General features: G+C 68.9%; 393 protein-coding genes, 2 pseudogenes and 1 riboswitch (2 of these 396 only partly in view). Of the genes and pseudogenes, 192 read left to right on the forward strand and 203 right to left on the reverse strand.

What is annotated here, in order from left to right; genetic code table 11:
• The 6 genes from Sp245p_RS28615 to lldP all read right to left on the reverse strand — a co-directional run.
• On the reverse strand, positions 1-442 hold the 5' portion of the coding sequence (locus tag Sp245p_RS28615; protein ID WP_014242358.1) for a hypothetical protein. The gene continues 995 nt to the left of window position 1, outside the view; the window shows 442 of its 1,437 coding nt (coding positions 1-442); its start codon is at positions 440-442; its stop codon lies beyond the left edge, outside the window.
• Between the two features lie 540 nt (positions 443-982).
• Positions 983-1,654, reverse strand: a complete 672-nt coding sequence (locus Sp245p_RS28620; RefSeq protein ID WP_014242360.1) for a LutC/YkgG family protein — start codon at positions 1,652-1,654, stop codon at positions 983-985.
• Positions 1,647-3,071, reverse strand: a complete 1,425-nt coding sequence (locus Sp245p_RS28625; RefSeq protein ID WP_014242361.1) for a LutB/LldF family L-lactate oxidation iron-sulfur protein — start codon at positions 3,069-3,071, stop codon at positions 1,647-1,649. The genes Sp245p_RS28620 and Sp245p_RS28625 overlap by 8 nt, the downstream gene beginning before the upstream one ends.
• Positions 3,064-3,834, reverse strand: a complete 771-nt coding sequence (locus Sp245p_RS28630) for a (Fe-S)-binding protein (RefSeq protein WP_014242362.1) — start codon at positions 3,832-3,834, stop codon at positions 3,064-3,066. The genes Sp245p_RS28625 and Sp245p_RS28630 overlap by 8 nt, the downstream gene beginning before the upstream one ends.
• Before the next feature lie 19 nt (positions 3,835-3,853).
• Positions 3,854-6,742, reverse strand: a complete 2,889-nt coding sequence (locus Sp245p_RS28635; RefSeq protein WP_014242363.1) for an FAD-binding and (Fe-S)-binding domain-containing protein — start codon at positions 6,740-6,742, stop codon at positions 3,854-3,856.
• A gap of 346 nt (positions 6,743-7,088) precedes the next feature.
• The gene (gene lldP, locus Sp245p_RS28640; protein ID WP_014242364.1) at positions 7,089-8,777 is read right to left on the reverse strand and encodes an L-lactate permease; all 1,689 of its coding nucleotides are present in this window, start codon (positions 8,775-8,777) and stop codon (positions 7,089-7,091) included.
• Positions 8,778-9,191: 414 nt separating this feature from the next.
• On the opposite strand from lldP, the gene Sp245p_RS28645 reads away from it, so the two are divergent.
• Both Sp245p_RS28645 and Sp245p_RS28650 read left to right on the forward strand, forming a co-directional pair.
• Positions 9,192-9,959 (forward strand): FCD domain-containing protein, encoded by a 768-nt coding sequence (locus Sp245p_RS28645; RefSeq protein ID WP_041813596.1) that lies wholly within the window; start codon positions 9,192-9,194, stop codon positions 9,957-9,959.
• A 96-nt stretch (positions 9,960-10,055) separates the two neighbouring features.
• Entirely contained in the window at positions 10,056-10,874 is an 819-nt protein-coding gene (locus Sp245p_RS28650) for a cytochrome c oxidase assembly protein (RefSeq protein ID WP_014242366.1), read from the forward strand.
• Between the two features lie 28 nt (positions 10,875-10,902).
• Here Sp245p_RS28650 and Sp245p_RS28655 read toward each other — a convergent pair whose 3' ends face one another.
• From Sp245p_RS28655 to Sp245p_RS28725, 15 genes are all read right to left on the reverse strand, one after another.
• A complete protein-coding gene (locus tag Sp245p_RS28655; protein WP_014242367.1) occupies positions 10,903-11,718 on the reverse strand; it encodes an SGNH/GDSL hydrolase family protein in 816 nt (271 codons plus the stop codon).
• The gene (locus tag Sp245p_RS28660) at positions 11,715-12,476 is read right to left on the reverse strand and encodes an SGNH/GDSL hydrolase family protein (protein WP_014242368.1); all 762 of its coding nucleotides are present in this window, start codon (positions 12,474-12,476) and stop codon (positions 11,715-11,717) included. Before Sp245p_RS28660 ends, Sp245p_RS28655 begins: the two co-directional genes overlap by 4 nt.
• A complete protein-coding gene (locus Sp245p_RS28665) occupies positions 12,473-13,639 on the reverse strand; it encodes an OpgC family protein (protein WP_246119827.1) in 1,167 nt (388 codons plus the stop codon). The genes Sp245p_RS28660 and Sp245p_RS28665 overlap by 4 nt, the downstream gene beginning before the upstream one ends.
• Positions 13,640-13,819: 180 nt before the next feature.
• Positions 13,820-15,922, reverse strand: a complete 2,103-nt coding sequence (locus tag Sp245p_RS28670; protein WP_014242370.1) for a molybdopterin-containing oxidoreductase family protein — start codon at positions 15,920-15,922, stop codon at positions 13,820-13,822.
• 27 nt (positions 15,923-15,949) lie between these two features.
• On the reverse strand, positions 15,950-17,092 hold the full coding sequence (locus Sp245p_RS28675) for a THUMP domain-containing class I SAM-dependent RNA methyltransferase (protein WP_109139126.1): 1,143 nt from the start codon (positions 17,090-17,092) through the stop codon (positions 15,950-15,952).
• 343 nt (positions 17,093-17,435) lie between these two features.
• Positions 17,436-18,209 carry an ABC transporter ATP-binding protein gene (locus Sp245p_RS28680; RefSeq protein ID WP_109139127.1) on the reverse strand — a complete coding sequence of 258 codons (774 nt, stop codon included), beginning with the start codon at positions 18,207-18,209 and terminating at the stop codon, positions 17,436-17,438.
• 4 nt (positions 18,210-18,213) lie between these two features.
• Positions 18,214-19,062, reverse strand: coding sequence for an ABC transporter permease (locus Sp245p_RS28685; RefSeq protein ID WP_014242374.1), 849 nt, complete (start codon positions 19,060-19,062; stop codon positions 18,214-18,216).
• A 12-nt stretch (positions 19,063-19,074) separates the two neighbouring features.
• Positions 19,075-20,061: an aliphatic sulfonate ABC transporter substrate-binding protein gene (locus tag Sp245p_RS28690; RefSeq protein ID WP_014242375.1), complete on the reverse strand. Its 987-nt coding sequence runs from the start codon at positions 20,059-20,061 to the stop codon at positions 19,075-19,077.
• Positions 20,062-20,107: 46 nt separating this feature from the next.
• Positions 20,108-20,965 (reverse strand): taurine dioxygenase, encoded by an 858-nt coding sequence (tauD, locus tag Sp245p_RS28695; RefSeq protein WP_014242376.1) that lies wholly within the window; start codon positions 20,963-20,965, stop codon positions 20,108-20,110.
• 37 nt (positions 20,966-21,002) lie between these two features.
• Positions 21,003-22,547 (reverse strand): choline-sulfatase, encoded by a 1,545-nt coding sequence (gene betC, locus Sp245p_RS28700; protein ID WP_014242377.1) that lies wholly within the window; start codon positions 22,545-22,547, stop codon positions 21,003-21,005.
• Positions 22,548-22,575: 28 nt separating this feature from the next.
• On the reverse strand, positions 22,576-23,430 hold the full coding sequence (locus Sp245p_RS28705; protein WP_014242378.1) for an ABC transporter permease subunit: 855 nt from the start codon (positions 23,428-23,430) through the stop codon (positions 22,576-22,578).
• A complete protein-coding gene (locus tag Sp245p_RS28710; RefSeq protein ID WP_041813226.1) occupies positions 23,427-24,230 on the reverse strand; it encodes a taurine ABC transporter ATP-binding protein in 804 nt (267 codons plus the stop codon). Before Sp245p_RS28710 ends, Sp245p_RS28705 begins: the two co-directional genes overlap by 4 nt.
• A gap of 25 nt (positions 24,231-24,255) precedes the next feature.
• The gene (tauA, locus tag Sp245p_RS28715) at positions 24,256-25,257 is read right to left on the reverse strand and encodes a taurine ABC transporter substrate-binding protein (protein ID WP_014242379.1); all 1,002 of its coding nucleotides are present in this window, start codon (positions 25,255-25,257) and stop codon (positions 24,256-24,258) included.
• Between the two features lie 193 nt (positions 25,258-25,450).
• Positions 25,451-26,035 carry a nitroreductase family protein gene (locus Sp245p_RS28720; protein WP_014242380.1) on the reverse strand — a complete coding sequence of 195 codons (585 nt, stop codon included), beginning with the start codon at positions 26,033-26,035 and terminating at the stop codon, positions 25,451-25,453.
• A 128-nt stretch (positions 26,036-26,163) separates the two neighbouring features.
• Positions 26,164-27,033, reverse strand: a complete 870-nt coding sequence (locus Sp245p_RS28725; protein ID WP_014242381.1) for a TauD/TfdA dioxygenase family protein — start codon at positions 27,031-27,033, stop codon at positions 26,164-26,166.
• Positions 27,034-27,353: 320 nt separating this feature from the next.
• On the opposite strand from Sp245p_RS28725, the gene Sp245p_RS28730 reads away from it, so the two are divergent.
• From Sp245p_RS28730 to Sp245p_RS28745, 4 genes are read left to right on the forward strand one after another with little or no spacing between them, the layout of a single operon-like run.
• Positions 27,354-28,334, forward strand: a complete 981-nt coding sequence (locus tag Sp245p_RS28730; RefSeq protein WP_014242382.1) for an aliphatic sulfonate ABC transporter substrate-binding protein — start codon at positions 27,354-27,356, stop codon at positions 28,332-28,334.
• Entirely contained in the window at positions 28,331-29,209 is an 879-nt protein-coding gene (locus Sp245p_RS28735) for an ABC transporter permease (protein ID WP_014242383.1), read from the forward strand. The genes Sp245p_RS28730 and Sp245p_RS28735 overlap by 4 nt, the downstream gene beginning before the upstream one ends.
• A 26-nt stretch (positions 29,210-29,235) precedes the next feature.
• Positions 29,236-30,060, forward strand: coding sequence for an ABC transporter ATP-binding protein (locus Sp245p_RS28740; protein ID WP_088123945.1), 825 nt, complete (start codon positions 29,236-29,238; stop codon positions 30,058-30,060).
• Between the two features lie 23 nt (positions 30,061-30,083).
• Positions 30,084-30,992, forward strand: a complete 909-nt coding sequence (locus Sp245p_RS28745) for a TauD/TfdA dioxygenase family protein (RefSeq protein WP_014242384.1) — start codon at positions 30,084-30,086, stop codon at positions 30,990-30,992.
• 39 nt (positions 30,993-31,031) lie between these two features.
• On the opposite strand, the gene Sp245p_RS28750 is transcribed toward Sp245p_RS28745, so the two are convergent.
• Genes Sp245p_RS28750 through Sp245p_RS28785 form a run of 8 tightly spaced genes read right to left on the reverse strand, consistent with a single transcriptional unit; the run spans position 31,032 to position 38,299 of the window.
• Positions 31,032-32,513: a tripartite tricarboxylate transporter permease gene (locus Sp245p_RS28750; protein WP_165360022.1), complete on the reverse strand. Its 1,482-nt coding sequence runs from the start codon at positions 32,511-32,513 to the stop codon at positions 31,032-31,034.
• A gap of 39 nt (positions 32,514-32,552) precedes the next feature.
• Positions 32,553-33,020 (reverse strand): tripartite tricarboxylate transporter TctB family protein, encoded by a 468-nt coding sequence (locus Sp245p_RS28755; protein ID WP_014242386.1) that lies wholly within the window; start codon positions 33,018-33,020, stop codon positions 32,553-32,555.
• Positions 32,995-33,957 carry an NAD(P)-dependent oxidoreductase gene (locus Sp245p_RS28760; protein WP_158310430.1) on the reverse strand — a complete coding sequence of 321 codons (963 nt, stop codon included), beginning with the start codon at positions 33,955-33,957 and terminating at the stop codon, positions 32,995-32,997. Before Sp245p_RS28760 ends, Sp245p_RS28755 begins: the two co-directional genes overlap by 26 nt.
• A 5-nt stretch (positions 33,958-33,962) precedes the next feature.
• Positions 33,963-34,745 (reverse strand): RraA family protein, encoded by a 783-nt coding sequence (locus Sp245p_RS28765; RefSeq protein ID WP_014242388.1) that lies wholly within the window; start codon positions 34,743-34,745, stop codon positions 33,963-33,965.
• A gap of 8 nt (positions 34,746-34,753) precedes the next feature.
• Positions 34,754-35,770 carry a Bug family tripartite tricarboxylate transporter substrate binding protein gene (locus Sp245p_RS28770; RefSeq protein ID WP_014242389.1) on the reverse strand — a complete coding sequence of 339 codons (1,017 nt, stop codon included), beginning with the start codon at positions 35,768-35,770 and terminating at the stop codon, positions 34,754-34,756.
• Between the two features lie 19 nt (positions 35,771-35,789).
• Complete coding sequence (locus tag Sp245p_RS28775) at positions 35,790-36,389, reverse strand: peroxidase-related enzyme (RefSeq protein WP_014242390.1); 600 nt, start codon at positions 36,387-36,389, stop codon at positions 35,790-35,792.
• A gap of 17 nt (positions 36,390-36,406) precedes the next feature.
• Positions 36,407-37,081, reverse strand: a complete 675-nt coding sequence (locus Sp245p_RS28780; RefSeq protein WP_014242391.1) for a 4-carboxy-4-hydroxy-2-oxoadipate aldolase/oxaloacetate decarboxylase — start codon at positions 37,079-37,081, stop codon at positions 36,407-36,409.
• Between the two features lie 24 nt (positions 37,082-37,105).
• On the reverse strand, positions 37,106-38,299 hold the full coding sequence (locus Sp245p_RS28785) for a mandelate racemase/muconate lactonizing enzyme family protein (protein WP_014242392.1): 1,194 nt from the start codon (positions 38,297-38,299) through the stop codon (positions 37,106-37,108).
• A 274-nt stretch (positions 38,300-38,573) separates the two neighbouring features.
• On the opposite strand from Sp245p_RS28785, the gene Sp245p_RS28790 reads away from it, so the two are divergent.
• Genes Sp245p_RS28790 through Sp245p_RS35220 form a run of 8 tightly spaced genes read left to right on the forward strand, consistent with a single transcriptional unit; the run spans position 38,574 to position 45,844 of the window.
• A complete protein-coding gene (locus Sp245p_RS28790) occupies positions 38,574-39,548 on the forward strand; it encodes an ABC transporter permease (RefSeq protein WP_014242394.1) in 975 nt (324 codons plus the stop codon).
• Complete coding sequence (locus Sp245p_RS28795) at positions 39,545-40,375, forward strand: ABC transporter permease (RefSeq protein ID WP_246119818.1); 831 nt, start codon at positions 39,545-39,547, stop codon at positions 40,373-40,375. The genes Sp245p_RS28790 and Sp245p_RS28795 overlap by 4 nt, the downstream gene beginning before the upstream one ends.
• The gene (locus tag Sp245p_RS28800; protein ID WP_082188275.1) at positions 40,372-41,238 is read left to right on the forward strand and encodes an ABC transporter ATP-binding protein; all 867 of its coding nucleotides are present in this window, start codon (positions 40,372-40,374) and stop codon (positions 41,236-41,238) included. Before Sp245p_RS28795 ends, Sp245p_RS28800 begins: the two co-directional genes overlap by 4 nt.
• 2 nt (positions 41,239-41,240) lie before the next feature.
• Positions 41,241-42,242 carry an ABC transporter ATP-binding protein gene (locus Sp245p_RS28805; RefSeq protein WP_063958416.1) on the forward strand — a complete coding sequence of 334 codons (1,002 nt, stop codon included), beginning with the start codon at positions 41,241-41,243 and terminating at the stop codon, positions 42,240-42,242.
• Positions 42,239-43,843: an ABC transporter substrate-binding protein gene (locus tag Sp245p_RS28810; protein ID WP_014242396.1), complete on the forward strand. Its 1,605-nt coding sequence runs from the start codon at positions 42,239-42,241 to the stop codon at positions 43,841-43,843. The genes Sp245p_RS28805 and Sp245p_RS28810 overlap by 4 nt, the downstream gene beginning before the upstream one ends.
• Positions 43,840-44,937, forward strand: coding sequence for a ketopantoate reductase family protein (locus tag Sp245p_RS28815; RefSeq protein ID WP_014242397.1), 1,098 nt, complete (start codon positions 43,840-43,842; stop codon positions 44,935-44,937). Before Sp245p_RS28810 ends, Sp245p_RS28815 begins: the two co-directional genes overlap by 4 nt.
• Before the next feature lie 16 nt (positions 44,938-44,953).
• Positions 44,954-45,679 carry an RraA family protein gene (locus Sp245p_RS28820; RefSeq protein ID WP_109139130.1) on the forward strand — a complete coding sequence of 242 codons (726 nt, stop codon included), beginning with the start codon at positions 44,954-44,956 and terminating at the stop codon, positions 45,677-45,679.
• An 18-nt stretch (positions 45,680-45,697) separates the two neighbouring features.
• Positions 45,698-45,844: a hypothetical protein gene (locus tag Sp245p_RS35220; RefSeq protein ID WP_186466847.1), complete on the forward strand. Its 147-nt coding sequence runs from the start codon at positions 45,698-45,700 to the stop codon at positions 45,842-45,844.
• Between the two features lie 8 nt (positions 45,845-45,852).
• On the opposite strand, the gene Sp245p_RS28825 is transcribed toward Sp245p_RS35220, so the two are convergent.
• Complete coding sequence (locus Sp245p_RS28825; protein WP_014242399.1) at positions 45,853-46,089, reverse strand: helix-turn-helix domain-containing protein; 237 nt, start codon at positions 46,087-46,089, stop codon at positions 45,853-45,855.
• An 89-nt stretch (positions 46,090-46,178) separates the two neighbouring features.
• On the reverse strand, positions 46,179-47,192 hold the full coding sequence (locus tag Sp245p_RS28830) for an ABC transporter substrate-binding protein (protein ID WP_014242400.1): 1,014 nt from the start codon (positions 47,190-47,192) through the stop codon (positions 46,179-46,181).
• Between the two features lie 115 nt (positions 47,193-47,307).
• Between Sp245p_RS28830 and Sp245p_RS28835 the strand changes: the two genes are divergently transcribed.
• Complete coding sequence (locus Sp245p_RS28835) at positions 47,308-48,192, forward strand: IclR family transcriptional regulator (protein WP_014242401.1); 885 nt, start codon at positions 47,308-47,310, stop codon at positions 48,190-48,192.
• A gap of 14 nt (positions 48,193-48,206) precedes the next feature.
• Here Sp245p_RS28835 and Sp245p_RS28840 read toward each other — a convergent pair whose 3' ends face one another.
• From Sp245p_RS28840 to Sp245p_RS28865, 6 genes are read right to left on the reverse strand one after another with little or no spacing between them, the layout of a single operon-like run.
• Positions 48,207-49,013, reverse strand: coding sequence for an ABC transporter permease (locus Sp245p_RS28840; protein ID WP_041813625.1), 807 nt, complete (start codon positions 49,011-49,013; stop codon positions 48,207-48,209).
• An 8-nt stretch (positions 49,014-49,021) separates the two neighbouring features.
• On the reverse strand, positions 49,022-49,873 hold the full coding sequence (locus Sp245p_RS28845; RefSeq protein ID WP_014242403.1) for an ABC transporter permease: 852 nt from the start codon (positions 49,871-49,873) through the stop codon (positions 49,022-49,024).
• A complete protein-coding gene (locus Sp245p_RS28850) occupies positions 49,870-50,967 on the reverse strand; it encodes an ABC transporter ATP-binding protein (RefSeq protein WP_014242404.1) in 1,098 nt (365 codons plus the stop codon). Before Sp245p_RS28850 ends, Sp245p_RS28845 begins: the two co-directional genes overlap by 4 nt.
• Positions 50,964-52,022 (reverse strand): ABC transporter substrate-binding protein, encoded by a 1,059-nt coding sequence (locus Sp245p_RS28855; protein ID WP_109139132.1) that lies wholly within the window; start codon positions 52,020-52,022, stop codon positions 50,964-50,966. Before Sp245p_RS28855 ends, Sp245p_RS28850 begins: the two co-directional genes overlap by 4 nt.
• Positions 52,019-53,761, reverse strand: a complete 1,743-nt coding sequence (locus Sp245p_RS28860; RefSeq protein WP_109139133.1) for a hydantoinase B/oxoprolinase family protein — start codon at positions 53,759-53,761, stop codon at positions 52,019-52,021. The genes Sp245p_RS28855 and Sp245p_RS28860 overlap by 4 nt, the downstream gene beginning before the upstream one ends.
• 12 nt (positions 53,762-53,773) lie before the next feature.
• A complete protein-coding gene (locus tag Sp245p_RS28865; RefSeq protein WP_014242408.1) occupies positions 53,774-55,879 on the reverse strand; it encodes a hydantoinase/oxoprolinase family protein in 2,106 nt (701 codons plus the stop codon).
• A 170-nt stretch (positions 55,880-56,049) separates the two neighbouring features.
• On the opposite strand from Sp245p_RS28865, the gene Sp245p_RS28870 reads away from it, so the two are divergent.
• The 4 genes from Sp245p_RS28870 to groL all read left to right on the forward strand — a co-directional run bounded on the left by Sp245p_RS28870 (position 56,050) and on the right by groL (position 59,730).
• The gene (locus Sp245p_RS28870) at positions 56,050-56,892 is read left to right on the forward strand and encodes a creatininase family protein (protein ID WP_014242409.1); all 843 of its coding nucleotides are present in this window, start codon (positions 56,050-56,052) and stop codon (positions 56,890-56,892) included.
• A gap of 193 nt (positions 56,893-57,085) precedes the next feature.
• On the forward strand, positions 57,086-57,628 hold the full coding sequence (locus tag Sp245p_RS28875; RefSeq protein WP_014242410.1) for an aminotransferase class I/II-fold pyridoxal phosphate-dependent enzyme: 543 nt from the start codon (positions 57,086-57,088) through the stop codon (positions 57,626-57,628).
• A 109-nt stretch (positions 57,629-57,737) separates the two neighbouring features.
• A complete protein-coding gene (locus tag Sp245p_RS28880) occupies positions 57,738-58,031 on the forward strand; it encodes a co-chaperone GroES (RefSeq protein WP_014242411.1) in 294 nt (97 codons plus the stop codon).
• 67 nt (positions 58,032-58,098) lie between these two features.
• Positions 58,099-59,730 carry a chaperonin GroEL gene (gene groL / locus Sp245p_RS28885; RefSeq protein ID WP_014242412.1) on the forward strand — a complete coding sequence of 544 codons (1,632 nt, stop codon included), beginning with the start codon at positions 58,099-58,101 and terminating at the stop codon, positions 59,728-59,730.
• A gap of 281 nt (positions 59,731-60,011) precedes the next feature.
• Here the strand turns inward: groL and cysE are convergent, their stop codons facing one another.
• From cysE to Sp245p_RS28900, 3 genes are read right to left on the reverse strand one after another with little or no spacing between them, the layout of a single operon-like run.
• Positions 60,012-60,884 carry a serine O-acetyltransferase gene (cysE, locus tag Sp245p_RS28890; protein WP_109139134.1) on the reverse strand — a complete coding sequence of 291 codons (873 nt, stop codon included), beginning with the start codon at positions 60,882-60,884 and terminating at the stop codon, positions 60,012-60,014.
• A gap of 17 nt (positions 60,885-60,901) precedes the next feature.
• Entirely contained in the window at positions 60,902-62,752 is a 1,851-nt protein-coding gene (locus tag Sp245p_RS28895) for a family 2A encapsulin nanocompartment cargo protein cysteine desulfurase (RefSeq protein WP_165360013.1), read from the reverse strand.
• Positions 62,739-63,668 carry a family 2A encapsulin nanocompartment shell protein gene (locus tag Sp245p_RS28900; RefSeq protein WP_014242416.1) on the reverse strand — a complete coding sequence of 310 codons (930 nt, stop codon included), beginning with the start codon at positions 63,666-63,668 and terminating at the stop codon, positions 62,739-62,741. The genes Sp245p_RS28895 and Sp245p_RS28900 overlap by 14 nt, the downstream gene beginning before the upstream one ends.
• A gap of 627 nt (positions 63,669-64,295) precedes the next feature.
• Here Sp245p_RS28900 and Sp245p_RS28905 point away from each other — a divergent pair.
• From Sp245p_RS28905 to Sp245p_RS28935, 7 genes are all read left to right on the forward strand, one after another.
• Positions 64,296-64,895: a helix-turn-helix domain-containing protein gene (locus tag Sp245p_RS28905; protein WP_014242418.1), complete on the forward strand. Its 600-nt coding sequence runs from the start codon at positions 64,296-64,298 to the stop codon at positions 64,893-64,895.
• Positions 64,896-65,053: 158 nt separating this feature from the next.
• Positions 65,054-66,058, forward strand: a complete 1,005-nt coding sequence (locus Sp245p_RS28910; protein WP_014242419.1) for a thiamine pyrophosphate-dependent dehydrogenase E1 component subunit alpha — start codon at positions 65,054-65,056, stop codon at positions 66,056-66,058.
• On the forward strand, positions 66,055-67,038 hold the full coding sequence (locus Sp245p_RS28915; RefSeq protein ID WP_109139135.1) for an alpha-ketoacid dehydrogenase subunit beta: 984 nt from the start codon (positions 66,055-66,057) through the stop codon (positions 67,036-67,038). Before Sp245p_RS28910 ends, Sp245p_RS28915 begins: the two co-directional genes overlap by 4 nt.
• 29 nt (positions 67,039-67,067) lie before the next feature.
• The gene (locus tag Sp245p_RS28920) at positions 67,068-68,105 is read left to right on the forward strand and encodes a DctP family TRAP transporter solute-binding subunit (RefSeq protein WP_014242422.1); all 1,038 of its coding nucleotides are present in this window, start codon (positions 67,068-67,070) and stop codon (positions 68,103-68,105) included.
• Between the two features lie 8 nt (positions 68,106-68,113).
• The gene (locus Sp245p_RS28925; protein WP_014242423.1) at positions 68,114-68,644 is read left to right on the forward strand and encodes a TRAP transporter small permease; all 531 of its coding nucleotides are present in this window, start codon (positions 68,114-68,116) and stop codon (positions 68,642-68,644) included.
• Positions 68,641-69,930, forward strand: coding sequence for a TRAP transporter large permease (locus tag Sp245p_RS28930; protein ID WP_014242424.1), 1,290 nt, complete (start codon positions 68,641-68,643; stop codon positions 69,928-69,930). Before Sp245p_RS28925 ends, Sp245p_RS28930 begins: the two co-directional genes overlap by 4 nt.
• A gap of 10 nt (positions 69,931-69,940) precedes the next feature.
• Positions 69,941-70,744, forward strand: coding sequence for an SDR family NAD(P)-dependent oxidoreductase (locus Sp245p_RS28935; RefSeq protein WP_014242425.1), 804 nt, complete (start codon positions 69,941-69,943; stop codon positions 70,742-70,744).
• Between the two features lie 14 nt (positions 70,745-70,758).
• Here the strand turns inward: Sp245p_RS28935 and Sp245p_RS28940 are convergent, their stop codons facing one another.
• The 9 genes from Sp245p_RS28940 to Sp245p_RS28980 are packed head-to-tail and all read right to left on the reverse strand — an operon-like array spanning position 70,759 to position 80,506.
• Positions 70,759-71,538 carry a MetQ/NlpA family ABC transporter substrate-binding protein gene (locus Sp245p_RS28940; RefSeq protein ID WP_014242426.1) on the reverse strand — a complete coding sequence of 260 codons (780 nt, stop codon included), beginning with the start codon at positions 71,536-71,538 and terminating at the stop codon, positions 70,759-70,761.
• A 35-nt stretch (positions 71,539-71,573) separates the two neighbouring features.
• On the reverse strand, positions 71,574-72,425 hold the full coding sequence (locus tag Sp245p_RS28945) for an HpcH/HpaI aldolase/citrate lyase family protein (protein WP_014242427.1): 852 nt from the start codon (positions 72,423-72,425) through the stop codon (positions 71,574-71,576).
• Positions 72,422-73,906 (reverse strand): FAD/NAD(P)-binding protein, encoded by a 1,485-nt coding sequence (locus Sp245p_RS28950; protein WP_014242428.1) that lies wholly within the window; start codon positions 73,904-73,906, stop codon positions 72,422-72,424. Before Sp245p_RS28950 ends, Sp245p_RS28945 begins: the two co-directional genes overlap by 4 nt.
• Positions 73,903-74,358: a hypothetical protein gene (locus Sp245p_RS28955; protein ID WP_014242429.1), complete on the reverse strand. Its 456-nt coding sequence runs from the start codon at positions 74,356-74,358 to the stop codon at positions 73,903-73,905. Before Sp245p_RS28955 ends, Sp245p_RS28950 begins: the two co-directional genes overlap by 4 nt.
• 23 nt (positions 74,359-74,381) lie before the next feature.
• Positions 74,382-75,365, reverse strand: coding sequence for a dipeptidase (locus tag Sp245p_RS28960; RefSeq protein ID WP_014242430.1), 984 nt, complete (start codon positions 75,363-75,365; stop codon positions 74,382-74,384).
• The gene (locus Sp245p_RS28965; RefSeq protein ID WP_014242431.1) at positions 75,362-75,976 is read right to left on the reverse strand and encodes a sarcosine oxidase subunit gamma; all 615 of its coding nucleotides are present in this window, start codon (positions 75,974-75,976) and stop codon (positions 75,362-75,364) included. Before Sp245p_RS28965 ends, Sp245p_RS28960 begins: the two co-directional genes overlap by 4 nt.
• Complete coding sequence (locus tag Sp245p_RS28970) at positions 75,969-78,959, reverse strand: sarcosine oxidase subunit alpha family protein (protein ID WP_109139136.1); 2,991 nt, start codon at positions 78,957-78,959, stop codon at positions 75,969-75,971. Before Sp245p_RS28970 ends, Sp245p_RS28965 begins: the two co-directional genes overlap by 8 nt.
• Positions 78,956-79,237, reverse strand: coding sequence for a sarcosine oxidase subunit delta (locus Sp245p_RS28975; protein ID WP_014242432.1), 282 nt, complete (start codon positions 79,235-79,237; stop codon positions 78,956-78,958). The genes Sp245p_RS28970 and Sp245p_RS28975 overlap by 4 nt, the downstream gene beginning before the upstream one ends.
• A gap of 18 nt (positions 79,238-79,255) precedes the next feature.
• Positions 79,256-80,506 carry a sarcosine oxidase subunit beta family protein gene (locus Sp245p_RS28980; protein ID WP_014242433.1) on the reverse strand — a complete coding sequence of 417 codons (1,251 nt, stop codon included), beginning with the start codon at positions 80,504-80,506 and terminating at the stop codon, positions 79,256-79,258.
• A 151-nt stretch (positions 80,507-80,657) separates the two neighbouring features.
• Between Sp245p_RS28980 and Sp245p_RS28985 the strand changes: the two genes are divergently transcribed.
• Genes Sp245p_RS28985 through Sp245p_RS29020 form a run of 8 tightly spaced genes read left to right on the forward strand, consistent with a single transcriptional unit; the run spans position 80,658 to position 88,022 of the window.
• Positions 80,658-81,557, forward strand: a complete 900-nt coding sequence (locus Sp245p_RS28985) for a branched-chain amino acid ABC transporter permease (protein WP_014242434.1) — start codon at positions 80,658-80,660, stop codon at positions 81,555-81,557.
• Positions 81,554-82,429 carry a branched-chain amino acid ABC transporter permease gene (locus tag Sp245p_RS28990; RefSeq protein ID WP_014242435.1) on the forward strand — a complete coding sequence of 292 codons (876 nt, stop codon included), beginning with the start codon at positions 81,554-81,556 and terminating at the stop codon, positions 82,427-82,429. The genes Sp245p_RS28985 and Sp245p_RS28990 overlap by 4 nt, the downstream gene beginning before the upstream one ends.
• Positions 82,426-83,196, forward strand: coding sequence for an ABC transporter ATP-binding protein (locus Sp245p_RS28995; protein ID WP_014242436.1), 771 nt, complete (start codon positions 82,426-82,428; stop codon positions 83,194-83,196). The genes Sp245p_RS28990 and Sp245p_RS28995 overlap by 4 nt, the downstream gene beginning before the upstream one ends.
• A 6-nt stretch (positions 83,197-83,202) precedes the next feature.
• Complete coding sequence (locus Sp245p_RS29000; protein WP_014242437.1) at positions 83,203-83,919, forward strand: ABC transporter ATP-binding protein; 717 nt, start codon at positions 83,203-83,205, stop codon at positions 83,917-83,919.
• Between the two features lie 13 nt (positions 83,920-83,932).
• Positions 83,933-85,051, forward strand: a complete 1,119-nt coding sequence (locus Sp245p_RS29005; RefSeq protein ID WP_014242438.1) for an ABC transporter substrate-binding protein — start codon at positions 83,933-83,935, stop codon at positions 85,049-85,051.
• A 21-nt stretch (positions 85,052-85,072) separates the two neighbouring features.
• Entirely contained in the window at positions 85,073-85,462 is a 390-nt protein-coding gene (locus Sp245p_RS29010) for a (2Fe-2S)-binding protein (protein ID WP_014242439.1), read from the forward strand.
• The gene (locus Sp245p_RS29015; RefSeq protein WP_165360014.1) at positions 85,459-86,871 is read left to right on the forward strand and encodes an FAD/NAD(P)-dependent oxidoreductase; all 1,413 of its coding nucleotides are present in this window, start codon (positions 85,459-85,461) and stop codon (positions 86,869-86,871) included. The genes Sp245p_RS29010 and Sp245p_RS29015 overlap by 4 nt, the downstream gene beginning before the upstream one ends.
• Positions 86,868-88,022, forward strand: a complete 1,155-nt coding sequence (locus Sp245p_RS29020) for an NAD(P)/FAD-dependent oxidoreductase (protein WP_014242442.1) — start codon at positions 86,868-86,870, stop codon at positions 88,020-88,022. The genes Sp245p_RS29015 and Sp245p_RS29020 overlap by 4 nt, the downstream gene beginning before the upstream one ends.
• Before the next feature lie 247 nt (positions 88,023-88,269).
• Here Sp245p_RS29020 and Sp245p_RS29025 read toward each other — a convergent pair whose 3' ends face one another.
• From Sp245p_RS29025 to Sp245p_RS29075, 11 genes are all read right to left on the reverse strand, one after another.
• Entirely contained in the window at positions 88,270-88,947 is a 678-nt protein-coding gene (locus Sp245p_RS29025; protein WP_014242443.1) for an SGNH/GDSL hydrolase family protein, read from the reverse strand.
• On the reverse strand, positions 88,944-90,155 hold the full coding sequence (locus Sp245p_RS29030; protein WP_014242444.1) for a hypothetical protein: 1,212 nt from the start codon (positions 90,153-90,155) through the stop codon (positions 88,944-88,946). Before Sp245p_RS29030 ends, Sp245p_RS29025 begins: the two co-directional genes overlap by 4 nt.
• 156 nt (positions 90,156-90,311) lie before the next feature.
• Positions 90,312-91,352: an SIS domain-containing protein gene (locus Sp245p_RS29035; protein WP_014242445.1), complete on the reverse strand. Its 1,041-nt coding sequence runs from the start codon at positions 91,350-91,352 to the stop codon at positions 90,312-90,314.
• A 49-nt stretch (positions 91,353-91,401) separates the two neighbouring features.
• A complete protein-coding gene (locus Sp245p_RS29040) occupies positions 91,402-92,601 on the reverse strand; it encodes a lipid II:glycine glycyltransferase FemX (RefSeq protein ID WP_014242446.1) in 1,200 nt (399 codons plus the stop codon).
• A gap of 70 nt (positions 92,602-92,671) precedes the next feature.
• Positions 92,672-93,847, reverse strand: a complete 1,176-nt coding sequence (locus tag Sp245p_RS29045; RefSeq protein ID WP_014242447.1) for an acyltransferase family protein — start codon at positions 93,845-93,847, stop codon at positions 92,672-92,674.
• Positions 93,848-94,227: 380 nt separating this feature from the next.
• A complete protein-coding gene (gene phbB / locus Sp245p_RS29050) occupies positions 94,228-94,968 on the reverse strand; it encodes a beta-ketoacyl-ACP reductase (protein WP_014242450.1) in 741 nt (246 codons plus the stop codon).
• 290 nt (positions 94,969-95,258) lie between these two features.
• Positions 95,259-95,789, reverse strand: a complete 531-nt coding sequence (locus tag Sp245p_RS29055) for a hypothetical protein (RefSeq protein ID WP_129557253.1) — start codon at positions 95,787-95,789, stop codon at positions 95,259-95,261.
• A gap of 106 nt (positions 95,790-95,895) precedes the next feature.
• On the reverse strand, positions 95,896-96,747 hold the full coding sequence (locus Sp245p_RS29060; RefSeq protein WP_014242452.1) for a hypothetical protein: 852 nt from the start codon (positions 96,745-96,747) through the stop codon (positions 95,896-95,898).
• A 97-nt stretch (positions 96,748-96,844) separates the two neighbouring features.
• A complete protein-coding gene (locus Sp245p_RS29065) occupies positions 96,845-97,327 on the reverse strand; it encodes a hypothetical protein (RefSeq protein WP_014242453.1) in 483 nt (160 codons plus the stop codon).
• Positions 97,328-97,461: 134 nt separating this feature from the next.
• The gene (locus tag Sp245p_RS29070) at positions 97,462-98,310 is read right to left on the reverse strand and encodes a ParB/RepB/Spo0J family partition protein (protein ID WP_014242455.1); all 849 of its coding nucleotides are present in this window, start codon (positions 98,308-98,310) and stop codon (positions 97,462-97,464) included.
• Positions 98,300-99,328: an AAA family ATPase gene (locus Sp245p_RS29075; protein WP_014242456.1), complete on the reverse strand. Its 1,029-nt coding sequence runs from the start codon at positions 99,326-99,328 to the stop codon at positions 98,300-98,302. Before Sp245p_RS29075 ends, Sp245p_RS29070 begins: the two co-directional genes overlap by 11 nt.
• A gap of 216 nt (positions 99,329-99,544) precedes the next feature.
• Here Sp245p_RS29075 and Sp245p_RS29080 point away from each other — a divergent pair, with 216 nt between their 5' ends.
• The 6 genes from Sp245p_RS29080 (at position 99,545) to Sp245p_RS29105 (ending at position 105,240) form a co-directional block, all read left to right on the forward strand.
• The gene (locus Sp245p_RS29080; protein WP_014242457.1) at positions 99,545-100,180 is read left to right on the forward strand and encodes a class I SAM-dependent methyltransferase; all 636 of its coding nucleotides are present in this window, start codon (positions 99,545-99,547) and stop codon (positions 100,178-100,180) included.
• Positions 100,181-100,265: 85 nt separating this feature from the next.
• On the forward strand, positions 100,266-101,549 hold the full coding sequence (locus Sp245p_RS29085; protein ID WP_014242458.1) for an ABC transporter substrate-binding protein: 1,284 nt from the start codon (positions 100,266-100,268) through the stop codon (positions 101,547-101,549).
• Between the two features lie 23 nt (positions 101,550-101,572).
• Positions 101,573-102,448, forward strand: a complete 876-nt coding sequence (locus Sp245p_RS29090; RefSeq protein ID WP_014242459.1) for a carbohydrate ABC transporter permease — start codon at positions 101,573-101,575, stop codon at positions 102,446-102,448.
• Positions 102,449-102,452: 4 nt separating this feature from the next.
• Complete coding sequence (locus Sp245p_RS29095) at positions 102,453-103,286, forward strand: carbohydrate ABC transporter permease (protein ID WP_014242460.1); 834 nt, start codon at positions 102,453-102,455, stop codon at positions 103,284-103,286.
• Between the two features lie 4 nt (positions 103,287-103,290).
• Positions 103,291-104,367: an ABC transporter ATP-binding protein gene (locus Sp245p_RS29100; RefSeq protein ID WP_014242461.1), complete on the forward strand. Its 1,077-nt coding sequence runs from the start codon at positions 103,291-103,293 to the stop codon at positions 104,365-104,367.
• Between the two features lie 75 nt (positions 104,368-104,442).
• The gene (locus tag Sp245p_RS29105) at positions 104,443-105,240 is read left to right on the forward strand and encodes a DeoR/GlpR family DNA-binding transcription regulator (protein ID WP_014242462.1); all 798 of its coding nucleotides are present in this window, start codon (positions 104,443-104,445) and stop codon (positions 105,238-105,240) included.
• 3 nt (positions 105,241-105,243) lie between these two features.
• Here the strand turns inward: Sp245p_RS29105 and Sp245p_RS29110 are convergent, their stop codons facing one another.
• Both Sp245p_RS29110 and Sp245p_RS29115 read right to left on the reverse strand, forming a co-directional pair.
• Positions 105,244-106,743, reverse strand: a complete 1,500-nt coding sequence (locus tag Sp245p_RS29110) for an L-lactate permease (RefSeq protein WP_109139207.1) — start codon at positions 106,741-106,743, stop codon at positions 105,244-105,246.
• Between the two features lie 116 nt (positions 106,744-106,859).
• Positions 106,860-107,450, reverse strand: coding sequence for an NADPH-dependent FMN reductase (locus Sp245p_RS29115; RefSeq protein ID WP_014242464.1), 591 nt, complete (start codon positions 107,448-107,450; stop codon positions 106,860-106,862).
• A 413-nt stretch (positions 107,451-107,863) separates the two neighbouring features.
• Here Sp245p_RS29115 and Sp245p_RS29120 point away from each other — a divergent pair, with 413 nt between their 5' ends.
• Positions 107,864-109,819: a methyl-accepting chemotaxis protein gene (locus tag Sp245p_RS29120; protein ID WP_244439521.1), complete on the forward strand. Its 1,956-nt coding sequence runs from the start codon at positions 107,864-107,866 to the stop codon at positions 109,817-109,819.
• A 78-nt stretch (positions 109,820-109,897) separates the two neighbouring features.
• Here the strand turns inward: Sp245p_RS29120 and Sp245p_RS29125 are convergent, their stop codons facing one another.
• The 9 genes from Sp245p_RS29125 to Sp245p_RS29165 all read right to left on the reverse strand — a co-directional run bounded on the left by Sp245p_RS29125 (position 109,898) and on the right by Sp245p_RS29165 (position 118,427).
• A complete protein-coding gene (locus tag Sp245p_RS29125; RefSeq protein ID WP_014242467.1) occupies positions 109,898-110,401 on the reverse strand; it encodes an L-2-amino-thiazoline-4-carboxylic acid hydrolase in 504 nt (167 codons plus the stop codon).
• A 24-nt stretch (positions 110,402-110,425) separates the two neighbouring features.
• Positions 110,426-111,151, reverse strand: coding sequence for an ABC transporter ATP-binding protein (locus Sp245p_RS29130; RefSeq protein WP_014242468.1), 726 nt, complete (start codon positions 111,149-111,151; stop codon positions 110,426-110,428).
• The gene (locus Sp245p_RS29135; RefSeq protein WP_014242469.1) at positions 111,148-111,915 is read right to left on the reverse strand and encodes an ABC transporter ATP-binding protein; all 768 of its coding nucleotides are present in this window, start codon (positions 111,913-111,915) and stop codon (positions 111,148-111,150) included. Before Sp245p_RS29135 ends, Sp245p_RS29130 begins: the two co-directional genes overlap by 4 nt.
• The gene (locus Sp245p_RS29140; RefSeq protein WP_211101740.1) at positions 111,912-112,940 is read right to left on the reverse strand and encodes a branched-chain amino acid ABC transporter permease; all 1,029 of its coding nucleotides are present in this window, start codon (positions 112,938-112,940) and stop codon (positions 111,912-111,914) included. The genes Sp245p_RS29135 and Sp245p_RS29140 overlap by 4 nt, the downstream gene beginning before the upstream one ends.
• Positions 112,927-113,841, reverse strand: coding sequence for a branched-chain amino acid ABC transporter permease (locus Sp245p_RS29145; RefSeq protein ID WP_040136279.1), 915 nt, complete (start codon positions 113,839-113,841; stop codon positions 112,927-112,929). The genes Sp245p_RS29140 and Sp245p_RS29145 overlap by 14 nt, the downstream gene beginning before the upstream one ends.
• A gap of 53 nt (positions 113,842-113,894) precedes the next feature.
• On the reverse strand, positions 113,895-115,007 hold the full coding sequence (locus tag Sp245p_RS29150; protein ID WP_014242471.1) for an ABC transporter substrate-binding protein: 1,113 nt from the start codon (positions 115,005-115,007) through the stop codon (positions 113,895-113,897).
• Between the two features lie 82 nt (positions 115,008-115,089).
• Complete coding sequence (locus Sp245p_RS29155) at positions 115,090-115,623, reverse strand: L-2-amino-thiazoline-4-carboxylic acid hydrolase (RefSeq protein ID WP_014242472.1); 534 nt, start codon at positions 115,621-115,623, stop codon at positions 115,090-115,092.
• Positions 115,624-115,625: 2 nt separating this feature from the next.
• Positions 115,626-116,951 (reverse strand): NAD(P)/FAD-dependent oxidoreductase, encoded by a 1,326-nt coding sequence (locus tag Sp245p_RS29160; RefSeq protein ID WP_014242473.1) that lies wholly within the window; start codon positions 116,949-116,951, stop codon positions 115,626-115,628.
• A gap of 303 nt (positions 116,952-117,254) precedes the next feature.
• Entirely contained in the window at positions 117,255-118,427 is a 1,173-nt protein-coding gene (locus tag Sp245p_RS29165; RefSeq protein ID WP_014242474.1) for a M20 aminoacylase family protein, read from the reverse strand.
• 175 nt (positions 118,428-118,602) lie between these two features.
• Here Sp245p_RS29165 and Sp245p_RS29170 point away from each other — a divergent pair, with 175 nt between their 5' ends.
• On the forward strand, positions 118,603-119,196 hold the full coding sequence (locus tag Sp245p_RS29170) for a TetR/AcrR family transcriptional regulator (RefSeq protein WP_014242475.1): 594 nt from the start codon (positions 118,603-118,605) through the stop codon (positions 119,194-119,196).
• A gap of 3 nt (positions 119,197-119,199) precedes the next feature.
• Positions 119,200-122,610, forward strand: coding sequence for an acyl-[ACP]--phospholipid O-acyltransferase (locus Sp245p_RS29175; protein WP_109139141.1), 3,411 nt, complete (start codon positions 119,200-119,202; stop codon positions 122,608-122,610).
• 12 nt (positions 122,611-122,622) lie between these two features.
• On the opposite strand, the gene Sp245p_RS29180 is transcribed toward Sp245p_RS29175, so the two are convergent.
• Positions 122,623-123,216: an O-methyltransferase gene (locus tag Sp245p_RS29180; protein ID WP_014242477.1), complete on the reverse strand. Its 594-nt coding sequence runs from the start codon at positions 123,214-123,216 to the stop codon at positions 122,623-122,625.
• A gap of 129 nt (positions 123,217-123,345) precedes the next feature.
• Positions 123,346-124,167, reverse strand: a complete 822-nt coding sequence (locus tag Sp245p_RS29185; RefSeq protein WP_014242478.1) for a tellurite resistance TerB family protein — start codon at positions 124,165-124,167, stop codon at positions 123,346-123,348.
• Positions 124,168-124,435: 268 nt separating this feature from the next.
• Here Sp245p_RS29185 and Sp245p_RS29190 point away from each other — a divergent pair, with 268 nt between their 5' ends.
• Entirely contained in the window at positions 124,436-124,630 is a 195-nt protein-coding gene (locus Sp245p_RS29190; RefSeq protein WP_129557254.1) for a hypothetical protein, read from the forward strand.
• A 51-nt stretch (positions 124,631-124,681) separates the two neighbouring features.
• Here Sp245p_RS29190 and Sp245p_RS29195 read toward each other — a convergent pair whose 3' ends face one another.
• Entirely contained in the window at positions 124,682-125,371 is a 690-nt protein-coding gene (locus Sp245p_RS29195) for an alpha/beta fold hydrolase (RefSeq protein WP_014242481.1), read from the reverse strand.
• Positions 125,372-125,650: 279 nt separating this feature from the next.
• Between Sp245p_RS29195 and Sp245p_RS29200 the strand changes: the two genes are divergently transcribed.
• Complete coding sequence (locus Sp245p_RS29200) at positions 125,651-126,004, forward strand: hypothetical protein (RefSeq protein WP_014242482.1); 354 nt, start codon at positions 125,651-125,653, stop codon at positions 126,002-126,004.
• 44 nt (positions 126,005-126,048) lie between these two features.
• Positions 126,049-126,489 carry a hypothetical protein gene (locus Sp245p_RS29205; protein WP_129557255.1) on the forward strand — a complete coding sequence of 147 codons (441 nt, stop codon included), beginning with the start codon at positions 126,049-126,051 and terminating at the stop codon, positions 126,487-126,489.
• Positions 126,490-126,516: 27 nt separating this feature from the next.
• Here Sp245p_RS29205 and Sp245p_RS29210 read toward each other — a convergent pair whose 3' ends face one another.
• Entirely contained in the window at positions 126,517-127,080 is a 564-nt protein-coding gene (locus Sp245p_RS29210; protein ID WP_109139209.1) for a manganese efflux pump MntP, read from the reverse strand.
• Positions 127,081-127,163: 83 nt separating this feature from the next.
• A riboswitch (yybP-ykoY riboswitch) is annotated at positions 127,164-127,285 on the reverse strand.
• Between the two features lie 218 nt (positions 127,286-127,503).
• On the opposite strand from Sp245p_RS29210, the gene Sp245p_RS29215 reads away from it, so the two are divergent.
• From Sp245p_RS29215 to Sp245p_RS29225, 3 genes are all read left to right on the forward strand, one after another.
• On the forward strand, positions 127,504-129,192 hold the full coding sequence (locus Sp245p_RS29215; RefSeq protein ID WP_246119819.1) for a methyl-accepting chemotaxis protein: 1,689 nt from the start codon (positions 127,504-127,506) through the stop codon (positions 129,190-129,192).
• A gap of 16 nt (positions 129,193-129,208) precedes the next feature.
• The gene (locus Sp245p_RS29220; protein ID WP_014242486.1) at positions 129,209-129,553 is read left to right on the forward strand and encodes a hypothetical protein; all 345 of its coding nucleotides are present in this window, start codon (positions 129,209-129,211) and stop codon (positions 129,551-129,553) included.
• Positions 129,554-129,643: 90 nt separating this feature from the next.
• Positions 129,644-129,940 carry a DUF1289 domain-containing protein gene (locus tag Sp245p_RS29225; RefSeq protein ID WP_014242487.1) on the forward strand — a complete coding sequence of 99 codons (297 nt, stop codon included), beginning with the start codon at positions 129,644-129,646 and terminating at the stop codon, positions 129,938-129,940.
• Positions 129,941-129,948: 8 nt separating this feature from the next.
• Here the strand turns inward: Sp245p_RS29225 and Sp245p_RS29230 are convergent, their stop codons facing one another.
• Positions 129,949-130,131 (reverse strand): hypothetical protein, encoded by a 183-nt coding sequence (locus Sp245p_RS29230; protein ID WP_014242488.1) that lies wholly within the window; start codon positions 130,129-130,131, stop codon positions 129,949-129,951.
• Between the two features lie 317 nt (positions 130,132-130,448).
• Between Sp245p_RS29230 and Sp245p_RS29235 the strand changes: the two genes are divergently transcribed.
• The 5 genes from Sp245p_RS29235 (at position 130,449) to Sp245p_RS29255 (ending at position 134,950) form a co-directional block, all read left to right on the forward strand.
• Positions 130,449-131,354, forward strand: coding sequence for a DMT family transporter (locus tag Sp245p_RS29235; protein WP_041813662.1), 906 nt, complete (start codon positions 130,449-130,451; stop codon positions 131,352-131,354).
• A 73-nt stretch (positions 131,355-131,427) separates the two neighbouring features.
• Positions 131,428-132,213 carry an SDR family oxidoreductase gene (locus tag Sp245p_RS29240; RefSeq protein WP_014242490.1) on the forward strand — a complete coding sequence of 262 codons (786 nt, stop codon included), beginning with the start codon at positions 131,428-131,430 and terminating at the stop codon, positions 132,211-132,213.
• A gap of 25 nt (positions 132,214-132,238) precedes the next feature.
• Positions 132,239-133,852 (forward strand): alpha-amylase family glycosyl hydrolase, encoded by a 1,614-nt coding sequence (locus tag Sp245p_RS29245; RefSeq protein WP_014242491.1) that lies wholly within the window; start codon positions 132,239-132,241, stop codon positions 133,850-133,852.
• Positions 133,849-134,145 (forward strand): GNAT family N-acetyltransferase, encoded by a 297-nt coding sequence (locus Sp245p_RS29250; protein WP_014242492.1) that lies wholly within the window; start codon positions 133,849-133,851, stop codon positions 134,143-134,145. Before Sp245p_RS29245 ends, Sp245p_RS29250 begins: the two co-directional genes overlap by 4 nt.
• 10 nt (positions 134,146-134,155) lie before the next feature.
• Entirely contained in the window at positions 134,156-134,950 is a 795-nt protein-coding gene (locus Sp245p_RS29255; protein ID WP_014242493.1) for a DUF3108 domain-containing protein, read from the forward strand.
• Between the two features lie 6 nt (positions 134,951-134,956).
• Here the strand turns inward: Sp245p_RS29255 and Sp245p_RS29260 are convergent, their stop codons facing one another.
• From Sp245p_RS29260 to Sp245p_RS29275, 4 genes are all read right to left on the reverse strand, one after another.
• Positions 134,957-135,556 carry an RT0821/Lpp0805 family surface protein gene (locus Sp245p_RS29260; protein WP_014242494.1) on the reverse strand — a complete coding sequence of 200 codons (600 nt, stop codon included), beginning with the start codon at positions 135,554-135,556 and terminating at the stop codon, positions 134,957-134,959.
• A gap of 104 nt (positions 135,557-135,660) precedes the next feature.
• Entirely contained in the window at positions 135,661-137,748 is a 2,088-nt protein-coding gene (locus tag Sp245p_RS29265) for a response regulator (protein WP_244439506.1), read from the reverse strand.
• Between the two features lie 10 nt (positions 137,749-137,758).
• Positions 137,759-142,699, reverse strand: coding sequence for a HAMP domain-containing protein (locus Sp245p_RS29270; protein ID WP_109139211.1), 4,941 nt, complete (start codon positions 142,697-142,699; stop codon positions 137,759-137,761).
• A gap of 147 nt (positions 142,700-142,846) precedes the next feature.
• A complete protein-coding gene (locus Sp245p_RS29275; RefSeq protein ID WP_014242497.1) occupies positions 142,847-143,281 on the reverse strand; it encodes a response regulator in 435 nt (144 codons plus the stop codon).
• 427 nt (positions 143,282-143,708) lie between these two features.
• Between Sp245p_RS29275 and Sp245p_RS29280 the strand changes: the two genes are divergently transcribed.
• From Sp245p_RS29280 to Sp245p_RS29290, 3 genes are all read left to right on the forward strand, one after another.
• A complete protein-coding gene (locus Sp245p_RS29280) occupies positions 143,709-144,995 on the forward strand; it encodes a pentapeptide repeat-containing protein (RefSeq protein WP_014242498.1) in 1,287 nt (428 codons plus the stop codon).
• 294 nt (positions 144,996-145,289) lie between these two features.
• Positions 145,290-145,661 (forward strand): c-type cytochrome, encoded by a 372-nt coding sequence (locus tag Sp245p_RS29285; RefSeq protein WP_014242500.1) that lies wholly within the window; start codon positions 145,290-145,292, stop codon positions 145,659-145,661.
• Between the two features lie 255 nt (positions 145,662-145,916).
• A complete protein-coding gene (locus tag Sp245p_RS29290) occupies positions 145,917-146,510 on the forward strand; it encodes a DUF4142 domain-containing protein (RefSeq protein WP_014242502.1) in 594 nt (197 codons plus the stop codon).
• Between the two features lie 26 nt (positions 146,511-146,536).
• Here Sp245p_RS29290 and Sp245p_RS29295 read toward each other — a convergent pair whose 3' ends face one another.
• Positions 146,537-148,531 (reverse strand): methyl-accepting chemotaxis protein, encoded by a 1,995-nt coding sequence (locus tag Sp245p_RS29295; RefSeq protein WP_014242503.1) that lies wholly within the window; start codon positions 148,529-148,531, stop codon positions 146,537-146,539.
• 349 nt (positions 148,532-148,880) lie between these two features.
• Here Sp245p_RS29295 and Sp245p_RS29300 point away from each other — a divergent pair, with 349 nt between their 5' ends.
• Entirely contained in the window at positions 148,881-150,875 is a 1,995-nt protein-coding gene (locus Sp245p_RS29300; protein WP_014242504.1) for a methyl-accepting chemotaxis protein, read from the forward strand.
• Between the two features lie 33 nt (positions 150,876-150,908).
• On the opposite strand, the gene Sp245p_RS29305 is transcribed toward Sp245p_RS29300, so the two are convergent.
• From Sp245p_RS29305 to Sp245p_RS29340, 8 genes are all read right to left on the reverse strand, one after another.
• On the reverse strand, positions 150,909-152,012 hold the full coding sequence (locus Sp245p_RS29305) for a prohibitin family protein (RefSeq protein WP_014242505.1): 1,104 nt from the start codon (positions 152,010-152,012) through the stop codon (positions 150,909-150,911).
• Positions 152,009-152,206 carry a hypothetical protein gene (locus Sp245p_RS29310; RefSeq protein ID WP_014242506.1) on the reverse strand — a complete coding sequence of 66 codons (198 nt, stop codon included), beginning with the start codon at positions 152,204-152,206 and terminating at the stop codon, positions 152,009-152,011. The genes Sp245p_RS29305 and Sp245p_RS29310 overlap by 4 nt, the downstream gene beginning before the upstream one ends.
• A gap of 119 nt (positions 152,207-152,325) precedes the next feature.
• Positions 152,326-152,976 (reverse strand): YcjF family protein, encoded by a 651-nt coding sequence (locus Sp245p_RS29315; protein WP_014242507.1) that lies wholly within the window; start codon positions 152,974-152,976, stop codon positions 152,326-152,328.
• A gap of 184 nt (positions 152,977-153,160) precedes the next feature.
• Entirely contained in the window at positions 153,161-153,931 is a 771-nt protein-coding gene (locus tag Sp245p_RS29320; RefSeq protein WP_052584471.1) for a thioesterase II family protein, read from the reverse strand.
• Complete coding sequence (locus Sp245p_RS29325; RefSeq protein ID WP_014242510.1) at positions 153,931-155,583, reverse strand: cyclic peptide export ABC transporter; 1,653 nt, start codon at positions 155,581-155,583, stop codon at positions 153,931-153,933. The genes Sp245p_RS29320 and Sp245p_RS29325 overlap by 1 nt, the downstream gene beginning before the upstream one ends.
• Positions 155,580-157,229: an ATP-binding cassette domain-containing protein gene (locus Sp245p_RS36365; protein WP_109139148.1), complete on the reverse strand. Its 1,650-nt coding sequence runs from the start codon at positions 157,227-157,229 to the stop codon at positions 155,580-155,582. Before Sp245p_RS36365 ends, Sp245p_RS29325 begins: the two co-directional genes overlap by 4 nt.
• Positions 157,226-158,242 carry a TauD/TfdA family dioxygenase gene (locus Sp245p_RS29335; RefSeq protein WP_014242513.1) on the reverse strand — a complete coding sequence of 339 codons (1,017 nt, stop codon included), beginning with the start codon at positions 158,240-158,242 and terminating at the stop codon, positions 157,226-157,228. The genes Sp245p_RS36365 and Sp245p_RS29335 overlap by 4 nt, the downstream gene beginning before the upstream one ends.
• On the reverse strand, positions 158,239-170,835 hold the full coding sequence (locus Sp245p_RS29340; protein WP_109139149.1) for a non-ribosomal peptide synthetase: 12,597 nt from the start codon (positions 170,833-170,835) through the stop codon (positions 158,239-158,241). Before Sp245p_RS29340 ends, Sp245p_RS29335 begins: the two co-directional genes overlap by 4 nt.
• 367 nt (positions 170,836-171,202) lie before the next feature.
• Between Sp245p_RS29340 and Sp245p_RS29345 the strand changes: the two genes are divergently transcribed.
• Positions 171,203-171,406: a DUF3008 family protein gene (locus Sp245p_RS29345; protein WP_014242521.1), complete on the forward strand. Its 204-nt coding sequence runs from the start codon at positions 171,203-171,205 to the stop codon at positions 171,404-171,406.
• A 40-nt stretch (positions 171,407-171,446) separates the two neighbouring features.
• On the opposite strand, the gene Sp245p_RS29350 is transcribed toward Sp245p_RS29345, so the two are convergent.
• Positions 171,447-172,052, reverse strand: coding sequence for a DedA family protein (locus tag Sp245p_RS29350; RefSeq protein WP_014242522.1), 606 nt, complete (start codon positions 172,050-172,052; stop codon positions 171,447-171,449).
• Between the two features lie 210 nt (positions 172,053-172,262).
• Between Sp245p_RS29350 and glpD the strand changes: the two genes are divergently transcribed.
• From glpD to Sp245p_RS29395, 9 genes are all read left to right on the forward strand, one after another.
• Positions 172,263-173,804 (forward strand): glycerol-3-phosphate dehydrogenase, encoded by a 1,542-nt coding sequence (gene glpD, locus Sp245p_RS29355; protein ID WP_109139150.1) that lies wholly within the window; start codon positions 172,263-172,265, stop codon positions 173,802-173,804.
• An 80-nt stretch (positions 173,805-173,884) separates the two neighbouring features.
• On the forward strand, positions 173,885-174,988 hold the full coding sequence (locus Sp245p_RS29360; RefSeq protein WP_014242524.1) for an ABC transporter ATP-binding protein: 1,104 nt from the start codon (positions 173,885-173,887) through the stop codon (positions 174,986-174,988).
• A 17-nt stretch (positions 174,989-175,005) separates the two neighbouring features.
• Positions 175,006-176,094, forward strand: a complete 1,089-nt coding sequence (locus Sp245p_RS29365) for an ABC transporter ATP-binding protein (protein WP_109139151.1) — start codon at positions 175,006-175,008, stop codon at positions 176,092-176,094.
• Positions 176,094-176,978 carry a carbohydrate ABC transporter permease gene (locus tag Sp245p_RS29370; protein WP_014242526.1) on the forward strand — a complete coding sequence of 295 codons (885 nt, stop codon included), beginning with the start codon at positions 176,094-176,096 and terminating at the stop codon, positions 176,976-176,978. The genes Sp245p_RS29365 and Sp245p_RS29370 overlap by 1 nt, the downstream gene beginning before the upstream one ends.
• A gap of 15 nt (positions 176,979-176,993) precedes the next feature.
• Entirely contained in the window at positions 176,994-177,791 is a 798-nt protein-coding gene (locus Sp245p_RS29375) for a carbohydrate ABC transporter permease (RefSeq protein ID WP_014242527.1), read from the forward strand.
• 19 nt (positions 177,792-177,810) lie between these two features.
• Positions 177,811-178,104, forward strand: coding sequence for a DUF2160 domain-containing protein (locus Sp245p_RS29380; protein ID WP_014242528.1), 294 nt, complete (start codon positions 177,811-177,813; stop codon positions 178,102-178,104).
• A 58-nt stretch (positions 178,105-178,162) separates the two neighbouring features.
• On the forward strand, positions 178,163-179,917 hold the full coding sequence (locus tag Sp245p_RS29385; protein ID WP_014242529.1) for an ABC transporter substrate-binding protein: 1,755 nt from the start codon (positions 178,163-178,165) through the stop codon (positions 179,915-179,917).
• Positions 179,918-180,071: 154 nt separating this feature from the next.
• The gene (gene glpK / locus Sp245p_RS29390) at positions 180,072-181,577 is read left to right on the forward strand and encodes a glycerol kinase GlpK (protein ID WP_014242531.1); all 1,506 of its coding nucleotides are present in this window, start codon (positions 180,072-180,074) and stop codon (positions 181,575-181,577) included.
• Positions 181,578-181,589: 12 nt separating this feature from the next.
• Positions 181,590-182,363 carry an SDR family NAD(P)-dependent oxidoreductase gene (locus tag Sp245p_RS29395; protein WP_014242532.1) on the forward strand — a complete coding sequence of 258 codons (774 nt, stop codon included), beginning with the start codon at positions 181,590-181,592 and terminating at the stop codon, positions 182,361-182,363.
• Here the strand turns inward: Sp245p_RS29395 and Sp245p_RS29400 are convergent.
• Positions 182,353-182,919, reverse strand: a complete 567-nt coding sequence (locus Sp245p_RS29400; protein WP_041813254.1) for an AAA family ATPase — start codon at positions 182,917-182,919, stop codon at positions 182,353-182,355. The two genes, Sp245p_RS29395 and Sp245p_RS29400, sit on opposite strands and share 11 nt — an antisense overlap.
• A gap of 49 nt (positions 182,920-182,968) precedes the next feature.
• Between Sp245p_RS29400 and Sp245p_RS29405 the strand changes: the two genes are divergently transcribed.
• Together Sp245p_RS29405 and gltA are read left to right on the forward strand one after the other, a co-directional pair.
• Positions 182,969-183,436 (forward strand): flavodoxin family protein, encoded by a 468-nt coding sequence (locus Sp245p_RS29405; protein WP_041813256.1) that lies wholly within the window; start codon positions 182,969-182,971, stop codon positions 183,434-183,436.
• A 123-nt stretch (positions 183,437-183,559) separates the two neighbouring features.
• Positions 183,560-184,900: a citrate synthase gene (gltA, locus tag Sp245p_RS29410; protein ID WP_014242535.1), complete on the forward strand. Its 1,341-nt coding sequence runs from the start codon at positions 183,560-183,562 to the stop codon at positions 184,898-184,900.
• A 15-nt stretch (positions 184,901-184,915) separates the two neighbouring features.
• Here the strand turns inward: gltA and Sp245p_RS29415 are convergent, their stop codons facing one another.
• Together Sp245p_RS29415 and Sp245p_RS29420 are read right to left on the reverse strand one after the other, a co-directional pair.
• Positions 184,916-185,779: an aldose 1-epimerase family protein gene (locus Sp245p_RS29415; protein ID WP_014242536.1), complete on the reverse strand. Its 864-nt coding sequence runs from the start codon at positions 185,777-185,779 to the stop codon at positions 184,916-184,918.
• 22 nt (positions 185,780-185,801) lie between these two features.
• On the reverse strand, positions 185,802-186,428 hold the full coding sequence (locus Sp245p_RS29420) for a MarC family protein (RefSeq protein WP_237907691.1): 627 nt from the start codon (positions 186,426-186,428) through the stop codon (positions 185,802-185,804).
• Positions 186,429-186,612: 184 nt separating this feature from the next.
• Between Sp245p_RS29420 and Sp245p_RS29425 the strand changes: the two genes are divergently transcribed.
• From Sp245p_RS29425 to Sp245p_RS29470, 10 genes are all read left to right on the forward strand, one after another.
• Positions 186,613-187,020, forward strand: a complete 408-nt coding sequence (locus Sp245p_RS29425) for a response regulator transcription factor (RefSeq protein ID WP_014242539.1) — start codon at positions 186,613-186,615, stop codon at positions 187,018-187,020.
• A gap of 42 nt (positions 187,021-187,062) precedes the next feature.
• Positions 187,063-187,734 (forward strand): chemotaxis protein CheC, encoded by a 672-nt coding sequence (locus tag Sp245p_RS29430; RefSeq protein WP_052584472.1) that lies wholly within the window; start codon positions 187,063-187,065, stop codon positions 187,732-187,734.
• An 89-nt stretch (positions 187,735-187,823) separates the two neighbouring features.
• Positions 187,824-189,797, forward strand: a complete 1,974-nt coding sequence (locus tag Sp245p_RS29435; protein ID WP_109139152.1) for a methyl-accepting chemotaxis protein — start codon at positions 187,824-187,826, stop codon at positions 189,795-189,797.
• A 22-nt stretch (positions 189,798-189,819) separates the two neighbouring features.
• On the forward strand, positions 189,820-191,385 hold the full coding sequence (locus Sp245p_RS29440) for a chemotaxis protein CheW (RefSeq protein ID WP_014242543.1): 1,566 nt from the start codon (positions 189,820-189,822) through the stop codon (positions 191,383-191,385).
• A gap of 18 nt (positions 191,386-191,403) precedes the next feature.
• Positions 191,404-192,489 (forward strand): chemotaxis-specific protein-glutamate methyltransferase CheB, encoded by a 1,086-nt coding sequence (cheB, locus tag Sp245p_RS29445; protein ID WP_014242544.1) that lies wholly within the window; start codon positions 191,404-191,406, stop codon positions 192,487-192,489.
• A gap of 28 nt (positions 192,490-192,517) precedes the next feature.
• On the forward strand, positions 192,518-193,135 hold the full coding sequence (locus tag Sp245p_RS29450) for a HEAT repeat domain-containing protein (protein ID WP_014242545.1): 618 nt from the start codon (positions 192,518-192,520) through the stop codon (positions 193,133-193,135).
• Positions 193,136-194,011 carry a CheR family methyltransferase gene (locus Sp245p_RS29455; RefSeq protein ID WP_014242546.1) on the forward strand — a complete coding sequence of 292 codons (876 nt, stop codon included), beginning with the start codon at positions 193,136-193,138 and terminating at the stop codon, positions 194,009-194,011.
• Between the two features lie 63 nt (positions 194,012-194,074).
• On the forward strand, positions 194,075-194,437 hold the full coding sequence (locus tag Sp245p_RS29460; RefSeq protein ID WP_244439507.1) for a response regulator: 363 nt from the start codon (positions 194,075-194,077) through the stop codon (positions 194,435-194,437).
• Positions 194,434-196,632, forward strand: a complete 2,199-nt coding sequence (locus tag Sp245p_RS29465; RefSeq protein ID WP_041813261.1) for a chemotaxis protein CheW — start codon at positions 194,434-194,436, stop codon at positions 196,630-196,632. Before Sp245p_RS29460 ends, Sp245p_RS29465 begins: the two co-directional genes overlap by 4 nt.
• Entirely contained in the window at positions 196,632-196,871 is a 240-nt protein-coding gene (locus Sp245p_RS29470) for a hypothetical protein (RefSeq protein ID WP_014242547.1), read from the forward strand. The genes Sp245p_RS29465 and Sp245p_RS29470 overlap by 1 nt, the downstream gene beginning before the upstream one ends.
• 261 nt (positions 196,872-197,132) lie before the next feature.
• Here the strand turns inward: Sp245p_RS29470 and Sp245p_RS29475 are convergent, their stop codons facing one another.
• The 5 genes from Sp245p_RS29475 to Sp245p_RS29495 all read right to left on the reverse strand — a co-directional run bounded on the left by Sp245p_RS29475 (position 197,133) and on the right by Sp245p_RS29495 (position 201,992).
• A complete protein-coding gene (locus Sp245p_RS29475; protein ID WP_014242548.1) occupies positions 197,133-197,531 on the reverse strand; it encodes a response regulator in 399 nt (132 codons plus the stop codon).
• On the reverse strand, positions 197,528-199,381 hold the full coding sequence (locus Sp245p_RS29480) for a sensor histidine kinase (RefSeq protein ID WP_014242549.1): 1,854 nt from the start codon (positions 199,379-199,381) through the stop codon (positions 197,528-197,530). Before Sp245p_RS29480 ends, Sp245p_RS29475 begins: the two co-directional genes overlap by 4 nt.
• Positions 199,362-200,003 carry a chemotaxis protein CheC gene (locus Sp245p_RS29485; protein ID WP_014242550.1) on the reverse strand — a complete coding sequence of 214 codons (642 nt, stop codon included), beginning with the start codon at positions 200,001-200,003 and terminating at the stop codon, positions 199,362-199,364. Before Sp245p_RS29485 ends, Sp245p_RS29480 begins: the two co-directional genes overlap by 20 nt.
• 240 nt (positions 200,004-200,243) lie before the next feature.
• Positions 200,244-201,395, reverse strand: a complete 1,152-nt coding sequence (argE, locus tag Sp245p_RS29490; protein WP_211101741.1) for an acetylornithine deacetylase — start codon at positions 201,393-201,395, stop codon at positions 200,244-200,246.
• Positions 201,396-201,644: 249 nt separating this feature from the next.
• A complete protein-coding gene (locus tag Sp245p_RS29495) occupies positions 201,645-201,992 on the reverse strand; it encodes a hypothetical protein (RefSeq protein WP_014242552.1) in 348 nt (115 codons plus the stop codon).
• A 380-nt stretch (positions 201,993-202,372) separates the two neighbouring features.
• On the opposite strand from Sp245p_RS29495, the gene Sp245p_RS36030 reads away from it, so the two are divergent.
• Entirely contained in the window at positions 202,373-202,870 is a 498-nt protein-coding gene (locus Sp245p_RS36030) for a DUF2934 domain-containing protein (RefSeq protein WP_014242554.1), read from the forward strand.
• A 22-nt stretch (positions 202,871-202,892) separates the two neighbouring features.
• On the opposite strand, the gene Sp245p_RS29505 is transcribed toward Sp245p_RS36030, so the two are convergent.
• Positions 202,893-204,188, reverse strand: coding sequence for a family 4 glycosyl hydrolase (locus Sp245p_RS29505; RefSeq protein ID WP_014242555.1), 1,296 nt, complete (start codon positions 204,186-204,188; stop codon positions 202,893-202,895).
• 198 nt (positions 204,189-204,386) lie between these two features.
• Here Sp245p_RS29505 and Sp245p_RS29510 point away from each other — a divergent pair, with 198 nt between their 5' ends.
• The 5 genes from Sp245p_RS29510 (at position 204,387) to Sp245p_RS29530 (ending at position 212,423) form a co-directional block, all read left to right on the forward strand.
• Positions 204,387-205,721, forward strand: coding sequence for a GH1 family beta-glucosidase (locus tag Sp245p_RS29510; protein WP_014242556.1), 1,335 nt, complete (start codon positions 204,387-204,389; stop codon positions 205,719-205,721).
• A gap of 197 nt (positions 205,722-205,918) precedes the next feature.
• Positions 205,919-206,665: a hypothetical protein gene (locus Sp245p_RS29515; protein ID WP_014242558.1), complete on the forward strand. Its 747-nt coding sequence runs from the start codon at positions 205,919-205,921 to the stop codon at positions 206,663-206,665.
• 226 nt (positions 206,666-206,891) lie between these two features.
• Entirely contained in the window at positions 206,892-208,949 is a 2,058-nt protein-coding gene (locus Sp245p_RS29520) for a glycosyltransferase (protein ID WP_165360015.1), read from the forward strand.
• 16 nt (positions 208,950-208,965) lie between these two features.
• Positions 208,966-210,504: a DUF6212 domain-containing protein gene (locus tag Sp245p_RS29525; protein WP_014242562.1), complete on the forward strand. Its 1,539-nt coding sequence runs from the start codon at positions 208,966-208,968 to the stop codon at positions 210,502-210,504.
• A gap of 119 nt (positions 210,505-210,623) precedes the next feature.
• Positions 210,624-212,423 carry an ABC transporter ATP-binding protein/permease gene (locus Sp245p_RS29530; protein ID WP_014242563.1) on the forward strand — a complete coding sequence of 600 codons (1,800 nt, stop codon included), beginning with the start codon at positions 210,624-210,626 and terminating at the stop codon, positions 212,421-212,423.
• A gap of 23 nt (positions 212,424-212,446) precedes the next feature.
• On the opposite strand, the gene Sp245p_RS29535 is transcribed toward Sp245p_RS29530, so the two are convergent.
• A complete protein-coding gene (locus tag Sp245p_RS29535; protein ID WP_014242564.1) occupies positions 212,447-214,582 on the reverse strand; it encodes a tetratricopeptide repeat protein in 2,136 nt (711 codons plus the stop codon).
• A gap of 172 nt (positions 214,583-214,754) precedes the next feature.
• On the opposite strand from Sp245p_RS29535, the gene Sp245p_RS29540 reads away from it, so the two are divergent.
• Positions 214,755-216,527, forward strand: a complete 1,773-nt coding sequence (locus Sp245p_RS29540) for a radical SAM protein (protein ID WP_014242565.1) — start codon at positions 214,755-214,757, stop codon at positions 216,525-216,527.
• Here the strand turns inward: Sp245p_RS29540 and Sp245p_RS29545 are convergent.
• Complete coding sequence (locus tag Sp245p_RS29545) at positions 216,479-217,861, reverse strand: GH1 family beta-glucosidase (RefSeq protein ID WP_109139156.1); 1,383 nt, start codon at positions 217,859-217,861, stop codon at positions 216,479-216,481. The genes Sp245p_RS29540 and Sp245p_RS29545 overlap by 49 nt on opposite strands.
• A 103-nt stretch (positions 217,862-217,964) precedes the next feature.
• On the opposite strand from Sp245p_RS29545, the gene Sp245p_RS29550 reads away from it, so the two are divergent.
• Both Sp245p_RS29550 and Sp245p_RS29555 read left to right on the forward strand, forming a co-directional pair.
• On the forward strand, positions 217,965-219,290 hold the full coding sequence (locus Sp245p_RS29550; RefSeq protein ID WP_109139213.1) for a GH1 family beta-glucosidase: 1,326 nt from the start codon (positions 217,965-217,967) through the stop codon (positions 219,288-219,290).
• Between the two features lie 178 nt (positions 219,291-219,468).
• On the forward strand, positions 219,469-219,936 hold the full coding sequence (locus Sp245p_RS29555) for a Ros/MucR family transcriptional regulator (protein ID WP_014242569.1): 468 nt from the start codon (positions 219,469-219,471) through the stop codon (positions 219,934-219,936).
• 84 nt (positions 219,937-220,020) lie between these two features.
• Here the strand turns inward: Sp245p_RS29555 and Sp245p_RS29560 are convergent, their stop codons facing one another.
• The 3 genes from Sp245p_RS29560 to Sp245p_RS29570 all read right to left on the reverse strand — a co-directional run bounded on the left by Sp245p_RS29560 (position 220,021) and on the right by Sp245p_RS29570 (position 223,208).
• Positions 220,021-221,157, reverse strand: coding sequence for a polysaccharide deacetylase family protein (locus Sp245p_RS29560; RefSeq protein WP_052584475.1), 1,137 nt, complete (start codon positions 221,155-221,157; stop codon positions 220,021-220,023).
• 345 nt (positions 221,158-221,502) lie between these two features.
• Positions 221,503-222,165 carry a class I SAM-dependent methyltransferase gene (locus Sp245p_RS29565; RefSeq protein ID WP_014242572.1) on the reverse strand — a complete coding sequence of 221 codons (663 nt, stop codon included), beginning with the start codon at positions 222,163-222,165 and terminating at the stop codon, positions 221,503-221,505.
• 119 nt (positions 222,166-222,284) lie between these two features.
• Entirely contained in the window at positions 222,285-223,208 is a 924-nt protein-coding gene (locus Sp245p_RS29570; protein ID WP_014242573.1) for an alpha/beta hydrolase, read from the reverse strand.
• Positions 223,209-223,309: 101 nt separating this feature from the next.
• Between Sp245p_RS29570 and Sp245p_RS35225 the strand changes: the two genes are divergently transcribed.
• Positions 223,310-223,705, forward strand: coding sequence for a PRC-barrel domain-containing protein (locus Sp245p_RS35225; RefSeq protein ID WP_014242574.1), 396 nt, complete (start codon positions 223,310-223,312; stop codon positions 223,703-223,705).
• 105 nt (positions 223,706-223,810) lie between these two features.
• Entirely contained in the window at positions 223,811-225,037 is a 1,227-nt protein-coding gene (locus Sp245p_RS29580; protein WP_014242575.1) for a serine hydrolase, read from the forward strand.
• A gap of 21 nt (positions 225,038-225,058) precedes the next feature.
• Here the strand turns inward: Sp245p_RS29580 and Sp245p_RS29585 are convergent, their stop codons facing one another.
• The 18 genes from Sp245p_RS29585 to Sp245p_RS29670 all read right to left on the reverse strand — a co-directional run bounded on the left by Sp245p_RS29585 (position 225,059) and on the right by Sp245p_RS29670 (position 247,941).
• Positions 225,059-225,820 carry an SDR family NAD(P)-dependent oxidoreductase gene (locus Sp245p_RS29585; RefSeq protein WP_014242576.1) on the reverse strand — a complete coding sequence of 254 codons (762 nt, stop codon included), beginning with the start codon at positions 225,818-225,820 and terminating at the stop codon, positions 225,059-225,061.
• Positions 225,821-225,977: 157 nt separating this feature from the next.
• Positions 225,978-227,627: an electron transfer flavoprotein-ubiquinone oxidoreductase gene (locus Sp245p_RS29590; protein WP_041813272.1), complete on the reverse strand. Its 1,650-nt coding sequence runs from the start codon at positions 227,625-227,627 to the stop codon at positions 225,978-225,980.
• A gap of 49 nt (positions 227,628-227,676) precedes the next feature.
• Positions 227,677-228,504 (reverse strand): universal stress protein, encoded by an 828-nt coding sequence (locus tag Sp245p_RS29595; protein WP_109139159.1) that lies wholly within the window; start codon positions 228,502-228,504, stop codon positions 227,677-227,679.
• Positions 228,505-228,534: 30 nt separating this feature from the next.
• Positions 228,535-229,434, reverse strand: coding sequence for a hydroxymethylglutaryl-CoA lyase (locus tag Sp245p_RS29600; RefSeq protein ID WP_041813098.1), 900 nt, complete (start codon positions 229,432-229,434; stop codon positions 228,535-228,537).
• Between the two features lie 2 nt (positions 229,435-229,436).
• Positions 229,437-231,440: an acetyl-CoA carboxylase biotin carboxylase subunit gene (locus Sp245p_RS29605; protein ID WP_014241699.1), complete on the reverse strand. Its 2,004-nt coding sequence runs from the start codon at positions 231,438-231,440 to the stop codon at positions 229,437-229,439.
• Positions 231,441-231,460: 20 nt separating this feature from the next.
• On the reverse strand, positions 231,461-232,255 hold the full coding sequence (locus tag Sp245p_RS29610; RefSeq protein ID WP_014241700.1) for an enoyl-CoA hydratase/isomerase family protein: 795 nt from the start codon (positions 232,253-232,255) through the stop codon (positions 231,461-231,463).
• A 16-nt stretch (positions 232,256-232,271) separates the two neighbouring features.
• The gene (locus Sp245p_RS29615; protein ID WP_014241701.1) at positions 232,272-233,879 is read right to left on the reverse strand and encodes a carboxyl transferase domain-containing protein; all 1,608 of its coding nucleotides are present in this window, start codon (positions 233,877-233,879) and stop codon (positions 232,272-232,274) included.
• 28 nt (positions 233,880-233,907) lie between these two features.
• Positions 233,908-235,041, reverse strand: a complete 1,134-nt coding sequence (locus Sp245p_RS29620) for an acyl-CoA dehydrogenase (protein ID WP_014241702.1) — start codon at positions 235,039-235,041, stop codon at positions 233,908-233,910.
• Between the two features lie 121 nt (positions 235,042-235,162).
• A complete protein-coding gene (locus tag Sp245p_RS29625) occupies positions 235,163-236,344 on the reverse strand; it encodes an acetyl-CoA C-acyltransferase (protein ID WP_109139160.1) in 1,182 nt (393 codons plus the stop codon).
• A 36-nt stretch (positions 236,345-236,380) separates the two neighbouring features.
• Positions 236,381-237,553 carry an isovaleryl-CoA dehydrogenase gene (locus Sp245p_RS29630; protein WP_014241705.1) on the reverse strand — a complete coding sequence of 391 codons (1,173 nt, stop codon included), beginning with the start codon at positions 237,551-237,553 and terminating at the stop codon, positions 236,381-236,383.
• A 234-nt stretch (positions 237,554-237,787) separates the two neighbouring features.
• A complete protein-coding gene (locus tag Sp245p_RS29635; RefSeq protein ID WP_014241706.1) occupies positions 237,788-239,281 on the reverse strand; it encodes an aldehyde dehydrogenase family protein in 1,494 nt (497 codons plus the stop codon).
• A gap of 60 nt (positions 239,282-239,341) precedes the next feature.
• Positions 239,342-240,571, reverse strand: a complete 1,230-nt coding sequence (locus Sp245p_RS29640; protein ID WP_109139161.1) for a phenylacetate--CoA ligase family protein — start codon at positions 240,569-240,571, stop codon at positions 239,342-239,344.
• 145 nt (positions 240,572-240,716) lie between these two features.
• Positions 240,717-241,577, reverse strand: coding sequence for an ABC transporter ATP-binding protein (locus Sp245p_RS29645; protein ID WP_014241708.1), 861 nt, complete (start codon positions 241,575-241,577; stop codon positions 240,717-240,719).
• Between the two features lie 73 nt (positions 241,578-241,650).
• On the reverse strand, positions 241,651-242,934 hold the full coding sequence (locus Sp245p_RS29650; protein ID WP_014241709.1) for an ABC transporter substrate-binding protein: 1,284 nt from the start codon (positions 242,932-242,934) through the stop codon (positions 241,651-241,653).
• A gap of 55 nt (positions 242,935-242,989) precedes the next feature.
• Positions 242,990-244,063: a branched-chain amino acid ABC transporter permease gene (locus Sp245p_RS29655; RefSeq protein WP_014241710.1), complete on the reverse strand. Its 1,074-nt coding sequence runs from the start codon at positions 244,061-244,063 to the stop codon at positions 242,990-242,992.
• A 15-nt stretch (positions 244,064-244,078) separates the two neighbouring features.
• Entirely contained in the window at positions 244,079-244,966 is an 888-nt protein-coding gene (locus Sp245p_RS29660) for a branched-chain amino acid ABC transporter permease (RefSeq protein ID WP_014241711.1), read from the reverse strand.
• A gap of 156 nt (positions 244,967-245,122) precedes the next feature.
• Positions 245,123-247,054, reverse strand: a complete 1,932-nt coding sequence (locus Sp245p_RS29665) for a long-chain fatty acid--CoA ligase (protein ID WP_041813100.1) — start codon at positions 247,052-247,054, stop codon at positions 245,123-245,125.
• Positions 247,054-247,941: an ABC transporter ATP-binding protein gene (locus Sp245p_RS29670; protein WP_014241713.1), complete on the reverse strand. Its 888-nt coding sequence runs from the start codon at positions 247,939-247,941 to the stop codon at positions 247,054-247,056. The genes Sp245p_RS29665 and Sp245p_RS29670 overlap by 1 nt, the downstream gene beginning before the upstream one ends.
• A gap of 202 nt (positions 247,942-248,143) precedes the next feature.
• On the opposite strand from Sp245p_RS29670, the gene Sp245p_RS29675 reads away from it, so the two are divergent.
• Positions 248,144-249,802, forward strand: a complete 1,659-nt coding sequence (locus tag Sp245p_RS29675) for an AMP-binding protein (RefSeq protein WP_014241714.1) — start codon at positions 248,144-248,146, stop codon at positions 249,800-249,802.
• A gap of 86 nt (positions 249,803-249,888) precedes the next feature.
• Here the strand turns inward: Sp245p_RS29675 and mmsB are convergent, their stop codons facing one another.
• Together mmsB and Sp245p_RS29685 are read right to left on the reverse strand one after the other, a co-directional pair.
• Positions 249,889-250,779: a 3-hydroxyisobutyrate dehydrogenase gene (gene mmsB, locus Sp245p_RS29680; protein ID WP_014241715.1), complete on the reverse strand. Its 891-nt coding sequence runs from the start codon at positions 250,777-250,779 to the stop codon at positions 249,889-249,891.
• Between the two features lie 31 nt (positions 250,780-250,810).
• Positions 250,811-251,950: an isobutyryl-CoA dehydrogenase gene (locus Sp245p_RS29685; protein ID WP_014241716.1), complete on the reverse strand. Its 1,140-nt coding sequence runs from the start codon at positions 251,948-251,950 to the stop codon at positions 250,811-250,813.
• 161 nt (positions 251,951-252,111) lie between these two features.
• Between Sp245p_RS29685 and Sp245p_RS29690 the strand changes: the two genes are divergently transcribed.
• The 3 genes from Sp245p_RS29690 to Sp245p_RS29700 all read left to right on the forward strand — a co-directional run bounded on the left by Sp245p_RS29690 (position 252,112) and on the right by Sp245p_RS29700 (position 255,155).
• Positions 252,112-252,807: a GntR family transcriptional regulator gene (locus Sp245p_RS29690; protein ID WP_014241717.1), complete on the forward strand. Its 696-nt coding sequence runs from the start codon at positions 252,112-252,114 to the stop codon at positions 252,805-252,807.
• Between the two features lie 91 nt (positions 252,808-252,898).
• The gene (locus tag Sp245p_RS29695; protein ID WP_014241718.1) at positions 252,899-254,467 is read left to right on the forward strand and encodes a malonate--CoA ligase; all 1,569 of its coding nucleotides are present in this window, start codon (positions 252,899-252,901) and stop codon (positions 254,465-254,467) included.
• A gap of 124 nt (positions 254,468-254,591) precedes the next feature.
• Positions 254,592-255,155 carry a TetR/AcrR family transcriptional regulator gene (locus Sp245p_RS29700; protein ID WP_014241719.1) on the forward strand — a complete coding sequence of 188 codons (564 nt, stop codon included), beginning with the start codon at positions 254,592-254,594 and terminating at the stop codon, positions 255,153-255,155.
• Positions 255,156-255,292: 137 nt separating this feature from the next.
• On the opposite strand, the gene Sp245p_RS29705 is transcribed toward Sp245p_RS29700, so the two are convergent.
• The 3 genes from Sp245p_RS29705 to galE all read right to left on the reverse strand — a co-directional run bounded on the left by Sp245p_RS29705 (position 255,293) and on the right by galE (position 258,105).
• On the reverse strand, positions 255,293-256,471 hold the full coding sequence (locus tag Sp245p_RS29705; RefSeq protein WP_109139163.1) for a DUF2336 domain-containing protein: 1,179 nt from the start codon (positions 256,469-256,471) through the stop codon (positions 255,293-255,295).
• A 63-nt stretch (positions 256,472-256,534) separates the two neighbouring features.
• Complete coding sequence (locus Sp245p_RS29710; RefSeq protein WP_109139164.1) at positions 256,535-257,071, reverse strand: MarR family winged helix-turn-helix transcriptional regulator; 537 nt, start codon at positions 257,069-257,071, stop codon at positions 256,535-256,537.
• Positions 257,072-257,085: 14 nt separating this feature from the next.
• Entirely contained in the window at positions 257,086-258,105 is a 1,020-nt protein-coding gene (galE, locus tag Sp245p_RS29715) for a UDP-glucose 4-epimerase GalE (RefSeq protein WP_014241721.1), read from the reverse strand.
• Between the two features lie 501 nt (positions 258,106-258,606).
• Here galE and Sp245p_RS29720 point away from each other — a divergent pair.
• The 13 genes from Sp245p_RS29720 to Sp245p_RS29780 all read left to right on the forward strand — a co-directional run bounded on the left by Sp245p_RS29720 (position 258,607) and on the right by Sp245p_RS29780 (position 275,792).
• Complete coding sequence (locus Sp245p_RS29720; protein ID WP_014241725.1) at positions 258,607-260,328, forward strand: type I secretion system permease/ATPase; 1,722 nt, start codon at positions 258,607-258,609, stop codon at positions 260,326-260,328.
• Positions 260,325-261,698 carry an HlyD family type I secretion periplasmic adaptor subunit gene (locus Sp245p_RS29725; RefSeq protein WP_014241726.1) on the forward strand — a complete coding sequence of 458 codons (1,374 nt, stop codon included), beginning with the start codon at positions 260,325-260,327 and terminating at the stop codon, positions 261,696-261,698. The genes Sp245p_RS29720 and Sp245p_RS29725 overlap by 4 nt, the downstream gene beginning before the upstream one ends.
• Before the next feature lie 93 nt (positions 261,699-261,791).
• A complete protein-coding gene (locus Sp245p_RS29730; protein ID WP_014241727.1) occupies positions 261,792-262,007 on the forward strand; it encodes a hypothetical protein in 216 nt (71 codons plus the stop codon).
• Between the two features lie 733 nt (positions 262,008-262,740).
• Positions 262,741-263,562 (forward strand): calcium-binding protein, encoded by an 822-nt coding sequence (locus tag Sp245p_RS29735; RefSeq protein ID WP_014241728.1) that lies wholly within the window; start codon positions 262,741-262,743, stop codon positions 263,560-263,562.
• Between the two features lie 74 nt (positions 263,563-263,636).
• Positions 263,637-265,988, forward strand: a complete 2,352-nt coding sequence (locus tag Sp245p_RS29740; RefSeq protein ID WP_109139165.1) for a glycosyltransferase family 2 protein — start codon at positions 263,637-263,639, stop codon at positions 265,986-265,988.
• Between the two features lie 4 nt (positions 265,989-265,992).
• Positions 265,993-266,820: a class I SAM-dependent methyltransferase gene (locus Sp245p_RS29745; protein ID WP_094304555.1), complete on the forward strand. Its 828-nt coding sequence runs from the start codon at positions 265,993-265,995 to the stop codon at positions 266,818-266,820.
• Complete coding sequence (locus Sp245p_RS29750; RefSeq protein ID WP_014241731.1) at positions 266,817-268,118, forward strand: glycosyltransferase family 4 protein; 1,302 nt, start codon at positions 266,817-266,819, stop codon at positions 268,116-268,118. The genes Sp245p_RS29745 and Sp245p_RS29750 overlap by 4 nt, the downstream gene beginning before the upstream one ends.
• Positions 268,115-270,289, forward strand: a complete 2,175-nt coding sequence (locus Sp245p_RS29755) for a hypothetical protein (protein WP_014241732.1) — start codon at positions 268,115-268,117, stop codon at positions 270,287-270,289. Before Sp245p_RS29750 ends, Sp245p_RS29755 begins: the two co-directional genes overlap by 4 nt.
• A gap of 47 nt (positions 270,290-270,336) precedes the next feature.
• Positions 270,337-271,650 carry a glycosyltransferase family 4 protein gene (locus Sp245p_RS29760; protein WP_014241733.1) on the forward strand — a complete coding sequence of 438 codons (1,314 nt, stop codon included), beginning with the start codon at positions 270,337-270,339 and terminating at the stop codon, positions 271,648-271,650.
• Positions 271,650-272,942: a hypothetical protein gene (locus Sp245p_RS29765; RefSeq protein WP_014241734.1), complete on the forward strand. Its 1,293-nt coding sequence runs from the start codon at positions 271,650-271,652 to the stop codon at positions 272,940-272,942. The genes Sp245p_RS29760 and Sp245p_RS29765 overlap by 1 nt, the downstream gene beginning before the upstream one ends.
• 63 nt (positions 272,943-273,005) lie before the next feature.
• Positions 273,006-274,193 (forward strand): polysaccharide pyruvyl transferase family protein, encoded by a 1,188-nt coding sequence (locus Sp245p_RS29770; RefSeq protein ID WP_041813102.1) that lies wholly within the window; start codon positions 273,006-273,008, stop codon positions 274,191-274,193.
• 88 nt (positions 274,194-274,281) lie between these two features.
• Positions 274,282-275,052, forward strand: coding sequence for a hypothetical protein (locus Sp245p_RS29775; protein WP_014241736.1), 771 nt, complete (start codon positions 274,282-274,284; stop codon positions 275,050-275,052).
• Between the two features lie 269 nt (positions 275,053-275,321).
• Positions 275,322-275,792, forward strand: a complete 471-nt coding sequence (locus tag Sp245p_RS29780; protein WP_014241737.1) for a hypothetical protein — start codon at positions 275,322-275,324, stop codon at positions 275,790-275,792.
• A gap of 86 nt (positions 275,793-275,878) precedes the next feature.
• On the opposite strand, the gene Sp245p_RS29785 is transcribed toward Sp245p_RS29780, so the two are convergent.
• Positions 275,879-277,591, reverse strand: a complete 1,713-nt coding sequence (locus tag Sp245p_RS29785) for a right-handed parallel beta-helix repeat-containing protein (RefSeq protein ID WP_014241738.1) — start codon at positions 277,589-277,591, stop codon at positions 275,879-275,881.
• Positions 277,592-278,091: 500 nt separating this feature from the next.
• On the opposite strand from Sp245p_RS29785, the gene Sp245p_RS29790 reads away from it, so the two are divergent.
• From Sp245p_RS29790 to Sp245p_RS29805, 4 genes are all read left to right on the forward strand, one after another.
• Positions 278,092-279,165 carry a Bug family tripartite tricarboxylate transporter substrate binding protein gene (locus Sp245p_RS29790; RefSeq protein ID WP_081863301.1) on the forward strand — a complete coding sequence of 358 codons (1,074 nt, stop codon included), beginning with the start codon at positions 278,092-278,094 and terminating at the stop codon, positions 279,163-279,165.
• 83 nt (positions 279,166-279,248) lie between these two features.
• Positions 279,249-279,755, forward strand: coding sequence for a tripartite tricarboxylate transporter TctB family protein (locus tag Sp245p_RS29795; RefSeq protein ID WP_014241741.1), 507 nt, complete (start codon positions 279,249-279,251; stop codon positions 279,753-279,755).
• Positions 279,756-279,943: 188 nt separating this feature from the next.
• On the forward strand, positions 279,944-281,470 hold the full coding sequence (locus Sp245p_RS29800) for a tripartite tricarboxylate transporter permease (RefSeq protein ID WP_014241743.1): 1,527 nt from the start codon (positions 279,944-279,946) through the stop codon (positions 281,468-281,470).
• A gap of 79 nt (positions 281,471-281,549) precedes the next feature.
• Positions 281,550-282,254, forward strand: a complete 705-nt coding sequence (locus tag Sp245p_RS29805; RefSeq protein WP_014241744.1) for a TerC family protein — start codon at positions 281,550-281,552, stop codon at positions 282,252-282,254.
• A 7-nt stretch (positions 282,255-282,261) separates the two neighbouring features.
• On the opposite strand, the gene Sp245p_RS29810 is transcribed toward Sp245p_RS29805, so the two are convergent.
• Positions 282,262-282,450, reverse strand: a complete 189-nt coding sequence (locus tag Sp245p_RS29810; RefSeq protein ID WP_014241745.1) for a hypothetical protein — start codon at positions 282,448-282,450, stop codon at positions 282,262-282,264.
• 179 nt (positions 282,451-282,629) lie between these two features.
• Between Sp245p_RS29810 and Sp245p_RS29815 the strand changes: the two genes are divergently transcribed.
• Together Sp245p_RS29815 and Sp245p_RS29820 are read left to right on the forward strand one after the other, a co-directional pair.
• Complete coding sequence (locus Sp245p_RS29815; RefSeq protein WP_158310423.1) at positions 282,630-283,298, forward strand: CBS domain-containing protein; 669 nt, start codon at positions 282,630-282,632, stop codon at positions 283,296-283,298.
• A gap of 35 nt (positions 283,299-283,333) precedes the next feature.
• Positions 283,334-284,092, forward strand: a complete 759-nt coding sequence (locus tag Sp245p_RS29820; RefSeq protein WP_014241747.1) for a GntR family transcriptional regulator — start codon at positions 283,334-283,336, stop codon at positions 284,090-284,092.
• 221 nt (positions 284,093-284,313) lie between these two features.
• Here the strand turns inward: Sp245p_RS29820 and Sp245p_RS29825 are convergent, their stop codons facing one another.
• Complete coding sequence (locus Sp245p_RS29825; RefSeq protein ID WP_014241748.1) at positions 284,314-285,813, reverse strand: CoA-acylating methylmalonate-semialdehyde dehydrogenase; 1,500 nt, start codon at positions 285,811-285,813, stop codon at positions 284,314-284,316.
• Positions 285,814-285,827: 14 nt separating this feature from the next.
• Positions 285,828-287,189, reverse strand: coding sequence for an omega-aminotransferase AptA (gene aptA / locus Sp245p_RS29830; protein WP_014241749.1), 1,362 nt, complete (start codon positions 287,187-287,189; stop codon positions 285,828-285,830).
• A 125-nt stretch (positions 287,190-287,314) separates the two neighbouring features.
• On the opposite strand from aptA, the gene Sp245p_RS29835 reads away from it, so the two are divergent.
• The 3 genes from Sp245p_RS29835 (at position 287,315) to Sp245p_RS29845 (ending at position 289,581) form a co-directional block, all read left to right on the forward strand.
• Complete coding sequence (locus tag Sp245p_RS29835) at positions 287,315-288,277, forward strand: LysR family transcriptional regulator (RefSeq protein WP_014241750.1); 963 nt, start codon at positions 287,315-287,317, stop codon at positions 288,275-288,277.
• A 79-nt stretch (positions 288,278-288,356) separates the two neighbouring features.
• Positions 288,357-288,917 carry a hypothetical protein gene (locus tag Sp245p_RS29840; RefSeq protein ID WP_014241751.1) on the forward strand — a complete coding sequence of 187 codons (561 nt, stop codon included), beginning with the start codon at positions 288,357-288,359 and terminating at the stop codon, positions 288,915-288,917.
• Between the two features lie 196 nt (positions 288,918-289,113).
• Positions 289,114-289,581, forward strand: coding sequence for a DUF4112 domain-containing protein (locus Sp245p_RS29845; protein ID WP_014241752.1), 468 nt, complete (start codon positions 289,114-289,116; stop codon positions 289,579-289,581).
• A 24-nt stretch (positions 289,582-289,605) separates the two neighbouring features.
• Here the strand turns inward: Sp245p_RS29845 and Sp245p_RS29850 are convergent, their stop codons facing one another.
• A complete protein-coding gene (locus Sp245p_RS29850) occupies positions 289,606-290,331 on the reverse strand; it encodes a pyridoxamine 5'-phosphate oxidase family protein (protein WP_014241753.1) in 726 nt (241 codons plus the stop codon).
• A gap of 100 nt (positions 290,332-290,431) precedes the next feature.
• On the opposite strand from Sp245p_RS29850, the gene pdxR reads away from it, so the two are divergent.
• The 4 genes from pdxR to Sp245p_RS29870 all read left to right on the forward strand — a co-directional run bounded on the left by pdxR (position 290,432) and on the right by Sp245p_RS29870 (position 296,929).
• Positions 290,432-291,874: a MocR-like pyridoxine biosynthesis transcription factor PdxR gene (pdxR, locus tag Sp245p_RS29855; protein ID WP_014241754.1), complete on the forward strand. Its 1,443-nt coding sequence runs from the start codon at positions 290,432-290,434 to the stop codon at positions 291,872-291,874.
• A gap of 313 nt (positions 291,875-292,187) precedes the next feature.
• Positions 292,188-293,963 (forward strand): N-acetylglutaminylglutamine amidotransferase, encoded by a 1,776-nt coding sequence (locus tag Sp245p_RS29860; RefSeq protein WP_014241755.1) that lies wholly within the window; start codon positions 292,188-292,190, stop codon positions 293,961-293,963.
• Between the two features lie 7 nt (positions 293,964-293,970).
• Positions 293,971-295,752: an N-acetylglutaminylglutamine synthetase gene (ngg, locus tag Sp245p_RS29865; RefSeq protein WP_014241756.1), complete on the forward strand. Its 1,782-nt coding sequence runs from the start codon at positions 293,971-293,973 to the stop codon at positions 295,750-295,752.
• Positions 295,753-295,768: 16 nt separating this feature from the next.
• Positions 295,769-296,929 (forward strand): osmoprotectant NAGGN system M42 family peptidase, encoded by a 1,161-nt coding sequence (locus tag Sp245p_RS29870; RefSeq protein WP_014241757.1) that lies wholly within the window; start codon positions 295,769-295,771, stop codon positions 296,927-296,929.
• A gap of 7 nt (positions 296,930-296,936) precedes the next feature.
• Here Sp245p_RS29870 and Sp245p_RS29875 read toward each other — a convergent pair whose 3' ends face one another.
• The 6 genes from Sp245p_RS29875 to Sp245p_RS36465 all read right to left on the reverse strand — a co-directional run bounded on the left by Sp245p_RS29875 (position 296,937) and on the right by Sp245p_RS36465 (position 304,096).
• Positions 296,937-298,190, reverse strand: a complete 1,254-nt coding sequence (locus tag Sp245p_RS29875) for an MFS transporter (protein WP_109139166.1) — start codon at positions 298,188-298,190, stop codon at positions 296,937-296,939.
• Between the two features lie 228 nt (positions 298,191-298,418).
• Positions 298,419-300,230, reverse strand: coding sequence for a carbon starvation CstA family protein (locus Sp245p_RS29880; protein WP_014241758.1), 1,812 nt, complete (start codon positions 300,228-300,230; stop codon positions 298,419-298,421).
• A gap of 267 nt (positions 300,231-300,497) precedes the next feature.
• Positions 300,498-301,217: a two-component system response regulator BtsR gene (gene btsR / locus Sp245p_RS29885; protein WP_014241759.1), complete on the reverse strand. Its 720-nt coding sequence runs from the start codon at positions 301,215-301,217 to the stop codon at positions 300,498-300,500.
• Positions 301,214-302,923, reverse strand: coding sequence for a sensor histidine kinase (locus Sp245p_RS29890; RefSeq protein WP_014241760.1), 1,710 nt, complete (start codon positions 302,921-302,923; stop codon positions 301,214-301,216). The genes btsR and Sp245p_RS29890 overlap by 4 nt, the downstream gene beginning before the upstream one ends.
• Positions 302,924-303,044: 121 nt before the next feature.
• Positions 303,045-303,455: a hypothetical protein gene (locus Sp245p_RS29895; RefSeq protein WP_014241761.1), complete on the reverse strand. Its 411-nt coding sequence runs from the start codon at positions 303,453-303,455 to the stop codon at positions 303,045-303,047.
• Between the two features lie 137 nt (positions 303,456-303,592).
• Positions 303,593-304,096 (reverse strand): septal ring lytic transglycosylase RlpA family protein, encoded by a 504-nt coding sequence (locus tag Sp245p_RS36465; RefSeq protein ID WP_014241762.1) that lies wholly within the window; start codon positions 304,094-304,096, stop codon positions 303,593-303,595.
• A gap of 684 nt (positions 304,097-304,780) precedes the next feature.
• Between Sp245p_RS36465 and Sp245p_RS36370 the strand changes: the two genes are divergently transcribed.
• From Sp245p_RS36370 to Sp245p_RS29915, 3 genes are all read left to right on the forward strand, one after another.
• Positions 304,781-306,439, forward strand: coding sequence for a reprolysin-like metallopeptidase (locus Sp245p_RS36370; protein ID WP_041813106.1), 1,659 nt, complete (start codon positions 304,781-304,783; stop codon positions 306,437-306,439).
• A 109-nt stretch (positions 306,440-306,548) separates the two neighbouring features.
• The gene (locus tag Sp245p_RS29910) at positions 306,549-306,905 is read left to right on the forward strand and encodes a Lin0512 family protein (RefSeq protein WP_014241764.1); all 357 of its coding nucleotides are present in this window, start codon (positions 306,549-306,551) and stop codon (positions 306,903-306,905) included.
• Positions 306,906-306,987: 82 nt separating this feature from the next.
• A complete protein-coding gene (locus Sp245p_RS29915; protein WP_014241765.1) occupies positions 306,988-307,809 on the forward strand; it encodes a hypothetical protein in 822 nt (273 codons plus the stop codon).
• Between the two features lie 36 nt (positions 307,810-307,845).
• Here Sp245p_RS29915 and Sp245p_RS29920 read toward each other — a convergent pair whose 3' ends face one another.
• A complete protein-coding gene (locus Sp245p_RS29920) occupies positions 307,846-308,106 on the reverse strand; it encodes a hypothetical protein (RefSeq protein WP_014241766.1) in 261 nt (86 codons plus the stop codon).
• A 154-nt stretch (positions 308,107-308,260) separates the two neighbouring features.
• On the opposite strand from Sp245p_RS29920, the gene exbB reads away from it, so the two are divergent.
• Genes exbB through Sp245p_RS29935 form a run of 3 tightly spaced genes read left to right on the forward strand, consistent with a single transcriptional unit; the run spans position 308,261 to position 310,471 of the window.
• A complete protein-coding gene (gene exbB, locus Sp245p_RS29925; protein ID WP_246119820.1) occupies positions 308,261-309,202 on the forward strand; it encodes a tonB-system energizer ExbB in 942 nt (313 codons plus the stop codon).
• A gap of 4 nt (positions 309,203-309,206) precedes the next feature.
• Positions 309,207-309,629 carry a TonB system transport protein ExbD gene (exbD, locus tag Sp245p_RS29930; RefSeq protein ID WP_014241770.1) on the forward strand — a complete coding sequence of 141 codons (423 nt, stop codon included), beginning with the start codon at positions 309,207-309,209 and terminating at the stop codon, positions 309,627-309,629.
• Entirely contained in the window at positions 309,626-310,471 is an 846-nt protein-coding gene (locus Sp245p_RS29935; protein WP_014241771.1) for an energy transducer TonB, read from the forward strand. Before exbD ends, Sp245p_RS29935 begins: the two co-directional genes overlap by 4 nt.
• A 47-nt stretch (positions 310,472-310,518) precedes the next feature.
• On the opposite strand, the gene Sp245p_RS29940 is transcribed toward Sp245p_RS29935, so the two are convergent.
• From Sp245p_RS29940 to Sp245p_RS29950, 3 genes are all read right to left on the reverse strand, one after another.
• Complete coding sequence (locus Sp245p_RS29940) at positions 310,519-311,145, reverse strand: response regulator transcription factor (protein ID WP_014241772.1); 627 nt, start codon at positions 311,143-311,145, stop codon at positions 310,519-310,521.
• Positions 311,129-312,787, reverse strand: coding sequence for an ATP-binding protein (locus Sp245p_RS29945; RefSeq protein ID WP_052584442.1), 1,659 nt, complete (start codon positions 312,785-312,787; stop codon positions 311,129-311,131). The genes Sp245p_RS29940 and Sp245p_RS29945 overlap by 17 nt, the downstream gene beginning before the upstream one ends.
• 133 nt (positions 312,788-312,920) lie before the next feature.
• A complete protein-coding gene (locus Sp245p_RS29950) occupies positions 312,921-314,180 on the reverse strand; it encodes a Glu/Leu/Phe/Val family dehydrogenase (RefSeq protein ID WP_014241774.1) in 1,260 nt (419 codons plus the stop codon).
• A gap of 296 nt (positions 314,181-314,476) precedes the next feature.
• On the opposite strand from Sp245p_RS29950, the gene Sp245p_RS29955 reads away from it, so the two are divergent.
• Positions 314,477-314,869, forward strand: a complete 393-nt coding sequence (locus Sp245p_RS29955) for a GreA/GreB family elongation factor (RefSeq protein WP_014241776.1) — start codon at positions 314,477-314,479, stop codon at positions 314,867-314,869.
• A gap of 150 nt (positions 314,870-315,019) precedes the next feature.
• Complete coding sequence (locus tag Sp245p_RS29960; protein ID WP_165360016.1) at positions 315,020-316,195, forward strand: DUF2325 domain-containing protein; 1,176 nt, start codon at positions 315,020-315,022, stop codon at positions 316,193-316,195.
• A gap of 102 nt (positions 316,196-316,297) precedes the next feature.
• Here the strand turns inward: Sp245p_RS29960 and Sp245p_RS29965 are convergent, their stop codons facing one another.
• Positions 316,298-316,924, reverse strand: a complete 627-nt coding sequence (locus tag Sp245p_RS29965) for a hypothetical protein (RefSeq protein ID WP_014241779.1) — start codon at positions 316,922-316,924, stop codon at positions 316,298-316,300.
• Positions 316,925-317,315: 391 nt separating this feature from the next.
• Here Sp245p_RS29965 and Sp245p_RS29970 point away from each other — a divergent pair, with 391 nt between their 5' ends.
• Positions 317,316-318,401, forward strand: a complete 1,086-nt coding sequence (locus Sp245p_RS29970) for a hypothetical protein (RefSeq protein WP_129557260.1) — start codon at positions 317,316-317,318, stop codon at positions 318,399-318,401.
• Between the two features lie 13 nt (positions 318,402-318,414).
• Here the strand turns inward: Sp245p_RS29970 and Sp245p_RS29975 are convergent, their stop codons facing one another.
• Both Sp245p_RS29975 and Sp245p_RS29980 read right to left on the reverse strand, forming a co-directional pair.
• Entirely contained in the window at positions 318,415-318,816 is a 402-nt protein-coding gene (locus Sp245p_RS29975; RefSeq protein ID WP_014241781.1) for a DUF1398 family protein, read from the reverse strand.
• Between the two features lie 32 nt (positions 318,817-318,848).
• Complete coding sequence (locus tag Sp245p_RS29980; protein ID WP_014241782.1) at positions 318,849-319,307, reverse strand: MarR family winged helix-turn-helix transcriptional regulator; 459 nt, start codon at positions 319,305-319,307, stop codon at positions 318,849-318,851.
• A 410-nt stretch (positions 319,308-319,717) separates the two neighbouring features.
• On the opposite strand from Sp245p_RS29980, the gene Sp245p_RS29985 reads away from it, so the two are divergent.
• The 5 genes and pseudogenes from Sp245p_RS29985 to Sp245p_RS30005 all read left to right on the forward strand — a co-directional run.
• Positions 319,718-321,208 carry a methyl-accepting chemotaxis protein gene (locus tag Sp245p_RS29985; RefSeq protein ID WP_014241784.1) on the forward strand — a complete coding sequence of 497 codons (1,491 nt, stop codon included), beginning with the start codon at positions 319,718-319,720 and terminating at the stop codon, positions 321,206-321,208.
• Between the two features lie 331 nt (positions 321,209-321,539).
• Positions 321,540-322,313, forward strand: coding sequence for a substrate-binding periplasmic protein (locus Sp245p_RS29990; protein WP_014241786.1), 774 nt, complete (start codon positions 321,540-321,542; stop codon positions 322,311-322,313).
• 7 nt (positions 322,314-322,320) lie between these two features.
• The gene (locus Sp245p_RS29995) at positions 322,321-323,142 is read left to right on the forward strand and encodes a substrate-binding periplasmic protein (protein WP_158310424.1); all 822 of its coding nucleotides are present in this window, start codon (positions 322,321-322,323) and stop codon (positions 323,140-323,142) included.
• 13 nt (positions 323,143-323,155) lie between these two features.
• Positions 323,156-326,191, forward strand: coding sequence for a response regulator (locus tag Sp245p_RS30000; protein ID WP_014241788.1), 3,036 nt, complete (start codon positions 323,156-323,158; stop codon positions 326,189-326,191).
• A gap of 43 nt (positions 326,192-326,234) precedes the next feature.
• Positions 326,235-326,618 (forward strand): annotated as a pseudogene (locus Sp245p_RS30005) (response regulator); the annotation flags it as partial.
• A 64-nt stretch (positions 326,619-326,682) separates the two neighbouring features.
• Here the strand turns inward: Sp245p_RS30005 and Sp245p_RS30010 are convergent.
• Positions 326,683-327,912 carry a sensor histidine kinase gene (locus Sp245p_RS30010; RefSeq protein WP_014241790.1) on the reverse strand — a complete coding sequence of 410 codons (1,230 nt, stop codon included), beginning with the start codon at positions 327,910-327,912 and terminating at the stop codon, positions 326,683-326,685.
• 403 nt (positions 327,913-328,315) lie between these two features.
• On the opposite strand from Sp245p_RS30010, the gene Sp245p_RS30015 reads away from it, so the two are divergent.
• Both Sp245p_RS30015 and Sp245p_RS30020 read left to right on the forward strand, forming a co-directional pair.
• Complete coding sequence (locus tag Sp245p_RS30015) at positions 328,316-328,558, forward strand: hypothetical protein (RefSeq protein WP_129557261.1); 243 nt, start codon at positions 328,316-328,318, stop codon at positions 328,556-328,558.
• Positions 328,555-329,007 carry a hypothetical protein gene (locus Sp245p_RS30020; protein ID WP_014241793.1) on the forward strand — a complete coding sequence of 151 codons (453 nt, stop codon included), beginning with the start codon at positions 328,555-328,557 and terminating at the stop codon, positions 329,005-329,007. The genes Sp245p_RS30015 and Sp245p_RS30020 overlap by 4 nt, the downstream gene beginning before the upstream one ends.
• A 46-nt stretch (positions 329,008-329,053) precedes the next feature.
• Here Sp245p_RS30020 and Sp245p_RS30025 read toward each other — a convergent pair whose 3' ends face one another.
• From Sp245p_RS30025 to Sp245p_RS30060, 8 genes are all read right to left on the reverse strand, one after another.
• Positions 329,054-329,830 (reverse strand): SDR family NAD(P)-dependent oxidoreductase, encoded by a 777-nt coding sequence (locus tag Sp245p_RS30025; RefSeq protein ID WP_014241794.1) that lies wholly within the window; start codon positions 329,828-329,830, stop codon positions 329,054-329,056.
• Positions 329,831-329,868: 38 nt separating this feature from the next.
• Positions 329,869-330,795 (reverse strand): SMP-30/gluconolactonase/LRE family protein, encoded by a 927-nt coding sequence (locus Sp245p_RS30030; RefSeq protein WP_014241795.1) that lies wholly within the window; start codon positions 330,793-330,795, stop codon positions 329,869-329,871.
• Positions 330,792-332,327 (reverse strand): tripartite tricarboxylate transporter permease, encoded by a 1,536-nt coding sequence (locus tag Sp245p_RS30035; protein ID WP_014241796.1) that lies wholly within the window; start codon positions 332,325-332,327, stop codon positions 330,792-330,794. The genes Sp245p_RS30030 and Sp245p_RS30035 overlap by 4 nt, the downstream gene beginning before the upstream one ends.
• Positions 332,328-332,345: 18 nt before the next feature.
• Positions 332,346-332,873 (reverse strand): tripartite tricarboxylate transporter TctB family protein, encoded by a 528-nt coding sequence (locus tag Sp245p_RS30040; RefSeq protein WP_014241797.1) that lies wholly within the window; start codon positions 332,871-332,873, stop codon positions 332,346-332,348.
• 58 nt (positions 332,874-332,931) lie between these two features.
• A complete protein-coding gene (locus Sp245p_RS30045) occupies positions 332,932-333,897 on the reverse strand; it encodes a Bug family tripartite tricarboxylate transporter substrate binding protein (RefSeq protein WP_109139173.1) in 966 nt (321 codons plus the stop codon).
• A gap of 104 nt (positions 333,898-334,001) precedes the next feature.
• On the reverse strand, positions 334,002-334,652 hold the full coding sequence (locus tag Sp245p_RS30050) for a 2-dehydro-3-deoxy-6-phosphogalactonate aldolase (RefSeq protein ID WP_040136536.1): 651 nt from the start codon (positions 334,650-334,652) through the stop codon (positions 334,002-334,004).
• A gap of 5 nt (positions 334,653-334,657) precedes the next feature.
• Positions 334,658-335,650, reverse strand: a complete 993-nt coding sequence (locus tag Sp245p_RS30055) for a 2-dehydro-3-deoxygalactonokinase (protein WP_109139174.1) — start codon at positions 335,648-335,650, stop codon at positions 334,658-334,660.
• Positions 335,614-336,453, reverse strand: coding sequence for an IclR family transcriptional regulator (locus tag Sp245p_RS30060; RefSeq protein WP_014241801.1), 840 nt, complete (start codon positions 336,451-336,453; stop codon positions 335,614-335,616). The genes Sp245p_RS30055 and Sp245p_RS30060 overlap by 37 nt, the downstream gene beginning before the upstream one ends.
• A gap of 280 nt (positions 336,454-336,733) precedes the next feature.
• On the opposite strand from Sp245p_RS30060, the gene clpB reads away from it, so the two are divergent.
• The gene (gene clpB, locus Sp245p_RS30065) at positions 336,734-339,400 is read left to right on the forward strand and encodes an ATP-dependent chaperone ClpB (protein ID WP_014241803.1); all 2,667 of its coding nucleotides are present in this window, start codon (positions 336,734-336,736) and stop codon (positions 339,398-339,400) included.
• A 51-nt stretch (positions 339,401-339,451) separates the two neighbouring features.
• Here clpB and Sp245p_RS30070 read toward each other — a convergent pair whose 3' ends face one another.
• The 7 genes from Sp245p_RS30070 to Sp245p_RS30100 all read right to left on the reverse strand — a co-directional run bounded on the left by Sp245p_RS30070 (position 339,452) and on the right by Sp245p_RS30100 (position 347,277).
• Positions 339,452-340,864, reverse strand: coding sequence for an amidase (locus Sp245p_RS30070; protein WP_014241804.1), 1,413 nt, complete (start codon positions 340,862-340,864; stop codon positions 339,452-339,454).
• A gap of 46 nt (positions 340,865-340,910) precedes the next feature.
• Positions 340,911-342,347 carry a dihydropyrimidinase gene (hydA, locus tag Sp245p_RS30075; protein WP_014241805.1) on the reverse strand — a complete coding sequence of 479 codons (1,437 nt, stop codon included), beginning with the start codon at positions 342,345-342,347 and terminating at the stop codon, positions 340,911-340,913.
• Positions 342,348-342,434: 87 nt separating this feature from the next.
• On the reverse strand, positions 342,435-343,166 hold the full coding sequence (locus Sp245p_RS30080; RefSeq protein WP_014241806.1) for a maleate cis-trans isomerase family protein: 732 nt from the start codon (positions 343,164-343,166) through the stop codon (positions 342,435-342,437).
• Positions 343,167-343,183: 17 nt separating this feature from the next.
• The gene (locus Sp245p_RS30085; protein ID WP_014241807.1) at positions 343,184-344,515 is read right to left on the reverse strand and encodes an amidohydrolase family protein; all 1,332 of its coding nucleotides are present in this window, start codon (positions 344,513-344,515) and stop codon (positions 343,184-343,186) included.
• Positions 344,512-345,294, reverse strand: coding sequence for an ABC transporter ATP-binding protein (locus tag Sp245p_RS30090; protein ID WP_014241808.1), 783 nt, complete (start codon positions 345,292-345,294; stop codon positions 344,512-344,514). The genes Sp245p_RS30085 and Sp245p_RS30090 overlap by 4 nt, the downstream gene beginning before the upstream one ends.
• Positions 345,295-345,297: 3 nt before the next feature.
• Complete coding sequence (locus tag Sp245p_RS30095; protein WP_014241809.1) at positions 345,298-346,104, reverse strand: ABC transporter permease; 807 nt, start codon at positions 346,102-346,104, stop codon at positions 345,298-345,300.
• Positions 346,105-346,263: 159 nt separating this feature from the next.
• Positions 346,264-347,277 carry an ABC transporter substrate-binding protein gene (locus Sp245p_RS30100; RefSeq protein ID WP_014241810.1) on the reverse strand — a complete coding sequence of 338 codons (1,014 nt, stop codon included), beginning with the start codon at positions 347,275-347,277 and terminating at the stop codon, positions 346,264-346,266.
• A 224-nt stretch (positions 347,278-347,501) separates the two neighbouring features.
• Between Sp245p_RS30100 and Sp245p_RS30105 the strand changes: the two genes are divergently transcribed.
• From Sp245p_RS30105 to Sp245p_RS30135, 7 genes are all read left to right on the forward strand, one after another.
• On the forward strand, positions 347,502-348,236 hold the full coding sequence (locus Sp245p_RS30105; RefSeq protein ID WP_244439511.1) for a GntR family transcriptional regulator: 735 nt from the start codon (positions 347,502-347,504) through the stop codon (positions 348,234-348,236).
• A 580-nt stretch (positions 348,237-348,816) separates the two neighbouring features.
• Positions 348,817-348,984, forward strand: coding sequence for a hypothetical protein (locus Sp245p_RS35230; RefSeq protein WP_014241814.1), 168 nt, complete (start codon positions 348,817-348,819; stop codon positions 348,982-348,984).
• Between the two features lie 151 nt (positions 348,985-349,135).
• Positions 349,136-349,870, forward strand: coding sequence for a proteasome-type protease (locus tag Sp245p_RS30110; protein ID WP_014241815.1), 735 nt, complete (start codon positions 349,136-349,138; stop codon positions 349,868-349,870).
• A 286-nt stretch (positions 349,871-350,156) separates the two neighbouring features.
• Complete coding sequence (locus Sp245p_RS30115) at positions 350,157-351,320, forward strand: ABC transporter ATP-binding protein (protein ID WP_014241816.1); 1,164 nt, start codon at positions 350,157-350,159, stop codon at positions 351,318-351,320.
• 46 nt (positions 351,321-351,366) lie between these two features.
• Positions 351,367-352,413, forward strand: coding sequence for an ABC transporter substrate-binding protein (locus Sp245p_RS30120; protein WP_014241817.1), 1,047 nt, complete (start codon positions 351,367-351,369; stop codon positions 352,411-352,413).
• 415 nt (positions 352,414-352,828) lie between these two features.
• A complete protein-coding gene (locus Sp245p_RS30130) occupies positions 352,829-353,728 on the forward strand; it encodes an ABC transporter permease (RefSeq protein WP_014241819.1) in 900 nt (299 codons plus the stop codon).
• Positions 353,721-354,536: an ABC transporter permease gene (locus tag Sp245p_RS30135; protein WP_040136197.1), complete on the forward strand. Its 816-nt coding sequence runs from the start codon at positions 353,721-353,723 to the stop codon at positions 354,534-354,536. Before Sp245p_RS30130 ends, Sp245p_RS30135 begins: the two co-directional genes overlap by 8 nt.
• Before the next feature lies 1 nt (position 354,537).
• Here Sp245p_RS30135 and Sp245p_RS30140 read toward each other — a convergent pair whose 3' ends face one another.
• The gene (locus Sp245p_RS30140) at positions 354,538-354,894 is read right to left on the reverse strand and encodes a hydroxyisourate hydrolase (protein ID WP_014241821.1); all 357 of its coding nucleotides are present in this window, start codon (positions 354,892-354,894) and stop codon (positions 354,538-354,540) included.
• Positions 354,895-354,923: 29 nt separating this feature from the next.
• Between Sp245p_RS30140 and Sp245p_RS30145 the strand changes: the two genes are divergently transcribed.
• Positions 354,924-356,153, forward strand: coding sequence for an MFS transporter (locus Sp245p_RS30145; RefSeq protein ID WP_014241822.1), 1,230 nt, complete (start codon positions 354,924-354,926; stop codon positions 356,151-356,153).
• A complete protein-coding gene (locus Sp245p_RS30150) occupies positions 356,144-357,544 on the forward strand; it encodes an amidase (protein ID WP_014241823.1) in 1,401 nt (466 codons plus the stop codon). Before Sp245p_RS30145 ends, Sp245p_RS30150 begins: the two co-directional genes overlap by 10 nt.
• 189 nt (positions 357,545-357,733) lie before the next feature.
• Here the strand turns inward: Sp245p_RS30150 and Sp245p_RS35235 are convergent, their stop codons facing one another.
• Entirely contained in the window at positions 357,734-357,871 is a 138-nt protein-coding gene (locus Sp245p_RS35235) for a hypothetical protein (RefSeq protein WP_165360017.1), read from the reverse strand.
• A 102-nt stretch (positions 357,872-357,973) separates the two neighbouring features.
• Here Sp245p_RS35235 and Sp245p_RS30155 point away from each other — a divergent pair, with 102 nt between their 5' ends.
• The 3 genes from Sp245p_RS30155 (at position 357,974) to Sp245p_RS30165 (ending at position 362,293) form a co-directional block, all read left to right on the forward strand.
• Positions 357,974-360,874 (forward strand): hybrid sensor histidine kinase/response regulator, encoded by a 2,901-nt coding sequence (locus tag Sp245p_RS30155; RefSeq protein ID WP_165360018.1) that lies wholly within the window; start codon positions 357,974-357,976, stop codon positions 360,872-360,874.
• 146 nt (positions 360,875-361,020) lie between these two features.
• Positions 361,021-361,209 carry a hypothetical protein gene (locus Sp245p_RS30160; protein ID WP_041813113.1) on the forward strand — a complete coding sequence of 63 codons (189 nt, stop codon included), beginning with the start codon at positions 361,021-361,023 and terminating at the stop codon, positions 361,207-361,209.
• 106 nt (positions 361,210-361,315) lie between these two features.
• On the forward strand, positions 361,316-362,293 hold the full coding sequence (locus Sp245p_RS30165; RefSeq protein WP_014241825.1) for a hypothetical protein: 978 nt from the start codon (positions 361,316-361,318) through the stop codon (positions 362,291-362,293).
• A gap of 56 nt (positions 362,294-362,349) precedes the next feature.
• Here Sp245p_RS30165 and Sp245p_RS30170 read toward each other — a convergent pair whose 3' ends face one another.
• Positions 362,350-362,982, reverse strand: coding sequence for a class I SAM-dependent methyltransferase (locus Sp245p_RS30170; RefSeq protein WP_014241826.1), 633 nt, complete (start codon positions 362,980-362,982; stop codon positions 362,350-362,352).
• A gap of 160 nt (positions 362,983-363,142) precedes the next feature.
• On the opposite strand from Sp245p_RS30170, the gene Sp245p_RS30175 reads away from it, so the two are divergent.
• Positions 363,143-363,472: a hypothetical protein gene (locus Sp245p_RS30175; RefSeq protein WP_014241827.1), complete on the forward strand. Its 330-nt coding sequence runs from the start codon at positions 363,143-363,145 to the stop codon at positions 363,470-363,472.
• A 29-nt stretch (positions 363,473-363,501) separates the two neighbouring features.
• Here the strand turns inward: Sp245p_RS30175 and Sp245p_RS30180 are convergent, their stop codons facing one another.
• Positions 363,502-363,831, reverse strand: coding sequence for a hypothetical protein (locus Sp245p_RS30180; protein ID WP_014241828.1), 330 nt, complete (start codon positions 363,829-363,831; stop codon positions 363,502-363,504).
• A gap of 125 nt (positions 363,832-363,956) precedes the next feature.
• Positions 363,957-365,567 carry a ribonuclease J gene (locus Sp245p_RS30185; RefSeq protein WP_082188261.1) on the reverse strand — a complete coding sequence of 537 codons (1,611 nt, stop codon included), beginning with the start codon at positions 365,565-365,567 and terminating at the stop codon, positions 363,957-363,959.
• A gap of 545 nt (positions 365,568-366,112) precedes the next feature.
• On the opposite strand from Sp245p_RS30185, the gene Sp245p_RS30190 reads away from it, so the two are divergent.
• A complete protein-coding gene (locus Sp245p_RS30190) occupies positions 366,113-367,435 on the forward strand; it encodes a BON domain-containing protein (RefSeq protein ID WP_014241830.1) in 1,323 nt (440 codons plus the stop codon).
• A gap of 57 nt (positions 367,436-367,492) precedes the next feature.
• On the opposite strand, the gene Sp245p_RS30195 is transcribed toward Sp245p_RS30190, so the two are convergent.
• Entirely contained in the window at positions 367,493-369,289 is a 1,797-nt protein-coding gene (locus Sp245p_RS30195; protein ID WP_014241831.1) for a glycoside hydrolase family 15 protein, read from the reverse strand.
• A 176-nt stretch (positions 369,290-369,465) separates the two neighbouring features.
• On the opposite strand from Sp245p_RS30195, the gene Sp245p_RS30200 reads away from it, so the two are divergent.
• Positions 369,466-370,968 carry a right-handed parallel beta-helix repeat-containing protein gene (locus Sp245p_RS30200; protein WP_052584444.1) on the forward strand — a complete coding sequence of 501 codons (1,503 nt, stop codon included), beginning with the start codon at positions 369,466-369,468 and terminating at the stop codon, positions 370,966-370,968.
• Between the two features lie 354 nt (positions 370,969-371,322).
• Positions 371,323-372,195 (forward strand): response regulator transcription factor, encoded by an 873-nt coding sequence (locus Sp245p_RS30205; protein WP_014241834.1) that lies wholly within the window; start codon positions 371,323-371,325, stop codon positions 372,193-372,195.
• A gap of 60 nt (positions 372,196-372,255) precedes the next feature.
• On the opposite strand, the gene Sp245p_RS30210 is transcribed toward Sp245p_RS30205, so the two are convergent.
• A complete protein-coding gene (locus Sp245p_RS30210) occupies positions 372,256-373,014 on the reverse strand; it encodes a response regulator transcription factor (RefSeq protein ID WP_014241835.1) in 759 nt (252 codons plus the stop codon).
• Positions 373,015-373,780: 766 nt separating this feature from the next.
• Between Sp245p_RS30210 and Sp245p_RS30215 the strand changes: the two genes are divergently transcribed.
• On the forward strand, positions 373,781-374,506 hold the full coding sequence (locus tag Sp245p_RS30215) for a response regulator transcription factor (protein ID WP_052584445.1): 726 nt from the start codon (positions 373,781-373,783) through the stop codon (positions 374,504-374,506).
• Here Sp245p_RS30215 and Sp245p_RS30220 read toward each other — a convergent pair.
• The 9 genes from Sp245p_RS30220 to Sp245p_RS30260 all read right to left on the reverse strand — a co-directional run bounded on the left by Sp245p_RS30220 (position 374,463) and on the right by Sp245p_RS30260 (position 384,845).
• On the reverse strand, positions 374,463-375,005 hold the full coding sequence (locus Sp245p_RS30220) for a response regulator transcription factor (RefSeq protein ID WP_014241839.1): 543 nt from the start codon (positions 375,003-375,005) through the stop codon (positions 374,463-374,465). The two genes, Sp245p_RS30215 and Sp245p_RS30220, sit on opposite strands and share 44 nt — an antisense overlap.
• 123 nt (positions 375,006-375,128) lie before the next feature.
• Positions 375,129-376,565 (reverse strand): UDP-glucose dehydrogenase family protein, encoded by a 1,437-nt coding sequence (locus tag Sp245p_RS30225; RefSeq protein WP_109139218.1) that lies wholly within the window; start codon positions 376,563-376,565, stop codon positions 375,129-375,131.
• Positions 376,566-376,645: 80 nt separating this feature from the next.
• Positions 376,646-377,653, reverse strand: coding sequence for an SDR family NAD(P)-dependent oxidoreductase (locus tag Sp245p_RS30230; RefSeq protein ID WP_014241841.1), 1,008 nt, complete (start codon positions 377,651-377,653; stop codon positions 376,646-376,648).
• Between the two features lie 27 nt (positions 377,654-377,680).
• Positions 377,681-378,760, reverse strand: coding sequence for a GDP-mannose 4,6-dehydratase (locus Sp245p_RS30235; RefSeq protein ID WP_014241842.1), 1,080 nt, complete (start codon positions 378,758-378,760; stop codon positions 377,681-377,683).
• Between the two features lie 86 nt (positions 378,761-378,846).
• Complete coding sequence (locus Sp245p_RS30240; protein ID WP_014241843.1) at positions 378,847-380,091, reverse strand: glycosyltransferase family 4 protein; 1,245 nt, start codon at positions 380,089-380,091, stop codon at positions 378,847-378,849.
• A gap of 199 nt (positions 380,092-380,290) precedes the next feature.
• Positions 380,291-381,097, reverse strand: coding sequence for a WecB/TagA/CpsF family glycosyltransferase (locus Sp245p_RS30245; RefSeq protein WP_014241844.1), 807 nt, complete (start codon positions 381,095-381,097; stop codon positions 380,291-380,293).
• The gene (locus tag Sp245p_RS30250; protein WP_014241845.1) at positions 381,094-382,173 is read right to left on the reverse strand and encodes an NAD-dependent epimerase/dehydratase family protein; all 1,080 of its coding nucleotides are present in this window, start codon (positions 382,171-382,173) and stop codon (positions 381,094-381,096) included. Before Sp245p_RS30250 ends, Sp245p_RS30245 begins: the two co-directional genes overlap by 4 nt.
• 49 nt (positions 382,174-382,222) lie before the next feature.
• Positions 382,223-383,761: an undecaprenyl-phosphate glucose phosphotransferase gene (locus Sp245p_RS30255; protein ID WP_165360019.1), complete on the reverse strand. Its 1,539-nt coding sequence runs from the start codon at positions 383,759-383,761 to the stop codon at positions 382,223-382,225.
• Between the two features lie 136 nt (positions 383,762-383,897).
• A complete protein-coding gene (locus Sp245p_RS30260; protein WP_014241848.1) occupies positions 383,898-384,845 on the reverse strand; it encodes a UDP-glucuronic acid decarboxylase family protein in 948 nt (315 codons plus the stop codon).
• 550 nt (positions 384,846-385,395) lie between these two features.
• Between Sp245p_RS30260 and Sp245p_RS30265 the strand changes: the two genes are divergently transcribed.
• The 6 genes from Sp245p_RS30265 to Sp245p_RS30290 are packed head-to-tail and all read left to right on the forward strand — an operon-like array spanning position 385,396 to position 395,147.
• Positions 385,396-387,744, forward strand: a complete 2,349-nt coding sequence (locus Sp245p_RS30265) for a GumC family protein (protein ID WP_129557265.1) — start codon at positions 385,396-385,398, stop codon at positions 387,742-387,744.
• Between the two features lie 52 nt (positions 387,745-387,796).
• Positions 387,797-390,058, forward strand: coding sequence for an NAD-dependent epimerase/dehydratase family protein (locus Sp245p_RS30270; RefSeq protein WP_109139180.1), 2,262 nt, complete (start codon positions 387,797-387,799; stop codon positions 390,056-390,058).
• Complete coding sequence (locus Sp245p_RS30275; RefSeq protein WP_014241853.1) at positions 390,055-391,320, forward strand: lipopolysaccharide biosynthesis protein; 1,266 nt, start codon at positions 390,055-390,057, stop codon at positions 391,318-391,320. Before Sp245p_RS30270 ends, Sp245p_RS30275 begins: the two co-directional genes overlap by 4 nt.
• A complete protein-coding gene (locus Sp245p_RS30280; RefSeq protein ID WP_109139181.1) occupies positions 391,307-392,533 on the forward strand; it encodes a glycosyltransferase family 4 protein in 1,227 nt (408 codons plus the stop codon). The genes Sp245p_RS30275 and Sp245p_RS30280 overlap by 14 nt, the downstream gene beginning before the upstream one ends.
• Positions 392,530-393,864, forward strand: a complete 1,335-nt coding sequence (locus Sp245p_RS30285; RefSeq protein WP_014241856.1) for an O-antigen ligase family protein — start codon at positions 392,530-392,532, stop codon at positions 393,862-393,864. The genes Sp245p_RS30280 and Sp245p_RS30285 overlap by 4 nt, the downstream gene beginning before the upstream one ends.
• A gap of 17 nt (positions 393,865-393,881) precedes the next feature.
• Positions 393,882-395,147, forward strand: coding sequence for a glycosyltransferase family 4 protein (locus Sp245p_RS30290; protein ID WP_014241857.1), 1,266 nt, complete (start codon positions 393,882-393,884; stop codon positions 395,145-395,147).
• Between the two features lie 136 nt (positions 395,148-395,283).
• On the opposite strand, the gene rffA is transcribed toward Sp245p_RS30290, so the two are convergent.
• The 3 genes from rffA to Sp245p_RS30305 form a co-directional block, all read right to left on the reverse strand.
• Positions 395,284-396,804 carry a dTDP-4-amino-4,6-dideoxygalactose transaminase gene (gene rffA / locus Sp245p_RS30295; RefSeq protein ID WP_338084170.1) on the reverse strand — a complete coding sequence of 507 codons (1,521 nt, stop codon included), beginning with the start codon at positions 396,802-396,804 and terminating at the stop codon, positions 395,284-395,286.
• Positions 396,805-397,156: 352 nt separating this feature from the next.
• Entirely contained in the window at positions 397,157-399,970 is a 2,814-nt protein-coding gene (locus Sp245p_RS30300) for a carbohydrate-binding domain-containing protein (RefSeq protein WP_014241859.1), read from the reverse strand.
• Positions 399,971-400,276: 306 nt separating this feature from the next.
• Positions 400,277-401,275, reverse strand: coding sequence for a LysR family transcriptional regulator (locus Sp245p_RS30305; protein ID WP_014241861.1), 999 nt, complete (start codon positions 401,273-401,275; stop codon positions 400,277-400,279).
• 275 nt (positions 401,276-401,550) lie between these two features.
• Between Sp245p_RS30305 and Sp245p_RS30310 the strand changes: the two genes are divergently transcribed.
• The 11 genes and pseudogenes from Sp245p_RS30310 to Sp245p_RS30365 all read left to right on the forward strand — a co-directional run bounded on the left by Sp245p_RS30310 (position 401,551) and on the right by Sp245p_RS30365 (position 415,367).
• Positions 401,551-402,825, forward strand: coding sequence for a M20 family metallopeptidase (locus Sp245p_RS30310; protein WP_014241862.1), 1,275 nt, complete (start codon positions 401,551-401,553; stop codon positions 402,823-402,825).
• 40 nt (positions 402,826-402,865) lie between these two features.
• Entirely contained in the window at positions 402,866-404,476 is a 1,611-nt protein-coding gene (locus tag Sp245p_RS30315; RefSeq protein WP_014241863.1) for an ABC transporter substrate-binding protein, read from the forward strand.
• Between the two features lie 145 nt (positions 404,477-404,621).
• Positions 404,622-405,602 (forward strand): ABC transporter permease, encoded by a 981-nt coding sequence (locus tag Sp245p_RS30325; protein ID WP_014241864.1) that lies wholly within the window; start codon positions 404,622-404,624, stop codon positions 405,600-405,602.
• Positions 405,599-406,471: an ABC transporter permease gene (locus Sp245p_RS30330; protein WP_014241865.1), complete on the forward strand. Its 873-nt coding sequence runs from the start codon at positions 405,599-405,601 to the stop codon at positions 406,469-406,471. Before Sp245p_RS30325 ends, Sp245p_RS30330 begins: the two co-directional genes overlap by 4 nt.
• A complete protein-coding gene (locus Sp245p_RS30335) occupies positions 406,471-408,135 on the forward strand; it encodes an ABC transporter ATP-binding protein (protein ID WP_109139183.1) in 1,665 nt (554 codons plus the stop codon). Before Sp245p_RS30330 ends, Sp245p_RS30335 begins: the two co-directional genes overlap by 1 nt.
• A gap of 10 nt (positions 408,136-408,145) precedes the next feature.
• Entirely contained in the window at positions 408,146-409,096 is a 951-nt protein-coding gene (locus Sp245p_RS30340; protein WP_014241867.1) for a ketopantoate reductase family protein, read from the forward strand.
• A 27-nt stretch (positions 409,097-409,123) separates the two neighbouring features.
• On the forward strand, positions 409,124-410,353 hold the full coding sequence (locus Sp245p_RS30345) for a Zn-dependent hydrolase (RefSeq protein WP_014241868.1): 1,230 nt from the start codon (positions 409,124-409,126) through the stop codon (positions 410,351-410,353).
• Positions 410,354-410,500: 147 nt separating this feature from the next.
• Positions 410,501-411,562 carry a histone deacetylase family protein gene (locus Sp245p_RS30350; protein WP_014241869.1) on the forward strand — a complete coding sequence of 354 codons (1,062 nt, stop codon included), beginning with the start codon at positions 410,501-410,503 and terminating at the stop codon, positions 411,560-411,562.
• A 26-nt stretch (positions 411,563-411,588) separates the two neighbouring features.
• Positions 411,589-413,135 (forward strand): annotated as a pseudogene (locus Sp245p_RS30355) (acetolactate synthase large subunit).
• Between the two features lie 181 nt (positions 413,136-413,316).
• Positions 413,317-414,261, forward strand: a complete 945-nt coding sequence (gene kce / locus Sp245p_RS30360) for a 3,5-dioxohexanoate:acetyl-CoA acetone transferase (RefSeq protein ID WP_014241871.1) — start codon at positions 413,317-413,319, stop codon at positions 414,259-414,261.
• A 167-nt stretch (positions 414,262-414,428) separates the two neighbouring features.
• Positions 414,429-415,367, forward strand: a complete 939-nt coding sequence (locus Sp245p_RS30365; protein ID WP_014241872.1) for a DMT family transporter — start codon at positions 414,429-414,431, stop codon at positions 415,365-415,367.
• Here Sp245p_RS30365 and Sp245p_RS30370 read toward each other — a convergent pair.
• Entirely contained in the window at positions 415,333-416,418 is a 1,086-nt protein-coding gene (locus Sp245p_RS30370) for a LacI family DNA-binding transcriptional regulator (RefSeq protein WP_014241873.1), read from the reverse strand. The two genes, Sp245p_RS30365 and Sp245p_RS30370, sit on opposite strands and share 35 nt — an antisense overlap.
• Positions 416,419-416,552: 134 nt before the next feature.
• Here Sp245p_RS30370 and Sp245p_RS30375 point away from each other — a divergent pair, with 134 nt between their 5' ends.
• The 7 genes from Sp245p_RS30375 (at position 416,553) to Sp245p_RS30405 (ending at position 424,129) form a co-directional block, all read left to right on the forward strand.
• On the forward strand, positions 416,553-417,608 hold the full coding sequence (locus Sp245p_RS30375) for a TRAP transporter substrate-binding protein (protein WP_014241875.1): 1,056 nt from the start codon (positions 416,553-416,555) through the stop codon (positions 417,606-417,608).
• A gap of 90 nt (positions 417,609-417,698) precedes the next feature.
• Positions 417,699-419,549 (forward strand): TRAP transporter large permease, encoded by a 1,851-nt coding sequence (locus tag Sp245p_RS30380; RefSeq protein WP_109139184.1) that lies wholly within the window; start codon positions 417,699-417,701, stop codon positions 419,547-419,549.
• Positions 419,550-419,593: 44 nt separating this feature from the next.
• Positions 419,594-420,133 (forward strand): VOC family protein, encoded by a 540-nt coding sequence (locus Sp245p_RS30385; protein ID WP_109139185.1) that lies wholly within the window; start codon positions 419,594-419,596, stop codon positions 420,131-420,133.
• Between the two features lie 8 nt (positions 420,134-420,141).
• On the forward strand, positions 420,142-421,413 hold the full coding sequence (locus Sp245p_RS30390; protein ID WP_041813379.1) for a ribulose-bisphosphate carboxylase large subunit family protein: 1,272 nt from the start codon (positions 420,142-420,144) through the stop codon (positions 421,411-421,413).
• Positions 421,410-422,717: a four-carbon acid sugar kinase family protein gene (locus Sp245p_RS30395; protein WP_014241877.1), complete on the forward strand. Its 1,308-nt coding sequence runs from the start codon at positions 421,410-421,412 to the stop codon at positions 422,715-422,717. Before Sp245p_RS30390 ends, Sp245p_RS30395 begins: the two co-directional genes overlap by 4 nt.
• 192 nt (positions 422,718-422,909) lie before the next feature.
• Positions 422,910-423,641, forward strand: a complete 732-nt coding sequence (locus Sp245p_RS30400; RefSeq protein WP_014241879.1) for a helix-turn-helix domain-containing protein — start codon at positions 422,910-422,912, stop codon at positions 423,639-423,641.
• Between the two features lie 113 nt (positions 423,642-423,754).
• Complete coding sequence (locus Sp245p_RS30405; RefSeq protein ID WP_014241880.1) at positions 423,755-424,129, forward strand: response regulator; 375 nt, start codon at positions 423,755-423,757, stop codon at positions 424,127-424,129.
• Positions 424,130-424,138: 9 nt separating this feature from the next.
• Here the strand turns inward: Sp245p_RS30405 and Sp245p_RS30410 are convergent, their stop codons facing one another.
• Both Sp245p_RS30410 and Sp245p_RS30415 read right to left on the reverse strand, forming a co-directional pair.
• Positions 424,139-424,321 carry a hypothetical protein gene (locus Sp245p_RS30410; RefSeq protein WP_109071566.1) on the reverse strand — a complete coding sequence of 61 codons (183 nt, stop codon included), beginning with the start codon at positions 424,319-424,321 and terminating at the stop codon, positions 424,139-424,141.
• An 86-nt stretch (positions 424,322-424,407) separates the two neighbouring features.
• Entirely contained in the window at positions 424,408-424,692 is a 285-nt protein-coding gene (locus Sp245p_RS30415; protein ID WP_014241890.1) for an HU family DNA-binding protein, read from the reverse strand.
• A 177-nt stretch (positions 424,693-424,869) separates the two neighbouring features.
• Between Sp245p_RS30415 and Sp245p_RS30420 the strand changes: the two genes are divergently transcribed.
• Genes Sp245p_RS30420 through Sp245p_RS30430 form a run of 3 tightly spaced genes read left to right on the forward strand, consistent with a single transcriptional unit; the run spans position 424,870 to position 427,091 of the window.
• Positions 424,870-425,418 (forward strand): sigma-70 family RNA polymerase sigma factor, encoded by a 549-nt coding sequence (locus Sp245p_RS30420; RefSeq protein WP_040137136.1) that lies wholly within the window; start codon positions 424,870-424,872, stop codon positions 425,416-425,418.
• A gap of 2 nt (positions 425,419-425,420) precedes the next feature.
• Positions 425,421-426,308 (forward strand): anti-sigma factor family protein, encoded by an 888-nt coding sequence (locus Sp245p_RS30425; RefSeq protein WP_103039431.1) that lies wholly within the window; start codon positions 425,421-425,423, stop codon positions 426,306-426,308.
• A 60-nt stretch (positions 426,309-426,368) separates the two neighbouring features.
• Positions 426,369-427,091: a Bax inhibitor-1/YccA family protein gene (locus tag Sp245p_RS30430; protein WP_109139186.1), complete on the forward strand. Its 723-nt coding sequence runs from the start codon at positions 426,369-426,371 to the stop codon at positions 427,089-427,091.
• 70 nt (positions 427,092-427,161) lie between these two features.
• On the opposite strand, the gene Sp245p_RS30435 is transcribed toward Sp245p_RS30430, so the two are convergent.
• Together Sp245p_RS30435 and oxlT are read right to left on the reverse strand one after the other, a co-directional pair.
• A complete protein-coding gene (locus tag Sp245p_RS30435) occupies positions 427,162-427,644 on the reverse strand; it encodes a hypothetical protein (RefSeq protein ID WP_014241881.1) in 483 nt (160 codons plus the stop codon).
• Between the two features lie 139 nt (positions 427,645-427,783).
• On the reverse strand, positions 427,784-429,112 hold the full coding sequence (gene oxlT, locus Sp245p_RS30440) for an oxalate/formate MFS antiporter (RefSeq protein WP_014241882.1): 1,329 nt from the start codon (positions 429,110-429,112) through the stop codon (positions 427,784-427,786).
• A gap of 774 nt (positions 429,113-429,886) precedes the next feature.
• On the opposite strand from oxlT, the gene napE reads away from it, so the two are divergent.
• The 6 genes from napE to Sp245p_RS30470 are packed head-to-tail and all read left to right on the forward strand — an operon-like array spanning position 429,887 to position 434,669.
• Positions 429,887-430,120: a periplasmic nitrate reductase, NapE protein gene (gene napE / locus Sp245p_RS30445; RefSeq protein ID WP_082188264.1), complete on the forward strand. Its 234-nt coding sequence runs from the start codon at positions 429,887-429,889 to the stop codon at positions 430,118-430,120.
• Between the two features lie 13 nt (positions 430,121-430,133).
• The gene (napF, locus tag Sp245p_RS30450) at positions 430,134-430,646 is read left to right on the forward strand and encodes a ferredoxin-type protein NapF (RefSeq protein WP_041813118.1); all 513 of its coding nucleotides are present in this window, start codon (positions 430,134-430,136) and stop codon (positions 430,644-430,646) included.
• Positions 430,636-430,950, forward strand: a complete 315-nt coding sequence (locus tag Sp245p_RS30455) for a chaperone NapD (RefSeq protein ID WP_014241886.1) — start codon at positions 430,636-430,638, stop codon at positions 430,948-430,950. Before napF ends, Sp245p_RS30455 begins: the two co-directional genes overlap by 11 nt.
• A gap of 45 nt (positions 430,951-430,995) precedes the next feature.
• On the forward strand, positions 430,996-433,488 hold the full coding sequence (napA, locus tag Sp245p_RS30460; RefSeq protein ID WP_109139187.1) for a periplasmic nitrate reductase subunit alpha: 2,493 nt from the start codon (positions 430,996-430,998) through the stop codon (positions 433,486-433,488).
• A 15-nt stretch (positions 433,489-433,503) separates the two neighbouring features.
• Positions 433,504-433,986, forward strand: a complete 483-nt coding sequence (locus tag Sp245p_RS30465) for a nitrate reductase cytochrome c-type subunit (RefSeq protein WP_014241888.1) — start codon at positions 433,504-433,506, stop codon at positions 433,984-433,986.
• Positions 433,983-434,669 (forward strand): cytochrome c3 family protein, encoded by a 687-nt coding sequence (locus Sp245p_RS30470; protein ID WP_014241889.1) that lies wholly within the window; start codon positions 433,983-433,985, stop codon positions 434,667-434,669. The genes Sp245p_RS30465 and Sp245p_RS30470 overlap by 4 nt, the downstream gene beginning before the upstream one ends.
• Positions 434,670-434,763: 94 nt before the next feature.
• Here Sp245p_RS30470 and Sp245p_RS30475 read toward each other — a convergent pair whose 3' ends face one another.
• The 9 genes from Sp245p_RS30475 to cyoA all read right to left on the reverse strand — a co-directional run bounded on the left by Sp245p_RS30475 (position 434,764) and on the right by cyoA (position 442,691).
• Entirely contained in the window at positions 434,764-435,048 is a 285-nt protein-coding gene (locus Sp245p_RS30475; protein ID WP_014241890.1) for an HU family DNA-binding protein, read from the reverse strand.
• A 205-nt stretch (positions 435,049-435,253) separates the two neighbouring features.
• The gene (locus Sp245p_RS30480) at positions 435,254-435,607 is read right to left on the reverse strand and encodes a hypothetical protein (RefSeq protein ID WP_014241891.1); all 354 of its coding nucleotides are present in this window, start codon (positions 435,605-435,607) and stop codon (positions 435,254-435,256) included.
• Between the two features lie 126 nt (positions 435,608-435,733).
• On the reverse strand, positions 435,734-436,267 hold the full coding sequence (locus Sp245p_RS30485) for a response regulator transcription factor (protein WP_014241892.1): 534 nt from the start codon (positions 436,265-436,267) through the stop codon (positions 435,734-435,736).
• Positions 436,257-437,531, reverse strand: coding sequence for an ATP-binding protein (locus Sp245p_RS30490; protein ID WP_014241893.1), 1,275 nt, complete (start codon positions 437,529-437,531; stop codon positions 436,257-436,259). Before Sp245p_RS30490 ends, Sp245p_RS30485 begins: the two co-directional genes overlap by 11 nt.
• A 184-nt stretch (positions 437,532-437,715) precedes the next feature.
• A complete protein-coding gene (locus Sp245p_RS30495; protein WP_014241894.1) occupies positions 437,716-438,450 on the reverse strand; it encodes an SURF1 family protein in 735 nt (244 codons plus the stop codon).
• Positions 438,447-438,857 carry a cytochrome o ubiquinol oxidase subunit IV gene (gene cyoD / locus Sp245p_RS30500; RefSeq protein ID WP_014241895.1) on the reverse strand — a complete coding sequence of 137 codons (411 nt, stop codon included), beginning with the start codon at positions 438,855-438,857 and terminating at the stop codon, positions 438,447-438,449. The genes Sp245p_RS30495 and cyoD overlap by 4 nt, the downstream gene beginning before the upstream one ends.
• A complete protein-coding gene (cyoC, locus tag Sp245p_RS30505) occupies positions 438,854-439,492 on the reverse strand; it encodes a cytochrome o ubiquinol oxidase subunit III (protein ID WP_014241896.1) in 639 nt (212 codons plus the stop codon). Before cyoC ends, cyoD begins: the two co-directional genes overlap by 4 nt.
• Before the next feature lie 3 nt (positions 439,493-439,495).
• Positions 439,496-441,502 (reverse strand): cytochrome o ubiquinol oxidase subunit I, encoded by a 2,007-nt coding sequence (gene cyoB / locus Sp245p_RS30510; RefSeq protein ID WP_014241897.1) that lies wholly within the window; start codon positions 441,500-441,502, stop codon positions 439,496-439,498.
• Positions 441,503-441,515: 13 nt separating this feature from the next.
• Positions 441,516-442,691, reverse strand: a complete 1,176-nt coding sequence (gene cyoA, locus Sp245p_RS30515; RefSeq protein ID WP_014241898.1) for a ubiquinol oxidase subunit II — start codon at positions 442,689-442,691, stop codon at positions 441,516-441,518.
• A 210-nt stretch (positions 442,692-442,901) separates the two neighbouring features.
• Between cyoA and Sp245p_RS30520 the strand changes: the two genes are divergently transcribed.
• Positions 442,902-444,209, forward strand: coding sequence for an MFS transporter (locus Sp245p_RS30520; RefSeq protein ID WP_014241899.1), 1,308 nt, complete (start codon positions 442,902-442,904; stop codon positions 444,207-444,209).
• A 30-nt stretch (positions 444,210-444,239) separates the two neighbouring features.
• On the opposite strand, the gene Sp245p_RS30525 is transcribed toward Sp245p_RS30520, so the two are convergent.
• Positions 444,240-444,587 carry a type II toxin-antitoxin system RelE/ParE family toxin gene (locus Sp245p_RS30525; RefSeq protein ID WP_014241900.1) on the reverse strand — a complete coding sequence of 116 codons (348 nt, stop codon included), beginning with the start codon at positions 444,585-444,587 and terminating at the stop codon, positions 444,240-444,242.
• Between the two features lie 3 nt (positions 444,588-444,590).
• Entirely contained in the window at positions 444,591-444,842 is a 252-nt protein-coding gene (locus Sp245p_RS30530) for a type II toxin-antitoxin system ParD family antitoxin (RefSeq protein WP_014241901.1), read from the reverse strand.
• Positions 444,843-445,083: 241 nt separating this feature from the next.
• Between Sp245p_RS30530 and Sp245p_RS35245 the strand changes: the two genes are divergently transcribed.
• Complete coding sequence (locus Sp245p_RS35245) at positions 445,084-445,257, forward strand: hypothetical protein (protein ID WP_014241902.1); 174 nt, start codon at positions 445,084-445,086, stop codon at positions 445,255-445,257.
• A gap of 25 nt (positions 445,258-445,282) precedes the next feature.
• Here the strand turns inward: Sp245p_RS35245 and Sp245p_RS30535 are convergent, their stop codons facing one another.
• The 6 genes from Sp245p_RS30535 to Sp245p_RS30560 form a co-directional block, all read right to left on the reverse strand.
• Positions 445,283-446,191: an NAD(P)H-hydrate dehydratase gene (locus tag Sp245p_RS30535; protein WP_014241903.1), complete on the reverse strand. Its 909-nt coding sequence runs from the start codon at positions 446,189-446,191 to the stop codon at positions 445,283-445,285.
• Positions 446,192-446,201: 10 nt separating this feature from the next.
• On the reverse strand, positions 446,202-446,966 hold the full coding sequence (locus tag Sp245p_RS30540) for a histidine phosphatase family protein (protein ID WP_014241904.1): 765 nt from the start codon (positions 446,964-446,966) through the stop codon (positions 446,202-446,204).
• An 83-nt stretch (positions 446,967-447,049) separates the two neighbouring features.
• Entirely contained in the window at positions 447,050-447,439 is a 390-nt protein-coding gene (locus Sp245p_RS30545; protein WP_014241905.1) for a hypothetical protein, read from the reverse strand.
• Positions 447,440-447,523: 84 nt separating this feature from the next.
• Positions 447,524-449,170 (reverse strand): sensor domain-containing diguanylate cyclase, encoded by a 1,647-nt coding sequence (locus Sp245p_RS30550; protein ID WP_052584448.1) that lies wholly within the window; start codon positions 449,168-449,170, stop codon positions 447,524-447,526.
• 187 nt (positions 449,171-449,357) lie between these two features.
• Positions 449,358-451,346 (reverse strand): BCCT family transporter, encoded by a 1,989-nt coding sequence (locus Sp245p_RS30555; RefSeq protein WP_014241908.1) that lies wholly within the window; start codon positions 451,344-451,346, stop codon positions 449,358-449,360.
• Positions 451,347-451,477: 131 nt separating this feature from the next.
• Positions 451,478-451,717, reverse strand: coding sequence for a hypothetical protein (locus Sp245p_RS30560; RefSeq protein ID WP_014241909.1), 240 nt, complete (start codon positions 451,715-451,717; stop codon positions 451,478-451,480).
• Between the two features lie 107 nt (positions 451,718-451,824).
• Between Sp245p_RS30560 and Sp245p_RS30565 the strand changes: the two genes are divergently transcribed.
• On the forward strand, positions 451,825-453,456 hold the full coding sequence (locus Sp245p_RS30565) for a lysylphosphatidylglycerol synthase domain-containing protein (RefSeq protein ID WP_014241910.1): 1,632 nt from the start codon (positions 451,825-451,827) through the stop codon (positions 453,454-453,456).
• On the opposite strand, the gene Sp245p_RS30570 is transcribed toward Sp245p_RS30565, so the two are convergent.
• Positions 453,431-454,885, reverse strand: coding sequence for a TrkH family potassium uptake protein (locus Sp245p_RS30570; RefSeq protein WP_014241911.1), 1,455 nt, complete (start codon positions 454,883-454,885; stop codon positions 453,431-453,433). The genes Sp245p_RS30565 and Sp245p_RS30570 overlap by 26 nt on opposite strands.
• Positions 454,886-455,217: 332 nt before the next feature.
• Between Sp245p_RS30570 and Sp245p_RS30575 the strand changes: the two genes are divergently transcribed.
• Positions 455,218-455,340: the beginning of a hypothetical protein gene (locus tag Sp245p_RS30575; protein ID WP_014241912.1), read on the forward strand. It continues 249 nt past the right edge of the window; only the first 123 of its 372 coding nucleotides appear in the window; its start codon is at positions 455,218-455,220; its stop codon lies beyond the right edge, outside the window.

Genomic DNA, 455,340 nt, shown 5'->3' on the forward strand with positions numbered 1-455,340 from the left:
TCACGAAGCGGTTGAGGAATACGCGGTGGTGCTTGTGGCGGTCCTGGGAGATACGGCCATTCAGGAGGTCCCGGTTCAGGCTGATCATGAACCGCTCGGCGGCGACCTGCACCGTCGGGATCTTCACCGTGTTGAGGGCCTTGCCCCGGCCGACCTGCTCCCGCAGGCGGAAGTAAAGCCGCTCGGCGAAGCTCATGACCTCGGGGCCGGGATGGCCCCTCGTGGCGATCCGGTCGCGGAGTTCGGCGAACTCCCACTCCTTCGTCAGAGCTTCGAAGTGCCGGTCCGAGTAGCTGAACTGGTCGGCCAGCCGGCCTTCAACACGTGGCTGATCCGGGAGAGAAATTCTGTAATAGGTCTTGGCCCGTCCTCGTGCCGAGTCAGGCCAGAACAAGTAAATCTGGTAAACCGGGTGCTTCCAGGACACGGCGTGCTTCGGCATTCCGCTAACCCCTTGATCCGACAGGGAGGGGCGGCAGGGTGGGCTTTCCCCCTTTCCCCACGTTTTCCCCAAGCTTCGGCCTGAGGGTAGGGGGAAGGGCCGATGGCCGTCAACGCCTTGATATCTCTACTGGTTCTCTTCTGGGGTCGCCGGGGGATGGGGAAAGTGAAGCCAAGTAAATCCTTGATCTGCTTAACTTTCCCCAGAGACTAACGTTCCTCGATCATCGCCTCGTCGATGCCGGTCTTGGCGACCCGCTCGGCGATGGTGGCGGACTGGGGGGTGGGAACGGCGGTCTGGTCCAAAGCGGTCGGGTCCTGAAAAACATGAGGCGAACAAGACCCGGCACTATACCCGTCCCGGCGGCACACCGCCACCCGTGCGGGGCTGTAAATTCCCTCTCCCCTCTGGGGAGAGGGCTAGGGTGAGGGGGTTGCGCTTGTGCCGGACGTGGCGCCACGCGCATCCCCCTCACCGGCCCTTCGGGCCACCCTCTCCCCGGAGGGGAGAGGGTTATGAACGTCAGCGCTTTCTTCACCCCTACCGGACGATGACCACCACCAACCGCTTCGGCCCGTGGACGCCGTAGGCCAGTGTCTGCTCGATGTCCGCCGTCTTCGACGGGCCGGAGATCAGCAAGGCGTTGGTCGGCATGCCGTCGGCCCAGCGGTTCTCGGTCATCGCCTGCCAGAAGGTGTCGTACAGCGCGTCGGCGCGCAGCAGCGCCAAGTGCATGTGCGGCACCAGCGACATCAGCCGCGGCTCCTCAGGCGTCGGCCAGACGATCAGGCTGCCGGTGTCGGCGATGGCCCCCAGCGTCGTGGTGATGCCGGCGTCGATGCCGTCGAACAGCCGCTCCTTGAAGGTCTCGACCCGGTCGGCGTAGGGGATCAGCTCCGGACCGCCCGCCATCCCGGACGCCGCCCATTCGGATGAGAGGCGCCCCCCGGCCTCGGTCGCCGGGCCGAACAGCAGGTTGCGGGTGCCCTGCGCCGTGAGGAAGGCCTGGACGTCGGCGGGCCAGTCGGCCTCGGTCGTCTCCAGGAATTCCGTGTGGACGGCCTCCATCATGCGCTTGATGCGCTCCAGCCGTTCCGCGCCGTCCCAGCGCTTGTTGCGCAGGACGGCGAAATCGGACTCCGGCGGGGTCAGCGGGTGGGCGTCGCGCCCGGCGCGCAGCTTGCCCAGGATCGCGTTTCTGGACTCAGACATCGGGAATCCCCTTTTCGCGGGCGAGGGCGTGGAGCGTGCGGTTGGCGAAGCGCGGCTTGGCCCGCACGTTCGTCCACTCCTTCAGCAGCGGCAGGCTGGCGGGCGCGGCGTTGCCCAGCTTCGCCAGCAGCGCCGTCGCGAACTGGTAGGCGAGCGGCGAGGCGTAGGTCATCGACCAGCCCTTCCACACCATCGCCTCCGCCTTGCTGGCGTGCGATCCGGCGCCCCGCACCGCGTCGCCGGGATGAACGGCCTCCGACCGCAGGCGGCCCATGATCTCGACGATGGGGATCTTGACCGGACAGATCTCGACGCAGGCGTTGCACATGGTGCAGGCGTGCGGCAGCTCGCCCCGCTTCTCCAGCCCTTCCACCTGCGGCATCAGGATCGAGCCGATCGGGCCGGGGTAGGGCGCCTGATAGGCATGGCCGCCGACCTTGGTGTAGACGGGGCAATGGTTCATGCAGGCGCCGCAGCGGATGCAGCGCAGCGTGTTGCGCAGCTCCTCGTCGGCATAGATGCCCGACCGCCCGTTGTCGAGGATCACCAGATGGATCTCGTTCGGGCCGTCCTTTTCGCCCTCCTTGCGGGGGCTGGAGATCATGTTGACGTAGGTGGTGATCGGTTGGGCGGTGGCGGAGCGGGTCAGCAGGCTGATGACCGGCGGCACGTCCTCCAGCTTCTCGACGACCTTTTCCAGGCCCATGACGGCGATATGGACGGGCGGCACCGTGGTGCTCATGCGCCCGTTGCCCTCGTTCTCCACCAGACAGAGCGTGCCCGTCTCCGCCACCGCCATGTTGACGCCGGAGATGCCGACGTCGGCGGTCGCGAACTTCTTGCGCAGGACGCGGCGGGCGAGGTCCGTCAGCTGGGCCACGTCCTCGGTGTATTCCGCTTCCTTGATCTTCTGCTTGAAAAGATGGGCGATCTGCTTGGTGTTCATGTGGATCGCCGGCATGATGATATGCGAGGGCATCGCTTCATCAAGCTGGACGATGTATTCGCCAAGGTCGCTTTCCAGGCTCTCGATGCCGTGCTTTTCCAGGAAGGCGTTGAGGTGCATCTCCTCCGACACCATCGACTTGCCCTTGACCACCAGCTTCGCGTTCACGCGCTGCATGATGGAGAGGACGATGGCGTTGGCCTCGTCGGTGGTGGACGCCCAATGGACCTGGATGCCGTTCTTCGTGCAGTTGGCTTCCAGCTTTTCCAGCAGTTCCGGCAGCTTGGACAGGGCGCGCAGGCGGACCGAGGCGCCGAGCGTCCGCACCCCGTTCCATTCCGCGGTGTCGGCGAACTGCACGGCGCGCTTGGACATCAGCCCGTCCATGGCCCGGCGGAAGTTGCCGCGGAGCTGCTGGTCCTGGAGCGCGGCGCTGGAGGCCTTCGCGAAGTTGATGCTCGTCTCACCCATGGGTGCGCTCCTTCAGGAACTGGGCGATGTGGACTCCGCGGACCGGCTTCTTGCCGCCCTCCAGCGCGCCGGAGATGTTCATCAGGCAGCCGCAGTCGCCGGACACCACGGCCTTCGCCCCGGTGTTCTCGATGTCCGCCACCTTGTCGCCGACCATGGCAGCCGAAATCTCCGGATGGCGCACGGCGAAGGTGCCGCCGAAGCCGCAGCATTCCTTCTCCCGCTGCAACTCGACCAGCTCGACATTGGCGAGCTGGCGCAGCAGGGCCTTCGGCTCGTCGGTCACGCCCATTTCGCGCTGGGCGTGGCAGGAGGCGTGCCACGTGATCTTCACCGGTGGCCCCTGGTCCTCGAATTTAACCTTGAGGACCTGGACGAGGAACTGGGTCAGCTCCCACACGCGCGACGCCACCTGACGGGCGCGGGCCTCGTCCGGCTCGCCCTTGAACAGGTCGGGCCAGTGCTTGCTCATCATGCCGGCGCAGGAGCCCGACGGCACGACGATGGGCCAGTCACCGGGGAAATAGTCCAACTGCGCGCGGGCGACCTTCAGCGCCTCCTCCCGGTAGCCGGAGTTGTAGGCGGGCTGGCCGCAGCAGCTCTGCCCCTGCGGGAAGACGACGCGGACGCCCTGCGCCTTCAGCAGCTCCATGCCGGCCATGCCGGCTTCCGGGTAGAACAGGTCGACCAGACAGGTGCCGAAGAAATAGACGCTTTCGGGCCGCTCGATGTCGGGGCGGTTTGTGGTGCCGTCGTGGCTCATGATTTTCCTCCCTCCCGCCTCAGAACGCGGGTTCCGACGCGCGCGCGGAAGCCGTGGCGGGAGCCTTTGGCGTCGAGCAGGCATCGACCAGATAGACGATGGAACGGTACGGCAAGCCGGAGTGGTCGGACAGGCCGATTTCGCAGGTCCGGCTGTTCGAATAGCCGGCCTTGGCCCCGGCGGGGATGTCCTTGGACAGGTGGCGCAGGGCGTGGGCGTTCAGCTCCGGCGTGGTGAAACCCTTGTCGCCGGCGAAGCCGCAGCAGCCGACATCCTCCGGCACCACCACCTGGGTGGCGCAGGCGGCGGCCACCGCCTTCATCTTGGCATCCAGCCCCATGCGGCGGGTGGAGCAGGTCAGGTGCAGCACCACCGGCTCCGTCTGCTTGGTGAAATTCAAGCGATCCAGCAGATGATCGTGGATGAACTCCACCAGATCCAGGACCTGGAGCCCGGCGTCCTTCAGGTGCTTCTTCAGCCGGAAGGAGCAAGGGCTGGTGTCGAGAACCACCGGGGCCGTGCCGTCGGCGCTGGCTGCCCAGATGGCGCGGACCATCTCCTCCGCCTTGGCGTCGGCCTGGGCGGCGAGGCCCTTGCTCTCCAGCGGCATACCGCAGCACAGCGAGGCCAGCTGCTCCGGATAGGCGACGCGGTAGCCGGCCTTCTGGAACAGCGCCTCCACCTTCACCGGCAGCGGGGTCTTCTCCGGATCGTTGGCGGCGGGACCCATGCTGCGGCTGGTGCAACTCGGCACATAGACGACGGTCGGTGTGTTGGCGGTCGGCGCGTCGGCGGACGCCTTGGCCTGGGGCAGCGGCGTGAAGTTGGTCGGGGTGGGCAGGGCGCGCGGCAGATGCGGCAGGCGCTGGCCGGTGACGTTGCGCAGCTTCTCGAACAGCCCGTTCGCCGTGTCGTCGCCCAGCGTCCGCTTCGCCAGATCGGCCAGCTTCAGGCCGGTGCGGGCAACCGACAGCGCGCCGGCGGTGTGTTCGGCGACGTAGGTGCCGAACCCCTGGGCCATCGTCCCGCGGCGGTCGCCGCGGATCGCCTTGATGAGCAGCCCGGTCTCGATCCCCACCGGGCAGGCGGTGGAACAGAGGCCGCAGGCCGCGCAGGTGTCGATGCCCTGGTAGTCGTAGGCCTCGTGCAGCGCGCCGAGCCGCGCCGCGTCCGCGCCCGTGGCCTCAAGACGCGAAATCTCGCGCCAGCCGACGATGCGTTGACGGGGGGAGAGCGTCATCTTGTGCGACGGGCAGGTCGGCTCGCAGAAACCGCACTCGATGCAGGTGTCCACCAGCGGGTGGGCGGCGGGCATCGCCTTCAGGTTCTTGAGATGCGCCTCCGGGTCGTCGTTCAGGATGACGCCGGGGTTCAGCAGGCCCTGCGGGTCGAGCAGCGCCTTGATCTCCTTCATCAGGCCATAGGCCTGCGGACCCCACTCCATCTCCACGAAAGGCGCCATGTTGCGGCCCGTGCCGTGCTCCGCCTTCAGCGAGCCATCGTACTTGCGCACCACCTGATCGCACACCGCGTCCATGAAGCGGCGGTAGCGGTCCACCTCCTCGTCGGTGTCGAAGGCTTGGGTGAAGACGAAGTGCAGATTCCCTTCCAGCGCGTGGCCGAAGATGATCGCCTCGGTGTAGCCGAATTTCAGGAACATTGCCTGAAGTTCGACCGTCGCCTCGGCCAGCCGGTCGAGCGGGTAGGCCACGTCCTCGATGATGACCGTGGTGCCGACCTTGCGCATGGCGCCGACCGCCGGGAACAGGCCCTTGCGGATCTTCCAGTAGCTTTCGCCGAGCTTGGCGTCGGTGGTGAAGGTGGGCGGGAACAGGGTCTGGGTCTGGGCGATCACCGCGCTGACCGCGGCGATGTTGGCGTCCAGCGCCGCCGCATCCTCGCCGCGGATCTCCACGAGCAGGGCGGAGGCGTCCGGCCCCAGCCCGCCGATGAAGTCCGGCATGCCCGGCTTGCCCTCGACCGAGCGCAGCGAGGCGCGATCCATCAGCTCCACCGCCGAGACGGGCGTCGGCTTCATCAGCGCGACGGCGCGGCAGGCCTCCCCGATGTCCGGGTACATCAGCAGCGCGTTCGCCTTGTGGGCGTGTTCCGGCACCGTGTTGTAGGTGATCTCGGACAGGAAGCCGAGCGTGCCCTCCGACCCGATCATCAGGTGCTGGAGGATCTCGACGGGCTCCTCGAAGTCCACCAGGGCGTTCAGGCTGTAGCCGGTGGTGTTCTTGATGCGGAACTTGTTGCGGATGCGCTCCGCCAGCTTGTCGTCGGCGCGGGTGCGGGCGGCCAGATCGGACAGGCCGGACAGCAGGGCGCCGTGGCTGACGGCGAATGCGGCGCGGCTGGCGGCGTCGCCGGTGTCCAGCAATGTGCCGTCGGCCAGCACCAGCCGCATGGAGGCCAGCGTGCGGTAGCTGTTCTGGGCGGTGCCGCAGCACATGCCGCTGGCGTTGTTGGCCGCGATGCCGCCGATCTTGGCGGTGGCGATGGAGGCCGGGTCCGGACCGATCTTGCGTCCGAAGGGAGCCAGCTTGCGGTTCGCCTCCGCCCCGATGACGCCGGGCTGGAGGGTCACCGTCGCCGCACCCGGCGGGATGGTGCAGCCGCGCCAGCTGTCGCCCAGCAGGACCAGGACGGAATCGGTGACCGCTTGGCCCGACAGGCTGGTGCCGGCGGCGCGGAAGGTCACCGGGGTCTTCAGCTCCCGGCAGAGGTTGAGCAGCCGCACCACCTCGCCCTCGGCCTCGACGATGGCGACGATCTTCGGGATCAGGCGGTAGAAGCTGCCGTCGGTTCCGTAGGCCAGCGTGCGCAGCGGGTCGGTGACGAGGCGTTCGTCCGGCATGAACTCCCGGAGGGCCGCGTGCAGGCGGTCATAGGGCGCGGGCAGCATCGGTTCTCGGGGCCTCCGGATCTGGGACCGCGCGACGACTCCTCCGTGATCGCCGGTCCGGGTTGCGCGTGCTGGGGCGACGTTTGTTTCCGCCCGTCGGACGGACGGCTTGTTGTGTGCCACAGTCAGTACGTCGGATAATCGATTTGCTGAGTGGCCGCAATGGTAAAATGAATTGACCAAACGCAGCGCTGTGATGCTGCAATGCATAAAAAAATAAGGCGGACAAAGAAAGCGGCGCCTCCCGACCGGATGGAAGGCCGAGCGGCGCCGTAGGGAATAAAGCTCGGCAGTGGATGACGCCCCTTCTCCCTGGGGGAGGAGAAGGGGGTTCGGACCTCGACGCTTACGGGATCATCCAGGGCAGGATGTAGGCCTGGATCATGGTGATGACGCCGATGATCGCGACGAAGAACAGGCTGTGCTTCACGGTGAAGCGGAACAGCTCGGACTCGCGGCCGACCAGACCCACCGCGGCGCAGGCCACGGCGATCGACTGCGGGGAGATCATCTTGCCGGTGACGCCGCCGGTCGTGTTGGCCGCGACCATCAGCACGTCGGACACGCCCACCTGCTGCGCCGTGGTGGCCTGCAGGCCGCAGAACAGCGCGTTGCTCGACGTGTCGGACCCGGTCAGGAACACACCCAGCCAGCCCAGGATCGGCGAGAAGAACGGGAACAGGAAGCCCGTGCCGGCCAGCAGCAGCGCCAGGGTCGAGGACAGGCCCGAGTAGTTGGCGATGAAGGCGAAGGCCAGGACCATGCCGATCGAGTAGATCGGGCGCTTCAGCTCGCTGACCGTCTCGACGAAGGTCTTCACGCCGTCGGCCGGGCGCATCTTCAGCATGACCATCGTGATGATCGCGGAGATCAGGATGGCCGTGCCGGTGGCCGCCAGCAGGTCGAGCTTGTAGACGGCGTCGATGGGCTTCGGCGAGGCGACGATCGGGGCGGCCTTTAGGACCAGCTTGTCCAGGCCGGCGATCGGGAAGTACAGCACCGTGTCGGCCAGCGCGCCGCCCTTGACGAACAGGGCCTTGAAGGGCTTCAGGCTCCAGATCGTGACGATCACGGTCAGGATCAGGAAGGGCGACCAGGCCTTGGCGATCTCACCGGCGCTGTAGCTGCGCTGGGCGTTGAACTCGCTCGAGGCCATGGCGCCGACCGACTGCGGCACCGGACCCGACGCCAGCGGGGAGTTGGCGAAGCGGAAGATCGCCTTCGGCTTCCAGAACTTCAGGAAGACGGTGATGCTGACGAGGCTGACCAGGGCGGAGGTGATGTCCGGCAGCTCCGGCCCGATGAAGTTGGCGGTGAAGTACTGGGTGACGGCGAAGGTGCCGCCGGCGACCAGGATGGCGGGCCAGGTCTCGCGCACGCCCTTCCAGCCGTCCATGATCATGATGATCCAGAAGGGCACGAAGACGGACAGCAGCGGAAGCTGGCGGCCGGCCATGGCGCCGATCCGGAACGGGTCGAGCGAGGTGACCTGACCAGCGACGATGATCGGAATGCCCATGGCGCCGAAGGCCACCGGGGCGGTGTTGGCGATCAGGCAGAGACCGGCGGCGTAGAGCGGGTTGAAGCCCAGCCCGACCAGCAGCGCCGCGGTGATGGCAACCGGCGCGCCGAAGCCCGCAGCCCCTTCCAGGAAGGCGCCGAAGGAGAAGCCGACCATCAGCATCTGAAGCCGCTGGTCCTCGGTGATCGACACCACCGACGAGCGGATGATCTCGAACTGACCGGTCTTGACCGTGATCTTGTAGAGGAACACGGCGGCCACGATGATCCAGGCGATGGGCCACAGACCGTACAGGAAGCCGTATCCGGCGGACGCCAGCGCCATGCCGACCGGCATCTTGTAGAAAAGGATGGCGACGGCCAGCGAAATGGCGACGGTGATGGTGCCCGCGACGTGGCCCTTCATGCGCAGCATCGTCAGCGCGATGAAGAAGAAGATGATCGGCAACGCGGCCACAAGTGCCGAAAGCCAAAGGTTACCCGCGGGATCGTAGACTTGTGTCCAGGGCTGCATGTTTCCTACCTATGCCGCAGATTCTCGGTTCTGCGCTTTGGCCAGCGACCATGAGTGGAGCCCGGATCCGCGCGTCTTATCCGGACGCGCGCCGCCTGTCATTCCACGGCCGATCGGTCGTGGAGATCAGTTTTTTTCTTGGGTTGGGCTCCGGTCAAAACTTATGACCAAAGGCTCAGAACGGATACATTGGGTCGCAATGGTTGGCAATAGGGAAAATTCAATTTACCGTCAGCGTCGCGAGAGACTTTTTCTTGCCCGTGGTATTACCACCTGACCCCTCCGATGGTGGCGCGGTCGGGAAACGGTGCCACGGGGCTCGCTGGGGCTGGACGTGCGAAAGCCGTGACGATATCTAACCTTCTGGATCGGGCGGGATTTCTGCGGATGCAGGGCAAGGGGCAAGGCAAGGGAATGATAAAGCCGGCCAAGTTGGCGGACGCCATCGCGGACCATCTGGAGACGCTGATCCGGGAGGGCGTGCTGCGTCCGGGGGAGAAGCTGCTGCCGGAACGGGATCTGGCGCTCAAGCTGGACGTCTCGCGCCCCTCCCTGCGCGACGCGCTGGAAAAGCTGGAGGAGCGTGGGCTGCTCGTCTCCGGGCGCAACGGCACGCACATCGCTCAGTTCCTGGCGCCCATCGCCGCCCCGCTGGCGGCGCTGCTGCAATCCGATCCGGACGCACCGTTCCATTACCTGGAGTTCCGCACCTCCATCGAGGCCGCCGCCGCCAAGCTGGCCGCGCAGCGGGCGACCGACCTCGACCGCAAGGCGATCCGCGCCCTGGCCCAGCGCATGCGCGACGCCCATGGGAAGGATGATCCGTCGGAAGAGGCCGACGTGGACGCCCAGCTTCACCTCGCCTTCTACGAGGCGGCGCACAACACGGTGATGCTGCACATCATGGGCGCGCTGTCGGAAATGCTGCGCAACGACGTGTTCTACAACCGCGACCGGCTCTACACCCGGCCCGGTGTGCGCGACCTGCTGCTGGACCAGCATCTGGCCATCGTCGACGCGGTGCTGGCCGGCGACGCCGAGGCCGCCCATGCGGCGGCGGAGGCGCACGTGATGTTCACGCTGCACACCCTGCGGGAAATCCGCGAGGACGACACGCGGTTGGAGGCCTCCCTGCGCCGCATCGGGCGCACCGACCTGATCGAAACCACCGAACGGGCCTGAGCCCGGTCCGCCTGAGCCCCGTCTGATCGTCCGTCATTCGGGAACCCGAGGGCCATTCTCGGTTTTACACGGCTGTAGGCCAAGGGAGGTCCAGCCGTGCCCACCGCAACGCCATTCGTCGAAACGCTGCCGTCCATCATTCCCTATTGCGGTGCTCCGCCGGTGCCGGACGGGTTCTGGAGCGCATGGAACGGCGATCCGGTCCTGCTGTCCGTCTTCGCCCTGGCCGCCGTGGGATACGCGGCGCTGGCAAAGCGGCATGGGGCGGCCATGGAGCGGCACCAGCCTTGGTGCTTCGCCGCCGGGTGGCTGGTGCTGTTCGCCGCCTTCGTGTCGCCGCTGTGCAACCTGACCTCCGCCCTGTTCTCGGCGCGGGTGGTTCAGCATCTCCTGACCATCCAGGTGGCGGCGCCCCTGCTGGTCCTGTCCTGGCCGATAGGCGCGGTGCGCTGGCCCAACTGGGCGCGGACCCTGGCATCACCCCTGGCCGTTCCGGAAATCGCCTGGGGGCTGTTCGGGCTGTTCCTCTGGGTGTGGCACCTGCCGGGACCCTACATGGCGGCGCTGCGCTTCGACGCGGTGCTGTGGGGCATGCACGCCAGCCTGCTCGTCGGCGCGGTCGCTGCGTGGCGGACGGTGCTGGCCCCGGACGGCCCGGCGATGCGGGGGAGGGGCTTGCTGTCGGCCTTCGGCACCTCGGTCCATCTCGCCATCCTGGCGGCGCTGCTGATCTTCGCCCCGCAGCCGCTGTTCGTCTACCATCTGGACACGACGGCGCCCTGGGGCCTGTCCGCCCTGGCCGACCAGCAGCTCGGCGGCCTCATCATGGGGGTGGTCGGGGCGGCGGTCTATGTGGCGGTCAACCTCTATGCCCTGGCGCGCTGGCTGATGGTGCCCGAGCGGCAGCGCACCTGACGTGACGCTGCGGTTGCCGCCGCAACCCTCACGGACGCGCGGACACCGACCCCGCGGTTCGCAGGCTGAGGGCGTCGTGCAGCGAGGCGGCCAGCGTGCGGGCCACACAGTCGTAGCCGAAGTCGTTCTGATGGATGCCGTCCGGTCCCACCAGATCGTGCATGGCGGCCTGCCGGGTTTCCACCCACTGGCGCATCACCGCGTAGCGGTGGAACAGGCCGACCCCTTCCTCCGCCGCGACGCGGGCGATGCGGGCCTCCATCTCCTCGTGCCGGGGCTTTGCCAGCATGGCCGGGGCGTATTGCAGGTCCATCAGCACGACGTCCAGACCGGCGCCCTTCAGCATCCGCACGCCGCTGCGGATCACCTGTTCCGCCGCGTCGGGATCGTCGCCGCGCAGGACGGTGTTGGCCGCCACCTGCCAGATCACCAGATCGGGGGCCTCGTCCAGTACGTCGCGCTGGAATCGTTTCAGCATGTCGGGTCCGGTCTCCCCGTTGGCGCCCTTGTTGAGGACGGTCAGGGCGAGCCCGGGGTAACGCGCGCCCAGATGCTCGGCGAGGCGCGCCGGGTAGCTGTGCTCCGCTTTGCTGGCTCCGGCCCCGGCGGTGGAGGAGGAGCCGATGGCGACGATGCGCAGCGGCCCGCCGGCGGCCAGAGCCCGCGCGCCGTGCGGCAGCGGAACGGCAAGGTCGGCGGTCTGAACGGACACGGCGCAGGCCGCAGCCCCTGCCGGCTCGGGCTTGGCCGTCAAGCCGGCGAGGAAAGGGGCGAGGGACAGCAGGGCGGCTGAGAGGACGGCGGCCCTCCGGCCACGGGTCCGGGGGGCGGGCGTGCCTGTCACGGAGCGGGTCTCCCGGCGCGGTCGATCATGGTGGACACGGTGTCGGCCAGGATGCGGCCGAGGCAGCGGTGGACGAACTGGTAGGCCTGCAGCTTTTCCTCCTTGGAGTCGGGGGCGAAGCCGACGCGGCCCTCCTCGAACCAATGCCGCATCATCTCGAAACGGGGGAAATGGACCACGTCGCTGTTCTGCGACACCCACTCCACATAGTCCAGGTAGGGCTGGAAGGTGATGAGCTGGGTCGTCTGGGGGCTGTACTGCATGTCCATCAGGATCACATCGGCGCCGCGCCCCTGGGCTGCCGCGATTCCGTGGCTCAGAGCCTCCCCGAAGCGGTCCGGCCCGATGTTCCGCATGGCGTCCGCCGTCCCCACCTGCCAGACCAGCAGGGAGGCGGCGGAGGAGGCCAGTTCCCGGTTCAGGATGGGCAGCATCTCCTGCGCGGTCGCCCCCGGCGCGTTGCGGACGGTCACGCTGACCTTGCGGTCGGGCAGCCGGGCCGCCAGTTCCTTTTCCAGCAGGGCCGGATAGGCGGTGTCGGGTCGCGAGCCCGCCGAGTTCAGCACCAGGATGGGCAGCGCGCCGCCGCGCTTCAGCCGTTCCCAGGCGCGCGGCAGGGCGCCGTCGATGGTGTAGACGGTTTCCGGAACGGCGCAGGGATCGCTGGGCGTCTCCGACGCCGCCTGCGCGACGCCCATGCCGATGGTGGCGGTCAGTCCCGCGAGGACGGCCAGGGTCAAGACGGTCGCGCGCTTCATGCGCTCGGGTCCTTGGCTGGGGCCATTGGGGCGTCAGGGACCAATGGGGCGGCGGGTGCCGCGGGCGGGGCGGATGCCGATTGGCGTGGCGGCCGTCCCACGGACTGATACCAGGTCAGCACCCGCGCGGCGGCCACCATCACGGCGATTCCGGCGAGTGTGACCGAAAACTGGGCCAAAAGCGAGGCGGACCAGTGGTTCAGCACCGTCTGGCCGGCGAAGGACAGGAAGATGCCCAGGCAGAAGACCTGAAGCGACTGCCGCCCGCACAGGATCACCGGCGCCAGCGCCGGCCAACGCAGCCACGCGCTGTCGAACCGCGCGATCTGAAGAACGACGTAGGCCAGCGCGCAGAAATGCGCGAGCCGCAACAGGTCGAGGTCGGTCTTGCTGATCGGGTAGAGGATATCCGCCAGCCACACCGGCATCAGCGCGGCCATCGGCGCGACCTGCCAGGAGATCACCAGCAGCAACGAGGCGAACAGATACCCTCCCGCCAGCCACAGCAGCGCCATCCGCCGCGTCGTCAGCGCGGCCGCCACCTTGGGCAACCGCTGCATGGTGGCCCCCAGCACGAACAGGAGCTGCCAGGCGAAGGGGTTGAAGAACCAGACGCCGCCGTCCGGATAGGTCGGCAGGTTCCAGTCCAGGACGCGCGCCACCGTGTAGAGCGTGACCGACCCGGCCAGCAGGGCCAGCGGCCAGCGCCGCAGCACCGGCAGCACCACCGGAAGGGACAGCAGCAGGACGATGTAGAGCGGCAGGATGTCCAGGTTGGCCGGCCGGAACTTGAGCGCCAGCGCCTGGACCAGCGACACCGCGGGATCGGCGAAGAAACCGGCGATGCCCATTTCCTCGGTGAACAGGGGGTTGTCGAAGACCCGCGCGGTGTAGGCGACCTGCGCCGTGAAGGCGATGAAGAGGAAAAGATAGGCGATGTAGAGCGTCCAGCAGCGGTCCAGCACCTTGGCCGCCGCGAACCGCCAGCCGTGCTTGTCCAGTATCCGTGAATAGACCAGCGACGATGTGTAGCCGGAAATGAAGACGAACACCTCGGTCGCATCGCTGAGGCCGAAGTTGCGCATCGTCACCCAGGCGATCTGATTGCCCGGGATATGGTCCACGAAGATGAACCACAGGGCCAGCCCACGGAAAAAGTCCAATCGAAGATCGCGCATCCCGCCCGACGCCACCGCCTTGTCCCGCTCTGGTTTCGTGTGCGGTGCACCGTGGCACGGCGCCCCGGTCTTGGCAATCGGCGTCCCGCACAGGGCCACAGCGGCCGCATTTGGGCTTTACCGGACCCGGCGAGAAGAGGGGGGAGTCAAATTCAAGCGTCGGCTTCAAGCGTCGGCGTCGGCCTTGCGCACCCGCACATGGCTGTCGTGGAAGGCTGCGCCGCCGAAGGGCGCCACCGGGTCGGCGCCGGTCAGGCTGTTGATGCCGCGCCCGCCCTCGTGCGCCGCGTTGGGCCAGATCGATTCGGCGATCACCACGCCCCGCCGCACCCCGTCGAACAGCCGGGCGTGCAGGAGCACCGCGCCGCGACCGTTGGCGGCCTCCACCCGGTCCCCCTCCGCGATGCCCAGCGCCGCCGCGTCCTCGGGGTGCAGCATCAGGCTCGGCCGGCGTTCCCGCCCCGCGGAGGTCGGGGTTTCGGTGAAGCTGCTGTTCAGGAAGTTGCGGGCCGGGGCGGTGACCAGCCGGAAGGGATGCTCGTCGTCCGCCTCCTCCGTCACCGCCCAATGGTCGGGGAAGGTCGGCATGGCTTCGACCGGGCCGAAGGTGGACGGCGCGGCGTAGGGCACCTTGGGCCAGTCCGGTTTCAGGCGGAACTTGCCGTCGGGCCAGTGGAAGCCATTCACGAAATGCGCCGTCTCGAAACCCGGCTGCACGTCGAGGAAGCGCTGGGTTTCCAGCGCCTCCAGCGTGCCGTGGCCGGACGCCCGCAGCGTGGCGTCGATCAGTTCCCGCTCGGTCATGGCGAAACCGGGGTGTGAGTCGCTGCCCAGCCGCCGCGCCAGCTCGCCGATGACGGCGTGGTTGGGCCGGCAGTCGCCGGGCGGATCGACCAGCTTGGGTCCGAGCAGGATGTGCTGGTTGCCGCCCGCCTGATAGAGGTCGTCGTGCTCCAGGAACATGGTGGCGGGCAGCACGATGTCGGCCATGCGGGCCGTCTCGGTCATGAACTGCTCGTGCACGCAGACGAACAGGTCGTCGCGGGCGAAGCCGCGGCGCACCCGCGCCTGATCGGGGGCAATGGTCACCGGGTTGGTGTTCTGGATCAGCAGCGCCGTCACCGGCGGGCCGCCGGCCAGTGCCTCCGCATCGCCCTCCAGGATGGGGCCGATCCGCGACTGGTCGAGCATGCGCACGGACGGGTCGCGCAGGTCCAGCCCTTCGATCAGCGTCTTGTTCCAGCCGTAGATGCCGCTGTTGGAATGGAAGGCGCCCCCGCCCTCGACCCTCCAGGCGCCGCTGACCACCGGGATGCAGGAGGCGGCGTGCATGTTCACCGCACCGTTGCGCGAACGGGTGAAGCCATAGCCCAACCGGAAATAGCTGCGCGGAGTCCGTCCGACCAGCCGGGCGAAGGCCTCGATCTCCGCCGCCGGCAGGCCGGTGATCGCCGCCGCCCATTCCGGCGTCCGGCTGGCGAGATGCGCCTCCAGACCGGCCGGGTCGTCGGCGTGGCTGGCGAGATAGGCGCGATCGGCCAGCCCGTCGCGGAACAGCACATGCATCACCGCGCAGGCCAGCGCCCCGTCGCTGCCCGGACGGATCAGCAGCGGGATGTCCGCCTGCTCCATGGTCGGCGTGCGGTAGACGTCGACCACGGCGATCTTGGCGCCGCGCTCTTTGCGGGCGCGGACGGCGTGGGTCATCACGTTGACCTGGGTGGAGACGGCGTTGGTGCCCCAGATCACCACGAGGTCGGACTTGGCCATCTCGCGCGGATCGGCCCCGGCCAGCTTTCCGGCGCCGGCCAGCCAGCCGGCCCAGGCCGGGTTGGTGCAGATGGTGGCGAAGAAGCCCGACCAGCGGCGGGCGTGGCGCAGCCGGTTGATGCCGTCGCGCTGCACCAGCCCCATGGTGCCCGCGTAATAGTAGGGCCACACCGTCTCCGGCCCGTGCCGGCGCTCCGCCTCCAGGAACTGGTCGGCGACGATATCCAGCGCCTCGTCCCAGGAGATCGGCGCGAACTGGCCGGAGCCCTTGGGGCCGATGCGGCGCAGCGGCTGGGTCAGCCGGTCGGGGTGGTGCACCCGCTCGGCATAGCGGGCGACCTTCGCGCAGATCACCCCGGCGGTGTAGCTGTTGTCGGCGGCGCCGCGGATGCGCCCGATGCGACGCTCGTCCAGCACCTCGACCTCCAGCGCGCAGGTGGAGGGGCAATCGTGCGGGCAGGCCGATGCTTGCAGGCGGGGAGTGGTGCGGTCGGACATGGTTCTACAGATGGGTGCGGAAGGGTGTCAGGGAAGGGCGGCGGTGCTGTGCAGCGTCACACGCAGGCCGCCGTGCGACACCGACGGGCCGGACGGCTGGAAGGGCAGCCCGGTCGCCTGGGCCAGCGACGCCTCGTTGGTGACGAGGCCGACCCGCCAGCCGGAAAAGCGCGACAGCAACGTCTGCCCCAGCGCGCCGTAGAGGGCGAACAGCGGCTTCTTCTCGCCGATCCGCGCGCCGTAGGGCGGGTTGACGATGACGAGGCCCGGCGGACCCTCCGGCGGCATAAGGTCGCTGACCGCGTGCTTCTGGAAGTCCGTCAGGGCGGCGACGCCCGCCCGCTCGGCGTTGGCGCGGCTCATGGCGATGGCCCCGCCGTCGCGGTCGCTGCCGTAGAAGCGGACGGCGGGCGCGGTGCCCGGGCTCCCTGCGGAGCGCATCGCTTGCCACGCCGCGCCGTCGAAGGAGGCGAGCTGTTCAAAGGCGAAGCGGCGGCTGCGGCCGGGGTGCAAGCCGGCGGCGATCTCCGCCGCCTCGATGACGAAGGTGCCGGAGCCGCACATCGGATCGACCACCGGCTCGGTGCCGTCGAAGCCGCAATGGTGCAGGAACAGGGCGGCCAGCGTCTCGCGCAGCGGGGCCTTGTGGATCTCCTCTTTATGGCCGCGCTTGTGCAGGGACTCGCCCGACGTGTCGACGCTGATGGTGCAGAGATCGTCGTCGATGCGGGCCTTGATGGAGACTTCGGCTTCGGCGGAGATGGGGACGCCCAGCTCCTCGGTGATGGCGCGCTCGATGCGCTGGGCGGTCGCCCCGGCGTGGTAGATGCGCGAGCCCTTGCAGGACGCCTCGACGCGGACCGGTACGTCGGGGCGCAGGACCTCGGCCCAGGGCACCCGGCGCGACCGCTTGTCGAGCTGGGCGAGGTGGAAGGCGCGGAAGGAGGCGACGCGGGCCAGCACGCGGGTCGCCCCGCGCAGTTCCAGGTTCGCCCGCCAGACCTCCGGCCAGCCGCCGCGGACGGTGACGCCGCCCTTGATGGCGGTGGCGTCGCGGAAGCCCTTGGCCTTCACCTCCGCGCAGAGCACGGATTCCAGGCCCGGCGCGGTGACGATGAAGATTTCGAAATCGGTGCCGGTACGGTCGGCGGCGGCGGTGTCGCTGGTCATGGCCCCTAGATATCCCGAAGCCCCGCCGCCTTCGACATCTTTCTAACAGACGGCTCCCTAACAACCGGCCTTGCCGATGGCGGCGGTCAGCCGCTCCTAGCCGGCGCGGGTCAGATGCACCGGGTCCTTGTGGAGCGGGCAGGCGTCGCGCAACGGAGCGATTTGGCAAATCATTCGTCCCGACCAGAATCAGCGGGGGCCTCAACCCCATGCCTGGCCCGGAGGACTGCCGCACCCGACACAGCAGGTTTCTTATGGTGTTGCCCCCGGCCCCGAAATTCATCGGCTCCGCGCCGAGGCGCTTCCCACGGTGTCGGACATAATCCCCGCCTGAGGACAGCGGTCAGATGGCGGCGGCGGGAAACGCCTCCTCGCCGCTGATGCGGTGGCGGAACGCCCGGCTGAGGTCGGCGAGCAGGCGGTGCTTCCACACCTCGAACAACGGGTCGGCGCGATCGCGCGGGCGCGGCAGCGGCGGTGTCGCGATGGTCAGCACGCGGCCCGGACGGGGCAGCATCACCACGACGCGGTCGGCCAGGACAAGCGCCTCCTCGATGTCGTGGGTGACCAGGATCAGCGTCGGGCGGTCGTAGGCCCACAAGCTGAGCAGATGATCCTGCAGGTCGTAGCGGGTCAGCGCGTCCAGCGCCGAGAAGGGCTCGTCGAGCAGCAGGACCGAGGGCCGCCCGACCAGCGCGCGGGCCAGCGCCGCGCGCTGGGCCATGCCGCCGGACAGTTCGCGCGGCCACGCCCCGGCGAAGTCGGCGAGGCCGACGCGCGCCAGCGCCTGCACCGTGCGGGCCTCCCGCTCCGCCTTCGGCAGGTGGCGGATGCCGAAGGCGACGTTGTCGCGGATGCGCAGCCAGGGCATCAGCCGCGGCTCCTGAAAGACGAAACCGATCTCGTCGCGCGGGCCGCGGACCGGCCGGCCGTTCAGCAGGACCTCCCCGGCGGTCGGCGCCTCCAGCCCGGCGATCAGCCGCAGCAGCGTGCTCTTGCCGCAGCCGGAGCCGCCGACGACGCCGAGGATTTCCCCCGGCGCCACCTCCAGCCCGATTCCCTCCAGCGCCAGATGGCCGTTGGGGTAGCGCTTGCTCACTCCGTCGATGCGCAGCATCGGCTCAACCCTCCGGCTTGAAGGAATCCTGCCAGCGCAGGAGCGGGCGGGACAGGGCGGCCAGCAGCCCGTCGGTCAGCTTGCCAAACACCGCGAAGGCGACGATGGAGGCGAGGATGGTCGCCGGCTGGCCGGTCATCTGCCCGTCGGTCAGCAGGAAACCCAGCCCCTCGCTGGCCCCCATGAACTCCGCCGCCACCACGAACATCCAGCCGAGCCCCAGCCCGGCGCGCAGCGCCAGCGCATAGGCGGGCAGGGTCGCCGGCAGCAGGATGCACCACACCAGCGCCGGCCCCGACAGGCGGAAGATGCGCCCGACCTCCACCAGCTTGCGGTCCACGTCCAGGATGGCGCCGGACAGCGCCAGATAGATGGGAAAGAAGACCCCGACCGCGATCAGGATGACCTTCGACGTCTCGAAGATGCCGAACCACAGGATGAACAGCGGCACCCAGGCGATCGACGGGATGGAGCGCAGCGCCTGCAGGGTGGGGTCAAGCAGGCGGCGCGCCCAGCTCAGATAGCCGGTGAGCGCCCCCAGCACCGTCCCCGCCAGCACCCCGAACAGGAAGCCCAGCCCCACCCGGCCCAGCGTCGCCAGCACATGGGTGATCAGGTCGCCGGACCGCCACAGGCCCCACAGGGTGGACAGGATGCGGCTGGGCGGCGGCAGCAGGCGCCCATTGGCCCAGCCCTGCGCCACCGCGACCTCCCAGCCGAGCGCCAGGGCCAGCGGGACGATCAGGCCGGCCAGCCAGTCCAGCCAGCGGCGGCGCGGCGCTGGACCGGATGCCTCCGGAAGGGAAACGGCGCCCGATTCTTGCCGGTCCAGCGCCGGTTCGATGACGGCCACGGAACCGCCCCCTTACTGCGTCAGCGCCTTGGAGAAGGACGGGTCGATCAGCGCCGCGACCGCCCCCTTCACGTCCACGTCGGCGCCCAGCACGCCGCTCTCCTGAAGGGCGAGGCCGGCCTGGAGGATGGTGTCGGCCTGCTCCGCGCCGATGGCGCTGTGGCTGAGGTCGGTGCGTTCCAACTGGCGGGCGGCCACCGGCTCCGACAGTTTCGCCGCGGTGGCGATGGTCGTCTTCAGCTCCGCCGGGTTGGCGAGCGCGTGGGCGCGGGCCTTCTCATAGGCGCGCAGGACGCGGGCGACCAACTCCGGCTGCTGTGTGGCGAACTCCTCCCGCACGTTCAGCACGCCCCAGCTGTTGGCGGCGGCGTTGCGGTAGAACAGCGTGGCGCCGTTGTCGATCTCCGCCTGGGCCATCAGCGGGTCGAGCCCCGCCCAGGCGTCCACATCGCCCTTCTCCAGCGCCAAGCGGCCGTCCTGGTGCTGCAGCAGGACCAGCTTGATGTCCTTGTCGATCAGCTTGTGCCGGGCGAGCGTGCGGACCAGGAAGATGTGCGGGTCGGTGCCGCGGGTGACGGCGACGCGCTTGCCCTTCAGGTCCTCGACCTTCGTGATGGCGCTGTTCGGGCCGGTGACCAGGGCGGTCCATTCCGGCTTTGAATAGACGTAGACCGATTTGATGGGATTGCCGTTGATCCGCGCGATCAGCGCCGCCGCCCCGGCGGTCGAGCCGAAATCCAGGCTCCCGGCGTTCAGGAATTCCAACGCCTTGTTGGAACCGAGGCTGAGCACCCAGCGCACGGCGATCCCGTCCTTCTTCAGATCCTCCTCCAGCCAGCCCTTTTCCTTCAGCACGAGGCTGACCGGGTTGTAGTAGGCGTAGTCGAGGCGGATCTCCGTCACCCTGTCGGCGGCGCGGGCGGCGCCCGGCAGAAGGCTGGACAGGGCGGCGGCGAACAGGGCGCCGAGCACGGCGCGACGCGGGAACAGGCTCGTCACGGTCGAAATTCTCCCCAGGGATTTGATGTTGTTGTGAGAGGTTTGCTCAGGGTCCGACGGGCCGGTCGCCCAGCACGGTGGCGCGGTGCATCAGGCGGCTGTGCGGCAGATAGTCGTTCACCGCGTAATGCTGGGTGGAGCGGTTGTCCCACAGCACGAGGTCGTCGGCCTTCCACCGCCAGCGCACGGTGAATTCCGGGCGGCTGATGTGGTCGAACAGCAGGTCGAGGATGGCCGCGCTCTCGCGGTCGCTCAGCCCGACGATGCGCGCGGTGAAGTTTTCGTTCACGAACAGCGCCTTGGCGCCGCTCACCGGATGGACGCGGACCACCGGGTGGGTCACCGGCGGGTGGCGGTCGCGGGCCGCGCGCCAGCGGGCGTGCGTCTCCGGATCGCCGCTGTGCCGCCATTCGGGAAAGGATTTGGTGAAGTCGTGCAGCGCGGTCAGCGGGTCGAGCAGGCGGCGCAGCGGTTCCGACAGGCCGTTGTAGGCGGCGATGTTGCTGGCCCACACGGTGTCGCCGCCGTTGGGCGGGATTCGCTTGCCCGACAGCGCCACGATGGCCGGCGGCGTCTCGATGCAGGTCACGTCGGTGTGCCAGACGTCGTTGTCCGTCACGTTGTGCGGCCCGGTGTCGAGCACCATGATCTCCGGCTGCTCGGGCACGTTGGGATAGACGGGGTGGACGTGCAGGCTGCCGAAGCGGGCGGCGAAGGCGCGCTGCGCCGCGGGCGTCAGGGGCTGGTTCTCGAAGAACAGCACCTGATGGGTGACCAGAGCGCGCTCCAGCGCGGCTGCCTCCGCGTCGCTCAGCGGATGGGTGAGGTCCAGCCCCTCCACCCGCGCGCCGATGGCCGGGCTGACGGGTGTGATGGACAGGCTGGGCAGAGACATGTCGGGCATGGCGGTTCCCCGGATGGCAAAGATGGGAGAGGAGGAATCAGGCGTCGGGCGGCACCGGCTCCACCGCCGGCAGGCGGGCCAGCGCCTTCAGCGTGTCCTCAGCGACCCCGAAATTGCGGACGTAGGAGGTGGCGGCGTTGCGGTGGGGCTGGAAATCCCAGGGCGTGTGGTGCCCGGTCAGCAGCACCTTGTGGACGAACAGCCGCCGGTTCTGGCTCTCGATCACCGCCCGGCGCAGAGCCGGCGCGTTCCAGCGCCGGGCGACGGATGCGGACAGATCGGCCTCGATGGCGGCGAGATCGCGCGCGCCGGCGCGGTTGACCAGCTCCTTCGGGTCGGCCTCCAGATCGTAGAGCTGCGGCGGGTCGCCGTCGCAGGCGATGTATTTGTAGCGGCCGCGCCGCACCATGAAGGCGGGGTTCAGCGTCCCTTCCCCCAGATACTCCGCGAAGATGGTGCGGCCGGCGCCGCGCGCCGAACCGGCCAGCAGGGGCAGCAGGCTTTCGCCGTCGAACGGGTCGACCGGCAGCGGCGCCCGGCCGTCGAGCAGGTCGAGGATGGTGGGGAACAGATCGACGTGCGACACCGGGGCCGACACCCGGCGCGCCGCCCAGCGTCCCGGAGCGTGCACCAGCAGCGGCACGCGGGACGACCATTCGAAGAAGGTCATCTTGTACCACATGCCCCGCTCGCCCAGCATCTCGCCATGGTCGCCGGTGAAGACGATGATGGTGTCTTCGGCCAGCCCGGCCCGCTCCAGCGCGGTCAGCAGGCGCCCAACCAGCTCGTCCACATAGCTGATGGAGCCGTAATAGGCGTGGCGGGCGGTGCGCACCCGCTCCTCCGTCAGGTCGTAGCGGTGCAGCCCGTCCATGTAGTGGAGCCGCCGGCTGTGCGGATCGAGCCGCTCCGGGGGGATGGGCGGCACCGAGGGCAGGTCGATCGCCGCGTGATCGTAGAGGTCCCAGTGCTCCGGCAGGCAGTTGAAGGGGTCGTGCGGGTGGGTGAAGGACACCGCCAGGAGGAAGGGCGCCTCGTCCGCCGTGCGGCCGTAATCGTAGATCTTCTGCACCGCCTGATGCGCAGTCTCCTCGTCGAAGTCGATCTGCAGGCTGCGGTGGCAGGGGCCGGCCTCGACCACGCTCGCCATGTGATGAGACCAGTCGTAGGCCAGCGCCCCGTTCCCCCAATCGGGCGTCCAGCCGAAATCGGCGGGATAGACGTCGGTGGTCAGCCGCTCCTCGAAGCCGTGGAGTTGGTCGGCGCCGACAAAATGCATCTTGCCCGACAGGCAGGTGCGGTAGCCGGCGGCGCGGGCGTAATGCACGAAGGTCGGCACGGAGGAGGCGAACTCCGCCGCGTTGTCGAAGGCGCCGATGGCCGAGGGCAGCCGCCCCGACAGCAGCGCGAAGCGCGACGGCGCGCAGAGCGGGTAGTTGCAGTAGGCGTTGTCGAACACGACGCCTTCCGCGGCCAACCGCGACAGGTTCGGCGTCTTGACCACCGGATGACCGTGGAAGGGCAGGGCGGGGGCCGCCATCTGGTCGGCCATGATGAACAGGATGTTGGGGGGCCGCGACACGGCGAAAGCACTCCGGTTCGGGAAAGCGTCAGGTCTTGCCCTTCCAGGGCACCAGCCAGGATTCCAGCAGGCGCATCCCGTAGGAGAAGGCGAAGGCCCAGGCGGCGATGATGCCGATGCCGACGAACACCACGTCGGTGGCCAGGAAATGCGAGGCGGACATGATCATGAAGCCGATGCCGCGCGTCGCCGCGATCAGCTCCGCGGCGACCAGCGTGCTCCAGCCGACGCCGATGGCGATGCGCAGGCCGGTCAGGATCTCCGGCAGGGCGCTGGGCAGCACGATGGCGCGGAAGAGCTGCCAGCGCGTGGCCCCCAGCGACAGCGCAGCGTTCACCCGCTCGATGGGCAGCGACCGCACGCCGGCCTGCGCCGACAGGCAGATCGGTGCGAACATCGCCAGCGTCAGCAGGGCGATCTTTGACACTTCCCCGATGCCCAGCCAGATGATCATCAGCGGCAGATAGGCCAGCGGCGGCAGCGGCCAGTAGAACTCGATGGGCGTGTCGAGGATGCCCTTGGCCCAGCGGTTCAGCCCCATCGCCAGCCCCAGCGGAATGCCCAGCGACGCCGCGATCAGTGCCGCGGCGAGAATGCGCAGCAGGCTGGCCGACACATGCTCCCCAAGCGTGGCGCCGGCGTAGCCGTCCTCCAGGATGGCGAGGAACTGGGCGACCACCTCCCCCGGTGCCGGCAGGAACAGCGGCGTCACCAGCCGGTAATGCGACACCAGAAACCATGCGGCGATCAACAGGAGGCCGGTGACCGCGCTGATCGGACCGGTCCGCGCGCCGTCCAGCCCGAAAGGCCGCAGGGCGACGGTCCGGGGCCGGGCGGCGGGGACCGCGAGGGGTTCGGTGGTCGTGCGGGCGGCGTCGGTCATTGCAGCGTCTCCCCGCGGTGGACCGTCGCGTGATGCGGACGGTGAACGAGATCGCGGATGCGGTTGTGCAGGTCCCCGAACTCCGGGTCGGACAGGATGGCGCGCACGTCCCGCTCGGCGGCGAAGCGCCGGACGAAATCCAGATCGAAGCGGGCGACGATCCGGCCGGGGCGCGGCGACATCACCACCACCGTCGTGCCGAGGAACAGCGCCTCCTCGATGGAGTGGGTGATGAAGAAGATGCGCTTGCCGGTGCGCGCCCAGACGTCGACCAGCAGCTCCTGCATCTGCTCCCGGGTCAGGCTGTCGAGCGCGCCAAACGGCTCGTCCATCAGCAGGATCTTCGGGTCGGTGGCCAGCGCGCGGGCGATGCCGACGCGCTGGCGCATGCCGCCGGACAGCTCGTGTGGGGCGGCCTTGGCGAAGCCCTCCAGCCCGACGAGGCGCAGCAGCTCAGCGGCACGGTCCCGCCGCTCCCGCACTGGAAGACCGGCGAAATCCAGGCCGAGCGCCACATTGTCCAGCACGCTCTTCCAGGGCAGCAGCGTGTCCTTCTGGAACACCACGCCGCGGTCGGCGCCGGGGCGCTCCACCGGCTGCCCGTCCAGCGTGATGCTGCCGTCCGACAGGGGAAGGAAGCCGGCGATGGCGTTCAGCAGCGTGGACTTGCCGCAGCCCGACGCGCCGAGCGCGACGACGATGCTGTTGGCGTCGATGTCCAGCGATGCGCGGTCCAGCGCGTGGATCGCCCCGCCGTCACGGCCTGGAAAGAACACGCTGGCGTTCTGCACCCGGAGCATGGCGCACCTCCCGTCCGGTTGCGGTTCAGGGCAGAGCCTTGACGTAATCCGCCGTGACGAAGCCGCCGTAGCTGGGCAGCACGGTGCTGACCTTCTTCTGCTCCTTCAGGAATTCAGCGGTTTCCTTCAGGATGCGGGCGGTGCCGCTGCTCTCGCCGCCGTCCAGCCAGTCCTTGCTGGCCTGCTGCTTGGCCGGGATCAGCGACAGGTTGTTCAGCGCCGCCGCCTGATCGGGCGGCGTGCCGCCGAGAAGCCCGGCCAGCGTCTTGGCGTTCGGTGATTCCGGCCCCCAGGCGGCCTTGTCGTCGCGGAAGGAGACGCTGTAGCGCTCCACCACCCCGGCGAAGCTCTTCAGGAAGGCCGGGTTCTCCTTGGCGAAGGCGGCGGTGGCGACCCAGGCGGTGAAGGTCGGGGCGCCGCGGTCGGCGACCTGCCGGGAGGTTAGCAGAACCTTGCCGGTCTTCTTCAACTCGGTCAGCGCCGGGTCCCAGACGAAGGCACCGTCCAGGTCGCCGCGGTTCCAGGCCGCGACGATGTCGGGCTGCGGAATGGCGAAGACCTGGGCGTCGCGCTCGCTCAGCTTTTCCTGCTTCAGCACGGCGAGGAGCTGGTAATGGTCGGTCGAGACCGGGGCGGCGGCCAGCTTCTTGCCCTTCAGGTCGGCGGGCGTCTCGATTCCGGAGCCGTTGCGGACCACCAGCGCCTCGTCGGTGCCGGAAGCGCTGGCGAGGTAGAAGGCCTTCACGTCCAGGCCGCGGCTGACCGCGGCGGCGAAGGGGCTTGAGCCGACATAGCCGACCTGGACGTCGCCCGACGCGATGGCGGCGAAGATGTCGGCGCCCGAATTGAACTTGCGGAAATCGATCTCGGCGCCGGTCGCCTTGGCGAAGTCCCCGTTGGCGATGGCCACCGACGACGGCAGCGCGTCGGTCTGGTAGGCGACGACGACCTTGCCGGCGGCTTCGGCGGAGACCGGCGCCAGGGTGGCCAGCGCGAGCAGGGCGATGGAAGGCAGGAACTGCTTCATGGTGGCTTATCTCCCCCGTCTTCACCCGGCGGCGCGGTCGTCCGCCGGTGAGGAAACTCTACATATCAAGAAGGGAAATAATCAACATCCAAGCTCATAGATGTGTATTATTTTTCAATAAGCAACAAATATAACTTGTCAAATTTAATCGGGATGACGCGACGCCGATTTCCCTTCAGGACGGAAGGCGGCGTCAACCCGCGCGGTACACGCCTTCGGACACGAAGGCGGTCAGCGGACGGCGACCGTTCGGGGTTTCCTGCAGTTGGAATTCCTCAGCCAGCGCATCGACCGGCCCCTGACGCCCAACGGCGATGAGGATGTCCACGGCGATCCCCTCCGGCACGCCGAGCACGTTGCCTGCCGCGGCACGGTCGAATCCACCGATGGCGCGGGTGTGCCAACCGGCCAGGAACAGTTGGTGCGCGAGGTTGGCCCATGCCGCTCCGGTGTCGAAGGAATGGGTGTGGTTCGGCGATCCGTCGTCGTAGGTCGTCTTGGAGAGAACCGCGATCAGGGCCGACGCCTTGTCCGCCCACAGCCGGTTTCGTTCGTTCAGCAGGCCGAAGACGGCCGCCCACGACGAGGACTGGCGTTTGCTGTGGATGAAGCGCCAGGGCTGGGCGTTGCGGGCGGATGGCGCCCAGCGCGCCGCCTCGAAACCCTGCTCCAGAATGGTGTCGGGGATTTCCTCCCCGGTGTAGGCCCGTGGCGACCAGCGGTTCACGAACAACGGATCGATGTCGTGGTCGGGACGGCGGTGTTCACGGACGGGCATGGGTCTCTTCTCCGGCGGAACGGCGACGGTGCACGGATGGGAAAATCGGATTTCCCGGTTTCCCAAACCGTGACCGACAGCCACACAAATTTTTCGTTCTTCCCAAGTCGGGCAAACCGGGGCTCCTCTCAGAACGCCCTGTCCTCGCCGAAGGTGACCCGGTGGAGCAGGCGGTACTCGGTGTAGTCGGTCACCGCGTAATGAACGGTGGCGCGGTTGTCCCAGATCGCCACGTCGCCGTTCCGCCAGCGCCAGCGCGCCTGGGCTTCGGGCTTCTCGAACAGCCCGAACAGGAAGGTCAGCAGCGCGTCGCTCTGCTGGCGCGACAGACCGCGGATGCGCAGGGTGAAGTTCGGGCTGACATAGACCAGCTTGCGGCCCGTGACCGGATGGGTCTGGACGACCTTGTGCACCACCGGCAGATGCTCGGCGCGGGCCTGACGGTACAGGTCTTCCCCGTTGGGCTGGGTGCGGAACCACTCGGGCCAGCCGCTGTGCTCGATGCTGTGCACCGCCTCCAGCGTTTCCAGATAGGCCCGCAAGGCCGGGTCGAGGCGGTCGTAGACGTAGGTTCCGCTGGCCCAGGCGGTGTCGCCGCCGACGGACGGCACGTCGCGCGCGTGCAGGACCGTGCCGGTGGGCGGGTTGGCGGAAAATGTAATATCGGCATGCCATTGATCGGTGCCGTACCCCGGCTGCCCCGGCGTGAACTCGATCAGTTCGACGAGCCGGTTCGAGTCGTGGCGCTTGAAATAGGCTTTGGCCTTGTCGGGATCGCCGAAAATCCGGGCGACATCGACCTGCTGCTCCGGGGTCAGCGTCTGGCCGCGGAAGAACAGCACGCCATACTCGGCCAGCGCCCGGCGCAGGTCGGCACGGACCTCCTCGCCGGTGGTCTCCCCGAGGTCGATTCCGTCAACCACGGCACCGATGAAGGGGTTGTAGGGCGTCAGCGTGAAGCGGCGGAAGCCGTCGGCATGAGGGGTCTTCGTCGTCATCGGATCGTCCTTCGGCCAAGGCAGCGGAGCGGAGCGCCCGCTCGGATAAGGCTACTTATCAGCTAGGCAAATCAGGCCATGATCGTTGATATGGATCAATCGACAAAACTGATTTCGCGTTTTTGTAAAAAATTACACTTTGCAATCGCCCATAACGCGAGGGCGTATTGACATTCGAACGTGTTAAATGAAATACGGACATCCACATTCCTAATAGGGAAATGGGCCGATCCGGGAACCGGCAACGCACAGCCAAGCCAGTGCCCCTGAATCCCATACCTCCGATCCCAAAAACCCCAGCATGAAGCGAGGTATCGACCATGGCCGTTTCCAGATTTGTCGCCTTGGCCGTCGCGGCCGCCATCGGCCTCGGGCTGGCCGGAACCGCCACCACCTCAGCCGCCGCCGACGATTTGCGCATCGCCGCGCAGCCCTTTCCCCTCTATGCGCCCCTGTTCGTCGCCAAGCAGAAGAAGTGGCTGGACGAGGAGCTGGCCAAGGTGGCGCCGAACGCCGCCGTCAAATGGTCGCTCTTCCCCGCTGGTCCGCCGATCAACGAATCCTTCGCCGCCGGCCAGCAGGATGTTGGCTTCGTCGGCGACACCCCGGCGTTGGTCGGCAAGGCGGCGGGGCTGGACACCAGCGCCATCGCCCTGACCTCGGATGGCCCGAAGAGCCTGGCGGTCGTCGTCGGCGGCGACTCCCCCATCGCCTCGCCCAAGGAGCTGAAGGGCAGGAAGGTGGCGGTGACCAAGGGGTCCTATGCCCACCATCTGCTGGCGCTTGTGCTTGAGCAGGGCGGCCTGACGCTCAACGACGTCGAGCTGATCAACCTGCCGGTGGCGGAGATCCCGCCGGCCATCGTCGCCGGCACCATCGACGCCGGAGCGGTGTGGGAGCCGATCCTGACCCGCTTCGAATCGCAGAAGGCGGTCCGCGTGCTGGCCGACGGCACCGGCATCAAGAAGGGCCTGCTGCTGATCGTCGCCGACAACGGCTTCCTCAAGAACCGGCCCGAGCAGGCGAAGGCGCTGCTGACGGCGTACAAGCGCGCCTCTGAGTTCATCACCGCCAATCCCAAGGAGGCCGCCGAACTCATCAGCAGCGACGTCAATCTGGCGCCCGACCTGCTGGTTCAGGTTCTGCAGCGGATGAACTACGACCCGGCCATCCACGACGACGACGTGGCCGAGGTCAAGAAGACCGAACAATTCATGCGTGCCCACGGCCTGATCAAGACGGCGGTGGACGTGGACGCCTTCTTCAACCGCAAGCCGGCGGACGAGGCGGGGCTGAAATGAGCGCCGGACTGGCTTCCGATGCGCGCTCCGCGCAGCGGGCCGGGCTGACGGCGGGGGCGAAAACGGGAGCTCTGCGCTCCCGCCTGGGCGCGCTGGCCGGCGTCCTGCCGGGCGTCCTGGGGCGGGCGGCGCTGTATGTGGCGCTTCCCGTGGCGCTGCTGGCGGCGTGGCAGGCGGCGTTCGCGCTGGGCTACATCCGCCCCATCCTGCTGCCGCCGCCGACCAGGGTGGGCAAGGCCTTCGTCGATCTGGCGGCCAGCGGCGACCTGTTCCGCCACCTGGGCGTCAGCCTGCTGCGCGTTCTGGAGGGGTTCGCCATCGCCGCGCTGGTCGGCCTGCCGCTGGGCATCGGAATCGGCCTGTCGCGGACGCTGGACCGGCTGACCGACCTGATCATCCAATTGACCAAGCCCATCCCGCCCATCGCCTGGATTCCGCTGGCCATCCTGTGGTTCGGCATCGGCGAGGCGGGGAAGGTCTACATCATCTTCCTCGGCGCCATCTTCCCCATCCTCGTCAACACCATCGACGGCAACCGCCAGACCGACCACCGCCATGTCGAGCTGGCGCGCGTGCTGGAGGTGACGCGCCGCCGCTTCATTCTCCAGGTCGTCCTGCCGGGGGCGCTGCCGAACATCATGACCGGCCTGCGCGTCGGGCTGATGGTGGCCTGGATCTGCGTGGTCGCCGCCGAGCTGATCGCCGCCTCGTCGGGCCTCGGCTACCTCATCATGGACGCCCGGCAGATGAGCCAGACCGATCAGGTTCTGGTGGGCATGATCACCATCGGTGCCATGGGCAAGCTGCTCGACGTCGTGCTGCGCGCCGCCGAACGCCGCCTGATCACCTGGAAAACCACCTTCTCGGGGAGCTGACCGCCATGGTTGCTACCGCTGCCCGCATGGCGGGCACCGACCGGGCCGCTGAACGGGCCGCCGACCGCGCCGCCAGCCTGCGCATCGGCCCGCTGTCCAAGACCTTCACGCTGAAGACCGGCCCGCTCAGGACCGAAGCGGTCCAGGCGCTCAGCGACATCCGGCTCGACGTTCCGGGCGGGAGCTTCGTCAGCATCGTCGGCAGTTCCGGCTGCGGCAAGAGCACGCTTCTGCGCATCATCGCCGGGCTGGAGACCAGCTATGACGGGTCCGTCACGCTCGACGGGCGGCCCATCGGCGGTCCCGGCCTCGACCGCGGGGTGATCTTCCAGGAGCACCGCTTGCTGCCCTGGCTGACGGTCGAGCAGAACATCGCCTTCGGACTGAAGAACCTGCCCAAGGCGGCGGTCGCCCGGCGGGTGCGGGAGCATCTGGAACTGGTCGGGCTGGAGGGCTTCGCCAAGGCCCACCCGCACCAGCTCTCGGGCGGCATGGCCCAGCGCGTGGCCATTGCCCGCGCGCTCGTCAACCAGCCGCGGGTGCTGCTGCTGGACGAGCCGTTCGGCGCGCTGGACGCCCTGACCCGGATCCAGATGCAGCAGGAGATCCTGCGCATCTGGGAGGCGCAGCGCACCACCATGATCCTGGTCACCCACGACATCGACGAGGCCGTCTACCTCGGCGACGAGGTGGTGGTCATGTCGTCGCGCCCCGGCACCATCCGCAAGAGGCTCCCGGTCCGGCTGCCGCGCCCGCGCGACCGGTCGAGCCCCGACTTCATCGCTTTGCGCAAGGAAATCCACCGCGAGTTCTTTACCGCGGCGGAGCTTCCGTTCGCCTACGAAATCTAATGGCGAAATTTGAGGGGACCATCATGAGCTTCTACCGCGACTTCCACGACAAGACGGCCATCGCCGACTGGAGCCGCCGCGAGCGCCCAAGCTACGACAGCATCGCGGTGCGCCCGCTGTCGCCCATCCTGGGGGCCGAGGTCGAGGGCGTGGACCTGTCCAGGCCGCTGAGCGACGCGCAGTTGGCCGACATCCGCAAGGCCATCGCCGACCATCTGGTGCTGGTGTTCCGCGACCAGGAGATCACCGCGGAGGACCACAAGCGCTTCGCCCGCCATTTCGGCACGCTGCACCGCCATGTGCTGGGGGGCGCGCGGCAATTGTCGTCGAACGACCACGATCCGGAGATTCTGGCTTGGCGCACCGGACCCGAAGCCCGCTACACCGCCGGCGACGCGTGGCATTCCGACGTGACCTGCGATCCCGAACCCATCTGGGGCTCCTTCCTGCGAGTCACCAAACAGCCGGAGATTGGTGGCGACACCGCCTTCGCCAACATGTATCTCGCCTATGATTCGCTGTCGGAGAAGGTCAAGGCGCTGCTCGACGGCCTGACCGCCGTCCATGACGGGGGCAAGGCCTGGACGGCGGGCTATGGCGCAACGCCGCAGCCGGGCCAGACCTTTCCGTCCACCGAGCATCCGGTGGTGGCGCGCCATCATCTGACCGGGCGCAAGTACCTGTTCGTCAACGAGGCCTTCACCAGCCACATCGTCCAACTCACCCGCAGCGAGAGCGACGCCATCCTGGGCCTGCTGTTCCGCCACATCGAAAAGAACCTGGCCTTCCAGACGCGCATCCACTGGCGCCCCAACTCCCTGGTCTTCTGGGACAACTGGGCCACCCAGCACCACGCCGTCTGGGACTACTACCCGCATGAACGGTGGGGCGAGCGCGCCTCGGCCTTCATCGGCTCGGCACCGCAGCCCTGACTTCCCTGACTCCAGGGGCGCGCCCGTACCGCCCGCCGGTCATTCCGCGAACACGCGCTCGCGGCTCCGGCGGACGGTGGGGAGGATGATGGCGGCCAGCAGCACGCCGGTGAGAACCAGCAGCGCGAGGCTGATCGGCTCGCGCAGGAAGACGGTCGGATCGCCGCGCGACAGGATCATGGCGCGCCGCAGATTCTCCTCCATCATCGGCCCCAGCACGAAACCCAGGAGCAGCGGCGCCGGCTCGAAGCGCAGGGCCTGCAGGACCCAGCCGAGAAGCCCGAAGACGGCCGTCGTCACGAGGTCGAACGCGCTGTTCGACACGCCGTAGACGCCGACGCAGCTGACCAGCACGATGGTCGGGTAGAGGAAGCGGTAGGGCACGCGCAGCAGCCGCACCCACAGCCCGACCAGCGGCAGGTTCAGCACGATCAGCATGGCGTTGCCGATCCACATGCTGGCGACCACGCCCCAGAACAGGTCCGGCTCGGCCTGCATGATGCGGGGGCCGGGGGTGATGCCGTGCAGCATCAGCGCGCCGATCATCAGCGCCATGACCGCGTTGGACGGCAGCCCGAGGGTGAGCAGCGGAATGAAGGAGGTCTGCGCCGCCGCGTTGTTGGCCGATTCCGGCCCCGCCACCCCCTCGATGGCGCCGCGCCCGAAGCGCGAGGGGTCGCGCGCCAGCTTCTTTTCCACGGTGTAGGAGGCGAAGGCGGCCAGCGCCGCGCCGCCGCCGGGCAGCAGCCCCAGCGCCGATCCGATCACCGATCCCCGCGCGATGGCGCCGGAGGAATCGCGCAGATCCTGCCGGCTCGGCATCAGCGAGCCGTGCGGGATGACCTGCCCGCCGTCGCGCTCCTGCCCGATCAGGATGCGGATGATCTCGCCGATGCCGAAGACGCCCAGAGCCACCGGGACGAAGCCGATGCCGTCGGCCAGGGCCTGGATGCCGAAGGTCAGGCGCTGCTCCCCGCTGTTGACGTCGGTTCCGACGAGGCCGAAGAGCAGCCCGAGGACGATCATCGCCAGCGCCTTGACGAAGGACCCCTGCGCCAGAACGATGGCCCCGACCAGCCCGAGGACCATCAGCGAGAAATAGTCGGCCGGACCGAAGCGGATGGCGACGCCGGCCAGGACCGGCGCGAAGAAGGCGACGATCCCGGTCGACAGCGTGCCCGCGATGAAGGAGCCGATGGCGGCGACCGCCAGGGCCGGACCGCCGCGCCCCTGGCGCGCCATGGCATGCCCGTCGATGCAGGTCACCACCGACGAGGTCTCTCCCGGCATGTTGAGCAGGATCGACGTGGTCGATCCGCCATACTGGGCGCCGTAATAGATGCCGGCCAGCATGATCAGCGCGCCGGTCGGCTCGAGCGAGAAGGTGAAGGGCAGCAGGAGCGCGATGGTCAGCAGCGGCCCCACCCCGGGCAGGACGCCCACGAAGGTGCCGAGCAGCGCCCCGGCGAAGCAATACAGCAGGTTGGCGGGAGAGGCCGCGATCGACAGCCCGTGCGCGATCCCCCGAGCGAATCCATCATGACGCCGGTCGATCCTCTCTCATTGCAGCGTCGGCCAGATCTTCAGCGGCATGCCGAGAATCCCGACGAACAGGGCCGGCACCGCGACGGCGAGAACCGCCGCCAGCGCGGCGATCTCCCGCTTGCGCGTTCGGCGGCTGGCCAGCCCTGAGCCGATCACCGCGACGGCGCTGGCCGGAACCACGCCCAGCGTGTCCACCAGCCCGCCGAACAGCAGGATGGCCCCCAGGATCAGCCCGGCGGGCCGCAGCGCGGAGCGCAGGTCGATCCCCCCGCCGTGGCCCTGTTCCCACAGGCCCCGGACGGCGATGACGCCGCCCAGCAGGACGAGGATCAGCGCCACCAGGGCGGGCATCGCCCCCGGGCCGAGCTGGCGCGCCGTTCCCAGAGGGTAGCTGGCGACGATGAAGGCGCCGGCCGCCGCGCCCAGGGCGGCCAGCGCGAGGCCGGAGGCCAGCTCCTCAGTTCTGCGGATGTTCGATGCCATGTCGCTGCTCCGTGGAATGCCGGCGCCCGAGCGCCTCGTCGAAAAGCGTCACCGCGTCGGACAGGGATGCGGGCGGCACCCCGCCCAGGCGTTCCTTGAGGCCGAGGCCGGCGAGCTGCGACAGGCGGGCCGCCACCGCGCGGCTCATCGCCGGCTCCAGCCCGACCGCGGCGACGGTGTCCGCCGACTGCGCGGCCTCCAGCGCGCGGCGCCCGGAATGGACCGTGTCGGAGCGCACCAGGAATTCGACGAAGTCGAGCGCGGGGCGCCGCTCGAACAGCTCCAGGAAGCCGCCCAGAACCTCCGCCTCCACATCGTGGCGCCGCGCGGCGGTCAGCGCCTCGACCAGCAGGGTTTCCAGCCCTTTGGTGAGGATGCTGCGCAGGATCTTCACCGCCGCCGCCCGGCCCGGCTCCGGCCCGACGACGCGGATGCCGGTCCCGAAGGGGGCCAGCCTCGCGGCAAGCTCCTCCGCCCTCCGGCCCGCCGCCAGAAGCGGCACGCGGTGCAGGTCGGAGGCCGGTGCTCCCATGATCGCGACGTCGACGAAGCGTCCGGGAACGGCGTTCAGCCGACCGCCGACCGTGGCCTTCACCTCCGGCGACAGTGAATTCACGTCGGCGTAGATCGCGTCCGCCGCGACGTGCGGAGCCACCGTAGTGGCGGCGTTGTCCGCCGCATCCTGCGTCACGCTGGAGATGAGGATGTCCCGATCGGCGAGCGCCGCCGGATCGAAGGCGAGGGCGAGCCCCAATTCGTCCGCCCGGCGCAGGGCGAGGCGGCGCTCGGTCGGGCCGGGCGGCGCGTCGTAGGCGACGATGTCGCCCGCCCCGGCGGCGATCAGGCCCCGTGCGAAGCTCGATCCCACCTCGCCGAAGCCGATGATTCCGATGCGGGGGATGCCGGTGTGGGAGATGGGAGTGCTGGGATTGACCATGCCGCTCACCATTTGCTGGGGTGCAGGATCGCCGCGGCCTCGCGCGCCGATCCGCCGGAGGAGAGGGCGCCGAGAAGCGCGCTTTCCTGGCTGGCCGCCGCCTCCGCCCGTTCGATGACCTCCAGGATCAGCGCGGCGGGCACGAAGAGCAGCCCGTCGTCGTCGCCCAGCACCAGATCGCCGGGATGAACCTGGATGCCGGCGATGGTGACCGGCCCGTTGAACTCCGCCAGCTCCAGCCGGTGCTTGCCGGTGCGCGGCGTGACGCCCGCCGACCAGACGGCGAGGCCGCCCGCCTTGATGTTGGCGCTGTCGCGCACCGCGCCGTCGACGACGATGCCGGCCAGACCGGCGGCGATCGACGCCGTGGCCAGGATGCCGCCGAAGCTCGACGCCTCGGCCACCCCGCCGGCGTCGATGACGAAGACGTCGCCGCGCCGGGTCAGGGTGATCTGGTCGATGCCGCCGCCCTTCGGCCGGTGGCCTGAGGCGATGGAGAATCCCGGCGCGCGCGCCGCCGGAATCTGCCGCGCCGTGATGGCGGGGCCCGCCACGCGCCGTCCCCCCTCCAGCGGCGGCAGGCGCCGCCGGGGAACCGCGCTGTCGTAGCCCAGCCCGTCGAGGATGTCGGCGACCTGGGAGGTCAGGTCGGGCAAGGCGAGATAGCGCTCGATGATCGCGGCGTCGGGCCGGTCGATGGCGACGCGGCGGACGATGGCGGGGTCGAGCAGGCCGAGCAGCCGGTCGGAATAGACGGCCAGCTCCTCGGCGATTTTCGGATCGGTCATCGCTCCCCTCAGCTCGGCTTGATACCGGCGGTCTGGATCACCTGCTTCCACTGCGCGTAGCCGGCGGCGATCTCCGCGTCGAAGGCCGCGGGCCCTTCGTTGACCAGGGCCATCCCCGCCTTTTCGGTGATGGCGACGTAGTCCTTGTCCTTGGCGAAGCCCACGATGTCGGCGTGCAGCCGGTCCACGACCGCCGTCGGCGTCGCCGACGGTGCCAGCAGGCCGAGCCAGGAGCGGGCGGCGAAGTCCTTCAATCCGGCTTCGCCGAAGGTCGGGATCTCCGGCGCGAAGGGGCTGCGCTCCGGCAGCGCCACGGCCAGGGGCCGGATCTGGCCGGAACGGAAGTAGGGCAGGGCCGTGGACAGCACCAGGAATCCGGCCTGGATGCGCTTGCCCAGCAGTTCCGAGATGATTTCCCCTTGGCCCTTCAGCGGCACATGGACGATGTCGATCCCGGTGAGCTGCTGGAGGAAGGCGGTGCTGAGATGCTGGCCCGACCCGATGCCCGCCGTGCCGTAATTGTATTTGCCAGGGTTGGCCTTGATGTGGGCGAGAACCTCGGCGGCGTCCTTGCCGGGCAGCTCCGGATCGACGGCGAGCACGCTGGCCTGATCGGCGACCAGCACCACCGATTTGAAGTCCTTGAAGATGTCGTAGCGCACCGCCGTGGACAGAGCCGGCACCGTCACATGGTTCGACGAGGCGAACAGGAAGGTGTGGCCATCGGTGGACTTGGCGACGTAGTCGGTGCCGACCGCCGCCCCGGCGCCGGGCCGGTTCTCGACCACGAAGGGCTGCGGATGAAGCTTCGACAGCCGGTCGGCCAGCGCGCGGGCCAGCAGATCGGTGCCACCGCCGGGCGGGAAGGGAACGACCAGCCGCACCGGCTGCGTCGGCCAGGACGCGGGTGCCGCGGCCCGCGCCGCCGGGGCGGCGACCCCGGCCAGGGTGGTCGCGGCGGCGCCGGCCAGGGCAGCGGTCAGGAAGGAGCGCCGGTCAAGCGCGGGAAACCGATCTCGGGACATGGCGGTCCTTCGTCTTTCGTCAGCGGTTGGCGTCGAACGGTTCGGGATTGGGATGGACGCCCAGCGCGCTGTTCACCCGGTTGGAGAAGTTGAAGTAGGCGGCAATGGCCGCGGCCTCCAAAATCTCCCGCTCCGACAGGCCCACCGCGCGCAGCCCGTCGAGGTCCGCCGGTTCGATGGTCCAGGGACGCTCGGTGATCAGCACCGCGTAATCGACGATGGCCCGTTCGCGCGGCGTCAGGTCGGCGCGGCGGTAGTTCACCTCCACCAGCCCGACGAAGCGGGGATCGCCGGTGATCTCGCGCAGCTTGCCGGCGTGCCCCCAGACGCAGGGCTCGCACCGGTTCTGCACGCTGACGGCGAGCGCGATCAGCTCGCGCTCGCGGCCCGTCAGCCCGTCCGTGAAATCGACGGTCACCGACCGGCTGAGCGCTTCCTGCGCCAGGACCAGCGCCGGGATGTGCGCCAGCACCGATTGGGTGTTGCGGATGTAGCCGCGGACGGACACCGAATGCTCGAACAGGGCGTCGGTGCGGTCGTCCTGGGGCGGCGCGGGCAGGCGCAGCCAGGACACGCTCTCGGCGGCGGGGGCGGCAGCCGTCGTCTTCTTCACAGGCATCGTTCTGCTCCTCCTGTTCACGCTTGCAGGCTCTGGCCGGTCTGGGCCAGGAGCGCGTCGTAATTGCCGATGTCCCAGGTGGTCTTGCCGCTCTGGAGGTCGGCGCGCAGCCGCTCCTCCTTCTCCAGCCGGGCGCGGGAGGCCGTCAGGACGGCCTCGACCTCGTCCAGCGGAACGACGACGAGGCCGTCGTCGTCGCCGACGATCAGGTCGCCCGGATGCACCGTGACGCCGCCCACGACGATGGGCTGAGCGATCGGCCCCAGCGTCGCCTTCACCGTCCCCTTGATGGAGATGGCGCGGGAGAAGATCGGGAAGCCGATGTCGCGGATCGCCGCGGCGTCGCGGACGCCGCCGTTGGTCACCAGACCGGCGAGCCCCAGCGACTGGGCGGAGGTCGCCATCACGTCGCCGAACGAACCCTGCTCGGTGTAGTCGCCGGCGTCCACCACGAGGACGTCGCCCGGACGGGCCAGCTTCATCGCGGCGTGGATGGTCAGGTTGTCGCCCGGCTGGGTCTTCAGCGGGAAGGCGGCCCCGACGATGCGCAGGCCCGGCCAGATCGGCTTGATCGCCGAATCGACGGCGCCGCGGCGGCCCAGCGCCTCATGGACGGTGGCGGCGCCGATCGTCGCGAAGGCCGCGACCTGCTCGGGGGTGGGGCGGGGGAAATCGGTGCGGATGCTGGTCATGTCGGAATGGCTCCCAAGCCCGCGTCACGCGGTCGCGGCGATTTTGAAGGTAGAGGGGGGACCGCGGCGGGGGAACTCGTCGCGGTGGTCGCGCAACCCCTTGCCCGACAGCGGTTGATAGGGGTGACGGCGCAGCACCTCGACATCGAGATCGACGCCCAGGCCCGGCGTGTCGGGGATGTCGACGTAGCCGTCGGCGATGGTCAGCCCCTGAAGGGCCAGCTCCCGCGTCGGCTCGACGAGGTTCACGAACAGCTCGGCAATGGTGAAGTTGGTGACCAGCGCCGACAGGTGGACCGTCGCGGCCAGACCGACGATGGGGCTGTTGAAGTTGTGCGGGCTGACCGCGATGGAATGCGGCTGCGCCAATGCTGCGATGTCGAGCATGGCGAGGATGCCGCCGACGGCGCTGATGTCCGGGTTGATGATGTCGGCGGCGCGCTTCTCGAACAGCGGCAGATATTGCTCCTTGGTGTAGAGCGCTTCGCCCGACACGATGGGGACGTTGGTCGTGCGCCGCACCTCCGCCGTCAGGTCGAGGTTTTCCGGCGGGCAGGGCTCCTCGTACCAGGCGATGCCGAATTCGCGCAGGCGCTCGATCAGGCGGATCGCGTGGTTCGGCGACAGGCGGCGGTGGCCGTCGATGAGCAGTTCCACGTTCGGGCCGACCGCCTCGCGCACCGCGCGGACGTTCTCCACGGCGTGGTCGAGGTCCTTCGGATCGACGTAGTTGCGCCACGGGCCGGGGATCGGGTCCCATTTCAGCGCGTCGTAGCCCTGCGCCACCACCGCGGCGGCGCGGTTCGCGGTGTCGTCGATGGAGGACGCGCCGAACCACCAGCCGTTGGCGTAGACCCGGATCTTCTCGCGGACGGCGCCGCCCAGCAGCTTGTGCACCGGCAGGCCGGCGCGCTTGCCGACGATGTCCCAGGACGCGATCTCGACCGCGCTCAGCGCGCACAGGAAGTCGACGGAGGTCCGGCGGATCGAGAAATCGTCGAGCAGTGTCTGGGCGAGCTGGCGGATGTTCCAGATCTCGCGCCCGATCAGAAGCGGTGCGATGGCGTCCACATAGGCGGCGACGACCTTTTCCTTGCCCGCGGTGACGTAGCCCTCGCCCCAGCCGTAAATCCCGCTCTCCGTTTCGATGCGAACGAAAAGAAGATTCTTGGCGCGGCCAGGATTGAAGAAAAAGCTCTCAACCCTCGCGATCTTCATGAGAACTCCCAGGGTATGAAGCGCCGCCGTCGAAGGAACGGCCACGCGCAGTCAATGAGATGACTTCGACCGGAAGCGAGTGCCGCCGGATTTTTTCTGAAAAGACGGTAGTTTTTCTCCGGGCGTGGAAACAACAGTCCCGCCCTGTATCGAGAGCAGACTATTGCCTATAGACAGAGTAGGAATCAAGAGGTAAATTACAAATCAAGAGACGATCGGTTCATCCGATTTTCCAATCATGAAAATGTGCAAAAGCACCCCCAGAGCTGCAACCATGACGTTATTCGCTTTCACCGTGCGGCGGACGCTCGCGGCCGCGCCGATGGTCATCGTCATGATCGTCGTGAACTTCCTGCTGCTGAAGGCGGTCCCCGGCGATCTGGTCGATGTGATGGCCGGCGAGAGCGGGATCGCCACGGCGGAGCAGATGGCCGATCTGCGCGCGCGGTTCGGGCTGGACCGCTCGGCGCTCGACCAGTTCCAGGCCTATCTGTCCCAGCTCCTGCGGTTCGATCTGGGCTTCTCCTTCCGCTACAACCGGCCCATCGCCGACCTTGTGCTGGAGCGGTTGCCGGCGACGGCGCTGCTCGTCACCGTGGCGGTTCTGGCGGCGGTGGCCGTCGGCGTGGCGGCGGGGGTCCTGGCCGGGCGCCGTCCGGGGGGCCGCTTCGACCGGGCGGTGTCCGTCCTGTCCTCCCTGATCTTCGCCGTGCCGTCCTTCTGGATCGGGCTTGTCGGGATCGTGCTGTTCGCCGTCCAGCTGCGCTGGCTCCCCATTGGTGGCTACGCCACGGTGGGCGCGCCGGGCGCCGGCTGGCCGCACGCGGTGGACGTCGCCGCCCATCTCGTGCTTCCCGCCGCCACGCTGGGGCTGGGCTACGCCGCCCTCTACGCGCGGGTCACGCGGGCCGCGGTGATCGAGACGAGCCGGCTGGATTTCGTGCGCACCGCGCGGGCCAAGGGCATTTCCGAGACGCGGGTGACGCTGCGGCACATCCTGCGCAACGCGCTGCTCCCCGTGGTGACTCTGAGCGGCCTGAAGCTCGGCTCGATGCTGGGCGGGGCGGTGGTGGAGACGGTGTTCTCCTGGCCCGGCCTGGGGCGTCTCGCCTTCGAGGCGGTGGCCGACCGCGACGTGAACCTGCTGCTCAGCCTCTTTCTCTGCAATTCGCTTCTGGTGATCGTCATGGGCATCCTCGTCGACGTCTCCTACGCCGCGCTCGACCCGCGGATCGAGGTGACGGCGTGAGCGCACGGTTCTCCTTTTCCACGCCTTCCACGTTGCGGCTGGGGGTGCTCTGCGTGGCGCTCCTCGCCCTGCTGGCGGCGGCGGCCGGCCTGCTGCGGCCGGGCGATCCCATGGCGATGGTCGGGCCGCGTGGTCTGTGGCCGCTGACCGACGGCGCCTTCCCGCTCGGCACCGACCAGCTCGGGCGGGACGTGGCGGCGCAGCTCCTGTTCGGGGCGCGGGTGTCGCTGGCGGTCGGCGTCGGGGCTGCCGCGGTGGCGACGCTGATCGGCGTCGGGCTGGGCGCCGTGGCGGGCTATTTCGGCGGGGTGGCGGACCATCTGCTGTCGCGGCTGTGCGACTATGTCCAGACGCTGCCGTCTTTCCTGTTGTCCATGGTCCTGGTCGCCGTGCTGGCGCCGTCCATCGGCAGCGTGATGCTCGCCATCGGCCTGACCTCCTGGCCGGAGATCGCCCGGTTGACGCGGGCGGAGGTGCTGCGGATACGCAACGCCGACTGGGTGCTGGCGGCGCGGACGATGGGGCTGGGCCACGGCCACATCCTGCTGAACCATGTGCTGCCCAACGGCATCGCCCCGGTGGTGGCGATGATCACCGCGGTGGTCGCCCACGCTGTTCTGGTGGAGGCGGCGTTGGCCTTCCTCGGCCTCGGCGACCCGAACCTCGTGTCCTGGGGGGCGATGATCGGCAACGCGCGGCCTCTGCTGCGCACGCTGTGGTACCTGATGGCGCTGCCCGGCCTCGCCATCTTCGCCACGGTGATGGTCTTCACCCTGCTGGGCAACGGCCTGTCGGAGCGGCTCGACCCGCGGGAGGCCGCGCGATGACCCCTGGTAAACCGTTGGCGGCCGAACCGCTGATCGCGGTGCGCGACCTGTCGATCGCCTTTGCGGGCACCAGGGCGGTGGACGGCCTCTCCTTCACCGTGAGGGCGGGCGAGGTGACGGCGCTGGTCGGGGAAAGCGGCAGCGGCAAGACGGTCACCGGCCTGTCCATCGCCGGGCTGGCTCCGCCGGAGGCGCGGATCACCGGCCGCGTGACCCTGGCCGGTGCGGACATCCTCGGCCGGACGCCCCGTCAGAGGCGCTTGGCCGGGCATCCCGCGGTGTCGATGGTTTTCCAGGACCCGCAGGCGGCGCTCAACCCCGTCCTGACCATCGGCGACCAGATCGTCGAGGCCGTGCGCGCCGACGGGCGGACCGGCGCCCGCGCCGCCGCCGCCCGTGCGCTGGAGCTGCTCGATCTGGTGCGCATCCCCGAGCCGGGGCGCCGCTTCTCCGAGTACCCGCACCGCCTGTCGGGCGGGATGCGCCAGCGCGTGGTGATCGCCCTGGCGCTGGCCACGTCGCCGGTCGCGCTGGTCGCCGACGAGCCGACGACGGCGCTCGACGTCACCATCCAGGCGCAGATCCTCCAGCTTCTGATCCGGTTAAAGGACGAGCTTGGCATGGCGCTGTTGCTCATCACCCACGACCTGGGCGTGGTGGCCGAGGCGGCGGACCGCGTCCTGCTGATGCGCGACGGGCGGCTGCTGGAGGACCGTAGCGTCCGCGATTTCTTCGACGGTCCCCGCCACCCCTACGGCCGCGCTCTGCTGGCCGCGCGGCCGGGACGCCGGACGCGCGGGGGACCCAGGCCGCGCCTCGCCGACACCTCGGTGCCTTTTGTGATCTCCGGGGAAGGGGGCTGAGCATGCTGACCATCAAAAAGCTCCGCGTCACCCACCGGACGCGCAACGGCACCGTCCACGCGGTGGACGGAGTGGACCTCACCCTGCGGCGCGGCGAGACGCTGGGGCTGGTCGGGGAGTCCGGCTGCGGGAAATCCACGCTGGCGCGGGCGGTGATGCGCCTGACCGCCCCGGCGTCGGGCCGCATCCTCCTCGACGGGACCGACGTGACGCGGCTGACGGGGAGGGCGGCGGCGCCCTTCACCGCCAGGGTCCAGATGGTCTTCCAGGACCCTGCCGCCTCGCTCGATCCGCGCTACACGGTGGCGCGGGCCATCGCCGAACCGCTGCTGCCCACCGTCCGCGACGCGGCGGAGCGGGCGCGGCGGGTGGTGGCGCTGATGGACGACGTCGGGTTGGCCCGCGCGCTGGCCGACCGCTTCCCGCACCAGCTCTCCGGTGGGCAGAGGCAACGCGTGGCCATCGCCCGCGCCATCGCGCCCCGGCCCGATTTCGTCGTCCTCGACGAGCCGGTCTCGGCGCTCGACGTGTCCCTGCAGGCCCAGGTGCTGAACCTGCTGGTCGATCTCCAGGAGCGGCATGGGCTGGCCTACCTGTTCATCGGCCACGACATCGGCGTCGTCCGCCACATGGCCGACCGGGTGGCCGTGATGTATCTCGGGCGGGTGGTCGAGATCGGCGACTGGTCCGACGTGGTGGACGAGCCCGCCCATCCCTACACCCGCGCGTTGATGGCCGCGGCCCCCGCCGCCCACCCGGACGCGGGACGCGCCGCGACCAGGACCGTCCTGGCGGGCGAGTTGCCCAGCCCCTTTGCCCCGCCGCCGGGCTGCGCCTTCCACACCCGCTGTCCGCTCGCCGTCGAGCGCTGCCGGCGCGAGGCGCCCGCCCTGCGTGACGCCGCCGACGGCCGCCGCGTCGCCTGCCATCTGGCCCCGACGCCATCGGCCGAAACAATTCCGACCGAAACCAACACCTTTCGTCCCCTGAGGAGACTTCCGTGATCCCCATCGAACGCCGTTCCTTCCTCGCCCTGACCCTTGGGGCCTCCGTCCTCGCCGCCGGGGCGGGGCGCGCCTTAGCCGCGGCGGGGCCGGTGAAGGGGGGGACGCTGATCGCGGTCATCAACCCGGAACCCCCGATCCTCACCAACACCGTCAACAACCACTTCAGCGTCAACGTGGTGTCGCCGAACATCTACGACGGGCTGCTGAGCTACGATCAGCAGATGAACCCGATCCCCGCCCTGGCGGAGCGGTTCGAGCTGTCGCCCGACAAGCTCTCGATCACCTTCCACCTGCGCAAGGGCGTCACCTGGCACGACGGCACGCCCTTCACCTCCCGGGACGTGGCCTACAGCGTGCTGGAGCTGTGGAAGAAGCACCACCCGCGCGGCCGCACCACCTTCGGCGACGTGACGGCGGTGGAGACGCCGGACGCATTGACGGCGGTCCTGCGCCTGTCCCGCCCCTCGGCGATCATCCTGAACGCGCTGTCCGCCGCGGAATCGCAGGTGCTTCCCGCCCACCTCTACGAGAACACCGACCCCCGGACCAACCCGCGCAACATCAACCCGGTCGGCACCGGCCCCTTCCGCTTCGTGGAGTGGAAGCGCGGCGAGTACATCGCCTTCGAGCGCAATCCCACCTACTGGGACGTCGGCAAGCCTTATGTGGACCGTCTGATCTTCCGCATCATCCCCGACGCCGCGTCGCGCGCCGCGGCCTTCGAAACCGGGGAGGTGGTCTACGGCCCCTTCGACCCGATCCCGCTGGCCGACGCGGCCCGCCTGCGCGCCAACCCCGAACTGGCGCTGACCACCGCCGGCTATCAATGGCTGTCGCCCTTCTTCACCTTCGAATTCAACGTCAAATCCAAGATCACCGGCGATGTGCGGGTCCGCCGGGCCATCGCCCACGCCATCGACCGCAAGGGGCTGATCGAGGCCGCGTGGTACGGCTTCGGCACCCCGGCGACCGGCCCGATCCCGCATTACCAGAAAGCCTACACCAAGGACGTGGCCGGCTATCCCTTCGACCCCGCGGCGGCGGAACGGCTGTTGGACGAGGCGGGGTACCGGCGCGGTGCCGACGGAGTCCGCTTCGCGCTGTGGCACGACTATTCCAACGACACCGAGTCCCAGCAGAACACCGCGGAGTTCCTGCGCCAGAACCTGAAGGCGGTGGGCATCGACCTGAAGCTGCGCGCCGCCGACCTGCCGACCTATTACAAGCGGGTCTACACCAATTACGATTACGACACCCGCTCCGGCCAGTTCTCGGCGATGATCGACCCGTCGCTGGGGCTGTACCGGCTCTACGCCACCAGCTCCATCGCGCCGGGCGTGCCGAATACCAACGGCGCCCAGTATTCCAACCCCGAGCTGGACGCGGTGATCGAGACGGCGCTGCGCGAATCCGATCCGGCCAAGCGGACGGAGGCGTTCCACGCCTGGCAGCGCATCGCCATGACCGACCTGCCGAACATCCCGCTGTTCGAGCTGGAGCGCGTCACGCTGCACAGCCGCCGGGTCAAGGGGCTGGAGGACCGGCCCGACGCCGCCTTCTCCTCGCTGAAGAACCTGTGGCTGGAGGGCGGGGCGTGACGGCGACCGTCCCGCCACGTCCCCGCATCGCCGTGATGGGAGCCGGCGCGGTCGGCGGCTACATCGGCGCCCGCCTGTTCGCCGAGGGCGAGGACGTGACGCTGGTCGATGGCTGGGCGGAGCATGTCGCGGCGGTCGCCCGCTCCGGCCTTGCCATCACCGGCGCGCGGCCGGAGGAGGACGAGACCGTGCGCGTCCCGATCCTGTCGGAGGATCGGCTGGCCGACCTCGGCCCCATCGACGTCGCCATCGTCGCCGTCAAGTCCTGGGACACCCGGCGGGTGGCGGAGCTGCTCCGCCCCCGGCTGGCCCCCGGCGGATTTGTCGTCTCGGCCCAGAACGGCCTGAACGAGCCGGTGATCACGGAGGTTGTCGGCGGGGACCGCGTCGTCGGGCTGATCGCGGCGCGCATCGGGGTCGAACTCGACGGCGCCGGGCGCATCCTGCGGCGGGTGTCCCGCGGCAGTCCGGGGATTCCGGTCTTCCGCATCGGCGAGCCCGACGGGCGGACGACGCCGCGCCTCGAAGCGCTGCGCGCTCTCGTCGCCAAGGTCGATTCCGTGACGGTGACCGGCAACCTGACCGGCGAGCGCTGGTCGAAGCTGGCGGCCAACGCCATGCGCAACGGCCTTTCCGCGGCGACCGGCCTGTCGATCGACGCGATGGACCGCGACCCGCTGCTGCGCCGCTTCGGCATCCGGCTGGCCGGGGAGGCGGTGCTGATCGGCGAGCGGCTTGGCCTGCGGCTGGAAGGGATCGGCGGCACGCCCGCCGCCCTGTTCGCCCGCGCGGCCGAGGGCGACCGCGCGGTGCTGGCCCGGGTGGAGGAAGCGCTCTTGGCCTCCGCCGTCTCCGGCAAGGCCGCCGGGCAGCGTCCCTCCATGGGTCAGGACATCCTCAAGGGCCGGCGGACCGAGGTCGAGGAGATCTACGGGCCGGTCCTCGCCCGCGCTGAGGACACCGGCATCGACGCCTGGGCAAACCGGCGGGTGCGCGACGCCGTGCGCCGCATCGAGAGCGGGGCGGCGCGTCCGGATCCCGCCTTTTTCCAACTGGACCCCTTCGGCGACACCACGACCGAAGGCCATGATTGAGAAGGACCGACAGAGCATGAGCAACCGACCCGATACCAAGCGACCCGACTTCGATTTTCCCCGCCCCACCCCGGCCCAGATCGCGGCCTTCAAGGGGGTGACCGCCGCCACCGCGCACGAGGCGCAGGGTCGGCGCGGCGCGCTCGATTCGATCATCAAGCCGTTGCGGCCCGGCTTCCGCATCCTGGGGCCGGCTTTTCCCGCCCAGGGGCAGCCGGGCGACAACCTGACCGCCCATGCGGCCATCTCCTTCGCCCGTCCCGGCGACGTGATCGTCTATTCGGCCGGCGGTTTTGTCGACGGCGCGTCCTTCGGCGACACCATGGCCACGGCGGCGCTCGCCCGCGGCCTGGGCGGCGTGGTGATCGACGGAGCCGTCCGCGACGCCGCGGAACTGCGCAAGCTGGACCTTCCGGTCTTCGCGCGGGGAGTCAGCCTGCGGTCGCGCGGCGACAAAGCACGGCTCGGCCCGCTCGCCCAGGCCGTCGAGGTGGGGGGAATCCGGGTTGAACCCGGCGACCTGATCATCGGCGACGACGACGGCGTGGTGGTGATCCCGCTGGCCGATCTCGACGAGGTGGCCCGCGTCTCGCGCGAGAAGGAGGCGAAGGAGGAGGAGTTCCGCAGCCGGTTCCGCGCCGGCGGCGCCACGACCTGGGACCTGTTCGGCGCCGGGATTCTGGCGAAGAGCGGCTACCGGCTGGCCTTCACCGAAACCGGGGCCGACATCGTTCCGGTGTGAGGACAGGCAGGGGGCGGGGTGGCGCTGCACCCGGACCTGCACGACGCGCCACGGGTGTGGGCGGTGATCGAGCATCGGGTCGCGCTGTTCCCGGCGGATTTCGCCGCAGAATTCGCCGCAGAATTTGCTGCGGAGTTCGCCACCGGCCCCGCATCGGCCGACTGAGGGAACGGTTACTTCCGCGGCACGCCGGTCCTGGGTGGCGCGTCGGGGCGCGGCACGAAGAAGTCGGACAGTTCAACGGGGAAGCTGTCGAGGATCTTCTTCAGCGACGCGATGAACGGACAAGTCTTTCCCTTCTCGATCAACGAAACCAAGGTGTTGCTGATGCCCGCCCGGCGCGCCAGGGCGCGCTGCGACATTCCGTGCGCTTCGCGCAGATTCTGCAGCTTTCTTCCGATGTCGAGCATGCTGGATACACCCGGCTGGCGATGGGAGAGGAAGGCTGAGTGGCAAAGGTGGACGGCCCGACCTCCCTCTTCCCAAAATGGCGCGATGGTCAGGCGATGTAGCCGAAATCGGCGTCCACGATGTTGCGGACCGGGAAGCGTTCGGACACCAATCCGGCGGCAGCCATCCAGTCGATCTGGTCCTGCACGCTGTCGAGGATCAGCTTGCCGTCGGCGCGGATGAAGGGCAGCGTCTCGGCGATCCGCTCCACCGGCTGGCGCGAGTGGCGGGCCAGCACGTCCAACAGCGGGCGGGTGGCGGCGTCGATGGGGGCGGTGCCGTTCACCCGCGCGGCCAGCAGGGTTTCCGCATATGTCTCGCAGCCGCGCCGATAGACCTGCAGGATGCGCGCCGCCAGGGCGCGGTCGGCGGCCACCCGCTGGGACACGAAGACTCCGCACATCTGCCAGGGCGTCTCGTCCCCCACCCAGCCGAGCAGACGGGCGGCTCCTGACCGCACCAGATCGGGCAGGATGGTGGTCGGCAGCAGCGCCGCGTCCACCCGCCCGCCGGTCAGGGCGGAGGTCATGTTGGACAGGCTCTGCAAGGGCTGGAGCCGGACCGTGCCGAGGTCGAAGCCGTATTTGCGCGCCAGCAGATGCAGGGAGTAGTGGTAGCTGGACCCGACCTGGGTGATCGCCACCGACCGGCCCGGAAAGTCGCGCAGGCTGGTCAGCCCGGACTCGAAGGCAGATCGTCCGGCCAGATAGCCGACCAGCGGGTAGCCCGGCGCCTCCGGGCTGCCGCCGGCGACCACAGTCAGCACCCGTTTGCCCGCCAGATTGAACAGCCCGCCGGTAAAGGCGCAGCAGCCGATGTCGATGTCACCCCCCGCCGCGGCGACCGCGATGGGCTGGGCAGCGTCGAAGAAGACCAGCTCCGGTTCGAACCCGGCCTCCGCGAAATAGCCGAGGTCGTGCGCCAGGAACAGCGGGGCGGAGGAGATAGGGCGCAGCGTCCCGATGCGCAGCCGTCGCGGCGCTTCGCCCGTGGCGGCGGCGAGGGGAGTGGCGAGGGTGGTGATGGCGGCTGCCGCGCCGAGGAAAAGACGACGAGAAACCATGGCCGGAACTCCGTTGGATAAGCCGTCGGACGGACACTCGATGTTTGCATTGCAAATAGTGAATTCGGGTATTAGTCATCGGCCACACCGAAGCCACCGCCGCCGGGGAGAGAGCATGCCGAAGGCCGCCGCCAGGGAGCCGAAAGAGGGCGAGGCGCAGGAGGAGGGCGCCAAGGACCGGCAGTTCGTCACGGCGCTCGCCCGCGGGCTGGAGATCCTGCGCTGCTTCTCGCTGAACCGGCGGGAGCTGACGACGGTGGAGATCGCCGCCATGACCGGCCTGCCGCAGCCCAGCGTCTGGCGGCTCAGCCACACGCTGATCGAATGCGGCTATCTGCTGTCCGATCCCGCCAGCCGGAAGCTGTCCGTCGGTCCGGCGGTCCTGTCGCTCGGCTTCGCGGCGCTCGGCAATCTGGGCTTCGCCGATGCGGTGAACCCCTATCTGCGCCGCATCGCCGAGCGGTTCGGCGGGGCGGCCTCCCTCGGCCAGCGCGAGCGGGACGGCGTGCTGCTGCTGCTGCGCTGGCAGGCGGAAACCATGCTGACGCTGAACCTGTCGGCGGGCTCCACGGTGTCGCTGTCGCGCTCCGCCATCGGCTGGGCGCACCTCGCCGCCCTGACGGAGAAGGAGCGGGCGAAGCTGCTGGCCGAGCTGAAGGTGGCGGAGCAGGAGGGCGGCCCCCGGCTGCTGGAGGACATCGCCCGCGCCATGGCCGATTACGCCCGCGACGGCTTCGTGGTGAATTGCGGGAAATCGCAGGCGCTCATCAACGGCGTGTCGGTGCCGCTGCGCGTGCCGGGCCGCCGGACGGTGTATCTGCTCGGCTGCGCGGGGGCGGCGACCGACTTCACCGAGGCGAGGATACGGGCGGAGGTCGGGCCGACGCTGCGCGACATGGCCGCCGAGCTGTCGGTGCTGATCGGCGACATCACCGCCGCGTCCGGTCCCACGTCCGGAGACCTGGCCGGCGCCCGGCGTCCGGCGGAGCGTCGCAAATAGGCGGTTCGGTCCCCTCACGGCCGATCCTCCTCCGCCTTGCCGCCCAGCGCGCGACGCAGCCCGACCAGCCGCTCCAGGGCGATCACCAGAGCCAGCGTGCCCAGCACCAGCAGGGCCGCCACCGCCGCCACCAGCGGATCGCTGCTGCTCTCCACATGGCGGTACAGCGCGACCGGCAGGGTGGTCAGCCGCGGCCCGGCGATGAACAGCGAGACGACCACCTCGTCGAAGGACACCAGGAAGACCAGGATGGCGGCGGCGGCGAGGCCGGGCGCCGCCAGCGGCAGGGTGATGCGCAGCGCCACCGACGCCGGGCGGGCGCCCAGGCTGGCCGCGGCCTCCTCCACGCCGGGGGGAAGCCCGCGCAGCGCCGTCTCCAGCACCCGCAGCGCGTAGGGCAGGGTGATCAGCAGATGGGGCACGGCCATGCCCGGCCAGCTTCCCACCAGCCCCAACCGGACGAACAGGACCAGCAGCGCCAGCCCGAGCACGATGGAGGGCAGCAGAAGCGGCAGGGTCAGCAGGACGGCCAGCGCCGTCAGCCGCCCGCGCGCCAGGGCCAGCGCCGCGGGAAAGGCGATCAGCAGGGCCAGCGCGGTCACCGCCGCCGCCAGCAGCAGGCTGTTGATGAGCGCCGCGGCCATGGCGCCGTCCGCCAGCAGGGCTACGTACCAGCGCAGGCTCCATCCCGATGGCGGCCAGGACAAGTCGGCGTCCGCCGACAGCGACATGGGAAAGACCAGCAGGACCGGCGCCAGCAGGAAGGCCGCCAGCGCCGCCACCAGCAGCCCGTGCAGGGCCCGCAGGACCGCGCCGGTCATCGTGCCCGTCATCGCGCCGCCTCCTCGATCCGCTGGGCGACGGCGCCATAAGCCGCGACCAGCGCGCCGAACAGCAGCAGGGTCAGCAGCGACAGCACCGCCGCCACCGGCCAGTCGAGGGTCACCGCCGCCTGGTCCTGGATTTCGGTGGCGACCAGCGGCACCCGCCCGCCGCCCAGCAGCTTCGGCGTCACGAAGCTGCCGACCGTCAGCACGAAGGTCAGCAGCGCGCCGAGCAGCGCCCCCGGCGCGCTCAGCGGCAGCACGACGTGCCGGAACACCGCGAGGGGTGGCGCGCCCAGGCTGGCGGCGGCCTCCTCGTACTCCGGCAGGACGCGCCCGAAACCGGCGAGAAGCGACAGGATCATGTAGGGCATGAGAATCTCGACCAGCCCGATCACCACCCCGGTCGTGTTGAAGACCAGCGGCGGCGGCTCGATCCCAAGCGGGCGCAGCAGGCCGGGCAGGAATCCCCGGTCGCCCAGGATCAGGATCCAGCCGTAGGTGCGCACCACCGCGGACAGCAGCAGCGGCGCCACGCAGACCACCACCAGCCGGTTGCGCCAGGGCGGCGGGCTTCGATGGATGAACAGGGCCAGCGGGTAGGAGGCGAGCAGGCACAGCGCCGCCACCCCGGCCGCCAACCCCGCCGTGCGCAGCGCCACCGCGGCGTACCAGCCGTCGCCCAGCACCTTGCCCCAGCTCGCCAGGGTCCAGCCGTCGCCGACCATGCCCCCGGCGGCTCCCTCGCGGAAGGCGTAGCCGGCGAGAGTCAGCATCGGCCACAGGAAGGCCAGCAGGTTGACGGTCAGCGCCGGCAGGACCAGCCCGGCCAGGGACAGGGGGCGGGGGGCGGTCATGGTGGAGCGTCCGCCGGGCGGGTCGCGGCAAAGACCGCCATGTCGGCGGGGTCCCAGGACAGAGCCACGGTTTCCCCCGGCGTCAGGGCCGGCCCCGGCGCCGGAGGTGCGGCCTCCACCGGCCAATCCACCGTGACGGGCGCGCCGCCGGCCTCCAGCGACAGGGCGATGCGGTCGCCGAGGAAGGCCGTGCCGCGCAGCACCGCCGGAAGGCCGCCCGCGCCTCCGGCCGCTCCGACACGGATGCGGTGCGGGCGGACGAACAGATCGACCGGTCCGGCGGGGCCGTCCGCCAGCGCCGGCAGCAGGGTTCCGCCGACGCGCAGCGCGCCGCCGGCCAGCCGCTCCGCCGGGATGCGGTTGGTCCGCCCGACGAAGCCGGCGACGAAGCCGCTGGCCGGACGGTCATGGACCTCCCGCGGGGTGCCGACCTGCTCCAGCCGGCCGTCGCGCAGCACGGCGATGCGGTCGCAGACGGCCAGCGCCTCCCCCTGGTCGTGGGTGACGAACAGGGCGGTGATGCCGAGCCGCCGCTGGAGCGTCCGGATCTCGGCCAGAAGCTCCGCCCGCAGCCCGGCGTCCAGGTTGGACAGCGGCTCGTCCAGCAGGAGCAGGTTCGGCCGGATCGCCAGGGCGCGGGCCAGCGCCACGCGCTGCTGCTGGCCGCCGGACAGCGCGCGCGGCTTGCGCCCGCCGAGATGGGACAGCCGCACCATCGCCAGCGCCTCCGCCGTGCGGGCGTGCCGCTCCGCCGCCGGCAGGCCGCGCATGCGCAGGCCGAAGGCCACGTTGTCGGCCGCCGTCATGTGCGGGAACAGCGCGTAGTTCTGGAAGACCAGCCCGATGCCCCGGGCGTGGGCGGGCAGGGCCGTGATGTCCCGTCCGCCGACCAGCACCCGCCCACCGCTGGCCGGTGTCAGCCCGGCGATCAGGCGCAGCGCCGTCGTCTTGCCGCAGCCGGACGGGCCGACGAGGCCGAGCAGCTCGCCTCCCGCCACCTCCAGCGACAGCGCCGCCAGCGCGGGCGGGGCGGTGCCGTAGCGCTTCGCCAGCCGGTCCAGGGCCAAGGGAACGAGGGTTTGGGGCGCGCTCATCCGCGGGCGATCACGCCGCGGCGCCACGCCTCGTGGATGCGCTCGCGCAGGGGTGCCACTTCAAGCCAGTCGACGGGCAGCCAATCAGCGGTCTGCCCGGGGCGCACGACGCGGTCGCGCGTCGCCTCGGCCACCTCCGCCCGGCGGTTCATCGGCGACAGGAACAGCCGGTCGGCGACCGCCCCCTGCGCCTGCGCCCCCAGCGCGTAGTCGATGAACAGCCGCGCCGCCTCGCGCTGCGGCGCGCCCTGGACGAGGTTGATGCTGTGCTTGATCGTCACCGAGCCCTCCGCCGGCACCAGCGAGGCGATGCGGCCCGGCGACTGGCGGGCGTAGAGCTGGGCGCGCCCGTTCCAGCCGAGCCCCAGCGCCGCGGTGCCGTTGACGATGAAGGCGTAGGCATCGGGCTTCGGGTCGAAGGACAGCACGTTGGGGGCGAGGTCGCCGACCAGCGCGATCCCCTTGTCGACGCCCAGCCGGTAGTCGTCCTGCCCGGCCAGCCGGTTGGCGATCAGCACCAGCGCCACGCCGGTCAGGTCCGGCACGCCGGCGAAGGCGACGCGGCGCCGGTTTTCCTCCCGCCACAGGTCGCGCCAGGAGGTCGGGGCGGGGCTCACCCGATCCGGCGCGTAGAGCAGCACCAGATGGTCGGCGCTGGCCGCCGGGCCGGCGACTCCCGGCAGGAAGGCGCCGGGGTCGAGGTCGGCCAACGACGGCAGGGAATCGCGGGGGATCGGTTCGAACAACCCCTCCGCGGTCGCCGCCTTCGCCGAGATCATGTCGAGCAGCACCACGTCGGTCTGCGGCGCGTTGCGCTGGGCGCGCAGGGTGCCCAGCGTCTCCGCCGAGTTGCGCAGCCCGACATACTCCACGGCGATTCCGGGATGGGCGGCCTTGAAGGGCTCGACCACCGCGGCGCGGTAGTTCTCCTGGAACACGCCGCTGAAGGAGGCCAGCGTGACGGTCCGCTCCTGCGCGGTGGCGGAGCGGACGAAGGGGGCGGCCAGCGCCAGCCCGGCGAGCCCGCGCGTCACCGCGCGGCGCGTGATGGTCATGATCGGAACCCTCCGGTGGACGTGGATTCGGAAAAGCCGTAGTCGGCCAGGGCGGCGCTGGGGGTGATCCGGCCGTCGGCGAGGTCGCGGGCGATGCGCTCCGGCCGGCGCCGTTCCGGCGGGCCGTAGCCGCCGGCGCCCGGAGTCTCGATGCGCAGCGAGCGCCCGGCGGCCAGCGGGTGGTTGACGATCTTCGGCGGGGCCGCCGTCTCCTCCGGCCGGCCATGGTCCAGCACGACCCGGCTCAGCCCGCCGGGTTGGCCGCCCGCCAGCCCCGCCGGGCCGCGGCGGGCGCCGTCGAGCCGGGCGTGGCAGACCACCCGGTCGTCCAGCGAGCGGATCTGCCGGGCGATGCCCATGCCGCCGCGGAACTCCCCGGCGCCGCCGCTGTCGGGGACCAGAGCGTATTCCTCGACCAGCAGGGGATATTCGCGCTCCAGCGCCTCCGCCGGCAGGTTGGAGGTGTTGGTGACATGGACGTGGGTGCCGTCGGTGCCGTCGGCGTCGGGCTGTGCGCCTGCCCCGCCGCCCACCGTCTCGATGTAGACGAAGCGGCGGCCGCCGCGCCGGGCCGGGCCGGAGAAGACGATGGTGGACATCACGTCGTTGCCCGAGGCCACCCGCCGCTCCGGCGGCAGGAAACGGCAGAAGGCGCCGACGACGGCCCCGGCCACCCGCTGCGCCGTGTTGGCCCGCGACCCGACGGCGGCGGGGAAGCGCGGGTTGGTGATGGTCCCCTCGGGCGCGGTGATTTCAATCGCCTCGACCATGCCCTGGTTGGGCATCAGCTCGGGGTCGAGCATCGCCTTGACGGCGTAGTAGACGCTGGCCTCCAGCGCGTTGCGCGGCATGTTGAAGCTGCCGCGCGCCTCGGGTCCTGAGCCGGTGAAATCCACCGTCAGCCGCTCCCCCCGGATGGTCACGGTGGCCCGCACCGGCACCGGATCGCCGCCGTAACCGTCGTCGTCCAGCCAAGTGGTGAAGCTGCCCTGGTTGTCGCCGGTCTCGGCGATGCGGCGGCGCAGCCGGCGTGCGGTGTAGGCCAGCAGATCGTCGATCGCCCGCTCCACCGCCGTCACCCCCATCCGCTCGGCAAGCTCGGCCATCAGCGCCGCCCCGCGGTCGTTGGTGGCGATCTGGACCTTGAGGTCGAGCAGCCGCTCCTCGAAGTCGCGGGTGTTGTGGGCGATCATCTCCAGCAGGTCGGTGTCGATCTCGCCGGCGCGGCGGATGCGCAGGATCGGCAGGCGGATGCCCTCCTCGAACACGCTGCGCGCGGTGTGGGAGGTCGATCCCGGCACGCTGCCGCCGACGTCGGAATGGTGGCCGCAGTTGGCGGCGAGGAAGCGCACCCGGCCCTCGACGAAGACCGGCGTCACGATGCCGATGTCCGGCGCGTGGGTGCCGCCGGCCAGATAGGCGTCGTTGCCGATGAAGGCGTCGCCCGGCCGCATCGCCTCCAGCGGGTAGCGCGCCAGCACCGCCCGCACGCCGCCGGCCAGCGAGCCGAGATGCAGCGGGACGTGCGACGCCTGGGCGATCAGCCGCCCGGCGGCGTCGAACATGGCCACCGAGCAGTCCTTGCGCTCCTTGATGTTGGTGGAGAAGGAGGAGCGGATCAGCGTGTGCCCCATCTCCTCGACGATGGACAGCAGCCGGTTGGAGAAGACCTCCATGGCTATGGGGTCGGGGGCTATGGGGTCCGGGGAGATGTGGGCGGGGGAGGCTGAATCGGGCATGGCGGTCCGGTGTCAGGCGGCGGCGGGAACGGCGATGACGAGGATGCCCAGCGGATCGACCCGCAGGCTCTGGCCCGGCAGGACCAGGGTGGTGGCGCTCATCTCCTCCACGACGCAGGGGCCGGCCAGGGAGAGGCCGGCGGGCAGACTGGCGCGGTCGTAGACCGGCGTGTCGACCCAGCCCGCCGACGGGCCGGCGTAGACCGGGCGCCGGGCGCGCGGGGTGGGAACGGCGGTGCCGGAGGGAGGTGGCGACAGGGCGCTCTTCTCCACCCGCCCGACCGCCTGGAGGCGCAGGTTCACCGCCTCCACCGCCCGCCCGGCCACGTCGTAGCCGTGGGTGCGCCGGTGGACGGCGCGGAAGCGCTCCGCGAAGCCTTCCGGCCCGAGCGAGTCCAGATCGTCGGCGGGCACCGGGATCTCGAAGTTCTGCCCCTCGTAGCGGGCCTCGATGCTGCGATGGAAGGCGCGGTCGGCGGGCGCGATCCCCTCGCGGGCGAGCCAGCCGGACGCCTCCTCCCGCAGCTCCGCGAACAGCGCGCCAAGGGTGGGCCAGGAGTCGGCGTCGATCCGCTCCATGGCGCTGCGCACAAAATCCATGCCGATGTTCGACAGCAGGATGCCGCGGGCGCACAGCGTGCCCGGCTCCGGCGGGACCAGCACGGTGCGGATGCCGCAGTCGGCGGCCAGCTCCGCCGCGTGCAGCGGACCGGCGCCGCCATAGGCGAACAGGGCGAAGCGGCGGGCGTCGTGCCCGCGCTCGGTGGAGATGGAGCGGATGGCCCGCCCCATGGCGGCGTTGGCGATGCGCAGGATGCCGTGCGCCGCCGCCTCCAGCGTCAGGCCCAGCGGCTCGGCGACGCGGCGGATGGCGGCGCGGGCGGCCTCGGCGTCCACCGCCAGCCGTCCGCCGAGCAGAGCGGCGGGGTCGAGCCGCCCCAGGCAGATGTTGGCGTCGGTGATGGTCGGCTCCGTCCCGCCGCGGCCGTAGGCGGCGGGACCGGGAGCGGCCCCGGCGCTGTCCGGGCCGACCTTCAGCGCGCCGGCCGCGTCGATGCGCGCGATGCTGCCGCCGCCGGCTCCGATGACGTGGATGTCCACCATCGGCGTCTTCACCGGATAGCCGGCGACCAGCCGTTCGGAGGTGAACAGGGGCCGCCCGCCGTCGATCAGAGAGACGTCGGTGGAGGTGCCGCCGACGTCGAAGGTGACGAGATCGGGGAAGCCGGCCAGCCGTCCGATCTCCGCGCTGCCGATCACTCCGGCGGCGGGGCCGGACAGGCAGGTGCGCACCGGACGCTCGCGCACCGCGGCGGGAGACATCAGCCCGCCGTTGGAATGGACGGTCTGCGGCTCCGCCGCGATGCCGAGCCGCCGCGCCGATGCGAGGAAGCGGTCGAGATAGCCGCCCATGCGCGGCCCCACCGCGGCGTTCAGCACGGTGGTGGACAGCCGCTCGTACTCGCGGAATTCCGGAAGCACGTCGGACGACAGGCTGACATAGACGCCGGGCAGCGCCCGCTCCAGGATCGCCCGCGCCCGCCGCTCGTGGCTGGGGAAGCGGTAGCTGTGCAGGAAGCAGACGGCCACCGCCTCCACCCCCGCCGCGGCGAAACGGCGGGCGGCCTTCTCCACCCCCGCCTCGTCCAGCGGGACGATCACTGTACCGTCGGCGCCGACCCGCTCCGCCACCTCGATGCGGTCGGCGCGCGGCACCAGCGGCGGCGGGCGGGTGACCCGGTGGTCGTAGAGGTGCGGGCGGGTCTGCCGCCCGATCTCCAGCGCGTCGCGGAAGCCGCGGGTGGTCAGCAGACCGGTGCGGGCGCCCTTGCGCTCGATGATCAGGTTGGTGGCGACCGTCGTGCCGTGGCCGAGCCGGACGACCCCCGCCGCATCGGCCCCGTGCAGGGCGAGCAGCCGTGACAGCCCCTCCTCGATGGCGAGCGAGGGATCGTGGGGGGTCGAGGGCAGCTTGAAGCTGTGGACGCGGCGCGTCGCCCGGTTCTGGAGCACGAAGTCGGTGAAGGTTCCGCCAACGTCGAAACCGATGTCGAAGCTGATGTCGAAACCGGTCCGGCTGTGGGTTGGGGCGGTCTCGTCAGGTCGGGAGGAGCGCATTTTCGAATTTGCACAGCGAATTTGATATCTGCGTTATAGCGTGGGCGCCAAAAAAATATCTGTCAAGTAGGGAATTGCGTTCGAAATCACAAAATCCGTTGACACGATCAAGGCGCAGATTCAAGAATTCGAAATCATTATTCACTCAGCGAATAGAAAGGTGGCCCGGCATGCCTCAGGAGCGCGGGACCGGTCAGGCGGTCGGGGTGGAGACGGACAAGAGGCGGCTCGCCGAACTGACGGCGGAGGAGGCGCGGGCGGTCTTCGCGCGCCGGCCGGTCGTGCTGCTGCCGCTGGGCAGCCACGAGGATCAGGGACCGCACGCCCCCATGGGCGACCATCTGGCCGCCGGCGCCATTGCCGACCGCGTGGCGGCGCGGGCGACGGCGCGCGGGGTGGAGACCTATGTGGCGCCGACGCTGCCGTTCGGCGGCGGCAACTTCTTCGCCACCACGGTGGGCGGCATCGCCCTGTCCCAGACGACGATGCGGGCCGTGCTGGAGGACATCTTCGCCAGCCTCGTGGACCAGGGGATCGACCGGCTGATCGTCCTGAACGGCCATGGCGGCAACGTGGAGCCGGTCAACGACGTGACCCGGACCCTCTACCGCCGCCGCAAGGTGCTCGTGCCCAGCCTGTATCTCTGGCGCATCGGCTACGCCCTGCTGCCGGAGATCCTGGGTCCGGAGACGGCCAAGCGCGCCAGCGGCCACGGGGCGGACCCGCTGACCAGCGTCTACTGGCATCTCTTCCCGGATCTCGTCCGGCCGGACCTCGTGCCCGAGCCGATCGCTCCCGGCCGGGTTCTCGATCTGCCGATGGCCGGTTTCGGCACCGTGTCCTTCGAGGGGGCGGAGGTGTCGGTTCCCGTCGCGGTGGACGAGATCTCGCCCAACGCCGTGCTGCACGGCGACGCCCGGCTGAGTTCGCCGGAGACCGGGGCCGCTCTGGTGGACCGGCTGGTGGAGCGGGTGACCCGCTTCACGGTGCATTTCGCCGGGCGGGCGCCCTGAAAGCCGGACGGCGGATCGATATCGCAGGCGGGGCGATCCGCACCGTTGCCGCGTCGGTGCGGCGGGTCTATTCCCGCGGGTGCGGGGGAACCTCTGCCCGGTAAACTGCTGACTTCGTTCACATTTTCAAAGAACCAGTCGTCAGCTTGGCCGCAACGGGCGTCGGACGAGGAGGAACGCATCATGCGTGACGATGTCCCCAGCCCTGCGCCGGGCGGTGGCCGAGGCGAACCGCCGCTTCTGGAACATCGACGCCGATTGGGCCACCGAGGTGCTGGTCACCGCCGGCGCGACCGAAGCGCTAGCCGACTGCTTCTTCGGTCTGCTGGAGCCGCCCCATCTCCAGGCCGCGGTCGCTTTCGGGCTTGGAATGGAGGACTCCTACTTCCATGGCCTGCAGGCGACCTTCCAGCACAATCGCGACCAACTCGCCGACGGGCTGCGTAAGTTCGGCTTCAGCGCGCTCGATTGCGGCGCCACCTATTTCCTGTGCGTGGAGATCGGCGGACTCGACCGCGATGGCGACGGCTTCGCCTTCTGCCGCCGTCTGGTTGCCGAATCCGGTGTTGCCGCCGCGCCGGTCAGCAGCGTCTACGCGGAGCGCGACATGACCTCGCTGATCCGCCTGTGCTCCGCCAAGCGGCTGCCGTTGCTGCATGAAGCGCTGGAGCGGCTCGCCGATTGGCGGAACCGCGAAAGAAGGACCGGACGGCTTTTAAACAAATTATATAAGTGATATAAAAATACAAAACACTATCTTTACAGTAGGAAAGAAGGATGATTATGCTCTGTTCGTGAGGTGATTACGGATCACCGCGAACGATCCGAATGAGGAGACATCAGGCATGCCGTTCCGTCCGTTGCACGACCGCGTCGTCGTCCGCCGTGTGGCGCAGGAGGAGAAGTCGAAGGGGGGGATTATCATTCCCGACACCGCCAAGGAGAAACCGCAGGAGGCCGAGGTGATCGCCGTCGGTCCTGGCGCGCGCGACGACCAGGGCCGTGTCCATCCGCTCGACGTGAAGGTTGGCGACCGCGTGGTCTTCGGCAAATGGTCGGGCACCGAGATCAAGGTGCAGGGCGAGGATCTGCTGGTCATCAAGGAAGCCGACATCGTCGGCGTGCTCGAGCCCGCCTGACGACGGGCCGTCCGACCGATTCCGCCCGAACCCATCCCAAAAAGACTTCGACAATAGGGACATCACCATGGCCGCCAAGGACGTCAAGTTTTCCGCCGAGGCCCGCGACCGCATCCTGCGCGGCGTCGACACCCTCGCCAACGCCGTGAAGGTGACGCTGGGTCCCAAGGGCCGCAACGTCGTCATCGAGAAGTCGTTCGGCGCGCCCCGCATCACCAAGGACGGCGTCTCGGTCGCCAAGGAGATCGAACTGGCCGACCGGTTCGAGAATCTCGGCGCCCAACTGGTGCGCGAGGTCGCGTCGAAGACCGCCGATCTGGCCGGTGACGGCACCACCACCGCCACCGTGCTCGCCCAGGCCATCGTCCGCGAAGGCGCCAAGGCCGTCGCCGCCGGGCTGAACCCGCTGGACCTCAAGCGCGGCATCGACCGGGCGGTGGCCGCGGTGATCGCCGACATCAAGGCGCGGGCCAAGACCATCTCCACCAACGACGAGGTGGCGCAGGTCGGCACCATCTCCGCCAACGGCGAGCGCGCCATCGGCGCGATCATCGCCGAGGCGGTGGCCAAGGTCGGCAACGACGGCGTCATCACCGTGGAGGAGGCCAAGAGCCTCGAAACCGAACTGAACGTGGTCGAAGGGCTGCAGTTCGACCGCGGCTATCTCTCGCCCTACTTCGTCACCAACGCCGAAAAGCTGGTGGCCGATCTCGACAACCCCTTCATCCTGATCCACGACAAGAAGCTGTCCAGCCTGCAGCCCCTGCTGCCGGTTCTGGAGGCCGTCGTCCAGTCGTCGCGCCCGCTGCTGATCATCGCGGAGGATGTCGAGGGCGAGGCGCTGGCGACCCTGGTGGTCAACAAACTGCGCGGCGGCCTGAAGATCGCGGCGGTCAAGGCGCCGGGCTTCGGCGACCGCCGCAAGGCGATCCTGGAGGACATTGCCATCCTCACCAATGGCCAGGTGATCAGCGAGGATCTCGGCATCAAGCTGGAGAGCGTCTCGCTGGCCGATCTCGGCACCGCCAAGCGGGTGGTGATCGCCAAGGACGAGACGACGGTCATCGACGGCGCCGGCGGCCGCGAGGCGATCGACGCCCGCATCGTGCAGATTCGCGCCCAGATCGACGAGACCACGTCCGACTACGACCGCGAGAAGCTGCAGGAACGTCTTGCCAAGCTGTCGGGCGGCGTCGCGGTGATCCGTGTCGGCGGCTCGACCGAGGTCGAGGTGAAGGAGCGCAAGGACCGCGTCGACGATGCCGTCCACGCCACCCGCGCCGCCATCGCCGAGGGCATCGTTCCCGGCGGCGGCGTGACCCTGCTCTACGCCGGCCGGGCCATCGACGCGCTGGTGCCGGTCAACGACGACGAGCGTGTCGGCATCGACATCGTCCGCCGCGCCTTGCAGGCCCCGGTGCGCCAGATCGCCGAGAACGCCGGCGCCGACGGGTCGGTCATCGTCGGCAAGCTGCTGGAGGGCAACGACACCGCCTTCGGCTACGACGCGCAGACCGGCGCCTTCACCGACCTCCTGAAGGCCGGCATCATCGACCCGGCCAAGGTCGTTCGCATCGCCTTGCAGGACGCGGCATCGGTCGCCGGCCTGCTGATCACCACCGAGGCGCTGATCGTCGAGCGTCCGGAACCGAAGTCTCCGGCGGCACCCGCCGGGGCCGGCGGCGGTTACGATTTCTGATCGGAACCGTCAGGGGGCCGGTGGGCGCGGCGGCCGATGTCCCGGGGACCGATGTCCTTTCGGCGCCCGCCCCGCCGGTGCCCGTACTCCCGTGCCTGAAACCGCCGCCCGCCCGCGGGTCCACGCCCCGCCGGCGGGCGGCGGTTCTTTTTCCGGCGCGCCCCGTCATACGGTTGGAAAACGATCACTTCCATCATTTTTCAACCGTGAAACCCGTCAGATCAACGCGCTAGCGTTGATTGAGAGGGTGATGCCAACGGCGCCTTCAAGCGCCGTTGGCATCAGATCGTGTATTCGGGTTCGGGCAGGCTCATATCCATCTCCACCGCCGGGGCCTGACCGGAGGTCAACCAGCCGACGACGCGGGCGGGAACGCCGGCCACTGTCGCACCGGGCGGCACCGGCTTCAGAACGACGCTGCCGGCGCCGACCTTGGCGTGGCGACCCACCTCGATGTTGCCCAGCACCTTGGCCCCGGCGGCCAGGAGCACGCCGTCGCGCACCTTGGGATGGCGGTCGCCATGCTCCTTGCCGGTGCCGCCCAGCGTGACGCCCTGGAGGATCGACACGTCGTCGCCGACCACGGCGGTCTCGCCGATCACCACCCCCGTCCCGTGGTCGATCAGCACGCCGCGCCCGATGGAAACGGCCGGATGGATGTCCACCGCGAACACCTCCGACACCCGGCTTTGCAGGAAATGGGCGAGGTCGCGGCGCCCCTGCGCCCACAGCCAGTGGGCGACGCGGTGCCATTGCAGGGCATGGAAGCCCTTGAAGTAGAGGAAGGGCGTCAGCAGGCCGTCCGCGGCCGGATCGCGGGTCACGATGGCCGTCAGGTCGGCGACCGCCGCCGCGACGATGCCGGGATCGCCGGCATGGGCCTGCTCGGTGATGTCGGCCAGACGCTCGGCGGGGATGTACCAGTCGCCCAGCTTGCGCGCCAGATGCCCGCCGAGCGCGGAGGCGAAGCCATCGTGCGACAGCACCACGATGTGGATGAAGCCGCGCAGCAGCGGATCGCCGTCCGCCACGGCTTCCGCCTCGGTGCGCAGGCGCGCCCACAGGGCCGCCCGCTCCCGGTCGGAGTCCGTCTCGAATCCAGCGTGGTTGGCGGGGGCCTGGGCGAAGCGGGCGGGGGTGACGATGCGGCCCATGGGGCGTTTCCTTCCGGTCAGTGGCCGCGCCGGACCAGCGTGTGGCGGATGCGGTGCAGGGCGGCGGTCAGCGCGTCGAGGTCCTCGCAGGTGTTGTAGAAGGCCAGCGACGGACGCACCGTGCTCTCCACCCCGAAGCGCCGCAGGATTGGCTGCGCGCAATGATGGCCGGAGCGCACCGCGATGCCCTCCCGGTCCAACGCCCGGCCCACCTCCTCCGTCCGGCAGCCGTCGAGAACGAAGGAGAGGACGCCGGCCTTCTCGCGCGCCGTGCCGATCAGCCGCAGGCCGGGAACGGTCGACAGGCCGGCGGTGGCGTACTCCAGAAGGGAATGCTCGTAGGCGGCGATGACCGGCATGCCGATGCGGTCGAGATAGTCGATGGCGGCACCCAGCCCCACCGCGTCGGCGATGTTGCCGGTTCCGGCCTCGAACCGCATGGGGGCGGGCTGGTAGACGGTCTTCTCGAAGGTCACGTCGGCGATCATGTTGCCGCCGCCCTGCCAGGGCTGCATGCCCTCCAGCACCTCCCGCCGACCGTAGAGCAGGCCGATGCCGGTCGGGCCAAACATCTTGTGGCCGGACAGCACGAAGAAGTCGCAGCCCAGGGCCTGCATGTTCACCGGCATGTGCGACACCGCCTGCGCGCCGTCCACCAGCGTGACCGCCCCGGCGGAGCGCGCCATCGCCACCATCTCCGCCGCCGGGGTCACCGTGCCGAGCGCGTTGGACACCAGCGTCAGCGACACCAGACGGGTGCGCGGGTTCAGCAGCCGGGCGTATTCGTCCAGCCGGATCTGACCGTCCTCGTCCACAGGAACCACCCGCAGCCGCGCCCCGGTCTCGGCGCAGAGCTGCTGCCACGGCACGATGTTGGCGTGATGCTCCAGCCAGGTGACGACGATCTCGTCGCCCTCGCGGATGTGCTGGCGGCCCCACGCCTTGGCGACGAGGTTGATCGCCTCGGTCGCGCCGCGGACGAAGACGATCTCGTCCGTGTCGGCGGCCCCGACGAAGCGGCGGGCCTTCTCGCGCGCCTCCTCATAGGCGTCGGTGGCGCGGGCGGCCAGCGCGTGGGCGGCGCGGTGGATGTTGGAGTTCTCCTCCGCGTAGAAGCGGGCGAGCCGGTCGATCACCGCCTGCGGCTTCTGCGTGGTGGCGGCGTTGTCCAGCCAGATCAGCGGCTTGCCGTGCACCGTCTGGTTCAGGATCGGGAAGTCGCGGCGCGCGGCGCGCGGGTCGAAGGCCGGGCTGGCGGGCTGCGGCAGATCCGGCACCTGCTCGGCGCGCAACTGCACCGACAGAGCGCCGACATCCACCAGAAGGCCGGGGGCCGGGGGAACGGCGGAAGGCGCGGTGGCAGTGGGGGCGGCGGCAGTGGGCGCTGCGGCGGAAGGCGCTGCGGCGCCGTGACCGGTCGCCGCGTTGCGCCCGTTGTCGAGGAAATAGGGCGCGCCGGAAGGCAGGGGCGGAGCGCCTGCGACCGGGGCGGAGGGAACCGTGGCCGCACCCGGCAGCGGCGGGACCAGCGACAGGGCGCCGCCCAGCGAATGCAGGATCGACCCCAGCCCGCCGTCACCGATCGCCGATGGCACGGCGGGCGCCGCGGGCCGCAGCGAAGGGGCGGGGGAGGCGGACGGGTTGGGCGCCGGACCCGGCTGCGGCGCCGCGGGCAGCGGTCCCGGCGCCTGCGCCGCCGACAGCCCGGACGGCGGGGCCACTGCGGGCGCCGGGCCGGAGGGAAGCGCCTGGAAGAACTGGTTGGCGAGACGCCCGATCAGAGCAATGTCCGGCAATCCCGCTTCCGGCCCGCCGAACCCCGCCGCCGGTGGCGGCAGGGTCAGGGTGGCGGCGTCAGGCGTAGTCATAGTAGTTGCCGACATGGACATCCTCCAGCACGCCGATGGCATCCTCGGTCAGGATCGCGGCCGAGCAGTAGAGCGAGATCAGGTACGAGGCGATGGCCTTGCGGTTGATCCCCATGAAGCGGACCGACAGGCTGGGTGCCACCTCGCCGGGGACACCGGGCTGGAACAGGCCGATCACGCCCTGCTTCGCCTCGCCGGTGCGCAGCAGAAGAATGCTGGTGCGGCCTTCGGGCGTGACGTGCAGCTTGTCGCTGGGGATCAGCGGCAGGCCGCGCCAGGTCAGGAAGGGCGAGCCGTGCAGGGTGACCGTGGGCGGCGGAACGCCGCGGCGGGTGCATTCGCGCCCGAAGGCGGCGATGGCGCGCGGGTGGGCCAGGAAGAAGGCCGGCTCCTTCCACACCTTGGCGATCAGCTCGTCCAGGTCGTCGGGTGTGGGCTGGCCCTTGCGCGTCTTGATGCGCTGGCCCGGGGCGGCGTTGGTCAGCAGGCCGTATTCGGCGTTGTTGATCAGCTCGCTCTCCTGGCGCTCCTTCACCTTCTCGATCAGCAGGCGGAGCTGCTCCTGGATCTGGTCGATGGGATGGCTGTAGAGGTCGGAGACGCGGGTCTGCACGTCGAGAACGGTGGTGACCGCGTTCAGCGAATATTCCCGCGGGTTCTCGTCGTAGGGGACAAAGGTTTCCGGCAGGTCGGCGTCGTTGCGCGGGCTGCACTCCACCTCGGTCCGCACCTGACCCTGGGGATCGACGACCCGGTTCAGGCGGTAGATGCCGGCCTCCACCGGGGTCCAGGGCAGGAAGGACACCAGCCAGCGCGGCGTTATGCCCGACCACTGCGCCCGTGTCTTCGTGGCGTTGGCGAGCTGGCGGGCCGCCTGCTCGTTCAATGTTCGGCGCAGCTCGGTGTCTTCGGACATGAAATCGGCTCCTTTGGAAAGGCGGCGTGAGAAAGGCGATGGGACGAAAACGGCAGCCGGCGCCATGCGCCGACTCCGGGGAATCGGCGGCTTGCGGACGCGGGGATGAAAGATCGATGGGCGGGAGTGGAAACCCCGGCTCGGCGAAACGGCCTATGGGATGGCACCGCCTCGCCGAAGGTGGATATGACCATGAATGGCTTTCGCCGCAGCCTCAAGCATTGGTAGCGGCGCGGCTGTCGATTGGTCCGCTATAACAGACAAGCCTCCGTTCGATTGGGCGAAGACGCGACGAAAGGAGTTTCGACGGGTTGCGGAGCGGTCTGGATGGTAATTTCCTATTTTTTAAATAGATAATGCGAAGCGCCATCATCGTTTCCGACTGCAGGTCGTCCTATCATCTCCATGAGTCTTTCGGGCAATTGGTTGGAATCCTCATGCCATCTGCAGGATTTCCACGAGCGTCAACTCACTGACGGGGGCATTCGCCCCACGGTAAGCACGGATGGATCTTGTTGTACACACGGGCGAAACGGTTAGGCTGTGTTAAATCTATTTAATTGGTAGGCAATTCGCGTTATTCTCCCTTTCCCGCAGGGGCTATCCTGCGCAATGAGGGAACGAGCCGTGAGCGCCGCGAACGACGACTGCGTCTCCAGCACGCCGGAATCGGCGATCCCCGCCGCCCTTGGCCGCAATCTAAGACGGTTGCGCACGCGCCAGGGGCTGTCCTTGGAGCGGTTGGCCCGGCTGTCCGGCGTCAGCCGGGCGATGCTGGGACAAATCGAACTGGGACGGAGCGCCCCCACCATCACCGTACTGTGGAAGATCGCCCGCGCCCTGGACGTGACGCTGACGGCGCTGACTCGGCTGGACGGACGGGGCGATGTGCTTCTGATGCGGGAGGATCAGGCGCGCAGCTTCGTCTCGCCCGACGGGCTGGTGCTGTCGCGGTCCCTCGCGCCGCCGGGGGAGGGGCGGGGAACCGACTTCCTTGAAATCCGCCTGCGGCCGGGGGGATGCGAAACCGGCGGCGGCGTCTCCTCCGGCTCCAGCATCAACTTGGTGGTGGCGGAGGGGGCCGTGGAACTGTGCGTCGGCAAGGGATTGCACCGCCTCGCGGCCGGCGACGCCGTCCTGTTCGAGGCGGAACGGACCTACCGGTGTCGCAACGCCGACGATGTGGACGCCCGGCTGTTTCTGGTCCTTACGCACGGAGAAGGCTGAAGGCAGCGGTCCGGACCGTGCGTCCCTTGTCGATATTTCACATAGATATCAAGCCATAACTGACAGGTTTGCCAAGAATCTTCTGGAAATGCATATGCGGGTGTGAATAAACTCAATTAGCCTAGTATGAAAATAGATAATCAAGGCACGGAAATCCCATGGCACTACCGAGTTTGCCCTCGGACGCCGCTGCACCCGATGCAGAACGGCTCCTGGGGCTGTACGCCACGATGCAGCGGATTCGCGTTTTCGAGACGCTGGCCGACGAGGCCCACAAGGCCGGGCAGGTGGCGGGCTACATCCATCTGTCCATCGGGCAGGAGGCCATCGCCGCCGCCGTCGGGGCGAATCTGCGCGCCGACGACGTGCTGACCAGCACGCACCGCGGCCACGGCCACACCATCGCTAAGGGTGCCGACCCGCTGGCCATGTTCCGCGAGCTGTGCGGGCGCGCCGGGGGCACCTGCGGCGGCAAGGGCGGGTCGATGCACATCGCCGACTTTTCGGTCGGTATGCTGGGCGCCAATGGCGTCGTGGCCGCCGGCTTGCCCATTGCGGTCGGCGCCGCCCACGCCATCGCGCTGAAGGGCGAGGACCGGATCGCCGTCTGCTTCTTCGGCGACGGCGCCACCAATCGCGGCCCCTTCCTGGAGGCGTTGAACTGGGCCGCCGCCTTCCGGCTGCCGGTGCTGTTCGTCTGCGAGGACAATGGCTATGGCGCCACCACCCGCACCGGCAGCGTGTCGGCGGGCGGTGGTCCCGGCGTTCGGGCGGAAAGCCTGGGCATCCCGGTCACCGTGGTGGACGGTAACGACCTGGCGGCGGTGGACGCGGCGGCGGCGGCCCTCGTCCGCGCCGTGCGCGATGGCGGCGGGCCGCAATTCCTGCACGCCCGCACCTACCGTTTCCGCGGCCACACCTCCAGCGACCCGGCCACCTACCGCGACGCGGCGGAGGTGCGGGCGCAGCTCGCCGGCAACGACCCGCTCCAGCGCGCCGCCGCCACGCTGGCCGAACTCGGCGTGACTCCGGACGCGCTGGAGCGTGTCGAGCGCCACGAGCGCGAGACGCTGGCCGCCGCCCTCGCCACGGCTCTGGACAGTCCTTGGCCGGACCTCCGCACCGCCTTCACCGACGTACAGGACATCGGAGCGCCGCAATGAGCCGCCTGACCTACCGCGAGGCGGCGCGCCTCGCCCTTGCCCACGAGCTGGCCGCCGATCCCGCCGTCTGGACGCTCGGCGAGGACATCGGCCGGGGCGGCGTGTTCGGCCAATATCAAGGACTCCAGGCCGAATTCGGGCCGAACCGCGTCGTTGACACGCCGATCTCCGAGGCCGCCATCATGGGCGGTGCGGTCGGTGCTGCCCTGCTCGGCACCCGTCCGGTGGTGGAGATGCGCTTCTCCGACTTCGCGCTCTGCGCGGTGGACGAACTGGTCAACCAAGCGGCCAAGGCGCGCTACATGTTCGGCGGGCAGGCCCGCGTGCCGCTGGTGGTGCGCCAGCCGGTCGGGCTGTGGAGCAACTCCGCCGCCCAGCATTCACAGTCGCTGGAATCCTGGTACGTCCACATCCCCGGCCTTGTCGTTCTGGCCCCGGCGACCCCTGCCGACAATTACGGGCTGCTGCGCGCCGCCATCCGATCCGACGACCCGGTGGTCTATCTGGAGCACAAGGACCTGTGGCCCGCGGAGGGCGAAGTGCCGCTGGACGGCGATTGGGAGGTGCCGATCGGCGTCGCCCGCCGCGTGCGCGAGGGCCGCGACGTGACGGTCGTCACCTGGTCCGGCGGCGTCCGCATCGCCGAGGCCGCCGCCGCCCTGGCCAAGACGCAGGGCGTGTCGCTCGACGTCCTGGACCTGCGCAGCCTGTGGCCATGGGACCGCGGCGCTGTGCTGGACTCCGTCGCCCGCACCGGGCGTCTGCTGGTGGTGCACGAGGCGGTCGAAGTGGCCGGCTTCGGCGCGGAGATCGCCGCGACGGTGGCCGACGCGCTGTTCGGCGCGCTGAAGGCGCCGGTGCGCCGGCTGGGCGCCCCGCGCATCCCCGTCCCCTATTCGCCGGCGCTGGAGCCGGCGAGCCGCATCACCGCCCCGGCGGTCGCCGCCGCGGCGGCCGGTCTGGTCTCCTGGCGCTCCTGACCCCATTCCCCTCTTCGGAGTTCCTGTTCATGCTGACGAGAACGCGCCCCCTGCTGGCCGCCGCGCTGACCCTGTTCGGTGCGCTGGCCGTCCTCTCGGCGCCCGCTGAAGCCGCCGAGTACAAGAGCGAATACAAGCTGTCGGTGGTCGGCAGCCGCCCCATCCCCATCGCGGAGGGGGCCTACCGCTGGGCCGAGCTGGTCACCGAGAAGACCAGGGGCCGCATCACCGTGAAGGTTTATCCCGGCTCCAGCCTCGTCGGTGGCGACAACACGCGGGAGTTCACCGGGCTGCGCCAGGGCTCCATCGACCTGCTGGTGAACTCCACCATCAACCTGTCGCCGACGGTGAAGGAGGCCAACCTCTTCTCGCTGCCCTTCCTGTTCCCGGACAGCAAGGCGTTCGACGCGGTCGCCCAGGGCGAGCCGGGCAAGGCCCTGTTCGGCATCCTCGAATCCAAGCAGGTCGTGCCGCTGGCCGTGGGTGAGAATGGGTTCCGCGCCCTGTCCAACTCGAAAAAGCCGGTGCGCACGCCGGACGACCTGAAGGGGCTGAAGGTCCGCGTCGTGGGCTCGCCCATCTTCAACGACATCTTCACCGCGCTGGGCGCCAACCCGACCCAGATGACCTTCGCCGATCTGCAACCCGCCCTGTCCACCGGCGCCGTGGACGGGCAGGAGAATCCGGTCAGCCTGTTCCTCGCCGCCAAGCTCTACGGCCTGAACCAGAAGCATCTGACGCTGTGGAACTACATCGCCGACGCCGGGCTGTTCATCGCCAACAAGGAGGTGTGGGAGAGCTGGACGCCGGAGGACCGGGCGCTCGTCCGCGAGGCGGCGGTGCAGGCCGCCGCCGAATTCACCGCCCTGTCGCGCCAGGGGCTGACCGCCGAGGACCGCTCCGCCCTGACCGCCCTGGCGTCCCACGGGGTGCAGGTGGTGACGACGGAGCAGACCGACGTGGAAGCCTTCCGCAAGGCGACCCGCCCGGTCTACGAGAAATGGACGCAGACGGTTGGCGCCGACCTTGTGCGCAAGGCCGAGGAGGCCGTGGCGAAGAGCCGCTGAGAACCGCCATGGCCGAACCCACGCCCCCCTCTGCTCCCGCTCCCGACAAGCCCCGCGTTCCCCTGGCGATCGAGGAGGCGCTGGCCGCCGCCGCCATCGCGGTGATGGGGCTGATCACCTTCGCCAACGTGGTGACGCGCTACACCACCAACGTCTCCCTGGCCTTCACGGAGGAATATGCCATCGTCCTGATGGTGGCGATGACCCTGCTGGGCGCCTCGGTGGCGGTGGCGCGCGACCATCACATCCGCATCGGCTTCCTGATCGACCGGTTCGGGCCGCGCGGGCGGTTGCGGGCGGAGCTGCTGGCGCTGGGCGTCACGGCGCTGGTGTTCGGGGCGCTGGTCGTGCTGGGCACGCTGATGACCATCGACGAGTACCGGTTCGAGATCTCCTCGCCCGGTCTCGGCGTGCCGCAATGGCTCTACACGCTGTGGCTTCCGCTGCTGTCGGCGGTGGTCACGCTGCGGGCGCTCGGGCGGGCGGTGCGGGTGGTGCGGCGGCCGGACATCCTGCAGGCGGGGGCCGGCGAGCCATGATCCCACTGCTGCTGTTCGCCGGCTTCTTCCTTCTGCTGTTCCTCGGCGTGCCCATCGGGGCAGGGCTGGCGCTCGCCGGGGCAGTGGCCATCGCGCTGGAGGGATCGGGCTTCCTGTCGCTCTCCACGACGGTCTACACCGGGGTGGCGAAGTACCCGCTGCTCGCCATTCCGATGTTCGTCCTGACCGGGCTGATCTTCGAACGGTCGGGGGTGGCGGCGCGGCTGGTCGCCTTCGCGCTGGCGGTGGTCGGCAAGCGGCAGGGGGCGCTGCCGGCGGTCGCCATCGTCGTCGCGATGTTCATGGGCGGCATCTCCGGGTCCGGTCCGGCGACCTCCGCCGCGGTCGGTGCGGTGATGACCGCGGCCATGCTGAAGGAGGGCTATCCCCGCGCCTTCACCGCCAGCGTCATCGGCGCCGCGGCGGCGACCGACATCCTGATCCCGCCCTCCATCGCCTTCATCGTCTACAGCATCCTGGTGCCGCAGGCGTCGGTCCCGGCCCTGTTCGCCGCCGGGATCGTACCGGGCATCCTGGCCGGTCTGGCGCTGATCGTTCCGGCGGTCTGGCTGTCGCGCCGCCACGGCTTCGGCGAGGTCGCGCGGGACGGCGAGACGCGCCCGCCCCTGTGGCCCGCTTTCCGCGAGGCGGTGTGGGGGCTGATGGCGCCGGTGGTCATCCTCGGCGGGCTGCGCGGCGGGCTGTTCACCCCGACCGAGGCGGCGGTGGTCGCCGCGGCCTACGGCCTGTTCGTCGGATTCTTCGTCTACCGCACCCTGACCCTGCGCGACCTCTACGGGCTGCTGGTGGAGGCGGCGGAGGTGTCGGGGGTGATCCTGACGGTGGTGGCGCTGGCCGGCGTCTTCGCCTGGGCGACCGCGACGCTCGGCATCATTGACCCGGTGGCGCGGGGCATTCTGGCGCTGGGGATCGGCGAGTACGGCGTGCTGGCGCTGCTGATCGCGGTGCTGGTGGTGATCGGGATGTTCCTGGACGGGGTGTCCACCTTCCTGATCCTGCTGCCGATCCTGGTGCCCATCGCCAACCACTTCCAGTGGGACCTGGTGTGGTTCGGCGTGATCCTGACCATGAAGCTGGCCATCGGCCAGTTCACCCCGCCGATGGCCGTCAATCTGATGGTCACCTGCAAGATCGCCGGAACCACGATGGAGGCGACGGTGCGCTGGGTCGGCTGGCTGATCGTCGCGATGTTCGTGGCGCTCGCGCTGGTCGCCGCTCTGCCGCAGCTCGCCCTGTGGATTCCCCACACGCTGGGTTACGAGTGAGTCGCGCATCATGAGCGAAGCAAAGGCCGGGCGTCTGGCCGGTAAAGTCGCCCTGGTGTTCGGTGCCGGTTCTTCCGCCCCCGGCTGGGGCAATGGCAAGGCGACGGCGGTCGCCTACGCCCGCGAGGGCGCCCGCGTGGTCGCCGTGGACAAGGTCACCGAAGCCGCGGAGGAAACCGCCGCCCTGATCGCGGCGGAGGGCTTCGCGGCGCTGGCCGTCACCGCCGACGTGACGAGAGGGCCGGAGGTCGCGGCGGCGGTCGAGCGCACGCTCGCCGCCCACGGCCGCATCGACATCCTGCACAACAACGTCGGCATCACCGAGCCCGGCGGGCCGGTGGAAACCAGCGAGGAGAGCTGGCGCCGGGTGCTCGACACCGACCTGACCGGCGTTTTCCTGACTTGCAAGCAGGTGCTGCCGGTGATGGTGGCGCAGCGGTCGGGGGCGATCGTCAACATCTCCTCCATCGCCGCGATCCGCTGGGCCTACCCCTACATCGGCTACGCGGCGGCGAAGGCTGGGGTCAACCAGTTCACCGTCGCGGTGGCCCGACAGCACGCCCGCGACGGAATCCGCGCCAACGCCGTCATGCCCGGCCTGATCGACACGCCGATGGCTCGCAGCCAGATCGCCGCCCATTACAAGGACGCCGGGGAGATGCGCCGGGCGCGCGACGCGCTGTGTCCGCTGGGCTTCCAGGGCACGGCCTGGGACATCGCCGCGGCGTCGGTCTTCCTGGCCTCGGACGAGGCGCGCTACATCACCGGCGTGTGCCTGCCGGTGGACGGCGGGCTCAGCCTCGGCATCGGCTGAGCCCGCTTCCACACTTACCAGCCGGGAACGGCGGCGCCGTTGAACCTGGTCTGGATGAACTCCTTCACCACCGGCGACTGGTAGGCGGCGACGAATTTCTTCACCCAGGGCTGGTCGGCGTCCTTCCTGCGCACGACGATCTCGCAGGTGTACTGCGACTGCGGGCTCTCCAGGATCAGCGAATCCTTGACCGGGTTCAGCTTCGCCTCTAGCGCGTAGTTGGTGTTGACGGCCGACGCGTCCACGTCGTCCAGCGAATGGACGAGCTGCGGCGATTCCAGCTCCACGATCTTCAGCTTCTTCGGGTTCTCGACGATGTCGAGCGGGGTGGCCTTGATGCCGGCCCCCGGCTTCAGCTTGATCAGCCCGGCGCTCTCCAGCAGCAGGAGCGAGCGGGCGCCGTTGCTGGGGTCGTTGGGGATGGAGATGGACGCACCCGCCGGCAGGTCGGCCACCGTCTTGTGGCGCTTGGAATAGACGGCGATGGGGAACAGCGTGGTCTTGCCGACCGGCACGATGTCGTAGCCGCGGGCGTCGATCTGCGCCTTCAGGAAGGGCAGATGCTGGTAGGAGTTGGCTTCCAGGTCGCCGGCGGCCAGCGCGGCGTTCGGCTGGATGTATTCGGTGAACTCGACGATCTGGATGTCCAACCCGTCCTTGGCGGCGTTGGCCTTGACGACCTCCAGAATCTGGGCGTGCGGGCCGGAGGTGGCACCGACCTTGATGGTCTGGGCCTGTGCCGGGGCGGCCAGGGCAAGCAAGAGACCGGTCGTGGCGAGAATGAGGCGCTTCATGATGGATGCGGTCTTTCCGATGGGACGAACGGGGATCAGGCAGCAGTGCCGGCAGTGAAGAGGATGCGTTCCATCTCGCGGATCACCGGCTTTTCGATCAGCTTGCCGTCCACGACGACGAGGCCGGTCGTGCTCTCCTGGAAGGCGGCGATGATGCGGCGGGCGTGGGCCACCTCCTCCTCCGTGGGTGTGAAGGCGGCATGGATGGCCGGCAGGTGGCCGGGATGGATCAGCGCTTTGCCGGTGAAGCCCAGCGCTGCGGCGCGGCGGGCTTCCGTTTCCAGCCCGGCGGCGTCCTCCAGGTCGAGGAAAGGCACGTCCAGCACGGCGACGCCGGCCCGCGCCGCCGCGTGCACGATGCGCGAGCGGGCGTAGAGCAATGCGTCCCAGGTCGGGCGGACACGCAATTCCGCCGACAGGTCGACGGCGCCGATGAACAGGGCGACGATGGAGGGATCGGCCTCGGCGATCTCGGCCACCCGTTCCAGCCCCTCCGCCGTCTCGATGATGACGTAGAGGGCGACCGGCTCGGGACGCGAGCGCAGCAGGTCGGCGACGATCCGCACCTCGTCGGCGGAGCGCACCTTGGGCAGGACCAGCGCGTCGGGCAGAGTCTCCAGCTTCAGGATGGCGTCGACGTCGGCGATCCCTTCCGGGGAGCGGATGCTGTTGATGCGCAGGGCCTTTTCCGCCCGCGCGGCGCGCTGCTCGTGATAGGTGGGAAGGGAGAGGGCGCGCGCTTCGTCCTTGCGGTCGGGAGCGACCGCGTCTTCCAGGTCGATGCACACCACGTCCGCGCCCGTCTCCAGCGCCTTGGCGAAGCGGTCGGGGCGGAGGCCGGGCACGAACAGGAAGCTGCGGCGGCGGACGGATCGAAGGTCGGTCATGTCGGTGTTTCCGTGTCTCGGAACGAGGATGAATCGACCGGCGGGCTCCACAGCGCGTGGGCGTATTCCTCGCCGGTCAGGTCGGGGGTGTCGAAGGAGCGCAGGCGCTCCAGATGCACCGCGCGGTCGGCGAGCCACAGGTCGCGCCCGATGGCGGAAACGAGGCGGGGAACGCCGTGCTTCAGGCTGGCGATCTCCCCGACCGCTCGCCCGTGGCTGACGACGCCGCCGTAAGTGAAATTGTGGATGTCCTTCAGGAAGGGCGCGGTGCCGGGGACCTTCCCGACGAATTCGAAGCCCGGCCCCAGATAGGGGTTGGCGGCCAACGCCGCGTCCTCCTCGCCGGGCGGCGGGCTGTAGCGGTCGCGCCAGAGGGCGATGGCGTCCGCAAAGCCGGCCAGTTCCGGACGGCGGGCGAGGTCAGCGCGGTAGCCGGTGCCGGCGATCACACAGTCGAAGCGGTGGCGCCCGTCGGCGGCCTCCACCTCGACGGCCCTCCCGGCGTCGCGCGCCGCGGTCCAGCCGGCGGCCAGATGCAGGTGGAAGTTGGGAAAGCGCGTGGCGCGGCGCACCGTGTCCGGCATCGGGCCGGGCGCGTTCGCGAAGAAGCGCCGCATCAGGCTCCAGCGGTCGGCGTCCGGCAGCTCGTGGAAATGGTCGAGCGCCCCGGCGTAGGACAGGCCCTTGACCGTGGTGACCCGCGTCAGGTCGGCGTTGCGGCAGAACAGGTGGACGGCGGCGGCGCCCCGCTCCAGAGCGGTGGCGGCGGTGTCGAAGGCGGAGGAGGCCGCCCCGAGAACGCCGATCACCTTTCCGCCAAGCGCCGCGAAGTCGATGGGATCATCGGTGTGGGCGTAGAGGCTCCGCGGCAGGCTGTCCGCGATGACCGGCGGGACGAAGGGGCCGCCGCTGCCGTCCATCCCGGTCGCCAGCACCAGCTTGCGCGCTGTCTCGGTCCGGGCCTCGCCGTCCCGCTCCAAATACAAACGGAAGCCGCGCGGCGCCGTCGCGTCCAGCGGCTCGATGCGGGTCAGGCGGGTGCGGTTGCGCACGGCAATCCCGGTCGCACGCCGATACCAGCGCACATAATCCGCCCACACCGTGCGCGGGATGCGCCCGACGGCGGCGTAGGCGTCCGCCCCGAACGCCGCCTCGTACCAGGATCGGAAGGTCAGGCCCGGCAGGCCGAGTTCCGGGCCGGGCAGGGTCTTGACCGACCGCAGGGTCTGCATGCGGGCGGTGGTTTCCCACACGCCCTCGCGGCCCTCCTCCGCGGCGTCGATGACGGTGATGTTGGCGATGCCCGCGCGGCGCAGCGCGAAGGCGACGGCCAGCCCGCTCTGCCCGGCGCCGACGACAGCCACGTCGTGGTCGATGCCGGGGCTGGGCGGCACCCAGTTGCCGCCGTCGTCGCCCAGCCGATCCAGAGCGCGCGTCACATCCGCGGCCAGCGCGTCCACGGCGGCGATCTCGATGGTCATGACTGTTCTCCAGCAGGAGCCGTGACCGGGACCGGCTCGATCCACATGCGCACCTTCACCGCACCGAAGCCGCCGACCGCCGGGCCGGGGTCGGTGCAGTGGGCGCCCGGCAGGGACAGGGACACCGCACCCTCCCGACCAAAACGGTCGAAGGCGATGCCGACACGCTGCGCCAGCATTCCCATCAGGAAGACGCAGACCGGCCCGGTCGTCTGGGCCGGGTCCAGATGGGCGCCCTGCATGACGTAGCGCTGGCCGACGCGGACCCCGGCCATGCAGCGTTCGGCCTCCACGACCTCCGCCACCACCTGATAGCGGGCGCAGCCCTCGAAGAAGCCTTTGGAGCTTTCCAGCATCGCGGCGACCTCGGGGCGCTCGGCCTCCGGCGTGTCGGCGATGAAGGCGTCGGGCACCGCGCGCCCGAAGAAGTCGGCGGCTGTCTTGCGGTCCATGATCGGATGCCTCCTCCGTCGCCTCAGCGGCCCGCCGGGTCGCGCCAGACCTCGCCGAACAGGCGCAGCCAGTTGCCGCCCAGCAGCTTGGCGATGCGCGGCTCCGGCCAGCGGCGGCGCTCCATGGCGGCGGTCAGGTTGGGGAAGCCGTCCAGCCGCTCGAAGCCCGGCGGGTTGCGCACCTCTCCCACCTCCAGCAGGCGGCGCCCGGTGCCTTTGTCGAGCGTGAAGTAGCGGATGCCGTCGGCGTCCACGTCCTGGGTGAAGTCGGTGCCGATGGCGACGTGGTCCTCGCCGCACAGATTTACGGTGTGCTCGATGGCGTCCAGATAGTCGTCGATGGTGCTGTCGTTGCCGCGCGGCATGAAGGGCGGGAACATGGTCACGCCGACCACGCCGCCGCGCTCCGCGATGAAGCGCAGCTCCGCGTCGGTCTTATTGCGCGGGTGGTCCTTCAGCGCCCTGGGTGCGCAGTGGGTGTAGGCGACCGGCTGGCGGGAGGCGAGGATCGCCTCCTCCGCGGTGCGCGACCCGACGTGGCTGAGGTCGATCAGGATGCCGACGCGGTTCAGCTCCGCCACCAGATCGCGCCCGAAGTCGGTCAGCCCGCCGTCGCGGCTCTCCAGGCAACCCGATCCCACCGAATTGGCCGTGTGGTAGGTGAGCTGCACGACCCTCAAGCCCAGCTCGTGGAACAGCGCCACATAGGGCAGGTGGTCGCCGAAGCCGGTGGAGTTCTGCCAGCCCAGGATCACCCCGACCCGGCCCGTGTCCTTGGCGCGGGCGATGTCCTCCACCTTATGCACCGGGGCCAGCAGGTCGGCGTGCTCGCGCAGCCGGACCTTCCATTGGGCGACGGCGTGCAGCGACGGCTCCAGCCCTTCCCAGACGGAGCAGGTGCAATTGGCGGCGGCGATGCCGCCCTGCCGCATGCTCTCGAACACCGAACGGCTCCAGCGGGAAACGATCAGGCCGTCGATGACGGTCAGGGACTCGTGCAGGCTCATCGGGGGAAGCTCTCGTTGTTCGAAGGGTGGTCGAGGGCCGCGTCGGCCAGCCAGGACCACAGGTATCCGGCCCAGGGCCGTTCGACGTGGAGGTGGAAGACCGGGCCATCCCCGCCGTCCTCCACCCGTTGCAGAAGGACGCCGATGCGCCCGAGCCGGGTGCGCGTCGCCCGGCCCGCCGGGAAGGCGGACGGATGCAGGTCGAGCGCGGTGCCGCCGGCCAGCACGTCGCGGGAGCGCGGGCCGGACAATTCGAGATCCGGCAGGCCGTCGCCCACCTCCGCCGCGGCCAGCCCGGCGCGCAGCAGGATAGGGGCAAGGCTGCCCGGCCCGGTGCCCAGCACCAGCCATTCGTCAGGACCGAGCCACAGGATGTCCGCGACGGGGGAGTGCGCGGGGACACCCGGCTGTTCCGGCGGGACGACGCCCAGCACGCCAGCGGCGGCGGCGCTCCACGCGGACGTGATGCGCCCGCGCAGCAGGGTCTTGGGACGGTGGCCAGGATCGCACAGGCGGACGACACCGGGGCGCTCGAAGAGGCCTCGCGGCGCCACCTCCGCGAAGGCGCTGCGCGGCGTTGGACGCTCGGCTTTCGTCAGGTCGTCAGGCATGGAGGCGGTGTCCTTCCGGATCGTAGAACCGCGGCTCGGTCACGGTGGCGCGGACGAATTCCCCGTCGCCGTTCACCGTCACCGTCCGGCCGATCCGTTCCCGCCCATCGCGCAGCAGCGCCAGCGCGATGGAGCGGCCGAGCGCGGGGCTGGCGTAGGAGGAGGTGACGGTCCCCAGCTTCGGCACCGGCGGGCGCCGGTCGGTGGTCTCCACGATGCAGGCGCCTTCCGGCAGCACCGCCGCCGGGTCCTCCGTCAGCAGCCCGACGAGTTGGAGCCGGCCCGGCCCGGCGAGATGGCTGCGCCGCATCCCGCGCTTGCCCACGAAGTCCGGCTTGCCGTCGGCGACCAGGGCGGACAGGCCGAGGTCGTGCGGGGTCTGCGACCCGTCCGTGTCCTGGCCCAGGATGACGTAGCCCTTCTCGGCGCGCAGGATGTGCACGGCCTCCAGCCCGAAGGGCGCGATGCCGAAGCCCCGCCCGGCCTCCAGCAGCGCGTCCCACAGGGCGGGGCCATGGCCGGCGGGCACGTTGACCTCGTAGGACAGCTCTCCGGTGAAGCTGACGCGGAAGACCCGCGCCGGCAGGCCGGCGACCCGCCCCTCGCGCACCGTCATGTGGGGAAAGGCGGCGGCGGACAGGTCGATGTCCGTGCCTGCGCCTCCCAAAACGGCGCGGGCGTTGGGTCCGGCGACGGTGACGCTGGCCCATTGGGCGGTGATGGGGATCACCGCCACGTCGAGATCCGGCCAGTCGCACTGGAGCCATTCCTCCAGCCAGTCGTGGACGGTGCGGGCGCCGCCGCTGGTCGTGCTGACCAGATAGTGGTTCTCCCCCAGCCGCGCCGTCACCCCGTCGTCGAGGATCGTCCCGTCGTCGCGCAGCATCAGGCCGTAGCGCGCCGCTCCCACCGGCAGCGGGCGCCAGCGGTTGGCGTAGACGCGCTCCAGCAGTTCCACAGCGTCCGGCCCGTGCAGCTCGATCTTGCCCAGCGTGGAGCTGTCGAACAGCCCGGCCGCCCGGCGGACGGTCAGCGCCTCGCGGGCGATGGCGGCGGTGCGCTCCTCGCCGGGGCGGGGGAACAGGGCGGGGCGGCGCCAGGACCCGGCGTTCTGGAACTCCGCTCCGGCGGCGGCGTGCCGGGAATCGATGGGGGCGACGGCCACCGGCTCGTACAGCGCGCCCACGTCCCGCCCGGCCAGCGCGCCGAAGGGCACCGGCACGTAGGGCGGGCGGTAGGTGGTGGTGCCGACCGCGTCGATGGGTTCGCCGCGCTCCTCGGCCAGGATGCCCAGGGCGAGCAGGTTGCCGGTGCGACCCTGGTCCGGCCCCATGCCGGCGGTGGTGTAGCGCTTCAGATGCTCGACCGAGCGGTAGCCCTCGCGGACGGCCAGCTCCACGTCCTCCACCGTCACGTCATTGTGCAGATCGACGAAGCGCCGCGCGCGCCGCGATTTGGCCGGGATGCGCCACAGGGCGCGCGGCGCCAGGGGCGGCGTCGGGCTGGCCGACAGGGCGGGCGACGGGGCGCCCGGCGCGTGTCCGGCGCGCTCCGCGGCGTCCCGCCCGGCTTCCGTCCCCTCGGCCAGGGCGGCGGCGAGATCGAAGGTGCCGTTGGCCGCCCCGGCGACCCGCCACGGCCCCTCGGACGGGATGGGACGCAGGGCGGCGGTCTCCGCGTCGTAGCGCAGCCGTCCGCCGACATGGGCGTGCAGGTGGACGGTGGGCGACCAGCCGCCGGATTGGGCCAGCAGATCGCAGGCGACATCCCGCTCCGTGCCGGGCAGCAGGGCGCCGCCATCGTCGGTCAGGCGGGCCAGGGTCACGCCGCGCACCGTGCCGCGTCCCCGCACGGCGGCGACCGCGTGGCCGGTCAGCAGGGGAATGCCGCGCTCGCGCACCGCCTCCGCCCAGGGGCCGGAGACCTCGGCTCTCAGGTCGGCCACCGCCGCCACGGCGACGCCGGCCTCGTCCAGTTCCAGAGCGGTGCGGTGGGCGCTGTCGTTGTTGGTGAAGACCACCGCCCGCCGTCCCGGCGCCACGGCGTAGCGGTTCAGGTAGGTGCGCACGGCGCCGGCCAGCATCACCCCCGGGCGGTCGTTGTCCGCGAAGGCCAGCGGCCGTTCCAGCGCGCCGGTCGCCAGAACGATCCGCTTGGCACGGACCTTCCACAGCCGGGCGCGCGGACCCTCGGCGTCGGGTGCCGTGCGCTCCAGCACGCTGAGGAATCCGTGATCGTGCTGCCCCAGCGCCGTGGCGCGGGTCAGCACCAGGACATCGGGCAGGGCGGCGAGCCGCGCCCGCACCGCCTCCACCCACTCCAGGGCCGGTCGCCCGTCGATCTCCTCCCGCCCGCCGAGCAGGCTGCCGCCCAGCCGGAGGTCGGAGTCCACCAGCAGCACGCGCGCCCCCGCCTCCGCGGCGGCCAGCGCGGCGGCCAGACCGGCGGGGCCGCCGCCGACCACCGCCACGTCTGCGTGGTGCCAGCGCTTGGCGTAGCGGCTGGGGTCCGGCTCCTCCGGCGCGTGGGCGACGCCGGCCAGACGGCGGATGACCCGCTCGTAGAGCGGCCACAGCGCGGCCGGCGCCTTGAAGGTCTTGTAATAGAACCCGGCGGGCAGCAGCGGTGCCGCGAAATCCAGCAGCCCACCGATGTCGAAACGCACCGACGGCCAGCCGCCGAGCCCGCGCGACACCAGGCCGGGCCGCAGCTCCACCGCCGTGGCGGCGGCCAGCGGCTCGACCAGGGCGCCGGCCCCGGTTTCCACGAAGCCGTTGGGTTCCTCCACGCCGCTGCCCAGGATGCCGCGCGGGCGGTGCAGTTTGAAGCTGCGCCCGACCACACGCACGCCGTTGGCCAGCAGGGCGGCGGCGAGGCTGTCGCCCGCGAACCCTTCGTAAGAGCGCCCGTCGTGGACGAAGCGCACCCGCTGCCCGCGGTCGATCAGGCCGCCGCGCGGCAGGCGGTGGGGCTGGCCGCTCATGGCGCGGGCTCCGGACGGGGTGCGCCCATCGGATAGACGGCGGTGATCTCGTGGGTCACCGTGTTGCGCAGCAGGTTGAACCAGCGCCGGCAGCCGTACAAATGATGCCAGCGCTCCGCCTGCACGCCGCGCGGGTTGGTGCGGACGTAGAGGTATTCCGCGAAAGCTTCATCGTTGGGCGCCTCGGCAAAGGACGGGCGGGCGACGTGGGATTCGCCGCCGCAGCGGAATTCGCGCTCCTCGCGCGGGCCGCAGTGGGGGCAGGGGATCAGCAGCATGGGTGACTCTCCCGGGCGTCAGTGCGAGACGCCGGCGGCGGCGGCTTCGTCGATCAGCCGTCCGGTGGCGAAGCGGTCCAGGCCGAAGGGGACGGCCAGCGGGTGCGGCTCCCCCCGCGCGATGGTGGCGGCGAACACGTCGCCGGAGCCGGGGGTGGCCTTGAAGCCGCCGGTGCCCCAGCCGCAGTTGATGAAGAGCCCCTCCACCGGCAGCGGGCCGATGATCGGGCTGAGGTCCGGCGACACGTCCACCGTGCCGCCCCAGCCGCGCAGCACCCCGACACGGCTGAAGGTGGGGAACAGTTGCAGCAGGTTGGCGACGCAGTCCTCAAGGATCGGCAGGCTGCCGCGCTGGCTGTAGGAGCTGTAATTGTCGCGCGCCGCCCCGAAGACCAGCTCGCCCTTGTCGGACTGGCTGACGTAGCAGGACACCTGATTGGACACGATCACGGTGTCGAGCACCGGCTTCAGCGGCTCCGACACGAAGGCCTGGAGCGTGTAGCTGCGGATCGGCAGGCGCAGCCCGGCCATCGCCGCCAGCACGCCGGAATGGCCGGCGACGGCGATTCCCACCTTGCCGGCGCGGATCGGGCCGCGCGTCGTCTCCACCCCGGTCACGCGCCCGTTCTCGATGCGCAGGCCGGTCACCGCGCAGTTCTGCACGATGTCCACGCCGCGCCGGTCGGCGGCGCGGGCGAAGCCCCAGGCCACCGCGTCGTGCCGGGCAATGCCGCCGCGCCGCTGGATGGATGCGCCGAACACCGGGAAGCGCGCCGTGGGCGACAGGTCCAGCGCCGGGGCCAGCCGGTGCAGCGCCGCCCGGTCCAGCATCTCCGAATCGATTCCGTTCAACCGCATGACGCGGTCGCGCTGGCGTAGCGCCGTCAGTTCATGAGCGCTGTGGGCGAGGCTGACCACCCCGCGCTGGCTGAACATGACGTTGAAATCCAGCTCCGCCGTCAGCCCCTCCCACAGCTTCAGGGAGTGCTCGTAGAGGAAGGCGCTGTCGTCCAGCAGATAGTTGGAGCGGACGATGGTGGTGTTGCGCGCGGTGTTGCCGCCGCCGATCCACCCCTTCTCCAGCACCGCCACGTTGGTCACCCCATAGCGGGAGGCGAGGTAATGGGCGGTCGCCAGCCCATGCCCGCCGCCGCCCACGATCACCACGTCGTAGGCCGGTTTCGGGGCCGCGTCGCGCCAGGCCGGCGCCCAGCGGCGGTGCCCGGTCAGCGCGTTCCGGGCCAGCGAGAGGAGGGAGTAGCGGGTCATTTCCTATTTTCATACCGGAGTAATAGATAATAGGTAGACGACCTGCATTCGAATGTGTAGAAAAATCTGCATGGCCGGTGCGCGGTATCGTTTCCGTTCCACACGGAGACCCGTCACGCCAGAGAAGAATTCACATCGATAAGGGGGCAGCGTGGCTCTGGTCGCGCAGCAGATCGTCAACGGCATCGTCGTGGGCAGCACCTACGCGCTGTTCGCGCTGGGCTTCACGCTGATCTTCGGCGTGCTGCACGTGCTGAACCTCGCCCACGGGGCGGTGTTCATGTGGGGGGCCTTCACCGGCCTGTTCGCGGTCACCGCACTCGGCCTGCCACTGCCGGCGGCCTTCGCCGTCGCCATGCTGGCCGCGGGGCTGCTCAGCGTGCTGGTGGACGCGGTGGCCTTCCGGCCGCTCCGCCGCCGCGGCTCCCCGGAATTCGCGGCGATCATCTCCAGCCTCGGGGTGGCGCAAATCCTGATGAGCGCGGCGCAGATCGCCTCGAACACCCAGGTGCAGCGCTTCCCCTTCGGCACCTTCCCGATCGTCTTCTATCAGGTGTTCGGGCTGCGGGTGTCGCTGCAGCAGATCGTCATCGTCGGCAGCGTCGCCGTGCTGGTGGCGGCGCTGCTGGCCTTCCTGTTCGCGACCAGTTTCGGCCGACAAATCCGCGCCGTCGCCATCTCCGAACGGACGGCCAGCCTGCTCGGCGTCAACCCCGGTGCCGTGCACGCGCTGACCTTCTTCCTGTGCGGCGCGCTGGCCGGGGCGGCGGGAGTGATCATCGGGATCGCCTTCAACTCCGTCCATTTCCTGATGGGCGAGCCCTATCTGCTGCGCGGCTTCGTGGTGATCGTGCTGGGCGGCCTGGGCAGCGTGGCGGGGGCGGTCGTCGGCGGGCTGCTGTTCGGGATGATCCAGACGCTGAGCGTCGCCTTCCTGTCCTCCGCCCTCAGCGACGCGATCCTGTTCGGGCTTCTCTTCGTCATCCTGCTGCTGCGGCCCAGCGGCTTCTTCGGAACCCTGCGCCGGGAGATCCGGGTGGTGCGGCAATGATCGATCTTCTTCTCGCCCAGCGGCCGTTGGCGGAGCTGATCCTGGTGAACGCCATCCTGGCCTACAGCCAGTACATCGCGCTGCGCGCCGGGGTCTTCTCGCTGGCGACGGCGGGGCTGGCCTCCCTCGGCGCCTACACCGCCGCCGTGCTGACGGTGCGCTGGGGCGTGCCGATGCCGCTGGGGCTGGCCGCCGCCGCGCTGGCCGGGGCCGCCGCGGGCGGGCTGCTCGCCCTGCCGCTGGCCCGGCTGCGCGGGGTGTTCCAGGCCATCGCGACGCTCGCCTTCGTGCAGATCGTCCTGTCGCTGGCCCTCTACGCGGAGCCGCTGACCGGCGGGGCGATGGGCATGAACGGCCTGCCGCGCACCGTCCAGGGCTGGCACCTGCTGGGCGTCTTCGCGCTGGTCCTCTACCTCGTCTTCGCCCTGTCGCGCGGCGGGGTCGGGAGGGCCTTCGACACCATCCGCCAGGAGGAGACGGTGGCCGTCTCGCTCGGCATCCGGGTCGTCCGGTATCACCGGCTGGCCTTCGCGCTCAGCGGCGCCATCGCCGGGCTGGGCGGCGGGGTGATGGCCCACCGCAACTACAGCCTCGTGCCGGAGGATTTCGGCTTCCCCCTGCTCGTGTCGGTGCTGACCTTCGTGGTGCTGGGCGGGCGCGCGGCGGTGCTGGGGCCGCTGGCCGGGGCGGCCGTGCTGACCGCACTGCCGGAGCTGGCGCGCCCGCTGGCCGACTACCGCCTCGCCGTCAACGGTCTGCTGATGGTGCTGTTCATCGTTTATCTGCCGCATGGGGTGGTGGACACGGTCATCCTCCAGGCGCGCCGCCTGCGTCTTGCCGCAAGGCGGCGCGCGGCGGAGGCGCAGGCATGACCTCCCAAAGTCAAGAGGGGCTGGTTCTCGACGGGGTGACCCGCGCCTTCGGCGGCGTGGTGGCGGTGGACAACCTCTCGCTGACCGTCGCGCCGGGCCGCATCACCGGTCTGATCGGTCCCAACGGGGCGGGCAAGAGCACGGTGGTCAACCTCATCACCGGCCTCTTGCGCCTGACCGCCGGGCGCATCCGCCTGGGCGGTCGCGACATCACCGAGGCCGAGGCATCGGAGGTGGCCCGCGCCGGCATCGCCCGCACCTTTCAGACCGTCCGCCTGCTGAAGGAGGCGAGCGTCCTGGACAACGTGGTCGCCGGCTTCCACCGGCACGAGCGCGCGGGTCTCGCCGCCGGGCTGCTCGGCCTGCCTTCGGCGCTCGCCGAGGGACGGGAGTTGCGCCGCCGCGCCGCGGCCATCCTGGACCGCTTCGGCATGGCCGGCTTCGCCGACCTTCCGGCGGGCAGCCTCTCCTACGGCCACCAGCGCCGCGTCGAGATGATGCGGGCGCTGGCCACGGAGCCGCGCCTCCTCCTGCTGGACGAGCCGGTGGCCGGCATGAACGACGTGGAGGCCGACGCGCTGGGCCGCATCTTCGCGGAACTGGCGGGCAGCGGGCTCGGTGTCCTGCTGATCGAGCACAACATGCGCTTCGTCCTGTCGCTCTGCGCCGAGATCCACGTCATCGACAGCGGGCGGCTGATCGCCAGCGGCACCCCGGCGGCGGTGCGCCGCGACCCGGCGGTGATCGCCGCCTATCTGGGGACGTGACCGGCCATGCTGGAGATTCAGGACCTCGTCACCGCCTATGACGGCATCCGCGCCCTGCGCGGGGTCACCCTGACGGTGCCCGCGGGCGCCATGGTGGCGCTGATCGGCCCGAACGGTGCCGGCAAGAGCACGCTCCTCAACAGCGTCAGCGGCGTGGTGACACCGGCGTCCGGACGCATCCGCTTCGACGGGGCGGAGATCGCCGGGCTGCCCGCCCACCGGGTGGCGCGGCGCGGCCTGCTCCAGGTGCCGGAGGGGCGCCAGATCCTCGGCCCGCTGTCGGTGGAGGAGAATCTTCGGCTCGGGCGGCTGGCCGCCGGGACGCGGGGGACCGCGGACATCGACGAGGTCTACGCCCTTTTCCCGATCCTGGCGGAGCGGCGCCGGCAGGAGGGCGGGTCGCTGTCCGGCGGGCAGCAGCAGATGCTCGCGATCGGGCGGGCGCTGATGGGCCGTCCGCGCCTGCTGATGCTGGACGAGCCGAGCCTCGGCCTGTCGCCGCTGATGGCCGCGCAGGTCTTCGCGGCGCTGGAGACGCTGCGCCGGTCCGGCCTGACCATTCTGCTGGTGGAGCAGAACGCGCGCCGCGCGCTCGACGCCACCGGCCACGCCTATGTGCTGGAGCAGGGGCGCATCGTCCACCAGGGGCCGAGCGGAGCGCTCGCCCGCGACCCCGCGGTGGTCCGCCACTACCTGCCCGGCGACGATCTTCCCGATGTTTAAAAGGATTCCCCGCATGAAGACCCTGTTCGGCGCCGCCACCCTGTCGCTGGCCCTCGCCGCCGTTCTCCAGCCCGCCCAGGCGCAGGAGGTGGTGATCGGCGTTCCCGTCGCCTCGACCGGCATCTTCTCCTTCGCCGCCGTTCCCGGCCGCAACGGCATCGAGACCGCGCTGGAGGAGTTGAACGCCTCGGGCGAGCTGGGCAACGTGACGCTGAAGCTGCTGATCGAGGACACGGCCAGCGACAAGAACCAGGCGACCACGCTGGTCTCGCGCTTCGCCCAGTACGACAAGGCGGCGGTGATCCTCGGCCCGACCTCCAGCGTCGAGGCCTTCGCCGCCCTGCCGGTGGCGCAGGAGCAGGGCGTGCCGGTCGTCTCCACCGCGTCCGCCGACGTGACGCGGGTCGGCGACTGGATCTTCAAGTCGAACGCCACACCGGCCACCATCATGCAGGCGCTGGGCGAGCAGGCCGCCGCCCGTCTGGCGCCCAAGACCGTCGCCTACGTCTTCAACCGCGACAACGACGCCTACATCGCCCAGAAGAACGGGGTGAAGGACCTGTTCGAGGCCAAGGGCATCAAGACCGTGGCGGAGGAAACCATCGTCGGCAGCGACACCGACTTCACGGCGCTGGCCACCAAGCTGGCCGCCCTGGACATCGACACGCTGCTGATCTCCACCACCGCCGAGACCAGCGCCAACATCATCATCCAGGCCAAGCAGGCCGGTCTGTCCGACAAGGTGCGCATCCTCGGCACGCCCAGCATGGCGTCGCAGCAGTTCCTCAAGGTCGGCGGTTCGGCGGTGGAGGGCACCATCTTCGTCGCCGACTATTTCCTGGAGAGCGCGAGCCCGCTGAACAAGACCTTCGTCGAGGCCTACCAGCGCAAGTTCAAGATCGCCCCGGACGTCTTCGCCGCCATCGGCTACAACCAGCTCAAGGTCGCCGCCGCCGCCATCAAGGCCGCCGGCCCGGCCTACGACCGCGCCGCCATCCGCGCCGCGCTGCTGACGGTGAAGGACCTGCCGACCGTGCTGGGCGGTGGCAAGCTGACCATCAACGACAACCGCACCCCCACCTACGGCGGCTTCGTGCTGACCGTGAAGGGCGGCGCCTTCACCCTGCTCTGAGCCGGACGCCGGAGCTTCATCATGGATCGGGCCGCATCGTCTGCCGCCTCCCCTTCCTCCCGGCGCCACGGCGTCCGGGAGGGGGAAAGCTTCACCATCCTCTTCGAAGACCGGTTCGGGGAGCGCGCGATTCCGGCCTGGGTGGGGGAGAGCGTCGCCGCCGCGCTGCTTGCCGCCGGGGAGCGGGCGTGGCGCACCGCGGAGGACGGTTCCCCGCGCGGCCTGTTCTGCGGCATCGGCGTGTGCTGGGAATGCCGCTGCATCATCGACGGACGGCCCAACACCCGCGCCTGCCAGACGGAGGCGCGGCCCGGCCTGTCCGTCCGCTGGCAGGTCGGGCCGGGTCTGCTGCCCGACGGCAGCGTTCCGCGCCCCGTTTCGGGCAGCGTTTCGGATGGAGAGGCGTCATGAGCCGCGCGCGGGTGGTGGTGGTCGGCGCCGGACCGGCGGGCATGATGGCGGCGGCGCAGGCCGCCCGGCTGGGCTGTGCGGTCACGCTGGTGGACGAGGCGTCCCGCCCCGGCGGGCAGATACACCGCCAGCCGCCGCCGTCCCTGGCGGGCGGCGCCGTCTCCGTCGCGGCCCGGCCGGAGGCGGAGCGCAAGAGGCGCCTGTTCGACCGCTTCGCCCGCCACGCCGGGACCATCGACCATCGTCCGGGAACCTCGGTGACCGCCGTCTACGGCCTGGACCGAATTCTCATCGCCGACGAGACGAGCAGCCAGCTGATCCGCGCCGACGCGCTGGTGGTGGCGACCGGCCTGCACGAGCGTGTGGTGCCGGTCCCCGGCTGGACCTTGCCGGGCGTGGTGACGGCGGGGGCGCTCCAGGCCCTGCTGAAGGGCGGGCGGGTGCGCGCCGGGGACCGGATCGCCTTTGCCGGGGCCGGGCCGCTGCCGCTGGTCGCGGCGGCGCAGATGGTCGAGGCCGGGGCGACGGTGCCGGTGGTGGCCCTTCTGCGCCCGCTGTGGCCGGGGCTGCTGCGCGATCCGGCGGCGCTGTGGGCCGGGCGTGGCGTGCTGTCGGAGGGATGGCGCTGGCTGTCCATCCTGCGCCGCGCCGGGGTGCCGGTGCTGACCCGCCATGTCGCGCTGTCGGTCAGCGGGGACGGAGCCGCCGAACGGCTGGTGATCGCCCGCCACGACGGCCGTGGGCGGCCCGTCCCGGGAACCGAGCAGCGCTTCGCCGCCGACACCGTCGCCTTCAACCACGGCTTCACCGCAAACAGCGATCTGGCGCGCATGGCCGGGGCGGAAACCCGGTTCGATCCCGGGCGCGGCGGCTGGCTGCCGGTGCGCGACGGGGACGGGGCGACCTCCGTGCCCGGCCTGTTCGTCGCCGGGGATGCGGGCGGTCTTGCCGGCGGTCTTGCGGCGGCCTGCGACGGCGCCGTGGTCGGGGCGGCGGCGGCGGGATGGGCGCTGCACCGGGATGCCGGGCGCTTCGCCGCGCAGGCCGCGGCGGACCGCGCCGGGCGGGCGCGCCACTGGACCTTCCAGGCGGCGCTGGCCGCCTCCTGGGAGTTGCCGCCGGACATCCACGCGCTGGTGACGCCGGCCACGGTGGTCTGCCGCTGCGAGGGCGTCACCCGTGCCCGGATCGACCGTGCCATCGCCGACGGGCATGACGGCCTGAACGGGCTGAAGCGCAACACGCGGGCCGGCATGGGTTCCTGCGGCGGGCGGTCCTGCCTGCGCACCCTGGCGGCGCTCGCCGGACCGCGAGGCGAGGGGGAGGCGGTCAACGCGCGCCCCGGCATCCGCCCCGTCACGCTTGCCGCGCTGGCCAACCGGGTTTTGGACGAAAGCGTGGGATCATGAGCACTCTTTGCATGACCGCGGACATCGCGGTGATCGGCGGCGGTGCCTATGGCCTGTCGGCGGCGCTGTGGCTGCGCCGCCTGCGTCCGGATCTATCGGTCCTGCTGCTCGACCGGTCGGACTTCGCGGGCAACGAGACGGGGCGCTGCGGCGCCGGGTTCCGTGCGCAGTGGGGGGCGGCGGGCAACATCCGGCTCTGCCAGGAAAGCCTGCCGTCCTACGAAAATTTCGCCGAGGAGTTCGGTTATCCCGAGGGCATCGAGTTCAAGCAGGACGGCTACCTGATCCTGGCCCATGGCGAGGAGCAGCTCGACCAGCTCCGCCGCAACATCGCGCTCCAGGCCCGGTTCGGCGTGGACAGCGCGCTGCTGACCGCGGAGGAGGTGGCACGGCTGGCGCCCGGCCTCAATCCGGCGGGGGTGGTCGGCGGTTCCTTCTGCGCCCGCGACGGCTCCCTGTCGCCGTTCCGGGTGCTGGACGGCTTCCACCGCGCTGCCCTCCGGTCCGGGGTGGTCATCCGCCACGGCGTGACAATCGAATCCATCGAGCCGCGGAACGGCGCCTTCCGCCTGCGCGCGGGTGGGGAGTCGATCGAGGCCGGGCGGGTCGTCGTCGCCACCGACACGCGGATTCCGCAGCTTCTCGGGCCGCTCGGCATCGACATTCCGGTGCAGCCCTATCCCAACCAGGCCTTCGTCACCGAACCGCTGCCGCCGCGGCTCGGCCCCTGCGTGGTGTCCTTCGCGCACGAGATGTTCCTGAACCAGACGGTGCGGGGCAGCGTGGTGGTGGTGGCGTCGGACCGACGCCGGGCGCTCGGCGCCGATGCCCGGCCCACCGCGGATTTGTTCCCGCGCGCCGCCGCCCACGCCATCGACCTGCTGCCGGCGTTGGGAACGGCGCGGCTGCTGCGCTCCTGGGCCGGACTCTACTCCATCACGCCCGATATGCTGGCGGTGCTCGGCGAAACGGCATTGCCCGGCCTGTTCGTCGCGCTGTCGGGGGCCAAGGGCTTCATGACCGCTCCCGCGGCGGGGCGCCTGCTTGCCCACCTCGTCGACGGGCAGGCCGTTCCGGACTGGTTCGCCCGCCTGTCCCCGGCCCGCTTCGCCAGTGGCGAGGAACTGGAGAAGGAGCCGGCGATCGTATGAGGCGCCGCCGCGGAAGCCCTTGGCCTTCACCTCCGCGCAGAGCACGGATTCCAGGCCCGGCGGCGGTGTCGCTGGTCCGGCCCCTGGATATCCCGAAGCCCCGCCGCCTTCGACATCCTTCCAGCAGCAGGCCCCCTAAAGCGAACTTCCGTTCGCTTTAGACTCATATCGCCTCATTCGCCGGCGGGCTCCGGTCGCATGTGCGACCGGGACCGCAGGCGCGGTCCAAAGCGGATTGCAATCCGCTTTAACAACTGGCCTTGCCGATGGCGGCGGTCAGGCGCTCGTAGCCGGCGCTGCTCAGATGCACCGGGTCCTTATAGAGCGGGCAGGCGCCCTCCGCCGGGCAGGCGTCACGCAACGGGGTGTTGGTGTCCACCACGCGCAGGCCGGGACCGGCGAGGGCGGCTAGCCGCTGATTCACCTCGGCGATGCGTTCGGCGAAGGCGGCGTTGCCGTCGCGCCGCGGTAGCAGGGTGAGCAGCGTGACGCAGGCGCCGGGCGCGGAACGCTTCACCTCCGCCGTGATCGTCCCGATGGTGCCGGCAATCTCCGCGGCGGAGCGGTTCGGCAGGTCGTTCGTCCCGACCAGGATCAGCGCGGACCTCAGCCCCATGCCCGGCCCGAAGGATTGCCGCACCCGCCACAGCAGGTTTCCCGCGGTGTCGCCCCCGGCCCCGAAATTCATCGGCTCCGCGTCGAACGGCCGGCGGGCAAGGTCGGGCGGCCAGCCGGCGATCAGGGAATCCCCCAGCAGCATCGCCTTCGGGTCTTGATGCCGCAGCGTCTCCATGCGCTTGGTCAGCCAGTCCGGATAGGGCGGCTGCGTGCGCGGCCCGACGGGCGTTTCGCCGTGCGCCGGGACGACCAGAAACGCCAGCAGTGCGGCGACCCCGGCCCATCCCGCTTTGATGATCCGACTCACGCCGCCTTTGCCGGAAGGGCGATGGCCGGGACCTGCTCCGGATGCAGTGCGGGCGGCGAGAGGTCCAGCACGGCGCGCTCCCCCTCGGCCAGCGGGCGCGCGGCGTTCACGATCAATTCGACGGTCAGCTGATCCTTCGTGGCGGGAGCGTCGAGCACGAGGTCTGTCGCCCGGCCGGGATGCACCTCGAACCGCTCCTCGGCCAGCGTCGCGCCGTCCTCCGCGGCGATGGAAACCGCGACGCGGAGCGGTACGGAGTCCCGCAGGGGGCAGCGCAGCGTGGCGCCGAGATGGAAGGGACCGGGCGCGTGCACCCCGGTCCAGCGCAGCGTGGTGCCGGGCTTGTCCGGATCGGGGCCGTGCAGGCGGAACAGACCCTCGTAAGGGCGGCACCAGCTGTTTCCGTTCAGCAGGCGGGCGGTTCCGGCGCGCAGGTCGCCCGTGATGGGCTTGTTCATGTCCTGATCGGGGCCGAAGGGGAAGCGGAGCTGCACCAGGGCGTCGGGGGTGCCGATGCGCAGGGCGGCGTGGCGCTGCGTCCAGTCGTGGCAGGGGAACAGGCGCAGTGCGCCCTGGACGATGGAGAACCACGCCGCGGCGTCGATGTCGTCCGCCTGATGATAGGGGGCGAAGCGGGTGACGTAGCCGCGCATCAGGCCGGGCCGCTGCCAATCCACGCGGCCGATGCGGGCGGGATCGTCCGATTCCTGCACCTCCAGCAGGGCGAAGTTCTCGTGGCCGGCCAAGGCGGCCAGCGCCTCGTACAGCCCGTCGACGGTGGCGGGGGCGATGCCGGGATTCGACTTCACGACGAAGATCACCCCGCCCATCGCGGCCCGCGCGGTGAACTTGGCCTGGAGATACTGGATCTTGCGCGTTTCCCGGCGGTGCAGGGCGCGCCGCGTCGCCTCGTCGTCGCGGAAGGCCAGCCGCCCGCCGGTCACGTCGGACTTCATGTCGCTGTGCCAGCCGATGCCATAGGCGGAATCCAGCACCATGCCGGTGCGCAGCGGCGACAGGTTCTCGAACCGGTACATGCCTTCGAAATTGGCGCGCAGCTTGGCCAGAAGCTGGTCGGGCTTCATGGAGACCCAGCGGAACAGGCTCCCCGCCTCGCAGGACAACCGGCGCAGGACGAAGCCGAATTCGCAGTTGTCGCCCAGACTCTCAAACCGCAGAAGGTCGTCCGCGCCGATGCCGATGGTCATGCTGCTGTCCCGTTTCGCTGCCAAGCCGTGGTTTCGGCAAGCCTAGCGCGAACCGGTCGGGCCGCGTCAACGGACGGTGGCGGCGGCGCCGAAATGATCACCGCGAATTCGAGGCAATTCAATCGGACTGTCCGGCCGTTCGGACTCTCCGGCCGTTCAGATCGTCCGGGTGACCTTGCGCAAATGGCGGGGCCGGTCGGGATCGAAGCCGCGCGCCACCGCCAACCGCGCCATGAAGGGGTAGAAGGCCTGGATCGCCGCGATGGGGTCCAGCACCGGGTGCAGCGGCGGCGGAAGAAGCAAAGGCGTGTCGGCCAGGGCAAGCGCCCGCTCCTCGGCGGAGGCGACCAGCAGATGGGCGCCGGCCTCTTTCAGTGCGCGGGCGGTGTCCAGCACGCCGTCCAGCGTCTCGTCCCGCACCGCCACCACCAGCACGGGGAAGCCCGGCTCCACCAGAGCCATCGGGCCGTGCATCACCTCCGCCGCGCTGAAGGGTTCGGCGTGGGCGGCGGCGGTCTCCTTGAACTTCAGCGCCATTTCCTGGGCGATGGGGTAGCTGCGGCCCCGCGCGACGATCAGCAGGCTGGACACGGCCTCCAAGACCGGCAGCGCCGCCGACCAGTCCGCAGCGCCGGCGCGTTCCAGCCAAAAGGGCAGCCGGGGAAGGGCGTCGAGAAGCGTTCGGTCATCCATCCAGACGGCGGTCAGCCGGGCGATGGCGGCGAGGCTGGCAACGAAGCTCTTGGTCGCGGCGACGCTCAACTCCGGCCCGGCGTGCAGCGGCAGGGGATGGGCGACACGCTCCGCCAGTGGCGCGTCCTCCGCGTTGACCAACGCCGCCGTCACGGCGCCGCCGGCCCGCGCCGCTTCCGCGACGCACAGCAGGTCGGGGCTCTGGCCCGATTGGGAGATGGCCAGGACAAAGGCGTCCTTGACCCGCAGATCGGCGCCGTAGGCGGTGACCACCGAGGGTGCCGCCGAGGCGGTGACCAACCCCAGCGCCGTCTCGAACAGGTAGCGAGCGTAGCCGGCGGCGTGGTCACTGCTGCCCCGCGCGATGGTCATCGCGAAGGGCGGCGGCACGGCCCGCAGCCGGTCGGCAAGGGCCGCCACCGCCGCGGTGTCGGAGTCGAGCAGGCGCCGTACCGCCGCCGGGGCGGTGACGGCCTCCTGCATCATCAGGGGAGCGCTGGTCATGGTTCGGCCTCCGTTCCAGGTCGATCATAACACGCTCTCCCCCGCGACCTCACGCCGGGCCGGTCGGCGCCTTCGCCAGGACGGCGGCGTCGCCGGGGTCCATTTCCTCCGCCGGAGCGGGCTCGGCCTGGGGCGGTTTCCAGTTGCGCAGCCGGTTCACCATCGCGCCGGCCTGGGTCTTCCAGCGGTCGGCGTGGATGCGCATCGATTCGCCGCTCTGGACCAACAGGCGGCTGGGCAGCGGGCCCGGCGTCTCGAAGGTGCCGATGTGAAGCGTCTCGACCGGATGCTTGCCGGCGAGACCGCGCTTGAACTGGTAGACGCCGGGGTTGGTCTGGGCGTTCACCCCGTGCAGGTCGTAGCGCAGCCCGCCGTTCGCCTTGATCCACAGCAGCGCCCGCCATTGCAGCAGATAGGCGGCGTTGACCCGCAGCCCGGCCTCCAGCGTCGCGGAATTCTGCATCTGCCCGGTGGTGCCGAACAGCGACACGACGACCCCGGCCACCGGCCGCCCCTCGTGCATGGCGAGGAAGGCGCGCATCTTCCGCCGCGGCGGCAGCGCCTCGTTGATGCGGGTGAAGGTGCGGCTGTCGTAGGCCTTGAAGCCCTTGCGGCGCTGCGTCTCGACGAAGATGTCGTCGATGGTCTCCAGCAGTTCGGCGTGGGAGCCTTCGACGACCTCGATCCCCATCCGCTCGGCCTTGTTCAACCCGCGCCGCCAGTGGTGCGACAGGTTGGAGCGCAGGCCCGCCTCGTCGGCGTTCAGGTCGGTGATGAAGGTGCGGTAGGGAGCCTTCTCCTCCCGGAACCGCATGCCCAGCGAGGCGAGGGCCGCCGTCACCGCCTCCCCGTCCGCCTGGGAGACATGGGGCAGCAGGCGCAGCAGCAGGCCGCGCCGATCCGTGTATTCCGCCTTCAGCGCGTGCAGCGCGGTCATCAGGGCGGCGTGGTCGGGCTCCTGGCCGCGCGGGTGCCACATCGGCCCCCACATGACCAGCGCCAGGCCGCCGATTCCCGGCACGCGGCGCAGCAGCACCTGCACCGCGGCCACCGGGCGCCCGTCGCGCCGCACGACGAGGTGGCTCAACTCCCGCCCGGCGTGGGCGATGCGGCCATAATCCCAGGTCTGGAAGATGTTGGCGTCGTCGAAGCCATCGAGAATGGCGTACCAGCCGCTGCGGTCGACCCGGTCGATCTCGATGGAGGACGCGGGGCACAGGACATCGCCACCAAGCGCGTCGGTGTACATTCAGGTTTCTCCCCTGGAATTCACGGCGATCATTTTTTGTGGAAGCGTTTGGTAACGGTCAGATGATTGGTCACACGGTTCCGCCGGAGCGGTAGAAGGTGCTGAAGGCGGGGCGGGCCGAGAAGGCGGCCTGCGGGATGTCGAGCAGACGGCGCAGCCGGTCGCGCACCGCCGGTTCCAGAACCGCGGCGACCAGCAGGGCCACGGCGATGGACAGGGCGCCGCCCGTCACCGCCCCGGCCATGGAGGAGGCACCGGCCTGCATCGCCAGCGTCTTGGCCGAGCCGCCGATCACCTCGTGCAGCAGATAAAGCGGGTAGGTGGCGAGCCCGACCACGCGCAGCAGGGCCAGCAGGGACGGCGGCAGGGTGGCGATCTCCGCCCGCCAGCGCGCCGAGGCGACGATGGCGAGAAGCGACGCGCCCCAGATCAGCAGCGGGTTCATCCACAGATCGGCGAGGTTCAGCGGGACGGGCGAGCGCTCCACGAACTCCACCGACCGGGCGGTGATCTCCAGCGGGGCGGCGATCAGGGCCAGCAGGGCGCCGGCCATGCCTGTCCGGGTCAGCTTGCCGCGCGACCACAGCCACAGGAAGATGCCCAGCGCGAAGAACACGCCGTGGCGCAGCAGCGTCATGTTCAGCATGCCGTACTCGAACTCCAGGAACGGCAGGTTGACGACGCCGAAGACGTGCAGGCTGTAGACGCCGAGATAGGCCAAGCTGGCGGCGGTCAGCGCCAGGGCGAACTGCGGCAGCCGGTGGAAATGCCCGCTGAACAGCAGCAGGAACACCGCGCCGTAGAAGGCGATCTCGACCGGCAGCGTCCAATAGGCCGACGCGATGTAGGGGCCGGCCGGTGCCAGCGCGAAGGAGGCGATGAAGCGCCGCGCCAGATCCGGGTCGGGACCGGGCATGAGCACAAGGGCGACGAGGCACAGGATGGAACAGACCCAGGCCGCCGGATAGAGGCGCAGCAGGCGCGACCGGATGAAGGCGATCGGGGTGGCGTTGTTGGCCGAATTGGCGATGACGAAGCCCGACACCACGAAGAAGACCTGCACCCCGGCCCAGCCGGACCACATGACGTCGGCAACCGCCGGGTCGCGCCAGGTCAGGTGAAAGCCGGTGACCAGCAAAGCCGCGGCGAACCGCACCATGTCGATCCCGTAGACGTAATCGGCCCCGGACCTGTGGCGGGCAGGATCGCCCCCCGGCAGAGTGTGCTTTATCGGCGTTTCAGGCACGATTCCTCCCTTCCTGCATGGGATGTACCCACGTGCAGGTTCTCGACGTCTGTTGATTCCGGAAGACGAGCGCGGTGCGGCCTCAGGACGCAACTTGCGTGCTGCCGGGGAGCATACTCGCTGGTGGCCGCGGATACAGGGGCCCGAACGGATTCAACAGGAAATCTGCGGGAGTATACTGTTCAGATGACCGGCCGTTACCGAAGCCATGGCACAAAGGGGAGGTGTATGGCGCGAACGGTCCACCCGATCCCGGGTGTTTTACTTTGAAGGGATGCTCCGAAGAGCGAAAGGCACACGGCCCGTCCCCGGTCAGGCCGGGAACGGGCCGTGTGCTTGCCGGCTGGGCGGGTTGCCGCCGGTGCCTTGCTGCCAGCGCCTTACTGGTAGTTCAGGCCGCCGTTGATGTTCAGGGTCGAGCCGGTGACGTAGCCGGCGATCTCCGACGCGAGGTAGGACACCGCGCCGCCGATCTCGTCCGGACGGCCCAGGCGCTTCATCGGAACGCTGTCGGTGATCGCCTGGCGGATGTCCTCACGGATGGCCATGACCATGTCGGTGCCGATGTAGCCCGGCGCGATGGCGTTGACGGTGACGCCCTTGGTCGCCAGTTCGGCGGCCAGCGCCTTGGTGAAGCCGATCACGCCGGCCTTGGCGGCCGAGTAGTTGGTCTGGCCGGCCTGGCCCTTCACGCCATTCACCGAGGAGATGTTGATGATGCGGCCCCAGCCGCGCTCGGCCATCTTCGCCGACACCTGCTGGGTAACGTTGAACAGGCTGCTCAGGTTGGTGGCGATCACCGCATCCCACTGGGCCTTTTCCATCTTCGCGAAGAACTTGTCGCGGGTGATGCCGGCGTTGTTCACCAGAATGTCCACCGGACCCAGGTCGGCTTCGATCTTGGCGACCATCGCCTTGCAGCTTTCGAAGTCGGAAACGTCGCCTTCCGCCACGTAGAACTTGAAGCCGAGGGCTTCCTGCTGGCCCAGCCAGGCGGCGGCCGGCTCGAAGTTCGGCAGGCAGTTCGCCGCCACGATGTAGCCGTCCTTGGCCAGGGCCTGGCAGATGGCGGTGCCGAGACCGCCCATGGCACCGGTGACGAGCGCGATCTTCTGAGACATTACAATCGCTCCAGTAATAGAAACGGCCAGCTCCTGGTGAGGCAAGCCCGCTGGTGAACGGCAGAAGCAAAGGGGTTGCTTCTTGTTACGGATGCTGTCGCGTCGATGGTCCTTATGGAGGAGCCATCAACCGCGGCGGCAGGCATAACATAGAACAAGTCTGGCTCCGGGCCAATGCGCTGCAACATCGCAGATGTATGCGAGTGCGATTTTTCACAGGAATGTCAACAAGAAGTGAATTTTCAGGGCCTTACTGCACCGCACCAAGCGGATGGTTCATCGCATTCGGCTCAAATCCGTACAATTCGTTCGCCGGCCTTGAGCGCCAGCGGGAACAGCTTGGGCGCCACCGCCCCCAGAAACCAGGGTCGCAGCTTTGCCAGAGCGGCCGGTGCGGCCAGCAGGACGAGCGTCGCGCCGCTGTGCGCCCATTGGCCGGCGCTCATCCGTTCGAACCCGTTCCACAGCAGGACGGCGCCGCTGCACAGTCCGGCCACGGCGGTGACGGCCTCCCCCAGCGCTTGGAGCGCGTCGATTCCCCACAGCGGGTTTGCCGAGGTGACCCGCCCCACCAGACGGCGCAGTTGAGCGGTCAGGCGCGCTGCGGACGCGGCGTCGAACCCTCCGTTCTCGACCGCGGCCCGGGGCAGCGCGACCAGGACGTCGCCGTCGGGCTGGATCGACACTCGGACCGGAATGGTGCGCAAGCCGGCACCGTTGTCGGGTGACGGAGTGGCCGCCGGCACGCGGAGGCTGATCGTCCGCCCGCCCTGGGCAAAGAACTGGAGAGCCAGGGCAATGCCATGCCCGCGTCGCGGCATCAGGCCAGACTTGCCGTGCCGCAGCCGCCCGACCATCTCGGCCAGGGCGTCGCGTCGCCAGACGAAGCCGTGCGGGAGGTCGCTGAGGAAGCGCCGACGCAGCGGGCTACCCCGTGTCTCCCACCAGGGTGTTCACGGCTTTCCCGGCGAACCGTCCCAACGCATCGATCAGGAAGCTCCAATAACGGAAGGAGACGTCCACCGCGTCCTTGTGGACACCGATCACGACGTTGTTCCCGGCGTTGTCCCGGCCCTTCAGAAGGCGGGTGACCACGTCGCCGTCGATCTGGATCGTCGACTGCATGACCACCAGTTCGGTTCCCACGTCCCACGCCTTGCGGATGGTCACCACATCCGCCGTCTTCAGAGCCGGCATGCGGCGGATCTCCTCGTCCATGCCGCGCAGATAACTGACGGTGTCCAGCCCGCGCCGCCGCAGCACGTCGTTGATCTGATCGGAGTTGCGCTGGATGCGCATCAGGATCGGCGGGGCGTCCCGGTCGATCATCGCGGCCGCGGACACCACGTCGGCGCCGGCGCCGGGCTGCCGGGCGGCGTCCAGGGTGCGGTCGGTCATCTCGCGCAGCCAGCTCGCCACCTCGCGCAGGTCGTCGAAAACCTTCAGCGTGGTGCCGCGCGCGGGGTCGTTGCCCGGCAGGTCGCGGCTGAAGAAGAACGGGTCGTAGCGGTCGGGCTGGGCGGTGTCGGACGGCGGGGCGAAGGGCGCCAGTCCCCAATGGAACGTTTCCGACACCCGGCCGGCCCAGGGGGCAAGGGTCGCCGTCTCGCGGCTGCCGAAGCTGTCCAGTTGCTCGCACAGGAAGACATAATATTCCTGCGCCAGATCGATCAGCGCGTCCCCCGCCAGCGGCATCTTCTCCGCCGAGATGCCGGTTTTCAGCACGGTGTTGATTTCGAGCGCGAGAAGGTTGCGCGCCAGATCGACGAACTGGGACATCGGCCACCTTGGTGAGTTGGGGGGCTGAGTTGGGGGGCGCTGAGTTTGGGGGGAGCGGCGGAGAGAGGAAAAGGTTCCCCGCCGCTCCGGAGCCGGGTCAGCTCGGGCGGCCGGAGATCTGGACGGCCAGATCGCGGATCGCCTTCAGGTTGGTGCTGACGATGTCGCTGCTCTTGGTCACCTGGGCGAGATGGAACTCGGTCAGGCTGTGGTAGGCGGTGTTGGTCGCGAAATCCCGGCTGATCAGGTTCTCGATGTCGCCGGTGACCAGATTGACCTGGGTCTGGAACGCCTCGATGGTCGTGCCGGATTTGGGACGGCAGGTGAAGCCGACCTGGTTGGGGTCGTCCTGGACCACGTCGATGTCGGCGATCGCGGTCACCACCGTCAGCGTGACCAGCCGTTCCAGCTTGTCCGCGATGGTGTTCAGCAGGGAGTTCGCCTTACCCTGTTCGTTCTGAATGACGGCGGCGCCGCTCGGCGGGGGGGCGGACGGCGCCACCGGCGCCTGGGCGGGCACCAACTGGGCCGGCAATTGGATGGTGGGGGCGGCGGGTTCGGCGACGGCGGTATCGGACATGGCATCACCTTTTGGAGACGGATGGCGTAACATTGACCAAGCGTCACGCCAGAGTCGAGTTCCGTCTAATGACTGCCAGTGAAACGAAAGTGTGACGGAAAAATTCTATTTTCCTCCCCGCCGCCCCGCGCGCATCACTCGCGCAGAAGCGCGTCGATGGCGTCGCGCAACTCGCGCAGCTCCTGCCGCTGGTCCTCGGCCAGCGCATGGCCCGACGCGCGCAGGCTGTGGATCCTGTCCACATTGCTGCGCAGCGCCCGCAAAGCGGGCGCCGCGGACGGGGTGGCCGCCTTGCGCTCCTGCTTGGCGTTGCGGACGTCCTTGACGGTCAGGCCGTCGCCGGCCCGTGCCCAGAGCGCGAGCTGGATCGCCTCGTCGGGCAGTTCCGCCAGTTCCATGAGAAGGGAGACGGAGACGGCGGGACGGTCGGGAGCCTCCTCCAGAATGCGGGCGGGCAGGCGCAGGATGCCCAGCAGGCGGGCCACATACTCCTGCGACTTGCCGATCAGGACGGCGGCCTGCTCCTGCGTCAGCCCCTTGTCGCCGATCAGCTTGGCGAGCGTGAGGGCGAGGTCGATGGGGTGCAGGTCGACGCGCTGGGCGTTCTCGATCAGGGCCAGCGCCTGCACGTCGTCGGTGTCGATGACCAGCGCCGGAATGGTCTCCCGCTCCAGGGTGCGGAAGGCCCAGTAACGCCGTTCCCCGGCCACGATCTGGAAGCGGTCGGGGGCGATCTCCCGCACGTTGATCGGCTGCAGCAGCCCCCGCTCGCCGATGGAGGCGGCCAGCGCGGCGATGTCGGCCCCGCGGGCGTTGCGCCGCGGCTGGTCGGGGTTGGGCTCCACCTGCTCCAGCGGGATTTCGCGGTGGCGCATCTTGCCGGACAGGCCGAACAGGGCGGCGTTGCTGCCCCCGCCGCTGCCGGTGCGGCTGAGCGCCCGCTTGAACAAGCCGGCATTGGAGGTGTCGAGCTTACGCGCCATGGCGCATCTCCTCCCCGGCGAGAGCCAGCAGGGCGTCGGCGATCTCGCGGTAGCTCTCCGCGCCCGCGGAGTTCGGGTTGTAGGCAAGGCCGGGGCGCCCGGCCATCACGCTCTTGGAATAGTCGGCGGCCCGCTTGACCGGAGAGAAGAGGTGGAGTTGCTCCGCCGCGGCAAGCTCGCGCAATTCCTTCATCACCGTCTCGTCCTGAAGGCGGCGCGGGCTGTACATGGTCGGCAGAATGCCGAGGATCTGCAGGCGCGGGTTCACCAGCTCGCGCACACCGGCGATGGTCTCGAACAGCTGCGGGATGCCCATCATGGACAGCATCTCCGTCTGGGTCGGAATCAGCAGCTGGTCGGCGGCGTTCAGCACCGAGACGGTCAGCTCGCCCAGATGCGGCGGGCAGTCCAGCACCACGAAGTCGTACTGGCCGGCAAGCTGCGCGATCTTGGCGCGCAGGATCAGCGTGCCGTTGGGCTGGCGCAGCAGCTCCCGGTCGGTTGCCGCCAGCGAGATGGAGGAGGGCAGCAGGTCGAAGGCGCCGTCGCAGACCGGGGTCATGAACTCCCGCATCGGGCGGCTGGCCTTCAGCGCGTGGGTCAGGGTCCCCTTGGCCAGCTCCCGCTCGTGCGGGTCGACGCCCAGATGCACGGTGGCGTTGGCCTGCGGGTCGCAATCGATCAGCAGCACGCGCCGCCCCGACTGGGCAAGCAGCCACGCGACGTTGACACAGGTGGTCGTCTTGGCGACCCCGCCCTTCTGGTTGGCGGCGCAGAACACCACCGGGGCCGCCCGCACCGCGGCGGCGGCGGGGATGCCCACCGGCTCCGTCGCGGTCTTCAGGGCGCCCGCGACGATCTGCGGAATCCGCTCCGCCCCGGTTTCCCAGCGGGAGATCTTGGCGCGGTCGTAGCGCCGGTTCAGCCGTTCGTTCAGCCAGCCGACCAGAGCCTGCTGGTTCATGCCGCGCTGTTCGCGGTAGCGGCGCAGCTCCTCGCCGCTCATCTCGTGGGCCACGGGGGCATCCCTTATTTGGGGTGATCGCGCGGGCACCATGAGTCATGTTGATGGTGGTGTCAACATCCGTGCCGCACATGTGATGACAATCCGAAGCGGAGACGGAAGTGTGGTCCGGTGTGGAACAAGGAGGGCGCGCTGCGGCTTTCCTGTGGTGCGAAAGGCCGCTATGGTCGCGGCCGAAAATCCTGCGCCAGGAATCGTGAGGGAGACCCAATGGACGCCGACTCCATCCGCGCCGCCTACCGGCGCTACGCGCGCTTCTACGACCCCGTGTTCGGGAACCTGCTGGCGTCGGGCCGGCACGCCGCCGTGAAGTGGATCAACCGGCGGGGCGGCCTGCGCGTTCTGGAGGTGGGCGTGGGCACGGGCATCTCCCTGTCAGACTACCGCAAGGACAACCGGGTGGTCGGCATCGACCTGTCCTCCGAGATGCTGCGCGTCGCCCAGGACCGGGTGGACCGCGAGCGGCTGGAGAATGTGGAAGGGCTGCTGGAGATGGACGCCGGCAAGCTCGCCTTCGCCGACGGCAGCTTCGACCTCGTGGTCGCCATGTATGTGATGACGGTGGTTCCCGACCCGCAGGGCACGATGAACGAGCTGGAGCGCGTCTGCCGTCCCGGCGGCGACATCCTGATCGTCAACCACTTCGCCGCCGACAAGCCGGGCATCCGCCGCTCGGTCGAGAACTGGATGGCGCCCTTCTCCAAGAAGCTGGGCTGGCGGCCCGACTTCACGCTGGACACGCTGATGTCAGGCTCCCGCCTGAAGGTCGAGGAGTTGCAGACCGTTCCGCCCTTCGGCCTGTTCAGCCTGCTGCACTGCCGCCGCGAGGCCGCCACCCCCGCCTGATGCGGGACACCCGCGCAGGGAACTCGACCGCGGCCATTGGAGTTTCCCTTCCGGACCTGGATCGACCGGGAATGGAAGGAGCCCCATGGCGCGGCGATGGGCGCGGCAGTGCGCGTTGCTCTTGGCGGGGATGCTGACGGCCGTCTCGGCGCTGCCCGCCGCCGGGGCGACGGTGACGCTGGCCTGCAGCGGGCTCGGCATCAGCTTCGATCTGTGCCGCGACGGCGCGCAGGAATGGGCGCGGCGCAGCGGCAACGAGGTCCGCTTCGTCTCCCCGCCCAAGGGGGCGAGCGAGCAGTTGGCGCTCTACCAGCAACTCCTTGCCGCCGGATCGCCGGACATCGACGTGTTTCAGATCGACGTGGTCTGGCCGGGCATCCTCGGCAACTACTTCATCGACCTGAAGGACCGCGCCGGGCCGGACACCGTCGGCCGACATCTTCCAGCGATGATCGAGGCCGCGACGGTGAAGGGCCGGCTGGTCGCGATGCCCTGGTTCGCCGACGCCGGAGTCCTCTATGCCCGCAAGGATCTGCTGGAGGCCCACGGGCGCCCGGTGCCGCAGACCTGGGAGGAGCTTCAGGACACCGCCGCCCTGATCCAGCGGGCGGAGCGCGCCGCTGGGCGTGACCGGATGTGGGGTTATGTCTGGCAGGGCCGCGCCTATGAGGGGCTGACTGTCAACGCGCTGGAGTGGATCGCCAGCCGCAACGGCGGCACCATCGTCGCCCCCGACGGCGCCATCACCATCGACAACCCGCAGGCCGCCGAGGCGCTGGCCATGGCCCGTGGCTGGGTCGGCTCGATCAGTCCGCCCGGAGTCCTCAATTACATGGAGGAGGAGGCGCGTGGCGTCTTCCAGTCCGGCAACGCCGTTTTCATGCGCAACTGGCCCTACGCCTGGACGCTGGTCAACGCGGCGGACAGTGCGGTCGGCGGCAAGGTCGCCGTGGTGCCGCTGCCCAAGGGCGGACCGGAGGGGCGCCACACGTCCACGCTGGGCGGGCAGTTGCTGGCGGTCAGCAAATTCTCCGCCCATGCGGACGAGGCCGCGGACTTGGCGCTGTATCTGACCGGCCTGGCCGAGCAGAAGCGCCGGGCCATCCACGGCGCCTCCAACCCGACCATCCCGGCGCTCTACGAGGACGCGGAGGTGGTGGCCGCCAACCCCTTCTTCGCGGCGCTGGCCGAGTCCATCGCCAACGCGGTCAACCGCCCGGCCCAGGCGACGGGCATGCGCTACAACCAAGTGTCGGCGGAGTTCTACGCCAACGTCCACGAGGTGCTGTCCGGACGGCAGGACGCCAAGGCGATGCTGTCCGACCTCAAGGAGGCTCTGGTCCGTATCAGCCGGGGAGGGCGCTGGTGAGTGACCCCCGGGCCCCCAGTCTGATGCGCCAAAGGCGCCGGGCGGCGTGGCTGTTCCTGCTGCCGATGCTGATTGTGCTGGCGGGGGTGGCCGGCTGGCCGCTGTTCCGCACCGTCTTCTTCTCCTTCACCGACGCGACGCTCGCCACGCTGGAAGGCTTCCAGGGGGTGGGGTTGGACAATTACCTGTGGCTGATGCGCGACCCTGTCTGGTGGCGGGCGGTGTGGAACACGCTGGTCTTCACCGTCGTCTCGGTGGGGATCGAGACGGCCTTGGGGCTGGGAATCGCGCTGATCCTGAACGCGCATCTGCCGGGGCGCGGTCTGCTGCGCGCCGCCGTCCTGATCCCCTGGGCGATCCCAACCGTGGTGTCGGCCCAGATGTGGGGCTGGATGTTCCATGATCTCTACGGCGTGGTGAACGCAATCCTGATGGGACTGGGGCTGATCGCCGAACCGAGGGCCTGGACCGCCGACCCCGATCTGGCGCTGCCAGTGGTGATCGCGGTCGATGTCTGGAAGTCCACGCCTTTCATGGCGCTGCTGATCCTGGCCGCCCTGCAGATGCTGCCCCGCGACCTTTACGAGGCGGCGCGGGTGGACGGGGTGCATCCGGTGAAGGTGTTCGTCCGCATCACCCTGCCGTTGATCCGCCCGGCGCTGATGGTGGCGGTGCTGTTCCGCACGCTGGACGCGCTGCGCGTGTTCGACCTGATGTATGTGCTGACCGGCAACAGCCGCTCCACCATGTCGATGTCGGTCTATGCCCGGCAATATCTGATCGACTTCCAGGACGTGGGCTACGGCTCCGCCGCGGCGACCCTGCTCGTCCTGGTGCTGGCGGTGGCGACGGTATTGGCGGTGACGCTCGGTCGCGTCCGCGTCGATGCGGGGAGGTGAGGGGATGGACCCGAAACGCATGATCGGCCGCATAGCCTTCGGCCTGCTGGTCCTGGGAATCGTCGCCTGGGCGGTGTTTCCCTTCGCCTGGGCCATCGTCACCTCGCTGAAGGCGGGCAGCGCGCTGTTTACGGTGGAGGCATGGCCGTCGCAGCCCTCGTTGGCGAACTACGCAGCGATCTTCAAGGAGCAGCCCTTCGGGCGGAACATCCTGAACTCCCTGCTGGCCGCCTCGGCGGTGGTGGCGCTGTCGCTGGGGCTGGCGGTGCTGGCCGCCTACGCGCTGGGGCGGGTGCGCTTCCGCGGGCGGGGTCTGCTGCTGTTCGTGGTGCTGGGCGTGTCGATGTTCCCGCAGGTCGCCGTTCTGTCGGGCCTGTTCGAGCTGGTGCGCTGGCTCGGCCTCTACAACCGGATCGGGTCGCTGGTGCTGTCCTACCTGATCTTCACGCTGCCCTTCACCGTCTGGGTGCTGACCACCTTCATGCGCGAGCTGCCGAAGGAGCTGGAGGAGGCCGCCATGGTGGACGGCGCCGGCCCCTTCGTGATCGTGACGCGGGTGTTCCTGCCGCTGATGGGGCCGGCGCTGGCGGCGACCGGGCTGCTCGCCTTCATCGCCGCCTGGAACGAGTTCCTGTTCGCCCTGACCTTCACCCTGACCGACGACGCGCGCACCGTGCCGGTGGCGATCGCGCTGATGTCGGGAGCCAGCCAGTACGAGCTGCCCTGGGGTCAGATCATGGCGGCGTCGGTGGTGGTGACGGTGCCGTTGATCGGGCTGGTGCTGCTGTTCCAGCGGCGGATCGTCTCCGGCCTGACCGCCGGCGCTGTGAAGGGGTAGAACGATGGCGGGTGTCACGCTGCGCGGGGTGCGCAAGAGCTTCGGGCGGATCGAGGTCATCCACGGCGTCGATCTGGAGGTCGCGGACGGCGAGTTCGTCGCCTTCGTCGGGCCGTCCGGCTGTGGCAAGTCCACCCTGCTGCGCCTGATCGCCGGGCTGGAGGAGCCGAGCGGCGGGGACCTGTCCATCGGCGGGCAGCGGGTGAATGACCGGCCGCCGGCGGCGCGCGGCATCGCCATGGTCTTCCAGTCCTACGCGCTCTACCCCCACATGACGGCCTACGACAACATGGCCTTCGGCCTGACGCTGTCGCGGACCGACAAGGGGACCATCGCGGAGCGGGTGCGCGCCGCCGCGCGTCTGCTGCAGATCGAGGATCTGCTCGACCGCAAGCCGCGCGACCTGTCCGGTGGGCAGCGTCAGCGCGTCGCCATCGGGCGGGCCATCGTGCGCGAGCCGCAGGTCTTCCTGTTCGACGAGCCGCTGTCCAACCTCGACGCCGGCCTGCGCGTGCAGATGCGCCTGGAGATCGCCAAGCTGAAGGCGGACCTGCGCGCCACCATGATCTACGTGACCCACGATCAGGTGGAGGCGATGACCCTGGCCGACCGCATCGTCGTGCTGAACGCCGGGCGGGTGGAGCAGGCCGGCACGCCGCTGGAACTGTACCACCGCCCGCGCAACCGCTTCGTCGCCGGCTTCATCGGCTCGCCGGCCATGAACTTCCTGGATGTGGTCTCGGAGGGGCTGACGGACGGGTCGGTGCGGGTGTGGCTGCCCGGCGGGGTGCCTCTGGACATTGCTGTGGATGGCGCCGCGCCGGCGGCGGGCACGCCGCTGACCCTGGGTGTGCGCCCGGAGCATGTCGGTTTGGCCGATGGCGGGGCCGGGCTGCTCGCCACCATCCTGGCGGTGGAGCGGCTGGGCGGCGAGACCCATTGCCATGCCGCTCTGGAGGACGGGCAGCGGCTCCTGGTCCGCCTCGACGGCGACCGGCCGGTGGCGGCGGGCGAGCGCTTGCGCTTGAACCTGCGGGGCGAAACCGCGCATCTCTTCGGTCCTGACGGGCAGAGGCTCTGAGCGCAGGGGGTGGAGTGCGCTGCTTCGCTTTCAAATGAACTTGCCGGCGAAGCGGCGGTCCGCTTGAATGCCGCCATGGACATCATGACTCCCCGGCAGACCGACATCCTGGCGCTCGCCCGCACGCAGGGGCGCGTGCTGGTCGACGATCTTGCCGCCCGCTTCAACGTCACGCCCCAGACCATCCGCAAGGACCTGAACGAGCTGTGCGACCGCCGCCTGCTCCAGCGGGTGCATGGGGGGGCCGTCGCCGGATCGGGGGTCGAGAATCTCGGCTACGAGGCGCGGCGGCTGATCGCCCAGGACGAGAAGCGCGCCATCGGCCGCCGCGCCGCGGAGCTGGTGCCCGACAGCTCCTCCCTCTTCATCAACATCGGCACGACGACGGAGGAGGTGGCCCGCGCCCTCCAAGGGCGCAGCGGGCTGGTGGTCATCACCAACAACATCAACGTCGCCAACCTGCTGCGCCCCGAGCCGCACATCGAGGTGATCGTGGCCGGCGGCGTGGTGCGGCGGTCGGACGGCGGCATCGTCGGCGAGGCCGCCATCGACTTCTTCAACCAGTTCATGGCCGATTTCGCGGTGATCGGCGCCTCGGCGATCGACGAGAGCGGAGCGCTGCTCGACTTCGACTACCGTGAGGTGCGGGTGTCGCAGGCGATCATGGCGAACGCCCGCCACGTCATCCTGGTCGCCGACCGCGGCAAGCTGGAGCGCACCGCCCCGGTGCGCATCGGCCACATCTCGCAGGTCCACACCTTCGTCACCGACGTCCTGCCCTCCGACCGGCTGGCCCGCATCTGCCGGGAGTCCGGCGTGCGGGTCGAGGAGCTGTTCCCCGACCGCGCGACGGAGCCGGAACCCCAGGACTGACCCCTACACCAGCCAGACCCAGGCGGTGACGACGAGGAGCAGCGACGCCGTAGAGGCGACGCCGATGGGCAGCGCCAGCCGGTAGATCGCGGATTCCGCCTTGGTCAGCCCCAGGAGGCTGGAGGCCAGAACGATTCGGCCCGGCGTCAGCAGGGTGCAGACGCTGCCGGCCACCACCTGGATGGCGGCGGCGGCGATCAGCGGCAGGCCGCTGCCCGACGCCAGATTGACCTGGATGTGCATCATCAGGGCGTTCGACGCGGTGTTGGAGCCGGTCAGCATCCCCGTCGCCGCCCCCAGCACCGGCACGGCCAGCACGGCGGCGGAACCCGCCACCGCCTGCCACGCCTGCCCGAAGGCCGTGGCCCCGCCGGAGGCGGCCATGAAGGCGGCCAGTTCCACGAAGACCAGGGTCGCCGCCATCGGCACCAGCGCGGCGCGCAGGGCGGGGACCGCCACGTGCAGGGCACGCCCGCGCGGCAGGCTCGCGAGCATGACCAGGGCAATGGCGACCAGCCATGTCGAGGGGTGGCGCAGCAGGGGCATCGGCGCCAGCCCGCCGAACGGGTCGAGCACCAGCGAGTCCGCCGTCCAGCCCGACAGCGGCGGCACCAGCCGGGTCGCCATCAGCCCGCCGACCAGAACCACGTAGGGCCACAGCAGGGCCAGCAGCCGCGACAGGCCGGCGGCGTCGCGCGGCAGCCGCCGCGCCTCCACCGCCAGCAGAAGCACCGCGGTCGCCAGCCCGCCGCCCAACTCCGGCGCCACGAAGCAGTTGGTCAGCCAGAGCAGCCCGGCCAGCGCCAGCATCAGGGCTACGTCCCTAGCCCGGTCGATCGGGCTGGAGGTCAGCCCGGCGCCGTGGATCAGTCGCCAGAACACCAGCAGCAAGCTGGGCAGCACGACCACCATCAGCGCCGCGCTGGCCGTCCCCAGCTCGGTGAAGGAGACGCCGATCAGCTCCGCCCCGACCCGCGTGCCGACGCCCAGCGCACCCCAGGGGGCGAGCATCTGGCTGAACAGGCCCAGCGCCGCGGCGTGGGCCGGCGGCAGGTTCAGCGGGCGCAGCATGGCGAGCGCCACCACTAGCCCGACGCCGAACCCGGTCACCGATTCGGCGAAGGGACCGGCGAGCAGGCAGGCGACGAAGACGGCGCGGCGGCGCTCGGCCGGTGTCTTGGCCTCGACCTGCGCCTCGGCCTTGACGGCGCGGGCCTCGAAGGCGCGGTGGAACAGCAGGCCCGCCGCGATGATCGACATGGCGTGCCACGCCAGCCACGCCCCCTCGCCGGCCTTCAGCGCCACGGCGGGGAGCAGGCCGGGCAGTTGGGCCAGCCAATCCGAAGCGGTGGCGCCGCTCGGCTGCGCCACCATCAGGGCCGCCATGAGCACCCCGGCGGCCAGCGCCATGCCCGCGGTCCCGGCGGTCAGCATGCTGACACGCCGCGACACGAGCAGGGCGACGGTGGCGGCGAGCGGCAGGAGATGGAGAGTCAGGGGCATGATCGACACAGGGGACCGTGGAAGAAGCGTGCTGATATACTAATATCGACACGCTTCGGCCAGCCTCATCGGTCTTTGCGCGGCTGCCCCGCGCGCCGGCCCCGCCCCCTGACGGTTCAGGCGCCCTTGGCGCCGCGCAGCAGGGCGATTTCCGACAGAAGGTCGTCGATGGCGGCCAGCGCGAAGTCCAGCGCGGCCTGGTCGGTCAGCCGGCCGTCCTTGATCTTCTCGTGCACCATGCCGATGACCACCTGCGGGCGGGCGATCACCCGGCCCATCATGCCGGACAGCGTCTCGCGCATCTCGTGCTGGGCGCGCACACCGCCGGTGAAGGCGGGGGAGGCGGTCATGATGAGGATCGGCTTGCCCCGCACCGGCGACTTCATGGCCGGGCGCGACGCCCAGTCCAGCGCGTTCTTCAGCACGCCCGACATGCCGTAATTGTATTCCGGGGAGATGATGACCAGCCCGTCGGCCGCGGCGATGGCGTCGCGCAGGGCGGTAGCCGGGGCGGGGGTGTTCTCCGCGTCCAGGTCGGGATCGTAGGGCGGAATGTCGTTCAGGGGAAACAGCGCCATCTCCGCCTTGTTGCCCGCCTTGTTGCCCAGTGAGCCGGCGAGCGTGTTCAGCACCGCGGTGCAGTGGGAGTGGCGGCGGATGCTGCCGGAAAGACCGAGAAGGCGGACGGGCTTGGCGGTGTCGGTCATCGTGGCTGTCCTGTTGCGGTTTGAGAGGGATGTCCGTTCCAACGGTGCGCGTGGAGGATGGTGCCGCCCCCGCCATCGCTCCGCAACCCGGAGGAACCGATGGCCGGCGCCGATCTTGAATCGGGGCGGACTCCGTAGAATCCACAATAGGGGCGAAGCGCCTCGAAAACGTTTAAAATACAAGGCAAATCGCCGATTTTCTCAACGCCAGCAGTGACCTAGCGGATGGACGGCTCCCTGAACGCCTCTGACTTAGGTCGGGTAGGGTGCGACAATATGGGGGTGATTTTCTGGCCTTAATACAGTAGAAATAAAACTTAAGTAGTGTTTTATGCGTGTTCTCCGCGACGGGGTGCTGGCTTATGCGCGATAATGGACCGGTTACGAACCGCGAAATCGAAATGACCGACGATATGCTGCTTGTGTCGCGAACCGACACCCGCGGCAAAATTACGTTCGTCAATAAAGCATTCGTTGATATTAGCGGTTTCTCAGAAACGGAATTAATCGGCGCCCCCCACAACGTTGTCCGTCATCCGGACATGCCCCCGGCGGCCTTCGCCAACCTGTGGGAAACCATCAAGGATGGCCGGCCGTGGGAAGGTCTGGTCAAGAACCGCTCAAAAAACGGTGACCATTACTGGGTGAAGGCAAACGTCACCCCGATCACCGAGAAGGGCGTGGTGACGGAGTACATCTCGATCCGCACCAAGCCGACCCGCGAGGCGGTGGCGGAGGCCGAGCGCATCTACGCCGAGATCCGCGCCGGGCGCGGCCAGCAGTACGGGTTGCTGGACGGCCAGATCGTCCGCCGCGGCTTCGGGGTCTGGCTGGGCAATCTGGCGTCCAGCATTGCCGGACGGATCGTGGCGACCACCGGCCTGCTGCTGCTGACCGTCATGGTCCTCGGCTGGCTGAGCCTGACCGGCAGCGACAGCGTTGAGGTCTTCGCCGGGCTGATGCTGTTCGGCCTGTTGGTGGCCGGCGTCGGCACGCTCAGCGTTCTGGGCACGGTCCGGCGCCCGCTCGGGCTGGTCGAAACCCATCTCGACGCCATCGCCCGCGGCGACCTGATGACCAACGTCCCCAGCTCCGGCGTGGCGGAGTTCGCCCGCATCCGGTCGCAGATCCGCGCCGTCAAGGCGAAGCTGAGCTACTCCATCCAGGAGCGCGCGGAACGTCAGCGCCAAGCGGAGGAGGAGCGCATCACCGCCCTCCAGGCCATGGCCGAGACGGTGGAGCGCGAGGCCAGCCACGCGGTGGAGCAGGTCGCCCTGCGCACTGGCGGCATGGCCCAAGACGCCGATGCCATGGCGACCTCCGCCGAGCGGGTCAGCATCAACGCCCAGAACGTCGCCGCGGCGGCGGAGGAGGCGCTGGCCAATGCCCAGACCGTGGCGGCGGCGACGGAGGAGCTGGCGGCCTCGATCCGCGAAATCTCCGCCCAGATCGCCCATTCCAGCGCGGTTACCCGCCGCGCCGTAGAGAACGGCCAGCGCACCCAGGGCACCATCCAGTCGCTGTCCGAGGCGGTCGGCCGCATCGACGAGGTGGTCAAGCTGATCACCGACATCGCCAGCCAGACCAACCTTTTGGCGCTGAACGCGACCATCGAGGCGGCGCGTGCGGGCGAGGCCGGCAAGGGCTTCGCGGTGGTGGCGCAGGAGGTGAAGAACCTCGCCAACCAGACCGCCCGCTCCACCGAGGAGATCACCCGCCTGATCGCGGAAATCCAGGGGGTGACCAGCACCGCCGTGGGTGCGGTGGCGGAGATTGGCGACACCATCGGCGAGATCGACCAGATATCCAGCGCCATCGCCGCGGCGATGGAGGAGCAGGCCGCCGCCACCCAGGAAATCAGCCGCAACGTGGTGGAGACCTCCAACGCCGCGCAGGAGGTGTCGGTGCGCATCGCCGCCGTCTCCAGCGACGCCGACCAGACCGGTTCCCAGGCCTCGGGCGTGCGGGCCGGCTCGGACGAGGTGGCGACGAGCATCGACGAGCTGCGCCGCGTGCTGGTGCGCGTCGTCCGCACCTCCACCAGCGACGCCGACCGCCGCCGCAGCCCGCGCTACCGGGTCAACGAGGCCTGCGGCGTCGTGGTCCATGGGCGCGACCAGTCCGGCACGCTGACCGACCTGTCGAACGGCGGCGCCATGCTGAGTGGGATCGCCGGTCTCGGCGTGGGCGACCGTGGCACCCTGCGGCTCGACCGCTTCGGCCTGACCGTCGCCTTCGAGGTGCGGGCCATCGACAAGACGGCGATCCATGTCCGCTTCGCCGAAAGCGACGTGGCCCTACCGCGCTTCCGCGATGCGTTCGGCCAGTTGACGCGCGGCCTTCAGCCGGTGGCGACGGCGGCGGCCTGACGAAGGGCGGCCCATCCTGAAAAAGCAACGGCCCGGCGTTCTGCACGCCGGGCCGTCGTCGTTTCGGGCTTTCCCCCGTCAGCCCTGTGGCTTGTCCACGCGGTAGCGGAAGTCGCAATGGCTGGCGCCCTGCATGATGGTCTGCGTCCGCTCCATCTTGATCGACGGGTCGTAGCCCGTGCAGAAGGCGGCGTCGCGGTTGCAGGACAGCAGGTGTCCGATGTGACCCAGCCCCATCTCCCGGTACATCTCGGCGTAGCGGCAGCGGGTGACGTTGTAGTCGAACCGCGTCTCGTCCTGGTGCAGCACCTCCAGCCGCAGCGCGTCGTCCTTGGTCCACAGCGGCTGCAGGTCGGCGAAGCTTTTCAGGCTGGTGCCGTTCGGCTCGGTCGCGGCGAAGGCCGCGGCGGATTCCACGGCGGCGCGGGTGATGGCGGCGCCCAGGATGTCCTGCGCCACCGCCTCGCCCAGCCGGGCGGCCATCTCCTCATAGACCGGCTTCAGGATCGCCGCCTCGATCCCGCGGCGCTCCAGCATGCCCATCGCGGGCTTGGCCGCGGGCGTGTCGGTCGGTTCGGTCATCGGTGTCTCCGTCTCAAGAAGCCGTCAATGCGCATGCCCGCCGAGATAGGCTTCGGCGATGCGGGGATCGTCGCGGAGCTGGGCGGCCGGTCCGGCCAGCACGATGCGCCCGTCCTCCATCACCGCCGCGTGGTCGGCGACCCGCAGGGCGGCGCGGGCGTTCTGCTCGACCAGCAGGATCGACACGCCCTCCGCCCGGATGCGCTGCACCAGATCGAAGATTTGGGCGACCACCATCGGGGCCAGCCCCAGCGACGGTTCGTCGAGCAGAAGCAGGGCGGGGCGGCGCATCAGGGCGCGGGCGATGCACAGCATCTGCTGCTCGCCGCCCGACAGCGACCCGGCGTTCTGGCGCAGGCGTTCGCGCAGGACCGGAAACATGTCGAGCATCCGGTCGAGTTCGCCCAGCCCGATGTCGCCACCGCCGAGCACCAGATTCTCCCGCACGCTCATGTTGGAGAAGATCTGGCGGCCTTCCGGCGCCTGCGACAGGCCGAGCTTGACGATGCGGTGGGCGGGCAGGTTGGCGATGGGCTCGCCGCGGAAGGCGATGCCGCCCCGGCTCGCCCGGTAGACACCCGAGATGGCCCGCATCAGCGTCGTCTTGCCGACGCCGTTGGAGCCCAGCACGGCGACGATGGCGCCCTGCGCCACGGTCAGGTCGATGCCGTGCAGGATCTCCTGCGGCCCCATGGTGACGTGCAGGTTCTCGATCGTGAGGATCGGGCCGTTGGATTGCGGCTGGCTCATGCGTCCACCCCCAGATAGGCTTCCAAGACCGCCGGATCGCGGCGGATGGCGTCGGGCGGGCCGTCGGCGATCTTGCGGCCGGAGGCGAGCACCAGGATGCGCTGGCAGATGCTCATGACCAGGGTCATGTCGTGTTCCACCAGCATGATGGTCAGGCCGGTGCCGTGCAGCCGCTTGATGAAGTCGGCCAACGCTCGGGTCTCGGTGTCGTTCAGGCCGGCGGCGGGCTCGTCGAGGATCAGGAAGCGCGGCTGCATCGCCAGCGCGCGGGCGATCTCCAGATATTTGCGCTGGCCGTAGGGCAGGTTGGCCGCCAGTTCGCCCGCCACATGGGTCAGGCCGACGGCCTCCAGCGCCTCCCAGGTGCGGCGGCTGATCTCGGCGGAGCGGGCGCCGCCCCCGGCGAGGGAGCCGAACAGCGCGCCCAGCGCCCCCTGCGGCAGCGCGCCCACCGCGCCCACCGACACGTTGTCGAAGACCGACATGTTCGGGAAGACGCGCAGGTTCTGGAAGGTGCGACTGATGCCCAGCCGGGCCACCTGGTTGGTCTTCAGCCCGCTGATGGTCCTGCCGTCGAAGGCGACGGTGCCCGACGACAGCGGCGTGAAGCCGGAGATCAGGTTAAACAGGGTGGTCTTGCCGGCGCCGTTGGGACCGATCAGCCCGACCAGCTCGCCCTCGTCCACATGGCCGGTCACGTCGTTCACCGCCAGCACGCCGCCGAAGCGGCGGCTGACGTTGCGGATGTCGAGAAGATGGGTCATCGCCAGCCGATCCCTTCGCCCTTCACGGTGTTGCGCCACGCCGCCCCCAGCTGGCGCCGCGCGAGCTGGAGCGCGGAGACCTCGCCCAGCAGGCCCTTGGGCAGCAGCAGGATCGACAGGAACATCACCAGACCGACCATGATGTTGCGGAAGTCGCCGAAGGCGCGCAGCCCCTCCGGCAGCAGGATCAGCAGAAGCGCGCCGATCACCGCGCCGGGCAGGCTGCCCAGGCCGCCCACCACCACCATCGCCAGGATCAGGATGGATTCGGAGAACTTGAAGTCGCCCGGCGAGATGTAGCCGGTCATGTGCGCCCACAGGCTGCCCGCCACCCCGGCGAAGAAGGCCGACAGGGTGAAGGCCTCCATCTTCAGGCGCGCCGTGCTGACGCCCATGGCGTCGGCGCACTGGTCGTCCTCGCGGATCGAGCGCAGGGCGTTGCCGTAATAGGAGTGGCTGAGCCGGCCGATCGCCAGGACGCACAGCGCCACCACCGTCGCCACCGTGTAGTAGGTGGCGAGCCGGCCCGACAGGCTGAAGCCGAACAGCTCCAGGCCCTTGGTGACGATGATGCCGTTGGGGCCCTTGGTGAACTCCACCCAGTTCAGCATGACCAGATAGAGCATCTGCCCGATGGCCAGCGTCGCCACGGCGAAATAGATGCTGACCAGCCGCATGGTCGGCAGCGCCACCAGGAAGGCGATCAGCGCCGCCACCAGACCGGACAGCGGCAGCGTCACCGTGAAGCCCAGCCCGAATTTGGTGGACAGCAGAGCGGCGGTGTAGGCGCCGACCCCGTAGAAGGCGGCGTGCCCGAGATGCAGCAGCCCGGCCACCCCGGTGACCAGATGCATGGAGGCGGACAGCAGGATGAAGATCAGCGCCAGATTGGCGATTTGGTAGAAATAGCCGCGGTCGAAGCCGGCCAGCACGGCCGGCAGCCCGACGAAGACCAGGAGGGCGAGCAGGAGCGGTATCAGCAACCCCCGCCCGCGCGGCGGCGCCGACAGGTCAGACACGTTCACGGCGCGCTCCGAACAGTCCGTTGGGGAAGAAGATCAGGGTCAGGATCAGGAAGCCGTAGGCCACCATGTCCGACCAGCCCGACGACACGAAGGTCGTCGCCATGCTCTCCGAGATGCCCAGGATCAGGGCGCAGATCACCGCGCCGGGGATCGAGGACAGCCCGCCCATCACCATGGCGACGAAGGCCTTGATGCCGGGCACGAAGCCCATGGCGGGGAAGATCGCCCCGTAATAGAGCCCGGTCAGGATGCCCGCCGCCGCCCCCATCATCGAGCCGACGACGAAGGTCATGATGATGGTGCGGTCGGTGTCGATGCCGACATACTTGGCGCCCAGCGGGTTGTTCGACACCGCCCGGATCGACAGGCCGATGCGGGTGCGGGTCAGCAGATACTGGAGACCGATCAGCATCGCGGCGGCCACGCCGAAGATGATGAAGTCGCCGGTCACCAGGATCACCGGCCCGATGCGCACCGGCGTGTTGATGAGATACTCGAACGGGACGGAGCGCATCTGCGACCCGAACACGATCTCCAGCGCCTCGCGCACCACGATGGACACGGCGAGCGAGGAGAGCAGGGTGGATTCGCGCATCGCCCGCGACTTCAGCGACGCCTCGTCGGTGAAGCGGCGGAAGGGTTTGAAGGCGATCCGCTCCAGCGAGAATCCGGCCATGGCGCCGATCGCCAGGGCGATGAAGATCACCGCGAAGATCGGCGGGGCCGTCGCGGAAATCAGCACCAGCCCGGCGAAGGCGCCCAGCGTGTAGACCTCGCCATGGGCGAAGTTGACGACGTTCAGCACGCCGAAGATCAGCGTGAAGCCGATCGCCATCAGCGCGTAGGTCATCCCCAGCGACAGCCCGATGGCGAGCTGCTGGAGGTAGTAAGGGTCGATCATGCGGGCCGTTCGCTGGAGATCGTTAGGCTATCGGGTCGGAGGGCGTGCGCCGGTCAGTCGGCGACCGGCACGAAGGCGCCGCCCTTGACCTCGACCTTCACCAGTTCCTTCTCGGCTTCGCGGTCGGCGCTGAAGCTGGTCTTGCCGGTCACGCCGGGAAAGTCCTTGGTCTCGGCCAGGGCGTCGCGCACCTTCTCGCGGGTCGGGTTCGGGTAGGCCTTCTCGACCGCGGCCAGCATGATGCGCACCGCGTCATAGGCCTGCGCCGGGAACTGGCCCGGAACCGCGCCGTTGGAGGCGGCCTTCCACTCCGTCACGAAATGCTGGATGTGCGGGGCCGGGTCGGTCGGCAGGAAGTTCGAGGTCAGGTGCACGCCCTCCGCGGCTTCGCCGGCCAGCTCGATCAGTTTCGGGCTGTAGGCGGCCGAGGTGGAGTAGACCGGGGTCTTGATGCCGAGCTGCTGCACCTGACGCAGGAACTGCGCGCCGTCCTCGTAGAAGAAGCCGGTGTAGATGGCGTCCGGCTTCGCGCGCTCCAGCTTGCTGATCAGCGAGCGGTAGTCCTTCAGGCCGCGGTTGAAGAACTCGGAAAAGACCACCGTGCCGCCGTTGGCCTTCACGCCGTCGGTGAAGCCGGAGACGACGGACTGGCCCCAGTCGGTCTGCTCGGCGATGACGGCGATGTTCTTGTAGCCCTTGGACAGCATCCACTTGGCGTTGTAGGGGCCTTCCTGCGCCTGGGTGGCGATGTTGCGGAACTGGTACTTGGAGATCTTCGTGTAGTCGGGATGCGAGGCCGTCTGCGAGAGCTGCGGCATCCCGGCGTCCTTGTAGACCTGCGCCGAGGCCATCGACACGCCCGAGGTGAAGTCGCCCAGGACGCCGACGATCGCTTTGTCGTCCACGAACTTGCGGGCGATGTTGGTGCCCTCCTTGGCGTCGGAGCGGCTGTCCTCGAAGACGATCTCCGCCTTGAAGGGCTTGCCGGACGCGTTGAACTCGGTCAGCGCGATCTCGGCGGCCTTGCGGAAGTCCTGGCCATACTGGGCGGTCTCGCCGGTCAGCGGGAGCTGGTAGCCGATCTTCACGGTGTCGGCGGCCAGGGCGGTGCCGGCGAGAGCGCCGGTCATCAGGGCGGCGAGGGAGGCGGTCTTCAGGGCGGTCATCGCGGGTGAACCTTTCTTGCGAAGGCCGGCTTCGAGGCCGGTGTTGGGCAGCGTCGTACGGTTGAGAGGCATACTCGACGGATCAGGCGGCCTTGGGGCCGGGCAGGACCTTCAGGCGGCAACAGCCTTCGTCGCCGGGCTTCCAGGTCTCGCCGCGGAAGACGAAGCCCGCCGCCTCGAACAGGCCGCCGTCGATGGCGCCGGCCATGTTGCAGAGCAGCTCCAGATCCTCGTCGGACTTGCCCTGGGCCTGCCACGCCTCCTTCAGGGGACAGCGGTGGAAATGGATTTCCAGCGCGTCGCCGTCGCAGCGCTTGATCTCCGGCGCGAACATGGAATCGCGGTTCGGGATGCCGTCGAGGAAGGCGTGGCACAGGCCGGCGAGGTCGTCGGGGCCGTGCGCGGCGTACTTCACGCCCATCGCCTCGCCCAGGCGGCGGGTCGCCTCGCGCCCGATGTCCAGCGCCGTCTCGGTGCCGTAGCGCTCGCGCAGCACATCGAACATGTGGGCGTAGGACGCGGCCCGCATGGCGTAGGCGTTGCGCAGCTGCGTGGCGTGGTCCGGGGCGGCGCCAGCGGCGGGTGCAAAGGCCGGCGGCTTGGTGTCTTCAGTCATCGTCAGATTTCCCGGATGTCGTTCCAGCGGTATTGCAGGAGTTTGAACGGCCCGATGCGTTGCAGCAGGTCGTTGAAGGGCAGGGGGCGCGGCTCGGTCAGCGGCAGCGCCAGCTCCGCCGGATCGCGGCCCAGCGCGGCGTAGGCCAGCTCCCGCCCCAGCGAGACGGACAGGGCGACGCCGCGCCCGTTGCAGCCCGCCCAGGTGAAGGCGTTGGGGCCGAGCTGGTGGACCCGCGGGGTGTAGTCGGTGGTCATGGCGATCCGCCCGTTCCACACATAGTCGAAGCGCAGGCCGCGCAGGGTGGGGAACATGGAGGCCAGCCGGAGCCCGACGATGCGCCGCAGCCGGTCGGCCCCGTCGACGGGGACCAGCAGCGCGCCGCCGCTGACCAGCCGGTGGTCGGCGGTGTAGCGCATGAAGCGCAGGTCGCCGTGGGTGTCCGACATGGCCTGACGGCCCGGCAGGATGCTGCGCCGCTGCGCCTCGTCCAGCGGCTGGGTGGCCATCTGCCAGGACAGGACCGGCACAACCTCCGTGCGGATTTCGGGGAAGACCGCGGCGGCATAGCCGTTGGTGCCCAGCACCAGGGCATGGGTGGTCACCGTGCCGTCCGGCGTGCGGGCGACCCAGCGGTCTCCGCGCCGCTCCACCGACAGGACCGGAGAGTTGATGAAGACCGACGCGCCGGCCTCCACCGCCTTGCCGGCCAGCCCGCGGGCCAGGGCCAGCGGGTTGATGTGGCCGCCGCTGCGGTTCATCCAGCCGCCGTAATAGGCGTCGGTGCCCAGCAGCGCCGAAATGCCGGCGCGGTCGAGCAACTCCACCGGAGCGCCCCGGCTGCCCCACTGCTTCGCCCGCCGTTCGGCGATGGCGATGCGGCCCGGCGAATGGACCGGCTGCACCCAGCCGGTCTGCTCGGCCGCACAGTCGATGTTCAGGCGGCGAATCAGGGCGAACAGGGTCTCGGCGCTGTCGCGGATCAGCGCGACGAAGCGCTCGCCCCGCTCCTGCCCGAATTTGGCGATCAGGTCCTCGGGGTCCGGGCGCGTCAGCGTCGGGATGACCTGCCCGTTGTTGCGCCCGGACGCGCCGCGCCCGATCTCCGACGCCTCCAGGACGACGGCGCGCTTGCCCGATTCGGCGGCGTGCAGGGCCGCCGAAAGGCCGGTGAAGCCGCCGCCGATCACCAGCAGGTCGGCTTCCACCGAGTCCTTGAGCACCGGAAGGGCGGGCGGCGGCGGGGCCGTGGCCTCCCACAGGGAGTCGGGCCGCTGCCAGATGCCGCCGGTTCCAGGAACACCGGTCTTGTTCTCTATCGCCTTCACCGTGCCTTGTCCCACGTCTGTCGGGTGAAATCGGCCCGATCATGGGACAAATTGCATACTCGGGCAATTACCATGGACGGGGCGCGGTAATTTTCCTGTTTCATACACAAACCATAGGGAGATAGGAATGGTTTGTACAAGGCTGCCGGAATGACGGCGGTGGCCTTTGTAAACCCTCTCCCCTCCGGGGAGAGGGGGCCCAGAGGGCCGGTGAGGGGGTTGCGCTTGTGCCGGACATACCCAGACGCGCAACCCCCTCACCCTAACCCTCTCCCCAGAGGGGAGAGGGGATATCGCTTGCCATCACGCCGCGCGCGGCAGCACCGTTTCGGCCAGCCGCACCCAATAGCTGAGGCCGATGGGCAGGACCGCGTCGTTGAAGTCGTAATGCGGGCTGTGCAGGTTGCGCCCGCCGTCCGACGGGCCGGCGCCGACCCAGACGTAGCAGCCGGGCCGCTGCTGCAGCATGAAGGCAAAATCCTCCGCCCCCATGCTGGGCATCGGGTCCAGGTCCAGCCCCGATTCGCCGACGACTCCGGCGGCGGCGCGGCGGGCCAGCTCGGTTGCCCCGGCCTCGTTCACCGTGGAGGGGTAGCGGCGCTCGTAGCGCATCTCCGCCTCGACCCCGAAGCCGCTAGCGATGGCCTTGGCCAGCTCGCCCATGCGCCGCTCCACCATGTCCTGCACCTCCTTGCGGAAGGTGCGGGTGGTTCCACGCAGGACGGCGGTGGCCGGAAGGACATTCCACGTATCGCCCGCGTGGAACTGCGTGACGCTGACCACGGCGGAATCGACCGGATGCACGCTGCGGCTGGCGATGGTCTGCCAGGCGTTGACGATCTGGGTGCCGGCCAGGATCGTGTCGGTGCCCAGATGCGGCATGGCGGCGTGGGTGCCCTTGCCGGTCAGGGTCAGTTCGAAGATGTCGTAGGCGGCCATGATCGGGCCGGGGCGCAGCGCGATCTTGCCAACCTCCAGCCCCGGCCAGTTGTGCATGCCGTAGACTTGCTCGACGGGGAATTTCTCGAACAGCCCGTCCTCGACCATCACGCGCCCGCCGCCTTCGTTCTCCTCCGCGGGCTGGAAGACGAAGGCGATGGTGCCCTGGAAGTTCGGATGCGCCGACAGGTGGCGCGCCGCGCCCAGCAGCATCGCGGTATGCCCGTCATGCCCGCAGGCGTGCATGCGTCCCGGATTGCGGGAGGCGTGGGGCAGGTTGGTTTGCTCGTGGATGTGCAGGGCATCCATGTCGGCGCGGAAGGCGACCGCCGGTCCCTCGCCGTTGCGCAGCACGCCGACCACGCCGGTCTTGGCGAGGCCGCGGTGAACCTCCAGCCCGAAGGAGGCCAGCTTTTCCGCCACGAATTCGCTGGTCCGCTCCTCCTCGAAGGCCGTTTCCGGGTGGGCGTGCAGGTCGCGCCGCCACGCGGTCATGTCGGCCGTCAGCGCCTCCGTCCCGTCGATCGTCCTCACCATGTCCCTGGTTCCCTGTGTTTCATGAGTGTGTGCGAATGATCTTGCCCAAAAAAGCACCCGTCGTGCAAAGCGCACGGCGATGCGGTGCCGTCACATCACCCTTGCAGCGCGGACCGGTTCCGTGCAGGATGTGAGTGAACGTTCACTCATAACGAACGCCACGAACGGAAGCGCCATGTCCAAAGATGCCCGCAGCGACGCACGCAACAAGGTCCGGGACGCCGCCATCGCGCTGTTCGCCCAGAAGGGGGTGAAGGCGACCACCATCAAGGACATCGCCCGCGCCGCCGGGGTGTCGGAGGGGGCGCTGTACCGCCATTGGGCGAGCAAGGAGGAGCTTGCCGCCGCCCTGTTCGCCGACGAATACACCGCCCTGTCGCACAGCCTGCGCGAGGCGGCGGGGAGCGGTCCGGCGCCGCAGCGGCTGCGCCGGGTCATCGCCTGGGCCTTCGGGCTGGTCGAGGCGGCGCCGGACCGCGCGCGCTTCCTCCTGCTGTCGCAGCACGACGCGCTGCCGCTGGTGCCCGCCCTGATGAATGACGGGTTGGAGACGCCGGTGGACGCGGTCTGCGCCATCGTCGGCGACGGCATCGCGGAAGGGAGCATCGTCGACGCCGACCGCGAGGCGCTGGCCCACACGGTGATCGGCGCCATTGTCCTCAACATCCAGTCGCACGTTTACGGACGGCAGACGGCCCCGCTCGGCACGCTGGCCGACACGGTCGCCGACGCGCTGCTGCGCGGCCTGTCCACCGGAAAGGAGACCTGAGCCATGGGCGAACTCGGCCTTCTCGCGACGCGGCGCTTCCTGCCGCTGTTCGTGACGCAGTTCCTCGGCGCCTTCGGCGACAACGTGCTGCGCGGCGCCATCGCGGTGCTGGCCGTCTATGGCATGGCCGGAACGGCGGGCGACGGCGCGCTGATCTCGACGCTCGCCGCGGCGGCCTTCACCGTGCCCTTCCTGCTGTTCTCGGCGACCGCCGGGCAACTGGCCGACCGCTTCGACCGCACGCTGATCGCCCGCGCCGTGAAGGTGGCGGAGATCGGCCTGATGGCGATTGCCGCCTGGGGCATCATGCGCGCCGACCTCGGCGTGCTGATCGTCGCGCTGGTCGGCATGGGCGCCCATTCCACCGTCTTCGGGCCGGTCAAGTATGGCCTGCTCCCTGATTTGCTGAAGCCGGAAGAGCTGACCGCCGGCAACGGTCTGGTGGAGGCCGGGACCTTCGTGGCGATCCTGCTCGGCACCATCGCGGGAGGTTCGCTCGCTCTGGCCCACCCGCTGGCGCTTCCGGGACTGCTCGGGGCGACGGCGCTGGGCGGGCTGGCGGCGTCGCTGCTGATCCCGCGGGCCGGCAACGCCGACCGGACGGTGCGCGTCGGGCTGAACCCGGTGTCGGTCACCCTGCGCGTTCTGCGCGCCACCGCGCAGGACCGGGTGTCGATGCTGGCGATCTACGGCATCTCCGTTTTCTGGGGCGTCGGCGCGGTCGTCATGGCGCAGTTCCCGGCCATCGCGCGGGAAACGCTGGGTACCGACAGCGAGGGGGCGACCCTGCTGCTGGCGGTCTTCGCCGTGGGCGTGGCGGTCGGCTCCGTCTATGCCGGGCTGGGGCACCGGGTGCCGTCGCGCTCCGACGCGCGCCGTGCCGCCCTGGCCGGTCTCGTCGCGGCGGTGGCCGGGGCGGCGCTGCCCTTCCTGACGCCCGACGCGCCGTCGGCGGAGCCGCTGTCGGCGCTGGCGCTGCTGGCCCAGCCCTGGGCGATGCCGCTGCTGGCCGACCTGTTCCTGATCGCCGCGGCGGGCGGCGCCTTCGCCGTGCCGCTCTACGCGCTGATCCAGCACCGCGCGGCGGCCTCGGCCCGTGCCCGGGTGATCGCGGCGGCCAACGTGGTCAACGCGCTGTTCATGGTGGTGGGCTCGGGCATCGCGGCGGCCATGCTGGCGCTGGGCGTGACGCCGCTGACCGTCGCCGCCTGGGGCGGGGCAAGCATGCTGGCCGCCGTCGTGCTGGCGCTCGCCATTGACGCGGTGGGCCTGGGACGGGCGCTGGCCCGCGCCTTCTTCCGGCTGGCTTTCCGGGTCGAGCTGCGCGGCGCCGAGCATCTGGAGCGGCTGGAGGGGGCGACCGTCGTCACGCCGAACCACCAGTCCTTCCTGGACGGTGCTCTGCTCGCCGCCTTCCTGCCGGGGATGCGCTTCGCCGTGGACAGCTTCATCGCGCAGCAGGCCTGGGCCAAGCCCTTCCTGGCGCTGGCCGACCATGTGACCATCGACCCGACCAAGCCGATGGGCACGCGCCTGCTCGCCCGCACCTTGGCCGAGGGACACAAGATCTGCATCTTCCCGGAGGGGCGGATCACCGTCACCGGCTCGCTGATGAAGATCAACGGCGGTCCCGGCATGCTGGCCGACAAAGCGGGCTGCCCCATCGTTCCGGTCTGCATCGAGGGCGCGCAGCGCTCCATGCTGTCGCGGATGCACGGGCGGCTGCGGCTGGGCCTGTTCCCGCGGATCACCATCACGGTCATGCCGCCGGTCGCCACCCCGGACGTGACGGGTCTGGCCGGCAAGAAGCGGCGGGCGGCGCTGAAGTCCTGGCTGTCGCGCGTCATGACGGAAACCGTCTTCGCCGCCGGGCAGCGGCCCGACACGCTGGCGCTCGCCCTGCTGGAGGCCGGGCGGAAGACCGGCCGGGGCAAGGCGGCGGTGCAGGACGGCGACTTCACCACGCTGTCCTACCGCGCCCTGACCGCGCGCTCCCTGGTGCTCGGCCGCATCCTGACCCGCGGCACCGAGCCGGGTGAGGCGGTGGGCGTGCTGCTGCCGACCGCCTCGCCGACCGCGGCGGTGTTCTTCGGGCTGGCGGCCCATGGGCGGCCCGCAGCGATGCTGAACTTCACCGCCGGGGCGGAGGCCATCAAGGCCGCCTGCCGCGCCGCCGGGCTGCGCCGCATCGTCACCTCGGCCCGTTTCGTGGAGATGGGACGGCTCGGCCCGCTGGTCGAGGCGCTGGCCGCCGAGCACAGCATCGTCTATCTGGAGGACGTGAAGCGCGGGCTGGGCATCGGCGACAAGCTGCGGGCGCTGGCCGCCTCGGTGGCGCCGGAGCGCTTCCTGCCACAGCAAGGACAGCCGGACGACGTGGCGGCGATCCTCTTCACCTCGGGGTCGGAGGGGCCACCCAAGGGCGTGGCGCTGACTCACGACAACCTGCTCGCCAACATGGCGCAGGTGGCCTCCGTCGTCGACTTCACGCGGCAGGACGTGGTGTTCAACTGCCTGCCGGTCTTCCATTCCTTCGGGCTGCTCGGCGGGATGCTGCTGCCGATCCTGAACGGGGTGAAGACGGTGCTCTACCCCAACCCGCGCCACGTCCGGCTGATTCCGGAGCTGGTCTACCAGACCAACGCCACGGTGCTGTTCGGCACGGACTTCTTCCTGAACGCCTGGGCGCGGGCGGCGGATCCCTACGACTTCCGCTCGCTGCGGCTGGTCTTCGCCGGGGCCGAGCGGTTGCAGGAGGAGACGCGCCGCACCTACACGGAACGGCTGCGCGTGCATCTGCTGGAGGGCTACGGCACCACCGAGACCTCCCCGGTGATCGCGGTCAACACGCCGGCCCGCTTCCGCCCCGGCACGGTCGGACAGGCCCTGCCGGGCATCGAGACGGAGCTGCTTCCGGTCCCTGGCGTGCCGGTGGGTGGGCGGCTGCGGGTGCGCGGGCCGAACGTGATGAAGGGCTACATGCGCGCCGACAACCCCGGCGTGGTGGAGCCGCCGGAGGACGGCTGGCACGACACCGGCGACATCGTGGACATCGACGCCGACGGCTTCATCCGCATCGTCGGGCGGGTCAAGCGCTTCGCCAAGGTGGCCGGCGAGATGGTCCCGCTGGGGCTGGTCGAGGAACTGGCGCTCCAGGCCGCGCCCGACGCCGCCCACGCCGCGGTCGCCCTGCCGGACGCCCGGCGCGGCGAGCGGATCGTCCTGGTCACCTCGGGCACTGGTCCGACCCGCGATGCGCTGGCGGCGGCGGCCAAGGCCAAGGGCGCGCCGGAGATCGCCATTCCCCGCGACGTGCTGCGGGTGGAGACGATTCCCCTGCTCGGCACCGGCAAGACCGACTATCCGGCCGTCAGCCGGCTGGCCGCCGAGATTCTGGCGAGCGAGACGGCCTGACGACCGGCGGGGTCAGGGGTGGCAGGCGACGTGCAGCCCCTTGCCCACCGGGAAGATGGTGGAGCCGAAGCCGGGCAGGGCGTCCACCGCCGCGATGTAGCCGGCGATCTCCTGCGGATGGGACAGGGCGTTGTCGGCCAGCAGCAGGCAATCCGGCTCCAGCTTCGGCAGCAGAAGGCGAAGCTGCTCCGGGGCGCTCCAGCGGTCGGCGTCGAAGAACACGCAGTCGAAGGGGCCGTCCAGCCCGGCCACCGTCTCCGTCGCGTCGCCGACCAGCAGGTTGACGCGGCTGGCCAGCCCGGCGCGCTCCAGGTTGGTGGCGGCCTGCGCGCTCTTGCCCGGATCGCGCTCGATGCTGGTCAGCGGTTCCGAGGCGCCGATGGCCTGCAACGCCGCGGCGAGCCACAGGGTGCTGACGCCGTTGGAGGTGCCGATCTCCAGCACCCGGCGGCGGCGCCCGCTGCGCACCAGGATGTGAAGAAGCTCAGCCGTCTCGCGCTCAAGATTCAGCATTTTGCGGGCACGGTCGCCCTCGCGCGCGTCGTTGTCGCGCCCATAGTTCTCAAGATCGCGGAGCACGCGGTCGACGGCGTCATCCAGCAGCATGATGTTGGTCCCGGTGGCGGAGAGTGGGACAAGACCCTGCGCCGATTGTGGCCGTGCGGTCAAGAGAGCGCGGTCAATGGAAAGCCCCCTCCCGCCGGGAGGCAGGAGGGGGCTTCACGGTTGGAGCGGTCACGCCGCTTGGTTGAGCTGCTCGGCGCGTTGCGGGGCGATCTTCAAGCGGGTGGCGAGGTAGGTGAGATAGGCGCGTTCCGCCTCATGCTCGCGGTCCACCGCCATCAGCGAGGCCAGATAGACCTGCTCCGCCATGTCCGGATCGGTGACGGAGCGGACCAGCGAGTCGAGCGACTGCGGCTGGGACAGTTCCTGCTCCACGATTCGCCGCTCCTCCGGGCCGCCGCCGGCCTCGTCCAGGGCGGACATGATGCGCTGGCGCTCAGCCGCCGAAATCTCGCCGTCGGCGTTGGCGGCGGCGATCATGGCGCGGATCAGCAGCAGGGCGTGCTGGTCCTCCATGGCGAGTTCCGGGAAGGCACCCTCGCCCGATCCCGACGGGGCGGCGTCGGGCAGGGGAGCGGTGCGCTGCTGGAAGACCTGGGACAGCCGTTCGCCCAGCGATCCGCCGCCGGAAGCGCCGGCCCCGCCGAGGATGCCGCCGAGGATGCCCCCCGGCGTGTTGCCCGAACCGGACGGCGGCGCCCCCCACGGGCTGGTCCCCGGCTGCCCGGAGCGGGCGGGGGCTTGTCCGGAGGAGGGCTGCCCCGACGGAGGCATATTCTGCTGCCGCTCCTGATAGGCGCGGTAGGCGAGGTAGGCCAGCGCGCCCAGCCCGGCCATGGGGCCGACGCCCATGCCGCTGCGGGCGTGCATCGCCGATCCTGAGCCCATCCCTGACCGGTTCAGGATCGACCCCAGATCCTGCGGGCTCCTGCGGCTGTGCCCTCCCATGCCGGTCGCCAGAAGGGTGCCGAGGATGTTCTGAAGATTCGCCATGACGCGCCTCTCTCCTAATCGGTGTCTGTGTCGATGCAGCTTCGCGCCTCATCAACAGACGAAAGGGATTGGCGTCACGGCACAGCTATCGGTGCCAATGATGGGCCTGACCAGCCGATCCCTCTTCTATGACGGCTTCTATGCCGGAGGTGGAGTGGCTTTCGAACAGGCTGTGCAGGACACTGACTTCCGCTATCGTGGCGCGCATCAGAGCGCAGCAAGCGCCAACGCCCGCCGGTCGGCGGGTGGCATTTTGGAGGAGACGCCCATGACCTTCGACCGGCACGCGGAACCGCCTCCGCCGGATGTGTCGCCGACACCGTTCGTTCCGCCGCCGGCCCCGGCCTGCGGGTCGCTGTGGAACGACTATCTTCACCGGCTGCTGGGCACGGCACACGGCTGCGTCGCCGCGAACGACGACGAGTCCGATCCGGAGCCCGCCTGCTGCTGCGCCGCCGGATGATGCCGTGAAATCGTGCCCCTGAAATCGTGATTGGGAGCGGCCGGGCGCCCGTCAGCGGGCTCCCGCCGCCTCGATGATCACCGCCGCCACCGCGTCGGGCCGGGAGGCGTGCGGGATGTGGCTGGCCCCGACCTCCACCGTCCGCGCGCCGATGCGCTCGGCGGTCGCCCGCAGGAAGGCCGGGGGAAGCATCCGGTCCTCGCTGGCGACGATGTACCAGGACGGCTTGTGCTCCCACGCCGCGGCGGTCACCCGCGTGCGGAAGCAGCCGGCATGGACCGGCCCCTGCGTCGCGGCCAGCAGCGCCGCCTCCGCCGCCGGCACATCCTGGGCGAAGTTCGCCGCCAGACTTTCCGCCGACAAATGCAGATAGCCCGCACGGTCCATCGACACGCTGGACAGGCCGGGCGAGGGCGGGAAGGGCTTCAGCGTGTCGTTCGGCGACTGGCCGACTCCCGGCGCGAAGGCCGCCACATAGACCAGCGCCTTCACCTTGTCCTGATTCCCGATCTGGGTGATCACCGCCCCGCCCCAGGAATGGCCGACTAGCACCACCGGTCCCTTGGCGCGGTCGATGGCGCGCTGGACATGGGCAACGTCCTCGTCCAGCGAGGTCAGCGGATTCTGCACGGCGATCGCCTCCAGCCCCTGGGCCTGGAGCAGGGGGATCACGCGGCTCCAGGCGGAGCCGTCCGCGAAGGCGCCGTGGACGAGGATGACGGAAGTGGCGACCGGGTCCATGGACCGATTCCCGTGACAGTGACCGACCCTATCCTCTGAGCACGCCCGCGCCCGCCTGTCCAGCGCGGAGGCTGCCCTTTTCCTCCCTGCGGAAAAGCCGCCCGGACTCCGGGGTCAAAGGATGTCTTGCTGCGGAGCGGGATGAAAATTTCGCAAAATCGCCCTTGAAGCTAAGATTGTTCTGGGATACGGTATACCAACAGGGAGGCGGGGCGATTGTCCGCCCCGTCCGCCAAGCCAGTCCGTCCGTATCGCCAGCCCGAGCCCTTGAGGTGAGCCATGGTCAAGACCCTTTCCGCCGTCCGTCCCGGAAGCCGCCCGAACGCCGTCCGCGGTGTCGAGGATGCCGCTCCCGCCGGCGTCGTGGTCGCCCTGCGCCCCGATCACCGCAATTCCGATCATCGGCAGCGGGCGACGGTGCTGGCGGCGACCACCGGCGGGCGCGGCCCGCGCATGGACATGCTGACGATCACCCACAGCCGCGGCGCGGCGGAGGATCGCGGGGCGGAACTCATCCACATCGACGGTCCCTACGCGGACGTTTTGGCCTACATCGCCGACTCGCCGGAGTGCGTGGTCTGCTTCGACACGCTGCATGGCGGCATGGCCCGCGCGCAATTGTCCGTGCCCTGACCGGGCTCCGGGTCCTGCTGGAGAGCGAACCGATGAACGCTTCTATGATGAGTGATTGTGTGACGACGCCCTTCTCCGGGCAGGAACTGGCCTCCGCGATCATCGCGGCGGCGCTGTCGCTCCCATCGGCCAACGGTCGGCTGCATCTGCCCAACGGTGCCGTGCTGTGCGACCCGGCGGCGCTGGAGCGGGAATTCGCGCTGGCCGCGCAGGGGCTGTCCCACTGGCTGGCGCAGAACGAGCCGCGCATCGCCGAGGCCGCGCGGGCCAGCCGGTTGAAGATCGGGGCCGGGGTCATCCGGGCCGCCGTGGCGACCCTGGAGCACGCCGGGCGCCGTTGCGGCGCATTGAGCGACCGTGGAGAGCGGGCGCTGTCCATCGACTTCAGCGCGGTCTGCGACCGGGTTCAGGAGCGTCCGGGCCTGCTCGCCCAGACGGTGGCCGCCGTCGCCGCCGGCCACACCATCCACGCGGTCGCCGCCTGAAGACGGAGACCGTTGACGGGTCGGACGTTACAGAAGGGTGTGCTCGATCAGGATCTTGGTGCCGATGGCGAGCAGGCCGAGGCCGCCAATCAGCTCCGCCCGGCGGCCGAGTAGCGGGCCGGCGGCGCGGCCCAGCAGGACGCCGCCGAAACCCATCAGGAAGGTGACGACGCCGATCAGGCTGGCGGTCACCGCGATGTTGACGTCCGCCATGGCGAGGCCGACCCCCACCGCGCTGGCGTCGATGCTGGTCGCCACCGCCACCGTCAGCAGGGCCAGCCAGCCCGAGCGGGTGGCCGCCGCCTCGTCGTCCTCTTCCCCGGCGAGCGCGTTGCGGATCATCGATCCGCCGATCATCAGCAGCAGGCCGAAGGCGATCCAGTGGTCGATCGCCTGGACGAAGCCGGCGAAGGCCGAACCCACCGCCCAGCCGATGGAGGCCATCGAGAGCTGGCAGAGGCCAAAGGCGAAACCGACCCGCAACGCCTCGGACAGGCCGGGACGCTTCTGAACGGCGCCACGGCCCAACGCCGCGGCGAAGCTGTCCATGGAAAGGCTGACGGCGAGGACGAGGGAGGTCACACCGAGCATGGCAACGAACTCCGGCCAAACGGACACGACAGCACGGCTACCCCCGGTTGGCCTTCGGGAGCGTCCGCACCATCGGTCTTGCCGAACCGGCCGGACTCTGTCCGGCTGCCGCGTGCGCCACGGGACCGCCTGAGGCAGGATGGTCCCGAGTCTGTTGGCGCACGCCCCTCTCGCAGGAGGGTGGCTACTCCCCAATGACGGGGCGGACCCTAACGCCGGAGAGTGTAGGTGTCAATCTATATGAATAGCTGTTCATATATATTTGAATCGCTCTAAAAAGGATGCGCCGCGCCCCGCCGTGGGGCAGGCGTGGTGCGCCCCGGAACGATTTGTTAAGAGCCTCTGACGCTTTTATGCCGCTGCGGTTCGTTGGGGTACGAAACGCTCGGATTCAATGGGCATCATTGGGCGCGGGGGTTCGCCATGGGGTTGCTGACGGGGGTCGGCTCGCTGTCGCTTTCGGGCAAGACGGTGTCGCTGTGTGTCGGTGGATTGGTCGTGTTGACGAGCGCCACCTTTGCGGTCAACGAAACGTTGCTGAGCCGCTATGCGGAGCGCATGGCGGTCGAGCGGCAGGAAACCAACATGCGCGTCGCCTGGGACGTGCTGAACCAGTACGGGCGCGACATCAGCGTCCGCGACGGCGCGCTGTACGCCGGCGACCGCGCGCTGAACGGTTTCTTCGAACCGGTGGACCGGGTGAAAGCGCTGGTCGGCGGCACCGCCACCCTGTTCATGGGCGACACGCGGGTGACCACCAACGTCCAGAAGCCGGACGGCGGGCGCGCCGTCGGCACCCAACTGGCCAAGGGGCCGGTCTACGACGCCGTGCTGGTCCGGGGCGAGCCGTACCGTGGGCAGGCCGACATCCTGGGCGTTCCCTTCTACACCGCCTACGACCCGATCAAGGACCGCTCGGGCAAGGTGGTCGGCGTGCTCTATGTCGGTGTGCCGCGGGCGGAGTTCTTCGCGCCGATCCGCGACACCCAGACGATGATCGGTGGGCTGGGCGCCGCGGTGACGCTGCTGGTGGCCGGCGGCAGCCTGCTGTTGTCACGACGCATCTTCCGCCCGCTGTCCGCCATGCGCGGCGCCATGGAGCGGTTGGCGACGGGGACCCTGTCGGTCGAGGTTCCGGCGCTGGACCGCAAGGATGAGATCGGCGGCATGGCCCGGGCGCTGAGCGTCTTCAAGGAGAACGCGCAGCAGGTCGCCCGGCTCGATGCCGCCCAGGCGGAGGAGCGCGCCCGCGCCGAGCGGGACCGCCGCGACGCGCTGGAGGCGGTTGCCCGCAACTTCGAAGGCACGATGCTGAGCGTCGTCGAGACGCTGAGCGCCACCACGGCCCAGCTCGAATCCAACGCCCAGCGCCTGCATGGCATCGCCGAGAGCAGCAGCGGGCAGGCCGCCGCGGTCAGCGGTGCGGCGGGCGAGGCCAGCGACGACGTGCGGACCGTGGCCGGCGCCACCGAAGAGCTGACGGCGTCCATTGTCGAGGTGTCCCGCCAGATCGACGAGTCCTCCCGCATGGTCCGCAACGCGGTGGAGGAGGTGGAGCGCACCAACCACACGGTCGAGGGCCTTGCCGCCGCCGCCGGCAAGATCGGGGAGGTGGTGACGCTGATCCAGAGCATCGCCGCGCAGACCAACCTGCTGGCGCTGAACGCCACCATCGAGGCGGCGCGGGCGGGCGAGGCCGGCAAGGGCTTCGCCGTCGTCGCCAACGAGGTGAAGGGCCTCGCCAACCAGACCGCCAGGGCGACCGACGAGATCGCGCAGCAGGTCGCGGAGATCCAGGCGGTGACCGGCAGCGCGGTGACGGCCATCGGCGGCATCGGGCGCACGGTGGTCGCGGTGAACGATCTGGTCGGCCGCATCGCCGGGTCCGCCGATCGCCAGAACGCCACCACCGGTGAGATCGCCCGCAGCGTCCAGCGCGCCGCCGACCGCACGTCGGAGGTGACCCACAGCGTCCGCGACGTGTCGGCCTCCGCCCACGAGACCGGCACCATGGCGTCGGAAGTGCGCTCCGCCGCCGCCGATCTCGGCCGGCAGGCGCTGGCCCTGCGCGAGCAGGCCGGTGCGTTCCTGCGGCAGATCCGCTCGGCCTGAAGAAAGGGTTCCGCCCGTGTTCCGCAACCCGCGTTCGCTGCTGTTCGTGTTCTTCTTCGCGTCGCTGGCGGCCCTGCTGGTCTTCAGCGGCGACCCGCCGGACGGTGGGCGGACCGACGCGAACCGGGAGTTCCTGGCGGCCTGCGAGGCCAGCCCCTTCGCGACGCAGAACACCGGCTCCACCGAGGCGGCGGTGCGGGTGTGCTCCTGCATCCTGTCCTGGCACCGCAAGGAGGGCGAGGCCACCGGCCGGCCGCTTCCCGCCGCGCTCTATGGCGGGGAGGGGGGAGCCGGCGCCGCGGCGGTGGCGGTGGATGAGCGGGCGCGGGCCTCCTGCCTGTCCGGGCGCGTGACGCCCTGATCATCGCAGACCCGCTTTTTTGAGAATCGTCCGCAGGACGGGGCGGCCGGGGCTTTTCCTTCGGCCCTGCCGCACCCATCCTATGGCGCTATGAGCACGCACGACACCCGCAACCCCTGCACGAAGCTCTGCCGCTACGATGCGGCGGACCGCTGCATGGGCTGTTTCCGCACCCGCGCTGAGGTGAGGCACTGGAAACGCCTGCCGGACGAGACGAAGGCGGCGATCAACGCCCGCATCGCCGCGCGCGGCGGCACGGTCTCCAAGAAGGACGGCAAGCGGGCGAAGAAGCTCGACAAGAAAATCCGCAAGCTGGAAGCGAAGCTCGCCACCCTGCGCGCCCGCCGGTCGGAGCTGGAGGGGTCGGTCGTCAGAGCGGCGGAGTGAACACCGCCTCACCCGATCCCGGCGTGCCGTTCCACATACAGCAGCAGGGCGGGATAGTAGTGCTTCTGTGACGCCGTCAGTTCCTGGCAGTAACGGCGGGCCATGCCGTTGGAAAGCCAAGCATCAAGCTCGCCGCTCTCGCGTTTCTGGGCGATGACGCGGTCGATCTTGTCCATGATCTTGTGGATCACGTCCGTTCCTTTTCGGGTGTTGATTTGCCGTGGGAGGGGCGGGCGCCGCAAAGGCGGCGCCGTCGATTGCCTGTTCAATATGAACCTCGGAGCGGCGGTGAGCTGCGCATTATGGGCATGCCTGCATACCGCATTGCACAAAAGTCCGTCCGGGCCATCGAGCCCACGCGCGGGTCTGCCCTTCGCAGGCGTTCGTTGACCGGCTTCCCGGCGCCGTCCCATTCTGCACGTCGAAGGAAGAAAAACCGGGAGGACGTGCGGTGGGGATGGCGGTGGACCGCCGCGCCGCCGCAGCCATCATCATGACCGCCATCGCCATGACCGAACGCCGCGCGGAGCTGGACGGCGCCGCCTCCGCCACGCTGGTTCTGCTCTGCCTGCTCTGGGGCCTGCAGCAGGTCGCCATCAAGGTCGCCATGACCGGATTCTCGCCGGTGCTCCAGGGCGGGTTGCGCTCGCTGGGCGCGCTGGCGCTGCTGTGGGGCTGGGCGGCGCTGCGCGGCATGCGCCTGTTCGAGCGGGACGGCACGCTGGGGCTGGGTCTGCTGGCCGGGCTGCTGTTCGCCGGGGAGTTCCTGCTGGTCTATACCGGGCTGTCCTACACCACGGTGTCGCGCAGCATCCTGTTCCTCTACACAGCCCCCTTCCTGGTATCGGTCGGCGCGCATCTGCTGCTGCCGGGGGAGCGGATGCGCGGCGTCCAGGCGGCCGGGCTGGTCTGCGCCTTCGTCGGGGTGGCGGTCGCCTTCGCCGACGGGCTGCGCCTGCCGACGAACCGCGAGATGATCGGCGACCTGATGGTGCTGGCCGCGGCGGTGCTGTGGGCGGCCACCACCCTGGTCATCAAGGGCAGCAAGCTGGTCCGCGCCAGTTCGACCAAGGTGCTGTTCTACCAGCTCGCCGTGTCCGGGGCGGTGATGCCGCTGGCCTCGCTTCTCATGGGCGAGGCGGGGGTGACGGCGCCCGGCCCGCTGGCGCTCGCCTGCCTCGCCTTCCAGATCGTGGTGGTTGCCTTCGCCTCCTACCTCGCCTGGTTCTGGCTGGTGGCCCGCTACCCGGCGGCCCGCCTGTCGGCCTTCACCTTCCTGACGCCGCTGTTCGGCGTGCTGTCCGGCGCCCTGCTGCTGGGCGAGCGGGTCAGCGCGAGCCTCGCCGCGGCGATGCTGCTGGTCTGCGCCGGCATCTGGCTGGTGAACCGCCGCGCGCCCGCCGCGGGCGCCTAGAAAGACGGGAACCGGCCCGGCCGCCATCGGTTGGCTCTGCTGTCCCAGCACAAGCAGCGGAGCCGGTTACATCATGGATTTGAACGGAAAAGTCGCCCTCATCACCGGGGCCGGGTCGGGCATCGGCAAGGCGTCCGCCACCCTGTTCGCCAGCGCCGGGGCGAGCGTCGGCGTGCTCAGCCGCACCGAGGACGAGATCCGCAAGACGGCGGAGGAGATCACCGCAGCGGGCGGCAAGGCCATCCCCCTCGTCGCCGACGTCGCCGACAGCGAGGCGGTGAAGCGGGCGGTGGACCGGCTGGTCCAGGAGTATGGACGGCTGGACATCGTCTTCGCCAACGCCGGCATCAACGGCGTCTGGGCGCCGATCGACGAGCTGACTCCGGAGGAGTGGGACCGCACCATCAACATCAACCTGCGCGGCACCTACCTGACGCTGCACCACGCGGTGCCGTATCTGAAGAAGGCGGGCGGCGGGTCGGTGCTGGTGACCGCCTCGATCAACGGCACGCGGGTGTTCAGCAACGCCGGGGCCACCGCCTATTCCTGCACCAAGGCGGCGCAGGTCGCCATGGTCCAGATGCTGGCGCTGGAGCTGGCCAAGCACCGCATCCGCGTCAACGCCATCTGTCCGGGGATGATCGACACCAAGATTCAGGACAACACCCAGGCGCGCAACACCGCAGAGGCCGAGGAGGCCGCCGAATATCCCGACGGCGAGATACCGCTGACCCGCGGCAAGCCGGGCAGCAGCGCCGACGTGGCGGAGCTGGCGCTGTTCCTGGCATCGGACCGCTCGAAGCACATCACCGGCACACCCGTCTGGATCGACGGCGCCGAGTCCCTGCTGATCGGCTGAGGGCCCGCTCATGGCGGACGGCTTTATGGCGGACGGCTTCGCGTGGTGGCAGAGCGGGGTGATCTATCAGGTCTACCCGCGCTCCTTCCAGGATTCGAACGGCGACGGGGTGGGGGACCTGCCGGGCATCCTGGCCCGGCTCGACCATCTCCAGACGCTCGGGGTGGACGCGCTGTGGGTGTCGCCGATCTACCCGTCGCCGATGGCCGATTTCGGCTACGACGTGTCGGACTACACGGGCGTCCACCCGCTGTTCGGGACGATGGAGGATTTCGAGCGGCTGTTGGCGGAGCTGCACCGCCGGGGCATGAAGCTGATCCTGGATTTCGTGCCCAACCACAGCTCCGACCGGCACCCGTGGTTCCAGGCCAGCCGCTCGTCGCGCGACGACCCGAAGCGCGATTGGTACATCTGGCGCGACGCGGCCCCGGACGGCGGCCCTCCCAACAACTGGCTGTCGGAGTTCGGCGGCGGTGCCTGGGAATGGGACGCGGCGACCGGCCAATACTATTACCACGCCTACCTGAAGGAGCAGCCGGACCTCAACTGGCGGAATCCGGCGCTGCGCGAGGCCATGCTCGACGCGCTGCGCGTCTGGCTCGACCGCGGGGTGGACGGCTTCCGGGTGGACGCCATCCATCACCTGATCAAGGACGCGCAATTCCGCGACAACCCGCCGAACCCCGGCTGGCGGGAGGGCATGTCGCCGGTCCGCCGGCTGATCCGCCTCCACACGGTGGACCAGCCCGAGGTTCACGACGCCATCGCCGCCATGCGCCGCGTGGCGGATGGGTACGGCCCCGACCGGCTGCTGATCGGGGAGGCCTATCTGCCCATCGATCAGCTGATGGCCTATTACGGCGCCGACCTGACCGGCTTCCAGCTTCCCTTCAACTTCCATCTGCTGTCCACCCCGTGGGAGGCGAAGGCGCTGGCCGCGCTGATCCGCACCTACGAGGCCGCCCTGCCGCCCGGCGGCTGGCCGAACTGGGTGCTCGGCAACCACGACCGTTCCCGCGTGGCGAGCCGGCTGGGGCGGGGCCAGGCGCGGGTGGCGGCCATGCTGCTGCTGACGCTGCGCGGCACGCCGACGCTCTACCAGGGCGACGAGATCGGGATGACCGACGTGGCGATCCCGCCCGACCGCGTGCAGGACCCCTGGGAGAAGAACATCCCCGGCCTGGGGCTGGGCCGTGATCCGGTGCGCACGCCGATCCCCTGGGACGGCGGTCCGCGAGGCGGTTTCACGACGGGCGAGCCCTGGCTGCCGCTGGGTCCCGACCACGAGCGGGTGAACGTCGCGGCGCAGGCGGCCGACCCGTCCTCCATGCTGGCGCTCCACCGCGCCCTGCTGTCGCTGCGGCGGGCGGAGCCGGCCTTGTCGGTCGGGCGCTACGAGCCGGTGTCGGCGGAAAACGACGTCCTGGTCTATGAGCGCCGTCATGGACGCGACCGCTTCCGTGTCCTGCTGAACCTGTCGGCGGCGGAGCGGACGGTGGACGCGGTGCCGGACGCTGCCCATATCCGGCTGTCCACCCATCTCGACCGCGGTGGGGAGCCGGTGTCCGGCGCCCTGCGCCTGCGGCCCGACGAGGGGGTGGTGATCGGTTTCGACGACAAGGGAAAGGGTGGGGAATGAGCGGAGACGTGAAGAACAACGCGGCCAAGAACCGTTACGAGCTGACCGTGGGCGACGCCACCGCGGTGGTGGAGTACGAAAAGCGCGACGGGGCCATCGTCTTCACCCACACGGAGGTTCCGGAGAGCATGGCCGGGCAGGGCATCGGCTCCGCGCTGGCGCGCGGTGCGCTGGAGGACGCGCGCTCCAGCGGGCAGAAGGTTGTGCCGGTCTGCCCCTTCGTGGCCAAATACATCCAGCGCCACCCGGAGTACCAGGATCTGGTCGTCGCGGAGGGCGGACCATCGACGTGAGGCGATCGCCGTGAAGCGGATTTTCCTGGCCGCCGGGCTGCTGATTCTTCCGCCGGCGGCGGGCCGGGCCGCCACGCTGGAGCTGGACTTCGCCGCCTATGGCGGCGGCGTTTCCCTGGCGCGCGGCAGCGTCATGCTGACGGAGGAGGGAGAGGGCGGCGCCAGCCGCTACCGGGCGGCCCTGGAGGCGGAGGCGGTGCCCTGGCTCGGCCTCTTCACCAATTTCCGCTACCACGCCGAGTCCGCGGGACGGCTGGAGGCCGGCGCCGCCCAGCCGGACCGTTTCCGCGGCGAGCGCCGGCTGCGCCGCAAGCAGGACATCATGACGCTGACCTTCGGCCCCGACGGGGTGGATGTGACGGCCGATCCGCCGCTCAGCCCCGACAAGGCGGCGCGGGTGCCGCCGGACAGCCGCCGGGGCAGCATCGATCCGTTGAGCGCCGGGGCGGCGGTGATCCTGACCGCCAGCCGGGCGGGCGGCTGCGGCGGACGCTATCCCGTCTATGACGGGCGCCGCCGCTACGACATCATCATGACGCCGCAGGGCAAGGGCGACCTGCCGTCGTCGCGCTACCGCATCGCCACGGGTACGGCGGAGGTCTGCGCGGTCACCGTCCGCCCGGTGGCCGGCTTCCAGGGCGACCGCGACCGGGACCGCTTCTTCGCCGAAGGGGTCGAGCGCAAGGCGACCGTGTGGTTCGCCCGCGCGCCGGAGAGCGGGCGCGTCGTCCCGGTGACGGTGGAGGTGCCGACCGACACCATGACGGTGCTGGTTCACACCGTCGGCGTGAAGGCCGGCTTGTAACCGGAGTTACGGATTCGCGGCGAGGCGCCACTGGCCGTCGTCGCCGCGGCAGGCGGTGCCGGTGGCGGACTCCTGACGGCCGTCGATGGTCACCTTGTGCTGGAACTCCTTGCACTCCCGTCCGGCGGAATCGCGCCCGGCGCGGATCGGGGTGATGGTGCCGCTGGTGTTCGTGCTGTCCGGGCTGTTCCAGCGGATGGTCTGCCCGACCGGCGCGTCGAGCGCGCGGGTCTCCGCGCTCTGCGCCGCATTGCGACTGCCCGGGCTTAACTGCTCCATCAGGTAACCGCCGGCGAAGTAGCCGAGCAGGCCACCGGCGCCGATGGCCAGCAGGTTGCCGCTGCCCTTGCCGATCTGCGATCCGGCGAGCGCCCCGACGGCGGCCCCGCCCAGCTTGCCCAGCAGGTCGTTGTCGATGCCGAAGGTGGTGTTGCCGCCGCCGTTGCCGAGCGGGCCGCCCTGCGGGTTGGTCTGGGTCGGCGCGCCGTAACCGCCCTGGGTGAACACCTGCGCCGAGGCGGGGGCGGAGGTCAGGGGCAGGGCGACGGACAGGCCAAGGCAAAGGACCGAGGCGAAGCGAATCCCGGACAGGCGGACAGCGGACACGTCGGCTACTCCTTTATTGCAACGCGATGGTCATCTGAACACCACGGCCCCGCTCAAGGTTGAGGCAAAAGGGCGACAATGACCTTCGACGAAGATGGCAATCGTCAGGCGCTCTTCAACTCCGGGAAAGCATCCGCCGCGCTGACACCCAACGCCTTGCGGACGGCGCGGGCGAGGTCGCGGTCGCGGTAGGGCTTGATCAGGAACTCCGCGCCCGGCCCCTCGCCGCTCAGGCCCCCGGCCACGCCATGGGCGTAGCCGGAGGCGTAGAGCGCCTTCAAGGCGGGATGGCGGCGCTGCGCCTCCTGGGCCAGTTCCAGCCCGTTCATGCCGCCGGGCATCACCACGTCGGTGAACAGCAGGTCCACCCGCGGCTCCCCGGCCAGCACGGCCAGCGCCTCCGGCCCGTTCTCCGCCTCGACCACGGTGTAGCCGAGATCCTGGAGGGTCAGCACGGCGACCTGACGCACGTCGCGGTCGTCGTCCACCACCAGGATGACCTCGCCCTGGCCGGGCAGCGGACCGCTGTCCTCGGTGTCCTCCGGCGCCTTCGCCTGACGGACGGCTGCGGGGGCGCAGGGCAGGTGGAGGTGGAAGGAGGTGCCGCGGCCCGGCTCGCTCTCCACCCGGATCAGCCCGCCCGACTGCTTCACGAAACCGTGGATCATGCTCAGCCCCAAACCGGTGCCCTTGCCGATCTCCTTGGTGGTGAAGAAGGGTTCGAAGGCACGGGCCAGAACCTCCGGCGGCATGCCGCAGCCGGTGTCGCTCACGGTCATCCGCACATAGCGTCCGGGGCTCAGCTCCGCGTCCCCCTCCTCGGCCTCCACCATCGCGGTGGCGATGGTCAGCGTGCCGCCCGCCGGCATGGCGTCGCGTGCGTTGATGACGAGGTTCAGCAGGGCCGACTCCGCCTGCGTGCGGTCCACCAGCGCCGGGCAGAGGGACGGCGCGCTGTCGATCTCGACGGTGATCGCCGAGCCGAGCGTGCGCTCCATCAGCTCGCCCATGTTGCGGACCAGCGCCTCCATGTCCACGCTCTCGGGATGGAGCTGCTGGCGCCGCGCGAAGGCGAGCAGCCGCCGCGTCAGGTCGGAGCAGCGCAGCGACGCCTGCAGGGCCATCTCCACCCGCCGCGCCGCCTTGGGGTCGTCGAAGGCCATGCGGCCCAGCCTCTCCAGGCTGCCGATGACCACGGTCAGCATGTTGTTGAAGTCGTGGGCGATGCCCCCGGTCAACTGGCCGATGGTCTCCATCTTCTGGACATGGGCGAGCTGGAGCTGAAGCTCCCGCGTGTCGGTGACGTCCAGCACCGTGCCGCAGAGTTCCGGCGGCCGGCCGCCCTCGCCCGGCAACAGCATGGCCTTTTCCAGGAGCGTGCGGTACTGCCCGTCGGCGGCACGCCAGCGGTATTCCACCGTGGACACGCCGCCCTGCCGCATCGCGTCGAACTGGATGGCGGCGCGCTCGCGGTCGTCCGGATGCAGTCGCGATTCCCAGAAACCGCCGTCCGTCAGGAAGCGCTCGGCGGGGAAGCCGAACAGCGCCTCGACGTTCTCGGTGACGTAGCGGAAGGGCGTGCCGCGCTCCGGCCCGGCGGTGTAGAGCACGATCGGCAGGGAACGGGCGATCATCGCCTGCCGCTCCTCCGACCGGCGCAGCGCCTGCTCGGCCTCCAGCTTCTCGGCGCGCACGCGGTAGTTCTCGGCCATCAGCCGCTCGCGCAACGCTGCCTGGCGCTTGACCTCCTCGGTCTTGCGGTACAGCTCGACGAAGACGGTGACCTTGCTGCGCAGGATGACCGGGTCCACGGGCTTGAACATGTAGTCGACCGCCCCCGCGGAATAGCCGCGGAAGATGTGCATCTCGTCCTTGTTGATGGCGGTCAGGAACAGGATGGGGATGTGCCGCGACTTGCGGCGGTTGCGGATCAGCTCCGCCGTCTCGTAGCCGTCCATGCCGGGCATGTGGACGTCCATCAGGATCGCCGCGAAGTCCTGGTCGAGCACGCGCTTCAGCGCCTCCTCGCCGGAGCGGGCGAGGATCACCGTGGCGTCGAGGTCGGCCAGCGTCTCCCGCATCGCCAGCAGGTTCCGGGGATCGTCGTCGACGACGAGCACGCGGACCTCCGGCGGCGGCAGTGTGGCGTCCTCGATCTCGGCGAAGCTGGCGGGCATCTGGGGGTGGGGCATGGGCTTCTCCTCACTCCCGTCCGGCATGGGTGTGCCCCGCGTCGTCGTCCTGCCGGCGTCCGGCCCAGACCCGCAGCAGCGACAGCAGGTGATCGATGTCCACCGGCTTGGCGAGATAGTCGGTCGCCCCCGCCTCGATGCACTTCTCGCGGTCGCCCTTCATCGCCTTGGCGGTGACGGCGATCACCGGCAGGCCGCGCCCGGACGCGGTCGCGCGGATTTCCCGGATGGTCTGGTAGCCGTCCATCAGCGGCATCATGATGTCGACCAGAGCCACATCGAGGTCGGGGTGCGCCTTCAGCAGCTCCAGCCCCTCCGGCCCGCTCTCGGCGTGCAGCACCGTCATGTCGTGGGCCTCCAGGACGCTGGCGAGCGAGAAGATGTTGCGGAAATCGTCGTCCACGATCAGCGCCTTGCGCCCCGCCAGCACCGGGTCGCGCTGGCGGATCTGGTCGAGCGCGTTGCGCTTGTCGTCGGGCAGCCGGTCCACCGCCCGGTGCAGGAACAGCGCCGTCTCGTCGAGCAGCGAGTCCGCGGAATGGACGCTGCGCAGCACCACCGTCTCGGCCAGCCGGCGCAGCCGCGCCTCGTCCTCCGGCGCGATGGCGTCGCTGACATAGGCGACGACCGGCATCCAGGCGGTGGAATCGCGGGTGCGCAGGCTGTCGATCAGCTCGAAATCGCTGGGCTGGGGGATCGTCAGGTCGAGCACCATGCAGTCGAACCGCTCCTTCGCCAGCAACGCGCGGGCGGCCTCGGCGGAGGTGACGGTGCTGATGTCGATGTCGTCACCGCCCCCGCCCCCGACGCCCTTGTCGTGGTCGATCAGGCCGGCGATGCCGCCGGTCTCCGGGTTGGGGACCTTCTCGACGATCAGCAGCCGGCGCTGGTGGCGCTCCACGAAGCCCTTGACCTTGGCGAGTGCCGCGAAGATCGCCTCGCGGTCGGCCGGCTTCTCGGTGTAGTCGAAGGCGCCCATGGCGAGGCCGCGGCGCCGCTCCTCCTTGGCGGAGATGACGTGGACCGGGATGTGGCGGGTGTGCGGGTCGCGCTTCAGCAGGTCGAGCAGCGCCCAGCCGTCGATGTCCGGCAGTCCGATGTCCAGCATCACCGCGTCCGGGCGGTATTTGCGGGCCATCGGCATGGCCGGGCTTCCGGCGTGGGAGAGGATCGCCTTGAAGCCCTTCTCCCGCGCCAGATCGACCAGGATCGAGGCGAACTTCACGTCGTCCTCGACGATCAGGACCACCGGGTCGCCGGGGCGGATGCGCTCGCGGTCGTCGGCGACGGGGTGGTGCTGCGGCAACGCCAGCCGCTCCTCCGGCCCCGGCACCACGATGGGCCGTGTCGGCGTCGGGAAGGGAGCCAGCTTCGTCGCCGGGTCGCCGTAACGGGCGATGTCGAACTCCATCGGCACGTAGAGCGTGAAGGCGCTGCCGGCCCCGGACTCGCTCTGCACGCGGATCTCGCCGCCGAGCAGGCGGGCGATCTCGCGGCTGATCGACAGGCCGAGGCCGGTGCCGCCGTACTTGCGGCTGGTCGTGCCGTCGGCCTGCTGGAACGCCTCGAAGATGATCCGCTGCTTGTTCTCGGGGATGCCGATGCCGGTGTCGACGACGGTGAAGGCCAGCACCCCCTCCGCCGCGTTCAGCACGGGGTGGGCAGCGCTCCAGCCCTCGCCGGCCAGCCCGACGCGGAAGGTGACGCCGCCGGTCTCGGTGAATTTGAAGGCGTTGGACAGCAGGTTGTTCAGCACCTGCTCCAGCCGCTTCTGGTCGGTCTGGATGGCCGCGGGCAGGGGCTGGGTCATGTCGATGTCGAAGCGCAGCCCCTTCTCCTCGGCGAGCTGGGCGAAGGTGCGCTCGACATGGCCGCGCAGATCGTCCAGCACCACCGCGCCGATTTCCAGAGTGACCGTGCCGGATTCGATCTTCGACAGGTCGAGGATGTCGTTGATGAGGTTCAGCAGGTCTGAGCCGGCGGCGTTGATGGTGCGGGCGAACTCCACCTGCCGCGGGGTCAGGTTGTGGTCGCCGTTGTCGGACAGCAGCTTGGACAGGATCAGCAGGCTGTTCAGCGGGGTGCGCAGCTCGTGGCTCATGTTCGCCAGGAACTGCGACTTGTATTTGGAGGTGAGGGAAAGCTGCTCGGCCTTCTCCTCCAGCGCCTCGTTGGTCTGGCGCAGCTTCTCCTGCTGGGCCATCAGCAGCTCCTCCGACTGGCGGAGCGAGGCGGCCTGATGCTCCAGCCGCTCGTTGGTGGTCTTCAGCTCCTCCTGCTGGCTCTGCAGCTCGGCGGTCAGGCGCTGCGACTGCTTGAGCAGCCCTTCGGTCCGCATGTTGGTGGCGATGGTGTTGAGGACGATCCCGATGCTTTCCGTCAGCTGCTCCAGGAAGGAGCGGTGCGTCTCGCTGAAATGGCCGAAGGAGGCCAGTTCCAGCACGGCGTTCACCTCGTTCTCGAACAGCACGGGCAGGACGATGATGTTCAGCGGCGCCGCCTCGCCGAGGCCGGAGCTGATGCGCACATAGTCCTTCGGCACGTTGGTCAGCAGGATCGGCTTCTTCTCGTGGGCGCACTGGCCGACCAGCCCCTGCTTCAGCGTGAAGCGGGTGCCCAACCCGTCGCGCTCCTTCAGGGCGTAGCTGGCGACCAGATCGAGGACCGGCTCGTCGCCGTCGCGGCTGGTGACGTAGAGGACGCCGTGCTGGGCGTTCACCAGCGGCGCGATCTCCGACAGGATCATGTTGGTGACGGTGACCAGATCGCGCTCGCCCTGGAGCATGCGGGTGAATTTGGCGATGTTGGTCTTCAGCCAGTCCTGTTCCGCGTTCTTCTGCGTCGTGTCGCGCAGGTTGCGGATCATCTCGTTGATGTTGTCCTTCAGCGCCGCCACCTCGCCCGACGCCTCGACGGCGATGGAGCGGGTGAGGTCGCCCTTGGTCACCGCGGTCGCCACCTCGGCGATGGCGCGCACCTGGGTGGTCAGGTTGGCGGCGAGCTGGTTCACGTTGTCGGTCAGGTCGCCCCACACGCCGGTGGCGCCGGGCACCTTGGCCTGACCGCCCAGCTTGCCTTCGATGCCGACCTCGCGCGCCACGTTGGTGACCTGATCGGCGAAGATGGCCAGTGTCTCGATCACGCCGTTGATGGTGTCGGCCAGCGCCGCGATCTCGCCGCGCGCCGCCACGGTCAGCTTGCGCTTCAGGTTGCCCTCGGCGACCGCCGTCACGACCTCGGCGATGCCGCGCACCTGACCGGTCAGGTTGGCGGCCATCATGTTCACGTTGTCGGTGAGGTCCTTCCAGGTGCCGGCCACACCCTTCACCTGGGCCTGTCCGCCCAGCTTGCCTTCGGTGCCGACCTCGCGCGCCACGCGAGTGACCTCGCTGGCGAAGCTGTTGAGCTGGTCGACCATCGTGTTGATGGTGTCCTTCAGCTCCAGGATTTCGCCCTTCACGTCGACGGTGATCTTGCGCGACAGGTCGCCGTTGGCCACCGCCGTGGTGACGTCGGCGATGTTGCGGACCTGATTGGTCAGGTTGCCGGTCAGCAGGTTGACGTTGTCGGTGAGGTCCTTCCAGGTGCCGGCGACGCCCTTCACCTGGGCCTGCCCGCCGAGCTTGCCCTCGCTGCCGACCTCGCGGGCGACGCGGGTGACCTCGCTGGCGAAGCTGTTGAGCTGGTCGACCATCGTGTTGATGGTGTCCTTCAACTCGCGGATTTCGCCCTTCACGTCGACGGTGATCTTGCGCGACAGGTCGCCCTTCGCCACCGCCGTGGTGACCTCCGCGATGTTGCGGACCTGACTGGTCAGGTTGGTCGCCATCGCGTTGACGTTGTCGGTGAGGTCCTTCCAGGTGCCGGCGACGCCCTTCACCTGGGCCTGCCCGCCGAGCTTGCCTTCGGTGCCGACCTCGCGGGCGACGCGGGTGACTTCCGAGGCGAAGCTGTTGAGCTGGTCGACCATCGTGTTGATGGTGTCCTTCAGCTCGCGGATTTCGCCCTTCACGTCGACGGTGATCTTGCGCGACAGGTCGCCGTTGGCGACGGCGGTGGTCACGTCGGCGATGTTGCGGACCTGATTGGTCAGGTTGCCGGTCAGCAGGTTGACGTTGTCGGTGAGGTCCTTCCAGGTGCCGGCGACACCCTTCACCTGGGCCTGTCCGCCGAGCTTGCCCTCGCTGCCGACCTCACGGGCGACGCGGGTGACTTCCGAGGCGAAGCTGTTGAGCTGGTCGACCATCGTGTTGATGGTGTCCTTCAGCTCGCGGATTTCACCCTTCACGTCGACGGTGATCTTGCGCGACAGGTCGCCCTTCGCCACCGCCGTGGTGACGTCGGCGATGTTGCGGACCTGGGCCGTCAGGTTGGCGGCCATCAGGTTGACGTTGTCGGTGAGGTCCTTCCAGGTGCCGGCGACGTCCTTCACCTGGGCCTGCTCGCCCAGCTTGCCCTCGATGCCGACCTCGCGCGCCACCCGCGTCAACTCCGCCGTCACGGTGACGAGCTGCTCGACCATCCGGTTGACCGTGCGGGCGGTGTGCAGGAAGTCGCCCTGGAGCGGACGCCCGTCGACCTCCAGCGGCATCGACTGCGACAGGTCGCCCTTGGCGACCGCGCCGATGACGCGGGCCATCTCCTGGGTCGGCTGGGTCAGGTCGGCGACCATGGCGTTGACGCTGTCCACGCAGTCGCCCCAGCCGCCCGAGGCGGTGGGCAGGCGGACGCGCTGGCCGATGCGACCCTCCTTGCCGATGGCGACGCTGACCCGGCCGACGTCCTCCACCAGGGCTTCGTTCATCTCCACCACGTCGTTGAAGGCGGCGGCGATCTCGCCGTCCAGCCCATCCAGGTCGAGCGGCAGGCGCACGGAGAAGTCGCCCTTGCGGAACTGGCGCAGCGCGCGCAAGAGAAGCTGGGGGGAGAGCCGGTCGTGAGCGTCGGTCATCGTCATGACGCGATGGTCCCTAAGAAGTCCAGGCCTGTGTCTCGGGTGTCCCCTTGCGCGTGGTGGACGGCGCATCCGGCGGAACGCCGGATTGGCCGCGCGCCGGAGCGGCGCAGCCATGGGACGGCAAGCGGAAGGCGGCGGGGGCTAATGCTGGGGGGCGGCGTTGTGCAGCAGGGTCTTCAGCTGGCGCTCGTCGTAGGGCTTCTGGATGAAGCCGTGCGGGCCGGCGGCGCGGGCGCGCTCCAGCAGGACGGGATCGCTGGCCCCGGACATGAAGATGCTGCCCACGGCGAAGCGCTCGCGCAGAGCCTGCGCGGTCTCGATGCCGTCCTGTGGACCGGCGAGGCCGATGTCCACCAGGGCCAGGGCGGGGCGCTCCCGCTCGGCGATCTTCAGCGCGTCGGCGGCGTTGGCGGCGACGCCGCACACCTCGTAGGACAACTCCTCCAACATATCGGTCAGATACATGGCGACGATCGTCTCATCCTCGACGACCAGGACCCGGACGGGGGGTGTGGTTGCGGCGGGCGCGGTCCCGTCCGCCCCGGCCCGTGGTGACCTGTTGATCGGGTTGGTCATCCCTTATCCCTCTTGTCGTTCTGCCGGCTGCGGTGCCGGAACGGCGTCGATGAGGCGCCTGTCCCGCCCGCCGCCGGAACCCGAGCGGAGACGTCGGATACCGGCGAAGCTGACCGGGACGAGTAGCACGGAGGGGTGAGGCAATTAAGGGAGAAAAGGTCAAATACCCCCAACAGGTTATACCCAGTAGGGTGACTGCACTCCAAAAGAGGGCAAGCATATTCCTTAAATTCAATATGGAATAGTTCGAATCCGGCGCGTTTGGGCCGTCTTTGCTTGGGTTCGATTGAAATGTGCGGTGCAAACGCGCGGCAGCCATGTAGAGATGTGCGGCCTTTTTAACAATTTTGCAAGTAATTTTGCGCGTAAACTTGCTACTGTCCACGGAGCGGGCGTGGAGTCGATTGCAGGGGTGCTGGGAAGCGGGATGAGCGGTGCCCCGACAAGCGGGCCGGGCGAAGGGGCGGACCTGAGCCTGGAGGATCTCGCGCAGGCCATCAGAGCCCACCGGCTCTATCTGGCGGCGCGCCCGAACGGACTGCGCCTTCAATTGAAGGCGGCGGACCTGACCGGTTTCGACCTGTCGGGTTTGCTCCTGTCGGACGCGATTCTGACCGGAGCGAATTTCCGGCGCAGCGTCCTCCAGCGCTGCAACTTTGACGGAGCGGATCTGTTCGGCGCCAGCTTCGTCTCCGCCGATCTGCGGGAGGCCTCGCTGGTCGGGGCGGACATGCGCGGGGCGAACTTCACCAAGGCCTGCCTGCGCAACACCCTGTTCGAGCGGGCGGACCTCCGCCCCGGCCAGCTCGTGCTGTGGAAGGACCGGCGCAAGGCCCGGCAGGAGGCGGCGCTGCGGGAAGCCGTCCTGGTCAACGCGAATTTCACCGACGCCGATCTGACCGGCGCCAACCTGACCCGCGCCAGCCTGGAAGGGGCGGACTTCAGCAACGCCGCCCTGTTCGGTGCCAACCTCAGCGGTGCCGATCTGCGGGGCGCCGATTTCAGCATGGCGAAGCTGAAGGGCGCCATCCTGAACAACGCCGTCGTTGCCGGCGCCACCTTCCAGGGCGCCGACCTGCGCGACGCCGAACTGCGCAACGTCCCCATGGCCACCGCCGATTGGGCGGAGGCGCGGATGATGGGCGCCATCTACCACCGCAACCAATCGGACTTCCCGCCGGAAATCCGGGAGGGGCTGGACGGCCATGTCCGCTGGATCAACAGCAACGGCAAGCAGGGCAGGCGGTTCGACGTGTCGGACGGGGCCTTCGTCGGGACCGATTTCGACGGCTGCGACCTGAGCGGGGCGATCTTCCGCAATTGCGACTTCACGCGGGCGAGCTTCCGCGACAGCAAGCTGCAGATCGCCCAGTTTCCCGGCTGCCGCATGCGTGAAACCTGTTTCGAGAATTCGGAACTGTCCGGGGCCAGCTTCGAGGGCTGCGACCTGACCCGCGCCATGATGCGCAACGCGGTGATGCGGGCCATCGAGCTTCTGGCGGCGGACGGCCAGCCCACCGGGCGCCTGTGGCCGACCAACCTGCGCAACGCCCAACTGGCCGACAGCGACATCCGCGGCGCCGACCTGCGGGGTGCGCGGCTGGCCGGGGCGGACCTGACCAACTGCAACCTGTCGGGAGCCGACCTGCGCGACACCGACATCGAGAAGGCCAACACCACCGGAACGACGCTGGTCCATTGCCGGTTGAAGTGACCGTAAATTTTAATCCCGAAAAATTTTCGAAAAGAGTCGGTCATTTTGTCGCAGGGGCTGCTCTCCACCCATGCCCGGCATTGTGCATACCAGCATGCGGGGATTAAAACGCCGGCCGAGGTGGCGGCTGGTTTCCCAAGCCGCTTGTCATGATCGAGGCCAAGTAACGGAGCGGCGGACGCCGCGCGCCGATGCGACGAATATTGATCGTGGCGAAGCGAACAACGCAGGACGTCCTGCGGGCCTTGGGTGGCCGTGCCTGTCTTTTGGGCATTGGAAATCGAGGATAGTGCAATGAAGCGTAGTGTTGCCGTTCTGGCCTTCGGCCTGTTCGCCGCCCTTCCCAGCATCGCCTCGGCGCAGGACGCCGATGCGGGTGAGAAGGTGTTCAACCAGTGCAAGGCCTGCCACACCATCGAGGCCGGCGGCCCCAACCGCGTCGGCCCGAACCTGCACGGCGTCGTCGGCCGCCCGTCGGGCTCCATCGAGAGCTTCAAGTATTCCGACGCCATGAAGGGCGCCGGGCTGGCTTGGGACGAGGCCAATCTCGACAAGTACCTGACCGATCCGAAGGGGACTGTCCCCGGCAACAAGATGGCCTTCGCCGGCGTGAAGAACGAGCAGGCGCGCAAGGACCTGATCGCCTTCCTGAAGAAGAACAGCTGACGCGTCCGCAAGGACACGCGCTGGGTGACCGGGAGGGGCGGCGCCCCCTCCCGCGACCGGCGCCCGGCCGCAAGGTCACGCCCGTCCGGGCAGGACCGCCCGCCTCCCTGCGGTCCATCCTATGAGGATGGCAGCGGTCGCCCTGCCCTTGTGGGCAGGGGACCCGTAAAAACGCTTCTCGCCAGGCACAAGGAGAACAGGAGGCTGTTGGGGACCGGTGTGTCCCAACGCAAGATTGTAGATCGGGAGGTCGGAATGCCCATGTTGCGAACCGCAGCCCTTGCCGCCGTGTCCATCCTCGCGCTCGCCGCCTGTTCGAGCGAGCCGGGCCTCGTGCCACCGATGGGCAGTTCCGGCGCTTCCGCGTCCCAGATGGGAAGCACCGGGTCGGGCGCCTCCTCGACGCTGACGGTGGCGGACCAGTCCTTTCTGACCCAGGCGGCCTACGGCGGCTTCGGCGAGGTGGCGATGGGCACGCTGGCCCAGCGGCAGGCGTCCAGCGCCACCGTGCGCGACCTCGGCCGGCGCATCGCCGCCGACCATACCCAAGCCAACCAGGAACTCGCCCGACTGGCCCAGGCCAAGGGCGTCACGCCGCCCACCGCGCCGGACCCCGGCCGGCAGGCGGTCGCCGACGCGTTGGCCTCGCTTCAGGGCACCGCGTTCGACCGGCAGTATCTGCAGCAGCAGATCGCCGAGCACGAGGTGTCGGTCGCCCTGTTCAACGCGCAGGCCCAGGGCGGCACCGACCCGGACGTCCGGGCCTTCGCCGCCAAATGGTTGCCCGGCTTGCAAATGCACGCGCGCGAACTGCGCGCGCTCGGCAACCCGCTGGCGCAACTGCCGTAGCGGCGGGCTTGGCCCGATGATCCGCGTCAGGCGACCGCCGGAAGCGGGTGCAGACCCGCGGTGAGGCGTTGAACGTCCGCGGCGAAGCGGTCGGCGGCGTCCGGCGTCAGCTCGAACCGGACATGCAGATCCTGCTCCTTGCCCCCCAGCACGGCGAAGGGAATGGGGATGGTGCAGCCGGGAATGGTCAGCACGCCGCGGCTGCCCAGCTGAGTCCGGTCCAGGCCGCGAATGGTGGCGCCGCCTTCCGACAGATTGGTGAGCTGTCCCGACAGCGACCCAACCGCTCCGGCGATGGTGCAGGGCAGGTTGACCTCGAACCGCGGGGCGCGGCGGCGGTCCACCTCGGGCGTGGCGGTGCGCACGGCGCGGACCAGCATCTCGCGCAGATGGTCGATGCTCCCCGCCACGTCGGACGCCACCCGGCGCACCTCGTCGGCGCGGCTGCCGGTCACCGCCGCCTCCTCCGACACGTGGGCGATGCGGGACGACACTTCCTGCGCGGCGGCGGCGGTCTGGCCGACGTTGCGGGAAATCTCGCTGGTCGCGGCACCCTGCTCGTCCATGGCGCTGGCGATGCTGCTGGCGACGCCGTCGATCTCGGTGATGGTCCGCCCAATGTCCTGCACCGCGTCGACGGCACCCGCGGTCATGCTCTGCAGGTCGGTGATCTGGCGGGAAATCTCCTCCGCCGACTTGGAGGTCTGGGTGGCGAGGTTCTTCACCTCCTGGGCGACCACGGCGAAGCCCTTGCCGGCCTCGCCCGCGCGCGCCGCCTCGATCGTCGCGTTCAACGCCAGCAGGTTGGTCTGGCTGGCGATGTCCTGGATGAAGGTGGCGACCTCCCCGATGTGGCCGATGGCCTCGGACAGGGAGAGCACCACGTCCTCGGTCTTGCGGCCGCTTTCCACGGCGCGGCGGGAAATCTGGCTGGCGAAGGTGACCTGACCGGTGATTTCGGCGATGGAGGCGGTGAGTTGGTCGGTGGCCGCCGCCACGGCCTGGGCGTTGCCCAGCGCCTGTTCCGCTGCGGCCGCCACGCTCTGCGAGTTGGCGGAGACGGTCTCGGCCGAACTGGCCATCGCCTGGGCGTTGCTGTCCATCGAGACCGACCGCTCGGCGACGCGGTCAACGGCGGTGCGGGTTTCCTGCTCCACCGTGCGGGCCATGGATTCGAGGGCGGCGATCTTGGCGGCCTCGGCCTCGCGGCGCTCGCGCTCCTGCGCCTCGCGCAGGCGCTGGTTGTCGATGCCCTTCTGGCGGAAGATCTCGACGGTCTTGGCCATGGCGCCGATCTCGTCCTGGCGGTCCAGTCCGGGGACCGTCACCTCGTAGCGCTCGTCGGCCAGTTGGAACATGGTGCCGCGGATCTGGTCCAGCGTGCGGAACTGGCGCCGGACCACCAGCAGCATCACCAGGGCCATGCCGATGGTGATGACCGCCGCCACCTGGATGATGTTGGGGACGACCTCCTCCAGAACGCGCAACGCGACGCTCTTCTTCAGGCCGACGAACAGCACGCCGATGACCTCGCCGTTCTGGTCGATGATCGGGTCGTAGGCGGTGAAATAGGCCTCGCCCAGGATGTCGGCCTCACCGCGGAAGGGCTCCTTTCCGTCGATGACGGCGCTGTAGACGGGACCGCGGGCCAGCTTCGTCCCGACGGCCCGGTTGCCGTCCGGGTTGTGGATGTTGGTCGCCACACGGGTGTCGCCGCGGAAGATGGTGGCCACGCCGCCGGTGACGCTGCGGACGGTGTCGACGATGTCGTTCGCACCGTCCAGCTTGACGTCGTCGATGTACAGCGCGCCGTCCTTGAGCCGGTACTCGGACCCTTTCTGGTCGAGCAGCATCCGGAAGTTCGTAATGGCCTGCTCCCTCCGCTCCGCCGCGTCCTTGCTGATGCTGGCGGTGACCTTGACGATCGTTGCGTAGGTCAGGGCGCCGGACAAGGCAATCAGGCCGAGCGTGCACAGAATGGTCAGCTTTGTCGCAAGGCTGAGCGTGCGGAGGGGATTCATCGGCCGAAAACTCCTTGAAAAATCGTCGGGTCGCCCCGGAAACACCGGGAAGGCGGCGCATTGGTAACCTTTGTCGCGCATTTGTAACAAATAGTTTTGTCAACGTCGGGACGCACCGGATTCATGCAATGTGAAGGTGCTGTTGCGGTTTTTGTCAGCCGCCTTGAGGAAAGTGTTTGTATTTCAAGGCTTATTCATTGCGCCCATGCTGCGTCTTGAGCAAAGTAAACCATCTGTTAATCATGAAGTGGGACAGCATGTCGCACGCGAATTCCTTTTATAGATACCTTTGGTGTAGGGGAAATGTTATCGGTTGGCGCTCGTTCATTACAGAATACAAACATTCGCCATGCCGGACACCCTGCGTGCCCTTGACGTCACCAAGACCGCCTATTTCGGTTTGGGACCGGAATCGGTCGCCAGTCTGCGACAGGCCTTGCCGATCATCTCCAAGGCCCTGCCGGGGGTTCTGGACCGCTTCTACGCCCGCACGATGGCCCAGCCCGAACTGGCCGCCCTGTTCGCCAATCCGGCGCAGGTCGAAGGAGCCAAGCGCGCCCAGATCGCGCACTGGACCCGGCTGTTCGAAGGCCGCTTCGACGACGGCTACAAGGAATCGGTGCGCGCGGTCGGCATCGCCCATCACCGCATCGGGCTGAGCCCGAGCTGGTATGTCGGCGGCTACGCCTTCATCCTGGGCGAGATCATGGCGGCCCTGGCTCAGAGCATGGGCGGGACGCTGCTGACCGGCAGCCGGCTCGGCTCGATCGTGACCATGCAGCGCGCCGTGGTGTCGGCGGTTCTGATGGATCTCGACGCCGCCCTGTCCGTCTATTGGGACCGGCTGATCGACGAGCGGCTCCAGGCGGTGGATGCGATGGTCGATTCCATCGACCACGAGGCCAACGACGTGGTGGACAGCGTCGCCAGCTACACCGCGGACCTGCGCCGCACGGTCGGCGATCTGGACAGCGTCTGCGCAACGGTGAAGGACAGCATCACCAGCACGTCCGCCGACACGGCGGAGGCGTTGGACGCCGCCCAGACCGTTGCCTCCGGGGCGGAGCAGCTTCAGGCGGCAGTCGGCGAAATCTCGGTGCAGGTCGGCGGCGCATCCCGGATCGCCGGCGAGGCGGAGGAGAAGAGCGGCGAGGCCCGCCAGATCATGGCGCAGCTCAGCACCGCGGCGCAGGAGATCGGCGGCATCCTGAACATCATCCGCGCCATCGCCGGGCAGACCAACCTGCTGGCGTTGAACGCCACCATCGAGGCGGCGCGGGCCGGGGAAGCCGGCAAGGGCTTCGCCGTGGTGGCGACGGAGGTGAAGAACCTCGCCGGGCAGTCGGCCAAGGCGGCGGACGAGATCGCCGCCAAGGTCGGCGCCATCCAGGCGGTGGCGGAGCAGGCCATCACCGGCATGGACGGGGTGGCCACCACCATCACCACCATGCAGGAGATCAATTCCTCGATCGCCGCGGCGGTGGAGGAGCAGTCCTCCGCCTCGCGCGAGATCGCCCGCAACATCGGCGAGGTCGCCGGAATCTTCCGCGGCATCGCCAGCCGGATGACCGAGGTCAGCGGCGAGACCGAGCGCGCCACCACCGTGGCCTACACGGTCGGCGAAAGTGCCAACCGCATGCAGGAGGCGCTGGACACCCTGCCGTCGCTGCTGGCGCGGGCCATCCGCACCTCCTCCGATCTGGCGAACCGGCGCCACACGCGCCGCCGCCCGGTTCTGCTCGACGGCAGCGTGGACCAGACGCCGGCGCTGGTCCGCGACATCTCCGAATGCGGCTGCTACGCCGAGACGAAGGGGGCGGCGCCCAGCGGCGGGCAGGTCACCGTGTCGCTTCCCGGCTACAAGCTGTCGCTGCGCGGCTCGGTGGTGGCCCGGCACGACAACCGGCTGCACATCCGCTTCGACGAGCGCAAGATCGGCCGCGAGGAGGTGGACCGCATGAGCCGCGACGGGGTGGGAGAACTGGTCCGTCTCGCCAAGCAGGACCATCTCGCCTTCGTTGAGAAGATCATGGAGGCGGTGGGCGGCCAGCGCACGCTTCTGCCGGCGGACCTGTCCACCCATCACTCCTGCCGTCTCGGCCGCTGGTACGACAGCGTGAACGATCCCCGGACGATGCGCCTGCCCACCTACAGGGGCATGGCCACCCCGCATCGGACCGTCCATGAGTCGGGCCGCGAGGCGCTGCTCGCCCTCCAGGCCGGCAACCGCATGGAGGCCGAACGCCACGCCGCCGAGATGACGCGGGCGTCGGCGGAGGTGGTCCGGCTGCTCGACGAGATGGAGCGCGATTTCGCCCGGACCCTCGCCGAGGCCGCCGAGTAGCCGGTTCCTTTGGACGGACGGTCCCGCCGGGTCTCAGCGCCCGGCGGTGTCCGGCGGTGCTTCCGGCGCGCTGTTCTCCGGCGGCGGCTCGTCCAGGGTGGACAGCCGGCCGGCGAGCCCCTCCGCTTCCTTGGCCGCGGTCCTGGTCGGCGCGCCCGACGTTGCCGTTCCTGTTCCCGACTTGGCGTCGTCGCCGGTGTTCAGGATGACCGGCAGACCGTCCCGCCCGCCGATGATGATGGTCTTGGCGTTCGAGGAGGTGGCGAAGGCCCGCGTCGCTTCGATGCCGCGCAGGCGCAGATACTCCGGCGTGATGTTGCGGGCGACGATGTCCTGGAAGTCGCGCACGCCCTCCGCCTCGATCCGCTTGCGGTCGCGCTCCTTGGCCTCGCGGGCGATGCGGAAGTCGTATTCCTCCATGATCTGCTGCTGCTCGATCTTGCGGTCGATGGCCTGACGGACCAACGGCGGGAAGCTGACTCCGGCCACCAGCACGTCCTCCACCCGGATCATCACGGAGCTGTAATCGTCGGCGATCGCGCCCGGAGGGAGCTTCAGCGCCTGCAGATCGGTCGGCGGCGCCGGGAATTGGCGGCGTGCCTCGGTCAGCAGGAAGCCCTGGATGTCCGCCCGGTTGATCGAATAGAAGTTTTCCGGATTGTGCTTCGACACGAATTCGTAGACGAGGCTGGCGATCTCCGGATGCACCAGCTTTTCCGCGTAATCGTCACCGGCCAGCTTGTGGAGCAGACCGGCGGCCGGCGGGTTGACGCGGTAGCGCAACGCCACGGTCACCGTCATCGACATGCCGTTGGCCGCCACCGCCTCGTAGGTGCGGGTGTCGGTGCGCAGGCGCACGTCGTACATCGTCACCCGGTCCCACGGGAAGATCAGGTGGGTGCCCTCGCTGTAGACCCGGTCGGTGACCGTGCCGCCGAAGAAGCGCAGCCACAGCACGCCGACATGGCCGGAGGGCACCTCGACGAAGACGGCGGGGGCGATGGCGAGGAAACCGAGGATGAGGGTGAGCGTCAGGGCGTAGATCGACACGCTGCGCCGTTTCAGCCAGAGGCCGGCGCGCTGCCCCAGGGGGGCGCGGGCGAGGCCGTCCCCGGCGGACTGGTCGAGCGTGGTCATCGCGGTCTCGTCGTCAGCATCTTCTCACGTTCCCGCGTGCTGGGGCGGCCCACCGCCTGGATCACGAAGTTCACCGGCGGAGTCAGGAAGACGGCCAGCAGGAAATGGCCGATGAAGCCGATCGTGGTGTTGCGGCCCATGACGGCGCACACCAGACAGGCGAGGAGATAGAGCATGACGAGAACGAGGGGCATGCGCGTCCGGCCTTGGAATGGGAGCAGGGCGGAGGGGTGACGGCGGCCGGAGGGGGCGGGGATGCGCGGAAGCGTCCCCGCCCGTCCTCCCGGTCCGTGGCGGCGTCCGGGTGCTGCGGTCAGGCCGCGGCCGGGGCGGCCTCCGGCGTCGCACCCTTGCGGCGGCGGGCCTCCTCGAACTTCTCGCGGAAATAGGTTTTCACCTTTTCCGGCTGGAAGGTCAGGAAGGTGCCGCCCGACGCGAAGTGCTGCTGGAAGACCTTGCCCAGCGCGTAGGTGAAGGCGCTGTTGAAGGCCGGTTGGGTGGCCAGCCGCGTCACCGTGCCGATCACCGGCACCGAGCGCAGAGCCATGTTGAACGCCATGGAGCCGAGCAGGCTGCCGCCCAGGGCGGTCGGGGCGACCGTGGCGAACAGCGTGCCGACCGCGGAGCGGCCGATGTCGCCGCGGAAGTCGACGCCGTGCAGTTCCGACAGCTCCTTCAGCAGGCGAAGCTGGACGACGGCGAGTGCTGCGGTGTCCACGAAGTTCAGCGGGATGACGCCCGCCGCGGCGGACAGCAGCACATGCTTGCGGATGATTTCCGCCGCCTGCGCCTCGGTGGCGGCCGGAGCGGCCGGGGTGCTCGCGGGGGCGGCTTCGGACGTGTTGGCGGTTGTGCTTGCGATCTCCGGGGCGGCCGTCACGGCCTCCGGAGCCGGGGTGGTGGCCAGGGTGGCGGCCGTTTCCGGCTTCGCCTTGCCGCCCGGTGTTTCCTTCTCACTGACCATGCTGTGGTGCTCCAAAAAGGGACGTTGTCGAGGGAAAATCAGCAATGAACGTCGCGCGTCGGAATGGTCCGCGGCGACAGTCGGCCCCGAAGGGACGGCCCGCTCCGAAAACGCCGCCGGTGGTGGCCGGCGGCACCGTCTTATGGGCTAACGAAATTGGTTGTCTTCGTCAAAGTTTTTGCCATTAAAAAGTATAATTTTGAACTTTGCTCCACAAAAAATGCGCCATTCGAACTTGAGAGACAATCAAAGAGCGTTTTTCGTGTAGGAAGAAATGACCGCCGGGAAGTGTGCACAGAGCGAACGCCGCACCGGCCACCTGTTCCCAGGCGGAAACTTCCTCGACCGTAGCCTCATTGTCCTCCACCCCGGCGAAAGCCAGGATCGGCACGGGAAGCGGTGAGGGGCCGTCTTCGTGGAAGCCGTCGGACATGACGAAGTCGGCGCGCAGCATCGGCAGCATCAGTTCCATCAACTCGTCGCAGGCGAGAACCTCGGGCGGGGTGCCGCCCAGCGCGACGAGACGGGTGCGGAAGGCCCCATCATCCAAGGCGTGGGATGGGGCGCGCCGTGACGGCAGGTGCGGCGCCCGGCGTCCCGAGACGGCCAGCAGAGCGGGTGGGCATCCCCGCGCCACCAGAGCGCGGGCGGTGGCGTAGGCCAACGCCGCGCCCAGCGAATGGCCGAACAGGATCAGAGGGCGGTCTCCCAGCGGTTGCAGCGCGGTCAGGATGGCCGACACGACGTCCTCGGCCCGGCGCAGCGGTGGTTCGCCGATGCGGCTCTCCCGTCCCGGCAGGCACACGGCCAACAGTTCCGTGTCCGGCCCGACGTCCGATGCCCACTCGCGAAAGACGGCGGCGCCGGCCCCGGCGTAGGGGAAGCAGACCAGGGTGTGGCGCGGCGCCGAAACCGGTCGGAAACCTTGCAGCCAAGGGGAGGGAGACGGAGCCATCACGCCGGCTCCAGGGCGAACAGGTGATGGTGGCCGTGGCCTTCCTCGATGCGGCCCTCGTTCATGTGATAGACGCGGTCGGCGAGGCCGAACCAGCGCTCGTCGTGGGTCACGCAGATGACGATCTTGCCCAACGCCTTCAGCTCCGGCAGCAGTTCCTCGTAGAAGACACGGCGGAAATGCGGATCCTGGTCGGCGGCCCATTCGTCCAGCACGATGACCGGCTTGTCCTCCATCTGCGCGACCACGAGGGCGAGGCGCTTGCGTTGGCCGGTGGACAGAGCCACCGTGCTGAAACCGCCGTCCGCGATCGTCACCTTGTCCTGCATCTCCAGCCGTTCCAGCAGGAGGCGGACGCGCGCCGGGTCGGGGTCGGCCACGCCGTAGAGGCGGCGCGACAGGTGATAGTCGGAGAAGATGGCCGAGATCATGTCGCGGTAGCTCTGCATCCGTTCCGCCGGCACCGGCTCCCCGTCGGCGAGGAGTTGGCCGCCGTCCAGCGGCATCAGCCCGGTCAGCAGGCGCAGCATCGTGGATTTGCCGGAGCCGTTGCCGCCGGTGACGAAGGTGATCTCGCCCGCCCGGAACTCCGCCGACAGCGGCCCGACCGCGAAGACCGGCGCGCCCTCGCCGTCGTGATAGGCGAAGGTGGCATCCTTGAGCGCAATGCTGGTCGGCGGGCCGGGCAGCCGCTCCGCCCCCTCGTCCGGGGCGCTGCCGGCGGCGGCGCGCAGCCGCTCCTCCATCGCCTCGATGTTGGACAGGGCCAGTTCGGTCTGGGCGACCAGCGGAGTAACGAAGGAGACGGTGCTGACCGGCCCGACGATGAACAGCGCCGCCGTGGTCGCCGCCACCACCACCTCGTGATAGCCGGTGGTGAACAGCGGCACGACGAAGACCATCATGCCGATCAGCGTGTAGAACATCGCCTCGACCAGCGCGAAGTTGCGGCCCCACTGCTCCTTCATGTCCACGTTCACCGCCCGCGCCCGGGACGAGGCGTCGGCGAGGTCGTGGATCAGCCCGTCGCCGCGGCGGCGGTTCATCCGCACCTCCTTGAAGCCGCGCAGCAGATCGGTCAGCCCGTCGAAGACGCGCGCCTCGGCCGCCGCCGCCTCCACCATGCTGCGGCGCAGGCGCTGCACGCGCGCGACCTTCACGGCCACGGCGATCCCGGCGAAGGCGAAGGCCATCACGCAGGCCAACGGCGACAGCCAGGCCAGATAGACTGCCAGGAAGACCAGCATCACCGCCTGCTGCCCGCCGATCGCCAGAAGCGGCAGGGTCTGGGCCAGCGTCTGGGTGTCCTGGGTCAGCACGCCGTGCAGGGACGCCCGCCCGATGCGATCCACGGTCACGAGGTCGGCGCGGCGCACCAGATCGAACAGGCGCAGGCGGATCCTGTGGATCAGCCGCTCGGCGTCCTGGGACGCGGTGACCAGCGCGTAATTGTGGGTCACCCCGAACAGCGTCACCGTGACGGCGTACATCACCAGAAGGCGCGGGCTGACGATGCCCTTGGCGGCGTCCTTGGCGGCGGCGTCGACCAGCCAAAGCAGCGCCGCGGTCGCGATCGCCGACAGGACGTTCATCAGGGCGAGCGTGCGCAGATTCTCCGGAAGCTCGCGCAGGACGATGGCCGCCAGCCTCATGCCACGCCCTCCGTCCAATGGGCGAGTTCGGTCAGTTGGCCCTCCTCCATGTGCAGGCGGCGGTCGGCGACGTCGAAGTAATGGTCGTCGTGGGTCACCGCCACGATGGTAAGGCCGCGCCGCTTTAGTTCCGGCACGACCTCCCGGTAGAACTTGAAGCGGAAATGCGGGTCCTGGTCGGCGGCCCATTCGTCGAGGATCAGGATCGGGGCCTTCTCCAGGATCGCCGCGACGAGGCCCAGCCGCTTGCGCTGGCCGGCGGACAGGTCGCGCCGCCCGAAGCGGTCGCCCTCCAGAGCGGTGACCCGCTCCATCTCCATCCAGCGCATCAGCTCGGCGGCCTCCACAGGGTTGATGGCGTCCTGGCCGTAAAGGCGGGCGAACAGGTGGAAGTCGGCGAAGACGGTCGCCATCAGCTCGCGGTAGGCGGCGATGCGCTGAGGTCCGACCGGCACCCCGTCCACCGTGATCCGCCCGCGCAGCGGGTGGTAGAGGCCGGTCAGCAGCTTGATGAAGGTCGATTTGCCTGACCCGTTGCCGCCGGTGATGAAGATCACCTCGCCGCGCCGGATGGTCAGGTCGAAGGGGCCGACCGCGAACGGCGGCTCGCCCGGCGGGGCGGGAAAAGCGAACTCCACCCCCTCCATCCGCAACTCGGCGAAGTTGACCGGCACCGGCAGGGCGGGGCCGTCGCTCCCGGCCTCCGCCAACGCGGCGAGCTGGCCTTCCAGAGCCATCATGCGCCCGGCGGCGGCCTCCGCGGCGCTCATCACCGCCAGAGACTGCATCAGCCCGAACACCGGGGCGGACATGAAGAAGATGGCGGCGGTGATCTTCACCAGTTCCGCCGAGATGGCGCTGGAGTAGGACGGCACGACGAAAACGACCACGCCCAGCATCAGGTTGAAGGCGCACTCGCCGAACACGAATTGCTGCCAGGTGTGCAGATGCACCGCGCCGCGGGCCGTGGTGGTGCGGCCGGACACGGTGCCGAAGGCGGCGTTGAGGTCGCGGCTGCGGGCGCTGTTCAGACGCTGCTCCTTGAAGCCGTCGAACAGGTCCGACACGCCTTCGAACAGGGAGGCCTCCTCGGCCATCATGGCGCGCTGCCGCTCCTCCAGCGCGCGGCCCAGCCGGACGTAGAACCATGTCCCGGCGCCGAGCAGCCCGCCGATCAGCAGGAAGGCGACCGGCGAGATGGTGGCGATGTAGAGCAGGATCGTCCCGGTCAGCAAGACCGAGCGCACCGTCAGCGCCAGGAATTGCGAGTTCTGCGAGATGAGCTGGCTGCTCTGCGTCACGCTTTCGAACAGCGGGGTCTGGCCGAAGCGTTCCAGTTTCCACAGGTCGGCGCGGCGGATCTGGTCGAGCAGCCGCATGCGCAGCGTGTCCACCACTTCCTCCGCGTCCGCCGACAGGTGGGCGACCATGCGGCCTTCGAGGAGCATGTAGAGGAGGACGCTGACGACGAAGGCGGCGGCCAGAGGCACGTTGACGAAGTCGGCCTTCTCCGCGGCGATCTCCTCCGCCCCGCGGTTGACCAATGCCAGCACCAGCGTGGAGAAGAGGGCCGACCCCAGGGCGTAGAGAACCAGCCGGCGCAGCGGCGCCGGTCCCAGCCGTCCCAGCAGGCGGAGGAGGTTCATCGCGCGTGATCCTGCGGGGCGCCATCCTGCGGAGCGCCGTCGTCGATGCGGATGCGCAGCGCGTGGCGGTCCGGGTCGGCGAAGGCGCCTCGGCCGTGGAGCGCCTCGTGGTTGTTCATCGCCAACAGGCTGTCGGACTCCATGAAGGTCTCCAGCCGGCGTGCCGGGTTGTCCAGCTCCGCCTGGAGGATGGCGAGCGCGCGGCGGACCTCCGGCGTGTCGTGCTCCGGTCGGGCGGCCAGCCCGCGGCGCAGCGTGTCGGTGCGGAAGCGGATGAGCGGACGGTCGCCGAAGACGGTGGCGAAGGTAACCTCCACCGCGTCCCGCGATCCGGTTCGGGTGAAGGTGGCGGGGATGCGGAAGGGCAGCGCCGTTTGCGACAGCAGGTCCAGCGCCCAGCGCCCCTCGTCGCTGCCGGCCAGGGCCGCGCGGACGCAGCGGGCGTCGCGCAGGCTGGACCGCCCGCCGCCGCAGGCCGCCGCTTGGGCGAAATAGAGCAGCATGTAGCGTTCGGGGGTTGGAAAATATTGCGTGTCGGTGTGGAAGTCGGCCTCGTCGGCGTGCTCGGAGAAGGTGGAGGCGCCGCCGCTGCGGACCAGTTCGGGGCGGACCTTGATGTCCCACACCACCTTGCGGTCGATCCGGTCGGTCGCGGTCGGCGCGCCAATGCACACCGCCAGCGCGTAGAGCAGGCGGCGCCGGGTGTCGAGATCGTGACTGCCGAGATGGGCGCGGCGGATCAGCACGCCGCTGTGGCTGGTCTCGAGCCGGTCGCGGATCGCCGTGGCCAGGGCGGACAGGCCGGGCGCGGCCTCCGCCAGTTCGCCGCGCAGCTCGGTTTCCCGCCCGTCCGGGACGAGGGCGGCGGCGTCGGTTTCCGTCCCGTGGCGGGCGGCCAGGATGGCGAGGACCCGCCCGGACTCCGCGTCGGGCAACGGCTCGACGGTGAATTCTCCGGAGCGGAAGCCAAGGTCTTGGATGTGGGTTAGCATGGTGGCTCCGGAGGCGTTCATCGGGAGAAGAGGTCCGCGGCGGCGCGCAGCATGTCGGCCTGCCCAGCGCGGGGAACCGGCGGCCAGCCGAAGCCCATGCGGCCGAGCAGTGCTTGCGTGCGTTCGGAGGTCAACTCCTGCCGCCGGCCGCGCGCCTGGGGGGAGCGCCCGCTGTAGAGCCCGAAGCCCTCCAGCGTCTGGGCCAGCGCGCCGTCCATCTCCGGTTCCGCGATGGCGCGCTCCAGCCGGTCAAGCAGCGCGTCGAAGCCAACTGCCCGGACGGCACCCGCCATGCCCGCCGCCGAGGTGACGAAGTCGGCCAGCGTGTCGCGGCGGTGGTTCTCCACATGGTGCGTCTCGTTGGCGAGGCCGGCGGCACCGGCCAGCAACGCCACCGCGCGGGCCACCCGATCGACGTGGCACAGCCAGACGTGCGAATCGTCGGGCACCACCCCCAGCCGCACGAAGGCGGCCAGTTGCCGGAAGAAGGCGTTGTCCCGCAGGTTCAACTGCAACGGCCCGCCCTCCGCCGCGAAGACGACGTTGCCGACGCGGTGGATGCTGGCGTTGCGCAGATCGCCGCGCGCCGCCGTGACCAGCCGCTCCGCCTCCTGCTTGCTGCGGACATAGTAGTTCTCGTCGAGGGTGTCCGGCACCGCGTCGTACTCGGTGACCAGTTTGAAGCTGTCCTCCGGCGCCTTGCCGGTGACCGACAGGGTGGAGATCAGGTGGAAGTCCGCCGGGTCGCCGCGCCGCGCGGCGGCGAGGTCGAGGAGCCGGCGCGTCGCTTCCACATTGTCGGCGTGGAACTCCGCGTAATGGCCGAAATGGTTGACGTTGGCGGCGCAGTGGAAGACCGCCCGCACCCCCTCCGCTAGCGCGCCGTGCACCGTGGGTGTGAGGCCCAGCCCGTCGCGACGCAGGTCGCCGGCCCGCACGGTCAGGCGCGGATCGCCGATCAGCGTCGCCCCGCCCGCCGCCCCGAAATAGCCGGCCAGCACGCGGCCCAGCCGGGCTTGGGCGGCCTCGTCGTCGCCCCCGCGCACCAGTGCGGTCACCCGCCCTGCCGGATCGGACAGAAGCTCCCGCAGCAGGTAGGCGCCGAGATAGCCGGTGGCGCCGGTCAGCAGCGCCTCGCCATAGTCGCGCCGCTCCGTCCCGTCGAAGGCGGCGTAGGCGGCGTTCCGTGCCTCGTAGGCTTGCTGCTGCTCGGCCAGCGCCCGGTCGCGGGCGGCGTCGAAGGCTGGCAGGGTCGCCTGATAATCCCACCAATGGGAGCGGACGGTGGCGATGACGCGGTGCAGATGGTCCGGCTGGGGCCGCAGGCGCAGCGCGAAATCAGCGAGCACCGGCGCTTCGTAGAGGTCGTTGATCCTGCAAGCGAATTCGCGGCGCAGGCGGTTGACCACGGCGATCGCCCGCAAGCTGTCGCCGCCCAGCTCGAAGAAGCCGGCCTCGCGCCCCGGAACGGGCCGCTGAAGCTGCTCCGCCCACAGCTCCGCCACCCGCTGCTCCACCGCGTTGCGCGGCGGGGTGTAGGCGCCGGAGGCTGTGCCTTCGGAGGGCGCGTGGTCGGCCAGCGCTTGCAGCAGCGCCTTGCGGTCGACCTTGCCGGCCACCGTCACTGGTATCGCCGGCACCCGGATCACCGCCGCCGGCACCATGTAGGCGGGCAGCGCCGCCGCCGCATGGGCGGCCCAGGTGGCCTGCGTCGGCTCCGCGGCGTCGGGCGCGAGGCTGACGAAGGCCCACAGCGTTTGGGTACCGCCCGGCGGCGCGTCCACCAGAGCCACCGCCTGCTGCACGCCGGGGTAGGATTCCAGCCGGTGCTCGATCTCGCCCAGCTCGACGCGCTGGCCGCGCAGCTTCACCTGGCTGTCCGACCGGCCGAGGACCAGAAGCTCCCCGTTGGGCAGCCAGCGACCGAGGTCGCCGGTGCGGTAGCGGCGGCCCTTCGCCGTCTCCACGAAGGCGGCGGCGGTCAGGTCGGGCCGGTTCAGATAGCCGATGGCCAGCCCCAGGCCGCTCAGCCAGACATGGCCGATGGCGCCAGGGGGCACCGGTTCCCCGTCCTCGTCCAGGATGTGGATGGCGGTGTTGGGCAGCGGGCGCCCGGCGCTCATCCAGGGCGAGTCCGGGCGCAGGATGCCGATGCTGGCCGCGGCGGTGTTCTCGGTCGGGCCGTAGCCGTTGATGTAGCGCAGCCGGGCCGCGTAGTGCAGGGCGTCGGCGGCGTTGGGCGGCTCACCCACCGTCATCAGGATGCGCAGGGTCGGCAGGTCCGCCTGCTCGAACAGCCGCAGGTAGGAGGGTGGCAGGGTGGCGGAGGTGACGACCAGCCGTTCCATCTTGGCGCGCAGCCCGGCGGTGTCGTCCATCTCGGCGCGGCGGATCGGAACCAGCGCGCCGCCGGTCGCCCAGGTCATCACGGAATCGGAGATCCAGGCGTCGAAGGAGGGGGAGGAGCTGAGAAGCGTCCGTTCGTCCGGCTGGACGCCCATCATCCGCGCCATCGACAGGGCAAGGTTCAGCATACCGCCATGATGCAGCACGACCCCCTTCGGCAGCCCGGTGGACCCCGAGGTGTGGATGATGTAGGCGGGATCGCCGGGCGTGCTGCGCGTGCCGGCCTGCGGCTCATGGGCGTGGGCGGTGCGGAAGTCCCCGGTCAGAGCTTCCGGGCGGATGACGGCGTATCCGGCCTGCGCCAGCGCGTCGGGCAGAGGGTGACCGTCCAGCGCCATGACGGTGCGGATGGCGGCGTCGCGGGCGATGAAGGCCAGCCGGTCCGCCGGCAGATCGCGGGTCAGCGGCAGATAGGAGGCCCCGGCCTTCCAGATCGCCAGCACCGCTTCGGGCAGGGCGGGCGAGCGCTCCGTCAGGACGCCGACCGCGTCGCCGGTCCGCAGGCCCCGCGCCAGCAGCGCGTGGGCCAGCGCGTTGGCGCGGGCGTTCATCGCGGCGTAGCTGACCGCGCCGTCGTCGGTGATGAGGGCTGGGCGGTCCGGCTGCGAGCGCGCCAGCGCGGCGAACCGGTGGTGGAAGCAGGGAACCGGATGCGGCATCGCCGGGCCGCGCTCCCACGCGGCGAGCAGCGTTTCCTCGTCCGGCAGCAGCGCGGGCAGTGGTTCGCCCAGCGTCCGCTGCGGATCGGCCAGCCGCCGTGCCCAGCCGGCCAGCGCCGCGGTCCAGGCCTGGGCGGTCTTCCGCTCGTAAAGGGCGGCGTTGGCGTAGAGCTGGAGGACCAGCCCGCCATCCGCCTGCCCCTCATGCACCAGGACGAGGTCCTGGGCGGGGGCGCTCTGGCGCAACTCGTACTGGATGCCGTCGCCGTCGAAGGTGTCGATGGCTGCGAAGCGGAGCGCGTCACCCCGCGGAACGGCCGTCGCCGGATTTTCCGTCACCGCCAGATCGAACAGCGGGTAGCGGGCCGGGTGATGCCCCTGCGGCTGGTTGCGGCGGAACTCCTGGTGGATGCGGGCAAAGGGCTGGCGGCCATGGCGCAAGGCTTCCGCCAGACGGCTTTGCGTGGCCTTGACCGCCTGTTCCAGCGGTTCGCTCCGCTCTATCCGGAAAGGCACCGGCAGCATGTTGACGTAATAGCCGACGACGCCCGCCTCCTCCGCCGTTTCGCGGGTGGAGGCGGCGGTGCCCATCAGGAACGCCGCCCGGCCGGTGCGGCGCCGCACCTCGCACGCCATCAGCGTCATCATCAGGGCATGCAGGCTGGCGCCGTTGCGACGGGCGAGGACGCGCAACGCCTCCGCCACGTCCGGAGCGAGGCGGACGCGGTGGCAATGGCTTCCCTTGGCCGTTTCAGTGCTGCGCACCGTCGGACGCGGGGTGTCGAGCGGCCATTCCTCGAAGGCGGCGGGGTCGACCCCAGAGAGCAGGCTCTGCCAATGCTCCGCGTCCGACCGGGCAGCCTCGCCGGCCAGATAGGCCTCCTCCCGCGCGGCGGAGCGGCCGAAGCCGGGGGCGCGGCCGGGCAGGGACACCCCGCGCAGCAGTGCTGCGAGGCCGTCCGCCAGCAGGCCGAGCGACAGCCCGTCGCCGATGGAATGGTGCAGGGCGAGCCAGAACAGGGCGCCGCTGCCGTCGGCCACCCGGACCAGCCCAGCACGCCACAGCGGCGGAGCGGCCATGGCGAAGGGCGCCGTCTGGCGCTTCCGGATGAGGTCCAGAGCGGCGGCGCGGCCGGGGGCCGTCCCAATCTCCAGGGCGTCGGTCACGGGATGGACGACACGGCGGAGCGTGCCGCCTTCGTCCTCCTGGAAGCCGGTGCGCAACGCCTCGTGCCGCTCGGCGAGGGTGGTCCAGGCGGCTTGCCAGCGGTCATCGGCCGGGGGGGCGCCTTCCACCGCCAATGTCATGGGGATGTTGAAGCCGCGGGTGTCCAGCCCGGCCTGCTCGGCCACCCAGAACTCCCGCTGGCCTTCGGTCGCGCGGTCGGATTCGGCATCGGAGGAGAATTCCGCGGGAGCGGCGGCGGCGGCGAGGCGGGCGGCGAAGCCGCGCAGGGTTGGCTCGGTGAACAGGTCGCGGGCGGAGACGGGATGCCCCAGTTCCTTTTCCAGAGCGTGGGCGACGGCGATGGCGAGCAGGCTGTGGCCGCCGAGCGCGAAGAAATTGTCGTCGCGCCAGACCGGGCCGCGGCCCAGCAGCTCCGCCCAGATGCGGGCGACGGTTTCCTCAAGCCGGCCCTGCGGCGCCATCTGAGCACCCTGCGGAGCGTGGCCGGCGATCAACTCTTGCAGAGCCGCGCGGTCCACCTTGCCGGACGCTGTGACCGGCACCGTCTCCACCGCGATCAGCCCGGCCGGGATCATCACCACGGGTAGCCGTTCGGCCAGCCAGCCGCGCCAGGACTCCTCGGCCGGGACCGGCTTGCCGGGGATGGGGCGGACGAAGGCCCACAGGCTCTGCGCAGCGCCGGCCTTGCCCTGCACCAGGGCCACGGCCTGCGCGATGTCCGGGTGGGCGCCCAGCGCCTGTTCGATCTCGCCGAGTTCGATGCGGATGCCGTTCAGCTTCACCTGATCGTCGATGCGGCCCAGCACCTCCAACTCGCCGTCGGCGCGCCAGCGCCCGAGGTCGCCGGAGCGGTAGAGCCGTCCGGCGCCCGTTCCGACGAAGGCCGCCGCCTCCTGCTCCGGCCGGTTCAGGTAGCCGCGGGCGAGGTTGGCGCCGCCCAGCCAGATCTCCCCCACCGCCCCCGGCGGCACCGGGCGGCCCGCCGCGTCGCGAATGTGGACCGACGTGTTGGGCAGCGGTCGGCCGACGGGCAGGAAGCCCCGATCCTCCGCGCCCAGCAGCCCCATGGCGCTGGTGATGGTGTTCTCGGTGGGGCCGTAGGCGTTGTAGTAGCGCAGCCGCCCGGCGTAGGCGCGCACGTCCGCCGCAAGGGGCGCCTCGCCGCCGGTCACCAGGATGCGCAGCGACGGCAACTTTGCCCCGTCGAACAGGCGCAGATAGGTCGGCGTGAGGTCGGCGACGGTCACCCGCTGCTCCGCCAGGAAGGCGATCAGTTGGGCCGGCGCGCTCAGCACCTCGTAGGGAACGGCGCAGAGCGCCGCCCCGGCGGCCAGCGGCACGCCGATGTCCGACAGCGACACGTCGAAGGAGGGCGAGGCGAACATCAGCGTCCGGTCCTCGGCGGTCAGGCCGAAGGTTTCCACGGCGCCCAAGACCATGTTCACATAGGCGCCGTGGCTGACCGGCGTGCCCTTGGGGCGACCGGTGGAACCGGAGGTGTAGAGGATGTAGGCAGTGTCTTCCGGTCCGGTCGCGGCTTGCGGACGGTGGGCGTGTGCCGTTCGGAAATCGGCGGAGAGGTCCTCCGGACGCAGAAGCGGCAAGGCCGACAGTGTGTCGGGCACCGTGACACCGTCCAGCGCCAGGAGCAGGGCCGCCCCGGCGTCTCCGGCGACGAAGGCCAGCCGCTCGGCCGGCAGGTCGGCGGCCAGCGGCAGATAGACCGCTCCAGCCTTCCACACGCCCAGCAGCGCGGCGGGCAGGTTGGGCGAACGGCCAGTCAGCACGCCGACCACGGTGCCGCGCTCCGCCCCGCGCTCCCGCAGGGCGTGGGCGATGGCGTTGGCCTCTGCCTCCACCGCGCGGTAGGTCAGAACGCGGTCGGCGCCGATGACCGCCGGGCGTCCACCCTGGCCGGTGCCGGGCCGGTCGATCAGCCGCTCGAACAGCGCGTGGAAGGGCAGCGCCGGGCGCTCCACCGCCGGGCCGTGCTCCCACGCCGCGAGCGTCGCCTCCTCCTCCGGCAGAAGGGCGGGCGGTGACACGTCGGCGTGGGCGGCGTCGCGCCCCAGCCAGCGCGCCCAGGCGGCCAGCGCCTCGAACCAGTGCTCCGCCGTGTCCTTGGCGTAGAGCGCGGCGTTGACGTGCCATTGCAGCAGCAGCCCGCCGTCGGCCAGCCCTTCATGGATCAGCACCATGTCCTGGCCCGGCGAATGGCCGGTGCGTTCGTAGGCCAGCCCATCGCCATCGGGGCGGACGAGGCGCAGCGGGCCGGGGGCGGGGCTGGTTTGCGGGTTTTCCGTCACCGCGATGTCGAACAGCGGGTAGCGGGCTGGGTCGCGCTGCTGCGGACGATCCGCCCAGAAGCCGTGGCAGATCCGCGCGAAGGGCAGCCGGGCGTGCTGAAGCGCTCCGGCCAGAGCCGCCTGGGTGGCACGCAACTCTGCTGCGAAGGGGAGACCGGCAGCGGGCCGGAGGGCCAGTGGCAGCATGTTCACGCCGTAACCGACGACCCGCGCATCCTCGGCGGTTTCCCGGATGTCGCCGGTGGTGCCGATGGTGACGGCGCCGCGCCCGGTGCGCCGCCGCACCTCGCGCGCCAGCAGGGTCAGCAGCACGGCGTGCAGGCTGGCCTCGTGCCGGCGGGCGACGGCTTTCAGCCCGCCGGCGGCGGCTGGGTCCAACCGCAACTCGAAGCGGTGGCTGCCCGGCGCGGCCCCGGCGGCGCGCGGCGTGTCGAGCGGCCAGTCGTCGAAAGCGTCGGCGGGGAGGGCGGACAGCAGGTCCCGCCAATGGGCCTCGTCCGCTGCGCAGTCCGGGCCGTCCAGATAACGCCGCTCGCGGGCGGCCATGGCGGCGTAGCGGGCGGGCCGAGGAGGCAGGGTCTCGCCCGCCAGCAACGCGGTCAGTTCCTCCAGCAGGATGCCGACCGAGCGCCCGTCGCCGATGGAGTGATGCATCGCCATCCAGAACAGCGGCGCACCGCCGTCCGCCAGCGTCACCAGCCCGGCGCGCCACAGCGGCGCGGACGCCATGGCGAATGGTTGGCCCTGGCGGGCGCGGATGTGAGCCAGAGCTGTGTTGCGGTCGGCCAGCGAGGACGTCTCCAGCGCTCCATCGACGGAGGGGGCGACGTGGCGGCGCAAGCGCCCTTCGCCGTCCTCCGCGAAGGTCGTGCGCAACGCCTCGTGCCGCTCGGCGAGCGCCGTCCAGGCGTCCGACCAGCGGGCCGCGTCCGGCAACTCCCCCTCCACGGCGCGGATCACCGGGATGATGAAGGGCCGCGTGTCCAGCCCCGCCGCCTCGGCCACCCAGAATTCGCGCTCCCCTTCGGTGGCGAGGTCGGACTCGTCCGCGTCGGCCTGCGGCGTTTCCGCGTCACGCAGCTCCGCCACCTTGCGGGCGAAGCCGGCCAGGGTCGGGGCGGCGAACAGGGCGCGCGCCGGGACGGTCACGCCCAGGTCCTGCGACAGCCGGTGCGCAATGGTCACCGCCAGCAGGCTGTTGCCGCCGAGTGCGAAGAAATTGTCGGTGCGCGCGACCTCCTCGCCCAGCAGACCGCTCCACAGGGCGGCGATGCGGCTTTCGAGACCGCCCCGCGGCGCCTGCCGCTCCGCCGTGGCGGCGTGGCCATCGGAATGGGAGTGGGCGAGGCGGAGCAGGGCGTCGCGGTCGATCTTGCCGGCCGGTGTCAGGGGGACGCTGTCCAGCGCCGTCACGCTGGCCGGCACCATGAAGGCGGGAAGGCGGTCTGCCAGGAAGGCGCGCCACGCCTCCTCGTCGGGCAGGCTGGCGCCGTCCTTGGCACGGACGAAGGCGCGCAACGCCTTGGTGCCCTCCGCCGCGGCGTCCACCAGGACGACGGCCTGCGTGGTGGCGGGGTGGGCCAGCAGATCCTGCTCGATCTCGGCAAGCTCGACGCGCTGGCCGTGCAGCTTCACCTGATGGTCGATGCGGCCGCACAGGACCAGTTGACCGTCCGCCGTCCAGCGGCCCAGATCGCCGGTGCGGTAGAAGCGGCCCTCCGCCGTCTCGGCGAAGGCTCGCGCTGTCAGCTCAGGGTTGTTGAGGTAGCCGCGGGCGAGGCCCACCCCTCCCAGCCACACTTCTCCCGGCAGGCCCGGCGGAACCGGCGTTCCATCCGGACGGCGCAGAGTGACCCGGCTGTTGGGCAGCGGGCGCCCGGCGGGCACCGGGCCGCCGCGTCCGCTGTCCGGCAGGACGCGGCCCATGGACGCGAGGATGCTCGCCTCCGTGGGACCGTAGGCGTTCCAGAAGGCCAGATCGGCGGCGTGGTGGCGGGCGTCGTCGGCGTTCGGCGCCTCTCCGCCGGTCAGCAGGACGCGCAGGCCCCGGAACGGCTTCTCCTGGCTGACCCGCAGATAGGAGGGGGCGTGGAAGGCCACGGTGACGCCCAGCGCCGCGTAGGCGTCCTTCAGCGCCCACGGATCGTCGCGCAGGTCCGGCGGCACGGGAACCAGCGCCATCCCGTGGAGCAGCGCCAGCCCAAGTTCCCACAGCGAGGCGTCGAATCCCGGCGTCGCCGCCAGCGCCATCCGGTCGTCGGCCCGCAGGCCGACCGTCTCCCCGGTTGCCAGCGCGGCGTTGATGAAGCCGTCGTGACGGACCGCGACGCCCTTCGGGTGCCCGGTGGTGCCGGAGGTGTAGATGACGTAGGCGAGGTCGTCCGGCGCTCCAATCACAGCGGTCGGTGCGGCGGAGCCTTCGAGGATGTCCGGGCGGATCAGCGTCGGCACGGCCTCGGCCAAGGCGGGCGGAATGGGTTGGCCGTCCAGCGCGATCAGCAGCCGGACGCCGGCGTCGCGGACCATATAGGCCATGCGCTCCGGCGGCAGGTCCTGGGCCAGCGGCAGATAGGCCGCTCCGGCCTTCCAGACGCCGAGCACCGCCGCGGGCAGGCCCGGCGAGCAGCCGGTCAGCACCGCCACGGCCTCCTGCCGCGCCACACCGCAGCCCAGCAGGGCAGCGGCGATGCGGTCGGCGTCCCGGTTCAGGTCGCCATAGGTCCGCACGCCACTGCGGGTGACCACGGCGGGGCGATCCGGCTGGCGGGCGGCGATTTCCTCGAACAGTTCATGGGTGCGGCGGGCTGGGCGGGGGCGCTCCTCGCCGCGCTCCCAGCGGTCGAGAAGGGCCGCCTCCTCCGGGAGCAGGGCGGGCAGCGGGGAGTCCAGCCGTGTCGGGTCGGCGGCCAGCCAGCGCGCCCAGGCGGCGAAGCCGGCCAGCCAGGAGCGCGCCGTGGTCTCCGTGTAAACGTCAGGGTTCCACAGCAGCGCCAGTTCCAGTTCTTCGCCTCCCTCCGCCGTCACCGGCTCGTGGCTGAAGGCGAAGTCGAGGCCGGCGGCGGGGTGGGCGAGCGCGCCGGGCAAGCGGCGTGGGGACAGCGACAGGCCGCTGGCCGGATCGGCGCTGGTCCGCGGCGGATTGGCGGTCAGCGCCACCGAGAAGAGGTTGGGGCGGGCTGGCGGCAGCGCGTCCGGCCGGCGCTGGCGGAACTCACGCTGGATCAGGTTGGCGGGCAGGCCGGCGTGTCCGACCGCTTCGGTCAGCGCGTCCTGGGCGGCCCGGACCTGTCCGGCCAGTGCCGCCGTGGTGCCGGGCAGAAGGACCGGCACGAGATTGACGAAATGCCCGACCGCGTCTTCCGCTCCCGCCGGGCGCAGCGAAACGCCGGTGCCCAGGATCAGGGCCGTCCGCCCGCCGCGCCGCCGCGTCTCCGCCGCCAGGATCGCCAGCAGCAGGCCGTGCAGGCCGATGCCCTGCGCCTTCGCAATCGCGGTGAGGGCTGCGGTGGTCGCGGCGTCCAGCCGCTCCGCCAGGGGAGGAGCGGAGCGCCCGCCGGGCGTGACGGGGCGGGGCTGGTCGAGCGGGAACTCCTCGAACGCCTCCGGCGGCAGGGTGTCCAGCTTGGCGTTCCAGAAGGCGCGGTCCTGCGCCGCCCCGTTGGAACGGAGGTGGTGCGCCTCGTCCCGCGTGGCCAGCGCGATGCCGTGCGGCGCCGGCGGCAGGGGGTGGCCCAGCAGCAGGGCGAGGACATCCTCCTGCACGGTGCGGGCGGACTGGCCGTCCACCACGGCATGATGCAGCACGAACCAGAACAGCGTCTCGTTGCCGGATTCGATGAGCATCAGTCCGGCGCGGGCCAGCGGCGCCTGGGTCAGGGCGAAGGGCGTCTCGGCGTAGCCGGCGATCAGTTCCCGCGCCTCCTCCGGAACGTGGCAGCGATCAATGGAAAAACCGGCCGAGGGCGGCAGGGCGGTGACGGGAACCGTGCGCCAGCGCACCCGCCCTTCGGCGTCGGCGTGGAAGGCGGTGCGCAGGGCTGGGTGACGCTCCAGCAGGGCGGCCCAGGCGGCGCGCCAGCGCTCCGCTTCCGGCACCGGGCCGCGCACCGACAGGACGCGCACGACGTGCGATCCGGCGGCGGCGAAGCCGAGCTTGGCGGCGACCCAGAAATCCTCCTGCCCGGCGGTGGCGGGGCCTTCGCTCAGGTCCGGCGGGGCCGTGTCCTTGCCCTTCTGTTCCGCGATGCGGCGGGCCAACGCCTTCACCGTCTGGGAGGCCAGGATCACCGGCACCGTCACCGGATGGCCGAGCGCATGGAGGCGCTGCCCGACCGCGATGGCGAGCAGGCTGGTGCCGCCAATGGCGAAGAACGGGTCGTCCCGCATCACCGGGCGGGTGTCCAACACCTCCTCCCAAACCCCGGCAATGGCCCGCTCCAGATCGCCTTGCGGCAGCGTTCCGCCCGTGCCGCGCGCGGCGGTCAATGCCTCTTCGGCGAGCGCCAGAAGGGCGCGGCGGTCGGTCTTGCCGGCGGAGCTGATCGGCATCCGGGCCACGGCCTTCACCTGCGCCGGCACCATATAGGCGGGCAGGCTGCGGCCGAGGAAGGCGCGCCAGTCTTCCGATTGCGCCGCTTCCGGATCGGCGCTCTCGACGATGGCGGTCAGGCGGCCCTGATGCTGAAGGGCGGCGGCGCGGCTGACCAGCGGGTGGCGCAGCAGCGTCCGCTCGATCTCGCCCAGCGACACCGACTGCCCGGACACCTTCACCATGTCGTCGGCGCGGCCCAGCGTCTCCAGGTCGCCGTCTTCGTTCCAGCGCCCCAGATCGTGCGTGCGGTAGGCGCGCCCGAATCGCGTCTCGACGAAATTCTCCGCCGACAGTTCGGGCTGGTTAAGGTAGCCGCGTGAGACGCCCCGCCCGATGACATGGATCTCCCCGACCGCGCCGTCGGGCACCTCGTTGCCGTGGCGGTCGAGCAGATGGACGGCGTTGTTGGTGAAGGGCCGCCCGCTGGGCAGCGGGCCGTCGCCGTCCGGATTCACCTTGTGCATGCAGATGGTGCCGCAGACCTCGGTGGCGCCGTGCATGTTCCAGTAGTCGAGGTGGTGGGCGTAATGCCGTGCGTCGTCGGGGTTGGGCCGCTCCCCAGCGGTCAGGATCATGCGCAGCCCCGCCGGAACCGCCCCGCGCAGAAGCCGCAGGTAGGACGGCGTGAACAACGCGATGGTCACGCCCAGCCGGGCCATATGGTCGAGCAGCCGCGCCGGATCGTCGATCAGCGCGCGCGAGGCCGGGACGTAAGCGGCCCCGGAGAGCAGCGGCAGGCACAGCTCCCGGAAACCCAGGATGAAGCCGGGCGAGGTGGACAGCAGCACCCGGTCACCCGGCCCGACGCCCTGCGCCTCCGTGTGGCCGAGCGCCAGATTCACGCAGGCGTCGTGCTGGATCAGCACGCCCTTCGGCTGGCCGGTGGACCCGGAGGTGAAGAGGATGACCGCCAGCCCGTTCACCGGGCCGGGCCGATCCGGACGTTCCGTCGCCTTGGCGAGGCTGTCGCCGTCCAGGAATTCGGGGCGCAGGACGGCCTGCGGTCGTTCGGCGTTGCCATTGGCGGACAGTGCATCGGCCAGCGCGTCCTGTATGGGCAGCCCGTCGAGGGCGATCAGCAGCCGCATCCCCGCTTGCCGCGCCATGTTTGCCAGCCGCTCCGGCGGCAGGTCGGCGACCATCGGCACATAGACACCGCCTGCCTTGAGAATCCCGAGGAACGCCTGCGGCAGATCGCCCGATCGCTCCGCCAGAACGCCGACCGGCTCCTCCCTGTCCAGCCCCAGCGCCAGCAGCGCGTGGGCCAGCGCGTTGGCCGCCGCGTCCAGCCCGGCATAGTCGAGGATGCCGGCCTCCGTCACCACCGCCGGAGCGGTGGGATGCCGTTCGGCAAGCCGTTCGAATCCTTCGTGCAGACGAAGATCAGGCCAGATTTTGACCGGTCCGAAACTGTTGGACAGATGAAGGCGGTCGTTGGGGAGGTGCGGCGTGGTGTCGGGCATCGAAGTCCCCACAAATCCTTCGGCGTTGCAATGATCCGACGGGAAAATTCGTGACGAATTTTTACAAAAACGTCATATGCATCCCAAAAAGGGATTAGGTCGCCGAGAATACGTCCTAAAGGAGGATTGTCAACTGAAGATACAACTCAGAGAGATTCTGACAACAAAGAAAGCCGCATTACAGATGTGGAATGAATTCGCGCACACCCGTGTGTGGTTATTGAGTTCCGATGGACATCGCCTCCATCACGGCGCAGCGGATGGTATGCGGCGGGTTGATCAAAGGTTGCAGCGCCAGCCAGCCAGTGCGGAATCCGCTCCAATCCTGTTGATGGAAGGAGCGTTCACGTCACGGGGGAGGGATCGGATGAGTAAGGCGGAGTCCAAGAAGCAGCAGATGGCTGCGGGTGCGGCGCTGGCCGCCAAGCGTGGGGAGCAGCCGGAATCCAGCCTGCGCGGGGCGTCGAAGGAAATGGCCAAGTCAATGAGCGAGAAAGAACTGCGGGAGATGGCCTCCGCCAAGCGCAAGGATCTGCCCGCCCGCAGTTCAAAGGATGACGCAAAGGGCTGATGTCAGGCTGTTTCTGCGAAACTGACGGGGACGCCCCCCGTCAGTTCTGCTCCTGCGGGCGGAAGGTGGCGACGCGGTAGGCGTACCAGCCGGCGATGGCGGCGATGACCAGCTTGGCCACCGGGTCCATCCACCCCGACACCTTGTCGTACTGGCCCTCCAGCAGATAGCCCGCCCCGGCGAGGACCAGCGACCAAAGCGCCGTTCCGATGGTCGAGTAGACCAGGAAGCGCACCAGACTCATCCCGGCGATCCCGGCGGGAACGGAGATCAGCGTGCGCACCGCCGGGATCAGGCGCCCTATCAGCACCGACGCCCCGCTGTGCCGACGGAACCAGCCCGTCGCCTCGTCAACCTGCGCGGGCGCCACTGTCAGCCAGCGGCCATGCCGGGCGGCCAGCCGCTTCAGCCGTTCGCTGCCCAGCCACAGCCCGGCGTAGTACCAGACCAGCGCTCCGGCCACCGACCCCACCGTGCCCGCCAGCACCACCAGCGGCAGGCTGAGGTCGCCGCGGGCGGCGACGAAGCCGGCCAGGGGCATGATGAGTTCCGACGGGATGGGCGGAAAGACGTTCTCCAGCAGCATCAGAAGCGCGATGCCGGCGTAGCCGCCGCCTTCGACCATGTCTGCGATCCACTCGAACACGCGATCCTCCGCTTCCGGTTGCCTGGATAACCCGCCGGCGCCGTGGGAGTTCACCGGCTCTCCCAACGAGGGAGGGTTGATGGCGCCATGACCTTTCGTATCGCTTTCACTTTTTTCGTATTGCGGCCCGTCGAACCCTCGGCTACCGTTTGAAACGAAAACAAAAGCGCAGACCGCAAGGGGCGGGCGCACAGCGGAGAGGAGGGATGGATGGCCGGGGTCTACGACCTTGCCATCGTCGGCGGCGGCATCAACGGCTGTGGCATCGCGCGCGATGCCGCGGGACGCGGCTGCTCCGTCTATCTGTGCGAACAGAAGGATCTGGCGTCGGGCACGTCCTCGGCCTCGACCAAGCTGATCCACGGCGGCCTGCGCTACCTGGAATATTACGAGTTCCGGCTGGTCCGCGAGGCGCTGCGCGAGCGCGAGGTGCTGTGGCGCATGGCGCCGCACATCATCTGGCCGCTGCGCTTCGTCCTGCCGCACCTGCCCGGCCTGCGGCCCTCCTGGTTCCTGCGGCTCGGCCTGTTCCTCTACGACCATCTCGGCGGGCGGGAGAAGCTGCCGGGCACGCGTGGGCTCGATCTGCGCAACGATCCGGCGGGGAAGCCGCTGAAGCCCGGTTTCGGTCGCGCTTTCGAATATTCGGATTGCTGGGTCGACGACGCGCGTCTGGTGGTGCTGAACGCGCAGGACGCCGCCCGCATGGGCGCGACGATCCGCACCCGCACCCGTTTCCTGAACGCCGTCCGCGAGGACGGGCTGTGGACCGTGACGGTGGAGGACACGCGCAGCGGCCAGCGCAGCAGCATCCGCGCCCGCGCGCTGGTCAACGCCGCCGGCCCCTGGGTGTCGGAGGTGATGCGGCAGGGGGCGCGGTCCACGGTGGACGCGCGCATCCGTCTGGTCCAGGGCTCGCACATCGTGGTGCCGAAGCTGTTCGACCACGACCGCTGCTACATCTTCCAGAACGCCGACAAGCGCATCGTCTTCGCCATCCCTTACGAGCGCGACTTCACCCTGATCGGCACCACCGACAACGACTACCAGGGCGATCCGGCGGACGTCCGCGCGTCGGAGGCGGAGATCGCCTATCTCTGCGCCGCCGCCGGGGACTATTTCGCCAAACCGGTGACCCCGGCCGACGTGGTGTGGACCTATTCCGGCGTCCGCCCGCTCTACGACGACGGCGCCTCGACGGCTCAGGCGGCGACCCGCGACTATGTGCTGGCGCTCGACGCGCCGGGCGACGGCAAGGCGGCGCTGCTCAACATTTTCGGCGGCAAGATCACCACCTACCGCCGTCTGGCCGACGCGGCCATCGCCAAGCTGGCGCCCTTCCTGCCGAAGCTCGCTCCGGGCGCCTCGGACTGGAGCAGCGCCGGCACCCTGCCGGGCGGCGATTTCCCGGCGGACGGCGTCGCGACGCTGATTTCCGAACTGCGCGGGCGGGCGCCCTTCCTGACCCAGCCGCATCTGGAGCGGCTGGCGCGCACCTACGGCACCCGCGCCCGCAGGATTCTCGACAGCGCCGCACGGCCGGAGGATCTGGGCCGCGACTTCGGCGGGACTCTGACCGAGGCCGAGGTCCGCTATCTGATGACGGAGGAGTGGGCGGAGACCGCCGAGGACGTGCTGTGGCGCCGGACCAAGCTGGGGCTGCGGCTGGACGCCGCCCAGGCCCAGGCGCTCGACGCCTTCATGACCGAGGAGCGCAGCCGGAGGGAGAGGGCATCCGACGCTGCCGAATAGCGGGCGTGGAAAACAGGCTGGAAACAGGGCGACAAGAACCATCTCAATAAAGAAAAAATGAATATTGGGGAGGAAGGCCGGTGGGCTTGGTTCTGGACAAGGTCAGCAGGCATGTCGGCGGCCACGTTCACCTGGAGAACGTGTCGCTGAGCCTGGAGCGCGGGTCGCTGAACGTTCTGCTGGGGCCGACCCTGTCGGGCAAGACGTCGCTGATGCGGCTGATGGCCGGGCTGGACGTGCCCAGCGCCGGGCGCGTGCTGGTGGACGGGGCGGACGTGACGGGGCGGCACGTCCGCGAACGCTCCGTCGCCATGGTCTACCAACAGTTCATCAACTACCCGTCCCTGACCGTCTACGAGAACATCGCCTCCCCCCTGCGGGTCGCCCGCCGGCCCAAGGACGAGATCGACCGCAAGGTGCGGGAGGCGGCACGCCTGCTGAAGCTGGAGGCCTACCTGCAGCGCACGCCGCAGCAGCTCTCCGGCGGCCAGCAGCAGCGCACCGCCATCGCCCGCGCCCTGGTCAAGGAGGCGCAGCTCGTCCTGCTCGACGAGCCGCTGGCCAATCTGGACTACAAGCTGCGCGAGGAACTGCGGGAGGAGCTGCCGAAAATCTTCGCCGCGACCGGCGCCGTCTTCGTCTACGCGACGACGGAGCCGGCGGAGGCGCTCCTGCTCCGCGGCAACACGGCGACGCTGTGGGAAGGGCGGCTGGCGCAGTTCGGGCGCACCCCGGACGTCTACCGCCGCCCGGCCAACCTGACCAGCGCGCGGGTCTTCTCCGACCCGCCGCTCAACACCATGCGGGTGCACAAGCGTGGCCTGCAGATCGTGCTGGCGACGGGGGAACATGGGCCGGCGCGCGGCGTGCTGGCCGAGCTGCCGGACGACGACTACACCATCGGCTTCCGCGCCGACCACCTGCATCTGACGCGGCCCCACGCCGACGCCATCGCCTTGAGCGGAGCCGTGGCGGTCAGCGAAATCACCGGGTCGGAGAGCTTCGTCCACATCGATCTGCCGCGCACCGATGGCGGGGCGGACCGTTGGGTGGCCGTTACGCGCGGCGTGCTGGAGGTCGAACCGGGCGAGCGGATCGAGTGCTTCATCGACCCGCGGCGGCTGTTCGTGTTCGGCCATGACGGGCGGCTGGCCGCGGCGCCGCCGCTGGTCATGGCGGCGTGACGGGGAGGGCGGACGGCATGGCGCGCATCGACCTTCAATCCCTCGGCCACAGCTACACGTCCAATCCCAAAGGCGACGACGACTACGCGCTGAAGCCGATGACCCATGTGTGGGAGCAGGGCGGGGCCTACGCGCTGCTCGGGCCGTCGGGCTGCGGCAAGACCACGCTGCTGAACATCATTTCCGGCCTGCTGACCCCCAGCGAGGGGCGGGTGCTGTTCGACGGCAAAGACGTGACGGCGCTGCCGACCGAGGCGCGCAACATCGCCCAGGTCTTCCAGTTCCCCGTCGTCTACGACACCATGACGGTCTACGAGAACCTCGCCTTTCCGCTGCGCAACCGCGGCCTGCGCGGGGCGCCGCTCGACGCGCGGGTGCGGGAGATCGCCGGGCTGCTCGACCTGACGGCGGATCTGAACAGGCGCGGGCGGAACCTGACCGCCGACGCCAAGCAGAAGATCTCGCTGGGGCGCGGGCTGGTCCGTCCGGACGTGGCGGCGATCCTGTTCGACGAACCGCTGACCGTCATCGACCCCCATCTGAAATGGGAGCTGCGGTCGAAGCTGAAGGCGCTGCACCGCGCGCTCGACCTGACGATGATCTACGTGACCCACGACCAGACGGAGGCGCTGACCTTCGCCGACAAGGTGGTGGTGATGCACGACGGGCGCGTCGTCCAGGTGGGGCGCCCGCAGGAGCTGTTCGAGCGCCCGGCCCACGTCTTCGTCGGTCATTTCATCGGGTCGCCGGGCATGAACGTCCTGCCGGCCGAGGTGTCGGGACGCGCCGCGCGGGTCGGCGGGCACGTCATCGCGCTGCGCCGCGGTTATCCGACGCTCAATGGTGGGGCGAAGATCGAGATCGGCGTGCGGCCGGAATTCGCCACGCTGGCGCCCGCGGGGGCCGGCGGACTGCCGGTGCGGGTGCGCCGGCTGGACGATCTGGGGCGCACGCGCATCGCGCGGGTGGAGCTGTCGGGCCTGCCGATGGCCGCAACGGTGCCGGAGGATCTGACGCTGGCGGGGGACGAGGCGTCGCTGCTGCTCGACCCCGCCATGGTGCATGTCTACGCGGACGGAACGCTCGTGGAAGGGGAGGCGGCGTGATGGACAAGCCCGTCAACCAGGGGGCATGGCTGCTGGTCCTGCCGGTTCTGCTGATCGTCGCCTTCTCGGCCATCCTGCCGCTGATGACGGTGGTCAACTACTCGGTGCAGGACACCTTCGGGAACAACCAGTTCTTCTGGAACGGCATCGGCTGGTACCAGGAGCTTCTCGACCCCTCCACCGACCTCGGCGGGCGGTTCTTCGACGCGCTGTGGCGCAACCTGCTGTTCTCGCTGCTGATCCTGCTGATCGAGGTGCCGCTGGGCATCGCCGTGGCGCTGAGCATGCCGCGCCACGGCTGGCGGGTGGCGGCGACGCTGGTGGTGCTGGCGCTGCCGCTGCTGATCCCGTGGAACGTCGTCGGCACCATCTGGCAGATCTTTGCCCGCGAGGACATCGGCCTGCTGGGCTGGGCGGTGAACCGGCTGGGCATTCCCTACAACTACACGGCGGACCCGCTGTCGGCCTGGGTGACCATCGTGGTGATGGACGTCTGGCATTGGACCTCGCTGGTGGCTCTGCTCTGCTACGCCGGCCTGCGCTCCATCCCCGACGCCTTCTATCAGGCGGCAAGGATCGACGGGGCGTCGCGCTGGGCGGTGTTCCGCAACATCCAATTGCCGAAGATGCATCGGGTGCTGCTGATTGCCGTTCTGCTGCGCTTCATGGACAGCTTCATGATCTACACGGAGCCCTTCGTGGTGACCGGCGGCGGTCCCGGCAACTCGACGACCTTCGTATCGATCGACCTCGTGAAGCTGGCGCTGGGGCAGTTCGACCTCGGCAAGGCGGCGGCGCTGTCCATCGTCTACAACCTGATCATCCTGGCGGTCTGCTGGGTCTTCTACACCGTCATGACCCGCATGGACGCGCAACGGAACTAGCAAAGGAAACGGGCCATGCTGCGCGCACGGATCGTCCTCACGCTCTACATCTTGTTCCTGATGCTGCCGATCTACTGGCTCGTGAACATGAGCCTGAAGACGAACACCGAGATCGTCAGCGGCCTGACGCTGTGGCCCCACACCCTGACCTTCGAGAATTACCGACGCATCTTCACCGATTCGTCCTGGTATTCGGGCTATCTGAACTCGCTGCAGTATGTGGCGCTGAACACGGTGCTGTCGATCGCGCTGGCCCTGCCGGCGGCCTACGCCTTCTCCCGATACCGCTTCGTGGGGGACAAGCATCTGTTCTTCTGGCTGCTGTCCAACCGCATGGCCCCGGCGGCGGTCTTCGCGCTGCCCTTCTTCAACCTCTATTCGGCCATCGGGCTGTTCGACACGCCGCTGGCCGTGGCGCTGGCCCACTGCCTGTTCAACGTGCCGCTGGCGGTGTGGATTCTGGAGGGCTTCATGTCGGGGGTACCGCGGGAGATCGACGAAACCGCCTATCTCGACGGCTACAGCTTTCCGCGTTTCTTCGTGAAGATCTTCATGCCGCTGGTGGCCAGCGGGATCGGCGTCACCGCCTTCTTCTGCTTCATGTTCAGCTGGGTCGAACTGCTGCTGGCGCGCACGCTGACCTCGGTGGACGCCAAGCCCATCGCGGCGACGATGACGCGCACCGTCTCGGCCTCCGGCATGGATTGGGGGCTGCTGGCGGCGGCGGGGGTGCTGACCATCCTGCCCGGCGCGCTGGTGATCTGGTTCGTGCGCAACTACATCGCCAAGGGCTTCGCCCTGGGCCGCGTCTGACGGGAGGGAGGACGCCGCCATGGACACCGTCACCGAACATCTCGCCTGGATGGCCTGGACCTGGCAGACCGGCGCCTTCTTCGCCGTCATCGCCGGGCTGCTGACCCTGCTCACCGTCCTGGCGCTCAACCGGCCGGAGGTCGCGCGCCCCGGCGTGCTGGGCATCACCACGACGCGCGGCGACCGTTTGTTCATCACGCTGCTCGGCAGCGCCTTCATCCACCTCGCCTGGCTGGGGCTGGTGGGCGGGGAGGTGCACTACGCGACCGCGCTTTCGCTTCTCTACGCCGCGGCGGTCTTCCGCTGGGTGTGACGGCCGGCCGTTGCCGGCCGGAACGGGCCTATAACAATGGAAACGGGAGGAATAAACGATGCGTGCCCTGTATCTCGCCTCCGCATCCGCGGCGGCGCTTCTTCTGTCATCGGCCCCGGCCTTCGCCGACATCGAGGCGGCCAAGCGCTGGATCGACAGCGAGTTCCAGCCTTCGACCCTGTCGAAGGAGGATCAGCTGAAGGAAATGCAGTGGTTCATCGACGCCGCCAAGCCCTTCGCCGGCATGGAGATCAACGTCGTCTCCGAAACCATCACCACCCATGAGTACGAAGCCCGGACGCTCGCCAGGGCCTTCAGCGAGATCACGGGGATCAAGCTGCGCCACGACCTGATCCAGGAAGGCGACGTGGTGGAGAAAATCCAGACGCAGATGCAGTCCGGCAAGAACATCTACGACGCCTGGATCAACGACAGCGACCTGATCGGCACCCATTTCCGCTACAAGCAGGTGGTTCCCCTCACCGACTGGATGGACGGGGAGGGCAAGGACGTGACCCTGCCGACGCTGGACGTGAAAGACTTCATCGGCACGTCCTTCACCACCGCGCCGGACGGCAAGCTCTACCAGCTTCCCGACCAGCAGTTCGCCAACCTCTACTGGTTCCGCTACGACTGGTTCACCAACCCGGACATCAAGGCGAAGTTCAAGGCCAAGTACGGCTATGATCTCGGCGTTCCGGTCAACTGGTCGGCCTATGAGGACATCGCCGAGTTCTTCACCAACGACGTGAAGGAGATCGACGGCGTCAAGGTCTACGGCCACATGGACTACGGCAAGAAGGACCCGTCGCTCGGCTGGCGCTTCACCGACGCGTGGCTGTCGATGGCCGGAAACGGGGACAAGGGCCTGCCCAACGGCAAGCCGGTGGACGAGTGGGGCATCCGCATGGAGGGCTGCAGCCCGGTCGGTTCCTCCATCGAGCGGGGCGGCGACACCAACGGCCCGGCCGCCGTCTACTCCGTCACCAAATACGTGGAGTGGCTGAAGAAATACGCGCCGCCGCAGGCCGCGGGCATGACCTTCTCCGAATCCGGCCCGGTGCCGGCCCAGGGCAACGTCGCTCAGCAGATGTTCTGGTACACCGCCTTCACCGCCGACATGGTGAAGGACGGCCTGCCGGTGGTGAACGCCGACGGCACGCCGAAATGGCGCATGGCCCCGTCGCCCAAGGGCGCCTATTGGAAGGACGGCATGAAGCTGGGCTACCAGGACGCCGGGTCGTGGACGCTGTTGAAATCCACCCCGGTGGACCGCCGCAAGGCGGCGTGGCTCTACGCCCAGTTCACCATGTCCAAGTCGGTCAGCCTGAAGAAGAGCCATGTCGGCCTGACCTTCATCCGGGAAAGCGACATCTGGGACAAGAGCTTCACCGAGCGCGCGCCGAAGCTGGGCGGGCTGGTCGAGTTCTACCGTTCCCCGGCGCGCGTGCAGTGGACGCCGACCGGCGTGAACGTGCCGGATTACCCGAAGCTGGCGCAGCTCTGGTGGCAGAACATCGGCGACGCCTCCTCCGGCGCCAAGACGCCGCAGGCGGCGATGGACGCGCTGGCCGCGGCCCAGGACTCGGTGATGGAGCGTCTGGAGCGGTCGGGCGTGCAGGGCGAATGCGGACCGAAGCTGAACAAGAAGGAGTCGGCGGAGTTCTGGTTCGCCAAGGCCGAGAAGGACGGCACCACCGCGCCGCAGCGCAAGCTGTCCAACGAGAAGCCGAAGGGCGAGACGGTGGACTACGACCAGCTCATCAAGTCCTGGCCGGCCTCGCCGCCGAAGAAGGCCGCGATGGTGCAGTGATGTTGTAAACAACTTGAAATAACCCTCTCCCCTCCGGGGAGAGGGGAGGGTGAGGGGGATGCGCTTTTGCCGGACGCACCGCCACGCACATCCCCCTCACCCTAAACCCTCTCCCCAGAGGGGAGAGGGAACGAACGAGACCATAGGAAAGACCATGTCTGAAGCCGGCCACGTCCTCGCCATCGATCAGGGCACCACCTCCACCCGCGCCATTGTCTTCGACCGGCGGGGCGTTCCCGCCGGGGTGGCCCGGCGCGAGTTCGCGCAGCATTATCCCGCCGACGGCTGGGTGGAACACGATCCGGAGGACATCTGGCGCGACACCGTGGCGGTGATGCGGGGCGCCGTGGACGAGGCCGGGCTGAGCGCCGCGGACATCGCCGCCATCGGCATCACCAACCAGCGCGAAACCACCGTCGTCTGGGACCGCCGCACCGGCGAGCCGGTGCACCGCGCCATCGTCTGGCAGGACCGCCGCACCTCCGACCTCTGCCGCAAGCTGGTCGAGGAGGGCTGCGGGCCGCTGGTGCGGCGCAAGACCGGGCTGCTGATCGATTCCTACTTCTCCGCCACCAAGATCGCCTGGATTCTCGACCATGTTCCCGGCGCGCGGGAGCGGGCGGAGCGGGGCGAACTGTGCTTCGGCACCATCGACAGCTTCCTGCTGCACCGGCTGACCGGCGGGCGGGTGCACGCCACCGACGCGACCAACGCCTCGCGCAGCATGGTCTTCGACATCCACCGCCAGGACTGGGACGACGAGTTGCTCGCCCTGTTCCGCATCCCCCGCGCCATGATGCCGGAGGTGCTGGACAGCAGCGCCGAGTTCGGCGCGACGGAGCCGGACCTGCTGGGCCGCGCCATCCCCATCACCGGCATCGCCGGCGACCAGCAGGCGGCGACCTTCGGGCAGGCCTGCTTCCAGCCGGGCATGGTGAAATCGACCTACGGCACCGGCTGCTTCGCCCTGCTGAACACCGGCGACGAACCGGTGGAATCGCGCTCCAACATGCTGACCACGGTGGCCTACCGGCTCGACGGGCGGACGACCTACGCGCTGGAGGGCTCCATCTTCATCGCCGGGGCGGCCATCAAGTGGCTGCGCGACGGGCTGGGGATCATCACCCACGCCTCCCAGACCGACGACATGGCGACCCGCGTACCGGACAGCCACGGCGTCTATCTGGTGCCGGCCTTCGTGGGCCTGGGCGCCCCCCATTGGGACCCGCAGGCCCGCGCCGCCATCTTCGGCCTGACGCTGGACGCCGGCCCGGCCCACATCGCCCGCGCCGCGCTGGAGGCGGTGGCCTTCCAGACCCGCGACCTGCGCGACGCCATGGTCTCCGACTGGTCGGCCGCGCACACGGCGACCTCCGACGCGCTGCGGGTGGACGGCGGCATGGCGGCGAACGACTGGCTGTGCCAGTTCCTGGCCGACGTGCTGGACCTGCCGGTGGAACGCCCGGCGGTGATCGAGACGACCGCGCTGGGCGCCGCCGGGCTGGCCGGGCTGAAGGTCGGGGTCTACCGCGATCAGGCTGCACTCGCCGGTGCGTGGCGTTGCGACCGCCGGTTCGAGCCGCGGATGGACGCGGCCAAGCGGGTCCGCCTTTACGACGGCTGGCTGGACGCCGTGCGCCGCGTGCGGCGCGAACGCTGAGGGACAGGAGCCATGACTCTGCTGGGCGAGGATCTGCGCGGCAAGCGCGTGCTGGTGACCGGCAGCAGCCGGGGGATCGGGGCGGCGGTGGGCACCGCCTTCGCCAGTCTAGGCGCGCGGGTGGCGCTCCACGGTTCTGGTGGCAATGATGCCGCGGCCCGGCTGGCGCTCGCCCTCACGGCGGGCGGGACGGAGGTCTACGCCGTCACCGGCGACTTCCGCGACCCGCGCGCCGTGGAGTCGGCGGTGGACGCGGCGGTGCAGGCGCTGGGCGGGCTGGACATCCTCGTCAACAACGCCGGCACCATGGTCGGGCGGGTGCCGCTGGAGCGGATCGGCGACGACTTCCTGGACGAGGTGATCGACCTCAACCTGCGCTCCGTCGTCGTGGCCTGCCGGCGCGCCCTGCCGGCCCTGCGCGCCTCCGGGGGCGGGGCCATCGTCAACACCGTCTCCATCTCCGCCCGCACCGGGGGCAGCCCCGGCTCCTCGATCTACAGCGCGTCGAAGGCCTTCGTCTCGACCTTCACCCGCTCGCTGGCGGCGGAGCTGGCGCCGGACCGCATCCGCGTCAACGCCGTCTCGCCCGGCACCATCGACACCGATTTCCACCAGCGCTACTCCTCGCCGGAGAAGCTGGCGGCGACGGCGGCGCGCATCCCGCTGGGCCGGCTGGGCACGGCGGAGGACTGCGTCGGCGCCTATCTGTTTCTGGCCTCGGAGGCGCTCAGCGGCTACATCACCGGTCAGGTGATCGAGGTGAACGGCGGCCAACTCATGGCGTGAGCGGCTCCGGTTGGCCAAGCCGGTCCAGCACGAAGCACAGCCGCTCCGCCACCGGCGCCTTGGGCAGTTCGACCAGATCGTAACCCAGCCCGCCGTAGGTCTCGACCATGGCGTCGTGGGTCGCCACGGCTTCGGCCAGTGTCTGCCGGCGCTCGGTGTCCGGCCCGAAAATCTCCGGCCAGGGCGGCGCCATGAAGACGGTCCGGTGATAGCGGAAGCGGCGGGCCGCCGTTTCCAGATGCGCGGGCACCGGGCGCTTCATCAGGCGCAGGTAGCCGATGACGTCCGGAATGCCGCGGTCGAAGAAGACCGTCCCCTCCTGCTCCCGCGCGAGGCGGAGGGAGCGCAGTTCCCAGCACAGCATCAGCTCCGCGAAGGCCGACGGGTCGATCCAGGGCAGCGCCGGCCCGCCGATGGCCGTCTGGTCCTGGATGATGGCGCGGCCCGCCTCCACGCTGTGGGCGTGGCCTTGGCTGGCCAGCGCGTCGATCAGGGTGCTCTTTCCGGAGCCGGGGCCACCGGTGACGACGACGAAGCGGCGCGCGTCTTCGCTCATGGGACGTCTTCCTGTGTTGTTGGTACAGTCGCCGTGGAAAGGACGAATCATGCCGCCCAAACGCCTCCTCGTCGTCGCCCACTGCCCGTCGCCCAACACGCGGGCGTTGCTGGACGCCGTGCTGCGCGGAGCGCGGTCGCCGGAGGTGCAGGGGGTGGAGGTGGTGGCGAAACCGCCGCTGGAGGCCGGGCCGGAGGACGTGCTGGAGTCGCAGGGCGTGATCCTCGGGACGACCGAGAATCTGGGCTATATGAGCGGGGCGCTCAAGGATTTCTTCGACCGCAGCTATTATCCCTGCCTGGAGCGGACGCAGGGGCTGCCCTACGTGCTGTTCGTGCGGGCGGGCCATGACGGGACGGGGACCTGCCGCGCTGTCGCCTCCATCGCGACGGGGCTGCGCTGGCGCCCGGTGCAGGAACCGCTGGTCTGCCGCGGCCCGTACCGCGACGATTTCGCCGCCTCCTGCGAAGAGCTGGGGCTGCTGATGGCCGCCGGCTTGGAGGCAGGGATCTTCTGACGGCCTATGCCCGGCGGGGTGGCATCTATCGGGAGTGCTATTGACGGCACCCCCCATTCATACAGTCTCCTACGTGCAACGAAACAGCGTCACGCCCGATGACGCGTGCATAAGGAGGGGCCGATGGAGAGCAGCAAGGGCCGGCCGGTCTGGCGCGGCGAGGTCAAGCAGGTCGGGACGATCACGGTCACCGACGACACGACCGGAAAAACCGTCAAGCTGCCGCTGCTGGAAGGCGAAACCGGCCCGCGCGCCATCGACGTGCGCAAGCTCTACGCCGAAACCGGCTATTTCACCTTCGACCCCGGCTTTACCTCCACGGCGAGCTGCGAGTCGGCGATCACCTACATCGACGGCGACGAAGGCATCCTCCTGCACCGCGGCTACGCCATCCAGGATCTGGCGGAGAACTGCGATTACCTGGAGGTCTGCCACCTGCTGCTGCGCGGCGAGCTGCCGAATCCGCAGCAGAAGGAGGAGTTCGAGCGCACCATCACCTACCACACCATGGTGCACGAGCAGTTGAGCCGCTTCTACAGCGGGTTCCGCCGCGACGCGCACCCCATGGCGGTGATGTGCGGGGTGACCGGCGCCCTGTCGGCCTTCTACCACGACTCGACGGACATCCTCGACCCGCGCCAGCGGATGATCGCCGCGCACCGGCTGATCGCCAAGATGCCGACGATGGCCGCCATGGCCTACAAATATTCGGTCGGCCAGCCCTTCATGTATCCGCGCAACGACCTCAGCTACGCGGAAAACTTCCTCTACATGACCTTTGGGACGCCGTGCGAGACCTGGAAGGTCGATCCGGTCCTGGCCCGCGCCATGGACAAGATCTTCATCCTGCACGCCGACCACGAGCAGAACGCCTCGACCTCCACGGTGCGGCTGGCCGGCTCGTCGCACGCCAACCCCTTCGCCTGCATCGCCTCGGGCATCGCGGCGCTGTGGGGGCCGGCCCACGGCGGCGCCAACGAGGCCGTGCTGCTGATGCTGGAGGAGATCGGTTCGGTTGAGCGCATCCCCAAATTCATCAAGCGCGCCAAGGACAAGAACGATCCCTTCCGCCTGATGGGCTTCGGCCACCGGGTCTACAAGAACTACGACCCGCGCGCCAAGATCATGCGCCAGACCTGCTACGAGGTGCTGGACGTGCTGGGCATCAAGGACGAGCCGCACCTCGCCATCGCCATGGAGCTGGAGAAGATCGCGCTGGAGGACCCCTACTTCGTCGAGAAGAAGCTCTATCCGAACGTCGACTTCTACTCGGGCATCATCCTGAAGGCGATGGGCTTCCCGACCAGCATGTTCACCGTGCTGTTCGCGCTGGCCCGCACCGTCGGCTGGATTTCCCAGTGGCAGGAGATGATCGAGGACCCGCAGCAGAAGATCGGGCGTCCCCGCCAGCTTTACACCGGCAATCCGGGCCGCGCCTTCGTTCCGCTGAACAAGCGCGGCTGACGGAACGCCGGCCCCTTACCTCACGGCGATGCGGTAGCTAAGCTCCCGCATCGCGCCGGGGGTGAGATGCAGCAGCCCTGGCTTGTCCGCAAACTCCCCGTCGAAGTCCGCCGGGGAGGCGTGGCCGTGCCAGGGCTCGATGCACAGGAAGGGCGCCCCGGTCGGCTTCGACCAGATGCCCAGCTCTTGGAAGCCCTCCCAGGAAACGGTGAGGCTCGGCGTGCCGGGCGCGCCGTAGCGGACGGAACGGCTGGCCGGCCGGTCGAGGATCACCGCGTCCCGCGTGAACAGCCCCTCGGTCAACGGCAGGCGGCGGCCCTCGACGGGCGTCGGCTCCGGATGGCGCGACAGCAGACCGCCGTCGACGCGGCGGATCGGCGCGGGCTCGTCGGTTTCAAACAGAAGCTCGTGCGCCTCCTTCGGAACACCGCCCTGCAACGGCCAGAGGAAGGCCGGATGCACGCCGAGCGAGGCGGGCAGCGCCTCGTCACCCGGATTGGTGATGCGGTGGCGGATGGTCAGCCCTTCCGCGTCCAGCTCGAAGATCAGCTCCAAACGGAAGGCGAAGGGATAGAGCGCGCGGGTCTGCGCGTCGTCGGACAGCGACAGGCGGCAGAGGGTAGGCGTGTGCTCCTCCCAGGCGAAGCGGCGGTCGCGGGCGAAGCCGTGCTGCGTCATGCGGTAGGTCCGGCCGCGGTGGCGCAGCGTGTTGTCCTTCAGCCGCCCGACGATGGGGAACAGCACCGGCGCGTGGCGCGGCCACTCCGGACCGGCCTGCCAAAGCAGTTCCCGCCCGTCGAGGGTCAGGGAGCACAACTCCGCCCCGTCGGCCTTGATCGCGGCGCCGAGGCGCCCGTTGCTGAGCGTGTGCCGGTCCATGAAACGAGGTCCTTCCTGGAGATCAGTGGGGCGGATAGACCGCGGTGATGCCTTCGATGATCGTCTGGGCGGCCAGCGCCGCCAGGACGATGCCCAGAACGCGGCTGACCGTGTGGATCACCGTGCGGCCGAGCAGCTTGTTCACCAGATCGGCGACGACCAGCAGCGCCATGACGCTGCCCACGGCGACCGCGGCGGCGCCCAGCACCATGCCCTGGCCGCCCAGGGTCGCACCGTAGCGATCCATCAGCAACAGCGTGGAGGTGATGGCGCCCGGCCCGGCGATCAACGGAATCGCCAGCGGGAAGACAGCGAGGTCGTGGGCCTCCTCCTCCGTCCGGGCATCGTCGGCGGTGCGCTCCTTGCGCTCGGCCCGGCGCTGGAACAGCATCTCGAAGGCGATCCAGAACAGCAGCGCGCCGCCGGCGATGCGGAAGGCCGGCATGCCGATGGACAGGGCGCTCAGCACCAACTCGCCCAGATAGGCGAAGAAGACGATGATGGCGAAGCTGATCAGCGGGCCGCGCAGGGCGATGGTGCGCTTGCGCCGGCTGTCGAAGCCGCGGGTGAGGCCGAGATAGATCGGAACCAGCCCGATCGGATCGACCACGACGAGAAACACGACGAGCGCGCTGATGAAATCTTCCACGGACGGAACCCCGGACGGCATGACCCTGTTGGCCCACCTTCTGTTAGCAAAGCCACCGCGGGCGGCCAAGGGGAGGCGCGCCGAAAAACGCTGATTGCGGACTTCAATCCATGCTGGCGCGCAGCGTGGCGACGGTTATAATCGCTTCACAATTCAAATTTTCTCTCCTCCCGGAGCACAGGCGTTGAGCAAGACCGTAATCGTCGTGGACGACAGCAAGCTGTCCCGCATGCATGTCCGCGGCATAATACTTCGGAACAAGCCGGATTGGACGGTCATCGAGGCGGCGAACAGCGCTGAGCTTTATGGAAAACTCGACGAAAGTGATATCCATATCGCCATAATCGACTTCAACATGCCGGGCGACAACGGCCTGGAGGCCGCCGCCCGCCTGCTGCAGGCGAAGCCGGACATCCGCGTCGCCATCATCACGGCCAACGCCCAGGATTCGGTGGTGTCCGGCATCCGTGCGCTGGGGGCCGCCTTCATGCCCAAGCCGCTGGAGGAGGAGCAGATGGTCCGCTTCCTGGCCGCCGCCAGCCTGCCGCGCCGTCCTTCGTCCAACGATGCCGCCGGCGGGGGCGCCGGTTGACCGGCACGGTCCGGCCGGCGCCCGCCGATGGACCCGACCCCCATGGGCATTGACCCGGCGGACGGCTTTGATCCGGGCGCCATCGACCCGAACGGCTTTGATCTGGACGAGCTGGAACGCGACGCGCTGACGGAGCTGGGCAACATCGGCGTCGGCCGGGCGTCAACGGCGCTCAGCCGGATGATCGGCGGGCCGGTGGAGATTTCCGTGCCGATGGTCAGCCTCGTTCCCGGTGACCGGGTGTCCGGCCTGCTTCGGTCGGCGATGCCGGGGGAACTGATCGCGGTGACCGAGGGGCTCTCCGGCGCCTTCCTCGGTTCGGCCATCCTGCTGATGCCGGAACGCAGCGGACTGCCTCTGGCCGCCGCCGCGCTGCCGCCCGGTGTCCCCAAGGAGGACGCGGCGGAACTGGTGGAGGAGGCGCTGGCCGAAGTCGGCAACATCGTGCTGAACAGCTGCCTGTCCTCCATGGGGAATCTGCTGGGCGTCGCGGTCGGCACCACCCTGCCGCAAGTCTTGCGCGGCGCGGGGGACGGTCTGCTGGAACGCTGCGGCGTCACCCTGACGGCGGAGGCGCAGGCCATCCTGTTCCACGTGACCTTCCGCACACCGCCCCACGATGTCGAGGGGACCGTCGTCCTGGCGCTCGACGCCGGGTCCGCGGTGGAGCTGAAGGCGGCCATCGGGCGCTACATCGGCCGGGTGCTGGCCTGAGGGCGGGCAACAAACGGCAATCATCACACGCCAATCAACACGAGTCCCCGACAGAGAAACACGGGCTCACGGGGTAGGGGGTTTGGATTATGGCCTTGGTCAAGAAGAAGCGGATCGACACGGCGAGCGCCTCCCGCAACGCGGACACCGGCGAGGACGCGGTGACGCTTCCCAATGACGCCACTCTTCCCGGTCCGCCCGATAACGCCCTCTCGACCCGCCGCGCGGCGGAGGTGCGACGGCGCACCCGCGCCGGAAACCGGCGACGCAAGGCGGCGGAGGGCATCGCCGCCGCGTCGAACGAGCTTGCCAGCGGGGTGACCCAGGCCGCCGCCGCCGCCGAGGAACTGCGCAAGGCGATGGAGCAGGTGGCCGCCGGCGCGGAGGAGGCGGCGAGCGCCACCCAGCAGTCGCAGCGGATGATCGACCGCAGCGCCAGCCTGATCGGGCGGGCGCGCGGCAACGCCGAATCCTCGCTGTCGCGGATCGAGGCGTTGCAGGTGCTGATGAAGGATGTCAGCGCCCAGATCCTCAACTCCGTCGATGGGCTGGTCCGCGCCGCCACGCGCCAGGAGGCCGCCGTTGCGCTGGTTCGCGACCTGGAGCGGCAGGCGGCGGAGATCGGCACCATCGTCGAGGGGGTGGCGGTCATGGCCGACCAGACCAACCTCCTGGCGCTGAACGCCGCCATCGAAGCCGCCCGTGCGGGTGACGCCGGGCGTGGCTTCGCCGTGGTGGCCGACGAGGTGCAGGCCCTGGCGGAGCGTTCCGAACGCTCCGCCAACGAGATCAACCGCATGGTCGCGGAGATCCAGAAGGCGGTGGGCGCCATCGCGGAGAGCATTGTGGCCGGCGCCGACGCGTCCAAGGCCGAGGTGGAGCGGGGCCGCCAGATTGCCACCCAGCTCGACCGGGTGCGCGACGGCATGGGGGACATCGCCCGCGGCGCCCAGGAGACCATCAAGGCCGCGCTGGAGGCCGATTCCGCCGGGCGTGAGGCGCAGCGCGGCGCCGAGAGCGTCGCCTCCGCCGCGGAGGAGCAGGCGGCGGCGAGCGAGGAGGCGCTGAAGACGGTCGGCGAGCAGGCCAAGGCGCTGGCCCAGAGCGAGCAGGCCGCCGGCCAGCTGTCCGACCTCGCCGACGAGCTGACCGGCAGCACCGACGTCCACCGCGCCGCCGGTGATCTCGCCTCCGCCGCCGAGCAGCTCTCCGCCGCCATCGAGGAGATCAACCGCGCCGCCGCCCAGATCATGGCGGCGATCACCCAGATCTCCCGCGGAGCCCAGGCCCAGGGCGCGGCGACCCACCAGTCGAGCAGCGCCATCGCGGAAATCGAGGCCAGCGCCCGCCTGAGCCACAACCGCGCCGAGGACGCGCTTCAGCGCTGCGTCGGGCTGGAGGCGCTGCTGTCGGAGACGCAGGACATGGTGGGCGCCCTGACCGCCGGGGTGGGCGAGGCGGTGGCCGCCAGCCGCCGCACCGTGGAGCGGATCGGCACCATGGAGCAGATCGGGCGGCGCATCGACAAGGTGGTCGACGCGATCTCGATCATCGCCATCCAGACCGGCATGCTGGCGGTCAGCGGTTCCATCGAGGCGGCGCGGGCCGGGGAGTTCGGGCGCGGCTTCACCGTCGTCAGCAACGACATCCGCAACCTCGCCCGCGACAGCTCCGAGAATGTGGAGCGGGTGAAGGACATCGTCCACGCCATCCAGGACCAGATCGGGCGCGTCCGCCGCGACATCGAGGACATCGGAACCGAGACGGCCCGCCAGTCCCTGCGCCACCAGGAGTTCGCCGGCAGCCTCGCCGCAGCCATCGCCGACCTGCGCACCGTGACCTCCGGCAGCCGCGAGATCGTCGAGAACGCCGGCGAGGTGCAGCGCGCCGTGGCGGAGGCGCAGAAGGGCGTGGAGCAGGTCGCCGCCGCGGCCAACCAGGCCAACCGCTCCGCCAACGAGGCCGCCAAGGCCGCGCGGGAGCAGGCCAAGGGCGCCGAGGAACTGGCCGCCGCCATCGAGGAGATCGCCGCCATGGCCGAAGAACTGCAAGGGGCCGGCTGACCGGCCGGCGGGGAGACGACCCATGGCCGCGATCATCCGCCGCGACGGCGCGCGTTCCTTCGTTCTCTTCACGGTCGGCGGCATGGGGTTGGCCCTGCCGCTCGACAGCGTGCTGGAGATCCTGCGCCCGCCCGCGCTGGTGCCCATCCCGTTGGGACCGCCCAGCCTGGAAGGGCTGGCCCGGCGGCACGGCGCCGTGTTGCCGGTCATCGGACTGCGCCGGGTCCTGGGCCTTGCTGGAGCCGGGGCCGGGGAGGGCGAAACCGATGATGGGGAGACGAAGGCGGCGCGCCTGCTGATTCTCCGTCACAATGGACAGCCGGTCGGCCTGCTGGTGGACCGTGTGTCGGGCTTGTCCGCCGTGGACGAGGGCCGCATCGCCGACTCCGGGGCGACGCCCGATCCGTCCATCGACGCCGATCTTCTGGCTGGCGCCATCCTGGCCGGGGACGGACGGGACGGCGCCTTGATCCTTGATCCCGGTCCGCTGATCGAACGGCAGTTCGCCGATCTCGGGCGGATCGCCAGCCCTGCGGGGGCCGCGGATTTCAGCGCCCCAGCCCAACTGAAAAGCGCCGCTGCGGCTCCTCAGGACGAGGAACAACTCGTCGTCCTCACCGTTGCGGAGCAGGAGTTCGCGTTGCCGGTGGCGGCGGTGCGGGAAGTCGTTCCGGTCCCGGAGGCGGTGACCCGCGTTCCCCGCGCCCGTCCCCATCTTCTGGGCATGATGACGTTGCGCGACGCGTTGCTTCCCCTGGTCGGGCTGAGGGAACTGTTCGGGCTCGACGCGGAGAAGGATCGGGGAGGCCGTGGAAAAGTAGCGGTCCTTCGCACGGCGGATGGGCTGGTCGGTGTGGTGGTGGAGGATGTGCGGGAAATCCTGCGCGTGCCCCGCGAACGGATCGACCCGGTGCCCCCGCTGATGGCGCGGGAGGCGGAGTTCGAGGACATGGACGGCATCGCGCGGCTGGACGGCGGCGTGCGGCTGATCCCGGTCCTGTCGGCGGAACGGCTGTTCCGTCATGGCGCGGGAAATGGCGCCGGGTCGGCCGTCGGATTCGGCGGTGGCGCCCAGGGACGCGAGGGAGAGGCGGCTGTGGCAATGGAGGCGGAGCGGGCGGAGGCCTTCGTGGTGTTCCGGCTGGCCAGTGCGGAATACGGCCTGCCGGTCGGGGCGGTGCAGGAGGTGCTGCGCGTGCCCGACGCCGTGACTCCGCTGCCCAACGCGCCGGACTTCGTCAGCGGCGTGACCACGCTGCGCGGCGCCGTCCTGCCGCTGGTCGCGTTGCGCCGCCTGCTGCGCCTGCCGGAAGGGCAAGGGCAGGGGGGGGCTGGCGACCGGAGCCGCGTGGTGGTGATCGCCGCGGGGACGTCCCGTGCTGGGCTGTTGGTGGACGGAATGGCCGGGATCGTCCGCATCCCGGACGGCGCCATCGGGCCGGCTCCCGTCGTGTCGCAGGCCCAGCACCGGCTGATCCGTCGCATCGGCGCGCTGGAGAACGCCGGGGAGCGGCGGATGATCCTGCTGATGGACCCGGCGGAATTGCTGGACATGGACCAGCTCGCCGACTTGCTGGTCACCGTCTGATCGGAAGGTGGCCCTGTCATGCTGAAGGTCCTGGTCGTCGATGACTCGGCGCTGATGCGGCGGCGCATCGGCGACATTCTCTCAGCCGCCGGTTTCGAGGTGGAGACCGCTGCCGATGGGGCGGTGGCGCTGGAGCGGCTGCCCACCTTCGATCCGGATGTGGTGACCCTGGACGTTACGATGCCCGGCATGGACGGCCTCGCCTGCCTGAAGCGCATCATGGTCGAGCATCCGAAGCCGGTGGTGATGGTGTCCGCCCTGACCGCCGACGGGGCCGAGGTGACGCTGGAGGCCCTGCGGCTGGGGGCGGTGGAGGCGGTGCGCAAGCCCACGGGGGTCGGGGCCATCGCCGGCATTGCCGAGGAGCTGGTCGACACCGTGCGCGCCGCCGCCGGGTCCCGGCCGCGCCGGGTCCAAGGTTTGCGGGAACGGCTGCGCCGTGCGCGGGAGCGCATCGTCGGGGAGGACTTCCTGGCCGATGCTCCCCTGTCCAGGCCGCAGACCGTGGCCGACAGCGACGGCGATCCGGGCGAAGGGCTGGTGCTGATCGGTGTATCCACCGGCGGGCCGCGCACGCTGGAGGACATCCTGCCGCTTCTGCCGGCGGATTTCCCTTGGCCGGTGGTCGTGGTCCAGCACATGCCCGCCAGTTTCACCGGGCCGCTGGCCCGCCGCCTCGACAGCATTTCCTCCGTGACCGTGGTGGAGGCCGCGGTGGCCACCACGCTCCAGCCGGGGATGGCGTGCATCGCGCGCGGCGGCGCCGACCTTCAGATCGTCCGGCGCGGCGGCCGGCTCTGTGCCCAGCCCGTTCCGGCGGACGAGCGGCGAAACTGGCATCCCAACGTGGACCGGCTGGTCGAGAGCGCTCTGCGCGCCGTGGCACCGTCACGGCTGATCGGAGTTCTCCTGACGGGCATGGGGTCGGATGGGGCGGCTTCGATGACGGAACTGCGCCGTCAGGGTGGGCGCACCATCGCGGAGGCGGAGGCCAGCGCCGTCGTGTTCGGCATGCCGCAAGAGCTGATCCGCCGCGGCGGTGCCGACATGGTGCTGCCGTCCGACCGGGTGGCCCAGCAGGTGACGCGGTGGGTGAGGGGATGAGTGTGATGGGAGCGGTGGAGGCGGCGGCATGGCCCTGGTGAAGGCACGGAAGATCGGCGGAGCGACGCCCGCGACCGCAACGGAGGGCGGCGATCCGCTGGCTTGGCTGGAGGACGCCGATCCGGCCCAACGCCGACGGGCCGCCCACGTGCTCGGCGAGCGCCCCGACGCCGTTCCCGCCCTGTCCGCAAGGCTGGCGCGCGAGGAGGACCCGAGCGTCCGCGAAACCCTTCTCACCGCCCTGGTCCGCACCGGCACCGCTGCGGCCGCGGCGGCGCTGCTTCCCCATCTGGCGAGCGAGGATGTCGGGCTGCGCAACGGCGTGATCGAAAGCCTTCAGCAGATGCCCGCCGCCGTGGTGATGCCTGAGGTGGCCCCGCTGCTGACGGCCGGGGATTCGGACCTGCGCATCTTCGCGGCCCAACTCGTCGGGAAGCTGCCCCATCCGGACCGGTTGGACCTGCTGGCCGGGGTGATCGACCGCGACCCGCACGTCAATGTCTGCCTCTCCGCGGTGGAGGCGCTGATGGAAAGCGGCGATCCCGCGGCCCTGCCGGTCGTGGAGCGGCTCGGCGCGCGTTTTCCGGACGACCCCTTCGTCGCCTTTTCCGTCGATGCGGCGCGCCGCTTGTTTTCCGGAGCCTGAATGAGCCTGCCTTCGGACAAGGGGCCTTCGGACAAGGGGGACACCGCCGGCCTGAGCGCTGCGGATTACGACGCCTTCTGCCGGTTCTTGCGGGAACGCACCGGCCTGTCCTTCACCGAGGCCAAACGCTACTTCGTCGACCGCCGCGTGTCGGAGCGGATGGCGGCGGTCGGCGTGGAGCATTTCCGCCAATACCTGAATCTGCTGCGGTACCAGGCGTCGGGGGAGGAGTTGCAGCTTCTCGTCAACCGCATGACGGTGAACGAGACCTATTTCTTCCGCGAGATGTACCAGCTCGACTGCCTGGTGAACGCGGCGCTGGACGAGGTGGTGAGCGGGCGTGAGCCGGGCAGCCGGGTGCGCATCTGGTCGGCCGGCTGCGCCACCGGAGAGGAGCCCTATTCCATCGCGATCACGCTGCTGGAGCGGTGGAGCCGGGTGGATGAATTCGAGATCGAACTCTACGCCTCCGACATCGACAGCCATGTGCTTGAACGTGCGCAGGAAGGCATTTACGAGGAACGGTCGCTCCAGGCGATGCCGCGGGATCTCGTCGCCAAATATTTCACCCGTCTGGACGACCAGCGTTGGCAGATCATGGAGGAGTTGCGGGACTCCATCGATTTCTCGCTCGTGAACATCGCCGACCCGCGCCAGATGGCGAATTTCCGTGGCATGGACGTCATCTTCTGCCGCAATCTGCTGATCTATTTCGATGACCTGGGGCGGCGCGAGGCGGCGTCGATGTTCTACGACGCGCTGTCGCCCTGTGGCTTCATCTGCCTCGGCCATTCGGAGAGCATGAGCCGGATGTCCTCCCTCTTCGTGCCGCGCCGGTTCCCCGACGCCATTCTCTATCAGAAGCCCCAGAGTTAAGGAGGCCGCCCGGTGACCGATCGACCAAATCCGCAACCCCGCGTCCCCCAACCCAGAGTCCTCGTGGTCGATGACGCCGTGACTGTCCGGGCCTACACCCGGCAGGTTCTGGAGGCCGACGGCTTTCGGGTCGACGAGGCGGTGAACGGGATCGACGGGTTGGAGCATGCGCTGGCGTCCACGCCGGACCTGCTGATCGTCGACATCAACATGCAGAAGATGGACGGCTACACCATGCTGCGCCGCCTGCGCCAGGAGCAGACCCTGCGCGACGTGCCGGCCATCATGATCAGCACCGAATCCAAGGACAGCGACCGCGAAAAAGCGCTGCTGGCCGGAGCCAACTGGTATTTCGTGAAGCCGGTGCGCCCCGCCGACCTGACGGCCGCCGCCCGCCTGCTCACCGGTCGAGAGGCACGGTCATGAGCGCGCTGTTCGAGCAATTCGTCCTGGAATCGCGGGAGTTGCTGGAGGCGGCGGGCGCCGCGCTGCTGCGGCTGGAGCGCGACCCGGCCGACAAGACCGCGGTCAATGACCTGTTCCGCGCGTTGCACACGCTGAAGGGCGCCACCGCCCTGTTCGACATGGCGCCCTTCACCCGCATGGTCCATGCCGGCGAGGACGCCCTGATGGCGGTGCGGGACGGACGCGCCGCCATGAGCGGCGAATTGGCCGACCGGCTGCTGGCGTTGCTGGACATCGGCTCAGCCTGGGTCGACGGGCTGGAGCACAGCCAAACCCTTCCCGATGATGCCGATGCCCGCGCGCAAGCGCAGGAAGTGGGGTTGCGTGCCGCCCTCGGCGGGCCGGCGGAGACTGTGCGCAGCGGCACGCCGGCCGGATTCGCCTGGGTGGACGAATTGCCGGAGGCCGACCGGGCCAAGGCCGCCGGGCGCACGGTCACCGCCATCGCCTACGCCCCTGCGGAGGATTGCTTCTTCGCCGGGGACGATCCGCTGGACCTGTGCCGCCGCATCCCGGACCTTCTGCTGCTGCGCATCGAGGCCGCCGGGGCGTGGCCGGCGTTGACGGACCTCGACCCCTACCGCTGCGCCCTGCGCTTCCGCGCGCTGAGCGGCGCACCGAAGGACGAGCTGACGCGCCTGTTCCGCGGCGTTCCCGATCAGGTGTCCCTCGCCACGGTCGCGATGCCCGCCCTGGCCGAGCCGGCATCCACCGCGGCGCCCCTTGCCACGCCGCCCAGCCTCGCCACGGCCATGCTGTGGGAGCAGGCGCGCATCCTCCGCCTGCCGGGCAGCGACGAGGAAATAGTGGCCCGCCGGGCCGCGGTGCTGCGGGCGGTGCGCAACATCCTCGCCGCCGAGGGGCGGGTTGCGGAGAGGCCGGCGCTGGACCGCGCCGTGGAAGGCCCGGCGGACGCGCTCATGCGCTGCATCGAATCCCTGGCCGACGGCCCGGCTGCGGCGGCGCCCACCGCTCCGGCCGCCCCGGCGCGGCGGGCATTGCGGGTCGATGCCGAACGCATGGACCGGCTGATGGCGCTGGTCGGTGAACTGGTCGTGGCCAAGGGAAGCCTGCCCCACCTCGCGCGTGAGGCACAGGAAGGGCGGAGCGCCGACGCTCTGGCCCAGAGCATCAAGGAGGCCCACGGCCGCATCGACTCCATCGTGGGCGACCTGCAGGACGCGGTGCTGCGGTTGCGGCTGCTTCCCCTGTCGCGCGTCTTCGACCCGCTGCCCCGGCTGGTCCGCGACACCGCGCGGCGGCTCGGCAAGTCGGTCGAACTGCACATCTCCGGCGGTGAGACGGAGGCGGACAAGGACATTCTCGACATCCTGGGCGAGCCGCTGTTGCACCTCGTCCGCAACGGGCTGGACCACGGCATCGAGCCGCCGGAGCGCCGCCGCGCCGCCGGCAAGCCGGAGGTTGCGGCGATCCGCGTGCAGGCATTCCAGGACAGCGGCGGCGTGGTGGTCGAGGTCTCCGACGACGGGGCGGGCATCGACGCGGCGGCCGTGCGCCGCAAGGCGGTGACCCAGGGCGCCCTGACCGCCGAGCAGGCGGCGGCCCTGTCCGATGCCGAGGCGTTGCGCCTGATCTTCCTGCCGGGGGTCAGCACCTCGGAGACCGTGTCGGACCTGTCGGGCCGCGGGGTGGGTATGGACGCCGTGCGCGGCGCGGTGGAGCAGGCGGGGGGACGGGTGGAGGTCGCGTCGACTCCCGGCGCCGGAACCCGCTTCCGCCTCGTCCTGCCGCTCACGATGATGGTGACGCGGCTGGTGACGGTGGAGACGGCGGGTGCGCTCTACGGCTTTCCGATGACCCTGGTGACCGGAATGCAGCGCGTTCCCCACGGCGCGATCCGCCGGATGAAGCATGCGGAGAGCGTGGTCGTTCAGGACGCGGTGGTGCCGCTTCTGCGGCTGCGCCGCCTGCTCAATCTGCCGGAGGACGAACGGGTGCGGAGCGGGGAGGCGGTGCTGCTGGTGGATCTCGGCGGACAGCCGGTGGCGCTGGTCGTGGACGCCTTCCAAGAGCGCGCCGAGGTGGTTCTGAAGCCGATGACCGGACTGCTCGCCCGGTTGCGCGGCTACGCCGGCACGGCGGTGCTCGGCGACGGGCGCCTTCTGCTCGCCCTCAACCTGCGGGAGTTGGTGTGATGCCCATCCGTTTCGAGGACCGCACCGCCCGTTTCGAGGGCGCCTGCACCGTGGAAGAGGCGATCCCGTTGGCCGAATGGCTGGGAGCTGTGGACGATGCCCGGCTGGACCTCGGTGCCTGCACCGGGCTGCACACCGCGCTGCTTCAGGTGCTGCTGACGGCGGGGAGGCCGATCGCGGTCCCGCCGGAGGACGCCTTCCTGAAGGGCTGGGTGATGCCCGTGCTGGGCAAGCGATAGCGCGTGGGTTGCCTTAGAGTGCCGATCAAAACCTGTATCAGTCCGAGCAAGATCAACGGCTTAAGTCCGTAGAGACAGGGTTTTGATCTGCGCTCTTAAAGCGGATTGCAATCCGCTTTGGACCGCGCCGGCGGTCCCGGTCGCACATGCGACCGGAGCCCGCCGGCGAATGAGGCGATCTGAGTCTAAAGCGAACGGAAGTTCGCTTTAGCCTTCAAGGGGGCCGCCGCAAGCCGCGGTCGGCTCCCGGGCCGGCGGCGCTTAGGAGAATAGCTCCATCGTATCGGGAACCTTGGTGGGGGTCCGCCCGGCCAGGATGGCGCTCACCACCTCGACCGCGGAGACCAGCGAGGTTTGCGAGAATGGCTTGGGCAGGCAGCCCACCCCATACTCGCGCGTCGGCTCCACCTCCTCGCGGTAGGAGGTGACGAACAGGCAGGGGATCCCCAGCGCGGTCATCCGGCGGGCCGCGTCGATGCCGCTGGACCCCTGGGCAAGATGGATGTCCACCAAGGCCAGATCCGGCTTGACCTCCTGCGCCAGGACCAGCGCCTTCTCGCTGGTGGAGGCCGGCCCGTGCACCTCGTGCCCGGCGGATTCCAGGTAGAAGCTCTGCTCCATGGCGATGAGGACCTCGTCCTCGACGAGAAGGATCTTCATCCGTTCCACTCCGCCGCGCTGTCTTCCAGGATGGGGCCGCGCGTTTCCGGCATGGTCAGCGCGATGCGGAAGGATGTCCCCCGTTCCACCGGCATCAGCGTGACCGTCGCCCCGACCTGACCGGTTAGGCTCGTGATCAAGCGCATGCCGAGGCTGCGCGACCGACGCATGTCGAACGCGGCGGGAAGGCCGGGTCCTTGATCGGTCACGGTCAGAGCGAGCAAGTCGCCGGCCCGGTCGAGCGACACCAGGACGTTGGCGGGCGTGGACCCGCGGTGCTTGATGGCGTTGGTGATCAGTTCGTTGGCGATCAATCCCAGCGGTGCCGCCTGATCGATGGGCAAGTCGACGCGCTCGGCCCGCACTTCGATGGAGCCAAGCGTGTCGCCGCCCGACGCGCGGGACAGATCGGTGCACAGCTCGTTCAGGTAGCTGCCGAACTCGATGGTTTGGAACTGTTCGGTCTGGTAGAGCCGGCTGTGCACCCGCGCGATGGCGTCGATGCGGCTGCGGGCGTCCTGGAAATGAACCCGCTCGGCGGCGCCCGGAAGACTCATGGTCTGGAGCGTCAGCAGGCTGGACACGAGCTGAAGGCTGTTCTTCACCCGGTGGTTCACTTCGCGCAGAAGCGTGGATTTCTGCCCGACCAGCTTGCGCAGAGCCGCTTCCATCGACTTGATCTCGGTGACGTCGATGTGCATCAGCACCGCCCCGCCGAAGGGACCGGCGGCCATCGGCGCGGCGAGGCAGCGGTACCAGCGCGGCCCGGCGTCGGACAGGCCCGGATATTCGATGGAGACCGGCGCCCCGCCGCGCAGCAGGCCGCGCAGCCCCTCGATCAGCGCATCGGCATGCTCCGCCCCGCTGCGGGTGGCGGCGCAGGCTTCCAGATAGTCGTCGCCGATGGCCGACCCGTCGCCGAGAAAGCCGGCCTGCGGCCCGCTTCCCGCCCAGGCCTTGTTGACCGAGATGATGTGCCCGCCATGGTCGAGAACGGCGATGTGCGCCGGCAGCGCGTCGAGCGTGGCCTTGGTCTGCTCGGCGAGCTGGCGCATGGCGAGCGCGTTGGCCTTCAGCTCCTCGCGGGTGCGGCGGCGCTCGGTGATGTCGCGCAGGACGCCAGTGATGAAACTCCGCCCCTCCGATTCCCAGCGGGCCAGCGAGACCTCCAGGTCGATGCGGGTCCCGTCGCGCTTGCGCCCGATCAGTTCCACGGGGGCCGGTCGTCCGGCCGGGTCGCGCTCCAGCAGACCCGACCAGTCGGGGGAGCCTTCGGCGAGGAACAGGCTGACATGCTGGCCGATCAGTTCGTTGGGCGGAAAGCCGAACTGCAGGGCCGCGGCCCCGTTGGCCCATTGCACGACGCCGCGCGTGTCGGTGGTGACGATGGCGTCGGGGGCGGTGTCCACGATGGCGCGGTAACGCGCGTCGCGCTGCTCGCGCAGAACCCGCTCCCGGTTGACCACGGCGGTGACGTCGGTCACCTGGATCAGGCAGTAGGAGGCGTTGGCGACGGTGAAGGGACGGATCAGAACGTTGTGGACCATCCGCCGCCCGTCGGGGCAGCGCAGCGGGAACAGCACCGGGTTCAGCGTGTGGGACAGGACGCTGGGCGCCCCGGTTTCCAGCACGTCGCGCACCGCGTTGTGCAGCCGCGTGTCGCGCAGGGACGGCAGGGCCTCCACCAGCTCCCGCCCGTGGATGTCGGGCTCGGTGGTGCCCGACGCCCTTTCCATCCAGCGGTTCCAGAACTGCACGCGGCCATGGCGGTCCAGCACGACGATGCCGGCGTCCATCGCGTCGAGAAGGCCGTCCAGCCAGGGCATGCGCTTAAACTCGGTCGGTTCCATCGGGCGTTCCGGAGGCGATGCGGTCGATGAAGCCATGGATCAGTCCCTTCAGCGACTCCAGAGACGACAGTCCCATGAGCAACGCGATGTAGCCGCGAATGCTCCGGCTGCGAATCAGGAAGTCGATGTAGAGGAACATCACCAGCTCGTCGGGGTTGGGCCCGTTGCTTTGGAAAATGCGGTCGCTGTCGCCGCGCAACACGCTGGGCAGCGAGATGTCCAGATTGTCCTTCAACGTGTTGGCCATCACGACCAGGCAGCCATTGAGGATGATGTTGCCGATCTCCGCAAGCGCGTCCTGCTCCAGATCGACGATCTCCTCCAGGCTCAGTTCGCTGCCAAGGACGGCGCGGGCCAGTTCCAGACTGTTGGTCTCGGGGAAGATCAACAGGGCGCGGCCGGAAAAGGACCCGTCGAAACGCTGCTCGACCGCGACGAGGCTCATTTTCTCGCGCGCGGCCAGGAGGCCGGCGGCGTCGTTGCGGCTGACAATCTCGATGGAGGGAACCGACAGCAGAACCTGATCGGCGACCATGCGGCTGAGGTTGGTCGCGGCACGGCCGACGCCCATGTTCACCAGCTCGGTCAGCGCGTCGCGCTCGAGGTCGCTCAGATCAACCATGCACCGACGCTCCCGTTTCCATGGACACGCCGGTGCACCGGCGCCCCCGGGCACAGTGCGACAGGAATGCCGTCAAAGTCTCCCCCGTCGACGGCATAGGCCAAATTGGGAGTGCTCTAGGCAATTCAGCAACAAGGCGCCGTCGATCCAACAATTGGTACCTTCCATTGATCGCGGTCCGAATAAAACGGTCGTCTGTACTGTGATGCAGCGCGACGCTCCGCCGCACCCCGCTGCGGGTCAGGCCGCCAGCCGGCGGACGAGATCCCGGAGGAAGCCTTCGCAGGCCGTCACCTGGGCAACGTCGATGTACTCGTTGGGCTGATGCGCCTGATCGATGGAGCCTGGGCCGCAGAGCACGGTGGACAGGCCGGCCTCCTGAAACTGCCCGGCCTCAGCCGCGAAGGAGACCATGCCGGTGTCGTTGCGTCCGGTCAGGGCGTGGCAAAGCTGGGCCGCCGGCCCGCCCGGCTCCGGCGCCAGCCCCGGCACGCCGGCGAGCTGCTCGGTGCGGATGTCGCAGTCCGGGCTGATTTGCCTCATGGCGGCGCGCAGCCGCTCGCATTCCACCTCGAACCGGTCGCGGTAGCGCGTCCAGTCGTCGCCGGGCAGCGGACGGATGTCCCAGACGAAGGAACAGTGGCGTGCGGTGATGTTGGCCGCCGTGCCGCCTTCGATGGTGCCGACCTGCAGCGTGGTGAAGGGCGGGTCGAAACCGCAGGCGGGGTCCGCGGCGGCGGCGTTCTCCGCCGCCATGTCGCCCACGAGATTGACAAGCCGCGCCGCGGTCATCACGGCGCTGACCCCGCGGTCGATCTGGGACGAATGGACCTCGTGCCCGGTGACCGTGGTGCGCAGCACGTAGCAGCCCTTGTGGGCCAGAACGACCCCCATCGAGGTCGGCTCGCCGACGATGACGGCGCTGGGGCGCGGCAACTCATCGGCGATGCGGGCGATCATGGCCGGCGCGCCGATGCAGCCGACCTCCTCGTCGTAGGACAGCGCCAGATGCAGCGGCCGCTTCAGCCCGGCCTCCAGGATGTCCGGCAGCATGGCCAGCGCCACCGCGGGGAAGCTCTTCATGTCGGCGGTGCCGCGCCCATAGAGGCGCCCGTCCCGCTCGACCAGGGTGAAGGGATCGGTGTCCCAGGGTTGCCCGTCCACCGGGACGACGTCGGTGTGGGCCGACAGCACCACGCCGCCTTCGGTCATCGGACCGATGGTCGCGAACAGGTTGGCCTTGGCGCCGTCCGGGCTGGGCACCAGCCGGCTCTCGACGCCGTGCCCGGCGAGATAGTCCCGAACCCAGTCGATCAACGCCATGTTGGAACGGCGCGAAACCGTGTCGAAACCGACCAGGCGGGCGATCATCGCCTTGGAGCCGTCTTGCACCCTTACGATCCATTCTGCGGGACGGCGGCGCCGATCCCACGCTTGTGATAATCTTTAGCAGTCAGACACTGGCCCCTGCATCCTGCGATGTCAAATGAGTCGTCCGGATTATGTGGGCATAGCGGCCAATGGCCAACACCGGTTGAACGGTCCTCCCGCATTCGGGGTGCCGTCCAACCGGTCTCAAAGCAGAATCGCTCGGCCGGAGCGCCGCAGGGCGAAACGGGAGGGCGAAAAGGGACGGGGGCGTCAGGCCGCCGACCAGACCTTCTCGGTCAGGATCGTGCGCACCAGCGTCAGCGCGCTCTCGGCGCTCTCGCGTCCGTCGAGCTTCGCCGCCACCGCCTCGATCTGGGCCGGCGGCAAGGTGGACCGCAGGCGGCGCACCGTGTCGGTCAGGTGCTTCTTGGCGAAGCGCGCCTGGTTCCCGCGCTCCGACAATTCCTGGAAGGCCAGCCGCCGGGTGGTCGCGTCGCGTCCGGCGCTGGCCGCCGTCGCCCGCTCCGCCGCCGCGGCAAGCTCGTTCGAGGATTGGAGGTAGTTGCTGATGGCTTCGGTCAGGATACGGTTGGCTTGAAGCAAGGGATCAAGGGACATGCGCTAACTCTTTGCCTTCCGTGACGGCTCTGGGCCGCAAACGGCCCCCTGCCAAGACGTTTCACCCAAAGTTAGTTGGGCCGGCCGGCCCGCTTCAACCCGGCGAAGGGTTCTATGCGGACCGCAAGCCGGACCGGCGCCGGCGCGGGTGGGGCGCAACCAACGCATGGTCTATCACCGTCCGCTGTGTGTCGAGGTTGGACAAGCAATGGGCCTATGAATTTCCTATGAACTAAGGCACGCTTTCTTTGTGTACGTTTATCGTCACATAAACCGGGCACTAAAACGGGAACCCACGGGCGCAGGACGCCGTTTTCCTCGAGCGTCGATGTTTCTGCGGCCAAGCCCACTTGGACCAAAGCCCACTTGGAGACGGAAGAATGCAAGGCGATCGTGAGGACCGCATCCGCCACCGCGCCTATGAGATCTGGGAGCGCGCCGGGCGACCGGAGGGACGGGGGGAAGAGCATTGGGCGCAGGCCTGCGCCGAGATCGAAGCCGAGGACCGAACGGCCGCTGCGGCGGAACCCGTCGCCATGGTCGCGGCCGTCAAGGACGCCGCCGCGGGCGTCGTGAAGAAGGCGGTCCGCCGGACCAAGACGGCGGCGACCGAACTGCTGGGCGTCGGCCTGAACGCCGTGGTCGATGTGGTCGAGGAGGCCGTCGCGCCCAAGAAGCCGCGCGCCCGCAAGACCAAGGCCGAGCCGGCCGCGGCAAACGAGTCCTCAGCCGAAACCCCGGTCGCGGTTCCGGTTCCGGCGGCCCCGAAGGTGGCGAAGCCGCCCCGCGGCAAGGCCGTGAAGGCGGAAGCGGTAAAGCCGGTCGCTCCGCGCGGCCGCCGCAAGCCGGCCGCGTCGGACACCGAACCGGCCCATTGACCCGCACCGGCCCTGCGCGTTCCTACACACAGGGACGGATGTAGGGCCGGTTCGCCTCCCACAGCTCGTCCAGGATCTTCACGGCGGCGTCGGTGGAATTCACCACCGGGTCGATCAGCAGAGCCTGGAGCGCCAAGTCCTTCGAGGCGTGGACCGCCGCCTCGACGGACAGTTGCTGCACGCTCGCCTGAACGTGCAGCAGTTTGGCGACCGGGTCGGGCAGGGGGCCGAGCGAGACCGGGTGAACGCCCGCCGCGTCGGCCAGCAGCGGCACCTCCACCGCCAGATCGGGCGGCAGGTTGGGGATGGCGCCCTGGTTGTAGACGATCCCCGATTCAATGAAGCGCTTCTGGTTGTGCAGAACCCCGGCGATGACCTGCACCGCCCGCTCGCCCCAGGATGGCTGCGTCCAGTCGTCGGGCACCGGCGTCGTTCCGGCGATTGTTCCGTCCATCAGCGCGTTGAGGATGCCGCGCCCGCGCTCGTCCTCCGCGAAGTCGAATCCATGCTCCCCGCCCTCCCAGCCGTAGGGGAGGTATTCGCCCATATGATCGTCGCTGCAGGTCGGCCACAGGCCGAAGCTGTTGAACAGGCGGCGGGTCAGCGGCGTGAAGGCCGGGTCGTGGGTCTTCTCCCGCTCGCGCAGCAGCGGGTAGAGGTCGCGTCCGCTCTCCTTGTCACGGATGTGCATCAGCCACTGGAAGTGGTTCAGTCCGGCGCCCCAGACCTCCACATCCTTTTCGGCCATGCCGAGGATCTGGCAGATGAACCAGCGCGCCAGGAAGATGCCGTGGCACAGCCCCAGCGTCTTGACCTTGGTGTATTTGCCGAGGCCGAGGACGACGCGGCTTTCCGGATTCGACAGGTTGATGAACTGGGCCTCCGGGCACAGTTCCTCGATGTCGCGGGCGAAGTCGAAGATCAGGGGCAGGGTGCGCAGCGTGAAGAACAGTCCGCCGGGTCCGCCGTTTTCGCCGAGCGTGTGGCGGATGCCGTGCTTCTTCGGCACCTCGAAATCGAGCTTCCACAAGCGGTTGCGGTCGATGGCGACGGAGTTGACGACGAATTCCGCGCCTTGCAGGGCGGCGCGGCGGTCGGTGGTCTGTTCGATGATCAGGCCGGCGTCGCCCTTGGCGTTCAGCAGGCGGGCGAGCGCGGTCATGCGGTCGAGGGCTGCCGGATTCGTGTCCACCAGCGTCAGGGTGCTGCCCGCCAGTTCCGTCGTGGTGAAGAGGTCGCGGTACATGCTCAGCCCGAAGGCCGCGCTGCCGGCGCCCAGAAAGACGATCTTGGTGGTTTTGCGAGTGGTAACGGCCATGGGATGCCTCCCGCCGGCGGGAATGCTGCCGTGCTGATTTGTCAGGGCAGCCGCCTTTGGTGAAGCATACACTTGTTAAGACGAAGAGACTATACCTGATGGTCGTAATAAGTGCAGCAATCTCTTCGCTTGCGCAACATGCCCTTCGCGCTCGCAACAGTGCGCCTGCAGCATAATCACTTCAAGGGAGTCCCCGTCATGGCACTCTTCACTTTTCCCAAGGACTTCCTGTGGGGGGCGTCCACCGCGGCCTATCAGATCGAGGGGGCGATTCACGAGGACGGGCGCGGCCCCTGCGTGTGGGACACCTTCACCGAGGCCGGGCGCATCCAGGACGGCAGCAGCGCCGCCGTCGCCTGCGACCATTACCACCGCTGGGCGGAGGACACCGCGCTGATGAAGGACGCGGGATTCAACGCCTACCGCTTCTCCATCGCCTGGCCGCGCATCCTGCCGAGCGGGACGGGAGCGGTGAACGCGGCGGGGCTCGACTTCTACGACCGGCTGGTGGATGGACTGCTGGCCGACGGCATCCGGCCGATGGCCTGCCTGTACCATTGGGACCTGCCGCAGCCGCTGGAAGACCGCGGTGGCTGGCAGGGCCGGGAGGTCGTCGGCCCCTTCGCCGACTACGCCCGCATCGTCGCCGCCCGGCTTGCCGACCGGGTGAAGGACTGGATGATGCTGAACGAGCCGAACGTGGTCGCCACCCACGGCTACGGCACGGGCGAGCACGCGCCCGGCCATAAACTGGGCGAGACGGGCATCCTGCGCGCGCTGCACCACCAAAATCTGGCGCAAGGGGCGGCGCTCCGCGCCCTATCGGCGGAGCATTCCGGCCTGACGCTCGGCACCGTCATCAACCTCCAGCCCTGCCGGGCCGAGAGCGATCGGCCGCAGGACGTCGCAGCGGCGGCCCGTTGGGACGCGGTGTGGAACCGGGTGGCCCTGGACGGCGTGATGCGCGGCAAGATCCCGGAACTAATGGCCGAGCGGATGAAGGATTTCGTGCTGCCCGGCGACGAGGAAGCGATTCGCTTCCCCATCGATCTGCTGGGCATCAACTACTACTCGCGCATGACCATGAAGCACGAGACGGGCCATCCGTTCGACGTGTGGTGGGGCGATGCCCATTGCGACCGCTGGACCGCCATGGCTTGGCCGGTCCAGCCCGACGGGCTCTACGACCTGCTGATGGAGTTCAGGCGCGACTACGGCAATCCCGCCGTCTTCGTCGCGGAGAATGGTGCGGCCTATGACGACGTGGTGACGCCGGACGGGCAGGTGCACGATGCGGAGCGCGTGGCCTTCCTGCGTGACCATGTGGCATCGGTCGGCCGCGCCCTGGCCGATGGCTGCAACGTGAAGGGCTATCTGTGCTGGAGCCTGCTGGACAATTTCGAATGGGCCTTCGGCCTGTCGAAGCGGTTCGGCATCGTCCGCGTCGATTATGACACGCTGGTCCGCACGCCCAAGGACAGCTACCGCTTCCTGAGCGAGGTGGCAAAGAGCGGGCAGTTTGATCTCGCGTGACGAACAGGAGAGCAGGCTGTGCGGAGCGATGCTCCGTCAGCCTGTGCTTCTTGCGGAGAACGAAGATTTGGAACCATTGATGGTTTGAAATCTAATCATTAGAAATATAAGTATTTCATATTAATTTATCCTTCATAATATTGACTTCAGATGATCCGGTGTCACTCGCCATGCGTTCAGGGTCACCGGAGGAAGCCATGGGAATTTCCGACGTTTCGGCATCCTTGTTCCAGGCCACCGCCACGGCCTCCGTGCAGGCGAAACCCACCGCTGCAAAGACCGGCGCCACGGACGGGACCGGGCCGGCCTCCGCCTCCAAGACCGACAAGGTCGATCTCAGCGATCTGGCGTCGGCGCTCAAGGGCGACGCGCTCGACCTGTTCACGAATCTGTCGGCGGATGATCGGACGTCGCTGGGCAAGCTCGTTTCCAGCGGGGCGCTGTCGGCGGACGAACTCAACGATGCGCTGTCGTCCGCCCTGAAGTCGGAGCGCAAGAAGGCATTCTGGCAATCCGCGAGGGAGGATGCCGAGGCCGGGCGCACCCCTGAAGGCGAGGCGCGGCAGAAAAGCATGAAGGCCATCTCGGATCGTATGGAGTCGGAGTTGGAGAGCCGGCGCGCCGCCATGCATGCACCAGGGGTGAGTCCCCAAGACCGCTTGGCCGCGCTGAGCAAGTTGAGCGAAGACCTGAAGGACATGCAGAATTCGTGGGATCAACTGGCTGGTATCGGCATGCCCATGAAAGCCTACACCCTCAAAGGGGGCGATGAACGTTTCTTCGCAACGTCGAAAGAGCAGGCGGCTGGGCAGAAATTAAAGGATCTGGGATTCAACTCCGCGACTTTTGACAAGGTGCTTTCGAGCCAATCCAAGGGTTTTGCGCAGAAGTATTTGTCCGAGGAAGGGACGTCCCAGATGACTTTAGGGGATGCGAACAAGTAGCCTGCGATGTACTCAGCGTTGGCTTTTTCATGTCATCCGAGTTCAAGCATAGGGTGGCTGCAGGCCCGAACATTCCTGTCCCCGAATTGTCACATCGGAGTCAAGCGGAAGCGGTGCTATCGACGGTGTCGTGTCACCACTGCGTTCGCCCATGCATTCCGTTGGAACTCACACCGCTTCAGCTTCAGGGTCCGGTGACGCCGAAGACGTCCGCGCGGCGATCGTCGTGCCGACCTACAAGCATTCGGGCCTGCTGGTCGAGGCGCTGTCCACCGCGCTCGCCCAGGACACGGACTTCGCCTACGCCGTGGTCGTGGTCAACGACGGCTGCCCCTTCCCGGAGACCGGGCGGGTGTGCCGGGAGTTCGCGGTGGCCCATCCGGGGCGGCTCCATTACCTGCACAAGCGCAACGCCGGGCTGAGCGCGGCGCGCAACAGCGGGATCGCCTTCGCGTTGGACGCCTTTCCGGCGCTGGAGGCGGTCTACTTCCTCGATTCCGACAACCGCATCCGGCCCCATCTGCTGCAACGCATGCTGCACGCGCTGCGGGCCGCGGGCCCGGAGGTCGGCTGGGCCTATCCGGACGTCGACAAGTTCGGCTTCTTCGAGTTCTGCGACATGTCCGGCGCCTATTCGCCGCTGGAGCATCTGTTCCGCAACGTCAGCGAGGCGGGCAGCATGGCGTCGCGCCGCCTGCTGGACAGCGGCGCCCGCTTCGACGAGGCGATGCGCCAAGGCAGCGAGGACTGGGAGTTCTGGCTGCAAGGGCTGGAGCGCGGCTTCCACGGCGTCCATGTGCCGGGCACCGGCTTCGGCTACCGCCGCCGCGGCGAGAGCATGCTGACCGAATCCGAGCGCGATTACCGCCCCATCCTGACCCACATCCAGAAGCGCCACCCCGCGCTGTTCGCGGTCCGGGCCGTGCTGCGGGCGGAGGCCGCCGTCGGCCGGCGCTACGCCGTTTATCTGCCCGACCGCGCCATTGTCCGCTGCGTCACCGACCCCGCGCTGGGCGAAGAGGACGTGCCGCTCGCCGACTTCGTGCGCCGCGTCCTGCGCGCGCCGGAGCGGCCCGGCTATGGGGAGTGCCCCGGCCTGCTGGCGGTGATGGACTCGGGCCTTTACGAATTGCTGAAGCGCCACCGCCTGCTGCGCGGCGCCCTGTGGGTTCTGGAACGAGCGGCGGCCCAGGCGACCCTGGTGCGCGCCGCGGTGACGGCGCGGGCGACGGAGAGTGGTTGCACGCTGTCCTGGTCCGGCGCGCCCGTGGGACTGCAGGCGGACGCGCCGTTTCCCTTGCCGGACAGCGGGGCGGCGATGGCGATGCTGCCCACCGCGGCCCTGCTCGACCTCGTTCGGCGCCAGCCGGCGGGCACCCCTTTGCTGGAGCGGGACCCCCGGAAGCCCTGCGCCGAGGCCCGGCTGAGCCTCACCCTGGCGCTGCCCGGTGCTGTGCAACCGCCGGCCGGTGCCGATGCCGCCCTGTCCACGCTGCGTGAGGCGATGGCCGCGGCGTGGTCGCGGCCGTCCAACGGCGGCTGGGCGGCGGCACCCATCGACCGCTACCGCGCCGGGGTCGCCACGCCGGAGGATGTCTACCAGACGGTGCATCGGCTGCCCTCGGTGCTGCCCCTGCTTCCCCCTGTGGGAGGCCGGCGTTTGGCCGCGCTGGTGGCCGATCCCGCCGACGCGGAGGCGCTGGAGACCGCCGCGCGCATGGCCCGTTGGCTGGCCGGGAAGGGCTATGACGCGCATCTGGTGGCATTGGGAGGCGGGGACCTGACCCTGGCCACAGCGTTGGTCGAGGCGTTCGCGTCGGTCATCCCTCACCCGTCGCCGCTGGTGCTGCCGGAACGCCCGCTGACCGGCCGGGACGCCTATCTGGGCACGCCGCTGCGTCCCTGGGATGCGGTGGAGGAGGATATGGCGGTCGGCACGCTGGCCGTCTTCGATCTGGTCGTGACCGTGCGGCACGGCGCGGCGCACCCGCTGATGGGCCGGCTGCGCGCGCTCGGCGTGACGGGCTGGGCGTTGCTGGGGGCGTCCACCGTCCCGGACGCGCCGTCCCCGGCCGACGCGGTCAACGGCTGCGCCGCCTTCGAGCATGCTTACCAGACCGTCGTGCCCCTCGACGCCCGGACCTTCCGCCTCTGCCAAGCGCTGGGATTCCCAACGGACAAGCTGCGGCGCTGGGAGGATGCGGCGGAGCCGGACACCGATCCCGATTGGACCGCCTGCGCGCCTCTGTCCTCGTGTCTTCCCGAAACCTCCGCGGCCGCCTGAGAAGGGTGTCATCGTCATGAAGCTCTCCGCCCCTGCGGCCCAGTTCGCCTCTCTCTACGACGGCACGCCGAAGATCATCGCCGTCGGTACTGGCCTGGAAGTGGGCACCGTTCCCCTTCGCCTGCTGCGGCTGGTCCGTCACGACGGCGGCTATCTGCTGCTGTCCGGGGACACCCAACCGGAGGAGGGGGAGGCGTTGCGCGCGCTGGCGATCCCGCCCGCCGCCGTCCGGGCGCTGTGGTCGGGCGACGAGGCGGCACGGCGGGACGCCGAGCGGCTGCTCGGCTGGTGGGAGGAGGCCGGCGGGCCGGACAGCCCGCCACCGCAGATAACGGGCGATGCGTCCGCGCTGCTTCACGGCCTGTTGGCGCAGGCTTTCGGGGAAATCGACGGGCTGCACCGCCGCAACGCCGGGCTTCAGCAGACCCTCTCCACCTTGCGGGAGGAGTGGGGCCGCTCCGCCCGCCTGCCGCCCGAGGCGGTGGAGCTTCTGGACGCCCTGCGCCTGAGCCCGTCGCGGCTGGTCTTCGCCTCGCCGCGCCCGGTGGGAGCGCTGCCGGTGCCGCTGCGCCATGGCCGGAACACCTTGGGAGCGGCTGAAATCGTGCAGCGCCTGCCGGCGGGTGCGCGGGGGCTGGCGGGACTCGACCTGCATCTCGACCGGGCGCCAAAGGGAAGCGGGGTGCTCGCCGTCGCCCTGACCGGGGTGGAAACCGGCGAGACCCTTGCGGAATGGAGGCTGTCCTTCGGTGATCTGCGGTCCGGCTGGCTGTCGCTGCGCCTGCCCGCCGCCTCCACCCGGATGGATCGGCTTCTCGACCTGCGGATCGGCGCCATCGGGGTGGTGACGGAGGCGCCGCGCCTGTCTCTGGCCCAGGCCGGTCTGCTCGACGAATACGCCGTCGCGCCGCCGGCCCGCGCCGTCGGACAGCCGGCCATGCTGGCGCTGCGGCTGTGGGGCGGGCTGCCGGGGCTGGAGTATGGTCCGGCGGCGCATCTGGCGCCGCATCCCGTGCCGGAGCATATGGTCTGGCCGCTGACCCAGCCGGTGCTGGCGCAACTGCGCAAGGGCCGCGAGTTCGAGGCGACCTTCCCCTGGTTCGGCCTGCTGCGCGGCGGGCGCATCCTGCTCCACCCGCTCCATGGCGTCGTCACGGCGGCCCACATCCCGCTGGACGAGGTTCCGGGCGCCGTGGCGGTGCGGGCACGGGCGGTGATCGACGACCCGCGCTGCCGCACCGCCATCGCCTGCAAACTGGTGGTGGCACCGCCGTCGCTGACGGTGGACGAGGCGGAACGGGAGGAGGGCATCCTCGCCTCCAGCGGCTGGATGGTGCTGGAGGAGCCGCGCCGTCCGCTCGACCTGTCGGCGGCCCTGGCGGCGCCATGGTCGGGGCCGATGGCGCTCCATCTTTTCACCGACATCCCGGACCGCGGCCACGGTCTGTACGGACGCACCATCTTTTCCGATTTCGAAGTGGAGATCGATTCCCGCACCGCCTGGGCCATCCCGCCCGTGCTGCCGGTGATGGACGGGGTCGCCGCCACGCCGTGACCGGCTATGACCTTGTGGCGGTGCACCATCCTTTGGTGCGCTGCGGGGCAAGCTGTTGGTAATAAACTGTTCGTTAGGGTAAAGGAGGTCTTGCTTCAAGCCCAGGGGGTGGAAGGGCCATGTCGATCGCGTCCAGGACGCCGGACCGGTCCGGCTTCACCCGCCGTTTCCTTCATCTTGCCGGTGGCTTCTGGTCGGGTGGTGCCCGCTCGGACGGGCGGAACTGGATGGTGTGGCTTCTCGCCGGGGCGCTGGGGCTTCTGACGGTCGGGCAGGTGGTGGTTCCCATCCTGCTGAATCTGTGGAGCCAGCATCTGTTCGACGCGCTGGAGCAGCGCTCCATGGACCGCTTCGTGCTGATGATCGCGGCGGCGGGCGGGATCATCCTGTTCAACATCGTCAACACCATCCTGCATCTGCGGGTGAAGCGCCGCCTGCAACTGGGTTGGCGGACATGGCTGACGCAGAAGCTGCTGGGCGACTGGCTGACGCGCGGCCGGCAGCATCAGGTGACCTACCTGCCCGGCGACCACGACAACCCGGACGGGCGCATCGCCGAGGACATCCGCATCGCCACGGAGGCGGCGATCGATCTCGCCCTGTCATTGTCCTACTGCGCGCTTTTGCTGATCAGCTTCACCAATATCCTGTGGCGGTTGTCCGGTTCGCCGGAGGTGACGCTGGCCGGAAGCACTGTCCACGTACCGGGTTATCTGCTCTACATCGCGCTGGTCTACGCGGCCGTCGGGACGAGCATCGCCCTGTTGATGGGAAAGCCGCTGGTGAGGGCGGTGAACCGGCGGCAAGGGCACGAGGCCTCCTTCCGCTTCGGCCTTGCCCGCGTGCGCGAGAACGCGCAGGACGTGGCGCTCCTGCATGGGGAGTCGGGCGAACGCGACCGCTTGGGCGTGCTGTTCGGCGGGGTGCAGCGGGGCTGGAACGGCCAGACGCACGCCCTGTCCAACATGATGGTCTTCAGCGCCGCCTATTCGGTGCTGTCCGCCGTCTTCCCGATCCTGGTCGCTTCGCCCAGCTACATCGCCGGTGCCATCTCGCTCGGCGTGCTGATGCAGACGGCGCAGGCTTTCCAGCAGACGGTGGGCGCCCTGTCCTGGCCCATCGACAACCTTGCCCGCGCGGCGGAGTGGAAGGCGTCGGTGGAGCGCGTGCTGGGCCTGCACGAGGCGCTCCAGCGCCTGGACCGCGAGATCGACGGGCAGGGAACGGAGCGCATCACCGTGGAGCGCAGCGACGGCGAGCATTGCCTGAGCTTCCGCGGGCTGTCCATCGCCGAGCCGGACGGGCGGCGTGTGGTGGAACCCTTCGACCTGGAGATCCGCCCCGGCGAGCGCGTGCTGATCGTCGGCGATCCCGCGGCGGCGGTGCGGCTGTTCCGTGCGGTGGCGCGGGTCTGGCCCTGGGGCGGGGGAGGCATCGTCCTGCCCGCGCTCACCCGCGTGTTCTTCATGGCCGAGCGCCCCTATCTGCCGCACGACACGCTGCGCGCCGCCCTCAGCTACCCCCTGGGGGCGGAAACGGTTGGCGATGCCGCGGCGGCGGCGGCGCTGGATCGGGTCGGCCTCGGCCATCTCCGGGCCAGGCTGGACGAGTCCGACAGCTGGGACGAGGTTCTGGCGGTGTCGGAGCAGCAATTGCTGGGCTTCGCCCGCCTGCTGATCCGCCGCCCGGACTGGATCTTCCTGGAGGACGCCACCGACAGCCTCGATCCGCGGACCGAGGAGGCGATGCTGCGCCTGATCGACAGTGAGTTCCCCGCCGCCACCCTGATCACCATCGGCAGCCATCCCGGCCTGGAAGCGCACCACCGCCGCAAGCTGGTGCTGGAGCGATGCGATGACACGGTGCGCATGCGCGAGGAGCCCCGCGGGGACCGGAGGATCGCGGCGGTCGCGGAGTAGGGGGCGCCTCGCTACCGGGCCCGCTACCGGGAGAGCACAGCGGCTTGCAGCCGGCGCACCAGACCGGTCAAGGCCGCGCGGCGCTCCTCCTCGGAGCGGTTGTCGGTCAAGGTTTCCTCATGGATGCGCGTCGTCAGCGCGGACAGCTGATCCGTGAAGCCGGCGCGATGCTTCTCGTCGAAAAAGGGCAGGAAGACGTCGGAGACGCCGAGGCGGCGGCTCAACTCCTCGATGGGTAGAATTTTGACCGGGCCGCGCCGACGCTCCACATCCGCGAATCCCTGGATCAGCGCGATCTGGTCGAGGAAATACGCCATGTTGCGCTGTCGCATCCAGTGCAGAAGGGCGGTGGCCGTGCGCTCCAGAACCTCCCGTGTGGAAGCGGTCGGGCGCAGCACGATCAGCCCGTTGCTGATGGTGTTGTAGAGACAATCCAGGCTGTCCGGCCGATGGATGAGCATCGCCTCCTCATCCGGCGCCATGGCCTCGACGAGGCGCCGCGGGTCGATCGGCAGCAGGGCGTCGATGTCGATCATCACCAGCGGTGGGCGCCCATGGAGATCCAGCACGTCCGGTGCCCTCATCAGCCGCAGGCAGGTGTAGAGGGTGCGCCGGCTGGCCGGATCGAGATCCGGCGGCGTGCGTTCCGTGCTGACGGTAAGGCGGCAGCGCCGCAGCAACGCCCGCAGGCCGGCGACCACCTCCGCGATGTCGGGGCCGGGGTCCGCGACGTGGATGTGCATCCGTTGCCCCACGCCGCAAAAGGCATCCACCGTCAGCAGAAGGGGGGCCGCGAACAGCTTCAGGTAACGGTTGTCGCAGGCGGCGAACAGAAGAGGCCCCACGCCATCGACGGCCGGTTCCGATTGGAAGCCGGTCCGGTAGTCCGCCAGTTCCGCCAGCGGCACCGACCGGCAGAGGGCATCGAATTCGTCGCCGAAGGTGACATGGCGCAGGAAGGGCAGGGCGGGGACCAGCGCCTTCAGCACCGCCCGGCCCGCCTCCTCGCTCCCCGGCTTCCGCAGGAGCAGCGAACCGCGCAGGAAGTCGATCCAGGGCAGCAACTCCCGGTTTTCGATCGCCGCCGCCTGGCAGAAGTGATCCAGCGCCTGCTTCGCGGCGTCCGGTCGCCCCGCCCCGATCCGGTCGTTCGCCACATGCATGGCGATGTAGACGGGGGCCTTCCAGAACAGATGCTCCGCCCGCGCCGCAGCCATCATCCCGCGGGCATGGGCGGCGAGAGCGGAGCCGTTGTCTTCGCGTGCATCGAGAAGGGCTGCGTTTTCCCAAGCCGTATAGTTTGTGGGCTGCAGGGCCGCGGTGTCCCTGTAGGCCGTCGCGGCCCGGCCGGCTTCGCCCGCCGCCTGCGCCGCCTCGGCCAGGTGAAATCGGTCCTGCGCGTCGTCGGGGCGCAACCGGATCACCCGCGCGAGCAGGGTGCTGGCCCGGTCCGCCTGTCGCGCCGACAGCAGGGACAGCCCCAGTCCGGACAGCACCGCCGGTGCCGAGGGATCAAGCGCCGCCGCCGCTTGGAACGTGGGAATGGCAGCCCCGGAATCACCGGCTTTCTGGAGGGTCAAGGCCAGATTGAAGGCCGTGAAGGAGGCCGCCGGGCAGAGCCGGAAGGCCCGGCGGTAGGCCGTCAGGGTGGTGTCGGACGGCTTGGGGTCGCCCGTCGCGCACCCGGCCGCGTCCAACTCGGCGGTCGTGTGGGCGATCCCCTCTTGGGCGGCGCCGTCAGCCGGATCGATGATTTGGGCGGTGCGGTAGGCGGCCAAGGCCTCGGCGTGGCGTCCGCTGGCCCGCCGCAAGCCTCCGAGCGCGACCAGCGGTCCAGCCCCCGGAGCCAGGGCGAAGCCGCTCCGCAGGGCTGCCTCCGCCTCAGCGAAGCGTCCGAGAGCCTTCAGGGCGAGCGCGAGGTTGGAGTGATAGGTGGCGACGTTGCCGCGGCGGGCGATGGCATCGGTGATCAGGGACGCCCCTTCCGCAGGGTCGCCGGCTTGGCTTCGCAGCACCCCGAGAAGATGCAGCGCGTCGGGATGACCGGGCTGCCGCTCCAGGAGCGTCCGGTAAAGCGGCTCGGCCTCGACGAGCCTGCCGGTCCGGTGCAGGGCCACGGCGTTCGCCAGAAGCGTCTCGGGGGGGATTGGCGCGTTCATGGGGAACGTCCCGGATTTGAAGGGGATGACCGGCTTTTCTACTCCGGGGCGGCCTTCGCGCTCAACAATCATGCCGAAAGGTGATTTCGCAGGATTGCCTTTCCCGTTGCGACAGGGTTTCCTTGAACCTCGGTGGTCCAAGGTCAAGGCGCGGGAGCGAGAGGCAGCGGTCATGCAGGATCTTTCCCTGAGCTTCCGGCAGGCGGTGGCGCTGCATCAGCAAGGGCGCCTGCCGGAAGCGAATGCGGCGTACCGTGCCGTTCTCGACGCCATGCCGGACCATGCGGACACGTTGCGGCTGTGGGGGCTGGTCGCCTTGCAGTCCGGTGCCGCCGGGGCGGCCTGTGCGCGCCTGTCCTGCGCGGTTGCGGCCAATCCCGGCTCGGCAGAGGCGCTGCACGTGCTCGGCGGTGCGTTCCGGCAAACCGGCGATCTCGGGAAGGCGCTCGACTCCTACCGCCGCGCGACGGTGCTTCGGCCGGTCTTTCCCGAATGCCACTTCAATCATGGCAATGCCTTGATCCAGGCGGAGCGGCCGCTGGAGGCAGCGGTGGCCTACCGCATGGCGGTCGTTCAGCAGCCGCTGGCGGCGAACAGCCGTCTCAATCTGGCAGGGGTGCTCAACCGCATCGGAGATCCCGCGGGGGCAGCGCTCCAGGCTCGGGCTGCGGTGGCTCTGGAGCCCCATCAACCCGCGATGCTGACGGCGCTTGGCCGTGCCGAGACGGGCCTGGGGAACGCCGTCGCCGCTGAACGGACGCATGGTCGCGCCCACCGGCTGGACCCTCGGCAGGAGCCTCTTGCCTATGAGCACGGCTTGGCCTTGTCGGCGATCGGCCGAATCGAGGAGGCCGGCGTTCTCCTGCACGCCCTGGCCCGCTCCACCGACGCCTCCGTGAGGCTGGGGGCCAAGCTCGCTCTGCACCGGCTGGTGCTCCGCTGCATCGATGTCGATGACTACCGGAGAGCCGCTGCCGTCACCATGAACGGCTGGAGCGGGCAGGGGAGCCATGGAGCGGCGATGCTGCCGATGAGGGTCCGCCTCGAGTCCTCCAGCGCATGCAACCTGCGGTGCCGTCACTGCACCACCGGCGTGGCGTACCACAGCACCGAACGTCGCTTGCTGAAGCCGGAGTTGTTCGAGCGAATCCTGCAGGATCTCAAGGGTATCGAGGCGCTGGTCAGTTGCGTCATGTATCTGGGCGGGGAACCGTTGATGAATCCCCAGCTGGAAAGGATGATCCGGCGTTTGAGGGACGAGACGTCGATCGATCAGATCCATTTCGTCACCAACGCCATGCTGGTGACCGAAGAGCGTTGCCGTGAACTGGCGGACAGCGGCGTGGCGCGGATCATCGTCTCGATCGACGGCCGCTCGCCGGAGGAGAACGATGCCATCCGCCGGGGATCCCACTATCCCACGGTGCGCCAAAACCTGAACCTGATGCGCCGGTACCTGGAACCCGCCGGCGTGCAGTTGGACATCTCCAACAACATCCTGCGCCGCCCGGGGGATCCTCCGACCGCTGCGACACCGGCCTTTCTGATCCGGGATTTTCCCGGCCTGTCGATCGCCACGAACTACGCCTACAAATGGCCGGGCTGGACGCAGACGGAAGAGGAAGCGGCGCTGGCGGTCGAGGTCAATCCGGGTCGGCGCCGTGGCTTTTGCGGTGCACCGTTCACGGAAACGGTGATCCGGCCCAACGGCGACGTGACGCTGTGCTGCTACGACATTTCCGGCATCGAGGTGATGGGCAACCTGAGGCAGGGCAGCCTGGAAGAGATATGGAACGGCGAGCGCTACCGTGCGGTGAGGCTGGCCATGATGGCCGGTGACGAGGCGGCTTTGCCCGGCGTGTGCCGGAATTGTCCGGTCTACACGGGCGAGGAGATTCAGGAGCGGCCGGCGAACCTGCCCGTCCCCGGCGTGGCGGCGGTTTGACCGCCAAGCGCCCCGCCGATCAGCGCGGAGTACCATTTGGCGGATTCCTTCGGCGTCCGCGCCTGCGTCTCGAAGTCCACATGGACGATGCCGAACCGCGTGCCGTAGCCACCCCCCCATTCGAAGTTGTCGAGCAGAGACCACACGAAGTAGCCGCGCACGTCGGCCCCGTCCCTCACCGCCCTCGCCATCTCGCCGATGCAGGCCTGCAGATAGTCCAGCCGCTCCCGGTCCATCACGATCCCCTGCGCGTCCGGGGACTCCGGCGCCTTGGTGCCGTAGCCGTTCTCCGTCACGTAGATCGGCAGGCGGTAGCGCGCTGCGGCGTGCATCAAGGCCTCGTGGAAGGCGCTGGGCTGGAGCGGCCAGCCGATGTCGGTGCGCGGCATGCCCTTGGGTGGGGCACCGAACCCGCATCCCCAGACGGCACCCGGCTCGGCCTGGGCGAAGAGGGGGGCGTAATGGTTCATGCCGAACCAGTCCACCGGCCGGCAGATCCGCGCCATGTCGCCCGCCTGGACATAGGGCTCGATGGCGCGGGCGATGCGCGGCGGGTAGCGGCCCAGAATCTGCGCGTCGGGGAAACACAGGTTCCACAGCTCGTCGAACAGGGCCGCCGCCTCGACGTTCTCGGGCGCCGGGTCGGCGGGACGGCAGGGCTGGAAACTGTGCACCGCCCCGATGGAGGCGCCCGGCACCAGAGCGCGCAGCACGTCCACACCGGCCCCATGGGCGAGGTTGGTGTGGTGGATGACCTTCAGATGCTCCCCGCGGTCGGACACGCTGGGGGCGCCCCAGCCGAGCGCGTAGCCGAACAGGGTGAAGACGGAGAACTCGTTGAAGGTCGCCCAGCGCGTCACCCGGTCGCCGAAGCGGCGGGCGCAGAGGACGGCGTAGTCGGCGTACCAGCCGGCGCTGTCGCGGTTCGCCCAGCCGCCGAGGTCCTGCAAAGCCTGTGGCAGGTCCCAATGGTAGAGGCAGGCCCAGGGCTCGATGCCCGCCTCCAGAAGCCGGTCGATCAGACGGTCGTAGAAGTCCAGCCCGGCCTCGTTCACCGCCCCGCGCCCGCGCGGCAGGACGCGTGGCCAGGAGATCGAGAAGCGGTAGGCGCCGACCCCGATGTCGCGCAGCAGAGCCACATCCTCGGCGTAGCGGTGGTAGTGGTCGCAGGCGACGTCGCCGGTGTCGCCGTTGTCCACCCGGCCCTTCAGGCGGCAGAAGCTGTCCCAGATGCTGGGTGCCCGACCGTCCTCCGTCGCGGCACCTTCGACCTGAAAGGCCGAGGTCGAGGTTCCCCAGAGGAATCCTTCAGGAAAAACAGCCTTATGTTCCAAGGGAGACCGCTCCGTCGAACCGTTCGCTCGTCATTATGCCTGTTTCTTGACCATTCTGCCAAAGGTAGTATGGGTGTTGTGATTGAGGCGTATGGAGACCACGATGGCAGTCCTGCCGAAGGATTTTGTTTGGGGCGTCTCCACCTCCGCCTATCAGATCGAGGGGGCCGCGGCGGAGGACGGGCGCGGACCCAGCATCTGGGACACGCGCTGCCGCACGGCGGGCGGGGTGGTGAACGGCGACACCGGCGACGTCGCCTGCGACCACTACCACCGCTACGCCGAGGATGTGGCGCTGATGCGCGGGCTGGGGGTGGATGCCTACCGGTTCTCCGTGGCGTGGCCCAGGGTGCTGCCGCGGGGACGCGGGATGGCCAACGAGGCCGGGCTGGACTTCTACGACCGCCTGATCGACACGGTGCTGGAGGCTGGCATCGAGCCCTGGCTGTGCGTCTATCACTGGGATTTGCCACAGGCGCTGCAGGATCTCGGCGGCTGGGCCAACCGGGACAGCGCCGGCTGGTACGCCGATTACACGACTCTGCTGGCGCGGCGTTACGGCGACCGGGTGAAGCGCTGGATCACCTTCAACGAATTCTCCGTCTTCACCCTGTTCGGCTATGCCATTCCCTGGGCGGCTCCCGGCATCACCGACCGGGGCCAGCATCTGCGAGCCATCCATCACGTGAACCTTGCCCACGGGGCCGGGGTCGACGCGGTCCGGGCCCTGGTGCCCGGTGCGTCCATCGGCGCGGTGCACAACCGCCAGCGGGTGTTGCCGGAAGGCGGCAAGCCGGAGAACGCGGAAGCCGCCGCCCTGCTGGACGAGCATTGGAACCTGGCCTTCTGCGACCCGCAGCTTCTCGGCCACTACCCGCCGCGCGTCGCCCGCGCCATCGAGCCTTGCGTGAAGGCCGGTGACATGGCGCGGATCTGCCGGCCCATGGACTGGTTCGGCCTGAACCATTACGGGCCGATTTTCGCCCGGGTGAACCCGGAGACCACCTGGGGCTATGGCTGGGGTGACGCCCCGCCCGATTCGCCGACGCACGGTGTCGGATGGGCGGTTTTTCCCGACGCCTTCCGCGATGAGTTGCTGGAGATCACCCGCCGCTACCGCATGCCCATCGTCATTACGGAAAACGGTTGCGGCGGCAGCGATTCGCCGGACGAATCGGGGGACATCGTCGATCAGCACCGAATCAATTATCTGCAGCTCTATAACGCCTCAATGCACGAAGCGATTCGCGGCGGAGCGGATGTGCGCGGTTACTTCGTCTGGTCGCTTCTGGATAATTTCGAGTGGGGAAGCGGTTATGGCAACCGTTTCGGCATCGTCCACGTCGACTTCGAATCGCAGAAACGCACTCCGAAAGCCTCTGCCCGTTGGTACGCCGACCTGATAAAGCGCGCGCGTTCCGCCACCTGAGCGGGCGGCGATTTTATCATCGAAGCCTACTATTTCCATTCGACTGGCACGCCCGCCCGCGTGTCCTGCATGAAACACATTACACATTTGCATGTTAAACCTGATGCACAGGCTTGCGCTTTGCGCATCACTTTGCCCATCCTCCGTCTTGGATCATTCGTTCTCGAAGGAAACTGACATGCAAAGCAGCGACACCGACGGTTCTGAGAATTCGGCCACCGATCTGGTTGCCATGACGGGTAAGATCGTTGCGTCTTATGTCCGCTCGAACCAGATCGCGGTGAATGATCTTCCGAACCTCATCCGGATCGTCCATCAAAGTCTGTCGGGCACCGGCCGTCCGGCCGAACCGGAAGCGGTTGAGCTGCGTCCTGCCGTGCCGGTGAAGAAGTCGGTGATGCCGGACTACATCGTTTGCCTTGAGGACGGCAAGAAACTGAAGATGCTGAAGCGCTATTTGCGCACGGCTTATGGAATGACGCCCGACGAATACCGCCGGAAGTGGGGCCTGCCCGCGGATTATCCGATGACCGCGCCGAACTATGCGGAGCAGCGTTCCGCCTTCGCGAAGTCGATCGGTCTCGGCAAGAAGGCCGCCGCGCCGGTCAAACCGGCCCGCCGTGGCCGCGCCAAGAACGTCGCCTGATCGCATCCATGCCCCGAATCGCCCCTTTCCCGCGCTTGGGAAGGGGGCGGCGGGCATGACCGCCGGTTTTTGCCCGCAGCGGCTTCAGCGTTGCGCGATCCGCGGCGTAGCCAGGCTGTTCAGGCTGGTGATCCATTCCGACAGGGTGACGAAACGGCAACCGCGGGTGCGCAGAAGGCCGATGGCACGGGGAAGCGCCTCCGCCGTCGCGTTGTAGGTGGTGTGCATCAGGACGACGCTGCCAATGGTGCCGGTGGCTTCAAGCTGGGCCATGATCTTGCCGGCGTCGCGGGTGAACCAGTCGCGCGTGTCGACGTTCCACAGCGCCGGGCTCATTTTCTCCTGATCGACGGCCGTCAGCGTGTCGTTGTTCCAGCGTCCGGCGGGCGGGCGGAACAGCACCGGGTCGGCGCCAGCGGCGGCCAGGATGCGGTTCGTTTCCGCAATTTGCGCGCGCTGGGCCTCGGTGGTCAGGGTGCGCATGTTCGGGTGGGTCAGGCTGTGATTGCCGACCTCGTGGCCTTCCTGGACGATTCTCTGGATGATCCGCGGGTGGCGGACCGCGACGTTGCCGATGGGGAAGAAGGTTGCCCGTATCCCCTCGACGCGCAGGATGTCGAGGATGCGAGGGGTCACCGCCGGGTGCGGTCCGTCGTCGAAGGTCAAGGAGCAGAGGTTCCAACGGCTGGCCTTCAGGGCTCCGATGTCCACCCGCGCGTCGTTGCCGGGCACGATGGCGGCGATTCGTGACAGGCGGGCGGCTTGCCGCTCGATCTCCTGCATTTCCCGGCTCTGGTCCGGGCTGTAGGTCACGACACCGTTGTGGTCGTTGTCCTCAACGGCGGCAGGTGCCGCCGCCGGTTGCTCGACGGCGGCATCCACCACGAGACAACTGCCGCCACCGCCGACGATTCGGCGGCAGACGAAGTTTGGGTCGAGATCGGGCAGGGGAGCGGCCCGCAGGACGAAACCGGAGTCGGGAACCTCAGGCTTCTGCAGGAAGACTCGGGGAACGAGGTCGGCGACCATGTCGGGTTGGCGCCGGACAACCGCCTTCCAGGCGACCCAGGCGTCGGCCTCTGTTCGGTAGACGCCGAATTGCAGCATCTTGGCCGGCGGCTTCCCATCTGCGTCCTTCCGCACCGTGGTGACGGTTGCCAGATGTGACGGATCGGCCGCCTGGGCCGGCATCGCGACCGCGCCGCAGAGCGTGGACGCCATCAAGCCCGCGGCCAAAAGCCGATAACGGGACAGCCTCCGCGCCATGGCGGGGCCGAACATGTGGGAGGTGGAGAGGCCCGAACCTGAAATCATGTGCGATCGACCATCAACATCGCCGCAGTGAGATCAGGTGTGGGCGATACCTCTTATGAGATAGAGCAAAATTTATCGCGCCTCCATAAGGATCGGCGTCAAGACGTCGTTGTCACGGATTTCCCCGGTCTAATTTCCATAATGCACCTTATGGGGTTTTGGTGCTCACCCGACTGGAAGCAAAGGAAAATCCAAACACCGGCTTCGTACCTATGCTCTCCGCTCCTGGGGGTTCGATCTGCGTATCTCTTTTCAGCGACGCCGAAGGAGGGTCACACCGTCGCCCACGGGCAGCATGCACAGGGCCACCCTCTCGTCCTCCAGACGGGCCGCATTGAAGACACGGATGGCCTGGGTCTTATGCTTGCGATCGCTGGGGTCGGCGACCCGCCCGCGCCACAAGGTGTTGTCCACCACGATCAGGCCGCCGCGCCTCACGAGGGACAGACAGCGCTCGTAGTAAGCGTCGTAGTTTTCCTTGTCCGCATCGATGAAAGCGAAATCGAACGACTCGCCCTCTCTGTCATCGAGAAGCTTGTCCAGGCTGTCGAGCGCCGGCCCGATGCGCAGGTCGATCTTGTCCGCAACTCCGGCCTCGGACCAGATCGCGCGGGCCTGCGAGGTCCACTGCTCGTTGACGTCGAAACTGATGACGCGTCCATCATCCGGCAGGGACTGCGCCACCGTCAGCGCGCTGTATCCGGTGAAAGTGCCGATGTCCAAGGTTCGGCGTGCGCCGATCATCTCGACGAGGAATGCCAGGAGTTGGCCTTCCTCCGGCGCGATCTGATAATGGGCCTCGGTCAGTTTGGCCGTCTCGGCGCGCAGTTTCGCCTGGATGGCGGTCTCGCGCAGGGAAGCGTCGAGCATGTACCGGTAGATGGCCTCGGGCATGAAGATCGACTGCACGGTCAAGGAATCCGCTCCCCACTCTGGCCACCCGCTCCTTGCGGGCGTCCGTTCACATGTGGGGAGCCTCGGCAATTCCGAAAGCTCTTCCCTCGTGCCTCTCCGATGGTCGCACCCGCAGCCTGTCAGTCGGGAGTCCGTCCGAAAGCGAAGCGCAGGGCGTCGGCCACGGCCAACGGAAGCATCGAGCCGTGGCTTTCCTCGACGAAGTCATGGAAGGCGAGCCGCAAACCCGGAACCGTCGCGAGGGTGGCCGCAACCTCCCTCCCCGTCTGCCCGGCGCGCAAGCGCTTCAGCCGCTCGGCCTCCGTCGGCGGCAATGGGCGTTCCACCAGTTTGCCGGACGTCTCGATCAGCAGCGCCGTGCCGGGCGCCACGCCTGCGCGCGCTGTTCGATCGAGGAACGCCGCCTGCTCCTTCAGGATGCCCTGCCCGTTCCACCAGATCGCCGGGTCGGCCGCGACGTAGGTCTGGAACAGGTCACCCCTGGTGTAGAGAACGTAGAGGGAGAACAGCCCACCCAGCGAATGGCCGAACAGGGTCCGGCGTTGCCGGTCGATGGGCAGGCGCGTTTCGACCGCCGGGATCACCTGGGTCTCAACGAAGGCCAGGAAATCGTCGCGCCCGCCGGTTTCGATGACGGAGGCTCCGTCCCGCGATGGCGGAATGAACTCCGGCGGAGTCGGCGGTGTCAGGTCCCGGTAACGGCGGAGGACGTCGAACGGCCCGTCGATTGGATAGCCGATTCCGACGATCACCGCAGAACCGTAGGGGTCCGGCGGATTCGGACCGATGACCGTCTCCATCATCGGCACGGTCGCGTTGCCGTCCAGGAGGTAGATGACCGGATAGCCGCCCGGTGGCGGCGGTTCAACGGGGCGGACGAGAAAGACCCGGTAATCCAGGCCCGTCCGGTCGGCGCGCAGATCGAATGATTCCACCTTGCGGGCTTCCTTCACGGCTTCGGCCGTCACGATTTCCACCGGCGCGGCCTGGACGCCGAAGCCGGAGAAGGCCACCAACAGCACGGTCGTGGCAAAGCGGAGCATTGGCGGTTCCTGCGCAATCGGACGGTGTGCACCGGCGCATCGGTTGGAACCGTGCCGGTGGATTCATGTTGTTGCACGGTCAGCAGCAGGAGAGCAACACGATGAGAAAGCTCCTTTCCGCAACGGCGGTCACCCTCGTCATGGTCGCGGCCGGGCCCTCGCTCGCCCAGCAGAGCGCCGCCATCGCCAACCCGGCCAACGCCTACCGGGAGGTGAAGGACGACAACGTCATGGTGCCGTCCCTCAAGCGGACGGTCGGGCAGTTGGACGACATGGACGTCCTCGGGCCGGACGGCACGAAGATCGGCGAGGTGGAGGAGGTGCTGATGGACGCCTCCGGACAACCGGTCGCCGTGGTGGTGGACGTGGAGCATGGCGTGGGGATCGGCGACAAGGAGGTGATCGTCGGGCTGGACCAGCTTCGCGACGATGGGCGGACCCTGACGACCGCGCTGACGAACGCGCAGCTCGGCACCCTGCCGATCTGGGACGATTGAGGCGGAACCGGGCCGGACAGACCGCGGCGCTGATCGCCCATTGGTTGTCCTTTCCCCCTTTTCGCTGTATCTGCAGACGCGGTGCGAAAAAGGGGGAAAAAGGCGATGGTCGTTTCGCTATCCCGGTGTCGATTTCCGTGGCGCGCCCTCCCCGTCTGTCTGGCGATCCTGATCGGTGCCGGCCTCCTCGTTCTGCCCGCCCAGGCACAGACGATTGCGCCGAAGGACGCGGTGGGGCGGCTGTTCGTCGGGCCATTGCTCGAATCGGGCTGGTTCGCGCCCTCCTTCCTGTCGGTGGTCGGCGTCGATCAGGTCACGGCGCTGGTGTCCGGTCTGAAAGGTGATTTCGGCGGGCGGGTCGCCGTCCATGACCACGCGCAAGGCGGGCGGGTCGAGTTGGAGCGGGCGGAGGTGCCCTTCACGGTGACGCTCGATGGAACGGGGCGGATCGCCGGGCTTTTCTTCGGGCCGCCCCAGCCCACGCGCGGCGATCCGGCGGCGCTCGCCGAGCGGATCGTGACAAGCGCGGTGGGCGAGAGCGCGGTCCTGTTGCTGGTGGATGGCAAGGAACTGGCGTCCCGCAACGCCGACGCGCCGATGGCCGTGGGGTCAGCCGTCAAGCTGGTCGTTCTGAAAGCCTATGAGGAGGCGATCCGCGACGGCATCCTGACCCGCAACCGCGTGGTTCCTCTCGACGGGGTGGATCGCTCCCTGCCCACGGGCGTCCTGCAACGGCTCGCCCCCGGAACGCCAGTCACCGTCGAAACCCTTGCGGCCTTGATGATCCAGCAGAGCGACAACACGGCGACCGACGCGCTGATCCGCCTTCTCGGGCCGGCGGCGATGGAACGTCTCAGCCCGCGCAACACCCCCTTCCTGACCACCGGCGCCCTATTCCGGCTGGCCGCGAAGGGGGCGGAGACCAAGCGCACCGCCTATCGCGCCGGCACGCCGGAGGAGCGGCGCGCCATCCTCGACGAATTGGCGGGAGTTCCCCTGCCCTCCCCGTCCGACCTGCTGCCCAGGGCGACGTGGCGGGACGCCGAATGGTATCTGACCGCGCGGGAGTTGTGCGACCTGCTGCTGGAACTGCGGGACGCTCCGGCGCTGAACGGCGCTCCCGAGCCGCTGGTGGCGGTCGAGGGCTGGCGGTGGACAGGATACAAGGGCGGTTCGGAGTTCGGCGTGCTCACCCTGTCGGCCGCCGGCATCACCGTCGATGGCCGGCCGGTCTGCGCCGTCCTCACCGCCAACAGCGGCCGGCCGCAGCCGGAGGACCGCCTCGCCCGGCTCTTCTCCACGCTGTTCCGCAGCGCGGAGAAGAGCCGATAAGGCTTTCGGTCTTTGGTTTGATTACTGCGGCGCCATGCGGATGGCGCCGTCCAACCGGATCACCTCGCCGTTCAACATTTCGTTCTCGAGGATGTGCTGCACGAGGCGGGCGTACTCGGAGGGCTGGCCGAAACGCTTCGGGAAGGGGACCGTGGCGGCGAGGCTGTCCTGCACCTCCTGCGGCATGTTCAGCAGCATCGGCGTGCCGATCAGGCCCGGAGCGATGGTCATGACGCGCACGCCGCTGCGCGCCAGATCACGGGCGGCGCAGATGGTCAGGGCGACGATGCCGCCCTTCGACGAGGCGTAGGCGGCCTGCCCGATCTGTCCCTCATAGGCGGCGACGGAGGCGGTGTTGACGATCACCCCGCGCTCCCCCGATTCCAACGGGTCGAGCGTGCCCATGTCCGCGGCGGCGAGGCGCAGCATGTTGAAGGTGCCGATCAGGTTGACCTCGATCACCTTGCGGAAGTCGTCCAGCGCCATCGGACCGTCGCGCCCGACGATCCGCTTGGCCGGGGCGACACCCGCGCAGTTTACCGCGATGCGGGCCGGGCCATGGGCCGCGCGGGCCTCGGCCACGGCCTTTTCCGCCGACTCCGCGCTCGACACGTCGCAGAGCAGGCCCAGGCCGCCGATCTCCTCGGCCACCTGTTTGACCGCCGCTTCGTTCATGTCGAGCACGGTGACCTTGGCGCCCAGCTTCGCCAAATGGCGCGCGGTTTCCGCCCCCATGCCGGAGGCGCCACCGGTGACGATGGCGGCCTGACCGTTGATCTGCATCGCGCTCTCTCCCTGATAACGTTATTGAAGTCCCCTCTCCCCTCTGGGGAGAGGGTTAGGGTGAGGGGGTTGCGCTTATGCCGGACGCTTCAAATCGCTCATCCCCCTCACCGGCCCTCCGGGCCACCCTCTCCCCAGAGGGGAGAGGGTTGAGGCGTCACATCCCGCCCGGATAGTTCGGCCCGCCGCCGCCCTCCGGGACGACCCAGTTGATGTTCTGGGTGGGGTCCTTGATGTCGCAGGTCTTGCAGTGCACGCAGTTCTGCGCGTTGATCTGCAGCCGCGGGTCGCTGCCGTCCTCCGCCCGCACGATCTCGTACACCCCGGCCGGACAATAGCGCGTCTCCGGCGCGTCGTAGAGCGCCAGATTGACCGCGATCGGCACCGACGCGTCCTTCAGCGTCAGGTGCGCCGGCTGGTCCTCCTCGTGGTTGGTGTTCGACAGGTACACCGAGGACAGACGGTCGAACGACACCACCCCGTCCGGCTTGGGATAGGCGATCTTCGGCATCTCCGACGCCTTCTTCAGCGTCTCGTGGTCGCCGTGCCGATGGTGCAGCGTCCACGGCGACTTGCCCTTGGTCGCCGTCTCGTAGGCCGCGTTGGCCAGACCCGCCCACAGCCCCTTCTGGAAGCCGGGGCGGATGTTGCGCACAGCAAACAGCTCCGACCACACCCAGGACGCCTTCAGCTTCTCCGGGTAGGCCACCGCCTCGCGCGCCGGCGCCTCGGCCGACAGCAGCTCAAACACCGCCTCGGCCGCCAGCATGCCCGACTTCATCGCGGTGTGGTTGCCCTTGATCTTGGGCACGTTGAGGAAGCCCGCCGCGTCGCCGACGATCACACCGCCGGGGAAGGTCAGCTTGGGGATCGACTGGAACCCGCCTTCGCTGAGCGCCCGCGCGCCGTAGGCGATGCGCCGCCCGCCCTCGAAGGTCGGACGGATCGCCGGGTGGGTCTTGTAGCGCTGGAACTCCTCGAAGGGCGACAGGTGCGGGTTCTCGTAGTCGAGCCCGACCACGAAGCCGACCGACACCAGGTTGCCCTCCATGTGGTAGAGCCAGGAGCCGCCGTAGGTCTTGGGGTCCATCGGCCAGCCGATGGTGTGGACGATCAGGCCGGGCTGGGATTTCTCCGGCGCAACCTCCCACAGCTCCTTGATGCCGATGCCGTAGGTCTGGGGGTCGGCGTCGCGGCGCAGGTCGAAGCGCTCGAACAGCGTCTTGGTCAGCGAGCCGCGGCAGCCCTCGGCGAAGATGGTCTGCTTGGCGTGCAGCTCCATGCCCGGGGTGTAGTTGGCGGTCTTCTCGCCGTCCTTGCCGATGCCCATGTCGCCGGTGGCCACACCCTTGACGGCGCCCGCGTCGTCGTAGAGCACCTCCGCCGCGGCGAAGCCGGGGTAGATCTCCACACCCAGCTCCTCAGCCTGCTCGGCCATCCAGCGGGCGAGGTTGCCGAGGCTGATGATGTAGTTGCCGTGATTGTGCATCTGCGGCGGGGCGAAGGGCGACTTCAGCGCCTTGGTCTCGGTGAGGAAGAGGAAGCGGTCCTCGCGGGCCGGGGTGGTGAGCGGCGCGCCCTTCTCCTTCCAGTCGGGGATCAGCTCGTCGAGCGCGTGCGGCTCGAACACCGCGCCGGAGAGCAGGTGGGCGCCGACCTCCGAGCCCTTCTCGACGACGCAGACCGACAATTCCTGTCCGGCCTCATTGGCGAGCTGTTTCAGGCGGATGGCCGCGCTCAGGCCCGACGGGCCGGCTCCGACGACAAGGACGTCGTACTCCATCACCTCGCGCGGATCGCGAGCCATCTCGTCAGCCATTTCTTCTTCTTTCCTTGTTTCGTGCGAACAACGTCGGTCAGTGCGACAACAGAACGGGAAGGGTCATCTGGCGCAGGATCTGGCGGGTGTTGCTGCCCCGCCCGAACAACGGGAACAGCGAGCCGCCATAGCCGCCGAAACCACCCATCACCAGAAGATCGGCGCCATGGTCCGAGGCGCGCGACAGCACGGCGTCCATGGGGGTCATGCTGGCGATGGTCATGCGTTCCTGCGTGGCCGTCACGCCGTGGCTCGCCAGATGCTCCAGGATATCGACCTGCGGGACGTTGCCGCCCCCCTCCGCCCGCGGCTGGGTGTGGAAGGCGAGCAGGAGCACGGAACTGGCCTGCTTCAGCAGCGGCAGCGCGTCGTTGACGGCGCGGGTGGCCTCGCGGCTGCCGTTCCAGGCGATGACCGGACGGTCGGCGAGCTGCGGGTAGGTGCCGCTGTGCGGCACGACCAGGATCGGACGCCCGGCGTTCAGCACCACCTCCTCGAGCAGGTCCGCCGGGACGCGGCTGTCCTCGGGGTCGTGCTGGCCGAAGACGGCGAGGTCGACGTAGCGCGAGCAGATCACCGTCTCGGCGATCACATGGCCGTACTCACCGTGGCTGAGCTGCCACCAGCGGGTGGTCACCCCGGCCTCGCGGGCCTTCTCCTCGAACAGCTCCCGCGCCCGCTGCGCCGCCTGGGTCAGCGCCGGGCCGGCCTTGCGCGTGACGATTCCGGCGCCGGAGCTGTCGCTCTGCGCGAACAGGCCGGTCAGCGCGGCGCCATGCTTCTGCGCCAGGGTCAGGGCGACGGTCAGCCGCTCCCCGCAGCGGTCGCTGTCGTCCACATGCACCAGCAGGTTCGTGAAGCTCATGGCGCCCTTCCCTTCCCTCTTCCCCGTGTTTTACGCACATCCCCGCGCGCGGGCGACCTTCGAGGCGGTCGGTCGGCCGATGGCATCGCTGATATAAGCGCCAGCCGCCACCAGCCGGTCGAGATCCACCCCCGTCGCGACGCCCAGCCCGTTCAGCATGTAGAGCACGTCCTCGCTCGCCACGTTGCCAGACGCCCCCTTGGCGTAGGGGCAGCCGCCCAGCCCGGCGACGGAACTGTCCACCACCGCCACGCCCATCTCCAGCGTCGCCAGGATGTTGGCGAGGGCCTGGCCGTAGGTGTCGTGGAAATGCACCGCCAAGCGCTCCATCGGCACGCGCTTCGCCACCGCCGCGATCATCGCCTGGGCCTTGGACGGCGTACCGGTGCCGATGGTGTCGCCAAGCGAGACCTCGTAGCAGCCCATGGCGAGCAGCCGGCCGGCCACCTCGGCCACCGCCGCCGGGGCGATCTCCCCCTCGTAGGGGCAGCCGAGCACGCAGGAGACATAACCGCGCACCGGCACGCCTTGGGCCTTCGCCTGCTCCAGCACCGGGACGAAGCGGTCCAGGCTCTCGGCGATGGAGCAGTTGATGTTCTTTTGGCTGAAGCTTTCCGACGCGGCGGCGAAGACCGCCACCTCGTCGGCGCGGGCGGCGAGCGCGCCCTCCAGCCCCTTGGCGTTCGGAGTGAGGGCGACGTAGCGCACCCCCTCCTTGCGCCGGATGCCGGCAAAGACGTCCGGCGTGTCGGCCATCTGCGGGACCCATTTGGGCGACACGAAGCTGCCGGCCTCGATGGCGGTCAGCCCGGCGTCGGTCAGCCGGTCGACCAGACCGATCTTCACCGCCGTCGGGACGATCTGCTTCTCGTTCTGGAGGCCGTCGCGCGGGCCGACCTCCACCATGCGGACGCTTTTCGGCAGGCGCATGCTCATCCCTCCGCCACGTCGAGGACCAGCAGGTCCACGCCTTCGGACACCTGATCGCCCGCCGCGAAGTTGACGGCGCTGACCGTGCCGGCCGCGGGGGCCTTGATGGTGTGCTCCATCTTCATCGCTTCCAGCAGCATCAGCGGTGCGCCCGCCTCCACCGTCTGGCCGGGCTCGACCAGCACGCGGACGACGGTGCCCGGCATCGGAGCGGTCAGGCGGCCGGACCCGCCCTCCTGCTCCGCGGCGCGGGCGGTCGGGTCGTCCAGATGCAGGCGCCACACCGCCCCGTCCGACAGGATGGTCAGGTCCAGACCCTGGCAGACCACCGTGGCGCGGGTGCGCACCGCGTCGATGGTGGCGGTCAGCGTCTCGCCGTCGAGCGTCACCCGCTCCGCCCGGATGGCCGGGCGGCCCTCCACCTCGATCTCGTAGCCGTCGGGGCGGAAATGCAGGGTCAGAGCGCGCGGCGTGTCGCCATCCATCAGGCGCAGGTCGTGGTGGTTGTCGTCGTTGAGGCGCCAGCCGCTGGCCGACAGCCAGGGCGACCAGGGGTCCGACGCGGCGCGGCGGGCCTTGCGCGTGTCCGCGTTGCGGCGCAGAAGCACGCTGAGCGCCGCGATGGCCAGCCCGCGATCCGGCACCGGGGCCGGCGGGGGCAGCAGGTCGGCGCGGTGCCGCTCGATGAAGCCGGTGTCGATCTCCACCGCCCGGAAGGCCGGATGCCCGGCGATGGCGCCGAGGAAGGCCACGTTGGTGGTCACCCCGACCACTTCGTAGGCGGCGAGCGCCACGCGCAGGCGGCGGAGTGCGGCGTCGCGGTCCTCGTCCCAGACGATCAGCTTGGCGATCATCGGGTCGTAGAACATGGTGACCTCGTCGCCCTCGCGGACGCCGGTGTCCACCCGGACATGCTCGTTCTCGGCGGGCGGACGCAGGCGGACCAGCTTGCCGATAGCCGGCAGGAACTCGCGCTGCGGGTCTTCCGCGTAGAGGCGCGCCTCGAAGGCGTGCCCGCGCCGGGTGAGCTGGTCCTGCATCAGCGGCAGCACGCCCCCGGCGGCGACGCGCAATTGCCACTCGACGAGGTCCTGGCCGGTGATCTTCTCGGTCACCGGATGCTCGACCTGGAGGCGGGTGTTCATCTCGATGAAGTAGAAGCCGCCGTCCTCGTAGAGGAACTCCACCGTGCCGGCGCCGACGTAGTTCACCGCCTTGGCGGCGGCCACCGCGGCCTCGCCCATGCGGCGGCGAAGGTCGTCGGGAAGCGCCGGGGCCGGGGCCTCCTCGATCACCTTCTGGTGGCGGCGCTGGATGGAGCAGTCGCGCTCGAACAGATAGACGCCGTTGCCGTGGGTGTCGCAGAAAACCTGGATCTCCACATGGCGCGGGCGGCCCAGATACTTCTCCAGAAGCACGCTGTCGTCGCCGAAGGCGGCCTTGGCCTCGCGCTTGGCGCCGGCCACCGCGTCGGCGAACTCGCCGGCGGCGCGGACCACGCGCATGCCCTTGCCGCCGCCCCCCGCCGAGGCCTTGACCAGCACGGGATAACCGATGCGCTCGGCCTCGGCGCTCAGCGTCTCCAGGTCCTGAGCCTCGCCGTGGAAGCCGGGGACCAGCGGCACGTCGGCCTGGGACATCACGCGCTTGGATTCCGCCTTGGAGCCCATGACGCGGATGGCTTCGATCGGAGGTCCGATGAAGACCACCCCAGCCTCGGCGCAGGCCGCCGCGAAGCCGGCGTTCTCCGACAGGAAGCCGTAGCCGGGATGGATGGCCTGGGCGCCGGTGCGCTTCGCGACCTCAAGGATCGCGTCGCCGCGCAGGTAGCTCTCGCCGACCGGCGCCGGACCGATGCAGACGGCCTCGTCGGCCATCTCCACATGCATGGCGCGGGCGTCGGCCTCCGAGTAGACGGCGACGGTGCGGATGCCCATGCGGCGGGCGGTGCGGATGACGCGGCAGGCGATCTCGCCGCGGTTTGCGATCAGAATCTTGTCGAACATGCCTGTCTCAACCATGGGACTCAGCTCCGCCACGCCGGTTCGCGTTTCTCCAGGAAGGCGCCGACGCCCTCCCTCCCCTCGTCGCTCGCGCGCTGGCGGGCGATGCGCTCCGCCGTGTCGCGGACCAGCGCGTCGTTCAGCGGACGGCGCGCCACGGCGCGGATCAGCTCCTTCGCCGCGGTCTGCGAGGCCGGGCCGCATTGCAGCAGGTTGCGCACCATCACCTCCACCGCGGCGTCCAGCTCCGCCGCCGGGACGGTCTGGTGCAGCAGGCCGAGCCGCAGCGCCTCGGCGGCGGAGAAGCGTTCCGCCGTCAGGAAGTAGCGGCGGCAGGCGCGTTCGCCCATCGCGGCCACCACATAGGGGCTGATGACCGCGGGGATCAGGCCCAGCCGCACCTCGGTCAGGGCGAAGCTGGCGGCTTCGGCGGCGATGGCGATGTCGCAGGCGGCGACCAGCCCCACCCCGCCGCCGAAGGCCGGCCCCTGCACCACGGCGATGGTCGGCTTCGGGCATTCGTCCAGCGTGCGCAGCATGGTGGCGAGGCCCATGGCGTCCTCGACGTTCTCGCCGTGGCTGTAGCCCGCCATTTTCTTCATCCAGCCAAGGTCGGCCCCGGCGGAGAAGCTCTTCCCCGCGCCGCGCAGCAGGATGGCGCGGACGTCCGGGTTCGACCCCAGGCTGAGGACGGCGTCGGTCAGATCGGCGATGACCCGCTCGTTGAAGGCGTTGTGCACCTCCGCCCGGTTCATCGTGACGGTCGCCACGCCGCCCATGGAGCCGTTGGCGGCGATGTCGATCAGAATGTCGCTCATGCTCGTCGTCCCCCGCTCACATCCGGAACACGCCGAAGGTGGTCTTCTCGACCGGGGCGTTCAGCGACGCCGACAGGCCGAGGCCAAGCACCATGCGGGTGTCCGCCGGGTCGATGATGCCGTCGTCCCACAGCCGGGCGGAGGCGTAGTAGGGATGGCCCTGGTCTTCGTACTGCTGGCGGATGGGAGCCTTGAAGGCCTCCTCCTCCTCCGGCGCCCAGCTCCTGCCCTGGGATTCCATGGCATCGCGCCGGACCTGGGCGAGCACGCCCGCCGCCTGCTCTCCGCCCATCACCGAAATGCGCGAGTTCGGCCACATCCACAGGAAGCGCGGGCTGTAGGCGCGCCCGCACATGCCGTAGTTGCCGGCCCCGTAGCTGCCGCCGATGATGACGGTGAATTTCGGCACCTTGGCGCAGGCGACGGCGGTGACCAGCTTCGCGCCGTCCTTGGCGATGCCGCCCGCCTCGTACTTCCGCCCGACCATGAAGCCGGTGATGTTCTGCAGGAAGACCAGCGGAATGCCGCGCTGGCAGCACAGCTCCACGAAATGCGCGCCCTTCAGCGCGGATTCGCTGAACAGGATGCCGTTGTTGGCGATGATGCCGACCGGATAGCCGAAGATGTGGGCGAAGCCGCAGACCAGCGTCGTGCCGTAGAGCGGCTTGAACTCGTCCAGCACCGAGCCGTCGACCACGCGGGCGATGACCTCGCGCACGTCGAAGGGCTTGCGCGGGTCGCTGGGGATCACGCCGTAGAGTTCACGCGGGTCGTAGGCCGGCTCCTGCGGCTCGCGCAGGTCCATGTCGATGCGCTTGCTGCGGTTCAGGTTCGACACGACCTTGCGCGCCATGGCGAGCGCGTGGGCGTCGTTCATCGCGTAATGGTCGGTCACGCCGGAGGTGCGGGAGTGAACGTCGGCACCTCCCAAATCCTCCGCCGACACCACCTCGCCGGTCGCCGCCTTCACCAGCGGCGGGCCGCCGAGGAAGATGGTGCCCTGGTTGCGCACGATGATCGCCTCGTCCGACATCGCCGGGACATAGGCGCCGCCGGCCGTGCAGCTTCCCATCACCACGGCGATCTGCGGGATGCCCTGGGCCGACATGTTGGCCTGGTTGAAGAAGATGCGGCCGAAATGGTCGCGGTCGGGGAACACCTCGTCCTGGTTCGGCAGGTTGGCGCCGCCCGAATCGACGAGATAGATGCAGGGCAGGTTGTTCTGCTGCGCCACTTCCTGGGCGCGCAAGTGCTTCTTGACGGTCAGGGGGAAGTAGGTGCCGCCCTTCACCGTGGCGTCGTTGACGACCACCATGCATTCCTGCCCGGCCACGCTGCCGATGCCGGTGATGATGCCCGCCGCCGGGATGTCGTCGTCATAGACCTTGTAGGCGGCCATCTGCGACAGCTCCAGGAAGGGCGAACCCACGTCGAGGAGCTGGCGGATGCGCTCGCGCGGCAGCAGCTTGCCGCGGGACAGGTGCTTGTCGCGGGCCTTCGCACCGCCGCCCTGCTTGATCGCGCCCACCTTTTCGCGCAGGTCGGCGACCAGGGTGGACATGGCGTCGGCGTTCGTCTGGAACTCGGCGGAGCGCGGGTTCAGGGCGCTCTTCAGGACGGTCATGGCCGTCGTCCTCCCGTCTCTTCTTGTTCTACTGCATCAGGGCACGGCTGATGACCAGCCGCTGGATGTCGCTCGTGCCCTCGTAAATCTGGCAGACGCGCACGTCTCTATAAATGCGCTCCACCGGGAAATCGTTCAGGTAGCCGTAGCCGCCATGGATCTGGATGGCGTCGGAGCAGACGCGCTCGGCGATCTCCGAGGCGAACAGCTTCGCCATGGCGGCCTCCTTCAGGCAGGGCTCGCCGGCGTCGCGGAGGCTCGCGGCGTGCAGGACGAGCTGGCGCGCGGCCTCCACCTTCGTCGCCATGTCGGCCAGCCGGAAGGCCACCGCCTGATGCTGGATGATCGGCAGGCCCATGCTCTGCCGCTCCTGGGCGTAGCGGGTGGCATGGTCCAGCGCCGCGCGGGCCATGCCCACCGACTGAGAGGCGATGCCGATGCGTCCGCCCTCCAGGTTGGCAAGCGCCACCCGGTAGCCGCCGCCCTCAGCGCCCAGCATCAGGTCGGCCGGGATACGGCAGTCCTCCAGCACGATCTGGCAGGTGTCGGAACAGCTCTGGCCGAGCTTCTCCTCGACCCGCGCGACCTGGAAGCCGGGGGTGTCGGTCGGCACGACGAAGGCGGTGATGCCCTTCTTGCCGGCCTCGGGGTCGCTGACCGCGAAGACGATGGCGACGTCGGCGTTTTTCCCTGAGGTGATGAATTGCTTGGTGCCGTTCAGGACCCAGTGGTTGCCGTCGCGGCGGGCGCGGGTCTTGATGGCGGCGGCGTCGGACCCCGCCTGCGGCTCGGTCAGGCAGAAGCAGCCGAGCTGCTCGCCGCGGGCCATCGGCTTCAGAAAGCGCTCCTTCTGCTCGGCGCTGCCGAACTTCAGGATCGGCATGCAGCCGACGGAGTTGTGCACGCTCATGATGGTGGAAATGGCGCCGTCGCCCGCCGCGATCTCCTCGATGGCGAGCGCGTAGGCGATGTGGTCGGTGCCGGCGCCGTCAAACTCCTCCGGCACCAGCATGCCCATCAGGCCGAGCCGGCCCATCTCGGCCAGCTCCTCCTTGGGGAAGGCGCCGGTGCGGTCGCGCTCGGCGGCGGTGGGCGCCAGCCGCTCCGCCGCGAAGTCCCGCGCCATGTCGCGCACCATCCGCTGCTCTTCCGTCAGCCGCATTGCTTTCCCTCCCGAATGCGTACTGCCCCCACCCCGGCCCTCCCCCGCTGGGCAGGGGAGGGAGTTAGTCCCCTCCCCTGCGTTAGCGGGGGAGGGTTAGGGTGGGGGCAACACTCCGCCCTTACACCAACTCCACCGCCACCGCCGTGGCCTCGCCGCCGCCGATGCACAGCGAGGCGACGCCGCGCTTCAGCCCGTTCTTCTCCAGCGCCGCCAGCAGCGTCACCAGAATGCGGGCACCCGACGCGCCGATGGGATGGCCGAGCGCGCAGGCGCCGCCATGCACGTTGATCCGGTCATGCGGGATGTCGAGTTCGCGCATCGCCGCCATGGCGACCACGGCGAAGGCCTCGTTCAGCTCGTAGAGGTCCACGTCCTTGGCCGCCCAGCCGGCGCGCTCCAGCACCTTGTTGATCGCACCGACCGGGGCGGTGGTGAACCAGGCCGGGGCCTGGGCGTGGTTGGCGTGGGCCTTGATCTCCGCCAGGATCGGCAGGCCCAGCTTCTCCGCGTTCGACCGCGTGGTCAGCACCAGCGCCGCCGCGCCATCCGAAATGGAGGAGGCGTTGGCCGCCGTCACCGTGCCGTCCTTGGCGAAGGCCGGCTTCAGCGTCGGGATCTTGGCCGGGTCGGCCTTCAGCGGCTGCTCGTCCTTCTCCACCACCGTGTCGCCCTTGCGGCCCTTCACCATGACCGCGGTGATCTCCTTGACGAAGCTGCCGTCCTCGGTGGCGCGGCGGGCGCGGTTCAGGCTCTCGATGGCGTAGTTGTCCTGCGCCTCGCGGGTGAACTGGTAGTGGGTGGCGCATTCCTCCGCGAAGGTGCCCATCAGGCGCCCGCGGTCGTAGGCGTCCTCCAGCCCGTCGAGGAACATGTGGTCGAGCACGCGGCCGTGGCCCATGCGGTAGCCGCCCCGCGCGCGGTCGAGCAGGTAGGGGGCGTTGGACATGCTTTCCATGCCGCCGGCCACCATGATCTCCGCCGAGCCGGCCTTGATGAGGTCGGTGGCGAGCATCACCGCCTTCATGCCCGACCCGCAGACCTTGGAAATGGTCGTGCAGCCCGCGGCCTCCGGAATGCCGGCGCCGAGCGACGCCTGACGGGCCGGCGCCTGCCCAAGGCCGGCGGGCAGGACGTTGCCCATGAACACCTCGTCCACCGCCTCCGGCTTGACCCCGGCGCGCTCCAGCGCCGCCTTGATGGCGGCGGAGCCGAGCTGCGGCGCGGTCAGGCCCTGCAAGTCGCCCTGAAAGCCGCCCATCGGGGTGCGGGCGGCGCCCGCGATCACAACGGTATCGGTCATGCTCTTTCCCTTCCCTCCGGCCTTGCGCCGTTTTCCTTAGGCCGTTTCCTTGAACAGCTCGCGCCCGATCAGCATGCGGCGGATCTCGCTGGTGCCGGCGCCGATCTCGTAGAGCTTGGCGTCGCGCAGCAGGCGGCCCGTCGGGTACTCGTTGATGTAGCCATTGCCGCCCAGAGTCTGAATGGCCTCCAGCGCCATCCAGGTCGCCTTTTCGGCGGCGAAGAGGATCGCCCCGGCGGCGTCCTTGCGGGCCGTCTCGCCGCGGTCGCAGGCCTTGGCGACGGCGTACACGTAGGCCTTGGCGGCGTTCATGATCGTGTACATGTCGGCCAGCTTGCCCTGCATGAGCTGGAATTCGCCGATCGGCTGGCCGAACTGCTTGCGGTCGTGCAGGTAGGGAACCACCACGTCCATGCAGGCCTGCATGATGCCGAGCGGCCCGCCGGCCAGCACCGCGCGCTCGTAGTCGAGGCCGGACATCAGCACGTTCACGCCGCGGCCGACGCCACCCAGGATGTTCTCCTCCGGCACCTCGCAGTCCTCGAACACCAGTTCGCCGGTGTTGGAGCCGCGCATGCCCAGCTTGTCGAGCTTCTGCGCGACGGAGAAGCCCTTGAAGGATTTCTCGATGAGGAAGGCGGTGATGCCGCGCGGGCCGGCGTTGACGTCGGTCTTGGCGTAGACCACCAGCGTGTCGGCGTCCGGCCCGTTGGTGATCCACATCTTCGTGCCGTTCAGCACGTAGCGGTCGCCCTGCTTCTCGGCGCGCAGCTTCATCGACACGACGTCGGACCCGGCGTTCGGCTCCGACATGGCGAGCGCGCCGATGTGTTCGCCGGAGATCAGCTTCGGGAGGTAGCGGGTCTTCTGCTCCGCCGTGCCGTTCTTGCGGATCTGGTTGACGCAGAGGTTGGAATGCGCGCCGTAGCTGAGGCCGACCGAGGCCGAGGCGCGGGAGATCTCCTCCATCGCCACGACATGCTCCAGGTAGCCCATGCCGGCGCCGCCGTACTCCTCCTCCGCTGTGATGCCGAGCACGCCGAGATCGCCGAACTTCCGCCACAGCTCGTTCGGGAACTCGTTGGTGCGGTCGATCTCGGCGGCACGGGGCGCGATCTCGTCGGCGGCAAAGCTGCGCACCGTGTCGCGCAGCATGTCCGCGGATTCGCCGAGGTCGAAGTTCAGGGTCGGATACTGGTTCGACAGCATAGTGTTGGCGCTCCCCCCGGAGGTCTGTTCTTCGTTTCCGCCATACGGCGACGTATGGGGCCGTACGGTAGCGTATGGAAATGGGCGTGGCAAGGCCTCTTAACCCTCTCCCCTCCGGGGAGAGGGTGGCCCGAAGGGCCGGTGAGGGGAATGTGCGTGGCGGTGCGTCCGGCAAAAGCGCAACCCCCTCACCCTAACCCTCTCCCCAGAGGGGAGAGGGGACAGAAAATCCGCTCACTTCATGTTGATGATGATCGTCTTCTTGTGGGTGAAGTGCTCCAGCATCGCTTCCAACGAGGCTTCCTTGCCGAGACCGGACGACTTCACGCCGCCGTAGGACAGGTTCGGCTGCACCACCAGATTCTGGTTCACCTGAACGAATCCCGCCTCCAGCCGGTGCACCGCGTCCATCGCCACCTTCAGGTCACGCGTCCAGATCGTCGCGGCGAGGCCGTATTCGGTGTCGTTGGCCTGGGCGATGACCTCTTCGTAGTCGGTCCAGCGGATGACGCAGCAGACCGGGCCGAAGATTTCCTCCTGCGCGATGCGGTCGCTGTTCTTCACGCCGGTGAAGATGTGCGGCTGCACGTACAGGCCCTTGGTCAGCTTTGGATCGGACGGCATGGCGGAGCAGACATGCGGGGTCGCCCCGCCCTCCTTGCCGATCGCGATGTAGCTCTGCACCCGGTCCAGCTGCTGCGGCGAGACGATGGTGCCGATGTCGGTCGACTCGTCCAGCGGGTCGCCCATCTTCATCGCGTTCACCTTCTCCTTCAGCTTTTCCACGAAGGCGTCGTGGATGCTGTCATGGACGAAGATGCGCGACGACGCCGTGCAGCTCTGGCCCTGGCGGGTGAAGCGCATGCCCGCGATGGCGCCCGCGATGGCCTGGTCGAGGTCGGCGTCGCCGCAGACGATCATCGGGCTCTTGCCGCCCAGTTCCAGAGTCACCGGGATCAGCTTCTCGGCGGCGGTCTTGTAGACGATCTTGCCGGTCTCGACGGAGCCGGTGAAGGTCACCTTCTTGACGTCCTTGTGCGCCACCAGCGGGGCGCCGCATTCCGGGCCGTAGCCCGACAGGATGTTCACAACCCCGGCCGGAATCACCGTGTTGATGAGTTGCACGACGCGCAGCACGGCGAGCGGCGCCTCCTCCGCCGACTTCACCACCACGGCGTTGCCCGCCACCATCGCCGGGGCGATCTTCAGCGCCATCAGCAGCAGCGGCACGTTCCACGGGATGATCGCGCCGACCACACCCACCGGCTCGCGCACCGTCATGGTCAGCATGGACGGGTTGAAGGGGATGGTTTCGCCCTTCAGCTCCGGCGCCAGACCGCCGAAGAAGACGAAGGCGTCGGACAGAACGCCCGCCTCGACGCGCGACTCGGTGCGCAGCGCCTTGCCGGTCTCCAGCGCGATCAGCTTGGCGATTTCCTCCTTATGGGCGTCGAGCACGCGCCCGCATTCGGCGACGAGCTTGCCGCGCTCCCGCACCGGGCGCTTGGCCCATTCCTTCTGGGCGGCCACCGCGGCGGCCACCGCGGCGTCGACGTCCGCCGCCTCGCCGAAGGCGGCCTCGGCCACGGTCTCGCCGGTCGCCGGGTTCACGACGGGGAAGCCCTTGCCGGAGGAGGCCGGGCGGAACTCGCCGCCGAAGAAATGCTTGCTCGACAGCTCCCTGGCGAGCGCGAAGGGGTCGAGCTGGAGGTCGGTGCTGACGCTCATGGCAAAAAGGTCCTCGTGTGTATCGGGTCGGTTATCGTTGTTTTCGGGTATCAACGGGTCTCAGGCGCGGGCGTCCTCGATGACCTTGCCATCGTTGGGCAGGCTGCCGGGGGCCGCGAACTCCACGACACCCTTCAATTTGGTGACGGCGGCCAGAGTTTCACGCACCGACGCCGCCAAAGCCTCGCCGGACTCGGGCGACTCGCAGCGCAGGGTCATGGTGTCGTTGGCGTCCTCCCGCCCGACGACGAGGCGGGCCTTGCCGATCTGCGGGTGGCGGCGCAGCACCTCGGCGATCTGCTGCGGGTGGACGAACATGCCCTTGACCTTGGTGGTCTGGTCGGCGCGGCCCATCCAGCCCTTCAGCCGCATGTTGGTGCGCCCGCAGGGGCTTTCGCCGGGCAGCACGGCCGACAGGTCGCCGGTGGCGAAGCGGAGCAGCGGGTAGGCCTGGTTGAAGGTGGTGACGACGACCTCCCCCACCTCGCCCTCCGGAACGGGGTCGCCGGTGCCGGGGCGGACGATCTCCACGATCACCCCCTCCTCCACCACCAGCCCGGCGCGGGCCGTTGTCTCGTAGGCAACGAGGCCGAGATCGGCGGTGCCGTAGCTCTGGTAGGCGGCGATGCCGCGCCCCTCGTAATAGGCGCGCGCGTCCGGCAGGAAGGGGCCGCCGGTCAGATGGCCGATCGCGATGGAGGACAGGTCCAGCCCCAGCTCGTCGCCCTTCTCCAGGATGATCTTCAGGAAGTCGGGCGTGCCGATGTAGGCCCGCGGCTTCAGATGGGCGGCGACCTGGGCCTGCATCTCGGTGTTGCCGACGCCGGCGGGGATGACCGCGCAGCCCAGCGCGTGCGCCCCCGTCTCGAACATCGAGCCGGCGGGGGTCAGGTGGTAGGCAAAGCAGTTCTGCACGAGGTCGCCGCCGCGGATGCCAGAGGCGTAGAGCGCCCGCGCGGTGCGCCAGGGGTCCGTGCCGTGCGCCTCCGGATCGTGGATCGGGCCGGGCGAGGCGAAGACGCGGGCCAGCCGCCCGATGGCGACGGTGGTCATCCCGCCGAAGGGCGGCGCCTCCTTCTGCAGCGCGATCAGGTCCGACTTGCGCGTCACCGGCAGCGCTGCGAGCGTCGCGCGGTCACCGATGGCGGCGGGGTCCACATCGGCCAGCAGGCGGGTGAAATAGGGCGCGTTCGCCTTGGCGTGGGCGATCTGCGCCGGCAGCGCCGCGAACAGCTCCGCCTCGCGCCGGTCGGGGGAGCGGGTTTCGAGTTGATCGTAAGTGTCGGACACCGATGCCTCCCGGCTGTTTTTCTTGGGGTGTCGTGTGGGGCCCCCACCCAAACCCTCCCCCGCTTCGCAGGGGAGGGCTTAACTCCTCCCCCTGCAAAGCGGGGGGAGGTTGGGAGGGGGGCCCGTGACGACCACTCCTCTCACATCAAATCCAGCGCTTCCGGCGCTTGAAGCTCTTGAGATTCTTGAAGCTCTTGCGCTCTTCGTTGCCGCCGCCGAGGTAGAATTCCTTCACGTCCTCGTTGTTGCGCAGCTCTTCGGCGGTGCCGTCCAGAACGACCTTGCCGTTCTCCATGATGTAGCCGCGCGTCGCGGCCTGGAGCGCCATGCGGGCGTTCTGCTCGACCAGCAGGATGGTGACACCCAGGTCCTTGTTGATCTGCCGGATGATGCTGAAGACCTCCTTCACCATCAGCGGCGATAGGCCCATGGACGGCTCGTCCATCAGGATCAGCTTCGGCCGCGCCATCATCGCGCGCCCGATGGCCAGCATCTGCTGCTCGCCGCCCGAGAGGTAGCCGGCAAGGCCGGTGCGCTCCTTCAGGCGGGGGAAATAGTGATAGACCATCTCGATGTCGTCCTTCACGCCGCCGTCGCGGCGGGTGAAGGCGCCGAGGCGCAGATTCTCCTGGCAGGTCATGTCGCCGATGATGCGGCGGCCCTCCATCACCTGGAAGATGCCGCGCCGGACGATCTTATCGGGGTCGATGCCGTTGATGCGCTCGCCCGCGAAGGAGATGTCGCCGCGCGTGACCTCGCCGTCCTCGGTCTTCAGCAGCCCGGAGATGGCCTTCAGCGTCGTCGATTTGCCCGCGCCGTTGGCGCCCAGCAGGGCGACGATCTCCCCCTCCGGCACCTCCAGGCTGAGGCCGCGGAGCACCAGGATGACGTCGTTGTAGACGACCTCGATGTTGTTGACGGACAGCAGCGGCGCCTTGGCCGTGCCGGGAACCGGCGCCGGAGCGCTGGCGGGATTGACCGCGGCGGTCGCGGTGGCGGCGTTCATGATGCGGCACCTGATGCAGTGAGACGGGACGGAAGCCCCCGCCGCTTGTTCACGGCGGCGGGGGCGGTCCGGCTTACCAGCCCAGCCACTCAGGCTTGCGCGGGACGTCGACGGTGGCGATCTTCTCCAGCTTGATCGTGCCGGCCTTCACCAACTCGTCCACCGAGCCGCCGGTGTCGCCGGTCACGTTGGCGCGGTACAGGTTGACCTTGTCCATGCCGCGGTGATCGGTCTCGGTCCAGGTCGACGGCACGCAGACGCCCTCCAGCCCCGCCGGCACCCAATCCTTCTTCTGGTACATGCCCTTGCGGATGTTCGGACCGGTCACGCCGCCGTTCTGCTTCGCCCAGTCCATCGCTTCCTTCATGTAGAAGGCGGAGCAGATACCCGACACATAGTGCACCGGACGGTAGGCGGTGCCGGCGGCGTCGGAGACCTTGGAGATCTCCTTGACGATCTTCATGCCCGGCGCGTCGCCGCCCCAGATCGCCGCGGTGCGCACCGGGAAGATCACGCCGTTGGCGGCCGAGCCGGCGGCCTTGGCGGCGTTCTCGTCCATGCCCCAGACGTTGCCCATGAACTGAACCTGGGCGCCGACCGTCTGGCAGGCCTTCAGCACGGAGATGTTGGAGCCCGCCGTGTTGCCGAGATAGGCGTAGTTGGCGCCGGCCTGCTTCAGGGTCAGGCACTGGGCGGTGTAGTCGCCCGGCGTCAGCGCGAACTGGACCGCCGGCAGAACGTCGAAGCCCAGCTCCTTGGCGAGCTGCTCACCCGCTTCCTTCGGGGCGTTCGGGTAGGGGTGGTTGGCGCCCATGTGGACGTACTTGGGCTTGCCCGAGCCGCCCTTCGTCTTCCAGTCCTCGGCCGCCCACATCAGCATGGCGCGCAGGCCGTCGGAGTAGGACGGACCGTAGAAGAAGTTGTAGGGGGCCGGCTTGGAGCCGTGCGGGCCGTTGCCGGTCGGGTCGGTCAGGTGGCCCGAGTAGGAACCGGAATAATAGGGGATCTCGTCCTTGCCGACGAAGCCGGTCAGCGCCTCGGTGTCGGCGGTGCCCCAGCCCTGGATCGCCGCGACCTTGCCGCTGCCCGACGACCACTTCTTGTACTGGCTGATGGCGCGCGGCGCCTGATAGCCGTAGTCCACCGTCTCGACGTCCATCGTCGTGCCCGCGACGCCGCCGTTCTTGTTGATGTAGGCGAGCGCGTCGGCGACGCCCTGGCCGAAGGGCACGCCCACGTCCGACGTGGCGCCGGACTGGTCGGCGAGGTGGCCGACCGGGATCTTCTGGGCGTTGGCGGCCCCGGTGCCGAGCAGGACGACGGCGGCGGACGCCAGCAGGACGGTCTTCATGGTCATGGTGCGTTTTCTCCCAGTCGTTATGTTTTTCAGAAGCCTTGGTGCGAGAAAGGCTCTAGTGCGAGAACGGGTAGAGCTTCCAGTAGGCTTTGATCTGCTTCCAGCGGTGGGCCAGCCCGTCCGGTTCGAAGACCAGGAACAGGATGATGACCAGACCGATGGCCATTTCACGCAGGAAGGCGATGGCCTCCCTCAGGTTCAGCGCGGCGTCGATGGCGGTGCCGGAGAGCGCCGTGGTGATGGCCTGCATCACCTCCGGCAGCAGCACCATGAAGGCGGTGCCCATCAGCGACCCCATGATCGAGCCCAGGCCCCCGATGATGATCATGCCGAGGAACTGGATCGAGAAGAGGATCGTGAAGCCCTCCACCGACACGAACTGCAGGTAGTGGGCGTAGAGCGCGCCGCCGATGCCGGCGTAGAAGGACGAGATGCCGAAGGACATCGTGCGGTACTTGGTCAGGTTGATGCCCATGATCTCCGCGGAGAGATAATGGTCACGCACCGCCACCAGCGCCCGCCCGTCGCGCGACCGCATCAGGTTGGTCGCCAGGATGTACATGACGACCACATAGACCAGCACGACGTAGAAGAAGCTCTCGTCGGTGTCGAAGGCGTAGCCGAACAGGCTGAACGGCTCCGCGATGGTGCCGGCGGTGCCGCCGGTGAACCAGTCGGCGCGCGAGAAGAAGTCCTGGAGGATGTACTGCGCCGCCAGCGTGGCGATGGCGAGGTACAGGCCCTTCAGCCGCGCCGCCGGGATGCCGAACAGCATGCCGACCGCGGTGGTCATCACGCCGGCCAGCGGGATGGCGAGCGCCACCGGGATGCCGAAGCTGTTCGACAGCCACGCCGAGGAGAAGGCCCCGAAGCCGAAGAAGGCGGCGTGCCCGATGGAGATCTGGCCGGTGAAGCCGACCAGGATGTTCAGCCCCAGCGCCGCGATGCCGAGATAGCCGATCTGGATGCACAGGTTCAGCCAGTAGCGGTCCATGAAGGCCGGGCAGAGCAGAAGCAGCGCCACGCCCAGGATCGCGAAATTGCGGCTGGTCTTGGTCGGGAAGATGGTCGTGTCGGCGGCGTACCGGGTTTTGAAGTCGCCGCAGGGGATGAGACTGATGTTCGCCATGGTTGCGGCCGCTCCTTACACGCGCTCGATGTCCTTGGTGCCGAAGAGGCCGTAGGGCTTGATCATCAGGATGACGATCAGGACGTAGAAGGGGGCGATCTCGTACATGTTGCCCCAGTTCAGCCACTGGCTGTCCAGGTAGTGCGCGAGATTCTCCAGCACGCCGACGATCAGCCCGCCCAGCACCGCCCCGGCCACGCTGTCCAGCCCGCCGAGGATGACCGCCGGGAAGACCTTGATGCCGAAGAAGGAGAGCGCGGAGGACACGCCGTTGACGACGCCGACCGTGACGCCGGCCACCGCCGACACCATGGCGGAGATGGCCCAGCTCATCGCGAACATGTGGCGGACGGAGATGCCCAGCGACTGCGCCACCTGCTGGTCGAAGGCGGTCGCCCGCATCGCCAGACCCATCCGCGAGTATTTGAAGAACCAGCCGAAGCCCGCCATGATCAGGATCGAGATGACGAGGCTCATCACATAGACGGTCTGCACGTCGAGCCCGAGGATGTTCACGGTCGGGCTGGCGAAGATGGTCGGGAACGGCTTGGCGAAGACGCCGAACATCCACTTCATCATGGCCTGGAAGAAGATCGACAGGCCGATGGTGACCATGATGACGGAGATGATCGGCTCCCCGATCATCGGCCGCAGCACGACGACCTGAAGCACGATGCCGAAGACCAGCATGAAGGCCAGCGTGATCGGAAACCCGATCCAGAAGGGCAATTGCCAGGAGGTCAGCAGCCACCAGCAGGTCCAGGCGCCGATCAGCAGGAACTCACCCTGGGCGAAGTTCACGATGCGGCTGGCCTTGTAGATCAGCACGAAGGACATCGCCACGACGCCGTACAGCGCGCCGACGATCAGTCCGTTGACGAGAAGCTGGAAGAGCAAGGTCATGGCGTGGCCTCGTCTTTGTTCCCTCTCCCCTCTGGGGAGAGGGGTAGGGTGAGGGGGTTCAGGAGGGACCGGAAAGTTCGGCAAATGCCGAACCCCCTCACCCCAACCCTCTCCCCGGAGGGGAGAGGGAGTTTAACGCGCGTCATCACCGCCCCCTCACGCCGCGGCCTGCGCCGGCTTCTTGGCCGGCGTGGGCAGCAGGTCGACCACCTTCAGCACGGTGCGGATGCGCTGCTTGGTGCCGTCCTGGAAGGTGATGGTGGTGTCCACGTCGATGGCCGGCTGGCCCGCGTAGATGGAGTCGATGATCTCGCCGTACTTCTCGGCGATCACGCCGCGCCGCACCTTGCGGGTGCGGGTCAGCTCGCCATCGTCGGCGTCCAGCTCCTTGTAGAGCAGCAGGAACTTGGTGATGCGCTGAAACTCCGGCAGCGTCTCGTTCACCCGCTCCACCTCCTGGCGCAGCAGTTCGTAGACCTCCGGCTTCGACGCCAGATCGGAGTAGGTGGTGAAGGCGATGCGGTTCTTCTCCGCCCACTTCGACACGATGGGGAAGCGGATGCAGATGATCGCCGACAGGTAAGGCCGCTTGTTGCCCAGGATCACCGCCTCGGCCACGTAGGGGCTGAACTTCAGCTTGTTCTCGATGTATTGCGGGCTGAAGCGGTCGTTGTTGCTGGTGGTGGCGATGTCCTTGATGCGGTCGATGATGACCAGATGGCCCTTCTTGTCGAAGAAGCCGGCATCGCCCGTGTGCATCCAGCCGTCGCGCAGGTCCGCCGTGGTCGAGGCCTCGTTGCGGTAGTAGCCGGCGAACATGTTGGGATGGCTGACCACGATCTCGCCGATGCCGTTCTGGTCGGGCTCGATCACCTTGACCTTGACGCCGTCGTCGAAGGGCACGCCCACCGTGTCGAAGTCCACGTCGTTCGAGCGGTGCACCGTGTAGGCGCCCATCGTCTCCGTCTGGCCGTAGATCTGGCGCAGCGGCACGCCCAGCGCCTGGAAGAACTTGAAGGTGTCGGGGCCGAGCGCGGCGCCGCCGGTCGCCGCCGACTTCAGGTTGGTGAAGCCAAGGCGGTCTCGCAGCGCTGCGAAGAGAATGCGGTCGGCGACGGCGGAGCGGGTGCCGTTGGCGAGCGCCTCCAGCCCCAGCTTCATGCCGTAATCGTACATCTTCTGCTTGAAGGGGGAGGCGTCCATCATGCGGGCGCGCACGTCGGCGGCGATCTGCTCCCACAGGCGGGGGGCGAACAGCACGAAGCTCGGCCCGATCTCGCGGAAGTCGTTCATCATCGTCTCGGCTTCCTCGACGAAGTTCACGCGCATCCGCGACACCATGCCCATGCCGACGGCGTAGATCTGCTCCATGATCCAGGACAGCGGCAGCACCGACACATACTCGTCGGTCGGCCCCTTGGGGTCCACCGACAGGTAGCTGGCGACGTGGCGGATCAGCCGCCCGGCCGGCAGCATCGCCAGCTTCGGGTTCGAGGTGGTGCCCGAGGTGGTGCAGAGCACCGCCACGTCGTCGCCGCGCGTCGCGCCGACCAGCTCCTCGTAGAGGTTCGGCTTCTCGGCGTGCAGCGCGTTGCCCAGCTTGACCAGCTCCGACGCCTCCATCAGGCGCGGATCGCTGTATTTGCGCATGCCGCGGGGATCGGAATAGATGATGTGCTTCAGCGTCGGCAGGCGCTCGCCGAGGTTCAGCAGCTTGTCGACCTGCTCCTCGTCCTCCGCGAAGATGACGTGCACGTCGGCGTAGGTGATGAGGTAGGCGACCTCCTCGTCCATGGCGTCGCGGTAGATGCCAAGGCTCATGGCGCCCATGGCGTGGGCGGAGATTTCCCCCATCACCCAGTCGGGCCGGTTGTCGCCCAGCAGCGCCACCACATGGCCGCGCTCCACGCCGAGCTTGATGAGGCCGAGCGTGAAGGCGCGCACGCGGGCGTGCATGTCCGCCCAGGTGAACTCGCGCCAGATGCCGAAATCCTTCTCGCGCATGGCGACGTCGCCGCCATGCTCGCGGGCGTGCAGGGTCAGCAGCTTCGGCAGCGTGTCGTGGGTCTTGATATCGGGAAGGGACATCACGCGACCTCCTGCTTGGGCGGCGGGGCCACGGCCTCGTCCTCCTCGTCGTCCTCGCCGAGATAGGCGCGCTTGACGCGGGGGTCGGCCAGAACCTCCTCGGGCGTGCCCTCGGCGATCTTCTTGCCGAACTCCAGGACGATCACGCGGTGGGAGATGTCCATCACGACGCCCATGTCGTGCTCGATCATCACCACCGTCATGCCGAACTCCTCGTTCAGGTCGACGATGTAGCGGGCCATGTCCTCCTTCTCCTCCAGGTTCATGCCCGCCATGGGCTCGTCCAGGAGGATCAGGTCGGGTTTCAGCGCGATGGCGCGGGCCAGTTCCACCCGCTTGCGCAGGCCGTAGGACAGCGTGCCGGCGGTGGCCTTGCGGACATGCTGGATTTCCAGGAAGTCGATGATCTCCTCGACCTCGCGGCGGTGGGCCAGCTCCTCCTTGCGCGCGCCGGTCAGCCAGTAGAGCGAGCCGGTGAAGAAGTTGTTCTTCAGCAGGTGGTGGCGCCCGACCATGATGTTGTCGAGCACCGTCATGTGCCCGAACAGCGCCAGATTCTGGAAGGTGCGCCCGATGCCGAGCGAGGCGCGGTGGTTGGGCGTCATGCCCGTGATGTCCTGGCCCTTGAAATAGACCTTTCCGTCGGTGGGCCGGTAGCGGCCGGAGATGCAGTTGACCATGGAGGTCTTGCCCGCACCGTTCGGGCCGATGATGGAGAACAGCTCCCCCTTGCGGATGCTGAAACCGACGTCGGTCAGCGCCTGCACGCCGCCAAAGCGCAAGGACACGCCCCGGGCTTCGAAGATGGTGTCCGATGGGGAGGCCGCGCGGGTGGCGTCGGCCGGATGGGCGTAACCGCGTGGCGATGCGACGGGCGCGCCTGACATTTCCTCCTCCGTTGCTGTGGAACTGCCTTTTTTATCGTTCGCCTGACTGTTTGAGTGGCGAACTGGTCCATATTGTGGACCGTCCTTTGTGCAACGTCCGAACTATAGCCTGTGATGCGCACCGTTTTCAACACGGACATTCCGTGTATGCATGTTTTTTGGAGCGACATCCGGCCCAAAGGTCCATAATATGGACCCCATCATGGCACGGCCCGATTCCGACACCGAAACCGCCCCCGCCGGTGCGTCCGGCGGCACGCAAAGCCTGGAGCGCGCGCTGGCCCTGCTGCGCGCCGTCGCCTCCCACGGGGCCGACGGCGCACGGCTGGCTGACCTGATGGGCGACACCGCCCTGTCCAAGGCGACGGCGCACCGGCTGCTGACCGCGCTGGCGCGGGAGCGCTTCATCGACCAGGACCCGCGCAGCCGCCGCTACCATCTGGGGCCTGAGCTTGATGCGCTGGGCCGCATCGCCGCCGCCCGCCACCGCCCCGAAGGTGCAAGCGACGTTCCGGCGCCCGGTCCGGCCACCGTTCAGCCGACCGCCTTCCTGCGCCCCGACTACCAGGGCGAGGCGATTCCACTGGCCGACCTGCTGTGCGACCGCCACGCCCGCGCCGACGGCGCCCGCGCCGCCCTGCTGCACGAGAGCGTCGCTGGCCAGACGACGGAGCTGAGCTTCGCCCGGCTGGCCCGCGATTCGGCGCGCTTCGCCGCGGTGCTGCGCGGCCTCGGCGTCGGGCGCGGCGACCGGGTGGCGGTGCTGCTGCCCAAGGGGGCGGAGCTGCTGATCGCCGCGCTGGCGATCTGGCGGCTCGGCGGGGTCTACATGCCGCTCTTCACCACCTACTCCGCCGCCGCGGTGGCCTACCGGCTGGCCGACAGCGAGGCGCGGGCGATCGTCACCACCGGTTTCCTGCGCCGCAAGATTCCGCGCGACAACAGCCGCCCGGTGGTGATGGTGGAGGGCGACGAGGCCTTCGGTCCCGGCGCCGACGCGGTGCCCTTCTGGTCGGCCCTTCACGAATCGGCCCCCTTGCCCGACATCGCCCGCTACGCCGACCGCGACGCCTTCGCGCTGATCTACACCTCGGAGGCGGAGCCGAAACCGCTCGGCGTCTCGCTGCCGGTCATGGCGCTGGCCGGGATCGAGCAGTACATGCGAATCGGCCTCGACCTGCGCGACGACGACATCTATTGGAACATGGCCGATCCCGGCTGGGCCTACGGCGCCTATTACGGGCTGGTCGGGCCGCTGCTGCTGGGGCGCACCACGATCTTCTGCGACGGTCCCTACGACGTGCGGCAAGGTTACCGCATGCTGACGAAGTTCGGCGTCACCAACCTGACCTGCGCGCCGTCCCAGATCCGCGCCTGGCACAGCGCCGACCCGGAGGGCGGCCCGCACAAGCTGGCGCTGCGCATCCTGTCGGTTGTCGGCGAACCGCTGCCACCGGAGCTGATCGGCTGGGCCAACCGGGTGGTCAGCGTTCCCCTGCTCGACCAGTACGGGCAGCGCGAGACCGGCATCTTCATGATGAACCGCTACGACCCCGGCCACGCCGACCGCACCGCCGATTCCTCACTGGGGCGGCCCCTGCCGGGCTTCCGCGTGGTCATCCTCGACCCGCAGGGCCGCGAGGCGCCGGTCGGCGGCGCGGGCGAGATCGCCATCGACGTGGAGTCCTCGCCGCTCTTCTGGTTCGACGCCTACGCCAACGATCCGGGACGCACCGCCGCCCGCTTCCGCCACGGCCGCCGCTATTACCTGACCGGCGACTGGGCGTTCCTGGACGGCGACGGCAACATCCATTTCCGCGGTCGGGCGTCCGACGCCATCGTCATGCAGCAGGCGGATTGAGGCTCATCCACATGCGAACCTTGCCCCCACCCCGGCCCTCCCCCGCTTTGCAGGGGAGGGCCGGGGTGGGGGCAAAACGCCTGCCCTTACGGCTTCCCGCGCAGCAGGTTGACGATGCCGGAGAAGTCCTTGCCCCCGAAGCCGGCGTTGCAGAACAGCGCGTACATCTGCGCCGCCTCGCCGCCGAGCGGGAGCGGGCTGCCGGTGCTCTGCCCGGCCTCGACCGCCAGCTTCAGGTCCTTCAGCATCAGCGCCGCGGCGAAGCCCGGCTGGTAGTCGCGGTTGGCCGGCGAGGTCGGGACCGGACCCGGAACCGGGCAATAGCTGGTCAGCGACCAGCACTGGCCCGACGACTTGGACGCCACGTCGAACAGCTTCTGCGACCCCAGCCCCAGCTTCTCGGCCAGCGCGAAGGCCTCCGACACGCCGAGCATCGAGATGCCGAGGATCATGTTGTTGCAGATCTTCGCCGCCTGGCCGTTGCCCGGCCCGCCGGTGTGCACGATGGCCTTGCCCATCGCCGACAGGATCGGCTCGGCGCGGCGGAAGGCGGTGTCGCTGCCGCCGACCATGAAGGTCAGAGTCGCCGCCTCGGCCCCGCCGACGCCGCCGGACACCGGCGCGTCGACCATGGCGTGGCCCGCCGCCTCCGCCGCCGCGGCGACGAAGCGGGCGCTGTCCACGTCCACGGTGGAGCTGTCGATGAACAGGCTGCCCGGCTTGGCCTTGGCGATGATGCCGTCGGGTGCCGTGTAGACCTCGCGCACATGCTTGCCGGCGGGCAGCATGGTCACGACCACCTCGGCTTCCCCCGCCGCGGCGCCGGGGCCTGTGGCGATGGTGGCGCCGGCGTCGCGCGCCGCGGTGCATGCGGCTTCCGACAGGTCGAAGGCCAGGACGGTGTGGCCGGCCTTCAGCAGGTTGCGCATCATCGGCGCACCCATGTTGCCCAGACCGATAAAGGCGATCGTCGCCATAGCGTTTCCCCCTCGCTTTATAATGACGCTATCAGCCGCCGGTCAGATGGCGGGCGATGATGACGCGCATGATTTCGTTGGTGCCTTCGAGAATTTGGTGAACCCGCAGGTCACGGAAAATCCGCTCGATCGGGTACTCCTTGATGTAGCCATACCCGCCATGAAGCTGCAGCGCCTCGTTCACCACCTGGAACCCGGCGTCGGTGGCGAAGCGCTTGGCCATGGCGCAATGGGCGGTCGCCTCCGGCGAGCCGGCGTCGAGGCTGGCGGCGGCGCGGTGCAGCATCAGCCGGGCGGCGTCCAGCTCCGTCGCCATGTCGGCCAGTTTGAACTGAAGCGCCTGAAAGGCGTTCAGCGGCTTGCCGAACTGCTTGCGCTCCGTGGTGTAGGCGACGGCCTGCTCCAGGCAGAAGCGCGCCCCGCCGACCGAGCAGGCGGCGATGTTGAGGCGTCCGCCGTCCAGCCCCTTCATGGCGATGCGGAAGCCCTCCCCTTCTTCGCCGATGCGGTTGGCGACGGGGACGCGGCAGTTCTCGAAGATGACCGCCGAGGTCGGCTGGCTCTTCCAGCCCAGCTTGTGCTCCTGCTTGCCGAAGGACAGGCCGGGCGTCCCCTTTTCCACGGCGATGCAGGAGATGCCCTTGGGACCGGGCTCGCCGGTGCGGACCATGCAGACATAGACGTCCGACGTGCCGCCGCCGGAGATGAAGGCCTTCGAGCCGTTCAGCACGTAATGGTCGCCGACCCGCTCCGCCCGCGTGCGCAGCGAGGCCGCGTCGGACCCCGCACCCGGCTCGGTCAGGCAGTAGCTGGCGAAATGCTCCATGGTCGTCAGCTTGGGCAGGAAGCGCTCACGCTGCTCCGCGTTGCCGAAGCGGTCGATCATCCAGGAGGCCATGTTGTGGATGGAGATGTAGGCCGCCGTGGATGGGCAGGCTGCCGACAGCTCCTCGAAGATCAGCGCCGCGTCCAGCCGCCCAAGGCCGGAGCCGCCGAACTCCTCCCCCACATAGATGCCGGCGAAGCCGAGTGCCGCGGCCTGTCGCAGGGTGTCGACGGGAAAGACGCTGTTCTCATCCCAGTGCGCGGCGTTCGGCGCCATTTCCTGCTGCGCGAAGTCGCGCGCCGTGTCGCGGAACGCCTGCTGCTCCTCCGAAAGCGCAAAATCCATGCGCATCCTCCCCAGAACCGCAGTGGCCCGGAGTCCATGGCGGATCTCCGGTTCTCATTGTTGGGTGGAAGGACTATCATGCTGGATACGCGCTGTCCATCTCTTGTATACACAGACAGGAGCGGCGGAAGGCCGCGGACGAGGAAGGGGACACGCTCGGGATGAGCGACCGGATTGCCGCCAGCAAGACCACCGATAAGGGTGCCACCCGCGCCGACGAGGTGCGGCTCGCCATTGAGGAAGACATCTTCCTGGGCCGGCTGCGCCCCGGAACGCGGCTGGACGAGGAAAGCCTCGCCCAGCGCTTCAACATCTCCCGCACCCCGATCCGCGAGGCGATCCTCCAACTTGTCCATGCCGGGCTGGTGGAGAAGCAGCCGCGACAGGGGGCGGTGGTCGCCCCGCTGAAGCTGCACCGCATGGTGCAGATGTTCGAGGTGATGTCGGAAATCGAGGGGCTGTGCGCCCGATTCGCCGCCCGCCGCATGTCGGAGGAGGAGAAGCAGGCCCTGAAACGCCTGCACGACACCTCGAAAGCGTATATGGAGGCGCGGGAGCTGGACGCTTACTACGCGGTCAACCGCTCCTTCCACGAGGCGGTCCAGGCGGGCAGTCACAACGAGCCGCTGCAGGAGATCGCGCGGGGCCTGTTCGCCCGGCTGGCCCCCTACCGCCGCTACCAGCTCAACCACCCTTACCGCGTCAAGGACAGCTTCACGGAGCATGACGACGTGGTGGAGGCGATCCTCGCCGGCGACCCGGAGGCCGCCTACGCCGCCATGCGACGCCACGTGACCATCCAGATCGACATCTTCACCGAGTTCGTGTCCATCATGGGCGGAAACGAAATACAATAGGCGGCTATTACGTATACAAAGATGTGGTCCACGGCATGCGCCTGTGCTAAACCCTGGGCACCGGATCACCGGGTGCATGGAGGGAATCACGATGTCCGACGTGAGTGGCAATGTGGGTGGCAATCTGTTCGAGCTGTTCCGTTCCCGCTTTCCGGCGGACCGCAGCCGCCCCTTCGCTGAAACCGAGCCCGGCACGGACAACGCCCGCACCGTCACCTACGGCGATCTCGAAGCCCTGACCGGCCGCTACGCCAACCTGCTCGCCGACCTCGGCCTGAAGAAGGGCGACCGGGTTGCCGTGCAGGTGGAGAAGTCGGTCGAGAACATCATCCTCTACCTCGCCACCGTGCGGGCGGGCGGCGTCTTCCTGCCGCTGAACCCGGCCTACACGAAGGCCGAGGTCGAGTATTTCCTCACCGACGCCGAGCCGCACGTCTTCGTCGCCCGCCCCGAATCAGCGGACGCGCTGCGCGAAGTTGCCGACAAGGCCAAGGTCGCCCATCTGCTGACGCTTGGCACCCATGGCGAGGGCACCCTGCCGGAGCAGGCCGCCGGCAAGGGCACGGACTTCACGACCGTCCCGGCCGAGGCCGACGATCTCGCCGCGATCCTCTACACCTCCGGCACCACCGGGCGGTCGAAGGGTGCGATGATGAGCCACCGCAACCTCGGCTCCAACGCGCTGACGCTGCACAAATACTGGGGCTTCCAGCCGGACGACGTGCTGCTGCACGCCCTGCCGATCTTCCACACGCACGGCCTGTTCGTGGCGACCAACTGCGTGCTGCTGAACGGCTCCTCCATGCTGTTCCTGCCGAAGTTCGACGCCGAGCAGGTGATGGGGCTGCTGCCGCGCGCCACGGTGATGATGGGTGTGCCGACCTTCTACACCCGCCTGCTCGCCCATCCCGGCCTGACGCGCGAGGCGACGGCGCATATGCGCCTGTTCGTCTCCGGCTCGGCGCCGCTGCTCGCCGACACACACAAGGAGTTCTCCGCCCGCACCGGCCACGCGATCCTGGAGCGCTACGGCATGACGGAGACCGGCATGCTGACCTCCAACCCGCTGGACGGCGACCGCATCCCCGGCACGGTCGGCTTCCCGCTGCCCGAGGTGTCCGTGCGCGTCGTCAACCCGGAGACTGGTGCCAGCCTCGGCACCGACGAGATCGGCATCATCGAGGTGGCCGGGCCGAACGTCTTCTCCGGCTACTGGCGGATGCCCGAGAAGACGACGCAGGAGATCAAACCGGACGGCTTCTTCATCACCGGCGACGTCGGCAAGGTGGACGGGCGCGGTTATGTCCACATCGTCGGGCGGGCCAAGGACCTCATCATCTCCGGCGGCTTCAACGTCTATCCGAAGGAGGTCGAGACGGTCATCGACGGCATCGACGGCGTCGTCGAATCGGCGGTGGTCGGCGTGCCGCATCCCGACTTCGGCGAGGCGGTGACCGCCGTCGTGCTGCGCAAGCCCGGCAGCGCCACCCCGGACGAGGCCGCGGTGATCGCCGTCTGCAAGGAGCAGCTCGCCAACTTCAAGGTGCCCAAGCGCGTCTTCTTCATGGACGAGCTGCCGCGCAACGCCATGGGCAAGGTGCAGAAGAACCTGCTGCGCGACGCCCACAAGGACCTGTTCACCGCGGCAAAGGCGCGCTGAGGCGCGCCGGGCTTTCCTTCTCCGGCCAAATCCGGATAAGGTTCGGCGCTGTTTCCACCCGCCGGATTCTGGACAGGCCAACGGCGAATCGATACGCTGCCGTATGGTCTCCGGAGTGTTGCCGATGGAAGCGAAGACGCTGAACCGCGAATCCTGGCTGTCCGCCGCCTTTTCCGCCCTGGCGGAGGGCGGCGTCGAGCAGGTGCGGGTCGAGCTTCTGGCCAAGCGGCTGAAGGTGACCAAGGGCAGCTTCTACTGGCACTTCCGCGACCGGATGGAGCTGGTGGAGGCGATGCTGGAAGGCTGGAAGACCGGCCGCATCGAGGCGATCAAGGCGCAGACCCGCCTGGACGGCCGCACGCCCGCCGAAGGGCTGCGCTACGTGCTGTCGCTGTATGGCGGCAGCAGCAACCCGCGCGGCATCGCCATCGAACTGGCGATGCGCGACTGGGCGCGCCGGGACCCCCGCGCGTCCGAGATCGTGGCGGAGGTCGACCGCGAACGTCTGCGCTGCGTGTCGGACCTGTTCGCCGGCCTGGGACTGGACCCCGACGACGCCTTCGCGCGGGCGTATCTGTTCTACTCGTTCATCTTCGGGGAAGGGCTGCTGGCCCGCTCCGCGGCACCGGACCGGTTCGAGAGGGCGCGGGACATCTGCGGGAAGGTGCTGGTGCCGGAGGGAGTGTAGGCGCGTTGCCCCCACCCTTCCCACGGCTTCGCCGCGGGCCCCTTCCCTCCCCCGCTTCGCAATGGAGGGAGTTCATCCCCTCCCCTGCGACAGCGGGGGAGGGTCAGGGAGGGGGCAAGCGTCGCCCCATCCGCAAGTTACGTCCCCGTCCCGCGCACCGGCGCGAAGGGCAGGCCCGCGTGATCCAGCGCACGGTCGATCACCTCGTCCGACGCGCCGTCGAACAGTTGCAGCAGCAGGTCGTCCACCACCCACTCGTTCGTCGGGGTCAGGGCGGCGAACAGGTCGGCCATGACCTCCGCCTGGAAATCGTCGCGGCGGTTGTCGCTGCCCTCGTAGCCCATGCGCTTGGCGGTGGCGATCGCCACTTGGAAGGGTGGCACCAGGACCGGCGCGACCGACGCCCTTTTCAGCACCGCCCGCAGCCCCAGCGCCCCGTCATCCCAGGCCAGCTTGCGGGCGTTCTCCGCCGGAATGCCGGCCTTGGCTCCCAGCCCCGCCGCGAACAGCGCGACGTCGCCCGCGCACAGCACGCGGAACAGCAGCGCCGCGGTGAAGCGCCCGTTGGCGTGCAGCCAGCGGGCCACCGCCTCCACATCCTCGTCGCCGCGCAGCGCCGGGCGCAGCAGCCGCAGCGTTGCCGACTCGCGTCCGCGGTTGGCCAGCCGGTCCACCAGATCCTTGGACAGGCCATGGCTGTGGGCCAGCGTGGCGCGCATCGCGTCGGACACGAAGGCGATCAGCCGCTCCACCACGGCCAGCGGCAGGCCGGGGCGGGTCGCCGCGGCCTCACTGACCATGCGCACGCGGCCGAAGCGGTCCAAGGCCCGGTGCAGCGCCGGCTCCGCCAGCTCCGCGCCGGGGTTGCGCAGCAGAGCGGTCACCACCGCGACGTTGCCGGTCTCGACGACGGCCCCGGCCACCCGCGCCGACACGGTGTGACGGTTGGCGACGGCCATATGCTTGCCGGCGTCGGGGTCGGACAGCACATCGAGCAGCAATTCGTCGCTGAGGCTTCCGGCGTCGCGCAGGATCGGGAAGGCCACGCGGGCCACGTCCTTCACCAGCCGTTCGGCCAGCTCCGCGGTCAGCATGGCGTTGTTGCGGATCTGCCAGGCCACCGCCTCGCGCACCGCGACCTGGGCGTCGGCGGCGAAGCAGTGCATGACCTCCAGCGCCAGCGACCGTTCGGCGTCGGTCAGCCCGCCTTTCTCCAGATCGCCGGCCAGCTTCTGCATCGTGTCGATGCGGGCCTCCGCCGACGAGGATTCGAGCAGGCGCTCGACGTCGCGGATGGACAGGGATGAGTCGGTCATGTGCGGATGCCTGCGGGTGGGAGATGCATAAGGCTGTTCAGTCGAGTCCCTTAGTCGGGCCACTCAATCGAGTCCCTGCCCGGCGTACCGGACCATGTCGCCCCAGATGCGGTCGAGCCGGCGCAGCGTGCGGTAGGCGGCCTTCAGGTCGGCCGCCTCCGCCTCGTTGCGCACCAGCGCCGTGGCCTGCACCTGCTCCAGCTTGAACAGATCGTCGCGCAGCGTCCGACCCTTGTCGGTCAGACGCAGGCGGGCCGTGCGGCGGTCGCGCTGGCTGGCGCCGCGGTCGATGTAGCCGGCCTCAACCAGAATTTTCAGACTGTAGGAGGCGTTGGACCCCAGGTAATAGCCACGCTCCATCAGGTCGCGGACCGACGGCTCGTCGTCGCCGATCAGCATGACCATCAGCGCCTGAACCGGCCCGATGTCGTCGACGCCCTGCCGCAGAAGGCCGGCCCGCACGACGTCCAGGAACCGGCGGTGCATCCGCTCGATCAGCCGGGCCAGCCCGTGATACTCGGCCAGTTCCGCCGCATCGATGGCATCCGGCTTGTCTTGGGCCGGCTTGGATTCGGCGCCCGCCCGGCGCTGCGTACTCATCCCTCGTCTCTCCGTCACTCGGCGGCTTGCGCCAGGGCCGGGCCGCGGTAGCCGCCCGGATGACGGCGGCGCCATTCCCACGCGCTGCCGATGATGCTGTCCAGATCGGGGAAGCGCGGGCTCCAGCCCAACTCGCCCCGGATGCGCTCCGACGAGGCGATCAGCATCGCCGGATCGCCGGCGCGGCGCGGCCCGACCTTCACCGGGACCGTCAGCCCGGTGACCCGCTCCGTCGCATCGATCACCTCGCGGACGCTGTAGCCCGTGCCGTTGCCCAGGTTGAAGCGGACGCTGCGTGTCTCCAGCGCCGGCAGCACCCGCAGGTGCGCATCGGCGAGGTCGCAGACATGGACGTAGTCGCGCACGCAGGTGCCGTCCGGCGTCGGGTAGTCGTCGCCGAAGATCTCGATGTGTGAGCGCCGGCCGCTGGCGGCGTCGAGCACCAGCGGGATCAGGTGGGTTTCCGGGTCATGATCCTCGCCGATGATCCCGTTCGGATGCGCGCCGGCGGCGTTGAAGTAGCGCAGGCAGGCGGAGCGCAGGCCGTGGCAGCGGTCCGCCCAATGCAAGGCGCGCTCGATGAAGAACTTGGATTCGCCGTAAGGGCTGCCGGGGTCGATGGTGGTCTCCTCGTCGATCGGCTGGCGCTCCGGCGTGCCGAACAGGTTGGCGGTCGAGGAGAAGACCATCTTGCGCACGCCGGCCGTGGTCGCCGCGCGAATCAGGTTCAGCGAGTTGACGGTATTGCCGTGCAGATAGAGATGCGGGTCGCGCATCGATTCGCCGACCAGCGACAGGGCGGCGAAATGGAACACCGCGTCGAAACGCCATTCTGCGAAGACGCGGGTTAGCGCGTCCATGTCGGCAAGGTCGGCCTCCACGAAGGCAGCGTCGGACGGCACGGCAGCGCGGTGGCCCTGGCGCAGGTTGTCGAGCACGACGACCCGGAAGCCGCGGTCGAGCAGTTCGGCCACGCAGTGACTGCCGACATAGCCGGCACCGCCGGTCACGAGTACGGTCTGGGGCGTGTTCATCGTAAATATTCCTTGGATTTGAGAAATATTCGTCAGTCCAGGCACCCGCCGGCATCAAAGGATCGTACATCCCCCGGTGGCAAGTGCAAGAGTTCCGCGATGCACCATGCCGCCAATTCAGACGGAAGGCCAGTTGACGAAAAAGAGACATGGGCGTCGGGAAATGCTCGGCGCGTGATCGGAAAAATGTTTTGGAACAACATTTTACAGCGCTGCAAATACCCCTTTCGATCAGTGTCGGACGGGGTAAGGGCTCAAAGTTGTCACACGCCGCAGCGCAGCGTCGGACGTAAGCGGAAATGGTGCGGGAGCAGTCTTCCCGCAATGGGCGGCCTTTGTCCGGACTTCGTCTCAAAAGGAGTTCATGCGACGCGGCCGCATCTCAACATTTCGTTAACCATGAAACCCTTTGCATGACCGGCTTCATGGCCCGCCCCAAAACCTGAGAACGCGGGACTCCGGAACGCGGCTGGAACGCAGGACGCAAGAAAAGGAATCGGCATGAGCGGTACGGATCGGACCCTGCTGACCCAAGCCTACCGGAAGATCGGACGCGGGCTGCTGCTGGCCGGCGCCCTCACCTTCTTCGTCAACATCCTGATGCTGGTGGTGCCGCTCTACACGATGCAGGTCTACGACCGCGTGATGAGCAGCCGCAGCCTGGAGACGTTGACCATGCTCGCGGTGATCTCCGTGGGCGGGCTGGTGCTGTATGGCGTGCTGGACTTCATCCGGGCGCGCGCCTTCCTGGTCTGCGGGGCGGTGATCGCGCACCGCTTCAACGTGCCGGCGCTGCAGGCGGCCATCGTGGACGCGCTGGGCGGCGGGACGCGCAACGCCGGCCAGACGATGCGCGACCTGAACGACCTGCGGAATTTCATGACCAGCAACGCCGTGGTGGTGCCGCTGGACCTGCTGTGGACGCCGATCTTCCTGGTCATCCTGTTCATCCTGCACCCGATCTACGGCTGGATCGCGGTGGGGTCGGCGCTGCTGCTGCTGACCATGAACGCGCTGACCGACGCGCTGACTCGCCGCCCCATCGCCGAGGCGAACGAGGCGTCGGCCAAGGTCTTCGCCGACGTGGCCAGCACCGTCCGCCACGCCGAGGCCATCGAAGCCATGGGCATGCTGCCGCCGCTGGCCCGGCGCTGGCAGATGGCGCAGATCGGTTCCGCCTCGCTGATCGACCGCGGCGTCGTGCTGTCGCGCGGCATGGCCTCGGCCTCCCGCTCGCTGCGGCTGATCCTGCAGATCGCCACCATCTCGGCGGGCGCGGCGCTGGTCATCCGGAACGAGGCGTCTCCGGGCAGCATGATCGCCACCGGCATCATCATGGCCCGGCTCCTCCAGCCCTTCGAGCATCTGGTGGAGAACTGGCGGCAGTGGGTCGTCGCCCAGACCGCCCACAAGCGCATCCGCGAGCTTCTGAACGGCGAGGGCGCGCGGCGCAGCACCATGCCGCTGCCCCGTCCCGACGGGCGTCTGGCCGTCGACCGTGTCAGCCACGTGCCGAAGGGCCTGCAGCGCCCGGTGCTGCGCGGCGTTTCCTTCGCGCTGGAGCCGGGGGAGGTGCTGGGGATCATCGGCCCGTCGGGCGCTGGCAAATCGACCCTCGCCCGGCTGCTCGTCGGCATCTGGGAGCCCACCGCCGGCGGCATCTACCTGGACGGCACCAGCACCTTCCTGTGGGAGCGCGAGAGCTTCGGCCAGTATGTCGGCTACGTCCCGCAGTCGGTGGCGCTGCTCGACGGCACCATCGGCGAGAACATCTCCCGCATGGCCCAGGCCGACCCGGCCGAGATCGTGCGCGCCGCCCGGCTGGCCGGCGTCCACGACATGATCGGCCGCCTGCCCTTCGGCTACGACACGCCGGTCGGCGAGAACGCCTTCGCCCTGTCCGGCGGCCAGCGGCAGCGCATCGCGCTGGCCCGCGCGCTGTTCGGCAAGCCCCGCCTGATCGTGCTGGACGAGCCCAACTCCAACCTCGACCATGAGGGCGAGCAGGCGCTGCTGACCGCGATCAACCACGCGCGGCGCGACGGCGCCACCATCGTGATGGTCGCGCACCGCCCCTCCATCGTGTCGGTCGCCGACAAGCTGCTCGTCCTCAAGGACGGCATGGTCGAGCATTTCGGCGAACGCACCGACGTGCTGAAGATGGTCCAGCCCGGCGGCGCCGTGAAGGTGGCCCGGCTGGTCCGGACGGGAGAATCCGCATGACCGACACGACGCTTTCCCAGCCCGCGAACGCGCCATCCCCCCTCACCGCCGCCTGGTCGCCGGTCATCGACGTGACGCCGCACGAACCGACGCTGCGCGGCACCGCGCTGGCCGGGGCGCTGGCCGTCGCCATCGGCTTCGGCAGCTTCTTCGGCTGGGCCTTCACCGCCAGCCTGGACAGCGCGGCCATCGCGCCCGGCACCATCATGGTGGAAAGCCACCGCAAGACCGTCTCCCACCTGGAGGGCGGCATCCTCAGCGAACTGCTGGTCAAGGACGGCGACATGGTCACGGCCGGGCAGGTCCTGCTGCGGCTCGACACCACGCAGAGCGGCGCGGTGGTCGCCCAGCTTCACGGGCAGTACTGGACCTCGCTGGCCCGTCTCGCCCGGCTGCGTGCCGAGCAGACCGACGCGAAAGCTCCGGTCTATGCCGACGAACTGGTGGCCGCCGCCAAGACCAGCTCCGTCGCCGCCGAGGCGCTGGCTGCGGAACAGCGCCTGTTCGAATCGCGGCGCGACGCCTATGAGGGACAGATCTCCATCCAGCGCAAGCGCATCGGCCAGCTCCGCGACGAGCTGGTGGCGCTCGATTCACAGCGCGTCGCCGCCAACGACCGGCTGCGCTACACCCAGGACGAGCTGCGGATCGTCGAGACGCTGCTCGCCAAGGGTTACGAGCGCAAGCCACGCATGCTGGAGCTTCAGCGCAACGTCGCCGACACCAAGGGCCGGCTGGGCGAGATCCAGGCCGACAAGTCGAAGGCCGAGCAGGGCATCGCCGCGGCGGAGCTGGAGATCATCAACCTCGGCAACAACCGCCGGTCGGAGGTCGGGAACGAGCTTCAGACCATCCAGGCCACCGTCTCCGACCTGTCGGAGCGGCTGCGCAGCGCCGGCGACGTGCTGAAGCGCCAGGAACTCGTCTCTCCTCAGGCGGGCCGGGTCACCAACCTGCGCTTCTACACGCCGGGCGGCGTCATCCCGGCGGGCCAGGGCATCCTCGACATCGTTCCGCAGGACGACGGGCTGATCGTCGAGGCCCGAGTCGCCCCCGCAGACGTGCAGAACATCGACGTGGGCGGCAGCTCCATGGTGCGGCTGGTCGGCTACCGCCAGCGGCTGGTCCCGCCGGTCCAGGGGAAGGTGCTGACCCTCTCCGCCGACCAGCTTGAGGACGAGCGCACCGGGCAGGCCTATTTCCTCGCCCGGATCAGCCTCGACGCCGCGGCGCTGAAGGCCCTGCCGAACGTGGACCTGCATCCCGGCATGCCGACCGAGGTGATGATCCACGGGCACACCCGCAAGGCCATCGAGTATTTCCTGACGCCGCTGACCGACGGCATGAACCGCGCCTTCCGCGAGAACTGATCGCGGCGGCCCCGCACCGGATCATTTCGCACGCTCCCCCGTTGCCCAGCAGGCAAGACGGGGCCGACAGGCCAAGGAAGGGAGCGTGCGAGCATGACCACACAGTGGGACCGGAACACCCTGAAGCGCGTCGCCGACGCCATCGGCGACGTCCATCTCTACGACAAGCACCACACCGGCGAGTTCATCGCCATGCGCCTGCGCGATTCGCTGGCCGACAGCCCCGGCTATGACCGGGCGACGGTCGACGACAAGCTGATGCAGTTGGCGCGGGTCGCGTTGGACGCCGCCGAGGCCGGAAAAGTCTGATCCGGCCCGGACTCCGGATAGACGCAAGAAAAAAGTTTTTGTCCTTTCGGGGGCGTTGCCCACAGCCCTCCGGCGGCGTTCCGCTCGACGTCGGCGGGCTGCCGGAGCGGCTTGGACATCGGGCAACGCCCATCCGGGCTGCCTGACGGAGCGCTTTTTGGACACCGCGCGCCCCCAAGCGGCCCGCACCGCTCAGCCACCGCTTTCAAATTCCGGCTTTTAAAACGCCCAGCCTTCGCCGTCGGCTTTTTAAAAGGACGGTGTTTTGAATGCACCGCAGCATCGTCCGATACCTCGGAAGAGCAATGATCAACGGCGTAATCCTAAGCCAAACGCATAGGACTTGCGGGTCTTTTCACGGCATTTCGTCGAATTTCGACAAAAACGTCTTCCCGATCTCTTTGAAAGTATTTCCGACCAACAGTTTCGCCTCTTTGGCTAATCACGAGCCTTAATCTTGGGGCAAGCTCGTAAAACCACCGTTGTGGCACGGCGTCCAAAATTAGATGTTTAGAATTTCGAAGGGCTTTGAAGCCAAGGTGACGGGAATGACGTAATGAACGTTGATGATTATTGTGTTTTGACTCTATGAACTCAAGATTTGCCTGGGTTTGACCTTATGTTTGTCACAGCCATGCCAAACGGTATTTGGGTAAAGGCTTAGTGGTACCTCGCCATTTCGGGGTAGGAAATCCCCCACCCCACCGAATCCCATCGTTAAGGAGTATGATTCATGGCCACCCTTCCTGGCGGCAACTATGACGACATCATCACCGGCACCAACGGCAACGACTTCATCGACGGCGGCAACGGTGACGACATCCTGATGGGTGGCAACGGCGCCGACACGATCCTGGGCGGCGACGGGCGCGACGCCCTGTTCGGCGGGAACGGCGACGACGTCCTGAGCGGCGGCAGCGGGGCCGACGTCCTGGACGGCGGCAACGGAAACGACACGCTGGATGGCGGGGACGGCGACGATTACCTGTCCGGCGGCAACGGCGACGACGTGCTGATCGGCGGCCGCGGCAACGACATCCTCGACGGTGGGAACGGCGATGATGTCCTGAGCGGCGGCGACGGCGCCGACATTCTGCGCGGCGGGAACGGTGACGACGTCCTGATGGGCGGCGGCCACAACGACTACCTGGATGGCGGCGCGGGCAACGACATCCTGATGGGCGGCACCGGCGACGACATCCTCAAGGGTGGCGAGGGCGACGACTACCTGGATGGCGGTGCGGGCAACGACATCCTGGAAGGCGGTGCGGGCAACGATATCCTCGTCGGCGGCGCCGGGAACGACATCTTCGTCTTCTCGGGCGGCGGCGGCCAGGACGTCGTTCTCGACTTCCGCGCCGGCGAGGACATCCTCCAGATCGAGCGCAACATCAACGGTCTCGACATCAACGACGCCTCCGATCTGGCGGCCCGCGTCACCGACATGGGCGGCAACGCCATGATCGATCTCGGCAACGGCGACAGCATCATGCTGAAGGGCGTTTCGGCCGACGAAGTTCACAACAACCCGAACGACTTCTTCGTCATTCACTAAAGACGTAACCCACCCAGGAACCGGACCGGCGGCGTGCTGTATTCACGCCGCCGATGGGTCCGGCTAAGGAACGCATGACCGTGCTCGCCGTCCTGCCGGCCTCCGCCTCCATCGCGTCCGCCCAGCTCCATGCGCTCGGCGACGACTTCGTGCTCGCCTCGTGGGAGAGCGACGGACCGGAGCCCTCCGGCCGGGTCGTTCCCACCCTCGACGGCGAGGAGGTCCGGCCGCCCTACACCACCTTGTCCGTGCGGACGAGTTGGGGTGGGCAGCGGGTGCTGTCGATCCTGCGGGCGCCCCGGATTTCCGGTGCGCCCATCCGTTTCGTGGCCCAGAGCCGCGTCGTCGCGGAGGTCCTGGCCGAACCGCAGGTTCCCGACCCCGACCCCGCCTTCCTGCTCGGCAGCCTCGACGCGCCCTCGCGGCTGCGCGTGGTGCGTTTCCTCTTCGATTTCGCGCGCTCCACCCCGGCGCTGCGCAGCGACGCCGGCTTCGCCATGGTCTGCCGCCGCATGGTGCTGGAGCTGTCGCCCACCCCGTCCCCGCTCGTGGCCCGCGCCCTGGCGACCGACGAGCTTCTGCTCTGCGGCGGGTCGTTGTCGTCGGGCTTCGGCGAGGTGACGGGGGCGGTCATCGTCACCGCGGGCGCCGTAGGCCCCTCCCCCTTCGACGTCTGCATCGGCTCCGCGCTGGACCGGCGTGGCCGCGCGGCCATGTCGCTGCTGGTCGACAAGGCGCTGTGCGCGCCGGGCAACCTGCTGGTGGTGCTGGGCCGCAACGGGCTGGCCTGCCGCGCCTTCTCGGCCGTGGCGCCCAACCTGCCAAGCCTGACCGAGCGGCTGTCCACGCGACGCGACACGCCGCTGGAACTGCGCCAGTACATTCTGAACGCGCTCGCCCAACGCGGGCGGTCGGACGCCACGGCGGCGGCGGCGGTGCGCGAACTCCAGGTGCTCGCCCCGTTGCCCAAGCGGCAGGTCGCCGACGCCAAGCGCTCGATCGGCGCCGCCCTCGACCTCGCGGTGCCGACCGGCGACGGCGGGCTGTTCCTGGCCGGCTGGGTGCACGACCCGCACGGCCTGTCCGGCGGCCTCACCGTGCACACGCCCTTCGGCGGCGAGCGCCGGCTGGAGGTGCTGGAGCACCGCTTCCCGCGCGAGGACGTGGCGAAGCTGTTCGGCACCGCCCCGTCCACCGACCGCAGCGGCTTCGTCGCCTATCTGCCCGGCGCCCCCGAGCCCGCCGCGGCGCTTCAGGTCCATGCAGAGCTTCGTCTCGGCTCCGGCGGGTCGATCCGTCTGGTGCCGCCGCTGCGCCCGCTGTCGCCCGCCGACGCCCGCGCCGCGGTGCTCGGCAGCCTGCCGCCGCAGCACGCGACTCCGCTGGTTCTGGAAACGGTGATCGCCCCGGCCGTGGCACCGCTCCACGCCGCCCACATGGCGAGCCGCGGGGAGCCGGAGATCGTCAGCTTCGGGCGCGGTCCGGAGACGCCCGCCGTCTCGGTCATCATCCCGCTGTACAAGGCGCTGGAGTTCCTGCGCTTCCAGCTCTCCAGCTTCGCCACCGATCCCGGCATGGCCGAGGTGGAACTGATCTTCGTGCTCGACAGCCCGGAGCAGCGCGACGAGCTGGTGCACATGCTGCACGGCTTCCACGCGCTGTACGGCCTGCCGATGCGGGTGCTGGTGCAGCCGGCCAATTACGGCTACTCAGCGGCCAACAACGCCGGTGTCGCGGCCTCCATCGGGCGGACGCTGCTGTTCCTGAACTCCGACGTGATCCCCGACCAGCCCGGCTGGCTGCCCGTCCTGCTCGCCGCGCTGGAGCGCGCGCCGGGGACCGGGGCGGTCGGGCCGAAGCTGCTGTTCGACGACGACAGCCTGCAGCACGCCGGCCTGTATTTCGACCGCGACGTCCGCGGGCGCTGGTACAACCATCACTTCTTCAAGGGCCTGCCGCGCGACTTCCTGCCCGCCCGGCGGGAGCGCAGCGTGCCCGGCGTGACCGGCGCCTGCCTGATGATGACCCGCGAGACCTTCGACGCGGTGGGCGGCTTCTGCGAGGACTACGTCATCGGCGACTATGAGGATTCCGACCTCTGCCTGCGCATTCGCAAGGCCGGGCTGGACATCCGCTACGTCCCCTCGGTCGAGCTGTACCATCTGGAACGCCGCTCGATCAGCCGGCACCAGGGCTACACCCGCGGCGTCGCGTCCGAATACAACGGCTGGCTCCACGCCCGCCGCTGGGGCGTGATGATGGAGGAGCTGGCCGCCCGCGACTGGAGCGAGGTGCCGCCGCCGCCCGCGCTGGAGGACAGCCTGATGCGCCCCCTGTCGGCGGGCGCCCCCACGGACACCGCCCTTCCCGTTGCCGTTCCGGGCAAATCCCGCCTGTTCGGGCGCGCGAACCGGAACCGGAGCTGACCTGATGAACGAGATCCTCACCGGGCGCCGCCTCGCCGTCCTGCGCCGCAACACCGACCCCCGGCTGGAATGGCTGTGCGCGCAGATCGCCCGCAACCGCTTCCTGCCCGTGCCGCCGCCGGACCGCGTGTTCATCGGGGATGGCGATTTCCGGGCCATCGGGGCGGAGTTCCTGCGCCACTTCGTCCGCGTCGGCGGGCTGAAGCCGAAGCACCGCGTGCTGGAGATCGGCTGCGGCATTGGGCGCATGGCCGTGCCGCTGACCCAGTATCTCGACTCCAGCTACGACGGCGTGGACATCGTCGAGGACGGCATCCGCTGGTGCGCGGAGACGATCACCCCGGCCTATCCGGAGTTCCGCTTCCGGACGCTCGATGTGGCAAACGCCCTCTACAACCCCGGCGGGGCGGAGGACGCGGCGCAGACCCGCCTGCCCTTCCCGGACGGCGGGCATGACTTCGTGATCCTGACCTCGGTCATCACCCATCTGCGGACGGCGGAGACGGTGCGCTACGCGGCGGAGATCGCCCGCGTGCTGAAGCCGGGCGGACGCTGCTTCCTCAGCCTGTTCCTGGTGGACGCCCGCGCGCGGGACGGCATCGCGAAGAAGACCGCACGCCCGGCCTTCCTTGAGGCCGCCGGGCCGGAATTCATCGCCGACGAGGCCAACCCGAACGCCGCCGTCGCCTACAGCGAATCCTTCCTGCTGGGCACCTTCGCGGAACAGGGGCTGCGCCCGGCGCGCCCGGTCCTGCGCGGCCACTGGAGCGGGCAGCGCAACGCCGAGAATTTCCAGGATCTCCTGGTTCTGGAAAAGGAGGGCGCGCGATGAGCCTGCCCCGCGTCCTCGTCGTCGCCCACAACCACCCCAGCCTGCATCCCGGCGGCACGGAAATCTTCGCGCACGAGCTGTTCGGCAGCCTGAAGGCCAAAGGGGCGGAGGCCCTGTTCCTCGCCTGCACCAACGGCGTCCACCGCGACCGCAAGCCCGGCACCAACCTCCAGACGCTGGGCCGCAGCGCCGACGAGGTGGTGCTGTGGGCTGGGCATTTCGATCACTTCTTCCAGAGCCAGATCGACCTGCACGGCATCGTGCCCGACCTGTCGAACCTGCTGCGCGCCTTCCAGCCGGACATCGTGCACATCCACCACACGCTGCTGCTGGGCGTGGAGATGCTGTTCCTGATCCGCCGCGTCTGCCCGCGCGCGCGCATCGTCTACACGCTGCACGACTACTACCCGATCTGCGCCAATGACGGGCAGATGGTGACGACCAACGGCCACGCGCTGTGCCGCATGGCCTCGCCCGACGCCTGCCACCGCTGCTTCCCCGACCGGCCGGCCGACCAGTTCGTGCTGCGCGAGAAGCACATCAAGGCGATGTTCGGGCTGGTCGACCATTTCCTGGCGCCCAGCGCCTTCCTGCGCGACCGCTACATCGCCTGGGGCATCGACCCGGACAGCATCTCCGTCATGGAGAACGGGCGCCCGGCGGTCCGTCCGGCGCCGCACCGGCCGCTGCCCGCGGGCGCGCCGCGCAACGCCTTCGCCTATTTCGGCAACCTGAACCCCTTCAAGGGGATCACGGTCGCGCTGGACGCCGCCGCCCGGCTGGAGAAGCAGGGGCAGGACCTGACGCTGGCCGTCCATGGCGGCGCGCCGTTCCAGACCGACGCCTTCAAGGACAAGGTCGAGCAGGGCTTCAAGGGCGCCCGCGGCACCGCCGTCCGCCACGGCCCCTACCGACGCGAGGAGATGCCCGAGCTGATGGCCGCCGCCGACTGGGTGGTGATGCCGTCGATCTGGTGGGAGAACGCCCCGCTGGTCATCCGCGAAGCCTTCCAGCACCGCCGCCCGGTCATCTGCAGCGGCATCGGCGGCATGGCGGAATCGGTGACCGACGGGGTGGACGGGCTGCATTTCCGGGCGGGGGACGCCGCGGATCTGGCGCGCGTGATGACGCGCGCGATGACCGAGCCGGGCCTGTGGGACCGGCTCGTCTCCAACATGCCGGCGGTCCCGACGACCGAGGAGTCCGCCGAAAAACACGTCATTCTCTATGACGACATAATGAACGGTCCGGGGGGATCGCATGGGCAGGGCTCGATTGTGGGGAGCATCGCGGGATGAAGGAACCGATCACCAAGGCCGACATCACGGCGGCCATTCTTCTTGACGACGACACGCTCGTCCTGTTCGGCGCCATCGACCGGGCGCTGCCCGCGCAGGGCGCCGTGCATCTCGACGGGTCGGTGGAGGGCCGCTACGCCGGACGCTCCTGGGCCGACGCGGAGGGCGAGCGCTGGTTCCTCGGCGGCATCCGCGTGCCGGGGCTGGCGCAGATGCGCCCGTCGCGCGTCGAGCTGGCGGACGAGAAGGGGGAACGCCTGGTCCTGCCGCGGCTGTCCAACGTCCGCACCAACCCGTCGCACCTCGTCTCAGCGCTGAAGGGCTTCCAGCCCGGCGCGCTGGCCGTGGCGCTGGATTTCGCGATCCAGCTCGCCGCCTCCTCAAAGGACGGGGCGGAGAACGAATCCGACCGCATCGGGCGCCTGCTCTCGGGCCTCGCCCAGGAGGTGTCGCAGCCGGATGGCTTCGCCGAGGTGTTCGGGCGTTTCCGCGACGGCAGCCTGATGCTCCAGGGTTGGGCGCGCAGCTTCCGCAACGGCGCCCAGAAGATCCTGATCGAGGCCGAGGAGACCGCCGCCTACCGCGCCACCGCCGGGGCCTTCGCCCGTCCCGACCTGCCGCCGGAGGCGTCGGGCGTGATGGCGGTGCTGACCGACCAGACCCCGCTTCCCACCGCCATTCGCCGCATCCACTACCGCGCCGCCGAGGGCTGGCGCCACTTGGAGATTTTCGAGCACCGCACCATCCTGCCTGACGGCGTCGCCTCCGCCCATGTGCGCGACATGCTGGGCAACATCCAGGACGCCGAGACGCGCCAGAAGATGTCCCGCATCGCCGCGTCGCGCTACGACGGTGCGGAAACGGTGTCGCGGCTCGACATCCCGGTGCGGACCGGGCTGGACATGGCGTTGCGCGTGCCGGGCGCCGGGCTGTTCGTCGCCGGCTGGCTGCTCGACCCGACGCGGCAGGTCCGCGCCGTCACGCTGAAGGGGCCGGGCGTCGCCGTCCGGCTCGACGAGGGCTGGTCGCGGCTCGCCCGCCGCGACGTGACGGAGGCCTTCCAGCATGACGGCCTGTTCGCCGGGCGCATGATCCCCGGCCAGGACCAGCACGGCTTCACCGCCTTCGCCGCCGAGCCGTCGGGCCTGCCCCCGGGCGCCGAGTTCCATCTGGAGCTGGAACTGGCCGACGACCGCTTCGCCTTCCTGCCGCTGAGCTGTCTGCCGCCGGCTCCGGAAGCGCTGCGCCGCATGCTGTCGCTGGTCAATCTGGACAGCCCGTCCATCGACACGCTGATCGCGCGTCATGTCGGCCCGATGCTGCGCACCGCCCGCTCCCGCTCCGGTGCGCTGCCGTCGACCGGCGTGCACCCGATGGGCCGTCCGGTGAAGGCGCCGCGCGTCTCGGTGATCCTGCCGGTGACCGACGGTCGCGAGGACGTGGACCTCAACATCGCCCGCCTCGCCATCGACCCGGACTTCGCGGAAACCGAGCTGCTGGTGGTCGCCGCCGCCGGCACGCACGAGCGGTTGGGTGGTGCCGTCCGTCAGGCCGCCGCCTTCTACCGCATGGCCGTCACCTTCGTCGCCGCTCCCGACGCCACCGACGCGTTCGAGGCGATGGCCGCCGCCCTGCCCCACGCCCGCGGCGAGCGGGTGCTGACACTCTCCCCCTCAGTCCTGCCGACTGAGAAGGGCTGGCTGGCGGCGCTGGAGCGGGTGTCGCGCAAGTCCGGCGGGCCGGTGATGGTCAGCCCGACGCTGCTCTACGAGGACCATTCGATCCGCTTCGCCGGCATCATGGCGGTGGAAGGCTCGGACGGCGTCAAGACCTTCGAGCGCCGCTTCGCCGGCTATCCGCGTGACTGGCTGAAGGAGCAGGACGCGGCGACGGTGGACGCCGCCGCCCCGGAATGCGCTCTGCTGCCCAAGGACGCGTTGGTCCGGGCGCTGGCCACCATGGGTTCCTACATGGGGGCCGATCACAAGGGGCTGGATCTCTGCCTGCGCCTGCGCGCGCTGGGCGGGGCCTGCGTCTGGCTGCCCCGCGTCACGCTGGTGGCGCTAGACGAGCAGCCGCGCGACGCGCACGCCGACCGCTGGCGCCGTGCCGGCGCCATGGTGGACCGCTGGAGCTTCGAGGACATCTGGTCCGCCCGCGCCGCCGCCTGAGTCCTTTGCAACGCTGCCCCGCACGCCCTTTCGAGATCGGCCCGACCATGAGCAACAAGCGCGTCCTGATCATCAGCCACGGCCATCCCGCCTTCTCGCTGGGCGGCGCGGAGGTGGCCTCCTACAACCTGCACCAGGGGTTGCACGACCTGCCGGGCTGGGAGAGCCATTACCTGGCCCGCACCTCCCCGCCAGTCACGCCGCACGGCAGTTCCGCCCTGATGGCGCTGCGCCAGAAGGAGCGGGAGGTCCTCTACTACGCCAACGACTACGACCATTTCCGGCTGTCGAACCGCAACCTGCCGGGGCTGGAGAAGGACTTCGTCCGCTACGTCCGCGACCTCCAGCCGGACGTGGTGAACTTCCACCATTTCCTGGGTCTGGGAATCGAGACGATCCAGGCGATCCGGCAGGCGCTGCCGCGCGTGCCGATCGTGGTGACCTTCCACGAGTATCTGTCCATCTGCCACCATCACGGGCAGATGGTGAAGACCAGCCGCAACACGCTGTGCTACCGCGCCAGTCCGGCGGACTGCGCCGGCTGCTTCCCGCACATCGGCGAGGCGCAGTTCTTCAAGCGTGAGCTGTTCCTGAAGACCTTCCTGGAGCAGGCGGACTTCTACGTCAGCCCGTCGAACTTCCTGATCGACCGCTACGTCGACTGGGGCCTGCCCCGCGAGAAGTTCCGGATGATCGAGAACGGCCTGACCGTCGAGGGCATCGCCCCGCCCCGCCCGCTGGCCCGCGGCGGCAAGCGCAACCGCTTCGCCTTCTTCGGCCAGTTGACCGAGTTCAAGGGCGCCCATGTGCTGGTCGAGGCGATCGGCCGCGTCTCCGAAAAGGCGTGGGGCGAAGACGGCGCGCTGATGATCTTCGGCGGCAACCTGGAGCGCCAGCCCGAGGCCTACCAGAAGAAGTTCAACGAGGCGGTGGAGCGTGCCGGCGACCGCGTGCGCTTCTATGGCAGCTACCGCTCCGCCGAGCTGCCCGGTCTGATGAAGGACGTGGATTGGGTGGTGATGCCGTCCATCTGGTGGGAGAACTCGCCGGTGGTGATCCAGGAAGCTTTCCTGCACGGCCGCCCGATCATCTCCAGCAACATCGGCGGCATGGGCGAGAAAGTCACCCACGGTGTGGACGGCCTGCATTTCCGCAACGCCAGCGTCGAGGATCTGGTGGACCGCCTGACCGAGGCGCTGACCACGCCGGACCTGTGGGACCGGCTGCGCATGCGCATCCGCCGCCCCATCGACCGCGCGGAATGCGCCCGCCGCCACGCCGACGTGTTCGACGCGTTGATCGCGAACGCGGGCGGTGGTGCCGTGTCGATGCCCGAACGGGCGGTGGCGCAGAAGCCGTGATGTACACCCCACTTGCCCCCACCCCCCCGCTTCGCGGGTTCCTCCCTCCCCCGCTGCGCAGGGGAGGGCTTGAGGGGCATGCGGCGGAGTTCCCTCCCCTGCGCAGCGGGGGAGGGTTAGGGTGGGGGCAATACGCCGGCATCCTTCTCGCCACCCTCCTCTTCGCCACCCCCTCGCACGCCGCCGACCTCCGCGTCAGCGTCCCCGCAGGTGCGGCGCTGGAGACCGTCTACGACCACCGCACCCAGGCCTGCGAGGACTGGGACGTGCCGGACGCCCCGGCGCGCGCCTGGAAGGCGGCGGACGGCAGCGTCCGGCTGCTCGCCGCGCACACCCGCGCACGCATCCTCAGCGGCCCGTCGCTGAACGAGCTGCACCACACCTGCCGCATCGTCTTCCAGTCGGCCAAGCGCGACGACCCGGCGCGGTTCGACGACATGGGCTGGCTGACCTCGCCCTACACGCTGGACGGGACGACCGTCTACGGGCTGGTCCACAACGAGTATCACGGCCACAAGCGCCGCGACCTCTGCCCGACCGGCGACTACATGGCCTGCTGGTGGAACGCGCTGACCCTCACCGTCTCGCACGACGGCGGGCAGAGCTTCGGACCGGCGCGCTACGTCGCCGGGGTGCCCTACCGCTTCCGCGGCGATCTGGGGAAGCGGGCTGGGCTGTTCGCGCCAAGCAACATCGTCGAGCGCGACGGCTGGTACTACGCGATGGCCTTCGCCGAGGGCATCGGCGCGCAGAAGCGCGGCGTCTGCCTGATGCGCACCCGCGACCTCGGCGATCCGGCGTCCTGGCGGGCGTGGGACGGGCGGGACTTCACGGTCCGCTTCCGCGACCCCTACACCGAGGGTGAGGCCGACCCCGAGGCGTCGGTCTGCGCGCCGCTGCCGCCCGACCGCCTGCCCTTCACCGTCACCAGCCTCGTCCGCCACACGCCGAGCGGCCTCTACGTCGCGGTGATGGCGGGACGACGCGCGGAGCGCAAAGGCGCGGAGCCGGTGTCCGGCGTGTGGGTGTCGACCTCCGCCGACCTGATCGGCTGGTCCGCCCCCCGCCTCGCCTGGGCGGCGCCGCTGCTCACCGACAAGACTTGCGCCGTGGACGAGACCTTCTACTACCCGGCCATTCTCGATCCGGACGCCAGAAGCCGGAACTTCGAGGACACGGATGGAAACGCCTGGCTTTACCTGACCCGGCTTGCCCAGAAAAACTGCAAGCCGACCAGGGATCGTGATCTGGTCCGAATAATGATCCGGGTTGAGCCGTCCCAAAGCGGATAGAATTTATCAAGACAAAACCCGAACCCCGCAACCCTCCACCACCCCGACCCCAGGAGAATTAAATTGGCTAACATCCTAGTCATGATTCCCTCCGGCGAAGTCTACGACCATGACTGCGTGCGGTGGTACAGCTACCAGAACATTCAGCGTAGCATCAATCATTACCACAACATCGGCGACGCCTTCGTCTACGATTCCTCGCTGAAGCTGCTGACCTTCGACCGTCTCGACGTCGTCGAGATCCGCGAGTTCAAGCAGGAGGTGGTGGACCGGGCCAACGCCGAATATGATTACGTCTTCCTGCGCGGGTCGAACTACATCCACGACCACATGACTTGGCCGGAGGGCACCGAGCAGGTGCTGTCCAAGCTGCGCATCCCGGTCATCGCCTTCGGCGTCGGCGCCCAGGCCCCGGCCACCGGCAAGCTGACGCTGTCGGACGAGAGCAAGCGCATCTGGCAGATGTTCGCCGACAAGTCGACGACGCTGGGCGTGCGCGGCACCTACACCGCCGAAGTGCTGTGGGACCTCGGCATCAAGAACGTCCGCATCGTCGGCTGCCCGACCGCCTTCCGCAACCGCGATCCGGAGCTGCGCATCGACCTGCCCGCCCTGGACAGCGTGCGCAACGTCGGCATCACCATGCGCCGCGAGGTGTCCAGCCACTATTCACCGGACGTGAAGACCTACCTCACCCGCCACCGCGACTTCGTCAAGGACATGAGCCGCCGCTTCGACACCGTCCTGATGATGCAGGGCGAGGTCGAGGAGAAGAAGCTGCTCTGGGGCACCGACGAGCAGAAGGCCGAGGCCTGGGACGAGCTGCACAACAACAACTGGCTGAAGAACTGGTACTTCGACGAGGAGCTGGACGAGCTGTACCGCTCGCGCCTGTGGTACTCGGACGTCGTCGCCGACTATGAGAACATCGTGCGCTCGAAGGATCTCGTGCTCGGCTACCGCCTGCACGGCAACCTGATGGCACTGTCGAACGGCACACCGTCGGTCTATTTCAGCTACGACAGCCGCACGGCGGAGTTCGCGGAGACCTTCGCGATCCCCTGCTACGACGTCTATTCCGACAAGCCCTTCGTCCTGGAGGAATACTGGGACCAGAGCCTGTTCGAGAAGTTCAACCGCACCTTCTATCAGCGCTACCGCGACATGCGGGAGTTCCTGGACGAGAACTACATCCCGCACCGCATGCCCAGCCCGACCGCGCGCAAGACCCCGCAGCGCGAGGCGGCCTGACGGCGGTTGCCGCTCTTCCAGAAAAGCACTTTCGTAACCCTCTCCCCTCTGGGGAGAGGGGACTTCAATTATTTCGCGAGTGCCCGCCATGCCCGACGTCGCCACGCCCGACACCCTGCCCTCCACCCCCGTCGCGGCGGAGCCAGCGGCGTCCGTCATCGAAGGCCGGGTGGACGCCGTCCAGGCCGGACGGATCTACGGCTGGGCCTGGGACCGCTCCTACCCCACCGACCGCCTGACGGTGGAGTTCCGCGCCGAGATGCCGGACGGCCGCAGCGTGGTCCTGGGGCGTGCGCTGGCCGACCGCCCGCGCGAGGATCTGGTGGGCGGCAACTTCGGCGACGGGCATCACGCCTTCGAGGCCGACCTTGAAATTCCGGCCGGGCTCGACCCCACGCGCGTCGTCGCCGTGGCCGCCGCCCCGAGCACCGGCACCATCGCCACCTTCGCCCAGCCGAGCGCCGAGGAAAAGCTGCTGGAGCGCACGCTCGCTCCGCATCTGGTGCGCATCGGCGCCGGGCTGGACGCCGCCCGCCGCGACCACCAGCAGATCGCCGCCGGCCAGCAGGGCATCGCCCGGCTGCTGCGCGAGACGCAGGAGCGCATCGCCGCCGGCCAAGCCGGAACCAGCACCGCCGCGGCGCAGCAGGCCGCCCTGTCGGACGCGCTGCACAGCCTTCAGGAGCGGGTGGCCGGGCTGGAGGTCTTCCTCGTCCGCATGGACACGACGCTGCGCGGCTTCGACGATGCGCTGAAGGTGAAGTCGGCCAAGTCGCACGCCCCCACCATCATCGCCGCCCTGGCCTCAGCCGTGGGGGCCTTCGCCGCGACGGTGATCGGGCTGGCCATCTTCGGGTAACGGCGGCCCGCCGCCCTCCCTGCTCCTGCTCCGAGACTCCGTTTCATTGTTCCCAGGCGCTTCAGCCGCCGCCGATCCTGGCGGCGGCTTTTCCATGCGCTGATGGTGGGTGCGCCGATGATGGACGCGCGGCCGTTCCGCGTGCCACCCTGCATGACGCGCGTCCCGCCGGGATCATGCGGGCCGCGATGCGGCGTTCAGGGCGTCCCTGAAACGAACCGCATTCCGAACCGACAAGGCCAGCGGCCTTCTACCGGGAGACATGCGACATGCCCGCAGATGGTCCTTCCACCCCTCCGACCTCCCCGCTCGGCGGCGCCCTCATCACGCCCAAGGACCTCCACGCGATCAGCGAAGCGCAGGAGAAGGCGCGCCTCAAGGAGGCGCAGGATCTCGCGAAGAAGCAGCAGGAGGAGCAGACCGCGATCCACGAAGCCTTCATGCACCAGCACATCCGTCCCGACGCCAAGGAGCGCTTTACCCATGCCGTGCGCGCAGCGGCGGAACGCGGGGAGACCGAAATCGAGATCGTGCGTTTTCCCAGCAGCTACTGCAGCGATGGCGGCCGGTCGATCAACAATTTCGAGCCCGACTGGCCGGACAGCCTCACCGGCTTCGCACGGGAGGTCTACGACAATTACGACCGGTATCTCCGCCCCGCCGGCTACAAGCTGCGCGCCCAGATTTTGAGCTATCCCGGCGGCATGCCGGGTGACGTCGGCGTCTTCCTGCATTGGTGAGACCAGCCACGTCCGGACGCACCGACACCCGGCCAAGGAATGGCCGGGCGCGGTCGTCGCCGAAACGATGGAGAGAGAACCCGTCCTTACGCGGTCGGGCTGGCCTTGGAGGCCGAGGAGATGGTGTTGTTGGCGACGTTCTGGCTGATGCTGTCGGCGATGGACACCGCCGAGCGGCCGTTGTTGTTGTTGAAGATGTTGTCGTGCACGTCGAGCGTGATCGACCCGGCGCCCTTCAGGTGCTCCATGATGCCGCCGTTGTTGTTGAAGATCTCGTTGCCGTAGATCTTGTAGGTGACGCTGGTGCCCTGGTTCTGGCCGACCGAGATGCCGACGTTGGCGTTGCCGTAGATCGTGTTGTCGTAGATCTCGGTGCTCGACTTGGCGAGGATGCCGGCGCCGCGCGGGTTGTCGTAGATCGTGTTGTCGTGGATCTTCAGCGTGCTGTTGGCCTGGCTGTGGTCGTGGTACAGCCCGTGCGAACGGCCGTCGCCGCCACCGGCGCCGTTGTTGAAGATCGTGTTGCCCGCGATCTCACCGCTCAGGATGCGGCCGTTCCAACCCGAATACACACCGTCGGTCCGCCAGCCGTTGTCGCTGATCGTGTTGTTGGTGAAGTACTGGTCGGCGTTGTCGGCGGAGTAATGCACGATGCCGTAGGCGCCGTTGCCGTCGATCGTGGAATGGTCGATCCGCAGCCCGTGGGAGGTGCCGCTGATGACGACGCCCGAACCGTGGTTGTCGACGATCTGCGAGTTGGTGACCTTCACGTTGTCGGCGCCGCCGTTGAGCAGCAGGCCGGCGTCGCCCGAACCCTTCATGGTCAGGCTGTCGAAGGTGATGTTGTCCTTGTTGTTCAGGCTGACGGCGTAGCTGGAGCCGCTGGCCGCCTCGATCACCGGGTTGGCTCCGGTGCCGTAGGCGCCGTAAATGATCGGCTTGTCGGAGGTGCCGGAGGTCGAGGCCAGCAGGCTGTCGTGCCAGGTCTCGCCACGCTCGAACAGGACCAGGGAGCCGGCGGCGAAGTTGGTGGAGTTCACCTTGTCCAGCGACTTCCAGGCCTGGTTCGCGTCATGGCCGGAGTTGCTGTCGCTGCCGTTGGTCGCATCGACGTAGTAGATCTGCGAGGCCGGGGTGGACGGGTAGTCCGACGTGCCGGAGGTCGGCGCCGTGGGGGCGGCCGGGGCCGCAGCGGCGGTCGTCGCGAAGAACTCCTTCGGAGCGGCGACGGCCAGCGTGCCGTTCCACCACATGTTGGCCTGACCCGGGACGACGTCCTTGCCGTCGAGCGCGCCCTTGTCATAGGTGACGGACGGATCGGTCGGGGCGACCTTGTGACCGTTGATGGAGATGGCGTTGACGGTCAGGTTGCGGTCCTGCCCATCGACGGCGCCGTCGTTGTCGTACTGGATCTGAATCTTGTGCGCCTGATCGGCGGTCACGTTGGCGTCGAAGGAGAAGTCCTTGGCATCGCCGCCCGCGGTGCCTTCGCCGACAACGGCGCCGTCCACCAGCAGTTTGAAATGGGGCGAGACGCCGCCCGCGGCGGTGCCGGAGGCGTTCACGACGATCTTGGCGGTGGAGGCGGCAGCGGCCGTGGCATCGGCCAGCGCCAGAGGCTGTGCGGTGGTCTGGAGTGCCTGGAGATGGAGAATTGAGTCCGGCGTTGCGGCGCTGTCGGCGGTCACCGGGGTGATGCTGTCGACAACAGCCTGGAACGGATCGGCAGCAGAATCACCGACAAAACCGGTCGTGTCGGCGTGGTTCTGATGATCAAGCTCAATGGCCATATGTTCCATGGTCTTTCACTCTTTCCTTTTTACAGCGCCACGTTTGTGGCGGTGGGCGGGAATGTGCGCGGATCGCGCCGTCCCGCTTGCTGTGCGCTCAATCGTTTTCGACAGGACCGGAGCCTAGCCAGCACCGTGTGGCCTTAAATGGTTCGATTTTAGGATAATTAGTTTTTGAAGTGCGCCAAATCCGTCACAGGAATTCCCCTAACGAAAGAGGTAGTTCCTCGAATTTAAGCGCTAGAACTAATGGGGTAACTCTTTCGTCAAATTCTTGAAATTGCAGTGAACTACAAGAATTTAGCTACCGATTTTCGATGCATTCTTGCGCTGCACCCAATGATTGGGCTCGGTCGTCTTGTGACATTCCTGTTGAAGAAAGCTGGGATGCCACATACCATACGCCACACGGACAGTTTGCATAACAAACAATCCGTCTCGCCAGACAATCCAAAAATGATGAGCCGTGCCGACGGAAGCCCGGCCACCCAAAAGGGAAGGAATGAGGCATGAAGGACGTACAGCGCCCGCGCTGCGCGCGGAAGACCCCTTTTGACTCCTTCGCTTTTAAAAGACCCCACAGAAGAACGCTCGCCGGCGGAACGGCCCTGGCCGGCGCGCTCGGCCTTCTGCTGATCCCGGCCGCGGCCCAGGCCGCCTGGGAGCCGACCAAATCGGTCGAATTCGTCGTCCCGGCGGGAACCGGTGGCGGCGCCGACCAGATGGCGCGGATGATCCAGGGCATCATTCAGAAGAACAACCTGATGGGCCAGCCCATCGTCGTCATCAACAAGTCGGGCGGCGCCGGTGCGGAAGGCTTCCTCGACGTCAAATCGTCGAACCGCAACCCGCACAAGATCATCATCACCCTGTCCAACCTGTTCACCACGCCCCTGGCGACCGGCGTTCCCTTCTCCTGGAAGGACATGACGCCGGTGGCGATGCTGGCCCTGGACAACTTCGTCCTGTGGGTGAACAGCGAGGCCGCGCAGAAATCGCCCAAGGAGTTCGTCGAGGCCGCCAAAGAGGGCGGCGCCAACCGCTTCAAGATGGGCGGCACCGGCTCCAAGCAGGAAGACCAGATCATCACCGCCGCCATCGAGCAGTCGGCGGGCGTCACCTTCACCTACGTTCCCTACAAGGGCGGCGGCGACGTGGCGGCCCAACTCGTCGGCAACCACATCAACGCCAGCGTCAACAACCCGATCGAGGCGGTGTCGCAATGGCGGGCCGGGGCGCTGCGGCCTCTCTGCGTCTTCGACAAGGAGCGCATCCCGCTGAAGGAGCCGGTGGCCGACGGCAAGTCGTGGAACAGCATCCCGACCTGCAAGGAATCCGGGCTGGACGTGGAATACACCATGCTGCGCGGCATCTTCATGGGGCCGGGCGTCACGCCGGACCAGATCGCCTACTACGTGGACCTCTTCAAGAAGGTCCGCGAGACGGAGGAGTGGAAGGACTTCATGGCGAAGGGGGCCTTCAACGTCAGCTTCAAGACCGGCGACGAGTTCAAGACTTGGCTGACCGCGGCGGAAACCCAGCACAAGACCCTGATGGACAAGGCGGGCTTCACCAAACAATAGCCCCTCTCGTCCGACGCGCGGCCCCCGGGGCATCGCGCCCCGGGCGCCCTCCCCTGCCTTTCGGGTTTTTGCGGGAGTGAGCCATGGAGCATGGAACACAGAACAGTGATCCGGTCGTCTCGAACCGGACCATGGAAATCGTCGTCGCCGGGCTGTTCGCTCTCGTCGCCCTCGTGGTGATGGCCGACAGCATCCGCGTCGGCAACGGCTGGGGGTCCGACGGACCGAAGGCCGGTTACTTTCCCTTCTATGTCGGCCTGATCATGCTGGTCAGCAGTCTGGCCACACTGGCCGTCAACCTCTGGCGCCACAGCGGCGAACGCACCGCCTTCGTCGAGAAGCATCAGCTCGCCCTGGTTCTCCAGGTTCTGGTCCCCAGCGTGGTCTTCGTAATCCTGACCGCCTTCCTAGGCATCTATCTGTCGGCGGTGCTGTTCATCGCCTTCTTCATGCATTGGGTGGGCAAGTATCCGCTCAAGACGATCCTGCCCGTCTCCATCCTCGTGCCTGCGGGCCTCTTCGTGATGTTCGAGATCTGGTTCCTGGTACCGCTTCCCAAGGGGCCGGTCGAGACGATGTTCGGGTTCTGACGAGTCCAGTTCTTACCAGTCCAGTTTTTTAAAAGCCGGGGCGGCCGCGGGAACGGCCGCGCACACCGAAGCAGCGGCAGGCATCCGCGACGAACCAGCCCATGCGGCGGGGACGAACCCCGTCCTGCGCGCTCAAGACGCGACCTTTCCAAACGGAACGGGCGCGGATGCCGGAAAGGGAGGGAAACTTGGAAGCGCTCGGGTCACTCATACAGGGGTTCGGCGTGCTCGCCGATCCCATGAACATCGCCTACATGTTCATCGGCATCACGCTGGGCGTCCTGATCGGCGTGCTGCCGGGGCTGGGCGGGGCGAACGGGGTGGCGATCCTGCTGCCCCTGACCTTCAGCATGTCGCCGACCTCCGCCATCATCATGCTCTCCTGCATCTATTGGGGGGCGTTGTTCGGCGGGGCCATCACCTCGGTCCTGTTCAACATACCGGGCGAGCCATGGTCGGTGGCGACCACCTTCGACGGGCACCCAATGGCGCAGAAGGGCCACGCGGGCGAGGCGCTGACGGCGGCCTTCACCTCGTCCTTCTTCGGGGCGTTCGTGGCGGTTCTGCTCATCACCTTCCTGGCCCCGGTGATCGCCGGCTTCGCCCTGCGCTTCGGCCCGGCGGAGTTCTTCGCGGTCCAGCTCCTGACATTTTGCAGTTTCGTCGGCATGGGCAGCGAATCCCCCTTCAAGGTGCTGTGCGCCATGATGCTGGGCTTCGCGCTGGCCGCGGTCGGGCTCGACAGCGTGACCGGCGAGTTGCGCATGACCTTCGGTTCGGTGGAGCTGCTGCGCGGCTTCGACTTCCTGATCGCGGTCATCGGCCTGTTCGGCATCGGCGAAATCCTCCTGACCATGGAGGAGGGGCTGGCCTTCAAGGGCAAGAGCGCGAAGATCAACGCCAAGGTCGTGTGGGAGACCTGGAAGAGCCTGCCCCGCTACTGGGTGACCGCCATCCGCGGCTCCATCGTCGGCTGCTGGATGGGCATCACGCCCGGCGGTGCCACCCCCGCCTCCTTCATGAGCTACGGCCTCGCCAAGCGCTTCTCCAGGAACCGCCAGAATTTCGGCAACGGCGAGATGGAGGGCGTGGTCGCTCCGGAAACCGCGGCCCACGCCGCCGGCACCAGCGCGCTGCTGCCCATGCTGACCCTGGGCATCCCCGGCTCGCCCACCGCGGCGGTGCTGCTGGGCGGCCTGCTGATCTGGGGACTCCAGCCCGGCCCGCTGCTGTTCATCGAGCAGAAGGAGTTCGTCTGGGGCCTGATCGCCAGCATGTATCTGGGCAACATCGCCGGCCTGATCGTCGTGCTGACCACGGTTCCGGTCTTCGCCTCGATCCTGCGCATACCCTTCAGCATCATCGCGCCGGTCATCGTGGTGATCTGCGCGGTCGGCGCCTACACGGTGCACAACGCCTTCCTCGACATCGTCATGATGCTGGTGTTCGGCGTCGTCGGCTACGTCTTCAAGAAGCTGTCCTACCCGTTGGCCCCGCTGGTGCTGGCTCTGGTGTTGGGTGACATGGCGGAAAGCTCCTTCCGGCAGGCCATGCTGGTGTCGCAGGGCGATCTGGCTATCTTCTGGTCCAACCCGCTGGTCGGCAGCATCGTCACCCTGGCGCTGGTCATGCTGTTCTGGCCGGTGATCTCCGCCCTGCTGCGCAAGCGCCAGGCCCGGCAGGACGGCGGGAGCGAGGTCATCCCCGTGAAATAGCTCCACCCACTCCCCCGCCGGCGTCCGGGACGGGACGACCGGCGGGGGGATTCCTTCTCACATCGGGGGGTTCGGGACGATGGACACGTCCGATTTCATGATCGCTCTGCTCCAGATCATTTGGATCGACATCCTGCTGAGCGGCGACAACGCGCTCGTCATCGCGCTGGCCTGCCGCTCGCTGCCGCCGAAGCAGCAGAAGATCGGCGTCTTCCTCGGCACCGGGGCGGCCATCGTGCTGCGCGTGCTGTTCGCCGTCATCATCGCCTATCTGCTGGCCATCCCGTACCTGAAGATCATCGGCGGGGTGCTGCTGTTCTGGATCGCCATCAAGCTGATGCTGCCCACCGAGGAGGAGGCGCAGGCGGAGCATGCCGGCACCTCCGCCGGGCTGTGGGGGGTGGTCCGCACCATCGTGATCGCCGACGCGGTGATGAGCCTGGACAACGTCATCGCCATCGCCGCCGCCTCGCACGGCAACACGGTCCTGCTGATCCTCGGGCTGGCCATCAGCATCCCGCTGATCGTCTTCGGCAGCACGCTGATCCTGAAGGCCATCGAACGGCTGCCGGCCCTGGTCTATGCCGGCGCCGGGCTGCTCGGCTACATCGCGGCGGAGGTCATCCTCACCGACCCGAGCATCCATTCCCACGTGACGGAGAGCCTGCCGGTGCTGACCGGGACGGCGCCCTTCGTCGCAGCGCTGGGGGTGATGACCGCCGGGTTCCTGATGGCCCGCAGCATCAACCGCCGCCGCGCCGTGGTGGAGACCGATCCCGCCTGAGGAGCCGTCAGCAGGAGGACGGGCGACGGGGCTCGCGGCAGCGGTCGCCCCGCACCGCCCGGAAACGGCCCGGCAGAGCCATGGCGCGCACGTCGGTGGTGATTTCGGAGATGAGGCCCGGATCGTTCCGCAAAATCTCCGTCACCACGGCGGCCAACCCGGCCAGGGCGAACACGACAGCAAGACTCTCCAACATGGGGAACTCCGGACTCTGACCACACTCATGCTGCGCTGCAGCAGAGATGGCGCAAAGTCCGTTGGGGAGCAAGGGATAAGAAACGTAGCATTTCGTATACCAGACACGCAGCAGGAGCCGGACACAGGCTCCGCACCGCCAGTTCAGGGAGGAACGTCGAGATGCAAGCGAAGGATGTCATGACATCGCCGGTCATCACGGTGGCGCTGGACACCCCCGTGCCGGACATTGCCGAATTGCTTTTAACCCATCGGATCAGTGGCTTGCCGGTCGTCGACCAGGACGGCCGCGCGGTCGGCATCATCAGCGAGGGGGACCTTCTGCGCAGGGTCGAGACGGGAACCGACCGTCCGCGCGCCCGTTGGCTGGAGATGCTGGTGGGCCGCAACGTGCAGGCCGCCGACTTCCTGAAGACCCATGGTCGCTGCGCGCGCGACGTCATGTCGCGCCCGGTCCAGGCCGTCTCGCCCGACACGGAGATCGCCGAGATCGCCGACCTGATGGAGGACAAGCGGATCAAGCGCGCCCCCGTCCTGGTCGACGGGCGTCCGGTCGGCATCATCAGCCGGGCCAACCTGCTGCATGGGCTGCTTCGCAACCGGCGCGGCGGGACCGGCTTCGGCGCGTCCGGCGACGAGGCGATCCGCGCCGCGCTGCTGGAGGCGTTGGAGGGACAGTCCTGGGTGGACCTCGATCGGATCAACATCGTCGTCAACGACGGGGTCGTGCAGCTCTGGGGCATGGTCGACAGCGAGGAGCAGCGCCGCGCCCTGCACACCGCGGCGAGCGGCGTGAGCGGCGTGAAGCGCGTGGAGGAGCATCTGAACCGGAACCGCTTCGTCGGGTGATCCCCGGCCATCCGCCCCATCGAAGGAGCAGACCGATGCCGCCACCCGAATTGTCCGTCCAGCCGCTGGATTCCGGAGCCACCTTCCGCAACCAAGTCTACCGACGGCTGAAGCAGGCCATCATCCAGATGGACATCTACGACCACCCCGGCGACGTCCGGTTGGACGAACGCCAGCTCAGCGGCCTGCTGGGCGTCAGCCGGACCCCGATCCGCGAGGCCCTGACCCTGCTGGAGCAGGAGGGGCTGGTACGGCTGGAGCCGCGGCGGGGAATCTACGTCGTCCGCAAGACCAAGACCGAGATCATCGAGATGATCATCGCCTGGGCGGCGCTGGAAAGCATGGCAACCCGCCTCGCCGCCGAGCGCGCCACCGCGGAGGACATCGGCACGCTGTGGGACATCTTCCGCAGCTTCGAGGAGCAGGCGCCCTCCGACAATATCCAGGAATATTCCGACGCCAACATCGAGTTCCACAAGGCGATCATCCGCCTCAGCCGGGCGCGCATCCTGGAAACGCTGACCGACAACCTGTTCATCCACATGCGGGCCATCCGCAAGCTGTCGATCCGGCAGGACAACCGGGCCGAACAGTCGATGCACGAGCACCGCGACATCATCCGGGCGCTGGAGCGGCGTGACGGTGAACTGGCCGAGCGTCTGGCGCGCGAACACACGCTGGGTCTGGCCGCCCATGTCGAGCGGCACGGTGATTTTCTCGACTGGCTGCGGCTTGCCGAGGTGCGGGGCGCCGACGTGAAGGCCGCGTTCAAGGACGGTCTGCCGCTGATGTAGTGGTGGAGAAGGGGCCGTAATTTAACCCTCTCCCCCTGGGGAGAGGGTGGCCCGAAGGGCCTCTCGCGCTGGCCAGAGGCCAGCGCTGACGGCGGCATGCGGATGCCTCTGGCATCCGCTGAGAGCCGGTGAGGGGGTTGCGCTTTTGCCGAGCGTCCCGACACGCGCATCCCCCTCACCCTAACCCTCTCCCCGGAGGGGAGAGGGGAAGCACGCCTCCCTCACTTCATCGACGGGAAGGAGAACTGCGCGCCTTCGCGCACGCCGCCCGTCGGCCAGCGCTGGGTGATCGTCTTGCGCCGGGTGTAGAAGCGCACGCCGTCCGGCCCGTAGGCCGCCAGATCGCCGAACAGCGACCGCTTCCAGCCGCCGAAGCTGTGGTAGGACACCGGCACCGGCAACGGCACGTTGATGCCGACCATGCCGACCTTGATCGCGTCGGTGAAATAGCGCGCGGCCTCGCCATCGCGGGTGAACAAGCAGGTGCCGTTGCCGTATTCGTGGGCGTCGATCAGATCCATGCCCTCCTGCATCGTCGCCACGCGCACGACGCAGAGGACCGGGCCGAAGATCTCCTCCCGATAGATTCTCATGTCCGGCGTCACCCGGTCGAACAGGCAGCCGCCGAGAAAGAAGCCGCCCTCGTGTCCCGGCACCACCAGCCCGCGGCCATCGACCACCAGTTCCGCCCCTTCGGCGACGCCCTGGTCGACAAAGCCCTTCACCTTCTCGAAATGGGCGCGGGTGACCAGAGGACCCATGTCGCAGCCGGCGCCGGTCCCCGCCCCCACCTTGAGGCTGCGCACCTGCTCCGCGAGCATCGCCACCACGCGGTCGGCGGTCGCGTCGCCCACCGCGACGACCACGGAGATCGCCATGCAGCGCTCCCCGCAGGAGCCGTAGGCCGCCCCCATGATCGCGCTGACCGCGTTGTCGAGGTCGGCGTCGGGCATGACGATGGCGTGGTTCTTCGCCCCGCCCAATGCCTGCACCCGTTTCCCATGGGCGGTGCCGGTGGCGTAAACATACTCGGCGACCGGGGTGGAGCCGACGAAGCTGACCGCCTGGACGCGCGGGTCGGTCAGCAGTGTGTCGACCGCCTCCTTGTCGCCGTGGACGACGTTCAGCACGCCCGGCGGCAGGCCCGCCTCCTGCGCCAGCTGCGCGACGAGCAGGGAGGCGCTGGGGTCGCGCTCCGACGGCTTCAGAATGAAGCAGTTGCCGCAGGCCACGGCGACGGGGAACATCCACAGCGGGACCATGGCCGGGAAGTTGAAGGGCGTGATGCCCGCCACGACGCCCAGCGGCTGGAACTCCGACCAGCTGTCGATGCCCGGCCCGACATTCTTGGAATGCTCACCCTTCAGCAGATCGGCGATGCCGCAGGCGTATTCGACATTCTCGATGCCGCGGGTCAACTCGCCGCGGGCGTCCTCCAACGTCTTGCCGTGCTCCCGCGTGATCGCCGCGCAGACGCGGTCGGCGTTGTCCTCCAGCAATTGGCGGAAGCGGAACATCACCCGCGCCCGCTTGGCTGGCGGCGTTGCCCGCCACGCCGGGAAGGCGGCCTCGGCGGCGGCGATGGCCGATTCAACAGTGGCGCGGCCAGCGAGTGGGACGCGGCCGACGGTTTCGCCCGTCGCCGGGTTCACGATGTCGGCGCTGCGGGTCTCGGCGGGGGCGTCGGCCGCGCCGCCGATGAGGTGCGGAACGAGGGGCATGGCAGTTCCCATCCTCAAGCGGTCGCCTGGATGGCGTCGGAAACGGCGTTCATCAGCCGGTCGAGGTCCTCGCGCTCGCTGATGAAATGCGGGCCGAACTGCAGCGTGTCGCCGCCGAAGCGGACGTAGAATCCCGCCTTCCAGCACTTCATGGCGATCTCGTAGGGCCGGCGGGCCGGCTCGCCCGGCAGAGCCGCAATCTGCACCGCGCCGGCGAGGCCGTAGTTGCGGATGTCAGTAACGTGGCGAAGCCCCTTCAGCCCGTGCAGCACCGTCTCGAAATGCGGGGCCAGATCCGCCGCCTTCTCGGCCAGCTTGTCCCGCTCGAACAGCTCCAGAGCGGCGAGGCCGGCGGCGCAGGCCACCGGATGGGCGGAGTAGGTGTAGCCGTGCGGGAACTCGACCATGTAGTCGGCGCCGCCGTTGTCCATGAAGGTCTGGTAGATCTCATGGTTGGCGACCACCGCGCCCATCGGCACCGCGCCGTTGGTCAGGCCCTTGGCGACGTTCATGATGTCGGGGACCACGCCGAAGGCGTCGGCGCCGAAGGCGGCCCCCATGCGGCCGAAGCCGGTGATGACCTCGTCGAAGATCAGCAGGATGTTGTGCTTGTCGCACAGCGCGCGCAGCCGCTGCAGATAGCCCTTGGGCGGCGGCAGCACGCCGGCGGAGCCGGCCAGCGGTTCCACGATCACCGCGGCGATGTTGGAGGCGTCGTGCAGGGCGACCAGTTCCTCCAGCGCGTCGGCCAGCTCGGCGCCCTGCTCCGGCAGGCCCTTGGTGAAGGCGTTCTGCGGCAGCAGCGTGTGCGGCAGGTGGTCGGCCTCGACGCCCGAGCCGAACAGCTTGCGGTTGCCGCCGATGCCGCCCAGGCTGATGCCGCCGAAATTGACGCCGTGATAGCCCTTCGAGCGGCCGATCAGCTTGGTCTTGGCCGGCTGGCCCTTCAGCCGCCAATAGGCCCGCGCCATCTTCAGCGACGTGTCGGTGGCCTCCGACCCCGAATTGACGAAGAACACATGGTCCAGCCCGGCCGGCGTCATCGAGGCCAGCTTGTGCGCCAGCTTGAAAGCGGCGGGGTGGCCGAACTGGAAGGCCGGGCTGTAGTCCAGTTCGGCGATCTGGCGGGCCACCGCCTCGCTGATTTCGCGGCGGCTGTGCCCGGCGCCGCAGCACCACAGGCCGGACAGGCTGTCGTAGATCTTCCGCCCCTCGGCGTCCCAGTACCAGGCGCCCTCGGCGCGGGCGATCAGGCGCGGGTTCGCCTTGAATTCGCGGTTCGCCGTGAAGGGCATCCAGTGGGCGTCCAGCTCCTCGCGCGTCAGCCCGGCGGTCGGGGCGGTTCCGGCTTTCTGGCTCTCGTCCAACGGCGGCATCGGGCGGCACTCCTGCTGGCTGGGGTGGGCGTCGGGGGTCGTCTCGGAAAACAGTGTGCGCGGAGGCTTGGTTGCGGTTAAATCCAAACCATTCAAACCTTACGCAAGCATCTGCTTACCTATCCATGACCAAGCCCGTCCGCCCCCTGAGCGGCCTCAACGACGCCGACCTGCGCCTGCTGCGCGTCTTCAAGACGGTGGTGGAGTGCGGCGGCTTTTCCGCGGCGGAGGTGGAGCTGAACATCAGCCGCGCCGCCATCAGCCTGCACATGGCCGATCTGGAGCGGCGGCTGGGGCTGCGGCTGTGCCGGCGCGGGCGGGCGGGCTTCCTGCTGACCGACGAGGGACGCCTGGCCTACGAGGCGGCGCTGCGCCTGTTCGCCGGGCTGGAGAGCTTCCGCAGCGAGATCAACGCCGCGCACGGGCGGTTGCGCGGCGAATTGAACATCGGCATCACCGACAACCTCGTCACCATGCCGAAGATGCGGGTGACCGACGCGCTGCGCGGCCTCAAGCAGCAGGGGCCGGAGGTGCGGGTGAACATCCGCATGATCCCGCCCAACGAGATCGAGCGGGGGGTGCTGGACGGGCGCCTGCATGTCGGTGTCGTGCCGGCGCGGCGCGCCCTGCCCGGCCTGGAACGCCTGCCGCTGTACCAGGAGGAATCACACCTCTACTGCGGGCGCGGCCATCCGCTGTTCGACGCCGAGACGGTGCCCGGCGCGGCGGTGGAGGCCGCCGACGCCGTCGCACCGACCGAGGCGCAGCAGGTGCCGGAGGCGGCGGGGGTGCAGCGGGCGCTGACCGCGACCGCCACAGCGACCGACCGCGAGGGTGTGGCCTTCCTCATCCTGACCGGCTGCTACGTGGGTTTCCTGCCCACCCATTACGCGCGGCAATGGGTCGAGCGCGGGGCCATGCGCGCCCTGCTGCCGGAGCGCTTCCATTACGCCCAGGAATTCCAGGCGGTCACCAAGACGGGCACACAGGCCAATCTGGTGCTGGAGCGGTTTCTTGACCTGCTGAGACGGACAGGGTTGGAGGGGGCGGGAACGAAGGAGGTGGGCGGCCCCCAAAAATCGGGGTGATTTCCATTGACGCCGGCCCGGTCGCGCCCCACCGTAATTGAGGGGAATACGAACAAAGAACCGGTGGGGGAGCGCGGCCATGGTGATGCTGACCGAACAGTTCGTCATCGACTATCTGCTGTTCGCCGCCGTCCTGCTCACCGTCACTTGCTCCCTGCTCGGCAGTTTCTTTCTGAGCGCGCTCAGCCGCCAGACGGGGGCGCTGTCCCGCCTGCTGCTGTGGAGCGTTCCGGCGACCCTGCTCAGCACCGCCCTGTGGTCGTTGGCCATGCCGATCAATCAGGCGCTGGTGGTCGGCGTGGCCACCGCCGGGGCGACGCTTGTCGGACAGCATCTCCTGCCCTTCGGCCCGGTCGGCCCGCGCGGGGTCTGGTCGTGGGAGGCGCTGCTGTTCCGCGGCCTGTCCTGGACCGGGCGCACCGCCCTGATGCTCGCCCCCGCCGTGTGGCTCGGCGGCATGCCGTCCTGGATCCTGTGGTTCGCCTTGGCCGGCCCGATGAACGCGGCCATCTTCGCCCTGTGCCAGTTGCGCGGCACCAACCCGGCGCTGCGGCGGTCGGTGGAGCAGGGAGATGTCCTGTGGGGCGGGGCCCAGGGAGCGGTTCTGGGCGGCCTGCCGGCCTTCCTGATGCTTTTGTGAGCCCCCGAAAAAACCGGGGATGAATCCACCGTACTCATACGAAAATGTAGCGGGTGGGTCTTGCGTGGGTGGGACGACCGGGCCATCTGTGCGGGACTGGCTCCGGGCCCCTCTGGCGGTCCACTTGGTACGGACCGCGATGTCGGAGCCCTTCACTTGAGCGGACGGCGCAGCCGTCCCCTTCTGGAGGGTCCGTATGACCGCTACCTCTTTTTCGTCTTTCCGTTACGGTTCCGCCTACGGCGAGACCGCGCATTTCGCGGCGCGCCAGCGGCTGGAATGGCTGGCGCGGATGATGGACAGCGCCGTCCGCGTGCCGGGCACCAACATCACCTTCGGCGCCGACGCGGTGCTGGGTCTGGTGCCGGGCTTCGGCAACCTCGCCACCACGGCGGTGTCCGGCTATCTCATCCGCGAGGCCTGGAGGCTCGGCGTGCCGCGCGGCAAGCTGCTGCGCATGGTCGGCAACGTGGCGATGGACAGCCTGATCAGCGCCGTCCCGGTCGCCGGCAACATCGCCGACGTGTTCTGGAAGGCCAACCGCAAGAACATGGCGATCCTGGCCGAGCATCTGGACGGTCATCCACCGCACGGCGATCGGACGCACCGTCGCCGTCGTTCGGCGCCCTACACCATCGACGGCGAGTGGCGCCGGACGCGGTGACCCCGGACGTGGTGAAGGGGCGCGTTACTCCCCACCGAACCTGATGCGATGGTTTTCCAGCATCAGCTCGTCCAGCCGGCGGCCGGCGGTGAAGCCCGCCAGCCCCGGCGGGACCGGCGTGCCGGCGGGAAGCCGCGGGCAAGGTTCGGCGGCGCCGATCACCTGAACCACCGGGTAGCGGGCGGTGTAGATGGGCAGGTCCATGTCCTCGCCCTCGTCCGACAGGCCCTTGCCCCGGACCTTGGCGCTCGCCTCCTCGATCTCCATGCCGACCACCATGGTCGCCTTGATCTCCTGCGCCGTGCTGGCCCGCAGGTCGGCGCTGCGCCCCGGATAGAAGCGGTCGACCATGGCGTCGAGCGCGCGGGCCTTGGCCTCCGGCTCCTCGACGATGCGCGCGGTGCCGAAGCACATGGCGGACCGGTAATCGGCCGAATGGTTGAATCCGCTGCGGGCCAGCACGAGGCTGTCGAGATGCGTGACGGTCAGGCAGACCGGCAGACCGTCGCGCTGCGCCCGCAGCATCCGGCTGGCCGAGGACCCGTGCCAATAAAGATGCTCCCCCTCCCGCCAGAAGGCCGTGGGCGTGCAGTAGGGCTGCCCGTCGATCACGTAGGCGATGTGGGCGATCATCGCGCCGTCGAGGATGGCGTGGACTGATTCCCGGTCGTAGCGGCCCCGCTCGTGCAGGCGTTTCACCCGGTTGCGGTCGGTGACGGGATAGCTTTCGGACGGAACGGCCTCGGACATCACGGAACTCTCTTCGCGGCGGTGGACAACAACGCCATTAGAGCCTAGCCATTGGTCCGGCGTGAGAGCCAATTCCGACCTTGTCGACTGGACCAATCCGATGCCCGCCGATTTGTCCGACCTGATGCTTGTCCCCATCGACCGGACGGGCGGGGAACCGCTGCTGCGACAGGTCTACGGCGCGCTGCGCCGGGCCATCCTGTCCGGTGCCCTGCCACCCGGCGGGAAGCTGCCGCCGACGCGCGCCCTGGCCGAACGGCTCGGCGTCGCCCGCAACACGGTGGTCGTCGCCTATGAGCAGCTTCTGGCCGAGGGCTTCATCGAGGGGCGCGTCGGGGCGGGCAGCTTCGTGTCCAGCGATCTGCCGGACGGGTTGGAGGTGTCGCCGCCGGAACAGCCCCGCCGCGTCCCCTCCCCGCCCCCATCGGCCACCCCCTTCGGCACCCTCCCGTTCAGCACGGGGCGCTGCGCCCTGGACGAGCGCAGTTTGCGGATCTGGCGCAGCCTGACCCTGCGGCACCTCCAGCGGCCCGACCCGGAGATGCTCGGCTACGGCGAACCCGGCGGGCCGGCGGCGCTGCGGCAGGCCATCGCCCGCTACCTCCAGAGCGCGCGGGCGGTACGCTGCGAGCCGGAGCAGGTGGTGATCACCGCCGGCGCCCAGCAGGCCATCGACCTCGTGCTGCGTGTGCTGCTGCGACCCGGCGACCCGGTGTGGCTGGAAGACCCCTGCTACCCCGCGGTGCGCGCCGCGCTGGAAGCGGCACGGGCGCGCGTCGTGCCGGTGCCCGTCGATGGGCAGGGCATGGTAGCGGCGGCGGGCGTCGCCGCGGCGCCGGACGCCCGGCTGGCCTATGTCACGCCGTCCTCTCATTACCCGCTGGGGGTCGTGCTGTCGATGGCGCGGCGGATGGAGCTTCTGGCCTGGGCGCGCACGGCCGGCGCCTGGGTGCTGGAGGACGATTACGACAGCGAGTTCCGCTACGCCGGCCGTCCGCTCGCCTCGCTCCAGGGGATCGACGGCGGCGGGCGGGTCATCTACGTCGGCACCTTCAGCAAGGTCCTGTTTCCCGGCCTGCGGCTCGGCTACGCCGTCCTGCCGCCCGAGTTGCTGGACCCGGTGCTCACCATGCGTCGCCTGACCGATTGGCACCCGGCGACGCTCTACACGGGCGTGGTGACGGATTTCCTGAACGATGGTCATTTCGGCCCGCACCTGCGCCGCATGCGCCGCCGCTACACGGCCGCGCGGGATGCGCTGGCCGACGCCATCGGCGCCCATCTCTCCCCCTGGATGGAGGCGGAGGTGCCGGAGCAGGGCATGAAGCTGATCGCCCGCCTACGCCCCGGCCTGTCGGACCGCGCCGTGGAGGCGGTGGCGGCCCGGCGTGGCATCGCCGTCCGCTCGGTCAGCCCGATGCACATCGCCACCCCGCCGTTGCAGGCGCTGATGCTGGGCTTCACCGGCCACGAGCCGGGCGCCCTGCGCCACGCCGCCCGCGAACTCGGCGCCGCGTTGGCGGCCGCACGATTAGACGTCTAATCCTCATTTTCGGATGCAAAAGAGTTAATCTAAAAAAGCCTATTCCCACCAATGCGCTTTGTGCCGCCGCACCCCCTAGCTTTCTCCGGCCGCACGGCGATCCCGGCCCTATGGGGTAGCCCCGATACTCCCTTTTCGGGCCGCTCCCCTCCGGTCGTTCGGCGCGCCCTACCCCCGATACCCTGTGCAAGGCAGGCCCCAACCTTGCGACGATCAAGCTGCATGCCTGTTGAGGGGTGGCGCCGGTCCTTCGCCGTTTCGTGGCGTTTTTTGCCGGCGTCCAGTCCATTCGAATACGGAGATATTTCTTACAATGTGCGGCATCAGCGGGGAAATCCGCTTCGATTCTCGCCCGGCCTCCGCATCCGCGGTCGGCTCGATGACCGAAGCCCTGGCGTTGCGCGGCCCCGACGGGCAAGGCGTCTTCGCCCATGGCAGGATGGCCTTCGGCCACCGGCGGCTGAGCATCATCGACCTGTCCGAGGCGGCGCAGCAGCCGATGACCGACCCCGAGCTGGGCCTCGGCATCGTCTTCAACGGCTGCATCTACAATTACCCGGAACTGCGGGCGGAGTTGGAAGCCAAGGGCTACCGCTTCTTCTCGCACGGCGACACCGAAGTCCTGCTGAAAGCCTATCACGCCTGGGGCCGCCGCTTCGTCGAACGGCTCTACGGCATGTTCGCCTTCGCCATCTGGGAGCGCGACAGCGGGCGCGTCACGCTGGGCCGCGACCGGCTGGGCATCAAGCCGCTCTACCTATCCGAGACGGCGGGACGGCTGCGCTTCGCCTCCACCCTGCCCGCCCTGCTGGCCGGCGGCGACATCGACACGACGATCGACCCGGTGGGGCTCTACCAGTATATGAGCTTCCACGCCGTCGTTCCGGCGCCGGGGACCATCCTGAAGGGCGTGCGCAAGCTGCCGCCGGCCACCCTGCTGACGCTGGAGCCGGACGGACGCCGCATCGAGGAAACCTATTGGGAACCCGTCTTCGGCCCGCCGCCCGGCGACGAACGCATGTCGGAAGGCGACTGGCAAGACGCCGTGCTGTCCACGCTGCGCAAGGCGGTGGAGCGGCGTCTGGTCGCCGACGTGCCGGTCGGCGTGCTGCTGTCGGGCGGTCTGGACAGCTCCGTCATCGTCGCCCTGCTGGCGGAGGCCGGGCAGACCGGCCTGCAGACCTTCTCCATCGGCTTCGAGACGGTGGGCCAGGAGAAGGGCGACGAGTTCCAGTATTCCGACCTGATCGCCCAGCGCTTCCAGACCGACCATCACAAGCTGTTCATCGACAGCAACCGCGCCCTGCCCGCCCTTCAGGACTGCGTGCGGGCGATGTCGGAACCGATGGTCAGCCACGACGCCATCGGCTTCTTCCTGCTGTCGCAGGAGGTCGCCAAGCATGTGAAGGTGGTGCAGAGCGGCCAGGGCGCCGACGAGATCTTCGCGGGCTACCACTGGTACCCGCCGATGATGGAGGCGGCGGACCCGCTGTCCACCTACGCCAAGGTCTTCTTCGACCGCAACCGCGCGGAGATGGCCGAAGCACTGAACCCGCAGTATCTGGCCGACGAGGACGCGGCGAGCGCCTTCGTCGCCGCCCATTTCGCCCGGCCCGGCGCCGACCGCCCGGTGGACAAGGCGCTGCGCCTCGACACCACGGTCATGCTGGTCGACGACCCGGTGAAGCGGGTCGACAACATGACCATGGCCTGGGGGCTGGAGGGGCGCGTCCCCTTCCTTGACCACGATCTGGTCGAGTTGGCCGCCCGCGTCCCGCCGGAGCTGAAGGTGCGCGACGGCGGCAAATACGTGCTGAAGGAGGCGGCGCGCAAGGTCGTCCCCTCCGAGGTCATCGACCGGCCCAAGGGCTATTTCCCCGTTCCGGCGCTGAAGTACCTGCGCGGTCCCTATCTGGAGCTGGTGCGCGACGTGCTGAACCAGCCCGCCGCGCGGAAGCGCGCTTTGTTCCAGCCGGCCTATCTCGACCGCCTGTTCAGCGATCCGGAAACCCACATCACGCCGCTTCGCGGTTCCAAGCTCTGGCAGGCCGCCCTGCTGGAGTTCTGGCTGCAAACCCACGGGATCTGAACACCGCATGATGACGATGCAGAATCGCACCCAGACGCCTTTCCGGATCGAACGCGCCCTGGTCTCCGCCCTGATGGACGAGGACTCGCCGCGCCCGAACCGCCGGACGGGGGCGGGGCATCCCGGAGCGGAAAAGGGGCCGACGCCGCGCGCGGTGGTGAATTGCGGCTGGGGCCGCCTGCTGTTCGCCAACACCTTTCCCGACGTCGGTGAACTGATCGCCGTGATGCGCCAGGAGGGGCCGGGGCGGCGCGACATCGCGCTGTATCTGGAGGACCCCCACGTGGCGCTGGCCCAGGCGCCGACCGAGCTGTTCCTCGACCCCTCCCACACCTACCGCCTGCGCTTGGCCGGCTTCCGGCCGGGCGGCGAGACACGCGGCTTCGCCATCGAAAAACTGCGCGGCCGCCAGGACGTCGATGCCGTAAACCGCATCTACGGCGCCCGCGGCATGGTCACCATGGACCCGGAATTCTGCTGGTCGGAGCGCGACAGCCGCGTGCTGACCCACCTGATCGCCACCGATCCGGTCAGCGGGGCGGTCATCGGCTCGGTCACCGGGGTGGACCATGTCCGCGCCTTCAAGGACCCGCAGAACGGCTCCTCCCTGTGGTGCCTGGCGGTCGATCCGCAGGCGGCCTACCCCGGCATCGGCGAAGCGCTGGTGCGCGCGCTGGCCGAGCATTTCAAGGAGCGCGGGCGCAGCTTCATGGACCTGTCGGTCCTGCACGACAACGCCAACGCCATTGCGCTCTACGAGAAGCTGGGCTTCCGGCGGGTGCCGGTCTTCGCGCTGAAGACCAAGAACCCAATCAACGAGAAGCTGTTCGCCGGCCCGGCGGTGGAGGCCAGCCTCAACCCCTACGCCATGATCATCATCAACGAGGCCCGGCGCCGCGGCATCGGGGTGGAGGTTGTGGACGCGGAATCCAACCTGTTCCGCCTGAGCTTCGGCGGGCGAAGCATCCTGTGCCGCGAGAGCCTCAGCGAGCTGACCTCGGCGGTGGCGCTGTTCCGTTGCGACGACAAGGCGGTGACCCGGCGCACGCTGCTGCGGGCCGGCCTGTCGGTGCCGGACCAGATGACCGCGGATGGCATGGACGACAACGCGGCCTTCCTGGAGCGCCACGGCAGCGTCGTGGTGAAGCCCGCCCGCGGCGAGCAGGGCCAGGGCATCACCGTGGACGTGCGCGACGCGGAGACACTGGCCTGGGCAGTGTCCAAGGCGAAGAAGATCTGCGAAACGGTCCTGCTGGAGCAGTTTGTGCAGGGCCAGGACGTGCGCATCCTGGTCATCGACTACCGCGTCGTCGCCGCCGCGGTGCGCCGCCCGGCGGAGATCGTCGGCACCGGCGAGCGGACGATCTCGCAGCTGATCGAGGCGCAGAGCCGCCGCCGCGCCGCCGCCACCGGCGGGGAAAGCCGCATCCCGATGGACGAGGAAACGGAACGTTGCGTGCGTGACGCCGGTTTCACCATGGACTCGGTCCTTCCGGAAGGGCAGACGCTGGCCGTGCGCAAGACGGCCAACCTGCACACGGGCGGCACGCTGCACGACATCACCGACCGCCTGCACCACCGCGTGGTGGAGGCGGCGGTGGAGGCGGCGCGCGCGCTCGACATTCCGGTGGTCGGCCTGGATCTCCTGATCCCCGACCTGCTGGGATCCGACTACGCGATCATCGAGGCGAACGAGCGGCCCGGTCTTGCCAACCACGAACCGCAGCCGACCGCCGAACGCTTCCTTGATCTTCTCTTCCCCTACTCCGCGGTCGATCCGCGGGCGTGACCGTTCAGGAGGTGGTATGGAGCAGGCAGCCTTGACGCGGACCGGAATCGTCCGGCCGGTCATCGACATGGACTATCTGACGGGCCTTCTCCGCCGCCTGCTGGAGATCCCGAGCCCGACCGGATACACCGACCAGATCGTCCATTTCTGCGGCGACGAGCTGCACCGTCTGGGCATCCCCTTCGAACTGACCCGGCGCGGCGCGATCCGCGCCGATCTGGCGGGGCGGCAGTACAGCCCCGACCGCGCCGTGGTCGCCCATCTCGACACGCTGGGCGCCCAGGTGAAGATGCTGAAGCCGAACGGCCGGCTGGAGGTCGTGCCCATCGGCACGTGGTCGGCGCGCTTCGCCGAGGGGGCGCGCTGCACCGTCTTCACCGACAAGGGAAGCTACCGCGGCACCATCCTGCCGCTGAAGGCGTCCGGCCACACCTTCAACGAGGAGATCGACACCCAGCCGGTGGCCTGGACCAACCTGGAGATCCGGGTGGACGCCCGCTGCGAAACCCTGGCGGAACTGCAGTTCCACGGCTTCAACGTCGGCGACTTCGTCGCCATCGACCCGCAGGCGGAGTTCGACGCCAGCGGCTTCATCAACTCCCGCCATCTCGACGACAAGGCGGGGGTGGCGGTGATCTTCGCCGCCGCCAAGGCGGTGCTGGACGCCAAGCTGCCGTTGCCGGTGGACTGCCACCTGCTGCTGACCATCTCGGAGGAGGTTGGCTCCGGCGCCTCGTCGGTCCTGCACAAGGACGTGGCGGAGATGGTCACCATCGACAACGGCACCACCGCCATGGGCCAGAACAGCCGCGAGTTCGGCGTGACCGTCGCCATGGCCGACAGCACCGGCCCCTTCGACTATCACCTGACGCACAAGCTGCTGTCGCTGTGCCAGCAGCACGAGATCGAGCACCAGCGCGACGTCTTCCGCTATTACCGCTGCGACAGCGCCGCCGCCATCGAGGCCGGCAACGACATTCGCACGGCCCTGGTCTGCTTCGGCATCGACAGCTCCCACGGCTACGAGCGCATCCACGCGGACTCGCTGCGCTCACTGGCCGAACTGATCGCGCTGTACATGCAGAGCGACGTGGCGATCCCGCGCGACCGCGTCGGCATGGGGCCGATGGGCGCCTTCCCTTGGCAGCCCACCGCGCCGGCAAAGGTCGAGGAGTAAGGCCGCCTCAATCCCCCGCCGCCAATTCCGGCCGGGGCGGACCCAGCGGGTCGAGCGGGGTGACGGTCGGCGTCGTCTGGGGCAGCGGGCGGAAGCTTGCCTGGGCCTCGGCGGGCGGCGGCGGGCGCATCCGCGTGCGCCACAGGCCGTAAAGCGTCGCCGAGCCCGCCCCCGCGGCAATGAAGCCGAACAGCGCCTCCGGTCCCGCGAGGCCCATGGCGGTCGAGGCCAGCGGCGGCCCGATGATCGCCCCCACCGAGTTGGCGAGGATCAGGCCGCCGCTGACCGACACCACATTGTCCGGCCCGGCGTGGTCGTTGGTGTGGGCGGCGCAAACCGGGTAGAGCGTGAAGGCCAGCCCGCCGAACAACGGCGCCACCAGCAGGAGCGTCTCCTGCCGCCCGCTGCCGTCCGCCAGGATCATGCCGACGCTGACCAGCGCCAGCGCCGCCGACAGGCCGATGATGACGGCGCGCCGGTCGAAGCGGTCGGACAACCGCCCCAGCGGCCATTGCAGCGCCACCCCGCCCAGAATCAGGGTGCTCATGAACAGCGCCGTCCCCGACACCCCGAAGCCGGAGGCCGCGCCAAACACCGGGGCGAGGCCATAGATGGAGCCGGTGACCGTCCCGCTGATGAAGACGCCGACGACCCCCAGCGGCGACGCCTCGTACAGCCGCCGCAGGCCGTAGGATTCGACGTTGGGCAGGGTCGGCGGCGTGGTCCGGGTCAGCGCCACCGGTACCAGGGCGAGCGTCAGCAGGATGGCGATCAGCATGAAGATGCGCACGCCCGCCTCATCGTCCAACTGCAGCAACTGCTGGCCCACCGCCGAGGCGGCGTAGAGCGTGACCATGTAGAGCGACAGGATCTGCCCGCGCGTCTCGTTGTTGGCGGTGCCGTTCAGCCAGCTTTCGATGCAGATGTAGAGGCCGGCCATGCAGAAGCCCTCGGCCAGACGCAGCACGGTCCACACCGGCACCGCGGCAAACAGGGCGTGCGACAGCGCCGCCGCCGACAGGACGGAGGCGAAGGCGGCGAAGGCGCGGATGTGGCCGACCCGCGTGATGACCCGGTGGGCGAACAGGGAGCCGCCGGTCAGCCCGGTGTAGAAGGCCGCGGTGATCAGGCCCACCGCGACCGCACCGGATTCTGTGCCGGCCAGCCGCAGGCCGATGAGCGTGCTGAGCGCGCCGTTGCCCAGCATCAGGAAAGCGACCCCGAGCAGGAGCGAAAGTACCGACCGTGCAACCTGCGGCATGTGCCCGACCACCCGTTCCATCCACGAAAAACCGGCGCCGCAGCCCGGAGGCCACGGCGCCGGCCCTTGGATGGCACCCGCCGGATGGCGAATCAACCCTTGTAATTCACGGAATCGGGGCCGTCCCAGCCATTCCACAGAAATGCAGAAGAGGTACCGCTGGGGGAGCAGCGATACCTCTTCCGGTTGAGCGCTTGGTCGTCTCCGGGCGGCTTGCCCGGTGTCCGGCTATTCCGCCGGGGTGGCGATCAGCGTCTCAGGCATGTTGTCCTTGCGGATGCGCAGGAGTTCCTTCCACTTCTTGAGGGCGGCGATCAGGATCACGAAGCCCAGCGACAGCATGATGATCGAGATGCCGGCGTTGAAGACGTTGTAGCCCTTGGCCAGCGGGTTCAGGTAGACGTTGGTGATCATCCAGTAGCCGGCATAGTTCACCGTCACGAACAGGTAGGCCAGCGGGACGAGGCAGGTCAGCATGTAGACCCGTTTCTGGCCGAGGCGCAGGATGATCGTGGCGCCGATGATCAGGCCGACCGAGGCCATGAGCTGGTTCGACACCCCGAACAGAGCCCACACCGAGTTGATGTCGCCCGACGTCAGCAGGTAGCCCCAGGCCACGCAGGCCAGCACGCTCGCGGCGATCGAGCCGGGCACCCAGTCGAGACGCTTCAGCGGGGCATAGAGGTCGCCGCCCAGGTCCTGGATCAGATAGCGGGCCACGCGGGTGCCGCTGTCAACGGCGGTCAGGATGAACACCGCCTCGAACATCACGACGAACTGGAAGAAGTAGGAGGCCAGCGTGCCGAACCACGGGATGCGGGTGAAAATTTCCGTCATGCCGACGGCCAGGGTCACCGCGCCGCCGGTGCGGCCGTAGAGGTCGAGACCGATTTCCTGGCTGAGCCGCGGCAGATCGACGACCTGCATGTTCAGGGCCTGGAAGGCGGCGGGCGAGGAGTTGATGGCGAAATAGTCGGCCGGGTGCAGGGAGGTGGCGGCGATCAGCGCCATGACGCCGACCACGCATTCGGCCAGCATGCCGCCGAAGGCCACGGTGCGGATGTCGCTCCATTTGTCGATCAGCTTCGGCGTGGTGCCCGAGCCGATGAAGGCGTGGAAGCCGGAGATGGCGCCGCAGGCGATGGTGATCGAGATGAACGGCCACACCGGGCCGGCCAGCACCGGGCCGCCGCCATGGATGAAGTCGGTGAGCGCGGGGAAGCGGATTTCCGGGTTGATGAAGACGACGCCGACGACGAGCGCGCCGAACACGCCGATCTTCATGAAGCTCGACAGGTAGCCGCGCGGGGTCAGCAGCATCCACACCGGCAGCGCCGTGGCGAAGAAGGCGTAGATCGGCAGGATCAGCGCGACCGTCTCGGCGTGCAGCGTCAGCCAGCTGCCCAGGACCGTGCCCTGGATGTAGGGGCCGGCGAAGACGGAGGCGGCGATGGCGGCGATGCCGACCTGCGTGGCGCCCTTGGACGAGCCGGTGATCTTCTCATAGAGGCCGAGCGCGACGGCGATCGGGATCGTCATGAAGACCGCGAAGGCGCCCCAGGCGTTGCGCTCCAGCGCATGGACGACGACCATCGACAGGCCGGCCATGGTGATGGTGATGATGAACAGCATCGCCAGACCGGTGCACCAGCCGGCGACGGGGCCGAGCTCGGCCTTGGCGACCTCCGACAGGGACTGGCCCTTGTGCTTCATCGAGGCGAACAGCACGACCGTGTCGTGCACCGCGCCGCCGATGACGCAGCCGATCAGCAGCCACAGGAAGCTCGGCAGATAGCCGAACTGCGCGGCCAGCACGGGGCCGACCAGCGGGCCGGCGGCGGCGATCGCCGCGAAATGCTGGCCGGCGTTCACCCACTTCTTGGTGGGAACATAGTTTCGCCCGTCGGCCAGGATGTGGGACGGCGTCACCTCGGAATCATCGGCACGGAGCACCTTGCGCACAAAGAACACGCCGTAGAAGCGGTAGCAGAGGGCGAGGATGCAGAGTGTCGCGATCACAAATGTTAGGGCGTGATCCATGACAGCTCTCCTTGGAAGGAACTGTCGTCACGTTAGGCCGGGTTTCATCCTCCGTGTGGTGCTCTCCCCGGAGCGGCGCCATGGCGTGGCGAGCGGTCGGAAAGCGGCGGTGAGCGGTGGGGGGGGATTTTATAAGCCCTCTCCCCTCCGGGGAGAGGGTGGCCCGCAGGGCCGGTGAGGGGGTTGCGCATGTCGGTGCGTCCGGCACAAGCGCAACCCCCTCACCCTAACCCTCTCCCCAGAGGGGAGAGGGTTTAGCCATGACATTCACCCGATGCCCAGCCGTTCCTTCAGCGGGCCGAGGAAGCGGCGGCTGACCGGGATGCTCTGGCCGCCCAGCGTCTGGATTTCCGCCAGACCATTGTCGATCAGGCGGATTTCCCGGATGCGGTCAGGGTTGACCAGATATTGCCGGTGGCAGCGCACCAGCGGGGTGCGCTCCTGCAAGGTCAGCAGGGTCAGCTCGGTGAAGCGTTCCTCGCCGTCGGCGCCGACGACGAAGACGCCGCTCGCCTTGGAGGCCACGCATTCCACCTCGTCGAGCTTCAGCAGGGAGATGCGGTTGTGGCCGGTGCAGGGGATCAGCCGCAGCGGGGCGGCGTCCTTCAGCACGGCGAGGTCCTGCGGCGCCCGCTCGCGGCGCAGCCGTTGCAGCGTCTTGGCCAGCCGGGCCGGGTCCGCCGGCTTCAGCAGATAATCGAAGGCGTGCTCCTCGAAGGCCTGGACGGCGTACTCGTCGTGCGCGGTCAGGAAGACGATGCGGGGCATCCGCTCCGGATCGAGCATGCTCAGCATCTCCAGCCCGCTGACCCGCGGCATCTGGATGTCGAGAAAGACCACGTCCGGCGGCTGGCGGTTGATGGCGCCGATGGCCTCGATGGCGTTGGCACATTCCCCGGCGACCTGGAGGTCGGGGAACTCCTCCAGCAGGCGCCGCAACTCCTCGCGGGCCAGCGGCTCGTCGTCCACGATCAGGACGGTCATCATGGCGCGGTCTCCGCGACGGCAGGGATGTCCAGGGGAAGGCGCAGGGTGATGCGGGTGAAGACGTCGGCCTCGCAGGCGACGTCCACTCCGTAGCCGTTGCCGAAGCGGTTGCGGACACGGCGGTCCACGATGGACATGCCCAGCCCGTCACCGCCCGGTTTCTCCTCGTAGAGTCCGGCGTTGTCCTCCACCGACAGCCACAGGTCGTCGCCCTCCCGCCGCGCCGCGATGCGGACATGGCCGGGGCCGAGGAGTTGCGAGGTGCCGTGCTTGATGGCGTTCTCCACCAGCGGCTGGAGCAGGAAGGCCGGCAGCCGGGCATGGCGCAGCCCGTCGGGCACGTCGATCTCCACCGACAGGCGCCCGGTGAAGCGCGCCAGCTCGATCTGGAGATAGGCGCTGACATGCTCCACCTCGTCGGCCACCGTGGCCTCCTGGCTGGGGCGCTTCAGGTTCTTGCGGAAGAAGACCGACAGGCTCTGCACGAGCTGGCGCGCCCGCTCCGGGTCGTTGCGGATGACCGCGGAAATGGTGTTCAGCGCGTTGAACAGGAAATGCGGGTTCACCTGCGCGTGCAGCAGCTTGATCTCCGACTGGGCGAGCAGCGCCTTCTGCTGTTCGTAGCGCCCGGCGAGGATCTGGCTGGACAGCAGCCGGGCGATGCCCTCCCCCAGCGTGCGGTTGATGGTGGAGAACAGCTTGGTCTTCGGCTCGTACAGCTTGACGGTGCCGATCACCCGGTCGTCCTCGCCGACCAGCGGGATCACCAGCGAGGCGCCCAGCCGGCAGTTCGGGTGGATCGAGCATTTGTAGGAGACCAAATTGCCGTCGGCGTAGAGCACCTGGTTGTTGGCGATCGCCTGGTAGGTCTGGGGCGAGGTGATCGGCGTGCCCGGCAGATGGTGGTCGTCGCCGACGCCGATGAAGGCCAGCAGCTTCTCACGGTCGGTGATGGCGACGGCGCCGACGCCCGTTTCCTCGTAGATGATGCGGGCGACCCGCATGCTGTTCTCTTCGTTGAAGCCCTGGCGCAGCACGCCGTCGGCCCGCGCAGCAATCTTCAGCGCCTTGGCGGAGAAGGCGCTCGACTGCTTGTCGATCAAGGCACGGCGGTCCATCAGAATGCGCATGAACAGCCCCGCCCCCAGCGTGTTGGCGACGATCATCGGCAGCGCCACCACCTCCACCAAATGGAGCGCCGCCGGGAAGGGCTTGGCCACCAGCAGGATGATCAGCATCTGGGCGATTTCCGCCACAAGGGTGACGGCGCCGACGCGCAGCGGGTCGAACAGCGGCTCGATGCGGCCCTGGCGGACGAAGTGGCGGTGCACCAGACCGCCGATCAGCCCCTCCGTCACCGTGGAGACGGCGCAGGCCACCGCCGACATGCCGCCCAGCGAATAGCGGTGCAGCCCGCCGGTGAAGCCGACCGCCAGCCCCACCGACGGCCCGCCCAGGATGCCGCTCAGCACGGCCCCGATGGCGCGGGTGTTGGCGATGGAATCGTCGATTTGCAACCCGAAATAGGTCCCCATGATGCAGAACATGGAGAAGATGACGTAGCAGGCCAGCTTGTGCGGCCAGCGCACGGTGAGGTGCATCACCGGCAGGAACAGCGGCGTCCGGCTCAGCATGTACGCGATGACCAGATACACGCACATCTGCTGAAGCAGCAGGAAGACGAGGCTGAGATGCTCGACGGTCATGGGGGCGGGCACGGGCAGCGGGCGGCGGGATTGCCGGCCCGCAGGCTACCCCCGCCCGTCCTGCCACGGTATGATTCCAATCAATGGATGTGGCCGGAGTCCCCGGACCGCTGCGATGGCTCTATGCGGCCAGCGCGGGGGCCTGTTGCACCGTTGCAGGCATGGTGCCGCCGTTGGCGGGCGGCAGGCGCAGGCGGTTCGCCAGCCCTTCCAGGGAGTCGTGCAGGCGGCGGCAGGGGGTGCCGTCCTCCCCCGGCTCGTAGATGCCGACGAAGGGCGCGCCCGGCTGGTTGGGGTCGAGGTGCAGCTCGACGATGTGGGTGCGCGACGTGCAGCCGCGGACCAGCGGGTCGGCGGGGATCACCGTCCAGCCGCGCCGCAGGCAGCGTTCGGCCAGCCCTTCCAGATAGAGCGAGGCGGACGGAACGCGCTTCAGCGCCTTCAACTCGGCGATGAGTTGGCGGACGTTGTCCACCTGCTCCAGGAACAGGCCGGCGGCGTGATGGGTGTCGCGGATCACGAGCTTCAGCATGGGTTGGAACCTCCTCTGCGCGCACGGCTCCGTCACCCGCGTGGGCGCATCGGCGGCCTTCGCGGCGCCGCGCCCCTTGGGTGGAAGCCTGCGCGTTGTGCGTTTGGGTGGGAAGCGTCGGACGGGACGCGGTTCCGTTATTCGGCCGTGCCCAGATCCGTGCCGGTCAAATCCGGTTCGGGCCGTTCGGCCACCGTCACAGGCGGTTCGGACGCCGGTTTGCGGTCGGGGTAAAGCACGGCGACCATCTGCTCCAGCCGCTGCCGCAGGGAACGGTTCGGCTGGTCGGAAGGCCGGGCTTCGACACGCACGTTCACCACGCCGTCCTCGATCATGCCCAGTTCACTGGCCGCCTTCCGGGAGAGGTCGATCACCCGCCCCTTCACGTAGGGGCCTCGGTCGTTGATCACGACCTCGACGCTGCGCCCGTTGTCAGCGTTGGTCACCGTCACCCGGCTGCCCAGGGGAAGCCGGCGGGACGCGGCGGTCAGCCGGTTCTGGCTGAAACGCTCCCCCGACGCCGTGGTCCGGCCATGGAAGAAATCGGCGTAGTAGGACGCCTTCCCCTTGTGAACATAAACCGGTTCGATATCCGACACGACCGGCGCCGCGTTTTCCTCAAACTCGACGTCCTGCAGCATTGAGTCCTGCGGCACTGGCGGGACGGAGGCAATCTGTGCACCAGTCGAACATGCCCCAACAGAAACAGCACAGATAGCGAGCGCAACACAGCCATACCGCACTCTTTCTCTCCCCCGTTGTTGTTCTGCGGCAACGGTTGCGGAATCTCTCCATCCTGTCAATCCGCGAATCCACACCTATGCTGTGACAGGATTGCGTCTTAATATTCTTTAACGATTTTACTTTGACCTTATCATGACGGGCGCGAGCCGGTTCGTGCGTTTCATTTACGGCAATTGAATTTTTGCCCATCCTGGAAATCTCGCCAGTCATCCTCAGCGTATAACCCGGCGTCACCGCAGGCCCGCGAATGCGTGGAAGGAATTTCCCGGACCACTCACAAGACACTGAAAATCCGTTGAAAATTTTCCATCGCCCAATGCTGATGATGCCGTCTGATCCATTGAACACGGACAAACGCCTTGTCATAAATACTGGCTGATTGAAAGACGAGCTCCGATCGTTTTCGCCAAACATCATCGAAATTCCGAACGAATTTAGCGAAACACCGGTCCACCCAAACGGAGTGCGCGGACATGAGTGAGTTTCGGATTCCCGACCCCGGCGGAAACGGAGACGGTACCGGCGATGACCGATCACCCCTCGATGACGTTTCGGGCTTCGATGACGCTTCAGGCCCGACGATGGAAACGGCCGGCCGGACGACGGGCGGCGTCGGCGACCCGCTGTTCGTCCGAGCGTTCGACAGCGGGCGCCGCTGGGGCGTGCCGCCGGACGGTGCCGCGACGGCGCCCTACAGCCTGACCTACGGCTGGGTCGTGGATGCCGGCATCCGCTACGTGCCCGGCTTCCGTCCCCTCAACGACAGCCAAAAGGCCATGGCGTTGCAGGCGATGGGGGAGTGGAGCGCCGTCGCCAACCTCGCCTTCGTGGAAACGGCGGCTCCGATGACCGCCAACCTGCAATTCCACATGAGCCAGCTCGATGCCTTCGGCGCCTCCGGCATGGCCTACTACCCCAACCCGGCGGGCTCGTACATCTACCTCGACCCCGAATCGGCCGGTTACCGCACCTATGTGCACGAGATCGGCCACGCGCTGGGCCTGAAGCATCCCGGCGACTACAACGGCACAGGCGGCGGCACTCCGCCCTTCCTGCCGCCGGCCGAGGACAACCGCACCAACACGGTCATGTCCTATTACGGCGTCTGGCCCGGCGGGCTGGGCGTCTACGACGTCGCCGCAATCCAGCGCCTCTATGGCCCCAACCCCACCGTGCGCGCCGGCGACGACCTGTATCTGCTGACGCCGGGCGCGCCGGGACGCTACCTCTGGGATGGCGGTGGCAACGACACCCTGTCCGCAGCAGGGTCGGATGTTCCCGTCACCATCGACCTGACGGGCGGCTGGGGATGGTTTTCCACGCAGGCCCCGTCGATCCTGGCCCAGAACCAAGTCTTCGTCGGCTACGGCACCCGCATTGAGACCGTCATCGGCGGGGCGGCGGGCGATCGGTTGACCGGCTCGGCCTTCGCCGACACGCTGATGGGCGCCGCCGGAGACGACACGCTGGCCGGCGGAGCGGGCGACGATTTTCTCGACGGCGGAACCGGCGACGACGCGGCGCTGTACGACTTCCCCTCCGCCAACGTCTTCGTGACCGTCGATCCGTCGGGAAGCGGAGTGGACCTGACGGTCACCGGGGCCGGCGGCACCGACCGGCTGCGCGGCATCGAACGGCTGGTCTTTGCCGACCGCACGGTCACCCGGCAGGAGGCCGCAGCCGCCCTGCCCCGCGCCGCGCCGGACGAACGCGCCATCGTTCAGGATGGCGCCATGAGCTACGAGGTGCGGATGGCCCCCTATTCCGGCCCGGTCGCCGGCCTGAAAAACCAGTTCCTGGGAACGGCCGCCGGGGAAGCGGTCGTCGGCAGCGACCAGGGCGATTTCATGAATCTGCTCGGCGGGAACGACGCCGCGCAGGGCGGAGACGGAAACGACGTGCTGGACGGCGGCACGGGCTCCAACTTCCTGACCGGCGGAGCCGGAACAGACACCTTCAACGTCGATGGGCGGGGCGAAGGCGTCACGTGGTCCACCATCACCGACCTGCAACCGGTGGAATGGGCCGTCGCCTGGGGCTGGACGGACACCCTCTCCAAACTGACCTGGGAGGATCTGGCGGGCGCCACCGGCTATCAGGGGGCCACCGCGCGAATCGACCTGGACGGCAATGGCGGCACCGACCTCAGCCTGACCTTCAGCGGACAGACCCCCGGCGGGTTGCTCGCCATGCCCGGACAGGTGGGGACCGACAGCTATCTTGCCTTCCGGATCGGCTGACCGCATTCCGCCGTTCGAAAAAACGGCCGTATCGGCTGCCGCGCCGCGCCGATCCTGACGCATCCTCAGCACAATCGCCGAAACACGGAACGAGGAGGGACCCACGACCATGAAGCAGGTGATGTTTGTCGAACTCGGCATGGGCGCCGATCTGCACGGCCAGGACGTGACCAAGGCCGCGGTGCGCGCCGTGCGCAACGCCATCGAGCGCAACTCCATGCCCGGCATGCGCGCGCTGGTCGATGGCGACACCAGCCGGATGCAGGTCCGCGTCCATCTCGCCGTTCCGGCGGACGCCGACCGTCTGGACCTGGAGGCCGTGCGGGCCGTCTTCCCCTATGGACAAGTCTCCTTCAACGTGGTGTCCGGCGGCATGCTGGCGCCCAGCGGCATCTTCCTCGCCGACAAGAACGACCGCAACGAGATGATCTACATCGTCAACGCCGCGGTGGAGGTCGGCGTCTGAGGTACGGCATCCGGGGTCCGAAGTTTGGCCCTTGGGTCCGGAGCGGTTGCCCCCGCCTCCCGTTTCGTGCCAGCGTCGGGGCATGAAGCGCGCGCTCCGAACCGCCCTGATCGCCGGCGGCATCCTCGCCGGCGGCCTCGTCACCCTGACCGTGGGGGTGGTGGCCGCCCTGCCGGTGATCGCCGACCACATCCCCCTGGAACTGTCCCGAGTCGTGATGAGCGACGGGCGGCGGCAGGTGGAGATGCAGGGCATGGTCCATGTCGCCAAGCCGGATTTCTACAGCGCGATCGCCCGCCACATCGCGCAGCGGCGCCAGGAAGGCTGGCTGGTCTTCTACGAGGAGGTCCGTCCCGACGATTCCTCCAACCCCGCCGGGGTGGCCGACGTGCTGCGCCGGCTCGGGGCGGACTGGAACCCGGACAGCAAGCAGCATCCCTACGAGATGATGGCGAGCCTGCTCGGCGACGGGCTGGTGCTTCAGGACAACCGCGCCCTGATCGGCCCGCCGGGACCGGACGCCCGCAACGTCGACGTCACCCTGTCGCAACTGCTGGCCGCCCTGCCCCCCGACGATCCGGACGAGGCCGATCCGGAAACCATCGATCTGGCGCAGCTCCGGGACGAGTACGGCCAACTGCCGGGCTGGGTGCAGCGGCGCGTCCAGGCCGCCATCCGCATCATGCTGGCGACCACCGCGTCGGGCTCCATGGTGCGCGAGGCCCTGCCGCCCGCGCTGACCACCCTGCGCGAGGACAAGGTGGTGGCGGCGATCAAGGCCGAACCGGACCGCAACATCCTGATCCTCTACGGTCAGGTCCACATCGGCCACATCCAGACCATGCTGAAGGACGCCGACGCGCGGTGGCGGACGGTCTCCTCAAAGGCGATCCAGGCGTTCTGAACCGCGCTGGTCACCCGCACTGGCACCCGATGCGGATCACCAGATTTTGCGGGCCAGCTCCTCGCCGCGGGCGGTGAGCTCCTCGAAGCGGCGGCGGGCCTCATCCTCGGCATGCCAGTCGCCGGGGGCAACGACGGCTTCGGCGGCATCCGGACGGTCCGGCGCGCTGGGACGGTCCCCCGCCTCCCCGTGGAGACCGTAGATCTGGCCGTCACGCGCCTCGATCACGGCGTAGCGGCCGTCACGCTCGACGAGCCGGAAGCTGCCATGTTCCGATACGGTCCGGACCTTGGGCATCGCAATCTTCCCTTGCGGTTCACATGTCACGCCGTGAACAACCGGCGTGCCGCCCATTTGTCGCATAGCAGCAATATAGCACTTTATGGGTGCAAATGAGAGTCGTTCGCACTATACAGGAAGGAAGTCAGCCGCAAAGAAGTTCGAACCGCCAATGTTCACAGCGCTTCACACCCGTTCCATCGCTGCGATGGCCGCCGCCGGCACCTTCCTGTCGAGCGGAGTTGGCTGGGCGCAGGGCACCCCCGCAACCAACGGCGGCGCTCCCGCGGCACCGGCTTCCACGGCAGCGCCTGTGACGGCGCCCGCCGCCGACGCGCTGGCCGCCCCGCTGGCGGCGCCGGACGTTGCGGCGGGAGCGGCCGCCGGACTGGAGCATGTGACCGCCGCGACGGCGACGCTGCCGCACGACCTGTCCCCCTGGGGCATGTTCATGGCGGCGAGCCCGGTGGTGCAGGCGGTGATGATCGGGCTGGCGCTGGCCTCGGTGGCCACCTGGACCATCTTCCTCGCCAAATCGGTGGAGCTGTCGAAGGCCAAGCGCAAGGCGCGGGCCTCCCTGGCGGCGCTGGAGCAGGCGCGTTCGCTGACCCAGGCGGCCGAGAGCATCGGCTTCGAGAAGACCCCGGCGACCGCCTTCCTGCGCGCCGTCATCGCCGAGGCCCACCAGTCCGCCGACGCCCCCTCGCAGGAGGGTCTGAAGGAGCGCGCGGCCTCCCGCCTGGAGCGGATCGAGGTGGCGGAGGGGCGGCGCATGATGCGCGGAACCGGCATCCTCGCCAGCATCGGCTCCACGGCCCCGTTCGTCGGGCTGTTCGGCACGGTGTGGGGCATCATGGTCAGCTTCATCGGCATCGCCAAGTCGCAGACGACCAACCTCGCCGTGGTGGCGCCGGGCATCGCCGAAGCGCTGCTGGCGACGGCCATCGGCCTCATCGCGGCCATCCCGGCGGTGGTGATCTACAACGGCTTCGCCCGCTCCATCGGCGGCTACCGCGCCCAGCTCGGCGACTCGTCGGCAGCGGTGCTGCGGCTGCTGAGCCGCGACATGGACCGCCGCGCCCTGCCGCGCACCGTGTCCAAGGCGGCGGAGTAAGACCATGGCGGCGCGTCTGGACGACGGCGACGATCTCACCGAGTCGCACGACATCAACGTCACGCCCTTCATCGACGTGATGCTCGTGCTGCTCATCATCTTCATGGTGGCGGCCCCGCTGGCGACGGTGGACGTGCCGGTGGACCTCCCGGCCTCGACCGCCCAGCCGCAGCCGCGGCCTGACAAGCCTCTGTTCCTGACCATCCAGGCCGACAAAAGCCTGTCGGTGGGCGACACGCCGGTGGCGCGGGAGTCCCTGGCGGCGGCGCTGGACGGGGTGACGAACGGCGACAAGGGCGCCCGCGTCTTCCTGCGCGCCGACCGCAGCGTGGATTACGGCGCGCTGACCGAGGTGATGAACGCGCTGCGCGCCGCCGGCTATCTGAAGATCGCCCTGGTCGGGCTGGAAGGCGCGGCCGCGAAATGAGCGTGGCGACGTTCGATCCCAACGATCTGCCGGACGGCGAGGAGCGCACGGCACCCGCCCTGGCGCGCTGGGGCGGCAGTCTGGTGGTCGTGCTGGGCGCCCACGCCCTTCTGGCGCTCGCCGCTCTGTCCTGGCACGTCGCGATGGAAGAGGCGCCGGCCATGCCGCCCGCGGTGATGCTCGATCTGCCGCCGATGCCGGAAACGCCGGCCGCGGAGCCGCCGCCGACCCTGGAATCGATGCTCCCCGAACCGGAGCTGCCGCCCGAGCCGGTGATCGAGCCGGAACCGGAACCCGAGCCCATCCCCGAGATCGCCCCGGAGCCGCCCCCGCCCGTCCCGGCGGAGGTTTCCTTGCCGGAGCCGCCGCCCAAACCGAAACCCAAGCCCAAGGAAGAGCCCAAGCCGAAGCCCAAGGCCGAGCCGCCGAAGCCGCGCCCCCAGCCGCAGGCGCCGCCCAAGCCGGTGACGGAAGCCCCGGCCAACGCCGCCCCCGCCGCCGCCCCGCCTTCGGGCGCCCCAGCCCAGGCGGCGCCGGTGCCGCGCAACAGCAACGCGCTGCCCACGTGGCACGGTGCCGTCCTCGGCCATCTGGAGCGTTACAAGCGCTACCCCCGCATCGCCCAGATGCGGCGCCAGCAGGGCGTTCCGCAGGTCCACATCACGCTCGACCGGCAAGGCCGGGTGCTGGCGGTGCGGCTGCACAAAGGTTCCGGCTTCGAGGCGCTGGACGAGGAGACGATCGCTCTGGTCGAACGCGCCTCGCCGCTCCCGGCCCCGCCGCCGGACGTGGCGCAGGACCGCATGGAGCTGGTGGTTCCGGTGCAGTATTTCCTGCGCTGAGCCGGTACACGCTTTGGCCGCTCAAGCGTGCATGACCTGGATACGCATCACGGTATGTGCATCCACAGGCGCATGAGTTCCGGAACCGTCCGGATGTCGAGTTTGCTGAGAATGTTCGCCCGGTGGGTCTCCACCGTGCGGACGCCGATTCCGAGGCGGATCGCGATGGCCTTGTTGGCGCAGCCCTCGACCATCAGCGCCGCGACATCCCGTTCGCGGGGGCTGAGAAGGGCCAGCTTTGCCAGGGCGGACTCCGCGGCGGAGCGGTCCCGGCGCTGGTGGGCGTCGCGCTGCAAGGCCTCGTGGATGCGGCGCAGGAAGACGCCGTCGTCGAACGGCTTTTCCAGGAAATCGACGGCTCCGGACCGGAAGGCGGTGACGGCGGAACTCACCTCGCCATGGGCGGTGATGATGATGACCGGCAGGCCGCAGCCGCGCCGGGACAGTTCCTCCTGAAGCTCCAGCCCATCCATGAAGGGCATGCGGAGGTCGGCCACCACGCAGCCCGGCTGCTCCGGGCTGTAGCGGTGCAGGAATTCCAGCGCGTTGACGAAGGTGCGCACGGACAGGCCGGCCACCTCGACCAGAACGGAGAGCGCGTCGCGGACCGCTTCGTCGTCGTCGATGATGAAGACGGTCGGTTCGCCGGTGGAGGTTTTATCGGTCTGGGTCATGGGATGGCCGGGTGTCTGAACGGGCTGCGGGCAGAAAGACCTGGAAAACGGAACCGGTCGAACCGGTGCGGCCGAGCCACAGCCTGCCGCCGTGGCTCTCGACGATCGAGCGGCAGATGGGCAAGCCGAGCCCCATGCCCGCCGGCTTCGTGGTGGCGAACGGCGAGTACAGATGGTCGACCATGCCCGCCGACACGCCGGGGCCGCTGTCCTCGACCTCGAAGGTCAGGCCGTCCGGCGGCGTGGCCCGGACCCGCAGGACGACCTCGCGCACCGGACTGTCGGCCGCGGCGATGGCCTCGATGCTGTTGTGCACGAGGTTGAGGAGAACCTGCTCGATCTGGATGCGGTCGCACAGCACGAGGGGAAGCGGCTCGGCCATGTCCACCCGAAGCTGGACCCGGTTGTACGCCGCGTCCCCCCGCACCAGCGTCAGCGTCTCGCGCAGGATCTCGCTGGCCGATTCCGGCGCCAGTTGAAGCGATCCCTTGCTCAGGAAGGTGCGCAGCCCGCGAATGACCTCGCCCGCGCGCTCCGCCTGGATCACCGCCTTGTCGATGAGTTCGTGGGCGCGCGGCGGCGTGTCGTCGCCCTCCAGCAGGCGCTGGGCGGCGCGCGCGTAGCTGATGGCGGCCAGCAGCGGCTGATTCAACTCGTGGGCCAGGGCGGACGCCATCTCTCCGGTCACCGTGAGGCGGGAGAGATGGGCAAGCTCGGTCTGGTGTTCGCGCAGCCGGACCTCGACCTCGCGCCGCTCGCTGACCAGGGCGCCGAGGAACAGGGCCGTGATGGCCAGGGCCAGCATCAGCGTCTGGTGATAAACCACCGCGCCCAGGGGAAGGCCGATCGCCTGCAGCCCGGCGATCAGGCCGCTCTGGATGGCCAGCGCCGCCAGCACCGCGCCCGGCAGGCCGTGCGACACCGCCACCCAGACGAGGGGCAGGAACAGCACATAGAACAGGTTGAACTGGCCGTCGCCGATGGGCAGGAAGACCAGCAGCAGGGCCGCGGCGATGGCCGCCGTCTGCGCGGCGGTGGGCGTCTTCGGCACGCTCCAGGCGGGAGTCTCGTCCGGTCGGTGCAGGAGGAGGACGAAGGGCGTGACCACGGCAATGCCGATGGCGTCGCCCAGCCAGTATTGGAAGGCCAGCGTCGGCAGATCGGCCGCGGGCAAGGCCCCGTCGAGGACGAACACGCCGACGAAGACGGGCGCCACGACGGCGGCGCTCAGGAAGGTGACGCCGACCAGCCAGCCGACGTCGCGCACCCGATTCAACGCCAGACCGATCGCCACCCGGTGGCGCAGCACATGGGCCGCCGCCCCGTACCCGGCGACGATGGCGAGATTCGAGAGCAGCAGCGAGGAGATCGAGGCCGGATGCCCCCGCACCACCAGATCGGCCAGGATCAGCGTGGCGTAGACCATCGGCAGGCCGCGCGCGCCGGTCCACAGCAGAAGGGCCATGTAGAGCCCCGCCGGCGGGTTCCACGGCGTGATGTTGAGGCTCGGGCGGGGGTGGATGAAGGTCAGCCAGTCGATGGGCAGATAGGCCGCCAGGAAGGCGAGCGACAGCACGACCATGTCCCGGCCGGTCAGGATGGCAGGCGCTCCCGTCGCACGGCTGGCGGGCGGAAAAGGCATCTCAAAACGGTCTTTCAGGCTGCACGGGCGCAACGGCATGGGTGGACGAGGCACGGACTATACGTCCAACCGGGCGTGTTCGCCTATGCGATGGGCGGGAGCCCGGCGGGCTCCCGTCCCCGCGACGCACGGATCAGCCGACGAAGAACGGCTGCGTTCCATGCGCGGCGATGGCCTTCGACAGCCGTTCCAGCGCGTGGGCGTAGGCCGCCGTACGCATCGGAATGTCCTTGGTCGTGCCCATGTCCCAGACCCGGCGGCCCTCGGTCTCCATGATCACGCGAAGGCGCTCGTGAATCTCGTCGAGGCCCCAATAGTAGCCCTGGCGGTTCTGCACCCACTCGAAGTAGGACACCGTCACGCCGCCGGCGTTCGCCAGGATGTCGGGCAGGACGATGACGCCGGCCTCGTTCAGGATGCGGTCGGCGTCCGGCGTGACCGGGCCGTTGGCGAGTTCCAGGACGACGCGCGCCTTGATGAGACCGGCGTTGCCCTTGTGGATCTGATCCTCCAGCGCCGCGGGAACCAGGATCTCGCACGGGGTGCCCAGCAGTTCGTCGCCGGTCACCGCACGGGCGCCGTTCCCGGTGTAGGCGGTCACCGAGCCGCCGTGCTCCTTGGCCGTCTGCACGGCCTGCGGGTCCAGCCCGTCCTCGCAGACGATGGCTCCGCGGGAATCGGACAGGCCGACGATGCGGTAGCCGTCCGCGTGCAGCAGGCGGGCGATGTGGAAGCCGGCGTTGCCGTAACCCTGGATCACCACCCGGCGGGCCGATCCGGACAGGCGCAGATCCTCTTCCAGATGCTTGATCAGGTAGTAGCCGCCGCGCGCGGTCGCGTCGTCGCGCCCGAGCGAACCGCCGAGCGGCAGCGGCTTGCCGGTGATGACCGCCGGGCTCGGCTGGCGGACGATGGAGCTGTACTCGTCGGCCATCCACCCCATGATCATGGAGTTGGTGTAGACGTCCGGCGCCGGGATGTCGCGGTCGGGTCCGATCATGCCGGCGAAGGCCTGGACATAGGCCCGCGACAGGCGCTCCAGTTCCGACTTGGACAGGCTGTGCGGATCGACCTTCACCGCGCCCTTGCCCCCGCCATAGGGCAGGTTCATCACCGCGCACTTGAAGGTCATCCAGAAGGCCAGCGTGGTCACCTCCTCCACGTTGGAACTCGGGTGGAAGCGGATGCCGCCCTTGGTCGGGCCGCGCGTGTCGTCGTAGCGGCACCGCCACGCCGGGAAGGAGCGCCGCGAACCGTCGTCCATGCGCACGGACAGGCGGACGCTCAACGTCTCCTTGGCGTATTTCAGTTTCTCGAGAACCTCGGAATCCACCTCGACGTGCTTGGCGGCTTCATCCAGGCGGCTCAGCGCCCCCGAAAGCAGATCGTCCATTCCTTTTCCCCATGGTTTCGGTCAGGAGCACCGAAGGTTGGCCGCATCTCCTTCCTGGAAGGTTCTGCTCACTTCCCCTTAGGCATATGACGGCCTTTTCTACTGGGGAATAACCCGGATCAAAATATCCGTATTACTACGGAAACTTGGTAACATGCTGAAAAACAGTGATAAATTTTTTACAGACCGATCTGCGCCTTGCGCTCCGTAATCATACGGATGGCCGCGGACAATGCCCGTGCGCGAGAGTTCATCCGGGCTTGAATCACCGCCGCCACGCAGTCGAGGACGCATCGATGACCGAGGGAACCGACCGGCCGCTGATCTGGATCGGACGCATGGATTACGGCCGCCTGCTGCGGGCCATGGACCGGCTGTCCGTGCAGGCCCCGGAGGTCTCGGCGTTCCTGTCGCGGGAGTTGGAGCGGGCGATCGTCCGCCCGGAAGGCGACCTCCCCCGGACGATCGTGCGCATGGGCAGCCGGGTGCTGTTCCGCCGCGACGACGGCATGCCGCCCGAATGGGGGGAACTGGTCTACCCGGACCAATCGCCCAAGGACGACCAGATCACCGTCGCCTCGCCGCTGGGGGTGGCCCTGCTCGGCCTCCGGGAGGGGGCCCACATGCCGTACAGCGATGCGGACGGCGTCACGCGCCGGCTGATGATCGAGCGCATTCTCCCGGCCTGAGCCGCCTTCCCGGAAGCGAACCCGCTTCGCTCTTCATTTGCAAATGCGAATGAATCGCATTATTAGTGGGGCATGTTCCGCTCCACGGCCCCGCTTGGCTCCGGACGGAACCGGAGACCCAACAGCCGAAACCAATCGGGGGCGGAGACGATGTGTGAGCGTTGTCGGAAGACCGTGCCATCCTGCGTGCTGGGACAGGCCAAGCGCCGGAAGCTGTGGACGATTCCCACGGAATACCATTGCTCGATCGTGGGCACCTGCCTGTCGTCGGAGGATGTGGCGTGGCTTTGCCGGCGGCTGAAGCTGGTCCCCACGGCGGACGCCCGTCCCTACGACATCCACCGCTATTTCGTCGAGAAGGCCGCGGAGGACGGGCCGGAAGCCCGGCTGATGCACAAGCGGCTGGACGAGACCTTCGCCGTCGCGGTGAAGCGCTTCGCCCGTGAGACGACCGAAGAGGGCTGGATGGCGCTGTGGGCCGCCGCGGTGGCCTCGGGCGACGTCGCCGCCGCCTACTGGGGCGTGCTGAGCCACGGCGCCATGCCCGACGCGGTGCGGGTGCGCGCCTTCGCCGACGTGCACATGCTTTCCCACATCATGGGGGGCGAGAACCGGCGCCAATTGCGGGAGAACCGCGATCTGGCCCGGCGCTGCGAGGAGCTAACTGCCCGGCTGGCGAAGCAGGAGCGCGCCGCCGCCGAACGCGTCGCCGAGAAGGACGCCCGCATCCGGGAGCTGGAAGCACAGCTCGCCACCCAGCGGGCCGCGCCCGCGGTCCCGGAAACGCCCAACGTCCCGAAAGCCCCGTCCGGCCGGGCGCCAGGCCAGGCGCGTCTGCTGCGCACCATGGACGCCCTGCACCGCCGCGTCGCCAGCGAGCGCATGCGCGCCCGCCACGCCGAGGCCGAGGTGGAGCGGCTGCGCCGCCTGCTCGATCCGCCGGCCGCGCAACTCCGCCGCACCGCCGCCGCCGAGACGAACGCCCCGACCGACCTCGGCGGGCGGGCCATCCTCTATGTGGGTGGGCGGACCAAGAGCCTGCCCCACCTGCGGGCGGCGGTGGAGACTCGCAACGGCTGCCTGCTGCACCATGACGGCGGATTCGAGCAGACCACCCGCTGCCTGGAGGGGCTGGTGGAGCGCGCCGACGTGGTGGTCTGCCCCGTCGACTGCGTCAGCCACGATGCCTGCCTGCGGGTGAAGGGCCTGTGCCGCCGCATGGGCAAGCCCTTCGTTCCCATGCGCAGCGCCGGAGCGACCAGCTTCGCCCGCATCCTGCACAGCTTCGGCCAGGACGGCTCCGGAGAGGACGCAGCCCACCATTGAGAGCCCGCGTTGGAATTGCGAATTGCCGCATGGCGGTGGAAAGCGAATGCGCCCGGGCCGTTGGATTGCACCGATGCGCCCCAGCGGCTCGCCGCCCGTGCGTCACGCCACCAAGCGCCAACGGGCCATGCGGGCGGCATTGGCTGCGATGATCTGCTGGGGTAGGGCTTCCGGAGCCCCGGCGTAGGGCAGCGTGCCCTGGACGGCGTTGGGATTGGCGAACGCCTGGAGAAAGGTGTTCTGCCGCTGATTCAGTTCATTGATCAGGTCCTGGTCGTTCCCCGCGTTCTGCAGCAACTGCTGGAAGTACGCGTTCGCCGTCGCCAGCACGGGAAACCCGACGGCATCGTAGAAGCCCGCTGCCGTCGGCGCCATCGTGCCCACTTGGATGGTGGCCGCGGTGAGCAGGACGTTCGCAGCGAAGATGTACACCACCAGAGCCCCCAATCCGGGGACGCGGCCATCAATGTTGTTCGTCTGCAGATGTTCCAGCGACGCAAGAATGAGGTTCTGCTGATTGCCCTGCAGCAGACGCCCCGTGACGACGCCACGATAGAGAGTGCCGGCGGGGTTCCGCACGTCGATGGCGACCGTGTTCGCCGGCGTGTTCCGAACGGTGATCTCGAACGTACGCCCTTCGTCGACGTTGGTGAGCCGGTACACTCCGGCCGGATAATTCTGCCCGACCGGGTGAAATTGCGTGAGTTCGATCCCCTGAATACCTGCCATGTCGCTTCTCCATCGTTGCCGGGCGGGTGGCGCCGACCCCCGCGCTGTTCACCGCGGCAAGTCGCCTCTGCGATCCAGACGCTGCAGGCTGCGAAGTGTGAACGGCTGGCCGACGGCTCCCGGCGTTGGGTCGCCGCCCCTCCCCGGCGCGGTCAGGCGCTGCGGATGCCTTTCCTTGACTTTGGTTCAAGAACCTCTGATGACCGGCGCGGAGACATGATCTGGTAAAAACTCAGCGCCCCACTCTATCTACTACGCCTTCTCTTTCATCTACTACGCGTTCTGTCTCATGAAATTTCCAATCGGCTTTTCACAATGAACGGAGGGCAGGCGGCTAAAGTTGCGAAGCACCGCTTCGCCATGTGATACAACATTGCTGGAAGGAGCCGTCATGCCGTCTGAACACCCGTCACCCGAAGCCTCGCAGGGCAGCCAGGAGAGCCCCGAACCCCTGTTGAAACTGGGGGATACGCCACGCCCGGCCGCCATGCCCGATGGTCTCGCCGCGGAGGTCGCCGGCTGGCGCTTCGTTCTGCGCAGCCCGTTGGCTCCCAGCTTCTACTCCAAACCCGGAACGCCGTGGCAGGCGCCGCCGGAAGGCTGCCTGCGGGCCAGCGACCGTTGGAATCTGGACGGCGCCTTCCCCACCGACCAACCCGTCGAGAACGGCGCGCAATGGGCCGTCGCGCGGTTCGAGGGCGGGGTGTGGCGTGTGGAGCGCTGCGTTCCGGCCGCCGCCCGCCCGGCGGTGCGCGACCTTCTGCGCCTGCGGGTGGAGCGGCTGACCGCCGCCCGCCGCTGGACGCATGGCGACCTGGAGCTTCTGCAGAGCCTGCTCGACGGCGGCACGCTGGCGGAAGCCGTTCTGCTGGCCGGTGACGCGGGGCGGGCGCGCTCGCTGCGGTCGTTGAAGGCGCTGGGCCTCGCCGGAACGGCGTCCGCTGCCGATCCGGAGCTTCCCGAAGAGGCGAAGGCGGTGCTCGCGGAGGGGGCGGAGAGCGTTGTCTGGCTCGACGCCGACGCGCGCGAGATTGCGGACGGCATTCTGTCCTGGCACGCCAAGAAGCAGGCCCGTGCCGTCGCACGGCTGAGCCGGGGCGCCGAAGCGAAGCAGCGCGGCGACGACATGAAGGACGCGCTGACCAAGGCGGTGCAGCGGGCCTTCCCCCGCATCCCCAAGGAGGCCGCCGCCGCCGCCGCCGCCCGGCTGGCGCCCGGCGTGAAGAAGCTGGGCCGCATGCCGGCGCTCCAACCCATCGTTGACGCGGTCGCGGAGGTGCGGCTGGAGCGCTGGCGCCAAGCCGTGGCGTCGGAACCGGAAGTGGCCAAGCGGCTGGCCGCTATGGAGGCGCGCGGCGATGCCAACCGCGCGCTCAAGCGCTACCGCGACCAGCGTGCGGTCGAGCGGGCGGAGGCCGAATTGAAGGAATGGCGCGGCGACCTCGGCCCCGTGCTGTCCCGACGCCTGGGCTGGTGACGGCGGGGCGGCGTCAGCGTGCGCCGGGGAACCACTCGGTGTGGCTGTCGCAGCTGCGGCCGTAATAGACGACCCGCCGGCCCAGGATGCTGACCGTCCAGCCGGCGCAGCCGGCCCGCAGCACCCGCTCGCAGAAACCGCCGTAACGGATCGTTCCAGCCTGGATGGCGCGGACGGCGGACTCCACGCCCTCCGCCGAAAAATCCACGGACGGCGGCAGAGGAAAAGGCCGGGCCTCCACCCGCTCCGTCATTCCGTCCGGGAAGTAATAGGTCGTCTCCGCGCGCACGAGATCGGTGTGGTAGCGCTCCACCCCCGCGACGGCCAGCGCCGCGACGACCTCGGGAAAGGTGATCCGCTCCTCCTGCGAAGCCCGGCTGCACTCCCGCAGGATGGCTGTGATTTTGGGATCCATGAGCAATTCTCCGTGCGGCGCGTGCTTCGCGGTCAATCGATGGGAATGGAGCGCAGCCCCATCCGGCGGACGATCCCCTTCAGTGCTTCTGCGATCCGCTCCCGCTCGGCGGGCTCCAGGTGCCCGAAGAATTCGAGATCGTTGCGGTCGGCCAGGGCGGACAGTTCCGGCACCAGCGCCCGACCTTCCGGAGTGAGCGCCAGCGCCTGGTAACGCCGATCGTCCAGGTCGGCGGTCTGGGTGAGCATCCCTTTGACGACGAGCCGGTCGGCCAGTTTCGAGATCGCTCCCCGCGTCATGCCGAGCCGGTCGGCCAGCAGGCTGGGCGCCACGCCGTCGCAGCCATGAAGGTCGCGCAGCACGGCCCACTCGGCGACGGTCACCCCCCGCCCCGCCAGCTTCGCGGCGAAGGCATGGGACACATGATTCGACACGAAGCGCAGCCAGTAGCCGAGATGCGCGTCGAGCGGGCTGATGTTCGATTCGGTCAACACGCCTCCTTAAGTTTCCTAGGAAACTGCTACAAAACGGTTTCCTTGTCAACCGTTTGGCTTTGCGATCGGAACAGCAATGAAACGATCCGGAGCCGGGACCTTTCAACAGCGACGGTGGCAGCGTTTCAGAATTGAAATGCGCAGTTGCCACAGAATCGATGGTTTACTTGATAATTTCCGGTCTTCAAATGCTCCGGAAATTAAATGGATCGGGGTCGAACCATTCAAAGACCGCCCGACCAAGCGCCCTGAACCTCTGTCTTATATCACCAACGCGGTAAACGATGAGGGTATGACTATTTGAAGTAGCTATTTGCTACAAATTAATTTGAAATCCACGACTAGGCGCATCTAAATCAATCGTAGATACGGTCCTCTGGCCATTTCCACCTGCCTCTGGTGACGCCATGTTCAATTTCCTGTCGGCCAAACGCGCAGAATTAACGGCCAAGCTCGCGGCATTGGATGCCGCGCAAGCCATCATCGAATTTTCTCCGGATGGAATGGTTCTTTCCGCAAACAATAACTTCCTTACGGCGCTTGGGTGCAGCCCTGACGAGATCGAAGGTCGGCACTGGTCGTCGGTCCTTTCCTTTCAAGGCGTGGAGCGCGGCAACCCGCAGGGTCTGTGGGATGCGCTGCGACGCGGCGAATCGAAGTCCGGGGAATGCCTTCTTCTTGGCAAGACGGGTCGGGATTCGTGGGTCCAGGCGGTCTTCACCCCGATTAGGGACCATAGCGGGCGCATCGTGACGATCGCCGCCTATGCCATGGACATCACGGTGGGCAAGCGCCGGGCCGCTGACCAGGAGGGACAGATCGCAGCGGTCAACAAATCGCAGGCGGTCATCGAATTCGACATCAACGGGAACGTCCTGACGGCGAACGCCAACTTCCTCACCACCATGGGCTACGGGTTGGACGAGATCGCCGGCCGGCACCACGCCATGTTCGTGGCGCCGGAGGAACGCAACGGCGACTGTTACCGTCGCTTTTGGGACGCGCTCCGTCGCGGCGAGCACCAGACGACGGAGTTCCGGCGCCTGCGCAAGGATGGCGGCGACGTCTGGATTCAGGCCAGCTACAATCCCGTCTTCGACGCGCAGGGCCGCTTGGTCAAGGTTGTCAAGTTCGCCACCGACGTAACGGAGCGGGTGAAGGAGCGCCTGAACCGCGCCGACGTCGGCCGCGCGGTGGATGGCGACCTCGGCCACATCAGCCAAGCCATCGCCGACGCCAACCGGCAGGCGTCCGCCGCGGCGAACGCCGCCGCACAGACCAGCCACACCGTGCAATCCGTTGCCGCCGGCGCCGAAGAACTCGTTGCGTCCGTCAACGAGATCAGCCAGCAGACCGCCACCGCCTCCGTCATCTCGAATGAAGCGGTGGGCGAGGCCGAGCGCATCGGCGCGACCGTCGAGGAACTGGTGGAGGCCGCCAAGCGGATCGGCATGGTGGTCAAGATGATCTCGGACATCGCCAACCAGACGAACCTTCTGGCGCTGAACGCGACGATCGAGGCCGCGCGGGCCGGGGAAAACGGCAAGGGCTTCGCGGTGGTCGCGTCCGAGGTGAAAGCGCTGGCGACCCAGGCGGCAAAGGCGACGGAACAGATCACCTTGCAGATCGCTCAAGTCCAGGGGGCCACCGATTCCGCCGCCCGCGCCATCACGTCGATCGGCGGGACGATCCGCAAGCTGAACGGCATTTCCACCGCCATCGCGTCCGCCACCGAGGAGCAGAGCACCGTCGTCCGCGACATCTCGGCCCACATGCAGGTCACCGCCGACGCCATCACGGCCATCAGCGGCAATATGGCCGGCATCGCCCGCGCCACCGAAGACGCCGCGGTGTCGACCGGAAAGGTCAAGGCGCTGTCGCGCGCGCTGGTGGCCTGATGATCACGCGAAGGGACGAAGCGGAGCCGGCCCCGGAAAACCGTGGCCGCTCCGGTCGCGGTGGCTCCAGATCACCGTCAACGCCCGACAGCCCGGAGGGGTGGAAGATATTGCATCATCCTCCACAGATTCGCGTTCACCCTCCTGCCGATTGACAACCCTAGGGTTTATTCGACGTGTTGACCAAGCTGAATATGGTGATATTGTCTCGATGGATCTGGAAATCGATCCGGCGTGAGCGCCGAAGAACAACCGGAATGCGGTGTCACCCAGGGCGCCGCAGCGCCGGGCGACCGCTGCGCTCCATCCTTCCGCTTTGCCGAGGCAGCCCGTGATCCGCCTGACGCCGTTTCGTCCTTTCGCGACCGTGTGGCTTGCCGTCCTGCTCAGCGTGTCGGCCCTGCCCGTCCGTGCGGACGAGGTCTACCGCGTGCTGACCTGGAAGATGGCTCCATACGCGATGGTCGACGAACAGGGCAGGCTGACCGGCTTCGAGGTGGAGATCGCCCGCGCGCTTTGTGACACCATGGGCATCCGCTGCGAAATAACCGCCCTGCAGTTTCCCGAAGTCCTCGACCTGCTCGACCGCAACGCCGCCGACTTCGCGGTTGCCAGCATCCTGAAGACGCCGGAGCGGATGAGGAAATACCTCTTCACCGACCGCCATAAGCGGTCCAGCTCCAGCTACATCGGGCGGGCCGGCGAGTGGTCCCCGGGCGTGGCGCCCGATCTGGCGGGGAAGCGCATCTCCGTCACCCGTGGGTCGAAGCAGTACGACTATCTGACCGCGAAGAACATCGGCGGCACGGTCGTGATCTACGACGATCAGGCGGATGCGCTGCGCGCCGTTCTGGATGGGCGGGTCGATCTGGCGCTGGCTCCGACCGCCGTCACCGTCCATCTGCTGACCAGCGCGGAAGGGGAGGCTCTGGAGGTCGTGGGCGACCCGCTGACCGAAAGCGGGCTGGGCGGCGAGTCCGCCATTGCCCTGCCGCTGGGGCGCGAGGAATTGCGCGACCGCGTCAACATGGCCCTGCGAGCGATCCTCGCGGATGGGCGGTACGACGCCATCAGTTCCCGCTTCCTGCCCTTCCGGATGTACTGAGGCAGCGATGGGTTTTCCGATGCGCTCCGTCACCGCACACGCCCTGTCGACCATCATGCTCCTGCTGGCCGGTCTTGCGCTGACGCAGCCGGTCCGGGCGGACGCGCCACCCCCGACCGACAGGCCGTTCCTGCGCATCGTGGTCATCGACCACTCCCCGCCTTTCAGCGATCGCGACGCCGCCGGCGTCCTGTTCGGCTTCAACATCGATTTCGGCCGCGAGCTGTGCCGCTCGCTGGGTGCGGTGTGCAGCTTCGATGCGGCCCCCTTCAAGCAGATCATCGACGACGTCGCCGCGGGCCGCTACGACATCGGCTTCGGCAACGTGCTGCGCACGCCGGACCGGGAGCAGCGGCTTCTGTTCTCGATTCCCTATTGGCGGTCCAGCACCAGCCTGGTCGGGCACCGGGGGATGCCGGAACTGGGTCTGGAGGAGGCGATCCGCAGCCGGCGCATCGCCGCCATCCGCGGTTCGCGCCAGCACGCGGCCCTGGTCCGTCTGGCCGACGCCGACCCGGTGCTGCACGCCAACCTGGTGCCCGTCTCCACGCTCGACGACCTGTGGGACGCCATGCGCAGCGGCAAAAGCGACATGGCCATCGGACCGACGCTGAACGTGGTGCATTTCCTGCTGTCCGACCCTGGGGACGGATTCGAGACCATCGGCACCCCGATGTCCGACGACGGGTTGGGCGGGACCGTGCACATCGTCTTCCCACCCGGCCAGCACGCGTTGAAGGCGGCGGTGGACCGGGCGCTGACGGCGTTGCGCAACGACGGCACCTACCAGCGGATCAACCGCCACTACTTCCCCTTCGACATCTACTGAACCGGAACCGGCCATGGCGTCCGCCCGCGACCGCAGGCATCCCCGCGTACGGCTGCAGCCGGCGATTCTCACCGGCGGCGCGATCCTGCTGGCGCTGATCGGCCTGCTGTTCCTCGGCATCGTCGCCGAACAGGGCAAGATGGAACGGCTGGCCGCCGACAGCCAGGACCGCATGGTGCCGCTGATCCTGGAGCGCCAACGCGCCGTCGTGAATCTGGAGCGGCTGAAGCAATCGGGGGCGATCGTCCTTTCCGCCGACGACCCCCGCCGCCGCCGCGAAGCCCTGCTGGCTGCCCAGGCCCTGGCCTTCCACCCGACCTTCCAGTTCGATCCCGCGCTGAAACGGCAGGTGACCGACGCCTATTCGGTGATCCGGCAGGTCTCCTCGGCGAAGGCGCGGCGGTTGGAGAGCGCCTCCGCCGGCGACGCGGCCGCGCCCGCCGAGGAGGAGCACCTCGCCGAGAAATGGGCGCAGACGCTCGTTGAGCTGAACACGGTCGGCGACCGGCTGCTGGTCGACGTGACCGAGCTGACGGCGGGCCGTCTGGGCCAGATCCAGGAACGCACCCGTCTGGTGTCGCAGGTCATCCAGTTCGCCTTCGTCGCGGTGCTGGCCATCTTCATCGCCGCGGGGCTGCTGATCCGCCGCCATGTGGTGCGGCCCCTGCTTTTCGCCGCCGACGGCCTGCGCCGCATCGGCGAGGGCGAGCGCGACATCCGGCTTCCGGGTGCCCGCACGCAGGAACTGGACAGCATCCTGAACGCCGTCGTCCGGCTGGGCACCCAGACCGAGGAACTGCGCCTGACCCGCGACCGGGCGGAGGCGGCGTCCCAGGCGAAGGCCAGCTTCCTCGCCAACATGAGCCACGAGATCCGCACCCCGATGAACGCGGTGATCGGCCTGTCGCATCTGGCACTGAAAACCGACCTGACACCGCGCCAGCGCGACTATGTCCTCAAGATCAGCCAGTCCGGCCAGCATCTGCTGGGCATCATCAACGACATCCTGGACTTCTCCAAGATCGAGGCCGGAAAGCTGAGCGTCGAGCGCACCGGTTTCCATCTGGACAAGGTGCTGGGCACGCTCGCCGACCTGATCGCGGAGAAGGCCGCGGCCAAGGGGCTGGAGCTGATCTTCGACGTCGCCCAGAACGTGCCGAGCGACCTGATCGGCGATCCGCTGCGCATCGGGCAGATCCTGGTCAACTACGCCAACAACGCGGTCAAATTCACCGAGCGCGGCGAGATCGCCATCATTGTCCGGCTGGAGGAGGAGACCGGCGGGGAACTGCTCGTCCGCTTCGAGGTGCGCGACACCGGAATCGGCCTGAGCGACGAGCAGAAGAATCAGCTTTTCCAGAGCTTCCAGCAGGCCGACGCGTCGACCACCCGCAAGTACGGCGGAACCGGCCTTGGTCTGGCGATCTCCAAGCGGCTGGCCGAGCTGATGGGCGGCGCGGTCGGGGTGGACAGCGCGCCGGGCCGCGGTTCCAGCTTCTGGTTCACCGCCCGACTGGGCCGCGACAGGCCGCGCCGCGTGCTGCTGCCGCGGCCCGACCTGCGCGGCCTGCGCTGTCTGGTGGTGGACGACAACGAGAACGCCCGTGTGGTGCTGACCGACATGCTGTCGGCCATGTCCTTCACCGCCGAAGCCGTGGATTCCGGCCCCGCGGCCATCCAGGCGGCGCGGTTCGCGGCGCGCGAAGGGCGGCCGTTCCGCGTCGTTCTGCTGGATTGGCAAATGCCGGGAATGGACGGGCTGGAGACCTCCGCCGGACTCGCCGCGCTGGAGCTGGATCAAGCGCCCCACCACATCATGGTCACCTCCTACGGCCGGGAAGAGGTGCTGAAAGGCGCCGAGAACACGGCCATCGAAGAGGTGCTGTTCAAGCCCGTGAACCCGTCGGCGCTGTTCGACGGCATCATGCGGGTTCTGGGCGCCGACGAGCAGACCACGGACGCCCCTCCGGCGACGACCGCCGCCGCCGACCTGTCGCGCCTGCGTGGCGCCCGCATCCTGCTGGCTGAAGACAACGATCTGAACCAGCAGGTGGCCTGCGAACTGCTGGGCGATGCCGGGCTGGCGGTGGAGGTTGCGGAGAACGGCGCCATCGCCGTCGACATGGTGCAGGAGGCCCGCTACGACCTCGTGCTGATGGACATGCAGATGCCGGTCATGGACGGCGTCGCCGCGACCCTGGAGATCCGCCGGCAGGGATTCGCCGATTTGCCCATCGTCGCGATGACCGCAAATGCCATGCAGGCCGACCGCGAGCGTTGCCTGGACGCCGGCATGAACGATTATCTGGCCAAGCCCATCGACCCGGATGCGCTGTGGGCCACCCTGCTCACCTGGATCGCGCCCCGCCCGGGCCTCGGCGCGGAGGCACCCGTTTCTCCGCCGGCTCCGGCCGCGGAGGACGGGGGCGACCTGCCCGCCGGTGTTCCAGGGTTGGACACCGTCACCGGGCTGTCGCGGGTGCTGGGCAAGAAACGTCTTTACCTCGACCTGCTGCGCAAGTTCGCCGCCGGTCAGCGCGACGTGGTGACCGCCATCCGCGGCGCGCTGGACTCCGGCGACCTCGCCGCGGCGGAGCGTTACGCCCACACGCTGAAGGGAACCGCCGGCAACATCGGCGCCCACCCCGTCCAGGATGCCGCCACCGATCTTGAGGCGGTCATCCGCGACGCCCGGCCACGCCCGGAGATCGACACGCGGCTGGCCGCGTTGGAGCCGCCGCTGGGTGCCTTGCTCGCCCATCTTGAGGCGGCGCTGACACCGATGGGCGCCGCCGCGCCGTCCGCCGCCCAGTCTACTCTGGTGGATGCGGACGCGCTTCTCGCCGTGTGCGGGCAACTCCGTCAGCTTCTGCTCGACAGCGACCCCGACGCCGAGGAGGCGCTGGCCGCGGACGCCGACCTTCTGCGCGCCGCCTTCCCCGACCGGTTCGAGGCCATCGCCGACCAGATCCGCAATTTCGACTTCGACGAGGCCGCCGCTGCCCTGGACGCGGCCCTGACCGACCGCGGCATGACCGCCCAAACCTGAACCGACGCCAGCCCTGCCGCCTCCCCCAAATCGGACTGACTCCATGGACATCGCATCGCCCGCACCGGCTCCCGCTGCGCCGAAGCCCACGATCCTCATCGTGGACGACACGCCGGACAACCTGAAGCTGCTGAGCGGTCTGCTGAAGGAAAGCTACAAGGTGAAGGTCGCCAACAATGGGCGCAAGGCGTTGGAGATCGCCGCGGCGATCCCGACACCCGACCTGATCCTGCTGGACGTGGTGATGCCGGAAATGGATGGCTACGAGGTCTGCGCCACCTTGAAGGAAGCACCGGGGACCCGGAACATCCCGGTGATCTTCCTGACGGGCCGTGCCGACGAGGCCGACCGGGAGCGCGGCCTCGCCATGGGGGCCGTGGATTACATCGCCAAGCCGGTCGATCCTCCGACGGTGCTGCAACGGGTTGCCGCGCTCGTTCCGGTGCCCTGACCGCGGTCATCCGCCCGAGCCGCGCCCTGGCGAGCCGGCGTCACGCCGACGCTTCGGCCAGGGCGGACACCCGCCGCGGCATGCGGACGACGAAGCTGGCGCCGCCGCCGGACAGGCTTTCCACCTCGATGGTCCCCTGAAGAACCTGATGGACGAGGTTGAAGGCGATGTAGAGCCCAAGCCCGGGAAACTCGATGCCCCGGCGGGTGGTGAAGAAGGGATCGAACAGTTTGGGCAGATGCTCCGGATCGATCCCCCTGCCGTCGTCGGACAGGCGGAGTTCCACCCAATCCTCCTCCCGTGGCATCACCGACAGGGTCAAGCGCCCGCTCTGCCCCGGCCGGAAGGCGTGGGCCACGGCGTTTCGGATCAGGATGGACAGCACCTCCGACAGCGGGCCGGGATGGCTGTCGATGGTCAATCCGGCGGGGCAGGACACGGTAAGGCTGTGCCCAGCCTCGCGCAAATGCGGGTCCAGCCCGAACAGGGCGTCGGAGAGATAGTCCTTGAGATCGAACACCCGCCGTTCCGAGCCGGCGCGGTCCACCACCACCTGCTTGAAGCTCTGGATCAGGTTGGCGGTGCGCACGATGTTGGTGGTGACCAACAGCGTCCCTTCCCGCGCGTTCTCCAGGAAGCGGGCGAGGTCGGACTTGCGGATCGCCCCGTTCTGGAATTGCGACGCCAGCGATTCGACCAGCCCGGAAAGATGGGAGACCGCGGTCAGGGCCACGCCGATCGGCGTGTTGATCTCGTGCGCGACGCCGGACACCAGCAGGCCCAGGGCCGCCATCTTCTCCGTCTGGATCAGGTGCTGCTGCGTCTCCTCCAGCCGGCTGTGGGCGGCGCGCACCTCCTCGACGGTGGCCCGCAGCGAGTCGGCGGTGGCCTTCAAGGACAGGTGGTTCTTCACCCGCGCCAGGACGATGGGAGGGCTGATCGGCTTGCTGATGTAATCGACAGCGCCCAGGTCGAGCCCGAACTTCTCGTCCTCGACGGAGGTGCGCGCGGTGAGGAAGATCACCGGAACGTCGCGGGTCCGCGGATCGGCCTTCAGGCGGCGGCACACCTCGTATCCGTCCATGCTCGGCATCATGACGTCGAGCAGGATCAGATCCGGCGGCTGGTCGGAAAAGGCGATGCGCAGCGCGGCATCGCCGTTGTTCACGGTCTTGACCGTATAAATGGATTTCAGATGGCTGCTCAGCAGCGAAAGGTTGTCGGCGGTGTCATCCACGATGAGGATCGTCGCCTTCGTCGGTGCTCCCATATCCGCCCCTTCCTCTTGCGGCGGAAAGGGACGATCCGGCACTGCCCCCGATCAGGGCGCCGGCCACAACCAGTGCATCACCGGTTCGCAGAAACACCCTCGTCCGCCAAAGGGACATTACAACGCGATTTTTTATCGTCAAAGACAATTTATCGGTGCCATTCACTCCGGCAACAACCGTTTCAAATTATGTTCTGCCGGAAAAACAACTGCATTTTAAGCATCGCCCGAAATTACCAAACGCCACGTCCTGTCATGGGAACCGGCCGGTGCGCAGGGGCGTTTCCGTGTCCGCGTGCGGCGGCCGGGACGCGAAAAAGTGGTAGCCCGCCCTCACCCGTCAAACTGTCACAGACCACCCGTATAGTCCGTCCAACTTTGGAAATGCTTCGTGAATCCAGCCATGCCGACGCCGACACACGCCCGTACCACACCGTCTCTTCCCGTGCCCAAGCTGCATTGCGCCTGCTGCGGGCGTCCGTTCACCCGCGCATCCGGCCGCGGCCCCGCCCCGCTCTACTGCTCGGCCGACTGCCGGACGCAGATCCGCATCCGCCAGCGGGTGTGGTCGAGCCGGCCCGGCTACGCCGCAAGCGGCACGGCCAACCACCGGGACATCCATTTCGAGACGGCGCGCGCATCATGATGAAGCTGGTGATCCACGACCGCCATTCCGCCGCCGGGCTGATCCTGCCGGATGTCGGCCATATGCGCGACGTCGTGCGCGCCCTGCGCGGGCTGGACACGGTGGACAGCGCGTCGGTGCTTCTGGAGGTCTTCGCCCGGCGCTGCCTGGAGGCCGGCGTGGCCTTTGATTCGACGGACCCGCTGACCGCCTGCTCCTTCTGCACCCATCTGGTGGAGGTGGAGGTCCATGCCGAGAACGGGGCGGCGCCCGTCCAGTTCGTCCGGCTCTACGACCGCGACGCCGACGGCATCCTTTGCCGCCGCCATCACGGCACCCTGCACGCGGTGGCCCGGCAGTTGCGGTGCGAGGACGGCGTGCCCTTCCCCATCCTGCCGGCCATCGCCGCCAAAACGGCGGCTTTCACGACGGTGGCATTCAACGCCGCGATCCCGCCGCGCCCGCTCTGAGCAAGCGGACGCGGACGGAAGCACCAATCGTTATGGCGTGTGCCCGTTACGGCATGTACTGGCCGCCGTTGACGTCGAGAACCTGCCCGGTGATGTAGCCGCTGCAGGTGTGCGACGCGAAGAACAGGAAGGTCGGGGCGCACTCTTCCGGACGGCCGAAGCGGCCCATCGGGAAACCGGAGCCGATGCGGGCCTTGGTGTCCTCGTCCTTGTCGGCGTGGAAGGCTGTGTCGAAGGTGCCCGGCGAGACCATGTTGAAGCGGATGCCGTCCTTGGTGTGGAAGGCCACCCAGTTCTTCTGGATGTTGTGCAGCCACGCCTTGGCCGCGCCGTACAGGCCGGCGCCCGGACCGCCGCCGGTGTAGCCGGCGACCGAACCGACCGAGATCACCGAAGAGGTGGTGCCGTTCTGCGACGCCGCAGCCTTCAGGTGCGGCAGCGCGTGCTTGGTCACCATCAGTGCGGAGCGGGAGTTCAGGTCGGTCACCGCGTCGAAGAAGGCGTCGTCGATCTCCGGCAGCGGCTTGCGGGCGACCAGACCGCCCGCGTTGTTGATGAGCACGTCGATGCCGCCGAAGCGCTCGACGAAGGCCTCGACGAGCGTGCCGCACGCCGCGCTGTCCGACACGTCGGCCTGGAGGAAGACGACCTCGCCACCCAGCCCGTTCAGACGGGCCAGCGTGGCCTCCAGGTCCGCCGGAATGCGACGGCCGTTCATGGCGACCTTGGCGCCGGCGCGGGCGAACGCCTCCACCGCCGCGAGGCCGATGCCCTGCGTGGAACCGGTGATCAGAACGCGCTTGCCCTTCAGATCGTCAAACATTCCTTGCCTCTCGTGTCTTGGTGTCGTTTTGGCCCGGCTCAATCGGCCAGGCGAGGTTCCGGCAGTCCCTGGGCGCCGGGATCGAACATCAGGACGCGTCCGCCATGCGGGTCCTCGGCGAGGTCCGCCGGCCCGCGGCTGAGCGAGGTGACCAGCATCGTCCGCAGGTCCGGCCCGCCGAAGGCGCACATGGTCGGCTTGCGCATCGGCACCTCGATCCGGCGGTCGAGGTCGCCGTTCGGGGTGAAACGCTTGATGCAGCCCTCATCCAGGCAGCAGATCCAGTAGCAGCCGTCGATGTCCACCGCGGCGCCGTCGGGACGCCCGACCATCGCCCGCATGTCGACGAAGGGGCGGCGGTTGTCGGCGGTGCCGGTGTCCGTGTCATAGTCCCACGCCCAGACCATCCGCACGTCGCGGTGGCTGTCGGACGCGTAGAGGGTGCGCCCGTCCGGGCTGAAGGCGGACCCGTTGGGGATGATGTAGCCGCCGGTCCCCGTCTCGGTCAGCCCGTCGGCCCGCGTGAAGCGGTGCCACAGGCCGGAGGAGTCCCCCTTGCTGATGTCCATGACCATGCTGGACAACCAGAACCGCCCCTGCCGGTCGCAGCGCCCGTCGTTGAAGCGCATGCCCTCCTTGGGGAAGCGGTGGGTGGCGAGAGCGGTGACCACCGCCTCCCCGCCCTCGCCCGGCAGATCCACATCGAAGACGCCGGTCTCGCAGGCGCAGACCACGCCGCCGTCCGGACGCAGGACGAGGCTGCCGATCATCTCCGGCAGGGTCCAGCGGCGGTGGGCGCCGCTGGAGGGGTCGAGCCGATGGATGGTTCGCGCCGGGATGTCGATCCAGGTCCACGAGCCCCGCTCGGCGTCCCAGACCGGGTTCTCGCCGGTGCCGTTGCGCAGATCGGGATCGAAGACGGCTTCCAGGCCGATCTGGGTGACCGCAACGCCACGGGCGGTCATTTCGCGGACCCCACGGTTCCGGCGGCCGCGCCGTCCGCGGTCGGACCGTTGCCGCCGTTGCCCCGGAAGTAGCGCAGCAGCGGCAGCGCCAGGGTGATGACCGCGACGGTCAGCAGGCCGAGCGTGATCGGACGGGTGTAGAGGAAGTCCAGGCTGCCGCCCGACAGGGACAGGGCGCGGCGGAAGCTCGCCTCGGCCATCGGACCCATGATCAGGGCCAGGACGACCGGCGACGCCGGATAGTCCCAGCGCTGCATGAAGAAGCCGACCACGCCGACCGCCAGCATGATGCCCACGTCGAACATGCTGTTGTTGATGGCGTAGGCACCGACGACGCAGAGCGCCAGGATGAGCGGCGTCAGGATGGCGCGCGGCATCTCCAGCACCTTGCCCATCAGGCGCAGCGACGACAGGCCGATGATCAGCAGGGCCGCGTAGCAGAACAGCATGCCTGCGAACAGGGTGAACACCAGACCGGCGTGGTCCTTGAACAGCAGCGGACCGGGCTGGAGGCCCTGCATGGTCAGCGCACCCAGCATGACCGCGGTCACCGCGTCGCCGGGAATGCCGAGCGTCATCATCGGCAGCAGGTCGCCGCCGGTGCAGGCGTTGGCACCGGACTCGGCGGCCGCGACGCCCTTGATCTCGCCCTTGCCGAAATTCTCCGGATTCTTGGAGAAGCGCTTGGCCTCGTTGTAGGCGACGAAGGACGCGATGTCCGCACCGGCGCCGGGGATGATGCCGACGATGATGCCCAGACCCGACGAGCGGAGAATGGTGAAGATCAGGCCCTTGAAGACGCTCCAGGGCGGGATGATCCGGCCGATGTAGACCTTGACCTCGGCCCGCGTCTCCGGCTGGCCCAGCGACTTGAAGGCTTCCGACGCCGCGAACAGGCCGATCATCACCGGGATGAAGGGAACGTTCAGCAGCTCGTTGAAGCCACCGGTGAAGCGCGGGAAGCCGGCCATCGGATCGAGACCGACGGTGGACAGCAGAAGCCCGAGGAAGCCGGCGATCAGCCCCTTGACCAGGGAGTCGCCCGACACGCTGGTGATGATCGACAGGCCGAACACCGCGAGCGCAAAGGACTCGGCAGCGGAGAATTCCAGCGCGATGCCGGCCAGCAGCGGCGCCAGGAAGATCAGCATGAAGACGCTGAGGAAACCGCCGAAGCAGGAGGACAGCGTCGCCGTGCCGAGCGCGAGGCCGGCTTGGCCCTTCTGGCTCAGCGCGTAGCCGTCCATGGCGGTCGCGGCGGCGGCCGGGGTGCCGGGGATCTTGAGCAGGATCGCGGTGATCGAGCCGCCGAAGATGCCGCCGAAGAACACACCGCACAGCATCAGGATGGCCGAGACCGGGTCCATGCCGAAGGTGAAGGGCAGCAGGATCGCGACGCCCATGGTGGCCGTCAGGCCGGGCAGCACGCCGATGATGATGCCCAGCGTGACGCCGATCAGGGCGAGCAGAAGCGGCAGGGGTTCGCTGGCTAGGTTGGCGAAGCCCTGAAGGAGCATGTCGATTTCATACATCTTCCATCTCCTCGCTGACTAGAACTCGCCCGTTTCGAACAGGCTTCCGTCCGGCAGCGGGATCTGCAGGGCGTACAGGAACACCAGATAGAGGAAGGCCGTGACCGCCACCGCGATGATCGGGGCGCGGACCCAGCTGCGCATGCCCATGAGCCGCATCATGCCGATGAGGAACACCACCGTCGTGGGCAGGTAGCCGATGAGGGATAGCATGTAGATGTAGACCGCGGTCGCGACCACGCCGATGGCCACCCGGTGGAACCGGAACGCCTCGGCCGGGGCTTGCGGCTCCGCGGGTGCGACCGGGGCGCCGCGCTTGGGCAGCAGGCGGCCGATGACCAGGATCGCGCTCAGCACGAGCAGCGCACCCGCGTAAATGATCGGAAAACGGGCCGGACCGACATCGGTGTCGAGGCCGGCCATCGTCGGAAAACCGCCCGACACGACGATGGCCGCGACGGCGACGGCGGCGACCACGGCGCCGGCGAAGAGGTCGGCCGAACGCGGCGTTCCCGACCCCGGAGTTCCACCAGAGGAATGGCTCATTGGACGTCTCCACGCACGGGGCACGGGCGGTGGACGCCCGCGCCCCTGTCTTTCCTGATTACTTCGCCATTCCGAGCTTGGTCATCAGGTCCTTGAAGAAGGCGTTGTCCTTCTTGATCATCTCACCGAACTCGGGACCGTCGGCGTAGGCCAGGGTCAGGTTCATCTTGGTGAGGGTCTCCTTGAAGGCCGGCTCGTTGGCGGTCGCCTTGGACGCCTCGCGCAGCGTATCGACGACGGCCTGCGGGGTCTTCTTCGGAACGACGATGCCGCGCCAGGTGTAGACCGACAGGTCGATGCCCTTTTCCTTCACCGTCGGGACGTCGGGGAAGGCCGCCGAACGCTCGTCGCCCATGACGGCGAGAATGCGCAGCTTGCCGGCGGCGACGTGGTTCACGACCTCGGCCGGGCTGACGCTCACCGCCTCGATGTGGTTGCCGAGCAGGGCGGTCACCGCCGGGTTGGCGCCGTCATAGGGGATGTGGCTGAAGCTGGCGCCCGTCTTCTCCTGGAGCGCCGCCGCGGCGAGGTGCCAGATGGCGCCCGTGCCGGAGTTGCCGATGCGCACCTTGCCCGGGTTGGCCTTGGCGTTGGCCAGGAAGTCCTCGAAGGTCTTGAACGGCGAGTCGACGTTCACCGTGATGGCGCTCGGCTCGGCGTTCAGACGGGCGATCGGGGTGAAGTCGTCCGCGGTGAAGCGGGCGATGCCCATGTGCGGCAGCATGGTGAGTTCCACCGTGCCCATGCCGATGCGGTAGCCGTCCGCGCGGGCGGCCATGATCTCGGTCAGACCGACGGCGCCGGCGCCACCGGTCTTGTTCACCACGCCCATCGACTGGGGCAGGTGCTTCTTGGCCGCGTCGGCGTAGGCGCGGGCCACCAGATCGGTGCCGCCGCCCGCCGCGTAGGGGACGGTCAGCTCGATCGGCTTGGTCGGATAGCCGGCGGCCTGCGCGGCCACCATCATCGTGGCGGAGGTCAGCGCGCCGACGACGGCGCCGGTGAGGAAACGATAGCCCTTCATGAGCGTTCTCCCTGGAACTTTGCTTGTGGTGAGGAGGGGGAGGAAAAGGTCCGCGGCGCGTTCTGCGACCGGCCGCGGGATGGAGCGCTGTTGCCGTGGATCGGTCAGCGCGGGTTGAGGCGCCGCCACGCGGCGACGAAGGCGTCCGCCCGCACGCCGACCTCGGCGGCGGACAGGCCCGGCGCATACAGCGCGGACCCCAGCCCGAAGCCGGCCACGCCGGCCTCCAGGAACGGCGCCATGGTGTCCGGGGCGATGCCGCCCACGGGCAGCAGGCGGGTACCGGCGGGCAGGATGGCGCGCATCGCCTTGATGATGCGCGGGCCGACCAGCTCCGCCGGGAAGATCTTCAGGGCGTCGGCCCCGGCTGACAGCGCTGCGAAAGCTTCCGTCGGAGTGGCGATTCCGGGCAGGCTGACCAACCCCGCGGCCTTGGCGGCGCGGATCACCGCCGTGTCGGCGTGCGGCATGACGACCAGATCGGCGCCGATCTCCTTCAGCCGGGCCACCTGCTCCACCGCCAGGACCGTGCCGGCGCCGACCAGCGCGTCGCGCGGCAGCAGCCGGCGGACGGCGGCGATGCTCGTGAACGGATCGGGCGAGTTCAGCGGCACCTCGATCATGCGGAAACCGCTGTCGTAAAGCGTCTGCGCGACGCCCTCTGCCTCCGCGGGGGTCAGCCCGCGCAGGATGGCGACCAGCGGCAGGGCGGAAAAGGCGGCGTCGAAGCGGGCCTTCAGGGAATCATCCGACATGTTCGTCACTCCCCCGCCGGCGCGATCAGGCCGGCGGCAACGGCAAACTGGAAAAGCCCACGCGGGGCGGTGTTCTCAAGCCGGTCGGTGGGCTCGACGCCCAGCAGTTCCAGGCCGCGCACATAGCGGCGGCAGAGCGCGCCCTCGCCGATCAGCAGAAGCGGACGGCCCTCGTGCAGTTCGTTGCGCATGTGGCCGAGGCCGGAGACCAGCTCGTGGCCGATCAGCAGGCCGGACAGGTAATCCTTCAGAAGCTCCGCCGGCATGCGGCGGGTGATGCCGAGCGTGCGCGCGGCGAAGATCTGGTGCGTGAAGTCGCCCGGCCCGCTGGCCTGCGCCGCCCGCACGCCCTCGGCGAAGGCGGCGTCGGACTCGGCCTCCGCGGTGGCGGCGTCCGCCGGCATCAGCCGGCCGAGGATCGAGTGCTTGCACAGCACGGCGAAGGTCTCGCCGGTCATGTAGGTGGAGAAGCGGATCATGCGCCCGCCGACGATCTCCACCCATTTGGAATGAGTGCCGGGCAGCACCATGCAGGCGTCGCGACCCCAGTCGGGACGGTCGGCCAGCACGCCGGCGATCTGGATCTCCTCGCCGCGCAGGATGTCCGGCGGGCCGCTCGGCGGGTCGTAGAGGACGCCCGGCGCGATCAGGATGCGGGAGCCCGACGCGCTCTCCACCGGGATGGCCTGCGAGGCCAGGGTGGTCGTGTCGGCGGGGCAGCGGACATAGGGGGCCTCACGCCAGCCCTGGGCGCTGCCGACCATGCCGCCGGCCACCACCGGCAACCCCGGATGGGCGGCCATCCAGTCGCCGCACAAGTCGGCGAAGGCCTGCTCGAAGCCGGCGATGCCCGGCATCGGCAGGTTCTGGATACCGTGCGCGTTGGCGCGCTGGTCCAGCATCCGCCCGTCGCGGCCCATCAGGAAGCCGCGCAGGCTCGACGTTCCCCAGTCGAGGGCGATCAGCGATGCCCCGACGCCCGTTCGTCCCGTTTCCATCCCAAATCCTTTGAAATCGCGTCGGCGACCGCCCGGACCACGGGTCCAAGCTCCTCCATCCGTTCGTCCGGCATGTACGGCACGGCACTCGCCACGCTGATGGCGGCGACGACCTGGTTGCGGACGTCACGGATCGGCGCGCCGACGCAGCGGATGCCGATTTCGTTTTCTTCAAGGTCGAAGGACCAGCCGCGGTCCACATAGGCGGCTAGCCGGGATTCGAAGTCCGGCCAGGGCGCCAGCGGGGGCCGTTCCGGCGCCGCCGCGGTCAGGCGGAGCGCGTGTTCGTACAGCTCGGACCAGCGTTCGCGCGGCAGCCCGAGAAGAAGCGCCTTGCCCAGACCCGTGGAGGCCAGCGGCATGCGCAGGCCGATGCGCGACCGCATCTCCAGCCCGCGCGTGTTCGGAATCTTGTCGAGGTAGAAGACCTCCGCCCCTTCGACGACCCCGAGATGGACGGTGTCGCCGGTCTGGCGGGCCAGCTCCTCGATGTGCGGGCGGGCGATGGCGACCAGCGGGCGCTGCTCCAGCGCGCGCATGCCGAGCGCGATCAGCTTCGGCCCCAGCAGATAGCCCTTGTAGGGTACGTGATGCAGATAGCCGTCCTGGGTCAGGCTGTTGAGCATCCGGTGCGTGGTGCTGCGCGGCGTGCCCAGCCGGGCGGCGATGCCCTTCACGTCACCGATGCCCGCCGCCACGCATTCCAGGAGGGCGAGGCCGCGCATCAGCGTCTGGGTTCCGGATGCCTGCGGCTTCTCCGGCGACGCTTGTGCATCGAGCGGATTTGCTCCGATGCCGGCCATATCCTCCCTCCCGCGTTGTTGTCCGATATCTGGCATATCAGTTTCCACCACTTTATGAAGGCGTACGGAGTGTGTCAAATAAATAAATCATTGTCCATATAGTGAGACAATGACAGCGCAAGACAGCCTTGCCCCACGGTCCGGGCGGCCGTCTTGATCGGGGCGGCGCCCCTGCCCATCTGTTCCCTTGAGGCGACCGGGGCCGCGCATGGTGCGGGCCACACAGGCCGTCTTCCCGCGCCTTCGCAAAGGGCGGGAACCATAACGAACGGAGTGCCTGATGGACTTCGGTCTGTTCACCGACCGCGCGCGCGGCGTCATCCAGGCTGCGCAACTGGCGGCTCTCGCCGGACGCCACCAACAGCTCGTCCCCGAACATCTCGTGAAGGCCCTGGTCGAGGACGCCGATGGCGTGCCCGCCAAGCTGATCCGCGATGCCGGCGGCGACCCCGAGCTTTTGAAGACCGCCGCCGAGGAAACCCTCAACCGCCAGACCCGTGTGGATGGCGAAGGGCCGCACCCGATCTTCATGTCCCCGGCGCTCGCCGGCGTCCTCCAGAACGCCGTCGAAACGGCGCGGGGTGCCGGCGACAAGTTCGTCTCCCCCGAACGGCTTCTCGAATCGCTGGCCGCCCAGGGCGGCAGCACCCGCGCGCTGTTCCACCGCGCCGGTGTCGATCCCGCGGTGCTGGTCGAGGGCGTCGAGTCGCTGAGCAAGAACCGCCCGGCCGACCGGCAGGAGGATGCCCAGATGGGCGAGGCGCTCGCCAAATACGCCCGCGACCTGACGGAAGAAGCCCGGCAGGGCCGTCTCGACCCGGTGATTGGGCGCGACGACGAGATCCGGCGGACCATCCAGGTCCTGGCCCGGCGCACCAAGAACAACCCCGTCCTGATCGGCGAGCCCGGTGTGGGCAAGACCGCCGTGGTGGAAGGGCTGGCCCAGCGGCTGGCCTCCGGCGACGTGCCGGAGGGGCTGAAGGACCGGCGTGTTCTCGCGCTCGACCTCACCGCCCTGCTGGCCGGCGCCAAGTTCCGCGGCGACTTCGAGGAGCGGCTGAAGGCCGTCCTGTCCGAGGTGCAGCAGGCGGCTGGCCGCATCATCCTGTTCATCGACGAGCTGCACTCGCTGATCGGCGCCGGCCGCACGGACGGCGCGATGGACGCCGCCAACATGCTGAAGCCCGCGCTGGCGCGCGGCGAGCTGCGCTGCGTCGGCGCCACCACGCCGGACGAGTACCGCAAATACATCGAGAAGGACGCGGCGCTCGCCCGCCGCTTCCAGCCGGTGAACGTCAACGAACCATCCGACGAGGACGCCGTGTCGATCCTGCGCGGCATCAAGGGCAAGTACGAGGTGCACCACGGCGTGCGCATCGCCGACGCGGCGGTGGTCGCGGCGGTGCAGCTCTCCGCCCGCTATATCGCCGACCGTCGCCTGCCCGACAAGGCCATCGACCTCGTCGACGAGGCGGCCAGCCGCCTGCGCATGGCCATCGACAGCAAGCCGGAGGCGCTGGACGCCGTCGGCCGCCGCGTCGCCCAGTTGAAGATCGAGCGCGAGGCCTTGAAGTCCGAGCCGGACGCCGCGTCCCAGGAACGGCTGCACAAGCTGGAATCCGAACTCGCGGTGGACGAGGCGAAGCTGACCGCCATGGAAGAGGAATGGCGCGTCGGCCAGTCCCGCCGCACCGAGGGCCGCCGCCTGAAGGAGGAGCTGGACCAGGCCCGCACCAAGCTGGAGCACGCGCAGCGCGACGGCGACTGGGCTAAGGCCGGCGAGCTGGCCTACGGTGTCGTTCCCGACCTGGAGAAGCGTCTGGCCGAGGCGGAATCCCGCGCCAACGCCGAGCGGGAGGAGGTGACGGCGAAGGACATCGCCGCCGTGGTCACCCGCTGGACCGGCATCCCGGTGGACCGCATGCTGGACAGCGAGCGGCAGCGGCTGAAGGGCATGGAGGACCGGCTGGCCGAGCGCGTCGTCGGTCAGGCTGAAGCGGTGCGCGCCGTGTCCAAGGCGGTGCGCCGGGCGCGGGCCGGTCTGAAGGACCCGAACCGTCCCACCGGCTCCTTCCTGTTCCTCGGCCCGACCGGCGTCGGCAAGACGGAGCTGGCCAAGGCGCTGGCCGCCTTCCTGTTCGACGACGAGACCGCGGTCACCCGCGTCGACATGTCGGAATACATGGAGAAACACTCCGTTGCCCGCATGATCGGCTCGCCTCCGGGTTATGTCGGCTATGACGACGGCGGCACGCTGGCCGAGAAGATCCGGCGCCGGCCCTATCAGGTGGTCCTGCTGGACGAGGTGGAGAAGGCCCATCCGGACGTGCTGAACGTGCTGCTCCAGGCGCTCGACGACGGGCGGCTGACCGATGGGCAGGGCCGCACGGCGGACTTCCGCCACGCGATCCTGATCATGACGTCGAACCTGGGGGCGGACGCCCTGACGGCGCTCGGCGAGGACGACAGCCTGGAGGGCGCTCGGGTCGAGGTGATGGACGCGGTGCGCCGCGCCTTCCGGCCGGAGTTCCTGAACCGGCTGGACGACGTGCTGATCTTCCGCCGGCTGGGGCGCGAGCAGATGGCCCACATCGTGGACATCCAGCTTGCCCGTGTCGCCGACCGTCTGGCGGAGCGTGGCCTGTCGCTGACCGCCGACGACGCGGCCCGCGCCCGTCTCGCCGACCTCGGGTGGGACCCGGCCTTCGGCGCCCGTCCGCTTAAGCGGGCGGTGCAGAATCTGGTGGAGGACCCGATCGCCGAGCGGCTGCTCGACGGCGAGGTGGACGAGCGCTCGACCCTGCACCTGTCGGCGCGGGACGGCCGCCTGACCCTGGACGGGGTTCCCGTCGAGGAGGACCGCGCCACCGGCTTCAAGGCCCCGGAACGCCCGCCGCTGGGCTTCGCCCTGACGGGCAGCGGCGGACGCAGCGCCGCGGTCCACTGACCGGCAGCGCCGGCCCCCTCCCCGGCCCTCCCCCGCGAACGCAGGGGAGGGTTAGGGAGAGGGCCAGCGGTGGCGGAATTCCAACTCCCGCTCCAGGAAGCGGGCACAGCGCAGCAGCCGGTCCTCCTCATAGGGGCGGGCGATCAGCTGCAGGCCGATGGGCAGTCCGTCCGCGGTCCAGCCGCAGGGGATCGACAGGCAGGGGAAACCGATCAGCGACACCGTGTAGGTGATCGCCAGATAGTCGATGATGGTGGACAGGCGGAAACCGTTGATCTCAGTCACGTCGCCCTGGGCGTTGGGGAAAGGCGGTACGCTGGCGCTCAGCGTCATCAGGATGTCGTGGTCGCGGAAGAAGGCGGCGAAGCGGCGGTAGAGGGCGCTGCGCTGGGCCTCCGCCCGCAAATAGTCGGCGGCGCTCAGCCCCTTGCCCCGCGCGATGTTCCAGGCGACCGACGGGCTCAGCCGGTCGCCATCCTGTTCCAGCGTCCGGCCGTAGGTGTGGAAGATGTGCGCGGCGCGCAGCGTGCCGAAGGCGGCGCCGGCCTCCCGGCAGTCGGGCGTTGCCTCCACGAAATCCCCGAAGCGGCCCTCCAGCCCGCGCATCACCGCCTCGAACCGCTCGGCCAGCCCGAGGTCGATCAGGGCGGAGCCGAGGTCCGTGCTCCAGGCAACCCGCAGCGACAGCGGGTCGAGGGCGTCGAGGTCCGGCACCGTCCATTCCGGCACGGGAAGGGAGGTCGGGTCGCGCGGGTCCGGTCCGCTGACCGCGGCCAGGGCCAGCGCGGCGTCGGCGATGTCGCGGGCGAGGAAGCCCTGCGTCGCCAGCCCGTCCCAGGCCAGCGCGCGGCCCGGGCTGGGGATGCGTCCCGGCGTCGGGCGCAGCCCCACCACCCCGCAGAAGCTGGCCGGCGTGCGCACCGAGCCGCCGAAGTCCGTTCCCTGGGCCAGCGGCACCAGCCCTGCGGCCACCGCGGCGGCGCTGCCGCCGCTCGACCCGCCACTGGTCTTGTCGAGGTCGTAGGGGTTGGCGGTCGGCCCGCACAGCTCGTTGCCGGTGATGGCGCCGAAGCCGAACTCCGGCGTGTTGGTCTTGCCGACGATGATGGCGCCCGCCGCCTTCAGCCGGGCGACGCTGAGGTCGTCGGTGTCGGGGATCAGGTCGGCGTAGAGGGTGGAGCCGTAGGTTGTGCGCAACCCCGCCGTCAGCGTCAGGTCCTTGACGCCCACCGGCACGCCGTGCAGCGGGCCGAGCGGCGCCCCCGCCTCGACCCGACGGTCGGCGGCCTCGGCTGCGGCCAACGCGGCGTCGGGGGCCACGGTGATGAAGGACTTGAGCCCGCCGTCCAGGGCCGCGATGCGTTCCAGGCTCGCCGCCACGAGGTCGCGCGCCCGGAAGCGGCGGTTGCGCACGCCCTCCGCCATCTCGGCGGCGCTGAGGCGGAACAGGTCGGGTGTGCTCATGGGCACGCTCTCATGGGGCAGGGTCTCCGGTTGCGGGGGGCCGAGTTTAGAACGGCAGGACCGGGGCCGGCGAGCCCTTGGGCCGCGCCAGGGCGGGCAGGCCGCAGGGCAGGAATTCGCCGCGCCCCGGCTCGGCCAGCAAGGTACCGTCGCGGCAGATCACCTCGCCACGGGACAGCGTGACGACCGGCCAGCCGGTGACCTCGATCCCTTCATAGGGCGTGTAGTCGACATTGTGGTGCAGGATGCCGTTGGTGATGGTGACCTTGCGGGACGGGTCCCACAAGGCGATGTCGGCGTCCGCCCCCACGGCGATGGTGCCCTTGCGCGGGTGCAGGCCGTACATGCGGGCGGGGTTGGCGGCGGTCAGCTCGACGAACTTGGTCAGCTCCATCCGGCCCTTCATCACGCCCTCGGAGAACAGCAGCGGCAGGCGCGTCTCCACGCCGGGAATGCCGTTGGGGACGCAGCGGAAGGGCGCCTGTTCGCCATGAACCTTCTTGCCGCCCGGCCCGTCGAAGCGGAAGGGCGCGTGGTCGGAGGAGAAGACCTGGAAGGCGCCGCCGGTCAGCCCGTCCCAGATCACCTTCTGGTTCGCGGCGTCGCGCGGTGGCGGCGAGCAGATGCACTTGGCCCCCTCGAACCCCTCACCGCCCAGATCGTCGGCGGTCAGGAACAGGTATTGCGGGCAGGTCTCGGCGTAGATGCGCAGGCCGCGCCCCTGCGCCCAACGGATCTGCTCCACCGCGTCGGCGCCGGAGACATGGACGATCAGGATCGGCACGTCCACCAGCTCCGCCAGGGAGATGGCGCGGTGGGTGGCCTCGCGCTCCGCCACGCGGGGGCGGGAGACGCCGTGGAAGAAGGGGGCGGTCTGGCCAGCGCGCTCCAGCTTCTCGGTCAGCCAGGCGATGCAGTCCGCGTTCTCCGCGTGCATCATGACCATGGCGCCCTCGGAGCGGGCGATGTCCAGCACCTCCAGGATCTGGCGGTCGTTCAGCTTCAGCGCGTCGTAGGTCATGTAGATCTTGAAGGACGTGTAGCCCTCGCGGATCAGCGCCGGCAGTTCCTGGCCCAGCACCTGCTCGGTGGGGTCGGTGACGATGAGGTGGAAGGCGTAGTCGATCAATGGCTTCCCGGCGGCTCGGCGGTGGTAGTCGTCCACCGCGGCGCGCAGCGTCTTGCCCTTCTCCTGACAGGCGAAGGGCAGCACGGTCGTGGTGCCGCCGAAGGCGGCGGAGCGGGTGCCGGTCAGGAAATCGTCGGCCATGACGGAGTCATCGCCGGTCGGCTGGTCGAAATGGACGTGGCCGTCGACCCCGCCCGGCAGGACAAGCAGGCCGGCGGCGTCGATCTCCTCCCGCCCGGCGGCCAGCCCCTCGCCGAGCGCGGCGATCCGCCCGCCGCGCACGCCGACGTCGGCCTTGAACACGTCCGACGCGGTGGCGACCGTGCCGTTGCGGATGACCAGATCGAAGTTCATCGTCGTTTCTCCCATCGTGACGCACTTGCCCCACCCCGGCCCTCCCCCGCTGAGCGGGGGAGGGCCGGGGTGGGGGCAATACTCCCCTCAGCCATGCAACTCGCGGAACAGGCTGCCCCAGCCCTCGACGCGGCGGGTGTCCACACCGGTCATGCGCAACGCCTTCCACACCACCGTGGACACCGTGTCGTAGACGGGGATGCCCAGCGCCTTCTCCATGCGCTCCGCCACTGGGGCGCCGCGCATGTTGGTGCAGATGATGGCGATGGCCTCCGGCTTCGCCTCCGCGACCTCCATGCACATCCGCTCGATGGTCTCCTCGGTCACCTCGGAGAAGGAGAAGTTGCCGCGGTCGTTCAGATGCCGCTCCGCCACCACCTCGAAGCCGGCGGCGTTGTAGTTGGCGACCATCTTCTCCTGGATCTCGTGCAGATAGGGGCTGACGATGGCGAAGCGCTTGCGCCCGGTCGTCTCCAGAATCTCGTTCAGGGCGAGCATGGAGGTGCAGGCGGGAATGCCCGTCTCCGCTTCGATGGAGGCGCACAGCTTCTCGTCGGCCGCAAAGCCCAGCCAGCCGGCCGAGGTGCCGTTCCAGCCGATCACGTTCAGCCGGGCGTCGGCCAGCAGCCGGGCGGCGTCCAGGAAGGGCGCGTCGGTGAACTGGTCCAGCGCCGCCGCGCGCAGGGAAATCTCCTTCACCGTGAAGCGCCCGAAATGGGCGGTCACCTCCGGCAGACCGCTCAGCATCGCGGAGGTGATGGGCTCCAGCACCGTGTTGGAGGACGGGGTCAGCATGCCCAGAAGGACGCGGTTGCTCATATCCATGGTTCTTTCGGTCAGGCGCGCGCCCACAGCGCGCGGGCGGCCTTGTCGGCCTCGGTGCAGATCTCGTTCAGGTCGGCGCGGACGGGGCGCCCGTCCTCGACCAGCGTTTCGCCGTCCACCAGCACCATCTCCACGTCGCGCCCCTGCGCGGTGTGGACGAGCGTGCCGAGCGGGTTCATCAGCGGGCGGAGATGCGGGCGGCGGGTGTCGAAGACGACGAGGTCGGCCTTCTTGCCCAGGGCCAGAGTGCCGATCTCGTCGGCCATGCCGACCGCCTGCGCACCGCCCAAGGTCGCCATGCGGAAGACGTCGGCGGGCTGCCAGGCGGCGGTGACCCCACCCTGCTGGATGCGCGCGGTGGCGAGCGCCCAGCGCATCGCCTCCACCATGTCGCCGTGCTGCGTGTCGGTGCACAGCGCCAGATTGACGCCCGCCTCCTTCAGCTTCGGCGTCGGCGCCAGCCGGCCCGATGCGGCGTTGCATTTCGGCACATGGACCGCGTGCGCCCCGGCGCGGGCGAGGCGGGCGATGTCGGCGTTCTCCACATAGAGGCAGTGGGTGGCGAGCAGCCGGTCGTTCATCAGCCCGCACTCGTCCAGCAGTTCCGCCGGGGTCAGGCCGGTGGACGCCTTCACCCGCTCCACCTCCACCCGGCTCTGCGCCAGATGGGTGTTCACGTGCATGGAGCGCTTCGCGGACTCGTCGGCGAGGGTGCGCAGGAAGGCGGGGGAGCAGGTGTCCGGCGCGTGGGCGGCCATCTGCACGCGGATGCGCCCATTGTTGGCGCCGTTCCAGCGGTCGTGCAGGTCCAGCGTCCGCAGCAGCAGGTCGCTGCCGATGGCTGCGTCGAAGCGCCATTCGCCCTGGGCCACGCGGGCGAAATCCACGTCGTGGACGCGCCAGCTCGCATGGACGCGCAGCCCGAGGTCGGCGATGGCGTCCAGCGTCGCGTCGGCGTGGACGAAATGGTCGCAGATCAGCGTGGAGCCGGCGAGCAGCGCCTCCACCGCGCCCAGCCGGGCCAGCGCGCGGGCCTCCTCCGGCGTGGCGTCGGTGCCCTTGGGCACACCCGGCGTGTAGGAGGGGGCGAAGCCGAGATCGGCGGCGACGCCGCGCACCATGACCAGGACGGCGTGCAGGTGCGCGTTGACGAAGCCCGGCGTGACCACCCGCTCCGGCAGATGCCGGACCTCGGCGGCGGCGGGAAGCCCCTGCGATGCCGGGGCGAGATGGACGATGCGCCCGTCGCGGATGCCGATGGCGGCATCGTCCACGACGCTGCCGACGGCCTCCCCGGTCAGGGCGGTGACGCCGGTCAGCAGCAGGTCGAGCCGGCCGGTCACGCGACGGCGGCCTGCCGTTGCTGCATGCCCTCCTCACGGATCAGGTTGAGGATGTGGCGCTTGTGGTCGTTGAAGCGCGGTCCGGTGGTGTCGCGCGGGCGCGGCAGGTCGAGCGCGATCAGCTCGCGGATGCGGCCCGGACGGCTGGTCATCACGGCGACGCGGGTGCCGAGCACCAGCGCCTCGTCCACGCTGTGGGTGACGAAGACGACGGTGCAGCGCTGCTTCTGCCAGATGGCGACCAGCTCCTCCTGCATGTCCATCTTGGTCTGGGCGTCGAGCGCCGCGAAGGGCTCGTCCATCAGGATGACCTGCGGGTTGAGCAGCAGGGCGCGGGCGATGCCGACGCGCTGGCTCATGCCGCCCGACAGCTCCGCCGGGAAGTGGTTCTCAAAGCCGCGCAGGCCGACCATGTCGATGTATTCCTGGGCGGCGTCGCGCCGGTCGGCCTTGCGCCAGCCCTTCAGCCGCAGGTGGAAGGCGACGTTCTCCCACACCGGCAGCCAGGGCATCAGGTTGGCCTGCTGGAAGACCATGCCGCGGTCGGCGCCGGGGCCGTCCACCGGCTTGCCGCCCACCGTCACGGTGCCCCCGGTCGGCTTCTCGAAGCCGGCGATCATGTTCAGCAGCGTGGACTTGCCGCAGCCCGACGAGCCGAGCAGGCAAAGGAACTCGTTCTTCTCCACCGACAGGCTGACGTTGTCGATGGCCAGCAGGTCGCGCTTGCGCTTGGCGTCGCGGAAGATCTTGGTGATGTTCTGAAGGTCGATGGAAGCCATCGCTCAGCCCTCCCGGCTCTGGAGCGTGGAGCCGTGCTGCCAGTGCAGCGCGGCGGACATCAGGACTTTGATGAGCGCGTCGGTCGCGTAGCCGAGCAGGCCGATGCTGGCCATGGCGGCGAGCACGAGGTCGTAGCGCAGGAAGTAGTAGCTGTCCCACAGCACGTAGCCGAGGCCGCTCTTCACCGCGACCATCTCCGCCGTCACCGTCAGCATCCAGGCGGCGCCGATGCCGATGCGCAGGCCGGCGAAGATGCTGGGCAGGGCCGCCGGGAACACGACGTGGCGCAGCAGCTGCTGCTCCGTGGCGCCCATCATCGAGGCGGCGCGGATCAGGTTGCGGTCGGCGGTCTTCACCCCGTGGATGGTGTTCATCAGGATCGGGAAGAAGGCGCCGAGGAAGACCAGGAAGATGGCCGGCTTGTTGGCGATGCCGAACCAGATGATCGCCAGCGGGATCCACGACACCGGCGGCACCGGGCGGAGCATCTGGATGGTCGGCTCCACCGTCCGCTCGACCCAGCGCCACCAGCCGATGGCGATGCCCAGCAACACGCCGCTGACCACCGCGATGCCGTAGCCGGCGGCGACGCGTGTGGCGCTGGACAGGGCATCGGCGACCCAGCGGCCGGTGTTGCCCTGCGAGGTCTCGTCGAAGCCGAAGATCCAGTCGCCCCAGGTGTGCAGAACCACCGACGGGGCCGGCAGCAGGGCCGCCGGCAGGAATCCGGACCGGGAGAACACCTCCCAGGCGGCGAGGATGAAGAGGGGAACAACGGCGCGCTCCCAGGATTTCGACAATGCCGTCATGGCCCGGTTTTCCCTATCCCGTCATGTTCATAGCCCTCTCCCCTCCGGGGAGAGGGTGGCCCGTAGGGCCGGTGAGGGGGGGGTGCGCATGGCGGAACGTCCGGCATAAGCGCAACCCCCTCACCCTGACCCTCTCCCCGGAGGGGAGAGGGGAAATTCTTAGAAGCCCAGCTCGCTCTTCGGCTTCTTGGTGACGGCTTCGAGGAACGTGTAATCCAGGTTCTTCTCCGCGGCGGCGGTGACGTCGTTGGAGATGTATTTCAGCTCGCGCATCATCGTGGCGATGGCCAGCGTGCTGTCCTTGTGGATGGCGTAATCCGGGGAGGCGTTCTTCAGCGCCTCGGTGGCGACGGCCTTGTCCATGCCGGTGTATTTGTTGATGACGTCCACCCACACGGTCTGGTCGGACTTCAGCTTGTCGACCAGGGCGACGACCGAGCCGACGGTGGCCTCGACCGCCTTCGGATGCTCCTTGATGACGTCGGAGCGGGTGACGATCAGGTTGGTCAGGTTGCCGGCGGCCTGGTCATAGGGCAGCGCGAAATGCGTGCCGACGCCGGTCTGGCGGATCTGGGAGGCGAAGGGTTCCACCGTGCAGATCACGTCGACCTCGCCGCGCTGGAGGGCGGCGGCGTGGTCGGACGGGTTCGGGATGTTGATGAACTGCACGTCCTTGTTGACGTTGATGCCGTGCTTCTGGAGGGCGCCACGCATGTGGATGTCCTGCGCGTTGCCGCGGGACGCCGCGACGCGCAGCGGCTCGCCCTTCTCCTTGCGCTCGGCGATCAGCTTTTTCAGCCCGTCCCAATCATCGGCCTTCAGGGTGATGCCCTTGCCGACGACGATCTCCGACCCACCGTTCACCTGACCGGACACGGCCACCACGTCGAAGCCCTTATCGAGCGCTGTGATGTAGTGTAGGTAGGTCACCTGGGCCATGTCGATGCTCTTCGACACCAGCGCGGTCAGCACGTCGTTGCCGGAATTGAAGTTGATCGCCTCGATCTCCACGCCCTTGGCAAGTTCCGGGGTCAGCGCCATCGGCAGGCAATGGGCGCATTTGGCGAAGCCCAGCTTCAGCTTCTCCGCGTCGGCCGCCTGAGCGGTGGCAGCGGCGGAGAGGGCGAGGAAGGCGGCGGTGACGGTCGTCAGGGTGAGGGACCGGAACGTCATGAAAGGAGTGCTCCCGATGCGGTTGCGTCCCTCATCCTTTCGCAAGGCCCGTGCCAAATTGTATACAATATTATAATCGTCAATTTATTGGCTGTTTTCAGCCGTTTAGAGCATAGTGGAAGAAGCTGGCCGCAAGGAAGCGCGTTTGCCTGAATTTTGGGCACAGCGCATCATTTCGGCATGCATGCCCAAGTATGCAGCACTTTCGGGGGTGGTGGGTCAGGATGGACAGGATCAAGACCATGAAGGCGCCGGCCCGGCCGATCCGCCGCGCGACGCTGCATCATTCCGCGGTGGAGGAACTGCGCGCGATGATCCTGGACGGGGAGTTGCCGCCGGGCATCCGCGTGCCGGAGGTTCAACTGTGCGAACAGTTGGGGATTTCCCGCACGCCGCTGCGCGAGGCGCTGCGGGTCCTGTCATCGGAAGGGCTGGTGGAGCTTCGTCCGCACCGCGGAGCCATTGTCGCCCCGGTGGACCCCGGCGAGATCGGCGCGATCTTCGAAGTGATGGACGCGCTGGAGCGGCTGGCCGGGACGCTCGCCTGCCGCAACGGCTCCGACGCGGAGTTCGCAAAGCTCGACCGGATGCACAACCAGCTGGTCACCCAACACGAAGCGGGGGAGCGCGCGGCCTATTTCCTGACCAACCGGCAGATCCACACCCAGATCGTCGCCATGGCCCGCAACCCGGCGCTGGAGGCGACCTACGCCGGCTTCGCCGCAAAGATCCTGCGCGCCCGCTCCCTCGCCAATTACGACACGGGCCGCTGGCAGGAGTCGGTGGACGAGCATGAAGGCTTCATGAAGGCGTTCCGCCGCCGCGATGCCGAGGAGGCTGGCGCCCTGCTGGCCGACCACAGCCGCCGCACTGCGGTGGCGGTCATCCAGGCTCTGCGCCCTGCGACGGCTCAAGAGGAAAAGGCGGCGGCCGGGGCCGAGCCGATGGACGCGGGATGATTCGTTCGATTAGGGCTTGAATTATGCTGCGGTGCGGAATATATTAGTTTCACTGACGCCTTATTGGGCGTTTCCTCCCTAGACTCGGGCCGCCGGAGCAATCCTGGCGGCCTTTTTCTTTGCGCGGCGCATCCATGGCTTTGCGCATTGCAAAAAGAAAAATCCGCAATGTCCGGTGGAAAGCGAGGTCCTGAAAGTGAAACACGCTGCCGCCGTCAAAGCCCTGCGGGGGTGCAAGGGCTTGAGGCATGCAGCGTGTTGCATTGTGTGCGCGCCTTTGTTTTTGTGCGGCGCGCTCCTGCTTTCACGGACTACCGAGTCCTCCCTAGACTCCGGCCTGACGCTGTTCGCAGCGCTACGAAAGATAGACCATACGTACCCGCATGATGTCAATGGGCACGGTGGCCGGAGGAGTATATTTTTCAGCCTATGACCTTGCGCCGGAGCCCGTAAGTTCCACGCGAATCGGGACATGACCGCCTGCCATCGTAGGGCTTGGCCGATCGCAGCGCGTACCATCGCCGCCTTGGTTCACGTCATGCCCGCCGGGCATCGGAACCGACATAGCGGAGGAAACACCATGGCCGACGAACGGAACCCGAACCAGATGGGCAGCCAGAACGAGCGGAAGCAGGGGCAGCAGACCCAGGACAATCCGAAGAACCGGCAGCAGGGGCAGGACCAGGCGAACCGGCAGCAGCAGGACATGGACCGCGACCAGGACGAGAAGGGCGGGCAGCAGCGCTGACCGCGCATCGCGGCGAGGCGGGACATGATGTCCCGTCTTCCGCGATGGGTTTGCGGCGTGCTGGTTTTTTCGGCATACACTGGGGCGGCCGGCCGGCCGCCCCTTTTCGTGTAGGCGGTCCGGCTTCCGCTGGGAGGAGAGAGGACGGACCATGACCTACTGCGTCGCCCTGTATCTGAAGGACGGCTTGGTGATGCTGTCGGACACGCGCACCAACGCGGGGGTGGACCACATCTCCATCTTCAGCAAGATGCACGTCTTCGAAGAGCCCGGCGACCGCATGATCGCCCTGATGACCGCCGGCAACCTGTCGCTCACCCAGTCGGTGATCGCGCTGATTCAGGAGGGGGTGGAGCTGGACGGCGAGATCCGGACCATCTCCAGCGTGAACGGCATGTTCCAGGCCGCCCAACTCGTCGGCGCCGCCGTCCGTCAGGTGTGGAAGCGGGACGGCCACGCGCTGAAGGAGCAGCGGGTGGATTTCGACCTGTCCATCATCCTGGGCGGCCAGATCCGCGGGGACCGGGTGCGGCTGTTCCATGTCTACGCCGCCGGCAATTTCATCGAGGCGACCGCCGACAACGCCTTCTTCCAGATCGGCGAGCACAAGTACGGCAAACCGATCCTCGACCGGGCGCTGAATCACAACACGCCGATCGAAGAGGGGATGAAGCTGGTGCTGATTTCCATGGACAGCACGCTGCGCTCCAACCTGACGGTCGGACTTCCGCTCGACCTGATCGCCTACCGCCGCGATTCCCTGAAGCTGGAGACGAAGCGGCGGATCGGCGAGGACGATCCCTGCTTCAAGGAGATCAGCGACGGCTGGTCCCAGGCGCTCCGCGAGGCGTTCCGCTCCCTGCCACCACCGCGCTGGGCCGACTGAGGGAAGCGGGCCCGACATCGGGCGGGCGATGCACGGGCCACTGCCCACCCGTCGGGCAGCATGGCCAAGGCCAAGGCGCAGCTGAAATTTTAGGCACATTCAGCGGGCAATCTGCCCAGCTTCGCGCCGCGCCCGAACGATGACCATGGGGTGAACACCAGAGTATGCGAGGGTTCGGGGCCGGAGCGCCCTTGAACCCATGGGAGTGGCACGCGGGTTGCTCTCCCTCTGTCCTGCGACGCGCCACCGGGGGTTTCCACCGGTGCGCCCTACCAGGACACGCCCCATGGCCGCACTCCAATCCGCCCGTTCGCACCACCACCCGTCTCCGCCGCCCGCCGCGGAGGACCCCGCCACGCCGGCGGGCGTCGCGGTGACGCTGGACGGCATCACCCACCGCTTCGGCGCCTCCACCGCCGTGGACAACGTGACGCTGGAGATCAAGGCAGGCGAGTTGGTGGCCCTGCTGGGGCCGTCCGGCTGCGGCAAGACCACGCTGCTGCGCATCCTCGCCGGTTTCCAGGCGCAGACGCTGGGCCGCGTCGTCATCGGCGACCGGGTGGTCGACAGCCTGCCGCCCGCCGGGCGCGGCGTCGGCATCGTGTTCCAGAACTACGCGCTGTTCCCGCACATGACCGTGGCACAGAATGTCGCCTACGGGCTGGAGGCGCGGGGTGCCGCCCGCGACGCGGTGCGGGCGCGGGTGGAGGCGATGCTGGGTCTGGTGAAGCTGGACGCCATGCGCGACCGTTTCCCCAAGCAGCTCTCGGGCGGACAGCAGCAGCGCGTGGCGCTGGCCCGCGCCCTGGCGATTCAGCCGAGCATCCTGCTGCTCGACGAGCCCTTCGCGGCGCTCGACAAGAATCTGCGGCTGGACATGCAGATCGAGATCAAGCAGCTCCAGCGCCGTTTCGGCATCACCACCATCATGGTCACCCACGACCAGGAGGAGGCGCTGAGCATGGCCGACCGCATCGCCGTGCTGAGCCGGGGCAAGCTGGAGCAGTTCGGCACGCCGGAAGACGTCTACGACCGTCCCGGGACCCTGTTCGTCAACGGCTTCGTCGGCAGCGCCAACCAGTTGCGGGGCCGCGTCGTCCGCGCCTCCGGCAGCGTCGCCGAGGTGGCGCTGGAGGCGGGCACCGTGCTCTCCGCCGTCACGCCCGACGCCGCGCTGGCCGCCGGCGACCCCGCGATCCTCTGCGTGCGCCCGGAAAACCTGCGGCTCGCCACCGAGGCGGCGCCCCAGCAGATCGCCGGCACCGTGGACCTCGCCCTGCCGCTCGGCCCGGTGGTCGTCTACGAGGTGCGCACCGCCGACGGCGGGAAGGTGAAGGTGACCGAGCCGCGCGTGGCCGGCGCCGCGCTGCGCGCGCCCGGCACGCCGGTCCGGCTGCAGCCCGTCTCCCCCCAGACCTGCCGCGCCTTCGCCGTTCCCGCGGGCGCCTGATCCACTCCCTCCCCCTTCTCTCCTCCTCCCCCTGGAGTGCCTGCCGATGACCCTCGACCGCCGCCAGATCCTCGCCGCCGGCCTCACGCTCGGCGCCATGTCCCTGTTCCCCGGCATGAGCTGGGCGCAGGCGCGCAAGCTGGTGTTCGCCACCTTCACCGGAAGCTGGGAGGAAGCCCACCGCGACGTCATCGTCCCGCATTTCCGCAAGGCCACGGGCAACGCCGACATCGCGCTGGACCCGATGCTGTCGGTGGACATGATCGCCAAGGTGTCCGCCGCCAAGGCAAACCCGCCGATCGACGTGATGCTGATGGACCCCGGCCCGCGCCTGTCGGTGATCGGCCAGGATCTGGCCGCCCCCTTCCCCGTCGCGGACAGCAAGAACTACCAGGACCTGCTGCCGGTGGCGCAATTGCCCGAAGGGCCGGGCATCTTCTTCCAGGCGGTCGGCATCACCTACAATCCGGAGAAGGTCAAGACCCCGCCGACGAGCTGGGACGACCTGTGGAAGCCGGAGTACAAGGGCCGCGTCGGCATCACCAACATGAACTCGACGCTCGGCACCGCCTTCATGGTCGAGCTGGCGAAGACCCGCGGCGGCAGCGAGAACGACATCGAGCCAGCCTTCGCCGCGCTCAAGGAGCTTCAGCCGAATCTTGGCGCCGTGGCGCCCAACCCCGGTGCGCTCGCCACCCTGTTCCAGCAGGGCCAGATCGACATCTCGCCGGGCAACTTCAACGCCATCCAGATCCTGCGCGCCCGCGGCGTGCCGGTCGAGTTCGCCAAGCCGAAGACCGGCACCATCGCCTTCCTGACCACCGCCCACATCACCAAGAACTCGCCCAACGCCAAGCTGGCCGCGGCACTGATCGAATCGGCCATGGCGCCGGAGGTCCAGACCAAGCTTATGCAGGCGCCCTTCTACGTCATCCCGACGAATTCCAAGGTGCAGATGGACGGCGACATCGCCCGCATGATCGCCAAGGACCAGGAGGAGCTGAAGGCGTCCTTCGTGTTCCACGACTGGTCGGTGATCAACCAGAACCGCGCCGGCTGGATCGAGCGGTTCAACAAGGAGATCAAGGTGTAAGTGCGGGAAACGGGCCCCCTCCCGACCTCTCCATAGGCGCTAACTTCGGCCACCTCATTCATTGTCCGGCTTATCTTCACCTTAATTCATCGTCATTCCCGCGAAGGCGGGAATCCAGTCCGTTCAGACACTTATCTGCAGAGCTTTCTGGACCCCCGCCTTCGCGGGGGTGACGATGAAAAAGATGGAAGCCAGTCGAAATGAAGCCATTCCACCCGAAGTTAGCGCCTATGCCCGGCCTCCCCCCGCTGACCATCTTAGCCCTCTCCCCTCCGGGGAGAGGGTGGCCCGCAGGGCCGGTGAGGGGGTTGCGCTTGTGCCGAACGCTCCGCCACGCGCATCCCCCTCACCCTAACCCTCTCCCCGGAGGGGAGAGGGGACTAAGACTGCAGTTGCCCCCACAGGACCCCACCCCATGACCGCAGCCACCGCCATCACCGCCCCCGGCCTTGCCGGACCCGCGACCGCCGCACGGCCCCGCATCGGGCGGGAATGGACGCTGGCGCTGCCGCTGGCCGCCTTCTTCGCGGTGTTCTTCGTGACGCCGCTGCTCCTGCTGGTCGCCGTCAGCCTCTACGCCGACGCGGAGATGACGCGGTTCGGGCTGGACCAGTACATCCGCTTCTTCGGCGACACCTTCAATCTGGCCGTGCTCGGCAGCACGCTGCTGCTGGGGGTGAAGGTTACGGCGCTGACACTGCTGTTCGGCTATCCGCTGGCCTGGCTCTATACCCGCAGCGGGCCGCGGATGCAGTCGGCGCTGATCCTCGTCATCATCCTGCCGCTGCTGACCTCCGTCGTGGTGCGCACCTTCGCCTGGATCGTCATCCTGGGGCGCGACGGAATCGTCAACAACCTGCTGCTGTCGCTGGGTCTGGCGGAAACGCCGCTGCGCCTGCTCTACACCGAAGGCGGCCTGGTCGCCGCCCTGGTGCAGGTGCAGATGCCGCTGATGGTGCTGCCGCTGATCACCACCCTGTCGCGGCTCGACCCCAACCTGCTCGACGCCTCGGCGGCGCTGGGCGCCGGGCCGTGGCGGGGCTTCCTCAAGGTGACGCTGCCGCTGAGCCTGCCGGGGATCGTCGCGGGGTGCCTGCTGACCTACGCCGCCGCGGTCACCGCCTTCATCACCCAGTCGCTGGTCGGCGGCGGGCAGATGCTGTTCATGCCGCAATACATCTATCAACAGACGATCACGCTCCACAACTGGCCCTTCGCCGCCGCCATCTCCATCGTCTTCATGATGTCGGTGCTGGGTGTGGTGATGCTGTTCAACCTGCTGGGCCGCGCCAGCAAGGGGTACGTCCATGCCTGACATGCAGCGCCCGACCCTGGGAAGCGCCTCCTTCGGCCTCGTCATGGGCACGCTCGCCGGCGCGGCGCTGCTGCTGCTGGCGGCGCCGACGCTGGTGGTGCTCGTCACCTCCTTCACCGACGGCTATTCGCTGAAGTTCCCGCCGCCGTCCTACAGCCTGCGCTGGTACGCCTCGCTGATCGACGCGTGGCAGCTCCAGGACGCCGCGCTGGTCAGCCTGAAGCTGGGCGCCGTGGTGACCGCCGTGTCGGTGGTGCTGGGCACCGCCGCCGCGCTGGCCATCGGGCGCAGCCGCCGCGCCTGGGCGCGCGGGCTGGACGCCCTGTTCATGTCGCCGCTGGTCCTGCCGGCGCTGGCCTTCGGCCTTGCCTCGCTGGTGTTCTTCAGCACGGCGGGGGTGGAGCTGTCCTTCCTGACGCTGGCGATCGGCCACATCGTGGTCAGCGTGCCCTACGTCCTGCGCACCACGCTGGCGAGCCTCGCCCAGCTCGACCCGGCGCTCCTGGAAAGCTCCGAGAGCCTGGGGGCCGGGCGCCTCTACACCTTCCGCCGGGTGACGCTGCCGACCATCCGCAACGGCATCGGCGCCGGGGCCTTCATCGCCTTCATGTCGAGCTTCGACAACATCCCGGTGTCGCTGTTCATGGCGGACGCCCGCAACGAGGTGCTGCCCATCCGCATGTGGCAGATCCTGGAGAACAGCCTGGACGTCCGCGCCGCGGCGGTGTCCGGCGTGCTGATCGCCGTCACCGTCCTGGCGATGGTGGTGATGGAACGCGTCGCCGGCCTGTCGCGCCAGCTTCGCTAGCTCACGCCCCGCGGAACAGGGAATAGCCCCAGGGGGTGAATTTCAGCGGCAGATGGTAGTGCTGCTCCACGTCGGTGACGGTGAAGCGAAACGGCGCCTCCTCCAGGAAGGCCGGTTCCGCCGCTCCCGCTCCTTGCGCGCGCAGCCAGGGGCCGATGTGGAACACCGCCTCGTAGACGCCGGCCGTCACGCCGTCGCCGCCGACCACCGGATGGTCAAGCGCACCATTGGCACACAAACGGCTTTCCGCTAGCCTGTTCCGCTGTCCGTCCCGCAAAGCATAGAGTTCCACCCGCATCCCCTCGGCGGGCACCCCACGCGCCACATCCACCGCATGCAACGAAATCCCGCCGGCCATCGGCCCGTCCCTTTCCCTGTGGAGTCCCCATGAACGTCTGGTTGCTGCCTCTGATCGCCATGGCGGCGGTTCAGGCGTTCGTCGGGCTGTGTCTCTTCGCCATCCCGGTGATCGCGCCGCAGGCGGCGCCCGACCTGGGGGTCGATCCGGGGCTTCTCGGCCTTTATACCGCGGTCGTCTTCACCGCCGCCATCCCCGCGTCGCTGGGGGCGGGCGGGCTGATCGCGCGCTGGGGAGCGATCCGCACCTGCCAGGCCTGCCTGCTCGCCGCCGCCGGAGCCGCGCTGCTGTCGGCCAGCGCCCTTCCCATCGCCTTCCTGCTGGGGGCGCTGGCGCTGGGCTTCGCCTTCGGGCCGGAGACGCCGGCCAGCACGCAGCTGCTGTCCCGTCTGACCCCGCCGGAGAAACGCCCGCTGGTCTTCTCGCTGCGCCAGACCGGCAACCAGTTCGGCGGCATGGCCGCCGGCTTCGCCGTGCCGCTGCTGGTCCTGTCCGTCGGCTGGCAGGCCAGCCTGATGGTCGTGGCGGGCGCCACCGCCGTCCTGGCGCTCGCCCTGGAACCGCTGGCCCGCCGCCACGACGGCGACGACCGCGCCGCTCCCCGCCCCGCCGGCCGCGGCACGCTGAAGCGCGCGCTCGATCTGGTCGCCGGGGAACCGGCGCTGCGCCGGCTGGCCATGGCGGTCTGCGCCTTCTCGGCCATGCAGCTCTGCCTGAACGGTTTCCTGGTCAGCTTCGCGGTGACCAGCCTGGGCTGGAGCCTGCCGCTGGCGGGCACGGCGCTGGCGGTGGCGCAGGGCGCCGGGCTGGTCGGGCGCGTCGGCTGGGGCCTCGTGGCGACCCGCTGGGCACCGCCCCGCGTCATCCTCGCCGGGCTGGGCGTCGCCATGAGCGTGGCCGCCGCCCTCGTCGCCATCGCCTCCCCCGGCTGGCCGGTGCCCGCCTTCCTGGCCGTCTGCGCCGCCTTCGGCCTGTCGGCGAGCGGCTGGAACGGCCTGTTCGTTTCGGAGGTCGCCCGTCTCGCCCCGCCGGGCCGGGCGGGCGAGGCGACGGGCGGCATGCTCGCCATCGCCTACGCCGGGCTGGTCGCCGGGCCCGCGCTGTTCAGCCTTCTGGTCGCCGGGGGCTTCGGCTATTCCGCCGGCTATCTGGCCGCCGCCGCCGCCGCGCTGGCCGGCGTCGCGGCGCTGGTCATTCCCCTGCCGCCAGCCCCCACCCCGGACCTTTCCACCGCTGCCGAGGACACCCCATGCGCATGATGAGCGCCCGCCGGATCGCCGAACAGGTCGCCGCCCGCGCGGTCAGCGCCGTCGCCCTCTACGACGATCTGCTGGAGCGGATCGCGGCGGAGAATCCGCGGCTGAACGCCATCGTCCATCTCGACCCGGAGGCCGGACGGGCGGAGGCGCGGGCCGCCGACGCGCGGGCCGCGCGGGGCGAGGCTCTGCCCCTGCTCGGCGTGCCCTTCACGGTGAAGGACAACATCTGGGTGCGCGGCCAGCCGGTCCGCCAGGGATCGCGGCTGTTCCAGGACTTCGTGGGGCCGGAGGACGCGGTGGCGGTGGCCCGGCTGCGCGCCGCGGGCGCCGTCTTCGCGGGGATCACCAACTGCTCGGAATTCGCCTGCAAGGGGGTGACGACCAATCTGCTGCACGGCCCGACCCGCAATCCCTGGGACGTAGCTCTGACGCCCGGCGGCTCCTCCGGCGGGGCGGCCAGCGCGGTGGCGGCGGGCTTGGCGCCGCTGGCGCTCTGCACCGACGGCGGCGGCTCCACCCGCCGGCCCGCCGCCCATGTCGGGGTGGTCGGCATGAAGCCCTCGGCCGGGGTCGTCCCCCACCCCGTCGGCTTCGCCGAGCCGGTGTTCGGCAACTCGGTGATCGGCCAGATGGCCCGCTCCGTCGGCGACGTGGCGCTGATGCTTGACGTGCTGGCCGGGCCGGACCCGCGCGACCCGCAATCGCTGCCGCTGTCCGGCTCCTTCGCCCGCGCCATCGCCAATCCTGACCCGGCGGGCCTGCGCATCGCCTACAGCCGGCGGCTGGGTCTCGACGCCCCGGTTGATCCGGAGGTCGCGGCCTGCGTGGAGCGTGCCGTTCACCGCCTCGCCGACGCCGGGGCCATCGTCGAGGAGGCCGACCCGGTCTGGCCCGACGGAGCTGGGGAAAGCGGCCTGATGCCCCTCCAGTTCGCCGGCCTCGCCGCGCTCTACGGTGAGCGCTACCGCGCGACTCCGGACCTGTTCGACCCCGACATCGGGCAGCAGATCGAGGCCGGCCTGCGCACCAGCGGCGCGGAGGTCGCCCGCGCCCTGCATCTGCGGGAGGAGGCGTACCGCGCGCTGGCCGCCCTCTTCACGCGCTTCGACCTGCTGGTCTGCCCGACGACTCCGGTCACCGCATGGCCGTTCGACCGGCTCGGCCCCGCCACCATCGACGGACGCCCGGTGACGCCGCGCGGCCACGCGGTCTTCACGCCGTTGTTCAATCACTGCTACGCCCCGGCCTGCTCGGTCCCCTGCGGGCTGACGGAGAGCGGCGGGCTTCCGGTCGGGCTCCAGATCGCCGGCCCACGCCTGTCCGACGCGGCGGTGCTGCGGCTGGCCGCCGTGGTGGAGGCCACCTGCGGTTACACGCCACCCATGCTGTAACAGCCTTTTCAAGAAAAAGAAAAATGGCAACCGGGATAGAACGGACAGCCTGTTTCAATTACCATCGTATTCTGGCAGTCTTTCCCCGCAGAAGGGTGGAGTAGGGAGATACGGGTGAAGACCAGCGAGCCGGACCAGCGGCCTGGATGGTCGGCGCGTCGGTTGTCGATTCTTTTCCTTGTGGTTGCATTACCGCTGATCGCCTTTGAAGTGCACAACATCCTGGAATTGCGCAAGTCCCGGGAAACGGAAATCCGCCTGGAGTCGATGCAGCTTCTCGATCAGGTCGAATCCGAACAGCAGCGCATCGCCGACGATATCGAACACGTTTTGGTTGCCCTTACGGAGATGGGTATAGGGCAACTGTCTCCAGCAGCCTGTCAGGACACACTTCTCCGGATCAAGGCGAAGTTCCCCCCGTATCTGGCGGTGAGTGTCAGCAACCGGTCCGGGACCATCTGGTGCTCCACCGAACCGCAGGCGCGCGGTCTCTCGGTCGCCGACCGCAGCTATTGGCGGGAGGCGCTGACCAGCGGGGAACAGACCAACGGGGCCACCCTGACCTCCCGCACCACGGGACGCCCCTCCATTCCCTTCGCTCTGGCCTACAAGGACGGAAACGGCGTTCCGGCAGGCGTGGTGACGGTGCTCCTCGACACCACGTGGCTGAACCTGTTCCTTCGTGAGAAGAGTCTGCCGGACGACGCGGAGGTGGTGATCGCCGACCGCTCCGGCATCGTCCTGGCGCACCAGCCGGAGATGCCGGACACCATCGGTCGACCGCTCCACACGCCTTACCAGGCTCTGCTGGACCGGGGCGAGCGGCGTGTGGTCGAAGAACCCGGGCCGGATGGCCGGACGCGGATCACCGCGGTGTCGCCGCTGGCCGCCGGCGTTCCCAACCTCTACGTCCATGTCAGCCTGGACAAGGACGAATCCATGCGGCCGGTCAACGCGGCCGCCCGGCGCACGCTCATCATCTTCATCGGGCTTTTCCTGTTCGCCGGGGTCACCGCGGGCTGGAGCCTGTGGCGCTTCCTGCGCGCGCATGAGCTGGCGCGCAGCAACGCGCTCCGCATGGCGGCGGTGCTCGGCAGCACGGTGGACGGTGTGATCGAGTTGGATCGCGATTGGCGGTTCACCTACCTGAACGACAAGGCGGCCGCTCTGGTCGCCCAGGGCCGTGACCTGCGCGGGCGGTCGTTGTGGGACGCCTTCCCGGAATTGGTCGACACGCCGCTGTGGCGCAAGGCCCATCAGGCGATGGCCGAGCAGACGCCGATCGACGATGAATTCCAAGGGACGCGCACCGGACGCTGGTTCTGGATGCGGGCCTTTCCCAACGCGAACGGGATGTCGGTCTATCTCCTCGACATCACCCGGCGGCGACAGGCCGAGGATGATCTGCGCAAGAGCAAGGACCGGCTGAGCCTTGCCCTGGAATCCGCCTTGGCCGGCACCTTCGACTGGGATCTCACCTCCGGCCAGGGGCACTGGTCGGAAGAAACCCACCGCATCTTCGGTCTCGACCCGGCCGTGCACGAGGCGACCAGCGCCATGTGGCGGTCGGTGGTCCATCCCGACGATTTCGACATCGCGACGCTGAAGGCCCAGACGGAAATGCTCGCCGAGCGGCGTGCCTACATCCGGCTTGAATACCGCATCATTCAGCCCGGCGGCACCGTCCGCTGGGTCTCGTCGATCGGACGGGTCAGTTACGGCCCCGACGGCACGCCGCTGCATTTCAGCGGCCTGAACCTCGACATCACCGAACGCAAGGCCCTGGAGGAGGCGCTGCGCCGCAGCGAGGAGCGGCTGACCATCGCGCTGGCCGTGGCGGAGGCCGGCATCTGGGATTTCGACCTGCGGGACCGCACGCTGGCTTGGTCGGACGGCATGTACCGCCTGTATGGCGTGAGCCCGGACACCTTCACCCCCGCGGAGGAGAGCTTCTACAGCCTGATCCACCCAGTGGACCGGGAGGCGGTGCGCCGCTTCACCGAGGATGTGCTGGAAGCCCGGCGCTCCGACTACCGCGGCGAGTTCCGCATCCTGCATCCGCGCGACGGCGAGCGCTGGATCATGGTCATCGGGCGGCCGATCTACGACAACGGACGCCCGGTCCGGCTGAGCGGACTGAACATCGACATCACCGGGCGCAAGATGATGGAGCAGGCCCTGCGCGACGCCAAGGCCAAGGCCGACGAGGCCAACGTCTCCAAGTCGAAGTTCCTGGCCGCGGCCAGCCACGACCTGCGCCAGCCGCTGCAATCCGCCCTGCTGTTCGCCGGAGTTCTGCAGCGCCACGTCGATCCCGACAAGGGCCGCGCCCCGTTGGCCTCTCTGGAGCGCGCGCTGGAGACGTTGAAGAATCTTCTCGACAGTCTGCTGGACGTGTCGCGCCTGGATGCCGGCGTCATCACCCCGCAGATCGGCACGCTGTCCCTGCGCCCGATGCTGGAGGAGATCGAGGCAGCCTACGCCCCCATCGCCTCCAGCAAGGGGCTGGAGTTCACCGTCGTCCAAAACGCTCCGGATCTGGCGGTGCGCAGCGACCGGCTGCTGCTCGGCCGGATGCTCCGCAACCTGGTGGAGAACGCCATCCGCTACACCGAGGCGGGCTATGTCCGCGTGTCCTGCGAGGCGGCGAACGGCACCGTCCGCATCATGGTGCAGGACAGCGGCATCGGCATCTCGGCAGAGCAGCAGACCAAGGTCTTCGAAGAGTTCCATCAGGTGGGCAATCCGGAACGCGACCGCAGCCAGGGGCTCGGGCTCGGGCTCGCCATCGTGAAGCGGCTGTCCCGGCTTCTGAGCCATCCGGTGTCGGTGCGCTCCGAACCGGCCCATGGGTCGGTCTTCTCCATCGAAGCGCCGCGCGCCGCCCCGGCCGTCCCCCTCCCCGCCCCGGAAGCGGAAGCCACCCCGTCCGGCGACGGGCGGTTGGCCGTTCTGGTCGAGGACGACGTCATCGTCCTGATGGGGCTGCGGACCATCTTCCAGGAATGGGGGTACGAGGTGGCCGTCGCCGGCTCCGCCGAGCAGGCGCTGGAGCGGCTGCGCGGACTGGACCGCCGCCCGGATCTGATCATCGCCGACTACCGGCTGCGCAACGGCCGGATCGGGACGGAGGCCATCGTGCAGATCCGCGGGCTGGTCGGATCACCGGTTCCGGCGATCATCCTGACCGGCGAGATCGGCACCGAGTGCGACCGCGACGCGGCGGCGCTCGGGCTGGCCGTGGTGCGCAAACCGGTCACCCCGCGGCAGCTGCAAGGCGCCATCCAGGATCTTCTGAACCACAATCCGGTGAGCCAGACCGGCGACTGACCGTCCTCCCCGACCGGAGAGCGGTGGACAAAAAGCGGACCAGCCTTGACGGGGCAGTGCCACTGCCCCATATTGTGCACTGCAACATAACGATAAGCCCTTTCCCGAGGGGGAGACGCCTTCTCAATCCTTTGAGGAGGTCCCTTATGAACACGCCTTCGACGTTCGCTTCCGCCCTTCCCTCCGAACGCGACCTGCAGCTCATCCGCCGCAAGGCCGCGCGGATGCGCGCCGACCATCTCCGGTCCCTGCTGGGCCGGCTGGCCGCGTTTCTGAAAGGACGGACGGCCGACCTGAACCCCCACCGCCTGGATGGCGGCCGGGCCGCCGGTTGATCACGGACGGCCCTCATTTTTTCCTGACACGACAGTAACGCCCCGCAGGCGATCCGCGACAGCGGCACCTCGCGGGGCGGTTGGTCTTTGGTTGGAGTTTCATAACATGCGGAAACAAGCGGTCGCCCTGGGCGGCTTCGGTGGGTTCAACCTGCACGGCGCGGGCGTGCTGACGGCGCTCGACCGCCTGGAGCGGATGCCCGACCTGTTCACGGTGACCTCCGGGCAGATCGTCGTGCTGGCCGCCTGGCTGCGCGGCGAGGACGTGCGCCGCCTGCTTCTCGAACACAGGGGGGCGTCCGGCGGGCTGCTCCAGGCTTGGCAAACCGCCCTGTTCGGGCATAAGGGCGTGTTCCGCCCGGTGCTGGGCGAGAACGCGCGGCGCTGGCTGGATGTCCCGCTGTCGCCCTCGGCGGTGCTGGAACGGCTGATGCCGGCCCGCCAATACGCCCCGGTGCGCGACCGCGACACCGTGGCCGAGATCGCCCGCACCCTGAACGAGGCCGAGGTCGGCGTCGTCTTCAACACCTACGACTTCCGCTCGGGCAACGGGCTGCTGCACGGCAACGCCGCCGCCCGCCGCCTGATGGCCGGGGAGGTCGGGCTTGAGGACATCACCGCGGACGCTGTGGAAAGCGCCCTCTGGCTCTACCTTTACGGCTTCGAGGAGGCCCCCGGCGGGCTGATCGACGGCGCCTATCACCGCAGCATCATCCTGTCGGAACTGCACGGCTTCGACGAAGTGACGGTGGCCGCCCCCTTCCCAGTTTCCTGGATCGGGCCGGTGCCGCGCAACCAGCTGGAGGTGGAGAACTGGAAGATCCGCCAATGGTTCGCCAACTCCTACAAGGCGGAGGTCGCGCGGCTGCGCCGGGTGATCGAGCTGATGGAGCGCGGCACACTCAACGACCCGGCCTACCGCATCCGCTCGCTGACCGAGCTGCCGCTGCGCCGCCATTACGGCTACTTCGACTATTTCACGGAGAAGGCGGAGGTGTTCGACGACGCGCTCGCCCAGGCCCTCGACCATTTCAGCGGCGGCCCGACCCACAAGCAAGCCCACGCGCAGCGGCGCGCCGGCTGACCGCCTGATTTGCTGACCGCCTGATTTGCTGACCGGGTGACGGACGGCCCGCCGGTTCAGGCCGCGCGGGCCTCCACCAGCTTCACGCAATCGCCCATCACGAAGCGGCTGTCCACCGCTCCCATGCCTGCCTGCGGCAGGTGGCCCTCGTAGCCGGCGGTGTAGCGGGCCGCGAAGGCGAAGCTCAGCCAGGGCGACACCACGCGCATCCACAGCCGGGCCGCCGAGCGCTCCGACTGGGTGTAGTCAAGGATGCGCAGCGTTCCCTCCGGCTTCAGGATGCGCCGTATCTCGCGCAGCACCGGCACCTGAAGCTCCTCCGGCAGGACGCAGAAGACGAAGGTCGCCACCACATGGTCGAAATGGCCGTCGGGGAAGCCGGTGGCGGCCAGATCCAGCACCTGGAACTCAACCGCCCGCCCCAGCCGGTCCGCCCGCTTGCTGGCGCGGGCCAGCATGGCCGGGCTGGCGTCCACCGCGGTCACGCGGGCGCCGGCGGGGTAGAAGGGGATGTTGCAGCCGGTGCCCGCCCCGGCGTCGAGGATGCGCCCGGACAGGCCGCGAAAGGTGCCCCGGCGCAGCCGCCGCTTCCACATCACCTCGTAACCGAGATCCAGCGCGTCGTAGAGCGGGGCGATGCGTTCGTAGGTGCGCACATAGCCGGTCTGCATGGTTGGGCCGGTCTGCATGGTTGGAGACTCCCCCGAAGCGGCCCGTTCACACCGTGAGCGCAAATGGCCGGAAGCGCGTTTCGCCTGTTCTTCCTTTCATAGCAGGCGAATGTGACGGATCATCGCGCCTGGGGGTTCGAAGCCCGACAAACGGCCCGATAAACGGAATGGAGATGGCATGGATGCGCTGAACCCGGCGGCGGAGGCCCGCCGTCAGGCCGGACTGGAAATCCAGGCGCTGGCCGAGGATTTCGAACAGAGCGACGAGGCCGCCTTCCTGCGGATGCGCATCATCGGCGGGGTGGTGGCGGGGGTGGTGACGCTGGTCCTGCTGGTGCTGCTGACCGCCGGAGCGGACTGGCGCTATCTGTTCGGCTTCTGGGTGGTGATCGTCGGCTTCATCGGGATCGGCTACGCCGTGTCCGTCTACCGCCAGCGGCAGCAGACCGCACGGCTGCGCGCCCTGGCGACCCGCTGGCTGACCGGTGGAACCGTCCCGCCGACCTGAAAAAATACCAGTCTGAGAGAAGGGTGGCGTCAGGAGGCGCGCGAGCCGCGGCGCTTGCGACGGCGCTGGAAACTCTGGATGCGCTCGATCACCTCACCCATGTCCGCCGCCTCCTCCACCTCGCCGAGATGCAGGAGGACGCGGATGTAGGTGTCGATCAGGCCGAGGACGGCCTCCTCATCAGTCACGCCGTAGGCCGCCTGGCCCAGCGCATCGACGATCAGGGTCCCGCTGTCGGCCAGCGCCTCGGCCACCTCGTTGATGGCCCGGTCGAGGGCGGTGTCGTCCCCGTCCGGCGCTTCCAGCACCGGGTCGAGGATGTCGGGAAAGGAAAGCCGGTCGGCGGGATAGCCAGCCATGGGCAACTCTCCAAGAAAAAACAGGGCCATGAAACGGCCCCTGGTGCGCGCGAACGGAGGGCGGGTGTCCCCCTTCTGGTGATTCGTGGCCCGATGAACGGTGGCGGTGAGGAAGGATGGCCGCGTCAGGCGGCCATCGATTCCACGGCTTCGGCCAGGGTGTCCGCATCCTCCGCGACGGGCAGGCCCGTCCAGGGGATCAGTTCCCGCCCGGTGTTGGCGAGGCGCTTGGCCTCCATATGGCCGATCACCGCGGTGCCTTCCCGGGCGATCCGCAGGATGTCGCCATCCTCCGGAACCAGCGCCCGTTCCACGCCGCAAGCACGGGCGAGGCGGGCGTGGGCCTCCAGATGCTCGATGGTGCCGTGCACCGGCACGGAGAAGCGCGGGCGGATCAGGTCGTACATGCGGATCAGGTCGTCCCGCTTCGGGTGGCCCGACACATGGACCGGCGCGTCGGCGGGGGTCACCACCGTCACGCCCTTGGCCTTCAGATGGTCCTGCACGTCGGCCAGCACCACCTCGTTGCCGGGGATGGCGCGGGCGGAGAAGATCACCGTGTCGCCGCTCTCCAGCCACAGGTCGCGGTGGCCGTCGCGGGCGAGCCGGCTGAGCGCCGCCCGTTCTTCGCCCTGGCTGCCGGTGCACAGGAAGACGAGGTTCCGGCGCGGCGTCCAGGAGGCCTCCATGATGGAGATGAACTCCGGAGCCTTTTCCAGATAGCCGCTGGCGCGGGCCGCCTTCTCCATGCGCAGCATCGACCGGCCGACCAGCACCACCTTGCGGTCGTGGGCCGCCGCGGCCTCCGCCACCGCCTGCATGCGGGCGACGTTGGACGCGAAGCCGGTCACCGCGATGGCGCCCTTGCGCCCGGCGAAGGCCTCGATCAGGCCGGCGCGGGCGTCCGCCTCCGACCCCGTGGTGCCGTCGACGTTGGCGTTGGTGCTGTCGCACATCATCGCCAGCACGCCGCGGTCGCCCAGGCGCTTCAGCGCGTCCAGGTCCATGGTCGGGCCGACCAGCGGATGCGGGTCGAACTTCCAGTCGCCGGTGTGCAGGACCGTGCCGGCCTTGGTGTGGATCGCCACCGACACCGGCTCGGGGATCGAGTGGGTGACGGTGATGGTCTCGATGCCGAAGGGGCCGATCTCGAAGGCCGCGCCCGGCTCGAACACCCGGATGCGGGCGTGGCGCAGGCCGCCGGACTCCTTCAGCCGTTCACGGATGACGTGGGCGGCGAAGGGGGTCGCGTAGATCGGGCATTCCAGCCCCGGCCACAGATGGTGGATGGCACCGATGTGGTCTTCGTGGGCGTGGGTGACGACCAGCCCGACCACCTCGTCCATCCGCTCCTCGATGAAGGAGGGATCGGCCATCAGGCTGTCGATCCCCGGCGCCTCGTCGCCCATGAAGGCGACGCCGGCGTCCACGATCAGCCATTTTCCGGCATGACCGTAGAGCGCCATGTTCATGCCGATGCGCGAGCATCCGCCGAGCGGGATGAACAGGATTTCGTCGTTGCCCGGCACCGGGCCGGGAACCGGCGCGCCCGGCGGACGGGTGGCCTTCGGACGCTCGTAGGGCTTGGGGTTCTGGTTCTTCTGGAAACGCGGGCCGCCGGACTTGCCGCTGCGCACATCGCCAACAATCGTGTTCGGGCGGTTGCCGCCAAAATTCGAGTTCGGGCGGTTGCCGCCCTTGGGCGCCGCGCGGCGGCGCTTGTTATCAAACGTCATACGTCCTTCTTGCTTCACAACATATCAGCCGGCATTCAACGCTGCCGGACGGGCGTGCATCGCGTGTCGATGCGGATCTCGGGGGTCTCCCCGGCCATCGGCGGCGCCAGGACCGTGGGGACGGGTCGAGGCAGCCGGCCGAACCGGCCAGGGAGAGCGGTGTTCGAGCCAGTAATCCAGATGACGACGCCGGTCAACCGCTGAATCACGACCCGGAAGGGGGTTCGCCGGTCGGTCACCCGAAGGTTACGGCCATCCGCCGGCGGTGTTGCACATATGTTTCCTTCGCCGCGGCGTTCAAGGGGGCGCCTTCGCCTGATTCCCCACGGCTTCCCCCCGACGCGCCGAGGAACGGCGCGGATGCTGGAATTGCAGGCGTTTGCGGGCTCCCGAGGGCGGCCCGGTTGGCTGGCCTGTGCACAGCGCATGGCAAAGGACACCGCCAAAGACATGGCAAAGCCACCGCCGGTCCGCGATCCTTCGCCGCCTTCCCTGTTGTTTGCGGACGCCCGGCGAACGGGCACTGTCCAAATGGGGAGCATCCCATGTCCGACTATGAATCCAGGTGGAGGAACGACCAGGGCGCCCGCCGCGACGACGACCGGTGGGAGCGCGACCGCCAACGCGGCGAAAGCCGCGAGTGGAGCGCCGGTTCATACCAGAACCGTGGCCAGAACCGTGACCGTGACGAGTTCGGTCAATCGAATTGGGGCCAGTCCGGATCGGGCCAATTCGGATCCGGTCAGGCCGGCCGGTCCGGCATGATGGGCGGCGGTGGCCGCCAACCCGGCTACGGCTATGAGGGCCAGGGCCGCGAAGGCTACGACTACGGCCGTGACTATTGGCGCCAGCAGGAAGGCCGGGGCGATTACGGTCAGGGCTCCTATGGTCAGAGCTACGGCCAAGGCTCCGGCAATCGCGACTACGGCCGCTCCGATTACGGCCGCTCCGATTATGGCCGCGATTACGGGTCCCGCGGCTCCTTCGGCCAGGGTCAGCGCGACTGGCGCTCCCGCGATGATCGCCAGAATTATGAGGACCGTGGCGACTACGGCCAGGACTTCGGCTACCGCGGCGGCTTCGGCCGCTCCGATTACGGCAGCGGAGCTTACGGCGGCCGGGACTACGGCAGTCGCGACTATGGCGGCATGGAGTACGGGTCCGGCTCCCGCGGCTATGGAAACCGGGACTACAGCAGCCGTGACTACGGCAACCGCGACTACGGCCGGATGGGCTATGGCGGCGGCAGCGGCTCCGGCCGCAACGAGGAGCGCGGCTTCTTCGAACGGGCGGGCGACGAGATGGCCTCCTGGTTCGGCGACGAGGATGCCGAACGCCGCCGCCGCATGGACGCCCGCAACGACGATCCTGGCGCCCAGCACCATCGGGGCCGCGGGCCGCGCGGCTACACCCGTTCCGACGACCGCATCCGCGAGGATGTGAACGACCGCCTGACCGACGATCCCTACATCGACGCGTCGGAGATCGACGTGACCGTCAGCAACAGCGAGGTCACGCTGAGCGGAACGGTGGGCGACCGCCGGACCAAGCGCCGCGCCGAGGACATGGCCGAGACCATCTCCGGCGTCCGCCACGTTCAGAACAACCTGCGCGTCCGTGAGCGGACCTTCGGCGGCACCGGCACCACCGCCGGGGCGTCGGCGATGGCCGGGCTCGGCGGCACCGGGTCTTCCGGCACCGGCATGAGCGGCTCGGGGATGGGCAGCACCGGCATGAGCGGGTCCACGACGGGGACGTCCGGAACCTCCAGCACCTCCGGTACCGGCATGAGCGGGACGTCCGGAACCTCGGACAGCACCAGCCGCACCAGCACCTCCGGCAGCACCACGGGCAGCACCACCCGCTGACCGTGCCCAACGCGCCCCTCCCGCCCTCACCGGCGGGAGGGGTTTTCCTTTGTTCCGTCAGTCGCCGTCCTGCCGCTGCTCCGCCGGCTTCTCCGCGCGGGTCAGGTTGAAGGCGGTGTTGATCAGCGCGATGTGCGAGAAGGCCTGCGGGAAGTTGCCGACCAGCCGCTTCGCCGTCGTGTCGTACTCTTCCGACAGCAGGCCCAGATCGTTGCGCAGGGCGAGCAGCCTGTTGAACAGCGCCTCGGCCTCCGCCTGACGCCCTTGCAACACATAGACGTCGGCCAGCCAGAAGGAGCAGGCGAGGAACACCCCCTCCCCGTCGGGAAGCCCATCGTCGGTCCTCTCCGTCCGGTAGCGCATGACGAGCCCGTCCTGAAGCAGTTCCCGCTCAATGGCGGCGACCGTGCCCTGGATGCGGGGATCGTCCACCGGCAGGAAGCCGAGCATCGGCAGCATCAGCAGCGCCGCGTCGACGTGACTGGCGCCATAATGCTGGACGAAGCTGTTCCGCTCCTTCGAATAGCCCTTGGCGCAGACATCGTCGAAAATGGCTTGGCGCAACGCTTTCCAGCGGTCCAAAGGCGCGTCCAGGCCGAACTTCTCCGCGCTCTTCACCATGCGGTCCACGGCGACCCAGGCCATCACCTTGGAATGGGTGAAGTGCTTTGCGCCGCCACGCACCTCCCAGATGCCTTCGTCGGGCTGGTCCCACACCGATTCCATGTGATCGAGCAAGGCGCACTGGACCTGCCAACCTTCCGGCCTGATCTCGATGCCGCGCATCCGCGCCTGATGCGCCGCGTCCATCATCTCGCCATAGACGTCGAGCTGGAGCTGGGGGGCCGCGGCGTTGCCGACCCGGACCGGGCTCGCCCCCTCGTAGCCCGGCAGCCAGGGGACCTCCCATTCCAGCAAACGGCGTTCCCCGGCGATGCCGTACATGATCTGGATCTGTTGGGGGCTGCCGGCGATGGTGCGCAGGCCCCAGTCGCGCCAGTCCCGCGCCTCCTGCAGATAGCCGGCGTTCATCAGCGCCAGCAGGGTCAGGGTGGCGTCGCGCAGCCAGCAGTAGCGGTAGTCCCAGTTCCGCACCCCGCCGAGCTGTTCGGGAAGCGAGGTGGTCGGGGCCGCGACGATGCCGCCGGTCGGCCGGTAGGTCAGCGCCTTCAGGGTGACCAACGAGCGCAGCACCGCGTCCCGCCAGAGACCGCTGTAGGTGCAACGCCCGCTCCACTCCGCCCAGAAGCGCTCGGTCTCGGCCAGAGCCCGCTCGGCATCGACCGGCTCCGGCAACGGCAGGTGGGAGGGGGAGTAGATCATCACGAAGCTGATGCTCTCGCCCTCCGCCACGGTGAAGTCGGCGACGGTGCTCAGGTTTTCGCCGTGGATCGGGGCGCTGGTGTGGAGGACGACCATGTCGGGCCCGGCGATGGCGCGCAGCGTGTGCGGCCCGATCCGCGTCACCCACGGCACGACGTGCCCGTAGCCGAAGCGCAGCGTCAGGTCCATCCGCATGGCGACGCGCCCGCGCCGCCCGTGCAGGATGCGTACGATGTCCGACGCCTCCCCGCGCGGCGGCATGAAGTCGATCATGGTGACGGCACCCTCCGCCGTCTCGAACTCCGTCTCCAGGATCAGGCTGTCGCCGCGGTAGCGCCGGGTCGTGCGGGCGTCGGGATCGCTCGGGCGCAGCAGCCAGCGCCCGTTCTCCGGCGTGCCCAGGAGTGCTGCGAAGCAGGCGTCGGAATCGAAGCGCGGCCAGCACAGCCAGTCGATGGAACCTTCGGCGGACAACAGGGCTGCGGTCTCGCAGTCTCCCAGAAGGGCGTAATCCTCGATACGGGAGGCCATGGCACGCTCTCGAACGATTGGGGGTGCCTTTGGGCAACGGCCCGTGACCGCTCCGGTTCCCTCCGAACAAGAGCCGGAAGCGACGAAGGTCGATCGTCCGGTTTGACGATTCTGGCTGCCGAACCCGCGTGTTAGCGTTTCTGCCCATCGTTGCAGGACGACGCATCGAGGCCACCATGGAAACCGGACGCCCCCCATCCCGGCGGCATGCCCGCCACCCTGCCCGCCTGGCGGCGGCGTTCCTGCTCGCCGGTCTTCCGATGATGGCGACGGGAGCGGAGCCCCCCACCGTCTCGCTGCGGCCCGGCGCCGACATCCAGACGGCGGTGGACCGCCATCCCCCCGGCACGCGCTTCCGGCTGGAGGCCGGCGTCCATCGTTTGCAGTCCATCGTTCCAAAGAGCGGCAACCGGTTCGAGGGCGCCCCTGGCGCGGTTCTGAGCGGAGCGCGCCGGCTCACCGCCTTCGTCCACCGCGGCTCCGTCTGGATCGCTCGCGGGCAGACGCAGGAGGGCCGGGTCAACGCAGCGGAGTTCTGTCGCTCCGGCTTTCCCCGCTGCGCCCGCCCGGAGGACCTGTTCATCGACGACACGCCGCTGCTGCATGTCGACAGCCGGTCCGCCGTCGGGCCGGGGCGCTGGTTCTTCGATTACGGCGCCGACGAGATCGTGATCGGCGACGATCCCACCGGGCGGCGGGTGGAAACCAGTGTCACCGCCCGCGCCTTCGGCGGAACCGCCTCGGGCGTCGTCATCCGGGATCTGACCATCGAGAAATACGCCGCCCCCATCCAGGCCGCCGCCGTGGACGCGGAGTTCGGCCCCGGCTGGACCGTCCGCAACAACATCCTGCGCCTGAACCACGGCGTCGGAGTCAACGCCGGCAACGGCAGCCGCATCCTCGACAACCGCATCCTCGACAACGGCCACGCCGGCTTTTCCGGATCGGGAACGGACTTTCTGATCGCCGGCAACGAGATCGCCCGCAACGGCTACGCCGGCGTCGATTTCCATTGGGAGGGTGGCGGCGGCAAGATCACCGAATCCGGCGGCGGCGGACTCATCCGCGGCAATTGCGTCCACGACAATGTGGGCGCCGGGATCTGGGCCGACATCGATGTGCATCGGCTGGTGATCGAGGACAATCTGGTCTTCGGCAACGCCGACAACGGAATCACCTATGAGATCAGCTACGATGGGGTGATCCGCAACAACCGGGTCGCCGACAACGGGCAGCGCGGCCAGGGCTGGTTCTGGGGCGCCCAGATCCTGATCTCCAGCGCGCGGGGCGTGCGGGTCTACGGCAACGACATCGACGTGCCGAACGGCTACGGCAACGCCGTGACGGTGGTGTCCCAGGACCGCGCCCCCTACACCCCTGCCGTCGGCAACGAGATATTCGACAACCGCATCGTCATCCGCAACGCCGACGCGCGGGTTGGCGCCGTCACCGACGTGGACGCCGACAACGCCGTGGTCGCCGCCGGGAACCGGCTTTACGGCAACCGCTACCATCTGGCGGACCTGAAGGAGCGAATCTGGTTCTGGAACGACGCGGAGGCCGACTGGAACGCCATCCGCGCCCAAGGTCAGGAAGTGGGCGGTGTCGTCAACGCCGGCATTCCACAGAAGACGCCGCTGAGCTGCCCTTCCACCGCCCCTGCGGACAATGCTCGATGATCTTTCCTTCTGTCAATTCTTCCATAAAGAGAAAGAGTCGATCAAGCCATCACGCTCAGGTTTCTCATCACTGTTACAGTTTTGAAAAAGTTACTAATTTGGAGGTACTTTGCGGATATCCGCGCACAGTATTATGATCTTGTTTGCGATTGACGGTCAAAAGCGGCTGCGATGTTATTGGATCGAAGAGGTCGCACAGACCTCTTGCAGCATCGCCTCCGCGCCTGATCCGTTTCCATTGATCGAATAGGGCCAAAGTCTTCGCGCCGGTGATGTCGGTGGCGACGTTGGCGACGATCCTGGGCGGTTCCCTGCGGCGGCGTGTCCATGGCGTGTGGCTGAGGGAGATTTTGTATGTTGCCGTGCAAAGACGGAACGCGCCTGCCCAACGCCTTCCGCCGTGCCCCATCGGCCACATCCTTCGCATCCAACCACATCCTGGCCGCCACGCGCCTGACCGCCGCCCCGATGAACGACTCCGGCTCGTTCGGGTCTTATTACCGGATGTCCGGGGGCGCGCGGCCGCTGGGGGAGGAGCAGAGCGTCACCGCCATCCTGCACGACGAAACGCCGCTGACGCGGGAAAGCCTGTCCACCAGCCTCAACCTGTGCGGACGGGGAGTGCGGGTGCTGACGGCGGCGTCGCTGGCCGACCTGGAAAGCGTGGTGCGACGGGACGGAGCGCCGGACGTGGCGCTGGCCAATTTCAGCGGGCGGCCCGCCTCCGACCCGGAGTTCCGGCCGAGGCTGGCCGAACTGCTCGCCGTCCTGGACGGCATCCCGCTCATCATGCTGTCGGATTCCGACGAGACCTCGACGGCGCTGGAGGCCATCCGCCAGGGCGCGCACGGCTACATCTCCACCACCGTCGGCCTGACCATGGCGCTGGAGGCGATCCGTCTGGTCGCGGCGGGTGGCATCTTCGTTCCGGCACCCATCCTGCACCGGTTGATCGTCGACCAGGCCGGGTTGCCGGACCCGATGCTTCACGCCGCCTTATCCGTCCCGGAGGCCGCGGCCAACGGCAAGCCCCATCTGACGCAGTTGACCCCGCGTCAACTCGCCGTCCTGGAATGCCTTCAGGAGGGCAAGCCGAACAAGGTCATCGCCCACGAATTGGGAATGCGGGAAAGCACCGTGAAGGTGCATGTCCGGAACATCCTGCGGCGGCTCGGCGCCACCAACCGGACGGAAGCGGTCTGCCGCGTCATGCGCGAAGACAACTGAGCGCAACGCAAAAGAACGGCGCGGCTGGTTCCCGCACCGTTCCATCACGGGACCAACCGATCAGGGCTGGTTCGATTCCAGGACCGCGCCGCGGGACAGATGGGCGTGCGCCATGAAGGCCGCCTCCGTCCGGTTGGTGGCGCCCAGCTTTTTCAGCACGTTGCGCACATGGGCCTTGGCGGTGTTCTCGCACATGCCCAGCATGTAGGCGATGAGCTTGTTCGACTTGCCCTCGCGCATGCAGGTCAGCACGGCCATTTCCCGCGGCGTCAGCCCGCCGATCCGGTCCGTCGCCGGCAGGGAAGCGCCCGGCGGCGGGGTCTGCGGAACGGCGATGCCGCCCGGCACCGGCGCGATCAGCGATTGCAGGGAGGTGGCGGGCACGAAGGTTCCCCCTGCGGCGACCAGCCGGATCGCCTCCAGCATGACTCCCAGCCCGAGGTTGGGCACGATGTAGCCGCGCACGCCGAGGCGCAGGCTTTCCAGGATCATCCCGCCATCGTCGCGGTCCGAGATGAGCACCAGCGGCACCGGCAGGCAAGCCGAGATCGCGTCGCGGATGGCCGCGCACAGACCGTCGTTCAGCCCCATCTGCGCGCCGATGTTGCACAACACGACCTCCGTCCGTCCGTCCTGCGCCAGGACTCCCGCGGCGTCCTTCAGCGAGGCCACCGATCGTACGGTCATGTCCGGGCACAGCGTGCCGAGGCCAAGCGAAAAGCAATCCCGAGTGAGGCTGTTCGGGTCCGCCAGGACCACCGAAATCCCTGGGGCGATCCCTGGAGCGATCCCCGATTGCTGCTTGATGTCCGTCGTCATCCGCTCCCCCTTTTGGTTAAACGCCATTTTTCGCACCCCTCAAACCGGTGTGGAGGCCTCAGCCCACCCTCATCGGCAAAAGGGTTTCAATTTTCGGGTGAGCGCGTCCGCTCGCGGATACTCGGAAAGATTTCACTTTCTTCATTTTCAGCGCCTTTCCCTGCCGACCAGATGGATTGTTTGTGTTGGAAGATCATCAGGAATGCTTGCGCGGTTTGCATTTGATGCTTTCAACGTTACCAGAACATCCGGTCCGGTAAATACGCACTTCGATGCAGGGTTGTGACCGCTCGACGTTTTATTCCGTACCCATTCCGGCGCCCATGACGCCTCTCCTCGCAGGGCGCGTACGCCTTTGTGAGGATGGAAGCGGTGTGGCGTGCTTATGCGACCCTATCCCGCAGCCGGGACGAGGGAAACCGTCGGCCAACTTCTTCTGCTTTGCGACCGAAAGAACAGACCCGAATGGCACAAGTCAGGGAACAGCACGCTCTGACCAATGGAAAGGCCACAAGGACACGACGGTGCGCTTCCGGATGGTCATCATCGAAACCTCTCCGGATGACACGGAATTCAAACGGAAACACTTCAAATAGGAGGTAAAGGCAAGGTCCGACATAGTTATTCCTGCGCGGGATTGACGTTGACGAGTGCTTGGGTGCAGCGCAGCATAAAGTGAGGAAAACGGGGTCGGGAGATACGCTTCATGGGATCGAGCGGGAAAGCGGTTTCATCGCCCCGCGCCGCCGCGCGCGACCCGGGTCCGATGAACGGGCGCCGGGCCATCGCGGCCCTTCTTCTGGATGAGACGCCGTTGACCCGTGAGAGCCTGTCCGCTGGCCTCAGCCTGCGTGACCCGACCCTGCACATGCGGACCGCGGGTTCGCTGGGCGAGGCGAAGGCGATGCTCGCCGCCGGAACGCCACCCGCCGTCGTGCTGTGCAACGTCGTCAGCCTGACCCCGCCGAACGGCAGTGTCCTGGCGACGTTGCGCAACGTTGCCGGTGCCTTCGGCGGCACGCCGCTGGTCGTCCTGTCCGACGGGGAAGAGGCGGACCTGCCATTGGAAGCCAGCCGGCTGGGCGTGCGGGGGTGTCTGCCGACCAGCGTCGGGCTCGCCGTGGCACAGGAGGCGCTGCGTCTGGTCGCGGGCGGCGGCACCTTCTTCCCCTCCCCCTTCCTCCACCGCCTGATGCAGCGTTGCGAGGCGGCGGCGGACGACCCGCCCGCGCCGCCCGGCGGAGCGGCGCTGACCGCGCGTCAGCGTGGCGTGCTGCAACGGCTGCGCGAGGGGAAATCGAACCGCGTCATCGCGCAGGAGTTGGGGATCAGCGAGAACACGGCAAAGGTCCATGTCCGCGGCATCCTGCGGGCGCTGGGCGCCTCCAACCGCGCCGAGGCCGTCCGCAAGGCTTGGCAACCAGCCGAGCCGGCCACTCCGGGATCGTTCAGCCAGGATCGGCGCCGGGATCGGGGCCAGGATCGGGACTGACCGTACCACCGCCGTGGATCAGCCGCAGGGCGGCGATCACTTCGGCCAGCGGCATCCGTCCGCTCAGCACCCCGCGCAGACCGAGGCGCGCCGCCGCCGCGGTCACCGCTGCGCCGGGCCGGTCGGCCAGAACAGCCACGGGGGGATGGGGGCCGCCTCCCGACAGCGCATCCAGAAGTTGGCCGACGCCACCCTTGGCCGGGTCGGCGCGCCCGATGCTCACCAGAACCACGTCGGCGCCGCGCAGGACGGCGGGAAGGTCGGCCAGCGCCACAGCGCTGCGCCGGTGGCTGACCGCCACGTCCGGCGCGAAGGCGTTGATGGCGGCGGCGAGGCTTTCGCCGAATAGGGAGCGGTCGTCGATCAGCAACACGGCGATCGGTGTCCGCCCGCCGGTCCGTCCGTCCGGTTGCGGAGGAACGGCGGCGCCCCGCGCGCCGGAGGGCACACGGGGCATGAACTCTTGACGGATGCCGGCCAGCGCGTCCAAGCCAATCATGGCTGTGTCTTTCGGAATCGGGAGATCCCAGCCGGCCCCCGCGCCGGGCCGTCGCCGCCGGAGCGGAGACGGCCCGTTCAGGACGCCGGTGCGTGACCGGAGTCGGCGGGCGTCGCGCCCGCGTCAATCCGCCAGGTCGGAGGCGGCGGCCGCAAGCTGCCCGGAGAAGGGAAGGACACAGGAGTCCGCGGCAAAGCCGTTGCTGAGAAGCATGGCCTCCGCCGCCTTGCGCCGCTTCGCCGCGTCGGGCCGCGCGTCGCGCCGCCCGACGGAGCAATAGTGGAAACCCGCCGCCGCCATGGCCGCCGGGGCATAGACGTTGCGAAGATCGACCATCACCGGGCGGCGCATCAGGCCGCGCACGCGTCCCAGATCCAGCGCGCGGAACTCGTTCCATTCCGTCAGGATGGCGACGCAGTCGGCCTCGGCGAGCGGGGCGTAGGCGTCGTCATGCCAGACCACGCCGGGCAGCAGGTGGCGCCCCTCCTCCATGCCGGCGGGGTCGTAGACGTGAACCGTGGCGCCTGCCTCCTGAAGCAGCGGGATGATCTCCAGGCTCGCCGCCTCGCGCATGTCGTTGGTGTCGGGCTTGAAGGTGATGCCCAGCACGGCGATGCGCTTGCCCGCCGCGTCCGGTCCGCAGGCCTGGAGGATCCGCGCGGCCATCAGCCGCTTGCGCGCCCGGTTCACGTCCACCACCGTTTCGATCAGCCGCACCGGCGCACCGTGCTGCCGCCCGGTGCGCACCAGCGCCTCGGTGTCCTTGGGGAAGCAGGAGCCGCCGAAGCCCGGCCCGGCGTTCAGGAAGGGACGCCCGATGCGCCCGTCCAGACCCATGCCCGCGGCCACGTCCTGCACGTCGGCCCCCACCCGCTCGCACAGGTCGGCCACCTCGTTGATGAAGGTGATCTTGAAGGCCAGGAAGGCGTTGGCCGAGTATTTCGTCAGCTCCGCCGTCTCGATGCCGGTGCGCACGAAGGGCGTCCCGGCGCGGATCAGCGGCTGGTAGAGGGCGTCCATCACCGCCCGCGCACGGTCGGAGTCGGCGCCGATCACCACCCGGTCGGGCTGCATGAAATCCCCGATGGCCGAGCCTTCGCGCAGGAATTCCGGATTGGACACCACGTCGAACTCGGCGCGCGGGTTGATGTCCCTCACGATGGCGGCGACCTGGCGCCCGGTGCCGACCGGCACGGTCGATTTGGTCACGATGACGGTATAGCGGGTCATGGTCCGCGCGATCTCCGCCGCCGCCGCGTGGACGTAGGTCAGATCGGCCCCGCCGTCACCGGGGCGGGAGGGCGTGCCGACCGCGATCAGCACCACGTCCGCCCCCTCCATGGCGACCGCGAGGTCGGAGGTGAAGGACAGGCGATCCGCCGCCATGTTGCGCGCCACGAGGACGTCGAGGCCGGGTTCGTAGATGGGGATCTCGCCGCCCCTCAGGCGCCGGATTTTCGTTTCGTCCTTGTCCACACAGCACACGTCGATGCCGAATTCGGCAAAGCAGGCGCCGGACACGAGGCCGACATAGCCGGTCCCCACAACAGCGATCCGCATCATTCCACTCCTGTTGCTTGATGGCGTTGCCGAAGCCATCCCTGGCCGGCTTGAAGGTTGGCCGGCTTGAAAAATGACCGTCAGGCCACGGCGCGCTCCGCCATGCCGTTTCCCGGACCGCTTTCCAGCCCGTCTTCGCGGCCATTTTCGCGCAGCGCCCAACGCACGGTTTCCGCCAGCCCCTGCTCCAGCCGCGTGCGCGGCGTCCAGCCGAGCACCGACCCGGCATAGGCCACGTCCGCCTGCACGCTGCGCTGCTCACCCGGGCGTTCGGGGTGGTAGAGCACGGGATGGTCGGCCCGCGTGCGCCCCAGCGCTCCCAGCGCGAGGTCGGCCAGTTCGCTGATGCTGGTCTGCCGCCCGCTGCCGAGGTTGAAGATCTTCCCGTGGCTGGCCGGATTGTCGAGCGCGCCGACCCAGGCGTCCACCACGTCGTCGATGAAGACGAAATCGCGGGTCTGCTTGCCGTCGCCGTAGATGCGGATCGGCTCGCCGCGGATGATGTTGCCCAGGAAGATGCCCAGCACCCCCTGGTAGGGGTTGTCCACCGCCTGCCGCGGTCCGTAGACGTTGTACATGCGGAAGGAGGTGACGGCCAAAGCGCCCGGCAGGTCGGGCCGCGCCGCCGTCAGATGCACGTAGCGCTCGCCCGCGTATTTCGTCACCCCGTAGTAGGACACCGGGGAGCAGGGCGTGTCCTCCGGCGTCGGCACCACCTCGGCGTTGCCGTAGGCGCTCATCGAGCTGGCGTAGATCAGGCGCTTCACCCCACGCTCCACGCACTGCTGGAGGACGTTCACCGTCCCCTCCACGTTGGTGCGCAGGTCGCCGACCGGGTTGCTGAAGGCGCGGATGATCGACACCTGCCCGGCGATGTGGATCACCGCATCGGGCACCTCCTCGAACGCCTTGTCGAGGTCGGCGGGGTTGGTGACGTCGCCGCGGATGTAGCGCACCTCCGCCGGCACGTTGGAGCGCAGCCCGGTGGACTCGTTGTCGATGACCGTCACCCGGTGGCCGAGCGACACGAGGCGGTGCGTGATGTGGGAGCCGATGAAGCCGGCCCCGCCCGTTACAAGCACGTCCATTGATTCCTCCACCGCACGGGAAAGGGATTACGCGCTGAGGGCGATGCGGCCCGGTTCCACCTGGGTCTGGTCCGTGGGCAGGCCGTTCTGCGCGAGATAGCGCTCAGCCCAATCCCACAGGCGGCGGATGCCGGTGTCGCGGTCCACCTGCGGGCGCCAGCCGAGGACCTGCTCGGCCTTGCGGATGTCGCTGACGTAGCAGGGCTGGTCGCCGGGCCGCCAATCGGAGAAGTCGGCCTCCACCGGCGCGCCGCGCAGGGTGGACAGCATCTCCCCGAACTCGCGCCAGACCGAGATGGTGTTCTCCGGCCCGCCGCCGATGTTGAAGACCTGCCCGCGGCTGACCTCGATCTTCTCGGTGGCGAGGCGGAAGGCGCGCACGAGGTCCTCGACGAACAGCACGTCGCGCACCTGCATGCCGTCGCCGTAGATGTGGATGGGCCGCCCGCTCAGCGCCGAGATGATGAAATGCGCGACCCAGCCCTGGTCCTCGTTGCCGAACTGGCGCGGGCCGTAGATGCAGCTCATCCGGAAGACGACGGTCGGCAAGTCGTAGATGCGGGCGTAGTCGCGCACATACTGGTCCGCCGCCCCCTTGGAGCAGCCGTAGGGCGAATGGAAGTCCAGCGGCTCCGCCTCCGAGACGCCGAGCGGGCGGTCGACGAAGCGGTAGCGGCTGCCGGTCTGCTCCACCGCCACATGCTCCAGCCCGCCATAGACCTTGTTGGTCGAGGTGAAGACCACCTTCGGCGGAGTCTTCATGCGGCGCGCCGCCTCCAGCACATTGAAGGTGCCGAGCGCGTTGATGTCGAAGTCGGTGCGCGGGTCGTCCAGCGACGAGGTCACCGCGACCTGCCCGGCGAGGTGGTAGACCTCCTCCGCCCCGGCCATGCAGGATTTGACGGCGGCGAAGTCGCGCACATCGGCCTTCATGAAGGTCAGGCGGGACCCGGCGTTGAGGGTTTGCAGCCACGCCGCGTTCCGCTCGCTGCCCGGACGCAGCAGGGCGTCCAGGACGACGACGTCGCGCCCGTCCTCCAGCAGATTCTTGACCAGATTGCAGCCGACGAAGCCGGCCCCGCCGGTCACGAGCGTCTTGCCTTCCATAGGTGTCTTCTCCATTGCTGCGGCTTTTACCGGTTGGGCAGGGGGTGTTGGGCAGAGGGCGTTGGGCAAAGGGCGTTGGACGGGGTTCAGGCGGCCTTGAGGACGGCGGCGCCCGCCGGGCGGCGGATCACCGCCTCGTAAAGCCGGTGGGTGTCGGCGGCGGCGGCGGCCCAGTCGAAGCGCTGGGTGGCGCGCAGGCGGCCGTGACGGCCCATCCGCGCCCGCCGCTCGGGGTCGGTGGCCAGCTGCTCGACGGCGGCGCGCAGGGCCAGCGGGTCGCCCGGCTCCACGATCACCGCGCAGCCGTCATCGACCTGATGGGGGATGCCGCCGACCCGGGTCGTCACGACCGGGACACCGAAGGCCATCGCCTCCAGGATCACGTTGGGGAAGGTGTCGGCCAGGGTCGGGAAGACGAAGAGGTCGGAGCGGCGGAACATGGCGGCGACCTCCGCCTCGGCCAGATTGCCGGTGAGATGGATGGTCTGGCCCGGCCCGCAGCGGCGCTGGTAGGCCTCGTAATCGACGAAGTCCCGCTTCTCGCCGCCGACGATCAGGCGGAACGGCATCGACAGCCCCACGAAGGCGTCGAGCAGAACGCCCAGCCCCTTGTTGGCCGTGTGGTTGGCGAGGAAGAAGGCGGTGACGGGGCCGCCGTCCTCCTCCCGCTCCGGAATGCCGAACTTGCGGTGGATGTCCTGGTCCGCCGCGGTCGGCGTGGCCCAGTCGGTCGGGCGGTCCACGCCGTAGGGAATGACGGCGATGTCGTCCCCCGTGAAGCCGAAGCCGCGGACGATGGGCAGATCGACGGGCGAGATCGCGCAGATCGCCGCCGCGTTGCGGACCACGTAGCGGACCGGGCGGTCGATCAGCAGGTCCCAGGCCAGCCGCCGCGCCGCGTCCATGCGGCGGAAGGCCGCCGGGTTGCCGATCTCCACGAAGCCGTGGGTGGACACCACATAGGGCACGCCCTTTGCCACGCAGGCCCGCGCCACCCGCATCATCTCCAGCGCCGGAATCGGGTTGTGGATGTGCACCAGATCGTAGGAGCCGTGGCGGATCAGCGCCGGAATGCTCGACTGGTAGAACAGGGTCTTCGCGCGGTTGGGCAGGACGGAGTCGAGCCCGACGAAGGGGCTGGAGGTCCGTACTTCGATCCGTTCGCCCGGCTTGCTCAGGTCCATCGGGACCCGGCTCGCCATGCCCATGTTCGCGATGTCGATGCGATCATGCGCCTGCAGCGCGACGCTCAGCTTCTCCGCCGCCTTGCTGGCGCCGCTGACCGCCAGATGCGGCGGCACGACGATCGCCGACAGGATCTTCAGGCTCATCGCAGGAATCCTCGACTGTCATGGAAGCGCGGGCCGCATCGGTCGCGGTTCAAGGCGCTGTTCCGAGGTCGTTCTGGAAAATCCGCCGATGCGAGGCCGTTTCATTTTAAAAACGGCACCACACAATCACAGCATCGGAAGAAGTTTCATTTTTAATAACGGCTCTTTTATTTGGCAACCACCAAACAACCATCACCGTCTAGCCAAATCGAAGCTCTCCTTTCGGACGGCGTGCCTGGCCGCTGCGGACCAGCGGCATCTGCACCGCCTGACAAGCCAGCAGGAACAGGAAAGCCGGGTTCAGCATGACGTAGCGCCGCCACAACCGCCGCGGTTCGGTGGACAGCCGGAACAGCCATTCCAGGCCGTTGTTCTGCATCCACATCGGCGCCTGCGGCTGTTTCCCGGCGATGAAGTCGAAGGCCGCGCCCACCGCGATCAGCGGCATCGACAGCGCCGCCTTGTGCTCGTAAACCCAGGTCTCCTGGCGCGGGCAGCCCAGCCCGACGAAGACGATCCGCGCGCCGGATTCGATGATCTCGCGGTCGACCGCCGCGCGCTCCTCGGCGCTCAGCGTGCGGAAGGCGGAGGGGCGGGCGCCGGCGATGATCAGACCGGGGAAGCGTTCCGTCAGCGCCGTGGTCAGCGTGTCGAGCAGCCCCGCCGTGGCGCCGTAGAGGTAGATGGGAAGGCCCTTCGCCGCCGCTGCCGCGCAGGTGCGCAGCATCAGGTTCGGGCCGTAGACGCGGTCCGGCAGGGCGGCGCCGTGCAGCCGGTTCAGCGCCCAGCGCACCGGCTGGCCGTCCGGCGTCACGAGGTCGATGGCGTTCAGGCGGTAGCGGTGCTCCGGATCGAGCGCCCCCGTCATCACCCCATGAACGGCGAGCGCGCTGACCGCGAAGGGCTTTTGCTGTTCCGCCGCGTCGATGATGGCGCGCACGCCGGCCTCGTAATCGACGGCGTTGACGTAGACGCCGAGCACTTCCTTTTTCCCATGGTCGATCATGCCACGGCCTCCACGCGCCAACGGCGCCGATTGCTGTCGTGAATGTCGGTGAGGATGTTGCGCACGTCGTGCCGGATGTCCCAGGACGGGTAGTGGGAGCGGAACCGGTCGAGCGAACTGACCCACCAGATGTGGTCGCCGATGCGGTTGGCCTCCTTGAACGCCAGATCCATCGGGCGCCCGGTGATCTCCTCGCACAGCGCCACCGCCTCCAGGATGGAGCAGTTGCTCGCGCGGCCGCCGCCGATGTTGTAGACCTCGGCGCTGCGCGGCGCGTCGTAGAACGCCTGGAAGGCGGCGATCAGGTCGTTGCTGTGGATGTTGTCGCGGACCTGCTTGCCCTTGTAGCCGATCACGTCGTAGCGGGTGCCGGTGACGGCGCAACGCATCAGGTAGGCCAGAAAGCCGTGAAGCTGCGTCGGCGAATGGTTCGGCCCGGTCAGGCAACCGCCGCGGAAGCACACCGTCTTCATCCCGAAATAGCGGCCGTATTCCTGGACCAGCACGTCGGCGGCCACCTTGGAGGCGCCGAACAGGCTGTGCAGGGTGGCGTCGATCGACATGTCCTCGGCGATGCCGCCGGCGTAGCGGTGGGCCGGGTCGATCTCGTAGCGCGTCTCCGTCTCGCTCAGCGGCAGGCGGTTCGGCGTGTCGCCGTAGACCTTGTTGGTCGAGGTGAAGATGAACACCGCGTCCGGGCAGTGGCGCCGCGCCGCCTCCAGCAGGTTCAGCGTGCCGTTGGCGTTCACCGAGAAATCCATCTGCGGGTCGCGCGCCGCCCAATCGTGCGAGGGCTGGGCCGCCGTGTGGATGATCAGGGAGATGGCCGAACCGTGCCGCTCGAACAGCGCGTCGATGGCCGCGGCGTCGCGGATGTCGATGGCGTGGTGGCGGTAGCGCTGGCGCAGCGTCTGTTCCAGGGTCTGGCGCTGCCACGCGGTCGAGGCCTCGTCGCCGAAGAAGGTGCGCCGCATGTCGTTGTCGATGCCGACGACGTCCATTCCCAGCGCACCGAAATGCAGGCAACTCTCCGACCCGATCAATCCGCAGGAACCGGTGACAAGGGCGACGGACATGACGTCTAACTCCTTCGCGGTTTGTTTGTTGGTTCAGCAGGGAGGTTCGTCAGTAGGCGTTGCGGTCCCAGAAAAGGAGGAGGGCGGTGCGCACCATGATCTCGGCGTCCAGCCCCAGGGACCAGTTGTCGACGTAGTAGAGGTCGTGTTCGACGCGGCGGGCGGCGGTGTGGAGGTTGTCGATCTCGCCGCGCAGCCCGTTCACCTGCGCCCAGCCGGTGATTCCGGGACGGACGCGGTGGCGGCAGGCGTAGTTCTCCACCGCCTCGTGGTACAGCACGTCCCCGGCCTTCATGGCGACGGGATGGGGCCGCGGCCCGACGATGGACATGTCGCCGCGCAGGACGTTGAAGAGCTGCGGAAGCTCGTCGATGCTGGTGCGGCGCAGGAAGCGCCCGACGCGCGTCACCCGCGGATCGTTGCGCACGGTCCGCTGCGCGCCCGACTGGTCACCGCGGTCGGTGTGCATCGTCCGGAACTTCCAGATCTCGAATTCCTCGTTGTTGAAGCCGAAGCGCTTCTGGCGGAACAGCACCGGGCCAGGGCTTTCCAGCTTGATGGCCGCCGCGGCGAGCAGAAGCACCGGCGCCAGCACCGCCAGCGCCGTGCCGCCGATCAGCAGATCCTCCGACCGCTTCAGCACCCCGCGCCAGCCGGCCAGCGGGTGATGGATGACGCCCAGCAGCGGAATGCCCGCCGTCGCATCGACCGAAAGGCCCGCGGTGCGGGCGATCAGCCGGTGCGGCAGCAGGCGGACGTCCACCGCGAGGACGCGCAGCCGTTCCAGGATGTCGGTGATTTCGGCCTCGGCGCTCCAGGGCAGGGCCACCACCACGAGGTCGATGCGGTTCTTGCGCACCTGCTCGACCAACCCGGCCACGCTTCCCAGCACCGGCACCCCGGCCAACCGTGCGGTGGCCAGGGGCGGAGCGCTCACGGATGACGGCCGGTCCGCCGCGGTGGACACCGCGCCGATCACCTGATAGCCCGCCCCCTCCGTACGCTGGAGCCGGTCCAGCCATTCGAAGGCCAGATCGTTGGTGCCGACCAGCAGAGTCCGCTGCCGAAGTCCGCCGGCCAGATTCCAGTCGCGCGCCATGCGGAGAACCAGGCTGCGCAACGCGGTCAGCCCGAACAGGCCGAGCCCGTACCACAGCCACAGCGTCCCCACCGCCGCCGTGTCCAGCCGCCGCAGATCCCCCGTCACGCCGAGCATGAGCACGAGCACCAGGAAGGCCGCCGTCCAGGCCCCGAACAGCGGCCCGGCGTGCGAGCCGATGGTCCGCCGCACCGCCTTGGGACGCAGATTGCGGTAGCAGCCCGCGCTGTAGAAGCACATCAGCGACAGCACCGCCAGCGGGCCGACCGCGGCGTTGAAGACGCCCGCGGAAGCATGAACGGCGTCTGCGAACAGAGCTGGGTCGGCCGGGGCCGCCCGCAGCAAACGGGCGGCGACGCCCTCCGCCGCCAGCCCCGTCCCGACGACCATCAGCGCGTCCGCGGCCACCAGCCCGCACAGCAGGGCGGGGGCGGAGGCCGCCGCGGCGACCGGCGAGGCGGAGTCCGGGCGCGGGCCTTGGAAGGTCATCCCCACGCGTGTGCCATAATCCGGCTTCGCCGAGCTGTCTCGTGAAGGGAGTTCGAACATCCGCCGTTCCCTGTTGGCCCATTTCCTGCCGCCGCACCCCAGCGATGCGGCGGCGCTGCCGGCTGCGTCGCCGCGCTCAGAAATAGGTCTTGGCGAAGTAGGCGATGGTGCGCTCCAGCCCCTCTTCGAGCGGCACGTGCGGCATCCATTTCAGGTAGGCGTGGGCCTTGGTGATGTCCGGCTTGCGCTGCCGCGGATCGTCCTGGGGCAGCGGATGCCGCTCGATCCGGGAGCGCGATCCGGTCATCCGGATGACGGTCTCCGCCAGTTCCAGGATGGTGAACTCGCCGGGATTGCCGAGGTTGATCGGGCCGGTCACCGTCCCGTCCGTTTCCATCAGCCGGTGCAGCCCCTCGACCAGGTCGTCGACGTAGCAGAAGGACCGGGTCTGCGAGCCGTCGCCGTAGATGGTGATCGGATCGCCCTTGAGCGCCTGGACGATGAAGTTCGACACCACGCGCCCGTCGTTCGGATTCATGCGCGGCCCGTAGGTGTTGAAGATGCGCGCGACCTTGATGGCGACCTTGTGCTGCCGGTTGTAGTCGAAGAACAGCGTCTCGGCGCAGCGCTTGCCCTCGTCGTAGCAGGCGCGCGGACCGATGGGGTTCACGTTGCCCCAATAATCCTCGCGCTGCGGGTGGACGAAGGGGTCGCCGTAGACCTCGCTGGTCGAGGCCTGGAGGATCGTCGCCTTCACCCGCTTGGCCAGCCCCAGCATGTTGATGGCGCCGTGCACGCTGGTCTTGGTCGTCTGCACCGGGTCGAACTGGTAGTGCACCGGCGAGGCCGGGCAGGCGAGGTTGTAGATCTCGTCCACCTCGACATAGAGGGGGAAGGTGATGTCGTGGCGCACCGCCTCGAACTTCGGATTGTCCAGCAGATGCGCAATATTCGAACGCGCACCCGTGAAATAGTTGTCGACGCACAGGACCTCTTTCCCGGCGGCCAGAAGACGCTCGCACAGGTGCGATCCGATGAACCCGGCGCCACCTGTCACAAGAACGCGCTCAGTCGTGGACGTCATTGAGCCTCTCCATGGAGTTGACCGGGAATTTCGCCCGAACGGCGGCGTCGCACGGAGATGCCGCGCCAATCCGACTCTGCGAATATTTTAAAATCCAGAGACGATTTGCGGCATGCCGCCATGCAAAGCGGTACGTATACTCCGGCTTTACGCAGGACTGCACAATCATTTCTGGAAATGCGCGGCGTTTTTGAAGCCTGACCCGGCTCCGCTGCACCCGGCAAACTGTGACCGGCGCGGTGTTGACCGTCAAACACGCGGACGGGGTATCGGGTATGATTATTTATGACGGTCGTCGTCGTAAGCACAGCGACGGATGGGCCTTCTTTTTTTCAATTGTTGCTTGGCCCTATTCACGATAATCGGAGTCTGTCCGGCAACGGTCGCCGCAGCGGAACATCACGGCCCATTCGGTCCTGGTCTTTAAAAGACCGCCGAATTCTCGGTTATCTCCAAAGAAAACAAAAGGCCGCAACGCGTCCTTTTGCAGCCATCCGCCACGCCCATCCCGGGCCGGACCGCCAGCCAGCAAGACGAAAGGGGCGACGACGTGAATTCTTCGATCGGCAAAGGCGGAACGCTTCCAGGCCACGAAGCGCACGCCAGCGTCCTTCCGGACAGTCTTCTGCAATCGGGCGCGGCAGAGTCCTCCGACGTCCGCAGCCGGCAGGAGGCGACCGTCTTCGCCACGCTGGCCGTGCTGTGGCGGCGCAAGCTGCTGCTGCTCACCATCATCCTGCTGGGGACGGCGACCATCACCTACGTCATGCAGTCGCTGAAGCCGATGTACCGGGCCACCGCGATGGTGCAGCTCGATTCCCGTCGGGTCGAGCTGGCGGAGTTCAAGTCGGTGGTGTCCAACCTGACGCCCGAGGCGCCGGCGGTGCGCAGCGAGGTGTCCATCGTCGGTTCGCGCGCCCTGGCGGAACGGGTGGTGGAAAAACTCGGCCTGCTCAACGACCCCGAATTCAACCCGTCGCTCAAGGCGCCGGACGGCACGGACGACCATTGGCTGAAGCGGGTCACCAAGGCCGGCGTCGGCGCGCTGCCGCCGGAGGGCAACGACGTTCTGCGCCAAATCGTGCAACAGGCCACCGCCCTGTTCCGCGCCGACGACGGGCCGGTCGCCCGCGATCCGAACCAGGCCCGCCTGCTGACCATCGACACGCTGCTGCGCCGGATCGAGGCGCGCAACGACGACCGGTCCTTCACCATCATCATCGAGGCGTCGTCGGTCGATCCCGCCAAGGCCGCCGCCATCGCCAACGCCTTCGGCCAAGCCTATCTGGACTACCGGACCGAGATGAACCGCGACATGACCGAGCGGGTCAACCAGTGGCTCGGCGGGCGGCTCATCGAGGCGCGCGAGGCGGTGCGCGGCGCCGAGGAGGCCATCCGCAGCTTCCGCAAGGAGAACAGCCTGCTGGAACTGCCGCCCGATGGGCGCAACATGGTCCAGCAGCAGATGAACGAACTCGCCACCCAGCTGACCGCCGCGCAGGCGCAGAAGGCGGCGGCCGAGGCGCGCGTGCGCCAAGCCCGCGACCAGACCGCCGCCAACAACGCCGCGGCGATCCCGGAGGTGCTGGCCTCCCCGCTGATCCAGAAGCTGCGCGAGGCGGAGGCGATGCTGGAGCGCCGGCTGGCCGAACTCCAGCAGGTCTATGGCGACAAGCATCAGGACATCGTGAATCTTCGCCGCGGCGTCGGTGAACTCAAGCTCCGCATCCGCGACGAGGTCGGCAAGATCCAGAAGGGCCTGGACGCCGATCTGGAGGTCGCGCGCATCCGCGAGGCCACGCTGCTCAAGAGCATCGCCGACCTGCAGGAGCAGCAGAAGGGCATCGAGGCGACGGGCATCCAGCTCCGCGACCTGGAACGCGCCGCCGACGCGCACCGCACGCTCTACCGCAGCCTCGCCGAACGCTACGAGCAGACGATGGCGCTGAAGAACACCGGCGCGCTGGACGCGCATCTCAGCGCCCCGGCCCTGCCGCCGATCCGCCCGGCCTTCCCGCAGCTGCGCATGTCGCTGGGCGTCGGGCTGGTCGGCTCCACGGCGCTGGCGGTGGCGCTGGTGCTGCTGCTGGAACGTCTCAGCTCCGGCCTGCGCACGCCGACCCAGGTGGAGCGGGCGACCGGCGTGCCCTGCCTCGGCATGGTCCCGTCGCTTCCCCGCAACGAGGCGACGTGGAACCTGCCCCTGCACCCCGACAGCCGCCGTGCCCGCGAAATCGGCGCCTTCCGCGAGGCGATCCAGACGGTGCGCACCATGGCCTGCATGCCGCGCAAGCGGGGAACGCCGCCCAAGGTGCTGCTCGTCACCTCCTCCATCCCCAAGGAAGGCAAGTCGGTGCTGGCGGCCAATCTGGCGCGGTCGCTGGCCGGGCTGGGGCTGAACACGCTGCTGATCGACGCGGACTTCCGCCGCCCCTCCATCGCGAAGCTGCTGGGCTACCAGCCGCACGGCAGCGTCGCCGACCTGCTGGACGGCCGTGTCGGCATCGACGACCTGATCCATCAGGAGACCACCAACCTCGGCGTCCTGGGCAACGCCGTCGGCACCCCCGACGCACACGACCGCATCAGCTCCCAGGCGATGAGCGACCTGATCCAATGGGCCCGCCACAATTACGACGTGGTGGTGATCGACAGCGCCCCGGTGATGCTGTTCTCCGACGCGCTGGCCCTGTCCTTCCTGGCCGACAGCGTGATCTACGTCGTCCGCTGGCAGCACACCCCGCTCGACACCGTGACGGCCGGCTTCAACAAGCTGAAGTCGGTCGACAGCGCGGTCGGCGGCGTCGTGCTGTCGCGCGTCGTCGCGTCCAAGCACGTCAAGTACGGCCACAAGGACGACGCCTACTACTACGCCCTGCACGCGCCCGCGCGGCATTGACGGCGCCGACGGACGGCGCCCACGCGAAGGCAATCCCAAAAGCGAGGATTCCATGACCAACGCCGAGTTCCCGCGGCTCGCCATCATCGGCTGCGGCAGCATCGTGAGCCATCACCTGTTGCCGGCGCTGCTCCGCCTGGGCTGGCGGCCGAGCGTGCTCGTCGATCCCACGCCGGGGCGGCTGGAGGCGGTGCAGGCCATGCTCGGCCGCAACCGCGCCCCCGTCGCCGTGGCCGACTGGCGGGAGGCGGCGGACCAGTTCGACGCGGCGCTGGTGGCGGCACCGCCGATGCTCCACGCGCCGGTCGGCCAGAGCCTGCTGGAGGCCGGAAAGCACGTCTTCATGGAAAAGCCGCTGGCCGTCGCGCTGGCCGACGCCGAGCGCATGGCGCAAACCGCGGAGGAGCGCCGACGCGTGCTCGCGGTCGGTTTGATGCGCCGCTATGTCAACGGCGTCCGCTGGCTGAAGGCGCTGATCGACTCCGGCCAGCTCGGCCGCGTCCTGCGCTTCGAGGCGCGTGAGGGCTTCGTCTACAACTGGGGCATCAGCTCGCCGGCCATGCTGCGCCGCGACGGGGCGGGCGGCGGCGTGCTGCTGGACACCGGGTCGCACACGCTGGACCTGCTGCTGTGGTGGTTCGGGGAGGCGGCGGAGGTCGACTACAGCGACGACAGCTACGGCGGGCTGGAATCCGACTGCCGGCTGTCCCTGACCATGGCGTCCGGCGCCACCGGAACGCTGGAGCTGAGTCGCACCCGCGCCCTGCGCAACACCATCCGCGTCTACGGCACCAAGGGCAGCGTCGAGGTCCATCTCTACGAGAACCAGATCGCCTCGGACGTGCCGCAGATCCTCGATTTCGTCCATGACGGCTTCTCGGCGAACCACATCCCGCCGCAGATCTTCGGCGACCTGTTCCAGGCGGAGCTGAAGGATTTCGCCGACGCCATCCGCGACGGACGCCCGGCCGCCGTCGGCGGGCGCGAGGCCCTGCCCTCCACCGCCTTGATCGAGCGCTGCTACGCCAGCCGCAAGCCGCTGGCCCTGCCCTGGGTGGACGCAAACGCAGCGGCCTCTCCCCGCACGGATGGCCCTCTTGCGGATGGGCCGACCGTGGTGGTGACCGGCGCCGCCGGATTCATCGGCGGGCGGCTGGTCGAGCGGTTGTGCCTGGAGCATGGCGCCAGGGTCCGCTGCATCGTCCGCGACATCGCGCAGGCGGTGCGTCTGGCCCGCTTCCCGGTGGAGATCGTCCGCGCCGACCTGCTGGACCGCGAGGCCATCGGCAAGGCGGTGGCCGGCGCCGACTGGGTCTTCCACTGCGCCTACGACGTGCGGTCGCGCCGCCAGAACATCGAAGGGATGAACGCGCTGATCGACGCCAGCCTCGCCAACGGGGTGGAAAGCTTCGTCCATCTCAGCACCTTCTCGGTCTACGAACCGCTGCCCGACGGCCCGCTGTCGGAGGAGACGCGCGACGGCGACCGGGCCTGGAGCTATGTCCAGAACAAGCTCGATCTGGAGGCGATGGTGCTCGACGCGGCGCAAAAGCGCGGCCTGCCGGGGGTGGTGCTTCAGCCCTCCATCGTCTACGGCCCCTTCTGCAAGCCCTGGACGAACGCCCCCGCCGAGATGCTGCTGAGCGGCACCGTGGTGCTGCCGCAGGAAGGCGGGCTGTGCAACGCCGTCTACATCGACGATCTGGTGGATGCGATGATCGCGGCGACGCGCAGCCCCCAGGCCATCGGGGAGCGCTTCGTGATCTCCGGCCCCGACGCCCCGCCCTGGGCCGCCGTCTTCGGGCGCTTCCAGGAGGCGCTGGGCGTGGACAGCCTGCGCTTCCAACCCGCCGAGGCCATCCGCAAGGAGATGAAGAGCCTGCGGCGCGACATCGCCATGGTGCTTCAGGACCCCAAGAAGATCATCCAGATCATCGTGCGCTGGCGGCCAGCCCGCCGGCTGCTCCAGGGCGGGTTCGACAGCCTGCCGCCGCGGCTGCGCCATCTCGTGATGGTCCACTACTTCCTGAAGAAGAAGGCCAGCCGCAACCAGCTCTGGCTGCCCGACGCGCAGAAGCTGGCGCTCTATCAGGCCAAGGCGCTCATCGACCTGACCAAGGCGCGGCGCCTGCTCGGCTACGAGCCGCGCTTCACCTTCGAGGACGGGATGATGCTGACCGCGGACTATCTGCGCTGGGCCTACCGCGACGTGCCGCGCACCGCCCCCGCCGCGCCCGCCGCCAACCGGCCTGCCAATGAAGACCGGCATCCCCTGCCCGCTTCCACCGAGACGACGCGGGTCGGCAACGCATGACGATGATCCCGGCGTCGCTCGTCCGCAGCTTCTGGACCCTCGCCGACCAGGGCGTGGTCAGCCTGGGCATGTTCGCCATCAACATCCAGCTCGCCCGGACCTTCCCGTCGGAGGAATACGGAACCTTCGTCTTCTTTCTCTCGGTGCTGCTGGCGCTCCAGGTCGTCAATGTCAGCCTGATCCAATACCCGCTGTCGGTGGAAGGCGCGGTGCTGGACCGCGCCGAACGCCGGACCCTGGCGGGCCGCGCCGTCCTGATGACCGCCGGATCGATCCTGCCGCTGTCCGGCATCGTGGCGCTGGTCGGCTATGGGCTGGGCATGCCGGAGCTGGTCGGCCCCGCCGTGCTCTACTTCATCGTCTGGCAGGTGCAGGAGATCGGACGGCGCGGGCTGATGTCCGGGCTGAAGCACGACAAGGCGCTGTGGGGGGACAGCGTCACCTATCTGGGCCAGATCGCCGTACTGAACCTGATGGCGCTGGGCGGCCACCTGACGCTGGAACGGGTGTTCATCGCCATGACCGGTCCGGCGCTGGCCGGGGCGGTGGTCCATTTCGCGATCCTGCGCCCGCGCTTCGACGGCCTGTCGGATTTGCCGGCGGTCGTCCGCCGCTTCTGGTCGATCGGGCATTGGGCGCTCGCCAACAACCTGTTCCTGATGCTGCGGGTGCAGAGCCTCGTCTGGCTGATGGCGGCGATGGACGGCATGGCGTCGACCGCGGCGTTCCAGGCGGTGGTCAATCTGGTGAACATCGCCAACCCGATCATCATCGGCATGGGCAACCTCGTCCCCCAGATCGCCGCGCGCGGGCGCAGCACCCTGTCCACCGGAGCGGGCGGGCTGCATCCCGACGAGCAGGCGTGGCTGGCGATCCGCGGCTACGTCGTCATCGGGGCGGCGCCCCTGCTGGTCTATTACAGCCTCGGCCTGCTGATCCCCGACCAGATGCTGCACATCGTCTATGGCGCCATGTCGCCCTACGCCGACCAGGAATGGCCGCTGCGCCTGCTCTCCATCGGGGCGCTCAGCGGCTATCTGGCGGAGATGGTCTGCAGCTACTTCTACGGCGTGCAGCGCAGCCAGTTCGCGCTGGTGGTGAACGTCACCGGAACGCTGGCGGTGTTCGCGGTGGTCGGCCCGCTGGCGGCGATGTACGGCGTCGCCGGGGTGTGCATGGCCCTGCTGTTCTCCAGCCTGCTGCGCGTCGGCGCCGCCCACTATTACCTCTCCAAGACGAGGACCGCCCATGTCGCCCGCTGACGGCAGCGCCGCGTTCGCCGTGGAAGAGACCCGGCTGCGCCCGCTCGACCTCCGGCACGTCGTGATCCAGCCGGCCATCGCCCATCCCTCCTCGGCGAACGGGCTGCACAATGTGGTGCGCAGCCTGATCGCCGAGCAGCGCGCGATGGGCGACGACGCGCGGCTGTGCCTGTTCTCCGACGACCCCGACGCCCTGACCGGCATCCCGGCGGACTGTCCGGCGCAACGCTTCCCCCTCGGCGGACCGCGGCTGTCCGGGCGGTCGCTGACCATCACGGACGCGACTCTCGACCGCCTGCTCGACGGCGCGGGACCGGACACGGTGGTGCACATCCATGGCGCGGTGAAGCCGCTGTTCGCGGCGCTCGCCCGCGGGCTGCACCGGCGCGGCGTCGCCTATGGCGTGACGCTGCACGGCCAGTGCTCCCACATCTACGACATCGCGGGCCGGATGCGCCGCCCTCTGCCTGCCGCGTGGCTGCGCGTCTTCGATGGCCCGGCCTTCGCCCGCGCCCGCTTCGTCCACGCCATCACCGAGGAGGAGGCCGCCATTGTCCGCCGGGTCGCCCCCGGCGCCGCCGTTTGCCTGCTGCCCAACACCGCCTGGTCGGCGCGGCGCGGCGGCCTTCCCGCCGCCGTTCCGCGCGCGGCACCGGACGGCGACCGGCTGACCTTCGGCTATTGCGCGCGCTACGAGATCGACCACAAGGGCGTAGACCTGCTGATCGACGGCTTCGCCGCCTACCGCCGCGCCGGCGGACGCGGGGTGCTGGAGTTGGCGGGGTCCGGCCCGGCCCGCACCGAACTGGACCGGCGGGCGCAGGCCCACGGCCTCGGCACCGACATCCGCATCCACGGCCCGGTCTTCGGGGCGGAGAAGGCGGCGATGTTGGCGGGCTGGCACCACTTCGTCCTGACCTCGCGCTACGATGTCATGCCGACCGGCTGCCTGGAGGCCGCCCTGTCCGGCCTGCCGCTGATCGTGACGCGGGAGACCGGCCTCGTTCCCTATGTGGAGGGTCACGGCGCCGGCTTCGGCGTGTCCGCCCTGACGGCGGAGGCGGTGTCCGACGCGCTGGCGCGGGCCGAGCGCACCAGTCCCGGCGCTTGGCAGAGCATGGCGGCCAACGCCCACCGCATGGTGGTGGCGATCGGCGACTGGGGCCGGATCGCCGCCCGGCTGCGCGCCGCCGCCTACGGACGCCCGTCATGAGCGCCGTCCTCACCACGCCCAAGCGCAGCCGGACCCGCGCGGCGGACCATTACCTGACCTTCCTGATGGTCGTCCTGCTGGGCTATTCCCTGGCCGGGCGCGGCTTCGCCTACATCGGGGCGCCGCCGCTGTTCATCGGGGAGGTGCTGCTGCTCACCGGTCTGCTGGTCATGCTGCGCACCGGCGGGGTCTTCGCCACGGTGTCCAGCCTGCCGGGAACGCTTCTGGCGATCCTGATCGTCTGGGTGTTGGCGCGCACGCTGCCCTACTTCGGCACCTACAGCTTCGACGCGCTGCGCGACAGCGTGATCGTGATGTACGGGCTGCTCGCCTTCGTCGTCATCGCCCTGCTCTACGACGAGCCGGAACGGCTGCGCCGCCTTGTGCTGGCTTATGGCGGCTTCGCGGTGTTCTTCGTTACGGTCATGCCGGTCGTCTACCCGCTGTTCCAGCTTCTGAACGCGCAAATTCCGACCTGGCCCCGCTACGGAGTCCCCTTCGTCAGCCTGCGCCCCGGCGAGGTCGGCGTGCATTTCGCGGGTGTCGCCCTGTTCGTTCTGCTGGGTTTCCGCCGCCTGAACCCGCTGCATCTGGCGATGCTGGTGTTCGGCATGGCGCTGGTCGCCGCGCACAGCCGCGGCGGGATGCTCGCCATCGTCGTGCCGCTGGCCATCGCGCTGGCCCTGGTCCCGCGCAGCCGGCAGCTCGCCCCGCTGCTCGGCATCGCCGGGGTCACCGTCATCGTGGCGCTGGTGCTGAACCTGGAGATCGAGGTCTCGTCGCGGAAGCTGTCGGTCGACCAGCTCGTCACCAACGCGATGAGCATCATGGGGACCACCGACACCGCCACGCTCGACGGCACCAAGCAATGGCGCATCATGTGGTGGGACAAGATCATCGGCTACACCGTGCAGGGCGACCATTTCTGGGACGGCAAGGGCTTCGGCATCAATCTGGCCGACGACGACGGTTTCCAGGTGGTCGACGCCGAGGACGGGCAGGTGCTGCGCAGCCCGCACAACGCCCACATGACGATCCTCGCCCGCGCCGGGGTGCCCGGCTTCGCCCTGTGGGCGGCGCTGCTGGGGAGCTGGTCGGTCTTCATGATGCGCGCCTTCCTGCTGGCCCGCCGCAACGGCGACCGCGCCTGGGCGCGGCTGTTCGTCTTCCTCTTCTGCTACTGGCTGTCCATCGTCATCAACGCCTCCTTCGACGTGACGCTGGAGGGGCCGATGCTGGGCATCTGGTTCTGGGTCCTGTTCGGCGTCGGCATCGCCGCCGGCCTGATCTACCGCAACGAACTCGAAAACCGGTCCCCGCTGCCGCATTGATTGAGGGAGGATGGACGATGAGCGTGCCGTTCACCGGCGAATCCGCCAATTCCGGAAAGTCGGTTCTTCTGGTGGCCTTCGCCTGCGAGCCGGACAGCGGGTCGGAATCCGCCAACGGCTGGAACTGGGGCGAAGGGTTGAAGCGCTCGGGCTGCCACGTGACGGTGGTCACGCAGGGACGCCTTCGCCCGAAGATCCTGGACAAGATCGCGCGTGGCGAAACCGCCTTCGAACCGGACGACTTCGTGTTCATCGACCGCCCCGACACCATGGCGCACCATGACAGCAAGACGCGGTTCCAACTGTCCTACATCGCGTGGCAATGGCGCTGCCGGGCGGTGGTGAAGGAGCTGGTGCGCCAGCGGCCCTTCGACATCATCCACAACGTGACCATCGGCGGAATCCGCTTTCCCGCCTTCTGCGGCGGGCTGGCGCCCCTGTCGGTGATCGGCCCGGTCGGCGGCGGGGAGCGGGCGCCCTGGCCACTGATCCGCCCGCTGGGCTGGAAGGCCATCGCGACGGAGCTGGTCCGCGACGCCGCCATCGCCATGACGCGCATCGACCCCTTCCTCCGCCTGACCTACCGGCGCTACAATCTGATCTATGTGAAGACCCATGAGAGCCGCCACGTCCTGCCCTCCGGGGACCGCCACAAGGCGCGCCAGCATTTCGGCTGCTCCCTCCCGCCCGAACGCTTCGTGCCGATGAAGGCCCAAGCCGGCGGCGATGCCGGAGCGCCGCTGAAGCTGCGCTTCTCGGGCCGGTTCCTTTACTGGAAGGGTGGCTACTACGCGCTGGCGGCGCTGGCCAGGGCACTGGAGAAGGGGGCGCGGGCACGCCTTCAGATGATCGGCAGCGGTCCGCAGTCGGAGGAGTGGAAGACTCTCGCCGACCGGCTGGGCATCGCCGAACATGTCGATTTCGTCGAATGGCTGTCGCAGCCCGACTATATGGAGGTGCTGCGAAGCTCCGACGCGCTGCTGTTCCCCAGCCTGCACGACTCCGCCGCCAACGTCATCATGGAGGCGCTGGCCAACGCGCAGCCGGTGATCTGCCTCGATCTCGGCGGCTCGGGAATCATGATCGATTCCTCCTGCGGCTTCGCCATTCCCTGCCGCGGGCGTGCTGCGGCGGAGGTGATCGACGGGCTGGCCGACGCCATCGTGACCCTGGACCAGGACCGCCCGCGCCTGCGCGCCATGAGCCGTGCCGCCCACGCGCGCGCCGAGGATTTCGCGAGCTGCCGCATCACCCCCGACCTCTACACGCCGGCGCCGGCATAAGAGCAAGCATGCGAAAACGCCAATGCCGGGGCGTTTGATACGGTTGGAAAATGATCGCTTCCGTCATTTTCCAACCGTGGAACCCTCTCGATTCACTGCGTTCGCATTGATCGAGAGGGTCATGCCGGTGGCGCCCTCAGGTGGCGTTGGTATGGACCTCGTCGGATGTGCTTGGCACCCAAGCCAAATTAAGCGCCGACGCCCTTGAGGCCGCGTAGCCTGTCGTTGCCGCCGCCCTCGAGGAGGCCGTGCGGAAGAAGTCCTGCACGGCTTCGACCACCTGCCCGGCTCCGGCACCCAACCCGTACCACATGGGAAGACGCAGCAGCCTTGCGGAGAGATCGGTCGTAACGGGCAATTCCCCTGCGGCGCGGGACAATCGCCTTCCTGCCGGCGCGGTATGCAGCGGCACGTAATGAAACGGCGCCTGAATGCCGTTCGTTCGGAGGTGGGCGATCAACGCATTGCGCTCACGGGCCGTGCGCGCCAGGACGTAATACAGATGCGCATTGTGCCGACACTCGGCCGGGATCACCGGACGGCGCAACAGGCCGCGTTCCTCCAACGGTGCCAGAGCCTCGTGGTAGGCGTTCCACAGGGCGTGACGCTCCTCGTCCAGCCGCTCGGCATTCTCGAACTGAGCGAGAAGAAACGCCGCCAGCATGTCGGAGGGAAGATAGGACGAACCGACGTCCACCCAGCTGTACTTGTTGACCTCGCCACGGAGGAAGCGCGTGCGGTTTGTGCCCTTCTCGCGGATGATTTCGGCACGGGTGATCAAATCCGGATCGTTGACGACCAGGGCGCCTCCCTCGCCGGAGATCAGATTCTTGGTTTCGTGGAAGGAGAAGGCCGACAAGGCGCCGAAGGTGCCGAGCGGACGGCCGCGGTACGCGGACATCAGCGCCTGCGCGGCATCCTCGATCACCGCCAGGCCATGCCGGGCGGCGATGGCGCAGATCGCGTCCATTTCGCAGGCGACGCCGGCGTAATGCACCACGCAGATCGCGCGGGTGCGGGGCGTGATCGACGCCTCGATCAGGCGCTCGTCGATGTTCAGTGTGTCCGGCCGAATGTCCACGAAGACAGGCACCGCCCCGCGCAGCACGAAGGCGTTCGCGGTGGACACGAAGGTGTAGGAGGGCATGATGACCTCATCCCCCGGACCGACGTTGGTCAGAAGGGCGGCCATCTCCAGCGCTGCCGTGCAGGAATGGGTCAGCAAGGCCTGCGGTGCCCCAAGCCGCCGTTCCAGCCACGCGTGACAGCGTTTGGTGAACGCTCCGTCTCCGGAAAGGTGCGCCTGCTCCAGGGACTGGCGGATGTATTCCAGTTCGTTGCCGGTTAACTTGGGGCGGTTGAAGCCAATCTTCATGTCGCTCATCAGCATCACCTCGCGCTCGAACTCGCCGCAGAACGCCCTGGGTCGGAGAGCGAGCGCGGCGAAATGAGAGGCACGGGTGATCGCCCTCCACCGCTCGCCCGCCCAGGACCCGGCGATCCGTGTTTCCTGGATGGCCTGTTGATAGCGTCCCATGGTCTCGGTCGGGGTTGTCAGCCATTGCGCACCCCGCGCCGTCTTGATGCGGTTGCGCCAGCCGCACCGGACAAACGACACGCAGTCGAACAGGGAAAGTCCGTCTATCGAGCAGATGATATCAAAGCGCCCTTTCTAGGACACGTAGCTAGATTGAATGATAATGATGCGCTTACCCGTCGGAGACTCATCAGGGCGATGTGTAACACCAACGGCAAGTGAATAGTCCCAATGAGGCGCGGCCGATCCCATGCCGGAAGGCATGGGATGCAGGGTTCATTTGGTCCGCCATCTCGATGAGGCGGAACTGTATCGGCTCTATCGGGACGAGAAGGATGGGGGGCATCCGCCTGCCGCCGCAAGGGACGGCGGACCGTGGCCTATGGAGGGCACGCAAAAATCTTGCGGCTTTTGACGACCGACAAGGGGCGGCCCAGTGTCGGTTGGACCGCCCTTCGCCGTCCCGGTCGCGTTAAGCCGCGTGGCTCAGCAGCGACGGGTCGATGTGGTCGAACAGCGGGTCATAGCCGGCCTCGACGGGCATGGCCCCGTACAGGCTGTTTGCCACCACCGCCGCGTCGATCGCGACGGCCGGAGCGGCGGCCGCCTGCTGGGCGGCGACGTGGCTCCACACGCTGTCCGTCCCGGCGTCGAGCGCCAGGGGAGCGGCCTCGCCGACCGGAGTGGCCGAGGGGAAGAAGCTCTTGTCGGCGTCGACCACCAGCGTACCGTTCCACCACAGGCCGGACTGCCCCTTCACCACGTCCTTGCCGTCGAGCGCGCCCTTATCGTAGGTGACGCTGCCGTCGGTGGGCAGGACGGACTTGCCGTTGATCGTGACCTTGTTGACGAACAGGCTGCGGTCCTGCCCGTTCACCACGGCGTCGTTGTCGTACTGGATCTGCACCTTGTGCGCCTGATCGGCGCTCAGGCTGGTGGTGAAGCTGTAGTCCTTGGCCGAGGTCCCAGCCACGCCCTCCCCGACCTTCTGGCCGTCCACCAGCAGGTTGAAATGGGCGTTCACCCCGCCGGCCGCAGCGCCGGAGGCGTTGACGGTGATCGTCGTCGTGCTGGGACCGCTCTGCGGCAGCGAGCCGCCCGCGGGGAACTCCTTGGCCGGGGCGTCGACCACCAGCGTGCCGCCCCACCACATCGACGACTGGCCCTTGACCACGTCCTTGCCGTCCAAGGCACCCTTGTCGTAGCTGACGATGCTGTCGGTCGGATTGTGGGCGGTGCCGTTGATGGTGATCTTGTTGACGAACAGGTTGCGGTCCTGCCCGTTCACGAAGCCGTCGTTGTCGTACTGGATCTGCACCTTGTGCGGCTGCCCGGCGGTCAGCGTGGTGGTGAAGCTGTAGTCCTTCGCCGCCGTGCCGACCGTGGCGTCACCGATGGCCTTGCCGTCCACCAGCACCTTGAAATGCGCGTTCACCCCGCCCGCGGCGGCGCCGGAGGCGTTGACCTTGATCGTCGTGACGCTGGCCGTCGGCGTGGTCGGGACGGTCGGTGTGGTCGTCGTGGTGTCCACCGCGAAGCCGGCGGACGCCCCGGCCTTGCCCGTATTGCCGGCAAGGTCGGTGTAGCTGCCGGCCTTCACCGCGACATTGGCGTCGGTGATCTTCGTGTTGGTCGAGGGCGTGAAGACGGCGGTGTAGGTGGAGGCGTCCACCGTCTTGAAGCCGCTCAGCGTGCCGCCCTTCACCGTGGTGTCGGCCAGCGCGAAGTCCTTCACCGCCTCGCTGAAGGCGAAGGTGACGAGCGGTGCCTCGCCCTTGGTCACGCTGCTGTCGGCGATGCTCACCTTGACGGTAGGCGGCGTGGTGTCCGTGGGCGTCGGGGCCGGCGGCGCGGTGGGCGTGACCGTCGTCCAGCCGGTGGTCGAGGGGTAGGCCTGGGACAGGGTCGAATGCTCGTCCTGCGTGGTCGCATTCATGTAGGCGGACCAGCTGTCACCTTCCGGGAAGTCGCCCCAGCGCCAGCGGTCGCCGTCCGGCATGTAGTAGGTGTTGTTGTCCCACACGTTGCCGCCGTTCAGCATGCCGGCCTCGTCGTAATCGGCGACGCCGCCCGACTGGCCGTTGCCGTCCTTCGAGACGATGATGTTGTCGTGGATCTTGTTGTTGGTCGTTTTCCAGGTCCCGAACTCGCCGGCGCCGCGGTCCTGCTGGATCATCACGATGCTGTTGGCGCCCTTGACCCCGGTGATGTCGATCTTGTTGCCGTAGGCCTCGACGTTCTGCGAGTTCTGGATCTGGATCGACCCGCCCCAAAGCCAGCCATCGGCCTGCGGCTTGGCGCCGTTGCCGACCATCACATTGTTGCGGATGATCGCGTCGTAGCTGATCTCGTGGGTGATGCCGCCGCCGCTGTTGTTCACGAGGACGTTGTTCTCGTACAGCGTCCCGACATTGTCGATGTCGGTCCACAGGCCGAAGCCGGTGTTGTCGTGGGAGTAGTTGCCGCGGACCACCAGATCGGTGGTGTAGGCGAACTTGGTGCCACCGCCCTCCCAGAACACGTCGATGCCGGACCAGGCGCCGTTGCGCGCGATCTCGTTCCCTTCGACCAGGATCTTGGCCCCGGCGCCGCCCAGCCCCATCTCGCCGTTGTCGTGGACGTAGTTGCCGATGAACTTGCTGCCGTCCTGCGCCGTGGCGCCGACCGCGTAGTTCAGCCGCAGCTCGTTGTCCTGGATGGTCCAGTTGACGTCGCCCTGGATGGCGCCTTCCTGCGCCGGCGGGGTGTATTTCTCGATGACGAGGTTCTTGACCGTCACGCCGTCCGCGGTGCCGCCGAAGGCGCGGGCGGTCGTCCCGGCCTCCACCTTGTGCCCCGCCGGGTTGTCGCCCAGATAGATCCTATCGGCGTTGTAGTCGAAGTAGAAGGTTCCCGCCTTCAGCTTCGACAGCGCGTCAACAGGGATCAGCGGCTTGTCGTCGACATAAACGGTCTCCGGATAGCCGGCGCGCATTGCGCCGGGCGTCGCCTCGTCCGTCGCGCGGCGCTCGCCCTGCTGGGTCTGCCCGCCGACCACCCAGCGCCCGGCGCTGTCCTGGGTGAAGCCGGTCAGCAGCTTCGACCCGTTCAGCACGGCGCCCTCGGCGCCGATGAAGGTCTGGTTGTCCTTGGGCGTGATCGACTGGAGACGGTACTCGCCCGGCTGCAACCAGAAGGTCGCGCCAGCGGGAGCACCATTGACGATGGATTGGATGTTGGCGCCCGGTGCTATGACGATCGCACCAGCGGGGGCCGTCAGCGTCTTCGGTCCGTACAGGTTAGCCATATGTCAATGCTCTCTTGAGGTGTTATCTACTGGTATGAGTTTTTTGGCGGTTTCGCCCTTTGGCATATGCATCTACTACCAATTCGAGGAATGTTCCTGGCGGGGCATTTTTGTGAGATTCCCGGCATCTTTTTGCGAAGACTCCAGGAAGTCTCTGTTTTTCAAAAAAGAATCTTCCGCTTATCAAAGATCGGAGAAGACAATGGGAATTTTTGCTTGCGACCGCTTGCAAGCGAGCAAGCGCCGCGCCGCGTCATCCGCTGGATGACGGCGCAAGCCCCTGGTGATATCAAAAGCGCGGAGGGATCAGTCGCCGCCGAACTGGCGGTCGATCCACTCACTCACCGCCACCGGATCGAAGCGCAGGTCGAGCGGAATACCGGCGATGGCGGCGCGGCAATGCTCGATGAAGGCGCGCTCCGCCCGGTTCATCTTGGAGGCGGGATTCCACAGCAGGTGGATGTCCACCGGCGCCACCCCCTCCTCCGGCGGCAGGGGCCAGAGCAGCCCGTCGCGCACGTCGCGCTCCGCCACATGACGCGGCAGCGGCCCGATCCCCAGCCCCACCGAGATCATGCGCCGCACCTCGTCCAGATTGACCGAGGCGCCGACGATCCGGCTCTCGATCCCCTCCTGCGCGCGGAAAACGGCCAGCGGCGACAGCACCCCGCCGATCTGGTCGGAGGTGAAGGAGACGAACCCCTCGCTGCGCAGATCGCCCAGCGTCAGGCCGGTGCGGCCGAACAGATGGTGCCGCGGCCCGCAGTAGAGGCGGTAGATCTGGCGGGCGAACAGCGCGTGCTCGACCAGCGGTGGCGGCTCCCGCATCAGGCAGAGTCCGAGCGAGCCGGTTTTCTGCTGGATCGCCATGTGGACGTCGGCGCTCGCCATCACGTCCAGCCGGAAGGTCACCTGCGGGTGGGTCGCGTGGAAGCGCTCCAGCAGGGCATCGAACAGCAGCGACTGGATCCGGCTGGCCAGCAGGATTCGGATGTGGCCGGAAATCTCCTCGCGGATGTCGCGCATCAGAACGGCGAAGCGGGAGATGTTGCCGTAGATCTCCAGCACCTCGGCGTAGATGATCTCGCCCGCCTCGGTCACGCGGAAGCGGCCCTGCCCGCGCTCGATCAGGCTGCGGCCCATCTGATCCTCCAGCCGCTTCAGGGCCTGGGACACCGCCGGCTGGGTCAGTCCCAGGCGCTGCGCCGCGCGGGTCAGCCCCTGCTCCTGCACGATCACCATGAAGGTGCGCAGCAGGTTCCAGTCCAGCTGGTGGCCGAGCCGTTCCAGGTCGCGCGCCGTCATCGGGGGAAATCCCATCGCCATAAATCCTGCTTATGTCGGCAATGAGGATTATCGATTTGGCGGAGGATGAGAAGCTGAATTGTAATACGCCAGTCGTCAGCGGTCGACTCCCGGCGGCGCCCAACCGGGCAAAACCAGGGTCATAGTCCGAAAGTCGAAATCACCCCGGTTTCTTCCCGGTGATTTGCCGACCCACACGGACGACTGCGCGGCGGAGTGGTAAGAACGGAGTCGTCATGCCCGCATCCCACGAGGGTGGGCGGAGCATTGCAGCCGTGGACCGGGATGCGATCCTGGGCGCGGTGGCGAAGCTGCGCGAGGACGGAGTGAGCCTGCTGTCCGATCTGGTCCGGAGCCCCAGCCTGCTGGGGGAGGAAGGCCCGGCGCAGGATCTGATGGAACGGATCTTCCGGGACATGGGCCTGGAGGTGGACCGCTTCGCCATCGACGAGGAGGCGCTGAAGGCCCAGCCCGGCTGGTCCCCCTCGCTGATCTCCTACGAAGGCCGCGAGAACGTCGTCGGCGTCCACAAGCCCCGGCGGGCGACCGGCAAGTCGCTGATCCTGAACGGCCACATCGACGTGGTGCCGACCGGGCCGGAGGAGCTGTGGTCCGCCCCGCCCTTCGAGCCGGTGGTCCGCGACGGCCGCCTCTACGGGCGCGGCGCCGGCGACATGAAGGCGGGCATCGCCGCCTACGTCATGGCCTTCAAGGCGCTGCAAAGCCTGGGCGTCCAGCCCGCGGCTCCGGTCTATCTGCAATCGGTGGTCGAGGAGGAATGCACCGGCAACGGCGCGCTCGCCTGCGTCGCCCGCGGCTACAAGGCCGACGCCGCGGTGATCCCGGAACCCTTCAACCACACGCTCCAGATCGCCCAGGTCGGCGTGATCCGCTGCGAGCTGGAGGTGACCGGGCGCCCCGCCCATGTGCTGGACACCGGCGCCGGGCTGAACGCCATCGAGGCGGCCTTCCGCGTGCTCAAGCATCTGAAGGCGCTGGAATCGGCCTGGAACCACCCGGACGGGCGGCATCCCGCCTACGCCCACCATCACCACCCCTACAACCTGAACGTCGGGCACGTCGAGGGCGGCGAATGGGCGTCCTCCGTCCCCACCCGCTGCCGGATGGAACTGCGCTTCGGCTTCCCGCCCGGCCGCGCCGCCGCCGAGGTCAGCGCCGAGATCGAGCGCGCGGTGGCCGAGGCCTGCCACGGCGACTCCGACCTCAAGGGGATCGACGCCCGCGTCATCTTCCGCGGCTTCCAGGCCGAGGGCTGCACGCTGGACCCCGATCACCCGATGCTGGAGGCGCTGGACGCCGCCCACCGGTCGATCTTCGGAACGCCGGCGCCGAAGCTGGCCCAGACCTGCACCACCGACGTCCGCAACTTCGTGCTCTACGGCGACACGCCGGCCACCTGCTACGGCCCGGAGGCGGAGCGCATCCACGGCATCGACGAGTCCGTCTCGCTCGACAGCGTGGCGAAGGTGACCGCCGTGCTCGCCCTGTTCATGGCCGACTGGTGCGGCCTCGAAACCATCGATCCATAACGATCGCGTGCCGAGAATCAACAATAAGGGGGCTTCAGACATGAGCAATCGTTTGCGTCACTTTCGTCAAACCCTGACCGCCGCGGCGCTGGCCGCAGCATTGGCGGCGCCGCTGGCGCTGACCGTGCCCGGCGTCGCCGCGGCGCAGGAGCGCGGCGGCACGATGAACATCATCGTCCAGCCGGAACCGCCGATCCTGGTGCTGGGCCTCAACCAGCAGGGTCCGACGCAGACGGTCGCCGGCAAGATCTACCAGGGCCTGCTGACCTTCAGCTTCGACCTGAAGCCGCAGCCGGAACTGGCGGAAAGCTGGGAAGTCTCCCCCGACGGCAAGGTCTACACCTTCAAGCTGGTGAAGAACGCCAAGTGGCACGACGGCAAGCCCTTCACCGCCCATGACGTGGTGTTCTCCACCTCCAAGTTCCTCATGGAGACCCACCCGCGCGCCCGCGCCACCTTCTCCAAGTGCGAGAAGATCGAGGCGCTGGACGACTACACCGTCCAGTTCACGCTGAAGGAGCCGTTCGGCCCGTTCCTTCAGGCCTTCGAGGTGTCGTCGGCCCCGATGATGCCGAAGCACATCTATGAAGGCACCGACTTCAAGGCCAACCCGGCCAACGCCACCCCGATCGGCACCGGCCCCTTCAAGTTCAAGGAGTGGAACAAGGGCTCCTACATCCATCTCGTCCGCAACGACGAGTATTGGAAGGCCGGCAAGCCCTACCTGGACGACATCTATTTCCGCGTGATCCCCGACGCCGCCTCGCGCGCCGTCGCCGTGGAGCAGGGCACCGTCCAGCAGACCCAGTTCAACGACATCGAGACCTTCGACGTCCCGCGCCTGAAGGGCCTGCCCAACGTCGAGATGACGACCAAGGGCTACGAGTTCTTCGCGCCGCTCTCCTGGATCGAGATCAACACACGCAACAAGCCGCTGGACGACAAGCGCTTCCGGCAGGCGATGATGCACGCCATCGACCGCAAGTTCATCCGCGACAAGATCTGGTTCGGCCTCGGCCGCCCGGCCACCGGCCCGGTGAACTCGGTCACCCGCTTCTTCGAGCCGAACGTCCGCAAGTACGACTTCGACCCGAAGAAGGCCGAGGCGCTGCTTGAGGAGGCCGGCTACAAGAAGGGCGCCGACGGCACCCGCGCCAAGGTCCGCCTGCTCGTCATGCCCTATGGCGAGACCTGGACCCGCCTCGGCGAGTATGTGAAGCAGGCGATGAAGCGCGTCGGCGTCGACGTGACGCTGGAGACCACCGACGCCGCCGGCTGGGTCAACCGCGTGTCCAACTGGGACTACGACCTGAGCTTCAACTTCGTCTACCAGTACGGCGACCCGGCGCTCGGCGTGACGCGCACCTACGTGTCGGACAACATCCGCAAGGGCGTGATGTTCTCCAACACCATGGGCTACTCCAACCCCGAGGTGGACCAGCTGTTCGCCCAGGCCGCCCAGACCAACAAGGATGAGGAGCGCCAGCAGCTCTACTCCGCCGCCCAGAAGATCCTGGTCGAGGACGTGCCGGTCGCCTGGCTGCTGGAGATGGAGTTCCCGACCTTCGTGGACAAGCGCTTCAAGAACGCCGTCACGACCGCCATCGGCGTGAACGAGAGCTACGACAGCGTCTACATGGTCAAGAAGTAAGGCACACACTCTACCCCCACCCTAACCCTCCCCCGCTGGGCGGGGGAGGGGACCAAAGCGACCATTCCCTCCCCCGCCCAGCGGGGAAGGGAGGGAGCCGCGAAGCGGGAGGGTGGGGGTTCAGTGCGCCGCAGGAGTGTTTTCCATGCCCCGCATCGCCCTATTCATCTCACAGAGGCTGGTGAAGGCGGTCTTCGTCATTCTGGCGATCGCCGTGTTCAACTTCTTCCTGGTCCACGCAGCGCCCGGCGACCCCGCCGCGGTGATGGCGGGCGAGGCCGGGGCCGCCGATGCCAAGTTCGTCGAACAGCTCCGCCAGCAGTTCGGCCTCGACCGCCCCCTGTACGAGCAGCTCGGCACCTACATGTCCAAGGTGGTGCAGGCCGACCTCGGCTATTCCTACCGCCAGCAGCGGCCCGTCTTCGACCTGCTGATGGACCGCCTGCCCGTCACCCTGTCGCTGACGCTGACCGCCTTCGTGCTGGCCCTGCTGGGCGGCGTGGCGCTCGGCACGCTGGCGGCGATGCGCGCCGGCACCTGGTCGGACACCGCCATCACCGTGGTCGGGCTGACCGCCTACGCGACGCCGATCTTCTGGATCGGCCTGATGCTGATCCTCCTCTTCTCGGTCAATCTCGGCTGGCTGCCCGCCTTCGGCACGGAGAGCATCGGCGCCGGCTACACCGGCTGGGACGCCTTCCTCGACCGGGCCAAGCACCTCGTGCTTCCGGTGACCACGCTCGGCCTCTTCTACATGGCCGTCTACACCCGGTTGACCCGCGCCTCGATCCTGGAAGTGCGCGACATGGACTTCGTCAAGACGGCGCGGGCCAAGGGCCTGCCGGAATGGCGCATCGTGTCGGTGCACATCCTGCGCAACGCCATCCTGCCCGTCATCACGGTGGCGGGGTTCCAGGCGGGCCACCTGATCGGCGGCTCCATCCTGATCGAGACCGTCTTCGCGCTCCCCGGCATCGGGCGCCTCGCCTTCGAGGCCGTGTTGCAGCGCGACTATCAGGTCCTGCTCGGCATCTTCCTTCTGACCTCGGTGGTGGTGGTGGTGTTCAACCTGCTGACCGACCTGATCTATTCCCTCGTCGATCCGCGCATCGAGGTGGCGCCATGACCGCTGCGGCCATCGCCCCCGCCCGCAAGGGGTCCGGCTTCTGGAGCGCCTTCGCCCGCAACAAGGGTGCGGTGATCGGGCTGGCCTTCCTGACCCTGATCATCCTGATGGCGGCCTTCGCCGACGTGCTGTACCCGGACAGCCCGTGGGACATGACCGCGATGCCCTTCCAGCCGCCGCTGTCGGAGGACGCCCTGCTCGGCTCCGACACGCTGGGCCGCGACATCGCGTCGGGCATCGCCCACGGGGCGCGGGTGTCGCTGCTGATCGGGCTGACCTCGACCGCCGTCGCCGTGCTGATCGGCGTGTTCCTGGGCGCCGTCTCCGGCTTCTACGGCGGCCGCGTCGACGATCTGGTGATGCGCTTCACCGAGCTGTTCCAGACCATCCCGAACTTCGTCCTGGCCGTGGTGCTGGTGGCGATCTTCACGCCCTCGCTGACCTCCATCGTGCTGGCCATCGCCATCGTCTCCTGGCCGCCGCTTGCGCGGCTGGCGCGCGGCGAGTTCATGAGCCTGCGCTCGCGCGAGTTCGTGCACGCCGCGGTGACCACCGGCCAGTCGAACATGACGATCATCTGGCGCCAGATCCTGCCCAACAGCCTGTCCCCGATCATCGTGTCGGCCTCGCTGATGGTGGCGACGGCGATCCTGCTGGAAAGCTCCCTCTCCTTCCTCGGGCTCGGCGATCCGAACCTGATGAGCTGGGGCTACATGGTGGGTGCGGCCCGCACGGTGATCCGTCAGGCCTGGTGGATGAGCTTCTTCCCCGGCATCGCGATCCTTCTGACCGTGCTTGCCCTCAACCTCGTGGGTGAAGGGCTGAACGACGCGCTGAATCCCAAGCTGGCGCGAAAGGGCCGTTCCTGATGACCGAGACGCCTCTCCTCGACGTCCGCAACCTGACCATCGACCTGCCGCGCGGCGCCGACCGCCCGCACGCGGTCCAGGACCTGACCTTCACGCTGGAGCACGGTGAAATCCTCTGCGTGGTCGGCGAGTCCGGGTCGGGCAAGTCGATGACCGCGCACGCCGTGATGGGTCTGTTGCCCAAGGCGGTGACGGTGTCGTCGGGCGAAATCCGCCACCAGGGCACCAACGTGTTCAGCCTGCCGGAGCGCGACCAGCGCGCGCTCCGCGGCGGCCGCATCGCCATGATCTTCCAGGAGCCGATGACGGCGCTGAACCCGCTGATGCGGGTCGGCGACCAGATCGACGAGGTTCTGCGCTACCACACCACGCTCGACCGCGCCGCCCGCCGGGCGCGCGTGGTGGAGCTTCTCGCCTCGGTCGGCCTGCCGGAGCCGGACCATCTGCGCCGCAGCTACCCGTTCCGCCTGTCGGGTGGCCAGCGCCAGCGCGTGATGATCGCCATGGCGCTGGCGGTCGAGCCGGACATCCTGATCGCCGACGAGCCGACGACCGCGCTCGACGTCACCACCCAGAAGCAGATCCTGGAGCTGATCCAGGACATCCAGGCCAAGCGCCGCATGGGCGTGATGTTCATCACCCACGACTTCGGCGTGGTGGCGGAGATCGCCCACCGCGTGGCGGTGATGCAGCGCGGCCAGATCGTCGAGATCGGCACCGCCGAGGAGGTCCTGAACCGTCCGAAGCACCCCTACACCCGCCAGCTCATCGCCGCCGTCCCGCACCTGATCGAGCACCGCGAGGATTTCACCCGCGCCCGCCAGCCGGTGCTGACGGCGGAGAAGGTGTGCAAGACCTTCCACATCGGCGGCGGCTTCTTCACGCCGGGGCGCAAGGTGGTGGCGGGCGACGACCTGTCGCTGACCATCCACCAGGGCGAGACGGTCGGTCTGGTCGGCGAATCCGGCTCCGGCAAGTCCACCCTGGGCCGCTCCATCGTCGGGCTGATCAAGCCCGATTCGGGCAGGATCCTGTTCGAGGGCGTCGATCTGCTGTCGCTGTCGCGACCGGCCTTCCGGCCCTACCGGCGGCACGTGCAGATGGTCTTCCAGGACCCCTACGCCTCGCTGAACCCGCGCCACACCGTGGGCGACATCATCACCCAGGGGCCGGTGGCCTTCGGCGAGGACCGCCACAAGGCGCTTGAGAAGGCGAAGGCGCTGCTCAAACTCGTCGGGCTCGACGCCTCGGCGGCGGAACGCTTCCCGCATGAGTTCTCCGGCGGGCAGCGCCAGCGCATCTCCATCGCCCGCGCCCTGGCGCTGGAGCCGAAGCTGCTGATCGCCGACGAGCCGGTGTCGGCGCTCGACGTGTCGGTGCAGGCGCAGGTGCTCGACCTGCTGGAGGATCTGCGGCACCGGCTGAACCTGTCGATGCTGTTCATCACCCACGACCTGCGCATCGCCGCCCAGATCTGCGACACCATCGCGGTCATGCAGAAAGGCCGCATCGTCGAGATCGGCCCGGCGAAGGAGGTGTTCGGCAACCCGCAGCACGCCTACACCCGCACCCTGCTGGACGCCATCCCCGGCAAGGGCTGGACCATCCCGGAGGACGTGGTTCCGGTGACGCGGCGGTCAGCCGCCCTGCGCAACAGCGCCTGACGGGACGGTCATGAAGGTCGCCGTCATCGGGGCCGGGGCGGTCGGCGGCTTGATCGCCGCGCGGCTGACCGCCGCCGGGCTGCCGGCCGCGCTGGTCGCCCGGCGGCGGACGCTCGACACGCTGCGGCGCGACGGGCTGACGGTCGAGGGCCCCTCGGGCCGTCCGGTGACGGTGCGGCCCGAGGTGACCGACGACACGCTGGCCCTCGGCCCGCAGGACGTGGTGGTGCTTGCGGTGCCCTCCCCGCTGCTGACCGACGTTCTGGACCTGCTTCTTCCCCTGCTGGGGCCGAAGACGCGGCTGGTGCCGGTGGTCGGCGGCGTCCCCTGGTGGTATCCGGCGGACGGGTCTTTTGGAGGCCCCCTGAAGGCGGTTGACCCCAAGGGGCTGCTGTCGGACGCCATCCCGGCGGACCGCATCGTCGGCGCCGTCGCCCGCGTGGCGGTGGAGCGGCGGACCCCCGGCTATCTGCGGCATCTCGGCGGGCTGCGGCTCGCCCTCGGCCCGGCGGCGGGGAGCGAAGGCACCAAGGATCTGGCAGCTCTGTTCGGGGCGGGTGGCTTCAACGCGCTGGCCGTGCCGGACATCCGGGCGGAGGTGTGGACGGCGCTGCTGGCGCCCTTCGCCTTCGGCCTGCTCGGACTCGCCACCGGCAAGACGGCGCAGGAGATCGCCCACGACGACGCACTCCAGCCGACCTTCGCCGCGGTGGTGGAGGAGGTGCTGGCCCTGTCGGCGGCGCTCGGCCATCCGGCGACGGCAAAGGTCGAGGATGTGTGGACCATGGCCCAGCATCCGGGCCGCATCCGTCCGGCGCTGCGCGCCGACGTGGCGGCGGGCCGGCGGGCGGAGATCGAGGCGGTGCTGGACGCGCCGCTGGAATTGGCAAAACGGGCAGGGCTGAGCCTGCCCACGGTGACCGGGCTGCTGTCCGCGGTTCGCGCCGACACTCAACAATAATTCGGAATTGGGATCGGGATAGGGACCATGTCTGACCTGCGCATCGACGGCGACCGCCTGTGGCGGACCCTGATGGACTTGGCGAAGATCGGTGCGACGCCGAAGGGCGGCCTGTGCCGGCTGGCGCTGACCGACCTCGACCGGGAAGGGCGCGACCTCTTCGTGCGCTGGTGCGAGGAGGCCGGCTGCACCGTGACGGTGGACGAGGTGGGCAACATCTTCGCCCGCCGTCCGGGCCGCAACCCCGACCGTCCCGCCGTCTGCATGGGCAGCCACCTGGACACCCAGCCGACCGGCGGCCGCTTCGACGGCATCTACGGCGTGCTGGCCGGGCTGGAGGTCATCCGCAGCTTCAACGACCAGGGCATCGAAACGGACGCCCCCATCGACCTGATCGTCTGGACCAACGAGGAGGGCGCGCGCTTCTCCCCGCCGATGCTCGGGTCCGGCGTGGCGATGGGCGTCTTCACGCTCGACCATGTGCTGGACATCCGCGACACCGACGGCGTCCGCCTGGGCGACGAGCTGGCGCGCATCGGCTACAAGGGCGAGGTTCCGGTCACCGGCCACGCCATGGGCGCCTATTTCGAGGCGCACATCGAGCAGGGTCCGGTGCTGGAGGCCGAGGACGTGGAGATCGGCGTGGTGACCGGCGCGCAGGGCCAGCGCTGGTACGAGGCGACGGTGACCGGCCGCGAATCCCACGCCGGGCCGACGCCCATGCGCCTGCGCCGCGACGCGCTGGCCGGTGCGGCCGTGATGATGGAGACGGTGGAGGCCATCGCGCTGGAGGTCGGCGGCGACGCCTGCTCGACCATCGGGCGCGTCCAGGTCCACCCGGATTCCCGCAACGTCATTCCCGGCCGCGTCTGGTTCACCATCGACCTGCGCAACCCGGACCCCGACGCGCTGGCCCGCATGGACGCCCTGCTGCGCGAGCGGCTGGCCGCCATCGCGGACAAGCGCGGCCTGACGCTGGAGCTGACCGACTTCTGGGCCTTCCCGACCACGCCCTTCGCGCCGGAGCTGGTCGGCCACGTCCGTCGCTCGGTGGAGCGGCGCGGCCTCAGCCACCGCGACATCGTGTCCGGGGCCGGCCATGACGCGGTCTATGTCGCGCGCAAGGTGCCGACGGCGATGATCTTCATCCCCTGCGAAAACGGCCTCAGCCACAACGAGGCGGAGAACATCAAGCCCGAACACGCCGCGTCCGGCTGCGCGGTGCTGGCCGACGCGGTTCTGGCCGCGGCTGGGTAACGTTCATTTTTCCCCCCTCTCCCCTTTGGGGAGAGGGCCGGGGTGAGGGGGTTGCGCTTTTGCCGAACGGTCCGACACGCACAGCCCCCTCACCCTAACCCTCTCCCCAGAGGGGAGAGGGAAACTCATCACACTGGGAGCCTGTCCATGCGCTACGTCTTTGCCGAGGCCCAGTTGCGCCATCGTCCGCCGACCTTCCTAGTGCGCGGCCAGCCGAAGCCCTCGCCGGAGAAGGCGGAACGGGCGGAGGCGCTCGTCGGCTCCCTGCGGGCGCGCGGCGCGACGGTGGAGGAGCCGCCGTCCTACGGCGCCGGCCCGCGCGCGGCGGTCCATTCCGCCGACTACCTGCGCTTTCTGGAAACCGCCCATGCCCGCTGGTCGGCCCTGCCCGACGCGTCGGAGGTCATCGTCCCCAACGTTCACCGCAACACCGACATGGCCGAGTATCCCACGGGCATCGTCGGTCAGGCCGGCTGGCACATGGCGGACACCGCCTGCCCGATCGGCGCCGGCACCTGGGAGGCGGTCTGCGGCGGCGCCGACACGGCGGTCCACGCGGCGCTGATGGTGGCGAGCGGTCAAGAGCGCGCGGCCTACGCCCTGTGCCGCCCGCCGGGGCACCACGCGTCCCGCGACATGGCCGGGGGCTTCTGCTACATCAACAACGCCGCCGTCGCCGCCCAGGCGATGCTGCCGGTGCTGGCCCAGCAGGGCCGCGCACCGCGCGTCGCCGTCTTCGACGTGGACGTCCATCACGGCAACGGCACGCAGGCCATCTTCTACGAGCGCGACGACGTGCTGGTCGTGTCGATCCACGGCGATCCCAACAACTTCTACCCCTGGTTCGCCGGCTACGCGCACGAGCGCGGCAAGGGCCGCGGGCTCGGCAGCAACCTGAACATCCCCCTGCCCATGGGCACCGAGGAATCCACCTTCCTCGACGCGGTGGACGGGGCGCTGACCCACATCGCCACCTTCGGGCCAGAGGCGCTGGTGCTGTCGCTGGGCTTCGACACCTACGTCGGCGACCCGCTGGCCTTCTTCAAGGTGACGACGCCGGGCTTCGCCACGCTGGGCCGCAAGATCGCCGGCGCCGGCCTGCCCACCGTGGTCGTGCAGGAGGGCGGTTACGATTGCGACGCGCTGGCGGTGAATCTCGCCAGCTTCCTGGACGGTTTCGAGGGCGGGCTCACGGAGGCGGCACGATGACCGGTGCGAAAAACTCGGGCGCGAAAATCCCAGGCGCGGAAATTCTGGTCCGGACGCTGGTGGCGAACGGCGTCGACACCTGCTTCGCCAACCCCGGCACGTCGGAGCTGCACGCGCTGGCCGCCTTCGACAGCATGCCCGGCGCGCGCTGCGTCCCGACGCTGTTCGAAGGGGTAGCGACGGGGGCCGCGGACGGCTACGCCCGCATGACCGACCGCCCGGCGGCGACGCTGCTGCATCTCGGGCCGGGGCTGGCGAACGGTCTCGCCAACCTGCACAACGCCCGGCGCGCCTGCGTGCCGATGGTCAACATCGTCGGCGATCACGCGACGTGGCACCGCGGCGTCGACGCGCCGCTGACCTCCGACGTGGAAGGGCTGGCGAAGCCCATGTCGGCCTGGGTGCGCACGGTGCCGGATGCGGCCTCGGTCGCCGCGGACACGGCGGAGGCCATCCGCGCCGCCCTGACCCCGCCCTGCGGCGTGTCCACTCTGATCCTGCCGTCGGACTCCTCCTGGGACGACACCGCGGCGGCGGAGCCGATCATCGTCGAGCCCCCGCCCCCGCAGCCCCGGACGCCGACGCCCTGCGCGCCGCCGCCGACGCCCTGCGGAGCGGCGAGCGGGTGGTCGTCCTGCTGAACGGCCGCGCCACGCGGACGGAGGGGCTGGCCCTGGCCGGCCGGATCGCCGCCGCGACCGGCGCCAAACTCTATGCCCACACCGGGGCCACCCGCATCGAGCGCGGCGCAGGCCGCGTGACGGTGGAGCGCTTCCCCTACCCCATCGACCTCGGCATCGCCGCGCTGGCCGGGGCGAAGCACGTCGTCCTGATCGGCTCGGGGGAGCCGGTCGGCTTTTTCGGCTACCCGGACAAGCCCAGCCGTCTGGCGCCGGAGGATTGCCGCATCCACACCGTCGCCCCGCCGGGCGCCGACGCGCTGGCCGCCCTGCGCTGGCTGGCCGAGGCGGTGGGCTGCGCCGGGACACCGGTTCCGGCGCAGCCGCTCGCCCCGCCCGAACCGGCGACCGGCGCTCTCACCGCCGACAGTGTCGGGCAATCCCTGGCGGCCCTGCTGCCGGAGGGCGCCATCGTGGTGGATGAGGGGATTTCCTCCAGCCCGATGGTCTACACGGCCTGCGCCGGGGCGCGCGCCCACGACTGGCTGACCATCACCGGCGGGGCCATCGGCATCGGCATGCCGCTGGCGCTGGGCGCCGCCATCGCCTGCCCCGACCGCAAGGTGGTGACCGTCCAGGCGGACGGCAGCGGCATGTACACGCTCCAGGCCCTGTGGAGCCAGGCGCGCGAGCGGGCCGACGTGGTGACCATCATCTTCGCCAACCGCCGCTACGGCATCCTGCAATGGGAACTGGGCAACCTCGGCTTCCGCGACATGGGGCCGAACGCCCGCAACTGCACGGAGCTGGGCCGCCCGGACCTCGACTGGGTGGCGCTCGCCCGCGGCATGGGGGTGGAGGGCGGACAGGCCACCGACGCGGAAAGCTTCAACCGCCTGCTGACGGCCGCCTTCGCCCGCAAGGGTCCTTTCCTGATCGAAGCGGTGATCTGAACAGGCCCTCTCCCGCCCCGGGAAAGGGAGGGGCCCCATGGCGCAGCCATGGGGAGAGTGAGGGTCCGGCACGAAGACGGCCCTGATACTTGGATTGACCCTCACCCGCCCGCTGACGCGGGCACCCTCTCCCGGGACGGGAGAGGGAATCGGGCAGAGGAAGAAAAAACGGGAGGACAGCATGACCATGCCCAAGAAGAGCGCGCGCAAAGTCATCATCACCTGCGCGGTCACCGGCTCCATCCACACGCCCAGCATGTCGCCGCACCTGCCGGTGACTCCGGACCAGATCGCGGCGGAGGCCATCGCCGCGGTGGAGGCCGGGGCGGCCATCGTCCACCTGCACGCCCGCGACCCGGAGACTGGCCGTCCCACCCAGGACCCGGATCTGTTCCAGCGCTTCCTGCCGCGCATCAAGCAGGCGACGAAGGCCGTGGTGAACATCACCACGGGCGGCAGCGCCGCCATGACGGTGGAGGACCGGCTGCGCCCCGCCGCGCAGTTCCAGCCGGAAGTCGCGTCGCTCAACATGGGCTCGATGAATTTCGGCCTGTTCCCCATGCTGAACCGCTTCAGCGCGTTCCAGCACGATTGGGAGCGCACCTATCTGGAGAACAGCCGCGACCTCGTCTTCAAGAACACCTTCAAGGACATCGAGCACATCCTGAAGACCTGCTCCGGCAACGGGACGCGCTTCGAGTTCGAGTGCTACGACATCTCCCACCTCTACACGCTGGCCCATTTCCTCGACCGCAAGCTGGTGACGCCGCCGCTCTTCGTGCAGTCGGTGTTCGGCATCCTGGGCGGCATCGGCCCGCATCCGGAAGACGTGATGCACATGAAGCGCACCGCCGACCGGCTGTTCGGCGACCAGTATGTGTGGTCGGTGCTGGGCGCCGGGCGCAACCAGATGCCCATCGCCACCCAGTCGCTGGCGCTGGGCGGCAACGTGCGCGTCGGGCTGGAGGACAATCTGTGGGCCGGTCCGGGCCGCCTCGCCACCTCCAACGCCGAGCAGGTCGCCATGGTCCGCAAATTGATCGAGGGGCTGGCCCTTGAGGTCGCCACGCCGGACGAGGCCCGCGCCATGCTGTCCCTGAAGGGTGGCGACGCTGTGACGTTCTGACCGGCAGTAGCCCTCTCCCCTCTGGGGAGAGGGTGGCCCGCAGGGCCGGTGAGGGGGCTGCGCTTGTGCCGGACGTCCCGCCACGCGCAACCCCCTCACCCTAACCCTCTCCCCAGAGGGGAGAGGGGACATGAAGCGCATCCACCCCACACCCGGAATCCCATGCCATGATAAGCCGCGCTCGGGCGCTGGATCTGTCGCTGGTGGGTCTCATCAGCGTCTGCTGGGGCCTGAACTGGCCCGCCGTCAAGATCATCCTCACCCAGATCCAGCCCTGGACGCTGCGCAGCCTGGGCTTCGCCGTGGGAGCGGCGGTGCTGTTCGCCTACGCGCGGTCGCGCGGGGAATCGCTGGCCGTGCCGCGCGGGCAGCGCTGGCCGCTGGTCGCCGTCGCCCTGCTGAACATGGCGGGCTTCAACATCTGCTCCGCCTTCGGGCAGATGAACATGGCGACCTCGGGCGCCGCCATCATCGCCTACACCATGCCGGCCTGGGCGACGCTGCTGGCCATCCCCATCCTGGGCGAGCGTCCGGGGCCGCGCCAGTGGATGGGGCTGGCCTGCGGGCTGACGGGCCTGGCCGTTCTGCTCGGCCCCGATCTGCTGCGGCTGGGCGCCCTGCCGCTCGGCCCCGCCTTCATGCTGACCGGAGCGCTGAGTTGGGCGCTTGGCAACGTCCTGATCAAGCGGACGGCCTGGACCATGGGGCCGAACGCCATCACCGGCTGGCAGTTCGCCATTTCCCTGCCGGTGGTGCTGCCCTTCGCCCTGGCGATGGACCCCGCCCCGACGCTGGCCCTCGAGCCCCGTGTGCTGGTGGCGCTGGTCTTCCACATCCTGGTGGCGATGGTCGGCGGCTACCTGCTGTGGTTCGCCATCGTGCGGCGGCTGAGCGTCGCACAGGCCTCGGTCAGTTCGCTGATCGTGCCGGTGATCGGCGTGACCGGCGCCATCGTCGTGCTGGGCGAGACGCCGCCGCTGCGCACCTACGCCGCGTTGGCGCTGATCCTCTGCGCCGTCCTGCTGGTCGTCATGGTGCGCGACAAGCGGCCCGTTCCCGCCCCGGCGCCGGTCACGGCGGAGCCGCGGGGGGCAGGTTCTCCCTGAAGATGACCTCGATGCGCGGCGGCTCCACGCCGTGCATCGCCTCCCGGCCCGCGCGCAGGTTGGTGAAGACGGCGGCGCAGCCCATCAGGGCGCTGCGCGGGTCCTGGGTGATGACCGCCTCCATCGTGCCGTCGATCAGCAGCGACCGTGTCTCCGGCGTGAAGCCGTGGCCGATGAAGACGACCTCGCGCTCCCGCCGCGCCTCCTTCAGCGCGCGGGCCACGCCCTCCGCCCCGCCGCCGATGGTGTAGATGCCGGCAAGGTCGGGGTGGTGGCTGAGCAGCGTCCGCGTCTGCCGGTAGCTCTTGGCCTCGTCGTCATGGGCCTCGCGCAGGCCCACCACCTCGATGACCGGGGCCATCTCCTTCAGGACGTTGAGGAATCCCAGCTCGCGGTCCTCGTGCGCGCGGTAGCTGAGGCTGCCGGCGATCATCGCGACCTTGCCCGCCCGCCCGCCGAGGAAGCGCGCGAACAGATAGCCCGCCGTCCGCCCCGCCGCCCGGTTGTCGAGCCCGACATAGGCGGCCCGCCGGCAGTTCTGCACATCGGAAATCAGCGTCACCGTCGGCACGTTGCGCGCCGCCAGCTCGTTCACCGCCTCGCGCACCGCCGGATGCTCCAGCGCCATGAAGGCCACCCCGTCGACCTTGCGCCAGTGCTGGAGCAGGCTGCGCGCCAGCAGGTCGGGGTTGAAGCTCTTGATGAACTCCACCTGCGCGCGGATGCCCAGCGGGGCCAGCGCCGCCTCCGACTGTCGGATGAGCTGGCCGAGCCGCGTCAGGTAGCGGTTCGTCCCGTCCGGCAGCAGGAAGGCCAGCCGCACCGGCTTCGGTCCCAGCGCCGCGCCGAGATCCGATTCCGGGATGTAATCCAGCTCCGCCGCGGCCTTCATCACGCGCTGCACGGTCGCCGGGCGCACGCCGGGGCGGTGGTTCAGCACACGGTCCACGGTGGCCGTCGAGACTCCGGACAGCCGCGCGATGTCGGCGATCCGCGGCAGTCCGCGGGTGTGTTCGGGGGGCGCGGCGACGGCGTCCGCATCATCCTGCATCACGGCTCAAAACCCTCCGATCCCATCAAATCACATCATCATTCGCGTTTGACACAGGCCATTCGCGCACATACCGTCCAACCAACAATCACCGTCGAACATCAAACTACATCAACGTTTCCTGGGAGGAAAGCATGAACCCGCTCTCGCGCCGCACGATGCTCAAGGCGTTGGCCGCCACTCCGGCCGCCGGAATGGTTGCCGGGTTGGCCGCGGGGGCCGGCACCGCCACCCTGATCGGCGCGCCGCGCATCGCCCGCGCCGCCGAGTTCGATTTCAAGTACGGCAACAACCTGCCGCTGACCCATCCGCTGAACGTCCGCTCGCACGAGGCGGCGGAGCGCATCCGCCGCGAGACGAACGGCCGCGTCGATATCCAGATCTTCCCGAACAACCAGCTCGGCGGCGACACCGACATGCTGTCGCAGGTGCGCAGCGGAGGCATCACCTTCTTCACGCCCTCGGCGCTGGTCATCGCCACGCTGGTCCCGGTGGCCGCCATCAACGCCGTGGGCTTCGCCTTCGCCGACTACGGGCAGGTCTGGTCCGCCATGGACGGCAAGCTGGGCGAGCATGTGCGCGGCGCCATCTCCAAGGTCGGCCTGCACGCCTTCGAGAAGATGTGGGACAACGGCTTCCGCCAGATGACCAGCGGGGCCAAGCCGATCCAGACCGCCGCCGACATGGACGGGCTGAAGATCCGCGTGCCGGTCAGCCCGCTCAGCATCGCCATGTTCAAGTCGCTGTCCGCCGCCCCGGCGAGCCTGCAGTTCTCGGAGGTCTATTCCTCGCTGCAGACGCGCATCGTCGACGCGCAGGAGAACCCGCTGCCGATCATCCAGGTCGCCAAGCTGTACGAGGTGCAGAAGTACTGCGCCCTGTCCAACCACATCTGGGACGGCTTCTGGTTCATCGCCAACGGGCGCGCGTGGCGCGGCCTGCCCCCCGACCTCCAGAAGATCGTCTCCACCGCGATCAACGACGCCGGCGTCCAGCAGCGCGAGGACATCAAGGCGCTGAACCAGTCGGTGCAGGCCGACCTCCAGTCCAAGGGTCTGGCCTTCAACCAGCCCTCCCCCGACAGCTTCCGCGCCAAGCTCCGCGACAGCGGCTTCTACGGCGAATGGAAGGGCCGCTTCGGCGACGAGGCCTGGGCGCTGCTGGAAGGCGCCGTCGGCAAGCTCGCCTGAAGAACGGCCTGAAGAACGGCTGTGGACAACACGGGAAGGGAGGGTGCGGCTTTGTCTCACCACGCGACGGCGCTAGACGAGGGCGGCGCCATGCCAGGGGCCGCGTCCGGCGGTTCTTGGACCGATCGGCTCGACCGCGGCCTCGCCGCGACGGTGGAGGGTGTCGCCGCCCTCATCGTTCTGGCCGAGATCGCCATCCTGCTGGCCGGGGTGACGGCGCGCTACGTCTTCCACGCGCCGCTGGTGTGGTCGGACGAGCTGGCCTCCATCCTCTTCCTGTGGCTGTCCATGCTGGGCGCCGTGGTGGCGCTGCGCCGCGGCGAGCACATGCGGATGACCGGTCTGGTCAGCCGCGTCGGCCCGACGCCGCGCGCCCTGCTGGAGACGCTGGCGATCACGGCGCCCATCGCCTTCCTGGCGATGATCCTGCACCCCGCCCTGGACTACGCCATGGAGGAGCAGTTCATCGTCACCCCGGCGCTGGAGATCAGCAACGCCTGGCGCGCGGCGGCCCTGCCGACCGGGCTGGGGCTGATGGCCGTGGTGGCGCTGATCCGGCTGATGCGGATGCGCAACCTCCGGATCACGCTCGCGGCGGTCGCGCTGACCGCGGCGGTGACCGTGGCCTTCTGGCTGGCCGGGCCGGTGCTGAAGCCGCTGGGGCAGGCCAACCTCGTCATCTTCTTCGTCGGCGTGGTCGCCGCCTGCGTGTTCGGCGGCGTTCCCATCGCCTTCTCCTTCGCGCTGGCCACCTTCGGCTATCTGGCGCTGACCACCTCGACCCCGCTGCTCGTCATGGTCGGGCGGCTGGACGAGGGCATGTCGCACCTGATCCTGCTGGCGGTGCCGCTGTTCGTCTTCCTCGGCCTGCTGATCGAGATGACCGGCATGGCCCGCGCCATGATCCAATTCCTCGCCAGCCTGCTCGGCCATGTGCGCGGCGGCCTGTCCTACGTGCTGATCGGGGCGATGTATCTGGTGTCGGGCATCTCCGGCTCGAAGATCGCCGACATGGCGGCCATCGCGCCGGTGCTGTTCCCGGAGATGAAGAAGCGCGGCGCCCCTCCCGGCGACCTCGTGGCCCTGCTGTCGGCGACCGGCGCGCAGACCGAGACCATCCCGCCCTCCATCGTCCTCATCACCATCGGCTCGGTCACCGGCGTGTCCATCGCGGCCCTGTTCGCGGGCGGTCTGCTGCCGGCGGTGGTGCTGGGCGCGGCGCTCTGCGCCGTCGTCTGGTGGCGCTACCGCCATGAGGACCTGAGCCACATCCGCCGCCCGCCGGCGTCGGAGATCGCCCGGCTGGCCGTGGCCGCCCTGCCGGCCATCCTGCTGCCCTTCGTCATCCGCGCCGCGGTGGTGGAAGGGGTGGCGACGGCGACCGAGGTGTCGACCATCGGCATCGCCTACTCGACCCTCATGGGCCTGCTGGTCTACCGCCAGTTCGACTGGGCGCGGCTGAAGCCGATGCTGATCGAGACGGCGTCGCTGACCGGGGCGATCATCTTCATCGTCGGCTGCGCCACCGCCATGGCCTGGGGCCTGACGCAGTCCGGCTTCTCCCGCGCTCTCGCCCTGTGGATGGCCGACATCCCCGGCGGCGGCTACGGCTTCCTCGCCATCTCCATCGTCGCCTTCATCATCCTGGGCAGCGTTCTGGAGGGCATTCCCGCCATCGTCCTGTTCGGCCCGCTGCTGTTCCCCATCGCCCGCGACGCCGGGGTGCACGAGGTGCATTACGCGATGGTCGTGATCTTCGCCATGGGCATCGGCCTGTTCGCCCCGCCCTTCGGCGTCGGCTACTACGGCGCCTGCGCCATCAGCAAGGTCAGCCCGGACGAAGGCCTGAAACACATCTGGGGCTACGTCGCCGCCCTTCTCGTGGGCCTGATCGTGGTCGCCGCCATTCCGTGGATTTCCACCGGCTTCCTTCCCTATTGAAGCCCCGCCGGTCCCCCCATAACGATAAAATCAGGAGTTCCTTCATGAGCCGATTCTTCGGCCAGATCCGGCAGGCTGGCTACGTCGTCGACGACATCGAGGCCGCCATGGACTACTGGAGCCGCACCCTGGGCATCGGCCCGTGGTTCTACAACGAGCGGGTTCCGATCCGGAACTACACCTACCGCGGGGAGCGGTACGAGGTTCACAACTCGGTGGCGCTCGCCAACTCCGGCCCGCTCCAGATGGAGCTGATCCAGACCCGCAACGACGCGCCGTCGATGTACCGCGACTTCCTGAAGGCGGGCCGCACCGGCCTCCAGCACGTCGCCTACTGGACCGAGAATTACGACGCCGACCTGGAGCGACTGACCGGCCAGGGCTTCAAGCCGGTGATGAGCGGCGAAGTCGGCGAGAAGGGCCGCTTCGTCTATTTCGACACCGAATACCACCCCGGTACGGTGATCGAGCTGTCGGAGGTCGCCGGGCCGAAGGGCAAGATGTTCGACCTGATCCGCAACGCCTCCCTCGACTGGGACGGCCGCGATCCGGTCCGGCCCTTCCCCGACCTCAGCCGGCTGTGAGTCCCGCCATGCGCTCCGACCGCTTCGAGGCGACCTATCTGATCGAGACCCCGCTGGATCCCGCCAAGGTGGCGGAGGTCATGGCGGGGGAGCAGTCCTGCGGCACCTTCACCCGCGTCCACGGCGAGACGGACGACCTGCGCGCCCGCGCCCGCGCCGTGGTGGAGCGGGTGGAGGAGTTGGAACCCGCCGCCTCCCCCAGCCTGCCGAACACATGGCTGGAGCGGCAGAAGCGGCCCGGACCGTGGCGGCGCGCCCGCGTCGCCATCAGCTTCCCCACCGGCAACGTCGGCGCCAACCTGCCGACGCTGGCCGCGACGGTGGCCGGCAACCTGTTCGATCTCGGCGAGGTCACCGGCCTGCGGCTCGACTCCGTCCGCCTGCCCGCCGCGTACCGCAAGGGCTTCGACACGCCGCGGCACGGCGTGGCCGGCACGCGGCGGGTGACCGGGGTGGAGCGCGGGGCGCTGGTCGGCTCCATCATCAAGCCGAACCTCGGCCTGTCGGCGGAGGAGACCGGCGAGTTGGTCGGCACGCTCTGCGCCGCCGGGCTGGACTTCATCAAGGACGACGAGATCTGCGCCGATCCGATCCACGCCCCGCTGGCCCAGCGCGTGCCGGCGGTGATGGACCGGGTACGCCGCCACCAGGACCGCACCGGCAAGCACGTCATGGTCGCCTTCAACATCAGCGACGAGACGGACGCCATGCGCCGCCATGCCGATCTGGTGGAGCGCGAGGGCGGAAGCTGCGTGATGGTCAGCCTGAACTGGTGCGGCTTCTCCGCCGTGCAGACGCTGCGCCGCCACAGCGGGCTGGTGCTGCACGGGCACCGCAACGGCTTCGGCGCCCTGTCGCGCCACCCCAGCCTGGGCATCGGCTTCGACGCCTACCAGACGCTGTGGCGGCTCGCCGGGGTGGACCACATGCACGTCCACGGCCTCCAGGGCAAGTTCGCCCAGCCCGACGCGGAGGTCATCGACGGCGCCAAGTCCTGCCTCGCCCCGCTGGCCGAAGGCTGCGACGATACGGTGATGCCGGCCTTCTCCTCCGGCCAGTGGGCGGGAACCGTTCCCGTCACCTGGGACGCGGTGGGGACGGACGACCTGCTGTTCATGTCCGGCGGCGGCATCATGGCCCATCCGGACGGCCCCGCCGCCGGCGTGACGAGCATCCGTCAGGCCTGGGAGGCGGTGCGCGAGGGCGTCACCCTGCCCGACGCCGCCGCGACCCGGCCGGAGTTGAAGCGTGCCCTGGAGTTCTTCGGAGCGGGCAAGTGACGGCGGCGCACCCGCCGCCCCGGCTGGGCTGGTACGGGGACGACTTCACCGGGGCCACCGACACGCTGGCAACGCTGGCGAAGGCCGGGCAGCGGGCGCTGCTGCTTCTGGAGATCCCCGACGCGGACCGGCTGGCCGGGCTCGGCCCGCTGGACGCGCTGGGCATCGCCGGGGCATCGCGCACCATGGACCCGGAGGCCCTGCGGGCGGAGCTGGAGCCGGTGGGGCGCTTCTTCGCCGGGCTCGGCGTTCCGGTGATGCACTACAAGTGCTGCTCGACCTTCGACAGCGCGCCGCAGGTCGGCAGCATCGGGGCGGCGGTGGCGGCCCTGCGGCCTTTCTTCCCCAACCGCTTCCTGCCGGTGGTCGGCGGCCAGCCGAACATCGGGCGCTACTGCCTGTTCAGCACGCTGTTCGCCGCGGCGGGCACCGGCGGGACGGTCCACCGCATCGACCGCCACCCGACCATGAAGGCCCACCCGGTGACGCCGATGACGGAGGCCGACCTGCGCCTCCACCTCGGCGCGCAGGGGCTGGAGGGGATGGGCGCCCTGCACTACCCGGATTACGGGCTGGACGCCGTGGCGCTGGACGAAAAGCTGGATCGGATGGTGGCCGGCGGCGCACCCGCCGTCCTGCTGGACATCGCACAGCCGGCGGATCTGGCGCCCGCCGGGCGGCTGATCTGGGAGCGGGCGCGGCGCTCGCCCCTGCTGGCGGTCGGGCCGAGCGGCGTGGTCCAGGCGCTGGCCACCCAATGGCAGCGCGCCGACACGGTCGGCGACGCGCCGCTGGCCCCGGCGGACGGGCCGGTTTTCGTGCTGGCCGGCAGCCTGTCGCCGGTCACGCGCAAGCAGATCGCCGCGGCCTCCTCCTTCCACCGGATGCCGGCGGACGCGGGCGCCCTATGCCACGACGGCGCCTACCGCGAGCGGCTGCGGAGCGAGATCGCGGGCCTGCTGGGCCAGGGGCGGAACGTGCTGGTGTGGACCGCCCCGGCGGAGGGCGAGGCGCCCGACACCGCCCAGTCCGCCGCCATCGCCGACGCGACCGCGGACTTCGTGGCTTCGGTCGCCCGCGCGGTGCCGCTGCGCCGTATGGGCATCGCCGGGGGCGACACCTCCAGCAAGGCGGTGAAGGCGCTGGGCCTGTGGGGCCTGTCCTACCGGACGGCGCTCAGCCCCGGCGTGACGGTCAGCCTGACCCACAGCGCTCACCCGCCCACCGACGGCGTCGAGCTGATGCTCAAGGGCGGGCAGATGGGATCGGAGGACCTGTTCGAACGGCTGGTCCACGGGGGGTGAGCATCCCCGCTCCCCCTCCGCCCCCATGCGTCCACCGAGGCGTCCGCAATGCCCCCTAGGTAGTCTTACGTACGCAAAGCCCCTTAGGTACAAGACCGAACTGCACAGGGTACCCCGCAGCGCATAACTTCGGCTCATCGAGCGGTTGCCCCACGGGGACGGGCCGCTTCCACGAACGCCGAGGGGCCCGACATGCACGCTCACACCGCCATCGCCGCCCAGCCGACGCGTGTTCCGCACGGCCATCAGGCCGCCGTGATGGCGATGCCGCGTGTCGCCCCCTCCCGTCCCGCCGCCGGCTTCGCCGCCAACGACATCGACCCGCTGGCCGCCATCGCCCAGTTCCGGGTGTTCGACCGCGAGCAGTCCATCTTCGCCGAGGGCGAGGCCGCCGACGCCGTCTTCCGGGTGGTGGACGGCATGATCCGCCTCTACAAGCTGCTGCCGGACGGGCGCCGCCAGATCATCGGCTTCCTCCAGGCCGGCGACATGGTCGGTCTGGCCTTCGCCGACCGCTATCTCTATTCCGCCGAGGCGATCACCGCCTCCACCGTCCAGCGCATCCCGCGCTGCCAGCTCGACGCCCTGCTGGACTCCCAGCCCGCCCTGGCCCGCCGGCTGCTGTCGGTCACCACCTCCGAGCTGGTGGCGGCGCAGGACCAGATGCTGCTGCTGGGCCGCAAGTCGGCGCTGGAGAAGCTGGCCAGCTTCCTGCTGGCGCTGAGCCGCCGAGCCGGTGCCGGCCGGGCCATCGCCCTGCCGATGAGCCGCTGCGACATCGCCGACCATCTGGGGCTGACCACGGAGACCGTGTCCCGCGGCTTCACCAAGCTGAAGACCTCGCGCCTGATCCGCATCCTGGATGGCGGCCGGGTCGAGCTGCTGGACGCGGAAGCCCTGGCCGAGCTGGCCGAGTGCGCTTGAACCACGGCGCCTGATCCCCAGCGTTCCAATCCCCCTCCGCGATCACGGGAAATCCATTCGGCCGGCCGCAACGTACCCCTTACTCCCTTTGCGTTGCATTGTCAGGCCGAACCATGGAGTCCGTTCCCCACATCCTCGTCGCCGAGGATGAACGCCTCGAAGCCCTGGCCCTTGCCGACACGCTGGAAGGCCAGGGGCTGCGCGTCACACTGACCCACAACGGCTTGGAAGCCATCACCGCCCTGGAACGCGGCCCGGCGTCGCTGCTGATGACCGACCTGCGCATGCCGGTGATGGATGGCAACGAACTGATTCGCCGGATGCGGGCGCGGCGGCCCGCCCTGCCGGTGATCGTCATGACCGCCGACAGCGGCGCCCTCTGGCACCCGGTGTCCGACCGGCTGCGCGTCCTGCACAAACCCTTCAGCTTCCAGGCGGCGATCGGCGCCGTCCGCGCCATGCTCGACCCCACCCGATCCTTCGGTTAGAGCCGGGGTCTATTCGTCGTCCTTGGGGGCGGCGTTGCGGGGCGGTGGCTCGATCACCGGGCCGACCTTCACGCTGCGGGCGGACAGCGGCACGATGTCGCCGATCGGCATGTAGGAGCCATCGGCCAGTTGCTGCGCCGGCTCCCACCGTCCTTCGACCTTGATCCAGCGGTAAACGCTGTTGTTGCTCATGTCGTCACCAAGAAATTTGGAAAGACGAAAGGGGCGGCGTTGCCGCCGCCCCCTCATCCGATACAAGGATCGTCCTTGCGGAAGGCTTACTCGGCCTTGCCGTTGACGGCGTCCTTGAGGGCCTTGCCGGCGGAGAACTTCGGCGCCTTGGAGGCGGCGATCTTGATCTCCGCACCGGTCTGCGGGTTGCGGCCCGTGCGCTCGCCGCGCTCGGCGATCTCGAACTGGCCGAAGCCCGGCAGCTTGACCGTCTCCCCCTTGACCAGCGCGTCCTGCAGGCTTTCCAGAACCGCGTCCAGCGCCTTGCCGGCGTCGGCCTTGGTGCCGCCCAGCTTGCCGGCGATCGCGTCGATGAGATCGGCCTTCGTCATTCCCTACTCCCCTTGTTCATGGAGGAACCCCAGCATTCTCCAGGGCTCCAGGCGCTTCTGACCTACTCCGCCCTGCGTCCGCGCGCAAGCCAATCCCGTGGCGATTTTTTCCCCCGGAGCGGATTAAGCCACGGCATGATCCGTATGCCGAGTGTGAAGAACCAATCCGGGACGGTGATGAAAGACGAGCTGGGACAGCATCTGGACGTTCTGCGGCGCTACGCCCTGGTCCTGATGCGCGACCCCGATCAGGCCGAGGACCTCGTCCAGGAGGCGCTCGTCAAGGCCATCGAGGGGGCGTCGTCCTTCACGGACGGGCGCGACCTGCGCAAATGGCTGCTCGCCATCGTCCACAACACCTTCGTGGACCGCTGGCGGCGCCAGCAGGCCGAACGCCAGGCGACCGGCGAGCTCAGCTCGATGGCGGAGGAAGGCTCCCCGCCCGCGCAGTTGAGCCACGTCCATCTGGGCCAGACCATCGCGGCCCTGATGACCCTGCCGGTCGAACAGCGGGAGGCCCTGGTGCTCGTGGCGCTCGACGGCATGTCCTACCGGGACGCCGCGGAGTGCCTGGGCATCCCCGTGGGCACCCTGATGTCCCGCCTGGGCCGTGCGCGCGACGCGCTGCGGGCCAAGACGGGCGGCGGGCGCCAGCCGGCGTCAGACCAGTCCGACCGCAACCCATCAGACCGGGTCCAGCGCCCCCCGTTGCGCGTGGTGAAATGACGATGAACGAACCGATCAGCGACATCGACCTGAACGCCTATGTGGACGGCGAACTCGACGCGCAGCGCCGCATCGAGGTCGAAGCCTACCTGGAGGCCAATCCGGACGAGGCCGCCCGCGTCATGCACGACATGCGGGTGCGCGACGAGATCCGCCTGTTCATAGCCGGCCCGGCCGTCGAGAAGGCGGAGCCGGAGATGGCCGCGCCCGAACCGGTTGCTTCCCCGGCTCCCGCCGCGGCCCAGCCGGCGGTCGGCGCCGGCGCGCCGCTGCCGCGTCGCAAGCAGTGGGGCGCGCTGTGGCGCCGCCCGGCGGCGGAGCTGATGAACCGGGCGCGGGCGCGGGCCGCCAACGGCTCGGGCCGCGGGCGGCGGGCCGTCGCGGCGCTCTGCCTCGTCGGGCTCGGCTGGACGGCGCACAGCGCGGTGTCGTCCCTGTCGGTCAACCCCGTCGCCACGGCGCACGCGGCCACCCACTACATCACCATCGCGGCGCAGACCCACCAGCAGGCGCTGCACAGCGGGATCGACTTCAAGCCCTTCGCCGACGCCGCCCAATCCCTGGTCAACCGGCTCGCCCCCGCCAACCCGGAGGTCGCGGTGCCGATCCCGCAGCTCGACATCGGGCAGGCCCCGGACGGGCTGCGCACGGTGGCCTGGGACGGCGGGGTCGCGGTGCAGGCGGCCTACCGCCACGGCGGGTCGCAGCTGATCACGCTGTTCGCCAGCGAGGTCGACCGCTTCGCCGTGACCGAACCCCAGGCGGAGCGGATCGGCAACGTCTCGGTCGCCTATTGGCAGGTCGGGACGACGGTCTACGCGCTGTGCGGCGAACAGCCGGAAAAGGAAATCCTGGCCCATGCCCGCGACGCCCGCATGGCCTGGTTCTGAAGCAGATGCATTGAACGACAAGCATCCGAACGATAAGCATCCGAAGGACATGGTGAGACAATGAGCGGACCCTTCTACGGCAACCAATTCGGCAGCGCGGCGCCGGCCTACGGCGCGGCGTTCGACGAGGGCCTGCGCAAGCACATGCTGCGGGTCTACAACTTCATGATGCTCGGCCTGGGCGTGACGGGGCTCGTGGCGCTGTTCGTGGCGAGTACGCCGGCGCTGTATGTTCCGATCTTCACGACCCCGCTGAAGTGGGTGGTGATGCTGGCGCCGCTGGCCTTCATCATGGTGCTGTCCTTCCGCTTCCACGCGATGTCGGCGACCGCGCTGCAGGGGCTGTTCTGGGCCTTCTGCGCGGTGATGGGCGTGTCGATGGCGTCGATCTTCCTGGTCTTCACCGGGGCCAGCGTGGCGCGGGTGTTCTTCATCACCGCGGCGATGTTCGCGGCGATGAGCCTGTGGGGCTACACCACCAAGGCCGACCTGTCGAAGATGGGCTCGTTCCTCATGATGGGCCTGATCGGCATCGTCATCGCCAGCCTCGTCAACATCTTCGTCGGCTCCAGCGCCCTGCAGTTCGCGATCTCGGTGATCGGCGTGGTCATCTTCACCGGCCTGACCGCCTACGACACCCAGCGCATCAAGGAGGAGTACGCCGAGGGCCACGGGCACGAGGGCAACACCAAGCTCGCCGTCATGGGCGCCCTCTCGCTCTACCTCAACTTCATCAACCTCTTCCAGATGCTCCTCCAGCTCATGGGCAACCGCGAGGAGTAAGGCGCGCTTCCATCCGGCGCACCGCCCGCCAGAAAGGGCCGGCCGCTTCCCGCGGCCGGCCCTTTCTTTTTTACGGCTTGCCCGTTGCCGGCGCGGCGTCCGGCTTGGGCGGATACTCCACCGACACGATGTGCAGGGAGTTGTTCGGGAAGGAGCATGCCGCGTCCGGCGCCACCTGGGACGCCGGATCGAAGGCGTAGGGACGGGGAGAGCGGCCGGCGGTCGTTCCCCCCGTCCCGGCCCCGGCCGCCGCCGCCTGCACGCCCGGCCCGGTCACCCGCGACGTCCAGGGCGCTCCGGTGAAGACTCCCGGCGTCGATTCCTCCGCCCACAGCCACAGCACGCGGGTGCCCACCGGCTGCGGCTGCGTGAAGGAGTGCAGCACCCGTTCGCAGGTCTCCCGGTCCATGTTGTGGATCGCCCGTTCGACCACCGTGTTCTCCGTCCGGGGCGTCCATCGCGACAGCAGCAGCGAGCCGAGGGCCACGCTGACCGCCACCCCGCCCAGCGAGCAGGCGACCACCAGCCTGAAACTGCCGTCGTCCTTTGCCATTCCTTGCCCCCGCCGTCGATTGTCCATGCCCCCTCCACCGACACACCTCACGTTTGTGTTCCGCTCCGCATGGCCGGCCCGGAACGCCGAAAAGGGGACCACGCGTGGTCCCCTTCCGGTCGATCCGCTGAAGCGGAGGTTACGGGCTGGCCGCCGCCGTGACCGGACCCCTGCCCTGCTGGGCGGCGAGTTCGGCGTTTCGGGCGTGGTGCTTGCGCAACATGGGCCGCAGGACCGCGAGGGCGCAGAAGGCCGCGATGAGGTCCATGGTGGCGCAGATGTAGAGCACGGTCGCCCAGGTACCGGTGGCTTCCATCAGCAGGTTGCCCAGCGGGACCAGCAGGGCCGCGACGCCCTTGGCGCAGTACAGCACGCCGTAGATCTTCGCAGCGTGCTTGGTGCCGAAGGTGTCCGCCGAGGTCGCGCTGAACAGGCTGTACACTTCGCCCCAGGCCAGGAACACCATGCCCGACAGGATCAGGAACATGATCGGGTCGTGGCCGAAGCGGCTGAGCATCAGGATGCCGATGCCTTCGAAGGTGAAGGCGATGAACATCGTCGCTTCACGGCCGATGTGGTCGGAGATGAAGCCGAACAGCGGACGGGAGATGCCGTTCATCACGCGGTCGAGCATCAGCGCGAAGGGCAGAGCCGCCATGGTGATGCCGAACAGGCTGATCGGGGCTTCCTTCACGCCCAGATCGTGGGCGATCACGCCGAGCTGGGCCACCGCCATCAGACCGCCCGAGACGGTGCAGATGAACATGACCATCATGACCCAGAAGACCGGCGTCTGCAGCGCTTCCTTCAGCGTGTAGTCGCGGCGGGACTGCAGAACCTTGGTCGAGGCCTTCACCTGATCCTTCTGCGGGGCGCGCAGGAAGAAGGCGGCGATGAGGATGATCGTGCCCTGCAGCAGGCCGAACCAGAAGAAGGCCGCCTGATAGCCGGACGAATGGATCATGTTGGCGATCGGCAGGATGGTCAGGGCCGAGCCGGCGCCGTAGCCGCCCGCGGTCAGGCCGACGGCGAGGCCGCGCTTGTCCGGGAACCACTTGATGGCGCTGTTGACGCAGGTGGCGTAGACGCAGCCGACGCCGATGCCGCCGATGGCCGAACCGACATAGAGCATGCCGAGCGAGCCGGCGTAGCTGTCGATGATCCAGGAGAGGCCGGTCATCACGCCGCCGAAGGCGACGATGACGCGGGGGCCGTAGCGGTCGATGAAGTAGCCTTCGATGGGGGTCAGCCAGGTCTGGACGACGACGAAGACGGTGAAGGCGGTCTGGATCGAAGCGCGGGTCCAGCCATGGGTGGCCTGGATTTCCGGCACGAAGAGCGTCCAGGCGTACTGAATGTTGGCCGCGGCGACCATACAGACGATGCCGACGACGATCTGCATCCAGCGCGCGCCTTCGGAAATGGGCGCCTGCGAGCCGCCAGGCGGTGCAGCGATGGACTGACTCATTACTCTTCCTCCCCAATGCGGTGATCGAACACTCAACTCAGCCGGGCGGGGCCGATGGTTGTTGTCGCATTGCCTTTCTTTGGGGCTTGCGTGCCCTTCGCATCTTGGCAGGAGCACCACCGCCACCGTTGGGAGAGGCTTGGTGTTCCGCATTTCGTACTTGGTATACCACACAATCAGCGGAACACAACATCCGTTTCAGGAATCACAGCACAATTAGTCCTCGCTGTCGCAACTATCGTTGCAGGTATGCCCTACGAAAAATCAGTATCCCCGGGACCGATCTTTCGTACTATGACTTTGAAAAAGCAAAAAAAAGGCCGCGCCAAAGCAGGCGCGGCCTCTGAATGAGTTCGCTTCACTTACGATCACAACAGTGGAGAAGCCGTTACACCAAGAACGGCTGTTCCAATCTTACAGAACTTCAGATCATCAGCAACCTCGTAGTCGATCTAATCTGTATGCCCTGTACGAATCGGAAATAAACAATCCGGAGAGCCAAATCACACCAAGGCCGTCCGACCTCCTTATCCCCTCTTCACTCAGTTTACGATCCCGCGCCCCGCTTAATCCCGGGGCCCCTCAAAAAAATGTTCGCATCGCGAATCATCCGTCCGGGATGCCACGCCGGAACCATGTCCGCGACACGCCGGGGCGGTGCCCATCGCACGCTCGGCCGCATGGAACAGAAGCGACGCTCAACCTGTTGTTGGGGTATCCGACCGTCTCCCCGGCTGTCGGCAACGCCACCGCCCGCCAAAAACGGGAGCCGCCATGAGCCGCCGCCATTCTCCGGACCCTTCACCGGACCCAGCCCGCTTCCCATCGCGCGCCGCCGCCAGCCCGCCCCTGCCCGATCCCGGCGCGAAGCGGCGGGAAATCGCCATGTTCCTTGTTCTGGCGGTGGTGATCTGGCCGATCCTGTCGGTCGCCGTCGTGGGCGGCTACGGCTTCCTGGTCTGGATGTCGCAACTCATCATGGGTCCGCCCGGTCCGCCCCCGGTCTGAGGGGGACGGCGCCATGGCCGGTGAATCGGTCGACTTAGGGAGACGAGGCTTCCTTCGCGGACGGCGGCGCGCCGAGCCGGCGCCGTTGCGCCCGCCCTGGGCCCGGACGGAACGCTTCACCGACCTGTGCACACGCTGCGGCGCCTGCGCCGAGTCCTGCCCCGAGGGGATCATCCGCCGGGGGGACGGCGGTTTTCCCGAGGTCGATTTCCGGCGGGGCGAGTGCAGCTTCTGCGCGGCCTGTGCCGAGCCCTGCCCCGAACCGGTCTTTGATCGTGCCGCCGCCAGCCCTTGGACGCTGGCCGTGCGCATCGGGCCGTCCTGCCTCGCCATAAACCGCGTCGTCTGCCGGAGCTGCCGCGACGCCTGCCCGGAATCGGCCATCCGCTTCGCCCTGGCGCCCGGCGGCGTGGCGGTCCCCGTGGTCGAGGACGACTCCTGCACCGGCTGCGGCGCCTGCCTGGCCGCCTGCCCCGCCGACGCCGTCACGTTGCAACCAGGACCGGAGACCGCCCATGCACCCTGACGCCCGAGACCGGCCGACCGAAGCGCCGGCGGAATGGCACATCGCCTCCATCCTCGTCCATCTGCGGCCCGAGCGAAGCCCCGACGTGCGGGCCGCCGTCGCCGCGCTGGGCGACGTGGAGGTCCATGCGGAGGAACGGGGCCGGATGGTGGTGACCGTGGAAGGCCCCCACGAGGGCCGCATCGCCGACCGCATGACCGCGATCCACCTGATGCCCGGCGTCATGTCGGCGGTCATGGTCTTCCACCACGCCGAGCCGATGGCGGCCCGGACAGCGGAGGAGGTCGCTACGGCGCGGCGTTGACGCGCCAGATTTCACATTCGTCAAGAAAAAGGGGGGAGGAAACCCATGCTTGACCGGCGGGATTTCATCAAGGCGCATGCGGTCGCGGCCGCCGCGACGGCGGGGGGCATCAGCCTGCCCGCCGTGGCCCAGCAATCCATGGTGGCGGGCGAGGACGCCCAGCTCACCTGGTCCAAGGCGCCCTGCCGCTTCTGCGGCACCGGATGCAGCGTCATGGTCGCCACCAAGGACAACCGCGTCGTCGCCACCCACGGCGACATGCAGGCGGAGGTCAACCGCGGCCTGAACTGCGTGAAGGGCTATTTCCTGTCCAAGATCATGTACGGGCAGGACCGGCTGACCCAGCCGCTGCTGCGCATGCGCGACGGCAAGTACCACAAGGACGGGGAGTTCCGCCCGGTGTCCTGGGACGAGGCCTTCGACGAGATGGCCCGCCAATGGAAGCGGGTGCTGAAGGAGAAGGGGCCGGACGCCGTCGGCATGTTCGGGTCAGGCCAATGGACGATCTGGGAGGGCTACGCCGCGTCCAAGCTGATGCGCGCCGGCTTCCGCACCAACAACCTCGACCCCAACGCCCGCCACTGCATGGCGTCGGCCGCCGTGGCCTTCATCCGCACCTTCGGCATGGACGAGCCGATGGGCTGCTACGACGATTTCGAGCACGCCGACGCCTTCGTCCTGTGGGGCTCCAACATGGCGGAGATGCACCCCATCCTGTGGACGCGCATCACTGACCGGCGGCTCGCCCACAACCATGTGAAGGTGGCCGTCCTCTCGACCTTCGAGCATCGCAGCTTCGAACTGGCCGACGTGCCGATGATCTTCGAGCCGGGGACCGATCTGGCCATCCTGAACTACATCGCCAACCACATCATCCAGACCGGACGGGTGAACAAGGAGTTCGTCGAGAAGCATTGCAGCTTCCGCCTGGGGCAGAAGGACATCGGCTATGGGTTGCGACCCGAAAGCGTGCTGGAGGTGCGCGCCGCGAACGCCAAGGACCCGACCGATTCCAAGCCCATGAGCTTCGACGAGTTCGCCACCTTCGTCAGCGAGTACACGCTGGACAAGGTGGCGGAGCTGAGCAAGGTGCCGAAGGAGCGGCTGCTGGCGCTCGCCGAGATGTACGCCGACCCGAAGACCAAGGTCATGTCGCTGTGGACCATGGGCTTCAACCAGCACGTCCGCGGCGTGTGGGTAAACCACATGGTCTACAACATCCACCTGCTGACCGGCAAAATTTCGGAGCCGGGGAACAGCCCCTTCTCGCTGACCGGCCAGCCGTCGGCCTGCGGCACGGCGCGCGAGGTCGGCACCTTCGCCCACCGGCTGCCCGCCGACATGCAGGTGACCAACCCCACCCACCGCTCCCACGTCGAGGAGGGCTGGAAAATCCCCAAGGGCCTGCTGCCCGGCAAGATCGGCTACCACGCCGTCCTGCAGGACCGGATGCTGAAGGACGGGAAGCTCAACGCCTACTGGATCATGGTCAACAACAACCTTCAGGCGGCGCCCAACAGCGACAACGAGACCTATCCCGGCTACCGCAACCCGGAGAATTTCATCGTGGTGTCGGACGCCTACCCGACGGTGACCGCCGCGGCCGCTGACCTGATCCTGCCCGCCGCCATGTGGGTGGAGAAGGAGGGCGCCTACGGCAACGCCGAGCGGCGGACCCATTTCTGGCACCAGCTCGTCAACGCGCCGGGCGAGGCGCGCTCCGACCTCTGGCAGCTTATGGAGTTCTCCAAGCGCTTCACCACCGACGAGGTGTGGCCAAAGGAGATCCTCGACGCCAACCCCGACTTCCGCGGCAAGACCTTGTTCGACGTGCTGTTCCGCAACGGCAACGTCGACCGCTTCCCTGTGTCGGAGTTGGACCCCGCCTACGAGAACCGGGAGTCGAAGGAGTTCGGCTTCTATGTGCAGAAGGGCCTGTTCGAGGAGTACGCCGCCTTCGGACGCGGCCACGGCCACGATCTGGCGCCCTTCGACACCTATCACGAGGTGCGCGGGCTGCGCTGGCCGGTGGTCGAGGGCAAGGAGACGAAGTGGCGCTACCGGGAGGGGCTCGACCCCTACGTCCCGAAGGGCGAGGGGGTGCGCTTCTACGGAAACCCGGACGGCAAGGCCAACCTGTTCGCTTTCCCCTACGAACCCCCGGCGGAATCGCCCGACAAGGACTTCGACCTGTGGCTGGTCACGGGGCGCGTGCTGGAGCACTGGCACTCCGGCTCCATGACCATGCGGGTGCCCGAACTTTACAAGGCCATGCCCATGGCGCTGGTCTACATGCACCCGGACGACGCGAAGGATCGCGGCCTGCGCCGCGGCTCGGAGGTTAAGGTGATGTCGCGGCGCGGCGAGATGCGCACGCGGGTCGAGACGCGCGGGCGCAACCGGCCGCCGCGCGGGGTCGTCTTCGTGCCCTGGTTCGATTCGGCGCGCCTCATCAACAAATGCACGCTTGACGCCACCGACCCGATCAGCAAGCAGACGGACTTCAAGAAGTGCGCCGTCAAGATCGTGGCCGTCTGAGGGAGGACCGCAACCATGCGCCGCCATCTCATGCTCGCGCTGGCCGCGGCTTTGCCCTGCCTTGTGCCGGCACTGCTCGCCGCCCAGGGAACCGGACAGGTCCGGGAGCCCTTCCGTCCGCCGATCCAGTTCACCGACGAGGACCCGGCCCCGCCGATCCCCGCCGACGTCACCGACGACCGGCGGGTCGCCCGCAATTATCCGGAACAGCCGCCGGTCATCCCGCACAACATCCGCGATTATCAGATCAGCCTGAACAACAACCAGTGCCTGACCTGCCACAGCCGCCAGTTCACCGGGGCCACCCAGGCGCCGATGATCAGCATCACCCATTATGTTGACCGCGAGGGCCAGACCCTCGGCGCGGTGGCGCCGCGCCGCTATTTCTGCACGCAGTGCCACGTCCCCCAGACCGTGGCGCAGCCCATCGTCCCGAACACCTTCAAGGACATGGACAGCCTCATCAGCCGCCCGTCGGACGGGGGTGACCGGCGATGAAGCTGCCCGATTTCCTGCTGCGGCCCTGGCGGATCATCGCGGGGCCGAGCCGTTACCTCAGCCTCGGCTTCCTGACGCTGGGCGGCTTCCTGGCCGGCGTCATGTTCTGGGGCGGCTTCAACACCGCCCTGGAGGTCACCAACACCGAGAAATTCTGCACGAGCTGCCACGAGATGCGGGACAACGTGTTCGAGGAGCTGAAGACCACCATCCACTTCACCAACCGCTCCGGCGTGCGGGCGACCTGCCCGGACTGCCACGTCCCGCACAACTGGACCGACAAGATCGCCCGCAAGATGCAGGCGTCGAAGGAGGTCTGGGGCAAGATCTTCGGCACCATCGACACGCGCGACAAGTTCGTGGAGAAGCGGCGCGAGCTGGCCGAGCATGAATGGGCGCGGCTGAAGGCCAACAATTCCCTGGAATGCCGCAACTGCCACAGCGCGGAATCCATGGACATCACCAAGCAGGGGGCGCGGGCGGCGCGCATCCATCAGCAATATCTGTTCAGCGGGCAGCGCACCTGCATCGACTGCCACAAGGGCATCGCCCACCGACTGCCGAACATGGACGGCGTCCCGCCGGGCTGGAGCGAGGCGTCAAACGATACGGGCAGTGAAGCGGACGACCCGCTCGGCCGCTGGCTGGCCGACGCCACACCGGGGCCGGCAAACCCGCATTGAGCGGGTGATGAAACACCCTCTCCCGTCCTGGGAGAGGGTGTCCACGCAGCGGGTCCATCCCTCTCCCGGGGCGGGAGAGGGATGAGCTGTGGCCTTACTCGGCCTTGCCGTTGACGGCGTCCTTGAGGGCCTTGCCGGCGGAGAACTTCGGCGCCTTGGAGGCGGCGATCTTGATCTCCGCACCGGTCTGCGGGTTGCGGCCCGTGCGCTCGCCGCGCTCGGCGATCTCGAACTGGCCGAAGCCCGGCAGCTTGACCGTCTCCCCCTTGACCAGCGCGTCCTGCAGGCTCTCCAGAACCGCATCCAGCGCCTTGCCGGCGTCGGCCTTCGTGCCGCCCAGCTTGCCGGCGATCGCGTCGATGAGATCGGCCTTCGTCATTCCCAAATTCCCCTTGTTCGTGGCGGAACCCCAGCATGTTCCAGGGCTCCAGGCGCCTCTGACGTACCCTGACGGACGGCGGCGCGCAAGATGCTCCCGATCGGAATCGACCGGGCGCGACGCTGTGACCCGCAAAAAGTCGGCGATTCCCGCCGATCCGGCGGATTCGTCTATGCCGAACAGGCGAGTCCTCCCCTGACCGACGTCAGTTGACGAGGGCGGCCTTGACCAGCACGGCGGCGCTTTCCGTGGTGTCGCGCTTGTCCAGCTTCTTGGCGACCTCCTCGATCTCGGCGACCGGCATGACCCGGCGGGCCTGCTTGGCCGCGGTAACGAGGCGGCGCTGCGCGAGACGGACCTGATCGCCCAGCTCGGTCAGCGTCTGGTAAGCCTTGCGGCGGGCCTGGGTGTCGATGCTGCCGCTCGTCTCGGTCGCGCGTTCGGTCGCAGCCGCCAGATCCTTGCACGACTGCAGGTACGTGGAGATGGCGTCCGTCAGAAGACGGCGGGCCTCGGTCCGCGGATCGGAGGGGCTGCTGCTCGACGTGGAAAGAGACACTTCACACTGCTCCTTGCTGCTGCGTATGACACACGACTGTAACAGGCCGTGAAAAATGGGCGGACTGGCCGCCATTGTCCAGCGGCCATGCGCATCCTTTGACCGACTGGACAGGGGAAAGCCGCTTCAGGGCACCTGTTTCTTCTCCAGCTTGCGGGCCAGGGTGCGCCGGTGCATGCCCAGGCGGCGGGCGGTTTCGGAGATGTTGAAGCCGGTTTCCGCCAGGGTTTCGTGGATGCGCTCCCACTCCAGCGTCTTCAGCGAGGTCGCCCGCGCCCCCAGCGCGATGGAGGGATCGCCCTCCGTGCGCTCGAAGGCCGCCTCGATGTCGTCGGTGTTGGACGGCTTGGCGAGGTAATGGCAGGCGCCGAGCTTGATCGCCTCGACCGCCGTGGCGATGCTGGCGAAGCCGGTCAGGACGACGATCCGCGTCTCCGGGTCGTTGTCGTGCAGTTCCCGCACGCATTCCAGGCCGGAGCCGTTGCCCAGCTTCAGGTCCACCACCGCGTAGGCGAAGGGCAGCGTCTCCAGCAGAGCCCGCAGCCCGTCCAGGCTGTCGCACCAGTAGACCTGATAGCCCCGGCGCTCGAAGGAGCGGCGCAGGACCTTGGCGAAGGCGGCGTCGTCCTCCACCAGCACGAGGGAACGGTCAGTCTCCATGGCTCTCTCCCGCGGACAGGGCGGCGAGCGGCAGGGTCATGGTGACGGACGCGCCGCCGCTGGGGCGGTTGCGCGCGGCGACCGAGCCGCCCAGCTTGCGCACCACGTTGACCACCAGGAAGAGGCCCAGCCCGCCGCCGGGCCGCCCTTTGCTCGACCGGTAGGGTTTGCCGAACTCGGCCAGCATCCGCTCCTCGAAGCCGGGGCCGGCGTCGTTGACGGTCAGGACGAGGCTGTCCCCCTGCCGCCCGGCGGCGATGCCGACCCAGCCGGGAGACACCTCCAGCGCGTTGTCCAGCACGTTGAAGATCACCTGCTTCAGCGCGAGGTCGGAGATGATCCCCTCCCGCGAGCGGACGCTGTTGTCGTAATCGACGCAGGCCGGCGACCGGCTGTCCTTCCACTCCGCCACCAGATCGTCCAGGAAGGCGGTCACGGTGGTGCGCAGCGTCCCCTCCCCCCGCGCCTCGCCGGAGGACAGGAGGATGCCCGACACGATGGCCTTGCAGCGATTGATCTGGTTCTGCATCTCGGCGATGTCCTCGGCCATGTCGGGATCGCCCTTGACCACCGGCATCCGCCGCCAGTCGTTCACGATCACCGACAGCGTGGCGAGCGGCGTCCCCAGTTCATGCGCAGCGCCGGAGGCGAGCAGGCCAAGGCGCACGATGTGGTCCTCCTCCATGGAGCGCTGGCGCAGGTCGGCCAGATGGGCGTCGCGGGCGCGCAGGTTGCGGGTGATCTGGGTGATGAAGGGGACGATCAGGCTGGCCGTCAGCACGAAGCACAGGAACATGCCCTGGATGTGCAGCCCCAGCAGAAGCCCCTCCAGCCCCGGCGGCAGGGCCAGCGGGCGGTAGGCGCCGATCAGGAAGGTGAAGCAAGCCGTGGCGACCAGCACCAGCGCCCAGGCCGACCACGCCTCCAGCAGCACCGCTCCCAATGTGATCTGCAGCAGGTAGAGCGAGATGAAGGGGTTGGACGCGCCGCCGCTGAGGTAGAGCTGAACCGTGAGCGCCGACACGTCGATCAGCAGCTCCAGGAAAAGCTGGGTGTTCGACACCGAGGTCTGGCGGCGCAGATGCAGGACGCTGGCGATGTTCAGCGCGACCAGGAACAGGATCACCGCGCCCATTTGATCGAGCGGCAGGGTGATGCCCATCTGGTAGTGCACGATCAGGATCGTCACCACCTGCCCGGCGACGGCGAGCCAGCGCAGTTGCACCAGCAGGAACAGGTTCTTCTTGTCGGTGGTGTCGCGCACGGAAAACGTCTGGCCCTTCGCCGGCTTCCTTCGGTCCCCTGTTATATGGGCACGATACTCCGGCTTGGCAGCCTTGCCACGGACTCCGGGGGATCTTGATAGCACAAAAAAGCCGGGTGGAAGAATCCGCAAAGGGGCCTCATTCCATCCGGCGAAAAACCATGAAGAAAAAGAGATTACTTCTTCAACCCCGGCGGCGGCGTTCACTGCGCGCGACATAGAGCGATGCGGCGATCAGCATGAGCGCCAGGGCGAACCACGTCAGCGCATACACGAGGTGGTTGTTCCTGAACTTCAACACGGTCAACCCGCCGACCGGAGAACCGCCCGGCGGGCTGGCCTCGGCGTCGATGAAATAGGGGGCCGCCTCCGTCAGGCCGCGGGCCGCGGCGATGGCCGCCACGTCGCGCGAGTACCAGCGGTCCTGCGCGGGATCGTTGGAGCGAAGGAAGCCGCCCCCCGGCTCCGTCACCCGCAGCAGACCGGTGACGGTGGTGTCCGTGTCGATCAGCCCGTCAGGGCGGCTGTCGGTGTTGCGCCGCTCGGGCGGCACGAAGCCCCGGTTGACCAGGACGGTGAAACCGCGGTCGGTGCGCAAGGGGGTGAGCACCCAGAAACCGCCGCCCCGCTCGGTCACCGCCTGGACCAGGGTTTCCTTGTCGTTGAGGAAACGCCCGGTGACAGAGACCCTCCGGTACTCCTGGCTCGCCGCCGTGACGGCGGGCCAGTCCTCCGGGCCGGGGGCGGGAACGGGCGCGGCCTGCGCCCGCTCCTCCACCCGCTGGATCAGGTCCAGCTTCCAGAACAGCCGCTCGACCTGCCAGACGCCGAGCGACGCGAAGACGGCGACTCCCGCCAACGCCAGGACGCCGAGAAGGATCAGCCCCCGGCGCGGACGGTGGGCCGCCGTGCCGGTCACGGCAACTGGCTCGGGTCGTGGATCGGCATCATGTTGGTGTTCAGGTGGTACATCACCCACAGCGAACCGGCCAGCATGATGACCACGACGATGATCGTGAAGATCAGCGACAGCATGGTCCACCCGCCTTCCGCACGTCCGTTCATGTGCAGGAAGAAGATCATGTGGACGACGACCTGGACGGCGGCGAGGGCCATGATCGCCATCGCGGTCATGTTCTTGTCCAGGATCGTCCCGTCCATGACCAGCCAGAAGGGAATGACCGTCAGGATCACCGACAGGATGAAGCCGATCAGGTAGCTGCCGAGCGTCCCGTGGGCGCCCTCATGCTCCCCGTGACCATGGTGATCGCCACCATGATGGCCGGCCCCATGATGCCCGGAATGATGTTCGGCGTGAGAACTCATCGCAGCATTCCCATCAGATAGACGAAGGTGAAGACGCCGATCCAGATGACGTCCAGGAAGTGCCAGAACAGGCTGAGGCACATCAGGCGCCGGCGGTTGGCCGGGATCAGGCCGCGCTTGTTGACCTGGACCATCAGCGTCACCAGCCAGACGAGGCCGAAGGTGACGTGCAGGCCGTGGGTGCCGACCAGCGTGAAGAAGGACGACAGGAAGGCGCTGCGCTGCGGGGTCGCCCCGATGTGGATCAGGTGGGCGAACTCGTAGAGTTCGATCGCCAGGAAGGCGGCGCCGAACAGGCCGGTCACCGCCAGCCACAGCTGGGTCTGCGAGACCCGCCCCTTCTCCATCGCCAGCATGGCGAAGCCATAGGTGATGGAGGAGAACAGCAGCATGGCGGTGTTCAGCGCCACCAGCGGCAGGTCGAACAGGTCCTTGGGCGACGGCCCGGCGGCGTAGTTGCCGCCGAGCACGCCGTAGGTCGCGAACAGCACCGCGAAGATGAGGCAGTCGCTCATCAGGTAGATCCAGAAGCCCAGCATGGTGCTGGAGCCTTCGGGGTGCGCGTGCTCCTCCACCACGTGGAAGGCCGGAGCCTGTTGGGTGCGGCTCCGTTCGGCTGTCAGGGTCGTGCTCATGGTTTACACCTGCCCGGAGAGGAGACGGGTCCGCTCGTTCTCGGTCCGCACCACCACGTCCGCGGGGATGTGGAAGTCGCGGTGATAGTTGAAGGTGTGGTGGATGGCGGTCGCCAGCAGGGCGACGAAGCTCACCGCCGCCAACCACCAGATGTACCAGATCAGGGCGAAGCCGAGGACCACGCTGATCCCCGCCAGGATCACGCCGGTGCCGCTGTTGCTGGGCATGTGGATCGCCTGGAAGCCGCCGAGCGGACGCTTGTAGCCGCGCTTCTTCATGTCCCACCACGCGTCGTTGTCGTGGATCATCGGCGTGAAGGCGAAGTTGTAGTCCGGCGGCGGCGAGGAGGTCGCCCACTCCAGGGTGCGGCCATCCCACGGGTCGCCCGTGCGGTCGACCAGCTCACGGCGCTTCCAGACGCTGACGGCGATCTGGAGAAGGAAGGCACCGATGCCCGCCGCGATCAGAACGGCACCCACGGCGGCGATCTGGAACCAGATCTGGAGCGACGGGTCCTCGAACACGCGCAGACGGCGGGTGACGCCCATCAGGCCGAGGACGTAGAGCGGCATGAAGGCGACCCAGAAGCCGATCACCCAGCACCAGAAGGACACCTTGCCCCAGAAGGGATCGAGGCGGAAGCCGAAGGCCTTGGGCCACCAGTAGTAGATGCCGGCGAACAGGCCGAACAGCACGCCGCCGATGATGACGTTGTGGAAGTGGGCGATCAGGAACAGGCTGTTGTGCAGGACGAAGTCCGCCGGCGGAACGGCCAGCAGCACGCCCGTCATGCCGCCGACCACGAAGGTCAGCATGAAGGCGACGGTCCACATCATCGGCAGCTCGAACCGGATGCGGCCGCGGTACATGGTGAACAGCCAGTTGAAGATCTTCGCACCCGTCGGGATCGAGATGATCATCGTCGTGATGCCGAAGAACGAGTTCACGCTGGCGCCCGATCCCATGGTGAAGAAGTGGTGCAGCCACACCAGGTAGGACAGGATCGTGATGACCACCGTCGCGTAGACCATGGAGGTGTAGCCGAACAGCTTCTTGCCCGAGAAGGTCGAGGTGACTTCGGAGAAGATGCCGAAGACCGGCAGGATCAGGATGTAGACTTCCGGGTGGCCCCAGATCCAGATCAGGTTCACGTACATCATCGGGCTGCCGCCGAGATCGTTCGTGAAGAAGTTCGTGCCGACGTAGCGGTCCAGCGACAGCAGGACCAGCGTGGCGGTCAGGATCGGGAAGGAGGCAACGATCAGCACGTTGGTGCAGAGCGACGTCCAGGTGAAGACCGGCATCTTCATCATGGTCATGCCGGGGGCGCGCATCTTGACGATTGTGCAGATCAGGTTGATGCCGGACAATGTTGTTCCGACACCGGCGATCTGCAACGCCCAGATGTAGTAGTCGACACCCGTTTCAGGGCTGTAGGCGATGTTGGACAGCGGCGGATAGGCCAGCCAGCCGGTGCGCGCGAACTCGCCGACGAACAGCGAGACCATGATCAGCACCGCACCGCCCACCGTCATCCAGAAGCTGAAGTTGTTCAGGAACGGGAAGGACACGTCGCGGGCGCCGATCTGCAACGGCACCACGTAGTTCATCAGGCCCGTGACGAAGGGCATCGCCACGAAGAAGATCATGATGACGCCATGGGCGGTGAAGATCTGGTCGTAATGGTGCGCGTTGAGGTAGCCCTCGCTGCCGCCGAAGGCGATGGCCTGCTGGAGGCGCATCATGATGGCGTCGGCGAAGCCGCGCAGAAGCATGATCAGGCCCAGCACCATGTACATGATGCCGATGCGCTTGTGGTCGACGGTGGTGAACCACTCCTTCCAGAGATAGCCCCACAGCCGGAAATAGCTCAGCGCCGCGACGAGCGCGATGCCGCCCAGCACGACCGCGACGAAGGTCGCGACCACGATGGGCTCGTGATAGGGGAAGGACTCCAGGGTCAGACGCCCGAAGAGCGGATGGGTGGCGACGGTCGATGTGTCGATCATGGCGGTGGGCCGCTCAAGGATTGGCCGTCAACCGCGGCCCGAACGCAGGGGCGGGCGCGGAGATCGGCGTGATGGAGGAGCGCGGCAGACCCGCGCCGGAAATCGGGGACTCGTCGGCGGGAGCGTTCAGCACGCCCAGCGACGACTCGACGGCGCGGCCGGTCAGCTCCTCGGTCGAGCAGATGCCCGCCACATAGACCGGCGCCGGGCCGAGAACGGCGGTGCCGCGGCGGGACAGCTTGTCGTGCATCAGCGGCATCACGTTGTCGATGCCGGCGAGGCCGAGGCCGCCCTTGGCGTCGATGGCCATCATGTCGTGCATGCACATCTTGCCCGGCTCGACGCACATCCCGACGATGGCCTTGAACAGGCCCGAGTCGACGGCGCCGTAGCGGCGCACCGGCTCGTTCTCGCTGGGGCGCTCAAGCTGGAGGTAGCCGTCGCGGTCGAGCTTGCCGCCGCCCGCCTTGATGTCCGCCACCCACTTGTCGAAGCCGTCGGCGGCCAGACCGTGGAAGGTGAAGCGCATGTGCGAGAAGCCGGCACCGCTGTAGTTGGCGGAGAAGCCCTTGTAGCTGCCCGGCTCGTTGATGACGGCGTGCAGCTTCGTCTCCATGCCGGCCATGGCGTAGATCTGCCCGGCCAGCGCCGGGATGTAGAAGGAGTTCATCACCGTCGAGGAGGTGATGTTGAAGCGGATCGGGCGGTCCACCGGGGCGGCCACCTCGTTCACCGTGGCGATGCCGTACTCCGGGTAGATGAACAGCCACTTCCAGTCGAGCGCCACGACGTTGACGTCGAGCATCTTGGTGTCGGCCGGAACCGGACGCCCGGCGGCGATGCGGTCGAGCGGGCGGTAGGGGTCGAGCAAGTGGGTCGCCATCCAGGTGAGGGCGCCCAGGCAGATGATGATGAGCAGCGGGGCCGCCCAGATCACCAGCTCCAGCTGCGTCGAATGGTCCCAATCCGGGTCGTACTGGGCCGTGCTATTCGACTGGCGGTAGCGCCACGCGAACAGCACCGTCAGCACCATCACCGGAATGATGATGAGAAGCATCAGGAGGGTGGAAATGGTGATGAGGTTGGCCTGTTGGCTCGCCACGTCGCCGGACGGGCTCATCACCACAAGGTTGCAGCCACTCAAAACCGCCATCAGCGGCAGGAGGGCCAAGGCGCGGAAACGGGTCAAGGCAGGACCTGTCAGCAGGGGTTCGCTTTGGATTTGGGCGAAGAGCTAACCCCCACGGGCCGGGTCGGACATTGGACAATTTGTCCAATGCGCCGCGATTCCGCGCAGCCATTGACGCACATCAAGGCAATGCGTCCATGGGCGTGGCAGAATGCCGTTGCGGTGCCTATTTAATTCCCTCTGACGCAATTGCCAGACGGTGGGGGGACCATGGGATCATCGACCACGGCGACCGAACGGGATGCAAGATTGGTCAATGCCCGCGACCACCGGGTGAATCCCGGTGAAATCGCGATTGGCGTCATCATCGGACGGACGTCCGAATTCTTCGATTTTTTCGTTTATGCCATCGCTTCGGTGATCGTCTTCCCGAAGCTGGTCTTTCCCTATCTTGACCCACTCACCGGAACGTTGTGGTCCTTCGCGATTTTCGCGCTGGCCTTCGTCGCCCGCCCGGTGGGCAGCATGCTGTTCATGGCCATCGACCGCGCCCACGGACGCGGCGCCAAGCTGACCCTCTCCCTGTTCCTCCTGGGAACCTCGACGGTCGCCATCGCCTTCCTGCCGAGTTACGAGCAGATCGGCGCGGCGGCGATCTGGCTGCTGGCGGCGGCCCGCATCGGCCAGGGTCTGGCCCTGGGCGGCGCCTGGGACGGCCTCGCCTCGCTGCTGGCGCTGAACGCGCCGGAGAGCCGCCGCGGCTGGTACGCCATGATTCCGCAGCTCGGCGCCCCCATCGGGCTGATCGTGGCGAGCGCCCTCTTCGCCTATTTCGCCGGCAACCTGTCGGCGGAGGATTTCTTCAGCTGGGGCTGGCGCTACCCGTTCTTCGTGGCCTTCGCCATCAACGTGGTGGCGCTGTTCGCGCGGCTGCGCATCGTGGTGACGCCGGAATACACCCACCTGTTCGAAAGCCGCGAGCTTCAGCCGGTCCCGGTGACCGAGATGCTGCGCAACGAGGGCATGCGCGTCGTGCTGGGCGCCTTCGCCCCGCTGGCCAGCTTCGCGCTGTTCCACATGGTCACCGTCTTCCCGCTGTCCTGGATCTTCCTCTACACGCAGGACACGCCGGCGGACTTCCTGCTGATCGAGGTGGTCGGGGCCTTCTTCGGTCTGGGGGCCATCATCGCCTCCGGCTGGATCGCCGACCGCATCGGCCGCCGCACCCTGCTGGGGAGTTGCGCCGCGGCCATCGCCGTGTTCAGCGGCGTGGCGCCCCTGCTGCTGAACGGTGGGCCACTGGGCGAGCTGGTCTTCATGATCGTCGGCTTCGTGATCCTGGGCCTGTCCTTCGGCCAGTCGTCGGGCGTGGTCACGTCGGGCTTCACCCAACGCTACCGCTACACCGGCGCGGCCATCACCTCGGACCTCGCCTGGCTGTTCGGGGCGGGCTTCGCGCCGCTGGTGGCGCTGGTGCTGTCCGCCAACTACGGCCTGTTCTCGGCCGGCGCCTACCTGCTGTCGGGCGCGGTCTGCACGTTGCTGGCCCTGTGGCTCAACAAGACGCTGGCCAAGTGACCTGAACGAGCGTCGGGAACCGGATCAGCCTCATCCTTGCGGGATGCGGCGGTCCGGTTCCATCCTTTCATGCAATAGGCGAAGAATCACGACGACCGGCGGCTCGCCGGCCTGCTGATCCATGGCGTAATAAAGCGTGTGGGCCGCAGCGCCGTGCCGGCCGGCGGCATGGTCCAGGTGGAAGGCGCGCAGGCCCGGCACAATGCGCCCACGGTCCCAGGAGCCGCCCCTGGCAGGGTTTGCGGCAACCATCTCGACCGCCTTGGCGATCAAGGCCTTGTAAATATCCCTCTGCTGCGCGCCGAACCGTTCCCTGGTTTCCCGCAGGACCATTCCGAAGTCCCGCTTCGCCGCATCGGTGACGCGGTAGGCGACCACGGGTCAATCCTCGATGTCGTTCAGGATGTCGGCAATGGGGCGGTCGTCAAGACGGCCAGCCTTCCAATCGTCAACCCCCACCAGAATGGCGCGCCGGAGCATCTCCTGCTTCTCAAACTCGACCGCCTTTTCCCGATGGAGCAGGCGAAGCGCCTCGCGCACGACTTCGCTCTGCGATGCGTAGCCACCGCTTGCCACCTCCTTCTCGACGAAGGCGGCCAGCGCTTCGGGCAGGCTGATGTTCATGGTCGGCATGGACCACCTCCTTCTTCCGAAGGACATTTCGGGACGATTGGCAATCTTTGTCAAGTCACCCGGGGTCTTCAAGCGGGCCTGCAGGCGAACCTCCGGTTCGGTCTCCGAAATTTCCCACTCGAACGAGCTTCTATACCCGGCGGCGGTACGCCGGAATCCCGCACGCCGGCTACCCCCGACTTTAATCGTCGTTAAGAGATCGGCGCGCATCCTGCCCTTACACACAGATCGGCAGGTCATCATGTCCCAGTACAATCCCGCTGTCGGCACCACCGAGACCGTTTCCTTCCCGCTCCCCCTCACCGCTCCGGCCCCGGCCAAGAAGCTGCGCGGCCTGCCGCTGGTCGCCCTGTGGGGCGGGCTGATCGCCGCTCCCTGGGTCATCCTCTACCAGGCCGCCAAGCTGGTGTTCTGAGACTGGCGTTTCGAGGCCGGCGGTCTCAGGCCGACAGTTCGGCCATGATCTCCGGCACCTGGGCCAGCAGCTCGCGGGCCAGGAAACCCAGCGGGCCGCGGCGGGCCAAGCGGTTGCCGGCCTCGCCATGCAGATGGACTCCCCAGATCGCCGCCTGGGCCGGGTCGGCGCCCCGCGCGGCCAGCCCGGCGATGACGCCCGCCAGCGTGTCGCCCGACCCCGAGGTGGCAAGCCCGACATTGCCGCCGTCATAGGCCCATATGCGGCCGTCCGGCGTGGCGATGTGGGTGCAGGCCCCTTTCAGCACGACGATCACTTTGTGAAGGTCCGCAACGCGGCGGGCGGCCGTGGGTGGGTCGGCCTCCACCTCCTCCCGGCTGACTCCGGACAGGCCGGCCATCTCGCCGGCGTGCGGCGTGATGATCGTCCGCCCGCCCCGACGGCACAGCGCTTCGTTGGCGTTGTCCAGGCCCATCAGCGCTTCGGCGTCGATGACCAGAACGGGTCCGCCCTCCCCGTCCAGCCCGGCGATCAGCGCGCCGGTCAGGTCGGCGACCGCAAGCTTGTCCATCATGCCGGGACCGATCAGCACCGCGGTGCAGCGGGCCGCCCGCTCGCACAGCGTGTCCACGCAGTCGGGGGCGATGCCGCCCTCCGCCGTCTCGTGCAGGCCGAGCACCAGCGCCTCCGGCACGGCCAGCCCGAGATGCGGGGCCACGCTGCGGCAGGTCGCCATCTGGAGCTTGCCCGCCCCGGCGCGCAGCGCCGCCGTCCCGGCCAGCAATACGGCACCCGGCACCTCCACGCTGCCGCCGATGACCAGCACCCGGCCCCGCCCGTCCTTGTCGGCGCTGTCGCCGGGGTGGGGCAGCGGCATGGACCGCAGCAGGTCACGGGTGACCGGGATCGAGTCGTTCATCGGAAAATCGTTCATCGGAAAACGCTCATCGGACAGCCGCATTGGCGTCGGGCTCGGCGGTCAGCGGCGCCCCGGCCACCTCCAGCGGGGCGACGAAGTTGTAACGGCGAAGCTGCATCCGCCCGCTGTGCCCCTGGGCGGGATCGAAGGCGTATTCGGTGACACCGCAATTCGCCACGTCGCCCTCGCGGTCGATGGCGAGGATCTGCTCCTCCGTCATGCCCTCCAGCAGGTAGCGCAGGCACAGCACGACGACCTGATGGCTGACCACCAGCACGCGCTGCCCACCATGGTGCAGGCTGATGGTGTCGAGCGCGCTGCGCAGCCGCAGGATCACGTCGCACCAGCTCTCCCCGGCGGGCGGGCGGAAGTAGAATTTGCCGAGGATGCGGCGGAACTCCGCCTGCTCGGGGTGCTCCTGCGCGATGCCCAGCGCGGTCAGCCGGTCGAGGATGCCGAATTCCTTCTCGCGCAGCCGCTCGTCCACCACGAATTCCGTGGGTTCGACCGGCAGGCCGCCCCCGGCGTGGATGATCTCCGCTGTTCTCCGGGCCCGCAGATAGGGGGAGGTCAGCACCACGTCGGGCCGCTCGCCCGGCGGCAGCGCGGCGAACCAGCGCGCCAGCGCTTCGGACTGCTGCTCCCCCTGGCGGCTGAGCGGCACATCGACGTCGCGCTCGGCGATGTCGATCCGTCCCACCCCGGCGGCATAGGCAGCGTCGCGCGCGACGTTGCCGGCGCTTTCCCCGTGACGGACGATCCACAACCTCTGCGGCCAGCGCTGCTGCATGGTGAACGACCCCTTCCCGCCTCAACCAAGGCTTTCAACGGGAAAAAGGCCGTTCCGTCACGCAGCAGCCCGTCTTTCCGCGATCAGGCCGTCCGGCGTTCGAAGATGCGTTCGGCGGTGGACTTGCCGGGGCGCCAGGGCACGATGCTGATGGGGGCCGTCGGGTCGAGGCTGCCGTTCGCCCGCAGACAGTCGATGGCGGCCAGCGGCTCGTCCCCATGGGGCAGGCCGGGCTGTTCGAGCAGATACCGGCGGTGGTTGTCGGTCACCGCCCAGCCCGGCGGACGGCCCAGCGGGCTGGTGGCGACCACGCCGATGGGTTCGGAAACGAGCCACGCCTCGTCCGTGACGCTCCAGCCGACGAGGCGGCGTTCGCCGGGACCTGTCCCGGCACTGCCCATACCGACACCGATGTCGAGCCAGGCCCACTGGCGCAGGCGGGTGGTGCGGTCACCATCGACGCATACGAACATGATCCCATCCTCTCCCGTCAAGAACCGGTCAGGCGGGTATTGTTCTTCTTTTGTTCCGACTGCGCAAGCGGATTCCGCACCCGGTCAGTCCGGATTCCTGCGGGAAATATCCTTGTAAAAGATATGGGTGCCGCGGCCCGCCTGCTTGGCCCGGTACATCGCGCCATCCGCGGCCACCAGCAGACTGCGGGCGTCCGACCCGTCGGCCGGGGACAGGGCGATGCCGACACTGGCGCCGATGACGGCAGTCCTGCCCTGCACCGGGATGGGCAGCGCCACCGCCTCCACGATTTTCGCCGCCACGCCCCCGGCATCCGCGGCGGAGGTCACATCCTCCAGCACGATGGTGAACTCGTCGCCACCGACGCGGGCCACCGTGTCGCTGCGGCGCAGACAGCCGGCGATTCGCGCGGCGGCGATGCGCAGCACCTCGTCCCCGCAATCGTGTCCCATGCGGTCGTTGACCGCCTTGAAGCCGTCCAGGTCGATGAACAGCAGGGCCAAGGATCGTCCGGAGCGCCGCGACCGGGCCAGCGCCACGTCCAGCCGGTCGAAGAGAAGCCGGCGGTTGGGCAGGCCGGTCAGGGCGTCATGGTTGGCGAGATGGTCCTTCTCCGCCTCGCTCCGCCGCAGATCCTCCTCGGCGGCCTTGCGCAGCGTGATGTCGCGCCCGACGCCGACCAGCCCGAGAAGCTCGTTGCCGGCGTCGCGGATCGGCGCCTTCAAGATTTCGACCCAGATCCGCCCGCCATCGGGCAGCGGGATGCTCTCCTCGTTGCGCCGCGGCTGGTCCTCGGCATAGACCGAAGCATCGCCCGCGCGGATGCCGTCGGCCATTTCGGGGGGCCAGATCTCATGGCTGTCCAACCCGATCAACTGCTCCAGCGGACGCCCGGTCCAGGAGGCGAAGGCCCGGTTGGCCTTGCGCAGCACGCCGTCCCGGTCCTTGAAGAAGACGGCGTCGGGGATGGTGTCGATGATTCCCTGCAACAGGGCGTGCTGCCGCAGAAGCTGCTTTTCCGTCTGCCGCCGCTCCGTGATGTCGCGGGCGATGCCGACGACGCCCAGCATCTTGCCGCTGCGGTCAAGGCAGACGGCCTTGGCGGTCTCCATCAGCACGCGGCGTCCGTCCGGGTGGACGAACCACTCCTCGCTGCGCGAGAAGCCCTTCTGCATGGCGATCTGGTCGGTCCGCCGCCGCCGCACCGCGGTCTCCGCGTCGAACAGCCGGTGGTCAGTCAGCCCCAGCGGCGGCCGCCCCGCATAGTCGAGCATCGCCCAGTTGACCTTGAGGTAGGTGCCGTTCACATCCTTGAAGAAGACGATGTCCGGCATCGAGTCGATCAGGCTTTGCAGCATGGCGCGCTCGCGGTCGAGCGCCTCGGTGTCGGTGCCGCCATGGTCCGGATCGGCCAGGGGAGCGGCGAGCTGCGCCTCGTGCAGGATGCCCAGACGCCCGTCCGGCAGCGCCATACCGCTGCGACGCACCCAGGCGGTCACCGGACGCCCCTTGGGGTAGAAGGTCCAGCGCCCCGCCACCGATTCCCCTTCGGCCTGCGGCGCCCCCTCCGGCTGGCTGCCGAACTCGCGGCCCTGGAAGTCGGCGAGCGACGCGGCGTTCCACAGCTCAAGGGCGGCGCGGTTGCCCCAGACCATCCGCCCGCGACCGCCGTCATGCAGCCAGACGGGCGCCCACAGCCCGTCGAGCAGCGGAAGATCGGCAACGGTCATTGAAGCCGTCATCGGGCGGCCCGCCGGCGCGCACGCCTCCCCGCCGGGGACGCCGACCCCGGACTGGTTCTGATCCGCCTGATGACCCATGGTGGTCGCCGCCGCCTCGGCACGAAGAAAGCACCGGACGGCTTTCTAGCATAATTCGAGGCAATCTTCTCCTGCTACCGCAAGAGGCCGCGCTCTTTCACCACCCCCGCCACTTTCCATACTCCTGCACGAAGTCGCGGACGATTGCTTCCCGGCCGGCGAGCGCCGGCAACAATTGTTTGTGCAAGCCGCCACGCAGGATCACCTCGACGCGCATCTGCCACTGTTCGTCGGCCGCCTTCAGATCGGGAAAGGCGAAGGTCAACGGATGGTAGGCCCGCGCGCGGATGTCGTAGCTGAACTCCTCCTCCCCATCGCGCAGCACGGCCAGACCGGCGTTGAAAGGGCCGACCTCGATGACGGCCCGGCGGCCGAGCCGTTCCAACTCCGCCGCGATGTCGCGGAAGGCCGGCTCGACCGTGTCGGCGATGAAGCGGGCGACCTCGCGCCGCGCCCCGGCGCCGCCGGGCGGGACCGCCGCCGCGATGGCCGCCTTGCGCCCGATCACGGCGGCCAGCTGCTGGCGCCAGTCGCCGTCGCCGACCGGCTGCACCGGTGCGCCGCCCTCCGACGCGGTGGGCACCCGCGCCACCCGCCGGTCCGGCCCCGCCCGGCGCTCCGCCCGCAGACTGGTCACCAGCCCGACGCACATCAGCACCATGACCACCGCGAAGGGCAGCGCCGTCGTCACCGCCGCCGTCTGAAGCGCCTGCAACCCGCCGACCAGAAGCAGCACCGCCGCCACCACGCCGCACAGCACCGCCCAGAAGATGCGCGTCGCGATGGGCGGGTCCTGGTTGCCGCCGGACCCGATGATGTCGATCACCAGGGCGCCGGAATCGGCGGAGGTGACGAAGAAGGTGACGACGATCAGCGTCGCCAGGGCCGAGGTGATCACGCTGAGCGGCAGGCGGTCCAGCATGACGAACAGGGCCGTCGGCACGTTCTCCTGCACCGCCGCCGCCATGCCGCCGCCTTCGAACATCTCCATATGGATCGCCGTCTCTCCGAACACGGTGAACCAGACGAAGGTCAGCGCCACCGGGGCGAACAGCACGCCGCCGATGAATTCACGGATGGTGCGGCCGCGCGACACCCGCGCGATGAACATCCCGACGAAGGGCGCCCAGGAAATCCACCAGCCCCAGTAGAACATCGTCCAGCTCGCCTGCCACTCCGCCCCGGTGTAGGGCAGCGTGCGGAAGCTGGTGTAGGGCAAGGTCCACAGGTAACGCCCGATGCTCTCCACCAGCGTGGACAGCAGGAACACCGACGGGCCGAGCAGGAAGACGAACAGCAGGAGCAGCAACCCCGCCAGCATGTTCAGCTCGCTGAGCCGGCGGATGCCCCGCCCGACGCCGCTGACCGCCGAGGCGGTGGCGATCGCCGTGATGACGGCGATCAGCACCATCTGCTGCACCGTCCCGACGCTGACCAGCCCGAGGTAATCGAGCCCGGCGTTGATCTGCATGACCCCCAGCCCGAGCGAGGTGGCGATGCCGAACAGCGTGCCGACGATCGCCACGATGTCCACCAGATGGCCGGGCCAGCCGCTCAGCCGGTCGCCCAGCAGCGGGTAGAGCGCCGACCGGATGGTCAGGGGCAGGTCGTGCCGGTAGGCGAAGTAACCCAGCGACAGGCCGACCGTGATGTAGATGCCCCAGGCGTGCAGCCCCCAATGCAGGAAGGCCAGATTCATCGCTTCCCGCGCCGCGTCGGGCGTTCCCGCCTCGCCGACCCGCGGGTTGGCGAGATGCAGCACCGGCTCCGCCACGCCGTAGAACAGCAGGCCGATGCCCATGCCGGCGCTGAACAGCATGGCGAACCAGGTCAGGTAGCTGAATTCCGGCTCGTCGTCGTCCTTGCCGAGCTTGATCGACCCGTAGGGGCTGAAGAACAACCAAAAAGCGAACAAGAGGAATCCCGCAACGGACAGAATGTAGAACCAGCCGAAGTTGCCGACGATGGCGGACTGAAGAGCGGAAATCCGCTCCCCGAACGGCTCGGTGAAGACGCTGGCGAGAAGGACGAACAGGACAATCAGCCCCCCTGCGGTGAAGGAGACGGTTTTGTTGATCCCGTGCATGGTTTTTCTCCGGGTCCGGGCAGCGCACCCGAATCCGAGGCGCGGCGTCTTGGCCCACACAACGGATCAATCCGGCCGGAGTTTCCAAAAAATGCCGCGCTCATGCTTCCGGCGACGGGCGGCCGCGTCGGCTATTCCGGGCGGGCGCCGCTTTTGCGCTCCGACCGCAGGCGCCGCCGCAGGACCAATGTGTACCAGGCCAGCAGGACCGTGGTGAAGAGCGACAAGGTGAAGGACACGCCGTCCGGCCGCAGGTCGTAGCCCGTGGCGCCGCCGAACAGCGTCACCGAGCTGTCCCAGAGATAGGCGAGCAGCAGGATCAGCGTGTTGGTCCCCGACAGGCCGGTGGCGAGATAAAGCACAAGATGCATCCGTTGCCTCCCGAAGAGCCCTGCCCGGCCATGCGCTTTTTCGTTGCGCGGTGTTGTTCTTGTCCGAAGCCCCGTCATCCTAGGCGCCCGGAGCGATCCTGTCAGCCATGGCCCACACCGAAAGCCCCCCGACCTGGACCCAGCGGCTCCTGCGCTACGGCACGGGGGTGCTCATCCTGGCTCTGCTGGCCGGGGCGCTGGTCATCCTGAACCGCTGGCTGGAGCAGTACAGCGTCGCCGACATCCGGCAGGCGCTGAACCGCATCACGGGCGTGCAGCTTCTCGCCGCCTCGGCGGCGGCGGCGGTCAGCTACTGGCTGCTGACGCTCTACGACCTGCTGGCCCTGCGCCACCTGCGGCGGCCCCTGCCCTACCGCTGGGTGGCTTTCACCGCCTTCACCAGCTACGCCTTCAGCCACAGCCTGGGCTTCGCCAGCATCATCGGGGCGACCGTGCGCTACCGCCTCTACGCGCCGCATGGGCTGGGCGGGGTGGAGGTGGCGCAGGTGACGCTGTTCGTCGTCACCACCTTCATGCTCGGGCTGGCGACGGTGATGCCGGTGGTCATGCTGATCGACCCCACGGCGCTGAAGGCGCTGCACGTCCCGCCGGGAAGCGCCGTCCTGCTGGGGCTGGCGGCGCTGGCGATCCTGGTGGCCTACGCGGTGGGCGGCTTCTGGCTGCGCCGGCCGCTGCGGGTGTTCGGGCACGCCATCGCCTTCCCCCGCCCGTCCATCGCGGTTCGACAACTCCTGCTGGGGCTGTGCGACCTGTCGCTGGCGGCGCTGGTCCTCTATCTCTGCCTGCCGCCGAGCGACGCGGTGAGCTACGCTGACGTTCTGGTCGCCTTCGGGCTGGCGCTGGTCGCCGGCATCATCAGCCACGTGCCGGGGGGGCTGGGCGTGTTCGACGCCATCGTCCTGGTCAGCCTGACCCCGGCGATGCCAGGCAACGACGTGATGGCGGGGCTGCTGGTCTTCCGCCTGATCTATTATCTGGCGCCGCTGGTGATCGCCGGGCTGATGTTCGGCGGGGTGGAGGCCTTCCAGGCGCGGCGCCGCATCGGCGGCCTGTCGCGGGGAATCTCCGCTGCCATCAGCCCGGCGGTGCCGTTGGTGCTGGCCGCCTGCATCTTCATCACCGGGGCCTTCCTGCTGTTCTCCCGCGCCACGCCGGAGGAGACGCTGCCCGCCCCCTTCGACGCCACGGCGCTGCCGCTGGTGGAGATGTCGCACTTCACCGGCAGCGTCGCCGGGGTGCTGCTGATCCTGCTGGCCCACGCGGTGCAGCGGCGGCTGCACGCCGCCTGGGTGCTGTCGCTGGTGCTGCTGGCGACCGGCTGCGCCTCCGCCCTGCTGAAGGGCGGCGACTGGCCGGAGGCCATCGTGCCGGGGCTGATCTTCCTGGCCCTGCTGCCCGCCCGCAAGGAGTTCCACCGTCGCGGCAACATCCTGCGCAATCCCCTGACGCCGAGCTGGTTCATCGCGACCGGCGTGGCGCTGGCCAGCGCCTTCTGGTTGGGCCTGTTCTCCTACAAGCACATCGCCTTCAGCGACGAACTGTGGTGGCATTTCACCCTGCACGGCGACGCCTCCCGCTTCCTGCGGGCGTCGGTGGCGGTCGGGGTGATCGCGCTCGGCGCCGCCCTGGTCCATCTGGTGTCGGCGGCCAGCCGCGACCCGGAGGAGCGGGAGGAGAAGCCCCCCGGCCCCCTCACCGCCGCCAGAAGGACGGACTGAGCACGACCAGGATGGTGAAGAACTCCAGCCGCCCCAGCAGCATGCCGGCGGCCAGCGCCCATTTTGCGCCGTCCGGCATGGTGGCGTAGTTGCCGACCGGCCCGATGGTGGGGCCGAGGCCGGGACCGACGTTGCTGACCGCCGTCGCCGCCCCCGACAGCGCAGACACCACGTCCACCCCGAGGAAGGCCAGGACGAAGGCCAGGACGAACACCGACATCAGGTAGACGAAGCCGAAGCTCATCACCGAGATCATCACGTCGGCGCTGACCGGCTTGCCGTTGTAGTTCAGCGGGATCACCAGATTGGGACTGTAGAGGCGGCGCTGAAGCGCGCGCAGCACGATGAACAGGATCTCGAACCGGAAGATCTTCAGCCCGCCCGAGGTCGATCCGGTGCAGCCGCCGACGAAGGTCAGGATGAAGAAGACCACCGACGCCAACGGCCCCCACCGCTCATAGTCGATGGAGGCGTAGCCGGTGGTGGTGACCACCGAGACGACGCTGAAGGTGGTCACGCGGATGGCGTCGTCCCACGGCACGCCCCGCGTCAGAGTCAGCCAGACCGACATGCCGAAGGACACCGCCGCGAGGAAACCAAGGTACCAGCGGATCTGCGTGTCCGCCCAGAAGCTCGCCGCCCGCCCCTGGGCAAGGCTGATGAAGCGGACGAAGGGCATGCCGCCCAGCACCATGAAGATCACCAACACCCACTCGATGGCCGGGCTGTTCCAGCTGGCGATGGACGCGTCGCGGGTGGAGAAGCCGCCGGTGGACACGGCGGTCATCGCGTGGTTGACGGCGTCGAACCAGGACATCCCGGCATAGGCGAGCATCGCCGTGCAGACCGCGGTCAGGCACAGGTAGATCCAGCCCACCGCGATGGCGAGGTCGCTGGCCCGCGGCGTCACCTTGTCCGACCGGTCGGAGGATTCCGAGCGGAAGAGCTGCATGCCGCCGACCTGGAGGAAGGGCAGGATGGCGATGGCCATGCCGATGATGCCGATGCCGCCCAGCCATTGCAGCAGCGACCGCCACAGCAGCAGCCCCGGCGCCAGACCGTCCAGCCCGGAGATCACCGTGGCCCCGGTGGCGGTCAGCGACGACATCGCCTCGAAATAGGCGTCGGCCGCCGACAGGTCGATCTGCGACACCATGAAGGGCACGGCGGCGAAGGCGCAGATGACGACCCAGGACAGGGCGGTCAGCAGGAAGGCCTGCCGGAGGTTCAGCGCGATCCGGTCCATGCGGTTGGCCAGCATGAACTGGACGCCGAAGAACAGGGTCAGGGCGAAGGCGATGGCGAAGACCATCCAGTCCGGGTTGCCGGCCGCCAGATCGACGGACATCGGAAGCAGCATCGCGACGGCCAGGACGCTGAGGAGCGCGCCGATGATGAAGAAGACGGGGCGGGTGTCGAAACCAGTCATGCACGGGCCATAGCCGATCGGAATTGCGGCCTAAGTTGTCACGATTGCGACGCTTCGGCATGCCCGAAGCGCGCCGCAGGGCGATTTTCCCAATGGATTACCCCATATGGCCTGTTTGGGCCAGGGAAGGACCGCCGACCAGCCCAGTGAGCGCCCTTCTACCCCGAAAGATGTCTGGAATCGGGCCGGATGCGCTCCCGCAAAGAAGGGCGTAGGGCTGGACGGCGGCGGGCATCCTGTGCACACTCCGCCCCGACGTGCGGCTCAAATCGTCGAGCCCTCCCGGATGACCGGGACCCGCGGGGAACTGGAACAGACAATGGACTGGCGGCGTGCTTTCGGACGATGCCCTGATCTTTCTTCAGCATTCGATCAAGACGGTGTGGACTCTGGAGATTCTGCTGATTTTACGGCGTGATCCGGGTCAGGCATGGAATTCGGACGAACTCATTCGC

The sequence above is a fragment of the Azospirillum baldaniorum genome, from assembly GCF_003119195.2.
Lineage (GTDB): Bacteria > Pseudomonadota > Alphaproteobacteria > Azospirillales > Azospirillaceae > Azospirillum > Azospirillum baldaniorum.

Bases quoted from the DNA above. Each gene is read 5' to 3' on its own strand.
- Sp245p_RS28620 (WP_014242360.1), bottom strand. From the start codon at position 1,654: ATGTCTGAGTCCAGAAACGCGATCCTGGGCAAGCTGCGCGCCGGGCGC.
- Sp245p_RS28625 (WP_014242361.1), bottom strand. From the start codon at position 3,071: ATGGGTGAGACGAGCATCAACTTCGCGAAGGCCTCCAGCGCCGCGCTC.
- Sp245p_RS28630 (WP_014242362.1), bottom strand. From the start codon at position 3,834: ATGAGCCACGACGGCACCACAAACCGCCCCGACATCGAGCGGCCCGAA.
- Sp245p_RS28635 (WP_014242363.1), bottom strand. From the start codon at position 6,742: ATGCTGCCCGCGCCCTATGACCGCCTGCACGCGGCCCTCCGGGAGTTC.
- lldP (WP_014242364.1), bottom strand. From the start codon at position 8,777: ATGCAGCCCTGGACACAAGTCTACGATCCCGCGGGTAACCTTTGGCTT.
- Sp245p_RS28645 (WP_041813596.1), top strand. From the start codon at position 9,192: ATGATAAAGCCGGCCAAGTTGGCGGACGCCATCGCGGACCATCTGGAG.
- Sp245p_RS28660 (WP_014242368.1), bottom strand. From the start codon at position 12,476: ATGAAGCGCGCGACCGTCTTGACCCTGGCCGTCCTCGCGGGACTGACC.
- Sp245p_RS28670 (WP_014242370.1), bottom strand. From the start codon at position 15,922: ATGTCCGACCGCACCACTCCCCGCCTGCAAGCATCGGCCTGCCCGCAC.
- Sp245p_RS28675 (WP_109139126.1), bottom strand. From the start codon at position 17,092: ATGACCAGCGACACCGCCGCCGCCGACCGTACCGGCACCGATTTCGAA.
- Sp245p_RS28680 (WP_109139127.1), bottom strand. From the start codon at position 18,209: ATGCTGCGCATCGACGGAGTGAGCAAGCGCTACCCCAACGGCCATCTG.
- tauD (WP_014242376.1), bottom strand. From the start codon at position 20,965: ATGCCCGACATGTCTCTGCCCAGCCTGTCCATCACACCCGTCAGCCCG.
- Sp245p_RS28705 (WP_014242378.1), bottom strand. From the start codon at position 23,430: ATGACCGACGCCGCCCGCACGACCACCGAACCCCTCGCGGTCCCCGCC.
- Sp245p_RS28710 (WP_041813226.1), bottom strand. From the start codon at position 24,230: ATGCTCCGGGTGCAGAACGCCAGCGTGTTCTTTCCAGGCCGTGACGGC.
- tauA (WP_014242379.1), bottom strand. From the start codon at position 25,257: ATGAAGCAGTTCCTGCCTTCCATCGCCCTGCTCGCGCTGGCCACCCTG.
- Sp245p_RS28720 (WP_014242380.1), bottom strand. From the start codon at position 26,035: ATGCCCGTCCGTGAACACCGCCGTCCCGACCACGACATCGATCCGTTG.
- Sp245p_RS28725 (WP_014242381.1), bottom strand. From the start codon at position 27,033: ATGACGACGAAGACCCCTCATGCCGACGGCTTCCGCCGCTTCACGCTG.
- Sp245p_RS28730 (WP_014242382.1), top strand. From the start codon at position 27,354: ATGGCCGTTTCCAGATTTGTCGCCTTGGCCGTCGCGGCCGCCATCGGC.
- Sp245p_RS28735 (WP_014242383.1), top strand. From the start codon at position 28,331: ATGAGCGCCGGACTGGCTTCCGATGCGCGCTCCGCGCAGCGGGCCGGG.
- Sp245p_RS28740 (WP_088123945.1), top strand. From the start codon at position 29,236: ATGGCGGGCACCGACCGGGCCGCTGAACGGGCCGCCGACCGCGCCGCC.
- Sp245p_RS28745 (WP_014242384.1), top strand. From the start codon at position 30,084: ATGAGCTTCTACCGCGACTTCCACGACAAGACGGCCATCGCCGACTGG.
- Sp245p_RS28755 (WP_014242386.1), bottom strand. From the start codon at position 33,020: ATGGCATCGAACATCCGCAGAACTGAGGAGCTGGCCTCCGGCCTCGCG.
- Sp245p_RS28760 (WP_158310430.1), bottom strand. From the start codon at position 33,957: ATGGTCAATCCCAGCACTCCCATCTCCCACACCGGCATCCCCCGCATC.
- Sp245p_RS28765 (WP_014242388.1), bottom strand. From the start codon at position 34,745: ATGACCGATCCGAAAATCGCCGAGGAGCTGGCCGTCTATTCCGACCGG.
- Sp245p_RS28770 (WP_014242389.1), bottom strand. From the start codon at position 35,770: ATGTCCCGAGATCGGTTTCCCGCGCTTGACCGGCGCTCCTTCCTGACC.
- Sp245p_RS28775 (WP_014242390.1), bottom strand. From the start codon at position 36,389: ATGCCTGTGAAGAAGACGACGGCTGCCGCCCCCGCCGCCGAGAGCGTG.
- Sp245p_RS28780 (WP_014242391.1), bottom strand. From the start codon at position 37,081: ATGACCAGCATCCGCACCGATTTCCCCCGCCCCACCCCCGAGCAGGTC.
- Sp245p_RS28785 (WP_014242392.1), bottom strand. From the start codon at position 38,299: ATGAAGATCGCGAGGGTTGAGAGCTTTTTCTTCAATCCTGGCCGCGCC.
- Sp245p_RS28790 (WP_014242394.1), top strand. From the start codon at position 38,574: ATGACGTTATTCGCTTTCACCGTGCGGCGGACGCTCGCGGCCGCGCCG.
- Sp245p_RS28800 (WP_082188275.1), top strand. From the start codon at position 40,372: ATGACCCCTGGTAAACCGTTGGCGGCCGAACCGCTGATCGCGGTGCGC.
- Sp245p_RS28805 (WP_063958416.1), top strand. From the start codon at position 41,241: ATGCTGACCATCAAAAAGCTCCGCGTCACCCACCGGACGCGCAACGGC.
- Sp245p_RS28820 (WP_109139130.1), top strand. From the start codon at position 44,954: ATGAGCAACCGACCCGATACCAAGCGACCCGACTTCGATTTTCCCCGC.
- Sp245p_RS28825 (WP_014242399.1), bottom strand. From the start codon at position 46,089: ATGCTCGACATCGGAAGAAAGCTGCAGAATCTGCGCGAAGCGCACGGA.
- Sp245p_RS28830 (WP_014242400.1), bottom strand. From the start codon at position 47,192: ATGGTTTCTCGTCGTCTTTTCCTCGGCGCGGCAGCCGCCATCACCACC.
- Sp245p_RS28835 (WP_014242401.1), top strand. From the start codon at position 47,308: ATGCCGAAGGCCGCCGCCAGGGAGCCGAAAGAGGGCGAGGCGCAGGAG.
- Sp245p_RS28840 (WP_041813625.1), bottom strand. From the start codon at position 49,013: ATGACCGGCGCGGTCCTGCGGGCCCTGCACGGGCTGCTGGTGGCGGCG.
- Sp245p_RS28845 (WP_014242403.1), bottom strand. From the start codon at position 49,873: ATGACCGCCCCCCGCCCCCTGTCCCTGGCCGGGCTGGTCCTGCCGGCG.
- Sp245p_RS28850 (WP_014242404.1), bottom strand. From the start codon at position 50,967: ATGAGCGCGCCCCAAACCCTCGTTCCCTTGGCCCTGGACCGGCTGGCG.
- Sp245p_RS28855 (WP_109139132.1), bottom strand. From the start codon at position 52,022: ATGACCATCACGCGCCGCGCGGTGACGCGCGGGCTCGCCGGGCTGGCG.
- Sp245p_RS28860 (WP_109139133.1), bottom strand. From the start codon at position 53,761: ATGCCCGATTCAGCCTCCCCCGCCCACATCTCCCCGGACCCCATAGCC.
- Sp245p_RS28865 (WP_014242408.1), bottom strand. From the start codon at position 55,879: ATGCGCTCCTCCCGACCTGACGAGACCGCCCCAACCCACAGCCGGACC.
- Sp245p_RS28870 (WP_014242409.1), top strand. From the start codon at position 56,050: ATGCCTCAGGAGCGCGGGACCGGTCAGGCGGTCGGGGTGGAGACGGAC.
- Sp245p_RS28875 (WP_014242410.1), top strand. From the start codon at position 57,086: ATGTCCCCAGCCCTGCGCCGGGCGGTGGCCGAGGCGAACCGCCGCTTC.
- Sp245p_RS28880 (WP_014242411.1), top strand. From the start codon at position 57,738: ATGCCGTTCCGTCCGTTGCACGACCGCGTCGTCGTCCGCCGTGTGGCG.
- groL (WP_014242412.1), top strand. From the start codon at position 58,099: ATGGCCGCCAAGGACGTCAAGTTTTCCGCCGAGGCCCGCGACCGCATC.
- cysE (WP_109139134.1), bottom strand. From the start codon at position 60,884: ATGGGCCGCATCGTCACCCCCGCCCGCTTCGCCCAGGCCCCCGCCAAC.
- Sp245p_RS28895 (WP_165360013.1), bottom strand. From the start codon at position 62,752: ATGACTACGCCTGACGCCGCCACCCTGACCCTGCCGCCACCGGCGGCG.
- Sp245p_RS28900 (WP_014242416.1), bottom strand. From the start codon at position 63,668: ATGTCCGAAGACACCGAGCTGCGCCGAACATTGAACGAGCAGGCGGCC.
- Sp245p_RS28910 (WP_014242419.1), top strand. From the start codon at position 65,054: ATGGCACTACCGAGTTTGCCCTCGGACGCCGCTGCACCCGATGCAGAA.
- Sp245p_RS28915 (WP_109139135.1), top strand. From the start codon at position 66,055: ATGAGCCGCCTGACCTACCGCGAGGCGGCGCGCCTCGCCCTTGCCCAC.
- Sp245p_RS28920 (WP_014242422.1), top strand. From the start codon at position 67,068: ATGCTGACGAGAACGCGCCCCCTGCTGGCCGCCGCGCTGACCCTGTTC.
- Sp245p_RS28925 (WP_014242423.1), top strand. From the start codon at position 68,114: ATGGCCGAACCCACGCCCCCCTCTGCTCCCGCTCCCGACAAGCCCCGC.
- Sp245p_RS28930 (WP_014242424.1), top strand. From the start codon at position 68,641: ATGATCCCACTGCTGCTGTTCGCCGGCTTCTTCCTTCTGCTGTTCCTC.
- Sp245p_RS28935 (WP_014242425.1), top strand. From the start codon at position 69,941: ATGAGCGAAGCAAAGGCCGGGCGTCTGGCCGGTAAAGTCGCCCTGGTG.
- Sp245p_RS28940 (WP_014242426.1), bottom strand. From the start codon at position 71,538: ATGAAGCGCCTCATTCTCGCCACGACCGGTCTCTTGCTTGCCCTGGCC.
- Sp245p_RS28945 (WP_014242427.1), bottom strand. From the start codon at position 72,425: ATGACCGACCTTCGATCCGTCCGCCGCCGCAGCTTCCTGTTCGTGCCC.
- Sp245p_RS28950 (WP_014242428.1), bottom strand. From the start codon at position 73,906: ATGACCATCGAGATCGCCGCCGTGGACGCGCTGGCCGCGGATGTGACG.
- Sp245p_RS28955 (WP_014242429.1), bottom strand. From the start codon at position 74,358: ATGGACCGCAAGACAGCCGCCGACTTCTTCGGGCGCGCGGTGCCCGAC.
- Sp245p_RS28960 (WP_014242430.1), bottom strand. From the start codon at position 75,365: ATGAGCCTGCACGAGTCCCTGACCGTCATCGACGGCCTGATCGTTTCC.
- Sp245p_RS28965 (WP_014242431.1), bottom strand. From the start codon at position 75,976: ATGCCTGACGACCTGACGAAAGCCGAGCGTCCAACGCCGCGCAGCGCC.
- Sp245p_RS28970 (WP_109139136.1), bottom strand. From the start codon at position 78,959: ATGAGCGGCCAGCCCCACCGCCTGCCGCGCGGCGGCCTGATCGACCGC.
- Sp245p_RS28975 (WP_014242432.1), bottom strand. From the start codon at position 79,237: ATGCTGCTGATCCCCTGCCCCCACTGCGGCCCGCGCGAGGAGCGCGAA.
- Sp245p_RS28980 (WP_014242433.1), bottom strand. From the start codon at position 80,506: ATGACCCGCTACTCCCTCCTCTCGCTGGCCCGGAACGCGCTGACCGGG.
- Sp245p_RS28990 (WP_014242435.1), top strand. From the start codon at position 81,554: ATGATCGATCTTCTTCTCGCCCAGCGGCCGTTGGCGGAGCTGATCCTG.
- Sp245p_RS28995 (WP_014242436.1), top strand. From the start codon at position 82,426: ATGACCTCCCAAAGTCAAGAGGGGCTGGTTCTCGACGGGGTGACCCGC.
- Sp245p_RS29000 (WP_014242437.1), top strand. From the start codon at position 83,203: ATGCTGGAGATTCAGGACCTCGTCACCGCCTATGACGGCATCCGCGCC.
- Sp245p_RS29005 (WP_014242438.1), top strand. From the start codon at position 83,933: ATGAAGACCCTGTTCGGCGCCGCCACCCTGTCGCTGGCCCTCGCCGCC.
- Sp245p_RS29010 (WP_014242439.1), top strand. From the start codon at position 85,073: ATGGATCGGGCCGCATCGTCTGCCGCCTCCCCTTCCTCCCGGCGCCAC.
- Sp245p_RS29015 (WP_165360014.1), top strand. From the start codon at position 85,459: ATGAGCCGCGCGCGGGTGGTGGTGGTCGGCGCCGGACCGGCGGGCATG.
- Sp245p_RS29020 (WP_014242442.1), top strand. From the start codon at position 86,868: ATGAGCACTCTTTGCATGACCGCGGACATCGCGGTGATCGGCGGCGGT.
- Sp245p_RS29030 (WP_014242444.1), bottom strand. From the start codon at position 90,155: ATGACCATCGGCATCGGCGCGGACGACCTTCTGCGGTTTGAGAGTCTG.
- Sp245p_RS29035 (WP_014242445.1), bottom strand. From the start codon at position 91,352: ATGACCAGCGCTCCCCTGATGATGCAGGAGGCCGTCACCGCCCCGGCG.
- Sp245p_RS29040 (WP_014242446.1), bottom strand. From the start codon at position 92,601: ATGTACACCGACGCGCTTGGTGGCGATGTCCTGTGCCCCGCGTCCTCC.
- phbB (WP_014242450.1), bottom strand. From the start codon at position 94,968: ATGTCTCAGAAGATCGCGCTCGTCACCGGTGCCATGGGCGGTCTCGGC.
- Sp245p_RS29055 (WP_129557253.1), bottom strand. From the start codon at position 95,789: ATGCCGCGACGCGGGCATGGCATTGCCCTGGCTCTCCAGTTCTTTGCC.
- Sp245p_RS29060 (WP_014242452.1), bottom strand. From the start codon at position 96,747: ATGTCCCAGTTCGTCGATCTGGCGCGCAACCTTCTCGCGCTCGAAATC.
- Sp245p_RS29065 (WP_014242453.1), bottom strand. From the start codon at position 97,327: ATGTCCGATACCGCCGTCGCCGAACCCGCCGCCCCCACCATCCAATTG.
- Sp245p_RS29070 (WP_014242455.1), bottom strand. From the start codon at position 98,310: ATGGCGCGTAAGCTCGACACCTCCAATGCCGGCTTGTTCAAGCGGGCG.
- Sp245p_RS29080 (WP_014242457.1), top strand. From the start codon at position 99,545: ATGGACGCCGACTCCATCCGCGCCGCCTACCGGCGCTACGCGCGCTTC.
- Sp245p_RS29085 (WP_014242458.1), top strand. From the start codon at position 100,266: ATGGCGCGGCGATGGGCGCGGCAGTGCGCGTTGCTCTTGGCGGGGATG.
- Sp245p_RS29090 (WP_014242459.1), top strand. From the start codon at position 101,573: ATGCGCCAAAGGCGCCGGGCGGCGTGGCTGTTCCTGCTGCCGATGCTG.
- Sp245p_RS29095 (WP_014242460.1), top strand. From the start codon at position 102,453: ATGGACCCGAAACGCATGATCGGCCGCATAGCCTTCGGCCTGCTGGTC.
- Sp245p_RS29100 (WP_014242461.1), top strand. From the start codon at position 103,291: ATGGCGGGTGTCACGCTGCGCGGGGTGCGCAAGAGCTTCGGGCGGATC.
- Sp245p_RS29105 (WP_014242462.1), top strand. From the start codon at position 104,443: ATGGACATCATGACTCCCCGGCAGACCGACATCCTGGCGCTCGCCCGC.
- Sp245p_RS29110 (WP_109139207.1), bottom strand. From the start codon at position 106,743: ATGCCCCTGACTCTCCATCTCCTGCCGCTCGCCGCCACCGTCGCCCTG.
- Sp245p_RS29115 (WP_014242464.1), bottom strand. From the start codon at position 107,450: ATGACCGACACCGCCAAGCCCGTCCGCCTTCTCGGTCTTTCCGGCAGC.
- Sp245p_RS29120 (WP_244439521.1), top strand. From the start codon at position 107,864: ATGCTGCTTGTGTCGCGAACCGACACCCGCGGCAAAATTACGTTCGTC.
- Sp245p_RS29125 (WP_014242467.1), bottom strand. From the start codon at position 110,401: ATGACCGAACCGACCGACACGCCCGCGGCCAAGCCCGCGATGGGCATG.
- Sp245p_RS29130 (WP_014242468.1), bottom strand. From the start codon at position 111,151: ATGAGCCAGCCGCAATCCAACGGCCCGATCCTCACGATCGAGAACCTG.
- Sp245p_RS29135 (WP_014242469.1), bottom strand. From the start codon at position 111,915: ATGACCCATCTTCTCGACATCCGCAACGTCAGCCGCCGCTTCGGCGGC.
- Sp245p_RS29145 (WP_040136279.1), bottom strand. From the start codon at position 113,841: ATGATCGACCCTTACTACCTCCAGCAGCTCGCCATCGGGCTGTCGCTG.
- Sp245p_RS29150 (WP_014242471.1), bottom strand. From the start codon at position 115,007: ATGACCGCCCTGAAGACCGCCTCCCTCGCCGCCCTGATGACCGGCGCT.
- Sp245p_RS29155 (WP_014242472.1), bottom strand. From the start codon at position 115,623: ATGACTGAAGACACCAAGCCGCCGGCCTTTGCACCCGCCGCTGGCGCC.
- Sp245p_RS29165 (WP_014242474.1), bottom strand. From the start codon at position 118,427: ATGGTGAGGACGATCGACGGGACGGAGGCGCTGACGGCCGACATGACC.
- Sp245p_RS29170 (WP_014242475.1), top strand. From the start codon at position 118,603: ATGTCCAAAGATGCCCGCAGCGACGCACGCAACAAGGTCCGGGACGCC.
- Sp245p_RS29175 (WP_109139141.1), top strand. From the start codon at position 119,200: ATGGGCGAACTCGGCCTTCTCGCGACGCGGCGCTTCCTGCCGCTGTTC.
- Sp245p_RS29180 (WP_014242477.1), bottom strand. From the start codon at position 123,216: ATGCTGCTGGATGACGCCGTCGACCGCGTGCTCCGCGATCTTGAGAAC.
- Sp245p_RS29185 (WP_014242478.1), bottom strand. From the start codon at position 124,167: ATGGCGAATCTTCAGAACATCCTCGGCACCCTTCTGGCGACCGGCATG.
- Sp245p_RS29190 (WP_129557254.1), top strand. From the start codon at position 124,436: ATGACCTTCGACCGGCACGCGGAACCGCCTCCGCCGGATGTGTCGCCG.
- Sp245p_RS29195 (WP_014242481.1), bottom strand. From the start codon at position 125,371: ATGGACCCGGTCGCCACTTCCGTCATCCTCGTCCACGGCGCCTTCGCG.
- Sp245p_RS29200 (WP_014242482.1), top strand. From the start codon at position 125,651: ATGGTCAAGACCCTTTCCGCCGTCCGTCCCGGAAGCCGCCCGAACGCC.
- Sp245p_RS29205 (WP_129557255.1), top strand. From the start codon at position 126,049: ATGATGAGTGATTGTGTGACGACGCCCTTCTCCGGGCAGGAACTGGCC.
- Sp245p_RS29210 (WP_109139209.1), bottom strand. From the start codon at position 127,080: ATGCTCGGTGTGACCTCCCTCGTCCTCGCCGTCAGCCTTTCCATGGAC.
- Sp245p_RS29215 (WP_246119819.1), top strand. From the start codon at position 127,504: ATGGGGTTGCTGACGGGGGTCGGCTCGCTGTCGCTTTCGGGCAAGACG.
- Sp245p_RS29225 (WP_014242487.1), top strand. From the start codon at position 129,644: ATGAGCACGCACGACACCCGCAACCCCTGCACGAAGCTCTGCCGCTAC.
- Sp245p_RS29235 (WP_041813662.1), top strand. From the start codon at position 130,449: ATGACCGAACGCCGCGCGGAGCTGGACGGCGCCGCCTCCGCCACGCTG.
- Sp245p_RS29240 (WP_014242490.1), top strand. From the start codon at position 131,428: ATGGATTTGAACGGAAAAGTCGCCCTCATCACCGGGGCCGGGTCGGGC.
- Sp245p_RS29245 (WP_014242491.1), top strand. From the start codon at position 132,239: ATGGCGGACGGCTTCGCGTGGTGGCAGAGCGGGGTGATCTATCAGGTC.
- Sp245p_RS29250 (WP_014242492.1), top strand. From the start codon at position 133,849: ATGAGCGGAGACGTGAAGAACAACGCGGCCAAGAACCGTTACGAGCTG.
- Sp245p_RS29265 (WP_244439506.1), bottom strand. From the start codon at position 137,748: ATGCCCCACCCCCAGATGCCCGCCAGCTTCGCCGAGATCGAGGACGCC.
- Sp245p_RS29270 (WP_109139211.1), bottom strand. From the start codon at position 142,699: ATGACCGACGCTCACGACCGGCTCTCCCCCCAGCTTCTCTTGCGCGCG.
- Sp245p_RS29275 (WP_014242497.1), bottom strand. From the start codon at position 143,281: ATGACCAACCCGATCAACAGGTCACCACGGGCCGGGGCGGACGGGACC.
- Sp245p_RS29280 (WP_014242498.1), top strand. From the start codon at position 143,709: ATGAGCGGTGCCCCGACAAGCGGGCCGGGCGAAGGGGCGGACCTGAGC.
- Sp245p_RS29285 (WP_014242500.1), top strand. From the start codon at position 145,290: ATGAAGCGTAGTGTTGCCGTTCTGGCCTTCGGCCTGTTCGCCGCCCTT.
- Sp245p_RS29290 (WP_014242502.1), top strand. From the start codon at position 145,917: ATGCCCATGTTGCGAACCGCAGCCCTTGCCGCCGTGTCCATCCTCGCG.
- Sp245p_RS29295 (WP_014242503.1), bottom strand. From the start codon at position 148,531: ATGAATCCCCTCCGCACGCTCAGCCTTGCGACAAAGCTGACCATTCTG.
- Sp245p_RS29300 (WP_014242504.1), top strand. From the start codon at position 148,881: ATGCCGGACACCCTGCGTGCCCTTGACGTCACCAAGACCGCCTATTTC.
- Sp245p_RS29305 (WP_014242505.1), bottom strand. From the start codon at position 152,012: ATGACCACGCTCGACCAGTCCGCCGGGGACGGCCTCGCCCGCGCCCCC.
- Sp245p_RS29310 (WP_014242506.1), bottom strand. From the start codon at position 152,206: ATGCCCCTCGTTCTCGTCATGCTCTATCTCCTCGCCTGTCTGGTGTGC.
- Sp245p_RS29315 (WP_014242507.1), bottom strand. From the start codon at position 152,976: ATGGTCAGTGAGAAGGAAACACCGGGCGGCAAGGCGAAGCCGGAAACG.
- Sp245p_RS29320 (WP_052584471.1), bottom strand. From the start codon at position 153,931: ATGGCTCCGTCTCCCTCCCCTTGGCTGCAAGGTTTCCGACCGGTTTCG.
- Sp245p_RS29325 (WP_014242510.1), bottom strand. From the start codon at position 155,583: ATGAGGCTGGCGGCCATCGTCCTGCGCGAGCTTCCGGAGAATCTGCGC.
- Sp245p_RS36365 (WP_109139148.1), bottom strand. From the start codon at position 157,229: ATGAACCTCCTCCGCCTGCTGGGACGGCTGGGACCGGCGCCGCTGCGC.
- Sp245p_RS29335 (WP_014242513.1), bottom strand. From the start codon at position 158,242: ATGAACGCCTCCGGAGCCACCATGCTAACCCACATCCAAGACCTTGGC.
- Sp245p_RS29340 (WP_109139149.1), bottom strand. From the start codon at position 170,835: ATGCCCGACACCACGCCGCACCTCCCCAACGACCGCCTTCATCTGTCC.
- Sp245p_RS29345 (WP_014242521.1), top strand. From the start codon at position 171,203: ATGAGTAAGGCGGAGTCCAAGAAGCAGCAGATGGCTGCGGGTGCGGCG.
- glpD (WP_109139150.1), top strand. From the start codon at position 172,263: ATGGCCGGGGTCTACGACCTTGCCATCGTCGGCGGCGGCATCAACGGC.
- Sp245p_RS29365 (WP_109139151.1), top strand. From the start codon at position 175,006: ATGGCGCGCATCGACCTTCAATCCCTCGGCCACAGCTACACGTCCAAT.
- Sp245p_RS29370 (WP_014242526.1), top strand. From the start codon at position 176,094: ATGGACAAGCCCGTCAACCAGGGGGCATGGCTGCTGGTCCTGCCGGTT.
- Sp245p_RS29375 (WP_014242527.1), top strand. From the start codon at position 176,994: ATGCTGCGCGCACGGATCGTCCTCACGCTCTACATCTTGTTCCTGATG.
- Sp245p_RS29380 (WP_014242528.1), top strand. From the start codon at position 177,811: ATGGACACCGTCACCGAACATCTCGCCTGGATGGCCTGGACCTGGCAG.
- Sp245p_RS29385 (WP_014242529.1), top strand. From the start codon at position 178,163: ATGCGTGCCCTGTATCTCGCCTCCGCATCCGCGGCGGCGCTTCTTCTG.
- glpK (WP_014242531.1), top strand. From the start codon at position 180,072: ATGTCTGAAGCCGGCCACGTCCTCGCCATCGATCAGGGCACCACCTCC.
- Sp245p_RS29395 (WP_014242532.1), top strand. From the start codon at position 181,590: ATGACTCTGCTGGGCGAGGATCTGCGCGGCAAGCGCGTGCTGGTGACC.
- Sp245p_RS29400 (WP_041813254.1), bottom strand. From the start codon at position 182,919: ATGAGCGAAGACGCGCGCCGCTTCGTCGTCGTCACCGGTGGCCCCGGC.
- Sp245p_RS29405 (WP_041813256.1), top strand. From the start codon at position 182,969: ATGCCGCCCAAACGCCTCCTCGTCGTCGCCCACTGCCCGTCGCCCAAC.
- gltA (WP_014242535.1), top strand. From the start codon at position 183,560: ATGGAGAGCAGCAAGGGCCGGCCGGTCTGGCGCGGCGAGGTCAAGCAG.
- Sp245p_RS29415 (WP_014242536.1), bottom strand. From the start codon at position 185,779: ATGGACCGGCACACGCTCAGCAACGGGCGCCTCGGCGCCGCGATCAAG.
- Sp245p_RS29430 (WP_052584472.1), top strand. From the start codon at position 187,063: ATGGGCATTGACCCGGCGGACGGCTTTGATCCGGGCGCCATCGACCCG.
- Sp245p_RS29435 (WP_109139152.1), top strand. From the start codon at position 187,824: ATGGCCTTGGTCAAGAAGAAGCGGATCGACACGGCGAGCGCCTCCCGC.
- Sp245p_RS29440 (WP_014242543.1), top strand. From the start codon at position 189,820: ATGGCCGCGATCATCCGCCGCGACGGCGCGCGTTCCTTCGTTCTCTTC.
- cheB (WP_014242544.1), top strand. From the start codon at position 191,404: ATGCTGAAGGTCCTGGTCGTCGATGACTCGGCGCTGATGCGGCGGCGC.
- Sp245p_RS29450 (WP_014242545.1), top strand. From the start codon at position 192,518: ATGGCCCTGGTGAAGGCACGGAAGATCGGCGGAGCGACGCCCGCGACC.
- Sp245p_RS29455 (WP_014242546.1), top strand. From the start codon at position 193,136: ATGAGCCTGCCTTCGGACAAGGGGCCTTCGGACAAGGGGGACACCGCC.
- Sp245p_RS29465 (WP_041813261.1), top strand. From the start codon at position 194,434: ATGAGCGCGCTGTTCGAGCAATTCGTCCTGGAATCGCGGGAGTTGCTG.
- Sp245p_RS29470 (WP_014242547.1), top strand. From the start codon at position 196,632: ATGCCCATCCGTTTCGAGGACCGCACCGCCCGTTTCGAGGGCGCCTGC.
- Sp245p_RS29475 (WP_014242548.1), bottom strand. From the start codon at position 197,531: ATGAAGATCCTTCTCGTCGAGGACGAGGTCCTCATCGCCATGGAGCAG.
- Sp245p_RS29480 (WP_014242549.1), bottom strand. From the start codon at position 199,381: ATGGAACCGACCGAGTTTAAGCGCATGCCCTGGCTGGACGGCCTTCTC.
- Sp245p_RS29485 (WP_014242550.1), bottom strand. From the start codon at position 200,003: ATGGTTGATCTGAGCGACCTCGAGCGCGACGCGCTGACCGAGCTGGTG.
- Sp245p_RS29495 (WP_014242552.1), bottom strand. From the start codon at position 201,992: ATGTCCCTTGATCCCTTGCTTCAAGCCAACCGTATCCTGACCGAAGCC.
- Sp245p_RS36030 (WP_014242554.1), top strand. From the start codon at position 202,373: ATGCAAGGCGATCGTGAGGACCGCATCCGCCACCGCGCCTATGAGATC.
- Sp245p_RS29505 (WP_014242555.1), bottom strand. From the start codon at position 204,188: ATGGCCGTTACCACTCGCAAAACCACCAAGATCGTCTTTCTGGGCGCC.
- Sp245p_RS29510 (WP_014242556.1), top strand. From the start codon at position 204,387: ATGGCACTCTTCACTTTTCCCAAGGACTTCCTGTGGGGGGCGTCCACC.
- Sp245p_RS29515 (WP_014242558.1), top strand. From the start codon at position 205,919: ATGGGAATTTCCGACGTTTCGGCATCCTTGTTCCAGGCCACCGCCACG.
- Sp245p_RS29525 (WP_014242562.1), top strand. From the start codon at position 208,966: ATGAAGCTCTCCGCCCCTGCGGCCCAGTTCGCCTCTCTCTACGACGGC.
- Sp245p_RS29530 (WP_014242563.1), top strand. From the start codon at position 210,624: ATGTCGATCGCGTCCAGGACGCCGGACCGGTCCGGCTTCACCCGCCGT.
- Sp245p_RS29535 (WP_014242564.1), bottom strand. From the start codon at position 214,582: ATGAACGCGCCAATCCCCCCCGAGACGCTTCTGGCGAACGCCGTGGCC.
- Sp245p_RS29540 (WP_014242565.1), top strand. From the start codon at position 214,755: ATGCAGGATCTTTCCCTGAGCTTCCGGCAGGCGGTGGCGCTGCATCAG.
- Sp245p_RS29550 (WP_109139213.1), top strand. From the start codon at position 217,965: ATGGCAGTCCTGCCGAAGGATTTTGTTTGGGGCGTCTCCACCTCCGCC.
- Sp245p_RS29555 (WP_014242569.1), top strand. From the start codon at position 219,469: ATGCAAAGCAGCGACACCGACGGTTCTGAGAATTCGGCCACCGATCTG.
- Sp245p_RS29560 (WP_052584475.1), bottom strand. From the start codon at position 221,157: ATGGCGTCCACGCTCTGCGGCGCGGTCGCGATGCCGGCCCAGGCGGCC.
- Sp245p_RS29570 (WP_014242573.1), bottom strand. From the start codon at position 223,208: ATGCTCCGCTTTGCCACGACCGTGCTGTTGGTGGCCTTCTCCGGCTTC.
- Sp245p_RS35225 (WP_014242574.1), top strand. From the start codon at position 223,310: ATGAGAAAGCTCCTTTCCGCAACGGCGGTCACCCTCGTCATGGTCGCG.
- Sp245p_RS29580 (WP_014242575.1), top strand. From the start codon at position 223,811: ATGGTCGTTTCGCTATCCCGGTGTCGATTTCCGTGGCGCGCCCTCCCC.
- Sp245p_RS29585 (WP_014242576.1), bottom strand. From the start codon at position 225,820: ATGCAGATCAACGGTCAGGCCGCCATCGTCACCGGTGGCGCCTCCGGC.
- Sp245p_RS29590 (WP_041813272.1), bottom strand. From the start codon at position 227,627: ATGGCTCGCGATCCGCGCGAGGTGATGGAGTACGACGTCCTTGTCGTC.
- Sp245p_RS29595 (WP_109139159.1), bottom strand. From the start codon at position 228,504: ATGAGCTTCACGAACCTGCTGGTGCATGTGGACGACAGCGACCGCTGC.
- Sp245p_RS29600 (WP_041813098.1), bottom strand. From the start codon at position 229,434: ATGCGCCTGCCGAAAAGCGTCCGCATGGTGGAGGTCGGCCCGCGCGAC.
- Sp245p_RS29605 (WP_014241699.1), bottom strand. From the start codon at position 231,440: ATGTTCGACAAGATTCTGATCGCAAACCGCGGCGAGATCGCCTGCCGC.
- Sp245p_RS29610 (WP_014241700.1), bottom strand. From the start codon at position 232,255: ATGAGCGACATTCTGATCGACATCGCCGCCAACGGCTCCATGGGCGGC.
- Sp245p_RS29615 (WP_014241701.1), bottom strand. From the start codon at position 233,879: ATGACCGTCCTGAAGAGCGCCCTGAACCCGCGCTCCGCCGAGTTCCAG.
- Sp245p_RS29620 (WP_014241702.1), bottom strand. From the start codon at position 235,041: ATGCGGCTGACGGAAGAGCAGCGGATGGTGCGCGACATGGCGCGGGAC.
- Sp245p_RS29625 (WP_109139160.1), bottom strand. From the start codon at position 236,344: ATGACCGATACCGTTGTGATCGCGGGCGCCGCCCGCACCCCGATGGGC.
- Sp245p_RS29630 (WP_014241705.1), bottom strand. From the start codon at position 237,553: ATGCTGTCGAACCAGTATCCGACCCTGAACTTCGACCTCGGCGAATCC.
- Sp245p_RS29635 (WP_014241706.1), bottom strand. From the start codon at position 239,281: ATGAGCGTCAGCACCGACCTCCAGCTCGACCCCTTCGCGCTCGCCAGG.
- Sp245p_RS29645 (WP_014241708.1), bottom strand. From the start codon at position 241,577: ATGAACGCCGCCACCGCGACCGCCGCGGTCAATCCCGCCAGCGCTCCG.
- Sp245p_RS29650 (WP_014241709.1), bottom strand. From the start codon at position 242,934: ATGACCATGAAGACCGTCCTGCTGGCGTCCGCCGCCGTCGTCCTGCTC.
- Sp245p_RS29655 (WP_014241710.1), bottom strand. From the start codon at position 244,063: ATGGCGAACATCAGTCTCATCCCCTGCGGCGACTTCAAAACCCGGTAC.
- Sp245p_RS29660 (WP_014241711.1), bottom strand. From the start codon at position 244,966: ATGACCTTGCTCTTCCAGCTTCTCGTCAACGGACTGATCGTCGGCGCG.
- Sp245p_RS29665 (WP_041813100.1), bottom strand. From the start codon at position 247,054: ATGTCCCTTCCCGATATCAAGACCCACGACACGCTGCCGAAGCTGCTG.
- Sp245p_RS29670 (WP_014241713.1), bottom strand. From the start codon at position 247,941: ATGTCAGGCGCGCCCGTCGCATCGCCACGCGGTTACGCCCATCCGGCC.
- Sp245p_RS29675 (WP_014241714.1), top strand. From the start codon at position 248,144: ATGGCACGGCCCGATTCCGACACCGAAACCGCCCCCGCCGGTGCGTCC.
- mmsB (WP_014241715.1), bottom strand. From the start codon at position 250,779: ATGGCGACGATCGCCTTTATCGGTCTGGGCAACATGGGTGCGCCGATG.
- Sp245p_RS29685 (WP_014241716.1), bottom strand. From the start codon at position 251,950: ATGGATTTTGCGCTTTCGGAGGAGCAGCAGGCGTTCCGCGACACGGCG.
- Sp245p_RS29690 (WP_014241717.1), top strand. From the start codon at position 252,112: ATGAGCGACCGGATTGCCGCCAGCAAGACCACCGATAAGGGTGCCACC.
- Sp245p_RS29695 (WP_014241718.1), top strand. From the start codon at position 252,899: ATGTCCGACGTGAGTGGCAATGTGGGTGGCAATCTGTTCGAGCTGTTC.
- Sp245p_RS29700 (WP_014241719.1), top strand. From the start codon at position 254,592: ATGGAAGCGAAGACGCTGAACCGCGAATCCTGGCTGTCCGCCGCCTTT.
- Sp245p_RS29705 (WP_109139163.1), bottom strand. From the start codon at position 256,471: ATGACCGACTCATCCCTGTCCATCCGCGACGTCGAGCGCCTGCTCGAA.
- Sp245p_RS29710 (WP_109139164.1), bottom strand. From the start codon at position 257,071: ATGAGTACGCAGCGCCGGGCGGGCGCCGAATCCAAGCCGGCCCAAGAC.
- galE (WP_014241721.1), bottom strand. From the start codon at position 258,105: ATGAACACGCCCCAGACCGTACTCGTGACCGGCGGTGCCGGCTATGTC.
- Sp245p_RS29720 (WP_014241725.1), top strand. From the start codon at position 258,607: ATGAGCGGTACGGATCGGACCCTGCTGACCCAAGCCTACCGGAAGATC.
- Sp245p_RS29725 (WP_014241726.1), top strand. From the start codon at position 260,325: ATGACCGACACGACGCTTTCCCAGCCCGCGAACGCGCCATCCCCCCTC.
- Sp245p_RS29730 (WP_014241727.1), top strand. From the start codon at position 261,792: ATGACCACACAGTGGGACCGGAACACCCTGAAGCGCGTCGCCGACGCC.
- Sp245p_RS29735 (WP_014241728.1), top strand. From the start codon at position 262,741: ATGGCCACCCTTCCTGGCGGCAACTATGACGACATCATCACCGGCACC.
- Sp245p_RS29740 (WP_109139165.1), top strand. From the start codon at position 263,637: ATGACCGTGCTCGCCGTCCTGCCGGCCTCCGCCTCCATCGCGTCCGCC.
- Sp245p_RS29745 (WP_094304555.1), top strand. From the start codon at position 265,993: ATGAACGAGATCCTCACCGGGCGCCGCCTCGCCGTCCTGCGCCGCAAC.
- Sp245p_RS29750 (WP_014241731.1), top strand. From the start codon at position 266,817: ATGAGCCTGCCCCGCGTCCTCGTCGTCGCCCACAACCACCCCAGCCTG.
- Sp245p_RS29755 (WP_014241732.1), top strand. From the start codon at position 268,115: ATGAAGGAACCGATCACCAAGGCCGACATCACGGCGGCCATTCTTCTT.
- Sp245p_RS29760 (WP_014241733.1), top strand. From the start codon at position 270,337: ATGAGCAACAAGCGCGTCCTGATCATCAGCCACGGCCATCCCGCCTTC.
- Sp245p_RS29765 (WP_014241734.1), top strand. From the start codon at position 271,650: ATGTACACCCCACTTGCCCCCACCCCCCCGCTTCGCGGGTTCCTCCCT.
- Sp245p_RS29775 (WP_014241736.1), top strand. From the start codon at position 274,282: ATGCCCGACGTCGCCACGCCCGACACCCTGCCCTCCACCCCCGTCGCG.
- Sp245p_RS29780 (WP_014241737.1), top strand. From the start codon at position 275,322: ATGCCCGCAGATGGTCCTTCCACCCCTCCGACCTCCCCGCTCGGCGGC.
- Sp245p_RS29785 (WP_014241738.1), bottom strand. From the start codon at position 277,591: ATGGAACATATGGCCATTGAGCTTGATCATCAGAACCACGCCGACACG.
- Sp245p_RS29790 (WP_081863301.1), top strand. From the start codon at position 278,092: ATGAAGGACGTACAGCGCCCGCGCTGCGCGCGGAAGACCCCTTTTGAC.
- Sp245p_RS29795 (WP_014241741.1), top strand. From the start codon at position 279,249: ATGGAGCATGGAACACAGAACAGTGATCCGGTCGTCTCGAACCGGACC.
- Sp245p_RS29805 (WP_014241744.1), top strand. From the start codon at position 281,550: ATGGACACGTCCGATTTCATGATCGCTCTGCTCCAGATCATTTGGATC.
- Sp245p_RS29810 (WP_014241745.1), bottom strand. From the start codon at position 282,450: ATGTTGGAGAGTCTTGCTGTCGTGTTCGCCCTGGCCGGGTTGGCCGCC.
- Sp245p_RS29815 (WP_158310423.1), top strand. From the start codon at position 282,630: ATGACATCGCCGGTCATCACGGTGGCGCTGGACACCCCCGTGCCGGAC.
- Sp245p_RS29820 (WP_014241747.1), top strand. From the start codon at position 283,334: ATGCCGCCACCCGAATTGTCCGTCCAGCCGCTGGATTCCGGAGCCACC.
- Sp245p_RS29825 (WP_014241748.1), bottom strand. From the start codon at position 285,813: ATGCCCCTCGTTCCGCACCTCATCGGCGGCGCGGCCGACGCCCCCGCC.
- aptA (WP_014241749.1), bottom strand. From the start codon at position 287,189: ATGCCGCCGTTGGACGAGAGCCAGAAAGCCGGAACCGCCCCGACCGCC.
- Sp245p_RS29835 (WP_014241750.1), top strand. From the start codon at position 287,315: ATGACCAAGCCCGTCCGCCCCCTGAGCGGCCTCAACGACGCCGACCTG.
- Sp245p_RS29840 (WP_014241751.1), top strand. From the start codon at position 288,357: ATGGTGATGCTGACCGAACAGTTCGTCATCGACTATCTGCTGTTCGCC.
- Sp245p_RS29845 (WP_014241752.1), top strand. From the start codon at position 289,114: ATGACCGCTACCTCTTTTTCGTCTTTCCGTTACGGTTCCGCCTACGGC.
- Sp245p_RS29850 (WP_014241753.1), bottom strand. From the start codon at position 290,331: ATGTCCGAGGCCGTTCCGTCCGAAAGCTATCCCGTCACCGACCGCAAC.
- pdxR (WP_014241754.1), top strand. From the start codon at position 290,432: ATGCCCGCCGATTTGTCCGACCTGATGCTTGTCCCCATCGACCGGACG.
- Sp245p_RS29860 (WP_014241755.1), top strand. From the start codon at position 292,188: ATGTGCGGCATCAGCGGGGAAATCCGCTTCGATTCTCGCCCGGCCTCC.
- ngg (WP_014241756.1), top strand. From the start codon at position 293,971: ATGATGACGATGCAGAATCGCACCCAGACGCCTTTCCGGATCGAACGC.
- Sp245p_RS29870 (WP_014241757.1), top strand. From the start codon at position 295,769: ATGGAGCAGGCAGCCTTGACGCGGACCGGAATCGTCCGGCCGGTCATC.
- Sp245p_RS29875 (WP_109139166.1), bottom strand. From the start codon at position 298,190: ATGCCGCAGGTTGCACGGTCGGTACTTTCGCTCCTGCTCGGGGTCGCT.
- Sp245p_RS29880 (WP_014241758.1), bottom strand. From the start codon at position 300,230: ATGGATCACGCCCTAACATTTGTGATCGCGACACTCTGCATCCTCGCC.
- btsR (WP_014241759.1), bottom strand. From the start codon at position 301,217: ATGATGACCGTCCTGATCGTGGACGACGAGCCGCTGGCCCGCGAGGAG.
- Sp245p_RS29890 (WP_014241760.1), bottom strand. From the start codon at position 302,923: ATGACCGTCGAGCATCTCAGCCTCGTCTTCCTGCTGCTTCAGCAGATG.
- Sp245p_RS29895 (WP_014241761.1), bottom strand. From the start codon at position 303,455: ATGCTGAAGCTCGTGATCCGCGACACCCATCACGCCGCCGGCCTGTTC.
- Sp245p_RS36465 (WP_014241762.1), bottom strand. From the start codon at position 304,096: ATGCTGCAGGACGTCGAGTTTGAGGAAAACGCGGCGCCGGTCGTGTCG.
- Sp245p_RS36370 (WP_041813106.1), top strand. From the start codon at position 304,781: ATGGAAACGGCCGGCCGGACGACGGGCGGCGTCGGCGACCCGCTGTTC.
- Sp245p_RS29910 (WP_014241764.1), top strand. From the start codon at position 306,549: ATGAAGCAGGTGATGTTTGTCGAACTCGGCATGGGCGCCGATCTGCAC.
- Sp245p_RS29915 (WP_014241765.1), top strand. From the start codon at position 306,988: ATGAAGCGCGCGCTCCGAACCGCCCTGATCGCCGGCGGCATCCTCGCC.
- Sp245p_RS29920 (WP_014241766.1), bottom strand. From the start codon at position 308,106: ATGCCCAAGGTCCGGACCGTATCGGAACATGGCAGCTTCCGGCTCGTC.
- exbB (WP_246119820.1), top strand. From the start codon at position 308,261: ATGTTCACAGCGCTTCACACCCGTTCCATCGCTGCGATGGCCGCCGCC.
- exbD (WP_014241770.1), top strand. From the start codon at position 309,207: ATGGCGGCGCGTCTGGACGACGGCGACGATCTCACCGAGTCGCACGAC.
- Sp245p_RS29935 (WP_014241771.1), top strand. From the start codon at position 309,626: ATGAGCGTGGCGACGTTCGATCCCAACGATCTGCCGGACGGCGAGGAG.
- Sp245p_RS29940 (WP_014241772.1), bottom strand. From the start codon at position 311,145: ATGACCCAGACCGATAAAACCTCCACCGGCGAACCGACCGTCTTCATC.
- Sp245p_RS29945 (WP_052584442.1), bottom strand. From the start codon at position 312,787: ATGCCTTTTCCGCCCGCCAGCCGTGCGACGGGAGCGCCTGCCATCCTG.
- Sp245p_RS29950 (WP_014241774.1), bottom strand. From the start codon at position 314,180: ATGGACGATCTGCTTTCGGGGGCGCTGAGCCGCCTGGATGAAGCCGCC.
- Sp245p_RS29955 (WP_014241776.1), top strand. From the start codon at position 314,477: ATGACCGAGGGAACCGACCGGCCGCTGATCTGGATCGGACGCATGGAT.
- Sp245p_RS29960 (WP_165360016.1), top strand. From the start codon at position 315,020: ATGTGTGAGCGTTGTCGGAAGACCGTGCCATCCTGCGTGCTGGGACAG.
- Sp245p_RS29965 (WP_014241779.1), bottom strand. From the start codon at position 316,924: ATGGCAGGTATTCAGGGGATCGAACTCACGCAATTTCACCCGGTCGGG.
- Sp245p_RS29970 (WP_129557260.1), top strand. From the start codon at position 317,316: ATGCCGTCTGAACACCCGTCACCCGAAGCCTCGCAGGGCAGCCAGGAG.
- Sp245p_RS29975 (WP_014241781.1), bottom strand. From the start codon at position 318,816: ATGGATCCCAAAATCACAGCCATCCTGCGGGAGTGCAGCCGGGCTTCG.
- Sp245p_RS29985 (WP_014241784.1), top strand. From the start codon at position 319,718: ATGTTCAATTTCCTGTCGGCCAAACGCGCAGAATTAACGGCCAAGCTC.
- Sp245p_RS29995 (WP_158310424.1), top strand. From the start codon at position 322,321: ATGGGTTTTCCGATGCGCTCCGTCACCGCACACGCCCTGTCGACCATC.
- Sp245p_RS30000 (WP_014241788.1), top strand. From the start codon at position 323,156: ATGGCGTCCGCCCGCGACCGCAGGCATCCCCGCGTACGGCTGCAGCCG.
- Sp245p_RS30010 (WP_014241790.1), bottom strand. From the start codon at position 327,912: ATGGGAGCACCGACGAAGGCGACGATCCTCATCGTGGATGACACCGCC.
- Sp245p_RS30015 (WP_129557261.1), top strand. From the start codon at position 328,316: ATGCCGACGCCGACACACGCCCGTACCACACCGTCTCTTCCCGTGCCC.
- Sp245p_RS30020 (WP_014241793.1), top strand. From the start codon at position 328,555: ATGATGAAGCTGGTGATCCACGACCGCCATTCCGCCGCCGGGCTGATC.
- Sp245p_RS30025 (WP_014241794.1), bottom strand. From the start codon at position 329,830: ATGTTTGACGATCTGAAGGGCAAGCGCGTTCTGATCACCGGTTCCACG.
- Sp245p_RS30030 (WP_014241795.1), bottom strand. From the start codon at position 330,795: ATGACCGCCCGTGGCGTTGCGGTCACCCAGATCGGCCTGGAAGCCGTC.
- Sp245p_RS30035 (WP_014241796.1), bottom strand. From the start codon at position 332,327: ATGTATGAAATCGACATGCTCCTTCAGGGCTTCGCCAACCTAGCCAGC.
- Sp245p_RS30040 (WP_014241797.1), bottom strand. From the start codon at position 332,873: ATGAGCCATTCCTCTGGTGGAACTCCGGGGTCGGGAACGCCGCGTTCG.
- Sp245p_RS30045 (WP_109139173.1), bottom strand. From the start codon at position 333,897: ATGAAGGGCTATCGTTTCCTCACCGGCGCCGTCGTCGGCGCGCTGACC.
- Sp245p_RS30050 (WP_040136536.1), bottom strand. From the start codon at position 334,652: ATGTCGGATGATTCCCTGAAGGCCCGCTTCGACGCCGCCTTTTCCGCC.
- Sp245p_RS30055 (WP_109139174.1), bottom strand. From the start codon at position 335,650: ATGGAAACGGGACGAACGGGCGTCGGGGCATCGCTGATCGCCCTCGAC.
- Sp245p_RS30060 (WP_014241801.1), bottom strand. From the start codon at position 336,453: ATGGCCGGCATCGGAGCAAATCCGCTCGATGCACAAGCGTCGCCGGAG.
- clpB (WP_014241803.1), top strand. From the start codon at position 336,734: ATGGACTTCGGTCTGTTCACCGACCGCGCGCGCGGCGTCATCCAGGCT.
- Sp245p_RS30070 (WP_014241804.1), bottom strand. From the start codon at position 340,864: ATGAGCACACCCGACCTGTTCCGCCTCAGCGCCGCCGAGATGGCGGAG.
- hydA (WP_014241805.1), bottom strand. From the start codon at position 342,347: ATGAACTTCGATCTGGTCATCCGCAACGGCACGGTCGCCACCGCGTCG.
- Sp245p_RS30080 (WP_014241806.1), bottom strand. From the start codon at position 343,166: ATGAGCAACCGCGTCCTTCTGGGCATGCTGACCCCGTCCTCCAACACG.
- Sp245p_RS30090 (WP_014241808.1), bottom strand. From the start codon at position 345,294: ATGGCTTCCATCGACCTTCAGAACATCACCAAGATCTTCCGCGACGCC.
- Sp245p_RS30095 (WP_014241809.1), bottom strand. From the start codon at position 346,104: ATGACGGCATTGTCGAAATCCTGGGAGCGCGCCGTTGTTCCCCTCTTC.
- Sp245p_RS30100 (WP_014241810.1), bottom strand. From the start codon at position 347,277: ATGACGTTCCGGTCCCTCACCCTGACGACCGTCACCGCCGCCTTCCTC.
- Sp245p_RS30105 (WP_244439511.1), top strand. From the start codon at position 347,502: ATGGACAGGATCAAGACCATGAAGGCGCCGGCCCGGCCGATCCGCCGC.
- Sp245p_RS35230 (WP_014241814.1), top strand. From the start codon at position 348,817: ATGGCCGACGAACGGAACCCGAACCAGATGGGCAGCCAGAACGAGCGG.
- Sp245p_RS30110 (WP_014241815.1), top strand. From the start codon at position 349,136: ATGACCTACTGCGTCGCCCTGTATCTGAAGGACGGCTTGGTGATGCTG.
- Sp245p_RS30115 (WP_014241816.1), top strand. From the start codon at position 350,157: ATGGCCGCACTCCAATCCGCCCGTTCGCACCACCACCCGTCTCCGCCG.
- Sp245p_RS30120 (WP_014241817.1), top strand. From the start codon at position 351,367: ATGACCCTCGACCGCCGCCAGATCCTCGCCGCCGGCCTCACGCTCGGC.
- Sp245p_RS30130 (WP_014241819.1), top strand. From the start codon at position 352,829: ATGACCGCAGCCACCGCCATCACCGCCCCCGGCCTTGCCGGACCCGCG.
- Sp245p_RS30135 (WP_040136197.1), top strand. From the start codon at position 353,721: ATGCCTGACATGCAGCGCCCGACCCTGGGAAGCGCCTCCTTCGGCCTC.
- Sp245p_RS30140 (WP_014241821.1), bottom strand. From the start codon at position 354,894: ATGGCCGGCGGGATTTCGTTGCATGCGGTGGATGTGGCGCGTGGGGTG.
- Sp245p_RS30145 (WP_014241822.1), top strand. From the start codon at position 354,924: ATGAACGTCTGGTTGCTGCCTCTGATCGCCATGGCGGCGGTTCAGGCG.
- Sp245p_RS30150 (WP_014241823.1), top strand. From the start codon at position 356,144: ATGCGCATGATGAGCGCCCGCCGGATCGCCGAACAGGTCGCCGCCCGC.
- Sp245p_RS30160 (WP_041813113.1), top strand. From the start codon at position 361,021: ATGAACACGCCTTCGACGTTCGCTTCCGCCCTTCCCTCCGAACGCGAC.
- Sp245p_RS30165 (WP_014241825.1), top strand. From the start codon at position 361,316: ATGCGGAAACAAGCGGTCGCCCTGGGCGGCTTCGGTGGGTTCAACCTG.
- Sp245p_RS30170 (WP_014241826.1), bottom strand. From the start codon at position 362,982: ATGCAGACCGGCCCAACCATGCAGACCGGCTATGTGCGCACCTACGAA.
- Sp245p_RS30175 (WP_014241827.1), top strand. From the start codon at position 363,143: ATGGATGCGCTGAACCCGGCGGCGGAGGCCCGCCGTCAGGCCGGACTG.
- Sp245p_RS30180 (WP_014241828.1), bottom strand. From the start codon at position 363,831: ATGGCTGGCTATCCCGCCGACCGGCTTTCCTTTCCCGACATCCTCGAC.
- Sp245p_RS30185 (WP_082188261.1), bottom strand. From the start codon at position 365,567: ATGACGTTTGATAACAAGCGCCGCCGCGCGGCGCCCAAGGGCGGCAAC.
- Sp245p_RS30190 (WP_014241830.1), top strand. From the start codon at position 366,113: ATGTCCGACTATGAATCCAGGTGGAGGAACGACCAGGGCGCCCGCCGC.
- Sp245p_RS30195 (WP_014241831.1), bottom strand. From the start codon at position 369,289: ATGGCCTCCCGTATCGAGGATTACGCCCTTCTGGGAGACTGCGAGACC.
- Sp245p_RS30200 (WP_052584444.1), top strand. From the start codon at position 369,466: ATGGAAACCGGACGCCCCCCATCCCGGCGGCATGCCCGCCACCCTGCC.
- Sp245p_RS30205 (WP_014241834.1), top strand. From the start codon at position 371,323: ATGTTGCCGTGCAAAGACGGAACGCGCCTGCCCAACGCCTTCCGCCGT.
- Sp245p_RS30210 (WP_014241835.1), bottom strand. From the start codon at position 373,014: ATGACGACGGACATCAAGCAGCAATCGGGGATCGCTCCAGGGATCGCC.
- Sp245p_RS30215 (WP_052584445.1), top strand. From the start codon at position 373,781: ATGAACGGGCGCCGGGCCATCGCGGCCCTTCTTCTGGATGAGACGCCG.
- Sp245p_RS30220 (WP_014241839.1), bottom strand. From the start codon at position 375,005: ATGATTGGCTTGGACGCGCTGGCCGGCATCCGTCAAGAGTTCATGCCC.
- Sp245p_RS30225 (WP_109139218.1), bottom strand. From the start codon at position 376,565: ATGCGGATCGCTGTTGTGGGGACCGGCTATGTCGGCCTCGTGTCCGGC.
- Sp245p_RS30230 (WP_014241841.1), bottom strand. From the start codon at position 377,653: ATGGACGTGCTTGTAACGGGCGGGGCCGGCTTCATCGGCTCCCACATC.
- Sp245p_RS30235 (WP_014241842.1), bottom strand. From the start codon at position 378,760: ATGGAAGGCAAGACGCTCGTGACCGGCGGGGCCGGCTTCGTCGGCTGC.
- Sp245p_RS30240 (WP_014241843.1), bottom strand. From the start codon at position 380,091: ATGAGCCTGAAGATCCTGTCGGCGATCGTCGTGCCGCCGCATCTGGCG.
- Sp245p_RS30245 (WP_014241844.1), bottom strand. From the start codon at position 381,097: ATGATCGACCATGGGAAAAAGGAAGTGCTCGGCGTCTACGTCAACGCC.
- Sp245p_RS30250 (WP_014241845.1), bottom strand. From the start codon at position 382,173: ATGTCCGTCGCCCTTGTCACCGGTTCCTGCGGATTGATCGGGTCGGAG.
- Sp245p_RS30255 (WP_165360019.1), bottom strand. From the start codon at position 383,761: ATGACCTTCCAAGGCCCGCGCCCGGACTCCGCCTCGCCGGTCGCCGCG.
- Sp245p_RS30260 (WP_014241848.1), bottom strand. From the start codon at position 384,845: ATGACGTCCACGACTGAGCGCGTTCTTGTGACAGGTGGCGCCGGGTTC.
- Sp245p_RS30270 (WP_109139180.1), top strand. From the start codon at position 387,797: ATGACCAACGCCGAGTTCCCGCGGCTCGCCATCATCGGCTGCGGCAGC.
- Sp245p_RS30275 (WP_014241853.1), top strand. From the start codon at position 390,055: ATGACGATGATCCCGGCGTCGCTCGTCCGCAGCTTCTGGACCCTCGCC.
- Sp245p_RS30280 (WP_109139181.1), top strand. From the start codon at position 391,307: ATGTCGCCCGCTGACGGCAGCGCCGCGTTCGCCGTGGAAGAGACCCGG.
- Sp245p_RS30285 (WP_014241856.1), top strand. From the start codon at position 392,530: ATGAGCGCCGTCCTCACCACGCCCAAGCGCAGCCGGACCCGCGCGGCG.
- Sp245p_RS30290 (WP_014241857.1), top strand. From the start codon at position 393,882: ATGAGCGTGCCGTTCACCGGCGAATCCGCCAATTCCGGAAAGTCGGTT.
- Sp245p_RS30300 (WP_014241859.1), bottom strand. From the start codon at position 399,970: ATGGCTAACCTGTACGGACCGAAGACGCTGACGGCCCCCGCTGGTGCG.
- Sp245p_RS30305 (WP_014241861.1), bottom strand. From the start codon at position 401,275: ATGACGGCGCGCGACCTGGAACGGCTCGGCCACCAGCTGGACTGGAAC.
- Sp245p_RS30315 (WP_014241863.1), top strand. From the start codon at position 402,866: ATGAGCAATCGTTTGCGTCACTTTCGTCAAACCCTGACCGCCGCGGCG.
- Sp245p_RS30325 (WP_014241864.1), top strand. From the start codon at position 404,622: ATGCCCCGCATCGCCCTATTCATCTCACAGAGGCTGGTGAAGGCGGTC.
- Sp245p_RS30330 (WP_014241865.1), top strand. From the start codon at position 405,599: ATGACCGCTGCGGCCATCGCCCCCGCCCGCAAGGGGTCCGGCTTCTGG.
- Sp245p_RS30335 (WP_109139183.1), top strand. From the start codon at position 406,471: ATGACCGAGACGCCTCTCCTCGACGTCCGCAACCTGACCATCGACCTG.
- Sp245p_RS30340 (WP_014241867.1), top strand. From the start codon at position 408,146: ATGAAGGTCGCCGTCATCGGGGCCGGGGCGGTCGGCGGCTTGATCGCC.
- Sp245p_RS30345 (WP_014241868.1), top strand. From the start codon at position 409,124: ATGTCTGACCTGCGCATCGACGGCGACCGCCTGTGGCGGACCCTGATG.
- Sp245p_RS30350 (WP_014241869.1), top strand. From the start codon at position 410,501: ATGCGCTACGTCTTTGCCGAGGCCCAGTTGCGCCATCGTCCGCCGACC.
- kce (WP_014241871.1), top strand. From the start codon at position 413,317: ATGACCATGCCCAAGAAGAGCGCGCGCAAAGTCATCATCACCTGCGCG.
- Sp245p_RS30365 (WP_014241872.1), top strand. From the start codon at position 414,429: ATGATAAGCCGCGCTCGGGCGCTGGATCTGTCGCTGGTGGGTCTCATC.
- Sp245p_RS30370 (WP_014241873.1), bottom strand. From the start codon at position 416,418: ATGCAGGATGATGCGGACGCCGTCGCCGCGCCCCCCGAACACACCCGC.
- Sp245p_RS30375 (WP_014241875.1), top strand. From the start codon at position 416,553: ATGAACCCGCTCTCGCGCCGCACGATGCTCAAGGCGTTGGCCGCCACT.
- Sp245p_RS30380 (WP_109139184.1), top strand. From the start codon at position 417,699: ATGCCAGGGGCCGCGTCCGGCGGTTCTTGGACCGATCGGCTCGACCGC.
- Sp245p_RS30385 (WP_109139185.1), top strand. From the start codon at position 419,594: ATGAGCCGATTCTTCGGCCAGATCCGGCAGGCTGGCTACGTCGTCGAC.
- Sp245p_RS30390 (WP_041813379.1), top strand. From the start codon at position 420,142: ATGCGCTCCGACCGCTTCGAGGCGACCTATCTGATCGAGACCCCGCTG.
- Sp245p_RS30400 (WP_014241879.1), top strand. From the start codon at position 422,910: ATGCACGCTCACACCGCCATCGCCGCCCAGCCGACGCGTGTTCCGCAC.
- Sp245p_RS30405 (WP_014241880.1), top strand. From the start codon at position 423,755: ATGGAGTCCGTTCCCCACATCCTCGTCGCCGAGGATGAACGCCTCGAA.
- Sp245p_RS30410 (WP_109071566.1), bottom strand. From the start codon at position 424,321: ATGAGCAACAACAGCGTTTACCGCTGGATCAAGGTCGAAGGACGGTGG.
- Sp245p_RS30415 (WP_014241890.1), bottom strand. From the start codon at position 424,692: ATGACGAAGGCCGATCTCATCGACGCGATCGCCGGCAAGCTGGGCGGC.
- Sp245p_RS30420 (WP_040137136.1), top strand. From the start codon at position 424,870: ATGAAAGACGAGCTGGGACAGCATCTGGACGTTCTGCGGCGCTACGCC.
- Sp245p_RS30425 (WP_103039431.1), top strand. From the start codon at position 425,421: ATGAACGAACCGATCAGCGACATCGACCTGAACGCCTATGTGGACGGC.
- Sp245p_RS30430 (WP_109139186.1), top strand. From the start codon at position 426,369: ATGAGCGGACCCTTCTACGGCAACCAATTCGGCAGCGCGGCGCCGGCC.
- Sp245p_RS30435 (WP_014241881.1), bottom strand. From the start codon at position 427,644: ATGGCAAAGGACGACGGCAGTTTCAGGCTGGTGGTCGCCTGCTCGCTG.
- oxlT (WP_014241882.1), bottom strand. From the start codon at position 429,112: ATGAGTCAGTCCATCGCTGCACCGCCTGGCGGCTCGCAGGCGCCCATT.
- napE (WP_082188264.1), top strand. From the start codon at position 429,887: ATGAGCCGCCGCCATTCTCCGGACCCTTCACCGGACCCAGCCCGCTTC.
- napF (WP_041813118.1), top strand. From the start codon at position 430,134: ATGGCCGGTGAATCGGTCGACTTAGGGAGACGAGGCTTCCTTCGCGGA.
- Sp245p_RS30455 (WP_014241886.1), top strand. From the start codon at position 430,636: ATGCACCCTGACGCCCGAGACCGGCCGACCGAAGCGCCGGCGGAATGG.
- napA (WP_109139187.1), top strand. From the start codon at position 430,996: ATGCTTGACCGGCGGGATTTCATCAAGGCGCATGCGGTCGCGGCCGCC.
- Sp245p_RS30465 (WP_014241888.1), top strand. From the start codon at position 433,504: ATGCGCCGCCATCTCATGCTCGCGCTGGCCGCGGCTTTGCCCTGCCTT.
- Sp245p_RS30470 (WP_014241889.1), top strand. From the start codon at position 433,983: ATGAAGCTGCCCGATTTCCTGCTGCGGCCCTGGCGGATCATCGCGGGG.
- Sp245p_RS30475 (WP_014241890.1), bottom strand. From the start codon at position 435,048: ATGACGAAGGCCGATCTCATCGACGCGATCGCCGGCAAGCTGGGCGGC.
- Sp245p_RS30485 (WP_014241892.1), bottom strand. From the start codon at position 436,267: ATGGAGACTGACCGTTCCCTCGTGCTGGTGGAGGACGACGCCGCCTTC.
- cyoD (WP_014241895.1), bottom strand. From the start codon at position 438,857: ATGAGTTCTCACGCCGAACATCATTCCGGGCATCATGGGGCCGGCCAT.
- cyoC (WP_014241896.1), bottom strand. From the start codon at position 439,492: ATGAGCACGACCCTGACAGCCGAACGGAGCCGCACCCAACAGGCTCCG.
- cyoB (WP_014241897.1), bottom strand. From the start codon at position 441,502: ATGATCGACACATCGACCGTCGCCACCCATCCGCTCTTCGGGCGTCTG.
- Sp245p_RS30520 (WP_014241899.1), top strand. From the start codon at position 442,902: ATGGGATCATCGACCACGGCGACCGAACGGGATGCAAGATTGGTCAAT.
- Sp245p_RS30530 (WP_014241901.1), bottom strand. From the start codon at position 444,842: ATGCCGACCATGAACATCAGCCTGCCCGAAGCGCTGGCCGCCTTCGTC.
- Sp245p_RS35245 (WP_014241902.1), top strand. From the start codon at position 445,084: ATGTCCCAGTACAATCCCGCTGTCGGCACCACCGAGACCGTTTCCTTC.
- Sp245p_RS30535 (WP_014241903.1), bottom strand. From the start codon at position 446,191: ATGAACGATTTTCCGATGAACGACTCGATCCCGGTCACCCGTGACCTG.
- Sp245p_RS30540 (WP_014241904.1), bottom strand. From the start codon at position 446,966: ATGCAGCAGCGCTGGCCGCAGAGGTTGTGGATCGTCCGTCACGGGGAA.
- Sp245p_RS30545 (WP_014241905.1), bottom strand. From the start codon at position 447,439: ATGTTCGTATGCGTCGATGGTGACCGCACCACCCGCCTGCGCCAGTGG.
- Sp245p_RS30550 (WP_052584448.1), bottom strand. From the start codon at position 449,170: ATGACCGTTGCCGATCTTCCGCTGCTCGACGGGCTGTGGGCGCCCGTC.
- Sp245p_RS30555 (WP_014241908.1), bottom strand. From the start codon at position 451,346: ATGCACGGGATCAACAAAACCGTCTCCTTCACCGCAGGGGGGCTGATT.
- Sp245p_RS30560 (WP_014241909.1), bottom strand. From the start codon at position 451,717: ATGCATCTTGTGCTTTATCTCGCCACCGGCCTGTCGGGGACCAACACG.
- Sp245p_RS30565 (WP_014241910.1), top strand. From the start codon at position 451,825: ATGGCCCACACCGAAAGCCCCCCGACCTGGACCCAGCGGCTCCTGCGC.
- Sp245p_RS30570 (WP_014241911.1), bottom strand. From the start codon at position 454,885: ATGACTGGTTTCGACACCCGCCCCGTCTTCTTCATCATCGGCGCGCTC.